General features: G+C 63.2%; 398 protein-coding genes, 12 tRNA genes, 3 rRNA genes, 5 pseudogenes and 3 riboswitches (2 of these 421 running past the window's edge). Of the genes and pseudogenes, 185 read left to right on the top strand and 233 right to left on the bottom strand.

Going from position 1 to position 458,654, the window contains the following annotated elements; all coding sequences use genetic code 11:
* Nucleotides 1-38 carry the final stretch of a DUF3820 family protein gene (locus OCX61_RS04050; protein ID WP_085674113.1) on the top strand. Its footprint begins 184 nt before the window's first position, so the window shows 38 of its 222 coding nt (coding positions 185-222); its start codon lies off the left edge, out of view; the stop codon is at nt 36-38.
* Nucleotides 39-159: 121 nt separating this feature from the next.
* Here OCX61_RS04050 and OCX61_RS04045 read toward each other — a convergent pair whose 3' ends face one another.
* The 3 genes from OCX61_RS04045 to ptsP are packed head-to-tail and all read right to left on the bottom strand — an operon-like array spanning nt 160 to nt 5,686.
* The gene (locus OCX61_RS04045) at nt 160-1,890 is read right to left on the bottom strand and encodes a PTS fructose-like transporter subunit IIB (protein ID WP_261942710.1); all 1,731 of its coding nucleotides are present in this window, start codon (nt 1,888-1,890) and stop codon (nt 160-162) included.
* Nucleotides 1,887-2,834, bottom strand: a complete 948-nt coding sequence (gene pfkB, locus OCX61_RS04040; protein ID WP_261942709.1) for a 1-phosphofructokinase — start codon at nt 2,832-2,834, stop codon at nt 1,887-1,889. The genes OCX61_RS04045 and pfkB overlap by 4 nt, the downstream gene beginning before the upstream one ends.
* Nucleotides 2,834-5,686, bottom strand: coding sequence for a phosphoenolpyruvate--protein phosphotransferase (ptsP, locus tag OCX61_RS04035; RefSeq protein WP_261942708.1), 2,853 nt, complete (start codon nt 5,684-5,686; stop codon nt 2,834-2,836). Before ptsP ends, pfkB begins: the two co-directional genes overlap by 1 nt.
* 297 nt (nt 5,687-5,983) lie before the next feature.
* Between ptsP and cra the strand changes: the two genes are divergently transcribed.
* Together cra and OCX61_RS04025 are read left to right on the top strand one after the other, a co-directional pair.
* Nucleotides 5,984-6,979, top strand: coding sequence for a catabolite repressor/activator (gene cra / locus OCX61_RS04030; protein WP_261942707.1), 996 nt, complete (start codon nt 5,984-5,986; stop codon nt 6,977-6,979).
* Between the two features lie 2 nt (nt 6,980-6,981).
* Nucleotides 6,982-7,758, top strand: coding sequence for a TatD family hydrolase (locus tag OCX61_RS04025; RefSeq protein ID WP_261942706.1), 777 nt, complete (start codon nt 6,982-6,984; stop codon nt 7,756-7,758).
* Nucleotides 7,759-7,881: 123 nt separating this feature from the next.
* On the opposite strand, the pseudogene OCX61_RS27295 reads toward OCX61_RS04025, so the two are convergent.
* The 4 genes and pseudogenes from OCX61_RS27295 to OCX61_RS04005 all read right to left on the bottom strand — a co-directional run.
* Nucleotides 7,882-8,397 (bottom strand): annotated as a pseudogene (locus tag OCX61_RS27295) (methyl-accepting chemotaxis protein); the annotation flags it as partial.
* Between the two features lie 1,632 nt (nt 8,398-10,029).
* Entirely contained in the window at nt 10,030-10,860 is an 831-nt protein-coding gene (ampE, locus tag OCX61_RS04015; protein ID WP_261942704.1) for a regulatory signaling modulator protein AmpE, read from the bottom strand.
* The gene (gene ampD / locus OCX61_RS04010) at nt 10,857-11,429 is read right to left on the bottom strand and encodes a 1,6-anhydro-N-acetylmuramyl-L-alanine amidase AmpD (RefSeq protein WP_261942703.1); all 573 of its coding nucleotides are present in this window, start codon (nt 11,427-11,429) and stop codon (nt 10,857-10,859) included. Before ampD ends, ampE begins: the two co-directional genes overlap by 4 nt.
* 89 nt (nt 11,430-11,518) lie before the next feature.
* A complete protein-coding gene (locus OCX61_RS04005; protein WP_261942702.1) occupies nt 11,519-13,663 on the bottom strand; it encodes a DUF1631 domain-containing protein in 2,145 nt (714 codons plus the stop codon).
* 244 nt (nt 13,664-13,907) lie between these two features.
* Between OCX61_RS04005 and nadC the strand changes: the two genes are divergently transcribed.
* Nucleotides 13,908-14,756, top strand: coding sequence for a carboxylating nicotinate-nucleotide diphosphorylase (gene nadC, locus OCX61_RS04000; RefSeq protein ID WP_152956585.1), 849 nt, complete (start codon nt 13,908-13,910; stop codon nt 14,754-14,756).
* 164 nt (nt 14,757-14,920) lie between these two features.
* Here nadC and trxB read toward each other — a convergent pair whose 3' ends face one another.
* Nucleotides 14,921-15,883, bottom strand: a complete 963-nt coding sequence (gene trxB, locus OCX61_RS03995; RefSeq protein ID WP_085673809.1) for a thioredoxin-disulfide reductase — start codon at nt 15,881-15,883, stop codon at nt 14,921-14,923.
* A gap of 311 nt (nt 15,884-16,194) precedes the next feature.
* Here trxB and cysZ point away from each other — a divergent pair, with 311 nt between their 5' ends.
* Nucleotides 16,195-16,923, top strand: coding sequence for a sulfate transporter CysZ (gene cysZ, locus OCX61_RS03990; protein WP_085673811.1), 729 nt, complete (start codon nt 16,195-16,197; stop codon nt 16,921-16,923).
* A gap of 44 nt (nt 16,924-16,967) precedes the next feature.
* Here cysZ and OCX61_RS03985 read toward each other — a convergent pair whose 3' ends face one another.
* The 3 genes and pseudogenes from OCX61_RS03985 to OCX61_RS27195 all read right to left on the bottom strand — a co-directional run bounded on the left by OCX61_RS03985 (nt 16,968) and on the right by OCX61_RS27195 (nt 19,727).
* The gene (locus OCX61_RS03985; RefSeq protein ID WP_261942701.1) at nt 16,968-17,585 is read right to left on the bottom strand and encodes a GAD-like domain-containing protein; all 618 of its coding nucleotides are present in this window, start codon (nt 17,583-17,585) and stop codon (nt 16,968-16,970) included.
* Between the two features lie 19 nt (nt 17,586-17,604).
* Nucleotides 17,605-18,108: pseudogene (locus OCX61_RS03980) on the bottom strand (polymorphic toxin type 15 domain-containing protein); the annotation flags it as partial.
* A gap of 302 nt (nt 18,109-18,410) precedes the next feature.
* Nucleotides 18,411-19,727 carry a methyl-accepting chemotaxis protein gene (locus OCX61_RS27195; RefSeq protein ID WP_315973266.1) on the bottom strand — a complete coding sequence of 439 codons (1,317 nt, stop codon included), beginning with the start codon at nt 19,725-19,727 and terminating at the stop codon, nt 18,411-18,413.
* Nucleotides 19,728-19,907: 180 nt separating this feature from the next.
* On the opposite strand from OCX61_RS27195, the gene OCX61_RS03965 reads away from it, so the two are divergent.
* On the top strand, nt 19,908-21,122 hold the full coding sequence (locus tag OCX61_RS03965; protein WP_261942700.1) for a glycosyltransferase family 4 protein: 1,215 nt from the start codon (nt 19,908-19,910) through the stop codon (nt 21,120-21,122).
* On the opposite strand, the gene OCX61_RS03960 is transcribed toward OCX61_RS03965, so the two are convergent.
* The 3 genes from OCX61_RS03960 to OCX61_RS03950 form a co-directional block, all read right to left on the bottom strand.
* Complete coding sequence (locus tag OCX61_RS03960) at nt 21,091-22,194, bottom strand: NADH:flavin oxidoreductase (protein WP_261942699.1); 1,104 nt, start codon at nt 22,192-22,194, stop codon at nt 21,091-21,093. The two genes, OCX61_RS03965 and OCX61_RS03960, sit on opposite strands and share 32 nt — an antisense overlap.
* 188 nt (nt 22,195-22,382) lie before the next feature.
* The gene (locus OCX61_RS03955) at nt 22,383-22,865 is read right to left on the bottom strand and encodes a glutathione peroxidase (protein ID WP_261942698.1); all 483 of its coding nucleotides are present in this window, start codon (nt 22,863-22,865) and stop codon (nt 22,383-22,385) included.
* A gap of 146 nt (nt 22,866-23,011) precedes the next feature.
* The gene (locus OCX61_RS03950) at nt 23,012-23,497 is read right to left on the bottom strand and encodes an FKBP-type peptidyl-prolyl cis-trans isomerase (protein ID WP_054887500.1); all 486 of its coding nucleotides are present in this window, start codon (nt 23,495-23,497) and stop codon (nt 23,012-23,014) included.
* Here OCX61_RS03950 and OCX61_RS03945 point away from each other — a divergent pair.
* Both OCX61_RS03945 and pta read left to right on the top strand, forming a co-directional pair.
* On the top strand, nt 23,496-23,798 hold the full coding sequence (locus tag OCX61_RS03945; RefSeq protein ID WP_261942697.1) for a DUF3565 domain-containing protein: 303 nt from the start codon (nt 23,496-23,498) through the stop codon (nt 23,796-23,798). The genes OCX61_RS03950 and OCX61_RS03945 overlap by 2 nt on opposite strands.
* A gap of 31 nt (nt 23,799-23,829) precedes the next feature.
* Nucleotides 23,830-25,917 carry a phosphate acetyltransferase gene (gene pta, locus OCX61_RS03940; RefSeq protein WP_261942696.1) on the top strand — a complete coding sequence of 696 codons (2,088 nt, stop codon included), beginning with the start codon at nt 23,830-23,832 and terminating at the stop codon, nt 25,915-25,917.
* A 59-nt stretch (nt 25,918-25,976) separates the two neighbouring features.
* Here the strand turns inward: pta and OCX61_RS03935 are convergent, their stop codons facing one another.
* From OCX61_RS03935 to OCX61_RS03900, 8 genes are all read right to left on the bottom strand, one after another.
* On the bottom strand, nt 25,977-26,702 hold the full coding sequence (locus OCX61_RS03935) for a YiaD family glycine zipper/OmpA-like lipoprotein (protein ID WP_085673827.1): 726 nt from the start codon (nt 26,700-26,702) through the stop codon (nt 25,977-25,979).
* A gap of 109 nt (nt 26,703-26,811) precedes the next feature.
* Nucleotides 26,812-27,456 carry an MBL fold metallo-hydrolase gene (locus tag OCX61_RS03930; RefSeq protein WP_261942695.1) on the bottom strand — a complete coding sequence of 215 codons (645 nt, stop codon included), beginning with the start codon at nt 27,454-27,456 and terminating at the stop codon, nt 26,812-26,814.
* 340 nt (nt 27,457-27,796) lie between these two features.
* A complete protein-coding gene (locus OCX61_RS03925; protein WP_261942694.1) occupies nt 27,797-28,489 on the bottom strand; it encodes a sensor histidine kinase in 693 nt (230 codons plus the stop codon).
* Nucleotides 28,486-30,093 (bottom strand): tetratricopeptide repeat-containing response regulator, encoded by a 1,608-nt coding sequence (locus OCX61_RS03920; protein WP_261944264.1) that lies wholly within the window; start codon nt 30,091-30,093, stop codon nt 28,486-28,488. Before OCX61_RS03920 ends, OCX61_RS03925 begins: the two co-directional genes overlap by 4 nt.
* A gap of 175 nt (nt 30,094-30,268) precedes the next feature.
* Nucleotides 30,269-32,986 (bottom strand): winged helix-turn-helix domain-containing protein, encoded by a 2,718-nt coding sequence (locus OCX61_RS03915; RefSeq protein ID WP_261942693.1) that lies wholly within the window; start codon nt 32,984-32,986, stop codon nt 30,269-30,271.
* Between the two features lie 252 nt (nt 32,987-33,238).
* Complete coding sequence (locus OCX61_RS03910) at nt 33,239-34,603, bottom strand: DUF1329 domain-containing protein (protein ID WP_261942692.1); 1,365 nt, start codon at nt 34,601-34,603, stop codon at nt 33,239-33,241.
* A 25-nt stretch (nt 34,604-34,628) separates the two neighbouring features.
* The gene (locus tag OCX61_RS03905) at nt 34,629-36,515 is read right to left on the bottom strand and encodes a DUF1302 domain-containing protein (protein ID WP_261942691.1); all 1,887 of its coding nucleotides are present in this window, start codon (nt 36,513-36,515) and stop codon (nt 34,629-34,631) included.
* Between the two features lie 299 nt (nt 36,516-36,814).
* Nucleotides 36,815-38,497, bottom strand: coding sequence for a fatty acid--CoA ligase (locus OCX61_RS03900; protein WP_261942690.1), 1,683 nt, complete (start codon nt 38,495-38,497; stop codon nt 36,815-36,817).
* Nucleotides 38,498-38,659: 162 nt separating this feature from the next.
* Between OCX61_RS03900 and OCX61_RS03895 the strand changes: the two genes are divergently transcribed.
* The 3 genes from OCX61_RS03895 (at nt 38,660) to OCX61_RS03885 (ending at nt 41,521) form a co-directional block, all read left to right on the top strand.
* Nucleotides 38,660-39,625 (top strand): 2-hydroxyacid dehydrogenase, encoded by a 966-nt coding sequence (locus tag OCX61_RS03895; RefSeq protein WP_261942689.1) that lies wholly within the window; start codon nt 38,660-38,662, stop codon nt 39,623-39,625.
* A gap of 63 nt (nt 39,626-39,688) precedes the next feature.
* The gene (locus OCX61_RS03890) at nt 39,689-40,687 is read left to right on the top strand and encodes a methyltransferase (protein ID WP_261942688.1); all 999 of its coding nucleotides are present in this window, start codon (nt 39,689-39,691) and stop codon (nt 40,685-40,687) included.
* A 40-nt stretch (nt 40,688-40,727) separates the two neighbouring features.
* A riboswitch (yybP-ykoY riboswitch) is annotated at nt 40,728-40,849 on the top strand.
* Nucleotides 40,850-40,939: 90 nt separating this feature from the next.
* Nucleotides 40,940-41,521: a TMEM165/GDT1 family protein gene (locus OCX61_RS03885; RefSeq protein ID WP_261944263.1), complete on the top strand. Its 582-nt coding sequence runs from the start codon at nt 40,940-40,942 to the stop codon at nt 41,519-41,521.
* A 119-nt stretch (nt 41,522-41,640) separates the two neighbouring features.
* Here OCX61_RS03885 and OCX61_RS03880 read toward each other — a convergent pair whose 3' ends face one another.
* The 4 genes from OCX61_RS03880 to OCX61_RS03865 form a co-directional block, all read right to left on the bottom strand.
* A complete protein-coding gene (locus OCX61_RS03880) occupies nt 41,641-42,456 on the bottom strand; it encodes a M48 family metallopeptidase (protein ID WP_261942687.1) in 816 nt (271 codons plus the stop codon).
* A 79-nt stretch (nt 42,457-42,535) separates the two neighbouring features.
* Nucleotides 42,536-43,156: an SOS response-associated peptidase gene (locus OCX61_RS03875; RefSeq protein WP_261942686.1), complete on the bottom strand. Its 621-nt coding sequence runs from the start codon at nt 43,154-43,156 to the stop codon at nt 42,536-42,538.
* Nucleotides 43,157-43,171: 15 nt separating this feature from the next.
* A complete protein-coding gene (locus OCX61_RS03870) occupies nt 43,172-43,432 on the bottom strand; it encodes a putative signal transducing protein (RefSeq protein ID WP_261942685.1) in 261 nt (86 codons plus the stop codon).
* Nucleotides 43,432-43,614, bottom strand: a complete 183-nt coding sequence (locus OCX61_RS03865) for a CPXCG motif-containing cysteine-rich protein (protein WP_261942684.1) — start codon at nt 43,612-43,614, stop codon at nt 43,432-43,434. Before OCX61_RS03865 ends, OCX61_RS03870 begins: the two co-directional genes overlap by 1 nt.
* 123 nt (nt 43,615-43,737) lie before the next feature.
* Between OCX61_RS03865 and OCX61_RS03860 the strand changes: the two genes are divergently transcribed.
* A complete protein-coding gene (locus OCX61_RS03860; RefSeq protein ID WP_261942683.1) occupies nt 43,738-44,907 on the top strand; it encodes a 1-acyl-sn-glycerol-3-phosphate acyltransferase in 1,170 nt (389 codons plus the stop codon).
* Between the two features lie 34 nt (nt 44,908-44,941).
* Here OCX61_RS03860 and OCX61_RS03855 read toward each other — a convergent pair whose 3' ends face one another.
* Nucleotides 44,942-45,202, bottom strand: coding sequence for a hypothetical protein (locus OCX61_RS03855; RefSeq protein WP_261942682.1), 261 nt, complete (start codon nt 45,200-45,202; stop codon nt 44,942-44,944).
* A 160-nt stretch (nt 45,203-45,362) separates the two neighbouring features.
* Here OCX61_RS03855 and OCX61_RS03850 point away from each other — a divergent pair, with 160 nt between their 5' ends.
* Nucleotides 45,363-45,569, top strand: coding sequence for a hypothetical protein (locus OCX61_RS03850; protein WP_261942681.1), 207 nt, complete (start codon nt 45,363-45,365; stop codon nt 45,567-45,569).
* Nucleotides 45,570-45,739: 170 nt separating this feature from the next.
* On the opposite strand, the gene OCX61_RS03845 is transcribed toward OCX61_RS03850, so the two are convergent.
* Nucleotides 45,740-46,324, bottom strand: coding sequence for a YajG family lipoprotein (locus tag OCX61_RS03845; protein WP_261942680.1), 585 nt, complete (start codon nt 46,322-46,324; stop codon nt 45,740-45,742).
* A 145-nt stretch (nt 46,325-46,469) separates the two neighbouring features.
* On the opposite strand from OCX61_RS03845, the gene OCX61_RS03840 reads away from it, so the two are divergent.
* Together OCX61_RS03840 and mqo are read left to right on the top strand one after the other, a co-directional pair.
* The gene (locus tag OCX61_RS03840; protein WP_261942679.1) at nt 46,470-46,703 is read left to right on the top strand and encodes a hypothetical protein; all 234 of its coding nucleotides are present in this window, start codon (nt 46,470-46,472) and stop codon (nt 46,701-46,703) included.
* 605 nt (nt 46,704-47,308) lie between these two features.
* Nucleotides 47,309-48,814, top strand: coding sequence for a malate dehydrogenase (quinone) (mqo, locus tag OCX61_RS03835; RefSeq protein ID WP_261942678.1), 1,506 nt, complete (start codon nt 47,309-47,311; stop codon nt 48,812-48,814).
* A gap of 166 nt (nt 48,815-48,980) precedes the next feature.
* Here the strand turns inward: mqo and OCX61_RS03830 are convergent, their stop codons facing one another.
* From OCX61_RS03830 to OCX61_RS03815, 4 genes are all read right to left on the bottom strand, one after another.
* Nucleotides 48,981-49,271, bottom strand: coding sequence for a PA4642 family protein (locus OCX61_RS03830; RefSeq protein ID WP_261942677.1), 291 nt, complete (start codon nt 49,269-49,271; stop codon nt 48,981-48,983).
* A gap of 67 nt (nt 49,272-49,338) precedes the next feature.
* Nucleotides 49,339-49,809: a hypothetical protein gene (locus OCX61_RS03825; protein ID WP_261942676.1), complete on the bottom strand. Its 471-nt coding sequence runs from the start codon at nt 49,807-49,809 to the stop codon at nt 49,339-49,341.
* A gap of 52 nt (nt 49,810-49,861) precedes the next feature.
* Nucleotides 49,862-50,335 (bottom strand): WbuC family cupin fold metalloprotein, encoded by a 474-nt coding sequence (locus OCX61_RS03820; RefSeq protein ID WP_261942675.1) that lies wholly within the window; start codon nt 50,333-50,335, stop codon nt 49,862-49,864.
* Between the two features lie 2 nt (nt 50,336-50,337).
* Nucleotides 50,338-50,895, bottom strand: coding sequence for a hypoxanthine-guanine phosphoribosyltransferase (locus OCX61_RS03815; protein ID WP_176506861.1), 558 nt, complete (start codon nt 50,893-50,895; stop codon nt 50,338-50,340).
* 160 nt (nt 50,896-51,055) lie between these two features.
* Between OCX61_RS03815 and upp the strand changes: the two genes are divergently transcribed.
* Entirely contained in the window at nt 51,056-51,694 is a 639-nt protein-coding gene (gene upp, locus OCX61_RS03810; RefSeq protein WP_110638424.1) for a uracil phosphoribosyltransferase, read from the top strand.
* A gap of 2 nt (nt 51,695-51,696) precedes the next feature.
* Nucleotides 51,697-52,971, top strand: coding sequence for a uracil-xanthine permease family protein (locus OCX61_RS03805; RefSeq protein WP_261942674.1), 1,275 nt, complete (start codon nt 51,697-51,699; stop codon nt 52,969-52,971).
* Between the two features lie 122 nt (nt 52,972-53,093).
* Here OCX61_RS03805 and hemH read toward each other — a convergent pair whose 3' ends face one another.
* Together hemH and OCX61_RS03795 are read right to left on the bottom strand one after the other, a co-directional pair.
* Nucleotides 53,094-54,107, bottom strand: a complete 1,014-nt coding sequence (gene hemH, locus OCX61_RS03800) for a ferrochelatase (RefSeq protein ID WP_261942673.1) — start codon at nt 54,105-54,107, stop codon at nt 53,094-53,096.
* A 13-nt stretch (nt 54,108-54,120) separates the two neighbouring features.
* The gene (locus OCX61_RS03795) at nt 54,121-55,026 is read right to left on the bottom strand and encodes a TIGR01777 family oxidoreductase (protein WP_261942672.1); all 906 of its coding nucleotides are present in this window, start codon (nt 55,024-55,026) and stop codon (nt 54,121-54,123) included.
* A gap of 186 nt (nt 55,027-55,212) precedes the next feature.
* On the opposite strand from OCX61_RS03795, the gene OCX61_RS03790 reads away from it, so the two are divergent.
* The 5 genes from OCX61_RS03790 (at nt 55,213) to OCX61_RS03770 (ending at nt 60,293) form a co-directional block, all read left to right on the top strand.
* Nucleotides 55,213-56,199 (top strand): NAD(P)/FAD-dependent oxidoreductase, encoded by a 987-nt coding sequence (locus tag OCX61_RS03790; RefSeq protein WP_261942671.1) that lies wholly within the window; start codon nt 55,213-55,215, stop codon nt 56,197-56,199.
* A 108-nt stretch (nt 56,200-56,307) separates the two neighbouring features.
* Nucleotides 56,308-57,276, top strand: a complete 969-nt coding sequence (locus tag OCX61_RS03785) for a YbgA family protein (RefSeq protein ID WP_261942670.1) — start codon at nt 56,308-56,310, stop codon at nt 57,274-57,276.
* Nucleotides 57,266-58,165, top strand: coding sequence for a MerR family transcriptional regulator (locus tag OCX61_RS03780; RefSeq protein WP_261942669.1), 900 nt, complete (start codon nt 57,266-57,268; stop codon nt 58,163-58,165). The genes OCX61_RS03785 and OCX61_RS03780 overlap by 11 nt, the downstream gene beginning before the upstream one ends.
* On the top strand, nt 58,156-59,598 hold the full coding sequence (gene phrB, locus OCX61_RS03775) for a deoxyribodipyrimidine photo-lyase (protein ID WP_261942668.1): 1,443 nt from the start codon (nt 58,156-58,158) through the stop codon (nt 59,596-59,598). The genes OCX61_RS03780 and phrB overlap by 10 nt, the downstream gene beginning before the upstream one ends.
* Nucleotides 59,595-60,293, top strand: a complete 699-nt coding sequence (locus OCX61_RS03770; protein ID WP_261942667.1) for an SDR family oxidoreductase — start codon at nt 59,595-59,597, stop codon at nt 60,291-60,293. The genes phrB and OCX61_RS03770 overlap by 4 nt, the downstream gene beginning before the upstream one ends.
* 126 nt (nt 60,294-60,419) lie before the next feature.
* Here the strand turns inward: OCX61_RS03770 and OCX61_RS03765 are convergent, their stop codons facing one another.
* The 6 genes from OCX61_RS03765 to hemA form a co-directional block, all read right to left on the bottom strand.
* Complete coding sequence (locus OCX61_RS03765; RefSeq protein WP_261942666.1) at nt 60,420-60,938, bottom strand: acyloxyacyl hydrolase; 519 nt, start codon at nt 60,936-60,938, stop codon at nt 60,420-60,422.
* A gap of 105 nt (nt 60,939-61,043) precedes the next feature.
* Nucleotides 61,044-61,841, bottom strand: coding sequence for a glutamate racemase (gene murI / locus OCX61_RS03760; protein WP_261942665.1), 798 nt, complete (start codon nt 61,839-61,841; stop codon nt 61,044-61,046).
* Nucleotides 61,834-62,589, bottom strand: coding sequence for a molybdopterin-synthase adenylyltransferase MoeB (locus OCX61_RS03755; RefSeq protein WP_261942664.1), 756 nt, complete (start codon nt 62,587-62,589; stop codon nt 61,834-61,836). Before OCX61_RS03755 ends, murI begins: the two co-directional genes overlap by 8 nt.
* The gene (gene prmC, locus OCX61_RS03750; RefSeq protein ID WP_261942663.1) at nt 62,583-63,413 is read right to left on the bottom strand and encodes a peptide chain release factor N(5)-glutamine methyltransferase; all 831 of its coding nucleotides are present in this window, start codon (nt 63,411-63,413) and stop codon (nt 62,583-62,585) included. Before prmC ends, OCX61_RS03755 begins: the two co-directional genes overlap by 7 nt.
* On the bottom strand, nt 63,413-64,495 hold the full coding sequence (gene prfA, locus OCX61_RS03745) for a peptide chain release factor 1 (protein WP_261942662.1): 1,083 nt from the start codon (nt 64,493-64,495) through the stop codon (nt 63,413-63,415). Before prfA ends, prmC begins: the two co-directional genes overlap by 1 nt.
* Nucleotides 64,492-65,769 (bottom strand): glutamyl-tRNA reductase, encoded by a 1,278-nt coding sequence (gene hemA / locus OCX61_RS03740; protein WP_261942661.1) that lies wholly within the window; start codon nt 65,767-65,769, stop codon nt 64,492-64,494. Before hemA ends, prfA begins: the two co-directional genes overlap by 4 nt.
* Nucleotides 65,770-66,225: 456 nt before the next feature.
* Between hemA and OCX61_RS03735 the strand changes: the two genes are divergently transcribed.
* From OCX61_RS03735 to OCX61_RS03685, 11 genes are all read left to right on the top strand, one after another.
* Nucleotides 66,226-66,714, top strand: coding sequence for an Hcp family type VI secretion system effector (locus OCX61_RS03735; protein ID WP_261942660.1), 489 nt, complete (start codon nt 66,226-66,228; stop codon nt 66,712-66,714).
* Between the two features lie 10 nt (nt 66,715-66,724).
* The gene (locus OCX61_RS03730) at nt 66,725-67,702 is read left to right on the top strand and encodes a hypothetical protein (protein ID WP_261942659.1); all 978 of its coding nucleotides are present in this window, start codon (nt 66,725-66,727) and stop codon (nt 67,700-67,702) included.
* A gap of 612 nt (nt 67,703-68,314) precedes the next feature.
* Entirely contained in the window at nt 68,315-70,027 is a 1,713-nt protein-coding gene (locus OCX61_RS03725) for a tetratricopeptide repeat protein (RefSeq protein ID WP_261942658.1), read from the top strand.
* A gap of 4 nt (nt 70,028-70,031) precedes the next feature.
* Entirely contained in the window at nt 70,032-70,649 is a 618-nt protein-coding gene (lolB, locus tag OCX61_RS03720; RefSeq protein WP_261942657.1) for a lipoprotein insertase outer membrane protein LolB, read from the top strand.
* A gap of 4 nt (nt 70,650-70,653) precedes the next feature.
* A complete protein-coding gene (gene ispE / locus OCX61_RS03715; RefSeq protein ID WP_261942656.1) occupies nt 70,654-71,514 on the top strand; it encodes a 4-(cytidine 5'-diphospho)-2-C-methyl-D-erythritol kinase in 861 nt (286 codons plus the stop codon).
* 20 nt (nt 71,515-71,534) lie between these two features.
* Nucleotides 71,535-71,609: transfer RNA gene (locus OCX61_RS03710), tRNA-Gln, on the top strand.
* Between the two features lie 48 nt (nt 71,610-71,657).
* Nucleotides 71,658-72,599: a ribose-phosphate pyrophosphokinase gene (locus OCX61_RS03705; RefSeq protein ID WP_003247410.1), complete on the top strand. Its 942-nt coding sequence runs from the start codon at nt 71,658-71,660 to the stop codon at nt 72,597-72,599.
* 120 nt (nt 72,600-72,719) lie between these two features.
* Entirely contained in the window at nt 72,720-73,313 is a 594-nt protein-coding gene (locus tag OCX61_RS03700; RefSeq protein WP_085673914.1) for a 50S ribosomal protein L25/general stress protein Ctc, read from the top strand.
* 81 nt (nt 73,314-73,394) lie between these two features.
* Nucleotides 73,395-73,979 carry an aminoacyl-tRNA hydrolase gene (pth, locus tag OCX61_RS03695; protein WP_261942655.1) on the top strand — a complete coding sequence of 195 codons (585 nt, stop codon included), beginning with the start codon at nt 73,395-73,397 and terminating at the stop codon, nt 73,977-73,979.
* A 22-nt stretch (nt 73,980-74,001) separates the two neighbouring features.
* A complete protein-coding gene (gene ychF, locus OCX61_RS03690; protein ID WP_261942654.1) occupies nt 74,002-75,102 on the top strand; it encodes a redox-regulated ATPase YchF in 1,101 nt (366 codons plus the stop codon).
* A 227-nt stretch (nt 75,103-75,329) separates the two neighbouring features.
* Entirely contained in the window at nt 75,330-77,051 is a 1,722-nt protein-coding gene (locus OCX61_RS03685; protein ID WP_261942653.1) for a SulP family inorganic anion transporter, read from the top strand.
* Between the two features lie 118 nt (nt 77,052-77,169).
* On the opposite strand, the gene OCX61_RS03680 is transcribed toward OCX61_RS03685, so the two are convergent.
* The 7 genes from OCX61_RS03680 to ycaC all read right to left on the bottom strand — a co-directional run bounded on the left by OCX61_RS03680 (nt 77,170) and on the right by ycaC (nt 84,688).
* A complete protein-coding gene (locus OCX61_RS03680) occupies nt 77,170-78,180 on the bottom strand; it encodes a DUF2955 domain-containing protein (RefSeq protein ID WP_261942652.1) in 1,011 nt (336 codons plus the stop codon).
* Nucleotides 78,170-79,261: an HlyD family secretion protein gene (locus OCX61_RS03675; RefSeq protein WP_261942651.1), complete on the bottom strand. Its 1,092-nt coding sequence runs from the start codon at nt 79,259-79,261 to the stop codon at nt 78,170-78,172. The genes OCX61_RS03680 and OCX61_RS03675 overlap by 11 nt, the downstream gene beginning before the upstream one ends.
* On the bottom strand, nt 79,258-80,772 hold the full coding sequence (locus OCX61_RS03670) for an efflux transporter outer membrane subunit (RefSeq protein ID WP_261942650.1): 1,515 nt from the start codon (nt 80,770-80,772) through the stop codon (nt 79,258-79,260). The genes OCX61_RS03675 and OCX61_RS03670 overlap by 4 nt, the downstream gene beginning before the upstream one ends.
* Before the next feature lie 13 nt (nt 80,773-80,785).
* A complete protein-coding gene (locus OCX61_RS03665; RefSeq protein ID WP_261942649.1) occupies nt 80,786-81,883 on the bottom strand; it encodes an AI-2E family transporter in 1,098 nt (365 codons plus the stop codon).
* 3 nt (nt 81,884-81,886) lie between these two features.
* The gene (locus OCX61_RS03660; RefSeq protein ID WP_261942648.1) at nt 81,887-83,119 is read right to left on the bottom strand and encodes a monovalent cation:proton antiporter-2 (CPA2) family protein; all 1,233 of its coding nucleotides are present in this window, start codon (nt 83,117-83,119) and stop codon (nt 81,887-81,889) included.
* Nucleotides 83,120-83,154: 35 nt separating this feature from the next.
* Entirely contained in the window at nt 83,155-83,973 is an 819-nt protein-coding gene (gene ppk2 / locus OCX61_RS03655; protein ID WP_261942647.1) for a polyphosphate kinase 2, read from the bottom strand.
* Between the two features lie 94 nt (nt 83,974-84,067).
* The gene (gene ycaC, locus OCX61_RS03650) at nt 84,068-84,688 is read right to left on the bottom strand and encodes an isochorismate family cysteine hydrolase YcaC (protein WP_010951959.1); all 621 of its coding nucleotides are present in this window, start codon (nt 84,686-84,688) and stop codon (nt 84,068-84,070) included.
* Nucleotides 84,689-85,020: 332 nt separating this feature from the next.
* Here ycaC and OCX61_RS03645 point away from each other — a divergent pair, with 332 nt between their 5' ends.
* From OCX61_RS03645 to OCX61_RS03635, 3 genes are all read left to right on the top strand, one after another.
* The gene (locus OCX61_RS03645) at nt 85,021-85,410 is read left to right on the top strand and encodes a YybH family protein (RefSeq protein ID WP_261942646.1); all 390 of its coding nucleotides are present in this window, start codon (nt 85,021-85,023) and stop codon (nt 85,408-85,410) included.
* Between the two features lie 94 nt (nt 85,411-85,504).
* On the top strand, nt 85,505-87,004 hold the full coding sequence (locus OCX61_RS03640) for a purine-cytosine permease family protein (protein WP_261942645.1): 1,500 nt from the start codon (nt 85,505-85,507) through the stop codon (nt 87,002-87,004).
* A 13-nt stretch (nt 87,005-87,017) separates the two neighbouring features.
* Nucleotides 87,018-88,448 (top strand): aldehyde dehydrogenase family protein, encoded by a 1,431-nt coding sequence (locus tag OCX61_RS03635; protein ID WP_261942644.1) that lies wholly within the window; start codon nt 87,018-87,020, stop codon nt 88,446-88,448.
* Nucleotides 88,449-88,779: 331 nt separating this feature from the next.
* Here OCX61_RS03635 and OCX61_RS03630 read toward each other — a convergent pair whose 3' ends face one another.
* Nucleotides 88,780-89,313: a GNAT family N-acetyltransferase gene (locus tag OCX61_RS03630; RefSeq protein WP_261942643.1), complete on the bottom strand. Its 534-nt coding sequence runs from the start codon at nt 89,311-89,313 to the stop codon at nt 88,780-88,782.
* A 67-nt stretch (nt 89,314-89,380) separates the two neighbouring features.
* Here OCX61_RS03630 and OCX61_RS03625 point away from each other — a divergent pair, with 67 nt between their 5' ends.
* Nucleotides 89,381-89,614 carry a hypothetical protein gene (locus OCX61_RS03625; RefSeq protein WP_261942642.1) on the top strand — a complete coding sequence of 78 codons (234 nt, stop codon included), beginning with the start codon at nt 89,381-89,383 and terminating at the stop codon, nt 89,612-89,614.
* A gap of 111 nt (nt 89,615-89,725) precedes the next feature.
* On the opposite strand, the gene OCX61_RS03620 is transcribed toward OCX61_RS03625, so the two are convergent.
* From OCX61_RS03620 to OCX61_RS03610, 3 genes are all read right to left on the bottom strand, one after another.
* Nucleotides 89,726-92,128: a DUF3772 domain-containing protein gene (locus tag OCX61_RS03620; protein ID WP_261942641.1), complete on the bottom strand. Its 2,403-nt coding sequence runs from the start codon at nt 92,126-92,128 to the stop codon at nt 89,726-89,728.
* A 56-nt stretch (nt 92,129-92,184) separates the two neighbouring features.
* Nucleotides 92,185-93,237: a bifunctional DNA-binding transcriptional regulator/O6-methylguanine-DNA methyltransferase Ada gene (gene ada, locus OCX61_RS03615; protein WP_261942640.1), complete on the bottom strand. Its 1,053-nt coding sequence runs from the start codon at nt 93,235-93,237 to the stop codon at nt 92,185-92,187.
* Between the two features lie 149 nt (nt 93,238-93,386).
* The gene (locus OCX61_RS03610) at nt 93,387-94,013 is read right to left on the bottom strand and encodes a DNA-3-methyladenine glycosylase family protein (RefSeq protein ID WP_261942639.1); all 627 of its coding nucleotides are present in this window, start codon (nt 94,011-94,013) and stop codon (nt 93,387-93,389) included.
* Between the two features lie 174 nt (nt 94,014-94,187).
* Here OCX61_RS03610 and OCX61_RS03605 point away from each other — a divergent pair, with 174 nt between their 5' ends.
* From OCX61_RS03605 to OCX61_RS03595, 3 genes are all read left to right on the top strand, one after another.
* The gene (locus OCX61_RS03605) at nt 94,188-94,703 is read left to right on the top strand and encodes a sigma-70 family RNA polymerase sigma factor (protein WP_261942638.1); all 516 of its coding nucleotides are present in this window, start codon (nt 94,188-94,190) and stop codon (nt 94,701-94,703) included.
* A complete protein-coding gene (locus OCX61_RS03600; protein ID WP_261942637.1) occupies nt 94,690-95,646 on the top strand; it encodes a FecR domain-containing protein in 957 nt (318 codons plus the stop codon). The genes OCX61_RS03605 and OCX61_RS03600 overlap by 14 nt, the downstream gene beginning before the upstream one ends.
* Nucleotides 95,647-95,740: 94 nt before the next feature.
* Nucleotides 95,741-98,230, top strand: a complete 2,490-nt coding sequence (locus OCX61_RS03595) for a TonB-dependent siderophore receptor (protein ID WP_261942636.1) — start codon at nt 95,741-95,743, stop codon at nt 98,228-98,230.
* 142 nt (nt 98,231-98,372) lie between these two features.
* Here OCX61_RS03595 and OCX61_RS03590 read toward each other — a convergent pair whose 3' ends face one another.
* The 3 genes from OCX61_RS03590 to OCX61_RS03580 form a co-directional block, all read right to left on the bottom strand.
* Entirely contained in the window at nt 98,373-99,533 is a 1,161-nt protein-coding gene (locus tag OCX61_RS03590; RefSeq protein ID WP_261942635.1) for an MFS transporter, read from the bottom strand.
* A 92-nt stretch (nt 99,534-99,625) separates the two neighbouring features.
* A complete protein-coding gene (locus tag OCX61_RS03585; RefSeq protein ID WP_261942634.1) occupies nt 99,626-99,763 on the bottom strand; it encodes a hypothetical protein in 138 nt (45 codons plus the stop codon).
* Nucleotides 99,764-99,898: 135 nt separating this feature from the next.
* The gene (locus OCX61_RS03580) at nt 99,899-101,110 is read right to left on the bottom strand and encodes an MFS transporter (protein ID WP_261942633.1); all 1,212 of its coding nucleotides are present in this window, start codon (nt 101,108-101,110) and stop codon (nt 99,899-99,901) included.
* A gap of 182 nt (nt 101,111-101,292) precedes the next feature.
* On the opposite strand from OCX61_RS03580, the gene OCX61_RS03575 reads away from it, so the two are divergent.
* Complete coding sequence (locus OCX61_RS03575; RefSeq protein WP_261942632.1) at nt 101,293-102,252, top strand: FecR family protein; 960 nt, start codon at nt 101,293-101,295, stop codon at nt 102,250-102,252.
* Nucleotides 102,253-102,320: 68 nt separating this feature from the next.
* Nucleotides 102,321-102,397, top strand: a tRNA-Met gene (locus tag OCX61_RS03570).
* 64 nt (nt 102,398-102,461) lie between these two features.
* Here the strand turns inward: OCX61_RS03570 and OCX61_RS03565 are convergent.
* Entirely contained in the window at nt 102,462-103,073 is a 612-nt protein-coding gene (locus OCX61_RS03565; RefSeq protein ID WP_261942631.1) for a LysE family translocator, read from the bottom strand.
* A gap of 159 nt (nt 103,074-103,232) precedes the next feature.
* Here OCX61_RS03565 and OCX61_RS03560 point away from each other — a divergent pair, with 159 nt between their 5' ends.
* Nucleotides 103,233-104,147 (top strand): LysR substrate-binding domain-containing protein, encoded by a 915-nt coding sequence (locus OCX61_RS03560; RefSeq protein ID WP_261942630.1) that lies wholly within the window; start codon nt 103,233-103,235, stop codon nt 104,145-104,147.
* Here the strand turns inward: OCX61_RS03560 and OCX61_RS03555 are convergent.
* Nucleotides 104,087-104,671, bottom strand: a complete 585-nt coding sequence (locus OCX61_RS03555) for a D-Ala-D-Ala carboxypeptidase family metallohydrolase (protein ID WP_261942629.1) — start codon at nt 104,669-104,671, stop codon at nt 104,087-104,089. The genes OCX61_RS03560 and OCX61_RS03555 overlap by 61 nt on opposite strands.
* A 67-nt stretch (nt 104,672-104,738) precedes the next feature.
* On the opposite strand from OCX61_RS03555, the gene OCX61_RS03550 reads away from it, so the two are divergent.
* Nucleotides 104,739-105,896, top strand: coding sequence for a hypothetical protein (locus OCX61_RS03550; protein WP_261942628.1), 1,158 nt, complete (start codon nt 104,739-104,741; stop codon nt 105,894-105,896).
* Nucleotides 105,897-106,013: 117 nt separating this feature from the next.
* Here the strand turns inward: OCX61_RS03550 and rimI are convergent, their stop codons facing one another.
* Together rimI and OCX61_RS03540 are read right to left on the bottom strand one after the other, a co-directional pair.
* Nucleotides 106,014-106,469, bottom strand: a complete 456-nt coding sequence (gene rimI / locus OCX61_RS03545; RefSeq protein ID WP_261942627.1) for a ribosomal protein S18-alanine N-acetyltransferase — start codon at nt 106,467-106,469, stop codon at nt 106,014-106,016.
* Nucleotides 106,466-107,254 carry an energy transducer TonB gene (locus tag OCX61_RS03540; RefSeq protein ID WP_261942626.1) on the bottom strand — a complete coding sequence of 263 codons (789 nt, stop codon included), beginning with the start codon at nt 107,252-107,254 and terminating at the stop codon, nt 106,466-106,468. The genes rimI and OCX61_RS03540 overlap by 4 nt, the downstream gene beginning before the upstream one ends.
* A 409-nt stretch (nt 107,255-107,663) precedes the next feature.
* Here OCX61_RS03540 and mksB point away from each other — a divergent pair, with 409 nt between their 5' ends.
* The 3 genes from mksB to mksF are packed head-to-tail and all read left to right on the top strand — an operon-like array spanning nt 107,664 to nt 112,466.
* Nucleotides 107,664-108,941 (top strand): Mks condensin complex protein MksB, encoded by a 1,278-nt coding sequence (gene mksB / locus OCX61_RS03535; protein WP_261942625.1) that lies wholly within the window; start codon nt 107,664-107,666, stop codon nt 108,939-108,941.
* On the top strand, nt 108,931-109,638 hold the full coding sequence (gene mksE / locus OCX61_RS03530) for an Mks condensin complex protein MksE (protein ID WP_261942624.1): 708 nt from the start codon (nt 108,931-108,933) through the stop codon (nt 109,636-109,638). Before mksB ends, mksE begins: the two co-directional genes overlap by 11 nt.
* A complete protein-coding gene (gene mksF, locus OCX61_RS03525; RefSeq protein ID WP_261942623.1) occupies nt 109,635-112,466 on the top strand; it encodes an Mks condensin complex protein MksF in 2,832 nt (943 codons plus the stop codon). Before mksE ends, mksF begins: the two co-directional genes overlap by 4 nt.
* Before the next feature lie 144 nt (nt 112,467-112,610).
* On the opposite strand, the gene OCX61_RS03520 is transcribed toward mksF, so the two are convergent.
* The 5 genes from OCX61_RS03520 to rplU all read right to left on the bottom strand — a co-directional run bounded on the left by OCX61_RS03520 (nt 112,611) and on the right by rplU (nt 116,297).
* Nucleotides 112,611-113,072, bottom strand: coding sequence for a CreA family protein (locus OCX61_RS03520; protein WP_261942622.1), 462 nt, complete (start codon nt 113,070-113,072; stop codon nt 112,611-112,613).
* The gene (proB, locus tag OCX61_RS03515) at nt 113,069-114,187 is read right to left on the bottom strand and encodes a glutamate 5-kinase (protein ID WP_054887601.1); all 1,119 of its coding nucleotides are present in this window, start codon (nt 114,185-114,187) and stop codon (nt 113,069-113,071) included. The genes OCX61_RS03520 and proB overlap by 4 nt, the downstream gene beginning before the upstream one ends.
* An 85-nt stretch (nt 114,188-114,272) precedes the next feature.
* Entirely contained in the window at nt 114,273-115,499 is a 1,227-nt protein-coding gene (cgtA, locus tag OCX61_RS03510; protein WP_261942621.1) for an Obg family GTPase CgtA, read from the bottom strand.
* Between the two features lie 188 nt (nt 115,500-115,687).
* Entirely contained in the window at nt 115,688-115,945 is a 258-nt protein-coding gene (gene rpmA / locus OCX61_RS03505; protein WP_003247464.1) for a 50S ribosomal protein L27, read from the bottom strand.
* Between the two features lie 37 nt (nt 115,946-115,982).
* On the bottom strand, nt 115,983-116,297 hold the full coding sequence (rplU, locus tag OCX61_RS03500) for a 50S ribosomal protein L21 (protein ID WP_003247466.1): 315 nt from the start codon (nt 116,295-116,297) through the stop codon (nt 115,983-115,985).
* A gap of 244 nt (nt 116,298-116,541) precedes the next feature.
* Here rplU and OCX61_RS03495 point away from each other — a divergent pair, with 244 nt between their 5' ends.
* From OCX61_RS03495 to OCX61_RS03485, 3 genes are all read left to right on the top strand, one after another.
* Nucleotides 116,542-117,510, top strand: coding sequence for a polyprenyl synthetase family protein (locus OCX61_RS03495; RefSeq protein WP_261942620.1), 969 nt, complete (start codon nt 116,542-116,544; stop codon nt 117,508-117,510).
* Nucleotides 117,511-117,654: 144 nt separating this feature from the next.
* Entirely contained in the window at nt 117,655-117,996 is a 342-nt protein-coding gene (locus OCX61_RS03490; protein WP_023382397.1) for a zinc ribbon domain-containing protein YjdM, read from the top strand.
* A gap of 81 nt (nt 117,997-118,077) precedes the next feature.
* On the top strand, nt 118,078-118,323 hold the full coding sequence (locus OCX61_RS03485) for a PA4570 family protein (RefSeq protein ID WP_261942619.1): 246 nt from the start codon (nt 118,078-118,080) through the stop codon (nt 118,321-118,323).
* Nucleotides 118,324-118,450: 127 nt separating this feature from the next.
* Here the strand turns inward: OCX61_RS03485 and OCX61_RS03480 are convergent, their stop codons facing one another.
* From OCX61_RS03480 to OCX61_RS03460, 5 genes are all read right to left on the bottom strand, one after another.
* Nucleotides 118,451-119,068, bottom strand: coding sequence for an FKBP-type peptidyl-prolyl cis-trans isomerase (locus tag OCX61_RS03480; RefSeq protein WP_261942618.1), 618 nt, complete (start codon nt 119,066-119,068; stop codon nt 118,451-118,453).
* Nucleotides 119,069-119,153: 85 nt separating this feature from the next.
* Nucleotides 119,154-119,459, bottom strand: coding sequence for a DUF6482 family protein (locus tag OCX61_RS03475; protein WP_261942617.1), 306 nt, complete (start codon nt 119,457-119,459; stop codon nt 119,154-119,156).
* Nucleotides 119,460-119,667: 208 nt separating this feature from the next.
* Complete coding sequence (locus OCX61_RS03470; RefSeq protein WP_151924393.1) at nt 119,668-120,156, bottom strand: TIGR00645 family protein; 489 nt, start codon at nt 120,154-120,156, stop codon at nt 119,668-119,670.
* Between the two features lie 107 nt (nt 120,157-120,263).
* Nucleotides 120,264-120,602 carry a PA4575 family protein gene (locus tag OCX61_RS03465; RefSeq protein WP_261942616.1) on the bottom strand — a complete coding sequence of 113 codons (339 nt, stop codon included), beginning with the start codon at nt 120,600-120,602 and terminating at the stop codon, nt 120,264-120,266.
* Between the two features lie 162 nt (nt 120,603-120,764).
* Nucleotides 120,765-123,203: a Lon protease family protein gene (locus OCX61_RS03460; RefSeq protein WP_261942615.1), complete on the bottom strand. Its 2,439-nt coding sequence runs from the start codon at nt 123,201-123,203 to the stop codon at nt 120,765-120,767.
* 255 nt (nt 123,204-123,458) lie between these two features.
* Between OCX61_RS03460 and OCX61_RS03455 the strand changes: the two genes are divergently transcribed.
* From OCX61_RS03455 to OCX61_RS03440, 4 genes are all read left to right on the top strand, one after another.
* The gene (locus tag OCX61_RS03455; RefSeq protein WP_054887210.1) at nt 123,459-123,947 is read left to right on the top strand and encodes a DUF3015 domain-containing protein; all 489 of its coding nucleotides are present in this window, start codon (nt 123,459-123,461) and stop codon (nt 123,945-123,947) included.
* 74 nt (nt 123,948-124,021) lie between these two features.
* Entirely contained in the window at nt 124,022-125,875 is a 1,854-nt protein-coding gene (locus tag OCX61_RS03450; protein WP_261942614.1) for an Lnb N-terminal periplasmic domain-containing protein, read from the top strand.
* Between the two features lie 140 nt (nt 125,876-126,015).
* A complete protein-coding gene (locus OCX61_RS03445; RefSeq protein WP_261942613.1) occupies nt 126,016-126,372 on the top strand; it encodes a hypothetical protein in 357 nt (118 codons plus the stop codon).
* An 84-nt stretch (nt 126,373-126,456) separates the two neighbouring features.
* Nucleotides 126,457-126,954, top strand: a complete 498-nt coding sequence (locus OCX61_RS03440) for a GreA/GreB family elongation factor (RefSeq protein WP_261942612.1) — start codon at nt 126,457-126,459, stop codon at nt 126,952-126,954.
* A gap of 325 nt (nt 126,955-127,279) precedes the next feature.
* On the opposite strand, the gene gdhA is transcribed toward OCX61_RS03440, so the two are convergent.
* The 3 genes from gdhA to OCX61_RS03425 form a co-directional block, all read right to left on the bottom strand.
* A complete protein-coding gene (gdhA, locus tag OCX61_RS03435; RefSeq protein ID WP_261942611.1) occupies nt 127,280-128,620 on the bottom strand; it encodes an NADP-specific glutamate dehydrogenase in 1,341 nt (446 codons plus the stop codon).
* 301 nt (nt 128,621-128,921) lie between these two features.
* Nucleotides 128,922-130,589, bottom strand: a complete 1,668-nt coding sequence (ettA, locus tag OCX61_RS03430) for an energy-dependent translational throttle protein EttA (RefSeq protein ID WP_261942610.1) — start codon at nt 130,587-130,589, stop codon at nt 128,922-128,924.
* 348 nt (nt 130,590-130,937) lie between these two features.
* Nucleotides 130,938-131,348, bottom strand: a complete 411-nt coding sequence (locus OCX61_RS03425) for a hypothetical protein (RefSeq protein WP_261942609.1) — start codon at nt 131,346-131,348, stop codon at nt 130,938-130,940.
* Nucleotides 131,349-131,608: 260 nt separating this feature from the next.
* On the opposite strand from OCX61_RS03425, the gene OCX61_RS03420 reads away from it, so the two are divergent.
* From OCX61_RS03420 to OCX61_RS03405, 4 genes are all read left to right on the top strand, one after another.
* A complete protein-coding gene (locus OCX61_RS03420; protein WP_261942608.1) occupies nt 131,609-135,439 on the top strand; it encodes a sensor domain-containing protein in 3,831 nt (1,276 codons plus the stop codon).
* 188 nt (nt 135,440-135,627) lie between these two features.
* On the top strand, nt 135,628-136,881 hold the full coding sequence (gene glyA / locus OCX61_RS03415; RefSeq protein ID WP_261942607.1) for a serine hydroxymethyltransferase: 1,254 nt from the start codon (nt 135,628-135,630) through the stop codon (nt 136,879-136,881).
* Between the two features lie 146 nt (nt 136,882-137,027).
* Nucleotides 137,028-137,621 carry a hypothetical protein gene (locus OCX61_RS03410; RefSeq protein ID WP_261942606.1) on the top strand — a complete coding sequence of 198 codons (594 nt, stop codon included), beginning with the start codon at nt 137,028-137,030 and terminating at the stop codon, nt 137,619-137,621.
* A 180-nt stretch (nt 137,622-137,801) separates the two neighbouring features.
* Nucleotides 137,802-138,752 carry an arsenic resistance protein gene (locus tag OCX61_RS03405; RefSeq protein ID WP_261942605.1) on the top strand — a complete coding sequence of 317 codons (951 nt, stop codon included), beginning with the start codon at nt 137,802-137,804 and terminating at the stop codon, nt 138,750-138,752.
* A 94-nt stretch (nt 138,753-138,846) separates the two neighbouring features.
* Here the strand turns inward: OCX61_RS03405 and OCX61_RS03400 are convergent, their stop codons facing one another.
* Both OCX61_RS03400 and OCX61_RS03395 read right to left on the bottom strand, forming a co-directional pair.
* Nucleotides 138,847-139,224 (bottom strand): hypothetical protein, encoded by a 378-nt coding sequence (locus OCX61_RS03400; RefSeq protein ID WP_315973279.1) that lies wholly within the window; start codon nt 139,222-139,224, stop codon nt 138,847-138,849.
* 191 nt (nt 139,225-139,415) lie between these two features.
* Nucleotides 139,416-140,345: a malate dehydrogenase gene (locus OCX61_RS03395; RefSeq protein WP_261942603.1), complete on the bottom strand. Its 930-nt coding sequence runs from the start codon at nt 140,343-140,345 to the stop codon at nt 139,416-139,418.
* A 378-nt stretch (nt 140,346-140,723) separates the two neighbouring features.
* On the opposite strand from OCX61_RS03395, the gene OCX61_RS03390 reads away from it, so the two are divergent.
* Nucleotides 140,724-142,109 carry a GntP family permease gene (locus OCX61_RS03390; RefSeq protein ID WP_261942602.1) on the top strand — a complete coding sequence of 462 codons (1,386 nt, stop codon included), beginning with the start codon at nt 140,724-140,726 and terminating at the stop codon, nt 142,107-142,109.
* Nucleotides 142,110-142,581: 472 nt separating this feature from the next.
* Here OCX61_RS03390 and OCX61_RS03385 read toward each other — a convergent pair whose 3' ends face one another.
* Together OCX61_RS03385 and OCX61_RS03380 are read right to left on the bottom strand one after the other, a co-directional pair.
* A complete protein-coding gene (locus OCX61_RS03385) occupies nt 142,582-143,028 on the bottom strand; it encodes a GFA family protein (RefSeq protein ID WP_261942601.1) in 447 nt (148 codons plus the stop codon).
* Nucleotides 143,029-143,117: 89 nt separating this feature from the next.
* Nucleotides 143,118-143,960 (bottom strand): LysR family transcriptional regulator, encoded by an 843-nt coding sequence (locus OCX61_RS03380; RefSeq protein WP_261942600.1) that lies wholly within the window; start codon nt 143,958-143,960, stop codon nt 143,118-143,120.
* Nucleotides 143,961-144,063: 103 nt separating this feature from the next.
* Between OCX61_RS03380 and OCX61_RS03375 the strand changes: the two genes are divergently transcribed.
* A complete protein-coding gene (locus OCX61_RS03375; protein WP_261942599.1) occupies nt 144,064-144,453 on the top strand; it encodes a tautomerase family protein in 390 nt (129 codons plus the stop codon).
* Between the two features lie 58 nt (nt 144,454-144,511).
* Here the strand turns inward: OCX61_RS03375 and OCX61_RS03370 are convergent, their stop codons facing one another.
* The 6 genes from OCX61_RS03370 to OCX61_RS03345 form a co-directional block, all read right to left on the bottom strand.
* A complete protein-coding gene (locus tag OCX61_RS03370) occupies nt 144,512-145,312 on the bottom strand; it encodes a class I SAM-dependent methyltransferase (RefSeq protein ID WP_261942598.1) in 801 nt (266 codons plus the stop codon).
* A 79-nt stretch (nt 145,313-145,391) separates the two neighbouring features.
* Nucleotides 145,392-145,622, bottom strand: a complete 231-nt coding sequence (locus tag OCX61_RS03365; protein ID WP_261942597.1) for a hypothetical protein — start codon at nt 145,620-145,622, stop codon at nt 145,392-145,394.
* Between the two features lie 634 nt (nt 145,623-146,256).
* A complete protein-coding gene (locus OCX61_RS03360; RefSeq protein WP_112897382.1) occupies nt 146,257-147,582 on the bottom strand; it encodes a hypothetical protein in 1,326 nt (441 codons plus the stop codon).
* A gap of 712 nt (nt 147,583-148,294) precedes the next feature.
* Nucleotides 148,295-149,170, bottom strand: coding sequence for an isocitrate lyase/PEP mutase family protein (locus OCX61_RS03355; RefSeq protein ID WP_261942596.1), 876 nt, complete (start codon nt 149,168-149,170; stop codon nt 148,295-148,297).
* A gap of 116 nt (nt 149,171-149,286) precedes the next feature.
* On the bottom strand, nt 149,287-150,594 hold the full coding sequence (dctA, locus tag OCX61_RS03350) for a C4-dicarboxylate transporter DctA (protein ID WP_261942595.1): 1,308 nt from the start codon (nt 150,592-150,594) through the stop codon (nt 149,287-149,289).
* A gap of 102 nt (nt 150,595-150,696) precedes the next feature.
* Nucleotides 150,697-151,866, bottom strand: a complete 1,170-nt coding sequence (locus OCX61_RS03345) for a mandelate racemase/muconate lactonizing enzyme family protein (RefSeq protein WP_089230364.1) — start codon at nt 151,864-151,866, stop codon at nt 150,697-150,699.
* A gap of 99 nt (nt 151,867-151,965) precedes the next feature.
* Here OCX61_RS03345 and OCX61_RS03340 point away from each other — a divergent pair, with 99 nt between their 5' ends.
* From OCX61_RS03340 to OCX61_RS03325, 4 genes are all read left to right on the top strand, one after another.
* Nucleotides 151,966-152,907, top strand: a complete 942-nt coding sequence (locus OCX61_RS03340) for a LysR family transcriptional regulator (protein ID WP_261942594.1) — start codon at nt 151,966-151,968, stop codon at nt 152,905-152,907.
* A 384-nt stretch (nt 152,908-153,291) separates the two neighbouring features.
* Nucleotides 153,292-153,723, top strand: a complete 432-nt coding sequence (locus OCX61_RS03335; protein WP_089230362.1) for a MarR family winged helix-turn-helix transcriptional regulator — start codon at nt 153,292-153,294, stop codon at nt 153,721-153,723.
* A 184-nt stretch (nt 153,724-153,907) separates the two neighbouring features.
* A complete protein-coding gene (locus tag OCX61_RS03330) occupies nt 153,908-154,654 on the top strand; it encodes an NADPH-dependent F420 reductase (RefSeq protein WP_261942593.1) in 747 nt (248 codons plus the stop codon).
* A gap of 182 nt (nt 154,655-154,836) precedes the next feature.
* Entirely contained in the window at nt 154,837-155,571 is a 735-nt protein-coding gene (locus OCX61_RS03325) for an NADPH-dependent F420 reductase (protein ID WP_261942592.1), read from the top strand.
* Between the two features lie 397 nt (nt 155,572-155,968).
* Here the strand turns inward: OCX61_RS03325 and OCX61_RS03320 are convergent, their stop codons facing one another.
* From OCX61_RS03320 to OCX61_RS03290, 8 genes are all read right to left on the bottom strand, one after another.
* Nucleotides 155,969-156,826 carry a hypothetical protein gene (locus OCX61_RS03320; RefSeq protein ID WP_261942591.1) on the bottom strand — a complete coding sequence of 286 codons (858 nt, stop codon included), beginning with the start codon at nt 156,824-156,826 and terminating at the stop codon, nt 155,969-155,971.
* Nucleotides 156,827-156,916: 90 nt separating this feature from the next.
* The gene (locus tag OCX61_RS03315) at nt 156,917-159,793 is read right to left on the bottom strand and encodes a DUF927 domain-containing protein (protein WP_261942590.1); all 2,877 of its coding nucleotides are present in this window, start codon (nt 159,791-159,793) and stop codon (nt 156,917-156,919) included.
* An 813-nt stretch (nt 159,794-160,606) separates the two neighbouring features.
* Nucleotides 160,607-160,942, bottom strand: a complete 336-nt coding sequence (locus OCX61_RS03310) for a hypothetical protein (RefSeq protein WP_261942589.1) — start codon at nt 160,940-160,942, stop codon at nt 160,607-160,609.
* Entirely contained in the window at nt 160,939-161,247 is a 309-nt protein-coding gene (locus tag OCX61_RS03305; protein WP_261942588.1) for a helix-turn-helix transcriptional regulator, read from the bottom strand. Before OCX61_RS03305 ends, OCX61_RS03310 begins: the two co-directional genes overlap by 4 nt.
* 195 nt (nt 161,248-161,442) lie before the next feature.
* Nucleotides 161,443-161,652, bottom strand: a complete 210-nt coding sequence (locus OCX61_RS27290) for a pyocin activator PrtN family protein (protein ID WP_410011112.1) — start codon at nt 161,650-161,652, stop codon at nt 161,443-161,445.
* Nucleotides 161,653-161,977: 325 nt separating this feature from the next.
* On the bottom strand, nt 161,978-163,267 hold the full coding sequence (locus tag OCX61_RS03300; RefSeq protein WP_261942587.1) for a tyrosine-type recombinase/integrase: 1,290 nt from the start codon (nt 163,265-163,267) through the stop codon (nt 161,978-161,980).
* 160 nt (nt 163,268-163,427) lie between these two features.
* Nucleotides 163,428-163,503: transfer RNA gene (locus tag OCX61_RS03295), tRNA-Thr, on the bottom strand.
* A 70-nt stretch (nt 163,504-163,573) separates the two neighbouring features.
* Complete coding sequence (locus tag OCX61_RS03290; protein ID WP_261942586.1) at nt 163,574-163,984, bottom strand: pilin; 411 nt, start codon at nt 163,982-163,984, stop codon at nt 163,574-163,576.
* A gap of 215 nt (nt 163,985-164,199) precedes the next feature.
* On the opposite strand from OCX61_RS03290, the gene OCX61_RS03285 reads away from it, so the two are divergent.
* Genes OCX61_RS03285 through yacG form a run of 4 tightly spaced genes read left to right on the top strand, consistent with a single transcriptional unit; the run spans nt 164,200 to nt 167,097 of the window.
* Nucleotides 164,200-165,408, top strand: coding sequence for a type II secretion system F family protein (locus OCX61_RS03285; protein ID WP_261942585.1), 1,209 nt, complete (start codon nt 164,200-164,202; stop codon nt 165,406-165,408).
* A gap of 2 nt (nt 165,409-165,410) precedes the next feature.
* A complete protein-coding gene (locus OCX61_RS03280; RefSeq protein ID WP_261942584.1) occupies nt 165,411-166,277 on the top strand; it encodes a prepilin peptidase in 867 nt (288 codons plus the stop codon).
* On the top strand, nt 166,277-166,900 hold the full coding sequence (coaE, locus tag OCX61_RS03275) for a dephospho-CoA kinase (RefSeq protein ID WP_261942583.1): 624 nt from the start codon (nt 166,277-166,279) through the stop codon (nt 166,898-166,900). Before OCX61_RS03280 ends, coaE begins: the two co-directional genes overlap by 1 nt.
* On the top strand, nt 166,897-167,097 hold the full coding sequence (yacG, locus tag OCX61_RS03270) for a DNA gyrase inhibitor YacG (RefSeq protein ID WP_085674056.1): 201 nt from the start codon (nt 166,897-166,899) through the stop codon (nt 167,095-167,097). The genes coaE and yacG overlap by 4 nt, the downstream gene beginning before the upstream one ends.
* Before the next feature lie 136 nt (nt 167,098-167,233).
* Here the strand turns inward: yacG and OCX61_RS03265 are convergent, their stop codons facing one another.
* A complete protein-coding gene (locus OCX61_RS03265; protein ID WP_409260640.1) occupies nt 167,234-167,917 on the bottom strand; it encodes an energy-coupling factor ABC transporter permease in 684 nt (227 codons plus the stop codon).
* A gap of 104 nt (nt 167,918-168,021) precedes the next feature.
* On the opposite strand from OCX61_RS03265, the gene OCX61_RS03260 reads away from it, so the two are divergent.
* The 3 genes from OCX61_RS03260 (at nt 168,022) to OCX61_RS03250 (ending at nt 170,338) form a co-directional block, all read left to right on the top strand.
* Nucleotides 168,022-168,651, top strand: a complete 630-nt coding sequence (locus OCX61_RS03260; protein ID WP_027918232.1) for a DUF1780 domain-containing protein — start codon at nt 168,022-168,024, stop codon at nt 168,649-168,651.
* Nucleotides 168,652-168,784: 133 nt separating this feature from the next.
* Nucleotides 168,785-168,958 (top strand): DUF3094 domain-containing protein, encoded by a 174-nt coding sequence (locus OCX61_RS03255; protein ID WP_008091951.1) that lies wholly within the window; start codon nt 168,785-168,787, stop codon nt 168,956-168,958.
* A gap of 84 nt (nt 168,959-169,042) precedes the next feature.
* Nucleotides 169,043-170,338, top strand: coding sequence for an NAD(P)/FAD-dependent oxidoreductase (locus OCX61_RS03250; RefSeq protein ID WP_085674060.1), 1,296 nt, complete (start codon nt 169,043-169,045; stop codon nt 170,336-170,338).
* Nucleotides 170,339-170,560: 222 nt separating this feature from the next.
* Here OCX61_RS03250 and OCX61_RS03245 read toward each other — a convergent pair.
* From OCX61_RS03245 to rluD, 8 genes are all read right to left on the bottom strand, one after another.
* Nucleotides 170,561-170,636: transfer RNA gene (locus OCX61_RS03245), tRNA-Lys, on the bottom strand.
* 5 nt (nt 170,637-170,641) lie between these two features.
* Nucleotides 170,642-170,718: transfer RNA gene (locus tag OCX61_RS03240), tRNA-Pro, on the bottom strand.
* 47 nt (nt 170,719-170,765) lie between these two features.
* Nucleotides 170,766-170,841 (bottom strand) — tRNA-Lys (locus OCX61_RS03235).
* Nucleotides 170,842-170,847: 6 nt separating this feature from the next.
* A tRNA-Pro gene (locus tag OCX61_RS03230) sits at nt 170,848-170,924 on the bottom strand.
* A 4-nt stretch (nt 170,925-170,928) separates the two neighbouring features.
* A tRNA-Asn gene (locus tag OCX61_RS03225) sits at nt 170,929-171,004 on the bottom strand.
* A gap of 444 nt (nt 171,005-171,448) precedes the next feature.
* Nucleotides 171,449-174,013 (bottom strand): ATP-dependent chaperone ClpB, encoded by a 2,565-nt coding sequence (gene clpB / locus OCX61_RS03220; protein WP_261942582.1) that lies wholly within the window; start codon nt 174,011-174,013, stop codon nt 171,449-171,451.
* A gap of 252 nt (nt 174,014-174,265) precedes the next feature.
* The gene (gene pgeF / locus OCX61_RS03215; protein ID WP_261942581.1) at nt 174,266-175,006 is read right to left on the bottom strand and encodes a peptidoglycan editing factor PgeF; all 741 of its coding nucleotides are present in this window, start codon (nt 175,004-175,006) and stop codon (nt 174,266-174,268) included.
* Nucleotides 175,003-175,965 (bottom strand): 23S rRNA pseudouridine(1911/1915/1917) synthase RluD, encoded by a 963-nt coding sequence (gene rluD / locus OCX61_RS03210; RefSeq protein WP_027918228.1) that lies wholly within the window; start codon nt 175,963-175,965, stop codon nt 175,003-175,005. Before rluD ends, pgeF begins: the two co-directional genes overlap by 4 nt.
* 147 nt (nt 175,966-176,112) lie before the next feature.
* Between rluD and OCX61_RS03205 the strand changes: the two genes are divergently transcribed.
* Together OCX61_RS03205 and OCX61_RS03200 are read left to right on the top strand one after the other, a co-directional pair.
* Nucleotides 176,113-177,132, top strand: a complete 1,020-nt coding sequence (locus tag OCX61_RS03205; protein ID WP_261942580.1) for an outer membrane protein assembly factor BamD — start codon at nt 176,113-176,115, stop codon at nt 177,130-177,132.
* Between the two features lie 93 nt (nt 177,133-177,225).
* Entirely contained in the window at nt 177,226-177,456 is a 231-nt protein-coding gene (locus OCX61_RS03200; protein ID WP_261942579.1) for a PP0621 family protein, read from the top strand.
* Between the two features lie 36 nt (nt 177,457-177,492).
* Here the strand turns inward: OCX61_RS03200 and thiO are convergent, their stop codons facing one another.
* From thiO to OCX61_RS03175, 5 genes are read right to left on the bottom strand one after another with little or no spacing between them, the layout of a single operon-like run.
* The gene (gene thiO, locus OCX61_RS03195; protein WP_261942578.1) at nt 177,493-178,590 is read right to left on the bottom strand and encodes a glycine oxidase ThiO; all 1,098 of its coding nucleotides are present in this window, start codon (nt 178,588-178,590) and stop codon (nt 177,493-177,495) included.
* Nucleotides 178,591-178,643: 53 nt separating this feature from the next.
* Nucleotides 178,644-179,033 carry a type IV pilin protein gene (locus tag OCX61_RS03190; protein ID WP_261942577.1) on the bottom strand — a complete coding sequence of 130 codons (390 nt, stop codon included), beginning with the start codon at nt 179,031-179,033 and terminating at the stop codon, nt 178,644-178,646.
* Between the two features lies 1 nt (nt 179,034).
* The gene (locus OCX61_RS03185; protein WP_261942576.1) at nt 179,035-179,508 is read right to left on the bottom strand and encodes a hypothetical protein; all 474 of its coding nucleotides are present in this window, start codon (nt 179,506-179,508) and stop codon (nt 179,035-179,037) included.
* Entirely contained in the window at nt 179,505-180,152 is a 648-nt protein-coding gene (locus OCX61_RS03180; RefSeq protein WP_261942575.1) for a PilW family protein, read from the bottom strand. Before OCX61_RS03180 ends, OCX61_RS03185 begins: the two co-directional genes overlap by 4 nt.
* Nucleotides 180,149-180,331 (bottom strand): prepilin-type N-terminal cleavage/methylation domain-containing protein, encoded by a 183-nt coding sequence (locus OCX61_RS03175; protein WP_261944261.1) that lies wholly within the window; start codon nt 180,329-180,331, stop codon nt 180,149-180,151. The genes OCX61_RS03180 and OCX61_RS03175 overlap by 4 nt, the downstream gene beginning before the upstream one ends.
* A gap of 109 nt (nt 180,332-180,440) precedes the next feature.
* Here OCX61_RS03175 and OCX61_RS03170 point away from each other — a divergent pair, with 109 nt between their 5' ends.
* Nucleotides 180,441-180,920: a GspH/FimT family pseudopilin gene (locus tag OCX61_RS03170; protein ID WP_261942574.1), complete on the top strand. Its 480-nt coding sequence runs from the start codon at nt 180,441-180,443 to the stop codon at nt 180,918-180,920.
* A 1-nt stretch (nt 180,921) separates the two neighbouring features.
* On the opposite strand, the gene ispH is transcribed toward OCX61_RS03170, so the two are convergent.
* The 6 genes from ispH to murJ all read right to left on the bottom strand — a co-directional run bounded on the left by ispH (nt 180,922) and on the right by murJ (nt 188,257).
* Entirely contained in the window at nt 180,922-181,869 is a 948-nt protein-coding gene (ispH, locus tag OCX61_RS03165; protein ID WP_261942573.1) for a 4-hydroxy-3-methylbut-2-enyl diphosphate reductase, read from the bottom strand.
* Nucleotides 181,870-181,883: 14 nt separating this feature from the next.
* Nucleotides 181,884-182,321, bottom strand: a complete 438-nt coding sequence (gene fkpB, locus OCX61_RS03160) for an FKBP-type peptidyl-prolyl cis-trans isomerase (RefSeq protein WP_261942572.1) — start codon at nt 182,319-182,321, stop codon at nt 181,884-181,886.
* The gene (lspA, locus tag OCX61_RS03155; RefSeq protein ID WP_054886101.1) at nt 182,314-182,829 is read right to left on the bottom strand and encodes a signal peptidase II; all 516 of its coding nucleotides are present in this window, start codon (nt 182,827-182,829) and stop codon (nt 182,314-182,316) included. The genes fkpB and lspA overlap by 8 nt, the downstream gene beginning before the upstream one ends.
* On the bottom strand, nt 182,822-185,653 hold the full coding sequence (gene ileS, locus OCX61_RS03150; RefSeq protein ID WP_261942571.1) for an isoleucine--tRNA ligase: 2,832 nt from the start codon (nt 185,651-185,653) through the stop codon (nt 182,822-182,824). Before ileS ends, lspA begins: the two co-directional genes overlap by 8 nt.
* The gene (gene ribF / locus OCX61_RS03145; protein ID WP_261942570.1) at nt 185,650-186,600 is read right to left on the bottom strand and encodes a bifunctional riboflavin kinase/FAD synthetase; all 951 of its coding nucleotides are present in this window, start codon (nt 186,598-186,600) and stop codon (nt 185,650-185,652) included. The genes ileS and ribF overlap by 4 nt, the downstream gene beginning before the upstream one ends.
* Nucleotides 186,601-186,718: 118 nt before the next feature.
* A complete protein-coding gene (gene murJ / locus OCX61_RS03140; protein ID WP_261942569.1) occupies nt 186,719-188,257 on the bottom strand; it encodes a murein biosynthesis integral membrane protein MurJ in 1,539 nt (512 codons plus the stop codon).
* 250 nt (nt 188,258-188,507) lie between these two features.
* Between murJ and rpsT the strand changes: the two genes are divergently transcribed.
* Entirely contained in the window at nt 188,508-188,786 is a 279-nt protein-coding gene (rpsT, locus tag OCX61_RS03135; protein WP_003247625.1) for a 30S ribosomal protein S20, read from the top strand.
* Nucleotides 188,787-188,965: 179 nt separating this feature from the next.
* Here the strand turns inward: rpsT and OCX61_RS03130 are convergent, their stop codons facing one another.
* The 10 genes from OCX61_RS03130 to aptA form a co-directional block, all read right to left on the bottom strand.
* Nucleotides 188,966-191,266 carry a PqiB family protein gene (locus OCX61_RS03130; protein ID WP_261942568.1) on the bottom strand — a complete coding sequence of 767 codons (2,301 nt, stop codon included), beginning with the start codon at nt 191,264-191,266 and terminating at the stop codon, nt 188,966-188,968.
* Nucleotides 191,259-191,882, bottom strand: coding sequence for a paraquat-inducible protein A (locus OCX61_RS03125; RefSeq protein ID WP_261942567.1), 624 nt, complete (start codon nt 191,880-191,882; stop codon nt 191,259-191,261). Before OCX61_RS03125 ends, OCX61_RS03130 begins: the two co-directional genes overlap by 8 nt.
* Nucleotides 191,869-192,528: a paraquat-inducible protein A gene (locus OCX61_RS03120; RefSeq protein ID WP_103445790.1), complete on the bottom strand. Its 660-nt coding sequence runs from the start codon at nt 192,526-192,528 to the stop codon at nt 191,869-191,871. Before OCX61_RS03120 ends, OCX61_RS03125 begins: the two co-directional genes overlap by 14 nt.
* A 137-nt stretch (nt 192,529-192,665) precedes the next feature.
* Nucleotides 192,666-192,781: ribosomal RNA gene (gene rrf, locus OCX61_RS03115) — 5S ribosomal RNA — on the bottom strand.
* 135 nt (nt 192,782-192,916) lie between these two features.
* Nucleotides 192,917-195,808: ribosomal RNA gene (locus tag OCX61_RS03110) — 23S ribosomal RNA — on the bottom strand.
* 245 nt (nt 195,809-196,053) lie between these two features.
* Nucleotides 196,054-196,129: transfer RNA gene (locus OCX61_RS03105), tRNA-Ala, on the bottom strand.
* A gap of 24 nt (nt 196,130-196,153) precedes the next feature.
* Nucleotides 196,154-196,230, bottom strand: a tRNA-Ile gene (locus OCX61_RS03100).
* An 85-nt stretch (nt 196,231-196,315) separates the two neighbouring features.
* Nucleotides 196,316-197,852 (bottom strand): 16S ribosomal RNA (locus OCX61_RS03095).
* The 16S, 23S and 5S rRNA genes sit together here with 2 tRNA genes alongside, the layout of an rRNA operon.
* A 918-nt stretch (nt 197,853-198,770) precedes the next feature.
* Nucleotides 198,771-200,264 (bottom strand): CoA-acylating methylmalonate-semialdehyde dehydrogenase, encoded by a 1,494-nt coding sequence (locus tag OCX61_RS03090; RefSeq protein ID WP_261942566.1) that lies wholly within the window; start codon nt 200,262-200,264, stop codon nt 198,771-198,773.
* Nucleotides 200,265-200,337: 73 nt separating this feature from the next.
* Nucleotides 200,338-201,684: an omega-aminotransferase AptA gene (aptA, locus tag OCX61_RS03085; RefSeq protein WP_261942565.1), complete on the bottom strand. Its 1,347-nt coding sequence runs from the start codon at nt 201,682-201,684 to the stop codon at nt 200,338-200,340.
* Nucleotides 201,685-201,802: 118 nt separating this feature from the next.
* Between aptA and OCX61_RS03080 the strand changes: the two genes are divergently transcribed.
* From OCX61_RS03080 to OCX61_RS03060, 5 genes are all read left to right on the top strand, one after another.
* Nucleotides 201,803-202,720 carry a LysR family transcriptional regulator gene (locus tag OCX61_RS03080; RefSeq protein ID WP_186604094.1) on the top strand — a complete coding sequence of 306 codons (918 nt, stop codon included), beginning with the start codon at nt 201,803-201,805 and terminating at the stop codon, nt 202,718-202,720.
* Nucleotides 202,721-202,810: 90 nt separating this feature from the next.
* The gene (locus tag OCX61_RS03075) at nt 202,811-203,473 is read left to right on the top strand and encodes a TetR/AcrR family transcriptional regulator (RefSeq protein ID WP_085676861.1); all 663 of its coding nucleotides are present in this window, start codon (nt 202,811-202,813) and stop codon (nt 203,471-203,473) included.
* Between the two features lie 9 nt (nt 203,474-203,482).
* Nucleotides 203,483-204,067 (top strand): IMPACT family protein, encoded by a 585-nt coding sequence (locus tag OCX61_RS03070; protein ID WP_261942564.1) that lies wholly within the window; start codon nt 203,483-203,485, stop codon nt 204,065-204,067.
* Nucleotides 204,068-204,433: 366 nt separating this feature from the next.
* A complete protein-coding gene (locus tag OCX61_RS03065) occupies nt 204,434-205,120 on the top strand; it encodes an SDR family oxidoreductase (RefSeq protein ID WP_261942563.1) in 687 nt (228 codons plus the stop codon).
* Between the two features lie 84 nt (nt 205,121-205,204).
* A complete protein-coding gene (locus OCX61_RS03060) occupies nt 205,205-206,152 on the top strand; it encodes an adenosine deaminase (RefSeq protein WP_027920845.1) in 948 nt (315 codons plus the stop codon).
* A gap of 19 nt (nt 206,153-206,171) precedes the next feature.
* Here the strand turns inward: OCX61_RS03060 and OCX61_RS03055 are convergent, their stop codons facing one another.
* On the bottom strand, nt 206,172-206,876 hold the full coding sequence (locus tag OCX61_RS03055; RefSeq protein ID WP_261942562.1) for an ArsR/SmtB family transcription factor: 705 nt from the start codon (nt 206,874-206,876) through the stop codon (nt 206,172-206,174).
* A 464-nt stretch (nt 206,877-207,340) separates the two neighbouring features.
* Here OCX61_RS03055 and OCX61_RS03050 point away from each other — a divergent pair, with 464 nt between their 5' ends.
* Nucleotides 207,341-207,538 carry a hypothetical protein gene (locus OCX61_RS03050; protein ID WP_082432304.1) on the top strand — a complete coding sequence of 66 codons (198 nt, stop codon included), beginning with the start codon at nt 207,341-207,343 and terminating at the stop codon, nt 207,536-207,538.
* On the opposite strand, the gene OCX61_RS03045 is transcribed toward OCX61_RS03050, so the two are convergent.
* Both OCX61_RS03045 and OCX61_RS03040 read right to left on the bottom strand, forming a co-directional pair.
* A complete protein-coding gene (locus tag OCX61_RS03045; protein ID WP_261942561.1) occupies nt 207,489-208,670 on the bottom strand; it encodes a multidrug effflux MFS transporter in 1,182 nt (393 codons plus the stop codon). The two genes, OCX61_RS03050 and OCX61_RS03045, sit on opposite strands and share 50 nt — an antisense overlap.
* Nucleotides 208,671-208,822: 152 nt before the next feature.
* On the bottom strand, nt 208,823-209,020 hold the full coding sequence (locus OCX61_RS03040) for a heavy-metal-associated domain-containing protein (RefSeq protein WP_261942560.1): 198 nt from the start codon (nt 209,018-209,020) through the stop codon (nt 208,823-208,825).
* A gap of 146 nt (nt 209,021-209,166) precedes the next feature.
* Between OCX61_RS03040 and OCX61_RS03035 the strand changes: the two genes are divergently transcribed.
* The 5 genes and pseudogenes from OCX61_RS03035 (at nt 209,167) to OCX61_RS27280 (ending at nt 214,545) form a co-directional block, all read left to right on the top strand.
* A complete protein-coding gene (locus OCX61_RS03035; protein WP_103445800.1) occupies nt 209,167-209,553 on the top strand; it encodes a hypothetical protein in 387 nt (128 codons plus the stop codon).
* Between the two features lie 57 nt (nt 209,554-209,610).
* Nucleotides 209,611-212,010 (top strand): heavy metal translocating P-type ATPase, encoded by a 2,400-nt coding sequence (locus OCX61_RS03030; protein ID WP_261942559.1) that lies wholly within the window; start codon nt 209,611-209,613, stop codon nt 212,008-212,010.
* Entirely contained in the window at nt 212,007-212,411 is a 405-nt protein-coding gene (cueR, locus tag OCX61_RS03025) for a Cu(I)-responsive transcriptional regulator (RefSeq protein ID WP_261942558.1), read from the top strand. Before OCX61_RS03030 ends, cueR begins: the two co-directional genes overlap by 4 nt.
* A gap of 190 nt (nt 212,412-212,601) precedes the next feature.
* A pseudogene (locus OCX61_RS27285) lies at nt 212,602-213,639 on the top strand (cache domain-containing protein); the annotation flags it as partial.
* A 138-nt stretch (nt 213,640-213,777) separates the two neighbouring features.
* Nucleotides 213,778-214,545 carry a methyl-accepting chemotaxis protein gene (locus tag OCX61_RS27280; protein WP_410011111.1) on the top strand — a complete coding sequence of 256 codons (768 nt, stop codon included), beginning with the start codon at nt 213,778-213,780 and terminating at the stop codon, nt 214,543-214,545.
* A 59-nt stretch (nt 214,546-214,604) separates the two neighbouring features.
* Here OCX61_RS27280 and OCX61_RS03015 read toward each other — a convergent pair whose 3' ends face one another.
* A complete protein-coding gene (locus tag OCX61_RS03015) occupies nt 214,605-215,384 on the bottom strand; it encodes an AraC family transcriptional regulator (RefSeq protein WP_261942556.1) in 780 nt (259 codons plus the stop codon).
* A gap of 122 nt (nt 215,385-215,506) precedes the next feature.
* Nucleotides 215,507-216,784 (bottom strand): acetyl-CoA C-acetyltransferase, encoded by a 1,278-nt coding sequence (locus tag OCX61_RS03010; RefSeq protein ID WP_261942555.1) that lies wholly within the window; start codon nt 216,782-216,784, stop codon nt 215,507-215,509.
* Between the two features lie 118 nt (nt 216,785-216,902).
* On the opposite strand from OCX61_RS03010, the gene OCX61_RS03005 reads away from it, so the two are divergent.
* From OCX61_RS03005 to OCX61_RS02970, 8 genes are all read left to right on the top strand, one after another.
* On the top strand, nt 216,903-218,255 hold the full coding sequence (locus tag OCX61_RS03005; protein WP_261942554.1) for a 3-oxoacyl-ACP reductase: 1,353 nt from the start codon (nt 216,903-216,905) through the stop codon (nt 218,253-218,255).
* Between the two features lie 2 nt (nt 218,256-218,257).
* The gene (locus OCX61_RS03000) at nt 218,258-219,109 is read left to right on the top strand and encodes a MaoC family dehydratase (protein ID WP_261942553.1); all 852 of its coding nucleotides are present in this window, start codon (nt 218,258-218,260) and stop codon (nt 219,107-219,109) included.
* A gap of 64 nt (nt 219,110-219,173) precedes the next feature.
* Nucleotides 219,174-219,479: a MazG-like family protein gene (locus tag OCX61_RS02995; protein WP_261942552.1), complete on the top strand. Its 306-nt coding sequence runs from the start codon at nt 219,174-219,176 to the stop codon at nt 219,477-219,479.
* Nucleotides 219,476-220,225, top strand: coding sequence for a methyltransferase (locus OCX61_RS02990; RefSeq protein ID WP_261942551.1), 750 nt, complete (start codon nt 219,476-219,478; stop codon nt 220,223-220,225). Before OCX61_RS02995 ends, OCX61_RS02990 begins: the two co-directional genes overlap by 4 nt.
* 23 nt (nt 220,226-220,248) lie before the next feature.
* Nucleotides 220,249-220,884, top strand: coding sequence for a DUF4136 domain-containing protein (locus OCX61_RS02985; RefSeq protein WP_261942550.1), 636 nt, complete (start codon nt 220,249-220,251; stop codon nt 220,882-220,884).
* A gap of 19 nt (nt 220,885-220,903) precedes the next feature.
* Complete coding sequence (locus OCX61_RS02980; RefSeq protein ID WP_261942549.1) at nt 220,904-221,473, top strand: DUF4136 domain-containing protein; 570 nt, start codon at nt 220,904-220,906, stop codon at nt 221,471-221,473.
* 160 nt (nt 221,474-221,633) lie between these two features.
* Nucleotides 221,634-222,104, top strand: coding sequence for an A24 family peptidase (locus OCX61_RS02975; protein WP_261942548.1), 471 nt, complete (start codon nt 221,634-221,636; stop codon nt 222,102-222,104).
* Nucleotides 222,105-222,217: 113 nt separating this feature from the next.
* Complete coding sequence (locus OCX61_RS02970; protein ID WP_410011094.1) at nt 222,218-223,003, top strand: response regulator; 786 nt, start codon at nt 222,218-222,220, stop codon at nt 223,001-223,003.
* Nucleotides 223,004-223,138: 135 nt separating this feature from the next.
* On the opposite strand, the gene OCX61_RS02965 is transcribed toward OCX61_RS02970, so the two are convergent.
* Together OCX61_RS02965 and pbpC are read right to left on the bottom strand one after the other, a co-directional pair.
* Complete coding sequence (locus tag OCX61_RS02965) at nt 223,139-224,800, bottom strand: ShlB/FhaC/HecB family hemolysin secretion/activation protein (RefSeq protein WP_261942546.1); 1,662 nt, start codon at nt 224,798-224,800, stop codon at nt 223,139-223,141.
* A gap of 92 nt (nt 224,801-224,892) precedes the next feature.
* Entirely contained in the window at nt 224,893-227,247 is a 2,355-nt protein-coding gene (pbpC, locus tag OCX61_RS02960) for a peptidoglycan glycosyltransferase PbpC (protein WP_261942545.1), read from the bottom strand.
* A gap of 77 nt (nt 227,248-227,324) precedes the next feature.
* Here pbpC and OCX61_RS02955 point away from each other — a divergent pair, with 77 nt between their 5' ends.
* Nucleotides 227,325-227,618 (top strand): hypothetical protein, encoded by a 294-nt coding sequence (locus OCX61_RS02955; RefSeq protein ID WP_012270337.1) that lies wholly within the window; start codon nt 227,325-227,327, stop codon nt 227,616-227,618.
* Between the two features lie 69 nt (nt 227,619-227,687).
* Here OCX61_RS02955 and OCX61_RS02950 read toward each other — a convergent pair whose 3' ends face one another.
* Nucleotides 227,688-232,583: an alpha-2-macroglobulin family protein gene (locus tag OCX61_RS02950; RefSeq protein ID WP_261942544.1), complete on the bottom strand. Its 4,896-nt coding sequence runs from the start codon at nt 232,581-232,583 to the stop codon at nt 227,688-227,690.
* Nucleotides 232,584-232,848: 265 nt separating this feature from the next.
* Here OCX61_RS02950 and OCX61_RS02945 point away from each other — a divergent pair, with 265 nt between their 5' ends.
* A complete protein-coding gene (locus tag OCX61_RS02945) occupies nt 232,849-234,186 on the top strand; it encodes an MATE family efflux transporter (protein WP_261942543.1) in 1,338 nt (445 codons plus the stop codon).
* Between the two features lie 294 nt (nt 234,187-234,480).
* Here OCX61_RS02945 and speA read toward each other — a convergent pair whose 3' ends face one another.
* The 4 genes from speA to OCX61_RS02925 all read right to left on the bottom strand — a co-directional run bounded on the left by speA (nt 234,481) and on the right by OCX61_RS02925 (nt 238,814).
* Entirely contained in the window at nt 234,481-236,394 is a 1,914-nt protein-coding gene (gene speA / locus OCX61_RS02940; RefSeq protein ID WP_261942542.1) for an arginine decarboxylase, read from the bottom strand.
* A 152-nt stretch (nt 236,395-236,546) separates the two neighbouring features.
* A complete protein-coding gene (locus OCX61_RS02935; RefSeq protein ID WP_027920822.1) occupies nt 236,547-236,918 on the bottom strand; it encodes a translation initiation factor Sui1 in 372 nt (123 codons plus the stop codon).
* Nucleotides 236,919-237,207: 289 nt separating this feature from the next.
* Nucleotides 237,208-237,744: an NUDIX hydrolase gene (locus OCX61_RS02930; RefSeq protein ID WP_261942541.1), complete on the bottom strand. Its 537-nt coding sequence runs from the start codon at nt 237,742-237,744 to the stop codon at nt 237,208-237,210.
* A gap of 2 nt (nt 237,745-237,746) precedes the next feature.
* Entirely contained in the window at nt 237,747-238,814 is a 1,068-nt protein-coding gene (locus tag OCX61_RS02925; RefSeq protein WP_054886852.1) for a DUF2333 family protein, read from the bottom strand.
* Nucleotides 238,815-239,060: 246 nt separating this feature from the next.
* On the opposite strand from OCX61_RS02925, the gene OCX61_RS02920 reads away from it, so the two are divergent.
* The 6 genes from OCX61_RS02920 to accC all read left to right on the top strand — a co-directional run bounded on the left by OCX61_RS02920 (nt 239,061) and on the right by accC (nt 247,273).
* Entirely contained in the window at nt 239,061-240,440 is a 1,380-nt protein-coding gene (locus OCX61_RS02920; RefSeq protein WP_261942540.1) for a diguanylate cyclase, read from the top strand.
* Nucleotides 240,441-240,545: 105 nt separating this feature from the next.
* Nucleotides 240,546-242,507 (top strand): methyl-accepting chemotaxis protein, encoded by a 1,962-nt coding sequence (locus OCX61_RS02915; protein WP_261942539.1) that lies wholly within the window; start codon nt 240,546-240,548, stop codon nt 242,505-242,507.
* Nucleotides 242,508-242,921: 414 nt separating this feature from the next.
* Entirely contained in the window at nt 242,922-244,703 is a 1,782-nt protein-coding gene (locus OCX61_RS02910) for a protein-disulfide reductase DsbD (protein WP_261942538.1), read from the top strand.
* A gap of 179 nt (nt 244,704-244,882) precedes the next feature.
* On the top strand, nt 244,883-245,335 hold the full coding sequence (gene aroQ / locus OCX61_RS02905; RefSeq protein ID WP_027920816.1) for a type II 3-dehydroquinate dehydratase: 453 nt from the start codon (nt 244,883-244,885) through the stop codon (nt 245,333-245,335).
* A 100-nt stretch (nt 245,336-245,435) separates the two neighbouring features.
* Nucleotides 245,436-245,900 (top strand): acetyl-CoA carboxylase biotin carboxyl carrier protein, encoded by a 465-nt coding sequence (gene accB, locus OCX61_RS02900; RefSeq protein WP_261942537.1) that lies wholly within the window; start codon nt 245,436-245,438, stop codon nt 245,898-245,900.
* Nucleotides 245,901-245,917: 17 nt separating this feature from the next.
* Nucleotides 245,918-247,273, top strand: coding sequence for an acetyl-CoA carboxylase biotin carboxylase subunit (gene accC, locus OCX61_RS02895; RefSeq protein WP_085676829.1), 1,356 nt, complete (start codon nt 245,918-245,920; stop codon nt 247,271-247,273).
* Between the two features lie 103 nt (nt 247,274-247,376).
* Here accC and OCX61_RS02890 read toward each other — a convergent pair whose 3' ends face one another.
* Nucleotides 247,377-249,230 carry a sigma-54-dependent Fis family transcriptional regulator gene (locus OCX61_RS02890; RefSeq protein WP_261942536.1) on the bottom strand — a complete coding sequence of 618 codons (1,854 nt, stop codon included), beginning with the start codon at nt 249,228-249,230 and terminating at the stop codon, nt 247,377-247,379.
* 279 nt (nt 249,231-249,509) lie between these two features.
* On the opposite strand from OCX61_RS02890, the gene OCX61_RS02885 reads away from it, so the two are divergent.
* The 12 genes from OCX61_RS02885 (at nt 249,510) to tspR (ending at nt 264,469) form a co-directional block, all read left to right on the top strand.
* Nucleotides 249,510-250,565, top strand: a complete 1,056-nt coding sequence (locus tag OCX61_RS02885) for an NAD(+)/NADH kinase (RefSeq protein ID WP_261942535.1) — start codon at nt 249,510-249,512, stop codon at nt 250,563-250,565.
* Between the two features lie 22 nt (nt 250,566-250,587).
* Complete coding sequence (locus OCX61_RS02880) at nt 250,588-251,565, top strand: thiamine pyrophosphate-dependent dehydrogenase E1 component subunit alpha (protein ID WP_261942534.1); 978 nt, start codon at nt 250,588-250,590, stop codon at nt 251,563-251,565.
* 32 nt (nt 251,566-251,597) lie between these two features.
* Nucleotides 251,598-252,620 carry an alpha-ketoacid dehydrogenase subunit beta gene (locus tag OCX61_RS02875; RefSeq protein WP_261942533.1) on the top strand — a complete coding sequence of 341 codons (1,023 nt, stop codon included), beginning with the start codon at nt 251,598-251,600 and terminating at the stop codon, nt 252,618-252,620.
* On the top strand, nt 252,617-253,723 hold the full coding sequence (locus tag OCX61_RS02870) for an acetoin dehydrogenase dihydrolipoyllysine-residue acetyltransferase subunit (RefSeq protein ID WP_261942532.1): 1,107 nt from the start codon (nt 252,617-252,619) through the stop codon (nt 253,721-253,723). Before OCX61_RS02875 ends, OCX61_RS02870 begins: the two co-directional genes overlap by 4 nt.
* A 219-nt stretch (nt 253,724-253,942) precedes the next feature.
* Nucleotides 253,943-254,821, top strand: a complete 879-nt coding sequence (prmA, locus tag OCX61_RS02865) for a 50S ribosomal protein L11 methyltransferase (protein ID WP_261942531.1) — start codon at nt 253,943-253,945, stop codon at nt 254,819-254,821.
* Between the two features lie 42 nt (nt 254,822-254,863).
* Nucleotides 254,864-256,183, top strand: a complete 1,320-nt coding sequence (locus OCX61_RS02860) for a DUF3426 domain-containing protein (RefSeq protein WP_261942530.1) — start codon at nt 254,864-254,866, stop codon at nt 256,181-256,183.
* Between the two features lie 205 nt (nt 256,184-256,388).
* Entirely contained in the window at nt 256,389-257,402 is a 1,014-nt protein-coding gene (dusB, locus tag OCX61_RS02855; RefSeq protein ID WP_261942529.1) for a tRNA dihydrouridine synthase DusB, read from the top strand.
* The gene (fis, locus tag OCX61_RS02850) at nt 257,399-257,719 is read left to right on the top strand and encodes a DNA-binding transcriptional regulator Fis (protein ID WP_008093076.1); all 321 of its coding nucleotides are present in this window, start codon (nt 257,399-257,401) and stop codon (nt 257,717-257,719) included. The genes dusB and fis overlap by 4 nt, the downstream gene beginning before the upstream one ends.
* An 80-nt stretch (nt 257,720-257,799) precedes the next feature.
* Complete coding sequence (purH, locus tag OCX61_RS02845) at nt 257,800-259,407, top strand: bifunctional phosphoribosylaminoimidazolecarboxamide formyltransferase/IMP cyclohydrolase (protein WP_261942528.1); 1,608 nt, start codon at nt 257,800-257,802, stop codon at nt 259,405-259,407.
* Nucleotides 259,408-259,552: 145 nt separating this feature from the next.
* Nucleotides 259,553-260,848 (top strand): phosphoribosylamine--glycine ligase, encoded by a 1,296-nt coding sequence (gene purD, locus OCX61_RS02840; protein ID WP_027920809.1) that lies wholly within the window; start codon nt 259,553-259,555, stop codon nt 260,846-260,848.
* Nucleotides 260,849-260,992: 144 nt separating this feature from the next.
* Nucleotides 260,993-263,764, top strand: coding sequence for a hybrid sensor histidine kinase/response regulator (locus OCX61_RS02835; protein ID WP_261942527.1), 2,772 nt, complete (start codon nt 260,993-260,995; stop codon nt 263,762-263,764).
* 108 nt (nt 263,765-263,872) lie between these two features.
* Entirely contained in the window at nt 263,873-264,469 is a 597-nt protein-coding gene (gene tspR, locus OCX61_RS02830) for a type III secretion system genes modulator TspR (RefSeq protein WP_261942526.1), read from the top strand.
* Here the strand turns inward: tspR and OCX61_RS02825 are convergent.
* From OCX61_RS02825 to cobG, 7 genes are all read right to left on the bottom strand, one after another.
* Nucleotides 264,466-265,089, bottom strand: coding sequence for a hypothetical protein (locus OCX61_RS02825; protein WP_261942525.1), 624 nt, complete (start codon nt 265,087-265,089; stop codon nt 264,466-264,468). The genes tspR and OCX61_RS02825 overlap by 4 nt on opposite strands.
* Nucleotides 265,076-265,717, bottom strand: a complete 642-nt coding sequence (locus tag OCX61_RS02820; RefSeq protein WP_261942524.1) for a hypothetical protein — start codon at nt 265,715-265,717, stop codon at nt 265,076-265,078. Before OCX61_RS02820 ends, OCX61_RS02825 begins: the two co-directional genes overlap by 14 nt.
* A gap of 63 nt (nt 265,718-265,780) precedes the next feature.
* Nucleotides 265,781-266,395 (bottom strand): hypothetical protein, encoded by a 615-nt coding sequence (locus OCX61_RS02815; protein WP_261942523.1) that lies wholly within the window; start codon nt 266,393-266,395, stop codon nt 265,781-265,783.
* 171 nt (nt 266,396-266,566) lie between these two features.
* Nucleotides 266,567-268,258 (bottom strand): precorrin-3B C(17)-methyltransferase, encoded by a 1,692-nt coding sequence (gene cobJ, locus OCX61_RS02810; RefSeq protein WP_261942522.1) that lies wholly within the window; start codon nt 268,256-268,258, stop codon nt 266,567-266,569.
* A gap of 2 nt (nt 268,259-268,260) precedes the next feature.
* Nucleotides 268,261-268,989: a precorrin-2 C(20)-methyltransferase gene (locus OCX61_RS02805; RefSeq protein WP_409260615.1), complete on the bottom strand. Its 729-nt coding sequence runs from the start codon at nt 268,987-268,989 to the stop codon at nt 268,261-268,263.
* Nucleotides 268,989-269,615 (bottom strand): precorrin-8X methylmutase, encoded by a 627-nt coding sequence (locus OCX61_RS02800; RefSeq protein ID WP_261942520.1) that lies wholly within the window; start codon nt 269,613-269,615, stop codon nt 268,989-268,991. Before OCX61_RS02800 ends, OCX61_RS02805 begins: the two co-directional genes overlap by 1 nt.
* Complete coding sequence (gene cobG, locus OCX61_RS02795; protein ID WP_315973265.1) at nt 269,608-270,939, bottom strand: precorrin-3B synthase; 1,332 nt, start codon at nt 270,937-270,939, stop codon at nt 269,608-269,610. The genes OCX61_RS02800 and cobG overlap by 8 nt, the downstream gene beginning before the upstream one ends.
* 243 nt (nt 270,940-271,182) lie before the next feature.
* Here cobG and cbiE point away from each other — a divergent pair, with 243 nt between their 5' ends.
* The 15 genes from cbiE (at nt 271,183) to OCX61_RS02720 (ending at nt 287,670) form a co-directional block, all read left to right on the top strand.
* Nucleotides 271,183-272,394 carry a precorrin-6y C5,15-methyltransferase (decarboxylating) subunit CbiE gene (cbiE, locus tag OCX61_RS02790; RefSeq protein WP_261942518.1) on the top strand — a complete coding sequence of 404 codons (1,212 nt, stop codon included), beginning with the start codon at nt 271,183-271,185 and terminating at the stop codon, nt 272,392-272,394.
* On the top strand, nt 272,387-273,481 hold the full coding sequence (locus OCX61_RS02785; RefSeq protein ID WP_261942517.1) for a cobalt-precorrin-5B (C(1))-methyltransferase: 1,095 nt from the start codon (nt 272,387-272,389) through the stop codon (nt 273,479-273,481). The genes cbiE and OCX61_RS02785 overlap by 8 nt, the downstream gene beginning before the upstream one ends.
* A complete protein-coding gene (locus OCX61_RS02780; RefSeq protein WP_261942516.1) occupies nt 273,478-274,233 on the top strand; it encodes a cobalt-precorrin-6A reductase in 756 nt (251 codons plus the stop codon). Before OCX61_RS02785 ends, OCX61_RS02780 begins: the two co-directional genes overlap by 4 nt.
* A gap of 398 nt (nt 274,234-274,631) precedes the next feature.
* Nucleotides 274,632-275,021 (top strand): DUF2946 domain-containing protein, encoded by a 390-nt coding sequence (locus tag OCX61_RS02775; RefSeq protein WP_261942515.1) that lies wholly within the window; start codon nt 274,632-274,634, stop codon nt 275,019-275,021.
* Nucleotides 275,022-275,066: 45 nt separating this feature from the next.
* Entirely contained in the window at nt 275,067-275,552 is a 486-nt protein-coding gene (locus tag OCX61_RS02770; RefSeq protein ID WP_261942514.1) for a copper chaperone PCu(A)C, read from the top strand.
* A 25-nt stretch (nt 275,553-275,577) separates the two neighbouring features.
* Nucleotides 275,578-276,015 carry a DUF2946 domain-containing protein gene (locus OCX61_RS02765; protein ID WP_261942513.1) on the top strand — a complete coding sequence of 146 codons (438 nt, stop codon included), beginning with the start codon at nt 275,578-275,580 and terminating at the stop codon, nt 276,013-276,015.
* 66 nt (nt 276,016-276,081) lie between these two features.
* The gene (locus OCX61_RS02760) at nt 276,082-278,139 is read left to right on the top strand and encodes a TonB-dependent copper receptor (RefSeq protein WP_261942512.1); all 2,058 of its coding nucleotides are present in this window, start codon (nt 276,082-276,084) and stop codon (nt 278,137-278,139) included.
* Between the two features lie 58 nt (nt 278,140-278,197).
* A complete protein-coding gene (locus tag OCX61_RS02755; RefSeq protein WP_261942511.1) occupies nt 278,198-279,565 on the top strand; it encodes a PepSY-associated TM helix domain-containing protein in 1,368 nt (455 codons plus the stop codon).
* Between the two features lie 210 nt (nt 279,566-279,775).
* A complete protein-coding gene (cycA, locus tag OCX61_RS02750) occupies nt 279,776-281,182 on the top strand; it encodes a D-serine/D-alanine/glycine transporter (RefSeq protein WP_261942510.1) in 1,407 nt (468 codons plus the stop codon).
* A gap of 271 nt (nt 281,183-281,453) precedes the next feature.
* Nucleotides 281,454-282,719 carry an urea ABC transporter substrate-binding protein gene (urtA, locus tag OCX61_RS02745; RefSeq protein WP_079229882.1) on the top strand — a complete coding sequence of 422 codons (1,266 nt, stop codon included), beginning with the start codon at nt 281,454-281,456 and terminating at the stop codon, nt 282,717-282,719.
* 139 nt (nt 282,720-282,858) lie between these two features.
* Complete coding sequence (urtB, locus tag OCX61_RS02740) at nt 282,859-284,346, top strand: urea ABC transporter permease subunit UrtB (protein WP_261942509.1); 1,488 nt, start codon at nt 282,859-282,861, stop codon at nt 284,344-284,346.
* Nucleotides 284,346-285,425 (top strand): urea ABC transporter permease subunit UrtC, encoded by a 1,080-nt coding sequence (gene urtC / locus OCX61_RS02735; protein WP_261942508.1) that lies wholly within the window; start codon nt 284,346-284,348, stop codon nt 285,423-285,425. Before urtB ends, urtC begins: the two co-directional genes overlap by 1 nt.
* Complete coding sequence (gene urtD / locus OCX61_RS02730; protein WP_261942507.1) at nt 285,422-286,279, top strand: urea ABC transporter ATP-binding protein UrtD; 858 nt, start codon at nt 285,422-285,424, stop codon at nt 286,277-286,279. Before urtC ends, urtD begins: the two co-directional genes overlap by 4 nt.
* Nucleotides 286,280-286,424: 145 nt before the next feature.
* A complete protein-coding gene (gene urtE, locus OCX61_RS02725; RefSeq protein WP_261942506.1) occupies nt 286,425-287,123 on the top strand; it encodes an urea ABC transporter ATP-binding subunit UrtE in 699 nt (232 codons plus the stop codon).
* A gap of 31 nt (nt 287,124-287,154) precedes the next feature.
* A complete protein-coding gene (locus OCX61_RS02720) occupies nt 287,155-287,670 on the top strand; it encodes a GNAT family N-acetyltransferase (protein WP_261942505.1) in 516 nt (171 codons plus the stop codon).
* 120 nt (nt 287,671-287,790) lie between these two features.
* Here the strand turns inward: OCX61_RS02720 and OCX61_RS02715 are convergent, their stop codons facing one another.
* Together OCX61_RS02715 and cbpA are read right to left on the bottom strand one after the other, a co-directional pair.
* A complete protein-coding gene (locus tag OCX61_RS02715) occupies nt 287,791-288,096 on the bottom strand; it encodes a chaperone modulator CbpM (protein WP_261942504.1) in 306 nt (101 codons plus the stop codon).
* 2 nt (nt 288,097-288,098) lie between these two features.
* Entirely contained in the window at nt 288,099-289,067 is a 969-nt protein-coding gene (gene cbpA / locus OCX61_RS02710; protein ID WP_261942503.1) for a curved DNA-binding protein, read from the bottom strand.
* A 163-nt stretch (nt 289,068-289,230) separates the two neighbouring features.
* Here cbpA and OCX61_RS02705 point away from each other — a divergent pair, with 163 nt between their 5' ends.
* The gene (locus tag OCX61_RS02705) at nt 289,231-290,502 is read left to right on the top strand and encodes an Hsp70 family protein (RefSeq protein WP_261942502.1); all 1,272 of its coding nucleotides are present in this window, start codon (nt 289,231-289,233) and stop codon (nt 290,500-290,502) included.
* A 118-nt stretch (nt 290,503-290,620) separates the two neighbouring features.
* On the opposite strand, the gene OCX61_RS02700 is transcribed toward OCX61_RS02705, so the two are convergent.
* A complete protein-coding gene (locus OCX61_RS02700) occupies nt 290,621-291,628 on the bottom strand; it encodes an AI-2E family transporter (RefSeq protein WP_261942501.1) in 1,008 nt (335 codons plus the stop codon).
* Nucleotides 291,629-291,698: 70 nt separating this feature from the next.
* Nucleotides 291,699-291,986 (bottom strand): PsiF family protein, encoded by a 288-nt coding sequence (locus OCX61_RS02695; RefSeq protein WP_261942500.1) that lies wholly within the window; start codon nt 291,984-291,986, stop codon nt 291,699-291,701.
* A gap of 140 nt (nt 291,987-292,126) precedes the next feature.
* On the opposite strand from OCX61_RS02695, the gene OCX61_RS02690 reads away from it, so the two are divergent.
* On the top strand, nt 292,127-292,999 hold the full coding sequence (locus OCX61_RS02690) for a DMT family transporter (protein WP_261942499.1): 873 nt from the start codon (nt 292,127-292,129) through the stop codon (nt 292,997-292,999).
* Here OCX61_RS02690 and OCX61_RS02685 read toward each other — a convergent pair.
* On the bottom strand, nt 292,996-293,886 hold the full coding sequence (locus tag OCX61_RS02685; protein ID WP_261942498.1) for an esterase/lipase family protein: 891 nt from the start codon (nt 293,884-293,886) through the stop codon (nt 292,996-292,998). The genes OCX61_RS02690 and OCX61_RS02685 overlap by 4 nt on opposite strands.
* 124 nt (nt 293,887-294,010) lie before the next feature.
* On the opposite strand from OCX61_RS02685, the gene osmE reads away from it, so the two are divergent.
* Nucleotides 294,011-294,352 carry an osmotically-inducible lipoprotein OsmE gene (gene osmE / locus OCX61_RS02680; RefSeq protein WP_261942497.1) on the top strand — a complete coding sequence of 114 codons (342 nt, stop codon included), beginning with the start codon at nt 294,011-294,013 and terminating at the stop codon, nt 294,350-294,352.
* 48 nt (nt 294,353-294,400) lie between these two features.
* On the top strand, nt 294,401-294,931 hold the full coding sequence (locus OCX61_RS02675; RefSeq protein WP_261942496.1) for a ferritin-like domain-containing protein: 531 nt from the start codon (nt 294,401-294,403) through the stop codon (nt 294,929-294,931).
* 142 nt (nt 294,932-295,073) lie between these two features.
* On the opposite strand, the gene OCX61_RS02670 is transcribed toward OCX61_RS02675, so the two are convergent.
* Entirely contained in the window at nt 295,074-297,140 is a 2,067-nt protein-coding gene (locus OCX61_RS02670) for an AsmA family protein (RefSeq protein WP_261942495.1), read from the bottom strand.
* A gap of 341 nt (nt 297,141-297,481) precedes the next feature.
* Between OCX61_RS02670 and OCX61_RS02665 the strand changes: the two genes are divergently transcribed.
* From OCX61_RS02665 to OCX61_RS02655, 3 genes are all read left to right on the top strand, one after another.
* Nucleotides 297,482-298,024: a phage infection protein gene (locus tag OCX61_RS02665; RefSeq protein ID WP_261942494.1), complete on the top strand. Its 543-nt coding sequence runs from the start codon at nt 297,482-297,484 to the stop codon at nt 298,022-298,024.
* Nucleotides 298,025-298,146: 122 nt separating this feature from the next.
* Nucleotides 298,147-298,779 (top strand): TetR family transcriptional regulator, encoded by a 633-nt coding sequence (locus OCX61_RS02660; protein ID WP_261942493.1) that lies wholly within the window; start codon nt 298,147-298,149, stop codon nt 298,777-298,779.
* A 176-nt stretch (nt 298,780-298,955) separates the two neighbouring features.
* Nucleotides 298,956-300,053: an AGE family epimerase/isomerase gene (locus OCX61_RS02655; protein ID WP_261942492.1), complete on the top strand. Its 1,098-nt coding sequence runs from the start codon at nt 298,956-298,958 to the stop codon at nt 300,051-300,053.
* A 55-nt stretch (nt 300,054-300,108) separates the two neighbouring features.
* Here the strand turns inward: OCX61_RS02655 and OCX61_RS02650 are convergent, their stop codons facing one another.
* The 7 genes from OCX61_RS02650 to OCX61_RS02620 all read right to left on the bottom strand — a co-directional run bounded on the left by OCX61_RS02650 (nt 300,109) and on the right by OCX61_RS02620 (nt 306,892).
* Nucleotides 300,109-300,423: a hypothetical protein gene (locus OCX61_RS02650; RefSeq protein WP_261942491.1), complete on the bottom strand. Its 315-nt coding sequence runs from the start codon at nt 300,421-300,423 to the stop codon at nt 300,109-300,111.
* A gap of 11 nt (nt 300,424-300,434) precedes the next feature.
* On the bottom strand, nt 300,435-301,202 hold the full coding sequence (locus OCX61_RS02645; protein ID WP_261942490.1) for an SDR family oxidoreductase: 768 nt from the start codon (nt 301,200-301,202) through the stop codon (nt 300,435-300,437).
* Nucleotides 301,203-301,797: 595 nt separating this feature from the next.
* Nucleotides 301,798-302,514, bottom strand: a complete 717-nt coding sequence (locus OCX61_RS02640; RefSeq protein ID WP_261942489.1) for an ABC transporter ATP-binding protein — start codon at nt 302,512-302,514, stop codon at nt 301,798-301,800.
* The gene (locus OCX61_RS02635) at nt 302,511-303,386 is read right to left on the bottom strand and encodes an ATP-binding cassette domain-containing protein (protein WP_085676784.1); all 876 of its coding nucleotides are present in this window, start codon (nt 303,384-303,386) and stop codon (nt 302,511-302,513) included. The genes OCX61_RS02640 and OCX61_RS02635 overlap by 4 nt, the downstream gene beginning before the upstream one ends.
* Nucleotides 303,383-304,684: a high-affinity branched-chain amino acid ABC transporter permease LivM gene (gene livM / locus OCX61_RS02630; protein WP_261942488.1), complete on the bottom strand. Its 1,302-nt coding sequence runs from the start codon at nt 304,682-304,684 to the stop codon at nt 303,383-303,385. The genes OCX61_RS02635 and livM overlap by 4 nt, the downstream gene beginning before the upstream one ends.
* 2 nt (nt 304,685-304,686) lie before the next feature.
* The gene (locus OCX61_RS02625) at nt 304,687-305,601 is read right to left on the bottom strand and encodes an ABC transporter permease subunit (RefSeq protein WP_261942487.1); all 915 of its coding nucleotides are present in this window, start codon (nt 305,599-305,601) and stop codon (nt 304,687-304,689) included.
* A gap of 154 nt (nt 305,602-305,755) precedes the next feature.
* Nucleotides 305,756-306,892 (bottom strand): branched-chain amino acid ABC transporter substrate-binding protein, encoded by a 1,137-nt coding sequence (locus OCX61_RS02620; RefSeq protein ID WP_085676782.1) that lies wholly within the window; start codon nt 306,890-306,892, stop codon nt 305,756-305,758.
* Nucleotides 306,893-307,360: 468 nt separating this feature from the next.
* Between OCX61_RS02620 and pncB the strand changes: the two genes are divergently transcribed.
* A complete protein-coding gene (gene pncB / locus OCX61_RS02615; RefSeq protein ID WP_261942486.1) occupies nt 307,361-308,566 on the top strand; it encodes a nicotinate phosphoribosyltransferase in 1,206 nt (401 codons plus the stop codon).
* A gap of 3 nt (nt 308,567-308,569) precedes the next feature.
* Complete coding sequence (gene nadE / locus OCX61_RS02610) at nt 308,570-309,397, top strand: NAD(+) synthase (RefSeq protein WP_261942485.1); 828 nt, start codon at nt 308,570-308,572, stop codon at nt 309,395-309,397.
* A gap of 43 nt (nt 309,398-309,440) precedes the next feature.
* On the opposite strand, the gene azu is transcribed toward nadE, so the two are convergent.
* Nucleotides 309,441-309,887, bottom strand: coding sequence for an azurin (gene azu, locus OCX61_RS02605; protein ID WP_261942484.1), 447 nt, complete (start codon nt 309,885-309,887; stop codon nt 309,441-309,443).
* A gap of 348 nt (nt 309,888-310,235) precedes the next feature.
* On the opposite strand from azu, the gene OCX61_RS02600 reads away from it, so the two are divergent.
* On the top strand, nt 310,236-310,823 hold the full coding sequence (locus OCX61_RS02600) for a cytokinin riboside 5'-monophosphate phosphoribohydrolase (RefSeq protein WP_085676777.1): 588 nt from the start codon (nt 310,236-310,238) through the stop codon (nt 310,821-310,823).
* Between the two features lie 119 nt (nt 310,824-310,942).
* Here the strand turns inward: OCX61_RS02600 and OCX61_RS02595 are convergent, their stop codons facing one another.
* The 8 genes from OCX61_RS02595 to rnr form a co-directional block, all read right to left on the bottom strand.
* On the bottom strand, nt 310,943-313,243 hold the full coding sequence (locus OCX61_RS02595; protein ID WP_261942483.1) for a YgiQ family radical SAM protein: 2,301 nt from the start codon (nt 313,241-313,243) through the stop codon (nt 310,943-310,945).
* A gap of 216 nt (nt 313,244-313,459) precedes the next feature.
* Nucleotides 313,460-314,857, bottom strand: a complete 1,398-nt coding sequence (gene dnaB, locus OCX61_RS02590) for a replicative DNA helicase (protein WP_027920759.1) — start codon at nt 314,855-314,857, stop codon at nt 313,460-313,462.
* Nucleotides 314,858-314,968: 111 nt separating this feature from the next.
* Nucleotides 314,969-315,415, bottom strand: coding sequence for a 50S ribosomal protein L9 (rplI, locus tag OCX61_RS02585; protein WP_008101037.1), 447 nt, complete (start codon nt 315,413-315,415; stop codon nt 314,969-314,971).
* A gap of 20 nt (nt 315,416-315,435) precedes the next feature.
* Nucleotides 315,436-316,299 carry a hypothetical protein gene (locus OCX61_RS02580; protein ID WP_060485666.1) on the bottom strand — a complete coding sequence of 288 codons (864 nt, stop codon included), beginning with the start codon at nt 316,297-316,299 and terminating at the stop codon, nt 315,436-315,438.
* Nucleotides 316,300-316,332: 33 nt separating this feature from the next.
* On the bottom strand, nt 316,333-316,563 hold the full coding sequence (rpsR, locus tag OCX61_RS02575) for a 30S ribosomal protein S18 (RefSeq protein WP_003249563.1): 231 nt from the start codon (nt 316,561-316,563) through the stop codon (nt 316,333-316,335).
* Between the two features lie 28 nt (nt 316,564-316,591).
* The gene (gene rpsF / locus OCX61_RS02570) at nt 316,592-317,017 is read right to left on the bottom strand and encodes a 30S ribosomal protein S6 (RefSeq protein WP_013974420.1); all 426 of its coding nucleotides are present in this window, start codon (nt 317,015-317,017) and stop codon (nt 316,592-316,594) included.
* A gap of 305 nt (nt 317,018-317,322) precedes the next feature.
* Nucleotides 317,323-318,069, bottom strand: a complete 747-nt coding sequence (rlmB, locus tag OCX61_RS02565; RefSeq protein ID WP_027920757.1) for a 23S rRNA (guanosine(2251)-2'-O)-methyltransferase RlmB — start codon at nt 318,067-318,069, stop codon at nt 317,323-317,325.
* On the bottom strand, nt 318,066-320,642 hold the full coding sequence (gene rnr, locus OCX61_RS02560) for a ribonuclease R (RefSeq protein ID WP_261942482.1): 2,577 nt from the start codon (nt 320,640-320,642) through the stop codon (nt 318,066-318,068). The genes rlmB and rnr overlap by 4 nt, the downstream gene beginning before the upstream one ends.
* A gap of 272 nt (nt 320,643-320,914) precedes the next feature.
* On the opposite strand from rnr, the gene OCX61_RS02555 reads away from it, so the two are divergent.
* From OCX61_RS02555 to OCX61_RS02535, 5 genes are all read left to right on the top strand, one after another.
* Nucleotides 320,915-321,001, top strand: a tRNA-Leu gene (locus tag OCX61_RS02555).
* Nucleotides 321,002-321,089: 88 nt separating this feature from the next.
* Nucleotides 321,090-321,176: transfer RNA gene (locus tag OCX61_RS02550), tRNA-Leu, on the top strand.
* A 290-nt stretch (nt 321,177-321,466) separates the two neighbouring features.
* The gene (locus tag OCX61_RS02545) at nt 321,467-322,480 is read left to right on the top strand and encodes an extracellular solute-binding protein (RefSeq protein WP_261942481.1); all 1,014 of its coding nucleotides are present in this window, start codon (nt 321,467-321,469) and stop codon (nt 322,478-322,480) included.
* Complete coding sequence (locus OCX61_RS02540; RefSeq protein ID WP_261942480.1) at nt 322,480-324,045, top strand: ABC transporter permease; 1,566 nt, start codon at nt 322,480-322,482, stop codon at nt 324,043-324,045. Before OCX61_RS02545 ends, OCX61_RS02540 begins: the two co-directional genes overlap by 1 nt.
* A 215-nt stretch (nt 324,046-324,260) precedes the next feature.
* Complete coding sequence (locus OCX61_RS02535) at nt 324,261-325,577, top strand: hypothetical protein (RefSeq protein ID WP_261942479.1); 1,317 nt, start codon at nt 324,261-324,263, stop codon at nt 325,575-325,577.
* Between the two features lie 211 nt (nt 325,578-325,788).
* Here OCX61_RS02535 and OCX61_RS27190 read toward each other — a convergent pair.
* The 15 genes and pseudogenes from OCX61_RS27190 to OCX61_RS02470 all read right to left on the bottom strand — a co-directional run.
* A pseudogene (locus tag OCX61_RS27190) lies at nt 325,789-325,885 on the bottom strand (Hcp family type VI secretion system effector); the annotation flags it as partial.
* Nucleotides 325,886-326,006: 121 nt separating this feature from the next.
* Complete coding sequence (locus OCX61_RS02530; RefSeq protein WP_261942478.1) at nt 326,007-326,483, bottom strand: DUF2867 domain-containing protein; 477 nt, start codon at nt 326,481-326,483, stop codon at nt 326,007-326,009.
* Between the two features lie 246 nt (nt 326,484-326,729).
* Nucleotides 326,730-327,434, bottom strand: a complete 705-nt coding sequence (locus OCX61_RS27275; protein WP_400720495.1) for a methyl-accepting chemotaxis protein — start codon at nt 327,432-327,434, stop codon at nt 326,730-326,732.
* 201 nt (nt 327,435-327,635) lie between these two features.
* Nucleotides 327,636-327,848, bottom strand: a pseudogene (locus tag OCX61_RS27270) (methyl-accepting chemotaxis protein); the annotation flags it as partial.
* A 1,094-nt stretch (nt 327,849-328,942) separates the two neighbouring features.
* The gene (locus OCX61_RS02520) at nt 328,943-330,235 is read right to left on the bottom strand and encodes an adenylosuccinate synthase (protein ID WP_003249542.1); all 1,293 of its coding nucleotides are present in this window, start codon (nt 330,233-330,235) and stop codon (nt 328,943-328,945) included.
* A 56-nt stretch (nt 330,236-330,291) separates the two neighbouring features.
* Nucleotides 330,292-331,479, bottom strand: coding sequence for an ATP phosphoribosyltransferase regulatory subunit (locus OCX61_RS02515; RefSeq protein WP_085676769.1), 1,188 nt, complete (start codon nt 331,477-331,479; stop codon nt 330,292-330,294).
* 301 nt (nt 331,480-331,780) lie between these two features.
* Entirely contained in the window at nt 331,781-332,650 is an 870-nt protein-coding gene (hflC, locus tag OCX61_RS02510; RefSeq protein WP_085676768.1) for a protease modulator HflC, read from the bottom strand.
* The gene (gene hflK / locus OCX61_RS02505) at nt 332,650-333,828 is read right to left on the bottom strand and encodes an FtsH protease activity modulator HflK (protein WP_261942476.1); all 1,179 of its coding nucleotides are present in this window, start codon (nt 333,826-333,828) and stop codon (nt 332,650-332,652) included. The genes hflC and hflK overlap by 1 nt, the downstream gene beginning before the upstream one ends.
* A 96-nt stretch (nt 333,829-333,924) precedes the next feature.
* Nucleotides 333,925-335,226, bottom strand: coding sequence for a ribosome rescue GTPase HflX (hflX, locus tag OCX61_RS02500; protein ID WP_027920749.1), 1,302 nt, complete (start codon nt 335,224-335,226; stop codon nt 333,925-333,927).
* 12 nt (nt 335,227-335,238) lie between these two features.
* Complete coding sequence (gene hfq, locus OCX61_RS02495; protein ID WP_027920748.1) at nt 335,239-335,499, bottom strand: RNA chaperone Hfq; 261 nt, start codon at nt 335,497-335,499, stop codon at nt 335,239-335,241.
* Between the two features lie 94 nt (nt 335,500-335,593).
* Nucleotides 335,594-336,565, bottom strand: coding sequence for a tRNA (adenosine(37)-N6)-dimethylallyltransferase MiaA (gene miaA / locus OCX61_RS02490; RefSeq protein WP_261942475.1), 972 nt, complete (start codon nt 336,563-336,565; stop codon nt 335,594-335,596).
* 1 nt (nt 336,566) lies between these two features.
* Nucleotides 336,567-338,465, bottom strand: coding sequence for a DNA mismatch repair endonuclease MutL (gene mutL, locus OCX61_RS02485; protein ID WP_261942474.1), 1,899 nt, complete (start codon nt 338,463-338,465; stop codon nt 336,567-336,569).
* Nucleotides 338,462-339,892 (bottom strand): N-acetylmuramoyl-L-alanine amidase, encoded by a 1,431-nt coding sequence (locus tag OCX61_RS02480; RefSeq protein WP_261942473.1) that lies wholly within the window; start codon nt 339,890-339,892, stop codon nt 338,462-338,464. The genes mutL and OCX61_RS02480 overlap by 4 nt, the downstream gene beginning before the upstream one ends.
* Before the next feature lie 11 nt (nt 339,893-339,903).
* Nucleotides 339,904-340,377 (bottom strand): tRNA (adenosine(37)-N6)-threonylcarbamoyltransferase complex ATPase subunit type 1 TsaE, encoded by a 474-nt coding sequence (tsaE, locus tag OCX61_RS02475; RefSeq protein ID WP_261942472.1) that lies wholly within the window; start codon nt 340,375-340,377, stop codon nt 339,904-339,906.
* Nucleotides 340,365-341,225, bottom strand: coding sequence for an NAD(P)H-hydrate dehydratase (locus OCX61_RS02470; protein ID WP_261942471.1), 861 nt, complete (start codon nt 341,223-341,225; stop codon nt 340,365-340,367). Before OCX61_RS02470 ends, tsaE begins: the two co-directional genes overlap by 13 nt.
* 64 nt (nt 341,226-341,289) lie before the next feature.
* On the opposite strand from OCX61_RS02470, the gene queG reads away from it, so the two are divergent.
* Nucleotides 341,290-342,360, top strand: a complete 1,071-nt coding sequence (gene queG / locus OCX61_RS02465) for a tRNA epoxyqueuosine(34) reductase QueG (protein WP_261942470.1) — start codon at nt 341,290-341,292, stop codon at nt 342,358-342,360.
* 297 nt (nt 342,361-342,657) lie between these two features.
* Here the strand turns inward: queG and OCX61_RS02460 are convergent, their stop codons facing one another.
* Nucleotides 342,658-343,269, bottom strand: coding sequence for a trimeric intracellular cation channel family protein (locus OCX61_RS02460; protein ID WP_261942469.1), 612 nt, complete (start codon nt 343,267-343,269; stop codon nt 342,658-342,660).
* Between the two features lie 88 nt (nt 343,270-343,357).
* A complete protein-coding gene (orn, locus tag OCX61_RS02455; protein ID WP_261942468.1) occupies nt 343,358-343,900 on the bottom strand; it encodes an oligoribonuclease in 543 nt (180 codons plus the stop codon).
* 141 nt (nt 343,901-344,041) lie between these two features.
* Between orn and rsgA the strand changes: the two genes are divergently transcribed.
* A complete protein-coding gene (gene rsgA, locus OCX61_RS02450) occupies nt 344,042-345,073 on the top strand; it encodes a small ribosomal subunit biogenesis GTPase RsgA (RefSeq protein ID WP_261942467.1) in 1,032 nt (343 codons plus the stop codon).
* A 113-nt stretch (nt 345,074-345,186) separates the two neighbouring features.
* The gene (locus OCX61_RS02445; RefSeq protein ID WP_261942466.1) at nt 345,187-345,666 is read left to right on the top strand and encodes a molecular chaperone Tir; all 480 of its coding nucleotides are present in this window, start codon (nt 345,187-345,189) and stop codon (nt 345,664-345,666) included.
* Nucleotides 345,667-345,738: 72 nt separating this feature from the next.
* Here the strand turns inward: OCX61_RS02445 and motB are convergent, their stop codons facing one another.
* Nucleotides 345,739-346,773, bottom strand: a complete 1,035-nt coding sequence (gene motB, locus OCX61_RS02440) for a flagellar motor protein MotB (RefSeq protein WP_261942465.1) — start codon at nt 346,771-346,773, stop codon at nt 345,739-345,741.
* Between the two features lie 3 nt (nt 346,774-346,776).
* Nucleotides 346,777-347,628, bottom strand: a complete 852-nt coding sequence (motA, locus tag OCX61_RS02435; RefSeq protein ID WP_152958538.1) for a flagellar motor stator protein MotA — start codon at nt 347,626-347,628, stop codon at nt 346,777-346,779.
* Nucleotides 347,629-347,758: 130 nt separating this feature from the next.
* Here motA and OCX61_RS02430 point away from each other — a divergent pair, with 130 nt between their 5' ends.
* The 3 genes from OCX61_RS02430 to asd are packed head-to-tail and all read left to right on the top strand — an operon-like array spanning nt 347,759 to nt 351,026.
* Nucleotides 347,759-349,294 carry an HDOD domain-containing protein gene (locus tag OCX61_RS02430; protein ID WP_261942464.1) on the top strand — a complete coding sequence of 512 codons (1,536 nt, stop codon included), beginning with the start codon at nt 347,759-347,761 and terminating at the stop codon, nt 349,292-349,294.
* A 44-nt stretch (nt 349,295-349,338) separates the two neighbouring features.
* Nucleotides 349,339-350,148 (top strand): rhodanese-like domain-containing protein, encoded by an 810-nt coding sequence (locus OCX61_RS02425; RefSeq protein ID WP_261942463.1) that lies wholly within the window; start codon nt 349,339-349,341, stop codon nt 350,146-350,148.
* A 14-nt stretch (nt 350,149-350,162) separates the two neighbouring features.
* Nucleotides 350,163-351,026 (top strand): archaetidylserine decarboxylase, encoded by an 864-nt coding sequence (asd, locus tag OCX61_RS02420; RefSeq protein ID WP_261942462.1) that lies wholly within the window; start codon nt 350,163-350,165, stop codon nt 351,024-351,026.
* A gap of 50 nt (nt 351,027-351,076) precedes the next feature.
* Here asd and OCX61_RS02415 read toward each other — a convergent pair whose 3' ends face one another.
* Together OCX61_RS02415 and serB are read right to left on the bottom strand one after the other, a co-directional pair.
* The gene (locus OCX61_RS02415; protein WP_261942461.1) at nt 351,077-351,478 is read right to left on the bottom strand and encodes a lectin OAA family protein; all 402 of its coding nucleotides are present in this window, start codon (nt 351,476-351,478) and stop codon (nt 351,077-351,079) included.
* A 172-nt stretch (nt 351,479-351,650) separates the two neighbouring features.
* Nucleotides 351,651-352,865, bottom strand: coding sequence for a phosphoserine phosphatase SerB (gene serB / locus OCX61_RS02410; RefSeq protein WP_261942460.1), 1,215 nt, complete (start codon nt 352,863-352,865; stop codon nt 351,651-351,653).
* Between the two features lie 135 nt (nt 352,866-353,000).
* Here serB and OCX61_RS02405 point away from each other — a divergent pair, with 135 nt between their 5' ends.
* Entirely contained in the window at nt 353,001-354,458 is a 1,458-nt protein-coding gene (locus OCX61_RS02405; RefSeq protein ID WP_261942459.1) for an AhpA/YtjB family protein, read from the top strand.
* Nucleotides 354,459-354,603: 145 nt separating this feature from the next.
* Here OCX61_RS02405 and OCX61_RS02400 read toward each other — a convergent pair whose 3' ends face one another.
* From OCX61_RS02400 to OCX61_RS02355, 10 genes are all read right to left on the bottom strand, one after another.
* On the bottom strand, nt 354,604-355,314 hold the full coding sequence (locus OCX61_RS02400) for a PqiC family protein (RefSeq protein ID WP_261942458.1): 711 nt from the start codon (nt 355,312-355,314) through the stop codon (nt 354,604-354,606).
* A 175-nt stretch (nt 355,315-355,489) separates the two neighbouring features.
* Nucleotides 355,490-357,748: a DNA topoisomerase IV subunit A gene (parC, locus tag OCX61_RS02395; RefSeq protein WP_261942457.1), complete on the bottom strand. Its 2,259-nt coding sequence runs from the start codon at nt 357,746-357,748 to the stop codon at nt 355,490-355,492.
* Between the two features lie 10 nt (nt 357,749-357,758).
* Complete coding sequence (locus OCX61_RS02390; RefSeq protein WP_261942456.1) at nt 357,759-358,277, bottom strand: retropepsin-like aspartic protease family protein; 519 nt, start codon at nt 358,275-358,277, stop codon at nt 357,759-357,761.
* A complete protein-coding gene (locus OCX61_RS02385) occupies nt 358,274-359,260 on the bottom strand; it encodes an esterase-like activity of phytase family protein (RefSeq protein WP_261942455.1) in 987 nt (328 codons plus the stop codon). The genes OCX61_RS02390 and OCX61_RS02385 overlap by 4 nt, the downstream gene beginning before the upstream one ends.
* On the bottom strand, nt 359,257-361,161 hold the full coding sequence (parE, locus tag OCX61_RS02380) for a DNA topoisomerase IV subunit B (RefSeq protein ID WP_085676748.1): 1,905 nt from the start codon (nt 361,159-361,161) through the stop codon (nt 359,257-359,259). Before parE ends, OCX61_RS02385 begins: the two co-directional genes overlap by 4 nt.
* A gap of 35 nt (nt 361,162-361,196) precedes the next feature.
* Nucleotides 361,197-361,805, bottom strand: a complete 609-nt coding sequence (locus OCX61_RS02375) for a YqiA/YcfP family alpha/beta fold hydrolase (RefSeq protein WP_261942454.1) — start codon at nt 361,803-361,805, stop codon at nt 361,197-361,199.
* 224 nt (nt 361,806-362,029) lie between these two features.
* A protein-coding gene (locus OCX61_RS02370; RefSeq protein WP_409261959.1) for an IS3 family transposase occupies nt 362,030-363,384 on the bottom strand; the annotation gives its coding sequence in 2 pieces (ribosomal slippage) (nt 362,030-362,911 and nt 362,914-363,384; 1,353 coding nt in all).
* Nucleotides 363,385-363,487: 103 nt separating this feature from the next.
* On the bottom strand, nt 363,488-364,291 hold the full coding sequence (cpdA, locus tag OCX61_RS02365) for a 3',5'-cyclic-AMP phosphodiesterase (RefSeq protein WP_261942453.1): 804 nt from the start codon (nt 364,289-364,291) through the stop codon (nt 363,488-363,490).
* Between the two features lie 85 nt (nt 364,292-364,376).
* Nucleotides 364,377-364,829, bottom strand: coding sequence for a DUF1249 domain-containing protein (locus OCX61_RS02360; RefSeq protein ID WP_054887887.1), 453 nt, complete (start codon nt 364,827-364,829; stop codon nt 364,377-364,379).
* Nucleotides 364,820-365,440: an NUDIX domain-containing protein gene (locus OCX61_RS02355; protein WP_261942452.1), complete on the bottom strand. Its 621-nt coding sequence runs from the start codon at nt 365,438-365,440 to the stop codon at nt 364,820-364,822. Before OCX61_RS02355 ends, OCX61_RS02360 begins: the two co-directional genes overlap by 10 nt.
* A 184-nt stretch (nt 365,441-365,624) precedes the next feature.
* On the opposite strand from OCX61_RS02355, the gene OCX61_RS02350 reads away from it, so the two are divergent.
* Nucleotides 365,625-366,371, top strand: a complete 747-nt coding sequence (locus OCX61_RS02350; protein WP_261942451.1) for an RsiV family protein — start codon at nt 365,625-365,627, stop codon at nt 366,369-366,371.
* Here the strand turns inward: OCX61_RS02350 and cytX are convergent.
* Together cytX and thiC are read right to left on the bottom strand one after the other, a co-directional pair.
* Nucleotides 366,340-367,623 carry a putative hydroxymethylpyrimidine transporter CytX gene (gene cytX / locus OCX61_RS02345; protein ID WP_261942450.1) on the bottom strand — a complete coding sequence of 428 codons (1,284 nt, stop codon included), beginning with the start codon at nt 367,621-367,623 and terminating at the stop codon, nt 366,340-366,342. The two genes, OCX61_RS02350 and cytX, sit on opposite strands and share 32 nt — an antisense overlap.
* A 148-nt stretch (nt 367,624-367,771) precedes the next feature.
* Nucleotides 367,772-369,652, bottom strand: a complete 1,881-nt coding sequence (gene thiC / locus OCX61_RS02340) for a phosphomethylpyrimidine synthase ThiC (RefSeq protein ID WP_152958567.1) — start codon at nt 369,650-369,652, stop codon at nt 367,772-367,774.
* A gap of 154 nt (nt 369,653-369,806) precedes the next feature.
* Nucleotides 369,807-369,913, bottom strand: a riboswitch (TPP riboswitch).
* 161 nt (nt 369,914-370,074) lie between these two features.
* On the opposite strand from thiC, the gene OCX61_RS02335 reads away from it, so the two are divergent.
* Complete coding sequence (locus OCX61_RS02335; RefSeq protein WP_261942449.1) at nt 370,075-371,508, top strand: TolC family outer membrane protein; 1,434 nt, start codon at nt 370,075-370,077, stop codon at nt 371,506-371,508.
* A gap of 102 nt (nt 371,509-371,610) precedes the next feature.
* Here OCX61_RS02335 and waaA read toward each other — a convergent pair whose 3' ends face one another.
* Nucleotides 371,611-372,882, bottom strand: a complete 1,272-nt coding sequence (gene waaA, locus OCX61_RS02330; protein WP_261942448.1) for a lipid IV(A) 3-deoxy-D-manno-octulosonic acid transferase — start codon at nt 372,880-372,882, stop codon at nt 371,611-371,613.
* A gap of 11 nt (nt 372,883-372,893) precedes the next feature.
* Nucleotides 372,894-373,784, bottom strand: a complete 891-nt coding sequence (locus OCX61_RS02325; RefSeq protein ID WP_261942447.1) for a LysR family transcriptional regulator — start codon at nt 373,782-373,784, stop codon at nt 372,894-372,896.
* Nucleotides 373,785-373,871: 87 nt separating this feature from the next.
* On the opposite strand from OCX61_RS02325, the gene OCX61_RS02320 reads away from it, so the two are divergent.
* The 4 genes from OCX61_RS02320 to OCX61_RS02305 are packed head-to-tail and all read left to right on the top strand — an operon-like array spanning nt 373,872 to nt 377,259.
* On the top strand, nt 373,872-374,204 hold the full coding sequence (locus OCX61_RS02320; RefSeq protein ID WP_054887895.1) for a DMT family transporter: 333 nt from the start codon (nt 373,872-373,874) through the stop codon (nt 374,202-374,204).
* A gap of 46 nt (nt 374,205-374,250) precedes the next feature.
* Nucleotides 374,251-375,426: an NAD(P)/FAD-dependent oxidoreductase gene (locus OCX61_RS02315; protein WP_261942446.1), complete on the top strand. Its 1,176-nt coding sequence runs from the start codon at nt 374,251-374,253 to the stop codon at nt 375,424-375,426.
* Nucleotides 375,423-376,235, top strand: coding sequence for an aldo/keto reductase (locus OCX61_RS02310; RefSeq protein WP_261942445.1), 813 nt, complete (start codon nt 375,423-375,425; stop codon nt 376,233-376,235). The genes OCX61_RS02315 and OCX61_RS02310 overlap by 4 nt, the downstream gene beginning before the upstream one ends.
* 55 nt (nt 376,236-376,290) lie before the next feature.
* Nucleotides 376,291-377,259, top strand: a complete 969-nt coding sequence (locus tag OCX61_RS02305) for a metal ABC transporter ATPase (RefSeq protein WP_261942444.1) — start codon at nt 376,291-376,293, stop codon at nt 377,257-377,259.
* 213 nt (nt 377,260-377,472) lie between these two features.
* Here the strand turns inward: OCX61_RS02305 and hldE are convergent, their stop codons facing one another.
* From hldE to OCX61_RS02290, 3 genes are all read right to left on the bottom strand, one after another.
* Nucleotides 377,473-378,894 carry a bifunctional D-glycero-beta-D-manno-heptose-7-phosphate kinase/D-glycero-beta-D-manno-heptose 1-phosphate adenylyltransferase HldE gene (hldE, locus tag OCX61_RS02300; RefSeq protein ID WP_261942443.1) on the bottom strand — a complete coding sequence of 474 codons (1,422 nt, stop codon included), beginning with the start codon at nt 378,892-378,894 and terminating at the stop codon, nt 377,473-377,475.
* Nucleotides 378,895-379,024: 130 nt separating this feature from the next.
* Nucleotides 379,025-380,833: a lipid A export permease/ATP-binding protein MsbA gene (gene msbA / locus OCX61_RS02295; protein ID WP_261942442.1), complete on the bottom strand. Its 1,809-nt coding sequence runs from the start codon at nt 380,831-380,833 to the stop codon at nt 379,025-379,027.
* Nucleotides 380,834-380,848: 15 nt separating this feature from the next.
* Nucleotides 380,849-382,024, bottom strand: a complete 1,176-nt coding sequence (locus tag OCX61_RS02290; RefSeq protein WP_261942441.1) for an O-antigen ligase family protein — start codon at nt 382,022-382,024, stop codon at nt 380,849-380,851.
* A 100-nt stretch (nt 382,025-382,124) separates the two neighbouring features.
* On the opposite strand from OCX61_RS02290, the gene OCX61_RS02285 reads away from it, so the two are divergent.
* Nucleotides 382,125-382,730 (top strand): serine/threonine-protein kinase, encoded by a 606-nt coding sequence (locus OCX61_RS02285; protein ID WP_261942440.1) that lies wholly within the window; start codon nt 382,125-382,127, stop codon nt 382,728-382,730.
* A gap of 3 nt (nt 382,731-382,733) precedes the next feature.
* Here OCX61_RS02285 and OCX61_RS02280 read toward each other — a convergent pair whose 3' ends face one another.
* The 8 genes from OCX61_RS02280 to OCX61_RS02245 all read right to left on the bottom strand — a co-directional run bounded on the left by OCX61_RS02280 (nt 382,734) and on the right by OCX61_RS02245 (nt 391,848).
* Nucleotides 382,734-383,825, bottom strand: a complete 1,092-nt coding sequence (locus OCX61_RS02280; protein ID WP_261942439.1) for a glycosyltransferase — start codon at nt 383,823-383,825, stop codon at nt 382,734-382,736.
* Nucleotides 383,826-383,870: 45 nt separating this feature from the next.
* Complete coding sequence (locus OCX61_RS02275) at nt 383,871-384,644, bottom strand: glycosyltransferase family 2 protein (RefSeq protein ID WP_261942438.1); 774 nt, start codon at nt 384,642-384,644, stop codon at nt 383,871-383,873.
* A 67-nt stretch (nt 384,645-384,711) separates the two neighbouring features.
* Nucleotides 384,712-385,668: a glycosyltransferase family protein gene (locus tag OCX61_RS02270; protein ID WP_261942437.1), complete on the bottom strand. Its 957-nt coding sequence runs from the start codon at nt 385,666-385,668 to the stop codon at nt 384,712-384,714.
* Between the two features lie 37 nt (nt 385,669-385,705).
* A complete protein-coding gene (locus tag OCX61_RS02265) occupies nt 385,706-387,109 on the bottom strand; it encodes a PIG-L family deacetylase (RefSeq protein ID WP_261942436.1) in 1,404 nt (467 codons plus the stop codon).
* The gene (locus tag OCX61_RS02260; protein ID WP_261942435.1) at nt 387,106-388,002 is read right to left on the bottom strand and encodes an antimicrobial resistance protein Mig-14; all 897 of its coding nucleotides are present in this window, start codon (nt 388,000-388,002) and stop codon (nt 387,106-387,108) included. Before OCX61_RS02260 ends, OCX61_RS02265 begins: the two co-directional genes overlap by 4 nt.
* Nucleotides 388,002-389,132 carry a glycosyltransferase gene (locus OCX61_RS02255; protein WP_261942434.1) on the bottom strand — a complete coding sequence of 377 codons (1,131 nt, stop codon included), beginning with the start codon at nt 389,130-389,132 and terminating at the stop codon, nt 388,002-388,004. Before OCX61_RS02255 ends, OCX61_RS02260 begins: the two co-directional genes overlap by 1 nt.
* Nucleotides 389,116-390,873: a carbamoyltransferase family protein gene (locus OCX61_RS02250; protein ID WP_261942433.1), complete on the bottom strand. Its 1,758-nt coding sequence runs from the start codon at nt 390,871-390,873 to the stop codon at nt 389,116-389,118. The genes OCX61_RS02255 and OCX61_RS02250 overlap by 17 nt, the downstream gene beginning before the upstream one ends.
* 138 nt (nt 390,874-391,011) lie before the next feature.
* A complete protein-coding gene (locus OCX61_RS02245) occupies nt 391,012-391,848 on the bottom strand; it encodes a 23S rRNA (adenine(2030)-N(6))-methyltransferase RlmJ (protein WP_261942432.1) in 837 nt (278 codons plus the stop codon).
* A gap of 148 nt (nt 391,849-391,996) precedes the next feature.
* On the opposite strand from OCX61_RS02245, the gene OCX61_RS02240 reads away from it, so the two are divergent.
* Nucleotides 391,997-392,263 (top strand): hypothetical protein, encoded by a 267-nt coding sequence (locus tag OCX61_RS02240; RefSeq protein WP_261942431.1) that lies wholly within the window; start codon nt 391,997-391,999, stop codon nt 392,261-392,263.
* A 45-nt stretch (nt 392,264-392,308) separates the two neighbouring features.
* Here the strand turns inward: OCX61_RS02240 and putP are convergent, their stop codons facing one another.
* Entirely contained in the window at nt 392,309-393,787 is a 1,479-nt protein-coding gene (gene putP / locus OCX61_RS02235; RefSeq protein ID WP_261942430.1) for a sodium/proline symporter PutP, read from the bottom strand.
* Between the two features lie 359 nt (nt 393,788-394,146).
* Here putP and putA point away from each other — a divergent pair, with 359 nt between their 5' ends.
* Nucleotides 394,147-398,100, top strand: a complete 3,954-nt coding sequence (putA, locus tag OCX61_RS02230) for a trifunctional transcriptional regulator/proline dehydrogenase/L-glutamate gamma-semialdehyde dehydrogenase (RefSeq protein ID WP_261942429.1) — start codon at nt 394,147-394,149, stop codon at nt 398,098-398,100.
* Between the two features lie 92 nt (nt 398,101-398,192).
* On the opposite strand, the gene OCX61_RS02225 is transcribed toward putA, so the two are convergent.
* A complete protein-coding gene (locus OCX61_RS02225) occupies nt 398,193-401,084 on the bottom strand; it encodes an RHS repeat-associated core domain-containing protein (RefSeq protein ID WP_261942428.1) in 2,892 nt (963 codons plus the stop codon).
* 327 nt (nt 401,085-401,411) lie between these two features.
* Here OCX61_RS02225 and OCX61_RS02220 point away from each other — a divergent pair, with 327 nt between their 5' ends.
* The 7 genes from OCX61_RS02220 (at nt 401,412) to yccS (ending at nt 412,561) form a co-directional block, all read left to right on the top strand.
* Entirely contained in the window at nt 401,412-403,214 is a 1,803-nt protein-coding gene (locus OCX61_RS02220) for an acyl-CoA dehydrogenase (RefSeq protein ID WP_261942427.1), read from the top strand.
* Between the two features lie 31 nt (nt 403,215-403,245).
* The gene (locus OCX61_RS02215; protein ID WP_261942426.1) at nt 403,246-404,688 is read left to right on the top strand and encodes a TldD/PmbA family protein; all 1,443 of its coding nucleotides are present in this window, start codon (nt 403,246-403,248) and stop codon (nt 404,686-404,688) included.
* Nucleotides 404,688-406,007: a TldD/PmbA family protein gene (locus OCX61_RS02210; protein WP_261942425.1), complete on the top strand. Its 1,320-nt coding sequence runs from the start codon at nt 404,688-404,690 to the stop codon at nt 406,005-406,007. Before OCX61_RS02215 ends, OCX61_RS02210 begins: the two co-directional genes overlap by 1 nt.
* Nucleotides 406,008-406,115: 108 nt before the next feature.
* Nucleotides 406,116-407,543, top strand: coding sequence for a multidrug transporter subunit MdtD (gene mdtD / locus OCX61_RS02205; protein ID WP_261942424.1), 1,428 nt, complete (start codon nt 406,116-406,118; stop codon nt 407,541-407,543).
* 112 nt (nt 407,544-407,655) lie between these two features.
* The gene (dbpA, locus tag OCX61_RS02200; protein ID WP_261944260.1) at nt 407,656-408,990 is read left to right on the top strand and encodes an ATP-dependent RNA helicase DbpA; all 1,335 of its coding nucleotides are present in this window, start codon (nt 407,656-407,658) and stop codon (nt 408,988-408,990) included.
* A 122-nt stretch (nt 408,991-409,112) separates the two neighbouring features.
* A complete protein-coding gene (locus OCX61_RS02195; protein ID WP_261942423.1) occupies nt 409,113-410,294 on the top strand; it encodes a BaiN/RdsA family NAD(P)/FAD-dependent oxidoreductase in 1,182 nt (393 codons plus the stop codon).
* Nucleotides 410,295-410,377: 83 nt separating this feature from the next.
* Complete coding sequence (gene yccS / locus OCX61_RS02190; protein WP_261942422.1) at nt 410,378-412,561, top strand: YccS family putative transporter; 2,184 nt, start codon at nt 410,378-410,380, stop codon at nt 412,559-412,561.
* A 123-nt stretch (nt 412,562-412,684) separates the two neighbouring features.
* Here yccS and OCX61_RS02185 read toward each other — a convergent pair whose 3' ends face one another.
* The gene (locus OCX61_RS02185) at nt 412,685-413,422 is read right to left on the bottom strand and encodes a substrate-binding periplasmic protein (protein WP_261942421.1); all 738 of its coding nucleotides are present in this window, start codon (nt 413,420-413,422) and stop codon (nt 412,685-412,687) included.
* 166 nt (nt 413,423-413,588) lie between these two features.
* Here OCX61_RS02185 and OCX61_RS02180 point away from each other — a divergent pair, with 166 nt between their 5' ends.
* Nucleotides 413,589-414,062: a GNAT family N-acetyltransferase gene (locus OCX61_RS02180; protein WP_261942420.1), complete on the top strand. Its 474-nt coding sequence runs from the start codon at nt 413,589-413,591 to the stop codon at nt 414,060-414,062.
* Here the strand turns inward: OCX61_RS02180 and OCX61_RS02175 are convergent.
* The 9 genes from OCX61_RS02175 to tkt all read right to left on the bottom strand — a co-directional run bounded on the left by OCX61_RS02175 (nt 414,037) and on the right by tkt (nt 423,403).
* Entirely contained in the window at nt 414,037-414,333 is a 297-nt protein-coding gene (locus tag OCX61_RS02175) for a winged helix-turn-helix domain-containing protein (protein WP_023378388.1), read from the bottom strand. The genes OCX61_RS02180 and OCX61_RS02175 overlap by 26 nt on opposite strands.
* A 12-nt stretch (nt 414,334-414,345) precedes the next feature.
* Complete coding sequence (locus tag OCX61_RS02170; protein ID WP_027920691.1) at nt 414,346-414,846, bottom strand: M48 metallopeptidase family protein; 501 nt, start codon at nt 414,844-414,846, stop codon at nt 414,346-414,348.
* A 39-nt stretch (nt 414,847-414,885) separates the two neighbouring features.
* Nucleotides 414,886-417,006, bottom strand: a complete 2,121-nt coding sequence (locus tag OCX61_RS02165) for a putative bifunctional diguanylate cyclase/phosphodiesterase (protein WP_261942419.1) — start codon at nt 417,004-417,006, stop codon at nt 414,886-414,888.
* Nucleotides 417,007-417,205: 199 nt separating this feature from the next.
* A complete protein-coding gene (gene fba / locus OCX61_RS02160; protein WP_008093958.1) occupies nt 417,206-418,270 on the bottom strand; it encodes a class II fructose-bisphosphate aldolase in 1,065 nt (354 codons plus the stop codon).
* Between the two features lie 100 nt (nt 418,271-418,370).
* Nucleotides 418,371-418,700 carry an MliC family protein gene (locus tag OCX61_RS02155; protein WP_261942418.1) on the bottom strand — a complete coding sequence of 110 codons (330 nt, stop codon included), beginning with the start codon at nt 418,698-418,700 and terminating at the stop codon, nt 418,371-418,373.
* 64 nt (nt 418,701-418,764) lie between these two features.
* Nucleotides 418,765-418,983: a hypothetical protein gene (locus tag OCX61_RS02150; RefSeq protein WP_261942417.1), complete on the bottom strand. Its 219-nt coding sequence runs from the start codon at nt 418,981-418,983 to the stop codon at nt 418,765-418,767.
* A gap of 32 nt (nt 418,984-419,015) precedes the next feature.
* Complete coding sequence (locus OCX61_RS02145; protein WP_261942416.1) at nt 419,016-420,179, bottom strand: phosphoglycerate kinase; 1,164 nt, start codon at nt 420,177-420,179, stop codon at nt 419,016-419,018.
* A 12-nt stretch (nt 420,180-420,191) separates the two neighbouring features.
* Nucleotides 420,192-421,253, bottom strand: coding sequence for an erythrose-4-phosphate dehydrogenase (gene epd, locus OCX61_RS02140; RefSeq protein ID WP_261942415.1), 1,062 nt, complete (start codon nt 421,251-421,253; stop codon nt 420,192-420,194).
* A gap of 152 nt (nt 421,254-421,405) precedes the next feature.
* Nucleotides 421,406-423,403, bottom strand: coding sequence for a transketolase (gene tkt, locus OCX61_RS02135; RefSeq protein ID WP_261942414.1), 1,998 nt, complete (start codon nt 423,401-423,403; stop codon nt 421,406-421,408).
* A gap of 228 nt (nt 423,404-423,631) precedes the next feature.
* Between tkt and OCX61_RS02130 the strand changes: the two genes are divergently transcribed.
* The 4 genes from OCX61_RS02130 (at nt 423,632) to OCX61_RS02115 (ending at nt 428,195) form a co-directional block, all read left to right on the top strand.
* Complete coding sequence (locus OCX61_RS02130) at nt 423,632-424,624, top strand: ArsR/SmtB family transcription factor (RefSeq protein WP_261942413.1); 993 nt, start codon at nt 423,632-423,634, stop codon at nt 424,622-424,624.
* 19 nt (nt 424,625-424,643) lie between these two features.
* Nucleotides 424,644-425,834 (top strand): methionine adenosyltransferase, encoded by a 1,191-nt coding sequence (gene metK, locus OCX61_RS02125; protein WP_261942412.1) that lies wholly within the window; start codon nt 424,644-424,646, stop codon nt 425,832-425,834.
* Nucleotides 425,835-425,979: 145 nt separating this feature from the next.
* The gene (gene ligB / locus OCX61_RS02120) at nt 425,980-427,671 is read left to right on the top strand and encodes an NAD-dependent DNA ligase LigB (RefSeq protein WP_261942411.1); all 1,692 of its coding nucleotides are present in this window, start codon (nt 425,980-425,982) and stop codon (nt 427,669-427,671) included.
* A 131-nt stretch (nt 427,672-427,802) separates the two neighbouring features.
* Nucleotides 427,803-428,195: a DUF1090 domain-containing protein gene (locus OCX61_RS02115; protein WP_261942410.1), complete on the top strand. Its 393-nt coding sequence runs from the start codon at nt 427,803-427,805 to the stop codon at nt 428,193-428,195.
* Between the two features lie 30 nt (nt 428,196-428,225).
* Here the strand turns inward: OCX61_RS02115 and OCX61_RS02110 are convergent, their stop codons facing one another.
* Nucleotides 428,226-428,672: a c-type cytochrome gene (locus OCX61_RS02110; RefSeq protein ID WP_261944259.1), complete on the bottom strand. Its 447-nt coding sequence runs from the start codon at nt 428,670-428,672 to the stop codon at nt 428,226-428,228.
* Nucleotides 428,673-428,791: 119 nt separating this feature from the next.
* Here OCX61_RS02110 and mltA point away from each other — a divergent pair, with 119 nt between their 5' ends.
* Nucleotides 428,792-429,943 (top strand): murein transglycosylase A, encoded by a 1,152-nt coding sequence (gene mltA / locus OCX61_RS02105; RefSeq protein WP_261942409.1) that lies wholly within the window; start codon nt 428,792-428,794, stop codon nt 429,941-429,943.
* A 126-nt stretch (nt 429,944-430,069) separates the two neighbouring features.
* On the opposite strand, the gene OCX61_RS02100 is transcribed toward mltA, so the two are convergent.
* A complete protein-coding gene (locus OCX61_RS02100) occupies nt 430,070-430,456 on the bottom strand; it encodes an MAPEG family protein (RefSeq protein ID WP_261942408.1) in 387 nt (128 codons plus the stop codon).
* A gap of 27 nt (nt 430,457-430,483) precedes the next feature.
* Nucleotides 430,484-431,317 carry an EamA family transporter gene (locus tag OCX61_RS02095; RefSeq protein WP_261942407.1) on the bottom strand — a complete coding sequence of 278 codons (834 nt, stop codon included), beginning with the start codon at nt 431,315-431,317 and terminating at the stop codon, nt 430,484-430,486.
* A 469-nt stretch (nt 431,318-431,786) separates the two neighbouring features.
* Here OCX61_RS02095 and OCX61_RS02090 point away from each other — a divergent pair, with 469 nt between their 5' ends.
* On the top strand, nt 431,787-433,022 hold the full coding sequence (locus OCX61_RS02090) for a cation:proton antiporter (RefSeq protein ID WP_261942406.1): 1,236 nt from the start codon (nt 431,787-431,789) through the stop codon (nt 433,020-433,022).
* 33 nt (nt 433,023-433,055) lie between these two features.
* Here OCX61_RS02090 and OCX61_RS02085 read toward each other — a convergent pair whose 3' ends face one another.
* Nucleotides 433,056-433,457 carry an acyl-CoA thioesterase gene (locus tag OCX61_RS02085; RefSeq protein ID WP_166885937.1) on the bottom strand — a complete coding sequence of 134 codons (402 nt, stop codon included), beginning with the start codon at nt 433,455-433,457 and terminating at the stop codon, nt 433,056-433,058.
* A gap of 179 nt (nt 433,458-433,636) precedes the next feature.
* Nucleotides 433,637-433,733, top strand: a riboswitch (S-adenosyl-L-homocysteine riboswitch).
* A 20-nt stretch (nt 433,734-433,753) separates the two neighbouring features.
* Between OCX61_RS02085 and ahcY the strand changes: the two genes are divergently transcribed.
* The 5 genes from ahcY (at nt 433,754) to rhlE2 (ending at nt 440,272) form a co-directional block, all read left to right on the top strand.
* Nucleotides 433,754-435,163 carry an adenosylhomocysteinase gene (ahcY, locus tag OCX61_RS02080; RefSeq protein ID WP_261942405.1) on the top strand — a complete coding sequence of 470 codons (1,410 nt, stop codon included), beginning with the start codon at nt 433,754-433,756 and terminating at the stop codon, nt 435,161-435,163.
* Between the two features lie 126 nt (nt 435,164-435,289).
* The gene (gene metF / locus OCX61_RS02075) at nt 435,290-436,135 is read left to right on the top strand and encodes a methylenetetrahydrofolate reductase [NAD(P)H] (RefSeq protein ID WP_261942404.1); all 846 of its coding nucleotides are present in this window, start codon (nt 435,290-435,292) and stop codon (nt 436,133-436,135) included.
* Between the two features lie 94 nt (nt 436,136-436,229).
* Nucleotides 436,230-437,306, top strand: coding sequence for a hypothetical protein (locus OCX61_RS02070; RefSeq protein WP_261942403.1), 1,077 nt, complete (start codon nt 436,230-436,232; stop codon nt 437,304-437,306).
* Between the two features lie 66 nt (nt 437,307-437,372).
* Nucleotides 437,373-438,161: a substrate-binding periplasmic protein gene (locus OCX61_RS02065; protein ID WP_261942402.1), complete on the top strand. Its 789-nt coding sequence runs from the start codon at nt 437,373-437,375 to the stop codon at nt 438,159-438,161.
* A 218-nt stretch (nt 438,162-438,379) separates the two neighbouring features.
* On the top strand, nt 438,380-440,272 hold the full coding sequence (gene rhlE2 / locus OCX61_RS02060) for an RNA helicase RhlE2 (RefSeq protein ID WP_261942401.1): 1,893 nt from the start codon (nt 438,380-438,382) through the stop codon (nt 440,270-440,272).
* Nucleotides 440,273-440,338: 66 nt separating this feature from the next.
* Here rhlE2 and OCX61_RS02055 read toward each other — a convergent pair whose 3' ends face one another.
* From OCX61_RS02055 to OCX61_RS02045, 3 genes are all read right to left on the bottom strand, one after another.
* Nucleotides 440,339-440,938 carry a YceI family protein gene (locus OCX61_RS02055; protein WP_261942400.1) on the bottom strand — a complete coding sequence of 200 codons (600 nt, stop codon included), beginning with the start codon at nt 440,936-440,938 and terminating at the stop codon, nt 440,339-440,341.
* 34 nt (nt 440,939-440,972) lie between these two features.
* On the bottom strand, nt 440,973-441,524 hold the full coding sequence (locus tag OCX61_RS02050; RefSeq protein WP_261942399.1) for a cytochrome b: 552 nt from the start codon (nt 441,522-441,524) through the stop codon (nt 440,973-440,975).
* Between the two features lie 263 nt (nt 441,525-441,787).
* Nucleotides 441,788-443,566 (bottom strand): flavin monoamine oxidase family protein, encoded by a 1,779-nt coding sequence (locus OCX61_RS02045; RefSeq protein ID WP_261942398.1) that lies wholly within the window; start codon nt 443,564-443,566, stop codon nt 441,788-441,790.
* 212 nt (nt 443,567-443,778) lie between these two features.
* Here OCX61_RS02045 and OCX61_RS02040 point away from each other — a divergent pair, with 212 nt between their 5' ends.
* From OCX61_RS02040 to OCX61_RS02030, 3 genes are all read left to right on the top strand, one after another.
* Nucleotides 443,779-444,270: a hypothetical protein gene (locus OCX61_RS02040; protein ID WP_261942397.1), complete on the top strand. Its 492-nt coding sequence runs from the start codon at nt 443,779-443,781 to the stop codon at nt 444,268-444,270.
* A gap of 79 nt (nt 444,271-444,349) precedes the next feature.
* Nucleotides 444,350-445,756 (top strand): adenosylmethionine--8-amino-7-oxononanoate transaminase, encoded by a 1,407-nt coding sequence (locus OCX61_RS02035; RefSeq protein WP_261942396.1) that lies wholly within the window; start codon nt 444,350-444,352, stop codon nt 445,754-445,756.
* A 101-nt stretch (nt 445,757-445,857) separates the two neighbouring features.
* Nucleotides 445,858-446,580, top strand: a complete 723-nt coding sequence (locus tag OCX61_RS02030; RefSeq protein ID WP_261942395.1) for a 16S rRNA (uracil(1498)-N(3))-methyltransferase — start codon at nt 445,858-445,860, stop codon at nt 446,578-446,580.
* A gap of 8 nt (nt 446,581-446,588) precedes the next feature.
* On the opposite strand, the gene trhA is transcribed toward OCX61_RS02030, so the two are convergent.
* The 7 genes from trhA to OCX61_RS01995 all read right to left on the bottom strand — a co-directional run bounded on the left by trhA (nt 446,589) and on the right by OCX61_RS01995 (nt 456,166).
* Nucleotides 446,589-447,206, bottom strand: coding sequence for a PAQR family membrane homeostasis protein TrhA (gene trhA / locus OCX61_RS02025; protein ID WP_085676688.1), 618 nt, complete (start codon nt 447,204-447,206; stop codon nt 446,589-446,591).
* 158 nt (nt 447,207-447,364) lie between these two features.
* Nucleotides 447,365-447,838 (bottom strand): chemotaxis protein CheW, encoded by a 474-nt coding sequence (locus OCX61_RS02020; protein ID WP_261942394.1) that lies wholly within the window; start codon nt 447,836-447,838, stop codon nt 447,365-447,367.
* Nucleotides 447,831-452,720, bottom strand: a complete 4,890-nt coding sequence (locus OCX61_RS02015; protein ID WP_261942393.1) for a hybrid sensor histidine kinase/response regulator — start codon at nt 452,718-452,720, stop codon at nt 447,831-447,833. Before OCX61_RS02015 ends, OCX61_RS02020 begins: the two co-directional genes overlap by 8 nt.
* Nucleotides 452,721-452,729: 9 nt before the next feature.
* Nucleotides 452,730-454,754 carry a methyl-accepting chemotaxis protein gene (locus OCX61_RS02010; protein ID WP_261944258.1) on the bottom strand — a complete coding sequence of 675 codons (2,025 nt, stop codon included), beginning with the start codon at nt 454,752-454,754 and terminating at the stop codon, nt 452,730-452,732.
* 47 nt (nt 454,755-454,801) lie between these two features.
* Nucleotides 454,802-455,356 (bottom strand): chemotaxis protein CheW, encoded by a 555-nt coding sequence (locus tag OCX61_RS02005; RefSeq protein ID WP_008094837.1) that lies wholly within the window; start codon nt 455,354-455,356, stop codon nt 454,802-454,804.
* A complete protein-coding gene (gene pilH / locus OCX61_RS02000) occupies nt 455,353-455,718 on the bottom strand; it encodes a twitching motility response regulator PilH (RefSeq protein ID WP_261942392.1) in 366 nt (121 codons plus the stop codon). The genes OCX61_RS02005 and pilH overlap by 4 nt, the downstream gene beginning before the upstream one ends.
* A 46-nt stretch (nt 455,719-455,764) precedes the next feature.
* Complete coding sequence (locus OCX61_RS01995) at nt 455,765-456,166, bottom strand: response regulator (protein ID WP_060509720.1); 402 nt, start codon at nt 456,164-456,166, stop codon at nt 455,765-455,767.
* A gap of 196 nt (nt 456,167-456,362) precedes the next feature.
* Here OCX61_RS01995 and gshB point away from each other — a divergent pair, with 196 nt between their 5' ends.
* The 3 genes from gshB to OCX61_RS01980 all read left to right on the top strand — a co-directional run.
* Nucleotides 456,363-457,316, top strand: a complete 954-nt coding sequence (gene gshB, locus OCX61_RS01990) for a glutathione synthase (RefSeq protein ID WP_261942391.1) — start codon at nt 456,363-456,365, stop codon at nt 457,314-457,316.
* A gap of 91 nt (nt 457,317-457,407) precedes the next feature.
* Nucleotides 457,408-458,313 (top strand): energy transducer TonB, encoded by a 906-nt coding sequence (locus OCX61_RS01985; protein WP_261942390.1) that lies wholly within the window; start codon nt 457,408-457,410, stop codon nt 458,311-458,313.
* A 159-nt stretch (nt 458,314-458,472) separates the two neighbouring features.
* On the top strand, nt 458,473-458,654 hold the beginning of the coding sequence (locus OCX61_RS01980) for a YqgE/AlgH family protein (protein WP_261942389.1). 388 nt of this gene lie beyond the right edge of the window; only the first 182 of its 570 coding nucleotides appear in the window; it begins with the start codon at nt 458,473-458,475; the stop codon falls past the right edge of the window.

Raw genomic sequence — 458,654 nt, 5'->3', positions numbered from 1 at the left:
ACCTGCTGGTGCCCTTGCGGCAGAAGCATCAGCGCTAGCCTGTACCGGCCTCTTCGCGGGTAAACCCGCTCCCACAGGGATCGCGCAATCTTCAGACCTGCACAAATCCTGTGGGAGCGGGTTTACCCGCGAAGAGGCCAGCAAGGCCAACAGATAGCTTTAAGCTTTCACTGGCGCCACCGCCAACTCCACCCGCTCGCTCTTCTTGATCAGCGCGTACACCACCGCCGTCACCAGGCTCCCCGCCACAATCGCCAGCAGATACAACAGCGCATGGTTGATCGCATTGGGGATCAGCAGCACGAACAGCCCACCATGCGGCGCCATCAGCTTGCATCCGAAGTACATCGACAGCGCACCGGTCAAGGCGCCACCGGCAATGCTCGCCGGGATCACCCGCAGCGGGTCCTTGGCAGCAAACGGGATAGCCCCTTCGGAAATGAAGCACAGCCCCAGCGCCAACGCCGCCTTGCCCGCCTCGCGCTCGCTCTGGGCGAACTTGCGCCGGGCCAGGAAGGTGGCGATGCCCAGCCCGATCGGCGGCACCATGCCGGCGGCCATGGTCGCCGCCATCGGTGCATAGCTGGAAGACGCCAGCAGCCCCACCGAGAAGGCATAGGCGGCCTTGTTGATCGGCCCGCCGAGGTCGACGCACATCATCCCGCCCAGCAGCAGCCCGAGCAGGATGGCGTTGGTGGTGCCCATGCTGTCGAGGAAATGCGTCAGCCCTTCGAGCATGGCCGCCACTGGCTGGCCGACCACGTAGATCATCACCAGGCCGGTGAACAGGCTGGCCAGCAGCGGGATGATCAGGATTGGCTTGAGCGCATCCAGGCTGCTCGGCAGGCGGGCCCAGCGGGCGATGGCCTTGGCGCTGTAGCCGGCGAGAAAGCCGGCGACGATGCCACCGATGAAACCGGCACCCAAGGTGCTGGCCAACAAGCCCCCGATCATGCCCGGCGCCAGCCCCGGTCGGTCGGCGATGGACCAGGCGATGTAACCCGCGAGCAGCGGCACCATCAACTTGAACGCCGCCTCGCCCCCAATCTGCATCAGCGCGGCAGGCAAGGTACCCGGTTGCTTGTAGGCTTCGATGCCGAAGACGAACGACAGCGCGATCAGCAAACCACCGGCCACCACCATCGGCAACATGAACGAAACACCGGTCAGCAAGTGCTTGTAGACGCCGCTTTTCTCAGCCTTGGCCGGCGCCGCCGAGGCAGGGTCCGCGGCACTTTCGACCTTGGCCTCGGCCAGGGCTTTTTCCAAGGTCGCACGCGCCTGCTTGAGGGCGATACCGGTGCCGCAGCGGTAGATACGCTTGCCGGCAAAGCGTGCCGTCGGCACCTCGATGTCGGCGGCCAGCAGCACCACATCGGCCTCGGCAATGGCCTGGGCTGACAGCGGGTTGCGTGCACCGACCGAGCCCTGGGTCTCGACGGTGAGCTGGTAATCCAACTGTTGCGCCGCCTGTTGCAGGGCTTCGGCAGCCATGAAGGTATGCGCCACGCCCGTCGGGCAGGCGGTAACCGCAACAATGCGTACCGCCGCTGAAGGCACCGTGCCGAGCGCTTGGGCAGCCAGCACTTCGGCCTTGCCCGCCGCCTCGTCGAGGAAGCCCTCACGGTCGGCCAGGGCCTGCGCCGGGGTGCTCTGGTACACACGCTTGCCGGCGAAGCGCGCAAGCTCAACCGGGCCGGTACTGACCACCAGCACCCAATCGGCCTCGGCAATCTGCGCCGGCGTCAGCTGGCGCTCGGGATGTTCGGCATCCTGTACCTCGACACTGGTGCTCCAGCCGCGGCGCTGGGCGGCAGCTGCCAGCAGGCGGGCACTGAGCACGCTGGACACCTGCCCATTGGGGCAGGCGGTGACAATGGCAATGTTCATCGGCAACCCTCTTGTTGTTCTGTCAGTTGCACGGCGGCTTCCAGGTGCGCCAGTTGCTCGCGGTCGCTGATGCCGAAGCCGACCTGGGTCACGGCCTGCGCCGCGATGGCCGTGGCTCGGCGCAAGGTCTGCTGTGGGCATTCCCCTGCCAGCAGGCCGTGGACCATACCGGCGACCAGCGAATCACCCGCGCCCACGGTGCTGGCAACTCGCACCTGCGGCGGCCGCGCCTGTAGCGCCTGGCCGGCGGTAAACCAGCTGACGCCCTGCTCGCCCGCCGAAACCACCACATGCTCGATACCACTGGCCAGCAGTTGCTCGGCAGCGGCGCGCTGCTCGGCGGCGGTCTGCACGACCAGGCCGAGCACTTCGCCCAGCTCTTCGGTATTGGGTTTGACCAGCCATGGCGCGCTCTGCAGCCCGGCACGCAACGCGTCGCCACTGCTGTCGAGGGCCACTTTCAGCCCTTGTGCCTGCAACTGCTCGAGCAACTGGCGGAACCACTCAGGGCTGATACCGCGCGGCAGGCTACCGGCCACGACCACCGCGTCGTGCCCTGGCGCCACCTGCGCCAGGCGGTGCAGCAACCCGGCGCGGGCGGCTTGGTCGACTTCCGGGCCCTGCCCGTTGATGTCGGTGACCCGGCCGTCGGCCTCGACCAGCTTGAGGTTGCTGCGGGTTTCACCGGCCACCCGCACGAAGCAGTCGGCAAAACCGCGCCGGGCGATCAGTGCCTCGAACGGTTGCGGGTTGTCGCGGCCCAGAAAGCCCCCGACCGTAACGCTGTGGCCCAGGTCGGCGAGCACCTGGGCCACGTTCAGGCCTTTACCCGCCGCGTGACTTTGCTGGGCCTGGGCACGGTTGACGTGCCCCGGGCGCAAGGCATCGAGGCTGACGGTGATATCCAGCGCCGGGTTCAGGGTCAGGGTGAGGATCTTGGCCATCAGTAACGCTCCACCAGCGCGCGAACCGCCGCGGCGCTGTCCTGTTGCAAGGCCTCGCGCGCCAGGGCGCGGGCCGTTTGGTGATCAGCCTGGCGCACCAGGGCTTTGACTTCGGCAATGCTGCGGGCAGCCACGCTCAGCTCGTCCACATCCAGGCCCAGCAGCACGGCCACCGCCTGCGGGTCGCCGGCCAGTTCGCCACAAACACCGACCCACTTGCCCTCGGCGTGGGCGGCGCGCACGGTCATGTCGATCAGGCTCAGCACCGCCGGGTGCAGGCCGTCGGCCTGGGCGGAAAGGCTCGGGTGACCACGGTCAATGGCCAGGGTGTACTGGGTCAGGTCGTTGGTGCCGATGCTGAAGAAGTCCACTTCGCGGGCCAGTTGCGGCGCCAGCAGGGCGGCGGACGGCACTTCGACCATGATCCCGACTTGCAGGTCGGCGACCGGGATTTCCAGGCGCAGGCGCTCGACCATGGCCCGCGCCTCACGCCACTCGTGCACCTGCCCGACCATGGGGAACATGATGCGCAGGGGCCGCTGATCGGCGGCACGCAGCAAGGCGCGCAGCTGGTCTTCCATGATCTGCGGGCGTTGCAGGGTCAGGCGCACGCCGCGCACGCCAAGGAACGGGTTTTCCTCGGCGGCGATCGGCCAGTACGGCAATGGCTTGTCGCCCCCCACATCGAGGGTGCGCACCACCAGTGGCCGGCCGCCGAGGCCATCGAGCACCCGGCGGTACTCCGCTTCCTGGGTAGGCACGTCGGGTGCCTGGGAATGGGCCATGAATATCAGCTCGGTGCGCAGCAGGCCAACGCCTTCGGCACCCTGCTCCACCACCTTGTCGATGCCGCTGCTCTCGCCGATGTTGGCGAACACTTCGATGGCATGGCCATCGCGGGTCACGGCCGGCTCATGGCGCTTGGCCCAGGCGGCTTGCAGGCGTTGTTCGCGCAGGTCACGCTCGGCCAGTGCGCGTTGCAGTTCATCAGCCGGCGGTGCGACGCTGACCACGCCGCGCTGGCCGTCGAGCAGCAGTGGAGTGCCGGAATCGACCAGCAGCATCGCCGGGCCCACGCCGACCACCGCCGGGATGCCCAGGGCGCGGGCGACGATCGCACTGTGCGCGGTGGCACCGCCGTGAGCGGTGACGATGCCGGCGACGCGGGCCGGGTCCAGGCGGGCGACATCGGAGGGGCCGACCTCGCCCATCACCAGTACGTAAGGTTGTTCAGGTTCGGCCTGGGCCTGCACGCCACACAACTGGGCCAACACCCGGCGGCCAATGTCGCGCAGGTCGGCAGCACGCTCGGCCAACAGCGCATCGTGCAGCGCTTCCTGCTGGCGCGCCGCTGCTTCGATCACCGCCATCCAGGCCGCTGCCGCACTTTCGCCCTGGGCCAGGCGTACGTCGACATCGTCGCTCAGGGCCGGGTCGGCGAGCATTTCCTGGTGGGTGACGAAGATCTCGCCTATCGACTTGTCGCTGCGCTGCACCAGCGCCTGCAATTCACCATTGACGGCATCCAGCGCGCCGCGCAGCTTCAGGCGCTCCTGGGCTGGCGACTCGCCGCGCAGTGGGTAGTCGATTTCGCGCTCGACACAGACATGCGCCGGCCCGCTGGCGATACCGGGGGATGCACTGACGCCCTGGATACGGCTGCCTGCAGCAGGCGCCTGAAGTACGTCGACTGCGCTGGCAACGGCCACTGCGGCCGTTTGCGCCAACGGCTCGACGTCTTCGCCCAGGCCCTGCTCGATGGCTGCCAACAGGACCGGCAAGGCATCGGCGGCAATCGTCGGTTCTGCCATCAGTTCGAGTTCCTGGCCGCGACGGGCGCCCAGGCTGAGCAGCTTGCTCAGGCTCTTGATCGACACCGCCGGCTGCGCGCTGTCGAGCACACGCACGCGGATTTCGCCCTCGAAGCCCTTGGCCAGTTGCGCCAGGACCTTCGCCGGGCGGGCATGCAGCCCATGCGGGTTGGCCAGCACGACCCGCGCACTGGGCCAGTCTACCGGTGCCTCACCGCCCAGCACCTCCAGTACCGCGCGGCTGCTGGTGGCCTGGTAGAGCGTTTGCCCACGGCCTTCGATCAACACTTCGCACAGGCGCTCGAGCAGCGCCTGATGGGCCGCGCCGAGGCTGGCCAGGCAGAACAGGCCATTGAGCGGCTGGTCACGATAACGCAGGGGCTGCTGCGGGGTGATGAAGGCCAGGCCGGGCTGGCGCACCTGGCGCTCGCTGTGCAGCCACCACAGACCCTCGCCCAGTGGCAGGGGGTCGGCCTGTTGCAGCACGGCCGCGAAGCCGCTGTCGACACAACCGGCGCGCTGCAGCAGGCGGGCACCGCGCCAGGCCAGTTCATCGAAATCTTCCGCCGGCAGGTTCAGGCCGACCAGTTGCGCGTCCAGCGCCAGCGCCTGTGGCGCACCTTGCAGCAACTTGAGCAACGCCTCGGCGGAGCTGGCCCGGCGCAGCGCCTCGGCCAGGTCGGTTTCGCCGAGGGCACGGGTCAGCAACTGCAGCAGGCGCAGGTGTTCATCGGAGCGGGCGGCAATGCCGATGGCCAGGTAGACGATCTGGCCATCGCCCCAGTCCACGCCTTCGGGGAACTGCAGCAGGCGCACGCCCGTGGCGAACACCAGCTCACGGGTCTGCGGGGTGCCGTGCGGGATGGCGATGCCCTGGCCAAGGAACGTCGAGCCTTGCGCTTCGCGCGCCTGCAGGCCGTCAAGATAACCTTCGGCGACCAGGCCGTCGGCCACCAGCTGATCCGCCAGCAGGCTTAGCGCCTCGGCCTTGTTGGCGGCCTTCTGGCCCATGGCTATCTGCTCTTTGGCGAGCTCGAGCATGACCTTCTCCTTTTGCAGCCCCAGCTTGGTTTTGATGCCGGGTACTGAGGTATTGTTGTGATATTCACAGAATCAGCCAGTTCGACAGCCTTGCATGGGCGGCGGCCGAGGCAGAAAAATTAATAGCTGAAACGTTTAATCTGACCAAGCGGCCACGTTACTCGATAATCTCCTGATGAAAAAGCCCCATCCTGTCGGACAATTGCGACAATGGTCGCCTGCGCGTGGCGGCCAACCCGGGTCAAACTACCCGGTCCTGGTTCCGTAGCCAGTCCCGGTAATAACAAGGAAAATTCGGTGAAACTCAGCGATATCGCCCGTCTGGCCGGTGTGTCAGTGACCACTGCCAGTTATGTCATCAATGGCAAGGCCGAACAGCAGCGCATCAGCAACAGCACTGTCGAGCGCGTGCGCGCGGTGGTCGAGGCCCATGGCTTCACGCCCAACCCGCAAGCAGCCGGCCTGCGCAGCCGGCACACCCGCACCCTGGGCTTCATTCTCCCGGATCTGGAGAACCCCAGCTATGCCCGCATCGCCAAACAGCTTGAGCAAGGCGCCCGCGCCCGTGGCTACCAGCTGCTGATTGCCAGCAGCGACGACCAGCCCGACAGTGAGCGCCAGCTGCAGCAGCTGTTCCGCGCCCGCCGTTGCGATGCGCTGTTCGTGGCCAGTTGCCTGCCGCCAGAGGACGACAGCTACCGTGAGCTGCAGGACAAAGGCCTGCCGGTGATCGCCATCGACCGGCGCCTGAACCCGGCCCACTTCTGTTCGGTGATCAGCGATGACCGCGATGCCAGCCGTCAGCTGGCCGAGAGCCTGCTGGCGACCGCCCCGGGCAGCATCGCGCTGATCGGCGCACGTCAGGAACTGTCGGTGAGCCAGGCCCGTGCCGGTGGCTTCGACGAAGCCATGCAAGGTTTCGACGGTGTGGTGCGTCGCTATCAGGGCGAGGCCTTCAGCCGTGAATGCGGCCAACGCCTGATGCAACAATTGATCGAAGAACACGGCGGACTGCCGGATGCCCTGGTGACCACCTCCTATGTGCTGCTGCAAGGTGTGTTCGATACCTTGCAGGCGCGCCCGGCCGATTCGCGTCAGCTGCAGCTGGGCACGTTCGGTGACAACCAACTGCTCGACTTCCTGCCGCTGCCGGTCAACGCCATGGCCCAACAGCACGGCCTGATCGCCGCCACCGCGCTGGAGCTGGCCCTGGCCGCGATCGAGGAAAAACGCTACGAACCTGGCGTGCACGCCATTGGCCGCACCTTCAAGCAACGCATCACAGCAGCCTGAACATGCGCCTGATCGACACCCACACGCACCTGGACTTCCCCGACTTCGATGCCGACCGCCCGCGCCTGCTGGCCAACGCGGCGGCGCGCGGGGTGGAGCGCATGGTGGTGCTGGGGGTGTACCAGGCGAATTTCCAGCGGGTGTGGGACCTGGCCTGCGCGCAACGCAGCGTGCATGCGGCACTGGGGCTGCACCCGATCTACCTGGAGCAGCACCGGCCGGAGCACTTGACGCAGCTGCGCGAATGGCTGGAGCGCCTGCACGGCGACCCACGGCTGTGCGCAGTCGGCGAGTTCGGCCTGGACTACTACCTCGAAGCACTGGACAAGCAACGCCAGCAGACGCTGTTCGAGGCCCAGTTGCAGATGGCCTGTGACTTCGGGCTGCCTGCCCTGTTGCATGTGCGTCGCAGCCATGCCCAGGTGATTGCCACGCTCAAGCGCTACAAGCCGGCGCGCGCGGGGGTGATCCATGCCTTTGCCGGCAGTTACGAAGAGGCGCGCGAGTACATCAAGCTGGGCTTTCGGCTTGGCCTGGGTGGCGCAGCGACCTGGCCGCAGGCGCTACGCCTGCGCAAGACCCTCCCGCGCCTGCCGCTGGAGAGCATCGTGCTGGAGACCGATTCGCCGGACATGGCCCCGGCGATGTATGCCGGCGAGCGCAACAGCCCGGAACATCTGCCGGAGATTGCCGAGGCGTTGGCCGAGCTGATGGGCATTGAGCCTGAAACACTGGCTGAGGCCAGCAGTCGCAATGCCTGTGAGCTGTTTGGCTGGTAGTACCGGCCTCTTCGCGGGTGAACCCGCTCCCGCAGGTATTGCACAGAGACCGAGTGTTGCGCAGTCTCTGTGCGAGCGGGTTCACCCGCGAATGGGCCAATACAGGCAACTCAAGAGCCGGCCTTAAACCCTGAACGCCCCGATCAGGCGTTTCAGCTCCACCACCTGCGTCGACAGCACCCGGCTGGCATCCTCGGCCTGGCAAGCCCCTTGGGTGGTGTCCTGCGCCGCCCGGTTGATCGCGACGATGTTGCGGTCGATGTCATGGGCCACCGCCGTCTGCTGCTCGACCGCCGCCGCAATCTGCTGGTTCTGCTCGACGATGCCCCCCACTGCACCCAGGATATTGCCCAGCGCCTGCTGCACCTGGCGTGCTTCATCGACCGTACCCGCCGCCATCTGATGGCTGCTGCCCATCGCCTGCACCGCCGCAGCCACCCCCTCACGCAGGCGCTGGATCATCAGCGCGATCTGCTCAGTGGAGTCCTGGGTACGCCGGGCCAGGGTGCGCACTTCATCAGCCACCACGGCGAACCCACGCCCTTGCTCACCGGCCCTGGCAGCTTCGATGGCCGCATTCAACGCCAGTAGATTGGTCTGCTCGGCAATGCTGCGAATAACCTCCAGCACCTGGCCGATTGCCTGGCTGTCGTCAGCCAGCCGATTGATTGCCAGCACGGTCTGGTCGATTTCCTCGGCAAGGCGGCCGATGCTGTCTTGCTGGCTCTCCACCAACGTGCGGCCATTGGCGCTTTCACGATTGACCTGCTGTGCCCCGTTGGCGGCCAGCGCGGCACTGCGCGCCACCTCCTGCGAAGTGGCGCTCATCTGGTTCATCGCCGTGGCCACCTGCTCTATCTGTTCACGCTGGCCACTGACCGCCTGATTGCTCCGCGCCGACACCGCCAGCACCTGCCCGGCCTGCTCTTCGACGGCCACCACGGTGCGCCCGACCTGGTCGATAAGGCCGCGGATACGACGCACGGTTTCACTGAAGCCCTGACCCAACTCACCCAGTTCATCGCGGCTGTGGGCCTGGAAGCTGACCGTCATGTCACCGGCAGCCACTTTGTCCATGGCACAGCCCAGCCGGCGCAAGGTGGCCCGGGTCGATACATAGAAGCCGCCATACAAGTACAGGATCAGCACGAAGACACCGGCCAGCACCACGCCCAGGGCGAGCATGCGCACGCGCTGCTCAGCCAGGCGCTGTTGCAACTGCCCCTGCAGGTCCGCAAGCAAGGCATCGTTGAAACGATAGGTCTGCGCCATCAGTTCGCTGACCTGCTGATAGAACGCCGGCCAAGGGGCATCGAGCGTTTCCGCCACCACCACCTGCTCTTCGAACAACGACGCGGCCTGCCTGACCGTCGCCTGGCTGCTTGCTGCCGCGCCCGCCAAGCTGGCCTTGGCAGTCCGCTCCGTGGCGAGGGCATCATCCAGCCGCAAGGCATAGTCGGCGCCAAGGCGATCGAGGCGTTGCAGCAGGTCTTCGAAACGGGCACTGCCAGAAGAGTCGATGAACCCCCGCCCCAGGGCAATGGCGCCCATGGCCCGGCCTTCACCCAGGGCCTGGGTGACCTGCGCCGTGGCGCCCCCCAGCAGTTCGCTCAACTGACGCACCGAAGCCTGGCTGTCCTGGCTCAGGCCAGACTGGCTGACCACCTGCTTGGCCAGCATCTGCGCCTGGGCCAGCAGCTTGTCGAACAGTGCGGCCTTGTTCTGCAGCGACGATTCCGCCCGGGCACTGGCAAATGCCCCAGCCAATTCTTCGAGCTTGCCTTGAGGTACCGCCGCATCCCCTTGCAGCCTGTGCAACTGCGCCTGGACCTTGTCCTGCAATGCAGCGATTCGTGCCTCCAGGTCCCCGGCCTGGCCCGACTGGCCAAGCACGGCATTGATCTGCAAGAGGTTGCCCAGCGCCTCCAGGTCGGCGCGCAGGCTAAGGCTGTCAGCCAGCGGCGCCATGCCCTGCAACTCGGCGCGGGTGGCCTGGAACTGCTGGTAGGCATCACGCACCAGATAAAAGCTGGTGGCCAACATGGGCAGGAAGAACAGGACGCTGATGAGGCTGAACTTCTGGCCGAAGCTCAGCCGATTCATCAATGCGATGGCCGGGTAGAGCAGACGCTTCACGGGGCACCTCCATGGATTCTTGTTGTTCTGCAGAGATAGCACTAGGCCACTTGTATAACGCAGATCGAATCGGAGGTTTGTAACTTAAGGTTAACCGCTGCCCGCGAATGCCTCTTTAGGAGCGACCGCAGCCGACTATACGAGGACTGTCCACAGGGCAAACCCTGCGTACCACAGCACCGCACAACGCAGCAGCAGCTCCCACAGGCTGTCCAGTCTCCCCAGCCCGCGCTGGGGGTCTTCTTCCTCGGGGATGTCATCGGCAACGCGCCCGACCCTGGCCACCAGGTGCCCGGCACTGATGTGCCAGTTGAGCAGCTCGTGCAGCATCACCCGCGTCACCGCGACGAAATTGCCGACCAGCGCGAAGCTCAGGGCCAGCACCCGCACCGGCAGCCAGTCCATGATGTGCCGCAGCTGCTCGGCACGGGCCTTGAGCGCAGGCTGAAGGCTATGCTCGGCGGTCAGTGCCAGCAAGCGGTAGGCCAGCGCCGCGCCGGGGCCGAGCACGAAGTACCAGAAGATCACCGCGAAGAAGCTCTGGTAGGCCTGCCACAACAGGTAACCCTGCACCCGCACCAGCAGGCTGTGTGGCTCGTCGGCCGCCAAGCCCAGGTCGCGCTCGGCCACATGCAGTGCAGCCTGGTCATCGCCACGCCGCCAGGCATCGCGAAACGGCCCCAGGGAAGCCTTGGCATCGCCGCGCCCCAGGCTGTAGATCAGCACCAGCAAGTGCAGCGGCAAGGCCAGCAAGCCGTAGGCAACCGGGTCCAGCACGTGCAGCAACAGCACCAGCACCAGCACCGGCGCCAGCACCAGGATCGCCAGCGTCCACCAGGGGTGGACCTTGCCGCTGCGCTCCAGGCGCACCAGTTCGCCCAGGAAGAAAGCGTCTCGTTGCACCTGATGGCGCAGGGCAGAGAACTTCTCTACCCACAGCGCCAGTAACAGCACCAGAAAACTCATGCGTTGTCCTCGTTGTACCCCATGGCCTTGTGGTAGCGCTCCCAGTCGAACGCCGGGCCGGGGTCGGTCTTGCGCACCGGGGCAATGTCGCTGTGGCCCTGGATACGCTCAAGGCCGATCACCGGCCAGGCGGCCTGGATTTGCCGGGTCAGTTGCTCCAGCACGGTGTACTGGGCATCGGTATAGGGCAGATCGTCGGTGCCTTCCAGCTCGATGCCGATGGAAAAGTCGTTGCAGCCCTCACGCCCGTCGAAACTCGACACGCCGGCATGCCAGGCACGGTCGAGCAACGAGACGAACTGGGTCACTGCACCGTCGCGTTCGACGAACAAGTGCGCCGAAACGGTCAGGTGGCTGATGCTGGCAAAGTAAGGGTGTTCGTTCGGGTCCAGGCGGTTCTGGAAGAACTGCTGGACCTTGCCGCTGCCGAAGCAGGCCGGCGGCAGGCTGATGTTGTGGATCACCAGCAGGGAAATCGCTTCACCCTCCGGGCGGGCGTTGAAGTTCGGCGAGGGGCAGTGGGTGATTCCGTTTCCGTGGAACCAGCCAGTGGCACGGTCCAATTGCATGGGGCAGATCCTGAAAAGCACCGGTACAGAGCTGCAGTATGCCTTGGGCGTGGGGCGCTGTGCATGTGAATGATTGTAATGCCGCCAGCTCACTGCACCTGCTGCTGGCGCAGGCCTTGGAGCACGGTTTCCAGTGCCCGCTCGAACAGCAGGCCGTCATCCAGCAATCGCGCAGCGCCACGGCGCAGGGCCTGGGCCAGGCTGACCGTGTTCCATTCGCGCACCTTCATCCCGGTGCGGTTGGCGAACACCAGCCGGTCGCTGCTGTCGATGCGCGCGACCAGCTTGCAGCGCAGCGGCTCGTCATCATCGAGCATTTCGACCCAGGCACCGATACGCAGGCGCTGCACCAGGCGCAGCTCTGCCGCTTGCTCATCGAGTTGATGCAGCGGCGCGCAGGCGGACTCGTCGGCGACGGCCAGTACGATATCCTCGGCCACCAGGACTTCGGCCAGTGCATCGCTGCCAGCAGGCAGTGTGCCCTGTGCACACGCGCGCAGGTGCAGCTGCTCCAGCTGCTGGAAGAATCCACGGCTTGCCGCCGAGTCCAGCGCCACGCTGGCCAGGCCGTCACGCAGGGCCTTGAGCAGGCCTGGCACTTGTTGCAGCAACACCTGCGGTGATTGATGCGGGACAATGCTGGCGAGCAAGCTATCCATGGTCGCCAGCGCTTGCTGCCAGGCCTGGGACGCTTCGCCCTGCTTGAGCCAGGCCAGCAACAGCACCTGGCTCCAGGACTGCACGAGCATGTGCACGACCCCTTGCGGCAGCGTGCGACCGCGCAGGCGCTGGTTGAGCGCCTGCTGCACCTGCTGGCGGGCCTGCAAAGCTCGGGCGCGGCCTTCTTCGGCATCGCGCGTACGTTGTTCCAGCAGTTCGTTGCGCCGGCGCTCGTCCTGGCTGAAGGCGAGGAAATCCTCCAGCAACTCGGCGAACAGCGTGGCGTCATCGGTGAAATCATTGAGCAGGCGCTGGACGATGCGCTCCACGCGCAGATGCAGGCTGTCGCGCAGGCCTTCGCTGCCGGTTTCCCAGCCGATCGCGGCAGCGGCGATCTCGTTGAGCAGGCGCCGCGCCGGGTGGCTGGCACGGCTGAACAGGCTTTTGTCCAGCAGCGCCACCTTGAGCAGCGGTATATGCAGGCGAACGATCAGTGCGCGCAGACTCAGCGGCAGGTTGTCGTCGGCTGCGATGTAAGCGAACAGCAGGCCGACCAGGTTGATCATGTCCTCGTCGGCGCACGCGATGCGCCGGCGGGTACCGCTGCGCACGCTGACCCGCAGCAGCAACTGTTCAAGCTGCTGGCCCAGGTCGAAGTCGTCATCGTCGATCGTGGCCGGCACATAGTGCTGCAGGTGCGAAAGCAGGCGCAGCAAATCGGCGGTGCTGATCGGCTGGGCGCTGGCGGCAGCTTGCAGGCGCGGGGCGATGCGGCCTCGGCACGGCGACAGCAGGCCTTCGAGTGAACGCATGAAGGCATGCCCGGCGCTGTCTGCGCCCATGGCATCAGGCTCGAGGCTGGCCGACACTCGCCGCGAACTCAGGCGGCGGTCCTCGGCGCGCCGACGCGGTGCCGGCTGCAGTTCCGGCATCACGCCAGCAGCGGCCAGCAACTGGTTGGCTTCAGCATAAAGCACGTCGATATCACGCAGCACATAACGCTCGAACAGCTTCAGCAGGATCAGCTTGACCCGCAAGCCCACGCCCAGATTGCGCCCGGCGTCCAGGAAATAGCCACACAGCGCAGCAGGCCCGAACGGGTTCTGCTGTTCGTCGAAGCTGCGCCCGAGCAGGCACTGCAAGCGCTGGCCCAGTTGCTCAAGGGCGACGCCATCACGCGACAGCACCCGGGCAACCATGCCGTCGACAGCGGCGGCACGCTCCATTTGTGCCTTGTTAGTCGCCCCCAGCTGGCCCAGCGGGTCGAACTGGCCGATCCGGGCGAACGTGTCGTAGAAGATGTCGAGAAAACCGCGTTCGATGTGCTTGCGCTTCAGGCGCAGGTCACGCATGGCCTCGAAGTACAAGTTCTGGTCGAAGCGGTCAGCCGCCCGGTCGGCCATTTCGAACAGCGTATCGTCGGCATTGTCGAACAGCGCCTGCAGGCCCTGGCGCAGTTGCAGGGCGGCCTTGTCACGCACTTGCAGGAGCAACACCGGAAGGCAAGGTAAAGGCGTACGTGCGCCTCGATCGATGGCGGCCGCCAGGGGCACCACCTTGCCTTCTTTATGCATCCCGGACTCCTTGCTGGGTGACGTATTCGATAGGGCGAGAAATCGTCAAAGCTATGACGCCAAATGTTGGACGCCATTATCGGTAAAAATGCCGACAGCTGCCAGTACTCTTCACTGGCGGGTAAATGACTGTGTTTTTGGCAAAATGCTCATCTGGCCTGACCAATGGTCGCCTGCCAGGCAGCTGTACACGGCGCCGTCCCCCTGCCCTATAATCGCCGGCATCTAGCTTGTGGAGCCGACCATGCCGAACCTACGCCTTGCCGACCTGACCGCCGAGATCGAAGCCAATGTGCGCCGCGCACTGCTGGAGGACATCGGCAGTGGCGACATCACCGCGCAGCTGATCCCGGCCGAGCGCCTGGCCAAGGCCACCATCATCACCCGCGAAGACTGCGTGATTGCCGGCACCGCCTGGGTCGATGCCGTGTTTCGTCAGCTCGACCCACGCGTGGCCGTGCACTGGCAGGTGGCCGATGGCGAGCGCGCCACTGCCAATCAGCCGCTGTTCCACCTCGAGGGCCCGGCGCGTTCGCTGCTCAGCGGTGAGCGCAGCGCACTGAACTTCCTGCAGATGCTGTCGGGCGTGGCCACCCGTGCGCGCTTCCTCGCCGACCTGGTCGAAGGCACCCAGGTGCAACTGCTCGACACCCGCAAGACCCTGCCAGGGCTGCGCCTGGCGCAGAAGTACGCGGTCACCTGCGGCGGTTGCCACAATCACCGCATCGGTCTGTATGACGCCTTCCTGATCAAGGAAAACCACATCGCCGCCAGCGGTGGCGTGGCTGAGGCAGTGGCGGCGGCGCATCGTATTGCCCCCGGCAAACCGGTGGAAATCGAAGTGGAAAGCCTGGATGAACTGCGCCAGGCGCTGAATGCTGGCGCCGACATCATCATGCTCGACGAGCTGACCCTGGATGAAATGCGCGAAGCGGTGCGTATCACCGCTGGCAAGGCCAAGCTGGAAGCCAGCGGCGGGGTCAACGAAACCACCCTGCGGGTGATTGCCGAGACGGGCGTCGACTACATCTCGATCGGCGCGATGACCAAGGATGTGAAGGCCGTGGACCTGTCGATGCGACTGAGCCTGTGAGCGAATCGCAGGCATGAAAAAACCGGCCAGATGGCCGGTTTTTTTTGTGGGGGCGCTTTGCGCCCCTTTCGCCGGCAAGCGCGGCTCCCACAAGGGACTGCATAACCCCTGTAGAAGCCGCGCTTGCCGGCGAGGGGCCGCAAAGCGGCCCCAGCAATGTCAGCTTAGAACGAGGCGTTGGCCAGGCCGTCCAGGTAACGCTCGACGTCCAGGGCTGCCATGCAGCCGGCACCGGCGGAAGTGATGGCCTGACGGTAAACGTGGTCAGCCACGTCGCCAGCGGCGAACACACCTTCGACGTTGGTGGCGGTGGCGTTGCCTTCACGGCCGCCGGCGACCACCAGGTAGCCGTCCTTGAGGGTCAGCTGGCCTTCGAACAGCGAGGTGTTCGGGGTGTGGCCGATGGCGATGAACACGCCGTCGACCTTGATTTCGTCGCTGCTGCCGTCGTTGTTCTTCAGGCGCGCACCGGTCACGCCCATGTTGTCACCCAGCACTTCGTCCAGGGTGGCGTTGAGCTTGAGCTCGATCTTGCCTTCGGCGACACGGGCGTTGAGCTTGTCGACCAGGATCTTCTCGGCGCGGAAGGTCTCGCGGCGGTGCACCAGGGTCACCTTGCTGGCGATGTTGGCCAGGTACAGTGCTTCTTCCACGGCAGTGTTGCCGCCGCCGACCACGGCGACCGGCTTGTTGCGGTAGAAGAAACCGTCGCAGGTGGCGCAGGCCGATACACCCTTGCCCATGAACGCTTCTTCCGACGGCAGGCCCAGGTAACGGGCGCTGGCGCCAGTGGCGATGATCAGCGCGTCGCAGGTGTACTTGCCGCTGTCACCCTGCAGGGTGAACGGCTTGTTGGCCAGGTCGACGGCATTGATGTGGTCGAAGACGATCTCGGTCTCGAAACGCTCGGCATGTTCCTGCATGCGCTGCATCAGGGCCGGGCCGGTCAGGCCGTGGGGGTCGCCCGGCCAGTTGTCGACTTCGGTGGTGGTGGTCAGCTGGCCACCCGCCTGCATGCCGGTGATCAGCAGTGGCTTGAGGTTGGCGCGGGCGGCGTAGACCGCAGCGCTGTAACCGGCGGGGCCGGAACCGAGGATGATGACGCGCGAATGACGTACTTCAGACATGTCGAACTCCTGTCGAGCGGGCCGCAGCGGCCGCCAGCTGGAAATTAAAAAGGACCCACGCAGCACTTGGGGAAGGCTACAACGCGCAGGCCCAGAAAGCGGAAAGTTGAGCGCACTGTAGCGAGGTGGCAGAGATTAAGGAAATATCCTTCGACAATCCACCTCATAGGCATCCTCTATCTGCGAATTTCACCCGGGCGAACGGCCCTGGCGCATTTGTTACAGCCGGTTTCTTCATGTGCGCCTGCCTTTCGTCGGCGCGGCAAACTCGGTAAGGTCAGCGCGTTTTCCCTTCTCTGCGGAGTGTCCCGATGCAAGCCCCTGTCCTCTCCGGCCCCCAGTACCTGCGCGAAGGCCTGAAACTGGTGCTGAGCCCCAACCTGCGGATGTTCGTGCTGTTGCCGCTGGCGATCAACCTGCTGCTGTTCGGCGGCCTGATCTACTTCGCCGGCCACGAGTTCAGCCTGTGGCTCGACGCGCTGATGCCGACCCTGCCCAGCTGGTTGAGCTTCCTTTCCTACATTCTGTGGCCACTGTTCGTGGCCTTGCTGGTGCTGATGGTGTTCTTCACCTTCACCCTGGTGGCCAACGTCATCGCCGCGCCGTTCAATGGTTTTCTCGCGGAAAAGGTCGAGGTGGTCGTTCGTGGTGAAGACCCGTTCCCGGCATTCAGCTGGGGCGAGTTGATGGCCATGGTGCCGCGCACCTTCGGCCGCGAGATGCGCAAGCTCGGTTACTTCCTGCCGCGGGCGATCGGCCTGTTCATCCTGTCGCTGATCCCCGTGGTCAACGTCGTCGCCGCGCCGTTGTGGCTGATCTTCGGCGTGTGGATGATGGCCATCCAGTACATCGACTACCCGGCGGACAACAACAAGATGAGCTGGCAGGACATGCTTGCCTGGTTGCGCAGCAAGCGCTGGCAGTCGCTGGGCTTTGGCGGCATCACCTACCTGGCGTTGCTGATTCCTGGCGTCAACGTGCTGATGATGCCGGCGGCGGTGGCGGGGGCTACGTTGTTCTGGGTGCGCGAGCGGAACTGATTGAGCGAAGGGCTGCCGGGCAGCCCTTTACCCAGCGTGTTTTATTAAAAATCGGAGAAGCTGTAGGGTTTAAGAGGTGACAACTGAGAGAGCAGTATCAAATGCTCTACTGCACTAACCTTTTGAAGATTATCAAGCTTGCTTAATCCTCCAAACGCCAGCGCAGGAACAAACCCGTACATCTCATCACACCCAAGGACACCTAAACGTTCCTTTGCAGGCGCAAAGAACTCCCCAAAATCATTGGATTCTCGCTCCATCAAAAGAAAGAAACCCTCTACCTCCTTATCCATATTATTCGCATCAAGTTCACCAGCCGAACCGCAATAGTTTGAAGTATGGGCTACGATATTTAATGAAAATCCGGAATTCTCACCATACAGATAAAGGTCACCAAAAGCGCCACGGGCAATGATGTGATAGGTATCCCGCCCTTCTAGCGGAGTGCCCTCTATGAATGAGGCAGCTACGCCCTCGTAATCTTGAGGATTGACGGTCCAAAATATCCCATCACCATATCCGCACCAGCCGTGCTCGGCCCAGTACGCCAAAAGTTTTTCCGGCAACTTACCTCTGTAGCGCTCAATGCTAGAAGGAGGCACCTCCTGCCTGAACACCGGCTCGCCCATTTCCTCTATGAAAAGTGAGTAAACGTCGTCCATTGTTGTGCTCCTCAGTTTGTTAGCACTTATGCAATCTAACATTCAAAAAGCCTGAGACACCGTCCTCTTTGGACTGCTTTTTGACTGATTGTATTAGCTCGCCTACCCTGCTTTTCCACTGGGGACCTATAGTGGAATTTACTTGTCTATCCCCGAAGTCCGCAATGACATCCCTGCCACCGGCGATTAAATCTGGATTATGCAGCGCAGCAAGAGAGGACATAGTTTCCTTCGCCTGTTTCGCTGAGAGTTTTTTTGCTTCAACTCGGCTCATACCCTTAGATAGCTCGTCATAAGCTCTTCTCCTCAGATCATCATACAATTTCCTTCTTGCATTTCTCGCAACCTTCGGATCACGCTCCTTGGGATTTACAACATTCTCCAAAAATTCTTCAACTGTGAGCCGGTTCAATCCATCCTGCTGCCCTTTCAACTGCCGTTCAAACTCGCCATGCTTCGACGCTGGCAAATTGTCCGCCTTGAAACACGGCACCGTATGCAACGGGGGTTGGGGGACGTTCGGGATTGGGTGTTGCTGCGAGGGGTACGGCTGGAGGGATTTGCCGCCCTTGAGATCGAGCGCCGCCCGCGCGGCGCATCGCGAGCTGCGCTCGCTCCTACGTTTGTTTCGGGCCAATGATTCCTGGGGGATTTGCGCGCGAACGCCTTGGCGCATGGCGCGATATTGCGTCGTACCCACAAAGCGGTCGCGCGCGCCTGACACAGGCATTACTGGCCCGAAACAAACGTAGGAGCGAGCGCAGCTCGCGATGCGCCGCGCGGGCGGCGCTCAATCTCACAGGCGCTACACAACCCAAGCCATGATCAATGGCTCAACTGGCTGGAAAACTGCCCCACCGCATCGACCACTTTCTTCGCCCCTTCCTGGATCTCGACGATCACCCCACCGGTATCCGCCGCCAGCGCCAACCCCTGCTCCGCCTGGCGCTTGCTGGTATCGATGATGTCCACCGCCGCCTGGGCCAGCTGTTCGTTCTGCTGCACCACCTTGGCAATCTCCTCGGTGGCACTGCTGGTACGCGAGGCCAACTGCCGCACTTCGTCAGCGACCACGGCGAAGCCACGGCCCTGCTCACCAGCACGGGCGGCCTCGATGGCCGCGTTGAGCGCCAGCAGGTTGGTCTGCCCGGCAATATCGCTGATGGTCTTGATGATTGCGCCAATCACCTTGGACTGCTTGTCCAGTGCCTGGATACCCTCGGCGGCGTCCTGCATCGACCCTTCCAGGCCGCGCATCACGTCCACGGTCTGGGTCACGACTTCGGTGGCCTTGCGGGCACTGCTGTCGGTTTCCAGGGAGGTGTTGTAGGCGATGTCGGCGGCTTGCGCCACGGCCTGTTCCTGATTGACCTGCTCAGTGATCACGGTGGCGAACTTGACCACCTTGTACAGCACGTCATGGGCATCGAAGATCGGGTTGTAGGAAGCCTCCAGCCAGATCGTGCGGCCATGGGCATCGATCCGCTTGAAACGGTCGGCCACGTACTCGCCACGGCGCAGCTTGTCCCAGAAGGCCTGGTAACCCGCCGAGTTGGCTTCCTCAGGTTCGCAGAACAGGCGGTGATGCTTGCCACGCACCTGTTCCAGGCTGTAGCCCACCGTCTGCAGGAAGCGGTCGTTGGCGGTAAGCACCTCGCCGTCGAGGTTGAACTCGATCACGGCGGTGGAACGCATCAGTGCCTTGATCAGACTCTCGTGCTCACGGGACGCTTCGATGGTGCGGGTCAGGTCGCTGGAGTGCATGGAGAAATGCCTGATACGGCCATCAGCGCTCTTCACCGGCTGCAGGATAGAGCGCAGCCAGGCTTCCTGGCCGTTGCCGCGCAGCAGACGGAAGGCGCCATTGAGGTGCTCGCCACGGCTGATGGCGTTTTTCATGCGCTGGTAGAAATCGAGCTTCTTCACGTGCGCTGGCACGATATCTTCGATGTTGCGGCCAATCAGCTGCTCGGCGCGGTAGAGCATCTCGCTCTCGAAATTGCCGTTGACCTGCTCGATGCGCCCCTGGGGGTCGAGCTGCAGCACCAGCATCTCGCTGTCGAGGCTGCTCTTGACCTGCTCGATGGCCATCAGCTCTTCGCGCAGTTGCTGGATTTCTTTCTTGAGCTTGCTGTTGAACATCACCGCACTCCCGGAGCGCATCAAACCGATTCGGATGCATCTTCATCGGCTGCGCCGCGTGCCGCTTGAGCACCCTGAAAAGAAATATTCACAACGCTGAAACTGCCAGAAATCAGGCGTCACCTGCGCGTCACCAGACTGTCATGTGAGCGCAACGCAGCAGGTGGAAACTTTTTTCTCATGAATACACCTGCCCTACGTATCTCGCTTGTCAGCGAAACCTTCCCACCCGAGATAAACGGTGTGGCCAACACCATTGGCCGCCTCAGCGAAGGTTTGCGACAGCGTGGCCATCAGGTGGAGATCGTTCGCCCACGACAGGCCAACGAGGCACCGGCGGACGAAGACCAAGGCCTGTTGCTCTGCCGTGGCTGGGCACTGCCCGGCTATCCCGGCCTGCAGTGGGGCGAGGTATCGATGCACAAGCTGTTGCGCCGCTGGCGCAGGCAGCGCCCGGACGTGCTGTACATCGCCACCGAAGGGCCATTGGGCCTCAGTGCCCTGCGCGCCGCGCGGCGCCTGGGGGTTGCCGTGGTCAGCGGCTTTCACACCAATTTCCCGCAATACTCCGGGCAATACGGCCTCGGCCTGCTGGCACGCCTGCTGACCCATTACCTGCGCTGGTTCCATCGGCGCACCGCCGCCACCCTGGTGCCCAGCGTCAGCCAGCGCCTGGAGCTGGAACGCCGCGGTTTCGAGCGCCTGGCCTTGATGGCCCGAGGCGTCGATGCCAGCCTGTTCAACCCGGCCCGGCGCAGCCGAGCCTTACGCGAAAGCTGGGGGCTTGGCGCCGATGACATCGCCGTGCTGCACGTCGGGCGCCTGGCCGCGGAAAAGAACCTGGCGCTGTTGCAGCCCTGCCTGCAAGCCTTGCAGAAAGCCTATCCAGGGCGGCACATCCGACTGGTGGTGGTGGGTGATGGCCCGCAGCGGGCAGCGCTCGCGCAGCAGATGCCAGATGCAGTGTTCTGCGGCGCCCAGCGCGGCGAAGTACTGGCCGAGCACTATGCCAGCGGCGATCTGTTCCTGTTCCCGAGCCTGACTGAAACCTTCGGCAACGTGGTGCTCGAAGCCATGGCCTCGGGCCTGGCCGTGGTCGCCTACGATGAAGCCGCCGCGGCCCAGCATATCCGCCATGGCCACAGCGGCGCGCTGGCCATGCCTGGCGACCAGTGCGCGTTCATCGACGCCGCCTGCTGGCTGCTGGAAGAAAGTGAGACCCTGCGCCGGGTCCGCCTCAACGCCCGCCAGCATGCCAGCCGCCAAGGCTGGCCGGCGATCGTCGAGCAGTTCGAATCGCACCTGTTCAACGCCTGCCACACGGCGCCAGCCAGCACCCGGCCGGCTGGCGCCGCGCTGGCGGTCAAGCCAGGGTCGTCAACGCCTCGCGGCTGAACGGCAGCACATCCGCTTCACGCCCCTCACGCACCTTCTGCGCCCATTCGGCATCGACCAGCAGTGCGCGGCCCACCGCCACCAGGTCGAACTCTTCATCGCCCAGACGGCGCAGCAAGCCTTCAAGGCTGGCGGGCTTGGCCACTTTGTCGGTGGCGACCATGAACTGCAGGAACTCGCCATCGAGCCCCACGCTGCCGACGGTGATGGTCGGCTTGCCGGTGAGCGTGCGGGTCCAGCCGGCCAGGTTGAGCTCGGAACCTTCGAACTCTGGCTCCCAGAAGCGCCGGGTCGAGCAGTGGAAGATATCCACACCCGCTGCCGACAGCGGCTCAAGGAACGCGGCCAATGCTTCTGGCGTTTCGACCAGGCGCGCGCTGTAGTCCTGCTGCTTCCACTGCGAGAAGCGGAAGATGATCGGGAAGTCCGGCCCCACGGCTGCGCGCACGGCCTGGATCAGCTCGATGGCGAAGCGCGAGCGGCCGGCCAGGTCACCGCCATACTCGTCGCTGCGGCGGTTGCTGGCGTCCCAGAAGAACTGGTCGATCAGGTAGCCGTGGGCGCCATGGATCTCCACGCCGTCCATGCCGATGGCCTTGGCGTCGCGGGCCGCCTGGGCGAAGGCGGCGATCACGTCGCGGATATCGTCATGGGTCATGCCATGCACCAGCACCTGGCCGTCCTTGACCTTCTCGCTCGGCCCGTAGCCCGGCACGCTCGCGTCCGGTTCGGTGCCCAGGCGGCGCACGGTGCCCACATGCCACAGCTGTGGCACGATACGACCACCTTCGGCATGCACTGCATCGACCACCTGCTTCCAGCCGGCCAAGGCATCTTCACCATGGAAACGCGGCACATTGGGGTAGCCGTTGGCGGCCTTGTGCCCGACCGTGGTGCCCTCGGTGATGATCAGCCCCACGCCTGCTGCGGCACGGCGGCGGTAGTACTCGACCACGCCAGCGTGCGGCACGCCACCGGGGCAGAAGGTACGGGTCATGGGCGCCATGACGACGCGGGTCGGCAGCTCGAGCGCGCCGAGGGTGAAGGGCTGGAACAGGGGGTTGCTGGACATGGGGCGCTTCCGTCTGAAGGAGGAAATGCGCCTGAGGTTAGGGGCAGCGCGGGCCTGGGCCCAGCATTATTGATTTGAGTGATTCGCAGGTATCGAGGTGGAAGACTGTGGGAGCGGGTTTACCCGCGAATGCGTCGGTATGGCCACTGCAGCATTCGCGGGTAAACCCGCTCCCACAGGGTACGCAGTCAGGTCAGCGCTCTCTCGATTGCCTGTACCACGGTCGGGTCATCCGGCGCGGTACGCGGGGCGAAGCGCGCCAGCACCCGGCCGTCCTTGCCCACCAGGAACTTCTCGAAGTTCCAGGTGATGTCACCGGGGAACTCCGCCCCCTCGCCCGCCAGCAGACGGTACAGCTGGTGACGGTCATGGCCATTGACTTCGAGCTTGGCACTCAGCGGGAAGCTCACGCCGTAGTTGCGGCTGCAAAAATCCTGGATTTCCTTTTCGCTGCCAGGCTCCTGGCCGGCGAACTGGTTGCAGGGCAGGCCCAGCACATTGAAGCCCTTGCCCTTGAACTGCTGCTGGAGCTTTTCCAATGAGGCGTATTGCGGCGTCAGGCCACACTTGGAGGCGACATTGACCACCAGCACCACCTGGCCCTTGAACGGTGCCAGGGGCAGGTCCTCGCCGTTCAGCGCTTTCAACGTCAGGTCGTGAAATGCACTCATGATGAATCCCCTCTCAGGTTCCCGGTTGCCGCTGGGGGCAAATTGCGCCCACTAAAAAGGCGCTCTTCCAAGCCGCGCACCTCCCGCTGGGGAGGCATGCCGGCTTGTCCGAGCGCCTGGCGACTTTCTGAGCTTAGCGCAGAAAATCAGTGGTGATGGCCACCTTCACCGTGGATGTGACGGTGAGCGATTTCTTCTTCGCTGGCGTCACGCACGTCGACAACCTTGACCTTGAAGTTCAGGCGCTGGCCAGCCAGTGGGTGGTTGCCGTCGACGGTGATGTCGTCGCCATCGATATCGCGGATGGTGACGATCTGCATCTGGCCGTCCGGCGCGGAGGCGTGGAACTGCATGCCGACTTCCAGTTGGTCAACGCCTTCGAACAGGCTGCGGTTCAGGGTGCTGACCAGCTCGGCCAGGTATTCGCCGTAAGCATCTTCCGGCTCGATGGCAACGTCCAGTTCGTCACCAGCCTGCTTGCCTTCCAGGGCTTTTTCCAGGCCTGGGATGATGTTGGCGGCACCGTGCAGGTAAACCAGCGGCGCGCCACCGGCGGAGCTGTCGATGGTCTCCCCGGCGTCGTTGGTCAGGGTATAGTCGATGGAGACAGCCTTGTTGGCGGCGATCAGCATGGGGCAAGACCTTTTGCAAAAGTATGTAGAGCGGACAAGTGTAACCAAGGCATCGCCCGATTGCGACCGCAGCGCGGACGAGGGGCGACCCATCAGTCGGATCACCGGCTTCCACCAGGACGAAGAAGGCCACTGGGTGGTCGAGTTGTCCTGCGGCCACACCCAGCACCTGCGCCACCAGCCACCGTGGCAGGCTCGCCCGTGGGTACTCGACGCCGGGCAGCGCGCCGGGTGCATCGGCCAGGCATTCGCTTGCGGCTGGTGCGCACAAGGGGCTGATAGCGCTACCCTTGGCCGTTGATTCCTTGCACCGCTTATTCCGAGAAGCACGCATGCAGACATTTTTCATTGCGCCGACCGACTTTGGTGTCGGCCTGACTTCGATCAGCCTGGGCCTGGTCCGCACCCTGGAGCGCGCAGGGCTCAAGGTCGGCTTCTTCAAGCCGATCGCCCAGCCTCACCCCGGCGACACGGGCCCGGAGCGCTCCACCGAACTGGTTGCACGCACCCACGGCATCAAGCCACCGGTGCCACTGAGCCTGGCCCATGTCGAGCGCATGCTCGGCGATGGCCAGCTGGACGAGTTGCTCGAACAGATCATCCGCCTGTACCAGCAAGCCTGCGTCGGCAATGACGTGGTGGTGGTCGAGGGCATGGTGCCGACCCGCCATGCCAGCTATGCGGCGCGGGTCAACCTGCACCTGGCCAAGAGCCTGGATGCCGAAGTGATCCTGGTTTCCGCCCCGGAAAACGAAGTGCTCAGCGAGCTGTCCGGGCGGGTCGAGCTGCAGGCCCAGCTGTTCGGCGGCCCACGCGATCCGAAAGTGCTCGGGCTGATCCTCAACAAGGTGCGCACCGACGAGAGCATGGCCGACTTTGCCACCCGCCTGCGCGAACATTCGCCGCTGCTGCGCGGCAACGACTTCCGCCTGCTCGGCTGCATTCCCTACCAGCCCGAGCTGAACGCCCCGCGCACCCGCGACGTGGCCGAACTGTTGGGTGCCCAGGTGCTAAACGCCGGCGACTACGAGCAACGCCGGATGAACAAGATCATCATCTGCGCCCGCACCGTGGCCAATACCGTGCCCCTGCTGACCCCGGGCACCCTGGTGGTGACCCCGGGCGATCGCGACGACATCATCCTCGCCGTGAGCCTGGCCGCCATCAACGGCGTGCCCCTGGCCGGCCTGCTGCTGACCAGTGACAGCAAACCCGATGCACGTATCCTCGACCTGTGCCGTGGCGCCCTGCAGGCCGGCCTGCCGATCCTGTCGGTGAGCACCGGCTCGTACGACACCGCCAACCTGCTCAACTCGCTGAACCGCGAAATCCCGGTGGATGACCGTGACCGGGCCGAATTCATCACCGACTTCGTCGCCAGCCACCTGGACGCCGCCTGGCTGCACCAGCGCTGCGGCACACCACGGGAAATGCGCCTGTCGCCAGCGGTATTCCGCTACCAGCTGATCCAGCGGGCACAACAGGCCAACAAGCGCATCGTCCTGCCGGAAGGCGCCGAGCCGCTGCTGGTACAGGCTGCGGCAATCTGCCAGGCGCGCGGCATCGCCCGATGCGTGCTGCTGGCCAAGCCCGAGGAAGTCGAAGCGGTAGCCCGCGCGCAAGGCATTACCCTGCCGCCAGACCTGGAGATACTCGACCCCGAGCTGATTCGCGGGCGCTATGTCGAACCGATGGTCAACCTGCGCAAGAGCAAGAACCTCAATGCGCCCATGGCCGAGCAACAACTGGAAGACCCGGTGGTGATCGGCACCATGATGCTGGCCCTGGACGAGGTCGATGGCCTGGTCTCGGGCCTGGTGCACTCCACTGCCAACACCATTCGCCCGGCCCTGCAACTGATCAAGACCGCGCCCGGCGCCAGCCTGGTATCGTCGGTGTTCTTCATGCTGTTCCCCGAGCAGGTGCTGGTCTACGGCGACTGCGTGATGAACCCGCACCCCAGCGCCAGTGAGCTGGCCGAAATCGCCCGGCAGAGCGCCGAATCGGCGCAGGCCTTCGGCATCGCGCCACGGGTGGCGATGATCAGCTATTCGAGCGATTCGGCAAGTGACGAGGAAGTCGAGAAAGTGCGCGAAGCCACGCGCCTGGCGCAGGCTGCGGAGCAAGGGCTGCTGATCGACGGGCCGCTGCAGTATGACGCGGCTGCCAACCCGCAAGTCGCTCGCCAGTTGGCCCCAGAGAGCCAGGTGGCCGGGCGGGCGACGGTGTTCGTGTTCCCGGACCTGAACACCGGCAACACCACCCACAAGGCGGTGCAGCGGAGCACCGACGGGGTCAGCCTGGGGCCAATGCTGCAGGGGTTGCGCAAGCCAGTGAACGACTTGCCACGCGGGGCGCAGGTGGACGATATCGTGCATACCATCGCCCTGACTGCGATTCAGGCCAGCAGCATCCGCTGAAATGAAAAAGGGCAGACCGTGACCGGCCTGCCCTTTTTCATTGCGCCGTACTGAACGGCTTACGGGTACTGCTGAACCTGGCCTTGTTGCTGGTCATACTGCTGACCTGGAATCGGCTTCAGGTTGACCTCTACACGGCGGTTCTGCGCGCGGCCATTGGCGTCGGCATTGCTGGCGATCGGCTGGTCCGGGCCCATGCCACGTACGGTCACACGCGAAGCATCCACGCCCTGCGAGGTCAGGTAGGTGCTCACGGCCTGAGCGCGGCGCTGCGACAGGTCCATGTTGTGCTGGCGGCTGCCGGTGCTGTCGGTGAAGCCGACCACTTCGATGGTGTTCTGGTTGAACGACTTGAACGAGTTGGCCAGGTTGTTCAGCGGGTTGTAGAAGCTCGGCGAAATGTTGGCCGAGTCGGTGGCGAAGGTGATGTTGCCCGGCATGATCAGTTTGATCTGGTCGCCCTGGCGCTGAACTTCAACGCCGGTGTTGGCCATTTTCGCGCGCAGCTCGGCCTCCTGCTTGTCGGCGTAGTAGCCGTAGCCGGCGGCGGCGGCACCGACGGCGGCGGCACCGATCAACGCGCCCTTGCCACGGTTGTTGTGGTCGATGGCAGCACCGGCGATTGCGCCGGCCAGGGCGCCCAGGCCACCGTACTTGGCGGTCTTGCTCATCCCCGAGGACTCGCCCTGCGCCTGGCCTTGGCTGTCGTAAGGATTCTGCCCGGCACAGCCGGTCATCAGGGCTGCAGCGGTTGCGACGATAATCAGACGACGCATGGTGAACATGGACAAGCTCCTACAAAAATTCGTGTGTGCGGCAGATCACGGAGGGATCTATGCCAGCCTTGGATTGCCAGGATACGGAAAAATTCCATGAAAGGCTTTTCATGCAGGCTCAGGCCCGCACGAACGGGTTCTCGCGCATCTCGTCGCCCAGGCGTGTATCCGGCCCGTGGCCAGTGACCACGACGGCATCTTCGTCCAGGCGATACAGCCGCTCCTTGATCGAGCGCACGATGGCGCGCTGGTCACCGCCCCACAGGTCGGTGCGGCCGATACCACGGCGGAACAGGGTATCGCCGGCGATCAGCAGCTTGGCGTCGGCGAACCAGAAACTCATCGAGCCTGGCGTGTGCCCTGGCGTGTGCAGGGCCACGCCACAACCACAGGCGAGCTCCTCGTCATCGCCGAGCCAACGGTCTGGCGACGGCACCGGGGTGTAGGGCACGCCGAACATCTGGCATTGCATCTCCAGGTTGTCCCACAGCGGCTGGTCCTGCTTGTGCAGGTGCAAGGTGGCGCCGGTGAGTTCCTTGAGCTTGCCCGAAGCAAGGAAATGGTCGAAGTGCGCGTGGGTGTGGATGATGCTCACCAGGGTCAGGCCATGGGCCTGCAGCCGGGCGAGGATCTTGTCCGGGTCACCACCCGGGTCGACGACGATGGCCTTCTTGCTGACCGGGTCGCCGATCAGCGTGCAGTTGCACTGCAGGGGGCCTACGGGGAAGGTTTCGCGGATGAGGGTGGTTGGGGCAGTGTTCATGGGGGCTCCTGACTACTGCCCGGATGTTAGCGTGGTCTGGGGTGTCTGTCTTGGGAGATGCAGCGCCTGAGATATCGAGCGCCGCCCGCGCGGCGCATCGCGAGCTGCGCTCGCTCCTACGTTTGTTTCGGGCCAAATATTCCTGGGGGATTGCACGCGAACGCCTTGGCGCCTGACTCGGTATCGCGTCGTACGAACAAGGCGGTCGCGCGCGCCTGTCACAGGCATTACTGGCCCGAAACAAACGTAGGAGCGAGCGCAGCTCGCGATGCGCCGCGCGGGCGGCGCTCGATCTCACAGGCGCTGAAGATGTTGTGGCGAACACATGGCAGCCCTGACGCTACGGCAAATACAACCTGAACAACCCGCCCCCAAGTGCCCCGCCATTGGCAATCTCGATCCGCCCGCGCACGCCGTTGCGCTCATGCAACGCCGCAATCCGCGCCGCGAAATACAGCCCGAGCCCGGTACTGCCGCTCTGCGAGTCGATGCCCTGCACGTAATCCTGCTGACGCTCGAGCATCCGCGCTGGATAGCCCGGGCCGTCGTCGTTGACGCTGATGACCAGATGCTCGTGCTCCTCGCCAATGCTGACCAACAGCGCATGGCCGGCATAGCGGGTGGCGTTGGTGATCACGTTGGCGATCACCGAGGCCACCAGCTCGCGGTCGAAGAAACCCAGCGGGTTGTCGGTGTCGACACGCCAGGTCGCCAGGATGTCATTGTGCTGCAGCACTTCCTGGTGGGCCGCCAGCTGGGCCTCGATGAAGTCATCCAGCTCGTGGTAGTCCGGGCATATCGGCAGCTGGTTCACCCCCAGCTTGTACAGCCCCAGCAACTGCACCAGCATGCCGTTGAGGTGGCGGAACTCATGCTCGATCACGCCCTGCTCGGTACCGCTGCGCCATTCTTCGGGTAGCCGTGCCAGCCACTGGTCATGGGATTGGATCAGCGCAGACAGTGAGTTCTTCAGGTCATGCACGGTGGAGGCGATCACCGTGGAAAAATCCAGCCCCTGATTATCCTGGCTCATGCGCCGAAGACCTTGATGTGCAGTTTGCGGTAGCGGTCGTAGCGGCTGTCGCTGGTCGGGATGCCGGCCACGCGGGTCAGGCAGTCGCGGCATTCCTGCTGGATCGCTGGCGGGGTCACCTCACCACCGATGCGCAGCAAGGCCTGCGCCGTGTTGAGCGCGATACTGATGTTCTTCGGTTGCAGCGACAGGGCCTTGCGGAACATCTGCAAGGCTTCGTTGAGCTGCCCTGCCTGGTAGCTGCGCACGCCTTGGCGGTTGAGGTCGACCGCTTCGGTGACGGCGCCCAACACGGCCGGGTCATCAGTCAGTTTGGCCACGCTCTGCATGACCTTGGGGTCGTCGCCATAGGTTTCCACGCACCCCTTGAGAATGGTGCCGCCGGCCGCTTCCTGGCCGAGCGACTGCAACTGTTTGGCCACGGTCAGGGCGGCTTCGACCGAGAAGAACTGGTCCATCTTCTCCAGCCGCTGCATGGCCTGCTCGGTAAGCTTGGCGGCGGTCTCGGGGTCGCCCGCCTGCTGCAGGCTGGCGGCCTTCATCAGCCGGGCACGCACTTGCAGGCCCTGGTCTTCGATGTTGTCCTTGGCCACTTCACTGAGCACGGTGTTGATTTCGACCCGGGCACGGGCATCCAGGCCGAAGCCGGCGTTCTTGCTCATCAGCGCCTGGACCAGACCAAGGTTGCTTTCGGCATCCTTGTAGCGCGAGCTCTGGCCCTGATTCACCGCATGGCGGAAGGCCTTGGAGGCGCTTTCGAAATCTTCGTTGCTCAGCGCCAACTTGCCCAGTGCAGCCTGCCGGCGCACCGCCAGGGGTGACAAACGCACCGCTTCCTCAAGCATGCTCTGGGCACGCCGGGTTTCGCCTTGAGCGACCAGCACTTCGGCCATGCCATCGTACAGCCCGGGCATGATCGGGAATGCCTTGAGCGCCTGCTCATAGACGCCCTGGGCCTGGGCGTTCTGCCCTCGCTTGTGCATCAAGCTGCCCAGCGCCGAATACACCCAGGGCTGCGGGCGGCTGGCGAGGATGCTCTTGAGAAACTTCTCCAGCTCATCGAAGCGGTTGAGGTCGCGCAGCGCGTCGGCGCGATAACGCAGGCACAACGGCGCAAAACGCGGATCCTTCTTGCACAGCTCGGCACACGCCGCCAGCACTTCAGCCGGGCGACCACGGTCGAGGGCCTGCAGAATCGGCTTGAGCAAGGTTTTGCGCTGGGTCAGCTTGTCCAGGCGCTGGGCCAGGCCCACGCGGTTGAACGGCTTGGTCAGGTAGGCATCCGGCTCGTGCTCGAGAGCACTGAGCACGATGGCCTGGCTGCTCTCGGCAGTGACCATGATGAATACGCATTCATGGCTGATCAGTTTGTCGAGGATCAAGTCCTCAAGGACCTGCTGGCCGTTCTTCTTGCCATCGCCGAGGTGGAAGTCCTGGAGGATATAGTCGTAGCGCTTCTGCCCGCACATGCGCAGGGCCTGCTCGCCGCTGTCCGCAGTGTCCACATCGCGCACGCCCAGTTCGCGCAGCATGGAACGGGTCGACGTGCGAAAGTCGGTGAAGTCGTCGACGATCAGAAAGCTTTTTTGCCCGTACTGCAGCATCAACACGACCTGTATTGAGTAGTTGAGTGGATGGCGTGAGGCCATGCATACCGCCGAAACCTTTATCGGCAACCGGTCTGGAAAGATGAGGGTGGAAAATGCAGCGGACTCGCCCCGAAAAGGCATGATGGCTCAGAGCCATTATTTTATGACGCCATGCCCCTTGCGGCTAGCTTCAGGCCAGCAAGCCCAACGACTTGGCCCGGGCCACTGCCTGGGTACGACGCTCCACCCCAAGCTTGCTGTTGATATGGCTGGCATGGGTCTTGACGGTGTGCAGGGAGATGAACAGCCGCTCGCTGATCTGCTGGTTGGAACAGCCTTGGGCGATCAACTCGAGTACCGCCAGCTCCCGACCGCTCAATGCTTCAGCGGCGCTGCCTGTAGGGGCCGCCGGCTCGGGCAGGCGAGCCAGAAGTTCTGCCTGGGCGTGGCAGGCGGGTTGCGCAAGCAACTGCTCACGCAGCCATGCAGGGTGCAATTCGATCAGCCGCTGGAAAGGTTGCACAACCCCACCCCGGGCTGCGTTCAACGCCTTGGGCAGCAGCTGCACTGCCTGTGCCTCACGCCCCTCGCTCAACAGCAGGTCGACCCACTGCGACAATGCGTGCAGGGTGAGCATCATGCCGCCACTGGCCTGCCCGCGTTCGGCCAGGGCGCACAGGCGTGCCACGGCATCTTCGCTGCGCTGCTGCACACGCTCGAGCAGTGCCTGCTGCAATTCGATATGCAGCGGCAGCAAGGGGTGGAACTCTGGTGCCGCCGCCGGGTGCTCGCCGCCGTAGGTCTGCCCCAGGCGCAGCAACCAGGATTCCGCCAGGTCGATACGGCCCTGGGCGAGCCACAGCTCGCACTTCACCAGGGTAATCATCGCCAGGTAGAAGATCGGTGGCACATCCCAGATGTGCATCAACCGCTCCGCCTCGGCCAGCTCGGCGAACGCCTCGGCATACTGGCCCTCACGGCCATCGAGCGAGGCAATCACGCAATGGCCGATCAGCACGCTGATGTCACGGCAGGCGCGCGCCTCGCCCAGCCCCGCACGCAGGCGCGCCCGCCCTTGCGCGGGTTGCAGGCGCGCCACCAGCAGGTAACCCTCGTACAGGGTCAGCCGCGCCCGCACCGCGTACAGCCGCTGTGCCGACAGCCCCTGCAGGCGCTGCAAACCTTGGCGCACTTCATCCAGCGCCCGCAATACCTCGCCGCGGGCATGCAGCACCCGCGCACGATCGTAATGCGCCAGCGCCTCGAACAACGGGTTGCCGACACGCTGCGCCAGTTCCAGCGCTTCGCGGTTCCAGCCGCGCGCACGCCAGAAGTCGCCATCGGCAATGGCCAGGTTGGACAGCGTCGACAGGCACACCAGGCGTTGCCCGTAGCGTTTGCTCGGCAGGCTCTGCAACGCTTCGCCGCAATAGGCCAGCGTGCGCTCGCGGTCACCCCGGCCACGGGCAATGACCCCGCTCAGCGCCAGCCACTGCGCCAGCATCGACTTCTGTGCAGTGGCTGAAGGTGCCGGCAGGAAGCGGCTGAGGTAACTGGCCAGTTCCTCAGCGGCATCCAGTTGGCACGCCAGGCCAAGCGCCCAGCTGTACAGCACGATCAAGCGCGGCGTGCTGATCAGCAGGCTGTCGGGCAAGTCCATCTTCCAGCGCAGCAGCATGCCGACGTTCTGCTCGGCCAGCAGTTGCTCCTCGGACAGGCTCTGCACCAGGTCGGCAGCGACATCGAGGTGGCCGGCGCGCAACGCCTGCTCCACCGCCTCGTCGAGCAAGCCCTGGGCTTGGAACCAGCGGCAGGCACGCAAGTGCAGGCGCGCCAGCGGTTCGCTGGACTGGCGGCTGCGCAGCAGGTCGGAGAACAGGTGATGGTAGCGATACCAGTGGCCATGTTCGTCCAGTGGCACCAGGAAAACCTGATGCGCCTGCAGATAACGCAGGATCGCTTCGCTGTCATGACGGTCACGCAGTGCATCGCACAGCGCCGCGCAGAAGCGCTCCTGGCAGGACGTGTCAAACAGAAACGCCTGCACATCCGCAGGCAGCATCTCGATGACTTCTTCCAGCAGGTAGTCGCGGATCAACCCTTCACCACCGTGCAGGGCCTGGGGCAAGGCATGTTCGTCACCGGCTTCGCTGGCTGCCAACTGCCAGAAACGCAGCCCGGCCACCCAGCCGTCACTGCGCTGAATCAGGTTGTCGAGCGCCTGACCGCGCAGCCCCGTGGGTTGGCGACCAATCACCGCCAGTGACTCTTCCGGGGTAAGTCGCAGGTCCTGCTCGCTGAGTTCGGTCAACTGCCGGGACAGGCGCAGACGCGCCAGGTGCCAGTCCGGGCGCTGGCGGCTGGTCACCAGCAGTACCAGGCCAGCGGGCAAGTGGTTGAGGAAGAACTGCAGGCAGCGATCGAGTACCGGCCCCTGGGCCAGATGGTAGTCGTCCAGCACCAGCAGCAAAGGCGTATCGGCCTGGAGGTAGAGCGCCAACTCGTCGAGCAAGCTGTCGAGCCATTCTTCGAAGGCAAAGGGCTGGTGGCGCTGACGCATCTTCAGCAGGCCCATGGCCTGCCCACCCAGTGCCGGGCAGTACTGCTGCAGGCCTTCGAGCAGGCGTTCGAGGAAACGACCGGGGTCAGCGTCCCGTTGACTCAGTCCGAGCCAGAGGCTGCGCCAATGGCTGGGCAGCGACTCGCAGAACTCAATGGCCAGGGAGCTTTTGCCAAAGCCGGCAGGGGCGTTGACCAGCAACAGGCGCCCGCCAAGGCCGCCCTGCAAGCGCTGGCACAAGCGTGCACGCGGCACGTGGCCGTCCGGCTGCGGAGGCCGGAAGAAACGCCCGTCCAGCAGGCCCAGCGCCTGGCTGGCGAATCCATGCGTACGGGACAGATCTGTCATGGCCGGCTCGTTCTGTTGGAAAAACTACGGCGGTACGGATGCTTGCGAGACTAGCGGGTAATGCCACGCATTTGAAGATGATGGGCGCCATTAGCCTGGAAAAGACTGCGACAAAAAGCAACATGGCTGATGGACAGGGGCTGGAACGGGGCTTTGGCGAGGTATTCATCGGCCTTATCGACCGGCCAGACAGAAACGCCCCGGCAAGCCGGGGCGTTCTGGGAGAGTCACACGGAGTTGCAGGTTTTCAGCTCAACGGATACCCGACTGACGCAAGGCGGCTGGCTGGAAATCGGCCTTGCTGGCACTGAAGCCGAAGTCGTAAGCGCGCTTCTCTTCGTTCTTCATGCCCAGGGCCAGGTAGCGGCCCGACTGCAAGTCGTAGATGGCTTCGAGGGTGTACCACGGCACTTGCACGTTGTAATACGGCTGGGCGTGGGCCTCGGACACGCGCCACAGCTGACCGCGACCATCGTACTGGTCGATCACCGCCGCTTGCCAGGTGTCCTCGTCGATATAGAAGTCACGCTTGGCGTAGATGTGCCGCTGGCCGGGCTTGAGCGTTGCAACCACGTGCCAGACGCGGCGCAGTTCGTAGCGGGACAAGTCCTGGTTGATGTGCCCGGCCTTGAGGATGTCGGCGTACTTGAGCTTGGGGTCATCCAGCTTGAAGGCGTTGGAGGCGATGTACATCTCCTTCTTGCCCTCGAGCTTCCAGTCGTAGCGGTCCGGCGCGCCGTTGTACATGTCCAGGTTGTCCGAGGTGCGCAGGCCGTCGGCCGCGGTACCCGGGCCGTCGTACGACACCTGCGGGGCCTGACGCACGCGGCGCTGACCGGCGTTGTAGATCCATGCCTTGCGCGGTTCCTTGACCTGGTCGAGGGTCTCGTGCACCAGCAGCACGGTACCGGCCAGGCGTGCCGGAGCGGTCACCTCCTGCTTGAAGTAGAACAGGATGTTGCCTGGGTTGTTCGGGTCGTAGTCCTTCATCCGGTCGCGGAACACGAACTGGTCCTGGAAGTACACCAGGCTGTACGAACCATTCTGCTGCGGCGTGGCCTGGGTCACCAGGCGTGTGACACTGCCGCCGCGGTAGCGGGTGATGTGGTTCCAGATCACTTCCAGGCCGCTTTTCGGGATTGGGAACGGTACCGCTGTCTGGAAGTTGTTCAGGCCGTTGCCGCCTTCGACCAGGGTGGTCGCAGTGGCGTTCTTCTTGATGGCGGCGAACACATCGTCAGGCACCGTGGCACCGCGATGGGTCTTGAACACCGGGATTTTGTAAGTGTCCGGGTAACGCTTGAGCATGGCCAGCTGGCCTGGCGAGAGCTTGTCCTTGTACTGCTCGGCATTCTGCGCGGTGATGGTGAACAGCGGCTTGTCGCTGCCATACGGGTCAGCGAGGAAGCCCTTGGCATCGACACTGCCTGCAGTCTTGGACAACGGCTCCCACGGGCCGATCGAACCATCGGCGTTACCGGCCTTTTCCGCGCCCATCGGGGTCAGGGTGCTGCCCAGTTTTGCCGCTTCGTCGGCGGATACCGCAGCCATGACGCTGGTCGCCAGCAGGGACAGGCCCAGTACACCGGCTTGCAGCAGACTTCTGGTCTTGTTCATCTCGTGTCTTCCTGGATCAGTATTCTTAGAAGTTCACGCCGAAGCTGAGGGCGACGAAGTCGCGATCATCCACGGTGCTGTACTTGCCGTCGAAGAAGTTGGTGTACGAAAGGCTGGCGGTGTAGGTGTTCTGGTACTCCGCGTCCAGGCCCAGGCTGACAGCCTTGCGCCCTTCCTCGAAGTTGCCGCCAGGGCCTGGCGAGTAACCAGAGACGTCATGCGACCAGGCCACGTTCGGCTTGAGGTTGACCCCGGCGAACACGTCGTTGTAGTCCCAGATGACCCGTGCGCGGTAACCCCAGGAGGTGCTGGTGGTGTAACCGTCATTCTCGCACTTGCGGTTGAGGTTGGTGGTCGAGGCGCCTGCGCCGGCGCCGGCGATGGTGCTGGCATTGAGCGCCTGGCAGGTGTCAGCGCCGCCGGTAGCGGGCAGCGGGCCAGGGCCGAACACCGGATCGCGGCCATAGCGGGTGTCGTGCGCGTTTTCCAGGCCACCGACATGGGTGACGCCCAGTTCACCCACCACGGTCATGCGGCTGGCGCCCATCACCTGGTCGAAGAAGTGCGTCAGAGTGGTCTGGAACTGGGTGATTTCCTTGCGGCGATAGCCGTGCAGGTCCTGGCCCGGGGTACCGGTGAGCAGGGAGGCGTTGGTCAGCGCGCCACCCAGTGGCCGTACACCGGCGAACAGGATATCGGTGGTGTTCAGCTGCACCGGGGCGTTAGGCCGGTAGCTGATCTCACCGCTCCACGCAGTACCGGTAGGCAGAGTGGTGGAGAAGCTCAGGCCGTAGAGGCGGATGTCTTCGGGGTACTCGACAAAGTACTTCGAGTTGCCCGCAACGATCAGCGGGGCCAGCGCACGCAGCTGCGCCGGCAGCCCGGCGATGCCCTGGAACACCGACGGCGAGGCGCCGGTAGCGCTGAAGATCGGTGCGCGGCTGTGATAATTCATGAAGTAGGCGCCGAACTCGGTGTCGAGCGGTTCGAACATGTAGCGCATGGCCACACCGAACTGGCCACTGTCCCGCGCGTCGCGGTCTGCGCCCCGGGCGACCATCACACCCTCTTCATTGATATTGACGCCACGGGTGGCGAGGAACTGCCGGGCCGCAGCCGGCACGGTGCGGCTACTGTTGAGCACGCGCAGGTTGTCGGTGCAGCCGTCGGCGATGATGTCAGGCTGGGAGAAGAACGTGCCGCAGTTGTCGACGACGGTCTGGTCCCACTCCAGCTGGTAGAAGGCCTCGGCCGACAGGTTGTCGGTCAGGCTCTGCGAGATGTAGAACATGTTGACCGGGATCAGGCCTTCCTTGATCTCGGCACCCGGACGGCGGAAGGCTGCTACGTCGATCGGGTTGATCGAGTTGATGCCGCCGCCGATGAAGGTGCTTTCACCCCAGCTCACCACCTGCTTGCCAAAACGTACCGAACCAGGCTGATCACCGATCGAGTAGTTGTGGTAGACGAACGCATCGAGCAGCTCCGAGCCCGCCGACTTGGCGCCTTCCTTGCGGCCCGAGTCACTGATGTCCTTGAACTCGCGGCCTTCGTCTTTCAGCTCGAAGTCGTACCAATACTTGCCACGCACGAACACACCGGTGTCGCCGTACTTGAGTTCAAGGTCATGGATGCCTTTGAAGATCTTCGAGAAGGTTTCACCCTTCTTGAAGTTCAGGTGGCCGTCGTCGGAGGTCTGCGACAGGCCCTTGCCGCCGTTGTTGACACCGATCAGGTTCTTGTTGGGGTTGGCAGTGGACCAGCTGGCGCCAACGGAGAGCGACGAGTCGAACTGGCCTTCGATTTCACCAATATTGAAGCTGACAGCGAAAGCAGGACTTGCGAGCGTTGAAGCAAGGCTGACGGCCAAGGGCAACTTGGCCCGGCGCCAGAACGGGTTTGCAGATTTCATCGACGCTACTCCATGTACTTTATTGTTATGGCAGTGAGTCCCTTCAGAAACGGCCCGTGCGACCGGTATGCGGGCTTTCACCCGCGACGACGCGTCTTGCGCGCGCCGCCCTCCCCCATTTCTGAAAATCCCCTGGCCCCGACTATAGCCAGCAGGCACAGGTGCTTGATCCCTCTAAAGTGTGATTTGCGCAGACTGCGCGTTGGCCGTGCTGAAGCATGGCCGATTTTTTTCGTTTGGCAAGGCTTCAGCCCGTCTAGCATGCGGGTCGCGTTACTTCGTACGCGACCGGCTGGGCGTTACAAGGTGGACAGGAAGGCGCTGTTGCTGGCTTGCCACTGGACAATGTCCTGGCGGATGCGCTTCTTGTCGAGCTTGCCGACACTGGTCTTGGGAATTTCAGTAACAACGGCGATCTGGCTCGGAATGGCCCACTTGTTGATGTGCCCTTCCTCGACAAAAGGCTTGAGATGTTCCTTGAGCGCCTTGGCATCGATGGCCTTGTCGTCGCGCACCACCAGCAGGGCGAACGGCCGCTCGCCCCATTGCGGGTCGGCAACCCCGACCACCGCCACTTCGCGCACGGCCGGATGACGGCTGATCAGGTCTTCGAGGTCCAGCGAGGAGATCCACTCGCCGCCAGTCTTGATCACATCCTTGATGCGGTCGCGGATATCGATGTAGCCCATGCCGTCGAGGGTGGCGACGTCACCGGTGTGCAGCCAGCCGCCCTGCCACAGCTCCTCGCTCTTTTCCGGCTCCTTGAAGTAACCCATGGTCAACCAGGGCGCACGCAGCACCAGTTCGCCCTGGGTCTCGCCATCGGCCGGCAGGAAGTTGCCTTCGCCATCGACGATCGCAGCCTCCACCAGCGGCACCGGCACGCCGGCCTTGATGCGGTAGGTGACGCGTTCATCCTCGCTACCGGCCTGCAGTTCGTCATTCAGGTGCGCGGCGGAAATCAGCGGGCAGGTTTCCGACATGCCGTACGCCGCCGTCAGCTGGATACCGCGGGCCAACGCCGCCTCATACAACGCCCGGTTGAGCGCACTGCCGCCGATGATGATTTTCCAGCCACCGAAATGCTCGCCCTGGGAGGACGGGCAGTTGAGCAGCATCTGCAGGATGGTCGGCACACAATGGGAGAAGGTGACCTTCTCTTCGCGCCACAGCTTGACCAGCATGTCCGGCTCGTAGCGGCCCGGGTAGACCTGCTTCATGCCAAGCATGGTGGCCGCGTAGGGGATGCCCCAGGCATGCACGTGGAACATCGGCGTGATCGGCATGTACACGTCGTTGCTGCCGAGCAGGCGCACGCTGTCGATGCTGCCGGTCACTGCGGCCTCGGCCAGGGTATGCAGCACCAGCTGGCGGTGGGTGAAGTAGACGCCCTTGGGGTTGCCGGTGGTGCCGGTGGTGTAGAAGGTGGTGGCCACCGAGTTCTCGTCAAAATCCGGGAAGTCGTAGTGCGGACTGGCGGCGGCGAGCAGGTGTTCGTATTCGCCGACCAGGTTCGGCAGGTCGGCGGTCTTGTCTGGGCCATCGGTGATCAGCACGGTCTTGTCGACCGTGGTCAGTTGCCCGGCGATGGCCTGATAGAGGCCGACGAAATCGCTGTTGACCAGCACGAAGCGGTCTTCGGCGTGGTTCATGGTGTAGAGGATCTGTTCCGGCGACAGGCGCACGTTGATGGTGTGCACCACCGCACCAATCATCGGGATGGCGAACATGCATTCCAGGTAACGGTGGCTGTCCCAGTCCATCACCGCCACGGTATCACCAGCCTTGACCCCGGCCGCGGTGAGCACGTTGGCAAGGCGGGCGATACGCTCGTTGAGCTGTGGATAAGTCAGGCGCAGCTGATCGCGGTAGACGATCTCGCGGGTCTTTTCGTAGCGGCTGCCGGACATCAGCAGGCGCTTGATCAACAGCGGGAAGCTATAGGCGCCCTCGGCGGGCTTGATGATGCGGGTCTGCAACATGGTGATCCCTTTTCTGAAAAGCATGCCGAACAAGTCTGGAACTACTGTAGTAGCTGAATGTGACGGTCAAATCAGCCGAAGGAATGATTTGGCTGTGCGAGGTATGAGTGGCATTGTGCGGGTGGATGGATCAACCCCTTGCCTGCCACCGGAGCCCCACCGATGCCCAGCTTGCGCCGTGCCGTGTTTCTCGATCACCAATCCCTGGACCTTGGCGACCTCGACCTTTCACCGTTGCAGCAACAGTTCGACGAATTCGAGCTGTTTGCCGCCACCCGCCCGGAGCAGGTCGCCGAACGCCTGCAGGGCGCTGTGGCGGTGATCAGCAACAAGGTCATGCTCGATGCCGCCACCCTGGCCGCCAACCCGCAGCTGAAGCTGATCCTGGTGGCCGCGACCGGCACCAACAATGTCGACCTGGCAGCTGCCCGCGCCCAGGGCATTACCGTCTGCAATTGCCAGGGCTACGGCACACCGTCGGTGGCCCAGCACACCCTCGCCCTGCTGCTGGCCCTGGCCACGCGCCTGTGCGACTACAACCAGGCGGTGGCCGACGGCCAATGGGCCAAGGCCAGCCAGTTCTGCCTGCTGGATTTCCCGATCGTCGAACTGCAAGGCAAGACCCTCGGCCTGCTCGGCCATGGCGAACTGGGTGGCGCAGTGGCACGGCTGGCCGAAGCCTTCGGCATGCGCGTGCTGAGCGGGCAGATCCCTGGCCGCCCGGCCCGTGATGATCGCCTGGCGCTGGACGAACTGCTGCCGCAGGTCGACGCGCTGACCCTGCACTGCCCACTCAACGAGCATACCCGGCACATGATCGGCGCCCGCGAACTGGCGCTGCTGAAGAAAGGTGCGCTGGTGGTCAACACTGCCCGTGGTGGGCTGATCGACGAACAGGCCCTGGCCGACGCCTTGCGCAACGGCCACCTGGGCGGCGCCGCCACCGATGTGCTGAGCGTCGAGCCGCCGGTCAATGGCAACCCGCTGCTGGAAAAGGGCATCCCGCGCCTGCTGATCACCCCGCACAGCGCCTGGGGCGCGGTGGAGTCGCGCCAGCGCATCGTCGGCCAGCTCAGCGAAAACGCCCAGGCCTTCTTCGAAGGCCAGCCACGCCGCGTGGTCAGCTGAGCGCCCGCTCAGTCCCGCGCCCAGCTCTGCTACACTGCGCCACTTTTTCAGGAGGCGTCGTCCATGGACCCGCGCAGTGAAGTGTTGCTCCGCCAGGCAGAGCTGTTCCAGGGCCCGCTGCTGCTCGCCGGTGCCCCCGCCGACGGCTTGCTCGGGCAACTGCCCCAGGCCCACGGCTGGACTTGGCATGCCGGTGACCAGGCCATGCTCGAGAGCCGCTTTGCCGGGCGCAGCCACTACGGCGTCGATGTGCCGCCGGTCGCCTTCGAGACGGCCGTGCTGTTCCTGCCCAAGTCCCGCGAACTGGCGGCCTACCTGCTCAATGCCCTGGCCTCGCGCCTGGCTGGCCGTGATCTGTTCCTGGTGGGTGAAAAGCGTGGCGGCATCGAGGGCGCAGCCAAGCAGCTGCAGGCTTTCGGCAAACCGCGCAAACTCGACAGCGCACGGCATTGCCAGCTGTGGCAGGTAACCGTGGCCAACGCCCCGCAAGCGACACCGCTGGAAAGCCTGGCTGAGCGCTTCACGCTCGACCTCGAAGACGGCCCGCTGCAACTGGTAAGTCTGCCGGGCGTGTTCAGCCACGGCCGCCTCGACCGCGGCACGGCCCTGCTGCTCAAGCACCTGGACAACCTGCCGGTCGGCCATGTGCTGGACTTCGGCTGTGGCGCTGGCGTGCTCGGTGCCACGGTCAAACGTCGTTATCCACAGAGCCGGGTTACCCTGCTGGATGTCGATGCCTTCGCCGTGGCCGCCAGCCGCCTGACCCTGGCGGCCAACAGCCTTGAAGGCGAGGTCATCAGCGGCGATGGCATTGATGCCGCGCCCGCCGACCTCAGCCTGATCCTGAGCAACCCACCGTTCCACACCGGGGTGCACACCAATTACCAGGCGTCGGAAAACCTGCTGAAAAAATCCAGCCAACATCTGCGAAAAGGTGGCGAAATGCGCCTTGTGGCGAATAGCTTCCTGCGCTATCAGCCACTGATCGAAGGCGCCCTGGGCAACTGCCAGACCTGCGCCGAGGCCGATGGCTTCCGTATCTACCGCGCCACACGTGGATAAAAATCAGGGCTTGCCGAAACCGTTTCGGCTAGGCAGAATCCGCCCCGTCCTAGGGGAGTAGTCTCCCGCGAGCGCCCTGCTCGCCCGGTACGCGTCAACATACTTGGCCCACAGGCCATGGCGCGTGCGACCCAGCGACCTGCACAGACAGGTCCGGGGTTTGACAAGACCTATGACACGCACACCTTACCCGGGGCGGGGAGGCTGTACGTGTCATAGCCGTGTCGACCCGCCCCCATAGGAATCCTGATGCTGGAATCTCTGTTGGTCCCCACCGCAATCGTTGCCTTGGCCGAAATCGGCGACAAGACGCAATTGCTCGCGCTCATCCTCGCCGCACGCTTCCGCAAGCCCTGGCCAATCATCGCCGGCATCATCGCCGCCACCCTGGCCAACCATGCCGCGGCCGGTGCGGTGGGTGCCTGGGTCGGCAGTTTCTTCAGTGAGTCGGTGTTGCACTGGGTGCTTGCCGCAAGCTTCACAGCCACCGCGCTGTGGACCCTGGTGCCAGACAAGATGGACGATGACGAGAACCCGGCGCGCCGCTTCGGCCCGTTCCTGACCACGCTGATCGCCTTCTTCCTGGCCGAGATCGGTGACAAGACCCAGGTCGCCACGGTAATGCTGGCAGCCCAGTACCCACACCTGATCCTGGTTATTATCGGGACGACCCTGGGCATGCTGATTGCCAACGTGCCGGTCGTGCTGGCGGGTAACTTCGCTGCAGAGAAACTGCCACTGACGCTGATTCGTCGCCTGGCGGCTACCGCATTCTTCGTGCTGGCGATCGTGGCCGTGTACTCGGCGATGAAAACCAGCGGCTGGGTAGGCTGACCTGAAAAGCTGGGGCCGCCTTGCGGCCCATCGCGGTAAGCGCAGCTGCCACGGGGAAGGCGATACCCTGTGGGAGCCGCGCTTGCCGGCGATGGGCTGCAAAGCAGCCCCTATGAGTATTACTTCTTGGCCGCTTCGTACAGCGGCATCACCTTCGGAATCGCCGCCTGCAACGAGGCGATCCGGCTGCTGGACGCCGGGTGAGTGCTCATGAACTCGGGCGGTGCGCCCTCCGAAGCCTTGCTCATCTTGTTCCACAAGGTGATCGCGGCATTCGGGTCGTAGCCGGCACGCGCCGACAGCTCCAGGCCGATCAGGTCGGCCTCGTTCTCGTTGGCGCGGCTGTTGGGCAGGGTCATGGAATAGTTCACCACGGCGTCGGCCAAGGCCATGCTGTCCTGGCCAAGGCCAAGCAACGCACCCGCACCCTGGCGTGCCATCTGCACACCGTAGGCCTTGGACATCGCTTCACGGCTGTGCTCGCGCAAGGCGTGGGCGATCTCGTGCCCGACTACAGCGGCGATTTCCGCATCGGTGAGCTTGAGCTGGTCGATCAGCCCGGTATACACGATGATCTTGCCGCCCGGCCCGCAGTTGGCATTGAGCTCGTCACTCTTGATGACGTTGACTTCCCAGTTCCATTGCGCGGCATCGGGACGGAACTTGGGCGCCTGGGCGATCAGACGGCTGGCGATGGCCTGCACGCGCTTGGCGTCGGCACTGGACTTGTCCAGCACGCCCTTGCTCGACGCCTCACCGAGGGTCTGCTGGTACGACTGGGCGTACATCTGGTTGACCTCATCGGTCGAGAGCATGCTGAACATGTACTGCTGACGCTGTACGCCGACAGCACCGCCACTGGTGGTATTCACCGCCTGGCAGCCGGCCAGCAGGATGCCAGCACTCAACAGGCTGACGACAAAAGACTTACGCATCAAAACACTCCCTTTTTACATGCGCTGTATCCTAGGCTGAGTCGCCCGTACCCCGCCATAGCCGCAGGGAAGATTTTACCTAAGCGGGCGTCAGGCACTCCGGCGCGTCCAGTTTCGGGTCGTTGACGAAGTTCGCCAGGGCCCGCTCGCGCAGCGTCGCCGGTGGGCTGGCGAGCAGCTCATGCAGGCGCGGCAGCGGTGTGTCAGGGTCCAGCCAGGCAGCCTGGCCGGCCTCGTCGAGGATCAGCGGCCGGCGCTGGTTCATCGCGGCCTGGGTTACCACCGCGCAGCTCAGCCACACCTGGTCCTGCACCGGATAGGCTTCCCACACGGCGGCAAAATACAACGATGCGCCCTCCCCCGGCGTCAGCCAGAAAGGCCGCTTGCGCACCGAACCGCGCCACTCGTAGAAACCGTTGGCCGGCATCAGGCAACGGCGCAGGCGAAACGCTTCGCGAAACATCGGCTGCTCGGCCAAGGTCTCGGCCCGGGCATGGGCAGGGGTGCGGGAAAGGTCGGTGAGCCAGGCGGGGGTCAGCCCCCAGCGTGCCTTGGCCAGTTGCTGCTGGCCGTCGAGCTGGCGCTGGATCAGCACCGAGGCACCGGGCGAGATGTTCCATTGGGCCGGCTGGCCGGCAGGGAAGCCCGGCAGGCTGGCCAGCGCCTGGGGCCAGCGGAACAGGGCATAACGTCCACACATGGGCGATTTCAGAACCTAGCAGATCAAGGTACCGGGATGACTCTCCGGCTCGTCGCCGGCAAGCGGCTCGGCACCATTGTACGCATCGATCAGTTGCCGTGCGTATTCGGCCTGTTCATCGGGCACCGCCAGCCCGAGCAAACCCTGCAACGGCAACTCACCGACGCCACCCATCAGGTCGCGGCCGGCCAGGTGCACGTCGATGCCCTCGCTGACGAGCATGCCCACCAGCATTTCGGCTTCCAGCAGGTTTTCCGGTTCGTAGATCCGCCGCATCAGTCGTTCTCACCGTAGACATCCAGCATCCATTCCTCGCCATGAACCTGCAGCACAAAGCGGATAGGCTTGCAGCACACCTGGCAGTCCTCGATGTACTCCTGGTCCCCGCCGGACAGGTCCACTGTCGTTTCGACTTCCTCGCCACAATAAGGGCAATCGTAGAACGCTTTTTCGAGCATCGCGGCCTCCGGGGTGACTTGTGCGTATAATTGCCGGTCTGTTTACAGGGCTTGCGAGTGCCCGAGCCGTTTTTCGGGCCCCACCCCTTACCTTATTACCCTAGCCGTTTCCAACAAGAGAGCATGATGGGCGAATTCGATGCCATCCGACCGTACGACGATGCTGAGGTCCCTGCCGTTCTGGCACGCCTGCTCAGCGACCCGGCATTCCTCGATATCCTCACCCACTTCAAATTCCCGCGTGCGGCCGGTGCCCTCGGCTGGCTGCTCAAGCCGCTGATCGCCCGGCGTCTGCGCAAGGAATTCGCCGGCGTCACCTGCGTCTCGACCCTGCAGGACAAAGTCGAGTACTACGTCGACCAGACCATCGAGCGTGCCACCGACGGCGTCACCTATTCCGGCGTCGAGCAGCTCAAGTCGGGCACCGCCTATCTGTTCCTGGCCAACCACCGCGACATCGTCATGGACCCGGCCTTCGTCAACTACGCGGTGTACCACGCCGGCCTGCCGACACCGCGCATCGCCATCGGCGACAACCTGCTGCAAAAGCCGTTCGTCAGCGACATGATGCGCCTGAACAAGAGCTTCATCGTGCACCGCTCGATCAGCGGCCGCCGCGAAAAGCTCGCGGCCTACCAGCTGCTCTCGGCCTACATCAACCACTCGATCCGCAATGACGGCACGTCGATCTGGATCGCCCAGGCCGAAGGCCGCGCCAAGGACGGTGACGACCGTACCGATTCGGCGATCCTCAAGATGTTCCACATGAGCCGCAAGGACGAGCCGTTCGGCGCGGTGATCCAGAGCCTGAACCTGATCCCGGTGTCGATCAGCTACGAATACGACCCATGCGACCAGGCCAAGGCTCGCGAGCTGTACATCCGCGCCACCACCGGCACCTACAAGAAGGCGCCGGGCGAGGACGATAACAGCATCGCCAAGGGCATCACCGGCTACAAGGGCCGGGTACACATCAACTTCGCCCCGCCGGTGACCGAGTACTACGAGGACACCAAGCAGCTGGCACTGGAAACCGACCGGCAGATCCTCGGCGGCTACCGCCTGTTCCCGGTGCATTACCTGGCCTACGCGATGTGGAGCGAGAAGGACGACGCACTGCAGGTGCCGAGCGCCGAGAAGGTGTTCCCGGCCGAAGAGCTGGCCAAGGCCAGGGAAGAATGGCAGCGCCGCCTGGATGCCTGCCCCGAGGAGCAGCGGCCGTACCTGGTGTTGCAGTATGCGACGCCGGTACGCAATCAGTACCAGGTCAAGCAGCAGGCGCCTGTCGCCTGATCAAATTTGGGGCCGCAAAGCGGCCCCAGGCATTTCAGATCCAGGTGCTGAACCAGGACAGCAGCAGGGCCATGGCCAGGCAGGAAAAGCCGAGAATGTAGTAGTAGCGCGGCACGCGCTGGTCGAAGGCATCCACCACGCCCTCATCCACCGCCAGGCGCTCACGGGCCGTTACCTCACGCCTGCGCGCACTTTGCAGCAGCAACCCGCCTGGGCAGGTCAGCAAAAGCGCCAGCAGATTGATCAGCTTGGTCGGGTGGGCGTAGAGAAACCCCCAGAGCACTTGCAAAGACATCACGCAACCTCGGTCATAGCCACAGCGAAGCCCGGCATTCTACCGAAGTCCGCCCCGCATGCCCGGTCTTGGCGACAAAGTGTCACTTGATTTCATCTGTCATAAGCTCGTCATCAGGTCAGGCCACGCTAGCGGCCTTTTCCCGTACCGGAGCTTGTCGATGCTGCACGCCGAAAACCAGGACCGCCTCTATCTCGTAGCCCAGAGTGATGAGCAACAGGCGTTGATCGATGGTTTTGCCATCAATGTCCAGGACCGCCAGTGGCTGGTCTACTGCGCGCTGGGTGGGCATGTGCACGAAGACCTGCCCGAGGTGGATGCCAGTACCGGCGTCAGCTTGCTGGATTTCCATATAGCCGCCGCGTAAGCCTGTACCGGCCTCTTCGCGGGCGAGCCCGCTCCCACAGGGATATCACAGGCCTTGAGAACGGTGCCGTACCTGTGGGAGCGGGCTCGCCCGCGAAGAGGCCAGTACAGGCAACAAAAAACCCGCCACCTGGCACTCAGGCAGCGGGTTTTTCGTTTGCAGCGTGAGGCTTACTCGCCCAGCACCTGCCCGATGGTCGGGTCCTTGAACAGGCGGGTCAGCGCATCGCTCAGCACGTCGCTCACCAGCTGGGTGTTGGTGTCCTGGTTCGGCGCCATGCCGAAGCGCTGGTCCAGCGAAGCACCGTAGCGGCCGCTGTAGCGGCGGTTGGCATTCTGCACATCGGCACGGAAGGTGGCACCGATGGTGGCTTCAGTCACGTACAGGTTGTCCTTCGGCGACTGGTACTTCAGCTCGGCCAGGGTCACGGTCAGCTGCGGAGCGTTGTAGGCGTTGGGCGTCGGGGTGAAGCCGAGCAGGCGCACGGCGGCCTCGGCCTGGGCCTGCAGCTTGGGCACCACATCATTGCCACTGACGCTGATGGTGCTGGTTTCGGGGTACATGCCACCACGGGTGCCCAGGGACTGCGAAGCCCGCCCATCAACCACCTTGACCACCACCGGCTGGCCGTGACCAACCGGTGCGAGCTGAGCCTTGAGCGTGGGTTGCGGGCTGAGTTGTTGCGGGCTGTGGGCACAACCGACCAGGCTGAGGCTGGCCACGGCGATCAAACCGAACAACAGACGTTGCAACATGCGCGTTTCTCCAGAAAATACGGCAAAGGCCCACAGTATACCCAGCCCAGCCCAGACCAGTCATCGGTCCGCCCCGCTTGTCACAATGGTTTCATCGCTGCGCCCTTATCCTTGCGCCAAGCCCAAACGCACAGGACGCACCGACATGGCCTCGCTCTGGACCCTGCTCTGCCAACGCCCGCGCCACAATGCCTATGCCCGCCTCGACGCCGACGGCAAATGCCTGGCCTTCAAGCAGTGCAGCCAGGCCCCCAGCGGTAGCGGCTGGGTCCGGATCGGCGAAATCCAGCTTGCCTGGCTGGGCCGTGAGCTGCCCGCCGAGGCCCGGGTTTGCGCCCCTGCAAGCCGCCGCTGGCACCAGCGCATCCTCGCAGCCTGACAAACGCTGCAATAAAAACCACGAATAACGACCTTTCTGCCCGCGACATCGTTATAATCTCCCCCCGATTATAAGGACGTCTCCTGATCGGGCCCCGCATCCGCCGCTTGACCCCGGCACCGTCACCCGCTTCGCCCACAGAGAGCCTTCCACTCAGGTCTTGCATCGGCTGTCGTGCCTGCTTTTCCGGCCCTTCGCACTGCATGAACCTGTGGGTTGCCATCGCGCAGTCCCCTTTTGAGGTTCACGTCTCCAAAAGAGCGTGAAAAAACGGTTTTTCACAACTTCACGAGAGTGTGGCGAGCAAATGAACAGTCTGGCATGTGCAAAAGCGGCAGATGTGTCCCGAACAGCCCTGAACAGACGGCAAAAGCGCTCATCCCGGATGAGTGTCTGAAGTCGTTCCATAACGCACGCACGACACCTTGACCATAAGTCGAATTGCCGCACCCGTGGCAAACGGCGTTCAATACCCGAACCCGAAGACTGATTGGCGGTGTCCGCGGAAGTTGCAAGAACTGCGAAGAGTCGGACATGGCGATCCTGGCAACCCCAGTGATCCTATGCTGTCAATTAGGTAGCTGTAGATTGTGGAGACGCGTTAAATGGCGCAGAACGAATCGGTTGATGTGGTACTGGTAGGCGCGGGCATCATGAGTGCCACCCTGGCCGTACTGCTCAAGGAGCTTGACCCGACCCTGAAGCTTGAGGTCGTCGAGGCAATGGACTCCGGGGCCGCGGAAAGCTCCAACCCCTGGAACAACGCAGGTACCGGCCACGCCGGCCTGTGCGAGCTGAACTACACGCCCCAGGCCGCCGATGGCAGTATCGACATCAAGAAGGCCGTGCACATCAATACCCAGTTCGAGGTCTCGCGCCAGTTCTGGGCTTACCTGAGCAAGAAGAGCAACTTCGGCTCGGCACGTGCGTTCATCAACCCGGTCCCGCACCTGAGCTACGTCGAAGGTGACAAGGGTGTGTCCTTCCTCAAGAAGCGCTTCGAGCTGCTCAAGCAGCACCACGCCTTCGCCGAGATGGAATACACCGAAGACAAGGCTGTGATGAACGAGTGGATGCCGCTGATGATGCCTGGCCGCCCGGCCGACCAGCACATCGCCGCAACCCGTGTGGCCAAAGGCACCGACGTCAACTTCGGGGCATTGACCAACAAGCTGCTCAAAGTGCTGGGCGACAGCGCCGATGCCCAGGTCAAGTACAGCAAGAAAGTCGTCGGCCTGCGCCGTAACGGCAAAGGCTGGACCGTAAGCATCAAGGACGTCAACAGCGGCGGTACCCGCGAAGTCGACGCCCGCTTCGTCTTCCTCGGTGCTGGCGGCGCGGCCCTGCCGCTGCTGCAACTGTCCGGCATCCCGGAAAGCAAAGGCTTCGGCGGCTTCCCGGTCAGCGGCCAGTGGCTGCGTTGCGACAACCCGGAAATCGTCAAGCAGCACCAGGCCAAGGTGTACAGCCAGGCGGCGGTCGGCGCACCACCGATGTCGGTGCCCCACCTGGACACCCGCGTGGTGGACGGCAAGACGTCGCTGCTGTTCGGCCCCTATGCCGGCTTTACCACCAAGTTCCTCAAGCACGGCTCGCTGATGGACCTGCCGCTGTCGGTCCGCATGGGCAACATCGGCCCGATGCTGGCCGTGGCCCGCGACAACATGGACCTGACCAAGTACCTGGTCAGCGAAGTGATGCAGTCGATGGAACAGCGCCTGGAGGCCCTGCGCCGCTTCTACCCACAGGCCAAAGCCGAAGACTGGCGCCTGGAAGTGGCCGGCCAGCGTGTGCAGATCATCAAGAAGGACCCGAAGAAAGGCGGCATCCTGCAGTTTGGTACCGAGCTGGTCTCGGCGCAGGACGGCAGCCTGGCGGCACTGCTCGGCGCTTCGCCGGGTGCTTCGGTGACCGTGTCGATCATGCTCGAGCTGATCGAGCGCTGCTTCCCCGAGCAGGCCAAAGGTGCCTGGGCTGCCAAGCTCAAGGAAATCTTCCCGGCTCGCGAAAAGGCCCTGGCCACCGACGCAGCGCTGTACCGCAAGATCAGTGCCGACAACGATGCGGCGCTGGAACTGGTGGAAGACAGCCCGGCCAAGCATTACGCCTAAGCCGGCCTGAAACGAAAAAACGCCCCTCGGGGCGTTTTTTTGTGCCTGGAATCTCTATCAGTCTGCACTGGCCTCTTCGCGGGACAAGCCCGCTCCCACAAGGTCCGGTATACGCCGATCAATGTGGGAGCGGGCTTGCCCCGCGAAGAGGCCGGTGCAGGCTCAATCAACCGCGGGCCTTGGCGATGATCTCGAGGTATTCCGGCGCGTTGCGCTGGTCAGCGATCACTTCGACGAAGGTCTTGCCGTGCTCGTCCTTGCCATCCAGGTCCAGGCCCGCCTCGACGAAGAAGCCCACGAAACGCTCGAAGTCATCGACACGCAGGCCACGGTAGCCTTTGATCAGCTTGTGGTGCGAAGGCGAGGTCACGCCATCGGCCGGCTCAAACTGGAGGAACGACTTGATGTAGTCGTCACTGATTTCGTCACCAATCACCTGCTTCTTGTCTTTGCGCATTGCCGGCTCCAACTGACCATCGTGGAATTTCGAAGGCCGGCAGTTTACCCCCCACAGGCGGCACGCCTCAACGCGAACGTACGGTACCGGTGTGCAGGTCGGCCCAGATATGGCCGTTGGCGTAGGTCAGGAACTGCACATAGACCGTCTCGTTGCGCAGCAGGTCCATGATCACCCGATAATCGCTGACCGGGTAATTCAGGCTCAAGGTTCGGGTCTTGTCGTCGTACAGCGGCTTCTTCAGGCTTTTGCCAGCCTCGCCGTCGAAGGTGAGCAGCACCTGGCTGATCGTCGCGCCCTTGCTCAGCGGCTTGCCTTTCAGGCGCATCTGCAGCGAAGCGGTGATCGGGATCGGCTGTTGGTCGGACTGGCGCTGGGCCCCTACCACCACCGAGTAGTCGGTCACTTGCAGCAATTGCTGGCCGGTCGGCGCTTCCTGGCGCAGGGACTGGTCATCGGGCGGGAGGAACTGGCTGTGCAGCGGTGCGGCGGCGAGAGGCAGGCTCAGCGCCAGCAGCAGGGGAAGAATCGCACGCATGTGAGGCTCCTTGGCATGAAGGAGCACTCTATCACGCAGGCAACGGCAAACCTCAATCGAACTGCGCGAGCATCCAGGCCTGGTATTCAGGCGCACCGGCCTCGCCCTCACGTGGCGCCCAGGGCGCATGCTCACCCTCGACCAACTGGCGGTATGGGCCGGCCTTGCACTCGAACATGATGCTGTTGGCGTCGAGTGCCACCAGGCCATGGTAGACGCCCGGCGGCAGGTCCACCCCCATGCACTCGCCTCCGGCTTCGAGGATGCGGGTGCTGGTTAGTCTACCCTGCTCATCGAACAGCAACAGCCCCAGGCGGCCTTTGAGTACCAGCAAGGTTTCGGCCTTGTCGTCACTCAGGTGGCGGTGCGGTGCGATGTAGGTCGAGGGCTGCAGGCCGATCGCCAGACGGTGGCAAGGGTCTTCCATTTGGTGAAAGTTGTGATGGTGCCGCAGACGCGGCGCATCGGCGGCCTTTTGCGCCAGCCCGGTTAACAACGCTTGGTCGATGAATGCAGGCTGGCTCATGGTTACAGTCCCTTCACAGCGAAAATGCCATTTGCGTTACGCCAATAGCCTTTATAGTCCATTCCGTAACCGAAGATATAGCGATCGATGCACGGCAGGCCGGCATAGCTGGCCTTCAGGCCCGGGCTGGCCTTGCGGTCGTGGTCCTTGTCGATCAGCACGGCGGTGTGCACAGCCCGCGCACCGGCATGCTTGCAGAACTCGATGATGGCGCTGAGGGTGTGGCCCTCGTCGAGGATGTCATCGACGATCAGCACGTCACGGTCGATGAACGACACTTCCGGCTTGGCCTTCCAGAACAACTCGCCGCCACTGGTCTGGTTGCGATAACGCGTGGCATGGATGTACGAGACCTCCAGCGGGAACTGCAGGTGGGTCAGCAGTTTGCCGGCGAAGATCAGGCCACCGTTCATCACGCAGAACACCACAGGGTTGGTGTCGTGCAGGTCCTTGCAGATCTGCTCGCCGACTTTGGCGATGGCCGCTTCGACTTCGGCTTCGTGGTACAGGCAGTCTGCCTCGCGCATGACTTGACGGATGTGCTCGAGATCGGCGGACATGGCGCTCTCCGGGGGGGCATTTTGGAAAAGCGGGCAAAGGTACGCATCCGCTCGTCACAGATCAAGCATTTATGGACTAACGTGCAAAAGGACTACACGACAGCAAAGGCTGAATAGATTAATCTAGCGCGGTTTTTTTGCCCGCCTTTCGGAGCCCCCCATGCCTACTCGTGAGATCCGCCATCCGCTGATCCGCCACAAGCTCGGCCTCATGCGCCGTGCCGATATCAGCACCAAGAATTTTCGCGAACTCGCCCAGGAAGTCGGCGCGCTACTGACCTACGAAGCCACCCAGGACCTGCCCCTCGAAACCTACGAGATCGACGGCTGGTGCGGCAAGGTGCAAGTTGAAAAAATCGCCGGCAAGAAGATCACCGTGGTACCTATCCTGCGCGCCGGCATCGGCATGCTCGACGGCGTGCTCAGCCTGATCCCGGGCGCCAAGGTCAGCGCTGTCGGCGTTGCCCGCAACGAGGAAACCCTCGAAGCGCACACCTACCTGGAAAAGCTCGCGCCAGACATCAATCAGCGCCTGGCCCTGATCATCGACCCGATGCTCGCCACCGGCGGCTCGATGGTCGCCACCATCGACCTGCTGAAAAAGGCCGGTTGCAAGGAGATCCGCGCCATGGTGCTGGTCGCCGCGCCAGAAGGCATCGCCGTGGTGGAAAAAGCCCACCCGGACGTACAGATCTACACCGCCTCGATCGACCAGCGCCTGAATGAGCATGGTTACATCGTCCCAGGCCTGGGCGATGCCGGTGACAAGATCTTCGGCACCAAGCAGAAGGACGCCTGACCATGCAGGACGGCTTCAACGACCCGCTCTGGCGCCAGGTCGTCTCGGGCGCGCAGATGCTCTTCGTGGCATTCGGCGCGCTGGTGCTGATGCCGCTGATCACCGGCCTCGACCCGAACGTGGCCCTGTTCACCGCCGGCATCGGCACCCTGCTGTTCCAGCTGGTCACCGGCCGTCAGGTACCGGTATTCCTGGCTTCGAGCTTTGCCTTCATCACCCCGATCATCCTTGCCAAGGGCCAGTTCGGCCTGGCCGAGACCATGGGCGGCGTGATGGCCGCAGGTTTCGTCTACACCTTCATGGGCTTGATGGTGAAGATCAAGGGCACCGGCTTCATCGACCGCATGCTGCCGCCGGTGGTGATCGGGCCGGTGATCATTTCCATCGGCCTGGCCATGGCCCCCATCGCCGCCAACATGGCGATGGGCAAGGCCGGTGACGGCAGCGTGCTGCTGCCGTACAAGACGGCGATGCTGATCTCCATGCCGGCACTGCTGACCACCCTGATCGTCGCCGTGTTCGGCAAGGGCATCTTCCGCCTGGTGCCGATCATTGCCGGCGTGCTGGTGGGCTTTGCCCTGTCGTTCGCCTTCGGCGTGGTCGACACTGCCAAGATCGCCGCGGCACCGTGGCTGGAAATCCCCAACTTCACCGCGCCAGCCTTCAACTGGCAGGCCATCCTGTTCATCGTCCCGGTTGCCCTGGCACCGGCGATCGAGCACATCGGCGGGGTGATTGCAGTCGGCAGCGTGACCGGCCGCGACTACCTGAAGAAGCCCGGCCTGCATCGCACCCTCCTGGGTGACGGCCTGGCCACCACCGCAGCCGGCCTGTTCGGCGGCCCGCCCAACACCACCTACGCCGAAGTGACCGGCGCGGTGATGCTGACCAAGAACTACAACCCGAAGATCATGACCTGGGCGGCGGTGTTCGCCATCTCCCTGGCCTTCATCGGCAAGTTCGGCGCGCTGCTGCAGAGCATCCCGGTACCGGTGATGGGCGGCATTCTGTGCCTGCTGTTCGGTTCGATCGCAGCGGTGGGCATGAACACCATGATCCGCCACAAGATCGACCTGGCCGAAGCGCGCAACCTGGTCATCGTTTCGGTGACCCTGGTGTTCGGTATCGGCGGCGTGCTGATCGGCAGTGGCGATGGCCCGGACGACTGGGGCCTCAAGGGTATTGCCCTGTGCGCCATCGTGGCGATCGCGCTGAACCTGATCCTGCCGGGCAATGATGGCTGGAAGCACAAGAAGCTGGATGATCAGCTGCCTTGATCCAACGTTAGCCTGATCCGGCCCCTTCGCGGGACAAGCCCGCTCCCACATCGATCGGCGTACACCGGACTTTGTGGGAGCGGGCTTGTCCCGCGAAGAGGCCGGAACAGGCTTACCAACAATCAGGCTTTCTCACACATTCGGGCCAACACCCTCACCCACTCCGGGTGATCATTCAGGCACGGCACCAGCACCAGCTCCTTGCCACCCGCCTCGACAAACTGCTCGCTGCCGCGCATGCCGATCTCTTCCAGCGTCTCGATGCAATCGGCGACGAACGCCGGGCACATCACCAGCAGCTTCTTCACCCCGGCCTTGGCCAACTCGTCCAGGCGCGTCTCGGTGTAGGGTTCGATCCACTTGTCACGCCCCAACCGCGACTGGAACGACACCGACCACTTGCCATCGGGGATGCCCATCTTCGCCGCAAAGGCCTTGGCCGTGGCCAGGCACTGCCCGCGATAACACACGGCACGTACCTCGGCACTGGCATCGCGACAGCAGTCGGCGGCGCGCAGATCATGCTTGCCGGTCGGGTACAGCTTTTTCAGGTGCCGCTCCGGCAAACCATGGAAACTCAGCAACAGATGGTCGAAATCCTGCTCGAGGTAAGGACGGGCACTGGCGACCAGCGCATCGATGTACTCTGGATGCTCATAGAACGGCTGCAGCACGCGCAGCTGCAACGGCAACTGGCGCTCGGCCAGCGTCTGCCTTGCCTGTTCCACCACCGTGGTCACCGTACTGTCGGCGAACTGTGGATAAAGCGGTGCCAGGGTCACCTTGCGCACACCTTGCGCCGCCAACCGTGCCAGCACCTCGGGCAGCGCCGGTTCACCGTAGCGCATGGCAATTTCCACCGGCCCGTGCGGCCAGTGCTCGACCATCGCCGCCTGCAGGCGCCGGGTCAAAACTACCAGCGGCGAGCCTTCATCCCACCAGATCGAGGCATAGGCGTGCGCCGACTGCTCCGGGCGCTTGATCAGGATCAGCGACACCAGCAAGCGCCGCACTGGCCAGGGCAGGTCGACCACGTAAGGGTCCATGAGGAACTGGTTGAGGTAGCGGCGCACATCGGCCACCGAGGTAGAGGCCGGGGACCCCAGGTTGACCAGCAGCAGAGCGTGATCGGTCATGCAGCGTCCTATGTCAGAGGCGGCTGGACAGGTTGCCCAGGGCCGATTGCAGATCGTTGAAACGAAAGGTGAAGCCCGCCGCCAGCAAGCGCACCGGGCGCGCCCGCTGGCCACCAAGCAGCAAGGTCGACAGCTCGCCGAGGCCCGCCTTGAGCAGCAGGCCGGGCATCGGCATGAACGCCGGCCGATGCAGCGCACGCCCCAGCGCCTTGGCGAAATCGCGGTTACGTACCGGTTCTGGCGCGCAGGCATTATAAGGACCGCTGGCATCCTTGTACTGCAAGAGAAAATCTATCAGGGCGATCTGATCGTCGATATGTACCCACGGCATCCACTGCCTGCCATCACCCAACGGCCCGCCCAGTCCCAACTTGAACGGCAGGCGCAGGCGCGACAAAAAGCCGCCGTCACTGGCCAGCACCAACCCGGTACGTACCAGCACCACGCGCATGCCAAGGTGCTGCGCACGCTGGGCGGTTTCTTCCCAGGCGATGCACAACTGGCTGGCGAAATCTTCGCGAACCGGCGGCGAGGCTTCGGTAAGTTCACGCTCGCCGCCATCGCCGTACCAGCCAACGGCGGAACCGGAAATCAGCACCTCGGGGCGCTGCTCACGGCTGCCCAGCCAGGCCAGCAGTTGTTCGGTAAGGGTAATGCGACTGGCCCATAGCAGGTTGCGTCGCGAAGCCGACCAAGGCCGATCGGCGATCGGCGCACCGGCCAGATTGACCACCGCATCCACCGACTCATCAGCGCCCAGATCCTCCAGCCGGCCAATGCCACGCACCTCGCTGCCACACAATCGAGGCACTTGTTCAGGGCGCCGGCTCCACACGGTAAGCCGATGGCCCTTGCCTAGCCAGTATTGGCAAAGGTGCTGGCCGATCAAACCGGTACCACCCGTCAGCAATATATGCATGGCTGTGTCCTCGCAGCGTGCGGCCATGGTCTATTTTTAAGAACAAGGCACTTTTCCAGACCAATCGCTCTCGGATAACCATAGGCCACATGCCTATGAAGCGGAATAACCTTATACAAAGATTGTGCATTGTACAGGTTTACCTGACAGCGTAGTCTGCCTACAGCAAGGTTCGAAGAGGCCATCATGACAGTACCTATTGCCATCATCGGTGCCGGTATCGCCGGCCTGTCCGCCGCCCAGGCTCTGCAAAAAGCCGGGCAGTCCGTCCACGTGTTCGACAAAGGCCACGGCACTGGCGGGCGCATGGCCAGCAAGCGCAGCGAAGCTGGCGCACTCGACCTTGGCGCACAGTACTTCACTGCCCGCGATCGGCGCTTCGTCGAGCAGGTGCAGCAATGGGTCGCCGCCGGCTGGGCCGAGCAGTGGAAGCCGCAGCTGTACAACTACCGCAACGGCGAACTCACCCCCTCCCCCGACGAACAGACGCGCTGGGTCGGCGTGCCGCGCATGAGTGCCATCACCCGTGGCCTGCTCAAGGACGTCACGGTCAACTTCGGCTGCCGTATCGCCGAGGTGTTCCGCGGCAAGCAATACTGGCACCTGCAGGACACCGAAGGTTGCAGCCATGGCCCGTTCAGCCGCGTGGTAATCGCTGTGCCCGCCCCCCAGGCCACTCCGCTGCTGGCGGCCACGCCCAAGCTCGCCGCCGTGGCGGCCGGTGTGCAGATGGAACCGACCTGGGCTGTTGCCCTGGCCTTCCAGACTGCGCTGGATACACCGATGCAAGGCTGCTTCGTGCAGGACAGCGCGCTCGACTGGCTGGCCCGCAACCGCAGCAAACCCGGCCGTGAGGAACACCTCGACACCTGGGTACTGCACGCCACCGCCGACTGGAGCAAGCAGCACATCGACCTGGCCAAGGAAGAAGTGATCGAACAACTGTGGGGGGAATTCGCCGAACTGGTCGGCTGCGTGGTGCCAGCGCCGAGTTTCGCCCTGGCCCACCGCTGGCTGTACGCGCGGCCGGCCGGCAATCACGAATGGGGCGCGCTGGCCGATGCCGATCAGGGCTTGTATGCCTGCGGCGACTGGTGCCTGTCTGGCCGCGTCGAAGGCGCCTGGCTCAGCGGCCAGGAAGCAGCGCGACGGCTGCTGGAACATCTCGAATAACATCACCCGGCAAAGCTATACAAAAAATACTAGTTGCATAAGTTTCTGGCTGTGCTGGAATGAACTTGTACGCGCTTGCGTCCATGTACAAGTTTTCCGGAGACAGCCATGCACGAAACTGCCCCCGCACATAAGCCCCGTATCGCCATCAGCGCCTGCCTGACCGGTCATCAGGTGCGCTACAACGGCGGGCACAAGGCTTCTGATCTGTGCCTTGAGCAATTGCAAGCGCACTTCGAATGGCTGCCGGTATGCCCTGAGGTCGCCATCGGCCTGGGCGTGCCACGCGAGCCGATCCGCCTGGTAGGTGACCCATCGAGCCCCGCTGTGGTCGGTACGCGCAACCCAGGCGCCGACCTGAGCGGCCCGCTGCGCAACTACGCCGAACAGATGGCCAATGAGCTCGATGACATCTGTGGCTACATCTTCATGCAGAAATCCCCCTCCTGTGGCCTGGAACGGGTCAAGGTCTACCAGGACAACGGTTACCCTGCGCCACAAGGTGGCAGGGGGGCCTATGCCGCGGCCTTCTGCGCCCGTCGCCCCGACCTACCGGTGGAGGAGGAAGGCCGCCTGCACGACCCGGTACTGCGGGAAAACTTCATCAGCCGTGTCTATGCCTACGCCGACTGGCAGCAAGTGCTGACGCAAGGGTTGAGCCGTGGCGCCCTGGTACGCTTCCATTCACGCTACAAGTACCTGCTGATGGCGAACAACCCCGAGGCCTATCGCCAGCTTGGCCGCCTGCTGGGCAGCATGAGCCGTGAAGATGACCCCGCGCAGGTGGGCCCCCGCTACTTCAGCCAGCTGATGCAGGCCCTGCGCCGTTGCGCCAGCCGTGGCACCCACTGCAACGTCCTGCAGCACCTGAGCGGCTACTTCAAGGACTCGCTGACACAACAGGACAAGGCCGAACTGCAGCACATCATCGGCCAGTACCAGCAAGGCGTGGTGCCGCTGGTGGTGCCGCTGACCTTGCTCAAGCATTACCTGCGCAAGCATCCGGACCCTTACCTGCAGCAACAGACCTACCTGCAGCCGCACCCTGACAGCCTTGGCCTGCGCAATGCCGTCTGACACGCTTCTGCCGATCGGCGAACTGGCCCGGCGCACTGGGGTGAATCCCGTCACCTTGCGCGCCTGGGAGCGCCGCTATGGCCTGCTCAAGCCGCAACGGACCGCCAAGGGGCACCGCTTGTACGGGCAAGAGCAACTCGAGCGGGTGCAGGCGATTCTCGCCTGGCTTGAGCGCGGCGCATCCGTCGGCCAGGTTCGCGAACTGCTCGACCAGCCGCTGGAGCGGGCACCGATGGGTGACTGGCAACCGCGCCAGCAGCAGCTGATCGAAGCCATCGCCAGTCTTTCCCAACGTGCCCTCGACCAGCAACTGAACCAGGTCATGGCCTTGTACCCCGCCGTGACGCTGTGCGAACAGCTGCTGTTGCCCTTGCTGGAGTCCCTGGCCGTACGCTGGCGCAGCCACTTCAATGCACGCCTTGAACAGGTGTTTTTCCACACCTGGCTGCGCAGCAAGCTAGGGGCACGGGTGTATCACGACAATCAATCGCTACAAGGGCCAGCCGTGCTGCTCTGCGAAGACAGCGAGCGCCCGTTCGACCCAAGCCTGTGGCTGTGCGCCTGGTTACTGAGCAGCAACGGCATCCCGGTAGAAGTTTTCGAGCAACCGGTGGCCAGCGCGCAGTTGCAACGTGCGGTGGTCACCCTGCAGCCGCGGGCAGTGCTCATGCACCTTGGCCCGCGTATCGATGCCAACGCCTTGCTGCGCACCCTGCAGGGCATCGCCGGGACCAAGCTGCTGGGCGGCGCCACCCTCGCCCTGCACCAGGCTCAGCTGCACGCTTTCGACCTGCCCGACCTTTTCCTGTTCGATACCCCGCAGGCGGCATTGCGTGTGCTGCTAGGCAATGTCCGCCGGCCTGTAGAGACGAGTGCCCCATGCAACTGATCTGGCTGCGCAGCGACCTGCGCATCGATGACAATTCCGCCCTCAGCGTCGCCTGCGAACGCGGCCCGACCGTGGCCTTGTGGCTAGCCAGCCCCGGCCAATGGCAGGCCCACGACGACGCCGCCTGCAAGGTCGACTTCTGGCTGCGCAACCTGCGCCAGTTGCGCCAGTCCCTGGACCAGCTGAACATCCCGCTTCTGGTGCGCAAGATCGACACCTGGGACCAAGCCCCGGCCACCCTGCTCGAAATCTGCCGCCAGCACAATATCGCGGCGGTGCACTGGAACGATGAATACGGCATCAATGAAGAGCGGCGCGATGCAGCCACGCGCCAGCTGCTGGAGGCTTCCGGCATCCGTGCCCACAGCTACCTCGACCAGCTGTTCTTCCGCCCGGGCACCATCCTGACGCGCAGCGGCGACTACTTCCAGGTCTTCACCCAGTTCAAGAAGGCCTGCCTGGAGCACCTGCACCGCAGCCTGCCCCCCTTGGCCCGACGCGTAAAAGAACAGGCCCCGCTGGCGATCAGCAGCGATCCGATCCCACAGCACATCGACGGCTTCGAAAAGCCTGCTCGCGCACTCAGCGATCACTGGCCCGCCGGTGAAGCCGAAGCGCAGGCGCGGCTCAGCCGCTTTCTCGATGAAACGGTCGAAGACTACCAACGCTTGCGCGACCTCCCGGCCAAACCCGGCACCAGCCAGCTGTCTGCCTATCTGGCCGCAGGCGTGATCTCGCCCCGCCAATGCCTGCATGCTGCCCTCGCCAGCAACCACGGTGAGTTCGACAGTGGCAGCAGCGGGATTCAGACGTGGATCAACGAGCTGCTCTGGCGCGAGTTCTACAAACACATCCTGACGGGTTATCCACAGGTCTCCCGGCATCGAGCCTTCCGCGCCCAGACCGAAGCCCTGCCCTGGCGCGATGCGCCGGACGACTTCAAGGCCTGGCAGGAGGGGCGTACCGGCTTCCCGATCATCGACGCGGCCATGCGCCAACTGCTGCACACCGGCTGGATGCACAACCGCCTGCGCATGATCGTTGCCATGTTCCTCAGCAAGAACCTGCTGATCGACTGGCGCCTGGGCGAACGCCATTTCATGCGTCACCTGATAGACGGCGATCTGGCCGCGAACAATGGTGGCTGGCAGTGGAGTGCCTCGACCGGCACCGACGCAGTGCCCTATTTCCGTATCTTCAACCCGGTTTCCCAGTCGCAGCGTTTCGACCCCGAGGGTCGCTTCATCCGCCACTGGATACCGGAATTACGGGGGCTGGATGAAAAAGCCATCCACCAGCCCGTGAAGTCTGCAGACCTTTTTGCTAATAATTCCTATCACAGTCCGATTGTCGATCTCGGCAGCAGTCGCCAGCGTGCACTGGAAGCCTTCAAAGGCTTACCACGCCGGCAGGATCAGAGGGCAGTATCTTGAATAACTCGCGTAGTTTCTGGGTTACGGGGGCCAGCAACGGACTGGGTCTGGCCCTGGTGGAGCGCTTGCTCGAGCAAGGGCACCGGGTTGGCGCAAGTGGCAAAAGCAGCGAGGCGCTGGAGGCACTGGCCGTGCGCCATGGCAGCCGGCTGTTGAAACTGCCATGGCAATTGCAACAAGAAGGCCAGGCCGCCAGCGCGGCAGAACAGCTATGCCATGCCTGGTGCTCGCTGGACGTATTGATCATCAACGCCGGGACCAGTGACTACCTGGCTGATGCCGTAGCGGACAGCGAATTGTTCGAGGCCATCGTCAATGACAACCAACTGGCTGGCGAGCATTGCCTGACCCATGCGCAGCCCTTGTTGGCCCAGGGGCATCAGCCCCAGGTCATGGCGATTTTCAACCGCTATTCGGCCTTGCAGCTTTATTCGCCGACCCAAGTGTCGGCGGGTTGGAATAATGTGCCGCAGTGGTTACGTGAACAACGTCAGGCGCTGAAGGACCAGGGGATCGACCTGACAGTGGTGGCTCCACAGTCGTTGAAGTCACCGGTCACTTCCGTGCAGGCCGTCCCGGATGCCTGGACGCCGCAGAGTGCAGCGGATGAACTGCTGTCCCGCTTGGTGTTGCGCGAACCAGAGCTGGTGCTGGAGGTGCTGGATATCAGCAGCCTGTGGCCACTGTCCCGCTAATCCTTGTAATGTCCGGTCCGGCCTCTTCGCGGGTGAACCCGCTCCCACACGGACCGCATCTGTTTTCCAGGCAACGCAGTACGTGTGGGAGCGGCTTTAGCCGCGAAGAGGCCGGTAGAGGAATTATCAGAGGGCCATGCGGTAATGCAAACTGTAGCTCTCGACACCATCGTTAGGGGTCTGCAGCCCCGCATTGGAATAGTGGATCGCCCTCACCCCGACCTCATGCCCACCGGCAAAACGCAGGCCGAAACCAATTCGGTCTTCGAACTGGAAAGCCGAGCCCAGCTTGTTGCTCTCGAGCTCGGTATTGGCAAAGGCTGCCACGCCAATCCCAGCTTCGATATAAGGCTTCACCGAGTTACCGGCGAACTCATAGACGAACACAGGTGCGAACGAAAGGCTGTGGTTGCTGGACGTCTCGTCACCTTCCCAATAGGTGTAGGCCCCATCCCAATAGCCAGTCAGCCGACCGACGCTGGTCTGCCACCAGCTCGCATCCCAGTTCGACTGCAGGCCCAACCGGTACACCATGGTCGAGTCACCCGTCTGCCCCACCGAGAACGATACATCGGCCGCTTGCGCTGCCACCACATGCCCCAGGGTAACTGCGGCAGCCGCCGCCAAGCCGAGCAGTTTCTTCATGAGAAACATCCTTCTTTCCATACTGTTATTAGTGTCCGCCTGCCATCAGGCAATGCGGTAGAAATCGGCAGTAGTACGATAGTTCAGCTTCTTTTCACGTTTTTCTTACAACGCAAAGCTTTGCACACTATCGGATCTATGCCACAGCACGGGCAGGATTTGCGTCAAGGACAGCGGGTCGCCGCTGCTCCAGAAACGAGCCCCACGCGTCGGCCCGTCGGCCAGCAGGTCACGCGCAGCCAGCAGGCGTTGCAGTTGACGTGCCACGGCGGCACCGGTATCGATGATGGCCACATCGGCAGGCACCATCTCGGCCAACAGCGGGCGCAGGAAGGGATAATGGGTGCAGCCGAGGATCAGCGTGTCGCAGCCGGCGGCCAGCAGCGGCTGCACGTAACCCAGCAGTAACTGGCGCAGCTGCGGGCTGGCAAGGTCTCCGGTTTCGATCCGTTCGACCAGGCCCGGGCAGGGCTGGGTGACCACTTGCACGTCATTGGCGAAGCGGTCGAGCAAGGCGGCAAACTTGGCGCTCTGCAAGGTGCCGGTGGTGGCCAGCACGCCGACCACCCCCGAACGTGTGGCGGCAGCGGCGGGCTTGACTGCCGGCTCCATGCCTACCAACGGCCAGTCGGGGTACAACTCACGCAGATCGGCGACCGCAGCCACGGTCGCGGTGTTGCAGGCCAGGACCATTGCCTTGGCACCTTGGGCCTGGAAGAACTCGGCGATACGCCGACAGCGCTGGCGGATGTAGTCCGGGGATTTCTCGCCATAGGGCACATGACCACAATCGGCCACGTAAAGCAGCGACTCATTGGGCAGCAGGCGCTGGATCTCGGCGAGCACCGACAAGCCGCCGACCCCCGAGTCCATCACGCCGACCGGCGCCGAGCGCTCAGCCATCGCGCTTGCCGCACACGGCACAGGCCGGGTCACGCTTGACCCGCAGCTCACGCAGGCGCGTACCGAGGGCATCGATCAACAGCAGGCGGCCTATCAACGGTTCGCCGAAGCCCGCCAGCAGCTTCATCGCTTCCAGCGCCTGCAGGCTACCGACCAGCCCCACCAGCGGGCCGATCACACCAGCTTCGCTGCAGGTCAGCTCGTCTTCGCTACCGTGGCCGTAGAGGCAGTGGTAGCAAGGGCTGTAGTCACGCCGCGGGTCGAACACCGACAACTGGCCTTCCAGGCGAATCGCCGCGCCGCTCACCAGCGGTTTGCCGGCAGCGAAGCAGGCCGCATTGACTGCCTCGCGCGTGCCGAAATTGTCAGAGCAGTCCAGCACCAGGTCGACCGCTGCCACCGCTGCGGCCAGGGAGTCTTCGTCCAGTGCCTGGCGGTGGGCGACCAGGGCGACCTCGGGGTTGATCGCCTGCAGCCGCTGCAGCGCCGAATCGACCTTGCTCATGCCGACGCTGTCGCTGTCATGGATGACCTGACGCTGCAGGTTGGTCAGGTCGACGGTGTCGAAGTCGGCCAGGTGCAGCTCACCTACGCCCGCGGCCGCCAGGTACAGCGCCACCGGCGAGCCGAGGCCGCCGAGGCCGACGATCAATGCCTTGCTGTGCTTGAGCCGCAACTGGCCGTCGATGTCCACCTGGGCCAGCAGGATCTGCCGGCTGTAACGCAACAGTTCCTGATCGGTCAGCATGCCAGGCGCCCCAGTGAAATACGTTCATGGCCGCCCAGGTCCTTGCGGCTGGCCACCTCGGTGAAGCCTTGGGCACTGAGCAGGGCACGCACGTCGGCGGCCTGATCGTAACCGTGTTCGAGCAGCAACCAGCCACCTGGCAACAGATGCGCCGGCGCCTGGGCGACGATCAGCCGCAGGTCATCAAGGCCATCGATACCGGCCACCAGTGCACTGCTGGGCTCGAAACGCACGTCGCCTTCGACCAGGTGCGGGTCTTCGGCGCGGATGTACGGCGGGTTGCTGAGAATCAGGTCGAAGCGCTGCCCGGCCAGGCTGCCGAACCAATGGCTGGTGAGCACCTGGACGTTGCCCAGGCCCAGGCGCTGGCGATTGCGTTCGGCCAGGGCCACGGCTTGTTCGACGCGGTCCACGGCCGTCACCTGCCAGGCCGGGCAATCGCTGGCCAGGGCCAGGGCGATGGCGCCAGTGCCGGTGCCCAGGTCGAGCACCTTGGCGGGCGATGCGGGCTGCAGCTCCAGGGCCGTTTCGACCAGCAGCTCGGTATCCGGGCGCGGGATCAGCGTATGCGGCGCCACTTCCAGGTCGAGCTTCCAGAAGCCCTGCTGCCCCAGGATGTAGGCGACCGGCTCGCCGGCGCGGCGGCGCTGCAGGTAGCCGGCGTAGGTCTCGGCATCTTCGCTGCTGACAATCCGCTCGGGCCAGGTGTGCAGGAAGCTGCGCGACTTGCCGATGGCGGCAGCCAGCAGCAGCTCGGCGTCCAGGCGCTCGCTGGGCGAATCGGGTAACTGCGCGTTGCGCAGAAGGCTGGCAATGATGGTCATCAGTCCCCCAGGGCCGCCAGTTGGTCGGCCTGGTACTCGGCCAGCAACGGTTCGATCACGGCCTCCACGCCACCGGCGAGGATGTCGTCGAGGGAGTACAGGGTCAGGTTGATGCGGTGATCGGTTACCCGCCCCTGTGGATAATTGTAGGTACGAATGCGTTCGGAGCGGTCACCGGAACCGACCAGCAGCTTGCGCTCGCTGGCGATGGCGTTCTGCGCGGCGCTGGTCTGCATGTCGTTGAGCTTGGCCGACAGCCAGGACATGGCACGGGCGCGGTTCTTGTGCTGCGAACGCTCTTCCTGGCACTCGACCACGATGCCGGTGGGCAAGTGGGTGATGCGGATCGCCGAATCGGTCTTGTTCACGTGCTGACCGCCGGCGCCCGAAGCGCGGTAGGTGTCGACACGCAGGTCGGCCGGGTTGATCTCGATTGCCGCTTGCTCGTCGGGCTCGGGCAGCACGGCCACGGTGCAGGCCGAGGTGTGGATACGGCCCTGGGATTCGGTTTCCGGCACACGCTGAACACGGTGCGCGCCGGACTCGAACTTGAGCTTGCCGTACACGTTTTCGCCTTCGACACGGGCAATGATCTCTTTGTAGCCGCCGTGCTCGCCTTCGTTCTCGGACAGGATCTCCAGGCGCCAGCCGCGCTTCTCGGCGTAGCGCGAGTACATGCGGAACAGGTCGCCGGAGAAGATCGCAGCCTCATCGCCACCGGTGCCGGCACGGATCTCAAGGAACACGTTGCGGCCATCGTTGGGGTCCTTGGGCAGCAGCATGCGCTGTAGGTTGGACTCCAGGTCGACCAGTTGCTCCTTGGCCTCGCGCACTTCCTCCACGGCCATCTCGCGCAGGTCGGGGTCGGCGTCCTTGAGCAGCGCCTGGGCACCCTCGAGGTCGTCCTGCACCTTGCGCCACTCTTTATAGGCGGCGTAGACCGGCTCGACTTCGGCATATTCGCGGGAATAGGCGCGGAAGCGGGTCTGGTCGGATATGACTTCGGCGTCACCAAGCAGCGCGGTGAGTTCCTCGAAGCGGTCCTGGAGAATCTCCAGTTTGTTCAGCAGCGACGCTTTCATTGCGGGGATTTGTCCGTCGAGCCCTCGTTGAGGGCAAAGAGTTCCTGGGCCATGGCCAGCGCATCGAGGCGGCCCTCGGCCGAGAGCTTTTTCAACTGCACGCTGGGCGCATGCAGGAGTTTGTTGGTCAGGCCCCGGGCCAGTTGCGCCAATACATCCTCGGGGTTGCCGCCATTGGCCAGCAGGCGCTGGGCCTTTTGCAGTTCTTCGTCGCGCAGGCGCTCGCTTTGCTGGCGGTAGGCGCGCAGCACATCGACAGCGGCCAGCTCGCGCAAACGCAGCATGAAGTCTTCGGCGCCCACCGAAACCAGCTCCTCGGCGGCCTGGGCTGCGCCCTGGCGGCTCTTGAGGTTTTCCGCGACCACTTCGTGCAGGTCATCGACGGTGTACAGGTAGACGTCGTCGAGTTCTCCCACTTGCGGCTCGATGTCGCGCGGCACGGCAATATCGACCATGAAGATCGGCTTGTGCCGGCGCTGCTTCAGCGCGCTTTCCACCGCGCCCTTGCCCAGGATCGGCAACTGGCTGGCGGTGGAACTGATGACGATATCGCTGTTGGCCAGCTCCTGCGGGATGTCGGCCAGCAGCACGGCATGGGCACCGAACTGCTCGGCGAGCATGCTGGCCCGCTCCAGGGTGCGGTTGGCCACGACGATACGGCGCACACCTTGCTCATGCAGGTGGCGGGCGACCAGGGTGATGGTTTCCCCTGCACCGATCAGCAAGGCCTGGCTGCGGCCCAGGTCGCTGAAGATCTGCTTGGCCAGGCTGACCGCAGCGAATGCCACGGAAACCGGGTTTTCGCCGATCGCGGTGTCGGTGCGCACCTGCTTGGCGGCGCTGAAGGTTGCCTGGAACAGGCGCCCGAGCAGTGGGCCGATGGTGCCGGCCTCACACGCCACCGCATAGGCGGACTTCATCTGGCCGAGGATCTGCGGTTCGCCGAGCACCAGCGAGTCGAGCCCGGAGGCCACCCGCATCATGTGCTTCACCGCAGCGTGTTCTTCGTGGACGTAGGCGCTGGCGCGCAACTCATCCAGGCTCAGCCGGTGATAGTCGGCCAGCCATTGCAGAACGGCGTCGGCGGACAGGTGATCCTGCTCTATATAAAGCTCGCTACGGTTGCAGGTCGACAGGATCGCCGCCTCACGGCTAGCGGTCAGTCGGCAGAGCTGCTGCAGGGCGTCGACCAGCTGCTCTGGGGTAAACGCCACGCGCTCGCGTACGTCTACCGAGGCAGTCTTATGGTTGATACCGAGTGCAAGAAAGGCCATGCAAGGTCGCTGGTTGTGACGGGAAGCCGATAATTGTCCTCTTTCGCAGGTTTTTGGACAACCACCGTTCGCTATTGTCGTGATAGCCCGGCCGACCCGACCCCGCGGAGCCCCCTGTGCATGGCTGAGGCACGCAAGAAACCTGTGGGAGCGGGCTTGCCCCGCGAAGAGGCCATTGCAGGTCCAGCCAGTTTCCTTTTAGCCCCCTCCCGCACCAGGCTCCCCGCAACGAGCCATTGCACAGCTAGCGGGGAATATTTCCTACAAAAACACTTTTCAATGAAATCTTTCGACATATATACAGCGAAGTTATCCACAACCTTGTAGTCCGTTTCCCAAATAGCCGTCCCTCTATTGCGTTTCCCAATATCGCTGCCTAGCCTTGCCAATCACTGACCGGGCCAAGCTCCCCGCCAGTCATTCATTCCCAGAATTGATTGCCAAGGAGAGGTAAGCATGGCATTTGACGCATATATACAAATCGACGAAATCCCAGGTGAAGCCCTGGATGAAAAATACAACAAATGGATTGAAGTTACCGGCTACGACTTTGGCGTCAGCCAAAGCACCTCGGCCACTGCAAGCTCCGCCGGCGGTGCCACCTCGGGCCGCACCGCCGTTAGCAACTTCAGATTCACCAAACTTCTCGACAGTGCCAGCTGCAAGTTGATGGAAGCCAGTTGTTCAGGCCTGCACCTCAAAGAAGTGAAACTCGCACTGTGTCGCGCAGGCGGCGACAAGCTCAAGTATTACGAGGTCATTCTCGAAGAAGTGATCATTGCCGACTACACACAGAGTGCTGCCGATGGCGTGCCGATCGAGGTAGTGCAACTCGATTACGGCCGAATCAAGACCACCTATACCCAGCAGAAACGCATCGACGGCTCTGGCGGCGGAAACATCGCTGGCGGGTGGGACCGAATCGGCAACAAGAAATACGCATAAGGAAAATGCCATGACCGAAGCCCGCGCGTTCATCAACCCCAAAATGCAGAACTACCACACACTCAAGGCAGGTCTTGCGCTTAGCGGGCATTCGGCCAGCAAGTTCGACGTTCTGAATGCACACATCTACAACAATGTGGTCAGAAGCGGCGAACTGGTCATTGTCGGTGACTGGTCCACGCCCTCGTGTACCAGCCAGGAGGCTTATCTGATGGCAAAGGCTGCCGTAGCACACATGGGGCTGATGCGTAGCGGGCAAGGTGCTGATGAGTTTTTTCTGGATAATTTCGAGCTACTCAAAAGTCTGCTTACCCATGCTGCCACAGGCGCAGGCGTGGTCAGCGATGGCTGGAGCAGGCACCTGAAGGCTATTCAGGACACATTGCTGGAAATTGAAAAGCTGTATCAGGAACATATGGGTTCAGGCACGCTCAAGGCTCGCGATCAGTTTTATGCCAAGCGTGCAGCGCTGTTCGCCAGGCTGGATGAGCAGTTGGGCAAAATGGCAGCGTTTGGTGCCAGCTTGCGAAATAAGGGGTCGATCAAAAGAATCCTTGGGATTTCCACGAAAAGCTATTTGCACGCTAGTGAGATCGCAGGGTATGCCGACAAGGTCGCAGGAGTCGGCAAGGCCGCCAACCTGATCAAGAAAGGCGCCTATATAGGCATTGCGTTGGAGGTCGCGAGCACAAGCCTATCAATCAAAAAAGCATGCACAGAAGGGAGAGACGAAGAATGCAAAAGAGCTACCATCATTGAGAGTGGTGCACTTGCAGGTAGCGTGGGAGGAGGCCTAATTGGCGCAATCGGTGGAAATTTGATTGGCATGGCAGCCTGCAGCGTGGTTTTGGGAATAGCTTCGGGCGGGCCTGGAGCGATTGCATGCGGAGTAGGGGGCGGAGCCTTGGGAGGAATGGTCGGCGGAGAGCTCGGAAGTGAAGGAGGAGAATATCTGGGCGAAGTTTTGTATGAGCGAGTGATAAAGTGACCACGATTCAACTTGCCTTGGGAGCGGCCTATGGCATCCTATTTACTGCGATCTTCACCTCACTACCTATAACTTTCTATTTATCACATCGCGACACCGATCATATTGAATCCCTGCTACCAAACTGTAAAATCATCAGCGACAACAGGAAGCTATATTCTAAATTTGGCCTGACAGGCAAAATCATTCGATTTGGAGCGCTATCTCTCATGTTAGTTTTCCCAGGCGCGTATGCACGCAGAGGCCTGATAAACCTTGATGAAGTTGATCGACTACCCTCCCGAATGAAAAAACGACTATGCAGACTCGTTATCTTCAACCTTGCACTATTTTTAGCATTACTGCTGCTTCACGCATGCCAACATTTCATTTGAATCTCGCCCTGCCGCGCCGACGGTGACAAATTCAAGCATTAATATGTAATGCTCAACGAGGTGAGCATTGCCCTCAGCAACCGAATCAGCGGGGCGATCTATACCACCGAACCTCTTACCTACCCCGCTGTCCGACCTAGCACCACCCAGGCTGTAAACCACGACCTTCGCAGGTGGGTTTGCCCCCGCGCTTGTGTCATCATGCTCCGACCGCCGGTTAGTCTTTTTAAGCCTCTCTATGAACAGACCCTACGCATTGCTGCTTGCCTTCGCCCTGCTCCAGGGCTGCCAGAGCCTGGCCCCGCAAAAGGCCGAGCCTCCCGCCGCCGAGGCCGAGGCTAAGAAGCCCGTGGTGTATGGGTCGTTCTCGCAAGACACCCTTTATAGCCTGCTGGTGGCCGAACTGGCCGGCCAGCGCAATCGCTTCGACATCGCCCTGGCCAACTACGCCGAACAGGCCGAGAAGACCCAGGACCCGGGCGTTTCCGAGCGCGCCTACCGGATTGCCGAGTACCTCGGTGCCGACGAGCCGGCCCTCGATAGCGCACTGATCTGGGCCAAGAACGACCCGCAGAACCTCGACGCCCAGCGCGCCGCCGCCATCCAGCTGGCCCGTGCCGGCCGCTATGACGACTCCATGACCTATATGGAGAAGGTGCTGCAAGGCCAGGGGGATACCCACTTCGACTTCCTCGCCCTGTCGGCCGCCGAAACCGATCAGAGCACCCGCGACGGCCTGATGCAGAGCTTCGACCGCCTGCTGGTCAAATACCCGGACAACAGCCAGTTGGTATTTGGCAAGGCGTTGCTGCTGAACCAGGACGGCAAGTCACAGGAAGCCCTCGACCTGCTCGAAGCGCACCCTGCGCAGAATGGCGAAATCGCCCCGATCCTGCTGCGCGCCCGCCTGCTCCAGGCCCTGGACCGCGGACCCGAAGCACTGCCGCTGCTGCGCGGGGCAATCCGTGACAACCCGGACGACAAGCGCCTGCGCCTGACCTACGCGCGCACCCTGGTCGAACAGGACCGCATGGCCGATGCCAAGGCCGAATTCCTCAGCCTGGTCCAGCAATACCCGGACGACGACGAGTCGCGTTACTCCCTGGCCCTGGTGTGCCTGGAGATGAAGGACTGGGACGAAGCCGAGGTGTACCTGCGCGAGCTGATCGAGCGCGACAGCAACGTCGACGCCGCCCACCTCAACCTGGGCCGCATCGCCGAAGAACGCCACGACCCGGCGGGTGCCCTGCGCGAATACGCCTTGGTCGGCACCGGCCCGGACTACCTGCCGGCACAACTGCGCCAGGCTGACATCCTCATTGCCAACGGCCGCGGCACCGAAGCTTCGCGCCAGCTCGCCGAAGCCCGCGAGGCGCAGCCGGACATGGCCGTGCAGCTGTACCTGATCGAATCGGAAAGCTACAGCAACAACAACAAGGACGCCCAGGCCGACCAGGTGCTGCAGCAAGCCCTCAAGCACTACCCGGACGACCTCAACCTGCTGTACACCCGGGCCATGCTGGCCGAAAAGCGCAATGACCTGCCGTTGATGGAAAAGGACCTGCGCGCCATCATCGCCCGCGAGCCGGAAAACGCCATGGCCCTGAATGCCCTCGGCTACACCCTGGCCGACCGCACCACCCGCTACGCCGAAGCCAAGGATCTGATCGACAAGGCCCACCAGCTGACCCCGGACGACCCGGCCGTGCTCGACAGCATGGGCTGGATCAACTACCGCCTGGGCAACCTCGACGTGGCTGAAAACTACCTGCGCCAGGCCTTCAGCCGCTTCCCCGACCACGAAGTGGCCGCCCACCTGGGCGAAGTGCTGTGGGCCAACGGCAAGCGCCGCGAAGCCCGCCAGGTCTGGGCCAAGGGCTTTGAAGCCCAGGCCGACAGCCCCATTCTGCGCAAGACCCTCCTGCGCCTGACCGGATCCGAGACTCTTTAACGCCATGTTCCTGCGCCATTGCATCACCTTCACCCTGATCGCCCTGCTGACCGGCTGCGCCGGCTTCGGGAGCCGCGAGGCCCTGCAGGGCCACGGCGACCCGCAGCAGTGGCGCGCCCATAAAGAGCAGTTGAGCAGCCTCGACGGCTGGCAGATCAACGGCAAGGTCGGCATCCGCGCACCGCGCGATTCCGGCAGCGGCACGCTGTTCTGGCTGCAACGCCAGGATTATTACGACATCCGCCTGGCCGGTCCGCTCGGCCGCGGCGCCGCTCGCCTCACCGGCCGCCCCGGTGGCGTGGTGCTGGAAGTGGCCAACCAGGGCCGCTATGAAGCCGCCAGCCCCGAAGCCCTGCTGGAAGAACAGCTCGGCTGGCAGCTGCCGGTCTCGCACCTGGTCTGGTGGGTCCGCGGCCTGCCCGCGCCCGACAGCAAGAGCAAGCTGACCCTGGACGGCGACAGCCGCCTGGCCAGCCTCGAGCAGGATGGCTGGCAGGTGCAGTACCTGAGCTACACCGAGCAGAACGGCTACTGGCTACCCGAGCGCCTGAAGCTGCACGGCAAGGACCTCGACGTGACCCTGGTGGTCAAGGACTGGCAGCCGCGCCAGCTGGGGCACTGATTTCATGCACACGCTCACCCTGCCCGCCCCGGCCAAGCTCAACCTGTGGCTGCACATCATCGGTCGCCGCCCCGACGGCTACCACGAGCTGGAAACCGTATTCCAGTTCCTCGACCATGGCGACGAACTGAGTTTCGCCCTGCGCGAGGACGGCGTGATCCGCCTGCACACCGAAATCGAAGCGGTGCCCCACGACAGCAACCTGATCGTGCGCGCCGCGCGTAAATTGCAGGAACAGTCCGGCACCCGGTTGGGCGCCGATATCTGGCTGACCAAGGTGCTGCCCATGGGCGGTGGCATCGGCGGCGGCAGCTCCGATGCGGCGACCACCCTGCTGGCGCTGGCGCACTTGTGGCAACTGGACTGGGACGAAGACCGCCTGGCCGCGCTGGGTCTGAGCCTGGGCGCCGACGTGCCGGTGTTCGTCCGTGGTCACGCGGCATTTGCCCAAGGCGTGGGCGAGCAACTGACCCCGGTCGACCCCGAGGAACCTTGGTACGTCGTGCTGGTGCCGCAAGTGTCTGTCAGCACAGTAGAAATTTTTTCACATCCGCAGTTGACACGTGATTCACTCCCCCTTAAGATGCGCCCCGTTCCCGAGGGAAACAGTCGAAATGACTGCCAACCGGTGGTAGAGCAGAGTTACCCAGAAGTTCGCAATGCGTTGAATTCACTGGGGAAATTCACTGAGGCTCGATTAACCGGTACTGGAAGTTGCGTGTTTGGGGCCTTCCCAAGCAAAGCCGAAGCTGATAAAGTTCTGGCCCTTCTTTCAGTGACCCAAACAGGGTTTGTGGCGAAAGGAAGCAATGTTTCGATGTTGCATCGCAAGCTGCAAAGTCTGGTCAAGAAGTCGAGCGCATAAGCGTTCGCAGCAAAAGATACAGGGGCGTCGCCAAGCGGTAAGGCAGCAGGTTTTGATCCTGCCATGCGTTGGTTCGAATCCAGCCGCCCCTGCCATTTTCCTTATACTCATCCAGGTATACCCTCAGCCTTCAGGTACTGCGCGTGTCCAAGATGATGGTCTTTACGGGGAACGCTAACCCCGATCTGGCTCGGCGTGTCGTACGTCAGCTGCATATCCCTCTCGGTGACGTCTCTGTCGGTAAATTCTCCGACGGTGAGATCAGCACTGAGATCAATGAGAATGTCCGCGGTAAAGACGTCTTCATTATTCAGCCGACCTGTGCCCCGACCAACGATAACCTGATGGAACTGGTAGTGATGGCAGACGCCTTCCGCCGCTCCTCAGCATCCCGAATCACCGCCGTGATTCCTTACTTCGGATATGCCCGCCAGGACCGCCGTCCGCGTTCGGCACGTGTAGCCATCAGCGCCAAAGTCGTCGCTGACATGCTCACTGTCGTGGGTATCGACCGTGTTCTCACCGTCGACCTGCACGCTGACCAGATCCAAGGCTTCTTCGATATTCCAGTCGACAACATCTACGGCTCGCCCGTACTGGTCGACGACATCGAAGACCAGCGTTTCGAGAACCTGATGATCGTCTCCCCGGACATCGGTGGCGTTGTGCGCGCACGCGCCGTTGCCAAGTCCCTGGGCGTCGACCTCGGTATCATCGACAAACGCCGCGAAAAGGCTAACCACTCCGAGGTTATGCACATCATCGGCGACGTCGAAGGGCGCACCTGCATCCTGGTAGACGACATGGTCGACACCGCCGGCACCCTGTGCCACGCGGCCAAAGCCCTGAAAGAACACGGCGCTGCCAAGGTTTATGCCTACTGCACGCACCCTGTCCTGTCGGGCCGCGCGATCGAGAACATCGAGAAGTCGGTACTGGACGAGCTGGTGGTGACCAACACCGTTCCACTGTCCGCCGCTGCTCAAGCCTGTGACCGTATCCGCCAGCTGGATATCGCACCGGTTGTCGCTGAAGCGGTCCGCCGCATCAGCAACGAAGAATCGATCAGCGCGATGTTCCGCTAAGCGGAACACGTGTTGATGTGAAGCGCCCCGCCCCAGCACTTGTTGGGGCGGGGCTTTTTTGCCATCCCCGTCTGGCGCTGGTCGCAAACGCCTTGCGGGAGGCTATTTTGGAGAAACAAAATGACTGATTTCATCCTGAACGCCCAAGCGCGTACTGACCTGGGGAAAGGTGCGAGCCGCCGCCTGCGTCACTCCGCCAGCATCCCTGCCGTTGTATACGGTGGCGATAAAGAAGCCCAATCCCTGACCATCGTGGCCAAGGAAATCGCCAAGCTGTTCGAAAACGAAGCTGCCTTCAGCCACGTTATCGAACTGAACGTCGACGGCGCCAAGCAGAACGTCGTGGTCAAGGCCATGCAGCGTCACCCAGCCAAAGGCTTCATCATGCACGCCGACTTCGTTCGCGTCGTTGCTGGCCAGAAGCTGACCGCCAAGGTTCCAGTTCACTTCGTTGGCGAAGAAGCCCCGGTCAAGAAAGGCGGCGAAATCTCGCACGTTGTTTCCGAGATCGAAGTTTCCTGCGAAGCCAAAGACCTGCCTGAGTTCATCGAAGTCGACCTGTCCAAGGCCGAAATCGGCGCCATCATCCACCTGTCGGACCTGAAAGCTCCGAAAGGCGTAGAGTTCGTCGCTCTGGCCCACGGTGATGACAAAGCTGTTGCCAACGTTCACGCTCCACGCGTTGCTCCAGAAGCAGAAGGCGCTGCCGAGTAATCCACTCGCGCGCCGGTGTTGATCGGGTTACAGTGCGCCCCGCGCCCTGTAACCCACCAACTCCAAGGAAGAGCCCCTGACGTGACCGCCATCCAGTTGATCGTTGGCCTGGGTAACCCCGGCCCCGAATACGAACAGACCCGGCATAACGCAGGGGCTCTTTTCGTTGAACGCATTGCCAGCGCCCAGCGTGTATCGCTGACCGCTGACAAAAAATATTTCGGCCTGACGGCTAAGTTCAGCCATCAGGGCAACGACGTTCGTTTGTTGATCCCCACCACCTACATGAACCGTAGCGGCCAGGCCGTGGCGGCATTGGCCAATTTCTTCCGCATCAAGCCGGAAGCGATCCTGGTGGCACACGACGAACTCGACCTGCCTCCGGGCGTTGCCAAGCTCAAGCGCGGCGGCGGCCATGGGGGGCACAACGGCCTGCGCGACATCATCGCGCAGCTCGGCAACCAGAACGACTTCCACCGCCTGCGGCTTGGCATCGGCCACCCGGGTGACGCCAAACTGGTCTCCAACTTCGTCCTGGGCCGCGCGCCGCGCGCCGAGCAGGAGAAGCTCGACGCCAGCATCGAATTTGCCCTCGGCGTGCTGCCGGACGTGCTGGCCGGCGACTTCGCCAAGGCCATGCGCGAGCTGCACAGCCAGAAGGCCTGATTTCCTAGAGAGGGGAATACCCATGGGTTTCAATTGCGGCATCGTCGGCCTGCCCAACGTCGGCAAGTCCACCCTGTTCAACGCCCTGACCAAGTCTGGCATCGCGGCGGAGAACTTCCCTTTCTGCACCATCGAGCCGAACAGCGGCATCGTGCCGATGCCCGATGCGCGCCTGGCGGCGCTGGCGGAAATCGTCAAGCCTAACCGCATCCTGCCGACCACCATGGAGTTCGTCGACATCGCCGGCCTGGTAGCCGGTGCGTCGAAAGGTGAAGGCCTGGGCAACAAGTTCCTCGCCAACATCCGCGAGACCGACGCCATTGCCCACGTGGTACGCTGCTTCGAAGACGAGAACGTGATCCACGTTTCCAACAGCGTCGACCCCAAGCGCGACATCGAGATCATCGACCTCGAGCTGATCTTCGCCGACCTCGACAGCTGCGAGAAGCAACTGCAGAAGGTTGCCCGCAACGCCAAGGGCGGCGACAAGGACGCCCTGGCACAGAAGGCGATCCTGGAAAAACTGATCCCGCACTTCACCGAAGGCAAGCCTGCGCGCAGCCTGATGAAGAACATGGCTGACGACGAAAAGGCCGTCATCCGTGGCTTCCACCTGCTCACCAGCAAGCCGGTGATGTACATCGCCAACGTGGCCGAAGACGGCTTCGAAGGCAACCCGCACCTGGACGTGGTCAAGGCCATCGCCGAGGAAGAAGGCGCGGTCGTGGTACCGGTGTGCAACAAGATCGAAGCGGAAATCGCCGAGCTTGAAGACGGCGAAGAAAAAGACATGTTCCTCGAGGCCCTGGGCCTGGAAGAGCCTGGCCTGAACCGCGTGATCCGCGCCGGTTACGAGCTGCTCAACCTGCAGACCTACTTCACTGCTGGCGTGCAGGAAGTCCGCGCCTGGACCGTTCGCGTCGGCGCCACCGCCCCGCAGGCGGCCGGCGTGATCCACACCGACTTCGAAAAAGGCTTCATCCGCGCCGAAGTGGTGGCCTATGACGACTTCATCCAGTTCAAGGGTGAAGGCGGTGCCAAGGAAGCCGGTAAATGGCGCCTGGAAGGCAAGGACTACATCGTCAAGGACGGTGATGTGATGCACTTCCGCTTCAACGTCTAAGCGGTAGTCTGCAGTCCTGAAAACCCCTTGAGGCCTGCGGTCTCAAGGGGTTTTGTCTTTGTGGCTCTCGAGCACGATTGTCGGGGGCTGCTTGGCAACCTTGCGCGACACAAGGCCACAGAAGTGACTCGAATTGCTGCAGGAGCAGCCTCAGATTTCTGCATCTAAGCTGAGTCTCAGAAGGGCACCGAAGCGGTTCATGCGCCCTCCTCCAAGGAGCCTCTTCAATGCATGAAACGCCGCCCCCTGCCCGCTTCGACTGGCAACGCTGGCTCCCCGGCCTGGCCACCCTGCTGCACTACCAGCCCGCCTGGCTGCCCAAGGACATCGCGGCCGGCCTGGTGCTCACCACCATGCTGGTGCCGGTCGGCATCGCCTACGCCGAAGCGTCCGGGGTACCGGGCATCTATGGCCTCTATGCCACCATCATTCCACTGCTGGCCTATGCCCTGTTCGGCCCAAGCCGCATCCTGGTGCTCGGCCCGGACTCGGCACTGGCCGCGCCAATCCTGGCGGTGGTGGTGCAATACGCCGCCAGCGATCCGCAGCGTGCCATCGCCATCGCCAGCCTGATGGCCCTGGTGGCCGGGGCCTTTTGCGTGATCGCCGGGCTACTGCGCCTGGGCTTCATCACCGAGCTGCTGTCCAAGCCGATCCGCTATGGCTACATGAACGGTATCGCGCTCACCGTGCTGATCAGCCAGCTACCCAAGCTGTTCGGCATCAAAGTCGACAGCCAAGGCCCACTTCGCGACCTCTGGCACCTCGGCCAGGCACTGTTCGCAGGCGCCGGGCACTGGCCAAGCTTCATCGTCGGTGCCGGTAGCCTGGTGCTGATTCTGCTGCTCAAACCCTTCAAGCGCATCCCGGGCATCCTGATCGCCGTGGTCCTGGCAACCCTGGCCGTGAGCCTGTTCAACCTCGACCACCTGGGCGTCAAGGTGCTCGGCCAGTTGCCCCAGGGCCTGCCCAGCTTCGTCTTGCCGTGGGCCAGCGACATCGACCTGGTCGAAGTGGTGTTGGGTGGTATTGCCGTGGCGCTGGTGTCGTTCGCCGACACCAGCGTGCTGTCGCGCTCTTATGCCGCGCGGCTGAAGACCCCGGTCAACCCGAACCAGGAAATGTTCGGCCTCGGCGTTGCCAACCTGGCCTCTGGCCTGTTCCAGGGCATCCCGATCAGCAGCAGCTCGTCGCGCACCCCGGTGGCCGAGGCGGCCGGCTCGAAAACCCAATTGACCGGCATCATCGGTGCGCTGGCGGTGACCCTGTTGCTGCTGGTCGCGCCCAACCTGATGCAGCACCTGCCCAACAGCGCATTGGCGGCCGTGGTGATCGCTGCGGCCCTGGGGCTGTTCGAGTTCGCCGACCTCAAGCGCATCCTCCACATGCAGCAATGGGAGTTCTGGCTGTCGATCACCTGCTTCGTCGGCGTCGCTGTATTCGGCGCCATCCCAGGCATCTGCATTGCCGTGGCGATATCGGTGATCGAATTCCTGTGGGACGGCTGGCGGCCGCATTACGCGGTACTCGGGCGGGTCGATGGCACCCGTGGCTATCATGACGTGTCGCGTTATCCACAGGCACGGCGGATTCCCGGGCTGGTGCTGCTGCGCTGGGATGCGCCGCTGTTCTTCGCCAACGCCGAGCAGTTCCAGAGCACAGTGCTCACGGCGGTGGATGAATCACCGACCCCGGTGCAGCGACTGGTGATTGCAGCAGAACCGGTGACCAGCATCGATATCACTTCGGCAGACATGCTCGCCGAGCTGGACCGGGCGCTGGAAGCTCGAGGCGTGGAGCTGCAGTTTGCCGAGATGAAGGACCCGGTGAAGGACAAGATGAAGCGCTTCGAGTTGTTCGAACATATGGGCGAACGGGCGTTTCACCCTACCGTCGGGGCGGCGGTGGATGCCTATCTGGCCGATACCGGGATTGACTGGAAGCCTTGAGTTGCCTGTGCTGGCCTCTTCGCGGGTAAACCCGCTCCCACAGGATTTGCACACGACTTGAAAGCTGCACAGGCCCTGTGGGAGCGGGCTTGCCCGCGAAGAGGCCAGTGCAGGATTGCTAGGCCGCCCGAACCCGGCGCCGGTCGATCCAGATCAGCATGGCGCTGGCATACAACGACACCGCCACGAACAGCGCCATGCGCACGGCAAAGGCCTTGTACACATCCTGCCCGCCGGCACTGTCCTGCACCGACTGCCCAAGCAGGATCAGCATAGTGGTCAGGCAACTCACCCAATACGCCGGGCTCTGCTTCGTATCCACTGCGCGGTAGAGCCTGCGCGCCTGCCAGAGCACAAACAGCAGTACCCACAGGAAGAACATCCATAGGTGCACGAACAGGCTCAACGTCCCCCACACCAGCATCGCCAGCACACCCGCGAGCAAGGTCGAACCAATCAGCTCGCGGCTGGCATGCCGCGCCCGCGTCTCCCCTGCCTGCTGACCCAGGCTCACCGCCTTCATGATCAGCGGCATGAACTGGTCCGGGGCAATCAACGCCAGCAGGAACGCCGGCATGACGATAAGCGTGGCACGCAAGGCCACCCAACTGACATCGGCGCTGTCGAGCAACGGTGGCGAGGGCTGCACCGGCGCGCCAGCCGGTTCGGGAAACAGCACATGGGCCATCGCCGTGCACAACACCGCCAGCAGCATGCCCTTGGCCAGGGCCTCGACCACCGACAGCGCCAGGGTGAAATCGCTAGTGCCGGCCGCCGCGATCATGGTCAGGCCGATCACCAGCAGGTTGGCCAGCAGGCCGTTGCCGCCCTTTAGCGCGTAGCGCAAGACCAGGAAAACCCCCACGCCAACCAGCAGCACCCCGCTCAGCGGGGCATGGCGCAACAGCGGAATCAGCAGCAAACCGCTGCCGCAGCTGAGCAGAACCAGCATCGCCAGCGCCGGCGCCGCCTTGACCGGCAGTGGCTCGCTGCGCATGGCCAGCAGCAGCACCGCGAACACCGGCGCCAGGATCGGCACCGGCAGGCCCAGGCCGAAACTGCTCGCCAGGCACAGCGCCACGCCCCAGGCCAGGCGCAGCGCGCGCAGGCGACGCAGCTCAATAGGCATAGGACAGCCAGCTCATCAGCCACATGAACACACGGCCCAGCAGGTTCAGCGGGTTACCTTCGCTGGGCAAGGCCATGACTTCGGCCTGCCCGCCCACACGCAAGCCAGACTTGTCGGCCAGCTGATCGCGATCGAGTTCGACGATCACCGGGAAGCGCTGCGCCGAGCGCAGCCAGTCGCGGCTGTTCTGCACGGTCGGCAAGCTGCCTGGCGGCGCCGGCTGGCCGACGCTCACGCCATAGCCGATACTGCGAACCTGCCCTTTCAGTACCGTACCGGGCAGGGCGTCGAGCACCACCAACACGGGCGCACCGGGGCGCAGGCGGCCGAGGTTGTTCTCGGTCATGTCGGCACTTATCCACACGTCGTGGATGGTGATCAGGGTCATCATCGGGCTGCCGGCACCGACATAGTGGCCCACGTCGGTGCGCAAGTCGGTAATCAAGCCGTTGGCATCGGCCCGCACCACCGTGCGGGCCAGGTCCAGGCGGGCCTTTTCCACATTGGCTGCGGCGCTGCGCAGTTGCGCGTTGTCGGTGTCGGCGCCGCCCTGCTGCTCACGGGCCCGCTGCACTTCAGCGCGGGCGGCTGCCACCTGGCTGATGGCCTGATCACGGGTAGCCTGCGCGCCTTCCAGGCGGCGGACCGACACCGTGCCCGGGTCTTCGTCAATCAGCCGCTTGAGCCGTTCGGCATCCTGGCGCGCCTTGCGTTCGTTGGCCTGGGCCGCCACCAACGCGGCCTGGGCCGAGTCGATGCCGGCGGTACTGGCGCCGATCTGCCGGCGCACGGTGTCCAGGTCGGCTTCGGCGCGGGCCAGGGCGATGCGGTACTGCTCCTGGTCGAGTTCGAACAGCACATCGCCCTGGCGCACTTCCTGGTTGTTGCCCACCGCCACACGCTTGATCTGCCCGGCCACTTCGGCGGCCACCGGTACCACGTAGGCCTGCAGCCGGGCTTGTTGGGTATAGGGGGTGAAACGGTCGGCCAGCAGGTACCAGACCAGGCTGACGACGATCAGTATCAGCACCCAGCGCATGCCACGATCAGGGGCTGGCGGTGTGTCCGCGGCGTCACTCATTTCGGCTCACCTTGTTGGGGGGCGGTAGGGGCCGGCTCGTCAAGCAGGTCGCCCCAATCGGTACGGTTTTGCATGGTCTGGCGGGTGACAGGGTCGATCGGCTTGCGGCGGTTGTCCCAGCCGCCGCCCAGCGCCTTGTACAAGCTCACCAGGCTGCTCATCGCATTGCCACGGCTGACCAGGTAGCCATCCTGCTGCTGCAACAGCAGCTGCTGGGCATCGAGCACGCGCTGGAAGTCGGCAAAGCCTTCCTGGTACTGCGAACTGGCCAGGGTCAGCGAACGCTGGGCGGCCTGCGAGGCATCCTGGCGAATGTGGGCGCTTTGCAGCGAGCGCACCAGGCCGCTGGCAGCGTCGTCGGCCTCACGTGCAGCTTCGCGCACGCTCTGGTGATACAGCTCGATCAATTGCTGCAGGCGGGCGTCCTCGACCCGCACGGCGTTCTTGCGCCGGCCGTAGTCGAACGGGTTCCAGATCAGGCTCGGCCCCGCCGCCAGGTCGAAGGTGTTGGGCAGGTGGTTGGCCGACAGGAAGGTCCAGCCAATGCTGCCCAGCAGGCTCAGCTGTGGATACAGGTCTGCCTCGGCCACGCCCACCAGCGCCGATTGCGCCGCCACCGCCTGTTCGGCGGCGCGGATGTCCGGGCGCCGTTGCAGCAGGCTGGCAGGCACGTCCTGCAACACCGCACGGTCCGGCAATGGCAACTGCCCATGGCGCGCGTCCAGCTCGGGCAGCGGCCCCGGTGGCCTGCCCAGCAGCGCGCAGAGCACGTTGCGCAAGGCATTGAGCTGGTTTTCGAACTCGGGGATGGTGGCCAGGGTCGCCAGGTACTGGGTACGCGCCTGCTGCCAGTCAAGTTCGTCGTTCTCACCATGCCGGAACAGCCGCTCGGTGATCTGCAGGCTGCGCGCCTGGCGCTTGGCGTTGTCCTGTGCGATATCCAGCCGTGCCTCGGCGGTGCGCAGGGCGAAGTAGGTATCGGCCACCTGCGCACGCATCAGCAACATGGCATCGGCGTAGTTGGCCTGGGAGGCGAAGTAGACCGCATCGGCGCTCTCGATGGCGCGGCTGAAACGGCCCCAGAAGTCGATTTCCCAGCCGATGTCGAAGCCTGCGCTGGACTGCCAGAACACCGAGTCACGGGCAGTGGAAGTGCCAGACTGGTCCTGCTTCAGGTACAGGCTCTGCGCACGCAGCTGCTGCAGCTGTGGATAACGCCCGGTCTGCACGATGGCCAGCTGTGCCCTGGCCTCGGCGATGCGCAGGCCCGCCACGCGCAGGTTGCTGTTATTGGCGTCGGCTTCGGCAATCAGCGCATCCAGCGTCGGGTCGGCGAACACTGCCCACCACTGCCGCAGGTCTGGCGTGGCGGCGCTACGCCCGGCCTGCTCCAGCAGGGGCGTACTCCAGCTGTCCAGCCATGGGTCCTGGGGCTTTTCGAAATCCGGGCCGACCTGGGTACAGCCGGCCAGGACCAGCAGCACCCCTATTCCATAGCAAAGATTGGCCATGGCAGGCCCTGGCTCAGGCCGCAGGTGGCGCCGGTTGCTCCGGCACCTGCAACGCGACCCATTGCCAGAACAACACGTAGGTCACGCCGAGGATCACCGGGCCGATGAACAGCCCGATGATGCCCTTGACCACCATGCCACCCAACGCCCCGATCAGCACCACCGGCATCGGCACATCCACCCCGCGCCCCAGCAGCAGTGGCTTGAGCACGTTGTCAGCCAGCCCGGCGACGAAGGTGTAGATGGCGAAGATGATGGTCGCAACGGTGAAGCCCTCGGCATTGAACACGTAGATGATCACCGGCACCGTGACCAGGGTCGCCGGGGCCTGGGCAATCCCCAGCATGAGGATGACGATGGCCAGCATGCCGGCGCCTGGCACGCCCTTGATCACGAAGCCGACACCGATCAGCAGCATCTGGATGAAGGCGATGCCGATGACGCCCTGGGCAACGGCGCGAATGGTCGCGGTGCACAGCCTGGCAAGCGGTTTGCCACGCTCTTCGCCGGAGACACGCATGGCAATGCGCTGCGCGGCGACCTCGCCACGATCACCAAAGGCCATGATGATGCCCGAGACGATAATCGCCCCCACGAACAGCAGGAAGGCGCCACCGGCACTGGCCGCAGCACCCAGCACGGTGCGCCCGGCCCCCTTCAGCTGCGGCATCCACTGGTTGAGCACATGCGCGAGGTTTTCCGAGGCTGACAGCCATAGCGCATGGACCTTGGGCCCGATCAGCGGCCAGGCCGCCACCGATTCAGGCGGTGCCGGCACACTCCAGGCGCCGCTCTTGAGCAATGTCACGATGCTGTCCACCGACTCGCCGATGGACATCACCACCAGGTAGATCGGCACCAGCAATACGATCAGCACCAACAGCACCACCAAGGTTGCCGCATAGCCATCCTTGATGCCGGTGCCGCGCTTGATGCGCAAGTACAACGGATAAAGCGTCACCGCGAGAATCACCGACCACAGCATCAGCTCCAGGAACGGCTGGAATACCTGGAAGGAGAAAACCACCAGGGCGGCCACCAGCCCCGCCTTGATCAGCACGTCGAGCAAGCCCCGCGACACGGCGCTGTCCAGCTTCAAACTCGGCTGCATGCTTCACCTCCGAACGTCAGGCGCGCCATCACGGCGCGAATCAGAGCCTGCTTCCGCTGTCGGTTGCGGGCTGTCGTCTTCTCTCAGTTGCCGCGCCAGCGCCATCATCACCAATGGCACCACCGCCATCGACAGGGTGATGGCAAGCACCAGCAGGTCGTGCACCTGCTGGGTCAGTACCTGGTGATCCAGCGCCAGGTTGAATACCACGAAGGCAAACTCGCCACCGGACGCCAGCACCACCGCCAGGCACAGTGCCTGGGCACGATTGAGGCCGCCCACCGTGCGCCCCAGCGCCAACAGCAGCGGCAGCTTGATCACCACCAGCAGCAACGTCAGCCCCAGCACGATCAAGGGCATGCCGAACAGCAGCTGCAAGTCGGCGCTCATGCCGACGCCGACGAAGAACAGCCCGAGCAACAGGCCCTTGAGCGGTTCGATCTGGGTTTCCAGTTCATGCCGGAAGGGCGACTCGGCCATGATCACACCGGCCAGGAAAGCCCCCAGGGCCATGGATACGCCCACGTGCTCCATCAACCAGGCGGTGCCCAGCACCACCAGCAAGGCGGTGGCGGTGGACAGTTCGGGCAAGCCCGAACCGACCGTCCATTTGAATACCGGGGTCAACAGGTAGCGGCCAAACACAATCAGCACACCAATACCCGCTGCCACGGCCAGCAGCGGCCAGCTGCCTTCGTCGGCGGTGCTCACATCACCACCGAGCAACGGCACCACGGCAATCAGCGGAATGGCGGCAATGTCCTGGAACAGCAGGATGGCGACGGCCAGGCGACCGTGCGGCTTGCCCAGGTCCTTGCGCTCGGCCAGCACCTGCAGGCCAAAGGCCGTCGATGACAGCGCCAGCCCCAGGCCGAGCACGATGGCCGCCGCTTTCGATTGATCAAACAGGAAGCAGGCCAGCAGGCCCAGCACCACCGCCGTCAGCCCCACCTGCAGCGAGCCCACGCCGAACAACGCCCTGCGCATGGTCCACAGCCGTCGCGGCGACAGCTCCAGGCCAATCACGAACAGCAGCATGACCACGCCCATCTCCGACAGGCGGGCGACGTTGTCGGGGTTACCCAGCAGGCCCAGCACCGAGGGCCCGATCAGGATCCCGGCCAGCAGATAACCGGGCACCGCGCCCATTTTCAAACGTTGCGCCAATGGCACCAGAAGCACCACGGCCAGCAGGAACACTACCGTCGCCTGCAGCAGGCTGCCGTCATGAGGCATAAGTTCGCACCCTTGCTAGGCACAGCCGGGAGGGGTCAGAAACGTTCTTCGACCACTTTGAACGGATAAGGCACGGCCTTGTATTTGCCGATCTTGCCGCGCTTGGGCAGCTTCACCACCGCGTCGCGGGTGATGTCCTTGTACGGGATGCGCGACAGCATGTGGCTGACGATATTCAGCCGGGCGCGGCGCTTGTCGTCGGAATGCGCCATGAACCAGGGCGCCCAGGACGAATCCGAGGCGGCGAACATGTCGTCACGGGCGCGGGTGTAGTCGTCCCAGCGGGTGTAGGACTTGAGGTCCATGGGCGACAGCTTCCACAGCTTGCGCCCATCGTTGATACGGTCCTGCAGGCGCCGGGTCTGCTCCTCGGCGCTGACTTCGAGCCAGTACTTGATGAGGATGATCCCCGACTCGACCATCATCTTCTCGAACAGCGGTACCACGCTGAGGAACTTGGCGCTTTGCTCTTCACTGCAGAACCCCATCACCCGCTCGACACCGGCGCGGTTGTACCAGCTGCGGTCGAAGATCACCACTTCACCCGCGGCAGGCAGATGGCGCAGGTAGCGTTGCACGTACATCTGGGTCTTTTCCCGCTCGGTCGGTGCCGGCAGTGCCACCACACGGAACACCCGGGGGCTGACCCGCTCGGTGATGGCCTTGATGGTGCCCCCCTTGCCAGCACCATCGCGGCCCTCGAACACGATGCAGACCTTCAGGCCCTTGGCCACGACCCACTCCTGCAATTTCACGAGTTCAACGTGCAGCTTCTTGAGCGCCTGTTCATAGGCCTTGCCGCCCAGCTTTTCCGATTGATCTTTCGGGTCTTTTTTCCTGGACGGCTTGGCCATGGCACTCTCCTGAGGGCGAATGAAGAGTCAGTATGGTCGATCCATGGCGATTTGCCGTTTCGCTTGTCAGGCAAGTTGCCGCGCCCTGACGCCCTTACTTCGCCAGCTTGTTGTAGCTGGTCATCAGGTTGCGGTAGTCCGGAATGTGGTTGGAGAACAGCGTGCCCAGGCCTTCGATATCGTTGCGCCAGTCACGGTGCAGTTCGCAGGCCACGCCGAACCAGGTCATCAGCTGGGCACCGGCCGCCTCCATGCGCCGCCAGGCCGAATCACGGGTCAGTTCGTTGAAGGTGCCTGAGGCGTCAGTGACCACGAACACCTCGAACCCTTCCTCCAGCGCCGACAATGCCGGGAAGGCCACGCAGACCTCGGTGACCACCCCGGCGATCAGCAGCTGTTTCTTGCCGGTGGCTTTCACTGCCTTGACGAAGTCTTCGTTGTCCCAGGCGTTGATATTGCCGGGGCGGGCGATATAGGGGGCGTCGGGGAACTGCTCCTTGAGTTCGGGGACCAGCGGGCCGTTGGGGCCGGTTTCGAAGCTGGTGGTGAGGATGGTCGGCAGCTTGAAGTACTTGGCCAGGTCAGAAAGGGCCAGCACGTTGTTCTTGAAGCGGTCGGGGTCGATATCGCGGACCAGTGAAAGCAGGCCGGTCTGGTGGTCGACCAGCAGGACAGCGGCATTGTTCTTGTCCAGACGCTTGTATTGGAAGGCCATGACTGAACTCCATGCAACGAAAGGTTGGGAGCTTCAGCGTAGGCAAGGGTGAGGGGGCCTGGGGACCGTCAGTCGGTTGCCTGCGCCGGCCTCGGTTCGCACGCCACTTGCTGCTGTGAAATCGAACGCCGCCCGCGCGGGCGCATCGCGGATGAATCCGCGCCTACGTTGGTTGCAACCTGCCGAACCTTTCAGGCCGTGGATGCCGGCCTTGTGCCAGGCGATTCACTTCACAGATTTCTGAAGTAATTATTTCCCGCCAGCGATTTTTCCCCCTGTCCGCCCCCACCAGAATCGCTCACCACAATCACAATAACCGTGAGGCCACTCCCGTGGACCAGACCCTCCAGGTACGGCAGGCCGCCGCCGACCTCATCAAAGCCTTTGCCAGCAACGACACCGCCCGCTACTTCGCCTGCTTCAGCGAAGACGCCACCTTCCTCTTCCACACCTTGCCGCAACCGCTGCTGTCGCGCCGTGCCTATGAAGACCTCTGGGCCCAATGGCAGGCCGAGGGTTTTGCCGTGCTCGGCTGTGAATCGAGCAACGTGCAGGTGAGCCTGCAGGGCGAGGTGGCGATCTTCATGCATGACGTGGCCACGCACATCCGCGTGGCCGGTGAAGAACACCAGCTGGCCGAGCGCGAGACCATCGTCTTCCGCCGCCAAGGCGAGCAATGGCTGGCGTGCCACGAGCACCTGTCGGTCGTCACTGCAGCCTGATCCGAATTTCCGCGGCCTTGCCGCACTGCCATCGCACCCACAAGAGGGCCCGCGCAACGCGACGGGCCTACAACAACCGCGCTGGAGCATCACCATGAGCCATTCGAGCGGTATCGAGACCAATGGCGTCGAGCAGATCCCTGACGATCAACGCGACGCCTCCCCGCTGGACCTGTTCCGCCTGATCTTCGGCGGTGCCAATACCTTCGCCACTGCCGTGCTGGGCAGCTTCCCGGTGCTGTTCGGGCTGTCGTTCCAGGCCGGGGTCTGGGCGATCCTGCTCGGCGTTGGCGTGGGCGCGCTGATCCTGGCGCCGATGGGCCTGTTCGGGGCACTCAACGGCACCAACAACGCAGTATCGTCGGGCGCGCACTTTGGCGTGCACGGGCGCATCGTCGGCTCGTTCCTGTCGCTGCTCACTGCCGTGGCGTTCTTCTCGCTCTCGGTGTGGAGCTCGGGCGATGCCCTGGTCGGTGGCGCCAAGCGCCTGGCCGGGCTGCCGGAAACCGACCTGACCCTGGGCCTGGCCTACGGCCTGTTCGCGGTGCTGGTGCTGGTGGTGTGCATCTTCGGCTTCCGCTTCATGCTGTGGGTCAACAAGATCGCCGTGTGGGCCTCTAGCCTGCTGTTCCTGCTGGGCATCTTCGCCTTCGCCGGGCCGTTCGATGCGGGCTTCGCCGGTAGCGTCAACCTCAGCCAGCCGGGCTTCTGGGCGGCATTTGTCGGCGCGGCGATCCTGGCCATGAGCAACCCGGTGTCGTTCGGTGCCTTCCTCGGTGACTGGTCGCGCTACATCCCGCGGCAAACGCCAAAGTCGCGCATCATGCTGGCGGTGATCGCGGCCCAGGTGGCCACCCTGATCCCGTTCCTGTTCGGCCTGTGCACCGCCACCCTGGTGGCCACCCAAGCACCCGACTACATCGCCGCCAACAACTACGTGGGTGGCCTGCTGGCCGTAGCGCCGAGCTGGTTCTTCCTGCCGGTGTGCCTGATTGCCGTGATCGGTGGCATGTCCACCGGCACCACCGCGCTGTATGGCACCGGCCTGGACATGTCCAGCGTGTTCCCGCGCCTGCTCAGCCGCGCGGGTGCCACCTTGCTGATCGGCGTGCTGGCGATCGGCTTCATCTTCATCGGCCGCTTCACCTTCAACCTGGTGCAGAGCGTGTCGACCTTCGCCGTGCTGATCATCACCTGCACCAGCCCGTGGATGGTGATCATGATCCTCGGCCTGATCACCCGCCGCGGCTTCTACCACGCCGACGACCTGCAGGTGTTCACCCGCGGCCAGCGTGGCGGCCACTACTGGTTCCTGCATGGCTGGAACTGGCGCGGCATGGGCGCGTGGATCCCCAGCGCGATGGTCGGCCTGTGCTTCGTCAACCTGCCGGGGCAGTTCGTCGGTCCGCTGGGCGACCTGGCCGGCGGCATCGACCTGAGCCTGCCGGTCACCCTCGGCCTGGCGGGTGTGCTGTACCTGCTGCTGCTCAACCTGTTCCCTGAACCTGCCGGCGTGTATGGCCCGAATGGCCCGCGCTGGGTGCGCTGCAAAAGCGCCCCGCGCACGCCGGTGACCACCGCCGAAATGGCCTGACTGGATAACGACCATGACTACCTCCCACTACATTGCCGGCCGCTGGGTCGAAGGCCAGGGCAGCGACTGCATCAGCATCAGCGACCCTGCGCTGGGCCTGCCCTTCGCCGAACTGAAGGCCGCCAGCGTGGCCCAGGTCGACCAGGCCGTGGCCGCCGCCCGCGACGCCCTGCCTACCTGGAAAAAGGTCAGCGCCAGCACCCGCGCGGCCTTCCTGCGCGGCTTTGCCGAGCAGCTTGGCCAACGCCGTGAAGCACTGATCACGTTGCAGATGCGCAACAACGGCAAACCGCGCCACGAGGCCGAAATCGACCTGGATGACGCGGTCGCCACGTTCGCCTACTACGCCGAGCTGGCCGAACAATTGCCGTCCAGGAACCGTGACGTGCCATTGGCTGCAGCGGGCTTCACCGCCCGCACCCGCCTGGAACCGGTGGGCGTTGTCGGCCTGATCGTGCCGTGGAACTTCCCGCTGGTGACCAGTGCCTGGAAGCTTGCCCCGGCCCTGGCGGCCGGCTGCACCGTGGTGCTCAAGCCCTCGGAAGTGACCCCGCTGATCGAGCAGACCTACGGCCAGATCGCCGACACCTTGGGCCTGCCGGCTGGCGTGCTGAACATCGTCAACGGCAAGGCCGAGACCGGTGCTGCGTTGAGCAGCCACAACGGCCTCGACAAACTGTCGTTCACCGGTAGCAACAGCGTGGGTAGCCAGGTGATGCGCAGCGCTTCGGCGCAGTGCCGGCCGGTAACCCTGGAGCTGGGCGGCAAGTCGGCGATCGTGGTATTCGACGATTGCGACCCGGACCAGGCGGTGGAATGGATCGTCGCCGGCATCACCTGGAATGCCGGGCAGATGTGCTCGGCCACCTCGCGCCTGCTGGTGCAGGACGGGATTGCCGATGTGCTGCTGCCGCGCCTGCAGGCAGCATTGAAAAAGCTGCGAGTCGGCAACCCGTTGACCGAACAGGTCGACATGGGGCCGCTGACCAGCCAGGCGCAGTGGCTGAAGGTTGCCAGCTACTTCGCCACGGCCCGTGAAGAAGGCCTGCAATGCCTGGCCGGCGGGCAGGCGCTGGAGCGTGAGGGCTGGTTCGTGAGCCCGACGCTGTATGCCGATGTGCCCAAGGACAGCCGCCTGTGGACCGAGGAGATCTTTGGCCCGGTGCTGTGCGCACGCCGCTTCGCCACTGAGGCGCAGGCGATTGCCGAGGCCAACGACAGCCGCTTCGGGCTGGTCGCCACGGTGTGCTCCGCCGACCTGGAGCGCGCCGAGCGCGTGGCTGATGCCCTGGAGGTCGGGCATGTGTGGATCAACTCGGTGCAGGCGGTGTTCGTCGAGACTTCGTGGGGTGGCACCAAGGGCAGCGGCATTGGCCGCGAACTCGGGCCTTGGGGGTTGTCGGCCTATCAGTCGGTGAAGCATGTGACCCAGTGTTTGGGGTGATGCCCCAGGGTACCCACCGCGCCATCTTTGGCGCCTGTGAGACCGAGCGCCGCCCGCGCGGCGCATCGCGAGCTGCGCTCGCTCCTACGTTTGTTTCGGGCCAATCATTCCTGCGGGATGTGCGCGCGAACGCCTTGGCGCATGACTCGGTATCGCGTCGTACGAACAAGGCGGTCGCGCGCGTCTGTCACAAGCGTTACTGGCCCGAAACAAACGTAGGAGCGAGCGCAGCTCGCGATGCGCCGCGCGGGCGGCGCTCGGTCTCACAGGCGCTGAATCTCTCATGGCGAACACATGGTGGCCCCTCGCTCCACAATTCGCTCGCCCCGCCTCAACGCCAATCGCCCAATCGACATCGGTGATACACAACCGCTTCATATGACGCCTTGTTCGGCAGCAACTCGAAGCCAAGCCCCTCGACCTCGAACCCTGCCCGGCCCAGCACAATGCCGGACGCCACATTCCGATGCAAACGGCTAGCCACCAGCGCCTCGATGCCTGGCCTGGTTGCGGCGTACTGACAGACACGAGAAGCCGCCTGGGTAGCGTAACCCTGCCCCCAGAACCGCTTGCCCAACCAGTAACCCAGCACCGGACTGGGGCCCTTCAGGTGACGTAATGACACCACCCCTATCAGCATTGCATCCGCTTGCCTTTCGATCCCCCAGACAACCGCCTCCCGGGTCTGCCATAGCCGAGGCTGGCGCTCTATCCAGTCGGTTGCCATGGCGAGCGTGTAAGGGTGCGCAATCACTGCAGTCATCCGGGCGATTTCCGGGTCCTGCAACAGGTTTTCAACCTTCGCTGCATCACTGCTGCCAAGCGGGCGCAGCAACAGGTCTGTGGTGGTCAATGTGGGTTGCATCAGACATTCCTTATCAGCGCTCGATAAAGCCGACCACTCTACGCCGGTGAGTGGCGCAGCTAGCCGATTGCCGCTGGACAAAACTGTCACAGAAGATTTACCGATCATCAAACCTGAGGTGACTACCTCAGCCTCAGCCAAAGCCCCATTCTCTGGTGCCCTGTTCAATCTGCTGTATGGCGGGCTGAATGTGCTGGGGCTGGGGTTGACGGCGCGGGATGCGCTGTTGGGGATGGCGCCGCCAGTGGTGCTGGTGCTTCTGGTGATACTGCTGCGCATCAGGCAGGCCAGGCAGCTCTGAAGCCGGGTGCTGCCGTGCAGCCCAATCGCCGGCGAGCCAGCTGCCACAGGAATCTCACAAGGCCTGAAGACGGCGCTGTACCTGTGGGAACCGGCTTGCCGGCGATTGGCATCACACCGATTCGTCAGCCGGGCGCGAACCCTCCTGCACCAGCACCATGCTCTGCGGCGATGACAAGGCAATGCCCTCATCGCGCAAGCGCCCCAGAATGGTGAACAGCAAGTCGCTGCGAGTACTCGACACCTGCCGCGGCCCTGCCACATAACCACTCACACCAATGACCATGCCCGCCGAGGTCAGGTCCTTGAAGGTTACCGAACAGGCCGGCGCATCGAGAATCGCTTCATGCTCGTGATAGGCCGCCAGCAGCAATTCACGCACCCGGTTGGCATCGGTCTCCAACGGCAGGGTCAAGGTAATACCCACCACGCCCAGCGCATTGCCCATGGTCACGTTGCGCACGTTCTGCGAGATGAACTGCGAGTTGGGCACGATCACCGTGGAACGGTCGGACATCTGGATCTCGGTGGCGCGCACGTTGATCCGGCGGATATCACCCTCGACCCCGGCCAGGCTCACCCAGTCGCCCACCTTGACCGGGCGTTCGGTCAGCAGGATCAGGCCAGAAATGAAGTTCTGCACGATCTGCTGCAAGCCGAAACCGATACCGACCGACAGCGCACTGACTACCCAGGTCAGGCTGGTGAGGTTGATGCGCAGGGTCGACATCACCAGCATGGCCAGGAACAGGAAGCCAAGGTAGCCGACCAGGGTCACCAGCGAGGCCCGCATGCCAGCGTCCATGTCGGTTTCCGGCAACAGGCGCTCGCTCAGCCAGCGCTTGACCACACGGATGGCGAACAGGCCGCCGAAGAAGATCAGCACCGCCAGCAGGATGTCCTGGGGCACGATGTTGAGGTTGCCGAGCAGCTTGCCGCCGGTGCCATCCCAGTCACCCAGGCTCAGCAGCAGTTCGCCGGGGCTGGTGCCCGACGGCATCAGCGCCAGCAGAATCGCCAGGAACAGCAACAGCGTGCGGCTGATACCGACCAGGATTGTGCTGGCCTGGGCCTGGTGACGCGGCGCCAGGCCCAGGGTCGAGGCCAGTGCCAGGCCACCCGGTTGGCGCGGCGACAGCAGGGCTTCGCAGAGGTCGCTGAGGAAGGTCGTGAGCAGGTAGGCGCACACTGCCACTACGCTGATCCACAGCAGCTTGGCCGTGAGGAAGTAGGCCAGGGTCAGGTAGCCGGCGAGCAAGGCCAGCACGATAAGCCCGACCCACACCACGGTCACGAACGGGATCAGCCCGGCCCAACCGGTCGGGCGCTCCAGGCCATGCTTGTTCAGGGTGCGGCGATAGCGCAGCAGTGCCACCGTAAAGATCACCGCCACCACCAGCGCGGTCAGGCCATTGGTCGCCACGGTCAGTGCCAGGCTGGTGCCGATCACGCTGTTGATGCGTTCCATGGTCAGCATGACCATCAACGCCAGGGCCAGCAGCTTGGGGAACCAGCCCAGCGCGCTGGCCACTTCGTCGTGAATCGGTGGCAGGCGCCAGGAAGGGCGTTGCAGCATCAGCATGGCGCGGCCCAGGCCGGTGATGAAGGCGCTGAACACCACCAGGGTGAGGAAGTGATTGGTCAGGCTGGCGACATCGGAACCCAGCTCGGAGCTGCTTTCCAGCCCCCAGCGCAGCAACGAAACGGAGCCGGAGATGGTCCCCAGGGTGGCCAGGCTCACGCTCAAGGCCAGGGCACTGCGCCGCAGGCGACCTTCAGGCAGGCGATGCACCATGATACTGGCCAGCAGGCGTTCCAGCAGGCCGCGAACCAGGGTCCAGACCAGGATGGCCGCCACCAGGCTGGTGAGGAAGAACCAGCGATGTTGGGCACTGAGGGCACTGGCGACAGCGTCGGTGGTCTCCTCGCGCAGATCACGCAGGCGCGCAACGTCGTCCGCAGTGGGACGGATCAGGCTCTGCCAGAACGCCGGGCTCAGCGGTGTTGTAGCGCGGCTGAGGATCTGCGAGTTGAACTGGCTGCGGCGCAGGTTGACGATCTGCGTGGACAGGTCACGGGCCGATTGGGTCAGCTTGACAGCCTGCTCCTGCTCGGCCACCACGGCCTTCTTCTCGTCAGCCAACTGCTGGCGCTGGCGGGTCAACGCTTCGGCTTCTTCCGGCTGCACCGGGCCCAGCACCTTGAGCTTGTCGTCGAGCTTTTCCACATCGGCGGTGCGCAAGGCGCTCAGTGCTTCAGCCTGGCGCTGCACCTGCACGGCCGACAGGCGCAACTGCGACAGCAGGTCGTCGTTGGCATTGCTGGTGACGCCCTGGCGGATCTGGTCGAGCCGATCGCTCAGTTGCTCGTAGCTGGCATTTTCGTCCAGTACCGGTACTTCCGCCGCCGCCAGGCTGGATACCGGGGTGGCCGGTGCCGACCAGGCCGGTGTAGCCAGCGACAGCATCAGGGCGATTAAACCCAGGTAGAATCGGGCAAGGCTGACACGCCTCATCGAATGTTCCTCTTTACACATCGATTTGGCGGGGGATTCTACGCGGCTTCAGGCAATCAGGAGAGTGCCGTTTCTCGCGCCAGCAGCTGCCGTTTGCGCTCCACGCCCCAGCGATAGCCGCTGATATCACCGTCACGGCGCACCACACGGTGGCAAGGGATGGCCACGGCAATGTGATTGGCCGCGCAGGCCATGGCCACGGCACGCACCGCCTTGGGGGCGCCGATGCGCTCGGCGATGTCGGTATAGCTGACCCGGCTGCCCACCGGCACCTCGCGCAAGGCCTGCCAGACCCGCTCCTGAAAGGCTGTGCCCTGGACATCCAGCGGCAGGTCCAGCCCCAGGCCCGGCGTCTCGACAAAGCCGACAACCTCGGCGACCAGGCGCTCATAGTCGGCATCGCCGCCGATCAGGCGAGCCTTGGGGAACTGGTCCTGCAACTGTTCGAGCAGTATCTCGGGCTCATCACCGAGCAGAATCGCGCAGATGCCCTTCTCGCTCTGGGCCACCAGGATCGCGCCCAGGAAACACTGGCCAATGGCGAAGTGGATGCTCGCCCCCGTACCGCCTGCCCGAAAATCGCGGGGGCGCATGCCCAGGCGCTGGTCGGCGCTTTCGTAGAAGCGGCTGTTGGAGTTGTAGCCGGCATCGTAGATGGCATCGGTTACCGAACGTTGCCCATCACCCAGCCGCTCGCGCAGGCGCCGGGCACGGAAAGCACTGGCGTAGGCCTTGGGCGTGAGACCGGTTTCGGCCTTGAACAGGCGATGCAGGTGGAAGGGGCTGACAGCCAGTTGCCTGCCGAGCTGGTCAAGGCTGGGCGGGGTATCGCTGCTTTCCAGCAGGCGACAGGCGCGGGCGACCAGTTCGGCGCGACGGTTATCATCCGGTTTCGCCATGCAACGGCGGCAGGCTCGGTAACCGGCGGCTTCGGCGCTGGCGGGGTCGTTGAAGAACTCGACGTTTTCACGCTTGGCCATGCGCGATTTGCAGCCGGGATTGCAGTAAACACCGGTGGTGCGCACGGCGTAGACGAAGTGGCCGGCGGCAGAAGTGTCACGGGCCTCGACGGCTTGCCAGCGTTGGGGGTCGGTTGTGAAGGCTTTCATCGCGTTTTACCTCAGCTATCTGTTTCGCCTGTTCCGGCCCTTTCGCGGGCAAGCCCGCTCCCACAGGTACAGCGCATGCCCGCAAGCGAGTGATAATCCTGTGGGAGCGGGCTTGCCCGCGAAAGGGCCAGCAAGCCAGTCCATCCGCTTCAGGCCCGCCACAAATACCAGGCAGCCACAGTCCTGTATGGGCTCCAGCCACCACCGAGCGAGCGCATCTGCGCTGGCGTCGGCGCCTTCTCCAACCCCTTCAACCTGCGATACCCCTCGCGTACGCCAAAATCATCCACCGGCAGGATGTCCGAGCGCTCCAGGCTATAGATCAACAGCATTTCGACTGTCCAGCGACCTACCCCGCGCAAGGCTACCAGGCGCTCTATCAAGGCATCATCGGCAAGGCCCAACGCCTCGTCCCGGCTTGGTACCACACCCTCAAGGCTGGCTTGGGCAATGCCGTGAATGGTCGCCAGCTTGCTCGCCGAAAAACCGCACTCGCGCATGACCTCGGGGCTGACCGCCAGCAGTTGTTCGGGCGCCGGAAACGCCTGGTCGGGGAACAGCGCCAGCAACCGCCCGAGAATCGCCTCGGCCGCCCGCGCATGCAGCTGCTGATAGGCAATCGCCCGCACCAACGCTTCATAAGGTTCACGCCCTGGCGTCGCCTGATGCAGGCAAGGCCCGATCGCCTGAATGTGCCGCGCCCAGTCCGGGTCCAGCGCAGCCAGGTGGTCAGCGGCTGCGCGGTAGGCGTTGGGCGAAAGGTCGGCGAGGATCATCCGTAGCTCCTGCAGGTTCAAGGCAGGTCCAGCTTAGACCAGCAGCTCATCGGGCAAACGCCGGATCTTGCGCGGCTAATTCCTGGTATGCCATTGCTCCGTGTCGGTTTTCCCGCATAGAATTGAGAACCATTCACAAAGACGCATGATTCACAGGACCAGGCCTTAGCTACGATGCAGATCAACGACACGCTCAAGCCGGCCGAGGTCGCCCTGCTCTATCAATCCCATCACGCCTGGTTGCGTGGCTGGCTGCGCAGCCGGGTCGGCTGCCAGGAGCATGCTGCCGATCTGGCGCAAGACACGTTCGTCCGCCTGCTGCGCGCGCGCCAGGTGTCGCCGCTGAAAGAACCGCGCGCCTACCTGAGCAGCATCGCCCGCGGGCTGATGATCGACCAGTTCCGCCGCCGTGCGCTGGAACGCGCCTACCAGCAAAGCCTGGCGCTGCTGCCCGAGGGCGAAGTGCCCAGCGAGGAACACCGGCTGCTCATCCTCGATACCCTCGAACGCCTCGACCGTGCCCTGCACCAGCTCAGGCCGCGTACCCGCCAGGCCTTCCTGCTGGCCCAGCTCGACGGCCTGAGCATCCCACAGATTGCGCTGCGCCTTGAGGTCTCGCGGGCCACCGTCGAGCGCGACCTGGCCAAGGCCCTGGGCGTCTGCTACCGGTTGCGCTATGCCGAGCTCTGAACGCGCGCCCGCACAGGCCCAGGTCGACCAGGCCATCGAGTGGCTGGTCAAGCTGCGCTTCGATACCCCGAACCCGGTTACCGAGCGACAATTCCAGCAATGGCTGGCTGGCCACCCGCACAACGCCATGGCCTGGCAACGGGTCAGCGGCCTCAGCGACGAGCTGGCCGGGCTGCCCAGCGCGCTGAGCCGGCGCACCCTGGAGGGCAGCGAGCGCCAGCGCATCAGCCGTCGTGACCAGCTCAGGCTGCTGGCCGTGCTGGCCGTGGGTGGCAGCCTCGGCTGGGCCGCACGCGAGCCGCTGGGGCTGCCTGCAATGATGGCCGACAGCAGCACCGGCACCGGCGAGCGCCGCCAGTTGCAGGGCAGTGATGGCAGCCGTATCCAGCTCAACACCGCCAGTGCCATCGACCTGCGCTACAGCGCCGAACTGCGCGAGCTGACCTTGGTGCGCGGCGAGGTCAGCCTGGACAGCAACGCCAGCGACAACCGTCCGTTCCGCATCAATACCCGCCTCGGCGTGCTCGGCACCCGCAACGGCCAGTTGCTGCTGCGCGAGAATGACCAGGGCCTGCTGCTGGCCGTGCGCCGTGGCGATGTCACGCTGTTCCCCTACTCCCCCTCGCCACGCCAGGTGCAGGCCGGTGAGACCCTGCAGGTATCGACGAACCATGACTACCAGCTCGCCAGCCTGCACAGCGACCCGTGGGGCTGGACCGAGGGCGTGCTCAGCGTGCAGCAGATGCCACTTGGCGAGTTCGTTGCCGAACTGGCGCGCTACCGCCCGGGTTTGCTGCGCTGCTCGCCGCAAGTGGCCGGGCTGAAAGTGTCCGGTACCTACCAGCTGAGCGACACCGAACGCATCCTCCACCTGCTGGCGCGCAGCCTGCCGGTGCGCATCGACTCCCGCACCCGTTACTGGGTCAGCATCAGCGCCGCGTGATTTCTTCAAAAAAGAATGAGGTGGAATCTCATTCTCGTCCGGCCTGAAGGAACAAAACCCGAAAAGTGGTCTACGAAACCTTCAGGAGCGGTCGATGATTCACCCATGTTCTCCCCGCAACGAGCGGCTGCGCCAAGCCGTGCGCGCCGCCGTGTTCGGCCTTGGCATAGGCGCAGGCCTGGCCCTTCCGCTGGCGGCACTGGCGGCGCCGGTCAGCCACAGCCAGCCATTGGACTGGAACATTGCGGCCGGCCCGCTGGCACCCGCACTGGACCAGCTCGCACGCCAGGGCGGGCTGAACCTGTCGTTCGATGCCGCCAGCCTGCAAGGCAAGACCACCCAGGGCGTGCAGGGCCGCCATGAGCGTGCCGAGGCGCTGTCGATCCTGCTGCAAGGCAGCCATGTGCAGGTACAGCAGGAAGGTGACAGCAGCTTCCTGCTGATCCCGGCCATGGACGCGGACGGTGCGCTGGAACTGGGGGCTACCAGCATTTCCAGCGATCGGCTGGGCGAGACCACCGAGCACAGCGGCTCGTACACCACCGGCGCAGTCACCATTGGCAAGACCGCGCAAAGCCTTCGCCACACGCCGCAATCGGTCACCGTGGTCACCCGCCAGCGCATCGACGACCAGAACATCACCAACCTGACCAACCTGCTGGAGCAGACCCCTGGCGTGGTAGTGAACCTGACCGACAGCGAGCGAGTGCAGTATTACTCGCGCGGGTATGCTATCGATGCCATCCAGTATGACGGTGCCACGGTGGTGCAGAGCAGCGGTGGCGGTTCGTTCATCCAGAGCGATTCGGCGATCATCGACCGCGCCGAGATCCTGCGCGGTGCCACCGGCATGATTCGCGGCGCCGGCAACCCGTCGGGCACGGTCAACCTGGTGCGCAAGCGCCCGACCTATGAATACCAGGCTGACGGCAGCGTTACCTTGGGGTCGTGGGACGCCCAGCGCTACGTGGCGGACATTTCCGGCCCGCTGACCGAAACCGGCAACGTACGTGGCCGGGTGATTGCCGTGCACGATGACAAGGACCACTTCCAGGACTCGCGCCAGGAGCGCAAGGAAGTGTTCTACGGCGTGCTGGCCTTCGACCTCGACGACAGCACCACCCTGACCACTGGCCTGGAGTGGACCAAGCTCGACGCCACCGGCGCCTGGGGCAACCTGCCCGCCGACTACGATGGCTCGCCCCTGCCGTTTGGCCGCAGCACTTACCTGGGTGCTGACTGGAACCGTTGGAACCGCAGCAACCTGCAGACCTTCGCCGAGCTCGAGCACCGCTTCGACAACGACTGGAAGCTCAAGCTGATGGCCCAGCGTACCCATTTCAAGCTAGCCGACGACGGTTTCAAGCAGACCTACTTCACCCGGGCCACGGGGGCCGCCAACCCGACCAACAACCCGTACCTGATGAGCTACCAGGTCACCGAGGGCGATGGCGGCGAAAGCCTGCAGAACAACTTGAGCGCGACCCTCAACGGGCCGTTCGACCTGCTCGGTCGTACCCATGAACTGATGCTGGGCGTGGAACGCATCCGCAACGACTCCTACGCCTCGGCCACCAACTTCGTCAATTCGGGCGTATTCGACATCCGCGAGTGGGACCCGAAGACCAGCCTGGCCAATCCGGACATCGACATCACCGCCCACCCGGTACGTACCCGCACCACCCAGGAGGGCGCCTATGCCACCTGGCGCATCTCGCTGGCCGACCCGCTGACCGCGATCATCGGCGCACGGGCCAACTGGTATGACTACGAGCAGGAAAACAACACCAGCAGTGGCGGCAAGTTCGGCGTCGACAACAAGATCGTGCCGTATGCCGCGCTGATCTACGACCTCAACGACAACTTCAGCACCTATGCCAGCTACACCGAGATCTTCAACCCACAGACCTCGACCGATATCAGCGGTTCGGTGCTCCAGCCGGTCGAGGGTGAAGCCTACGAAACCGGGATCAAGGGCGAATTCTACGACGGGCGCCTGAACGCCTCGCTGGCGTTCTTCCGCATCTATCAGGTCGGCAACGCCATCGACGACATTGCCAGCGGCCAACCCTGTGGCGGCAACACCGGCTACTGCAAGATTGCCGCGGGCAAGAACCGCAGCCAGGGCTTCGAGCTGGAGGTGTCCGGTGAAGTGCTGCCGGGCTGGAACGTCACCGGCGGCTATACCTACAACACGACCGAGTACCTCAACGACCCGACCAACCAGGGCAATGCGATCCGCACCACCGACCCCAAGCGCCTGCTCAAGCTGTTCACCAGCTACCGGCTGCCGGGCGAGCTCGACAACTGGACCATAGGCGCTGGCGTGCAGGCGCAGAGCGCGATCTATTCACGGGCGGCAAGCAACGCACGCGGGGTCAACCCGGGGGCCGAGGCCAGCCAGTCGGGGTATGCGGTGTACAACGCCATGGTCAACTACCGCTTCAACGACAACTACTCGTTGCAGCTGAACGCCAACAACCTGTTCGACAAACAGTACTACCGCCAGGTGGCGCCGACGCCGACCGGGTATTACTGGGGTGATCCGCGCAACGTCTCGGTGACCCTGCGCGGGACCTTCTGATTTCTACCGCCTGTGCCGACCTCTTCGCGGGTAGATCGGGGCGCCGAACTGCCGCGCCAAAAGAGACTTCAGCGCCCTTGAGTGGAACGCTGTACCTGTGGGGTTTACCCGCGAAGAGGCCGGCACAGAAAACCTGCCTGGTTCAGTCAGCAACCGCCCGCAATTTGCCCACCCGACGATACGACTGCCGGGCAAAGCACACGAACAGCCCCGCCATCAGCGCCAGCGCCATCGGCAAACCATGCGGAGCCACATCCATCGCCGCCCCGCTCACCAGCGGCCCGACCAGGCTGCCGACGCCCCACAGCAGGCCGACGCTGGCATTTGCCGTGACCAGGTCCTGCCCCTTGAAGCGCTGGCCGATCAACACCAGCGCCAGGGTGTAGATACCGCCCGCCACCGCGCCCAGCAGCACCAGCATCGGCCACAGCAGCCAGGTCACCTGCAGCAGCCATGGCAGGGCGATGCCGATGGCCATTGCCACCAGCCCGCACACCAGGTGCAGCCCCGTGCGCTCGACGCGGTCGGCCAGCCAGCCCAGGGGCAGCTGGAACACCATGTCGCCGGCAAACACCACGGTCACCATCAAGGCCGCCACGGCCACGGCAAAGCCATGACTGCTGGCGTACACCGGCAGCAGCGACAGCACCACGGCATCAAAGAACGAGAAGAACAGCACCGCCACGCACAGCGCCGGCGCCACACGGAAGAAACCCGCCAGGCCGAAGCTTTTCTCACCCTCATCGCCATGCTCGACATGGTCGTTGGGCACGGTCAGCAAGATGCACAGCAGTGCCAGGCCATAGCCGATGGTGACCACGCCGATGATCCAGGGGCTGTCGGCGCCAATCAGCGCGATCAGTGCCGGGCCGAGCACCTGGAAGCCTGTGAAGCTGGTGGCATACAGGGCCATGATCTTGCCGCGGTTGTGGTCCGGGCACAGCTCGTTGACCCAGGACTCGCCGAGGATGATCGCGATGCCCATGCCGATACCCAGGCCCAGGCGCAGCAAAGCCAGCATCCACAGCGAAGCGAACGCCGCATCGAGCAAGGCGATGCTCACGGTGCACAGGCTGAAGCACAGCAGGTAGATGGTGCGCCGGGTCAGGTGCCGGCAGCAGGCATCGACCATGAACGCCGAAAGCATCATCCCCGCGGCGGGGATGGCCGAAATGATGCCGATTTCCAGTGTTCCCGCACCGGCCTCGTGCAAGCGCAACGACACCAGCGGCAGGCTGGCCCCCAGGCTGAAGCCCACCACCGACACGGCGAACAGAAGGCCCGCCAGCAAACGCATGTTCATGTACCACTCCAGGCAAAACTGAAAAGACGCGCAAATACAGGCGCCCACACGCACGCCGGGAAGGCGGGCGACGCAAGGGCGCGGGGGTCAGTTCAGGCTTGGTGTGGCGAGAAGGTGAAGGCGAACAGCACGCTGCGGCGACGCTTGAGCACCGTGTCGCTCGGCCACGCACGACGCATGGCCTGAAGAGCAGGCTGGCGGGCGTGAGGGAGGGACTGGGTACGACGCATTGCTGTGGCTACTACGCAGGTGAGTTGGAAAGAGAGGCGGCACTCTAGGCCAAGGTTGACCCTATCGTCAATTGCCCGTAAGCCTCTGCGAGGCCCTATCGCCGGCGACAGGGCTGCACGGCAGCCCCAGCGGTATCAGCGCTTACCGGTATTTGGCAGAAACACCGCCAACAAACCGAACAACGGCAGGAACGAGCACAACCCGTACACGTACTCGATACCGCGCAAATCAGCCAGGTACCCCAGCAGCGCCGCACCAATCCCGCCAAAACCGAACATCAGCCCGAAGAAGACCCCGGCGATCATGCCCACGCTGCCCGGCACCAGCTCCTGTGCATACACCACGATCGCCGAAAACGCCGAGGCCAGGATGAAGCCGATCACCACGCTGAGCACGGTGGTCCAGAACAGGTCGGCATAGGGCAGCGCCAGGGTGAACGGCGCCACGCCAAGGATAGAGAACCAGATCACCGCCTTGCGCCCGATACGGTCGCCGATCGGCCCGCCGAAGAAAGTGCCCGCCGCCACCGCGCCCAGGAACAGGAACAGATGCAGCTGCGAGCTGGCCACCGACAGGTCGAACTTTTCGATCAGGTAGAAGGTGAAGTAGCTGGTGAAACTGGCCATGTAGAAGTACTTGGAGAACACCAGCAGCCCGAGCACGATCAGCGCCGCGATCACCCGCCCACGCGAAATGCCATGGGTGGCCTGCACGGCCTTGCGCGCCTTGGCCTGGTTCAGGTGTTCCTTGTACCAGCGGCGTAGCATCAGGGTTACGGCAAAGAAGAACAGTGCCGCCACGCCGAACCAGGCCACGTGGGTCTGACCGAACGGAATGACGATGGCCGCCGCCAACAATGGGCCGAACGCAGAACCGGTGTTGCCGCCCACCTGGAAGGTCGACTGCGCCAGGCCGAAACGGCCGCCCGAGGCCAGCCGCGCGATCCGCGAGGTCTCTGGGTGGAAGGTCGACGAACCGATGCCGACCAGCGCCGAGGCCAGCAGAATCATCGGGAAGCTGCCGACGAACGCCAGCATGACGATCCCCACCAGGGTGCACAGGGTGCCAAGCGGCAGCAGGTTGGGTGTCGGCCTGTGGTCGGTGAAGAAGCCAACCCACGGCTGCAACAGCGAGGCGGTGATCTGGAACGTCAGGGTGATCATGCCGATCTGGGCGAAGCTCAGGTCGTAATTGGCCTTGAGCATCGGGTAGATCGCCGGCAGCACCGACTGGATAAGGTCGTTGATCAGGTGCGCCAGGGCGCAGAACGCGATGATGCGCATCACCAGCGGATTGGCAGGGTTCGCCGACCCGGTGCTGGTGGTGGGGGTGCTGCTGATGGCCATGAGCTTGAATTCCGTCCGCAGGTTTGGGATCCGATTATCAGGAAACAAATAGATACATAGCTACCTTTTTTATTGGACGGTCACCGCTCACTTGCAAATGGTTCTCAATATATTTAGCATCTTCAGCCTGCCGTTCCCCGTAATCGTTGGGCGAAAGCGCCCTCACGCGAGCCCACCGCCCCATGAGCCCGATGCCCGCTACGCAGATACAGGCCGATCCTCAGCAGGAAGCACTGGCATGGTTCAGCCGCCTGCGCCAACCCGGCTGCGATGAAAGCGAACGCCAGGCATTCGGCCGTTGGTGCCAGGAGCCGAGCAACGCGCGCGCTTATGCCGAACTGGAAGCGTGCTGGCAGCAGCTTCAGGTGCCCCCGACCCGGCCTCGGCCGCGTTTGCTCAAAGTCCGTCGCAGCCACATGGGCAAGGTATTCGCCGTGCTGTTCCTGCTGCTGCTCGGGGCCTTTGCCTACCTTTACTGGCCGCTGATGCAACGCCTGGCCAGCGAACTGGCCACTGATGTGGGTGAACGACGCAGCGTGCGCCTGGCCGACGGTTCGACGTTGCACCTGGACAGCGCCAGCGCGATGAACGTCGACCTGCGCGGACGCACACGGCAATTGCACCTGGTACAAGGCCAGGTGTACGTGGAGGTGGTGCTCGACGGACGTGCCATGGAGGTTCAGGTCGACGATGCCCGTATCCAGGTCTACGGCACCCGCCTGATGGTGGCACGGCATGCCGACCATGACGAACTGGTGGTGCTCGATGGCAAGGCCATGGTCATGCAGGGCGGCGACCAGCGCATGGTGTCGGCGGGTGAGCGAGTGACCTTCACCGAGGCGCGGATCAACCCGCTGCAGAACGTCGACGTCAAGGCGGTGGATGCCTGGCGCAGCGGCCAGCTGCGTGCCAAGGAAATGCCCTTGGGCCAGGTCATCGAACGCCTGGCCAGCCATGAAGGCCGCCGGGTCTGGTTGATGGATGAACAGACTGCCTATCGACGCGTGAGCGGCGACTTCAACCTCGACCGCCCAGGCGAAACCCTGGAAGCCCTGGCCGCCGAGCAGCATTTGCAGCTGTACGACGTGCTCGGGCAGTGGCTGATCGTGCGCCAGAACCGGGCCGGGCCGCTAAGTTTTTGAAAGCGTGCAATTTTTTTTTGAAATGAGTGTTGACACGGGTCCGTCACAAGGGAATAATGCGCCCCATCGGCTACATAGCTCAGTTGGTTAGAGCATAGCATTCATAATGCTGGGGTCCGGGGTTCAAGTCCCTGTGTAGCCACCAAACCTGAAAAGGGCTTACCGCAAGGTAAGCCCTTTTCTTTTGCCTGTAGAAAAGCGCTGCCTTTTCAACGCACCCCGGCGACCGCCACGGCCAGGCCCAGGCCGATCAGCGCAAGACCGATCACGCGATCGACCAGCCGTTGCCTTGCGATCATCAGTGCCCGCAACCGCGCGCTGGAAAAGAACAACGCCACCAGGCTGAACCAGGCCCAGTGAGCGAACGACATGAATGCCCCGTAGGCGAAGTCCACTGCCAGCGAGCTGCCCGGCCGCACCACCTGGGTGTAGGCGCTGATGACAAAGAGCATGGTCTTGGGGTTGAGCGCATTGGTCACGAAGCCGGTGCGCAAGGCAGCCAGCACACCGGCATGCGCCACTTCCCCTTCCAGGCTGATCCGACGGGTATTGGTCAATGACTGGTAACCCAGGTAGATCAGGTAGCCCGCACCGAGCACTTTCATGGCAAGGAACAGTGCCGGGCTCTGGCTGATGACTACCGCGATCCCCAACACCGTGTACAGCACATGCACCTGCACGCCCAGGGCAATCCCCACCGCAGCGGCCAGCCCGGCCTTGCGGCCCATTGCGTAGCTGCTGCGGGTGACCAGGGCGAAATCGGCACCGGGGCTGATGACGGCCAGGAGGGTGAACAGGGCGACGGCGATGAGTTCGGTCACGGATAACGGCCTCGATAGACGATGAAAAATCACAGATGCGCTTATTATCGAGAGCGGGCTGAAGCGATAAAAACGATTTAATCTGAAGCAGATCTGATAGTTTTCCTGACATATAACCAAAGCCTGCGCCGGCCTATTCGCGGGTAAACCAGGGACCCCATGAAACTGCCAGCCCTCTCCGCCTTCCGCTACTTCGACATCGCGGCCGAAACCGGCAGCTTCGTGCGCGCCGCCGAGCGCCTGCATGTCACCCACGGCGCCGTCAGCCGCCAGGTGCGCCTGCTCGAGGAAAGCCTGGGCGTCGAACTGTTCGAACGGCGCAACCGGGCAATTTTCCTCACCCCCGCCGGCCGAGCCCTGCACGGCACCACCCAGGCGATCTTCGAACAGCTCGAAGGCGCCGTGCAGCGCCTGCAACAGCAGGAACGCGACAACGTACTGGTGCTGTCCTGCGAGCCGACCATCGCCATGCGCTGGCTGATCCCGCGCCTGCCGCGCTTCCACGCCGCGCACCCAGACCTGCAATTGCACCTGGTGGCTGCCGGCGGCCCGGTGGACTTCGCCCGCAGCGGGGCCGACCTGGCACTGCGCCGCGACGACTTCCATTGGCCGCCGACGCTGCACAGCATGAAGATCTGTGATGAATGGATAGGCCCGGTCAGCCGCGCCAGCAGCGCCGACCTGGACGGCCAACGCCTGCTGCACAGCAGCACCCGCCCCAGCGCATGGCCCACCTGGCTGCGCCTGAGCGGGCGACAGGCCACGCACAGCGAACGCAGCGACTTCGAACACTTCTACCTGTCGCTACAGGCCGCCAGCGCCGGGCTGGGCCTGGCCATCGCCTCGGCATTGATGGTGCGCGACGAACTCGACAGCGGCCAGCTGCAGGCCCCGTTCGGCTTCCTGCGCGATGGCTCGGCCTATCACCTGCTCAGCCCGCAGCCATTGCGCGACGGCGGCAAGCGCCAGCGCTTTGCCGAATGGGTGACGAGCGAAAGCCAGGCCTGCCTCACTCACCTGAGCTTGCTGCAGAACGACGAATCCGCGCTGCCATCACCACCCCAGGTGCGGTAACCCGCAGTGTCGATGTGAATGCGCCCGCTCGGATAGCGCCCCAGCCCCATGTTCCAGGCCTGGCCATGCTGCTGCCAGAAGCGGCACAGCGGGTTGGGGTCGGCCCAGGCTGGCAACAGGATATCGACCGCGAAGGCGCGGGTATGGGCACTGCCCACGGCACCGCCTGCACAGCGGTTGAGATCAGGATCGCGATAGGCGGATACCACTTCGAACTGGCGCAGGATGCCTTGCTCATCGAAGGCCTTGATCAGCGATAACGTCGAGCGCACTGCCGGCCAGTTGCCGGCGGGCGGCACCGCGAACGGCGATGCATGGCACAGCTTCCAGTCCGAAGCCGAACGCAGCAGTTGATGGATCGGCACCACACCATACAGACGAGCATCCACCAGCATCTGGCGAAACGGCCGGGTCTGATGGTCACCGGCCCACTGCGCAAACATCCACAGGTCACGCTCATCGGCCGGCACCATGGTGCTCCACAGCACACCCGCAGCCAGCAGCAGCCTGCTTGCTCTTTTCATCGCCATGCTCCCTGCCCCAGTATGAGCGCGGCCGCCAACCCGGGCGGTCACTGACAAGGAGTTAAGCATGCACAAGACTGCCGCAACGAGTCTCGCCGCCCTCGCCTTCAGCGGCCTGGCCATGGCGGATGCCCACATCGACCTGGGCGACGCCCAGCGCGTCACCCGCCTGTTCGCCTTCCCCAACAACTGCCACGTGATCTGCTACCGCGACTGGACGCTGGAACAGACCGTGGAGCACTACCTGACCCAGAGCGTACGCCGCGACGGCTACGCCAACGCCCGGGTAAACGTCAGCCGTGACCATGACCGGCTGCGCGCCACCATCAGCGACGTACCCGCTCACTATGCCGAGCCCCTGCGCAAGCTGCTCGACAGTGGCGAGCTGGCCTACAACGGTGCCACCCAGCTGAACAAGGACGGCAAATGGTCCTACGACTGGTACCTGTTCCTGCCGCTGGGCATGGCCCTGCAGAACCGCCGCAGCATCGAGCTGCTGCACTTCCCGCCGGACTATTCGCTGACCCAGGCCCAGGATTACCTGCGTTCCAACACTACCGATCGCTGGGCTGAACTGCTGACCTTCAACGGCGTCGACGCCAGCCAGACCCCGGCCTACCAGACCATCATCGACATCGCCCCGATCGCCGCCCCGGCCAGCGCGGGTGAGGCCCTGACTGGCACCTACGGATATTTCAAGGATTACCAGCTGCGCATGGTGCGCGAAATGACCCTGCAAAGCGCCGCCAAACCCCTGCCGATGGTCGCCTTCGGTGCCCCGGTGCGCAGCTGGATCCAGCAACAGTACGGGCCGCAGGTGGACGTGCTGGGCCTGGTCAGCATCAGCCCGCAGGCGGGTGCGCAGGTGCCGGTGCTGGGCGCCAACCATCCGAGTGCGATCTGGTATGCGGCGAACAAGGACAGCCATGGCGGCGATCAGGATGCAGCCGATGCGGCGGGGTTGAAGATGATGGGTCAGGACCTGACGGCGGCTTGCTGGCAGGCGGGGATGGGGCGTAACCCGCAGGCCGAACCGAAGATGACCCTGCAAGCCTGCTCAAGCAAATGGCAAGTGACGCAGAAGAAGCAGACCTGTGAGCTGTTCTTCCGCACGGTGCGCAAGTACACGCCTGAACAGGCGGCGGCGAAGTGCAACACCGGGGAAATGACCCGCAGCCTGCGAGACCTGAAGAAGCCGGTCGAGGTCGTGCCGCGGGAGCTATGATCGACTTGCTGGCCTCTTCGCGGGCAAGCCCGCTCCCACAGGATCTCTACACATTTCAAATGTTGAGCAGAACCTGTGGGAGCGGGTTTACCCGCGAAGAGGCCAGTACAGGCTTACTCAGTCCTCAAGCAGCGTGCAGGCCATCACCAGCGCGTCTTCACGCCCACCAGCAACCGGGTAGTAATCACGACGGCGGCCGATCTCGTTGAAGCCATAACGCTCGTACAAGCGATAAGCCGACTGATTGCTCGCCCGCACTTCGAGGAAGCACTCGCGGCCATTGAGCTGGTAAGCCCGCGCCATGAGATGCTCAAGCAAGCGCAGCCCAAGGCCGCGCCCCTGGTTCTCCGGCTTGATGGTAATGTTGAGCAGGTGCGCTTCATCGATGATCACGTTGATCACGCCGTGCCCCACCTGCTGCTCGCCATCGAACATCAGCCACACTTCGTATGACTTGAGCGCATCCTGAAAAATACCGCGGGTCCAGGGATGGCTGAACGCGGCATATTCGATCTTAAGCACGGCATCCAGATCCGCCTCGGTCATCGGGCGGAAACTGATCGAGTCACTCATTCAACGCTCTTCCAGCGCGCCATCAGCTGGCGCATCGCTTGCCAGACGTCCGCCTTGCGCTGCGGCTCGTCCATCAACAGTTCAAGGCCCGGCAAGGCCCAGGCATCGCCCAGGCCGTCGACCTTCAGTACTTGGTAATAAGCTTCGGCGTCTGCGCTGGCGGCATAGCGCATGGCCGGCAGGCCGATCAGCCACAGCACGCTGCAGGGGGTTTGCTCAAGGCGCGCCTGGATGAAGCCCTGGACAAAATCACGCGCGGCATCCGGGCCCTGGTCCATGTTGCCGCGCACCAGCAGCGGCCAGCGCACCGGCTCGCCGATGATCTGCGGCGCATCGGGCAGGCCGGCGGCGCGCAGCATGTCCTTGAGCAGCAGATAGGACGGATCGCGGCTCTGGAATGGCTGACCGGTAGCCAGCTCGACCAGCAACAGGCAACTGCCGGCGCGCAGCAGTTGCAACGAGAAACGCGGTGGCGGCACCGGGGCCGGGCGCGGTGCGGGGGCCTCTTGCTCGGCTTCGGCTGGCTTGGCGGCGACCTTCGGCGTGCTGCCGGGGCGCGGAATCTCGATTTTCGGGCGCTCGCCGGAGCGGGCCTGGGGCGCGGCCGGGGCGTCATTGGCAGCAGGTGCGGCTGGCCGGACCTCGAAGTCGACATCCTCCACCGGTGCCTGTGGCAACAGCAACTCGGGGCGCGACGGTGCGGCGAACGGCAGTTCGGCGCGCGGCAGCCAATGCACCACCTGCATGGCGGAGAGGTAGGCGCGGCGGCGGGGTTCGGTCAGCACGGGTCGGGGTCCGGGGGCGGAAATAGGTGGGCATTCTAACGTGTACGCCTGGGTTTTTGCAGGGTCTGTCCGACCGAGCGCCGCCCGCGCGGCGCATCGCGAGCTGCGCTCGCTCCTACGTTTGTTTCGGGCCAATCATTCCTGTGGGAATTGCGCGCGTACGCCTTGGCGCATGACTCGATATTGTGTCGTATCAACAAGGCGGTCGCGCGCGCCTGTCACAGGCGTTTGCGGCCCAAAAAAACGTAGGAGCGAGCAAAGCTCGCGATGCGCCGCGCGGGCGGCGCTCGATCTCAAATCCAGCACAAACCTGAAGCCAAACTTCCCTCATTACAGACCAAGGGGTGAAATCCTCCCCTCCGGATGAAGTACAATCGCCCCCTTTTTACTTGGCAACGAGTAGACGCCAATGATCGAACCCAAGCGCGTCCTGCGCGCCCTAGCCGAACACTGGGCCCTGATCGAGCCGCTGTGCGAGCGTTTCGACCAGGGCACCATGAGCCTGGTCGAACTGCGCCAGCAACTGGGCCGCCAGCAGGTAGAAAGCACGCCGCAGGACATCACCCAGCTGCTCGACGTGTGGATCCGCCTGGATATCCTGGTACCGGTGGCCAAGAGCCCGAACCGTTTCGAGCTCAACGCCCAGATCCACGACTTCCTCGCCTACCTGCGCCGCGAGCACCGGCTGGGCCTGTGCCTGGAGATCGAGGCCTACCTGCGCCACCTGGAGCGCCTGGCCGGGCACATCCAGGATGCCTTCGACAACCGCGACAGCGACGACCTGGCGCGCCAGCTGCGCCTGCTCGACATGCGCGTGCGCGACGTGCTGAAGAAGCTCGACAACGACGAACAGGCGCTGGTCGCCGTGGCCGAACGGGCCAAGACCAGCAACCGCCAGATCCCGCTGCGCCAGCGCTACGCTGAAGTGCTGGCGACCTGGGACGAATACGTCGAGCCGATGATCCAGCTGGTGAACGCCGACGGCGCCTTCGAGCAAGGCGTGCGCAAGGTCGAGACCGTGCTGCTGAAACTGCTCGGCGAACAGGCGCGCCTCGGCCACCTGGTCGACGATGACATGCTGCTGCGCACCCACGCGCGCATTCTGGAAATGCAGACCAGCGCCCAGCTGACCCTGCGCCACGCCCGCGAACTGCTGCTGCCGCTGCGTGAAGAAGCGCGCCGGCACAACGCCGTGACCCGCGGCGCCGCACTGGCGCTGTCGGTCATTCGCCGCAAGGGTATCGACGCCGTGCCGCAAGCCGCCATGCCGCTGTTCACCCGCCCTCAAAGCACCTTCCTCGGCAGCGCCAGCCAGGTCGAGGCCTACGTCTATGCCCTGGCCCGCTTCGAGCCGAAACCGGCCAAGTTCCCCAAGGCGCACAAGACCCAGAAAGGCCCGCTGCCGCGCGCGCCACGCACGGTCAAAGAGATGCTCGAGCGCTGCGAAGACGCCCTGCCGCTGCCAGACCTGATGGTCTGGCTGCTGGACCAGGAGCCCGAAGGCGCCACCGACGAACTGCTGTACTGGTTCTCGCGCCTGTCGCGGGAGAAGCGCTTCAAGCGCGAACGCCTGGAACGGCGCGAGTACACCACCCACGAACACCTGGTCAGCCTGCGCTCGTTCGCCCTGACGTCCAGCCGCGAAGCGCAACCTGAAACCAACGCGAGCCCAGCCAATGCATCTTGATCTTTCCGAACTGTCCCAGCTCGCGCCGATCTTCCGCGAGCTGTTCAAGGGCTTCCACGTCAGCCGCCGCGACCCTGAAATGTACGCCCAGCTGTCGAACTTCCAGGACCAGTACCGCACCCTGTTCAAGGCCCTGGGCTTCGAACTGGTATGCGACACCCGCGGGTTCTACTACTTCGTCCCCGAGCAGGCCGCCGCACAGGTCAACAAGACCGCCCAGCGCCTGTCGCTGTTCACCTTCATCATCGTCGAGCACCTGGCCGACCAGGGCCGCGACCCGATGGCCGTGCTCGACGGCGGCAGCATCGGCCGCGACGAGCTGCCATCGCTGCTGGACAAGTACCGTGACCTGTTCCTGCAGGCCGAAGTGCAGACCGTCGACGAGCTGGAAGAAAAGATCATGCGCCGCATGACCCAGCTCGGTTTCGCCCACGAAGAAGGCGGCATCTACCGCTTCCTGCCGCCGATGCACCGTTTCCTCGACGTGTGCCTGTCGGTGCAGCAGGACCGCGACCTGGCCGCCAGCCTGCACAGCGACCTGCCGCTGCCGACCCCGGTACTGGTGGAAGAAGAAAGCCCGGAACAACTCAACCGCACCGACGACCCGCTCGACCTCAGCCCGTTCGACGGCGAGGAAAGCGAAGAGGATGCCCTGGCCCGGGCCATCCGCGAAGAGCAACAGGAGATTGACGCATGAGCCAGGAACGCTACGGCATCCGCCGCTTCGCACTGCTCAACACCGCCGGCTACAGCCTCGGCCTGTTCCCGCTGGAACACCCGCTGTCGGTGTACGGTGCCAACAACCTGGGTAAATCGGCGTCGATCAACGCCCTGCAGTTCCCGATCCTGGCACGCATGTCCGACATGAGCTTCGGCAAGTACAGCCTGGAGCAGTCGCGCCGCTTCTACTTCGCCAGCGACACCTCGTACATCCTCTGCGAACTGAACCTGCCCCACGGCCCGCACGTGATCGGTGTGGTCGGCCGCGGCCCGGGCGGCGGTTTCGGCCACCAGTTCTTCGCCTACAAGGGCGAGCTGGACCTGGCCCACTACCAGAAGAACGACACCTGCCTGCGCCAGAAAGAGCTGTTCACCAACCTTGAGCGCCTGGGCCTGAAGGCCTATGAGCTCAAGCCCGATGAGCTGCGCCGGTTGCTGGTCGGCGGCCACACTTCGTGCCCGCTGGACCTGACCCTGATCCCGCTGCGCTCGACCAGCGAGCAAAGCCTGAAAACCTTCCGCGCCCTGTTCATCAACCTGCTGCACATGCGCGAGATCACCGCGGCCAAGCTCAAGCAGCTGTTCCTCGACGCCTTCGAGCACAGCCTGCGCTCGGGCAGCGTCGACTACATCGCCGCCTGCGAAGAAGCCTTCCGCGACGTACGCCGCATGGAGCAGGACTACAACGCCCTGGTTGCGGCAGGCCCCTTGGTCGAGGCCCTGGCCGGCGGCGTGGCCCAGCGCGACATCCTGCGCGGCAAGCTGCACCGCCTTTCGCCACTGCTCGACAACCTGCTGGGCACCTGGCAGGAATACGCCATGGCGCGCAAGGAAGAACTGGTGATCCAGGCCGAGCACTTCCGTGGCGAGCAGGACCGCCTGCAGAACGATCAGCGCGGCGGCACCCAGGAGCTGATGCGCCTGGAGCGTGAAATCACCGGCATCCAGCGCTGGCTCGGCGAACTGTCGGTGCTCAAGCACCGCTTCGCCCTGGTCGATGACGTCAAGGTCCTGGAACAGGGCCTGCTGGCCGCCAAGGACGCCCACGACGAACTGGCCGGGGCCCTGGCGCAGTCGCGCCAGTTCTCCGCCGAAGACCTCGACGAGCGCGTGCGCGACCTGGAAAAACGCCTGAAGCAGGTCAAGCAGCAGCTCGACCACGCCGACAACAACAGCTACGCACGCCTGCGCGAAGAGTTCTCGCAGCAGGATGTCGATCGCCTGATGCGCCTGTTCAACGGCGCGCTGTTCAGCCTGCCGCTGGGCGACCGCGGCATCGAGCTGGACGACAGCGACCTGTGGGTGAAATCCCTGGAAGCGGTGCTCGACGGCTTCAAGGGCGAGCGCTTCGAGGCGCCTGGCCTGTCCATCGACATCTCCAACATCGACCCGCCGGCCCTGCAGGCCCTGGCCGACCGCGCGGCCCTGCGCGACCAGAAGGAACGCCTGGAAAAGGAGCTCAAGCAGCTCAAGACCCAGCAGCAGGTCGCCGCCGACCGCACCGCCTCCAAGGCGCAGACAGAAGCCCTGTACCAGGAAGTGCTGGACGCCCAGAAGGCCCTGGAAGACTACCGCCGCAGCGAAACCCTGAGCGCGGAAGAGCCCGAGAAGCTGGAGCAACTGGCGCAGCTCGAAGCCGCCCAGGACGAGCTCAAGCGCTCCAGTGACGCCTTCACCGAACGCGTCCAGCAACTGTCGGCCAAGCTGCAACTGGTCGGTCGCCAGATCGGCGACCTCGAGTCCAAGCAGCGCACCCTGGAAGACGCCCTGCGCCGCCGCCAGCTGCTGCCGGCCGACCTGCCCTACGGCACGCCATACATGGAAGCGGTCGACGATTCCATGGACAACCTGCTGCCGATGCTCAACGACTACCAGGACAGCTGGCAGGCCCTGCAACGCGTCGACAACCAGATCGAGGCGCTGTACGCCCAGGTGCGCCTCAAGGGCGTGGCCAAGTTCGACAGCGAAGACGACATGGAGCGCCGCCTGCAGCTGCTGGTGAACGCCTACGCACACCGCACCGACGAAGCCCTGACCCTGGCCAAGGCCCGCCGCGCCGCGGTCACCGACATCGCCCGGACCTTGCGCAACATCCGCAGCGACTACGACAGCCTCGAGCACCAACTGGCCCTGTTCAACCGCGAGATCAACAAGCGCCAGGTGTCCAACCTGGAGAGCTTCCGCGTGGTGCTGGCGCCGAACAAGGAAGCGCTCAAGCACATCGACCAGATCATCCACAGCGCCGGCCAGTACGAAGAAGGCGAGACCCTGTCGGTGTTCGACCTGACCCAGAGCGCCGAGCAGGACAACAAGAACGAAGAGGCCAAGGAGTACCTGGCGCGGCTGGTGGCTGCAAACCACAACCAGCTGGGCCTGAAGGACCTGTTCGAGCTGGCGTTCGAGATCACCAAGGTCAACGGCCAGCCGATCATCCACGCCGACATCGACGGCGCGGCTTCCAACGGCACCACCATGACCATCAAGGCGCTGACCAACATGTACCTGTTGCTGCACCTGATGGACCGTGACCTGGCCGGGCGCATTCGCCTGCCGTACTACCTCGACGAGGCGGCGGACATCGACGAACGCAACCAGGCAGCACTGCTGGAGACCAGCCTGCAGTTGGGCTTCGTGCCGATCCTGGCGAGCGTGAAGCCGCAGGTATCGGCGCGCGTGGCGATCGACCTGGAAGGTGGTAGCGGGCCGAATGGCATCTACATCGACGAGGCGGACTGGAAGTACATCAGCCGGCTGGATGAGGTGAAGGCAGTTGTGCGCGAGGATCAGGCCGAGGAGTTGGCCTGAGGTGATTGGGGCCGCTTTGCGGCCCATCGCCGGCAAGCGCGGCTCCCACAGGTATTGCGCAGGCCTCTTGTCTGCACTGTACCTGTGGGAGCCGCGCTTGCCGGCGAAAGGAGGCCAAAGGCCTCCCGGCAATCTACCAGGCTATCAGTGAGCCCAAGGCAGGATCGGGATCGCCGTCACCGCATTCTGCGGGCTGCCTTCGATCATGCGGTCGCTGTACACCAGGTACACCAGGGTATTGCGCTTCTTGTCGAGGAAGCGCACCACCTGCATGGTCTTGAACACCAGCGAGGTGCGCTCCTTGAACACCTCCTCGCCATCCTTGAGCTCACCCTTGAAGTTGATCGGCCCGACCTGACGGCAGGCAATCGACGCCTCCGCGCGATCTTCCGCCAAGCCCAAGCCCCCCTTCACGCCGCCAGTCTTGGCCCGCGACAGGTAGCAGGTCACGCCCTCGACCTTGGGGTCGTCAAAGGCCTCGACCACGATGCGGTCGTTCGGCCCGAGGAACTTGAACACGGTGGAGACCTGGCCGATCTCTTCGGCCCCGGCCAGCATCGGCAGGGCAAACACAGCCAGGGCGAGCGCCCGCTTGAGCAGCCTCATACCAGCACCAGGTTGTCGCGGTGCACCAGTTCCGGCTCGGCGATGTAGCCCAGCAACGCCTCGATCTGATCGGACGGCTGGCCGATGATCTTCTGCGCTTCCAGCGCGCTGTAGTTGGCCAGCCCACGCGCCACCTCGACACCATCCGGGCCGACGCAGACCACCATCTCGCCACGGCGGAAGCTGCCCTGCACGGTCTTCACGCCGACCGGTAGCAGGCTCTTGTTCGCCTCACGCAGCGCCTGCACGGCGCCAGCGTCGAGCACCAGCGTGCCGCGAGTCTGCAGGTGGCCAGCCAGCCACTGCTTGCGTGCCGCCAGCATGCCGCGCTCGGGCGACAGCAGCGTGCCCAGGCGCTCACCGGCCTTCAGGCGGTCCAGCACGCGCTCGATGCGGCCCCCGATGATGATCGTATGGGCACCGGAACGGGCTGCCAGGCGCGCGGCACGCAGCTTGGTCTGCATGCCGCCACGACCCAGGGCACCGCCGGTGCCACCGGCTACGGCGTCCAGCGACGGGTCGTCGGCGCGGGCTTCGTAGATCAGCTGGGCTTCGGGGTTGTTGCGCGGGTCGGCATCGAACATGCCGTCGCGGTCGGTGAGGATCACCAGCAAGTCGGCTTCCACCAGGTTGGCCACCAGCGCGGCCAGGGTGTCGTTGTCGCCGAAGCGGATCTCGTCGGTGACCACGGTGTCGTTCTCGTTGATCACCGGCACCACGCCCAGGTCGACCAGGGTACGCAGGGTGCTGCGGGCGTTCAGGTAACGCTTGCGATCAGACAGGTCATCGTGGGTCAGGAGGATCTGCGCGGTGTGCTTGCCGTGCTCGCCGAAGCTCGTTTCCCAGGCCTGCACCAGGCGCATCTGGCCGATCGAGGCAGCTGCCTGCAGCTCGTTCATCGCACTCGGTCGCGAAGTCCAGCCCAGCTGGCTCATGCCGGCAGCCACGGCCCCGGAGGAGACCAGTACCAACTCCACGCCAGCTTCACGCAGCGCGACCATCTGCTCGACCCATACGGCCATGGCGCCGCGGTCAAGGCCCTTGCCATCGGCGGTCAGCAGGGCACTGCCAATCTTCACGACCCAGCGCTTGGCGCCCGTCACCTTGCTTCGCATCTTCTTCCAACCTATGTCGAATCTGTAGATACCGTGGATACAAAAACGCCGCTCCCGAGAGCGGCGTTTAGTGTACTGCAACCGATCAGTCGCGCACGTAAATGATTTCCGGGCCGTCTTCGTCGTCCTCGAAATCATCGTCCCAGGCATCGTCGTCGCCGATGTCGTGCACGCTCTTGACGCCAGTGCGACGCAGGGTGCGAGCATCGTCCAGAGCCTGCAGCTGTGCGCGGGCTTCGTCTTCGATGCGCTGGTCCAGCTCGGCCAGTTCCTCGGCGTAGGCCGGGTCGTTGGCCAGGCGGTCGGCGCGGTCTTCGATGTAGCGCATCAGATCGTGGCTGAGCTGCTCGGTGCCCTGCTTGGAGATGGCCGAGATCACGTAGACCGGGCCTTCCCACTGCAGGCGCTCGACCACTTCCTTGACCCGCTCTTCGCGCTCGTCTTCCATCAGCATGTCCGACTTGTTCAGCACCAGCCAGCGCTCACGGTCGGTCAGCGACGGGCTGAAGCGGGTCAGCTCGTTGATGATGACTTCCGCGGCATCGGCCGGGCTGCTGCCGTCCAGCGGCGCCAGGTCGACCAGGTGCAGCAGCACGCGGGTGCGTGCCAGGTGCTTGAGGAAGCGGATACCCAGGCCGGCACCGTCGGAGGCACCTTCGATCAGGCCGGGGATGTCGGCGATGACGAAGCTCTTCCAGCGGTCGACACTGACCACGCCCAGGTTTGGCACCAGGGTGGTGAACGGGTAGTCGGCAACTTTTGGCTTGGCGGCCGAAACCGAACGGATGAAGGTGCTCTTGCCCGCGTTCGGCAGGCCGAGCAGACCGACATCGGCCAACACCTTCAGCTCCATCTTCAGGTCGCGCTGTTCACCCGGTTTACCCGGCGTGGTCTGGCGCGGCGCACGGTTGGTGCTGGACTTGAAGCGGGTGTTGCCCAGGCCGTGCCAGCCGCCCTGGGCGACCATCAGCTTCTGGCCTGGGGTCACCAGGTCACCGATCACTTCCTGGGTCGAGGCGTCGATCACGGTGGTGCCGACCGGCACGCGCAGGAACAGGTCATCGCCCTTCTTGCCGGTGCAGTCGGTGCTGCCGCCGTTGGAGCCGCGCTGTGCTTCGTGGTGACGGGTGTAGCGATAGTCGACCAGGGTGTTGAGGTTTTCGTCGGCGACCATGTACACCGAGCCACCGTCACCACCGTCGCCACCGTTAGGGCCGCCGTTCTCGATGAACTTCTCGCGGCGGAAGCTCATGCAACCGTTACCGCCGTCACCGGCCTTGACCCGAATGGATACTTCGTCAACAAACTTCATTGAAAACCGCCTCTCGCCTGTGGGCGAGTCGAATACTGAAAAACCTGAGGCTCTTGCAAAAATGAGCGCGGCGGCCCCGTACGACCGTAGAAACCCACGCCGGCAGCCCAAACAAACAGCTTTGCAAGAGGCTCACCACAAACGAAAAAGCCCCGTCGCATGACGGGGCTTCTGGAGCGACGTCGCGATTAAGCGGCGACGATGCTCACGTAACGGCGCATGAACTCGCCTTTCTTCTCGAACTTGATCACGCCTTCGATCTTGGCGAACAAGGTGTGATCCTTGCCCATGCCAACGCCGTAGCCAGCGTGGAATTCGGTGCCGCGCTGACGGACGATGATGTTGCCTGGCTTGATAACCTGGCCGCCATACATCTTCACGCCAAGGCGTTTCGATTCTGAGTCGCGACCGTTACGAGTACTACCACCAGCCTTCTTGTGAGCCATGGTTCAATCTCCAAATAAATTCAGGGGAACCGGGCGATTAAGCCTGGATACCGGTGATTTTGATCTCGGTGAACCACTGGCGGTGGCCCATACGCTTCATGTGGTGCTTACGACGACGGAACTTGATGATGCGAACCTTGTCGTGACGGCCTTGCGAAACGACTTCGGCAACCACTTTAGCGCCGGCGACGACTGGTGCGCCGATGGTGACTTCTTCACCGTTGGCAACCAGCAGAACGCGATCGAAGGTCACGGATTCGCCAGTGGCGACTTCCAGTTTTTCGATCTTGAGGAATTCACCTTCAGCGACTTTGTACTGCTTGCCGCCGGTAACGATTACTGCGTAAGACATGGTATTTCTCCGATAATCCTGCTCACCCAGCGCTTTATATGATGAGTATTGGCTGGCATGGCTGCATGGGGCTGGAACGGCCCTGTGCAATTGCGTAAGGCAGGTGCTGCCCAGGAAGTTAGGGTGCGCGATTGTACGCAACCGCGGTTTTGCTTGCAAGTCCCGCCCCCGGCCAGCGGGCAGCGCGCCTTGACACACCGGGACCCGCGACCTAGCATGCCGCGCAACCTCACTGGAGCAGCCGATGCAACCCCAAACCTTCTACCGCGCGGTAGCTGAAGATTTCAGCGCCGTCGACGAGATCATCAAGAAGCAGCTGACCTCGCGCGTGCCGCTGGTATCGAAGATCGGCGACTATATCACCTCCGCCGGTGGCAAGCGCCTGCGCCCGCTGCTGGTCCTGCTGTGCGGCAAGGCCCTGGGCCGCGAGGGCGCCGACCTGCGCCTGCTGGCCGCGACCATCGAGTTCCTGCACACCGCCACCCTGCTGCACGACGACGTGGTCGACATGTCCGGCATGCGCCGTGGCCGCTCCACCGCCAATGCCCTGTGGGGCAACGCGCCGAGCGTACTGGTGGGTGACTTCCTCTATTCGCGCTCGTTCGAGATGATGGTCGAACTGGGCTCGATGCCGGTCATGCAGATCCTGTCCAAGGCCACCCGGGTGATCGCCGAGGGTGAAGTGCTGCAGCTGTCGCGGGTGCGCGATGCCAGCACCACCGAAGAGGTCTACATGGACGTCATCCGCGGCAAGACCGCGATGCTGTTCGAAGCCTCGACCCACAGCGCCGCGGCGCTGGCCGAAGCCAGCGAAGAACAGCGCGAAGCCCTGCGTACCTTCGGTGACCACCTGGGCGTGGCCTTCCAGCTGGTCGACGACCTGCTCGACTACGAAGGCGATGCCGAAGCCCTGGGCAAGAACGTCGGCGACGACCTGGCCGAAGGCAAACCTACCCTGCCGCTGATCTACACCATGCGCGAAGGCACGCCGGAACAGGCTGCACTGGTGCGCAAGGCGATCCAGAAGGGTGGCCTGGAAGATCTGGAGCAGATTCGCGAGGCCGTCGAGGCTTCGGGTGCATTGAAGTACACCGCCGAGCTGGCCCGTGACTACGTCAAGCGCGCCATCGCCTGCCTGGAAGTGCTGCCCGCCAGCGAGTGCCGGGATGCACTGGTCGAGCTGAGCGAGTTCGCGGTCGCGCGTACTCACTGACAGACCGAGTCGCCTTCTTCGCGGGCCAGCCCGCTCCCAGAGGAGCGTGCTGGCCCGCCTTGCATTTGTCCGGACAAAAACACTTCCCCCGTAAGACCTTTTACAATATGGGCCTTTAACCGTCTGTCTGTTTAAGGAATCGAAGTGAGCACTCTGCCACCCTGCCCCAAATGCAACTCCGAATACACCTACGAGGATGGCACTCAGCTGATCTGCCCCGAGTGCGCCCACGAGTGGTCGGCCAGCGGCGAAGCCGAAGCGGCCAGCGATGACGTGGTGAAGAAGGATTCGGTGGGCAACGTCCTGCAGGACGGCGACACCGTTACCGTGATCAAGGACCTCAAGGTCAAGGGCTCGTCCCTGGTGGTCAAGGTCGGCACCAAGGTCAAGAACATCCGCCTGTGCGACGGCGACCACGATATCGACTGCAAGATCGACGGCATTGGCGCCATGAAGCTGAAGTCGGAATTCGTGCGCAAGGTCTGATTACAAAATCCGCCAATTGGCGCTTGCTATTCTGATAATAAGAATTATTCTCATTGGAACCGCTATCCAAGGAGAATAGCCATGACTTATCTGATCGACGCCTGGCTGGACCGCCCCCACCCTTACCTGCGCATCCTTCATCGGGAAACCGGTGAAGTGTGCGCCGTGCTCGAAGAAGAAGCACTGGACGAACTGCGCGACCAGGGAGACCTGGATCTGTGCGGGCTGAATTCGAGTGAGCCGGTGGTGCTCAAGGAGTTGGTGCGCAACCTGTTTCTGTTCTGCTATGCACGGGCCTTGCGCCCAGGGGCAACAGACTGGAATTGAGGCTGGCAGGGCCGGCCTCTTCGCGGGTGAACCCGCTCCCACAGGGACCGCACAGGTTTTGAATTCTGTGCAGTACCTGTGGGAGCGGGTTTACCCGCGAATGGGCCGCAAAGCGGCCCCAGCGGTATTACAGAACGTCGAGCAGCTCGACGTCGAACACCAGTACGCTGTGCGGCGGGATGCTACCAACGCCTTGGGCGCCGTAGGCCAGCTCGCTCGGCACGTACAGGCGCCATTTGCTGCCGGCGTTCATCAGCTGCAGGGCTTCGGTCCAGCCAGCGATCACGCCACCAACCGGGAATTCAGCCGGCTGGCCACGGTCGTAGGAGCTGTCGAACACGGTGCCGTCGATCAGGGTGCCGTGGTAGTGGGTGCGCACATTGCTTTCGCGGGTCGGCTTGGCGCCTTCACCTGCGGTCAGCACTTCGAACTGCAGGCCCGAAGCCAGGGTGGTGATGCCGTCACGCTTGGCGTTCTCGGCCAGGAATTCCTTGCCAGCGGCAGCGGCGGCTTCAGCCTTGGCTGCAGCTTCGGCCTGCATCACGTCACGGATGACCTTGAAGCTGGCCGACAGGTCGGCTTCGCTGACGCGGCTGTCGGCGCCGTTGAAGGCGTCGGTCAGGCCGGCCAGGATGGCTTCCAGGCTCACGCCTGGTGGCGGGTTGTCGCGCAGCTGGCCGCCCAGCTGACGGCCGATGCCGTAGCTGACGCGGGTTTCGTCGGTGGACAGGTTGAGTTCGGACATTGTCGTGCTCCACTGCAGGGCGCAGTGCAGCCGCGCCCTTGATGAAAAGGGCGAGCAGCCTAGCACACTGGGGCGCCGCGAGCAGCTACCAGGCCGAACGCTGGGAAATCGGCACCTTCAGGTCTTCTTCCGGGTGTGTGCCCATGCCGCACATTTCGTCCTGCACCGACCAGTGCACGAGGTTCATCGACACCATCGGGATGGTATGCAGCAACTTGCGCGCCTCCTCCACCGAGTGCACGCGCAAGCGCTCACCACGGGTATCGGACAAGGGGTGGGGATGGCCTTTGACCCGGGCCTCGATCAGGTAGTCGCCGCCTTCGATGGCGATCAGGTTCAGTTCGTCGACATGGCCGGCCCTGGCCTCGGAGTTGAGCTGATGCAGGTTCATGAGAGCACCTCGCTTTGGGAACCACGCATGAGTGCTCATTTTTTGTACGGATCGAGTGATTGCACAAGGCATTACTGCCACCACTCGTCAGTTGCCCGGTGATTGCCGCTTCGCGGGCAAGCCCGCTCCCACCGGGACGGCACATGGCTTGGGACCCGGCGCAGTAACTGTGGGAGCGGGTTTACCCGCGAAAAGGCCCTGGCATAACTCAGTGCTTGGTCAGCTTGTCCAGGTAGCCCATGCAGAAGGCCGAAACCACGAAGGTCATGTGGATGATCACGTACCACATCAGGTAGTCGGTGGAGATGTTCTGCGCATCCATGAACACCCGCAGCAGGTGGATGGACGAAATCGCCACGATCGACGCGGCGACCTTCATCTTCAGCGACGAAGAGTCCATCTTGCCCAGCCAGTTGAGCTTTTCTTTGCTCTCGTCGATGTCCAGTTGCGACACGAAGTTCTCGTAGCCGGAAATCATCACCATCACCAGCAGGCCGCCCACCAGCGACATGTCGATCAGCGACAGGATGACCAGGATCAGGTCGGCTTCGCTGAGGGCGAAGACGTTGGGCAGGACGTGGACAACTTCCTGGAAGAACTTCAGCGCCAGGGCCAGCAGGCCGAGGGACAGACCGAAATAGATGGGAGCGAGCAGCCAGCGCGAGGCATACATCGCGTTTTCGAGAAAACGTTCCATGAGGGGTTGGGACTCGTCAGGTGACTGGAAAATCGGCCGCGAGTATAGCCAGCCACCTGTGACAGCAAAAGCCTGCGGCCAGATGCCGCACCGCTGGGTATGTGTGCTCAGGTTTCAGGGTGGAACTGATAATCCCCCAGGTTCCGGCAGCGTTCGCCGTTGATCCGTCGCAGTTGAGCCTGCAGATGCAGGCACCAGATCTGTGGATCGTGGGCTACCTGATACCCGTGCAAGGTCAGGCTGTCGACGATCGCATTGAGCACGGATTCGGCCACCATCGGCCCATGGAACGGCCCCTGGGCCTTGATCGCCGAGGGTTGTTCACCGGCCATGCCGGCGGCGAACAGCAAGGTCCACATACCATTGTCGCCGGCCAGTGGACGGATGCTGCATTCAATGCGAGTCACCAGGCCCAGGCACTGGCGAGTAAGGCTGAGGTTGCGCATGGCCGCGTCCCCCTCCAATGAGCCCTGTTCAGCCTGCAAGCCAGGCTGTCTCCATCCTGAACCCTGATACCGTCCTTAAGTTCCAGCATAGAAGAACAGCACAGAAAGATGGAAAACCGGCGCTGAACGGTAGCACATGGCCGCCAGCGCCGTTTTATTGACTCAGGCCGGTTTCGCCTGGGCAATCACCTCTTCCACCCGTTCCTTTTCCGCTTTCTCGATTTCTTCCTCGCTGATCATCTCGGCAATCTCGCGCAAACGCTCGACCACGCGGGCATTGACGCTGCCTTCGGTAAACACGCCTTCGTCGTTGAGCTCCCCGGCATCCTGGCCCACCAGCAGGCTCAGCGCCTCGTCAGCCTGGCTCACGGCGTAGACGTGGAACATGCCGTTCTCCACCGCCTGCAGCACGCGCTCGTCGAGCATCAGCGTGGCGACGTTGGCGCGCGGGATGATCACCCCCTGCTCGCCGGTCAGGCCACGTGCCTCGCAGAGGCGGAAGAAGCCTTCGATCTTCTCGTTGACCCCACCCACCGCCTGCACTTCACCGAACTGGTTGATCGAGCCGGTGATGGCGAAGCACTGCTTGAGCGGCGTGCGCGACAAGGCCGAGATCAGCGTGCACGCTTCGCCCAGCGAAGCGCTGTCGCCATCGACATAGCCGTAGGACTGCTCCAGCGCGATGCTCGCCGAAATCGCCAGGGGGAATTCCTGGGCATAGCGGCTGCCCAGGTACCCGGTGAGGATCATCACCCCCTTGGAGTGGATCGGCTGGCCGAGGTTGACCTCACGCTCGATGTCGACAATGCCGCTGCCGCCCGGGTAGACGGTGGCGGAAATGCGCGCCGGCATGCCGAATGCCGAGTCGCCGACCTCCAGCACGGTCAGGCCGTTGCACTTGCCGATGGCCGCGCCCTCGGTATCGATCAGGATGATGCCGGCGAGCATGTCGTCGAGCACCCGCTGCGAGACCCGCCCGGTGCGGGTGGCCTTGGCCTTGAGCGCACGTTCGATGTGCCCGGCATCGGTCATCTCGTCATTGGCCAACTGGCGGATGAAATCCGCCTCGCTGACCAGCTGGAACAGGTCGCCGATGCGTGCCGACAGGCGCGACTGGTTTTCCGCCAGGCGTGCGCTGTAGGTGGCCAGGCGCGCCACCGCATCGCTGGTCAGCGGGGCCATGCCTTCCTCGTTGGTGCGGGTGCGCAGCAGCTGGGCGAACTGCTCGAGGTTCTCGTCGACCATCGGCATGTCTTCGTCGAAGTCGACCAGCACGCGGAACATCTCCTGGAAGTCCGGGTCGTGGTCCTGCAGCGCGTAGTACAGCTGGCGCGAACCGATGATCACCAGCTTGATGTTCAGCGGGATCATCTGCGGCGTCAGGCTGACCGTGGCGACACGACCCAGCTCGCCCAGTGGCGATTCCATCTTCAGCTTGCGCGACTGCAGGGCACGCTTGAGGGCGTCCCAGACGAACGGTTCACCCAGCATCTTCTCGGCTTCGAGAATCAGGAAGCCGCCGTTGGCGCGGTGCAAGGCGCCCGGGCGCAACTGCCGGTAAGAAGTGTACAGCGCACCCTGGTCGGTGCTGTATTCAATGCGCCCGAACAGGTTGTCGTAGGTCGGGTGCGGCTCGAACACCACCGGCGCGCCACCGTCCGCGTGGTGGCCGACCACCAGGCTCGGCGCGTACTGCTCTTCGAGCAGCTTGCGGGCAGCAGCGTCGGTCTTGCTGTCGTCGACCAATTGCTCGACCACGGTACGCAGCAGGTTCAGCTGCACGGACTGCAGGTAGGCACAAACGGCCGCGTTCTCGGCGTACTTCTCCGACAGCGGCGCCAGCAACGGCTGCAGGGCCAGGGTGATGGTCTCTTCATTGAGCTGGCGCAGCTGGTTGTTCGATTCGCGCTTCCATTGCGGCAGGCTGGCCAGTTCCTCATTGAGGCGCTCCTCGAGCAGGGCGATGTCCTCGTGGAACTGCTCGCGGACCTCTTCGGGCAGCTGGGCGAATTCGGCTTCATCCAGCGCCTTGCCATCGGCCATCGGGGTGAAGGCGACGTTGCTGGCATCGCGGTACAAGGCCACGTCCTTTTCCAGCGAGGCGCGCTCGATCACATCCAGCGCACGGTCATAACGCTGGTTGAAGGCACGGTCGATGGCGCCCTTCTTCTGCTGGTACGACGGGTGCTCGAACACCGCAGGGAAGGTCGCCAGCAGGTTGTCGATCAACCCGCTCATGTCGCTGATGAACTCGGCCGCGCTGCCGGATGGCAGCTCCAGAGCGCGTGGCTCACGGGTGTCGTCGAAATGGTTGACGTAGAGCCAGTCGGCCGGGGTCTGCTGGCGCTTGCCCTCGGCCTTGAGGTAGCGCTTGACGAACGAGAAGCGGCCGGTGCCAGGCTCGCCCATCACATACACGTTGTAACCGGGGCGCGGCATGGCCACGCCGAACTGCAGGGCCTCGACAGCACGCTCCTGGCCCAGGACTCCGCGAAACGGCTCCAGATCGTCGGTATTGGTAAAGGCAAACTGCTCGGGGGAGAAACGCCGGGTCAGGGCTTCAGGCGCGAGACGCAGGCGCGCAGCGACAGGATCGGGCATTGGGTTTCCTTACTTCGGCGGGGCAGATACGCAGCATTCTGGCGCTGCCCGCGCGCGCCTTGCAAGGCTCCACGGGACTTTATGTCGCAGCTGCGACGCTGTAATGGGCAAGCAAATTTTTCGCAATCAACAACGCAACCTTTAGATCATGCCTAAACTCCAAGCTGCGCGGGTGGGTGAAAAGCTTTCCCGACCTGGCAACGGCGTTGCCAGACAACCCTGACCCTTGGTTAAGACAAAATAGAGAACAATGCTATGAAACGGATTCTTCTGGGTACTCTGTTCACCGTGGTCTCGCTCAACGCGCTTGCCGAAGCGCCGGGCGGCCCGAACTGCGGCTGGGGCAACATGCTGTTCGAAGGCCAGCGTGGCACGCCGGCCCACTTCCTGGCCTCCACCACCAACGGCACCTCCGGCAACGCCACCTTCGGCATGACCTCCGGTACCAACGGCTGCTCCACCAAGGCTTCGCTGACCTATGGCGGCAAATCCTGGTTCGCCATGAATGGCATGATGAACGAGCTGTCCGAAGACATGGCCATGGGCCAGGGCGAAGCCCTGACCACCTATGCCGTGGTCCTGGGCGTCGCACCGGAAGATCGCGGCTACTTCGCCTCGGTCACCCACCAGCACTTCAACCAGATCTTCAGCAGCGCCGACGTGACTGCCGAAACTGTCCACAGCAACACGCTGGCCGTTCTGAAGAACGACCCACGCCTGGCCAAATACGCCACCGAGGCCTGAGTGCAGCTGCTCCCGCCCCGGCCTCCGGGGCGGGTTTCGCCTTTTTCGGCATCGTCAAGAAGTAGTTGCCCGATATGCTCAAACGCTTCGCTGCCCTGGCGCTGTTTGCCTGCGCCCCCGCTCATGCCATGCCCGTGCTGGACCAAGGCCGTATCCAGCAACTGGCCAACACCCCTTACTGGATTGCCCTGGGCCACTATGAAACCGCCAAGCTCGGCGGCTGGCGCAGCTATGTGGACGATGACGCCTTCTTCCTCGCCGAGGACGGCGCACACCACCCTGACCAGGAGCTCAAGGCCACGGTCGCAGCGCTGTACGCCCCCGCCAGCCTGGGTGACAAGCACGCCCAGTGCGTATTCCCCGCGCGCACCCGCTGGCTGCGTGAACAGCTCGACCTGCAAGGCCTGCCGCAACCGGACTGCCAGGAGTTCAAGACCTGGTACCAGTCGATCGACCCGCACAGCGCGGCGCTGATCTTCCCGGCAGCCTACCTGAACAGCCCATCGTCGATGTTCGGCCATACCCTGCTGCGCATCGACCAGTCCAACACCCGTAGCGACGACACCACACTGCTGAGCTACGCGATCAACTTCGGCGCCTATATCGAAGGCAGCGACAACAGCATCCTGTATGCCTGGAAGGGCCTGATGGGCGGCTATCCGGGCCTGTTCGCGCTGATGCCCTACCAGGAAAAGCTCTCCGAATATCGCAGCCTGGAGAACCGCGACCTGTGGGAGTACCAGCTGGACCTGACACCGGAAGAAACCGGGCGCATGGTCGAGCACGTCTGGGAACTGAAGCAGATCCAGTTCGATTACTTCTTCTTCGACGAAAATTGCTCCTACCGCCTGCTGGAGTTGCTGCAGGTGGCCCGGCCAAGCCTGGACCTGACCTCGCAGTTCCCGCTCACGGCCATTCCCACCGACACGGTGAAGGCGGTGAAGCAGTCGGGCCTGGTCGCCAGCGAAACCTACCGCCCGTCACGCGAACGCGAGCTGCTGGCCCGCGCCGAGCCGCTGGACCATGACGAGAAGCGCCAGGTGCTGGCCGTCAGTGCCGATACCGCGCAATTGCAAAGCCCCGAATTCAAGGCCCTGCCCCGCGAGCGCCAGGCGCTGGTGCAGGATGCCGCCTACCGCCTGGAGCGCTACCGGGCCAATGGCCAGGAGCGCGACCCTGGGCAGGCCAAGCGCAGCTTCGAGCTGTTGCGGGCGATCAACAGCAACCCGCCGCCGCCCTTGCAGATCGAACGCCCCGGCCTGCCCGAGGACGGCCATGACTCGCGGACCTGGCAACTGGGCGTCGGCACCCGAGAGGACCGCGCCTACGCCGAGTACGGCCTGCGCATGGCCTACCACGACCTCAACGACAATGCCTATGGCTTCCCGCTGGGGGCGCAGATCGAGATTTTGCAGCTCAAGGTACGCCAGTACGAAGGCAACGACTGGCAGGTGCAACGCCTGGACCTGGCCACCATCCGCTCGCTGACACCGCGCAACGAGCTGCTCAAGCCGTGGTCCTGGCAGGTGGCAGGTGGCCTGGAGCGGGTACCGGGCAAACATGACGACGAGGTGCTGGTAAGCCATGTGAATGGCGGAGCCGGTGGCACCTGGCAACTGGCCGATGGCTTGCTGGGCTTCGCCCTGGGCACGGTGCGGGTCGAGCACCACAACGACTTCGCCCAGTTCATCGCCCCCGCGACAGGGTTCAATGGCGGGCTGCTGTGGCGCAACGGGTTGGGCAACATGACGCTGGAGGCCAAGGGCGATTACTTCACCAATGGCGAGGTGCGGCGCAGTGTGAGCCTGAACCAGCAGTGGGAGATCAGCCAGAACCTGGGGGTGAGGTTGAGTGCCTCGCGGGAATTCAGCCACCTGGCGACGGCGCAGAACGAAGTGATGCTGGAAGTGAAGTGGTATCACTATTGAGGCCGCTTTGCGGCCTTTCGCGGGCAAGTCGGCATCAACCACAGCACTGTGAACCAACCGACTCTTTGACACTGTTTTGACAGCTCCCCGACAAATCGCCACCTAGACTTTCTGGTATCTCCCCAAGGGTCCAGGTGGTCATGTCGCGGTACTGGTTCGGCTTGTGCGTTGCGTTGTTGCTGGCGGGTTGCGAAACCACCCACGATCAGATGGTCAACCACGGTTATCCCCCCGCCTACGCCGACGGCTACCAGGATGGTTGCAGCAGCGGCCGCCAGGCGGCCGGACTGATGGTGGGCAACTTCCACAAGGACGTACCGCGTTACCTGCACGATCGCCAGTACGAGACCGGCTGGGACGATGGATTCCGCCAGTGCCACGCGATGCAGAACAGTGAGGAGCAGCGCCAGTACCACGAGCGGTTCTGGGACGAGCGTGATCGCGAGTGGCAACAGGAGAAGGACCAGGGCGCCGCCCGTGCCTATCGCCGCAACTGATTGTTCAAGTGCCCGCGTCGCAAATGGACATCCACTGAAACCACCGGCCTGTCATGCTGGTCTCCAGCACAAGGAGGCCATCCCATGAGCCGAGCATTCGTCAACGAAGACCAGGCTGCCGCCCAAGCCGATCAGCCGGTGGAGCGGCGCGTCAGCGACCAGCCCAATTACGTGACCGCCAGCGGCCTGCTCCAGCTGCAACAGCGCGTGAGCGAGCTGAATGCCTTGCGCAGCGAGTTGCAGGCCCAAGGCGAGCGCGGCGACAAGCAGCGCCTGGCTGATACCGAGCGGGACCTGCGCTATTTCAGCGCGCGGGTGCAGAGTGCCCAGGTGGTGCCGGCGGCGACATCGCGCAGCAAGGTGCAGATTGGTAGCCGGGTACGGTTCGTCGATGAGCAGGACCAGGAGCATGTGGTGCAGCTGGTGGGCGAGGACGAGGCGGATGCCGGGCGCGGCATGATCAACTGGGGCTCGCCGCTGGGGCGGGCCTTGCTTGGGGCCGGGCCTGGGGATGAAGTGCTGTGGCGGCGACCGGCAGGGGATCAGATGATCGAGGTGGTCGAGATTGACAGTGGGGCCTAGGGGCCGCTGCGCGGCCCATCGCCGGCAAGCGCGGCTCCCACAGGTGCATCACACTGCCCTTGAGCCCTGTGTGAGCTTGTGAAAGCTGCCCTTGAACCCTGTGTGAGCTTGTGAAAGCTGCCCTTGAGCCCTGTGTGAGCTTGTGAAAGCTGCCCTTGAGCCCTTGTGTGAGCTTGTGAAAGCTGCCCTTGAGCCCTGTGCGAGCTTGTGAAAGCTGCCCTTGAGCCCTGTGCGAGCTTGTGAAAGCTGCCCTTGAACCCTGTGATGACACTGTGGGAGCCGCGCTTGCCGGCGATGGGCTGCAAAGCAGCCCCAGGCCCTCAGATCAGACTACGCCTTGCGCCAGCATGGCATCGGCGACTTTCACGAAGCCGGCAATGTTTGCACCCTTCACGTAGTTGACCTTGCCATCCGCCTCTTCACCGTAGTGCACGCAGGCATGGTGAATCGACTGCATGATGTTGTGCAGCTTGCTGTCCACTTCACCAGCGGTCCACAGCAGGCGCATGGCGTTCTGCGACATCTCCAGGCCCGACACGGCCACGCCACCGGCGTTGGACGCCTTGCCCGGGGCGTACAGGATGCCGGCCTCGATGAACAGGTCAACCGCCGCCAGGGTAGTCGGCATGTTGGCGCCTTCGGCCACGCAGATGCAGCCGTTGCGCAGCAGGGTGCGGGCGTCTTCGATGTCCAGCTCGTTCTGCGTGGCGCACGGCAGGGCGATGTCGCACGGCAGGCTCCACGGCGTCTGGCCCTTGCGGAATTCCAGGCCGAACTGGCCAGCCAGCTCGCTGATGCGGCCACGCTTGACGTTCTTCAGCTCCATCAGCGCGTCCCACTGGGCATCGGTCAGGCCGGCTTCGGCGTACAGGGTGCCTTCGGAGTCGGACAGCGAAATCACCTTGCCACCCAGGTCCATGACCTTGCGCGCAGCGTACTGGGCAACGTTGCCGGAACCGGAAATCGCCACCCGGCGGCCATCGATGCGCAGGTTCTGGCGCTTGAGCATTTCCTCAGCGAAGTACACACAGCCGTAGCCGGTGGCTTCAGGGCGGATCAAGCTGCCGCCATAGGTCATGCCCTTGCCGGTGAGCACCGAGGTGAACTGGTTGGCCAGGCGCTTGTACTGGCCGAACATGAAGCCGATCTCGCGGGCGCCGACGCCAATGTCACCGGCCGGCACGTCGCAGTCAGCACCGATGTGGCGATACAGCTCGCTCATGAAGGCCTGGCAGAAGCGCATGACTTCGGCATCGCTCTTGCCTTTCGGGTCGAAGTCCGAGCCGCCTTTGCCACCGCCCATGGGCAGCGAGGTGAGGGAGTTCTTGAATACCTGTTCGAAGGCCAGGAACTTGAGCACGCTCAGGTTCACCGACGGGTGGAAGCGCAGGCCGCCCTTGTAGGGGCCGATGGCGCTGCTCATCTGGATGCGGTAGCCGCGGTTGACCTGAACCTTGCCCTGGTCATCGACCCACGACACGCGGAACAGCACGGCGCGCTCAGGCTCGACCATGCGCTCGAGGATGCCGGACTGCAGGTAATGAGGGTTGGCTTCGAGGAACGGCCACAGGGTACGCAGCACTTCTTCCACAGCCTGGTGGAATTCCGGTTGGCCCGGGTCGCGTTGCTGCAGGCGTGCAAGGAAATTGTCGACAGATTCGATCATGGTAGACATCTCACCAAGAGGATTGGACTTATTGGTTTTTTCTGAAATGTACCAAGAAGCAATCGCACCGGAATAGGGCGAAATGTCGTTTTTATGAAATTATTTGGTGCGTTTTATATAAGTGTATACAAAATCATCCTTCTGTGTTGACCTCTTCGCGGGTAACCCGCCCCCACAGGCCCCCTGCAAAACCTGGCGCTGTTGGAGCGGGCTGGCCCGCGAATCAAGCCAACAACCCTTTCCTGCCAGGCACAAAAATGGGGCCACATAGGGCCCCATTGCTGTGCATCAGAAGACCGGCTTACTGGGCCAGCTTCTTGTGCCGTACACGGTGCGGCTGGGCAGCTGCGTCGCCCAGGCGCTTCTTGCGGTCGGCTTCGTACTCGGTGTAGTTGCCTTCGAAGAACACCACGTTGGAGTCGTCTTCGTACGCCAGGATGTGAGTGGCCACACGGTCCAGGAACCAACGGTCGTGGGAAATCACGATGGCGGCGCCCGGGAAGTCCAGCAGGGCTTCTTCCAGGGAACGCAGGGTTTCGACGTCGAGGTCGTTGGACGGTTCGTCGAGCAGCAGGACGTTACCGCCCTCCTTCAGGGTCAGGGCCAGGTGCAGGCGGCCACGCTCACCACCGGACAGGTCCTTGACGAACTTCTGCTGGTCGCCACCCTTGAAGTTGAAGCGGCCGACGTAGGTACGCGACGGGATCTCGTAGTTACCGATGCGGATCTGGTCGGAACCGTCGGAGATCTGCTGGAACACGGTCTTGGAACCGTCGAGGTCTTCACGGCTCTGGTCCACGCAGGCCAGCTGCACGGTTTCGCCGATCTCGATGCTGCCCGAGTCCGGTTGTTCCTTGCCCATCAGCATGCGGAACAGGGTCGACTTACCGGCACCGTTACCACCGATCACGCCGACGATGGCACCCTTGGGCATGGCGAACGACAGGTTGTCGATCAGCACGCGGTCGCCATAGCCCTTGGTGACATTCTTGAACTCGATGACCTTGTCGCCCAGGCGCGGACCGGCCGGGATGTAGATCTCGTTGGTTTCGCTGCGCTTCTGGAACTCCTGCGACTGCATTTCTTCGAAACGCTGCAGACGGGCCTTGGACTTGGACTGGCGGGCCTTGGCGCCTTTGCGCACCCATTCCAGTTCCTCTTTCATGGCCTTCTCATGGGCGCTCTGCTGCTTGGATTCCTGCGCCAGGCGCTCCGACTTGGCTTCCAGCCAGCCCGAGTAGTTGCCTTCGTACGGGATGCCTGCGCCGCGGTCCAGTTCGAGGATCCAGCCAGCGACGTTGTCGAGGAAGTAACGGTCGTGGGTGATCGCTACCACGGTGCCCGGGAAGTCGTGCAGGAAGCGCTCCAGCCAGGCGACCGAATCGGCGTCCAGGTGGTTGGTCGGTTCGTCGAGCAGCAGCATGTCGGGGGCCGACAGCAGCAGGCGGCACAGGGCCACACGGCGCTTTTCACCACCGGAGAGGTGTTCGATGCGCGCATCCCAGGCCGGCAGGCGCAGGGCGTCGGCGGCGACGTCCAGCTGGCGTTCCAGATTGTGGCCATCGGCGGCCTGCAGGATGGCTTCGAGCTTGGCCTGTTCGGCGGCCAGCTTGTCGAAGTCGGCATCCGGCTCGGCGTATGCCGCGTAGACCTCGTCCAGGCGAGCCTGGGCGTCCTTGATCACGCTGACCGCTTCCTCGACCACTTCACGTACGGTCTTGTTCGGGTCCAGTTGCGGTTCCTGCGGCAGGTAACCCACGTTGATGTCGGGCATCGGACGGGCTTCGCCGTCGAATTCCTTGTCGACGCCCGCCATGATCCGCAGCAGGGTCGATTTACCGGCGCCGTTCAGGCCGAGCACGCCGATCTTGGCGCCAGGGAAGAACGACAGGGAAATATTCTTGAGAATTTCCCGCTTCGGCGGCACGACCTTGCTCAGCCGATGCATGGTGTAGACGTATTGAGCCAAAACCAAGCCCTCTAATCAGATAGGTAAAGACATCGACGATCGCCCCGGCGGTATGGCCAGGGGGATGTGTTTACGGGGTGTATTGAACAAAGTCGACCATTCTACGCCAACGCGCGGCGTTGCACAGGGTGGTCGGATGGCGGGGGCGGGATCGTTGTGAACCTGGGAGGCATTTGTTGCCTGTTCCGGCCTCTTCGCGGGCAAGCCCGCTCCCACAGGGATAGCACCACATTCAGGGCTGTGGAGTTTCCTGTGGGAGCCACAGGAATAGCACCACCTTCAAGGCTGTGGAGTTTCCTGTGGGAGCGGGCTTGCCCGCGAAAGGGCCGGCACAGCCGCCGAGAGGGCTCAGACGTGACGCTGTTTGCCAGCCTTGCCCCGTGGCAGGCGGCAACGGTCGCTCTGCTCGGCCAGGCGCGCGGCATAATCGGCCTTGACGCTGAAGCCAGCACTGCGGGCCGGTTGCTCGGCTACCTTGGCAGGCTTGGCTGCGGCAGGCGCGCTCACGACCTTGCCGGCAGGCTTGGCGGCAACGGCTGCCGGCACTGCTTCTACCGCCGGTACTGCCGCCTTGGCGGTCTTGCGCAGTTCAGCAAGCGATGGCGTCTTGTTTTTCGACGCCGCAGCCGCGTCGGGTTTGACCAGCGAACGCTGGCACGATTTGCAGGATACGTCCGCGGTCACGGCAGTGCTGACAAGGGTCTGACTGCTGCGCCCACAGGCGGAATCGAGGCCATTGGTGGAAAAGTGAGTAACCAAAACCGAACATCTCCGATGCGTTGTCATTGAAGCGGCCGGCATTCTCGCACAGGATGCAGGGTCTTGCCGAACAGGCCGGCATCACCACGACCGCTGGCGCCGGACAATCGGACTGGCACATTGCCATAATCACAGGCATGCTAGCCCGTTCGGATGTCCGGCTTTATAGTGCGCGGCCGCGGTCCAGGCCTGTGCAGATCCCGGCATATACCGTGCATGTTTCCACCCTGCCATCGCCAGGCCAATCGCAGGACCAACGCTTGACCAATCTCAATCATCCGACTCTGCTGCGCCCCGCTTCGCCGGCCCCAGTCGCTTCGCTGCGTGGTTCGGTCAAAGGCGCGCTGGCCCTGCTGGCCTTGATCCTGCTGGGTTTGCTGCTGTGGCAGCTGTTCTCGCAGTTCCGCCACACCCAGGCCGACCAGCGCCAGCAAAACCTGGACGCCAGTGCCGAACTCGCCGACCACCTGAGCCTGAACATGGCGCTCAAGGCCCAACAGGCCCTCAACGTGGTCCAGCCCTACGTCAAAGCACCGACGCCCGCTGCCCTGCCGAGCCTGCTGGCGACCCTGCGCGAACGCCTGCCCGCCCTGCGCGACCTGGCCTGGCTGGACCCTGCCGGGCAACTGCGCAGCGACACCCTGGCCGGTAGCCCCGACCGCCAACTGATTGACGAACTGGTCGGGCTGAACCAGGGCCGCAACTACTTCTTCGCCAACGCGGCGGACAACCGCACCATCTACCTGCTGTTGCGCCAGACGGCCGAACAGGATCGCGGCTACTGGCTGCTGCGCCTGTCACCTGACTACTACCAGGTGCTCACCGTGCACCTGGACGGCCCGGGCCACCCGCTCTGGCTGCTGGAAAACAGCCGCAGCGGTGAGGTACTGGAACGCCACGCCCCGGTACAGACCAGCGGCGAACCGCTGCAAAGCGTGATGCTCGCCTTCATCGACAATAGCGCCTGGCAGTTGCGTGGCCTGTTCGACGCCGGCCTGGCCCAGCAGAAGCTGCTGCCGGCACTGGTCGGCAAGTGCCTGCTGGCGCTGTTCTGCGCCCTGCTGCCAGTGCTGGCGCTGGTCAACATGCGCCGCCGCCAGCGCGCCCTGCAGGAAGACCGCCGGCGCTACCAGGAAATCTTCGAAGGCACGGGCGTGGCCTTGTGCGTGCTCGACCTGTCGAGCCTGCCCGGCCAGCTCGACCGCTATCACCTGCGCAACCTGGCCGGGCTCAAGCAGAGCCTGGCGCTGGACCCCAACCTGCGCCGCTCGCTGCTGCTGGAGCTGAAGATCACCGAGATCAACCAGGTGGCGCGCCAGCTGCTCAACGTCGAGTGCCACGAAGGCGCCTGGCAACGGCTGATCGATGGCAGCGGCGATGGCCGCGACAGCGTCGGCATGCAACTGATCGACGCCCTGATCGAACAGCGCCCGTCGCTGGAACTGGAAGTGCGCCTGCCCGCGCCGCTGGGCGGCGAGTTGCACCTGTGGCTGATGGCGCGCCTGCCACAGCAGCGGCGTGACTACCAGGCCGTGATCCTCAGCATCAGCGACATCACCAGCCGCAAGCAGGTGGAGCTGTCGTTGCTGGAGCGCGAAAGCTTCTGGTCCGACGTGGTCCGCACCGTGCCCGACCAGCTGTACGTACAGGACGTGGTCAGCCAGCGCATGATCTTCAGCAACCGCCACCTCGGCCATACGCTCGGCTACGACCGCACCGAGCTTGCACAGATGGGCGACCGCTTCTGGGAATTGCTGCTGCACCCCGAAGACGCGGCGAACTATCAGGCTTTGCGCCAGCAACAGCGCAACAGCGCACACAGCCAGTCGCTGCACACTCAACTGCGCTTCCGCCACCGCGACGGCGGCTGGCGCTGCTACGAAATCCGCGAGCAGGTGCTGACCCGCGACGAGGATGGCCAGGTCACACGCATCATCGGCGTGGGCAAGGATGTCACCGTGCAGATCGCGGCCAGCCAGTCGCTGCGCGACAGCGAGCAGCGCTACCGCATGCTCGCCGAAAGCATCAGCGATGTGATCTTCTCCACCGACAGCCGCCTGCAACTCAACTACCTCAGCCCTTCGGTACACGCTGTGCTGGGCTACCAGGCCGAGTGGATCTTCGACAACGGCTGGCAATCGATCATCGCCAACCCTTCGCAACTCACCGGCATCTACAGCCTGATGGACCGGGTCAGCAAGGCCATGGGCGATAACGAGCAACTGGCCCAACTGCGCAGCCAGCTGCCGACGCAACTGTTCCTGTTCGACTGCCTGCGCGCCGATGGCCGCAAGATCCCCATCGAACTGCGCCTGGTACTGGTGTGGGACGACCAGCAACGCTTCGAGGGCGTGCTCGGCGTGGGCCGCGACATCAGCCAGCAACGCCGTGCGGAAAAAGACCTGCGCATGGCGGCGACGGTATTCGAACACTCCACGTCGGCGATTCTCATCACCGACCCGGCCGGCTACATCGTGCAGGCCAACGAAGCGTTCAGCCGGGTCAGTGGCTACGCGGTCAGCGACGTGCTCGACCAGCTGCCGGCCATGCTGGTGGTCGAGGACCAGCAGCAGAGCCACCTGCGCTACGTGCTCAAGCAACTGCACCAGCGCGGCAGCTGGGAAGGCGAAGTGTGGCTCAAGCGCCGCGACGGCGACCATTACCCGGCCTGGGTCGGCATTACCGCGGTACTCGACGACGAAGGCGACCTGGCCAGCTATGTGTGCTTCTTCACCGACATCAGCGAGCGCAAGGCCAGCGAACAGCGCATCCACCGCCTGGCCTACTACGACGCCCTGACCCACCTGCCCAACCGCACGCTGTTCCAGGACCGCCTGCACACCGCCCTGCAGCAGGCCGAGCGGCAGAAGTCGTGGGTGGTGCTGATGTTCCTCGACCTCGACCGCTTCAAGCCGATCAACGACTCCCTCGGCCACGCCGCAGGCGACCGCATGCTCAAGGACATGGCCCTGCGCCTGCTGGCCTGCGTCGATGACGACGACACCGTGGCGCGCATGGGCGGTGACGAATTCACCTTGCTGCTGCAGCCGCGCGCCACCCGTGAAATGGCCCTGAACCGCGCCATCCACGTGGCCGAGAACATTCTTGGCGGCCTGGTGCGGCCGTTCGTGCTGGAAGGCCGCGAGTTCTTCGTCACGGCCAGTATCGGCATCGCCCTCAGCCCGCAGGACGGCAACGAGCTGAGCCAGCTGATGAAGAACGCCGACACCGCCATGTATCACGCCAAGGAGCGCGGCAAGAATAACTTCCAGTTCTACCAGACCGAAATGAACGCCAGCGCATTGGAGCGCCTGGAACTGGAAAGCGACCTGCGCCACGCGCTGGAACAGAACGAATTCATCCTCTACTACCAGCCGCAGTTCAGCGGTGACGGCAAGCGGCTGACCGGTGCCGAAGCGCTGCTGCGCTGGCGCCACCCGACCCGTGGCCTGGTGCCGCCGGGGGACTTCATCCCGGTCATCGAAGAGCTGGGCCTGGTGGTGGATGTCGGCGACTGGGTGCTGCGCGAGGCCAGCCGCCAGCTCAAGGTCTGGCACAAGAACAAGGTGCGCGTGCCGAAGGTGTCGGTGAACATCTCGGCGCGGCAGTTCTCCGACGGCCAATTGGGCACGCGGATCGCCACCATCCTCGAGGAAACCGGCCTGCCGCCGGCGTGCCTGGAGCTGGAGCTGACCGAGAGCATCCTGATGCGCGAGGTCAACGAGGCGCTGCAGATTCTCGCCAGCCTGAAGAATCTCGGCCTGAGCATCGCGGTCGACGACTTCGGCACCGGTTACTCGTCGTTGAACTACCTCAAGCAGTTCCCGATCGACGTGCTGAAGATCGACCGCACCTTCGTCGACGGCCTGCCCGAGGGCGAGCAGGACGCGCAGATCGCCCGGGCGATCATCGCCATGGCCCACAGCCTCAACCTGGCGGTGATCGCCGAAGGCGTGGAAACCCACGAACAGCTGGAGTTCCTGCGCGAGCATGGCTGCGACGAGGTTCAGGGCTACCTGTTCGGGCGGCCGATGCCGGCCAACCAGTTCGAGGCGCAGTTCGCCAACCAGACCCTGTTCATGTTCCAGTGATGAAGCCCTCCCTGTGGGAGCTGAAATTCGGGCTGGGAAAATGGACCTTCGAGTCAACTCCAGCCCAGACACGGCGCGGGATGCAACATGAAGCCCATTGGTCCGCGACTTGATGCCAGTTCATATGCCAGGCGCGGATCAATCGGTTAGAATGCCCCCCCAAATTACCCCGATCCTTGAGGACCGCCATGTTCAGCCGTGATTTGACCATTGCCAAGTACGACGCCGAGCTCTTCGAAGCCATGCAGCAAGAAGCCCTGCGCCAGGAAGAGCATATCGAGCTGATCGCTTCGGAAAACTACACCAGCCCGGCAGTCATGGAAGCCCAGGGCTCGGTCCTGACCAACAAGTACGCCGAAGGCTACCCAGGCAAGCGCTACTACGGCGGCTGCGAGTACGTCGACGTGGTCGAGCAACTGGCCATCGACCGCGCCAAAGAGCTGTTCGGCGCCGACTACGCCAACGTCCAGCCGCACGCTGGCTCGCAAGCCAACGCCGCGGTCTACCTGGCCCTGCTGTCGGCCGGTGACACCATCCTGGGCATGAGCCTGGCCCACGGTGGTCACCTGACCCACGGTGCTTCGGTAAGCTCGTCGGGCAAGCTGTACAACGCCATCCAGTACGGCATCGACGGCAACGGCCTGATCGACTACGACGAAGTCGAGCGCCTGGCCGTCGAGCACAAGCCGAAGATGATCGTTGCCGGCTTCTCGGCCTACTCGCAGGTCCTGGACTTCGCCCGCTTCCGCGCCATCGCCGACAAGGTCGGTGCCTACCTGTTCGTCGACATGGCCCACGTTGCCGGCCTGGTTGCCGCTGGCGTGTACCCGAACCCGGTGCCGTTCGCCGACGTGGTCACCACCACCACCCACAAGACCCTGCGCGGCCCGCGTGGCGGCCTGATCCTCGCTCGCAAGAACGAAGAGATCGAGAAGAAGCTGAACTCCGCCGTCTTCCCGGGCGCCCAGGGCGGCCCGCTGGAGCACGTCATCGCCGCCAAGGCCATCTGCTTCAAGGAAGCGCTGCAGCCTGAGTTCAAGGCTTACCAGCAGCAGGTCGTGAAGAACGCCCAGGCCATGGCCGAAGTGTTCATCGAGCGTGGTTTCGACGTCGTTTCCGGCGGCACCCAGAACCACCTGTTCCTGCTGTCGCTGATCAAGCAGGAAATCTCCGGTAAAGATGCTGACGCTGCCCTTGGCAAAGCCTTCATCACCGTCAACAAGAACTCGGTACCGAACGACCCACGTTCCCCGTTCGTCACCTCGGGCCTGCGTTTCGGCACCCCAGCCGTCACCACCCGTGGCTTCAAGGAAACCGAGTGCCGCGAACTGGCCGGCTGGATCTGCGACATCCTGGCTGACCTGAACAACGAAGCGGTGATCGAAGCCGTACGTGAGAAGGTCAAGGCCATCTGCAAGAAGCTGCCGGTCTACGGCAACTGATTGGCGAACGCCTGATGTGAAAAAGCCCGGCCTTGTGCCGGGCTTTTTAATGCCTGCCGCCCGGCAGCGGAACCGCTTCCGGATGGGCTGAGCGGACCAGGCCGCCTAACCTGACACCTCCGCTGAAAACGAGCAGGAGGCCAGCCATGGCTGACCACGTAGCACTGTCCTTCACCGCCACCTTTCAAGTTGCTGAAGCGCCGGTCAATGTGCTGGGCGACATGACCACCGGCCCCGTATCGCTGGTGAGCCCTCACCAGGCGCCGGGATATGCCGTGGAGGGCGCCACGACCCTCGGCATGTTGAATGGCAACGAATCAGACTGGCGTCACGGCCAGGAGATCGGCTTGATCACATTCGAGCTGGCCGCCCAACCCCCGGCGTTGCTGCTGTACTTTCGCCATACCGAGGTGGGTTACCGCATCTATCTGCGCAGCGGCCCCCATTCGGGCCAAGGGGTGTTCACCACCGGCGATGGCCTGGTGAACGTCCAGCCGATCAAGGCAACAGACCCAAGCCTGTGGGCGCTGATTGATGCACAGACGGGTGAGGCGTTCGACCTGACTCAGCTTGAGGATGGCCGGCGAGAAGTTCAGCTGAGCAATACTCAGGGGCACCCCGTGGAGATCCACAACCTGTACCCGGTCGGCGGCTTCCTGGCGTGCTACCCGGCAGCACGTCAAGGGACCTTGAGCCTGATCATTCAGGAGCGCGGTGTCGATTGGCTCAAGCCTGACTGATGTGTTTGCTCACCTCCTCGGTACTGACCCAATCCTTGAGGGAGCGGGTTCACCCGCGAAGCAGGCGACGCGGTACACGCGGGTGAACCTGGGCCTCTTCAGGTTCATTCAGATCATGCAGCCCCGGCCGTCACGTATTAACCTGTGCCACCCAAAGCACAAACAAACACAGGCCCGGCTTTGACCAGAGAGCAACTCGAAACCCAGCAGATCCCCATCTACTTCGCTGCCGTTCTCGCAGCCCTGGCCTTCGGCCTGCTGGCCAGCGACACTGCGCAACACCTGCAAACCCTGGTCACCCCCGCCATCGCCATCCTGATGTACGCGATGTTCCTGCAGATCCCGTTCCTCGACCTGCGCCAGGGCTTGGGCAACCGCCGCTTCATGGCCGCGCTGCTGCTCGCCAACTTCATCCTCGTGCCCTTGCTGGTATGGGCCCTCACCCGGGGCCTGGCCGACCACCCGGCGATCCTCATCGGCGCCCTGCTGGTGCTGCTTACGCCGTGCATCGACTACGTGGTGGTGTTCACCCACATCGGCAAAGGCGACTCGCGCCTGACCCTCGCCGCCACGCCCGTGCTGTTGCTGGTGCAGCTGGTGCTGCTGCCGGTGTACCTGGCACTGATGCTTGGCGACAGCAGCGGCGTCACCATCAGCATCGCCCCGTTCGTGGAAGCCTTCGTGCTGCTGATCGTGCTGCCGATGGTCTTTGCCGTGCTCACCAGCGCTGGCGCCCGCCGCTCTCGCGCAGTGTCGGCCTGGAACGATGCTTGGGCATGGATGCCAGTGCCGGCGATGGCACTGGTGCTGATAGCAGTGATCGCCTCGCAGATTGCCGTGGTGCTGCGGGATTTCGATCGGTTGCTGCCGGTGATTCCGGTGTATGTCGGCTTCATGCTACTGGCGCCGCTGCTCGGGTTCGTTTCCGCACGGTTGCTGCGCCTGCCGGTGGCAGAGGCACGCTCGGCGACCTTCAGCGCCGCGACACGGAACTCGCTGGTGGTGTTGCCGTTGGCGTTGGCGTTGCCGGAGGACCTGCGGGGGTTGGCCGCGGCGGCGGTGATCACTCAGACGCTGCTGGAACTGATGAGTGAGCTGATTTACATCAGGCTCATTCCACGGCTCGTATAAACCCGCCCGACATGACCGCGATACCTTGCAGGCCGCGAAAGGGCTCAATGCAGCCCTCAACGTCAAATAGGCCCATCTCAAGCTCATTTTTCGCTCAGTGACCGTTCACTGGCTGCGCGTAATTGAAAATGACCAGCGCGGTGACCAACAGGATATGAATTACCAACAGACTCACCAGAAGGCGTCTCATGCTCGGCGGGAAGCGTCTGACTTCATCAAGGTCAATCAACCTTCTACGCACGAATATCTTCGGCATGGTCAGCACCATGGAGATCAACCCCGTGCGCATGACCTTGCCCACGAGGCCCGCATGTTCAAACGTCTTTTTATTGCCGGTCACGAAAGTGCAGTTCGTAAGAAACGACTCGAAGCGCTCAGTGTATTTATGTGCGATGTAACACTGTACGACCATGGCCAGCAACATGGGTGCGAGAATCAGAAAGGCAACCACTCCAGGCTCAACTTCGCTCACTCCGATACCGATTTGGATGAAAGCGTCAAAGGCCATGCTTACCTTTCCTTGGTAATGGTGGGGGAACCCCGATGAACGGGTGTGACAGGTTAAATGGTAAATGTTCCCTGCCGTAGAGGTTACGTGAATAACCCCATACTGCCCGAGCCTGCACACCCGTTGTAAGGCATGACCAACGACGATTCAAACTCTCACAACGCCTTCATCTCCGTAATATCCCGCGCCACCTGGTCTGCAGAGTGATCAAACATCGCCTGCTCCTGCGCATCCAGGGGCAACTCGATTACCCGGGCAATCCCCTCCCCCGCCAGCACGCAAGGGACACCCATGGCGATATCGTTGCGCCCGTATTCCCCTTCAAGAATCGCAACCGCCGGCAGAATGCGGTTACGCCCATTGGCGATCGCATCCACCATCTGCGCAATGGCCACACCCGGTGCATCGCAAGCACTGCCGACCTTCTTCAAGCCCAGAATCTCGCCGCCACCTTTACGTGTGCGCTCCACAATCTGCTCAATCTGCTCACTGGACAGGAAGTGCGACAGCGGCACCGAGCCGATCTGGCAGTAACGCATCAGCGGCACCATGCTGTCGCCATGCCCGCCCAGCACCAGCGCCGTGATGTCCCGGGCAGAAAACCCCGTCTGCTCGGCAATGAAACACTTCATGCGAGCGGTATCCAGCACACCGGCCTGGCCGAATACCCTGCTGCGCCCCAGCTTGCTGAGCGAGCAGGCGCGATAGGTCAGCACATCGACCGGGTTCGACACCACCAGCACCGTCGCTGTCGGCGCATAACGATTGATGTCGTGCATGATGCCGTCGAGGATCGGCAGGTTGATGCTCAGCACGTCTTGCCGCGACTGGCCAGGCTTGCGCGGCACGCCTGCGGTAATCACCACCAGCTCCGAATCCTGCAGCATTTCGGCCTTGGCGCCACCCAGCACCTTGGTATCGGAACCTGACTCGACGGCTGCCTGCCAGATGTCCAGCGCCTTGCCCTGGGCCAGTTCACCCTGCACATCGAGCAACATCAGCTCACGGCAGTACTCTTCCCGGGCAATGATCTGCGCCGCCGCCTCGCCCACGATCCCGGCACCCACGATTGATAGCTTGTTCACCTGACACCTCCCAGCGGCGCGCGCCACCAGGAGCACGCCTGCGTATAGAAAGAAGTATTGCCTGCCAAGGCGAAAAGACCATGTGATGCGACCGCATGCTATTGACAGCATCCCACCATCGCGGAAATACTTTGTAAAGATTCATATAGATGACCAAATAACAAGGTGAATCGCTCCATGACCGCACTGCCCAGCCCTACGCGCTTGCCCGGCGCGACACCTCCATCCGCCAGCCCCATTCCTCCGAAGTTCGAAGTTTGCGCATCCAGTCGGCCCTCCGCCCGCGACCGATAACGGCCCGCTACTGCCTGCGGAACCCCTGTCATGCCCGCAATGCCTGAGTGCCGCTAACGCGCCAGCCCAATCGAGATTCCCTGAATGACTCCCTTAGATATACAGCTGTTGCTGACCGCACTGGTCAGTGTCCTGGTGCTGGTAGCGCTCATCGTGTCCCGCCTCAAGATGCACCCGCTGCTGGCCTTGCTGGTGGTGTCCATTGGCGTGGGCTTTGCCACCCGCATGGAACCCGGCAGCATCGTTGCTCACCTGCTCACTGGCGCCGGCAAGACGTTGGGTGCGGTCGGGGTGGTGATCGCGCTTGGCGCGATGCTGGGCAAGATACTGGCTGACGCTGGCGTCACCGAGCAGGTCGCCGACGTGATCCTCAAGCGCACCTCGGACCGCATGATCCCGTGGGCCATGATGCTGGTTGCCTTTGTCATCGGCATTCCGATGTTCTTCGAGGTAGGCCTGGTGATCATGCTGCCGCTGATCTTCAGCGTGGCGCGCAAGCTGGAAGGCCAGGCTAGCTTCAAGGGCTCGGCGTATGTGTATGTCGGTGTGCCGGTGATTGCGGCGCTTGCCGCCATGCACGGCATGGTACCCCCGCACCCAGGCCCGTTGACCGCCATCGCCGTGCTCAAGACCTCGGTCGGGCCCACCATGCTCTATGGCTTCCTTGCGGCTATCCCGGCCATGATCCTGGGCGGCCCGCTGTATGGCCTGTTCATTGCACCGCGCATGAGCACGCGGCCCGACCAGGCGTTGCTGGACCAGTTCACCCTGACTGAAAAAGCCGACAATCAACCCCGCCCCGGCGTGCTGATCGGCATGCTGGCCGCGTTGCTGCCGGCGATCCTGATGCTGGTGCACGCCGTCGCCGAGATGGTACTGCCCAAGGGCAATGCGATGCTGGAACTGGCCAGCTTCCTCGGCAACCCGCTGATCGCCATGCTGCTGGGCGTGCTGTTCGCCGGTGCGAGCCTGGTACTGGCGCGCGGCGGCGACGCCGAACAGCTGCGCGATGCGCTGGGCAAAAGCCTCAAGCCTATCGCCTCGATCATCATGATCATCGCCGGTGGCGGGGCCTTTCAGGAAATGCTGACCAGCGCCAAGGTGGGCGATGCCATCGTGCACCTCACCCAGCAGTCGGCCTTCCCGCCATTGCTGCTGGGGTGGCTGATCGCGATGTTGCTCTCGGTATCTACCGGCTCTGCCACGGTGGGTATCGTAGGGGCTGCCGGGTTGCTGGCACCGCTTGCGGGTGCAGACCCTAGCCTCAACCTGCCTTTGCTGGCCTTGTCCATCGGTTGCGGTTCGCTGTTCTTCAACTACGCCAACCATGCAGGTTTCTGGATGGTGAAGGAGTCCTTCGGCATGACCATGGGTGAGGCCACCAAGACCATCTCGGTGGTGCAGTCCATCGTGGCGCTGGTCGGCTTGATCGTGGTGTTGATGCTGAATGCCGCGATCACGGTGAACTGAGCCGGAATCAAAGAAGCTTGGCCGCCGGGTGACTCCGGCGGCCCCTTGGCTTGCTTGCCAGCGGAACATCCAAATGTGCCGTTGCGCAAACCCCTGACGACTTGCCCACCCCATCATCCCAAGGCCTGCGGGGAATCTTTTCACTGTCGGCAAAACACCAACGGCCTGATGGAAGACAAACCCAAGATGCCGAACTGGGCTTGATGAGGTCTACCACGCCCCGGTGGAACAGCGATCTTGCTCAGATCTGAAAACTTGCGCGGTTCCTACCCTGTGGGAGCCGCGCTTGCCGGCGATGGGCCGCAAAGCGGCCCCAACAACCCAAGCACCAGCGCAGACTTCCAGGAGCATTCATCTATGTCGAAAGAAGACCTCGCAGCCAGTGATCACCTAATGGTGGCGGCATCCCCCCTCAATCCCAGAGCGGTGTCGAGAGACAAGAGGCCGGCACACTGAGCCAATGGCGCAGGGTTCAGGAGTGCCGGTTGCTTTCGTATCGCAGCCATCCTGCAACCCCTACCCCGCCACCTACGCGGTCTTTAGGATGATTCCGCCCGTCACTGACAGGCACCTCTGGGAAGTCAAATGGGCTCATGCCCTCAATACAGGCCACGTTCACCCCGTACTGGTCCGGCGCAGAACGACGCTGGTGGAAGGTGTAGATGCCGCACTTCGAGCAGAAGTAGTGCTTGGCTTCGTGTGTGTTGAATTGATAGAGGGTCAGCGCTGCTTCACCTTGGGTGACAGTGATGTCGTTCAGGTTGGCTGATACAGCCACGGCGCCCCGCATGCGGCAGAGCGAGCAGTTGCACCTTCGTGCTGTACGCAGGCCGTCGGTCAAGCGCAGTGAAAATCGCACTGTTCCGCAATGGCAGGCTGCTTGGTAAACAGGGCGATCATCGCTTTTTTCATCAGTCATAGCGTTTCTCTAGTCTGAGAAGCCAACCTGGATACTCACGGGGCAAGGCCAAAACGGGTAATGAAACGATCAATGGCTCGTCCCGAAGCCTATGCGAGATAACCCTGCAACAATCGCCGCACATTTTCCACTAGCGCAGACTCCCCCTTCCGCGGCGCAAGCAACAAGAACCTGGCTTGCGCCAACCCCGGCATGCCAGCCCGGTAAGGCTCCACGCCATGCGGTACGGCACTCGCGTTAAGGCAGGCTATTCCAAGCCCTGCCCGCAACGCCGATTGCAGCCCCGCCACACCTGAAGTCGAATAAACGATCTCGTATTCCACCCCGGCGCGCTCCAACACCTGGCAGCTGTATTCCGACAATCCGCACCCGCTGATCGCGAGCACTGGCAGCGGCTGGCCGGGCTCTGGAACCCAGCCGGCAGCGGCTACCCATTGCAGTGGTTCCTGCCTCACCTCAAAGGTGTTGGCTGTGGACACGCGCTCGTTAAAACGCATGGCCAAGCCAATGTCCAGGTAGTCACTTGCCTGATCAATTTCCAGGCTCTTTTTCATAACCACGTGAAGTCGCAGCCGGGGATGCCATTCACGTAGTTTTTTCAGTAAGCCAGCAATGTCGTCGGGGCGGAAGTAATCGGTGATCGCCAGTCGTATCTCCCCTTCGAATTGTTCGCCCCGTACATCGGACAGCGCCCGCTCACCCATGTTGAGGAGCTGCCGGGCATGGCGCACAAGACGCTCACCCGCGGGGGTGGGGCGAACGCCTTGCTTGCCTCGAATGAGCAACTCGACGCCAATGGCATCTTCCAGCTTGCGCAGCTGTTCGCTGATGGCGGAGGTTGAGCGAAACAGGGCCGGAGCGGCTGCAGAGATACTGCCTGCGTCACAGACCGCCAAGTAGACGTGGAGCTGGGCAAGGTCGAGGTGGTACATACAGGTTCCGGATAAACAGGAAGATAAGCACTGATTTTCCCGCTTTTTAGGAACATGTTCAAAGGCTAAGTTAGAGGCACATTCACTGACGAGGATGACTCAAATGCCTGGTATCACCCTGACCTTGTCCGGCGCGCCGAATGCTGCGTTGGCGTCCGACCTCAGCCACGAGCTGACTGAACTGACTGCACGCGTTCTGGACAAGCAGCCATCCCAAACGATGGTTATCGTTCGGTTCGTCGATGCTGGCTTGTGGTTTATCGACAGCGAATCGCTTGAGCGATTAGGGCGAAACAGCTTTCGCCTGGAGGTCACGATCACCGACGAAACGACAACTGTGGAGCAGAAACGGCAGTATCAGCGTGAAGCCTATGATTTGCTCTCAGGACGCATCGGGAATGTGCACCCTCATTCGAACGTCCACATCATAGACGTGCGCGCTACGGCTTATGGCTATGGCGGGGTGCCGCAAGCTGCAAAGCTATGGGGCTGAGAGAGGAATCAGGGGCGATTCACAACGCCCCTGAACACCCTGCTGCCCATTTGCTAGCTCACAGTTTTTCAGCTACCAGGGCATAACACATGGGTACCTGCACCACGCCCTGGGTGTAGACGTCGTACAGATCTTCCCGATTGGAATGCGCGTATTCGTTGAATGCGCGCAGCCTCAACTCCGCGCCCAACACCCCCATGAGCAGATCGCCCAGCCGGTGGATATGCCAGTAAGATCGCTGCCCGGTCGCCTCGCCCCTGCCCTCGTAAACAATTGCACCCGTTTCGACCACCGGCTCGGTCTGGAAGTAGGAACCACTGATGCGCCATGGGTCGCTGGCTTCGGGATCGAGCATTTCCAGAAACGGGTGCGTCTCGTAAATCACCAGCGTCCCGCCGGGTTTCAGCGTCCTGGCAACGTGGCTGAAGAACAGACCAAGGTCGGGCATCCAGTTCACAACACCGATGGTGATCAACGCGACATCGAAGCGCTCGTTGAGCGTGGCTGGCAGCGCGTGAATGTCGGCCTCGATGAACTCCGGCGAATACTGGGATCGCTCGGCCAGCTCCTGCGCTTGCTTGAGAAACGCCGAAGACTGATCGACACCCACCACTTCCAGTGCGCCAAGGGCAAACAGCGAAAGCACTTCGCGGCCATTGTTGCAGCCCAACTGGATAACCGACTTGCCCGTTATGCCTACCTGTTGCAACTGTTCAGTCAGGGTCGAATCCAGGCAAGAAAAGCCTTTGTCCGCCACGGCATCGGTAAGCCGAGCCCACTCAGCGCTGCGCCGGTGGTGGTCGGCGGAGGCATTCCAGGCGTCACGGTTGCTGGTGATGACATCCTTGTGCGAAACCATCTTGAACCTCGTCATTGCTCGCTGAGGTTCTGACATTAGCAGCTGCGCCAGCCTTGGGCTGGCGACAGCGTTGCTTTCATTAGTCGACCAGGTGACTAAGTTCGTTGGGATCGATCATCTTCCCGCATTGCTCACTGGCCAGCCGGCTGATGATCCGGATCGCCTGGTGAATGCCAGCGGTGTTGCGAAAGCTCAGGTGAGGGTTGTGTTCGCACTCCAGCACTTCATCGTGCTGGACCAAGGCTTCGCCGAGCAGTTCGAGGGTCCAGGCGTAGCTTTGGATGGTGGATAAGCGTTCCTGGTCAGTCATGGGGCACCTGCCTGGGTTGGGAGGTGGGGCGAGCCAGGTCGCAGATTGGGTAGAAGCGGTGAGGTTTCGGGGCCGGCGCGGGGCGGCGGCGGAGAACGGATGCGAGGATCCTGGATAGACTTCTGATGAGCATGCATGAGGTCCTTTTCGGTTGAAGCACCACGCTGACCGTCGCCAAACGGTTAGGGTGGCAGCTGTACGCAGGTTGGCGAACCGAGGAAAAGGAACTCGGCAGACCCGAAGGTCTCCCACGCACAGCCGCCATTACACGAAACTGCGGACGCAAAAAAAGCGCCTGCAATCGTGGTCGGGGCGCCGTTGCGCCTTTTCGTACGGGTCGCCAAACCCGGTCACGGAATTGGCCGCGACTGGGGCAATTTATCCCCCTGAGGCTGTATTCGCAAGCCTCCGAGCGCAACAAAGGCTCTACGCGTTCTGTAGGAAAAGTACTGTCTACTGGCGGTGCCTTCATCGAGAATGAAAAAAGGCCTGCTTCGCTGCAAGCCTTGATATGTGGGGGAGACAGGAATCGAATAATGCAGACTTGGCCCCGTGAACACTGGATAATGATGCCTTCAGCCTTCAAACGTATCCCTATACATATCCCTAAAGCCCAATCTGCCCCCCTTGGCGACTATGCCGCTCCCTCCCGAGCCCGCTGGAGGTTCTCTGCGAAAAACTGTCCATTATACTCGGTCACTAGCGGATCGAGCTCATCCACAGGTATCACTCCTAAGCGATCGACCTGACTGAGGAGACGTCCATACATGGTAGAGCCGGGCAGGTCTGCACCGGTTTCTCTAGGCATTCTGATGATGCGCTCCAGATCCTCGCGAGTGAGCGTATCGAAGAGAGGAGTGATCAACTTCTCGATTACGTCATTTGAAGTGTGCCAGCTGCGCGACTCCGATAGCAGTTGGAGCGACCGCTCCTTCGCCAACGCACCTATGTCATGCTCCTGGATCGCAACAGAGAGACGGTCGGTCCCCAATGCCTGAATTCTCTGGTTCGCCGCGGCAGCCAACGTCGGATGTCTCCCAACCGCCAGGGCCGGCATTACCTCAGCTTCGGGTCCACTGCGAAGGAACTCCGCCATCCGCACACGAGCAGCTTCATCAATCAAACCGGCCATTTCAGGTGTCGCCGCTACCAGTCGGGCAACTGCTGGCAATCCTGGGTCTCCTACCTGCCTGATTAGCGTACTCAATTGCTGGGAGATCCTAGGCTCAGCAATCGCTCGATGGGAATCGAGCAGCACCGACAGCACCGCACCGACTTGGATTTTCCCAGTCACGGGACTATCTGGCTGAGCAAATCCGAAGATGAGCGAGTCAACCAAGCCACGAACGAGGGCTTCGGACGGGTTCGCCAATGGGGTTTGGCGTAGTGCAATCGATGCCTGGTGGTGATCCCTCGGGAAATAGTCAGAGGCAACGGTGGTGAGCAGCTCAGCGATAGCGGCGCGCCCCTGGATAGGTGGCTGTGACAACACATGCTCTACCGCATTACGGAGGTGGAGGCGAGCAAGCTCAGCATTCGGCCGGTGAGGAATCCCTGCAGACTGAAATGAAGGATGCGCACATTGGTGTCGATCTTCGCGAAGGCGCTGAAGATCACGCATTTGCTGGTGGTCAAAGAAGCCCAGATCCGTACCACACGTACCGATAATCGTCCGCTCGAATTCCAAGGCGTTTTTCACACCTTGGTCATTGCCCGCATTGATCTGGTCGATGTAGGTCTCATAGCGACTGTTGATGCGCTGCGCTTTTGCATCACCTGCAAGGGCAAGATCGCGGATTTTATCGACTAGGTCGAATACGACCGCAATCCAGGCGTTAACAATGGCTGACCTGTACGCGCCAGCCTTGTAGCACTGGATTGATTCCGAAACATAGTCTCTCGAACGCTCCGCTCGGCACCTGAGTACCAGCGTGTCCAAGTCAGCTAGGGAGTCGGTCATGCATGAGTCTTCCAATTCCGGGCACGCGCTCCTTGCCCGCGCCACCAGAGATCGAGCATATCCCAAGCTCGGCAAATGCGCAGCGAGCTGGGAACGTCACCTGATCCAGAGAAACCAACCCAGCCGGTGTTAAAAAAGTCGAACAATTCACCGCTGTTCACCAGGTTGACCAGTTCACTAAGCTGGCAGATCAGCCGCTAACAAAAGATCGCGGGTTTCCTGCCCCGTATCTCGCCACATCTCTCAGGGTCCCCGACGGCTCCTAGGATCCGGGAGGTGGGGAATGCCTCAGCCGCTGAAGGCACGACCAACTAGGGGCATGGGGTTGCTAGATGATTACGGATCCAAAGCTGTGTAACAGGTGTAATAGGTGTAACGACACCGCACAACCCACTGTTCTTAAAGAAAAAAACAGTGATACACGCTCGAGCCTTCGCTTTGCCCTAGCAGTGTAACAACAGATCCGGTGTAACCATGGTAGGCCGCTATCGACCCTTAGCGGACCTTCATTGTCCAGAGCTAGCTGCTGGAATTGGGTCGCGGCCTGCGCAGCTTCTGTTACAACCTGTTGTAGAGAATTACACCTGTCGCTCCAGAAACGACGGCTTGCATGCCCACTCAGAGGGCTCGGCGGGCGGCAGGCTGCTGTGTGGTGGTTTCATCAATGGGCGAGCTAAGCGGGCAGCGTGCCAAAGAATCTTTGTTGGGTTTCTCAACGTGGTGAGTCGTGCCCCACCTTCAGATACGTCTTTGTCCACTCTCGATATCTCTCAACGCGTGTGTATTTCGAAATCAGTTCAGGGAGGGAGAGCTCGCAACCCTGTGAACCGCTTTGCTCACGCAGTGTTTGGTAGATCGATTTGATCGCAGAAAAATAAGGGGCATGCCCATTGACCACGATGCGCACATTGGCAGCACTAAGCTTCTCAACATCGCTAAGCGCCTGATTATCGTAGTTGATAAGCATGATCGGCGTGGTGAGGTGTTCCGTGAGTGCTGCCAGGTGATGGAAATCTTTGACCCCAACCAAGCAGATAGCGTCTGCACCCGCTTTCTGATAGGCCGCAGTACGAGCGATAGAGTCTTCTAAGGTGGTAGCGGCCACGTTCGTTCTGGCGATGATGCTGAGGCTATCATCCGAGCGGGAAAATCGAGCAGCGTATATCTTGGCTGCTGCCTCTTCCCCTCCGATCAGCACCGGCGAATGCTCTTCGTATTTCGCCGGTAGGTGGGTGTCTTCCAAAGTCAACGCTGCAACGCCGGCTTTCTGCAACTCACTGACTGTGCGCATGACATTCAGCGCATTGCCAAAGCCATGGTCAGCGTCAGCAATGATAGGGATTTGGCTCGCACGCCCAACTCTGGTGACCTGCTCGACATATTCATCAAGCGTCAGGAGTGCAATGTCCGGTGCCCCAAGCACTTGAAGCGAGGCGACAGACCCTCCCTGTATACCCACCTGGAAACCAAGGTCGGATGCCATACGCACCGAGATGGGATCGAATACGGAAGCAGCAAATTTACAGACATGTCCTTGAAGCAAATCACCAAACGCCTTGCGCAATTCATGATGCGATCGTTCGATCATATTCGGCTCCATCAAATTCATTCAGCTGGTGCAGAGCACGCTTTGCGGGGCTAAAGAAACCAGATCACTACCGATCATCGCCGACTTCAAGCGCGATGACCGGAAGTGAGGGCGATTCACTTGTGCGCCAGCAAGGCCTTCCTTGCCGCCTTTTCTTCTTTCATAGCTGCGATTTCTCGTTCACAAGCTTCGACATCAAACGAGTTGTCCCACTTGGCGATCGCGATGGTGCCGATGCCATTACCGATCAGGTTGGTCACCGCCCGCGCTTCGTTGAGGAACCGATCAATGCCCAGCAGCAGCACAAGGCCTACCAGCGGAATGGAATGGATAGTTGTAAGCGTTGCAGCCAGCGTTACAAACCCCGCACCCGCAACACCAGCCGAGCCTTTGGAAGTCAGCAGGAATACGGCCAACAGAATCATCTGATCCATGAATGTCAGCGGTGTATTGGTCGCTTGGGCGATGAAGATTGCAGCCATTGTGAGGTAGATGCAGGTACCGTCCGCGTTGAAGGTGTATCCCGTAGGCAGCACCATGCCGACCACCGATTTCTTGCAGCCGAGCTTCTCTAGTTTCACCATCATTCTCGGTAGCACGGCTTCGGTTGAACACGTGCCGAGGGTGATGAGAATTTCATCTTTGAAGTAACGAAGGAACTGCATCAGCGGCATTCCGGACCATCTGGCGACGGCACCGAGCACGACCACAATGAATATCAGAGTGGTGATATAAAGTGCGACCAGCAATTGGCCGAGTGACAGCAACGTGCCGATACCGTATTTGCCAATGGTGAATGCCATGCCGGCACCCGCGCCGATCGGAGCGAGGCGCATGACCATTGCGACGATTTTGAACAGGCCTTGAAGGAACAAGTCGATGGTATTGATCAGCGGCTTGCTGGTTTCACCCATCTGCACCAGAGCGACGCCCATCAAGACAGAAAGCAGGATCACCTGCAGCATTACGCCGTTGGAGAAAGCGCCGACGAAGGTATGCGGGATGATATTGAGGAAGAATTCGATCGTGCCGCCTTGTTCACTCGCGGCTTGGCTGTATTTGCTGATGGCACTGCCATCGAGGGCGTTGGCATTGATGTTCATGCCTTCGCCGGGTTTAACGATGTTAACCACAATGAGGCCGACGACCAAGGCAATGGTCGACAGTATCTCGAAGTAGATAAGCGCCTTGACGCCAATTCGGCCAACCTCTTTGATGCTGCCCATCTTGGCGATACCAACAACAACAGTACCGAAGATGATCGGTGCCAAGAGCATCTTGATCAGTTTGATGAAGCCATCGGCGAAGGGTTGGAGCTTGGCGCCGATGTCGGGTAAGAAGTAACCGATTGCCGCGCCGATCACGATGCCGATCAGCACTTGCACATACAGCTGGCTGTACCAGCGGGATTTGGAGATTTCCACGAAAGCACCTCATTTTATTTTTGTGATGGGCATGTGGCTTGGCGGCGCTGCGCGCCGCCTGGTACTGCGGCCTCTTCTTCAGAGACCGCACACCGAGGATGATCAGCCCTCACCCAGCTCACGCATCACTGCGTACAAGGCGGATTTGGCTTCAAAGCCCACACCTGGGATGTCGGGCAAGCCGACGTAGCCGTTTTCAACCTTGATGCCGTCCGCGAAGCCGCCGAACGGCTGGAACACATCCGGGTACGACTCGTTACCACCAAGGTGCAGGCCTGCGGCAATGTTGAGCGACATCTGGTGGCCACCGTGGGGTACAACGCGCCGGGAAGACCAACCCATTTCTTCCATCACTTTGAGGGTGCGCATGTATTCGACAAGGCCGTAAGACAGCGCGCAGTCGAACTGAAGATAGTCACGATCAGGTCGCATACCGCCGTGGCGCAGCAGGTTGCGGGCGTCCTGATGAGAGAACAGGTTTTCGCCAGTGGCCATAGGCAGTTCATAGTGATTTGCCAGCTCAGCCTGCAGCGCGTAGTCGAGCGGATCACCGATCTCTTCGTACCAGAACAGGTTGTACTTCTTGATGGCTTCGGCGTAGGCGATGCCGGTCTGCAGATCGAAGCGCCCATTGGCATCGACGGCCAGACGGCGGCCGTCGCCAACCACTTCAAGCACGGCTTCGATACGGCGGATGTCCTCGTCCAGCGGGACCGCGCCGATCTTCATTTTCACGACGTCGTAGCCGCGGTCGAGATAGCTCTGCATCTCGGCTTTGAGCTTGGTTTGATCTTTGCCAGGGTAGTAGTAGCCGCCGGCTGCGTACACCCAGACTTTATCGTCGGCGACGCCGTTGCGGTAACGATCAGCGAGCAAGCGGTACAGCGGTTTTCCTTCGATTTTTGCTACAGCATCCCAGACCGCCATGTCGATGGTACCCACGGCGACAGAGCGCTCACCGTGACCTCCTGGTTTCTCGTTGGTCATCAGGGTTTTCCAGATGGCAAACGGGTCCAGGTTGTTGTTTTCGTGGTCGATGAGAGTCTCTGGGTCTGCTTCAGTGATACGCGCCAGGAAGCGGTCACGCATCAAAGCGCCTTGGCCATAGCGACCGTTGGAGTTGAAGCCATAGCCGATGACCGGCTTACCGTCGCGAATCACATCTGTGACAACAGCGACGACCGAGCAGGTCATCTTGGAAAAATCGATATAGGCATTGGCGATTGGCGAGGCAATGGAAACGGTTTTTTCACGGATGTCGACGATACGCATGACGGGTTCCTCTTGTTGTATGTGGCCCCACGTTATGCTTTGAGGTAGCGCTCGCCCAATGCTATTAATGCCGGACCCTATGCACAGGAGGCATGGCCCTTGGAACTTGTTTGGCTAGAAGATCTTTCAGCGCTGGCGGAGTACGGAAGCTTCGTGCGGGCTGCCGAAGCGCGACACGTAACCCAGCCGGCCTTCAGCCGCAGAGTCCGCTCTCTGGAGAATTGGATGGGAGTTGAGCTGTTCGTGCGCTCACCACACGGAGCTACGCTCACCGAGGCTGGAAGACATATCTTGCCCAGTGCCCAGGAAGCGGCCCGATCCTTGTACCGAATACGCAGCGAAGCTCAAGAGGTCGCAGGGGTAGCAGCCAGGTCACTACAATTCGCAGCGACACACTCCCTCTCGTTTACATTCTTCCCGAAGTGGCTCCGGAGTTCCGAAAGCGGTGCCCCAATCGAGGCAGTTCAACTGCACTCAGATAGCATGGCCGTTTGTGAGCAAATGCTGATTCATGGCCAGGTTCAGTTTTTGCTATGCCACCGCCACCCCGACGTTCCGCCACTATTGGCACCCGAACAGTTCACCAGCAAGAAGGTAGGCGAAGATACTCTCGTTCCGCTTGCCAGTGCTCGCGCTGACTTCGGTACTTCTCCTGCAGCATTGCCTTACCTCGCCTACACCCATGAATCCGGACTGGGCCGTATCGTCGCGCACAGACTGCGCGGCAAAGAAGATTACCTTCACCTCAAGCCCCTGTTCACCAGTCACCTTGCAGCGGTGTTGATGTCCATGGCCTTGGAAAGTAAGGGCGTGGCGTGGCTACCCAAGAGCCTTACGGAGCAGGAGATACTGGACGGGCGTTTGATCCGGGCGCTCGATGAAAGCTGGGACATTCCCCTGGAAATTCATTTGACCCGGCCAAAAGCAACCCTCAGTCAGTCTGCAGAAACGTTCTGGGCCAGGGCGGGAATTGACCAGTCGCCGCAAGGCTTAGACGCTTTGGTGAGGCGCCCTGACTCAACCATTGACCGATACGAGTGACTCAAACAAGACCTGCCCTATTGGAAGCTGAACGGTTCCATTGCTGGGGTACCGCCCCCTGGACACTAAGAACGGTTGCCAGGGAACGCCATAAACCTCAAGAACGGGCGTTTCGTTGCGACAACTCGAAGAGACTTGACCTGAGAGGCTTTCGCTCTGGCCACATACAAGCTCATGCCTGCACGGTAGCGGTTCATTCACCGCTTAAGGACGCAAAGCCTCTCGATTGCCTTCAGGCACAAATTCTGTCCTCAAGAGCTATTTGCCCGCTGCCATTCTAGTGACCTCTCATCTGGAAAAAGGCCGGCAGCCTCAGAAGCTGTTGACACCGGGAATGGCTGAGCATAATTTGTGTAGCACACTACATTATAGCAGGCTACATATATGAGTTTGACGCAACGAAGCGTGGCCACAGAGCTTTCCTTCGCGCTCAACGCTGCCGCGAACCGGATGGTTCGGTTGCACAAGCCGTTCCTCGAACCACTGGGCCTCACATTTTCGCAGTACCTGGTCACGCTGGAGCTGTTGAATGGGTCGCCTCAATCTGTGAGCGATTTATGTGAACGCCTCGACATGGAGACCGGCACGCTTACACCTTTACTCAAAAGGTTGGAAGCTGCCGGAGTGATCACACGCACACGTGATGCCTCCGATGAGCGTCGAGTGCTGATAGACCTCACGATGCATGCCCGTGGCATGGAGGATGAGCTTCGTAGCATCACCGACAAGATCAGAACTGCGTGCCAGCTCACACCTCAAGGCCTTCAAGAGCTCCATCGCACGCTTGAGGGTTTGGCGCGACCTGCCATCAGTTAGTACCCGCCTCAGAAGCGGTTGGCGAACGCAAAGTTTTTAAGCTGATTGCCAGATTCAGATGAGACAGCGAACTAAAAGACCTGTGATGCATTTGCAGAACCAATCGCTAGGGGTGAGGCTCTGCCTGGCTGCAATCGCTGAGCCTTATACCATGAGCACCCACCTCCAAAGATGAGGAATCTCTATGAACATTGGAATTATCGGTAGCGGATTTATCGGGGGAACGCTTGCAAAATTGCTCAGTACTGCTGGCCATATAGTAAGAGTTACAAATTCACGCGGGCCTAACACCATAGATGCTGACGTGCTCTCCACGGGAGCGATTCCAGTCACAAAAGAAGAGGCTTTAGTTGGCGCTGACGTCATAATCCTCTCAATACCTTTTGTACGAATTCCGGATCTTAAAAAGCTACTTACAGGCCTGCCTGAAGATGTTGTAATCATCGACACATCCAACTACATACCCGCACGCGACGAGCGATTGGACGCAATCGAGAATGGTCAGCCCGACAGTATGTGGGCATCCGAACAAATTGGCCTTCCCCTCGCAAAAGCCTGGAATACAATTTACTCCGCCTCGCTCAATGAAGCAGGCAGGCCTGCTGGCGATCCGGAGCGCATTGCCGTCCCTGTCGCTGCTGATCGTGATCAAGATCGCATTGTGGCAATGGCACTCGTCGAGGACTCCGGATTCGATGCCTATTATGCTGGCTCCTTAGCAGAGTCTTGGCGACAGCAGTGTGGCACGCCTTGCTATTGCACTGAGCTGACGTCCGAGGCTCTCCCCCAAGCACTGGCTGACGCGGATCTGGCGCGCTCAAGAAAACGGCAAGATCTTTTCTTTGCAGTGTATAACGAGAGATTCGGCACGATCGGTACAAACCCAAGTCGTAACTACATAGTTCAGCTTTCCAAGCTTATTTATGCATGAGCATATTCTAAAGCGCATCAATTAAGATCTATCAGCTTGCCAAAGTCGTAGTGGCCCGAGTTATTTAAACTGTTTAGTGGTATGCGTGCTGTTGTCCCTGATAAATTTTCGAAAAATTCACTAGGGCGCCGAGCACTACTTAATCAGATATTTTTGTTTGTTTAAGCTCAAGGGGTATATGTATGAAAATCGGAATTGTTGGTGCGGGCAATATTGGTTCTACTCTGGCACGAAAGCTTGCTGCGTGCGGGCACGAAGTTAAATTGGCAAATTCAAAAGGTCCTGAAAGCATTCAAGCTCTTGCTAATGAAATCGGCGTGCATGCTGTGACCAAGGAGGAGGCGGTTTCCGGGGTGGAAGTGGTTATCCTCTCGATTCCCTTTGCAAATTATCCTGATCTCGAACCAATCATGAGTAAGGTTCCAGAGAAGACAGTTGTCATTGATACTTCTAATTATTATCCGGGACGTGATGGATTAATCAAGGAAGTCGATGACGGCTTGCCAGAGAGCATTTGGGTAAGTAAGCGAATTGGCCACCCGGTTATTAAAGCTTGGAACGCCGTCCTCGCCGCGACCCTTGCCGATAAAGGCCAACCAGCCGAATCCCCAACGCGTATTGCCTTGCCTGTAGCTGGTGGAGATACATACGCGGAAACAATCGCGCAGGATCTTGTTGAGGATACGGGCTTCACCGCGCTCGCCGCTGGAAGCCTTGAAGACTCCTGGCGTCAGCAGCCCGGTACGCCTGCTTACTGTACTGAATTGACATTGCCTGAGCTGAAATTAGCGTTGCAAATGGCAGATAAGGAAAGGGCGCCTAAAAATCGCGATGCGCTGTTGGCTAAGTTTATGGCTCCAGGAAGCCAGCTTACGCATGAACAGATAGTTGCTACCAATCGCGCAATGACGGCCTAAACCCGTTTTGGGGGAGGGGGCTCACCGTACGCCACACGTGCTGATAGAGCCCGTCTCGCCAGTCAGCAGTGGTGAGCTCCGGCAGCATCGAAAGCCTTTCCCGCGTATTGAGAAGTGCACTCCGATTGAGGGCAGCCGACGGAGGGGAGCCTGACTGAATCGCCCTAGTTTCGTGTACGCCTTCAAGCCTCAAGGATAGTCTGCTCACTCAAGGCCGTTCGCTTTGGGCCGTTTTTCCTCGCCATCGGCGATGGCAGCTACGGGTCGATAGCGGTCCGTCGTGACTGGCTGTTCTCGACCCATTTTGCACATCCGCGAGCTTGGCCAAGCTGCTTTTGACGGGAGCAACCGCAACATCGCAAAAACAAACAGCCCGCATCTGCGGGCTGTTTCGGGGTTACGCTTCGATCAGGTCTATTGGGGTGATGCCTTTAGCGCCTTCTAGCACATCATCGCGGTCGAGCTCTCTGGCCGAGGGGCCGAAGAGCGGGATCGACAGGCCTGACAACATCATGCCCCCGCAACCTCGATGATGGTCTGCGGCGAGAATTCGAGAGCCCACAGCGGCAAGTTGCTTGGCCAAGCGATTCCATTCATCGCCGAGGGCCAAAGCGGCTGCGCGTAGGGCGCTGTCCTGAGCTTGGCTAGACTCCTGCTTAGCCTTGGAGATCTGAGCATCGAGCGCCTCAATTTCCGCCTGCAATGCAGCGACAATCAGTTCTTGGCGCCTTGCATGTTCATCAGCCTCAATGAGCAAGATGCTAGCTCTCTCCATCGCGGTGCTTGCAGCCTTTTCACCCTCACTGTTACCGGTAGCAACGTTGCGGGCGTAGAGGTTCGCAGCCTCAATCTCAGCTTGCTGCGCCTTCTCGATGGCTAGATTTGATTCTTTTTGGATCGCTTGCAGGCGCTCAAAAACAAGTGTGCGAGTGCTCTCCAGTGAAGTTACCGTCTTAACTGAATCGGACATGACCTGACGAGCCGTTGTCTTGGCCTGCTTCGCATTCGCCAAGCTTTCCTGATAGCTGATCTCGCGTTCAATTCGCTCAATAGCACCAGGAATACTGCGCAAACGAGCTTCTGCGCTGGAAAGCTTATTCATAGCCGCCGTTCCCTCGGGGCTGCCAATGCAATTGCCATGATGGTTCCAGTTACTCGGTATTGCCTTCCACGCGGCTCGAAGGTCCGGAATACTGTCTTCAAGAGAGTCACGTTCTGCAATCAGTTCGTCGCGCTGCTTTTTTAGTTCTTTCATGATCAACACCTAATGATTGGAAGTGGTTATGTGCGAGGCTGGCAAGGCCATATGTTGCCGACACTACCTCGTGGATTTAGAGGTAGTGGTTCAGGCGGCCTGTGCTTCGTTCTCAGCCGGTTCAGGGATCGTCACGACGACGTAGCAGCGCTGTAGTCCGAGGCCGGGCAGGCGCACAGAGGTGGAAGCCTTGCCATCTTTGCCTGGCTCTAATACCCGACGCCTCAGCAGCTCTTTGTTCACTGCATTGAGGTTCATGCCTCGGAAAATTTCAGAGCGCCAAGCTTCGGGAAGCACGTAATAGGTTGTCGTCGTGTGCGACGTGTCACCCATGCCGTGCTCCATCGACTTGCGAAAGCCGAGCCGGTCAATAGTGCGGGGGCCGTGCTCATCTACCTTGGCAGCGGTCGATTCCCAGCGTGTAAAGCGGCTCTCCCCAAAACGCTCAATCACCTGGCGCAGGCGTGCGAGAATCGCATCACCTTCCATGTTTCCAGCGCCACCCCGCTCAGCTAACCAGGCATTCAGGCATACGCGGGCGGAGTCGAGCGCCAAACCATCTGGCCACCCCGTAACGCCCAGGGCGGTGGCCAGCTCCCCCGCAGCCGCCGCCAAACCGAAGCGGGTTGCGGCACGCTGGGCCTGGCCGCTAGCACTGGCAGGGAGCGCTTCAGCAGTGAAGCGCTCCACGGTGCTGCGTACCATGGCTGTATAGGCGCGCAACTTGGTTGGGTCGCAGAGGGCCGACAGGAATGCGAGGGCAGGCGAGCCGTAGAACTTGGTCACCCGAGCTTTGAGCGCATCTGACAGAGCGGCGGCATCGTCGAAGCCATGCAGCTCCTCGAACAGTCCAAGCCCTTTACTGGCATCGGCAGGGACAGCAAGTAGGCGCACCTCCATACCTGCTTTAAGGTCCTTGTTTGCCTCGGCCATGTGCTGCGCAAGGGTCTTTTCTCCGGTGGAGAGAAACAGCAAACGCCACTCCTGAACTTGGCGCCCGCTCATGCCCCGATCATTGGCCCGCGCCTTGCCGGTGCCGTTGCCGAGCATGTAGACAGTTTCCCCGATGATCCGTGGGTCGCACATCCCGATCTCATCGAGCACCAGCAATCCGTCCGAGTGCGCCGCCGCGATACTTTCCAGGGCGTTGTCCGTAGAGCGCCAGGAGCGCACCAGGCGCGGCCCACCCCAAACCGAAGCGGCCACCTGTAAATGGGTGGTCTTCCCGCCTGAGCTATCGCCATAAAGGTGGAAACCGCCTGATTCATGCCCAAGCAAATGCAGCACCGCTCCAGCAAAAGCTACGCACACGACGAATGTCAGGCGGTTGTTCCCCACGCACAACGTGCCGATTTGCTGTTGCCACTGCTCTAGTGTTCCAACTTGGGTAATGGGCGGGAGCTGGGTGCCGGCTTCGTAGAAGTGCAGGTATTCAGTGCTGGCACCGATCTGCCGATCCGGCACTAAGTAAGCATTCCCATGCCAGCCCAGGCGAGTGACCAAGCGGGCGCGCTCGGAACCGTCATATCCTTGCAGGTAGCTCTGTAGGTCGTTGCGCGAATTGCGAGCAGTGCGCACGGGTGCCAGGCGCAGCCCCATATCAACCAGTGGCGCGAGCACTTCCTTGCCAAAGTCGCCCGCCATTGCCCTGGCCGGAATGTTAAGGCGCTTGCTAGCACCGTCGGGATCATCGAACTCCACCAGCAGGCCCCAGCCATGGCCCTTTTCGTCACGGGTGCGAGCCAATATCTCTAGCCGTGAACAAACCGGTCTTGCTTCGCCATCCTCACCGGCATAGAACACCCCATCCTTTGTGACACGAAAGCCGCTCGGGGCCGGGGCGGTTTTCTTTTCGGATTGAGGCTTGGCCTGGTCAGTGGCTTTGCTCTGCTTGGTGGGGTTGGGCGTGGCGGCAGGTGCGAGGGCAAACAGCTCACCGGTGCGTTGCAGCTCCGACAAGTGTTGGGCTGTCCAACCTTTGGATTGGGCATCCGCCGCATCGTCACCTTCGCGCCACTCACCGCCCGGCGCGAAAGTGGAGCGCTCACCGTCCATACTAGGAAGTTGCCTGAATACAGTCAAAGCTACCGTCTGAACCGAGGCAGCTCCAAGCTTCCGAAGGTGATCGGCCAAGGCATCCATGCACTTCAAACCTGGGGCATCGTTATCTGGCCACAGCAATACGTCACGCCCGGCTAGCGCCGCGAAATCAGCCTTCTGCCAAGAGTTCGTCCCGTTAGGCCAGCAGGTGGCAACATGCTCGGGCAACAGCTCGGCAGCGGCATCGGCGGCCTTTTCACCCTCGCACAATACAACTGGTGCCGAAGGACGTTTAGCCAGGTCATCAAGGCGCAGGAGCGGGCGTGGCTCCGATAAGCCCTGCCAGCGCCAAGCCAGCGAGCCGTTAGTAGAGTGTTTACACCAGGTGAGGGGCGCGAAGACTTTGCGCGACCTGCCGTTCTCATCCGGGCCGAGGTCGAAGCGATACAGCACCATAAGCGCCTGACCGCAGGCCTCACGGTAGATCCAAACTTTGGAGGGTTTACCGTGCTGCTTGTGTTTTTGCAGCACCCTCTGCATTGCTTGGTCAGGAATGGGTAGCACTGGCACCCACTCTGACTTTTGAGCGTGGCCAGTGGATGGTGCGACATTGGTGCTAATGGACGCCTCAACGCCGAGGAAGGCCGCTAGTTTGTTGCAAGCCTCTACATCGGTGCCGCGATCAAGGTAGCGCACCAGGTCAATCAGATCACCGCCTTTGTCGCCGGTTGCGAAGTCGCACCAAGTGCCTTTAGCCAAGTTGACCTTAAGCGAGCCTGCATGTTTGTCAGCTCGTGTAGGGTTGGGGGCTGTGTATTCCTTGCCACCATCTACCCGTTTGCCGCCTGGCAACCAATTAGAAAGGACTTGCTCGATTGACTGGAGGGAGGCGTGTTTTACTTCGGCGAAGCTGGGGCGCTTACTCATTCCCCCCCTCCATGCACCAATTGGTACGTGGTCCTATCGCCATGCAAAGCCAACGACCGAATCAGTCCCACGGTGCCTTGGACGTCCCAAATAACATTCGCTATTACTGAGTCAGACAGCCTCTCAACATCCGGACCGGAATTGAACTGCGCCATGAGTAAGTGCAAAACGGCGTCGACGCGGGAACAAGCCGCGGTGATGGCATCAATTGGCACACCGGCAGCATTGGTGGCGCATACAGATAGAAGGTCTTCGGGGAGACGCCCCTCAAGTCCCTTAGATGCAGATCTCATTGCGCACCCCCGACGGTTTCCAGGGAGCGAGCAATGCTCATATGTCGGTTGTAGCGTGCGAGGCGGGTAGCAAGGCTTGAGTTTGCGTGTAGAGCGGCGAGAGCCATTGCCCGGTGGGCGGCGGCGCGGATTTTGGACGGATTGAGGGCGGGCATGTGTGGTACTCCAAGTTAGCTGGAGCTGCCACTGATCGTCGCCAAACGATTTTGGGTGGCAGCTGTGCGCAGGTTGGCGAACCGGGAACTTGGAACCCGGCAGGCCCGAAGGCCTCCCACACACAGCCGCCATAACACGAAACGGCAGACACAAAAAAAGCGCCTGCTGTCGGATGGGGCGCCTATGCGCCAAGTATATCGGGTCGCCAAACCCGGTCACTGAATTTGCAGCGACAGACGGAGCATAGCGCCTCGATTTGATAGGAGCAATACGCGAGGCTTGCGCGATCACGCACGACGTCATAGATTGAGGGGGCATACGAATGTACCTCTAACGCCTCCGGTTGCAGCCGGGGGCGTTTTCGTTAGTGCTTAGCGGCGACGGGGCGGACCAGAGACAGCCAACTTAGATGCTGGCCATTGCGAGACTCTGAACGCATGTGCTCCAAGGCAGCGGGATTGGCCAGCAGATTGGGTATTAGTTGCCGCGCGTCTTCGATTACTACGCCCGATGGCACCTCGACGGCCAGCATCACCCATTCCAGAGACGGCCAGGCCAAGAGCAGAACGTGCGCGCCCTCAGAAATGGCACGATCACGCAAGGCGCGTAGGCGATCACGTCCCATGGCCACTGCAGGCCGGGCGCCTTCAAGTACTCCGACCGCGTCGAGGATGGTGTGTGGCAGGAAGATTGGTGTCATGCCGCCACCTTGTCGCGAGCGGCAATGCGGGCGCGGGTCCAGTCCAAAACTTCAGACAAGACCCAAGCGACAGGCGCACCGCGAGCGGTGCTATCCGTAAGTTTGACTGGCTGGGGAAAACCGCTTTCAGGCTGGCTCATCAGCTTATAGATCGTCGGACGCGCAAGACCTACCAGGGCGACCACATCTGTTATGCGGATCAGTCGTGTTGCTGGATCAAAGCCGAGTGGGTTCGTGTCACCGAGGTCAGCTCTTGGACTTGATGGTGCAAGATGGGTGGTGCTTGAAGTGCTACGAGTTGTCATAGCTAGTTCCCTGTATTGGTATGAACAGGGCCAACTATTTATGCCGATTCACTGGGGAAAGAAACAGAGAAATTTCTAGGCGGCTGGAGTTATCCCCATCTCGCTTCTTCGTAGCACTCTCGTCACATCTATACGACATTCGACCCCGACGAACGGTCGTGGTCGTCAACAACCCGCTGCGCAGCGGTAAGGGGGTCAATTACTCCCTTGATCGAGCCAGCTAGCCAGGTCGTGAAGGTATACCACCCGTTGCATGCGTCCGCCCCACTCACCCTTCACTACGCGCAACGATATCCTCCCTTTGCCAAACGCTCTGAGAAGCGCCGGCATCCCCATGTGCGAAAGATAGTGCTGTCGCACGAGCTCAAGCGGTAAGCACGTGCTGCCATAACGTTTCAGAAGCATGTCGTATGTTTGACTTTCAATCATTTGCCCCCCCGCGCCCCATGGCTGTGGACTGAATTCCGCGCCGTTTAGATGTTTTGTGTCCGAACGAAAGAGCGACCAGCAGGAAGAGCTGGGCTTTCCGGCTGTTACACTTTCTTGCTGAGTTACACCCAGGTGTAAGCCGACACTGCATAAGGTGTAACCAGGTTTTCCTTAATATTTTCAATACGTTGTATCCTGCCGTTACACCGGTTACACCTGATACACCTGCCTTGAAGAGGCTGAGCATCCTCAACCAGATTTGCCCAAATATCCCTGTTCGATATTTCCCACCCCATCTGTCTCATGAACGAGGCAACCGCCCATGGGCAAAATCGTAGGGGGTGATCGCCTCCTTGCGATTTGCGTCCAAGTAATCAGCCCACCACTGCACCATGAGCCTACGCTCTTGTATGTGCTCAGCCTTGTGGATGTAGGCGGCACGCACCGTGTTTCTCTCCTGGTGGCTCATTTGTCGTTCGACAGCGTCTTTACTCCAAAGCCCAGACTCAACCAATGCGGAACAGGCCATTGTCCGAAAACCGTGGCCGCATACCTCTGCTTTAGTGTCATACCCCATTCGCCGCAGCGCTTTGTTCACGGTGTTCTCGCTCATCGGTTTCCAATGATTGTGGTCACCCGCAAACACCAGATCGAAACGACCAGTGAGGTTACGAATTCTCTCCAGCACCTCTACAGCCTGCCGGCTGAGTGGTACCAGGTGTGGCGTGCTCATCTTGGAGCCTCGATAGGAGTTCTTCACACCCTCAATAGCCACTCTTTCGCCAGGGATTTCCCACATCAGCCTCCCCATGTCTATCTCTCCCCAGCGAGCGAAGCGGAGCTCACTGGAGCGGATGAACACCAACATGGTCAGCTGCACCGCAAGCTTAGTCAGGCCGCGCCCGCTGTCGGCATCTATCCGCTGAAGAAGCTCAGGTAAGCGTTCGAATGGCAAAGCAGGCCGGTGCGCTGTTTTGCGGGTGGCCGTCGCGCCTTGCAGATCGATCGCAGGGTTGAAATCCAGATGGCCATGCTGAACCGCCATACGGAGGATGCCCGTCATGTACTGGCGTAGGCGTGCAGCCGTATCCAAGGTATCCCGCTTTTCCGCCGCTTTCAGCGGAACAAGCAGATCCCGTGTTTTGAGCTCCGCGACCGGACGATCACCGAGAGTGGGCAACAGGTGGGATTCAATGCGTCGCCACACGGTGGAGGCATGACCAGGCGTCCACTTACGAGCGCAGGCCGCGTGCCATTCCTGAGCAAGCAAACGGAATGTATTCGCCCGGGCGTTAGCCGCTTCTTGTTTGTCCAAGCGCGCCTGCTCGATGGGGTCTTTCCCGGCTGCCAATAGCTCAAGCGCCTGAGCGCGTCGCTCCCTGGCCGCTTTCAAGCCGAGCGCCGGATAGTTGCCAAACGTAGCTAAACCATCACGGCCATCAGGTTTGATGTACTTCATACGCCAGGTCTTGACCCCTGACGGCTTCACCAGCAGGTAGAGGCCTTTGCCATCGAACAGCTTGTAATCCTTCTCCCGAGGCTTGGCCGCATCACATTTGGGATCGGTGAGAGGCACCACTGTGCGCGCCATAGGGATACGTTTCCTTGTCGAACCGAGATATCCCTAACCATATCCCTAAAACGCGTAGATGCCCAGAGACAAAACGAGACAGACAGAAACAATAAAGCCCGCTCTAGACGGGCTTTGCGGGGGTTTCGTAGACAGTCATAGACTTCTGGAAACTGGTCTCTGGTGCCGGAGACAGGAATCGAACCTGCGACCTTCGCGTTACGAGTGCGCTGCTCTACCGACTGAGCTACACCGGCGTGTAGCGCAACGTACCACTGCCGCACCTGCCGCGTAAACCCCTGTTTCCCCGGCCTTATTCCCCTCCCCTCAGGGCGCTTTGCAACCCTTCGGCGCGAGGTCTTCCTCGATATCGGTCGTGCAGGTCCAGCCAGTTGGCGAGCGCGTCAGGGCAAGGCTCTTGCCAACCACATTGGCCGGCACATCAACCAGGGCGCATGCAATCGTGCCAATCCCGTCAGCCGCCTTGCTGCTCACCGCAATCGCACAGTTCGCCGTATCCGGCTGCCCACCCAACTCAGCCACACTCCCCACATCCTTGCCTTCATTCAACCGCAGCTCCATCGCCGTCTTCAGCGCGCTGATCTCCAGCAAGCCGGCGGCCGCCTTGGTGCGGGACTGGTGGTTGGTGTACATCGGGATGGCGATGGTCGCCAGAATGCCGATGATCGCGACGACGATCATCAGTTCGATCAGGGTGATACCGCGTTGCCCTTTCATGAACGATTTCCTTTTTGATACGTGTACTCGTGGAGGTCAGGCTCGCCCCCAGCTGGCAGCGGCGCAGTAGGCCTGAACAGACACCTTTTGTCACCCCTGCGCGCCAGGGCGTCATCTTCGCTGAACTACTCTAGTGAGCATCACGGACGCACGCCCGCTCAGGGACGCGGCAAGCTGTTTCCAGGCTTGTCGCACGGGCAGAAAAGGACCTTTGCATGAACTCATCGACACAGCTCTATGCGTGGCGCGGCACCGATGCCAGTGGCGCTACTGTCAGCGGCCAGGTCAGCGGGCGCAGCGCGGCTTATGCACGGGCCGGCCTGCAGCGCCAAGGCATTCGCGTGGTCAGCCTGCGGGCGGCCGGCGGGTTTGAATGGCGGCTGCCGAAGGCTCGGGAAAAGGCCGACCCGGCGGGTTTCAGCCGGCAGCTGGCGACCTTGATCAAGGCCGGGGTGCCGCTGTTGCAGGCCTTCGAGGTGATGGGCCGCAGTGGCTGCAGTGCGGGGCAGGCAGCCTTGCTGGATAAATTGAAACGGGATGTGGCTTCGGGCCTGGGGCTGGCAGATGCGCTGCAGCGCCATCCGGCGTGGTTCGATGGGTTGTACTGCAACCTGATTCGCGTGGGCGAGCAATCCGGCACGCTCGATCGGCAGCTGGAGCAATTGGCGGGGATGCTGGAGCAGCGGCAGGTGCTGCGTAAAAGGGTGCGCAAGGCGATGCTCTATCCGGTGCTGCTGTTGCTGACCGGGTTGGGGGTATCGGCGGTGTTGTTGCTGGAAGTGATTCCGCGGTTCGAGAGCCTGTTTGCCGGTTTCGATGCCGCGTTACCAGCCTTCACGCAGTGGGTGATCAACTTGTCCACAGGGCTGGGGCGCTATGCGCCGCTGCTGTTGATAACCGCGCTGGGCCTGGGCTTCGCCGTAACCCGGCTGTATCTGAAGCATGCGCCAGCACGCCTGTGGATAACTGCACAAGCCTTGCGCCTTCCTGTATTCGGCAGGTTGTTGAGCCAGGCGGCCCTGGCGCGCTTTGCCCGCACCCTGGCTACGTCCTATGCTGCCGGGGTGCCGCTGCTGGATGCGCTGGTCACCGTGGCCAAGGCCTGCGGCAACGAGCTGCATGAACAGGCGGTGCAGCGCTTGCGCCAGGCCATGGCCAACGGGCAGGCGCTGCACCAGGCGATGGCCAATGAACCGCTGTTCCCGCCATTGTTGGTGCAACTCACCGCCATTGGTGAATCCAGCGGCACGCTGGACCAGATGCTGGCGAAGTCTGCCAGCCATTACGAGGAACAGGTCAGCCAGACACTGGACCAGTTGACCAGCCTGCTGGAGCCGGCCATCGTGCTGATCCTGGGCCTGCTGGTCGGTGGCCTGGTGGTGGCGATGTACCTGCCGATCTTCCAGCTGGGTAGCTTGATCTGAACATGACTTTCTGGACTTTGCTGGCCGAGCAGCCGGCGTACTTCATCACCTTGGCGGCTGTACTCGGCCTGCTGGTGGGCAGCTTCCTCAACGTGGTGGTGCATCGCCTGCCGATCATGCTCGAGCGCCAGTGGCAACGTGAGGCGCAGGAAGTGCTGGGCCTGCCGACCACCGAGCACGAGCGCTTCAATCTATCCCTCCCCGCCTCCCACTGCCCGCATTGCCAGCACGCGATCCGCGCCTGGGAAAACATTCCCGTGCTGAGCTACCTGGTATTGCGCGGGCGCTGTTCGGCGTGCAAGCAACCGATCAGCGCGCGTTATCCCCTGATCGAGGTGGCCTGTGCGCTGCTGTCGATGCTAGTAGCCTGGCATTCCGGCGCAGGCACCGAGGCCTTGGCCCTGATGTTGCTGACCTGGAGCCTGCTGGCACTGAGCCTGATCGATCATGACCAGCAGCTGTTGCCCGATGTGCTGGTGCTGCCGACGCTATGGCTGGGCTTGATCGTCAATGCCTTCGACACGGTGGTGCCACTGCCCGATGCGCTGTGGGGCGCGGTGGCCGGGTACCTGAGCCTGTGGTTGGTGTACTGGGCGTTCAAGCTGATCACCGGCAAGGAAGGCATGGGCTATGGCGACTTCAAGCTGCTGGCGCTGATCGGCGCCTGGGGTGGCTGGCAGGTATTGCCGCTCACCTTGATGCTGTCGTCGGTGATCGGTGTGGTGGCGGGCCTGTGCCTGCTGCGTGTGCGCAGGCAATCCGTCGGCACTGCCATACCCTTTGGCCCTTATCTGGCCACTGCGGGGTGGATTGCTGTGCTCTGGGGTGATGAAATATACGCCTTCTACCTGCAACTGTTTGGAATGTGATGACCACCAAGGCCTTCACCCCCTGGATTCTCGGGCTGACCGGCGGCATCGGCAGCGGCAAGAGCGCCGCCGCCGAGCGCTTCGTCGAACTTGGCGTGCACCTGGTCGATGCCGACCAGGCGGCGCGCTGGGTGGTCGAGCCCGGCCGCCCGGCGCTGGCCAGCATCGTCGAACGCTTCGGCCCCGGCGTGCTGCTGGACGATGGCCAGCTTGATCGTGCGGCCTTGCGCCAGCTGATCTTCGCCAACCCGGCTCAGCGCAAGTGGCTGGAGCAACTGCTGCACCCGTTGATCGGGCAGGAGATCTTCAGTTACCTGGCCAAGGCCGAGTCCCCCTATGCGGTGTACGTGTCGCCGTTGCTGATCGAGTCGGGCCAGCACCAGAAGGTCCAGCGGGTGCTGGTCATCGATGTGCCGCAGGAGCTGCAGGTGGCGCGTACACTGGCGCGTGACAACACCAGCGCCGAGCAGGTGCAGGCCATTCTCAAGGCCCAGCTGGCCCGTGAAGAGCGCCTGGCCCATGCCGACGATGTGCTGGTCAATGACGGCGACCTGGCCGCGCTGCACAAGCAGATTGACCGCCTGCACCACTTTTACCTGACTTTACGAGGAGGCCAGCCATGAGCCAGCCATTGACCGTCGATTGCCCGACCTGTGGCGCACCTGTGGAATGGAACGAGAAGAACGCGTTCCGGCCATTCTGTTCCGACCGCTGCAAGCTGATTGACTTGGGCGCCTGGGCGGCCGAGGAGCACAAGATTCCGGTGGCGCCGGATGCCGAGGATGAGCTGTTTTCCGGGGAGCTGGAGCCGCGGCATTGAGTAGCTATCTCTGATACCTGTACCGGCCTCTTCGCGGGCAAGCCCGCTCCCACAGGGAAGCCACAACCTTCAAGCCAGTGGTTATCCTGTGGGAGCGGGCTTGCCCGCGAAGAGGCCGGCGCAGCCAATACATGAATCAGCGCTCATCATCCTTCCACGGCGCCTGCAGATACCGGGTGCGATTGAACGTTTCCAGCCACTCCGGGCAAAACACCACCAGGGCACTGATCACCATGCCGTTGATGAACGCCTCCGGGAACATCATCAGCCACAGGTAGCCGATAAAGTCGCTGAGCCACTCCGGCATCGCAAAGCGCCCATCCAGCCACAGCACGCCCAACGCCACCGGCACGCAAATCAGCACCGTCAGCGCCGCGGGGAAAAACCCCGAACAGAAGATATAAACGAACAGGTTTCGCGGCTGCGCCCGTTCGACCAGGATCGCGCACACTTCGGTGATCAGCACGGGCAACCCCACCAGCAGCAGCCCGTTGACCCCGAGCGCCGCAAGATCCTGCCGGCCCAGCGCCAGCAAGCCGAGTTGCGCAAGGAAACCACCCAGAATCGCCAGCGGCCAGTCCAGCAACAAGGTCACCGCCGTCATGCCGATGAAGTGGTAGGACACGCCGGTATCGAAATCGCGCCTGACCAGCCACAGGGCAAACAGGCAGAACACCGTGCCAAACAGCAGGTGCTGGCGGCGCCGGTCGGTGCACAACTCTACCCACCGCGTACGCGATGCAGCCCAGATCAACAACGGGATGTAGCCCAACCAACCGATGGTCAGGCTGGCAGAGGACAGGACGTGGGCGCTGATCACTGGCAAATCGCTCCTGGCACGGATAGCCCGAGTCTACACCCTGATGCCGATTCCCACGGTCAAACAGGGCCTTACGTTCACAATTGCCGACTAAGCTTGTTCCCATGGATGACTCAGATTACCTGCGCCTGCTTACCATCCAGGCCGAACAAGCCAATGCCTTTCTCTCCAACGCCCGCAAGTGGGAGCGGGAGCGGTGGGTGTGCCAGCGCCTGTTGCAAGGGCTGAACATCCCTTACCGCAGCGAGGACTTCACCCCGGCCGGCCAGGAGCCCCCGGATGTGCTGTTCCGCGATGCAGCCTTTGAAGTGTTTTTCGTACTCGACGAAGGCCGCCGCCTGAACGACGAGTGGCGTGAAGAGCTGCAGCGCCGGCGCAGTGCCTTTTCCCTGGCCCAGCTGGTGCGCCGCGAAGCCCGCCCGCGGCGCATCGCCGCCGCCGAGCTGCTCGGGCGCCTGGCGCCGACGCTGCGCAAGAAGGCGCACAACTACCGCGAGCGCGGGCTGGACCTGAGTGAGCTGGACATCATCGCCTTTGCCAGCCTCAAGCGCGAGGTGCTCGACCTCAACACCCATTTCCCGCCGCCCACCGAATACCTGCGCCAGGGCTGGCGCTCGCTGTCGCTGGTGGGGCCGACCTTCGCCCGGGTTTTGTTCGCCCACCCCGATGCGCCGGACTTTCTGCGCGGTAACCTGGGGCGCAGCATCGTCTTCGACGTGGGCATCAGTCTTTGATCCACTGCCGAGAGTCTTTGCGATGGCGTAGACTCGGCGCCAGGGATAGAAAGCATTATCATTTGATTGAATGCGCTTGCATGAACGCTGTGGCGTTCCTGCAGTCACAAACGTCTACCTGACGAGGCCCACCATGACCAGCCGCCTGAACCCGGAAGATCAGCGTCGTGTCGATGAGTATCTGCGAGCCCCCCAGCACCAAGTCGAGCGCCGGCCTTTCCGGCCCTGGCTGCTCCTTGTGCTGGTACTGGCCGTGACCATCGGGTTGGGTCTCATCAGCCGCCTGCTGAGTGGACTGGTGCTATGAGCTGCTTCGCGCTCGCCCTCCCCTCGCGCAGTTTGCGGCCGGCCCCTGGGGCCACGAATTCCGTAAACCTTATGAGATATCCCCATGACTCATCGCATCGTGATTGTCGGCGGCGGCGCCGGCGGCCTGGAACTGGCGACCCGCCTGGGTAAAAGCCTGGGCAAGCGCAAGCAGGCCGAGATTACCCTGGTCGACGCCAACCTCACGCACATCTGGAAACCCCTGCTGCACGAAGTGGCCGCCGGCTCGCTGAACTCTTCGGAAGACGAACTGAACTACGTGGCCCAGGCCAAGTGGAACCACTTCAACTTCCAGTTGGGGCGCATGAGTGGCCTGGACCGTGAAGGCAAGCAGATCCAACTGGCCGCGACCCTCGATGAAGAGGGCCGCGAGCTGCTGCCTGCGCGCACCCTGGGCTACGACACCCTGGTGATCGCCGTCGGCTCCAACACCAACGACTTCGGCACCCTGGGCGCGGCGCAGCACTGCCTGTTCCTCGACACCCGCAAGCAGGCCGAGCGCTTCCACCAGCAGCTGCTGAACCACTACCTGCGTGCCCACGCCGGTGACGTGGCCAGCGAGCAGATCAGCGTGGCCATTGTCGGCGCCGGTGCCACCGGTGTGGAACTGGCGGCCGAACTGCACCACGCGGCCCACGAACTGGCGGCCTACGGCCTGGATCGCATCCAGCCCAAGGACATGCACATCACCCTGATCGAGGCAGGTCCGCGCGTGCTGCCTGCGCTGCCGGAGCGCATCAGCGTGCCGGTGCACAAGACCCTGGAAAAACTCGGTGTGAAGGTGATGACCAACGCTGCCGTCAGTGAAGTGACCGAAGATGGCCTGAAAACCAAAGACGGTGAAGTGATCCAGGCCAGCCTCAAAGTGTGGGCGGCGGGTATCCGTGCGCCGGGCTTCCTCAAGGACATCGACGGCCTGGAAACCAACCGCATCAACCAGCTGGTGGTGCGCCCTACCCTGCAGACCACCCGCGACGACAACATCTTCGCCTTTGGTGACTGCGCCGCCTGCCCGCAACCGGGTAGCGACCGCAACGTGCCGCCACGGGCCCAGGCCGCGCACCAGCAAGCCTCGATGCTGGCGCAGAGCCTGAAGGCACGCCTGGAGAACAAGGCGCTGCCGACTTACGAATACAAGGACTACGGCTCGCTGGTGTCGCTGTCGCGCTTCTCGGCGGTGGGCAACCTGATGGGTAACCTGATGGGCAGCGTGAAGCTGGAGGGCTGGCTGGCGCGGATGTTCTACGTGTCGCTGTACCGCATGCACCAGATGGCGCTGTACGGGTTCTTCCGCACGGCGTTGATGATGTTGGGTAGCAAGATTGGCCGGGGCACCGAGCCACGCCTGAAGCTGCACTGACAGGCCCAAAGGGCTTCACCTGTGGGAGCGGGCTTGTCGTGGCGCCGAACCGCCGCGAACACGGGCGAAGCCCGTGCCATGCACCGCGCCGCCTTCTTCGCGGGCAAGCCCGCTCCCACAGGGGGGTGACTGTTTGGCAGCCAGATGCGCGCAACCTGCGGCGAAGGGCGGTTTTCTTGAGGCAAAGAAAAAGGGCATCTCTTTCGAGATGCCCTTTTTACATGGTGGGTCGTGTAGGATTCGAACCTACGACCAATTGGTTAAAAGCCAACTGCTCTACCAACTGAGCTAACGACCCAAAAATGGTCGGGGTGAGGGGATTCGAACTCCTGACATCCTGCTCCCAAAGCAGGCGCGCTACCGGACTGCGCTACACCCCGAGTGTTTCAAAAAAAAGGGCATCTCATTGGAGATGCCCTTTTCTACATGGTGGGTCGTGTAGGATTCGAACCTACGACCAATTGGTTAAAAGCCAACTGCTCTACCAACTGAGCTAACGACCCGGAAAATGGTCGGGGTGAGGGGATTCGAACTCCTGACATCCTGCTCCCAAAGCAGGCGCGCTACCGGACTGCGCTACACCCCGAGATTGGCTCCGCGACCTGGACTCGAACCAGGGACCCAATGATTAACAGTCATTTGCTCTACCGACTGAGCTATCGCGGAACTGAACTTCGGCACATCTTTACAGCTTCGAAGCTTGTGTTAGCTTCGGTCTCTTTGGCGATCCGCTTTCGCGTTGTCGCTGCTGAGGCCGGCTATTCTACATTCTTCGTTTTGCTTGTCAACCACTTTTTTTCATTCAACTTACTGATTTGTAAGTTGTTTTGCGGTCACCGATGTTGCTGGTGATTCGCTTAGTGCCTGACAACGCGGCGTATATTAGGGGCACTCGAATTTTGATGCAAGCAAAAATTTCAAAATTTTCAGCAAGTTATCCATGAAGGCAGCAAAGCCCCGGATTTGCTGGGCCCGTGCCGGCCTCTTCGCGGGTAAACCCGCTCCCACAGGGGATTGCATTACCCAGTGGGAGCGGGCTTGCCCGCGAAGAGGCCGGCACAGGCAGACACAAAAAAGCCCCGCCGAAGCGGGGCTTGGTTACTGCAGTGATCAGGCAAAGACGATTTCGTCGCCTTCGACCTTGGCGGTAATCGCCGTCCCTGGGAGGAACTTGCCAGCCAGGATCAGCTGCGCCAGCGGGTTTTCGATCCAGCGCTGGATTGCCCGCTTCAGCGGCCGTGCGCCATACACCGGGTCGTAACCCACGGCGATCAGCTTGTCCAAGGCCTCCGGGCTCAGGCTCAGCGACAGTTCGCGCTCGAGCAGGCGGCTGCGCAGGCGGCCAAGCTGGATCTCGGTGATACCGGCGATCTGCTCGCGGCCCAGCGGCTCGAACACCACCACTTCGTCGATGCGGTTGATGAACTCCGGACGGAAGTGCGAACCCACCGCATCCATCACCGCCGCACGCTGTGCCTCGCGATCCCCCACCAGCTCCTGGATCTGCGCCGAGCCCAGGTTGGAGGTCATCACGATCACCGTGTTGCGGAAGTCCACGGTGCGGCCATGGCTGTCAGTCAGGCGGCCGTCTTCCAGCACCTGCAGCAGCACGTTGAACACATCCGGGTGAGCCTTTTCCACTTCGTCCAGCAGCACCACCGAGTATGGCTTGCGGCGCACGGCTTCGGTCAGGTAACCGCCCTCTTCATAACCCACGTACCCTGGCGGGGCACCGATCAGGCGAGCCACCGAGTGTTTCTCCATGAACTCGGACATGTCGATGCGCACCATGGCCTCTTCGGTGTCGAACAGGAACTCGGCCAGCGCCTTGCACAGCTCGGTCTTGCCCACGCCGGTCGGGCCGAGGAACATGAACGAACCACTCGGCCGGTTCGGGTCGGACAACCCCGCACGCGAACGGCGCACGGCGTTGGCAACCGCAGTCACCGCCTCGCCTTGGCCAATTACCCGCTGGTGCAGCAGTTCTTCCATCTTCAGCAGCTTCTCGCGCTCGCCTTCGAGCATCTTGGCCACCGGGATGCCGGTCCACTTGGACACCACTTCGGCAATCTCTTCCTCGGTCACCTTGTTGCGCAGCAACTGGTTCTCGGTCTTGCCGTGCTGGTCGACCATCTGCAGGCTGCGCTCCAGGTCCGGGATCACCCCGTACTGCAGCTCGGCCATGCGGCTCAGGTCACCTTTGCGACGGGCGGTCTCCAGCTCCTGGCGGGCCTGCTCGATCTTTTGCTGGATCTGCGCCGAGCCTTGCACTTCGGCCTTCTCCGACGCCCAGATCTCTTCCAGGTCGGAATACTCGCGCTCCAGCCGCTCGATTTCCTCGGTGAGCTTCTCGAGGCGCTTCTTGGCTGCCTCGTCTTCTTCTTTCTTCAGCGCCTGGGATTCCACCTTCAGCTGGATCAGGCGACGGTCGAGGCGGTCGAGCACTTCCGGCTTGGAGTCGATCTCCATGCGGATGCGGCTGGCCGCTTCGTCGATCAGGTCGATGGCCTTGTCCGGCAGCTGGCGGTCGGTGATGTAGCGGTGGCTGAGCTTGGCGGCGGCGATGATCGCACCGTCGGTGATGGCCACCTTGTGGTGCACTTCATAGCGCTCTTTCAGGCCACGCAGGATGGCGATGGTGTCTTCCTCGCTCGGCTCTTCCACCAGCACTTTCTGGAAGCGCCGCTCCAGCGCCGCGTCCTTCTCGATGAACTGGCGGTATTCGTTGAGCGTGGTGGCGCCAACGCAGTGCAACTCGCCACGGGCCAGGGCCGGCTTGAGCATGTTGCCCGCGTCCATGGCGCCCTCGCCTTTGCCGGCGCCGACCATGGTGTGCAGTTCGTCGATGAACAGGATGATCTGGCCTTCCTGCTTGGACAGCTCGTTGAGCAGGCCTTTGAGTCGCTCTTCGAACTCACCGCGGTACTTGGCACCGGCGATCAGCGCGCCCATGTCCAGCGCCAGCAGGCGCTTGCCTTTCAGGCCATCGGGCACTTCACCATTGATGATGCGCTGGGCCAGGCCCTCGGCGATGGCAGTCTTGCCCACGCCAGGCTCACCAATCAGCACCGGGTTGTTCTTGGTACGGCGCTGCAGCACCTGCACGGTGCGGCGGATTTCGTCGTCACGGCCGATCACCGGGTCGAGCTTGCCTTCTTCGGCGCGCTTGGTCAGGTCGACGGTGTACTTGTCCAGGGCCTGGCGCGACTCTTCGGCGTTGGCGTCATTCACCGCCGCGCCGCCACGCAGGTTGTTGATGGCGTTTTCCAGGGCCTTCTTGCTCACGCCCTGGCCGAGCAGCAGCTTGCCGAGCTTGCTGTTCTCGTCCATGGCAGCGAGCAGCACCAGTTCACTGGAAATGAACTGGTCGCCTTTCTGCTGGGCCAGGCGGTCGGCCTGGTTGAGCAGGCGAGCCAGGTCCTGCGACATGTTCACGTCGCCGGTGGGGTTCTGGATTTTCGGTAACTGGTCGAGTTCTTTCACCAACGCCTGGCGCAGGCTGTTGATATCGAAGCCGACCTGCATCAGCAGCGGCTTGATCGAACCGCCCTGCTGTTCGAGCAGTGCCTGCAACAGGTGCACGGGGTCGATGGCTGGGTGGTCCATGCCAACGGCCAGGGATTGGGCATCGGATATCGCAAGCTGCAGCTTGCTGGTCAAACGGTCTATTCGCATGGGGGGTACCTTCCTTTAAAGGGCAGGTCGGAGCGATGGACAGCGCCTGTTTATGAAGAAACCTGCCTGAGATGCCTTAATAGATAAGGGTGATTCTGGAAGATTCAAGCTTAGCGGGGTTGACCGGCGTCAACCTGATGGTTTAGCTCTGGGGCATTCGCGGGTAAACCCGCTCCCACAAGTACAGCACCGCTTTCAAGGCCGGTGAGTTACCTGTGGGAGCGGGCTTGCCCGCGATGAAGCCAGTACAGGCTAGCGCGCAGCCAGCCAGACCAAGGAGGCGAAACGCCCGCCCTGCGGGGTACGGCGATAGGAGAAGAACCGCTCGTCACTGACCGTGCAGAAACCGCCCCCATAAACAGCCGTCACCCCACGCGCCGCCAGGCGAATGCGTGCCAGCTCGTAGATGTCGGCCATCAGCTTGCCCGGCCGCTCGCCGTCGACAAACGCCCTGGCCGCTTCAGGATGCACGGCGGTGAAGGCATCGCGCACCTCCAGCCCGACTTCGAACGCCTTGGGGCCAATCGCCGGCCCGAGCCACACCAGCACCTCTTCAGGCGCCAGCGCCAGGCGATCGAGGGTAGCCTCGAGCACACCGCCAGCCAGCCCGCGCCAGCCGGCATGCGCTGCGGCCACGCGCGTACCGGCGCGGTCGCAGAACAACGCCGGCAGGCAATCGGCAGTCATCACGGTGCAGGCAACGCCCGGCTGGTCGGTCCAGCTGGCATCGGCCTCGGCCACCACGGCGGGGTCGGCATCCGCCACCACCAGGCCATGCACCTGCTTGAGCCAGGCGGGCTGGATGGCGAATGTGTCGCTCAGGCGACGGCGGTTCTCGGCGACGGCGACCGGGTCATCGCCGACGTGATCACCGAGATTGCAGGAATCATAGGGCGACAGGCTGACGCCGCCCTCACGGGTAGTGACACAGGCGCGGACCGAGGCCGGGGCTGGCCAGTCGGGGAACAGCAGCGTCTGCGTCAGGCCGTTCATCCGATAAAGCTCTCGCGGTCCTGGTTGAGCAGCGACAGCAACCAGACGAAGTCGTCCGGCAGCGGCGACTCCCATTTCATGATTTCACCGGTGATCGGGTGAGCCAACGCAAGGAAACGCGCATGCAGCGCCTGGCGTGGGAAGGTCTTGACCGCCTCGACCATGGTCGGGCTGGCCGCTGGCGGAATGCGGAAGCGCCCGCCATAGGTCTGGTCGCCGACCAGCGGGAAACCGACATGGGCCATGTGCACACGAATCTGGTGGGTACGGCCGGTTTCCAGCTTCACGCGCACGTGGGTGTGCGAGCGGAAGCGCTTGAGCACACGGTAGTGGCTGACCGCCGGCTTGCCGCCGTCGGTGACCGCCATGCGCTGGCGCATGCCGCCGTGACGGCCGATCGGCGCATCGATCTTGCCACCGGCGGTGACCACGCCGATGACGATGCATTCGTAGATGCGGCTGACTTTACGGGCCTGCATCTGCTCGACCAGCTTGGTCTGCGCCTGCAAGGTCTTGGCCACCACCATCAGGCCGGTGGTGTCCTTGTCCAGGCGATGCACGATACCGGCGCGCGGCACGTTGACGATGTCCGGCACGTGGTGCAGCAGCGCATTGAGCAGCGTACCGCTGGCATGCCCGGCGGCCGGGTGAACAACCAGCCCGGCAGGCTTGTTGATCACCATGATGTGGTCGTCTTCGTAGACGATATCCAGTTCGATATCTTCTGCGATCCACTCACCCTGGGCCTCTTGCTCGGCCTCCAGGATGAGTTGCGAACCACCATGGACCGGGTCCCGAGGGCGCACGACCGCGCCATCGACCGTCAGGCGGCCTTCTTTGATCCACGAAGTAAGCCGCGAACGCGAATACTCGGCGAACAATTGGGCGGCGACTTGGTCGAGGCGTTGACCGCCCAGTTCGGACGGGACCTCTGCGCTAAGTTGAATGATCTCGGACATGCTCGATTCGGCGGGCGCACAGCCTTTGGTTTCGGCTGCGAGCTTGTGGTTAAATACGGCTTCTTTTGTCCCGGGGTTGGCCGGGGCGCTCATCATAACAGGACGGCACCGCCCAAGACAGCGGCCGTCAAAGGGACGCAAGCCGCCATGCAAGTGAAACACCTGCTGCTGATCGCCATCCTCGGGCTCACCGCGGCCTGTTCCTCCAATAAGGAAGTCATTGACGAGAACCTCAGCGAGGCCGAGCTGTATCAACAGGCTCAGGCTGACCTGGACAACTCCAGCTACACCAGCGCCGTGAACAAGCTCAAGGCCCTGGAGTCGCGCTACCCGTTCGGCCGCTACGCCGACCAGGCGCAGCTCGAGCTGATCTACGCCAACTACAAGAACTCCGAGCCTGAAGCAGCCAAATCGGCCGCCGAGCGCTTCATTCGCCTGCACCCGCAGCACCCGAACGTCGACTACGCCTACTACCTCAAGGGCCTGACCTCGTTCGACCAGGACCGTGGCCTGCTGGCGCGCTTCCTGCCGCTGGACATGACCAAGCGTGACCCGGGCGCCGCCCGTGACTCGTACAACGAGTTCGCCCAGCTGACCAGCCGCTTCCCCAACAGCCGCTACGCGCCGGACGCCAAGCAGCGCATGATCTACCTGCGCAACCTGCTGGCCGCCTACGAAATCCACGTGGCCGACTACTATCTGGGCCGCCAGGCTTACGTGGCCGCTGCCAACCGTGGCCGCTACGTGGTCGAGAACTTCCAGGAAACCCCATCGGTCGGCGACGGCCTGGCGATCATGGTCGAGTCGTACCAGAAGATGCACCTGGACGACCTGGCTGCCACCAGCCTGGAAACCCTCAAGCTCAACTACCCGGACCACCCAAGCCTGGTCGATGGCCAGTTCCAGCCCAAGCAGACCGAGTCTGACGGCCGCAGCTGGCTGTCCAAGGCTACCCTGGGGCTGATCGAGACCGACACCCCGCTGCCGCCGGGCGAAACCCGCGCCAACCAGGACGTGGTCAAGCAGTTCCAGGACGCGCGCGACGAGATGCCGCAAGAGCTGCTGCCGAAGGACGAGAACGGCGACCCGATCGTGCCGGCAGGCCCGAAAGAAGCCGAAAAAGATCGCTCGTGGTTCAGCTACATGACCTTTGGTCTGTTCGACTGACCCAAGCGCGATGAGAAAGGGAGGCCTGAGGCCTCCCTTTTTTTATGACCGCGTCCTAGACTGTCGGCTTCCATAATCAACAAGCTGGACACCATGGTTCGCCTACTTTTCTGGATCGCCCTGATCGCCGCCGCGTTCTGGCTGTGGCGCAAGTTCAAAGTCAGCCAGCAGTCGCACCCCGAGCCGAAGCTCGATGCGCCACTGAAGATGGTGCGTTGCGCCCACTGCGGCGTGCACCTGCCCGACGACCGGGCGCTGCAGCAGGGCAATGACTGGTATTGCAGCCAGGCACACTTGCAGCAGGGGCCCGGCCAATCACAGTGATCTGTAGCTTGGTGAAATTGGGGCTGCTGTGCAGTCTCAGCCCAAGCGCCCCGCTGGCGCATACGGCGCCGGATCGATGATGGGCTCGGCCCCGCTGAGCAGGTCGGTGAACAGCTGACACGAAGCCGGCGCCAGCACCAGCCCGTTGCGGTAATGCCCACAGTTCAACCACAAGCCGTCATGCCCAGGCACCGGCCCGATATAGGGGATGCCTTCAGGCGACCCTGGCCGCAAGCCTGCCCAGTGTGCCACCACCGTGGCATCCTTGAGCTCAGGCAGCAGTTCGATGGCGGAGGCCTTGAGGCTGGCCAGCGCGTCCTCGGTCGGGGTCTTGTCGTACCCGGCATGCTCCAGCGTGCTGCCCACCAGAATGTGCCCGTCCCGACGCGGGATCGCATAGCGCCCCTTGGCCAGCACCATGCTCGGCAGGAAGTCCTCGGCGCACTTGAACAGGATCATCTGGCCCTTCACCGGCTCGACCGGCAGCTCGAGCCCCAGGGTGCGCAGCAGGTCACCACTCCAGGCGCCAGCGCTAAGCACCACTTCATCCGCCGTGAGCACACCGTCAGCCGTCTGTACGCCAGTCACGCGCCCGTTCTCATGAACAAAGCCGCTGATCTGGCAGTGCTCACGCAAGGTAACGTTGGGCAGTGCCTGCAATGCTGCCTTGAGCGACTTCACCAGCCGCGGATTGCGCACGTTGGCCACACCGGCCATGAAGATCGCGTGCTTGAAGCCCGGGCCAAGCACCGGCACCGCATCGTAGGCGGCCGAGATATCCACGGCACTGAGGGGTCTACGCTCGCGCTCGGCCCAAGCCAGCGCCTCGGCCTCGTCGTCCAGATCGAGCCAGTACAGGCCAGTGGTGTGCACCTCTGGGTCGACACCGGTCGTGGCAAACAGACGCTCGCCCAGCTGTGGATAAAAATCCTGCGACCAATGCGCCAGGGCGGTCACCGCCGGGCTGTAGCGCCAGGGGTACAATGGCGAGACGATACCGCCGCCCGCCCAGGAAGACTCGCGGCCAACTTCGCCCTGGTCACACACCACCACCTGGCCGACCTTGGCCGCCAGGTTGAATGCGGTCAGCAGGCCGATCACCCCGCCGCCGACCACCACTACTTGCTTGCTCATCTGTCGATCCAACACCTGAAGTAATTCCGCGATGCCTGGGCATCATTCAACCTTCAGCTTCCCCAGCAGCGCTCGCTGCCTTGCGCGGCACCCGGATTGCTCTGCACGCCGGCCTGGTCGAGCTGGAAATCGCCACAGCGATCATCGACCATCAGGCCATCGGGCAGGCGCCGGGCGGTCAGCGTGAAGGTGTCGCTGTCGCGTTGGGCCTGCAAGCGATAATGACGGTTGGCGGCGGGCAGCTGCGGGTCGCCCTCGGCGTACTGCCCGGTACGCACGCGATGGCGTTCCAGGCGCAGTGCAGCGTCATGCAGCAGGCCAACCACTTCGCTGAGTGCGGCTCGCCTGAGCTGGTCGCTGTAACTGGGGTAGGCAATGGCTGCCAGAATGCCGGTGACGGCCACGACAATCAATAACTCGATCAGGGTCATGCCTTGCTGCATGTCAGTCCTCCCTCAATCTCTGCCGCCAGAGGATGCGCTGGGGGGCTTGTGCTTGAGCGGTCGGTATGGCGTACACGGCTTCCAGGACCTGGCGGGCCGCCAGTTGCTGGCTGACGGCTGTTATTCGGTACAAGGTGACCCGTTCGCCCTCGGGCATATGTGCAGCCCGGTCGGTTTCACCCAGGTTCTGCAGGTGAAAATACCCGCGCTGGTGGTTTTGCCATTGGCCTTGCAGATCGTGCGGACGTGGCGGTGGCTTGCAATCGCTGCACTGCCCCGGCGGCGAGCGCTGCAATTGATCGACGCCAGCGAGCAGCACGACTTCCGCGTCTTCAAAAGCCTGCAGGCCATCAATCATGGCACCGGTCATTCGTGTTTCGATCAGCGCGTCACGCAAGGCCGAGGCAGCCAGCAAAGCCAGCAGTAGGCTTAGCACCAGAGACAGCAGCAGAACCATACCGCGTTCACGGCTCATGAGTCGGATTCCAGATTGCGTAGCGCCACGCTCAATTGATGGCGCTGCTCAAGTTGCAGCGTCGGTTCGAACAGCGTGAGCGTTAGATCGACCCTGCCCCCTCCTGGCGAATGAACCCGAGTGAATTGGATCTCGCGCACATGTTCGATGAGCGGCTGGGAATTTCGGCCCCATATGAACTGCAAGGTGGAGCCGCGCAGCTCATAACGATGACGGCTGATCCGCAAGGCCATGAGCGTGGGCGTGTGCGATGGGGGAACTTTGTATACGAGGGCTTCGTTACGGCAGTCAGTCAACAGCGTCCAGTCAGGCTCACCTGCATAATCTGATGACTCGGCGACAACCAGCTCCAGGCTGGACGGACCAATCACCAGTGGCTGGGCAAATGCCTGCCGAGCAATCGGATCCTCGATATCACCAGGCTTCAGGCGCAGACAACCGAACATGCCTGCCATGCGGATATCCTGAGCCATTCGCAGCAGCGCCAGGCGTGCATCATCCTGAAGGCGCAGCGCCGCGCCTTGAAGCCGCCATGCCTGATGGGCAGTGACGAAGAGCTGACTAGCGGCCAGCAGCACCATCAGTCCGATCGTCAGCGCCAGCATCACTTCCAGCAACCCGAAGCCGACTTGCATGCGCTTCATGGCCGGCTCCGCTCGCGTTCGCTGTGCACTGCAAACGCCGCCTGCCCATCACGGCGCGCGCTGTCAGTCGCTTGCAGTGCCTTAAGCTGCATGGCTGCCGAAGCAAATATGCCAACAGCCACCACAACTACTGCCAACAGCACTTCCAGAAGCGTCATGCCCCGCTGTTTATTGCGCATCCCTGCACCTCCTGCGACCTTTCCCGCAACTGCCTTGAACTTGTTCGACTGGACCTCATGTCCAAAGACCGTGAAGCTAAAGCCAAGCACTTCCAGGGAGGAATGCACGGTGAGGCAACGTGGTGTAACACTGATACAAATGATGTTCGCCCTCGCCATAGCCGGCTTGCTGACGCAGCTAGGCATGCCGGCCTACGCCAAGTTGAGCGATGACCTGCACAGAGCGGCGGCGGCCCGGGATCTGGCCCAATCGCTACGCAGCGCGCGTAGCCACGCCATGCTGCAAAGCCAGCCAGTGCTGGTGCGGCCTCTGGAAAGTGATTGGGGGAAAGGTTGGCGCGTGCTGCTCGAGCACAACCAGCAAGTGCTACGCGAACATCGGTTTACCCGGCCGATGAAAATCGCGGGCAATACCGATGGGCAGGTGAAGTTCAGTGCTCTGGGAATGCCAGTGGGGCGCTTGGGCGCAACGATCAGCGTGTGCGAAGGCCCATCAACGAGCAGCAAGTATCGTGTGGTGATATCACGGGCAGGCAGGGTCGACCTGCGCACAGATGAGAAAACAGACTCACTGTGCGCAGGCCCCTGATTCAGATCAGCGAGCGAACCCGCAGCTCTTTGGGCATGGAGAACGTGATGTTCTCCGGCCGCCCATCCAGCTCTTCGGCGCCGATGGCGCCCCAGGCCTTGAGCTGTTCAATCACGCCCTGTACCAATACTTCGGGAGCCGAAGCACCGGCAGTGATACCGACCCGTTGCGCCTTTTCAAACCAGACGCGCTGCATGTCCTCGGCGCCATCGATCAGATAGGCCGGGGTGCCCATGCGCTCGGCCAGCTCGCGCAGGCGGTTGGAGTTGGAGCTGTTGGGGCTGCCGACCACCAGCAATACATCACTCTCGCCGGCCAGCTGCTTGACTGCATCCTGGCGGTTTTGCGTGGCGTAGCAGATATCGTCCTTGCGCGGGCCGCCGATGTTCGGGAAGCGTGCGCGCAGGGCATCGATGACGCGGCTGGTGTCGTCCATCGACAGCGTGGTCTGGGTGACGAAGGCCAGGTGATCCGGGTCGTTCACCTGCAGCTGGGCAACATCGTCTTCGTCTTCGACGAGGTAGATGGCGCCGCCGTTGCTGGCGTCATATTGCCCCATGGTGCCTTCGACTTCCGGGTGGCCTTCGTGGCCGATGAGAATGCACTCACGGCCATCGCGGCTGTACTTGGCCACTTCGATGTGCACCTTGGTCACCAGCGGGCAGGTCGCATCGAATACCTTCAGGCCGCGGCCTGCCGCTTCCTGGCGCACGGCCTGGGAAACGCCATGGGCGCTGAAGATGACGATGACATCGTCCGGCACCTGGTCCAGCTCCTCGACGAAGATGGCGCCACGGTTGCGCAGGTCTTCCACCACGAACTTGTTGTGCACCACTTCGTGACGCACGTAGATCGGCGGGCCGAAGACTTCCAGCGCACGGTTGACGATCTCGATCGCCCGGTCGACCCCCGCGCAGAAGCCGCGCGGGTTGGCGAGTTTGATTTGCATGCTCGGCTCCAGGCTTACAGGGCCTTCACCTCGAGGATTTCCACCTCGAAGGTCAGGGTCTTGCCAGCCAGTGGGTGATTGAAGTCGATGGTCACCTGGTCGTCGTCGAACGCTTTGACCACACCCGGCAGCTCGGTGTTGGCGGCGTCGTTGAAGATGATCAGCAGCCCTTCGGACAGCTCCATGCCTTCGAAGTTGGAGCGTGGCATGACCTGCACGTTCTGTGGGTTGGGCTGACCGAAGGCATTCTCCGGCGCCACCACCACGTTGCGCTTGTCACCGGCCTTGAAGCCGAACAGCGCGTTCTCGAAACCTGGCAGCAGGTTGCCGTCACCGACCTTGAACGTGGCCGGGGCCTTGTCGAAGGTGCTGTCGACGGTGTCGCCGTTTTCCAGGTGCAGCGCGAAGTGCAGGGTGACTTCGGTGTTCTGGCCGATACGGGTGTCAGTCATGGACCGGATCCTCGGACTTCTTGCTCTTGAACATATCCAGCGCCAGCATCACCGCGCCAACGGTGATGGCGCTGTCGGCCAGGTTGAAGGCCGGGAAGTAATGACGGTTCTGCCAGTGCACCAGGATGAAGTCGACCACATGGCCAAGCACGATGCGGTCGTACAGGTTGCCGATCGCGCCCCCCAGCACCAGCGCCAGCGCTACCGCCAACCAGGTCTCGCCGCGCCCCAGGCGCTTGAGCCAGACCACCAGCACCGCACTGACCACCACGGCGATCAGGGCGAACAGCCAGCGCTGCCAGCCGGCGCCATCGGCGAGGAAGCTGAAGGCAGCGCCAGTGTTGTAGGCCAGGGTCCAGCTGAAGTAGTCAGGAATGACGACGATCTGCTGGTACATGGTCAACGCGTTGTTGAAATACAGCTTGGTGGCCTGGTCGAGGACCAGGACCAGCAAGCTCAGCCAAAGCCATGCAAGGCGCCCGAAGCGCCCCGCCGCAGGGTTAGGCATAGTGACGCACCTCGCCTTCGCCGGTCAGGTTGTCGACGCAACGGCCGCAGATTTCCGGGTGCTCCGGGTGGCTGCCGACGTCGGCGCGGAAGTGCCAGCAACGGCCGCACTTCACGTGGCCGGACTTGACCACCTGCAGCTTGAGGCCTTCGACTTCGGTGGCCACGGCTTCGGCCGGCGCCTGGGCGAACGGCACCACGCTGGCGGCCGAGGTGATCAGCACGAAGCGCAGTTCATCGCCCAGCTTGTTCAGGTCGGCGCTCAGGCTTTCTTCGGCGAACAGGGTGACTTCGGCTTGCAGGTTGCCGCCGATGACCTTGGCGGTACGCTGGTTTTCCAGTTCCTTGTTGACCGCGGCTTTGACAGCCATTACGCGGTCCCAATAGGCGCGGTCCAGCTCGGTGCCTTCCGGCAGTTCGCTGAGGCCTTGGTACCAGCCGTTGAGCATCACCGACTCGTTGCGCTCGCCCGGCAGGTACTGCCAGATTTCATCGGCGGTGAACGCCAGGATCGGCGCGATCCAGCGCACCAGTGCCTCGCTGATGTGGTACAGCGCGGTCTGGCAGGAACGGCGGGCGACACTGTTGGCGCCGGTGGTGTACTGGCGGTCCTTGATGATGTCGAGGTAGAAGCCACCCAGCTCCTGCACGCAGAAGTTGTGGATCTTCGAGTAGACGTTCCAGAAGCGGTATTCGCCGTAGTGCTCTTCCAGCTCGCGCTGCAGCAGCAGGGTACGGTCCACCGCCCAGCGGTCCAGGGCCAGCATGTCTTCGGGGGCCAGCAGGTCGCGGGCCGGGTCGAAGCCGGACAGGTTGGAGAGCAGGAAGCGCGCGGTGTTGCGGATACGGCGGTAGGCATCGGCGCTGCGCTGCAGGATCTGCTCGGAAACCGCCATCTCGCCCGAGTAGTCGGTCGCGGAAACCCACAGGCGCAGGATGTCGGCACCCAGGGTGTTGTTGACCTTCTCCGGCTCGATGGTGTTGCCCAGCGACTTGGACATCTTGCGACCGCTTTCGTCCACGGTGAAGCCGTGGGTCAGCAGCTCGCGGTACGGCGCGTGGCCGTCGATGGCGCAACCGGTCAGCAACGACGAGTGGAACCAGCCGCGGTGCTGGTCGGAACCTTCCAGGTACAGGTCGGCGCGCGGGCCGGTGGCGTGGCCGATGTCGTGCGAGCCACGCAGCACGTGCCAGTGGGTGGTACCGGAGTCGAACCAGACGTCCAGGGTATCGGCGATCTTGTCGTACTGGCCGGCTTCGTCACCCAGCAGCTCGGCAGCGTCCAGCTTGAACCAGGCTTCGATGCCCTCTTGCTCGACGCGCTTGGCCACGGCTTCCATCAGCTCGACGGTGCGCGGGTGCAGCTCGCCGGTCTGCTTGTGCAGGAAGAACGGAATCGGCACGCCCCAGTTGCGCTGACGCGAGATGCACCAGTCCGGGCGGTTGGCGATCATCGAATGCAGGCGCGCCTGGCCCCAGGCCGGGACGAACTTGGTTTCTTCGATGGCTTTCAGCGCACGTTCACGCAGCGGCTCGCCGGTGCTCGGCTGCTTGTCCATGCCGACGAACCACTGCGCGGTGGCGCGGTAGATCAGCGGAGTCTTGTGGCGCCAGCAGTGCATGTAGCTGTGGCTGATGGTTTCGGTGTGCATCAGCGCGCCGACTTCGCTCAGCTTGTCGACGATGGCCGGGTTGGCCTTCCAGATGAACTGGCCGCCGAAGAAAGGCAGCGACTCTACATACACGCCGTTGCTCTGCACCGGGGTGAGGATGTCGTCGTTGACCATGCCGTAGCGCTTGCAGGTGACGAAGTCGTCTTCACCGTAGGCAGGTGCCGAGTGCACCACACCGGTACCGGCGCCCAGCTCGACATAGTCAGCCAGGTAAACCGGCGACAGACGGTCGTAGAACGGGTGACGGAAGTTGACCAGCTCCAAGGCCGAGCCCGGGGCGGTGGCGATTACCGAGCCTTCCAGGTTGTAACGCTTGAGGCACGACTCGACCAGCTCTTCAGCCAGCACCAGCAGGCGCTCACCGGTATCGACCAGGGCGTACTTGAATTCCGGGTGGATGTTCAGCGCCTGGTTGGCTGGGATGGTCCACGGGGTGGTGGTCCAGATCACGATGGCAGCGGGCTTGGCCAGCGAAGCCAGGCCGAAAGCGGCGGCCAGCTTGGCCTCATCGGCGACCGGGAAGGCCACGTCGATGGTCTGGGACTTCTTGTCGGCGTATTCGACCTCGGCTTCAGCCAGGGCCGAACCGCAATCGAAGCACCAGTTCACCGGCTTGAGGCCCTTGAACACGAAGCCTTGCTTGACCATTTCGGCCAGGGCGCGGATTTCACCGGCCTCGTTGGCGAAGTTCATGGTCTTGTACGGGTTGTCCCAGTCACCCAGCACACCCAGGCGGATGAACTCGGTCTTCTGCCCTTCGATCTGCTCGGCGGCGTACTCGCGGCACAGCTCGCGGGTGCGGTCGGCAGTCAGGTGCTTGCCGTGGGTGACCTCGACCTTGTGCTCGATCGGCAGGCCGTGGCAGTCCCAGCCCGGTACGTACGGCGCGTCGAAGCCGGCCAGGGTCTTGGAACGGACGATCATGTCCTTGAGGATCTTGTTCAGCGCATGACCGATGTGAATCTTGCCGTTGGCATAGGGCGGGCCGTCGTGCAGGACGAACTTCGGACGATCCTTGCCAATTTCGCGCAGCTTCTGGTACAGGCCAATGCTGTCCCAGCGCTGCAGGATCTGCGGTTCGCGCTGAGGCAGGCCGGCCTTCATGGGGAAGGCGGTGTCCGGAAGGTTTAGCGTGGCTTTGTAGTCGGTCATTTCAGGCTCTTCGTTAGCGGTTGAGCGTGCCAATGTGCACGTGCGGCGGCGATATCCGCATCGATCGCCGACTTCAGCGCCTCCAGGGAGGCGAATCGCTGCTCTTCACGCAGCTTGTGGTGGAATTCCACCGTCAGGCGCCGGCCATACAGATCGCCGGCATAATCCAGTAGATGAATCTCGAGGTGCGGGCGGCCGTCTCCGGCCACTGTCGGGCGCACGCCGATGTTGCCGACACCCGGCCAGGCCTTGCCGTCGATCTCGATGCTGGCCAGGTAGACCCCGGACAGCGGCACTCGGCGGCGCTTGAGCTGGATGTTGGCGGTCGGCGTGCCGAGCTGGCGGGCCAGCTTCTGGCCATGCAACACGCGGCCGGTAATACGGTATGGGCGGCCCAGCAGATGCTCGGCCAGCTCGAAGTTGCCTGCAGACAGCGCGTTGCGCACCTCGGTGCTGCTGACTCGCAGGCCGTCCTGGATCACCGTGTTGGCCGCTTCGACGGTAAACCCGTACTTCTGGCCAGCAGCGACCAGGAAGGCGAAGTCGCCGGCACGGTCGCAGCCAAAGCGGAAGTCGTCGCCCACTTCGAGGTGGCGCACGCCCAGGCCATCAACCAGGATCGCCTTGACGAAGTCATCGGCGCCGAGCTTGCTCAGGCGCTGGTTGAACGCCAGGCACAGGACCCGGTCGATGCCTTCGGCGGCCAGCAGCTCGACCTTGTCGCGCAGGCGCGCCAGGCGGGCGGGTGCGGTGTCCGGGGCGAAGTACTCGCGCGGCTGCGGCTCGAAGATCACCACGCAGGTCGGCAGGCCCAGGGCCTGGCCGCGCTCGCGCAGGCGCGCCAGGATTGCCTGGTGGCCGCGGTGAACCCCGTCGAAGTTGCCAATGGTGGCGACACAGCCCCGGTGCTCGGGGCGCAGGTTGTGAAGACCTCGAACCAGCTGCATAACGCGCTTCTTGCTCATAAAGTGGCCGATTATAACCACACCCGGGCGCCGGTGACAGGCAGCAGCGCCAAGGGGTGGCGTGGAATGCGAAAAACCGACGCCTGACCCGCGTTCCAGCTCAATGCAGGGCCTTGCGGGCGAAATGCCGGGGCCGGAAACCACACAGGTAGAGGCAACCGAAATAGGTCACCACACCCGCCGCGATCAACGCGCCCAGGCGCAGGAACCGTTCAAGCATGTTGCCCTGTTCCCAGGCCGGCAGGTAGTGCATGCCCACCAGCAGCACCGCTGCCATCAGGGTAACGGCCAGCACCAGCTTGAGCAGGTACATCGCCCAGCCCGGCTGCGGCTGGAACAACCGCTGGCTGCGCAGCTTCCAGAACAGCAGGCCTGCGTTCAGGCAGGCACCCAGGCTGATCGCCAGGGCCAGGCCGGCGTGCTGCAGCGGGCCGATCAATGCCAGGTTGAACAACTGGGTGCAGATCAGCGTGAAGATCGCGATCTTCACGGGCGTACGGATATTCTGCTGCGCATAGAAGCCAGGTGCCAGCACCTTGACCAGAATGATCGCCAGCAGGCCGACCGAGTAGGCAATCAGCGCGCGCTGGGTCATCGCGGCGTCGAAGGCACTGAACTTGCCGTACTGGAACAACGCCACGGTCAGCGGCTCGGCGAGAATCGCCAGGGCCAGGGTGCACGGCAGCACCAGCAGGAAGCACAGGCGCAGGCCCCAATCCATGATCCGCGAATATTCCTCACGGTCCTTGTTGGCGTAGGTCTTGGCCAGGGTCGGCAGCAGGATGGTGCCCAGGGCCACACCCAGCACGCCGGACGGCAGCTCCATGAGGCGGTCGGCGTAGTACATCCACGAAACCGAACCGGCTACCAGGAAGGAGGCGAAGATGGTGTTGATGATCAGCGAGATCTGGCTCACCGACACCCCGAGGATCGCCGGCAGCATCTGCTTGAGCACCCGCCAGACACCAGCGTCGCGCAGGTTGAGGCGCGGCAGCACGAGCATGCCGATCTTCTTCAGCGCTGGCAGCTGGTACAGCAACTGCGCCAGGCCACCGGCCAGTACGCCCCAGGCCAGGGCCATGATCGGTGGATTGAAGTACGGCGTGAGCAGCACGGCGAAGATGATCATCGCCACGTTGAGCAGGGTCGGGGTGAACGCCGGAACGGAAAAGCGGTTCCAGGTATTGAGAATCGCGCCGGCGAGGGACGACAGCGAAATCAGCAATATATAAGGGAACGTCACCCGCAGCAGGTCAGTGGTCAGCGCGTACTTTTCGGCGCTGTCGACAAAGCCCGGAGCAGTGGCCCAGACCACCCAGGGTGCAGCGAGGATGCCGACGGCCGTGACCAGGGCCAGCACCAGGGTCAGCAGGCCGCTGACATAGGCGATGAAGGTGCGCGTCGCCTCCTCGCCCTGCTGGGTCTTGTATTCGGCCAGAATCGGCACGAACGCCTGGGAAAATGCCCCCTCGGCAAAGATCCGCCGCAGCAGGTTGGGCAGCTTGAAGGCGATGAAGAAGGCGTCGGTGGCGATACCGGCACCGAAAACACGGGCCAGGATGGTGTCGCGCACGAAGCCCAGCACCCGCGAAATCATGGTGATGGAGCTGACTGCAGCCAGGGATTTGAGCAGATTCATCGAAAAGATTCACGCCAGGGACAGAGGGCGCTGCCAGACAGCGTCCGAATGTGCGATACTCCCGCGCCTTCGCAGGGGAGCCAAAAATTCCCGAGTTTACAGGTAGCACGGCAGAAAGGAATATTTCCCGCCTGTTGCTGCACCACTCGGCGGAACCCTGCAGGTGGCCTTGACATCCGGTCGACTCATCGGCATGATTCGCGGCCTATTTTGTTTGCTATTTACCTAAAGTCTTTCGAGGAGCTCGACGGTGGCCAACACACCTTCCGCCAAGAAACGTGCAAAACAGGCTGAGAAGCGTCGCAGCCACAACGCCAGCCTGCGTTCCATGGTCCGCACCTACATCAAGAATGTAGTTAAAGCCATCGACGCAAAAGACGCCGAAAAAGCGCAAGCCGCTTACGTTCTGGCTGTGCCTGTAATCGACCGTATGGCCGACAAAGGCATCATCCACAAGAACAAGGCTGCTCGCCACAAAGGCCGTCTGAATGGCCACATCAAGGCACTGAAAGAAGCTGCAGCTGCCTAAGCGACGTTCTTGTCGAAAAAACCGGCCCCAGGGCCGGTTTTTTTATGCCTGCGATTTAGGCCCTGCTCGATCACTGTGGGAGCAACTGTCTTGCTCAATTTCTAGATTCTGGCGCGATCCCTGTGGGAGCGGGCTTGCCCGCGAACAACGGCGAAGCCCACTCCCACATTGCTGGCTAGTTACTTGGCGATCTGGATCTTCGGGGCCCACTGCAGCCAGGCATCCTCAGGCTTGTCGAACAAGGCGAAGGTCTGCTGCGGCCGCGCCGGATTGCCCATCTGCTCGCCCTCAGGCGTGGCGAAGGCAATGCCACCATCGATCAATGTCTCAAGTGACTCGGTACGCACCGTGGCCCCTTTGAACAGCCCCCAGTCGAAGCCAAAACCACTGCTGTTCCAGAACCGGCTGCCACCGCGCACCAGGGCGGCATAACGTGGCTCGATCAGAATGTGGATCAACACACGATCTGCGGTCTGGCCAAGCTCGAAACCGGTCACCTTGCCTACCGCCACCTCGCGATAGGTAACAGGCACGCCCGGCTTGATCGAACCACGACGCGGAGCACTCAGGGTCAACGGCAGGCCCACTTCCTCGCCTGCGATTTCAGGCGCTTCGCCCAGCGCAATGAAATCACGCTGCGGCCCCTTGTCCTTCACCGCCGGCTGCACTTCGATGTACTGCCCACCAATCAAGGTATCGAGGTTCTCGGTACGCACCAGCCCAAGTGCCGGCTTGACCACCCAGAACTGCGTACCTGCCCGGGCAATGCGGTCTGCCGCCTCGGTAATGCGTGCGCGCAGCAGTACCGCCTGCAAGTCTTTTGTCAGGTCGACGCTCTCGACGCTACCCACATCCAGGCCACGGAAGCGAATTGGCGTACCAGGCTTGAGGCCGTCGGCACGGTCTACCCGAATAGTGACCAGGGTACCGGTGCGGTTCACCGCCTCTTGGCTCTCCAGCAGGCGGAAGCGCGGGATATGGCGCTTGAGTGCAACATTGGGCCTAGGCGTGTCGAAGGCGATACCGCCGGCCATCAGGGTCTGCAGCGACTCACTCTTGATCTTGATACCCGACAGGCCCCCGGTCAGGGTAATGCCGCTGACGTTCCAGAAGCGCGAGGAGCCGTTGACCAGGTTTTCGTATTCTTTCTCGATGTGCACACCAATCAGGATACGATTGCTGTTGCGGGCAAACTGGTAGCTCTGCACGCTACCGACCTTGACCTGGCGATACATCACCGGGCTGCCGACCTCCAGCGAGCCCAGCGTATCGGCGAACAGCACCAGGTGCAGGCCTGGGGCCTTCAGGTCCAACGGCGGCGCCTTGGGCCGGGCCTCGAACTCACGCTGCGGCTTGGCGCCCTTCTCGCCTGGGCGAATGGCGATGTAGTTACCTTTGACCAACGCCTCCAGGCCGGTAATACCCGCCAGGGAGATGGACGGTTTGACCACCCAGAACTGCGTACCTTCGACCAGATAGTCCTCGGTCAACGGATCCAGCGTCAGCTCGGCAGAGGCGCTGGCCAGGTTGTCTTCCATTTTCAGGGCTTTCAACGAGCCAACCTGAATACCCTTGTACATGACTGGCGTACGACCGGCCTGGAGGCCTTCATAGTCAGTGAGTTTCACTTTGACGCGGATACCCGCCTGGGCCGCATCGAAGTCTTCATACAGGCGGAACGGCAGGCTTGGGTCGGTTGGAGGGCTATCCTTGCGGTACTCCGGCGTGGCGAAGGCGATGCCGCCGGCGACGATGCTCGACAGCGACTCGCTGCGCACCTTCACACCCGACAGATCAGCGTCGATGCTGATGCCACTGGCATTCCAGAAGCGCGTGTGCTTGCGCACCAGGCTGGCATAGGCCGGCTCGATGAACACTTTGACCTCGACCGTGCTCTGGTCTTCGGAAAGGCGATAGCTTTTCACCCGGCCGACCTGGATCTGCTTGTAGAACACCGGGCTGTCCCGATTGAGCGAACCCAGGCGCTCGGCCTTGAGGGTCAGGTGCAGACCCGGTTCGGTGTCGGACAGCGGTGGCGCGACCTTCAGCGCGTTAAAGCGCTTGGTCCGCTCACCCTCACCCGGGCTGACAGCGATGTAATTGCCGGATACCAGTGTTTCCAGGCCCGAGATGCCGGCCAGGCTGACACTGGGCTTGACCAGCCAGAAGCGCGTGCCCTTGGTCAGGTGCGGCTCGGCAGCCTTGTTCATCTCGATGGTGGCGATCACCCCCTGGTTCTCACCCTTTGCGTCGAGCACCAGCTTCGTGACCTTGCCCACCGACATGCCTTTGTAGATCACCTCGGTCTTGTTGGCGACGATGCCTTCGCCGGTCTCGAAACGCACTTCGATCTCCACGCCGGCATCGCGATAGGCCTGCCAGGCCAGCCAGCCCCCGATCATCAGCGCGATCAGCGGCAGGATCCAGATGGCCGACCAGTTCGAGGCAGGGCGGGTTTTAGCCGTTGGCATGTCACTCATGGTCGTCATCCGACTCCGTGTTATCCCAGATCAGTCGGGGATCGAAAGTTAAAGCAGCAAGCATCGTGAGGATCACCACAGTTGCAAAGGCGACAGCGCCCAGGTTGGCTTCGACACTGGCGATACGGCCGAAATTCACCACCGCCACCAGAATGGCGATGACGAAAATGTCCAGCATGGACCAGCGCCCTATGAATTCGATGAAGCGGTACATCAGGATCCGCTGCCTTGCCGACAGTGGCTGGCGGCGCTGGACCGAATACAGCAACAGGCCGATGCCCACCAGCTTGAAGGTAGGCACCAGGATGCTGGCAATGAACACCACGGCGGCGATCGGCACCATGCCGTGCTTGAGCAAGGTAATGACGCCAGACATGATGGTGTCGCCGCTACCCTGCCCCAAGGTGCTGACAGTCATGATCGGCAACAGGTTGGCCGGGATATACAGAATCGATGCGGTGATCAGCAGCGCCCAGGTACGGATGATGCTGTTGGGGCGCCGCGCGTGCACGATGGCACCGCAGCGCGTGCAGGTCTGCGAATCGCGCTCGGCATCCTGACGGTTCAGTTCATGACATTCATTGCAGACCAGGATGCCTGCATCAATCGCCCGCATGGAGATCCTCCCCCGACAACGCGCTCCAGATCTGGTGTGGCGACATCACCACTTCGAGCCAGACCTGGACCAGCAACAGGCTGATGAAACAGAACAGGCCCAGGCCAATGGTCAGTTCGGCCAGGTCCACGAGTTTGACGATCGCCACCAGCACGCCCATGAAGTAGACCTCGAGCATGCCCCAGTCACGCAGGTGGTGATAGAAGCGGTAAAACACCAGCCCGTAATCACGTCCCACGTTCAGGCGGATGCTCAGCAGCACTGCCAGCTGGCACAGCAGCTTGAGCAAGGGGACGGCCATGCTGCACAGGAACACCACCACGGCAACGCCGCGCATTTCCGAGTTGTAAAGGCCCAGCACACCACTCCAGACGGTATCGTCCGAAGTCTGGCCAAGCAGGTGCAACTGCATGATGGGCAGGAAGTTGGCCGGCACGAACAGCAGCAAGGCCGTCAGCACCAAGGCCAGGCTACGGTTGACGACATTGTGCCGGTGAGCGTACAGCTCGTAGCCACAACGTGGACATTGGGCTTTTTCGTCATGCTGCAGCACCGGCTTGCGCATCAGCAGGTCGCACTCGTGGCAGGCGACCAGTTCGTCCAGCGGCAACTGCTCTAGGGCTTGGGTTTCGACGGGATCGGGCATCTCGGGATTCTGAATAGGTACGTCGGCTCTATTCTAGTGTTCCCAGCTGGAAATGTGGGAGACGACTAACGCCTGCCATGGAGCCAGAAAGACAAAACCCCTACCTGCATGTGCAGATAGGGGTTTTGCGAAATGAATCTTGACGATGACCTACTCTCACATGGGGAAACCCCACACTACCATCGGCGATGCATCGTTTCACTACTGAGTTCGGGATGGGATCAGGTGGTTCCAATGCTCTATGGTCGTCAAGAAATTCTGTAGCCAGAATGTCCCGTTGGACAGCCCAGCGAATTCGGATATGCGATATTTGTGATGTTGCTGCGAACTTTCGGTTCGTTTCGTCTTCACCACCGCAATCTGCGCTAGCAAATTGCTTGGGTGTTATATGGTCAAGCCTCACGGGCAATTAGTATTGGTTAGCTCAACGCCTCACAGCGCTTACACACCCAACCTATCAACGTCGTAGTCTTCGACGGCCCTTTAGGGGATTCAAGATCCCAGTGAGATCTCATCTTGAGGCAAGTTTCCCGCTTAGATGCTTTCAGCGGTTATCTCTTCCGAACATAGCTACCCGGCAATGCCACTGGCGTGACAACCGGAACACCAGAGGTTCGTCCACTCCGGTCCTCTCGTACTAGGAGCAGCCCCTCTCAAATCTCAAACGTCCACGGCAGATAGGGACCGAACTGTCTCACGACGTTCTAAACCCAGCTCGCGTACCACTTTAAATGGCGAACAGCCATACCCTTGGGACCGGCTTCAGCCCCAGGATGTGATGAGCCGACATCGAGGTGCCAAACACCGCCGTCGATATGAACTCTTGGGCGGTATCAGCCTGTTATCCCCGGAGTACCTTTTATCCGTTGAGCGATGGCCCTTCCATACAGAACCACCGGATCACTAAGACCTACTTTCGTACCTGCTCGACGTGTTTGTCTCGCAGTCAAGCGCGCTTTTGCCTTTATACTCTACGACCGATTTCCGACCGGTCTGAGCGCACCTTCGTACTCCTCCGTTACTCTTTGGGAGGAGACCGCCCCAGTCAAACTACCCACCATACACTGTCCTCGATCCGGATAACGGACCTGAGTTAGAACCTCAAAGTTGCCAGGGTGGTATTTCAAGGATGGCTCCATGAGAACTGGCGTCCCCACTTCAAAGCCTCCCACCTATCCTACACAAGCAAATTCAAAGTCCAGTGCAAAGCTATAGTAAAGGTTCACGGGGTCTTTCCGTCTAGCCGCGGATACACTGCATCTTCACAGCGATTTCAATTTCACTGAGTCTCGGGTGGAGACAGCGCCGCCATCGTTACGCCATTCGTGCAGGTCGGAACTTACCCGACAAGGAATTTCGCTACCTTAGGACCGTTATAGTTACGGCCGCCGTTTACCGGGGCTTCGATCAAGAGCTTCGCTTGCGCTAACCCCATCAATTAACCTTCCGGCACCGGGCAGGCGTCACACCCTATACGTCCACTTTCGTGTTTGCAGAGTGCTGTGTTTTTAATAAACAGTCGCAGCGGCCTGGTATCTTCGACCGGCATGGGCTTACGGAGCAAGTCCTTCACCCTCGCCGGCGCACCTTCTCCCGAAGTTACGGTGCCATTTTGCCTAGTTCCTTCACCCGAGTTCTCTCAAGCGCCTTGGTATTCTCTACCTAACCACCTGTGTCGGTTTGGGGTACGGTTCCCAGTTATCTGAAGCTTAGGAGCTTTTCTTGGAAGCATGGCATCAACCACTTCGCGCTCTAAAGAGCACTCGTCATCAGCTCTCGGCCTTGAGATCCCGGATTTGCCTAAGATCTCAGCCTACCACCTTAAACTTGGACAACCAACGCCAAGCTGGCCTAGCCTTCTCCGTCCCTCCATCGCAATAACTGGAAGTACAGGAATATTAACCTGTTTTCCATCGACTACGCTTTTCAGCCTCGCCTTAGGGACCGACTAACCCTGCGTCGATTAACGTTGCGCAGGAAACCTTGGTCTTTCGGCGTGCGAGTTTTTCACTCGCATTGTCGTTACTCATGTCAGCATTCGCACTTCTGATACCTCCAGCAAGCTTCTCAACTCACCTTCACAGGCTTACAGAACGCTCCTCTACCGCATCACCAAAGGTGATACCCGTAGCTTCGGTGCATGGTTTGAGCCCCGTTACATCTTCCGCGCAGGCCGACTCGACTAGTGAGCTATTACGCTTTCTTTAAAGGATGGCTGCTTCTAAGCCAACCTCCTAGCTGTCTAAGCCTTCCCACATCGTTTCCCACTTAACCATGACTTTGGGACCTTAGCTGACGGTCTGGGTTGTTTCCCTTTTCACGACGGACGTTAGCACCCGCCGTGTGTCTCCCATGCTCGGCACTTGTAGGTATTCGGAGTTTGCATCGGTTTGGTAAGTCGGGATGACCCCCTAGCCGAAACAGTGCTCTACCCCCTACAGTGATACATGAGGCGCTACCTAAATAGCTTTCGAGGAGAACCAGCTATCTCCGAGCTTGATTAGCCTTTCACTCCGATCCACAGGTCATCCGCTAACTTTTCAACGGTAGTCGGTTCGGTCCTCCAGTCAGTGTTACCTAACCTTCAACCTGCCCATGGATAGATCGCCCGGTTTCGGGTCTATACCCAGCGACTAAACGCCCTATTAAGACTCGCTTTCGCTACGCCTCCCCTATTCGGTTAAGCTCGCCACTGAATATAAGTCGCTGACCCATTATACAAAAGGTACGCAGTCACCTAACAAAGTAGGCTCCCACTGCTTGTACGCATACGGTTTCAGGTTCTATTTCACTCCCCTCTCCGGGGTTCTTTTCGCCTTTCCCTCACGGTACTGGTTCACTATCGGTCAGTCAGTAGTATTTAGCCTTGGAGGATGGTCCCCCCATGTTCAGACAAAGTTTCTCGTGCTCCGTCCTACTCGATTTCATTGACAAGAGATTTTCGTGTACGGGGCTATCACCCACTATGGCCGCACTTTCCAGAGCGTTCCACTAATCTCAAATCAACTTAAGGGCTGGTCCCCGTTCGCTCGCCACTACTAAGGGAATCTCGGTTGATTTCTTTTCCTCAGGGTACTTAGATGTTTCAGTTCCCCTGGTTCGCCTCTTGCACCTATGTATTCAGTACAAGATACTCAGCTTATGCTGAGTGGGTTCCCCCATTCAGAGATCTCTGGATCACAGTCTGTTTGCCGACTCCCCAAAGCTTATCGCAGGCTACCACGTCTTTCATCGCCTCTGACTGCCAAGGCATCCACCGTATGCGCTTCTTCACTTGACCATATAACCCCAAGCAATCTGGTTATACTGTGAAGACGACATTCGCCGAAAATTCGCATGTTGCTCATTGCTGAGCAGAACTCACAAATTTTACCTTAGCCTGATCCACCAGCAGTGAAACTGGTGTTCAGTCTATATCTATCACATATCCGAATTTTTAAAGAACGATCTGACAAAAGTCAGAAATCAACATTCGAACTGAATGTTCATTTCTAAGTTCTGAGCAGTGACTGCGTACCGCGAAAGTGGTGGAGCCAAGCGGGATCGAACCGCTGACCTCCTGCGTGCAAGGCAGGCGCTCTCCCAGCTGAGCTATGGCCCCGTATTCTACGGCTGAACCATGTAATGGTAGGTCTGGGCAGATTTGAACTGCCGACCTCACCCTTATCAGGGGTGCGCTCTAACCAACTGAGCTACAGACCTATAACAGGGTCGCGTTACAGCATCGTCTTTTACAATGAATCAAGCAATTCGTGTGGGAGCTCATCAGCAGGCTGATGTCGTCGATTAAGGAGGTGATCCAGCCGCAGGTTCCCCTACGGCTACCTTGTTACGACTTCACCCCAGTCATGAATCACACCGTGGTAACCGTCCTCCCGAAGGTTAGACTAGCTACTTCTGGTGCAACCCACTCCCATGGTGTGACGGGCGGTGTGTACAAGGCCCGGGAACGTATTCACCGCGACATTCTGATTCGCGATTACTAGCGATTCCGACTTCACGCAGTCGAGTTGCAGACTGCGATCCGGACTACGATCGGTTTTGTGAGATTAGCTCCACCTCGCGGCTTGGCAACCCTCTGTACCGACCATTGTAGCACGTGTGTAGCCCAGGCCGTAAGGGCCATGATGACTTGACGTCATCCCCACCTTCCTCCGGTTTGTCACCGGCAGTCTCCTTAGAGTGCCCACCATAACGTGCTGGTAACTAAGGACAAGGGTTGCGCTCGTTACGGGACTTAACCCAACATCTCACGACACGAGCTGACGACAGCCATGCAGCACCTGTGTCAGAGTTCCCGAAGGCACCAATCCATCTCTGGAAAGTTCTCTGCATGTCAAGGCCTGGTAAGGTTCTTCGCGTTGCTTCGAATTAAACCACATGCTCCACCGCTTGTGCGGGCCCCCGTCAATTCATTTGAGTTTTAACCTTGCGGCCGTACTCCCCAGGCGGTCAACTTAATGCGTTAGCTGCGCCACTAAAATCTCAAGGATTCCAACGGCTAGTTGACATCGTTTACGGCGTGGACTACCAGGGTATCTAATCCTGTTTGCTCCCCACGCTTTCGCACCTCAGTGTCAGTATCAGTCCAGGTGGTCGCCTTCGCCACTGGTGTTCCTTCCTATATCTACGCATTTCACCGCTACACAGGAAATTCCACCACCCTCTACCGTACTCTAGCTTGCCAGTTTTGGATGCAGTTCCCAGGTTGAGCCCGGGGCTTTCACATCCAACTTAACAAACCACCTACGCGCGCTTTACGCCCAGTAATTCCGATTAACGCTTGCACCCTCTGTATTACCGCGGCTGCTGGCACAGAGTTAGCCGGTGCTTATTCTGTCGGTAACGTCAAAACAGCAAGGTATTAACTTACTGCCCTTCCTCCCAACTTAAAGTGCTTTACAATCCGAAGACCTTCTTCACACACGCGGCATGGCTGGATCAGGCTTTCGCCCATTGTCCAATATTCCCCACTGCTGCCTCCCGTAGGAGTCTGGACCGTGTCTCAGTTCCAGTGTGACTGATCATCCTCTCAGACCAGTTACGGATCGTCGCCTTGGTGAGCCATTACCCCACCAACTAGCTAATCCGACCTAGGCTCATCTGATAGCGCAAGGCCCGAAGGTCCCCTGCTTTCTCCCGTAGGACGTATGCGGTATTAGCGTTCCTTTCGAAACGTTGTCCCCCACTACCAGGCAGATTCCTAGGCATTACTCACCCGTCCGCCGCTGAATCAAGGAGCAAGCTCCCGTCATCCGCTCGACTTGCATGTGTTAGGCCTGCCGCCAGCGTTCAATCTGAGCCATGATCAAACTCTTCAGTTCAATACTGCTTGGGTTTTTAAGAAACCCTAAACTTGGCTCAGCAATCTCAAATGACTATGTGATTTCTCGCATGGCCACTTGTGATGCTGATAATCTTTGTGACTATCAGTCCGTACTCACAAGCACCCACACGAATTGCTTGATTCGATTTGTTAAAGAGCGTTTGGTTAAGAGCTTTTCGTCTCAACCGAGGCGCGCATTCTACGCCTTCCTCATTTGCTGTCAAGCGTTTATTTTGAAGTTTTTTGCGAGAAACTCGTTTAACTTCAAACACTTGACTCGCTGCGATCGCTCGTAGCGGGAGGCGAATAATACAGCGTTTAAAACCGCTGTCAACCTTCATCTCAACCGCTATCGATCATTTGATCGAAGCCCTTTCAGCACCTTCCGAATCGTTTAACTCGTTGAATTTCAAGGAGTTTGTCGTTCCGTTGTCGCTGGAAGTGGGGCGCATTATAAGGGGATTCGGAAGGGCGTCAACCTTTAATTTCAATAAAGTGAAATATAAGCGAAAAAGACCGTATCAAGGCTGCCAAGTGCCCGCCACGACGCATTCAGCGCCTATGCGATCGAGCGCCGCCCGCGCGGCGCATCGCGAGCTGCGCTCGCTCCTACGTTTGTTTCGGGCCAATTTTTCCTGGGGGATTTGCGCGCGAACGTCTTGGCGCATGGCACGCTATCGCGTCGTACCAACAAGGCGGTCGCGCGCGCCTGTCACAGGCGTTACTGGCCCGAAACAAACGTAGGAGCGAGCAAAGCTCGCGATGCGCCGCGCGGGCGGCGCTCGATCGCATAGGCGCCAGACAACTAAAGGCAGGCCCCCCTCAAAACCAATTCAGCCTCAAGACAAGCCCCCACCAGCCCCACCCCAAAAGCAAAGCGGGGAGGCCTCTCGGCCTCCCCGCTTCATCTCATCCCTTACAAGCTAGGGAACGCAAACTGCGATGCCTCATGGCTGGCCCGCTGCGGCCAGCGCTGAGTAATTGCCTTGCGACGGGTATAGAAGCGCACCCCGTCCGGGCCATAGGCATGCAAATCACCAAACAGCGAACGCTTCCAGCCACCGAAGCTATGATAGGCAACCGGCACCGGCAGCGGCACGTTGACACCGACCATGCCCACTTCGATCTCATCGCAGAACAGGCGCGCCGCTTCACCGTCTCGGGTGAAGATGCAAGTACCGTTGCCGTACTCGTGATCGTTGATCAGCTGCATGGCCTGCTCCAGGCTGTTCACGCGCACCACGCACAGCACTGGGCCGAAGATCTCTTCTTTATAGATGCGCATTTCCGGGGTCACGTTGTCGAACAGCGTGCCACCGACGAAGTAGCCATCTTCATTACCCGCAACACGGAAACCACGGCCATCCACCACCAGTTTGGCGCCAGCGGCAACGCCATCGTCGATGTAACCGACAACCTTGTCCCGGGCAGCAGCAGTCACCAGTGGGCCCATGTCCAGGCCGCACGACGTGCCAGCGCCAATCTTCAGCGCCTTGATCTGCGGCTCCAGCTTGGCGATCAGCGCATCGGCAACCTGGTCGCCCACGCATACCGCCACCGAAATAGCCATGCAACGCTCGCCGCACGAACCGTAGGCGGCGCCCATCAGCGCGCTGACCGCGTTGTCCAGGTCCGCATCGGGCATCAGCACCGCGTGGTTCTTCGCGCCGCCCAGGGCCTGCACGCGCTTGCCGCGCTTGGTGCCTTCGGCATAGATGTATTCGGCGATCGGGGTCGAACCGACGAAGCTCAGGGCTTTCACTTCCGGTGCTTCGATCAGCGCATCGACCGCTTCCTTGTCACCATGCACCACATTGAGGATGCCCTTCGGCAGGCCAGCCTCCAGCAGCAACTGGGCGATGAACAGGGTGGAACTCGGGTCACGCTCGGATGGTTTGAGGATGAAGGCGTTGCCACAGGCGATGGCCAGGGGATACATCCACAGCGGCACCATGGCCGGGAAGTTGAACGGGGTGATGCCGGCGACCACGCCCAGTGGCTGGAAGTCGGACCAGGCGTCGATGTTCGGGCCGACGTTGCGGCTGTACTCGCCTTTGAGCACTTCCGGCGCCGCGCAGGCGAACTCGACGTTCTCGATGCCACGCTTCAGTTCACCGGCCGCGTCTTCCAGGGTCTTGCCGTGCTCTTCGCTGATCATCTGCGAGATACGGGCTTCGTTCTGCTCCAGCAACTGCTTGAAGCGGAACATCACCTGGGCACGCTTGGCAGGCGGGGTGTTGCGCCAGGCCGGGAAGGCAGCCTTGGCCGAATCGATGGCTTGCTGCACGGTCGCGCGGCTGGCCAGTTCGACCTTGCGTACCGCTTGGCCGGTGGAGGGGTTGAAGACATCGGCGGTGCGCTCACCCTTGGTAACCAGTTCGCCGTGAATCAGGTGCTGAACAATGCTCATGCAAAACTCCAGATAAAGAAGGCTGAGGCAGGCGCGTGATTGGCTCACGCACCTTACGTCAAAATCGGAAAGATCAGTCGACCTGGTTCAGGGCTTCACCCACCGCGTCGAACAGGCGGTCGAGTTCCTGCGGCTGGGTATTGAAGGTTGGGCCGAACTGCAGGGTGTCGCCACCGAAGCGCACATAGAAGCCGGCTTGCCACAGCTTCATGGCTGCTTCGTAAGGACGCACGATGGCATCACCGTCGCGGGCAGCGATCTGTATCGCGCCGGCCAGGCCGTAGTTACGAATGTCGACGATGTTCTTGGTGCCCTTGACGCCGTGCAGCAGCTTCTCGAAGTGCGGCGCCAGTTCGGCAGCCGACTGCACCAGGCTTTCCTTCTGCAGCAAGTCGAGCGCGGCGATACCGGCGGCGCAGGCCACAGGGTGAGCCGAGTAGGTATAGCCGTGAGGGAATTCCACAGCATATTCCGGGGTCGGCTGGTTCATGAAGGTCTGGTAGATCTCGCTGGTGGCGATGACCGCACCCATCGGGATGGCACCGTTGGTGACCTGCTTGGCGATGCACATCAAATCCGGGGTGACGCCAAAGGCCTCGGAACCGGTCATGGCGCCCATGCGGCCGAAGCCGGTGATCACTTCATCGAAGATCAGCAGGATGTTGTGCTGGGTGCAGATTTCACGCAGGCGCTTCAAGTAACCCTTCGGCGGCGGCAGCACACCGGCGGAGCCGGCAAGCGGCTCGACGATCACCGCTGCGATGTTCGACGCATCGTGCAGCTCGATCAACTTGAGCATTTCATCTGCCAGGGCGATACCGCCCTCTTCCGGCAAGCCCTTGGAGAAGGCGTTCACCGGCAGCACGGTGTGAGGCAGGTGGTCGACGTCCAGCAGCTGGCCGAACATCTTGCGGTTACCGTTGACGCCCCCCAGGCTGGTACCGGCAATGTTCACCCCGTGGTAACCACGGGCACGGCCAATGATCTTGGTCTTGGTGGCCTGGCCCTTCAGGCGCCAGTAGGCACGCACCATCTTCAGCGCGGTGTCGCAGCACTCGGAGCCGGAGTTGGTATAGAAGACGTGATTCAGGTCGCCTGGGGTCAACTCGGTGATCTTCTCGGCCAGCTGGAACGACAGCGGGTGGCCGAACTGGAACGCCGGGGAATAATCGAGGGTGCCGACCTGGCGCGCGACCGCTTCGGTGATTTCCTTGCGGGTATGCCCGGCGCCACAGGTCCACAGGCCAGAGAGGGCGTCGAAGATCTTGCGCCCCTTGTCATCGACCAGGTAGTTGCCTTCGGCCGCCACGATCAGCCGCGGGTCGCGCTGGAAGTTACGGTTGGCGGTGTAGGGCATCCAGTGGGCATCCAGCTTCAGCTGGCTGGCGATACCGGCGGGAGCGGTTTCGGGCATGTTCATCGGCGGTTCCTCGGAAGACGACTAGGCAACGATGGATGTTGTTGCGGCTAAATTCGCACGCGGATAAAGTCTGAAAAAGCCTACATTTCTAATCTTCAGATAGCGCAAGACTAAACTTATGAGCCGACGCCCCGACCCTCTCGCGCAAGTGAGCGATTTCGACATCCGCCTGCTGAAAATCTACCGAAGCGTCGTTGAGTGCGGCGGCTTTTCGGCTGCGGAGAACGTACTGGGGATCGGCCGCTCGGCCATCAGCCAGCAGATGAACGACCTCGAACAGCGCTTGGGTTTGCGCCTGTGCCAGCGCGGCCGTGCCGGTTTCTCGCTGACCGAGGAAGGCCGCGAGGTCTATCACTCGGCCCTGCAGTTGCTCAGTGCGCTGGAAACCTTTCGTACCGAAGTCAACGGCCTGCACCAGCATTTGCGCGGCGAGCTCAACATCGGCCTGACCGACAACCTGGTCACCCTGCCGCACATGCGCATCACCCATGCCCTGGCCGAGCTCAAGGACCGCGGCCCGGATGTGCGCATCCAGATCCGCATGATTGCCCCCAGCCAGGTCGAGCAAGGGGTACTGGACGGCAGCCTGCACGTCGGCGTGGTACCGCAGACCAGCCCGCTGTCCGGCCTGGAGTACCAACCGCTGTACAGCGAACGCTCACAACTCTACTGCGCGGTGGGCCACCCGCTGTTTTACGCCGACAACCAGCAGATCGACGATGACCGCCTCAACAGCCAGGAAGCGATCGCGCCGACCTTCCGCCTGCCCGCGGAAATCCAGGCGCACTACCAGGCGCTCAACTGCACCGCCAGTGCCTCGGACCGCGAAGGCATGGCGTTCCTGATCCTCACCGGGCGCTACATCGGCTACCTGCCCGACCATTACGCTGCGTTCTGGGTCCAGCAAGGTCGCCTGCGTGCACTCAAACCGGCGCAACGCTTCTATGACCTGAGCCTGAGCTGGGTCACGCGCAAGGGACGGCGGCCGAACCTGGTGCTGGAAAGCTTCCTGGAAAGCCTGGCTGCGACACGCTGATGCCCGCTTCTGACGCTAAGGCTTGTCACGCCAGCACAGGCAGGTAATCTTGTCCGACATTCGTTGCCACAGACCTGTCCGGAATCGTCCATGACCCTAGAAGTCCCTGCGCATCGCCTCGCCGCCTCGGGCAAGCCCGCCGGCCGCATCCGCCAGAAGAACGAGCAGGCCATCATCCAGGCCGCCGAAGACGAATTCGCCCGCCATGGGTTCAAAGGCACCAGCATGAACACCATCGCGCTGAAAGCCGGCTTGCCCAAGGCCAACCTGCATTACTACTTCACCAACAAGCTCGGCCTGTACATCGCCGTGCTGAGCAACATCATCGAGCTGTGGGACAGCACCTTCAACGCCCTGAGCGTCGAGGATGACCCGGGCGAAGCGCTGAGCCACTACATCCGCACCAAGATGGAGTTCTCCCGGCGCAACCCGCAGGCTTCGCGGATCTTCGCGATGGAAGTGATCAGCGGCGGCACCTGCCTGACCGAGTATTTCAGCGCCGATTACCGCGAATGGTTCCGCGGCCGCGCCGCCGTGTTCCAGGCCTGGATCGAGGCCGGCAAGATGGACCCGGTCGACCCGGTGCACCTGATCTTCCTGCTCTGGGGCAGCACCCAGCACTATGCCGACTTCGCCACCCAGATCTGCCAGGTCACCGGCCGCAGCCGCCTGACCAAGCAAGACATGGAAGATGCCAGCAACAACCTTATCCACATCATACTCAAGGGGTGCGGCATCAAGCCGGCTGCCTGACGTTCATCTATGCCTTCTACCCTGCTCGACCTCTGCGAATTTCGCGAGGAAATCCGCAAGAGCCGCTTCATCACCCTCGCCGGCCCGATCAACAGTGCCGCCGAGGCGATGAGCTTCATCGAACGCCACAGCGACCTGGCCGCCACCCACAATTGCTGGGCCTGGAAGATCGGCGGGCAATACCGCAGCAATGACGATGGCGAGCCGGGCGGTACCGCCGGGCGGCCGATCCTTGCGGCCATCGAAGCCCAGGACTGCGACCAGGTGGTGGTGCTGGTGATTCGCTGGTACGGCGGTATCCAGCTGGGCACCGGTGGGCTGGCTCGCGCCTATGGCGGAGGTGCCAACAAATGCCTGCAACAGGCGCCGAAACGCCTGCTGATTCAACGCAGCGAATACAACTGCAGCTGCTCTTTCAGCGAACTGGCACTGGTGAAACTGCGCCTGGCCGAGGTGGATGGCCTGGTGCTCGACGAGCAGTTCACCGCCAATGGTGTCGACCTGCATATTGCCGTGGGCGCCGAACATCAACCCGCCCTGCAACAGCAACTGGCCGACCTGAGCCGCGGCCGAATCATCCTCGAAGCCTGCTGAAACTTGCCCACATCTGCTGTGGGCCGGCCTGTGGATAAGCTTGGGGCACTCCTTTACAGCCCAGGCCCGGCAAGGCCTGCAGGGCATTGAGCATATTTTGATCACTATTTGATGACAGCCGTAAACGACTGAACCCTCAATACTTATCCCCAGTGTGTCAGGCGCATTACACAACCCCTGTCGTTGCGCTTGCTCACATTTACTGTGGACGACGCTGTGGATAACCCGTTAGCCAACCGGCCAAGCCCCCGCTCGCCCACGGCCCCAAGCTGCTGATCATTTTTTATTCAGACTCAGAATCAGCAGACGTGTGCGGTCTGCATTATGCTCAAAGCCTTTCCCTTCAACCGAACAAGGAGCGCTCACATGGCTAGCTCGAAAAACGCCCTCATCATCGGTGCTTCCCGTGGCCTCGGCCTGGGCCTGGTACAACGCCTGCACGAAGACGGCTGGAACATCACAGCCACCGTGCGCAATCCCCAGCAGCCCGGCGCCCTTGCCGATGTAGCGGGAGTCCGCATCGAACAACTGGAAATGAACGACACCGCCCAGCTCGACGGGCTCAAGCAACGCCTGCAAGGTGAGGTGTTCGACCTGGTGTTCGTCAACGCCGGGGTCATGGGCCCTCTCCCGCAAGACCTGGAAACCGTCAGCACCCAGGCCATTGGCGACCTGTTCATGACCAACGCCGTAGCCCCGATCCGAGTTGCCCGCCGCCTGGCCGGCCAAGTGCGCGAAGGCAGCGGCGTGTTGGCGTTCATGAGCTCGATCCTTGGCAGCGTAACCGTCCCCGACGGTGGCGAGATCTGCCTGTACAAGGCCAGCAAGGCCGCGCTCAATTCGATGATCAACAGCTTCGTGGTCGAACTCCAACGCCCCGACCTGTGCGTACTGGCCATGCATCCGGGCTGGGTGAAGACCGACATGGGCGGCGAAAACGCCGAAATCGACGTGCTCACCAGTACCCGTGGCATGCTCGAACAGATCAAGGCGCAAAGCGGCCGCGGTGGCCTGCGCTTCATCAACTACAAAGGCGAGTCACTCACCTGGTGAAGTGAATACCGACCGGCCGGGCGCAATGCTCGGCCAGGCCCTGTAGAATGGCGGCAACCGTACCTGATTTGAGACATCCCCCTTATGTATGACTGGCTGAATGCCCTGCCCAAGGCAGAACTGCACCTGCACCTTGAAGGTTCACTGGAACCCGAATTGCTGTTCGCCCTGGCCGAACGCAACAAGATTGCCCTGCCATGGAACGACGTGGAAACCCTGCGCAGCGCCTACGCCTTCAACAACCTGCAGGAATTCCTCGACCTGTATTACCAGGGCGCGGACGTGCTGCGCACCGAGCAGGACTTCTACGACCTGACCTGGGCCTACCTGCAGCGCTGCAAGGCGCAGAATGTCATCCACACCGAACCGTTCTTCGATCCGCAGACCCACACCGACCGCGGCATCCCGTTCGAGGTCGTGCTCAATGGCATCAACCAGGCACTGAAGGACGGTCGCGAGCAACTGGGCATCAGCAGCGGCCTGATCCTGAGCTTCCTGCGCCACCTCAGCGAAGACGAAGCGCAGAAGACCCTCGACCAGGCCCTGCCCTTCCGCGACGCGTTCATCGCCGTCGGCCTGGACAGCTCGGAAATGGGCCACCCGCCGAGCAAGTTCCAGCGCGTGTTCGACCGCGCCCGCAGCGAAGGCTTCGTAGCGGTGGCCCACGCTGGTGAGGAAGGCCCACCCGAGTACATCTGGGAAGCCCTCGACCTGCTGAAGATCAAGCGCATCGACCACGGCGTGCGCGCCATCGAAGACGAACGCCTGATGCAGCGCATCATCGACGAGCAGATCCCGCTCACCGTCTGCCCGTTGTCGAACACCAAGCTTTGCGTGTTCGACCACATGAGCCAGCACAACATCCTCGACATGCTCGAACGTGGCGTGAAGGTGACGGTGAACTCGGACGACCCGGCCTACTTCGGTGGCTACGTCACCGAGAACTTCCACGCCTTGCACACCCACCTGGGCATGACCGAAGACCAAGCCCGCCGGCTGGCACAGAACAGCCTGGATGCACGCCTGGTCTGAGCACCAGAAGCCGTTGCGGCTAACCCAGTTGCAACGTCATCACGCGGGCTATGCGGTTGATCTGCTGCACACCTTCGGCGGAAATCTGTAGAACCCGCGAGCTCTCAGACTCGCGTATCCAGCCAGACTGCAGAAACAGTTTGAGCAATGCCTGGCCAAGGCTGCCACCCAAGTGTGGCCCTTGGTCGCTCCACTCATTGCAATGGCAGATCACACAGCGCTGCTTGCGCGATGCCAGCGCGTCTATGTAGACGCCAATGGCGGCCAGTTGCGTTCGCCCCTCCTCGCTGACCATCAGCTCTCGCTCACTGCCCTCCAGCCAGCCCGCCACCACCAGCCGGTGATACAGCTCACCTGCCAGCTCGCCCCCCAGGTGATCGCCACAGCGACGCGCCCTGCGCATCGACATCGGCAATTGCAGTGCCTCTGTGCGCGCCCCCTTCTCCGACGCCAGCTGGACACTGGCCAACGCTTCGACGGCTACGCCCACCTGTGGTGTCGCGAGCCTGAAGTAGCGTTTGCGCCCGCGCGCTTCAAGCCTGAGCAGGCCGGCCGAAGACAGCAACGACAGGTGAGCGCAGGCCGAAGACGAGGTCAGCCCGGCCATCATCGCCAGTTCATCGGTCGGTCGCGGTATGCCATCGATTAGCGCCCATAACATCGCGCTGCGCTTGGGGTCGGCCATCAGGCCGGCAATCTGACTGATACTGCTGACTGCATTCATGTCCCTGTATCTCCCCGCATGATCACGTCTGTTTTCCAGAGGCCAGCCTTGGCTACGCTGATCGCCCCCCAGCAAACTGTCCAGGCGCAAGTATAAGCCGCACCCGGGCCCTTCCCGGCAGCCCTGCACGTGCTCCGGCAGGCTCATCCAAGGTTGGGTGGGGCAACCCTGGCGCGAGTCATCGACGTGCGCAAATCGCCACAACGTGGAGCAGAAGGGAAAATACAAGGCATGAGGAAGGATGGCCCAGAGCGGGGAGCGACTGTGCTGACAGCGCGCTTCCTTAAGTAGCGCAAATCAAAGCGAAGCTTCCGCAGCAATTCTGGCATACCCACTGGAATCACAGGACCGGCCATTGGCAATGGGTGCCTTGACCGCCAGTCAGGACACCCATTCAAGGCATGGCGCCAGGTGATTGCAGCGCTACACTTGACCCGCTCTCCCCCAATCGGAGGTATGCCACGATGAAAATTGTCGTCAGTGCGTCGAACCGCAACCCCAACTGCCCGTGGCAGGTAAGGCTCGACCAGCATGTGGTGAGTTTCCGCAGCGAGGCAGAAGCACGCGCCTTCGTTGCCACCCTGGAAACCCGCCTGCAGGCACCTCACCCACTCATGCTGGACGCTTGGCCTGCAAACGCCGGGTCAACAGCGCGACACTGACCACCAGCGCCCCGCACAGGCTGATCACCAAGGCCATGGGCACTGCACTGCCGTCATGCAGCACCCCGACCAGCGACGCCGCACCGGCTGCGACGCTGAACTGCAGGCAGCCCATCAGTGCAGACGCGCTGCCCGCCCGCGCGCCCTGGCCGCTCATGGCGCAGGCCGAGGCGTTGGGGATGATGCAACCCAGGCTGGCAATGCAAACGAACAGCGGCACCAGCAACGGCCACAACTGCGCCGGGCGCATGGCTGCCACCGCGAGCAGTACCAGCCCCGCTGCCAGGTAGAGCCAGACCGCCCGCACCAACAGGAAGGCCGGGCCTCGCTTGGCCAGCAGGCGCGCGTTGACCTGGGCTACCAGGATGAAGCCGGCCGCGTTGGTCCCGAACAGCCAGCCATAGTGTTCCGCGGGTACGCCATAGAGCTTGATGAATACGAAAGGCGAACCAGCGATGTAGGCAAACATCCCGGCAATGGCGATACCACCGGTCAAGGCATGGCCAATGAACACTCGATCAGCCAACAACCGCAGGTACTGGCGCAATGCACCTGACAACGGCTGGCGCGGCATATGCGCCGGCAGGCTCTCTGGCAGGCCCAGGCTTACCGCCAGCAGGCTGGCAGCACTGAACAGGCTCAGCGCCAGGAAAATTGACTGCCATCCGGCCAGGTTCACCAGAACCCCGCCCAGCATTGGCGCAAGGATCGGTGCCAGGCCCATCACCAGCATCAACTGCGAAAACACCTTGGCCGATGCCACCGGGTCGCACTTGTCGCTGACAATGGCCCGCGACAACACCATGCCGGCGCAACCGCCCAGTGCCTGGACAAAGCGCGCCACGATCAAGGTGTCTAGGTTGGGGGCGTAGGCACAAGCCAGCGAAGCCAAGGTGAACAGCGCCACGCCGAACAGCAGCGGCTTGCGCCGACCAAAACGGTCAGCCACCGGCCCGTAGGCCAGCTGGCCAATCGACAGACCAAGGAAATAGGCCGCCAGGGTGGCCTGTACATGTTTTTCATCGGTGGCGAACGCCTGCGCCATGGCCGGGAAGGCGGGCAGGTAGAAGTCGATCGCCAGGGGCCCGAACGCACTCAATGCGCCCAGGATGAGCACCATTCGCAGGTTCATCAGGAATCCATAGCAGGCTAAGCAAGCCGCCAAGTCTACCTGCAGGAGCGGCCTTGTGTCGCGATCAGGCCGCAAAGCGGCCCCCGCCACTTACCGATCACGGCTGATATCCAGGGGCCGCCTTGCGGCCCGATCGCCACAAAAGGGGGCTTCTACACCGCTTCTGCCTGGTAGCCTTCCTCACGAATAGCCGCCAGCACCTGCTCGACAGCCAGCGAGCTTTGTACCCGCACCTGCTTGCCAGCCAGGTCGACTTCCACCTTGGCCTGCGCATCCTGCTCCTGTACCGCGCGAGTCACTGCTTTCACACAATGGCCACAAGTCATGCCTTGAACATTGAACACTTGCATGGGTACTGCCTCCTTCAGGGTTTTACGCAGTTTCAAGCTTGCCATCGGGGCAAGGTCAAGTTCTGCGTGAAACGGCCGGGCTGGAAATCCGCGCGGACCTCGGCCAAGCTGCGCCTTTGACGATTTGTGCAAGCAGGAGATTCTTCATGTTCAGGACAGCAGTGGGTGTTGTCGGGCTGTTGGCCGCCTTGGCCGCAGTGCCACCGGCCAGCGCCGAGGGCAACTCGGACTACAGCGTGCTGATCATTTCCCGGGAACGCCTGGAAGTGGCCACCAGCTGCGAAATCGGCGTGTACCTCAACGATCAGCTCTCCGGCCGCGTTTTCCAGGAACAGTCCACGTCCTTCAACCTGCCGCCCGGCCCAATCGACGTACGCCTGCGCCTGCTGCCTGGGCAAATGCCAGGCTGCGCCCCCGGCATCGAGGACCAACGCAGCACCCGGCTCAACCTGCAAGCGGGGCAGATCACCAAATACCGCATCGCCATGGGCCATAATGGCCTTGAATTGAAGCGAGCCGGCCTGGGCTATTGACCTTCCCCGCGTGGCAAGGTTGATGCTGGTGCTCAAGCCCTGCCAAGGAGGAGCGCCATGCCCACATCTACCACGTTCGACCTGCCGATCTCCGGCATGACCTGCGCCAGTTGCGCCGGCCGTGTGGAGCGCGCCCTGCGTAAAGTTAGCGGCGCTGATCAGGTCAGCGTCAACCTCGCCACCGAACAGGCCAGGGTCCAGGCCCCGGCCGACAGCTTGCCAGCCCTGGTCGAAGCTGTGCGCAACGCCGGCTATGGCGTGCCAACCCGAACCGTCGAACTGCAGATCGGCGGCATGACTTGCGCCAGTTGCGTCGGACGTGTCGAGCGCGCACTAGGCAAGCTGCCGGGCGTCGAACAGGTCAGCGTCAACCTGGCCAGCGAACGTGCCCACCTTGAAGTGCTGCAGGCACTCGATGACGCGCTGCTGATTGCCGCTGTGGAAAAGGCCGGCTACAGCGCCAGCCTGCCGCAAGCAGTGAAGGATGATCAGCAAGATGCCCAACGGCGCCTGCGCAACGAGCGCCTGGCCGTCGCTGCCGCGCTGTTGCTGGCCCTGCCCTTGGTGCTGCCGATGCTGGTACAGCCGTTCGGCCTGCACTGGATGCTCCCCGCCTGGGTGCAGTTCGCGCTGGCCACCCCGGTGCAATTCATTCTCGGCGCACGTTTCTACAAAGCCGCCTACAAAGCCGTGCGTGCCGGGGCCGGCAACATGGACCTGCTGGTCGCCCTGGGCACCAGCGCGGGTTATGGCCTGAGCCTGTACCAGTGGGCCAAGGCCCCGGCCGGCATGGCACCCCATCTTTACTTCGAGGCTTCGGCGGTGGTCATCGCCTTGGTATTGCTGGGCAAATACCTCGAAAGCCGGGCCAAGCGCCAGACCGCCAGCGCCATCCGCGCCCTCGAAGCGCTGCGGCCGGAACGTGCCGTGCGCGTCATCGACGGCCGCGAAGAGGACGTGGCGATCGCTCAATTGCGCCTCGGCGACCTGGTGCTGGTCAAGCCCGGCGAACGCTTCCCGGTCGATGGCGCAGTGGAAGAAGGCAGCAGCCACGCCGATGAAGCGCTGATCAGCGGCGAGAGCCTGCCGGTGCCCAAGCAGCCCGGCGACAGCGTCACCGGCGGTGCCATCAACGGCGAAGGCCGGCTGCTGGTGCGTACCCAGGCGCTGGGCACCGAGACCGTGCTGGCCCGGATCATCCGCCTGGTCGAAGACGCACAAGCCGCCAAGGCACCTATCCAGAAACTGGTCGACCGGGTCAGCCAGGTGTTCGTGCCCGCAGTGCTGGTGCTGGCACTGCTCACCTTGATTGGCTGGTGGCTGGCCGGTGCGCCGCTGGAAACCGCGCTGATCAATGCAGTGGCCGTGCTGGTGATCGCCTGCCCTTGTGCACTGGGCCTGGCCACACCAGCGGCGATCATGGCCGGTACCGGTGTCGCTGCCCGCCACGGCATCCTGATCAAGGACGCCGAAGCGCTGGAGCGTGCCCATGCGGTCAATCGTGTGGTGTTCGACAAGACCGGCACCCTCACCTCCGGCAGCCCACGCGTGGTCCACAGCCAGGCCCTGGTCGCTGACGGCGCCGACCTGCATCGCCTTGCTGGCGCTCTGCAACGCGGCAGCGAGCACCCATTGGCCAAGGCCGTGCTGGATGCCTGCGCCGAGCAGGGCTTGGACGTCCCCGCCGTCACTGACAGCCAGTCGCTTACCGGCCGCGGCATTGCCGGGCGCGTGGAAGGCCGCGAATTGGCGCTGGGCAACCGCCGCCTGCTCGACGAAAGTAATCTGCAACCCGGTGAACTGGCCGCCAAGGCTCAAGCCTGGGAAGCCGAAGGCCGCACGCTGTCGTGGCTCATCGAACGCGGTGCTGCGCCCCGCGTGCTCGGCCTGTTCGCCTTTGGTGACAGCCTCAAGCCCGGCGCCGAGCAGGCGATTGCCGCCCTCCACGCCCGCCACATCAGCAGCCACCTGCTGACCGGCGACAACCGCGGCAGCGCCAAGGTGGTGGCCGATGCGCTCGGTATCGACGACGTGCACGCCGAAGTGTTGCCCGCAGACAAGGCCGCCACCGTGGCCGCCCTGAAAAAGGACGGCGTGGTGGCGATGGTCGGCGACGGCATCAACGATGCCCCGGCTCTGGCCGCCGCCGACATCGGCATCGCCATGGGCGGTGGCACCGACGTGGCCATGCAGGCAGCCGGCATCACCCTGATGCGCGGCGACCCAAGGCTGGTGCCCGCGGCGCTGGAAATCAGCCGCAAGACCTATGCGAAAATCCGCCAGAATCTGTTCTGGGCCTTCATCTACAACCTGATCGGCATTCCCCTGGCCGCACTGGGCTATCTCAACCCGGTACTGGCCGGCGCCGCCATGGCGCTTTCCAGCGTCAGCGTGGTCAGCAATGCCCTGTGGCTGAAGACCTGGAAACCCACCAGCACTTCGCAGGAGGCCCCATGAACATAGGCCAGGCTGCCCGCCGCAGCGGGCTCAGCACCAAGATGATCCGCTATTACGAATCCATCGGCCTGCTCAAGCCAGCCACCCGCAGCGATAGCGGCTACCGCTTGTACCAGGCCGAGGACTTGCACAGCCTGGCCTTCATCAAGCGCTCCCGTGACCTCGGGTTTTCCCTGGAAGAAGTGGGCAAGCTGCTGACCTTGTGGCAAGACCGTGGACGCGCCAGTGCCGACGTCAAGGCGCTGGCCACGCAGCACATCGATGAGTTGAATCGGCGTATCGAGGAACTGGTGAGTCTGCGTGACACCCTCGGTGAACTGGTTGCCCACTGCCAGGGGGATGACCGCCCGGATTGCCCGATTCTGAAAGACCTGGCCAATGGCGCAGGATGCTGCCATTGATGTCCCGTGGCGTGCGCTCATCAGCACGCCACCGCCTTTTGGTATGCCATATTAGCCCAAAGCCGACCGAATAGTCGTCAAATGCGACCTCGCCCAATAAATACGGGCACTTTCGCTAAAAATCCCCCGGATGCTGCCGATGTAGTGGCTACCTGCCTCGCCTGCAAAAAAATAATTTCCGGGAGCGTCGATGAACATCAAACAGAAACTGACATGGGCCTTCGCGATCATCGCGGGCTTGCCCATCGTCCTCGTGGCCACCTTGGTGGTGATCAACCTGCGCGGCGAAGCTCGTGACGGTTTCCTCGACAGCAGCAGCCGGGAAATCCGCCAGGTCAGCAACGCGATGAACATCTTCTTCCAGGGCATCGACCAGAATGTCGACTACCTGGCCTCCCAACCGATGGTGGCTGCCACGGGCAACAACCTGAACAAGTTCATGAGCGCCAATCCGTCCTACGCGCTGGGCGATCAGGACAAGCAACTCCTGGAATTCTTCACTCGGCTGGCAGAAACTCATCCAGGCTATGCCTACGTGGCCTACGGGGTGAATGATGGTGGCTACGTCGGCTGGCCGGCCGGGCAGAAGTTCGTCAACTATGACCCGCGCCCACGCCCGTGGTATCAGCTGGCCATGGCCAACCCCGGCAAGACCGTGCGCACCGGCGCCTATTACTGGGCCGCCGACGACGCTGTGCTGATCAGCACCGTGCGCGCCGTCGCCAACCAGCTCGGCAGCCCAGGCGGCGTGGTCAACATCGACGTGTCGCTCAAGGGCCTGACCGAGATCGTCAAGCAGATCAAGCTGGGCGAAAGCGGCTACCTGATGCTGGTGGAAAACAACGGCAACGTGATGGTCGACCCACGCGACGCCAGCCACAACTTCAAGCAGCTGGCCAGCTTCGGTGATGGCTATGCCGAACTGGCCAAAGCCGGCAAGGGTCTGGTCGAGGTCGAGATCAACGGCGAGCGCTACATGGCCAACGTCTACCCTGACGAGAAGCTGGGCTGGACCTTCATCGGCCTGATCCAGCAAGGTGAAGTGATGCAGACCACCACCCGCCTGACCTGGCTGATCGGCGCCATCGCGCTGGTGCTGGCGGCACTGTTCGCCGTGGTCGGTACGGCCTTCGCCAAACTCATCGTGCGCCCGATCAACAGCGTCACCAGTGGCCTGGAAGACATTGCCCAGGGCGAAGGCGACCTGACCCGCAACCTCGACGTGCGCGGCCGCGACGAAACCGCGCAACTGGCCAACTGGTTCAACCAGTTCCTGGGCGCCATCCGCAGCCTGATCCAGCATATCGGTTCGGCCGCCAGCAAGATCCTCAGCACGTCCAGCAGCTCCACCCGGGTCTCCAGCGACATGGCCGAGGCGGCGGGGCGCCAGCGTGAAGCCGTGGACATGGTCTCCACCGCCTTCCACGAGATGGTCGCCACCGCCAACGAAGTCGCCCGCTCCTGCAGCCAGGCCGCGCAATCGGCCGACAGTGGCCAGCAACAGGCCCGTGAGGGCCAACAACAGATCGACGCGGCAGTCAGCAGCGTCGACCGCCTGAGCCAGGAAATCGAGCAGTCGGCCCAGTCGATCCAGCAGCTGGAGCGCGACAGCAACGCCATCCAGTCGATCCTCGGCACCATCCGCTCGATTGCCGAGCAGACCAACCTGCTGGCCCTGAACGCGGCCATCGAAGCGGCCCGGGCCGGTGAGCAGGGCCGTGGCTTTGCCGTGGTGGCCGATGAGGTGCGGGCCCTGGCCAAACGCACCGCCGACTCCACCGCCGAAATCGATGGCTTGCTGGGCAACCTGGCCAACCGCACCGCCGAAGTGGCCGAGCAGATGCATGCCAGCCTGGAAGTGTCGCAGCAGTCGGTCAGCCGCATCGGCCTGGCCCGTGACAGCTTTGGACAGATTCGCGAGTCGGTGGACATCATTCGCGACATGAACACGCAGATCGCCACGGCAGCAGAAGAGCAGCACCAGGTGGCAGAGGACATCAACCGCCATATCAGCCAGATTCACGGCGATGCGCAGCTGGTGGCGGAACTGGCCCAGGCGGCGCGTCAGGACTCCGAGAGCCTGGCAGGGCTGTCCAATGAACTGGATTCGCTGGTACGCCGCTTCCGCACCTGACTCCTTCTGTACTGGCCTCTTCGCGGCGGTTCGGCGCGAAGAGGCCGGTACAGGCAACATCAGAGCTTCAATTCTCCAGGAGTCGCCCCGAACAACTGCTTGAAGGCTGCGATGTAGGCCGAAGTTGAATCATAGCCACAGCCCAACGCCGCTTCGGTCACGCTGTCCCCCGCCTCCAGCAACGCCAGCGACGACAACAGTCGCATGCGCTGGCGCCAGTTACGAAAACTCAACCCGGTCTCGCGCTGGAACAGCCGCATCAAGGTCTTTTCCGAGCAGCCCAACTGCACCGCCCACTGCTGCAATGTCTGTACCTGGTCCGGTTCGGCAATCAGCCCATTGCACAATGCCAACAGCCCCGGATGCCGCGGCAGCGGCAGAGAAAACCCTACCTCGGGCAAGGTGCGCAACTGATCGAGCAACACGGCCACCAGGCGGCCCTCGACACTGTCGCCCTCGGCATATTCAGCCGGGAAAAGGCAGAACTGCTTGATCAATTCCCGCGCCAGCGCTGTCACTTCCAGTACCCGGCATTGCGCCGGTGCCCACAGGCAAGCATCCCGGCGGATGTACAGGCTGCGCATTTCGGCCTGCCCTGAGGTGACCACTTCATGTTCGGCACCGGCCGGTATCCACACCCCCCACTGCGGCGGGGCGAAGTAGCTGCCATCGTCGGTATACACCCCTAAAACACCGCTGATGGCGTAGGAGAACTGCACCCAGTCGTGGCTATGGCGAGTCGTCCAGGACCCGGCGCCCAGACTTTCAGCGCGGGCATATAGAGGCCTTGGCAGTTGGTCCAAGGCAGGAATGGCACGGGGATGTCCGATCGTCGGCATAGCGAAATCTTATAGTTCTGAGCAGACAAGCCTAACAGAGATCGGCGTCGCCTTCTTCGCGGGCAAGCCCGCTCCCACAGAATATCGCGGTGTTCTTGAGACCTGCGCTTGGGCTGTGTGTCTTAACGCTCGACGATCACCGTCACTCCCTGACCACCCGCCGCGCAGATCGAGATCAGCCCTCGCCCCTTGCCTGCCTTGGCCAGCAGCTTGGCCAGATTGGCCAGAATCCTCCCGCCAGTAGCCGCGAAAGGATGCCCTGCCGCCAACGAGCTGCCTTTGACGTTGAGCTTGCTGCGGTCGATGGCTCCCAGCGGTGCCTCGAGCCCCAGCTTCTCCCGACAGTACTCGGCGTCTTCCCAGGCCTTGAGGGTGCACAACACCTGCGCTGCGAAGGCCTCATGAATTTCGTAGTAATCGAAGTCCTGCAGGGTCAGGCCATTGCGCGCCAACAGGCGTGGCACTGCGTACACCGGCGCCATCAGCAACCCCTCGCGACCGGTGACGAAATCCACGGCGGTAGTTTCGCCATCGACCAGGTAGGCCAGCACCGGCAAGCCCTGCTGCTGTGCCCATTGTTCGCTGCCCAGCAGCACCAGCGAGGCGCCATCGGTGAGTGGCGTGGAATTGCCCGGCGTCAGCGTGCCCAGGCCGCTGCGGTCGAATGACGGCTTGAGCCTGGCCAGTTGTTCCAGGGTCAGGTCAGTGCGCAGGTTGTTGTCACGGGTCAGGCCCAGGAAGGGCGTCAGCAGATCATTCTGCCAGCCCTCGCTGTACGAGGCCGCCAGTTGCTGGTGGCTGTGCAGCGTCAGCGCATCCTGCTCGGCACGGCCAATTGCCCAGGTTTGCGCCATGCGTTCGCAATGCTCGCCCATCGACAGCCCGGTGCGGGGCTCGCCATTGCGCGGCAGTTCGGGTATCAGGTGGCCCGGGCGCAATTGCAGGAACGGCTTGAGCCGCTCGCCCAGCGTCTTGCCGCGGTTGGCCTGCAAGAGGATACGCCGCAGCCCTTCGTTGACGCCGATGGGGGCATCGGATGTGGTGTCCACGCCACCAGCGATGCCACAGTCGATCTGCCCGAGGGCAATCTTGTTGGCCACCAGCAGCGCCGCTTCCAGCCCCGTGCCGCAGGCCTGCTGGATGTCGTAGGCCGGCGTTTGCGGCGCCAGGCGCGAGCCGAGCACGCATTCGCGGGTCAGGCTCATGTCCCGCGAATGCTTGAGCACTGCCCCTGCCACCACTTCGCCCAGGCGCAGCCCGTGCAGGCGATAACGCTCGATCAGGCCTTCCAGGGCGGCGGTCAGCATCGCCTGGTTGCTGGCGCTGGCGTAGGCACCGTTGGAGCGGGCGAAGGGGATTCGGTTGCCGCCCAGGATCGCGACCCGGCGAGTTGAACGCATGCGCTTGTTCCTCCTGAAACCATTTGATCCGTACAGCCTAGGTGTTTTTACCGCATTCGAACGACCTTGCCACAAACTTGGTCCACACTTGCAAGCTTGCCTTCAAGGAGACCCGCACATGAGCGATCGCTATCTCGGCTTTGCCAACTCCAACCTCGGGCGCCGCCTCGTCGATACCCTTGGCTTGCCGCGCCCGGCGCCGCTGGAGCGCTGGCAGGCGGGCCGCCTGCGCCCGGTGGAGGGTGCGCTGGTGCTGGGTGGCGGGCCACTGGCGAATCAGGTCGAAGCCATCGCCCCGCGCCTGACCGAGGCGCTGTACAGCTTCAATGGCGACGGCCTGCAGGCACCCGCCTGGGTCGCCGGCCTGGGGCCGAAGCTCAAGGCCGTGGTGTTCGACGCCAGCCATCTGTCCGACAGCGACCAGCTGAAGCAGTTGCGCGAATTCTTTCAGCCTTTGTTGCGCAGCCTTGCACCTTGTGCCCATGTGGTGATCCTTGGGCGTGCACCGGAATCCCTCGACGACCCACTCGCCAGCGTCGCCCAGCGCGCCCTGGAGGGCTTCAGCCGTTCGCTGGCCAAAGAGCTGCGCAACGGCGCAACGGCGCAGTTGCTGTATGTGGGAGCGGGCGCGGACGACCAGCTCGAAGGCGCCTTGCGCTTCTTCCTGTCCCCCAAAAGTGCTTTTGTTTCCGGCCAGGTCCTGCGCTTGCAGGCCTGTGCCGCCCAGGTCGATGACTGGACCCGCCCGCTCGGTGGCCGTCGCGCCCTGGTCACCGGCGCCGCGCGTGGTATCGGCGCCGCCATTGCCGAAACGCTGGCGCGCGATGGCGCCGAAGTGATGCTGCTCGACGTGCCCCAGGCCCAACAGGAGCTGGATGCCCTCGCCGCGCGCCTGGGTGGCAAGGCCCTGGGCCTGGACATCTGCGCCAGCGATGCTGCAACGAAACTGCTCGAAGCGCTGCCCGACGGCATCGACATCGTCGTGCACAACGCCGGCATCACCCGTGACAAGACCCTGGCCAACATGACGCCGGAATACTGGGATGCGGTACTGGCAGTCAACCTCAAGGCGCCGCAGGTGCTGACCCAAGCCCTGTACGATGGCGGCGCGCTGGGCGACAACGCACGGATTACCCTGCTGGCGTCGGTCAGCGGCATTGCCGGCAACCGCGGCCAGGCCAACTATGCCGCGAGCAAGGCCGGCCTGATCGGTTTTGCCGAGGCCTGGGCGGCGAAGCTTGCCAAGCGCGGCGCCAGCATCAATGCCGTGGCCCCCGGGTTCATCGAAACGCACATGACCGCCGCCATGCCCATCGGCCTGCGCGAAGCCGGGCGACGCCTGAGTTCGCTGGGCCAGGGCGGGCGCCCGCAGGATGTCGCCGAAGCCATCGCCTGGCTCAGCCAGCCGGGTTCCGGGTCGGTCAATGGCCAGGTGCTGCGCGTCTGCGGCCAGGCCTTGATGGGAGCCTGAACATGAGCCGCCAATGGCAAGACCTGGACAGCCCGGATTCACGCGCCAGCCTCTACCTGCGTGCCGCCAGCAAACGCAAGATCAGCGGCGATAACCTGCCCACCGGCGGCCTGCGCAGCTTCATCCGCGTGCCGCCCGGCAACCTGGCGGCCTACCGCCGGCTCTGCCACTTCACCGACGATGGCCGCTTGCCCGGCACTTACCCGCACGTGATGGCCTTCACCCTGCAGTTGCAACTGCTGACTGCGCACGACTTTCCCTTCCCATTGCTCGGGCTGGTTCACCTGCACAACCGCATCGATGTGCTCCGTCCACTGGGCGGCATCGACGGTCTGCGCTTTGCTGTGTATGCCGACAATCTGCAGGCGCATGCCAAGGGCGGCACCTTTGACCTGGTCACTGAAGCCGAGGATGGCCTTGGCCTGCTCTGGCGGGAGACCAGCCGCATGTTGGTGCGTGGCCTGAAGCTTGATGGCCAGTTGGACGATAGCGAGGAGCACGAGCCTGGCGCCCTGGCGGAAGTCACCCGCTGGTACGCCGATGCTGATATCGGCCGGCGCTACGCCAAGGTTTGTGGCGACTACAACCCGATTCACCTGAGTGCCGTCAGCGCTCGCCTGTTCGGCTTCCCCAAGGCCATCGCCCACGGCATGTGGAGCAATGCCATGGCGTTGGCGGCCTTGCGTACGCATATGCCAAACAGTGGCTATCGCTTCGAGGTGAGTTTCCGCAAGCCGGTGCGCTTGCCCTCGGAGGTGGTCCTCAGTGCCAGCGAGGCTGGGCCGGCTGGTGAATTGCGGCTGGACGGGCATGGCGGGTTGCTGCACATGGTCGGGCGCTGGGCCGTGCTCTAGCGCCCTGATTGCACTTGCTTTGCATCGGGCCTGCGCAGAAGCTATGCAGCATTAGGAGAGCCAGATGAACCTGCAAGAACTCACCGAACGCCTGCATCAGATCCGCGACAACAACGATTGGCGCGGCTTCCACAGCCCGAAAAACCTGGCCATGGCCGCCAGCGTCGAAATGGCCGAGCTGGTGGAAATCTTCCAGTGGCTGAGCGAGGACCAATCCCGCCAGCTGCCCGCCGATCAACTGGCCCACGCTGGCCAGGAAGTCGGCGATGTCATTCTCTACCTGTTGCTGCTGTGCAGCGAGCTGGGCCTGGACATGGAGCAGGTGGTGCGGGCCAAGCTGGCCGACAGCGAGAGGCGTTTCGCCCGATGAACGACCGTCACTTCGATGAACTGGCCACACGCTTTGCCGAGAAGATCTACGGCGGCGCCAAAGGTGCAATCCGCCTGGCCGTGCTCCAGGCCGATCTGGCCGACGCCCTGCCCGATCGACCGCTGCGGGTGCTCGACATTGGCGCAGGCCTTGGCCACATGGCCTTGTGGCTGGCCGAGCGCGGGCACGCAGTAACCCTGGCTGAACCCGCCGCACCAATGCTTGAGGGTGCCCAGGCGCGCTTCGCAGAAGCGGGTCAATCGGCAACGTTCATCCAGGCCCCCTGGCAAGAGTTGCTTGGCCAACTCACCGAGCCCTATGACCTGGTGCTGTGCCACGCCGTGCTGGAATGGCTGGCCGAGCCACAAAGCATCCTGCCGGTGCTGCATCAGCTGACCGCCCCAGGTGGCAGGCTGTCGCTGGCGTTCTACAACCGCGACGCGCTGGTCTACCGCAACTTGCTCAAGGGCCATTTCCGCAAGCTGCGCAGCAACCGCCTGGAAGGTGAAAAGCAGAGCCTGACCCCGCAAAAACCGCTTGATCCACGGGAACTCAAGGCGCAACTTGAAGTGATGTGGCAAGTCGAAAGTGAGAGTGGCGTGCGCGTTTTCCACGACTACATGCCCAAGGAATTCCAGGACAAGGCCGAGCTGCTCGACCTGCTGGAAATGGAACTGGCCCACCGCCGTCACCCAAGCTTCGCCGGGCTCGGCCGCTACCTGCACTGGATGTGCCGCCCCCGCTGACTGCGCCCCTCCAGGAGGGATACATGCCGTACCGTCTGTTGTGCCTGGCCCTGCTGCCGCTCACCCTGGCCGCCTGCCAGGCCAGCAACCCCTACGTGGCCAGCAGCCGCCCGCTGCCGCCGGCCCCTGCGCAAGCGGCCAACACCTTCGATGCCAGTGCCTACCCGGCACCGCCACGCGATTACGGGCACTACCGCAGCTGGAGCTGGCGCAACGGCCAGCTGCCAAGCGGCAATGCCGACGCCGACCCGGCGCAGATTGCCGACGCCGTCAGCGGCGCCCTTGACCAACACGGCCTGCGCCCTGCCCGGGGCACTACCGGCGACTTGCTGGTGAGCGCCGACATGCGCCTGGAGCGGCGTTTGCGCCAGGTGCGTGACTATGACTCTTACGATCCCTATTACGGCCCGTATCCCTACGGCGGTGTCGGCTTTGGCGGCTACCGCAACGGTTACGGCGCCTACGGCAGCGTGCCGGTCGTACGCACCTACGAAGTGGAGGTGATGGTGGTGCGCATCGACCTGTTCGATGCCCGCAATGGCCAGCCGGTGTGGAGCGCCAGCGCAGAAAGCGGCAGCGACAAAGGCTCGCCGCGCGATCGCGAGACCGCCCTGCGCGAATCGGTTCACAAGGCACTCAGCGGCTATCCTCCCAGTTAACGCCTAACGGAGAACCATCATGTTGCGCCGCCTCGTTCTACTGTCATTCGCGCTGCTGCTCGCCGCCTGCTCGAGCAACAACGTTCAGCAGGATTTCGACGCCAGCCGCGATTTTGCCGCCTATCGCAGCTGGGCATGGCAGGAACCGGGCCTGCAATACCGCCCGGACGATCCGCGCATCAAGAGCGACCTGACCGAGCAGCGTATCCGCGCGGCGGTCGCCGACCAGCTCGACCAGCGCGGCCTGCGCCCTGCCCAGGGCAATGCCAGGCCTGACGTCACCGTCCGCGCGTACCTGATCGTCGAACAGCGCCAGCAACAGATCACCACCAACTATGGCGGGGCCTGGGGCGGCTACTGGAACGGTTACTGGGGCGGGCCGATGTATAACGAAACCCGCAGCGTCGACTACAAAGTGGCAACCATCCAGGTCGACCTGTTCGATGGCCATGACGGCAAGCTGGTCTGGCGTGGCAGTGCCGAACAGATCATGAACAGCTACCCGCCTAGCCCCGACGAACGTAACAGCGCGATCCAGAAGACCGTTGCCCAGGTGCTCGGCAACTACCCACCGGGCCGGGTGAAATAAACCCTGCCTCTTCGGAAGCGGCCTGATTACGACACCAGGCCGTTTGCGCACCGACTTTTTGCCACCCTGCCATGCCCGTTCGTCAGATCGCGTCTACCCTGATTAGGAAACCTGACTGACCGGGTAGAAGTGTTCAACGAATGGGAAAGGCGGCCTGCCGATGCAAAGCATTGTTCTCCTGATGTGGCTTGCCTTGTGCACTGAACAAGATATCCGCGAGCGCCAGATCGCCAACGTGCTGACCCTGGGCTTCGCCGCTGGCGCCCTGGTCTGGCTGTTCGCCACTGGCCATAGCTGGATCGGCGCCGATGCCAGCGACGCCGGCTGGGCCCTGGCGATCGTCATGCTGCTGACGCTGCCAGGCTACATGCTGGGTCGCTTCGGTGCCGACGACGTCAAGCTGATGGGCGCACTGGCCCTGGCGACCAGCCCGCAATACGTGCTCGGTACCTTCATCGGTGCCGGCGTCAGCGTGGTGCTTTGGCTACTGACCCGCCGGCGCCTGTGGACGCTGCTCAACCCCAAGGTGAAGAAGCGCCTGGCCACCCTGACCGAAGAGATGGGCGACAAACAAGCCTTCGTCCCCTATGTCTTGGCAGGCTTTCTGCTCACGGCCGTGTGGATCCAATAGCGACTCCTGGTGTCGGATGACTTGTACAAACCTTGTACAGAATCGCGAGCAGCGTCTATTTTTAAGCTGCCAGAGCGTCTGGCCCGGGAGCAGGGCCGCTTACGAACAGGGAGTTGATCGTGACTATTTCTTTCAGTGAGGTAAAGGTTCTGGTCGTAGACGACCAGCCGCTGATCGTCGAGCAGTTGTGTGAATATCTCGAAAGCCAAGGCCACCACTGCGTTGCGGCCCATTCCACTGATGAAGCGATCGAACGCTTCATCGCTGATGCAGCCATCGGCCTGGTGTTGTGCGACCTGCACATGCCCGGCCGCGATGGCATCGAGCTGGTTCGGGCGCTGAAGGACGTTGCCGGGCGCCAGCGAATGTTCGAAGCGATCATGCTCACCGGGCGCGCCGAGAAGCAGGACGTGATCCGCGCCCTGCGCGAAGGCTTCGCCGATTACTACCAGAAACCCATGGACTTCGACGAACTGCTCGAGGGCGTGCGCCGCCAGGAGCAGGTGTTGCTGGAGCGCAAGACCAACATCCAGGACCTGGGCAACCTCAACCAGCGCCTGCAAGACCTGGCGGGCTCCATCGACGAGCTCTACCAGGACCTGGAAAAGGCCCGCGGCCAGGGCGTTCACCGTCGCGCCACCGACGTCGTCGAAGAAACTGAAGGCGAGCTCCCGGCGGCCTTCGAGAAACTCTCGCCACGACAACTGGAAGTCGCCAGGCTGGTGAGCAAGGGCAAGACCAATTACCAGATTGCCTGTGAACTGGGGATCACCGAAAACACCGTGAAGCTGTATGTGTCGCAGGTGTTGCGTTTGACCCACATGCACAACCGCACACAGTTGGCGCTGGCGTTGACACCGAGTTCATCGCCTGTACATCAGCGGTTCACCACACATTGAGCTCCTCTCGGCTTTCATGACCGCCGCCGGCCTCATCGCCGTCAAGCCAGTGCCCGCCGGGATAACACTGGCAGGGTGGTCGGGGGTTTCCTGTGGGAGCCGGCTTGCAGGCGGTGAGGCCGGTTCAGCGAATCTTTACTCCAGCAAATAGCTGAAGCTCATCACCCAACGCGGCCGTCGGCTCTTGCTATCCAACGCTACATCCGCCAGAGGTTTGGCCACCTCAAATGCCACATTGCCGTATCGCCCATCACCAAGCCGCACCCCCAATGCTGCCGAACGCATCCTGGCATCTTCGAATGGCCCACCGTTGTACCAGGCCTGCGCAGCATCCAGCAGCGCATACGGTTGCACCAGCCGCACCCAACCAGCGCCAGGCTGGATGCTGTAGTTCAGCTCATACGCCGCACCCCAACCTTTGTCCCCTGCGGCCTGGTCCTGCGGGTAGCCATGGCCGAAGTGCTGCCCGCCAAATACCGCACGCTCACTGTCGGGCAGCCGATCATCGGTCCAGTACAAGGCGCCTGACAGCACGCCCTGCCAGCGCTGAAACAGCCGGTCGCTCTGCAACCCGGCGACACGAAAACGCAGAAAGTCCATGTCGTAATCGGCATCGCTGCGTGCGCCCAGATAATCCAGCCCCTGATACACACCGGCGCTGACCACGCGCAGCCGCCCGGCCTCGACCTTGCGCCAATCGCCTTCGAAGGACAGCGCACGTACATAGGTGTCATTGCGCCCCAGGCCAGCGCCGAGATCTTCGTTATGCTCACTGACCGAATAGACGTGCCCCGTCACCGCCAGCCATTCATCGGGCGTGACGATCACTGGCTGGGCAAGCCCAATCGCATAACGCTCGCTCTCAATCTTCTGAAGTAATTGCGAACCATGCTTCAGGCGCACGGGCGTGCGCGGCTTGCTGCGGTAGCGAGCGGCCGACAGCAGCAGCTGGCTGCCCTGCGCATCCAGGTGCTGGCTGTAATCAAGGCGCTGGTATTCGCTGTGGTCGTCACCGGGCGGTAGCAGCACGCTGGCGGTCAACTGTTCGGCAACGCGGGTCTGGGCATTGCTGGCCACCTTGAACAGCCCCTGCAAGCCGTCACGGCTGCCATCGCTGAGCGTCATCGCCGCATCGAAGGGCGTGCGCCAGGCATTGACGGTAAGCCGCGTGGCGCCCTCGCGGCGCTCGATCTGGGTCAAATCAGCCTGCAGCGTCACGCCGGGGGTGCGCTGGGCCAGGCCGATGAAGCGGTCGAGTGTCGCTCGGGTCAATGGGCGTTCCGCCCGCAAGCGCTCCAGCAGTTGGTCGAGGTAAGCGCCAGCGGGGCCGATATCCCCTTCACGCCGGACGTCGTGAACATACCCCTCGACCAGCACGACATGCACGCGGCCCTCGGCAAAGTCCTGATCAGGCAGGTAAGCCTGCGACAGCAGATAGCCGTCGCGCTGGTAGCGCTGGGTCAGGCGTTCAGTGAATTGCTGAAGCTCGCCGACACTCACTTCGCGGCCAATCAAGGGCTGGTAATGCTCGCGCAACTCGCTCAGCGGATAGACCGTACCGCCCTCGAAACGCACCTTGTGCAACACGAAGCGGGCCTGCAGGGGCAGCGTGTCGATCGCAGCCCCGGGCGGCGCCAGGTGCAAGCGCGGGGCTAGTGGCCGATAAGCCTCGATCGGCAGGTTCGCGCTGGGCAAGCGGCGCTCGTATTCGTGACCGTCGAGAAACACCGGCAAGGGCTCGGCGATCACCAGGCTGGCCCAGGGCGACAGCAACAGGGGCATCAGCAGAAGACGCATAGGACGCTCCACAATCCCTTGGGTACCGGGGCGTCGGCCGGCCTCACCCGTCATTTGCAAGCGTAGGTGTTGCCCCGGTAAACGTCGAACGCCTATTCGTTGACCTGGAACGCCACCCGCGCCGTTTCTCCGCTTTCGTCCAACGCACTGAGTTCGAACTGCCCGGCCTGGTCGAAACGCACCAGCACGCTGCCTTGTCCTTCACTTTCGCCCAGCGGCTGGCCGTTGAGGAACCACCAGCGCCGCCCGCCGCCGCCGAGGGCAGAAACATACAGCTGCAGGGGTTCGCTGCTGGTGGCCGGGCGCCGCAGGTTGTCACCGGGGCGAACGCCAACGATGGACAGCGGCGGCGCGCTGGCCGGCACCTGTGGCGGGCAACTCGGGTCCACCGCTGGCAGCCGCGCCGCACGCCGCTCGACGCGTGGCAGCCAAGGCTCCAGTGGTGCCGGCCACAAGGCGATGTCGAGCGCCTTGGCGCCCGGGCAGCTGCCGTCCACGCGCAGCCCTTGGGCATTGACCCAGATGCTCTCGCGCAGCCCCAGGCCGAGGGGCTGGTCGGCGGCCTGCAACGTGGGCGGTGTAGTGCCATCGAGGGTCCAGGCAAAGCGCTGACGCCGGCAGTTCGGGTCCTGTCGGTTCATGGGCTGGCCCAGCGGCCAGCAGATGGCGGCCACTCCCACACTGCTGGGTACCTGCTCTGCCGGGGCACGGATACCGCGCTGGCTGTCGCGATTGCTCAGCACGTCATGCACCTGCAGCATCAGCGGTGCTGCCGAAGCCAGGCCGAACTGCCCGGGCACCGGCGTGCCATCGGGGCGGCCAATCCACACCCCGATCAGGTAGCGTGGCCCTGCGCCAATCGACCAGGCATCACGAAAGCCATAGCTGGTACCGGTCTTCCAGGCCAGTTGCGGTCGCTGTACCAGTTCGGCATGGGGGTCGCGGTCGGGGCGCGCCTGGCCACTGAGGATGCGCCGGATGATCCAGGCCGCACCCGGCGACATGAGCCGCCGCTCCAGCAGCGGATCCTGCGGTTGCAGGCGCACCTGCGCGCTGTTGCCGCCCCGGGCCAACGCCGCGTATCCGCCGACCAGGTCTTCCAGACGGCTACCGGCACCACCCAGTATCAATGCCAGGTTGGGCTCGGCCAGTGGCGGCAGCGCCAGCGGCACGCCGGCCATGCGCAACTGCGCGGCGAAGCGTTTGGGCCCGTAGGCTTCGAGCAACTGCACCGCCGGCAGGTTGAGCGAAAGTGCCAGCGCCGAACTGGCGGACACCGGGCCGCTGAAGCCCATCGAGAAATTACCGGGGCGATAGTCGCCGTAGCGCCGCGGCACATCCTGCAGCAGCGATTCGGAGTGGATCAGGCCATCATCCAGGGCCAGACCGTAGAGAAACGGCTTGAGCGTCGAGCCTGGCGAGCGCAACGAACGAACCATGTCGACATGGCCGAAACGGCGCTCGTCGCTCAGGTCGATCGAGCCCAGGTAAGCGCGTACCGCCATGGTCTGCGCCTCGACCACCAGGATCGCCGCAGAGGTGCGCTCCGGCAGGCGTGCACGCCAACCCAGCAGCAGGTCCTCGAGGCGCCGTTGCAGCGAGGCATCGAGGTTGGTGCGAATCAAGGTCGGGCTGCCTGGGGTGTTCAGCCGCCGCGCCAGCAGGGGCGCCAGCGCGGGTTCCTGACGCGGGGCCAGCAGCAAGGGCTCCTCGGCCGCCTCCTTGAGCTGTTGCGCCGGCCACACCTGATACTCGCCCAGGCGCTGCAGCACCTTGTCGCGCGCACGCTGGGCACGGGCCGGGTGGCGGTCCGGACGCAAGCGGCTCGGTGCCTGCGGCAACACCGCCAGCAAGGCAGCCTCGGCGGGCGTGAGGTGCTGCGGCGACTTGCCCAGATAAGCCCAGCTGGCCGCCGCCACGCCCTGCAAGGTGCCGCCGAACGGGGCACGGTTCAGGTAGATCTGCAGGATCTCGCGCTTGGACAGGTGCCACTCCAGCTGTGCGGTGCGCCACAACTGCCGCAGCTTGCCGGCCAGGGTGCGGTCATGTGGGTCGAGCAGGCGCGCCACCTGCATCGACAAGGTACTGCCGCCAGACACCACCCGCCCGCCGCGCAGGTTGAGCCAGGCCGCGCGTGCCAGGGCCAGCGGGTTGACCCCTGGGTGGCGGTAGAACCAGCGGTCCTCGTAGGTCAGCAGGGCCTGCAGGTACAGCGGCGACACTTGTTCCGGGCTGACCGGGTAGCGCCACACGCCGTCGGCATCGGCAAAGCGCCACAGTGGCGTGCCGTCTTCGGCCAGCACCACCCGCGCCAGGTCATTGCCCGGCATCGGCAGTGGCCAGATGCGGTCGGCCAGCCACAGCAGGCCGAACAGCAACAGCACAGCGATCACGGCAGCGCGCACAAGCCTGCCCGCTCGGGTACCTGGCCGCGCTAAGCTTGGCATCGGGAACCGACCTGGCCAGGTAATGGCCAAAGGCTTGGGAACGGCAACCGTGCCGATTCGTTCATCAGGAAGCAACTATGCATGTAGAAGGTTTTTTCGAGTGGCTTGGCCAGGCACTAGGGTCGTTGATCCGCTTCATCGTCGACGCCCTGAGCGGCCTGTTCAACCTGCTGGCCAACGCCGGTGGCAATTTCATCGATGGCCTGGCACGCACGCTGGGCATGGACACCTCGCTGCTCAGCATCCTCGCCCTGATCATCGGCCTGATGCTGCTGTACTCGGCAATCCGTGCCTTCATGCGTGCCTCGATCATCCTCGGGATCATCTGGCTGGTGCTGGGGCTGTGGGTGATGAGCTGGGTCATCCACTGATGCATGGCTCCCGCAGCATCCTGTGGGAGCCGGCTTGCCAGCGATGAAGCCGGCACAGCCACTGCAGCATCAGCGCGCTTTTACCGTCATCTCTGCTTGCCCGTCCCCCACCGCCTGCAGGTTCGGCCGGTACATCGATTCTACCTGCGGCGGTGGTACCCGGTAGGTGCCCGGGGTCACCGCCCGCGCCAGGTACAACAGGTGCGTGGTGCCATAGCCATCGAGCTTGAGCGCCGCCACGTAGCGGTCATCACGGTACTCCTGGTGCACCACGCTGGCGTTCTGCATCGACTCGCGCCACTGCTTCACCGCGCTGCTGGCGTTGTCCAGGCTGGCCGCGCTCTGCGCCAGGTTCTGGTTCTCCAGTTCCAGGCCCGCTGGCAGCAAGTCGACCACCAGGGCATCCGGTACGCGTTCGCTGGCCTTGAGCGCCAGGTGCACCAGCACCAGGTCGCCGCTGCGCAGGTTGTGCAGGTCCAGCGGCTGGCCGTTCATGCCCAGGTAATCACGGCGGATCTCCAGGCCGTTGCCACCGGCGGCAGGCGCCTGGCGTGGGTAGCCGGAAAGGGTCAGTTGCTGGTAGAGGGTTTCGCTGCCTTCGTTCTGCACGCTCAGCGGCGAGGCCAGCAACGGCCCCTCGAGCTTCATGCCCGCCTCCACGTTATTGAACTCGCGCACCTCACCGGCACTGTCCAGGCGTGCCTTCCACGGTGCTTGCGGCTTGCCCAGCAGGCCACGGCCGGCCAGGTACAAGGCATTACGCTCCTGGGTCGACAACCAGCGGTTGGCCGCCAGCTCGTCCGACAGGGCGAACAGCCGCTGGTCGACCTGGTTGCTGGCCAATTTGCTCTCCTGCAGCAGCGCCAGGATCAGCGCCTGGTCGCGCAGGCTGCTGCCGTAGTCGGCCATCCAGCCCTTGCTGCGGCTGATGCCCAGGCCCGCCTGCAGCGCCTGCTCGGCGCGCGGCTTGTCGCCCATGGCGTCCAGCGCCACCGCCAGTTGCACCAGCGGCAGGCCGGAGCGGGCATCGGCGCGGCGCTCGAACAGGCTGCGCAGGGCGCCCAGCGGTGCCTGCTGGCTGCGCGACAGCACCAGCGCGGCGTAGGCTTGCACCGCAAAGCGGGTGTGCTCGGCGTTCTCGCTGTAATCGACCTCGATCAGGTTGCGTTCCTGCAAGTAACGCAGCAGGCGCTCGCTGGCCTTCTTCAGGGCCTCGGCCGGCACGCCATAGCCCTGTTCGCGGGCACGCAGCAGGAAGTCGGTGACATAGGCGGTCAGCCAGTATTCCTCTTCACTGTCCGAGCTCCACAGGCCGAAGCTGCCGTTGTAGCGCTGCATGCCCAGCAGGTGCTCGATGCCCATCTCGATCTTGCGCTTGCGTACCTCGGCCGGCTCACCCTTGATACCCAGGCGCTGGAGGCTCGCTGCATCGGCGTACAGTGATGGATAGAGACCGCTGGTGGTCTGCTCCAGGCAGCCGTAAGGGTAGGCTTCGAGGGCGCGGATCTGCTCGGCCAGGTTCAGCGGTGGGCGGCTCGACAGCGCCAGGCTGGCTTCCAGGCCCGCGGGTTCGAAAGCGGCGAGATCGCTTTCCGGCAAGGTCCATGGCTGGTCCTTGAGGGCCACGCGGTAGTGCTTGAGCATCGCCGGATAAGCCGGGCGCACGCCCAGGGTCCACTCGCGTTCGAAGGTGTTCGCCGGCTCGCCAGGCACTTGCAGGCCGTTGACCCGCACCTGCACCTTACCCTGCCCCAGGCCACCCAGGGCCTGCACCGGGATCAGCAGCGTGCGGCGCTGGCCTTCGGCCAGGGCGATGTCCTGCTGGGCGCTGGCCGTCAGGCTCAACTGGCCCTCGGTGCGGATCTCTACACTCAACTGCTGGGCTCGACCCGACAGGTTGGCCAGGTCCAACGCCAGGTTGGTACGGTCACCACCTGCCAGGAAGCGCGGCGCCGACAGTTCGGCGATCAGCGGTGCGGCCACCACCGTCTTGCCCTCTGCCATGCCGAAGTGCTCGTCGGTCCAGGCCTGGGCCATCAGCCGCAACTCGCCATTGAAGTCGGGAATATCGACCGTCGCCTCGCCTTCACCCTGGTCGTTCAAGGTCACCGGGAGGCTTTGCTGGGCGACGATGGTCACCGTGGTGTTGGGGCGCTTGCCGCCCTTGGCCATTGCCGCGTCACCACCGAAGGCCAGGCTGGCCAGGCGGCCTTGGCCGGCTTCGATCAGCTGGCCGTAGATGTCCAGCTGGTCGGCACCATAGGCTTTGCGGCCGAACAGGCTGGCGTACGGGTCGGGGGTCTTGTAGTCGGTGATGTTGAGGATGCCCACATCGACGGCGGACAGCAGCACATGCACCTGCTTCGGCACACTGCCGTCAGCATTGGCGGCCTTGATCTTCACCGTCAGCGGCTGCTTGGGCCGCATCTTCTCCGGCGCCTGCAGGCTGACCGCGAGCTTGCGTTCGGCACGCGCCAGCGGCAGGTGCAGCACGCCGACGGCGCGCTTGGGCGTGGCATTGGCCTTGCGCTCACCCGGGCGGATCACCAGCGCGCTGATGTACAGGTCGTGGCGCGCCCACTGCTTGTCCAGCTGCACGTCGAAGGTCTTGCCCTCGGCGGGCACCTCGATTTCCTGCCACCACAGCGGGCCATCGCTGGACTCGATCATCAGGTAGCCGCTGCCGGCCGCTGGCGGGGTCACGGTGACCTTGGCGGTGGCGCCATCGGCATAGGCCGGCTTGTCCAGCGCCAGCTTCACCTGGTCCGGGCGCACGGCGCCGCCTTCGGCGTTGTCCTGGGCGCGATAACCGGCCCAGAAGCGTTCGCTGGAAACCAGCCCGGTCTCTGGGTCTTCCACCTCGACGCGGTACGGCCCCCATTCAACCTGGAAGCTCAGCTTGGCGGTAGAGCCGGCCTTGACGCTGAGGGTTTCCTCACTCTGGGTGAGGAACTTCTCGTTGTAGTTGTAGCTCCAGCCATCGCTCTGCGAATAGTTCCAGTAGTAGTCGCGGCGCTCGCGGATCAGCCGCACCTTCAGGTCGTTGGCGGCCAGCTTGTTGCCCGCGCGATCGGCCACCAGGAACTCGAATTCCACTGGGCCATCGCTGTCGGTTTCCTCACCGTCGAACAGGCCACGCAGGCCGGGCAGGCGCTCGGCTGGCCAGATCGGCTGTTCGAGGCGGCGGGTGATCGGCCGGCCACCGGACTCCTGCAGGCTGGCCTGCACGGTCAGTTGCAACGGCGAACGTGCTTCGGCCCAGTGGCTTTCGATATCGACCACTGCCTTGCCGGCCTGGTCGAGGGTGACTTCGTCGAGTTCCAGGTCCTGGGTCAGTTCGGTTTCGGTGACTGAACCGAACTGGTAGCCCGGCAGTGCCGGCACTGCCTCACGCAGTGGGCGCACATAGGCCTGGCCACTCAGGCGATTGCCGGCAGCCGGCGCACCGTAGAGGTAACGACCATTGACCTGGATGCGCGCATCCTCCTCTGGCGACAGCGGCGTATCGCTGCCCTTGAGCTCCAGCGCCAGGCGCTCGGGGAGGAAGTCTTCGACCAGGAACTCGTACACCTGCTTGCGCCCACCGCCCAGGTCGAGCAGCAGTTGCCAACGGCCGGTCGGGGCCTCCGTGGCCAGTTGCAACTGATACTGGTACAGGCCATTGGCGTCGGCCTCCCAGACAAACTTGCGGCTGACCTGCTCATCCGGGCGACGCACTTCCACGCTGACCGGCTGAGCCTTCACCGGCTTGCCATCCTGGTCGCGCAGCAGGCCGTTGAGCAGCACCGTTTCACCCGGGCGATAGAGGTCACGCGGGCCGAAGATGAAGAATTGCAGCGGGTTGGCCTGGGGGCCGGTGATGTCGAACTCGGCCAGGTCCAGGGCAGCGGTGTTCAGGCGCAGCAGGGTGGTGTGCACGCCCTGGGTGGCGATCAGGGTGTCGGCCTTGGCCGTGATCGGCAGCTGGGCATGGCCGGCGCCATCGGTCTTGGCCTGGGCCAGCAGCTTGCCCTTGTCGTCATGCAGTTCGAGGTTGACGTCCTTGAGCGCCTTGCCGCCTTCCAGGGCCTGGGCGAACACGTCCAGGCGGTCACGGTAGCGGTGCGCGGACACGCCGATGTCGCTGAGGGTGAACAGCGTCGCCGGCTGTGAATAGTCATAGGTACCAGAGGCGCGCATCACGGCCAGGTACACACCCGGCTCCTGCAGCGGCTTGATCCCGGCGATCGGCAGCAGCACGGTCTCGCGGGTGTTGCGCGCCGGGTTCAGGTCGAATCGGCCGCTGTAGACCAGCTCGGCCATGTCCAGGGTTTCCTTGGACTGGTAGTAGTACAGGCTGCTGTTGCGGCCCCAGCTGGCCAGGAAAGTCGAGAGCATCTCTGGCTTGACCCGGAAGAACTCGACATCGACCTTGGGAACGTTCAGCGCAATCACCGGCAGGCCTTCGGCCAGGCGGGTGGGCAGCAACGAACCGCGGCTGGCAAAGCCAACGGTGGGTTGCATGTCGCGGGTTTCCAGGCGGCTCACCGAGTCGCTGTCGAGCGTTTTGCCGTTGACCGCCAGCAGGCCCTTGTCGACGGTCAGCACCAGCTTGCGCTGCGGCTCCAGGTGGCGCAGGCGCAGTTCCATCTGGTTGTCGGAGAGTTCCCAGGCACCGTCGAGCTTGCCTTTGACGGTATCGACCAGGTGCACCTTGGTGGCGAAGTCCTGCTTGGCGTCCAATGGTGCCGAGAAGCTGATCGACAGGGTACTGGCGCCATCGAGCTGCACTTCCGAGACATCCAGCACGCTGAGCTCACGCCCCTCATAGCGCTTGGCAAGGACGGCAGGGTCCTCGCGTTTGGGCGCCGGGGCCTCGGCCACAGCGGCCGGTTTTTCGGCAGGCGCGGGTTTGTCCGGTGTCGAGGAATCACAGGCACTGAGCAGGGCCAGCGCGCAGGCCAGCAACAATCCTTTGTTGAACATGGAGTGGTAACTCTTTGGCAGCGTGTACGTGAGGGCAGCAACTATAGCGCAACGGCGGACCCGGCACTTTCGTCGATGCGGCAAGTGAGACCAGGTTCGCGTGAATTGGTTGCCTAGCCGCTACAATGCGCCGAGCCGAATACTGGGGGCGCTCTGCGCCCCTTCGCGGGCAAGCCCGCTCCCACATCATGGACTGCGCTTTACCTGTGGGAGCGGGCTTGCCCGCGAAGGGGCGCGAAGCGGCCCCACAGCCTCAGGAATTGCAATGTCGCAACTGACCACCGACTGGCAGCACCGCCCCACTCACCGCAAGGTCTGGGCGCTGGCCGCGCCGATGATCCTTTCCAACATTTCGGTACCGCTGGTGGCCCTGGTCGACAGCACCGTGATCGGCCACCTGCCCCATGCCCACCAGCTCGGCGCAGTGGCCGTGGGCGCCACGCTGTTCACTTTCATGGTCGGCCTGATGGGTTTCCTGCGCATGGGCTCCACGGGCTTCGCCGCCCAGGCCGCCGGGCGTGCCGACGGCGCGGCGCTGCGCCAGGTGCTGGTGCAGGGCCTGCTGCTGGCCGTAGCCTTTGCCCTGCTGATCGGCCTGCTCGCCCTGCCCTTCAGCCAGCTGGCGCTGCACGCCATGCAACCGAGCGAGGCGTTGCAGCAATCCACCGAGGCGTTCTTCCACACCCGGCTGCTCGGCCTGCCAGCAGCACTGGCCAGCTATGCGCTGGTCGGCTGGTTCCTCGGCACCCAGAACGCACGGGCGCCGTTGGCGATTCTGCTGACCACCAACCTGCTGAACATCGCCCTCAACCTGTGGTTCGTGCTGGGCCTTAACTGGGGCGTGCTGGGTTCGGCACGGGCCTCGGTGATCGCCGAATGGAGCGCTGCCCTGCTCGGCCTGGCCCTGACCCGCCCGGCCCTGCGCGCCTACCCCGGGCAGATCGCCTGGGCTGCGCTCAAGCGCTGGCAGGCCTGGCGGCCATTGCTGGCAGTGAATCGCGACATCTTCCTGCGCAGCCTGGCGCTGCAGCTGGTGTTCCTGCTGATCACCGTGCAAGGCGCACGCCTGGGCGAAGCCACGGTGGCGGCCAATGCCCTGCTGCTCAACGGCCTGCTGCTCACTGCCTACGCCCTCGATGGCCTGGCGCATGCCGTGGAGGCGCTGTGTGGGCATGCCATTGGTGCGCGGGATCGAGACACCTTGCGCCGCTCGCTGGTGGTGGCCTGTGGTTGGTCGCTGATCACCAGCGTGGGGTTTGCCGGCGTGTTCCTGCTCGGTGGGCACCTGTTCATCGACCTGCAGACCGATATTGAAAGCGTGCGGGCGGCGGCTTATCCGTACCTGCCGTATCTGGCGCTGCTGCCGTTGATTGCGGTGTGGAGTTATTTGCTCGACGGGCTGTTCATCGGCGCAACCCGAGCGCGCGAGATGCGCAATGCAATGTTGCTGTCGGTGCTGATTGCGCTGCCTTTGGGCGTGCTCATGACTGGGTTGGGCAACCATGGGTTGTGGTTGGCGTTCCTCGGGTTCATGGCGCTGCGGGCGGTGACGCTGGGGTGGGTTGGGTGGCGGTTGCAGCAGCGAGGTTCGTGGGTTGGCTGAGGGTGCATGCCATGGGATTTGCGGGGGCGCGTAAATCTAGCGCCGCCCGCGCGGCGCATCGCGAGCTGCGCTCGCTCCTACGTTTGTTTCGGGCCAATTATTCCTGGAGGATTTGCGCGCGAACGTCTTGGCGCATGGCGCAATATCGCGTTGTACCAACAAGGCGGTCGCGCGCGCCTGCCACAGGCGTAACTGGCCAGAAACAAACGTAGGAGCGAGCGCAGCTCGCGATGCGCCGCGCGGGCGGCGCTCGGTCTCATGGGCGCTGAAGGTGTCCCGGAGGACACCCTGCGATCACGAAGACAGGTAAGAAGAGCGCGTCAGCCCCAGGCGCAACGCATCGAGGAACTGGGTCCGCTCACGCGCGCTGATCTTGGCGCTGGCCACCTTGTCACGGTAGTGCGTCATCAACTCCTCCGGCGACAGGTGCACGTAACGCAGCATGTCTTCGATGGTGTCGTGGGTCTCGATACCGGCGTGGTACACGCTGCCATCGGCGTTCTGGTAGATGTTCACCGAGTCGGTGTCACCGAACAGGTTGTGCATGTCGCCGAGAATTTCCTGATAGGCACCGACCAGGAACACGCCCAGCAGGTAATCCTCACCTTCGTTGACCGCGTGCACCGGCATGCTGGTCTCGATGCTCTGCTCGTCGACGTACTGGTTGATCTTGCCGTCGGAGTCGCAGGTCAAGTCCTGCAGCACCGCGCGGCGCATCGGCTCCTCGTCCAGGCGGTGCAACGGGATGATCGGCAGTACCTGGCCGATGGCCCAGGTGTCCGGCAGGCTCTGGAACACCGAGAAGTTGCAGATGTACTTGTCGGCCAGCTTGTCGTTGAGCTCATCCAGTACCTGGCGGTGCGAGCGCTGGCGGGCCTTCAGCGAGTTGTGCAGGCGGCGGCACACGGCGAAGTAGCACTGCTCGGCCAGGGCCTTCTCGGCCAGGCTGATCTTGCCATCGGCGTACTGCGCCGCCACGTCGCCCAGGTAGTGGGTGGCGCGCCAGTAGGTCTCGGTGACCATCTCGATGTCGGTCGGGCCAAGCAGGTCGACCAGCCATTGCACGGTTTCCGGCAGGGCTTCCTTGTTCTCGATGGTCGGCACATCGTCGTTGTGCTTCTCGACGTCGGTCACCTGGATCACCAGCATCGCGTGGTGCGCAGTCAGCGAACGGCCGCTCTCCGAGAAGATGTGCGGGTGCGGCAGGCCCTGCGCGTCGCAGAACTCCTTGAGCATGCCCACCACCACGCCGGCGTAGTCATCCATGTCGTAGTTGATCGAGCTGGCGTTGCGCGAGTGGGTACCGTCGTAGTCCACGCCCAGGCCACCACCGACGTCGATATGGTCGACCGGCAGGCCCAGCGCGCGCAATTCGCCATAGTAACGGATGGCTTCCTTGAAACCGTGCTGGTAGTCGGCCAGGTTGGCGATCTGCGAGCCCATGTGGAAGTGCAGCAGGCGGATGCCCTGGTCCAGGCCGGCATCGCGGAAGCGCTGCACCACCGAGATCAGCTGGGCGGCGGACAAACCGAACTTGGACTTCTCGCCCCCGGTGTCAGCCCACTTGCTCGAAGCCAGCGACGACAGGCGCACGCGCAGGCCCACCTGTGGCTTGACCTTGAGCTCGGCGGCCTCGTCGATCACCAGGGCCACTTCCGACTCTTTCTCGATGACGATGAACACGTTGTGGCCGAGTTTCTGGCCCATCAGCGCCAGGCGGATGAACTCGCGGTCCTTGTAGCCGTTGCAGACGATGGTGCCGCCCTTCGGCGCCAGCGCCAGCACTGCCAGCAGCTCAGGCTTGGAACCGGCTTCCAGGCCGATCGAGACGTTCTGCGTGGCGATGATGTTTTCCACCACCGCTTCCTGCTGGTTGACCTTGATCGGGTACAGGGCAGTGTACTGGCTCTGGTACTCCAGGCGCGCGATGTTGGCATCGAAGGCACCGGTCAGCTGGCGCACGCGGTCCTGAAGGATATCAGGGAAGCGCACCAGCAGCGGCAGCGACAGGCCGCTCTGACGCAGCTCGTCGACCTGCTCGAACAGGTCGATCGGCGCGCTGCTGGGGCCGTTGGGGCGCACTTCGACGCGCCCGGCTTCATTGATGGCGAAATAACCAGCGCCCCAATGGCGGATGCCATAAACACTGCGGCTGTCGGCCACGGTCCATTGGCTACCATCGTCTTTGCGTGTGCGTCGTACGGACATTCAAGTCCCCTATAGATAAGTCCAAGACACTGCCCCACAAGGAGGCGGGCGCAGTGTAAAAGCCGAAAATGACGATTCGTCCGTGCCCTGGGGTAGACCCTGGTCACGGGAACGAGTTTAGAAAGCGTTGGGCAAAAAATCGCGGGGGCGCATCAGCCGCCGGACTTTTTCGCCTTGAAGCCCTGTTTGATCAGCTCGGCGATCAGCAGCTCGACGTGATCGCCCTGGATCTCGATAACCCCATCCTTCAGCGCACCGCCGGTACCGCAACGGCGCTTGAGGGTGGTGGCCAGCTCCTTGAGCTGGTCGAGCGGCAGCGGCACGCCGGTGACGGTAGTCACGGTCTTGCCACCACGGCCTTTGCTTTCACGGCGCACACGGGCGATGCCGTCACCTTCGGGGATGACTTGCTGCTTGCAGGTGCAGGCGTCCACCGGCTGGCCACAGTCGGGGCAGTGCCGACCGGCATCGGTGGAGTAAACGAGACCGCCAAGGGCGGCGAAGGAAGAAGCTTTCTTGGCCACTTTTGTTCCTCTGTGCTGAGGACAAAAACTGGTCGACGGGAGCCGACCGCGAAGCCCCACTCTGGCAGGGGCGGCGCTACCACCGCAAGATCCTGCGGCAGCCCGAAAAGGGCGCGCAGTGTAACGATAAATCTGGCTGTTGCTAAGTACTGGAATGCGCCATTTTTCGAATGTTTTGCGACCCCTTCGCGGGTAAACCCGCTCCCACAGGTACCGCGCAGCTTCCACGGCCTGTGAAATCCCCGTGGGAGCGGGTTTACCCGCGAAGGGGCCGGCATGGCCCACGCATCTATTCGAGGCTTGCTTTATAGCGCTGCAACGCCGCCAACGAGTCCGGGCAATACGGCTTCGTCAGGCTTTCTTGCTCAGCCTGTTCCAGGCCGATGAAGCGCGCCTCGATCACCTCTTCCGGCTGCAGCCGCAACGGCGCATCCGAAACTGCCGAGTACACCGCACACCACAAGCGGTTATCCGGCTGGTCGAAGTAGAACCGTTCATGAAAGCGCAACTCCACCCCGTCGATCCCCAGTTCCTCGGCCAGCTCACGCGCCGCCGAGTCGGCATAGGCCTCCCCCGCCGTCACCATGCCGCCTGCCGCCACATCCCAATACCCCGGGTACAGCGCCTTGCTCAGGGTGCGCCGGTGCACGCACAGCTCACCGGCGCTGTTGAACAGCAGAATGAACGTGCAACGCCCGATCAGGCCGCGCTCGCGCAGTTCGGCGCGGGGCAAGGCCCCCAGCACCTGGTCGGCTTCGTCCACCCAGGTGACCAGTTCGCGGTCGGAAGCCGCCCGGTGGGCGGCCTCGTTTGGGCTGATAGCCATCATCAACCCTGCGACAGCAGCTGACGCAGGTCGATGACCGCGGCGTTGGCCCGGGAAATGTAGTTGGCCATGACCAGCGAATGGTTGGCCCACATGCCGAAGCCGCTGCCGTTGAGCACCATCGGGCTCCACAGCGGTTCCTGCGAGGCTTCCAGTTCACGAATGATCTGCCGCACGCTGACCGTGGCGTTCTTCTTCGCCAGCACGTCGGCGAAGTCGACCTCGATGGCACGCAGCAGGTGCGACAGCGCCCAGGCCTGGCCACGGGCTTCGTAGAACACGTTGTCGATCTGCAGCCACGGGGTTTCCACCAGCTCTTCATCTACCTGCGGCGCCTGGCCGGCGACCACCGACTCGGTCTTCAGGGTAGTGTTGAGCTTGACCCGGCCAACGCTGGCCGACAGGCGCTGCGACAGCGAACCCAGGCGGGTGGCGACGTCACCCAGCCAGTTGTTCAGGTTGTCGGCACGGGTGTAGAAGATCGCGCCCTTGTCGCCGGCAGCCAGACGGGTCTGGTAGCGGGTCAGGGACTTGATGCCTTCTTCGAACTCCGACTCGCTCGACGGCAGGATCCAGCTCTTGTTGTCGAAGTTGAAACGCGGCTCGGCTTTGGCCAGGTCGGCGTCTTCGGTGGACTGCGACTGCGAACGGGCGAAGTCCTTGCGCAGGGCACGGGACAGGTCGCGCACCTGGACCAGCACGCCATATTCCCAGCTCGGCATGTTGTCCATCCACAGTCCTGGCGGGAAGCGGTCGTTGGAAATGTAGCCACCCGGCTTGTTCAGCAAGGTGCCGGCCACAGTCTTGAGGGTTTCGATCGTTGTGTAGCCCACTACCATCTGCTGGCCACTGCGCTCGGCTGCGGCCTGAGCGTTCTGCTGCACCGGGAACAGCTTCGGCTCCTGGCTCCAGTACCAGCCCAGGCCGATACACACCAGCAGGTACAACCCGATGAGAGTTCCCAGGGCACGGCTCCAGAGGCCGCCAAGGTAGCTACGGGCGGCGGCGCCACGGCCATCGACACGCTCGCGGGGCTCGGCTTTGGCCTCGCGGTTTTTCCAGTCCAGCATGGCTTTGTCCTTAATCAGTCACGACGGTTCAGGGCTTGGACCACAGGCCTGCGCCAGGGTGCCACGGCAAGCCCGCGTCGCAGCACTATAAAGCAGACACCGCCGTACGCATAAGCGACCAATGAGTCAGTAACTGAATATTCGTTCGCAAGCCTTTGTTGACGCCGGGCACGTGCGAATGGAAAAAGGGGTGCTAGCATACAGCCATCATCGAACCTGCATAGCCCACTAACAAGTAGCCAGGACATGACCCAAGCCGCAGAGCCGAGCCAGGAGCGCCTCTCGCAGGAGCTCGAACAGCTGTTGCAGCGCCTGTCGCGCACGCGCCTGCGCCACGGCGACCTGCCCGATCAGATGGAGTTGCCGCCTGCGCGCAAGCCGGTGTACCTGCTGCTGCACGACCATGAGCGCGCCGAACGCCTCGCCCAGCAGCTGGAGTTCTTCGGCCTGAGCGCGCAGCCGCAGCCCTGCGCCAGTGCGTTTCTGGCGTCACTGGCCGAGCAACCTCCGGCGGCCATCGTCATGGATGTCGACTTCTCCGGCCCCGGTGCTGGCCTGCCGTTGGCGGCACTGGCCCATCAGGGCCTGGCGCAGCCCATACCGTTACTGTTCTTCAGCCTGCACGAAGCCGATACGCCGACCCGCCTGGCCGCCGTGCGCGCCGGCGGCCAGGCGTTTCTGACCGGTACGCTGGAGGCCTCCAGCCTGCTGGAAAAACTCGAAGTCATGACCAGTACTGCCCAGCAAGACCCCTTGCGCGTGCTGATCATCGACGATTCACGCACCCAGGCCCTGCATACCGAACGGGTACTGGCCAGTGCCGGAATGCTGACCCGCAGCCTGAACGACCCGATCGGCGCCATGGCCGAGCTTGCCGACTTCCAGCCTGACCTGATCATCCTCGACCTGTACATGCCGACATGCTCGGGCCCGGAACTGGCCAAAGTGATTCGTCACAATGACCGATACGTGAGCGTGCCGATCATCTACCTGTCCGCCGAGGACGACCTGGACAAGCAGCTCGACGCCATGAGCGAAGGCGGCGATGACTTCCTGACCAAGCCGATCCGCTCACGCCACCTGATCACCACCGTGCGCAACCGCGCTGCCCGCGCCCGCCACCTCAAGGCCCGCATGGTCCGTGACAGCCTGACCGGGCTGTACAACCACACCCACATCCTGCAACTGCTCGAAGACTGCAGCTACCGTGCCCGCCGCGAGCGGCAGCCGCTGAGCTTCGCCATGCTCGACATCGACCATTTCAAGAAAATCAACGACCGCCACGGCCACCCCATGGGCGACCGGGTGATCAAGAGCCTGGCACTGTTCCTCAAGCAACGCCTGCGCAAGACCGACTTCATTGGCCGCTATGGCGGAGAGGAGTTCGCCATCGTCATGCCCAACACCTCGCTGAAAGCCGCGCACAAGGTGCTGGACGAAATTCGCCGGCGCTTTGCCGAAATCCTGTACCCGGCGCAGCCGGAGGACCTGCAGTGCACCTTCAGCGCCGGCGTGGTACAGCTGGACGATGAGCTGGATGCACTGAGCATGGCCAGCACGGCGGATGAGGCGTTGTACCGGGCCAAGCATGCGGGGCGTAACTGCGTGGTCCGCGTCGAGCCGTAACCGTCGCGGGCAATAGCTCATCGCCACCATCGTCATCACCTGGTAACAGATTCGCCATAAATTCAGGCACCTATCTCTCGACTCCCCCGCAGGAAGTTCGCGGCTATGCGCCTGAAGTGGCTGACCAATTTCAATACCCTGTTGCTGGTGACCGTTTGTATCGCCCTGGGTGCGACCTTGTGGTGGTCGCAACGTGCCCTGGAGCGCCCCTACCAGTTGATGGAACGTTACCTGGGCCTGTCGCAGCAGTTCCAGAACCAGACAGCGCGCAACATCCAGGCTTACCTGGGCAGTGGCGACGCCTTACGCCATAGCGCTGCCGTCGAGGCCAACCAGCAGCTCGCAGCCTCACTGAGCGACTGGCCGCCCGCGCTCGCCGCCCAGCTGCGCCCGAGCCTGGACACCCTGCAGGCCTTCACCGCCACTGAACTGCTCGCCGCTGGCAAGCTGGCCGGTGACCCGCAGGCCCTGTTGCTGCAGGCCGAACGCGAGCTGGGGGCCAGCTTCGAACAGTTGGCCGCCTATGCCCGCGACAGCGCCGGCAGCGAGGCCAACCGCTACCTGCTGCCACTGCTCGACGCCAGCGTGCACCTGGGCCGCCTGTCGCTGGCCCGGGACAAACTGGTCAGTAGCGGCCGTGCCGAACTGGCCGACGAAGTCGAGCGCGAACTGCAACTGATCCGCACCCAGGCCCAGGTCATCGACGGCCTGCCACTGCTGGGCGTGACCCGGGCCGCCGAATCCAACGCCGACGACTTCGCCGCCATGATGGGCCTGCAATCCCAAGCCAGCGCGCAACAGGAAGACGTGGCAGTCGGCCTCAAGCGCGAGCTGCAAAGCCTGCTCAACCGCTACCCTGCCGAACTGCAACGCACCCGCGAGCAGATCGAGCGCCGCACGGCGCTGGCGGCCAGCACCAACCAGCGGCTGGAAGCCGTGCAACAGGCCATCGCCGCCCTGGAGCCGGAGGTACGCGGCCAGCACGCGAAAATTGCTGGCGAGGTGCGCATCATCCAGGGGCTGATGATCGGCCTGATCCTGCTGATCGCCCTGCTCATCGATACCTTGCAGCGACGCCTGGCCCGCACCCTGACCGGCCTTGCCCCGGCCCTGTCGCGCTGGGCCGAAGGCGATTTTGCCGCGCCAATCGCGCTGGGCAAGACCAACCGCGAGCTGCACGATATCCAGGAATCGCTAAACCGCCTGCGCCAGTACCTGGTAGAGCTGGTAGGTACCATCCGCCACAACGCCGAACAGGTCGCCGGCAGCAGCCACGCCCTGGCCGGCATGAGTGCCGCCCTGCACCACGGCGCCGAGCGCCAGGCCGGCGATACCGGGCAGATTCGCGATGCGCTGGGCGAACTGGAAGCAACCATCCAGCAAGTGGCCGGCGACGCCAGCTCCGCCGCCGATGCCAGCCGCGATGCCGGGCGCGCGGTGGAACAGGGCCAGACGGTGATCGGCCAGAGCCTCTCGGGGCTGCGGGCGCTGGTCGACGAGGTGCAAGGGAATGCACGCATGATCGAACAGCTGGCCGAAGAGTCGGCCACTATCGGCGGCGTGCTGACGGTGATCCGCTCGATCGCCGAACAGACCAACCTGCTGGCTTTGAATGCTGCCATCGAGGCCGCCCGTGCGGGCGAGATGGGCCGTGGCTTCGCAGTGGTGGCTGACGAGGTGCGCTCACTGGCGCAGCGCACCACCGGGGCGACCGGCGAGATCCAGGCGCTGATCGACCGCCTGCAGCAGGCGGCGCGAGAGTCGGTGGCCGGGATGCGCACCCAGCTCGAACATGCCGAAGCCACCGCCAACCAGGCCCAGGCCGCCGATGGCGCGCTGGATGAAATTGTCAGCGCGATCCGTACCATCTCCGACACAGCGGTGCGGATTGCCGATGTCACGGCGCAGCAGAGTGGCGCGGTGAGCGAGATTCGTGATCACAGTGAACGGATTCATGAATTGGGTGAGGACAACCTGCAGCGCATTGGTGAAGGGCGTGAGCAAGGTGAACAGCTGCTGAGCCTTGGGGGGGAATTGAGCAAGGCGGTGCTGGCCTTCAGGGTCTGAGGTCACCAGTACCGGCCTCTTCGCGGCTAAAGCCGCTCCCACAGGATTATCACCAGCCTCCAGGCGTGCGCTGTACTTGTGGGAGCCGCGCTTGCCGGCGATGGGCCGCGAAGCGGCCCCTCGATTTCACGGTTGTTGCACAAACTGCCGGGGCCGCTGTGCGGCCCATCGCCGGCAAGCGCGGCTCCTACAAGGATCGCGTCAGCTTTAAGAAATTGAGCAAGACAGAATCCCCCACAGGGAACATACAGCGTTCGAATCCGGTGGCTGCCCTGTGGGAGCGGCTTTAGCCGCGAAAGGGCCGGCACGGGCAAAGCAAAGCCCAGCGGCCATGTGTCGCCCTTTGGCCTGCCACCCTTTCAACCATCACCAACTCCGCTATCATGCGGGCACGTTCCACCTCGCGAGTCCGCCATGCGCCGCCTGTTTTTCCTGCTGTTCCTGCTGCTGGCCAGCCCTGCTTTCGCCTCGGGCCTGCTCGACAACCGCCCCAGCGCCACCCTCGGCGCCGCTTCGCTGTCCAACAACGCCGACTTCCTGCCGGTGCACGAAGCCTTCAAGCTCAGCCTGCTGCAGGCCGACGCGCAGACCCTCAAGCTGCGCTTCGTCGCCACCGACGGTTACTACCTGTACCGCCATCGCTTCCACTTCCGCACGGAGCCGGCCGACATCGCCCTGGGCACGCCAAACATCCCCAAGGGCGAGGCCAAGCACGACGAATTCTTCGGTGACGTCGAGGTGTACCACGGTGTGCTCGACATCGAGATCCCGCGCACCGACGCCCGCGCCTTCACCCTGCTGGTGGGCTACCAGGGCTGCGCCGACAAAGGCCTGTGCTACCCGCCGGAAACCGAGCGCCTGAGCATCGATGGCGAAGGTGCTGCCGCCGGCACCGCCTTGCCTGCGAGCAGCGAACAAGGCTGGAGCTGGAAATCGCTGCTGCTGTTCTTCCTCGCCGGGGTCGGCCTGACCTTCACCCCCTGCGTGCTGCCGATGCTGCCGATCCTCTCCGGCGTGGTCCTGCGCGGGCAGGTTGGTGGCCTGCGCGGCCTGGCCCTGTCGCTGGCCTACGTGCTGCCGATGGCCGCCAGCTTCGCCGTGCTCGGCGCGCTGATGGGCCTGTTCGGCGCCGGGCTGAACCTGCAGGCACGCCTGCAATCGGCCTGGGTACTGGTGCCTTTCGCATTGTTCTTCGTGGTCTTTGCCCTGGCCATGTTCGGCCTGTTCGAGCTCAAGTTGCCGCAGGCCCTGAGCAACCGCCTGAATAACGTCGCCAATCACACCCGGGGCGGCTCGCTGCTCGGTGCCGCGGTGCTCGGCGTGCTTTCCAGCCTGCTGGTCTCGCCCTGTGTGTCAGCGCCGCTGGCCGGCGCCTTGCTGTACATCAGCGCCAGCGGCGATGCCGTGGGCGGCGCGCTCAAGCTGTTCGCCCTGGGCCTGGGCATGGGTGCCCCCTTGCTGCTGATTGCCACGGGTGGCGCGGCCTGGTTGCCGAAGAGCGGCCCTTGGCTGAACACCGTGAAAAACGCCATCGGCGTGCTGCTGCTGGGCCTGGCCATCGGCCTGCTCAGCCGCGTGCTGCCAGGGCCGGCAACCTTGCTGCTGGTCGGTTTCCTGGCGGCTGGCGTGGCGCTGTTCCTGGGTGCCCTGGAGTTCGTGGTCAAAACACCACGCCAACGCCTGGCACAACTGCTCGGCCTGGCATTGCTGGTGTATGCCCTGGCCTGCTGGTACGGCGCCCTGAACGGCCAGGGCGACCCGCTGCGCCCATTGCCAGCCCCCGTCACGGCCAGCGCCAACAGCCCGGCGACGGCCACATCAGGTGCCTGGCAGACCGTGACCACACCGGCCGCGCTGGACGCTGCCCTGGCCGAAGCCAAGGCAGCCGGTCAACCGGTGCTGCTGGACTGGTACGCCGACTGGTGCATCAGCTGCAAGGTGATCGAGCACGAGGTGCTGAACGCGCCGCAGGTTCAAGGGCAGTTGAACGCCTTCAAGCTGCTGCGCTTCGACATCACCCAGAGCAGCGCCGAACAGCGCACGCTACTCGACCGCTATCAGCTGTTCGGGCCGCCGGCACTGCTGTTCTTTGCCGCGAACGGCAGCGAAATGACCACCGATCGGGTCATTGGCGAGATAAACGCCGGGGAGTTCGCACAGGTTTTGACGCGCGTGCGCGGCAAACTCGGTCTATAACTTCCCGCGTGCCGGGAAATTTCGCCAAATGAGTGACCAGATTTAATTATTTGGTCACATACTTCGCGCGAACCTCGGGCAACGTGCTGGCTATTGCCGGGAACTGGACACTTGCCGTCGCTTTGCGGCACACTCGCCGCGCTGTGTCGAATTGCCCTACAAATCCAAGGAAACCGCAGATGGCAACCCTACTGGTGCTTCACGGCCCCAACCTGAACCTGCTCGGGACGCGCGAACCGGGCCACTACGGCGCCGTGACCCTGGCCCAGATCAACCAGGACCTGGAACAGCGCGCCCGCGCCGCTGGCCACCATCTGCAGTACCTGCAGAGCAATGCCGAGTACGAACTCATCGAACGTATTCATGCGGCACGCAACGAGGGTGTGGACTTCATCCTGATCAATCCGGCGGCTTTCACCCACACAAGCGTCGCATTACGTGACGCATTGCTCGCGGTGAGCATCCCATTCATCGAAGTGCACCTGTCCAACGTGCACAAACGCGAACCGTTCCGTCACCACTCCTACTTTTCCGATGTTGCCGTAGGAGTGATCTGCGGCCTGGGCGCCAGCGGTTATCGCCTGGCCCTGGAGTCCGCGCTGGAACAACTGGCTGCCAACGCACAGCCCTGATAACGAAAACCCTGGCCTCAGTGGGCCGGGGTTAGAGAGAAACGTTCAGATACGTTTTTAAATTTCGCCCCCTGACCGAACCTTTGGGAGTTGATGATTAATGGATATCCGTAAAGTCAAGAAACTGATCGAGCTGCTGGAAGAGTCTGGCATCGACGAGCTGGAGATCAAGGAAGGCGAAGAGTCGGTCCGTATCAGCCGCCACAGCAAGACCCCGGCTGCCCAGCAGTTCTACGCACCAGCACCAATGGCTGCCGCACCTGCCGCTGCCCCGGTTGCCGCTGCCGCTGCTCCGGCCGCCGAAGCCACCGCTGCTGCACCTGCCCTGAAAGGCACCGTGATCCGTTCGCCGATGGTCGGTACCTTCTACCGCAAGCCTTCGCCGACCTCGCCGAACTTCGCTGAAGTTGGCCAGAGCGTGAAGAAAGGCGACACCCTGTGCATCGTCGAAGCCATGAAGATGATGAACCACATCGAAGCCGATGTTGGCGGTGTCATCGACGCCATCCTGGTGGAAGACGGCCAGCCGGTTGAGTTCGACCAGCCGCTGTTCACCATCGTTTGAATCGCGGAGAGCCAACGATGTCTGGGAAGCTCGAAAAAGTCCTGATCGCCAACCGTGGGGAAATTGCCCTGCGGATCCTGCGTGCCTGCAAAGAGCTGGGCATCAAGACCGTCGCCGTGCACTCCACGGCCGACCGTGAACTGATGCACCTGGGCCTGGCAGACGAGTCGGTCTGCATCGGCCCTGCATCGTCCAAGGATTCCTACCTGCACATCCCGGCGATCATCGCTGCCGCCGAAGTCACCGGCGCCACCGCGATCCACCCGGGCTACGGCTTCCTCGCGGAAAACGCCGATTTCGCCGAGCAGGTGGAAAAGTCCGGTTTCGCCTTCATCGGCCCGAAAGCCGACACCATTCGCCTGATGGGCGACAAGGTTTCGGCCAAGGACGCGATGATCAAGTCGGGCGTGCCAACCGTACCGGGCTCCGACGGCCCACTGCCGGAAGACGAAGAGGTCGCCCTGGCGATCGCTCGTGACGTCGGCTACCCGGTGATCATCAAGGCCGCCGGTGGCGGTGGTGGTCGCGGCATGCGCGTGGTGCACAAGGAAGAGGACCTGATTGCCTCGGCCAAGCTCACCCGCACCGAAGCCGGTGCTGCCTTCGGCAACCCGATGGTCTACCTGGAGAAGTTCCTGACCAACCCACGTCACGTGGAAGTCCAGGTGCTGTCCGACGGCCAGGGCAACGCCATTCACCTGGGCGACCGCGACTGCTCGCTGCAGCGCCGTCACCAGAAGGTGCTGGAAGAAGCCCCGGCCCCCGGCATCGACGAGAAGGCCCGTCAGGAAGTCTTCAAGCGTTGCGTCGATGCGTGCATCGAAATCGGCTACCGCGGTGCCGGTACCTTCGAGTTCCTGTACGAGAACGGCCGTTTCTACTTCATCGAGATGAACACCCGCGTGCAGGTTGAGCACCCGGTGTCGGAGATGGTCACCGGTATCGACATCGTCAAGGAGATGCTGAGCATCGCCGCAGGCAACAAGCTGTCGTTCCGCCAGGAAGACGTGGTCATCCGTGGCCACTCGCTGGAATGCCGGATCAACGCCGAAGACCCGAAGAAGTTCATTCCGAGCCCAGGCAAGGTCAAGCACTTCCACGCTCCGGGCGGCAACGGCGTACGTGTCGATTCGCACCTGTACAGCGGCTACTCGGTTCCGCCGAACTACGACTCGCTGATCGGCAAGCTGATCACCTACGGCAAGGACCGCGACGAAGCCATGGCACGCATGCGCAATGCCCTGGACGAGATCGTCGTCGACGGCATCAAGACCAACATCCCGCTGCACCGCGACCTGGTGCGTGATGAAGGTTTCTGCAAAGGCGGCGTGAACATCCACTACCTCGAGCACAAACTGGCCAGCCAGGAGTGATCGCGTTAGCGTGATGCAGCAAAACCCCGGACTGGTTCCGGGGTTTTTATTGCCCGTCTTTAGGGATTTGCCGCCAGTGAGACCGAGCGCCGCCCGCGCGGCGCTAGCCCTTCATTCGCGGCATCTCGATCCGATGCTCATGCACCCGCCGATACAAAGTCGCCCGCGATATCCCTAAGGCCCGTGCCGCTTCCGCTGGCTTCCAGCGGTGCCGTATCAAAGCATCGAGCAGCAGTTGCCGCGCCGGGCTCGAAACGCCGACAACAGCCGCAGGCACGACATCACCCCGCACCTCCTGTGGCAGGCTTTCCAGGCACACCTGCCCACCCTCGCTGACCGCACAGGCATAACGCAGCACCTGCCGCAGCTGGCGCAGATTCCCCGGCCAGCGGTACACCAGCAGCGCCTGCAGCGCCTCGTCGCCCAGCACCACCTCCACCCCACAAGCCTCGGCCTCCTCAGCCAGCAACTGATGGATCAAGCCCAACCGGTCGTCCCGCTCACGCAGTGGCGGCAACTCAAAACGGGCATTGGCCAGACGGAAATACAGGTCCTCACGGAAACGCCCTTCACTCACCATCGTCGCCAGGTCGCGGTGTGTCGCACAGATCACCTGGATATCAACCCGCTCCCGCCGCGCTGCGCCCAGCGGCGCCACTTCGCCGTCAGCCAGCACTCGCAGCAACCGGGTCTGCAGATGCAGCGGCATGTCGCCAATTTCGTCGAGGAACAAAGTGCCGCCATCGGCCTGCTGCAACAGCCCCTGCATGCCTTTGCTCGAAGCGCCGGTAAACGCGCCAGCGACATAGCCGAACAGTTCGCTCTCGATCAGGCTCTCGGGGATGGCTGCGCAGTTCAACGTGACGAACGGCCTGTCACGGCGCAGGCTCTGCTGGTGCAACTGACGGGCGAAAACTTCCTTCCCGGCACCGGTCTCACCCTGCACCAGCACCGCCAGGTTGCAATCCTTGACCCGTGTGGCCAACCGCAGATGCTGCTCGATGCGCGCATCCTGCGCTTGCTGCAAGGGTTGCATCCGGCCTCGTAGCTGGGGCGCGCTGACCCGCCCGTACAACCCGCCCCAACCCGGCAAGCGCTGGGCCGCGGCCTCGTTGGCGCGGCGCAGTTGGTCCATGTCGAACAACTCGCCAATGTGCTCAGGCAAACGCCCATGCCGTGCCAGCAAGCGCTCGCGGGCCAGGCTGTTGATCGCCTGCAGGCGGCCGTCGGCATCCCAGGCCAGCAAATAGTCGGGCTGGCTCTCCACATAACCCGGCGTGCCATGGGCACGCATCACCCAGTGACCCTGGGCGCTGTGCATGAAAAAGGCGTTCTCGATCTCCCGTGCGGTCTGTTCCACCAGCTGCAGGATCAGGTGCTGGCTGCGGCGGTCGTCCGGGGATTGCAGGGCCGACACATCGACCACGCCGAGCAGCTCGCCCTGTGGGTCGAATACCGGCGCCGCCGTGCAGGTCAGGCCGATGAAGGCGGCACGAAAGTGATCGCGCTTGTGCACCGTGACCGGCGCCTTGCTGGTCAGCACCGCCGCCACGCCACAGGTGCCCTCCTCGCCCTCCGACCAGCAGGTGCCCAGGTAAAGGCCGGCCTTGCGACAGTCGTTGCGGATGGCCGATTCGACCCGGTAATCGATGGTGCGCCCCAGAGCATCGGTCAGCAGCACGCAATAGTCGGCGCCGCGCACCCGCGCATGCAGACGCGCCACGGCATCGCTGGCAATACGCAGGAACAGTTCGGCACGTTCGCGGCATTCGTTGAGCAGGCTTTGCGAAAGAATGCGCGGCCCCTGTTGGGAGCCGGGGTCAAGACGGTACAGCTCCATGGAACGGCGCCATGAGTCGAGGATCAGCGGCGGCACCGGTGCCTGGGGCAGGCGGTCGGCGTTCTTCAGCACCCGGCTGACGCAATCGACATGGGCTCGGGAGTTCGCGGCAAGCATGAGGCCTCCGGTTCCTGTTTGTTCTTGTCGTTGTGCGGCCATTAAGCGCCTGCCGGCAAGTCCCGACAAGCACTGTGTGATTACCGGTTGGCTTGAGACGCAGCGTCTCAATATCCCGGCCAGAGCCCGGCAATGCTGGCACGCGGCGTCTCAGACAGAGGCCACTGCAACCTGGCCCGTTTGCCGTTTGGCCGCTCTGCAACAGCACTTTCAGGGCAAAGGAAGGAATCTGGCACCCACCTTGCTCAAGCCTAGGCAAACAAGAACACGAGGTGTGCCATGCCGCAGCCCGCCCCGATCATCGGGATCATTGCCAACCCTGCCTCCGGCCGCGACCTGCGTCGCCTGACCAGCAATGCCGGGCTCTACTCCAGCACCGACAAGGCCGCGGTCATCCAGCGCCTGCTTGGCGCCTTTGGCGCCACTGGCGTCGCCAAGGTGCTGCTGCCCACCGACATGACCGGTATCGCCGCCGCCGTGCTCAAGGCCAGCCTCGGCCCCGTGGCGCAGGACCAGCACTGGCCGCACCTGGAACTGCTCGACCTGCCATTGACCCAGACGGTCAGCGACACCCGCCTGGCCACCCGGCAGATGGTGGGACGCGGCGTGAGCATGATCGCCGTGCTGGGCGGCGACGGCACGCACAAAGCCGTGGCGGCCGAGGCTGGGGACACGCCTCTGCTTACCCTGTCCACCGGCACCAACAACGCCTTCCCGGAACTGCGCGAAGCCACCAGCGCAGGCCTCGCGGGCGGCTTGCTCGCTGGCGGCCGGGTGCCTGCCAGCATCGGCCTGCGCCGCAACAAACGGCTGCTGGTGAAGGTACCGCAGCAACAACTGTGCGAGTGGGCGCTGGTCGAAGTGGCAGTGTCGCCGCAACGCTTCATCGGCGCTCGCGCGCTGAGCCGCAGCGAAGACCTCAGCGAAGTCTTCGCCTGCTTCGCCGAGCCCCACGCCATTGGCCTTTCCGCACTCTGCGGGCTGTGGCAACCAGTGGCCCGCCATGAACCACACGGTGCCTGGGTACGGCTCAACCCCGGTGCCGAACAGGCCTTGCTCGCGCCGCTGGCCCCCGGCCTGCTGCAAGGCTGCGGCATCACCGCCAGCGGCACGCTCAGCCCCGGTGTGGCGCACCGCCTGAGCCTCACCGCCGGCACCCTGGCCCTGGATGGCGAGCGCGAGATCGAGTTCGCCGAACACGACACCCCGACCATCACCCTCGACCTGCAAGGCCCGTTGACGGTCGACGTCGAGGCCGTGCTGGCACAGGCCGCCCGTCATCACCTGCTGGCCGTTCCGCGCGGCCATCGGCTGCACCCTGCAACCCCGTGTTGAGACAACCCTGGAGAACAACAAGATGTCCACTCACCTCAGTTCAGAGCAATTGCTGCATGCCTATGAAGTGATGCGCACCATCCGTGCCTTCGAAGAACGCCTGCACGTGGAGTTCGCCACTGGCGAGATCCCCGGTTTCGTCCACCTGTATGCCGGCGAAGAGGCCTCCGCCGCCGGGGTGATGGCGCACCTGCGCGACAGTGACTGCATCGCCTCGACCCACCGCGGCCATGGCCACTGCATCGCCAAGGGGGTCGACGTGTACGGCATGATGGCGGAGATCTACGGCAAGAAGACCGGCGTGTGCGGCGGCAAGGGCGGCTCGATGCACATCGCCGACCTGGAAAAAGGCATGCTCGGCGCCAACGGCATCGTCGGTGCCGGTGCGCCACTGGTGGCGGGCGCCGCCCTGGCCGCCAAGATCAAAGGCAATGACAACGTGGCCGTGGCCTTCTTCGGCGACGGCGCTTCCAACGAGGGCGCAGTGTTCGAGGCAATGAACCTGGCCTCGATCATGAACCTGCCGTGCATCTTCGTCGCCGAGAACAACGGCTACGCCGAAGCCACCGCCTCGACCTGGTCGGTGGCTTGCGACCATATCGCCGACCGCGCCGCCGGCTTCGGCATGCCAGGGGTGACCATCGACGGCTTCGACTTCTTTGCCGTGCACGAGGCTGCCGGCGCCGCCATCGAGCGCGCCCGTTCAGGGCAAGGCCCGTCGCTGATCGAGGTCAAGCTGAGCCGCTACTACGGCCACTTCGAAGGCGACGCACAGACCTACCGCGCACCCGATGAAGTGAAGAACCTGCGCGAAACCCGTGACTGCCTGCTGCAGTTCCGCAACAAGACCACCCGTGCCGGCCTGCTGCAGGCGGCGCAACTGGACGCCATCGACGCCCGTGTCGACGACCTGATCGAAGACGCCGTGCGCCGCGCCAAATCCGATCCCAAGCCGCAGCCCGCCGACCTGCTCACCGATGTCTACGTCAGCTACCCCTGAGCCCGGACAACAAGAACAACAGGAGAACCACCATGGCTAGAAAAATCAGCTATCAGCAGGCCATCAACGAAGCCCTGGCCCAGGAAATGCGCCGCGACAGCAGCGTGTTCATCATTGGTGAAGACGTTGCCGGTGGCGCGGGCGCCCCAGGCGAAGAGGATGCCTGGGGTGGCGTGCTCGGTGTCACCAAAGGCTTGTATCACCAGTTCCCGGGGCGCGTGCTCGATGCGCCGCTGTCGGAAATCGGCTACGTCGGTGCCGCAGTCGGTGCCGCCACCCAAGGCCTGCGCCCGGTGTGCGAGCTGATGTTCGTCGATTTCGCCGGCTGCTGCCTGGACCAGATCCTCAACCAGGCCGCCAAGTTCCGCTACATGTTCGGCGGCAAGGCGGTCACCCCGCTGGTGATGCGCACCATGTACGGCGCCGGCCTGCGCGCTGCCGCCCAGCACTCGCAGATGCTCACGTCGCTATGGACCCACATCCCCGGCCTGAAGGTGGTCTGCCCGTCCTCGCCGTATGACGCCAAGGGCCTGCTGATCCAGGCGATCCGTGACAATGACCCGGTGATCTTCTGCGAGCACAAGCTGCTCTACAGCCTGCAGGGCGAGGTACCGGAAGAGGTCTATACCGTGCCATTTGGCGAGGCCAACTTCCTGCGTGACGGCGACGACGTGACCCTGGTGACCTACGGCCGCATGGTCCACGTGGCCATGCAAGCCGCCAGCAACCTGGCCCGCCAGGGCATCGACTGCGAAGTGCTGGACCTGCGCACCACCAGCCCGCTGGACGAGGCCAGCATCCTCGAAAGCGTGGAGAAGACCGGCCGCCTGGTGGTGATCGACGAAGCCAACCCGCGCTGCTCGATGGCCACCGACATCAGCGCACTGGTCGCGCAAAAGGCCTTCGCCGCGCTCAAGGGCCCGATCGAGATGGTTACCGCGCCGCACACCCCGGTGCCGTTCTCCGATGCCCTGGAAGACCTGTACATCCCTGACGCGGCGAAAATCGAAGCAGCCGTGCGCAAGGTGATCGAAGCTGCAAGGAGTGCCGCATGAGCCAGATCCATACCCTGACCATGCCCAAGTGGGGCCTGTCGATGACCGAGGGCCGGGTCGATGCCTGGCTCAAGCAAGAGGGGGATGAAATCAGCAAGGGCGACGAAGTGCTGGACGTCGAGACTGACAAGATCAGCAGCAGTGTCGAGGCGCCATTCAGTGGCGTGCTGCGCCGCCAGGTGGCCCGCCCCGACGAAACCCTGCCGGTCGGTGCGCTGCTGGCGGTGGTGGTGGAGGGTGAAGCCGAAGAGGCAGAAATCGACGCCGTGGTGCAACGCTTCCAGGCCGAGTTCGTCGCCCAGGGCAGCGCCGACCAGGCCCAGGGGCCAGCACCACAGAAAGCCGAGGTGGCCGGGCGCCTGCTGCGCTGGTTCGAACTGGGTGACGGTGGCACGCCGCTGGTGCTGGTGCACGGCTTTGGCGGCGATCTCAACAACTGGCTGTTCAACCACCCGGCACTGGCGGCCGAGCGACGGGTCGTCGCCCTGGACCTGCCGGGGCATGGCGAGTCGGCCAAGGCCCTGGACAAAGGTGACCTGGATGAACTGAGCGACACCGTGCTGGCCCTGCTCGACCATCTGGGCATCGCCAAGGCCCACCTGGCCGGGCACTCCATGGGTGGCGCGGTCTGCCTGAACGTGGCGCGCCTGGCGCCACAGCGGGTGGCGAGCCTGTGCCTGGTGGCCAGCGCCGGGCTGGGCGAGACAATCAATGGCCAGTACCTGCAAGGCTTCGTCGCCGCGGCCAACCGCAACGCGCTGAAGCCGCAGATGGTGCAGCTGTTCGCCGACCCGGGGCTGGTGACCCGGCAAATGCTCGAGGACATGCTCAAGTTCAAGCGCCTGGAAGGCGTGGAGCAAGCCTTGCGCCAACTGGGGTCGGCGCTGGCCGACGGTGACCGCCAGCGGCATGACTTGCGCGGGGTGCTGGGGCAGCACCCGGCGCTGGTGATCTGGGGGGCCGCGGACGCGATCATTCCGGCGGCGCATGCCAACGGGCTTGAGGCCGAGGTGCTGCTGGTGCCTGGGGTCGGGCACATGGTGCAGATGGAGGCGGCGGAGCAGGTGAACCAGCGGGTGCTGGAGTTCCTGAGCAGGCACTGACCTCTTCGGCTGTCTGTTTCGGCCTCTTCGCGGGCAAGCCCGCTCCCACTGGTACTGCACCGCCTTCGAATGCGGCACTTATCCTGTGGGAGCGGGCTTGCCCGCGAAGAACGCGAAGCGGTCTGCCGCCCCTGCTCTACAAACACCCCGCACTCGCGTAAACTGCCAGGCTTCTCGCAGCCTCGGGCTGCCCCTGTCGATTTACCAAAGGTGCCCGCCATGCCTTGGCTGCAAGTACGCCTGGCCATCAGCCCGGAACAAGCCGAAACCTACGAAGACGCCCTGCTCGAAGTCGGCGCCGTATCGGTCACGTTCATGGACGCCGAAGACCAGCCGATCTTCGAACCCGACCTCAACACCACCCCGCTGTGGTCGCATACTCACTTGCTGGCACTGTTCGAAGCCGACGCCGAGCCTGAAGCGGTGTTCGCCCACCTGCAATTGCTGACCGGCGCCGAGTTGCCCGAGCACCAGGCCGAGGTGATCGAGGACCAGGACTGGGAACGCAGCTGGATGGACGGTTTCCAGCCGATGCGCTTTGGCCAGCGCCTGTGGATCGTGCCGAGCTGGCACGAGGCCCCGGAACAGGACGCGGTCAACCTGCTGCTCGACCCAGGCCTGGCCTTCGGCACCGGCACCCACCCGACCACCGCACTGTGCCTGGAATGGCTCGACGGCCAGCAGCTGCAAGGCACCCAGGTGCTGGACTTCGGCTGCGGCTCGGGCATTCTCGCCATCGCCGCCCTGCTGCTGGGCGCTCGCGAGGCCGTGGGTACCGACATCGACGTGCAGGCCATCGAAGCGTCGCGTGACAACGCCCAGCGCAACGGCATCGCCGACGACAAGCTGGCGCTGTACCTGCCCGAGCACATGCCGGCCATGCAGGCCGACGTGCTGGTCGCCAACATCCTTGCTGGCCCACTGGTTTCGCTGGCGCCGCAGCTGTCCGGCCTGGTCCGCCCAGGTGGCCTGCTGGCCCTGTCGGGCATCCTCGCCGAACAAGGTGAGGAAGTGGCTGCCGCCTATGCCGCCGACTTCGACCTGGACCCGATCGTCGTACGCGACGGCTGGGTGCGCATCAGTGGTCGGCGCCGCTAAGCGGGCCTAGAATAGTTCTCTGCACAGCTCCCGGATTGCCGCATGACCGACAGTTTCGTCACCCAGTGCCCGCATTGCCAGACCAGCTTTCGCGTCACCCATCACCAGTTGAGCGTGGCTCGCGGCGTCGTGCGCTGCGGCCACTGCCTGCAAGTGTTCAATGCGGCCAAACAGTTGCTGGAGCAGAACCGTGCCGGGGCCAGCATCGCCCCCGTCGCACCACCGCCAGCGGTGGTCGAGCCGGTCGCTGCACCTGAGCCGGTCGCCAGCGAGCCACCGCCGGTCGAGAAAGAGGACTGGGCCATCACCGCCCAGGCCCTGGATGAACTCGACCTGGACCAGGAACTCGCCCGCCTCGAACGCCGTGGCGAACCTGCCGAACCCCACCCGGATGCCAAACCCACCGCGCTGCAGGCCCGTCGTGACGAGCCGGCTGCCGATGAGCATGGCGATGAACTGTTCGGCACCGCCACCGACGACCGCCATGAACCGCTCGCGGCCGATGACCCGGCACCGGTGCTGCTGGACGAGCAGCCACTGGCGCCGGAGCCGGGTGATCGCACCGAGCCGACCCTCGGTGGCAACCTGGATCTGGATCTCGACGACGAACCGCCTGCGCAACGCGCTGCCGAGCCAGAGCCCCAGCAACGGTTCGACGAACACGATGACGATGTTGTTCACGAAAAGGGCCTGAGCGCCCGTGACGACGACGACGCTGACCTCCATTTGTCAGCTCGCGACGACGACCCGCTCGAGCCGCTGCCCGGCGAGCGACTGGAGCCCGGCTTCGGCGCCAAGCCTGAGCGCCCGTCACGCAAGGAGCCGCTGGTCGACGTGGTCGACGACCCGCTGCAGTTGGGCTGGGAGAAACCCCGGCCCAACTGGGGCAAGCGCCTGCTGTGGGGCTTCCTGAGCCTGCTGGCCGCTGGCTTGCTGGCCTTCCAGTACGTGTGGTTCCACTTCGACGAAATGGCCCGCCAGGACCAGTACCGGCCGATCTTCCTGCAGCTGTGCCCGATGCTCGGCTGCGAAGTGCCGACCCGCGTCGATATCGGCCGGATCAAGAGCAGCAACCTGGTGGTACGTAGCCACCCGGACTTCAAGGGCGCGCTGATCGTCGACGCGATCATCTACAACCGCGCCCCGTTCGCCCAGCCGTTCCCGTTGCTGGAGCTGCGGTTTGCCGACCTCAATGGCCAACTGATCGCCAGCCGTCGGTTCAAGCCCAGCGAGTACCTGTCGGGCGAACTGGCCGGGCGCGGCGAAATGCCCAGCCAGACGCCGATCCACATCGCCCTGGATATTCTCGACCCGGGCCCCAAGGCCGTGAACTACAGCCTCAGCTTCCGCTCCCCCGAGTAATCGCCAACGCTGTGGATGGCAAGGGCATCGCGTGTGCTCGCGGGCAAGCCTGCTCCCAGAGGGGGTGCGCCTACCGAAGCAAATGTCATAAGCCGACAGCTGTACAGAATTTATCCAAATCCTTCTTTATCCGGTCACCGAGAGCGGGTATCATGCCAACCCTTTTTCGGACTCCAATGATTCGGCCCCACAACAGGGAACACCTATGTCGGCGGTACGCATCGGCCCATACACACTACGCAACAACCTGATCCTCGCGCCCATGGCCGGGGTCACGGACCAGCCTTTCCGTACACTTTGCAAGCGCCTGGGCGCCGGCATGGTGGTGTCGGAGATGGTCAGCAGCGACATGAGCCTGTGGAACAGCCGCAAGTCCAGCCTGCGCCGCATCCATGAAGGTGATCCCGAGCCGCGCTCGGTGCAGATCGCCGGTGGTGATGCGCAGATGATGGCGGCGGCGGCGCGGGCCAACGTCGAGGCAGGCGCCCAGATCATCGATATCAACATGGGCTGCCCGGCAAAAAAAGTCTGCAACAAAGCTGCAGGCTCTGCTTTATTGAGAGATGAAGCTCTGGTCGCCGAAATCCTCCACGCCGTGGTTGGCGCGGTGGACGTGCCGGTGACGCTGAAAATCCGCACCGGCTGGGACCGGGCGAACAAAAACGGCCTGAACGTGGCGAAGATCGCCGAACAGGCCGGCATTCAGGCGCTTGCGGTGCATGGCCGCACACGTGCCGACCTGTACACCGGCGAAGCCGAATACGACACCATCGCTGCCATCAAGCAGGCGGTGTCGATTCCGGTTTTTGCCAATGGCGATATCACTTCGCCAGAAAAGGCCCGGGCGGTGCTGGACGCCACCGGGGTCGACGGCTTGCTGATTGGCCGGGCTGCCCAGGGGCGGCCATGGATCTTTCGCGAGATCGAACATTTTTTGGGGACTGGCCAACATTTGCCGGCCCCGCAGTTGGACGAAGTGGAACGCATCCTGCTGGAGCACCTGGCCGCGCTGCATGCCTTCTATGGCGATGTGATGGGCGTACGTATCGCCCGCAAGCACGTGGGCTGGTACCTGGCAACACGACCCGGCGGCAAGGAGTTTCGCTCCCGGTTCAACGCTTTGGAAGACACACAAGCGCAGTGCGCCAACGTTCGCGAGTTTTTCAGCGAACGTCGACAGAGCCTTGAGACAGAGGACGGACAAGGGGTGGCCGCATGACGATGATGACCGAGACATTAGTGAGTGGAACAACGCCCGTGAGCGACAACGCCAACCTCAAACAGCACCTCAACACGCCGAGCGAAGAGGGCCAGACCCTTCGCGACAGCGTCGAGAAGGCGCTGCACAACTACTTCGCACACCTGGAAGGCGCGACCGTCACCGACGTGTACAACCTGGTGCTCTCCGAAGTCGAGGCGCCCCTGCTCGAGAGCGTGATGAATTACGTGAAGGGCAACCAGACCAAAGCCAGCGAGATGCTCGGGCTCAACCGTGGCACCCTGCGCAAGAAGCTCAAGCAGTACGACTTGTTGTAAGCCAGAATCCCAATCAGAAAAGGCGGCCTCTGCGAAGAGACGCCTTTTTTGCTGACTCCACCGCGTTATTGGAACCCGAAATGACCGACCAGACTACCCGCCTGCCAGTCCGCCGCGCCCTGATCAGCGTCTCCGACAAGACCGGTATCCTCGAATTCGCCCGTGAGCTGCAACAGCTCGGTGTCGAGATCCTGTCCACCGGCGGCACCTACAAGCTGCTCAAGGACAACGGTGTGAACGCGGTGGAAGTGGCCGACTACACTGGCTTCGCCGAAATGATGGATGGCCGGGTCAAGACCCTGCACCCGAAGATCCACGGTGGCATCCTCGGCCGCCGCGGCACCGACGACGCCATCATGAACGAACACGGCATCAAGCCGATCGACCTGGTTGCAGTCAACCTGTACCCGTTCGAAGCCACCATTTCCAAGCCTGGCTGTGACCTGCCGACCGCCATCGAGAACATCGACATCGGCGGCCCGACCATGGTCCGTTCGGCTGCCAAGAACCACAAGGATGTCGCCATCGTGGTCAACGCCAGCGACTACGCCGGCGTGCTGGAAAGCCTGAAGGCCGGTGGCCTGACTTACGCCCAGCGCTTCGACCTGATGCTCAAGGCGTTCGAGCACACGGCTGCCTACGACGGCATGATCGCCAACTACATGGGCACCATCGATCAGGCCAAAGAGACCCTGAGCACAGACGCGCGCAGCGAATTCCCGCGCACCTTCAACAGCCAGTTCGTCAAGGCCCAGGAAATGCGCTACGGCGAGAACCCGCACCAGAGCGCGGCGTTCTACGTTGAAGCGAAGAAAGGCGAAGCCAGCATCTCCACCGCCATTCAGCTGCAAGGCAAGGAACTGTCGTTCAACAACGTGGCCGACACCGACGCCGCGCTGGAGTGCGTGAAGAGCTTCGTCAAGCCGGCCTGCGTCATCGTCAAGCACGCCAACCCGTGCGGCGTGGCCGTTGTGCCTGAAGACGAAGGCGGCATCCGCAAGGCCTACGACCTGGCCTACGCCACCGACACCGAGTCGGCATTCGGCGGCATCATCGCCTTCAACCGCGAACTGGACGGCGAAACCGCCCAGGCCATCGTCGACCGTCAGTTCGTCGAAGTGATCATCGCGCCGAAAATCTCCCAGGCTGCCCGCGACGTGGTGGCGGCCAAGCAGAACGTGCGTCTGCTGGAATGCGGCGAGTGGCCAGCCGAGCGCGCTGCCGGTTGGGACTTCAAGCGCGTCAACGGTGGCCTGCTGGTGCAGAGCCGCGATATCGGCATGATCACCGCCGATGACCTGAAGATCGTCACCAAGCGTGCGCCGACCGAACAAGAGATCCACGACCTGGTGTTTGCCTGGAAAGTGGCCAAGTTCGTCAAGTCCAACGCCATCGTCTACGCCAAGCAGCGCCAGACCATCGGCGTCGGCGCCGGCCAGATGAGCCGCGTCAACTCCGCCCGCATCGCCGCGATCAAGGCCGAGCATGCCGGCCTGCAGGTACAGGGCGCGGTCATGGCGTCGGACGCGTTCTTCCCGTTCCGTGACGGCATCGACAATGCGGCTAAAGTGGGTATCAGCGCCGTGATCCAGCCGGGTGGTTCGATGCGTGATGCCGAGGTGATTGCTGCCGCTGATGAAGCCGGCATCGCCATGGTGTTCACCGGTATGCGCCACTTCCGCCACTAATTACGCGGATCCCGGGCAAACGGCGATCCTGTGGGAGCGGGCTTGCTCGCGAATACGATGGTGCATTCACCGCCGCATTCGCGGGCAAGCCCGCTCCCACAAGGTTCGGTGCTAGCCTCGGGACCACTTGAATCGAGGTTTTGACATGAAAGTTTTGATCATCGGCAGCGGCGGCCGTGAGCACGCCCTGGCCTGGAAAGTCGCCCAGGACCCACGCGTCGAGAAAGTCTTCGTTGCCCCAGGCAACGCCGGCACCGCCATCGAAGCCAAGTGCGAGAACGTCGCCATCGACGTGTGCGCCCTGGAGCAACTGGCCGACTTCGCCGAGAAGAACGTCGACCTGACCATCGTCGGCCCGGAAGCGCCGCTGGTGATCGGCGTGGTCGACCTGTTCCGCAGCCGTGGCCTGGACTGCTTCGGCCCGACCAAGGGCGCGGCCCAGCTGGAAGGTTCCAAGGCCTTCACCAAGGACTTCCTGGCACGCCACAAGATCCCGACCGCCGACTACCAGAACTTCACCGAGATCGAGCCGGCCCTGGCCTACCTGCAGGAAAAAGGCGCGCCGATCGTGATCAAGGCCGACGGCCTGGCTGCGGGCAAGGGCGTGATCGTCGCCATGACCCTGGAAGAAGCCGAAGCCGCCGTGCGTGACATGCTGGCTGGCAACGCCTTCGGCGAGGCCGGTTCGCGCGTGGTCATCGAAGAGTTTCTCGACGGCGAGGAAGCCAGCTTCATCGTCATGGTCGACGGCCACAACGTGCTGCCAATGGCCACCAGCCAGGACCACAAGCGCGTCGGCGACCAGGACACCGGTCCGAACACCGGCGGCATGGGCGCCTACTCGCCTGCCCCGGTGGTCACCCCGGACGTTCACCAGCGCGTGATGGACCAGGTAATCTGGCCGACCGTGCGTGGCATGGCCGAGGAAGGCAACGTCTACACCGGCTTCCTGTATGCCGGCCTGATGATCGACAAGGCGGGCAACCCCAAGGTCATCGAATTCAACTGCCGCTTCGGCGACCCTGAGACCCAGCCGGTCATGCTGCGCCTGGAGTCGAGCCTGGTGCTGCTGGTCGAAGCCGCATTCGCCAAGGCCCTGGACAAGGTCGAAGCACAGTGGGACCCGCGCCCGAGCCTGGGCGTGGTGCTGGCTGCCGGCGGTTACCCGGGCGACTACGCCAAGGGCGACGTGATCAACGGCCTGGATGCTGCGGCCAAGATCGAAGGCAAGGTGTTCCATGCCGGTACTTCGCTCAAAGACGGCCAGGTCGTCACCAACGGCGGCCGCGTGCTCTGCGCCACCGCCATGGGTGCCAGCGTTGCCGATGCCCAGCAGCAAGCCTACCGTCTGGCCAAGGAAGTGAGCTGGAACGGCAGCTTCTACCGCACCGACATCGGCTACCGGGCCATCGCCCGCGAGCGCGGTGAGCACCAGCAGTAAGTTGTACCCGGTTGCCGCAGCGCACCAGATCACTGTGCGCCTGCGGTACCCGGCTTGTCGACAGGGCCCCCTGGGGCCTTGCCTTCGACTTGGCGCGCCGCGCATAGTTAGTATCTGGCACATCGGCTAGGAAGGGATCTCGTAGTGCGTCGGCTTCGGATTGCCACAGCTCTGATCGTCAGCTTGCTGACCTTGTTCTGCCTGTTGCCGGCTTCGGCCGAACAGGGCGGAGGGTGGTCCGTTCTGCTCGATGAACAGGCCAACCTGCAATTGAGCGACGTGCGCTCCGATCGCTACCGCAGCCAATTCAGCCCGATCACCCTTGGCGAGCTCGATGCCGCACCGGCCGAGCAGGCCCTGTGGTTGCACTACCGCCTGGAACCTGGTGACCAGGAGCAGCTGCTGCGCATCTTTGCCCCCGACCTGTCCCGCCTCGACCTCTACGCCCTGGATGGCGACAGGCTGCTGCGCCAGCTGCACCATGGGCGCCAGGCCGGCAACGCCAGCCCCACCCTGCGTGGCAGCGACCATGTATTACCCTTGCCCAACAGCCAGCACCCGTTGGACATCTACCTGCGCCTGGTCTCTGAGCACCAACTGCGCCCGGCGATAAGCCTGGAGCCCGCAGCGCTAGCCGCCTCCGACCATAGCCAGCCACTGCTGTTCGGCATGCTGTTCGGCGGCCTGGTGATGCTCATCCTGCACAACCTGATCCGCTTTCTCTACACCCGCTCCAGCACCACCCTGTATCTCGCCCTGTACCACGGCCTGATGCTGCTCAGCGGCCTGATCCTGCTCAACCTCAGCGGCCCGTGGTGGCACCTGTGGCACAGCGCGCAAACCCCGGCGGCCTACCTGACCCTGGTACTGGCCGGGCTGTCGGGGCTGTATTTCACCCAGCATTTCTTCTCACCCTGCAACTCGCCACGGCTCAACCGCCTGCTGCAAGGCGAAATGCTGGTCGCTGCGGTCAGCGGGCTGGTCCTGCTGTTCGTCGATACCTTGCCGCTCAACCTGATGACCTATGCCTTGCTGGCCGTCGGCAGCGTGACCATGCTGCTGGCCAGCAGCTACCACTGGTACAAGGGCTATGCGCCCGCGCGGCTGTTCAGCATCGCCATGCTGGTGTTCAACCTTGGCGGCCTGGTGCTGCTGCCCGCCCTGCTTGGCCTGACCCGCACTTCGACGCCTTGGCTGCTGTGCATCCTCCTGGGCATGACGGTCGCCAGCGGCCTGCTGCTCAACCTCGCCGTCAGCGAGCGCCTGCGGCGCATCAGCGAAGAGCGCTTCAGCGCCAGCCGTGCTCTGGCGGCCAGCGATGCCGAGATCAATGCCAAGGCAGAGTTCCTGGCCAAGATCAGCCACGAAATCCGCACCCCTATGAACGGAGTGCTGGGCATGACCGAGCTGCTGCTCGGCACGCCGCTGTCGGTCAAGCAGCGCGACTATGTGCAGACCATCCACAGCGCCGGCAACGAACTGCTGACGCTGATCAACGAGATACTCGACATTTCCAAGCTCGAGTCACGGCAGATCGAACTGGATGACGTGCAGTTCGACCTGAACGCCCTGATCGAGGACTGCCTGAACATTTTCCGCGCCAAGGCCGAGCAGCAGAACATCGAGCTGATCAGCTTCACCCAGCCGCAGGTGCCGCGGGTCATCAGCGGCGACCCGACGCGCCTGCGCCAGGCACTGTCGAGCCTGCTGGAAAATGCCCTGAAAAACACCTCCCAGGGCGAGATCCTGCTGGTGGTGGCGCTGGACCAGCGCGGCGAGATCCCGCGCCTGCGCATTGCCGTGCAGGACAGTGGCGAGCCGCTGCCTGCTGCCGAGCGCGAAGCCTTGCTGCAGGCCGAACTGCACAGCCACCACTTCCTCTCCAGCAACAAGCTCGGCGGCCACCTCGGGCTGGTCATCGCCAAGCAGCTGATCGGCCTGATGCAAGGCGAATTCGGCATCAAGAGCAGCACCAGCATGGGCAACACCCTGTGGCTGACCTTGCCGCTCGACCCGTCACGCCTGGAGCAGCCACCGGCCGACCTGGACGGCCCATTGCGCGATGCCCGTGTGCTGGTGGTGGACGACAACGACACCTGTCGCAAGGTGCTGGTTCAGCAATGCAGCGCCTGGGGCATGAATGTCAGCGCAGTGCCGTCCGGCAAAGAGGCCCTGGCCCTGCTGCGGACCAAGGCGCACCTGCGCGACTACTTCGACGCGGTGTTGCTCGACCAGAACATGCCGGGTATGACCGGCATGCAGCTGGCGGCCAAGATCAAGGAAGACCCGAGCCTGAACCACGACATTCTGGTGGTGATGCTCACCGGCATCAGCAACGCGCCCAGCAAGGTCATCGCGCGCAATGCCGGGGTCAAACGGATCCTCGCCAAGCCGGTTGCCGGCTATACGCTCAAGACCACCCTGGCCGAAGAACTGGCCCAGCGCGGTCACGAGCAGGCGGTCCCGGCGCCGCTACCGGGCACGCAAGCCACGCTTGAGCTGCCGAGCGACTTCCGTGTGCTGGTGGCTGAAGACAACAGCATCTCGACCAAGGTCATCCGCGGCATGCTTGGCAAGCTCAACCTGGAGCCCGATACCGCCAGCAACGGCGAGGAGGCCTTGCAGGCGATGAAGGCACAGCGTTACGACCTGGTGCTGATGGACTGCGAAATGCCAGTACTGGACGGCTTCTCCGCGACCCAGCAGTTGCGAGCCTGGGAAACCACCAACCAGCGCCAGCGCACCCCAGTGGTGGCGCTCACCGCGCATATACTGGCAGAGCACAAGGAACGCGCGCGATTGGCCGGCATGGACGGGCACATGGCCAAGCCGGTGGAGCTGTCGCAGTTGCGCGAGTTGATCCAGTATTGGGCCAATCAGCGCGAAGCCAAGGCTGACCCTGCGCCCACCTCCTGATCTGCGACGCCTGGTTCGGCGCCCCGACTTGCCCGCGAAGTGGCCGGTGACGACAACCTCGATGCTGCTGATACACTTCACCTCACTTTCCCTGCCAGGGGCGACCCCATGCTCCACGAGTTGTTCAGTGTCTACCTGAAGATGCTGGTGCTCTATAGCCCGTTCTTCGTGCTGTCGTGCTTCATCAGCCTGACCCGTGGCCACTCCAGCAAGGAGCGCAAACAGCTGGCCTGGAAGGTGGCCTTCGCCGCACTGGTGGCCAGCGTGCTGCTCTATCTGTTCGGGCGGGTGATCTTCGGCATCTTCGGCATCACCGCCGATGCCTTCCGCATCGGTGCCGGCAGCGTGCTGTTCATTTCGGCGTTGGGCATGGCTCAAGGCAAGCCGGCGGTGCAGGCCGACAACGTGCAGCAGGACGTGACCATCGTGCCGCTGACCATTCCGCTCACGGTGGGCCCCGGCACCATCGGTGCACTGCTGGTGATGGGCGTGGGCCAACCGCACTGGGACGACAAGTTGCTGGCCATCGTCAGCATCGCCCTCGCCAGCTTCACCGTAGGCCTGGTGCTGTACCTCTCGCACGGCATCGAAAAACTGCTCGGTGACCAGGGCCTGCAGATCGTCAGCCGCTTGATGGGGCTGTTCGTCTGCGCCCTGGCGGCGCAGATCATCTTTACCGGGATCAAAGGTTATCTGGTGCTCTAGACTTCCATCTCGTGAATTTCCTTGAGGGTAATCTTTACCAGCGCGCGCTCGACCGCACTGCGCCGTTCCTGGTCGAACAAATGGGTGTTGAAGCGTACAAGCTCAGCGGTAACCCGCATGTCACGCCGCTCGCGGAACAGGAAACCGGCCGTGAACTCGGCACTGTCGCCCGCTTCGAGATACAGGACGATGTCCACGTAATTGCCGCTTACCGGGGCGCATGACATCAGCTGAAACTGCGCCCGCTCCTGACTGCGCTTTTCGAAATGCAGCAATGGCGGCCCACTCTTCTTCAGCGCGCTCAAGGCCAGGGCCATGTGCGTGGAGTGGGTCTCCCCTGCGACAGCGCCAATCTTGCTCAGCACCTGCTCGACCACGGCTACCCGCTCGGGGGAGGGCCAGTGCACCTGCTCTGCCGTCTTGGCATCCCAGCCCAGGTACTTCAGCTTGTTCAGGTAATAGTTGTACTGCTCCTGGGCAGGTGCATCCGCGAGATCCGACAAGGTCACGGTCTCGGCCCACAGCGAGGCAAGTTTCACCGCCTCGCGCTGCGCCTTGCTGGTGCCCGGGATGAACGATACCAGGCTGGCGCCCACCACTGCCGCTTCATGCGCCTCCATGGTCAGCCTCCGCTATCAGTGGGCCCAGGTTCCTGATGTCCCTGGCACTGTCCTTTTTTTCAAGCAAGGCATGCAAATGCTGCTGAACCTCCTGCGTCACTGAATCCCCCAACACCACGACACTCTCACGCAGGTCCACCCCATCGGCCAGCCCACTGTCGACAGCCAGCCCGCACAGCGTCATCGGCGCGTCGGGAAGCAGCACGCCCAACTCGAGAACGAGAGCACAGGCTTTCTCGGTTTTGGCGACGGTAAAGGGCCTCAAGTGTTGCTGGACCTCCTCCTGCGACAGCTTGGCAATGGCCGCCTGCAGGTAACCGGAGAGCGTGGGGTGAAGGGCCTGCAGTCTCTCTTTGAGCAGTAGACCCGGGGTCAGTTGGGCCCCTTCGGCCAGGCGCTGGTAATCACTGCCGCTACGGATGAAGACCCAGCCACGGTCCATCATGGCGGCGCGGTATCCGCTGTACCAGCCGGCGTAGTCTGAGAAACGTGAACCGTTGAGTTTGTCGGAACGCAGCTGGGCGAACAGCAACGAGTCCAGCACATACTGCTGGCCTGGCAATGCCGTTTCGGCGACCAATAATGCCGTGCCGCCAACGAGCCACAAGGAATAGGTTTCCTTAGTCATCCAAGCATCTCCGTGACAAGTACCGAAATAGAAAAAACGGGACCCTGAGGTCCCGTTTCCGTGTCAGATTTCGTATTCACTGGCTGCCTTGACAGCCTTTTCGATGAGCTTGCCTTCGATCGACGCGCGCACCTCATCGGTGTAGACGATCTGGTTGAAGCTCAGCACGGCCGAACCGCAGTAACGGTCTTTGCTGGAGCTCTTCCATTCGAACACGGTGGTTTCCAGGTCGTTTTCCCCTGGCGTAGCGCTGAACGCGTTCACCAGCATGAACAGTTCGCCCTCGGGCGTTTCGAAGCAGGCGCCCAGGCCGGTGGTCGAAACAGGGTGCCCCTTGATGTTCTGCTTGTAGATATCCTGGGCCTCGGTGATGTTGCCCAGTGCTTCCATACCTTTGCCTATCAGCTGCGACATGGCCTCGCCAATCGGGCCACCGAGCAAGGCCTTGCCTGCAGCACTGGCGATCTTGTAGGCGACCGGGCCCAGGGTCAGCGATCTGCTCTGGTCGTAGTCACGTTCGAAGGAGCGCTTGCCCACCACCCAACCGCAAGTGCGCATGACTTCCAGGAACTCGTTGAACCAGGCCTCGGACTCGCCATCGCGATCGTGCTGCTTCGACGCCACGCGGGAGGCGAACTGGAAGGTGGTCTTGGCATCGCGCCGGGCTTGGGCGGACATACCCGCGCTCATTGCCAGAAGGGACTGTTCAATAACGGCGATGCTATCGCCAGTAATGTTCTGATCGGTCATCTGCAAAGCTCCAGGAAGACCCCGACAGATATTGTCGAGGGGCCTTCACCCTATGCTGCAGACGACCGGATAGCAGGCGTGAACCGGTTCCCCGGCGCCTCAACTGGCAGTGGGGTACCAGCGCGGCGTGTACACCCACTGCGAGCCGTCGGCCCTAGGGAACTGGCAGGTCGTGGAAGAGCCCAGCAAGACCATGGTGCGCATGTCGACCATCTCCGGTACCAGCTCGGCCAAGGAGACGACCTTGAGCGTCTGCCCGGGCCTACCGATATCACGGCCAAGGACAACAGGTGTATCGGCACCGCGGTGCTGGCGCACGATTTCCAGGGCACGTCCCAACTGCCACGGGCGGGACCGGGAAATCGGGTTGTAGAACGCCAGCACCAGGTCAGCCTGAGCCGCCAGGTCCAGGCGTTGCTCGATGACCGACCAAGGCTTGAGGTTGTCTGAAAGAGACATCACGCAGAAGTCATGCCCCAGCGGCGCACCGGCCTGCGCGGCGGTGGCCAGCGATGCCGAAACACCGGGCAGAATTTCCAGATCGACACTGTGCCAGGCCGGGTCGCTTGAGGCATGCAAGGCTTCCAGCACTGCAGAGGCCATGGCGAAAACCCCCGGGTCCCCCGACGATACCACCACCACCGAGCGCCCTTGGACAGCGAGTTCGAAGGCATGCCGCGCGCGCTGCATCTCTTCGCGATTGTCGGTGCAATGTTGCACCTGATCGTCGCGGAACGGGCCGGCCATGCGCACGTAGGTTTCGTAGCCGAGAATGTCCTCGGCACTTGCCAGCTCGGCTTTGACCGCCGGCACCATCAGCTCGGCAGCGCCAGGGCCAAGGCCGATGACTGCCAGGCGACCGCGCTTGCGGCCCAGACGTGCAGCGTCGACAGGCGTCGAAGCCACGGCAATTGCCAGGCCCGCCTGATCGATCAGTTGCGCGCCCGGCAGCGCTTGGGCGGCCATGTTCGCAGGTGTGCTGTCCATGGCTGCAAAACGCAGTGCAATGCCAAGCACCTTGGCAGCTTCCGGCAAGGACGCTTCGGCCATGAGCTGCTCGGCAGCCAGCAGGCAGGCCAGAGACCGTTCGGCGATGCCCGCGTCGCGCAGGGCGCCGCGTATCCGGTCTACCAGATCGGGGCCACCTGCAGCCACCGCCACCACCACCGAGCGGGGATGGATCAACAGTTCGTCACGGCTGGCCGGTCGGCTATCACAACCCACGTGAATGGTACGTTTGGCGGTATCACTGGCCGGCAGTTGAGCATGCGCCAACCAAGGAGCATCGCCCTCGATACGCACGGTTTCGCCCGCCAACAGGTCGGAAACGAAACGCTTGCCCTGTTCGATATCCGCCAGGGCATAGCCCTCTGGCGGGTTCAACAGGCACGTGCCAAAACGCAGTTCGCCACTGGTGGTGATCGCCGCCGCCACCCCCAGCGCCTCCCCGATCTCGCGGGCCATGACATTGACCCCACTCAGCCCACCGAGCAGCGGCACAACCGCGCTGCCGTCCTCGGCCACCGCCAGCACAGGCGGCTCTGCGCCCTTCTCGCTGAGCAGGCTCGCCAGGCTGCGGATGACGATGCCTGCAGCACACAGGGCGATGATCGGCGTGTCCTGCTGATAGAGCGCCCGCAGGGTGTCGCCGAACGCGTCGTAATACTGGTCGGCCTGATCGACCCGGCCCATCAGTCCATGGACCGTCGCCTGTGGATAATGCTGCTGGATGCGTCGCGCAGTGGCCAGGCTGCCAGCGCCAAGCACGATGATCGCAGGTGCCTTGTGCATGTTCACCCCTGCCATTTTTCACCCGGCACGATGATCAGCGAGAAGTACGGCGACGACTGCGGGTCGACCGCGTCCAGCGCCACGATTTTCTGGTTGGCCATGGTCGCCCGCTCAACGTACAGCGCACGACCGTCCAGGCCTAGTTCGCCCAGCACCTGACGAACCTTGGGGAAGTTGCGGCCAAGCTTCATGATCACCGCCGCATCGGCGTCTGCCAGCCGGCGCTTGAGCTCTTCGGCGGGCAGCACGCCCGACAGTACCGACAGGCTCTGGTTGCGATACACCAGCGGCGCGCCCAGTACCGAGGCACCACCGAGCATCGAACAGACGCCCGGAACCACTTCGGCCTGATGCTGCTGGGCGAGGCGGTCGTGCAGGTACATGTAGGAGCCGTAGAAGAACGGGTCACCCTCGCATATCACGGCCACATCGCGGCCGGCATCCAGGTGCTCGGCCACCTGTACGGCCGCTTCATCGTAGAAATCGCTGATCACCTGCTCGTAGGACAGCGGCGCGGGCAGTGCCTCGGTGGTCACCGGGTACACCAGTGGCAGCAGGGTCTGCTCGGCTTGCAGATGCGCCTCGATGATGCCAAAGGCGTTGCCGCGCTTGCCCTTGGCCACGAAATACGCCACCACTGGCGCCTCGCGCAGCAGCCGCAGTGCCTTGACGGTGATCAGTTCAGGGTCGCCGGGGCCTACGCCCAGGCCCAGCAGACGTCCGCGCGCCATCACTCCACCTCCGTGGCCAGGGCGTTGACCGCGGCAGCGGCCATCGCGCTGCCGCCCAGGCGGCCTTGCATGATCACGAACGGCACACCGCGGCTGTCGGCGGCCAGCATCGCCTTGGACTCGGCGGCACCGACGAAGCCGACCGGGAAACCGAGGATCAAGGCAGGTTTGGGCGCACCGGCATCGATCATCTCCAGCAGGTAGAACAGCGCGGTCGGGGCATTGCCGATCACCACCACGCTGCCTTCAAGATGAGGGCGCCACAGCTCCAGAGCCACGGCAGAGCGGGTGTTGCCGACATCCTTGGCCAAGCCCGGCACACTCGGGTCGCGCAGGGTGCAGATCACCGGGTTGTTGGCGGGCAGGCGCGCGCGGGTAATGCCTTCGGCCACCATGTGCGCATCGCAGAGGATCGGCGCACCCTTGGCCAAGGCCTCACGACCGGCGCGGCCGGCACCTTCGGAGAACTGCAGGCCGTCGATGGCCTCGACCATGCCGCAGGCATGGATCACGCGCACGGCGAGCTTTTCCAGGTCTGCGGGAATCCGCTCGAGCCGGGCTTCCTCGCGGATGATCCGGAAGGAATTGCGATAGATCTCCTGACCATCGCGGATGTAGTCAATCATCAAGGTGCTCCGTCGGCAGGGCGAGCATGGCGCCTGCTTCATTCAAGGTAAGGTCGGTGGCGCGCAGGGCTCCCAGGCCCGGTAGGTGCGCGTCACGCAGATACAGGTCGTAGCGGCCCGGTGAACGGGCCAGCAAGGTGGCCGGGGCGACATGGGCCACGGCACAGGAACGCGGGCAGCCGGACAGGTGCACACTGCCGGGCGCGCCACTGCCCAGCAGCGCCGCCAGTTCGACGGCATCGGCCTTGGTCTCGGCCTGGGCCTTGGCGCAACCACTGCTGCCAGTGCAGGCGACCACGCGCGCCAAAGGCTCATCGGCCTGGCAGAGCAGGCCCAGCGCCGCTAGCTCGGCACGGGCCTGCTCAAGGCCGGCAGCGGCGATATTGGTCAACATCAGGCTTTGCCATGGGCTCAGGCGCAGGCTGCCGTCGCCCCATTGGCGGGCCACCTGGGCAGCCCCACGCAACATGGCGGGTGACAACCGGCCCAGCGCAGGTGCGACGCCCAAGGCCACGCCCTGCTGCTGAGTCACAGGCCCCAGCCATGGGCTTTGGCTGATTTCGCGCTGCCACTCGAGCACGGCCACATCGCGGCGCACCTGCAGCCCGAGGCCGTTGATGAAGACATCGACCGGGCAGCCTTCGAGCAGCTGGCGCATGCGCGACTGTTCAGGGCTTGCCAGATCGAGGAAGCGATCGAGCACCGCGCGCACCAGCGCCAGCCCCTGCTCCAGTGGCACCGCGCCCAGCACCTGGCCGTCGGCCGGGCAGCTGGCCAGGCCGAATGCCAGCCAGTCACGCTGCTCCAGGCGCAATGCCGAGAGCCACAGGTCGTGGGGGTGTTCGAGCATTGCCACGCCTTCACCACCGTCCAGCTGCACGGCGAACTTGGCCGACAGTTGATGAAAGCGCGGGGTGCCTTGCAACAGGTCGAGGATCTGCTCGGCCAGCGGGCGCACGTCCAGCAACATCTGCGGATCATGCCCGGCCAGGGGGCTGAGCATCAGGTTGCGCACATCGTCACTGGCGGCGTCGCGCGGGCCGAGGCCAGCGGCCAGCAGGCAGCCGACCAGGCCGGCGTGGTCATCACCGATGCCGCGAATCTGCAGGTTGCCGCGGTTGGTGGCCTCGATCACCCCACCGGCATAGCGCTCGGCCGCTGCCGCCACCGCGTCAGCCTGGTCGGCCAGCAGCAGGCCGCCAGGCAGCTTGATCCGGCAGATACCGCCGTCCCGGGCGCCGACGATGCGCCACAACCCCGGGCAGGCCGAGGGGCGGAGTGTTACAGCGGGCGTGTTGGCTGGCGTCAAAGGGGTGTCCGGCAATCGCTGAAAATGCGCTTGAGTGTAGAAGGCGCGGTATTATGCCTGCTTTGTCCGGCGGCATGAAAAGCCGGTGGTCGAGCTTCGACAGCGATCGAGCAGAAATTCAGCACCGCGTCGCCTGCTTCGCGGGCAAGCCCGCTGCCACAAGTGCTGCACAGGCCTCAAGGACTGTGGCAATCCTGTGGCAGCGGGCTTGCCGCGAAGGGGTGCGAAGCAGCCCCAAAAAACGGCGGAACGAAATACATGACTCCCTGGCTGACAGTAGTAGGCATCGGCGAAGACGGCTTCAGCGGCCTGGGCAAACAGGCCCGGCGCGCCCTGCTGGGCGCCTCGCGGATCATCGGCAGCCCGCGCCAGCTGGCCCTGTTGCCGCGCTGCATCGGCGCACAGCGGCAGGACTGGCCAACCCCGTTCTCCCTCGCCCCGGTGTTGGCCCTGCGCGGAGAGCCCGTCTGCGTGCTGGCCAGCGGTGACCCGATGTTCTATGGCGTCGGCGCCAGCCTGGCACGGCAGGTGCCGGCCGCAGAAATGCAGGTGCTATCGATGCCTTCTTCCTGCGCCCTGGCCGCCGCCCGCCTGGGCTGGCCGCTGCAGGACGTGCAGGTGCTATCGGTGGTCGCACGCCCCCTGGCGGCGCTCAATGCCCACCTGTACAGCGGCCAGCGCCTGCTGGTGCTGAGCAACGATGGCGATAGCCCTGCGGCCATCGCCGCGCTGCTGTGCGAGCGCGGCTTCGGGCCAAGTCGCCTGCGGGTGTTTGAACACCTCGGCGGTAGCGCTGAGCGCCAACTGACAGGCACCGCCGAAGACTGGCCCGACACTGAAGTAGCCGCCCTCAACCTGGTGGCCATCGAATGCCTGGCCAGCCTGGATGCCGTGCGCCTGCCGCGTGTACCCGGCCTGCCAGACAGCGCCTTCCGCCACGACGGCCAGTTGACCAAGCGCGACGTGCGCGCCATTACCCTGGCGCGCCTGGCGCCGCAGCCCGGCGAATTGCTCTGGGACGTGGGCGCCGGTTGCGGCTCGATCGGCATCGAATGGATGCGCGCTCACCCGGCTTGCCGCACCCTGGCCATCGAAGCCGACGAAGGCCGCCAGGGCTTTATCGAGTACAACCGCGATGCCCTGGGTGTTCCCGGCTTGCAGCTGGTTCGTGGCAAGGCGCCCGAAGCCCTCGCCGAGCTGGAACGCCCGGATGCCATTTTCATTGGCGGCGGCGTCACCCGCCAAGGCGTGCTGCCCCTGTGCTGGGAACGCTTGCGCCCCGGCGGGCGGCTGGTGGCCAATGCGGTGACCTTGCAAAGCGAACTGGCCCTGGCGCATTTCCGCGAGCAGCATGGCGGCGAGCTGACCCGTATCCATGTCGCCCAGGCCCAGCCATTGGGTGCCTTCGACACCTGGCGCCAGGCGTTGCCGATCACTCTGCTCGACGTGGTGAAACCCCTCGATGCGTGAAGAAACCCGCGAACAGCCCGCGCCCCTGCGCAGCGGCCTGACCACCGGCAGCTGCGCCACCGCCACCAGCCTCGCGGCTGCCCGGCTGCTGCTGACCGGCCAGTGCGACGACGCAGTGAGCATCACCCTGCCCAAGGGCAAGGTGGTGCAGATGCGCCTGGAGTTCTGCCGCCTGATCGGCGAGCGCGCCGAAGCGGGCACGCTCAAGGATGCCGGCGATGACCCGGACGTCACCCACGGCGCCCTGCTCTACAGCCAGATCCGCTTGCAGGAGCAACCCGGCATACGCTTCGTCGCAGGCCTTGGCGTCGGTACCGTCACCCGCCCCGGCCTGGTGCTGGCCGTGGGTGAGCCGGCCATCAATCCCGTGCCACGGCGGATGATCAGCGAACATTTGCAGCAGCTGGCCGACGACTGCGGTTATCCGGGCGGCTTCGAGGTCACGGTCAATGTGCAAGGGGGTGAGGCGCTGGCGCTGAAAACCATGAACCCGCGCCTGGGCATCCTCGGCGGGTTGTCGATCCTCGGCACCAGCGGCATCGTCCGGCCCTTCTCTTGCGCGGCCTATATCGCCTCGATCCATCAGGGCATCGACGTCGCCCACACCAACGGCTACACCCATATCGCCGCCTGCACCGGCAACGCCAGCGAAGACACCATGCGCCGGGTCTACAACCTGCCCGAGATCGCCCTGATCGAGATGGGTGATTTCGTTGGCGCAGTGCTCAAGCACGTGCGCAAAGTGCCAGTGCCACGTCTGACCCTGTGCGGTGGCTTCGGCAAGATCAGCAAACTGGCTGCCGGGCACATGGACCTGCATAGCCGCCACTCGAGCATCGACCTGCCGCAGCTGGCCGGCTGGGCAGCAGACCTCGGCGCCGACGCCGAGCTGCAAGCGGCCATCATTGCCGCCAACACCAGCCAGCAAGCCCTGGCCCTGGCACATGCCGCCGGCATTGCCCTGGGCGACGCGGTATGCGCCCATGCCCTGGCCTTTGCCCGCAGCGTGGTGCCGGCGCAGGTGCAGGTCGAAGTGTTCGCCATCGACCGCCAGGGCGGCATCGTCGGCAAGGCGGGTGTGCAATGAGCCACCGCATCCTGCTGCTCGGTGGGGTCAGCGAAGCCTTGGCCATCGCCCGCCAGCTCGGCCCCGAGCATGTCTACAGCCTGGCCGGCATCGGCCGCGTGCCGCAGGACCTGACCTGCCAGGTGCGGGTCGGTGGCTATGGCGGCGCACACGGCCTGGCCGCTTACCTGCGCGAAGCCGGCATCACCCTGCTGATCGACGCCACCCACCCCTATGCCGCGCAGATCAGCCGCAACGCTGCCACTGCCGCGCAGGCAGCCGGCATTCCCTGCTGGGCCCTGCGGCGCCCGGCCTGGCAAGCACAGCCGGGGGACGACTGGCGCGAGGTGGAGGACTGGGCTGGGCTGATCGAAGCGCTCAAGCCGTTTCGGCGGCCATTGTTCACCCTGGGGCGCGAACCGCTGCAACACCTTGAGGAAATTCCGCCGGAGCAGTTCTGGACCTTGCGCGCACTGGAGTCTTACCCTGGTAACTCACGATGCGAGATCATCGGAGCACGCGGACCATTTTGCATCGACGGTGAACGCAGGCTTCTTGCAGAGCGGGGTATCGATGTGCTGATCAGCAAGAACAGCGGTAGCATGGCAACCGAACCGAAGCTGGAAGTGGCGCGAGAGCTTGGGCTTCCGGTACTGATTTTGAAACGCCCGGTTTTGCCTGGCGTAGATCGTGAATTCGAGACTGCAGACGCATTGGTTGCGATGCTTGAGCATGAACACTCGCGATCAGCCGAAACAGCAGGCGCGGGATGACCTGCAGTGTACGCCTTGGGTGCTCTGCAGAATTTTAGATCGAGCGCCGCCCGCGCGGCGCATCGCGAGCTGCGCTCGCTCCTACGTTTGTTTCGGGCCAGTAATGCCTGTGACAGGCGCGCGCGACCGCCTTGTTGATACGACGCGAATCGCGCCATGCACCAGAACGTTCGCGCGCAAAACCCACAGGATTAATTGGCCCGAAACAAACGTAGGAGCGAGCGCAGCTCGCGATGCGCCGCGCGGGCGGCGCTCGATCTGACAGACACCAAAACTCCACCGTCATGCCCATTCGAGCGACACACCGTCACTCCACCTGCGTCACTTCACCGCACCCCGCCATTTTTTCCTATACTCCGCCGTACAATACCACCCACGATTCCTGACCGGATCTCTCCATGCCCCCACGTCGGCACATTGCCTGGATAGCCTGCCTTGCGGTGCTGTTCAACCTGCTGGCCATGCCGCTGTCTTCTGCCGCGCCCAAGGGCCCGGCCGAGCAGCTGCTGTGGGGGGCTTTCTGTTCCAACCTGGCCGGCAAGGCCAAGGCCGATGTCCAGGCCCTGGCCAAGATCGACCTCGGCACGCAAAGCGATCAGCACTCCAACATGCAGCACTGCTGGTGCTGTTCGGGCGCCGCACCGCTACTGGCCCTGCCGGGGTATCCGCCGCAGCTGCACAACCCGCCCACGCTGCTGGCCGGGCATGCACCGCCGTTAATCGACTACCAGCCCACGCCGCGCCAGCTATGGCCTGCGCTCAATCCCCGTGCCTCTCCCCTGGTCTGAGTTCATCACGCTGTCTGCCTGAACCTGAACCGATGGAGACTCACCATGCTCAAGCAAGCTCTTGTACTGGCTGCCCTGCTGCTGCCTGGCGCCTACGCCAATGCCCACGAATACACCGTGGGCGACCTGCACATCGCCCATCCGTGGTCATTGCAACTGCCGCCCAACGCACCCAACGTCGCCGCCTATTTCGTCGTGCATAACAACGGCAAGGCCGATGACCGTCTGCTCAGCGTCGACAGCCCGATCAGCGATGACGCGCAACTGCACGAACATGCCATGAGCGCCAGCGGTGCCATGAAGATGCAGCAGGTGCAGAGCGTGGCGGTCCCCGCCGGCAAGGACCTGATCTTTGCCCCCAGCGCCTACCACGTGATGCTGATGCAGCCCAAGGACCGCAGCCTGCTGGCCGACGGCAAGCGCTTCCCGCTGACCCTGCACTTCGAGAAGGCCGGCGACATCACCGTCGACGTGGCCGTACAGAAACAGGCGCCGGCGGATCAGCCCCAGGCCCACGAACACGCGCACTGACGCCCGCTGACAGGCGCTCGCCAGCATGAGCCTGCCGCGCAACAGCCTCAGCCGTACCCCCCGCCCTGAACGCAGGCGCGTCGGGGGCGGCTGGCTGAGCCTGTTCGCCATGTGGATGATCTTCATCGGCCCGCTGATTTCCCAGTCGATGCCGATGGACCACCACGCCGGCATGAGCATGCCGATGGACATGTCGATGTCCATGCCTGCGGCTCACGCCCATGGCAGCGATGCCCATCACGGCCACGGTAACGATGGCCAGCTGCATGTGATGTGGGAAAAGTGTGGCTACTGCAGCCTGCTGTTCAACTGCCCCGCCTTGCCGCAAACCCTCAGCCCGCTCAGCGTCGCCAGCGCAATTCCCCCTACCGTCATCCCGGCAGCCACGCGCCAGGGCCATGCCCGGCAGGCCGTGTTCCCCGGTGCGCGCAGCCGCGCGCCACCTCTTTCGATCAGCGTCTGACACCACCGCTATCGCACGGAGCCTGGAGGCTTCGCGCACACTCATGACTGATCGACTGGAATCACTATGTCCGGCTGCACCCCTGTTTTAGCTCCGTCCCTGCGAGGGACCTTCGCCGCACTGTGCGGCTCGCTGCTCGCCCCCATGGCCCTGGCCGCCGACCCTGGCCATGAAGGCCCGGAGGCCGAGCTGAGCCCTACGGTGATCACCGCGCTTGCGCCAAGCTCGCCGCTGACCGTGGTCACCAACCCCAAGGACCCGCGCCAGCCGGTACCAGCCAGCGATGGTGCCGACTATCTGAAAACCATCCCCGGTTTCTCGGCGATCCGCGCCGGCGGCACCAATGGCGACCCGGTGCTGCGCGGCATGTTCGGCTCGCGCCTGAACATTCTCACCAACGGCGGCGTGATGCTCGGCGCCTGCCCTAACCGCATGGACGCCCCGACCTCCTACATCGCACCGGAAACCTACGACCGCCTGACCGTGATCAAAGGCCCGCAAAGCGTGATCTGGGGGCCAGGCGGCTCGGCGGGCACCATCCTCTTCGAGCGTGAGCCGGAGCATTTCGGCACCCTTGGCAGCCGGGTCAACGCCAGCCTGCTGGCCGGCTCCAATGGTCGCTTCGACAAAGTGCTCGATGCTGCCGCTGGCAACAGCCAGGGCTATGCGCGCTTTGTCGGCAACCAGTCGCACTCGGACGATTACGACGATGGCAACGGCGACACCGTGCCTTCGCGCTGGGAGAAATGGAATGGCGACGTGGCCCTGGGCTGGACGCCCGACCAGGACACGCTGCTCGAACTCACCGCTGGCAAGGGGGACGGCGAGGCACGCTATGCCGGCCGTGGCATGGATGGCGCGCAGTTCAAGCGCGAAAGCCTGGGCCTGCGCTTTGAAAAGTCCAACCTCGGCGAAGTGCTCGACAAGGTCGAGGCGCAGGTCTACTACAACTACGCCGACCACGTGATGGACAACTACAGCCTGCGTACCCCCTCGGGCACCGGCATGATGGCCGGCCCCATGGCCGCCGCCGTCGATCGCCGCACCTTGGGAGCACGCATCAAGGCCACCTGGCGTTGGGCCGACGTACAACTGATCAGCGGCATCGACGCGCAGACCAACGAACACCGCGCACGCAGCGCCATGGGCATCGATACCTACAAGGACAAACCCTGGGAAAAGGATGCCGATTTCCATAACTACGGCGCATTCGGCGAACTGACCTGGTACGCCACCGGTGAAGATCGCCTGATCACCGGCGCCCGCCTGGACCGCGCCTCGGCCCGGGATTTTCGCGACGACAGCGCCACCAACGGCAACACCCGCGCCGACACGCTGCCCAGCGGTTTCATCCGTTACGAGCACGACCTGGCAGCGCTGCCGGCTACCACCTACATCGGCCTCGGCCACGCCCAGCGTTTCCCGGACTACTGGGAGCTGTTCTCTGCGGACCAGGGGCCGGCCGGCTCGGTCAATGCCTTCGACAGCATAAAGCCCGAGAAGACCACCCAGCTCGACTTCGGCATCCAGTACCGCGACGAGCGCCTGGAAGCCTGGGCCTCGGGCTACGTCGGCCAGATTCGTGACTACATCCTGTTCGACTACCGCAGCGCAATGATGGGCATGAGCACTTCCCAGGCGCAGAACATCGACGCCCGCATCATGGGCGGCGAACTGGGCGCGGCCTACAAGCTCAGCGAGCGCTGGAAGGCCGATGCCACCCTCGCCTACGCCTGGGGCAAGAACAGCAGCGATGGCAAGGCACTGCCACAGATGCCGCCGCTGGAAAGCCGCCTGGGCCTGACCTACAGCCGTGACAGCTGGAGCGCCGGCGCCCTGTGGCGCTTGGTAGCGGCGCAGAACCGCGTCGCCGAGAACCAGGGCAACGTGGTCGGCAAGGACTTCGACAAGAGCGGCGGTTTCGGCGTGTTCTCGCTCAACGGCGCCTACAAGGTGAACCACAACCTCAAGCTCAGCGCAGGGGTCGACAACCTGTTCGACAAGACCTACGCCGAGCACCTGAACCTGGCCGGGAATGCCGGGTTCGGCTACCCGGCTACAGACCCACAGCCGGTGAACGAGCCAGGCAGGACCTTCTGGACCAAGGTCGATTTCAGCTTCTGACAACAACAACGGGCGTGGCTTCGGCCGCGCCCATCAGCTGGTCAAACAGGAGGTTCCCATGAGCGGAACGCGCATCTCTTTCTACAACCTGGCCTGGCGCTGGCACTTCTATGCGGGGCTGTTCGTGGCCCCGTTCATGATCCTGCTGGCGATCACCGGGATCATCTACCTGTTCAAGCCGCAGCTCGACCCGCTGCTGTACCGTGACCTGATGGTGGTCGAGGCCGGCCACCATCGACAGAGCGCCGACACCCTGCTGGCCGAAGTGCGCCAGGCCTACCCGAAGGGCCATGTCGGCCAGTACCTGCCGCCGATCGACGCCGAGCGCAGCGCGCAGTTCGTGGTGCACTACGGCGGCCGCGAGCTGAATGTGTTCGTCGACCCGTACAGCGGCAAGGTCCTTGGCGAGCAGGACGGCAAGCAGAACCTGCAGGCCATCGCCCGCGCCCTGCACGGCGAACTGATGGTCGGCACGGTTGGTGACCGTTTGGTGGAACTGGCCGCAGGCTGGGGCATCGTGCTGGTGGTGTCCGGCCTGTACCTGTGGTGGCCACGCGGGCGCAATGGCGCCGGTGTGTTGTGGCCGCGGCTGTCGGCCCGCGGTCGGCTGTTCTGGCGCGACCTGCATGCGGTGACCGGGTTCTGGGGTTCTGCCCTGCTGTTGCTGATGCTGGTCAGTGGCATGACCTGGACCGGCATGTGGGGCAAACAGTACGCCGATCTGTGGAACCGCTTCCCGGCGGCCATGTGGAATGACGTGCCCAAGTCGGACCAGGAGGCCCGCGAGCTGAACAGCGCGCACCGCCAGACCGTACCGTGGGCGATGGAGAACACGCCAATGCCGCAGTCCGGTGCGCATGCCGAGCATGCCGGGCATCACATGATGGACAGCGCTCCGGCCGCGCCACAGGTGAGCCTGCAACAAGTGGAAGACATCGCCACTGCACGCCAGGTGCAAGCGGGCTACAGCATTACTGCGCCGACCACGGCAGAAGGCGTGTACACCATCGCCGTGTTCGCCGACGACCCACGCAACGACGCGACCCTGCATGTCGACCAGTACACCGGCAAGGTGCTGGCCGATGTGCGCTGGCAGGACTACAGCCCGGTGGCCCGCGCTACCGAACTGGGCGTGATGCTGCACGAGGGCAAGATGTTCGGGCCGCTGAACCAGATCATCATTCTGCTGGTGTGCCTGATGATCCTGCTGGGCTCGGTCAGCGGCCTGGTGATGTGGTGGAAACGCCGGCCCGAGGGTGGCCTTGGCGTGCCGCCGCTGCGCCATGACCTGCCGCGCTGGAAGGCGGCGGTGGGGGTGATGCTGGTGCTGGGCGCGATGTTCCCGCTGGTGGGGGTGTCGATGGTGGTGATGTGGGTGGTCGATAGCCTGGTGGTGCGGCGCCGCCGGGTGCTGGCCAGCGCCTGATACCTGCACTGGCCTCTTCGCGGGCAAGCCCGCTCCCACAGGGATAGCACAGTACCTGTAGGAGCGGCTTTAGCCGCGAAGAGGCCGGCACAGGAGAATGCTGCACCCCAAAAGTCGAGTCGATCTGTCGCGCCCCGATCTGGCACGAGCGTGTTAGCCTAACCGGCTACCTCTGACAAGAAGACTGACCTTTCAACGGAATGCAGCTTGATGACGCAAACTTCTCCCAACGCGCCAGATGAACAACATCTGCAGCGTAACCTGACCAACCGCCACATCCAGCTGATCGCCATCGGCGGCGCCATCGGCACCGGCCTGTTCATGGGCTCGGGCAAGACCATCAGCCTGGCGGGGCCATCGATCATCTTCGTCTACATGATCATCGGCTTCATGCTGTTCTTCGTCATGCGCGCCATGGGCGAACTGCTGCTGTCGAACCTCAACTACAAGTCGTTCATCGACTTCTCCGCCGACCTGCTCGGCCCCTGGGCCGGCTATTTCACCGGCTGGACCTACTGGTTCTGCTGGGTGGTGACCGGCATCGCCGACGTGGTCGCCATTGCCGCCTACACGCAGTTCTGGTTCCCGGACCTGCCGCAGTGGATACCGGCATTGGCCTGTGTGGCCGTGCTACTGTCGCTGAACCTGGTGACGGTGAAGATGTTCGGTGAACTGGAGTTCTGGTTCGCCCTGATCAAGATCGTCGCCATTCTCGGCCTGGTCGCCACTGGCCTGTACATGGTCATCACCGGCTTCACCTCGCCCAGCGGGCGCACCGCGCAACTGGCCAACCTGTGGAACGACGGCGGCATGTTCCCCAATGGCCTGATGGGCTTCTTCGCCGGTTTCCAGATCGCCGTGTTCGCCTTCGTCGGCATCGAGCTGGTGGGCACTACCGCTGCTGAAGCGAAGAACCCCGAGCGCACCCTGCCGCGGGCGATCAACTCTATCCCGGTGCGGATCATCGTGTTCTACGTGCTGGCCCTGATCGCGATCATGGCCGTAACCCCATGGCGCGACGTGGTACCGGGCAAGAGCCCGTTCGTGGAACTGTTCGTGCTGGCCGGCCTGCCGGCGGCGGCGAGCATCATCAACTTCGTGGTGCTGACCTCGGCGGCCTCGTCGGCCAACAGCGGCGTGTTCTCCACCAGCCGCATGCTCTACGGCCTGTCCCAGGAAGGTGACGCGCCACGCGCATTCGAGAAACTGTCGAGCCGTTCGGTGCCGGCCAACGGCCTGTTCTTCTCCTGTGCCTGCCTGCTGCTGGGGGCGGTGCTGATCTACCTGGTGCCGAACGTGATTGAAGCGTTCACCCTGGTGACCACGGTGTCGGCGGTGCTGTTCATGTTCGTCTGGACACTGATCCTGCTGTCGTACCTGAAGTACCGCAAGCACCGCGCCGCGCTGCACCAGGCGTCGAACTACAAGATGCCGGGCGGGCGCTTCATGTGCTACGTGTGCCTGGCCTTCTTTGCCTTCATCCTGGTGTTGCTGAGCCTGGAAGCGGATACCCGCTCGGCGCTGGTGGTGACGCCGATCTGGTTCCTGCTGCTGGCGGTGACCTACCAGTTCGTGCGTAGCCGTCGTCATCCTCGTTCGGCTGTGCGTGACGGCTGATTCTGCTGGGGCTGCTTTGCAGCCCATCGCCGGCAAGCGCGGCTCCCACCGGGGAACGCAACTTCCTGTGGGAGCCGCGCTTGCCGGCGATGGGCCGCACAGCGGCCCCAATCCTGTGCACACCAATCTGCCAGGCACCAAGCTGGACCTGCAAAACGCCCCAACACCTCGCACATCCCGTCTATTACGCACCTTCTGCCGTTAGGCACACCCCTTGCAATGCCCCTCCCCGCTTGGCCAACACCCTAAAAGTACTCAGCGGAGAGAGCACATGAAGCGACGCAGTCTGATCAAGGCCTTTACCCTTAGCGCATCGATTGCCGCAATGGGCCTGAGCTGGAGCATCCAGGCCGCCGAGACCATCAAGGTCGGCATCCTGCATTCGCTGTCCGGGACCATGGCCATTTCCGAGACCTCGCTCAAGGACATGGCGCTGATGACCATCGACGAGATCAACGCCAAGGGCGGTGTGAATGGCAAGCTGCTCGAACCGGTGGTGGTCGACCCGGCCTCCAACTGGCCGCTGTTCGCCGAAAAGAGCCGCCAGCTGCTGACCCAGGACAAGGTCGCGGTGGTGTTCGGCTGCTGGACATCGGTGTCGCGCAAATCGGTGCTGCCGGTGTTCGAGGAACTCAACGGCCTGCTGTTCTACCCGGTGCAGTATGAGGGTGAAGAGATGTCGCCGAACGTGTTCTACACCGGCGCCGCGCCCAACCAACAGGCCATCCCGGCCGTGGAATACCTGATGAGCGAAGATGGCGGCAGCGCCAAGCGCTTCTTCCTGCTGGGCACCGACTACGTCTACCCACGCACCACCAACAAGATCCTGCGCGCCTTCCTGCACAGCAAGGGCGTGGCCGACAAGGACATCGAAGAGGTCTACACACCGTTCGGTCACGCCGATTACCAGACCATCGTCGCCAACATCAAGAAGTTCTCCGCCGGCGGCAAGACTGCCGTCATCTCCACCGTCAACGGCGACTCCAACGTGCCGTTCTACAAGGAACTGGCCAACCAGGGCCTGAAGGCCACCGACGTGCCGGTGGTGGCGTTCTCGGTAGGCGAAGAAGAACTGCGCGGCATCGACACCAAGCCGCTGGTGGGCCACCTGGCGGCGTGGAACTACTTCGAGTCGGTGGATAACCCGGTCAACCAGAAGTTCGTCGCCGACTGGAAGGCCTACGCCAAGGCCAAGGGCCTGCCGGGTGCCGACAAGGCGGTGACCAACGACCCGATGGAAGCCACCTACGTCGGTATCCACATGTGGGCCCAGGCCGCCGAGAAGGCCAAGTCCACCGATGTCGACAAGGTCCGCGAAGCCTTGGCCGGGCAGACCTTCAAGGCACCGTCGGGCTTTACCCTGACCATGGACAAGACCAACCACCACCTGCACAAGCCGGTGATGATCGGCGAGATCCAGGATGACGGGCAGTTCAGCGTCGTGTGGGAAACCGAGCAACCGCTGCGGGCACAGCCGTGGAGCCCGTTCATTCCGGGTAACGACAAACGCCCTGATTACGCGGTGAAAGGTAACTGAGTGCATTGGGGCCGCCTTGCGGCCCATTCGCGGGCAAGCCCGCTCCCACAGGGACCGCGCAGGCTTCAAACCTTTCCCCGTACCTGTGGGAGCGGGCTTGCCCGCGAAGAATCCACCACTGTATTCCAGGACTGCCCGAATGCTCAGACTCCTGCTCACCCTGCTGCTGCTCCTACCCCTGGCCAGCCAGGCCAGCGAGGGCGAATTCTTCCTCACCGCCAAGCCCGCCGAGCAGGCCCAACTGCTCGAAAGCTGGGCGGCGCAACCCGATGCCGCGCGCCTGCCACTGCTGGACAACCTGCGCCAGGGCCGCATCGCCGCCGATGACTCACGCAAGGTGCGCCTGAACAACCGCCTGCGTGGCCTGATCGACAACGCCCTGGCCAGCCACCAGTTGCTCAGCGACAACAGCGCAATCCGCCTGGCTGCAGCCCAACAGCTGCAAAAGAGCGCGCAACCGGCACAGATGGCCTTCCTCGACCGGTGCTTCACCCGCGAACCGGACGCCGCCGTGCACGCCGCCCTTGGCCTGGCCCTGGCCAACCTGCAACTGGGCGCCAGCGAGCCGGCGGTGCGCCTGGCTGCTGTGCGCCTGCTCGGCGAAACCGGTGACCCAATGGCCCGCACCCGCCTCGAAGCCTTGCTGCAACCAGGCGCCGAGAGCGACCCGGGCGTGCGCACCGCCGCCGAAACCAGCCTGGCCCAGGTCAAGCGCAAGCTGCTGGTCGGCGAGCTGCTCGGCCAGGCCTTCAGCGGCCTGTCGCTGGGCTCGATCCTGCTGCTGGCCGCGCTCGGCCTGGCGATCACCTTCGGCCTGCTCGGGGTGATCAACATGGCCCATGGCGAGATGCTCATGCTCGGCGCCTACAGCACCTACATGGTGCAGGTGCTGATGCAGCGCTACGCCCCCGGCGCCATCGAGTTCTACCCGCTGATCGCGCTGCCAGTGGCCTTCATGGTCAGCGCCGGGGTCGGCATGGCCCTGGAGCGCACGGTGATCCGCCACCTCTACGGGCGCCCGCTGGAAACCCTGCTGGCGACCTGGGGCATCAGCCTGATCCTGATCCAGGCCATCCGCCTGCTGTTCGGCGCGCAGAACGTCGAAGTCAGCAACCCGGCCTGGCTGTCCGGCGGCATCCAGCTGCTGCCGAACCTGGTGCTGCCGTACAACCGCCTGGTGATCATCGGCTTCGCCCTGGCGGTGGTGCTGCTCACCTGGCTGCTGCTCAACCGCACGCGGCTGGGCCTGAACGTTCGCGCCGTCACCCAGAACCGCAACATGGCCGCCTGCTGCGGCGTCTCCACCGGGCGTGTCGACATGCTCGCCTTCGGCCTCGGCTCGGGCATCGCCGGCCTTGGCGGCGTGGCCCTGAGCCAGGTCGGCAACGTCGGCCCGGACCTGGGCCAGAGCTACATCATCGACTCGTTCCTGGTGGTGGTGCTCGGCGGTGTCGGGCAACTGGCCGGCAGCCTCTGGGCAGCATTCGGCCTCGGCATCGCCAACAAGTTGCTGGAGCCGCAGATCGGTGCGGTACTCGGCAAGATCCTCATCCTTGCGTTGATCATTCTGTTCATCCAGAAGCGCCCGCAAGGCTTGTTCGCCCTCAAGGGACGGGTAATCGACTGATGAACCAGCCACTGCTTGTCACCGCTACGCAAAAGGCCGGGCCACGGCTGTCGCTGGCCATTGGCGCGGTCGTCGTCCTGCTGCTGGTGGCCCTGCCGCTGCTGTCGCTGCTGCCGGCGGATCACGCGCTGCACGTTTCGGCCTACACCCTGACCTTGGTCGGCAAGATCCTCTGCTACGCCATCGTCGCCCTGGCGCTGGACCTGGTCTGGGGCTATGCCGGCTTGCTGTCGCTGGGCCACGGCCTGTTCTTCGCCCTCGGCGGCTACGCCATGGGCATGTACCTGATGCGCCAGGCGGCCGGTGACGGCCTGCCGGGGTTCATGACCTTCCTGTCGTGGAGCGAACTGCCCTGGTACTGGGCCGGTACCCAGCACTTCGCCTGGGCCCTGTGCCTGGTAGTGCTGGCGCCTGGGTTGCTGGCGCTGGTGTTCGGCTGGTTCGCCTTCCGCTCGCGGATCAAGGGCGTGTACTTCTCGATCATGACCCAGGCCCTGACCTTCGCCGGCATGCTGCTGTTCTTCCGTAACGAAACGGGCTTCGGCGGCAACAACGGTTTCACCAGCTTCCGCACCATCCTCGGCTTCGACATCGCCGCGCAGGGCACCCGCGCGGTGTTGTTCCTGCTCACCGTCGGCCTGCTGCTGGCCAGCCTGTACCTGTGCTGGCGCCTGACCCAGAGCAAGTTCGGGCGCCTGCTCACCGCCGTGCGCGACGCCGAGAACCGCCTGATGTTCTGCGGCTACGACCCCCGCGGTTTCAAGCTGCTGGTGTGGGTGCTGAGCGCCGTGCTGTGTGGCCTGGCCGGTGCGCTGTACGTGCCGCAGGTGGGCATCATCAACCCCAGCGAAATGTCGCCGACCAACTCCATCGAAGCCGCCGTGTGGGTGGCCCTGGGCGGGCGCGGCACGCTGATCGGCCCGCTGCTCGGTGCCGGCCTGGTCAATGGCATGAAGAGCTGGTTCACCGTGGCCTTCCCGGAATTCTGGCTGTTCTTCCTCGGTGCGCTGTTCATCCTCGTCACCCTGTACCTGCCCAAGGGCGTGGTCGGCCTGTTGAAGAAAAGGAGCCAGTCATGAGAGGCGTGCCCCCGGTACACCCGGAGTTCATGCTCGAACCGGTGTTCGACACCCTCGGTGCCGGCCGCGACGCCATTGGCCTGGGCCAGAGCCGCAAGGCCGGCCTCGACACCCGCCACGGCACGGTGCTGAGCCTTGAGGACATCAGCGTCAGCTTCGATGGCTTCAAGGCCCTCAACGCGCTGAACCTGTACATAGGCGTCGGTGAGCTGCGCTGCATCATCGGCCCCAACGGCGCCGGCAAGACCACGATGATGGACGTGATCACCGGCAAGACCCGCCCCGACACGGGCAGCGCCTTCTTCGGCGACACCCTCGACCTGACCCGCATGAGCGAATACCAGATCGCCCAGGCCGGCATCGGTCGCAAGTTCCAGAAGCCCACGGTGTTCGAGGCGTTGACGGTGTTCGAGAACCTGGAGCTGGCGCTGAAGACCGACAAGTCGGTGTGGGCCAGCCTGGCCGCGCGCCTGAGCGGCGAGCAGCGCCAGCGCATCGAGGAGGTACTGAGCACCTTGCGCCTGCTGCCACTGGCCCAGCGCCAGGCCGGCCTGCTGTCGCACGGGCAGAAGCAGTTCCTCGAGATCGGCATGCTGCTGGTGCAGGAGCCACAACTGCTGTTGCTCGACGAACCGGTGGCGGGCATGACCGATGCCGAGACCGAGTTCACCGCCGAGCTGTTCAAGGGCCTGGCCGGCAAGCACTCGCTGATGGTGGTGGAGCATGACATGGGTTTCGTCGGCAGCATTGCCGACCATGTGACCGTGCTGCACCAGGGCAGCGTGCTGGCGGAAGGTTCGCTGGAACAGGTGCAGGCGGATGAGCGGGTGGTCGAGGTGTATCTGGGCCGTTAGATATGGATACCTGTGCCGGCCTCTTCGCGGGTAAACCCGCTCCCACAGGTTCGGTGCAGGTCTCGAGAACTGCGCGGTCCCTGTGGGAGCGGGTTCACCCGCGAAAGGGCCGGCACAGGCAATGAAGAACTCCCAGGAACTCAACATGCTGAAGATCGACACCCTGCACCAGTACTACGGCGGCAGCCACATCCTCCGGGGCCTGTCCTTCGAAGCCAAGGTCGGCGAAGTCACCTGCCTGTTGGGCCGCAACGGGGTGGGCAAGACCACCCTGCTGCGCTGCCTGATGGGCCTGGTGCCATCCCGCGAGGGCACTATCGAGTGGGAAGGCAAGCCAATCACCGCACTCAAGCCCCAGCAGCGAGTCCACGCCGGCATCGCCTACGTGCCACAAGGTCGCGAGATTTTCCCGCGCCTGACCGTCGAGGAAAACCTGCTGATGGGCCTGTCGCGCTTCCCGGCCCGCGAAGCACGTGAAGTACCCGCGTTCATCTACGAACTGTTCCCGGTGCTGGAGCAGATGAAACAGCGCCGTGGTGGTGACCTGTCAGGTGGCCAGCAGCAACAGCTGGCCATCGGCCGAGCCCTGGCCAGCCGCCCGCGGTTGCTGATCCTCGACGAGCCGACCGAAGGCATCCAGCCCTCGGTGATCAAGGAAATCGGTGCGGTGATCCGGCGCCTGGCCGAGCGGGGCGACATGGCGATCCTGCTGGTGGAACAGTTCTACGACTTCGCCGAAGAGCTGGCCGATCAGTATCTGGTGATGGCCCGTGGCGAAATCATCCAGCGTGGCCGCGGCGAAAACATGCAAGCCGAAGGTGTGCGCGGGCTGGTAACCATTTAACCTGCAAGCAATCACCCTGCGAGACGCTGTCATGAGTTACCAAATCCGCGATGCCCTGCCTACCGACGTGCCGGGCATCCTCGACATCTACAACGACGCCGTGCGCAATACCACGGCGATCTGGAACGAAACCCCGGTGGACCTGGGCAACCGCCAGGCCTGGTTCGAAGCACGCGCGCAGCAGGGCTATCCGATCCTGGTGGCCGTGGATGACACCCGCGTACTGGGCTATGCGTCGTTTGGCGACTGGCGGCCGTTCGAAGGTTTTCGCCTGACCGTGGAACATTCTGTGTATGTGCGTGGTGACCAGCGTGGCAAGGGCCTGGGCCCGGTGCTGATGGCGGCACTGATCGAGCGGGCGCGCGGGTGCGGCAAGCATGTGATGGTCGCGGCCATCGAGAGCGGCAATGCCGCGTCGGTGCGCCTGCATGAGCGACTGGGCTTCGTGGTGACCGGGCAGATGCCGCAAGTGGGGGTGAAGTTTGGCCGCTGGCTGGACCTGACCTTCATGCAGCTGATGCTGAACCCAGGTGCCGAACCGGCCTGAAATTGATGTTGGCTGTACTGGCCTCTTCGCGGGCAAGCCCGCTCCCACAGTGATCGCACAGCGACCTCTGCAATTCCTGTGGGAGCGGGCTTGCCCGCGAAGAGGCCGGGCCTGTAACCCTCACATCTGGATAAACCTGCCCAGCCGCTGCCTGAGCATGCTGTTCTCACTGCGCAGCTGCTGCACCTCCTGCAGCAGTTCCAGCGCCAGCGCCACCCCTTCCCACTCCAGTTCCAGATCCTGATGCAGCTTCGCCGCGCGCTTGGCCAGCAGCGGCGCCTGATCGTCGAACAACCAGTCCTCCGGCGTTCGCCCCGAAGGTTCGACAATGCCGTGTTCGACGATTTCGATCACGCAGTCAGCCGTGATATCGGCTTCCTGACACAGGGTACGCATGTCCAGTTGAACGATCAGGGTGCTGCTCATGATCACTTACTCCATTGTGTCCTCGGGTCGAACGCCGCTTTCTCGGAAAGCTGGGTCCACAGTTCACGGGTAGCAGCGTCGGAGGCCGGCGGCATCACCACTTTCAGCTGCGCGTAGAGGTTGCCGCGCTCGCCGCTCTTGTTGGCCAGGCCCATGCCCGGCACACGCAGGCGCTGGCCGCTCTGGCTGTCGGGGCGGATGGTCAGGTTGATCTTGCCGGTCAGGGTCGGCACCGCCACCTTGGTGCCCAGGGCTGCCTCCCACGGCGCCAGCGGCACGGTGATGATCAGGTCATGACCTTCGACATCGAACAGCGGGTGCGGTGCCATGCGCACGGTCAGGAACAGGTCGCCATTGGCACCACCGCCAACGCCTGGGGCGCCCTGGCCCTTGAGGCGGATGCGCTCGCCGTCGGTGACCCCGGCGGGGATCTTCACGTTCAGGGTCTTGGTGGTGAACCCGGTACGCTGGCCAGCCGCGTTGGTCTGCGGCACCTGGAAGCTGATCTGCTTGGATTCCTTGCTCAGGGTTTCTTCCAGGAAGATCGCCAGTTCCAGTTCCACGTCCTGCCCTCGTCTGCCGGCGCTGCGTTGTTGTTGCCGGGCACCACCACCGAACGGGTTGCCGCCGCGGGCACCGAAGATCGAGCTGAAGAAGTCGGAGAAGTCGCCGCCCTCGAAGCCACCGCCCGCGCCACCCGCGCCGCCGCGGCTCTGCCAGCCCGGTGGCGCCTGGAACGGCCGGCCGTGCTGGCCGCCGTACTTGCGGATTTCGTCGAACTCGGCGCGCTTCTGCGCGTCACCCAGCACCTCGTAGGCCTCGTTGGCCTCCTTGAACTTGTCCTCGGCGTCGCGCTCCTTGCTGACGTCAGGGTGATACTTGCGCGCCAGCTTGCGGTACGCGGCCTTGATCGCCTTCTCGTCCGCCGTGGGCTCTACGCCGAGTATCTTGTAATAGTCTTTGAAGTCCATCTATGGATCACCAGTGTGAATTTACGTGTTGCAACTGAAGATAGGGGTCAAGCATAGCCTTTCAAGGCGAGCTTGGGGTTGCCTCAAGGCAGACGATCGGTCTTGATTCTGTAGCCAACTGGCATAAACTGCGCGGCCGTTTTGCCTCCGGAAGCCTTTTCCCATGTCTGACGTATCGCCGGCCCGCGCCCTGGGCATCGACTTCGGCACCTCGAACTCCACGGTCGGCTGGCACCGCCCGGGCGTCGAATCGCTGATCGCCCTGGAAGACGGCAAGATCACCCTGCCGTCGGTGGTGTTCTTCAACATCGAGGAGCGTCGCCCGGTGTATGGCCGTCTGGCGCTGCACGAGTACCTGGAAGGCTACGAAGGCCGCCTGATGCGCTCGCTCAAGAGCCTGCTGGGTTCCAAGCTGATCAAGCATGACACCAGCGTGCTGGGCAGCGCCCTGCCGTTCAAGGACCTGCTGGGCATGTTCATCGGCGAGCTGAAAAAGCGCGCCGAGGCTGCCGCCGGTCGCGAATTCGAGCAAGTGGTGCTGGGCCGCCCGGTGTTCTTCGTCGACGAAGACCCGGCAGCCGACCAGGAGGCCGAGGACACCCTGGCCGAGGTGGCGCGCAAGATCGGTTTCAAGGACGTGTCGTTCCAGTATGAGCCGATTGCCGCGGCGTTCGACTACGAGTCGAGCATCAGCCGTGAAGAGCTGGTGCTCATCGTCGATATTGGCGGTGGTACTTCGGACTTTACCCTGATCCGCCTGTCGCCCGAGCGCCACCAGGTGGCCGAACGCCAGGAAGACATCCTCGCCACCGGCGGCGTGCACATCGGCGGTACCGACTTCGACAAGCAGCTGAGCCTGCAGGGCGTGATGCCGCTGTTCGGTTACGGCAGCCGGATGAAGAGCGGCGCGCTGATGCCCACCAGCTACCACCTGAACCTGGCGACCTGGCACACCATCAACGCCCTGTACTCGCAGAAGTCGCAGCTGGCCCTGGGCAGCATGCGCTACGACATCGAGGACACGCTGGGCATCGATCGCCTGTTCAAGCTGATCGAAGAGCGCGCCGGGCACTGGCTGGCGATGGAAGTGGAGGCCAGCAAGATCGAGCTGACCGAGCAGCTCAGCCGCCGCGTCGACCTCGGCCGCGTCGAGCGCGAGCTGGCTGTGGACCTGACCCGGGTACTGTTCGAGGAAGCCATCGAAGGGCTGCTGGAGCGGGTGCGCGGCAGCGTGACCGAGTTGCTGGCCAAGGCTGGGGTGAGTGCGGGCCAGGTCGACACGGTGTTCTTCACCGGCGGTTCGAGCGGGATTCCGGCATTGCGCAACAGTGTTTCGGCAATGCTGCCGAATGCGCGGCATGTGGAAGGCAACATCTTTGGCAGCATCGGCAGCGGGTTGGCCATTGAAGCCCGCAAGCGTTACGGCGCAGCCTGACAGATCGGTGTCAGCTTCTTCGCGGGCAAGCCCGCTCCCACAGGGATCTCACAAGGCCTGAAGCCTGTGCAGTACCTGTGGGAGCGGGCTTGCCCGCGAAGAGGCCGGCACAGGTAGATCAGACCAGCTCGGCCCGCTTCAGCTCACTCTTCAGGTAGGCGTAATAGATCGGCCCGGCCACCACACCCGGCAAGCCGAACGCCGCCTCGAACACCAGCATCGCCAACAACAGCTCCCAGGCCTTGGCACTGATCTGCCCGCCGACGATCTTCGCGTTGAGGAAGTACTCGACCTTGTGGATCACGATCAGGTAGCCCAGCGCCGCCGCCGCCACCCAGATCGACAACGACATGCCGACGATGGTGATCAGGGTGTTGGACATCAGGTTGCCGATCACCGGCAGCAGACCGAGCAGGAAGGTCAGCACGATCAGTGTCTTGGTCAGCGGCAGGTGCACTCCGAACGACGGCAGCACCACGGCGAGGAAAATGCCGGTGAACGTCGTGTTCAGCAGTGAAATCTTGATCTGCGCGAAGACGATGTTGCGAAACGCCTGCACCAGCAGGTTCAGCCGTTCGAACAGGGCTGCTGCCAGCGGCTTGCGCCGGGATATGTCCGGGATACGCTGCAAGGCGATGATCGCGCCGAGGATCATGCCGATCAACAGCGTCACGAACATGTGCGCCATGCCCTTGCCCACCAGTTGCAGGTCGCTCAGGTGGCTCTTGATCCAGTCGCCGATGGCTACCTTGAATTCCGCCGCGCTGGCCGGCAGGTAGGCCTCGATGAACGGTGGCAACTGGCTGCGGGCGCGTTCGACCAGGCCCATGAACTTGTCCAGCGAAGCGCCGGGGTTCTCGGCCTCGTGCAGCAGGAAGCTGAAGGCACCGGCTATCAACAGGGTCAGAACACTGACCACCAGCGTGCCGAGCAGCGCCACCGCCAGCCAGCGCGCACGCTGCCCGGCAATCAGCGGTTGCAGACGCGGGGTGAGCATGTTCACCAGCTCGAATACCAGCAAACCGGCCAACAGGCTGGGCAGCAATTTCAGCGGCAAGGCCAGCAGCAGACCAGCCATGACGATGATCAGGCTGGCCAGGGTGATCTGACGGGGGGTGAAAGTCATACAGCCTCGACGGCAGACGGCGGGAATGCCCGCAGTCTGCCAGCCTTCAGGACACAGGCATAGGCGCAGGTCACTTCTTCTTCAGGCAGTCGCTCATGAACGCCTTGCGTTCGTCACCCTTGAGCGCCTTGGTGCTGGCGTCGGCGTTGCAGGTCTTCATCTTGTCCTGCTGCGACTGGGGCACATCTTTCTTCAGGCAGGTGCTCATGAACGCCTTGCGCTCATCGCCCTTGAGGGCCTTGGCCGTGGCGTCGGCGTTGCAGGTCTTCATCTTTTCCTGTTGCGCCGTGTTGGCGGCAAACCCTTGCGCGCTGAACAACACGGCCAACACCAGCAGGGGCATGTGCAGCATTTTCATGGAGTGGTCTCCTTGACTCCGCGCCCGATGCACGGACATGCGCCTGAGTGTAGACAAGATTTTTTACATTTTGCCCGGGCATGGGCCTTCATAATGGCCAGCCAAGGCGTCACCGCCAAAACGAAAGAGTCAGTTGCTGCATGAATTACGCGTTTCCCCTTTTCGCCATCCTCATCTGGGCCGGCAACACCGTGGTCACCAAGATGTCGGCCGGCGCCATCTACCCTGCCGAGATCGGCTTCTACCGCTGGCTGCTGGCCGGCGCACTGTTCACCCCGTTCCTGTTGCCCGCCGTGTGGCGCAATCGCGCGGCCATCCGCCCACACCTGGGCAAGGTGGCCGTCCTCGGCGTGCTCGGCATGGCCGTTTACCAGAGCCTGGCGTACTTCGCCGCCGGCATCACCAGTGCCACCAACATGGGCATCATCCTCTCGCTGATGCCGCTGATGTCGCTGGCCCTGTCCATCGCCTGGCTGGGCCAGCGCCTGAGCTACGGCGCCCTGGCAGGTGCCGTGGTGTCGTTTGTCGGCGTGCTCGAAGTGGTCTCGGCTGGCCAGCCCGGCATCTTGCTGGAACACGGCTTGAACAGCGGCGACCTGCTGATGCTGGTGGCGACCCTGGCCTACGCGCTGTACAGCTTCCTGCTGAAGAAGTGGCAGCTGCGCCTGCCGCCGTTGCAGCTGCTGTACCTGCAAGTACTGATGGCCATCCTGGTGCTGCTGCCGTTGTTCCTGCTCTCGGACAAGACCGGCCTGAACGGCCACAACATCGGCCTGGTGCTTTATGCCTGTGTGCTTGCCTCGATGATCGCCCCGCTGGTGTGGATGCAGGCCGTGCATCGCCTGGGGCCAAGCCGCACCACGCTGTTTTTCAACCTGCTGCCGGTGGTGACCGCGCTGATCGCCGCCCTGGTCCTCGATGAACAGCTGGCCAGCTATCACCTGATCGGTGGCCTGCTGACCTTGGCCGGGGTGATTCTGGCCGAGCGCTGGACCACGCCGGTACGCCGCTAGAGCCCGGCTGCCTTGAGCCGCGCCGCATGCTCGGTGAACAGCCGCAGCGGCTCGGCGCCCTTGCCCACGGCGCCCAGCGACTGGTTGACGATATCCAGGTGATCAAGCGGGAAGTCATCGCCGATCACCTGCCCCAGGTGCGAGCTGAATCGCCCGACCATGCCGTCGCAATGGCCCTTTTCCCTGACGAAACTGCGCGCGAACAACCGGCAGAAGCGGCTGCTGCCGTCGAAGCGGTTGCGCCCCTGATCGGTCAACCCGGGCTGCAAGGTGCCGGACCAGGAGTAGTAGCGCACGCCTTTCACCTCATACGCGCCCTCCCCGCCCCAGGTTTCCGGCAACCCTTGTGGATAAGCCTGGTTGAACAGCGCCACGCCAGCGCTGGTCAGGGCATGGTGCGAAGCGTGCACGTCGACCGGCAGCGGGTCGCGGCGCCAGCCGGTTTCCAGCCACACCAGCAGCACCGCCAGGCCATGCAGGATGGCTCTGAGCATACGCCCCTGAGGTGAGTCCCCTGGCGCCGTGCGTGCCAGGTGATCGGCCAGTTCCGACCCATGGTTGGGCCCCGCCACCGAAGTGACCGAGGCGACCCGATCCGGCCGTTTTGCCGCCGCATAGCGTGCGTTCAGCGCCCCCTGGCTGTGGCCGATGAGGTTGACCTTTGCCGCGCCCGTGCGCTGGCAGATGTCTTCGATGATCGCCAGCAACTGCTCACCGCGCACCTCGTTGGAATGCAGCGGCGAGACCTGCACCGGGAATACCTGCGCGCCGCCCTTGCGCAACGCCGGCACGATGCCGAACCAGTACGGATAGAGCAGCACCCGCACGAAGCCAAGCATGCCTGGCACCAGCACCAACGGGTATCGCGTGGTCAACGCCTGCTGCATGGCTTGAGCCCTTTTCCGTGGAGGATTGGCCAACACTAGCGCCGCTTCGATGACTATCGCAATCGAACTCCCGACGTGCCGCGCGGTTCCAATCCAGAACAGACCCTTTGCAAGGAGCGGGACCATGTACAAGCAGACCCTGGCAATCCTTCTGGCAAGCGCGGCCCTGGCCGGCTGCAGCAACCGCCCGGAAAACCCGGCGGACTACGTCACCTACCGTGACGAGCCGCTGGTCAAGCAGGTGGAAAACGGCATGACCATGCAGAAAGTCATCGCCATCGGCGGCAGCCCGTCGAACGTGATCGACCTGCCGCACGGCGGCACCTGCAACGACTACATCCTCAACCGCGACGGCCACCAGCAGCCGTACTACGTGCGCTTCGATGCCACCGGCCATGTCGATGCCAAGGGCTTCAAGACCTGCAAGCAACGCGAAGCGGACAGCAAAGCCGCCCTCGGCGCGTGAGCCTCCCGCCTACCTTGACCACCCGTGCTGATCCATCTGGAGACAATCATGAGCAACGTTGAACTGACCGATGTGCAAACCCTGCGCGCGCGTGCCCGTCAGCACGTCGAGCAAGGCGCGGTGACCGAGGGCTACCATGCCGACCGCAAGGAAATCCTGCGCCTGCTCAACGAGTCGCTGGCCACCGAGCTGGTCTGCGTGCTGCGCTACAAGCGCCATTACTTCATGGCCAGCGGAATCAAGGCCAGCGTGGCGGCCAGCGAATTCCTCGAACATGCGAACCAGGAAGCCGAGCACGCCGACAAACTGGCAGAGCGCATCGTGCAGCTGGGCGGCGAGCCGGACTTCAACCCGGACAACCTCACCAAGAATTCCCATGCGCAGTATGTGGCGGGCAGTTCGCTGAAGGAGATGGTGCTGGAGGACCTGGTGGCTGAGCGGATCGCCATCGACAGCTATCGCGAGATCATTCAGTACATTGGCGATAAAGACCCGACTACCCGGCGGATCTTCGAAGACATCCTCGCCCAGGAAGAAGAGCACGCGGACGACATGTCCGATCTGCTTCAAGGGCTTTAATCGCAGGGGCCGCTTTGCGGCCCATCGCCAGCAAGCGCGGCTCCCACAGGGACTGCACAACCCTCAGGTCTGTGGAAATCTTGTGGGAGCCGCGCTTGTCGTGGCGACGAACCGCGTCGATGGGCTGCAAAGCAGCCCCCTGCTATTTCTGCTTTTTCACCGCAGCCGGCGCCTTGCCGGCTTTCATCTGCTGCAGCAACGGCGTGCACTGGTTGGGCTCATCACCACTGCTGGGCGCCACCAGCGCCAGCAACCCGGCAGCCGGCCCGGCCACCACCCCCAATGCCACCATCCCCGCCCCACGCAACGCCAGCGGCACCGCCTGCACCCCGGCACTGGGTTTGGCAAACGGCCCCCGTACGTACAGTGGTGAACGCAACGAGAACAACCGCAGGCCTTTGGATTCCGGGTTGATCTTCAGGTCCAGCTGCTCACTGGCAAAGTTGGCCGTGCCGTTGATGTAGATGATCGCGTTCTCGGTGTCGAAGATGAACAGTCGCGTGGTCGCCAGCCCGTCCTTGATCCCCACGTCCGCCGCCGCGCAGTTGATTTTCACGTCCTCGTCGCCGAACAGCTTGCCAACCACATAATTACCCACATTAAGCCCGGCGATCTCCATCAGGCTGCGGCTGATGGCGCCATCATTGATCAGTAGCCGCAGGTTGCCATTGGCTGTGCCCAGCAACGCCGCCACCGAGTTGCCACGGCCACTGATGTCGGCATCGCCGTTGAGTTCGCCGAAACTGGTCTGCATCGGCGCGAAACCTGGGAACAGCTGCTTGAGCTTGAAGCCACGCGCGGTCAGCTGGGCGCTGCCCTGCAGCGGCACGTTGCGGCCATCCAGGCGGATGTTGGACGCCAGGCTGCCACCGGCCACGCCAAATCGCAGCGGCTCAAGACGCAACAGGCCGTCATCGAGGATCACGTGGGCGGACAGGTCGTTGAATGGCAGCTTTTCGCTGTGCACGATGCGCTTGCCGGCAAAGCTGACGTCGGCATCCATGGCACGCCAGCGTTCGGTGCGAAACTCCTCCACCGGCAGCACTTTGTCGGCCGGCTGCTTGCTGGCACCGCCGCGGGCTTTCTGCTCGGCATTGGAGTCGGCGCCGATCAGCGGCGCCAGGTCCTTGAACAGCAGCTGGTTGGACACCAGGTTGCCGGACAGCTTGGGGCGTGGCTGGCTGGCGACGAAGGCCAGGTCACCATGGATGTCACTGTCGCCGATCTTGCCGTTGAAGCCCTGGTAATTGAAGGTGGCGCCTTCGGCTGCATGCAGGTTGGCGCTGAGCCGGCCATCGGTGGAATAGGCCGGGGTGTCTGGCAGCGTCACACCGGTCAGCGGGTAGAGGTTGCCCAGACTGGCACCGGACAGGCGCAAGCGCAGGTCCAGCGCGCCGAGGTTGCGCGGGTCGGTCAGAGTGCCGGCGAGCCGCACATGGGTATCGGCGATGCGTACGTCTGCCTGCAACGGGAACGGCTGGCTGGCGTCCTGCAACGCCAGCAGGCCGCCGATCTTGCCAGTGCCGGATACCGGCTGGCCTTTGTAACGACCCTGAGCTTTGAGCCCGAACGCATAATCCTGGGCACCTCCAGCCTTCTCCGCACTGGCCTTGCCGACGATTTCGCTGAACGGGATCGGTTTGCCGAGCGGGTCGATCTGCACCTTCATGCTGGTTTTCAACGTCTGGTCGTCGAAGCTGACATTGCCCTGGTCGAAGCCGATGGCACCGATGTCCAGCTGCCACTTGGACGGTTGCTCGTTGTCGTCCTTTGGCCCGAAGTCGAAGGTCCAGTTGGCACGGCCATCGGCCAGCCGCGTCAGGCTGGCGGTTGGCCTGGTCAGGTCGATGCGCGGGATGCTGATCTGCTGGAATACCAGTGGCAGTGGCGCCAGGCGGAACTCCACCCGCTCAAGGCCGACCATCTGCGGCTCCTTCAGCCAGTCGGGGTTGCCCAGGGTCAGGTCTTCGGCAATGAAGTGCGGCCACGGCACCCAGGCGCGCCAGCCGCCTTCTTCCGGCTCGGTGCGCCAGTGGACGGCGAGGTTGCCATTGATCGCGAACGGCCGGTGCAAGGCCTCGGACACTTTCTCGTTGAGCAACGGCTTGACGCGGTTCCAGTCGAAAGTGGCGATTATCACGACCAGGATCGCCAGGAGGGTCAACAAGGTGGTTAAGGTCCAGACGAGGATTCTGGCGGGACGCGTCATTGCGTGGTTCTCCTGGCGGCATGGCATGAAGCGGGCGTAACGATGGCACTCAATATCTCGGACTGACGAAAACCCGCTGGGTTTTATCGGAGAGCGCCATGATAGCGAGTTTTGTCTGCCTTCTTGCTCAGGTTGGGCACTTGCCTGGCTGCCGGTGTTACCTGGACCGATTACCGGCAAAAAGCCATTAATCGCGACATAACACCTGAAATAGAGCCTTCGAACGGCGCTATCAATACCGTCGATTGTTACCATTACCCGTATGAACTTCTCTCTGGCGTCACCGGGCGTAGCATTGGCTTCGTACCCACTTTTCCAGCCCCCGAGAGGAGCACCGAACCATGAAACGCACTCTGCTGTCCCTGACCCTGTCCATTCTTGCTGCCAATGCCTTCGCCCTGCCTGCGGCAGACCAGCACCTGACTGCCGAATCGCGCTCTAGCGCCGCTGAAGTCGCCCAACCGCTGAAAACTGTTGCCGAAGGTGGTTCGGACCGCCTGATCGAACGCAGTGGCCGTGTCGCAGAAGGTGGCTCTGATCGCCTGATCGAACGCAGTGGCCGTGTTGCCGAAGGTGGCTCCGACCGCCTGATCGAACGCAGTGGCCGTGTCGCAGAAGGTGGCTCTGATCGCCTGATCGAACGCAGTGGCCGTGTTGCCGAAGGTGGCTCCGACCGCCTGATCGAACGCAGTGGCCGTGTTGCCGAAGGTGGCTCCGACCGCCTGATCGAACGCAGTGGCCGTGTTGCCGAAGGTGGCTCCGACCGCCTGATCGAACGCAGTGGCCGTGTTGCCGAAGGTGGCTCCGACCGCCTGATCGAACGCAGTGGCCGCGTAGCTGAAGGTGGCTCTGATCGCCTGGTTGCAATCAGTCATGTGAGCTGATCGCCATGGCCGAAAAGAACAACCTCTGTCACACGGCTTGCTCCCCTCCCAGCCCGGTCCATTGACCGGGCTTTGTTTTTTTATCTAGAGTGCCCAGCCTCACCGTCACAGAAGCCAGCCCCATGCTGCCGCGCGCCGAACAGAAGCTACAGACCCGCCAAGCCCTGCTGGACGCCGCCTGCCAGCTCATGGAGAGTGGCCGTGGTTTTGGCAGCATCAGCCTGCGCGAAGTGGCCAAGGCAGCAGGCATCGTACCGACCGGCTTCTATCGCCACTTTTCCGACATGGATGCCCTGGGCCTGGCGCTGGTGGCCGAAGTCGACGCCACGTTCCGCCAGACCATCCGCCTGGTGCGGCATAACGAATTCGAACTCGGTGGCATCACCGATGCTTCCGTGCGCATCTTCCTCGACGTGGTCGCCGCCAACCGCGCCCAATTTCTGTTCCTCGCCCGCGAGCAGTACGGCGGCTCTCAAGCCGTGCGCCAGGCCATCGCCCGCCTGCGCCAGGACATCAGCGACGACCTGGCCACCGACCTGGCGCGAATGAAGCGCTGGCAGCACCTGGACGGTGCGGCACTGGCGGTCATGGCCGACCTGGTGGTGAAGACCGTGTTCGCCACCCTGCCGGAGCTGATCGACAGCCCGGAGCCGGGTTATCCACAGGTGCTGAGCGCCCGGGAAAAGATCACCCAGCAGCTGCGCTTCATTTTCGTCGGCGCACGGCACTGGCAAGGGCTGGGTAACCCCAGCTGATCGCTCTCCTGCTCTGGCCCTTTCGCGGGCAAGCCCGCTCCCACAGGGACCGCACCGGGGCTGAAGGCAACACAATACCTGTGGGAGCGGGCTTGCCCGCGAAGAGGCCTACACAGCCAACCCGCAACCCTAGTTCTGCTACCATGGCGACCTGCCCGAAAGCGACGAGCGCCCACATGCCCAACCCCCGCCCCGCACTGCCCGAACTGGCCCGCTTCAACCAGCACTTCGCCGACTGCATCGTGCCGCTGTGGCAAGGCCCGGGCTGGAACGCCGACATGGCCCTGCCCTACGAGGCCCTGGACGCCCAGCACCGCCCGTTGCCGGTGCAGCGCTACCGGGCCATGGCCTGTGCCCGCCAGCTTTACCTGTTCAGCAGCCGCATCGAGCAGCCGGGTGCGGCCGAACGGGCGGCGGCGCTGTTCCGTTCGTTGCAGAAGCACTTCCACGATGCCGAGCATGGCGGCTGGTTCTACAGCATCGACGCCGACGGCAAGCCGCTGGACCGGCGCAAGGACCTCTACACCCACGCCTTCATCGTGTTCGCTTGCGCACATTACTGGGGCAAGGTCGGCGAAGGGCTGGTGGAAGCCACCCTCAATGCCGCCCTGGAAGTGGTCGACGAGCAGTTCGCCCGGGATGATGGCCTGTATGAAGCCAGCCTCGGCGAAGACTGGGCCGACCTCGGCAGCGGCCCACTGCAGAACCCTCAGATGCATCTGGCCGAGGCCTTCCTGCAGGTGCTGGCGGTACGCGAGGACGAGCACGTGCAGCAATCGCTGCTCACGCTTTGCGAATCGTTGCAGGCACACTTCATTGACCCGCAGCATGGGCTGATGCTGGAAAAGCCGCGAGGCGCTGTGGATAACTGGTTCGAGCCGGGGCACCAGTTCGAATGGTTCTACCTGCTGGAAACCTCGCCGCTGCTGCGGGGGACCGCGCTGCATGCATCCATCGACCGGGCATTCGGCTATGCCGAGCTGTGCGGAGTAAACAATGCGGCAGTGCTGGCCATGCTCGATGTGGATGGCAAGGTGCTCGATGCGACCCAGCGGATCTGGGCACAGGCGGAATACCTGCGGGCACTGGTTTTGCGCCCGGGGAATGAGGCGAAGCTACTGGTGCAGCTGAAGGCAATGGAACAGCAGTTCCTGCATGCAGGGGGCTGGTATGAATGCCGCGATGGCGAAGGGGCGGTAAGCCGGCACGACATGCCCTCTTCAACCCCTTATCATTTGGCTACTTGCCTCGAAGCGATGGCGCGTTGCGACTAAGGGTATGATTTCCTTCTGAAGCTGAAATGCACTGCCTTTTACCCTCCACATTCCTTCATGTACCGGGTTCAAGCCAGTGAACAAGCAGACATTTGCAGACTATCTCCAGCAGGAAATCAACAAAGCAGCGCAAGACATCGTCAACCGGTCCGACAATGTCGACTACTTCGCTCATGGCAAGCTGAGCTATCTGCTCAGCCTCCGCCGTATCACCAGTGGCAACGCAGTGCGTGAGGATTTCGGTCGGCATGACGGAATCAATGATGTCTTGCAGCTGCTCGAGATCATCCCGCAAGACCGTACCTACCTTTCTTACATCCCGAAGTGATCCAAGCACCATGGGCGAACCGGTAATCATCGGTTCGCCCATGTCAGTTCCAGTTATTGCTTGGCGGACCGATCGATCGAGAAACCTGCCCAGTCCTGGCTCACCGGCATCAGCTCGAGGCTGTTGATATTGATATGGGCCGGCTGGTTGAGGATCCAGAAGATGGTCTCGGCGATGTCCTGCGGCTGGATCGGCTCAGCGCCAGCATAGGTTGCGTCGTACTTGGCCTGGTCACCGCCGAAACGCACCAGCGAAAACTCGCTCTCGCACAGGCCCGGTTCGATGTTGCTCACCCGCACGCCGGTACCACGCAGGTCGCAGCGCAGGCTCAGCGAAAACTGGCCAACGAAGGCCTTGGTGCCGCCATACACGTTGCTGCCGGGGTACGGGTAATTGCCCGCCACCGAACCTACGTTGAGGATCGACGCACCGCGGCCATGGGCGATCAGGCGCGGCAGCAGCAGGCGGGTGGTGTACATCAGGCCTTTGATGTTGGTGTCGACCATGGTCTCCCAATCGTCCAGGCTGCAGTTCTGCGCCGCATCCACGCCCAACGCCAGACCCGCGTTGTTCACCAGGCCACGCAGCTTGTCGAAACCGGCCGGCAGGTTGGCGATGGCTTGCTCCATGGCCTTGCGGTCACGCACATCGAGCACCAGGCCGTGAACTTCGGTCTTGGCCGACAATTCAGCACACAGAGCATCCAGGCGCTCCTTGCGACGACCGGTGAGCACCAGCTTCCAGCCAGCTTCGGCGAAGCGGCGGGCAGTGGCCTCGCCAAAACCGGAAGTCGCGCCAGTGATGAATACGGTGGACGTCATGCTCTGTTCCTCACGGTAGGTTGTAATCGGCAGCTTTGCAGCATGCCCGCGACGGGCGCTGGCAGCAAGCCGTTCAGGTCGCTGTTCATTTTTTGATCACATACTGCAAACCCTTGTGGCAGAGGGCTCGGCGCCAGCTATGCGCATGTTATCCACAAGGCTTTCCCCACGGATTGGGGGCAACTTGTCCATCGCGCGGAACCCTTTCAGCGTGTCGTGGTCGGTGGATATCTTTTCGGTGATGGCGCAACGCTTTCAAGCATGCCGCCTGCAGCGGTCTGTCCAAGGCTTTCCCACAGACTTATCCACAGGCTTTGAAGCACCTTTCGCAGGGCTTGGCCTGTGCAGAAAATGCCTTTGAAATCATCCACAAAGGGCAACTGATCAAAATATGACCACCACCTTGCAGGCCTTGAAAACAAAGGGATAGAGCGAGGTGCCACCATGTTTTCCACAGGCGGCTCCACATTAATCGTGGAAAACATTCAACCTGTGGAAACAAGGGCTTGCGAGGGGATCGTAGCGTGGCTCGAGAAAGATATGCGACAAGTTGTCCACATTGAGACCGGGGCTGCTTTGCAGCCCCAGATTCGACTTAGTGCCCGCCCAAGTACGCGTTCCTCACCTCTTCGTTGACCAGCAGCTCCTGCCCCGTCCCGCTCATGCGGATCTGCCCGTTGACCATCACATAAGCCCGGTCCGACAACTTCAGCGCATGGTTGGCGTTCTGCTCCACCAGGAAGATGGTCATGCCGGTCTTGGCCAGTTCGCGCAGGGTCGCAAAGATCTGCTTGACCACGATCGGCGCCAGCCCAAGCGAGGGCTCGTCCAGCAGCAACAGTTTTGGCCGGCTCATCAGCGCACGGGCAATGGCCAGCATCTGCTGCTCGCCACCGGACATGGTCATGGCCCGCTGGTTGCGCCGCTCCTTCAGGCGCGGAAACAGCTCGAACATACGCTGCATGTCTTCAGCGGCATATTTGTCGCCGATGGGGATGGTCCCCATCATCAGGTTCTCCTCGACGGTCATGTCGGGGAACACCCGACGCCCCTCCGGCGACTGGGCGATGCCGTTGGAGGCGATATAGTGCGACGACTTGCGAGTGATGTCGGTGCCACGGTAGACGATATGCCCGGATGCCGCCCGTGGCTGGCCGAAGATCGACATCAGCAGGGTCGACTTGCCGGCACCGTTGGCACCGATCAGGCTCACCGTCTCGCCTTCGTTGATGTGCATCGAAACCTTTTTCAGCGCCTGGATCGGCCCGTAGAAGACGTCCAGTTCCTTCAGTTCGAGAATGGGTGCAGTCATACCAGTTCCTCTTCGTCGGCACCCAGGTAGGCGGCGATCACCGTCGGGTTGTGGCGAATTTCCTGTGGCGCGCCTTCTGCGATCACGTTGCCGTGGTCGAGCACGACGATATGGTCGGAAATGCTCATGACCATGCCCATGTCGTGTTCGATCAGCACCACGGTGATGTCGTGCTCGTCACGCAGCACGCGGATCATGCGGCTCAGGGCTTCGGTTTCCTGCGGGTTGAGGCCGGCGGCCGGCTCGTCCAGGCAGATGATCTTCGGCCGTGTGCACATGGCCCGGGCGATTTCCAGGCGGCGCTGCTGGCCGTACGACAGCTCACCGGCCAGGCGGTTGGCGCAGTCGACCAGGTCGACCACTTCCAGCCAGTAGAACGCGTGGTCCAGGGCATCACTCTCAGCCTTGCGGTAAGCCTTGGTGTTGAGCACCCCGGCCAGCAGGTTGCGGTTGACCCACATGTGCTGGGCCACCAGCAGGTTTTCCACCACCGACATTTCCTTGAACAGGCGAATGTTCTGGAAGGTCCGCGCCAGGCCAGCGCGGTTGACCAGGTGGGTACCGCCGAACATCTTGTAGTACAGACGGTTGGCAAAGCGCGCAGGCGAGACGAAATCCGCCGCCTGGAAGCGCTCGCCCAGCAGCTGGATGACATTGGTGTGGCTGCCGCGCACGTTCAGCTCGATGCGCCCGCCACTGGCCTTGTAGAAGCCGGTCAGGCAGTTGAACACGGTGGTCTTGCCAGCACCGTTGGGGCCGATCAGGGCAAAGATCTGGTTGCGCTTGACCTTCAGGCTGACGTCGCTGAGCGCCTTGATGCCACCGAACTGCATCATCAGGTTGTCGACCGAGAGAATGATTTCGTCGCTCATGGCGCCACTCCTTTACGCGGGGTCACACCGGTACGGCTGATGCGGATCAGCCCACGCGGTCGCCAGATCATCATCAGCACCATCAGCACGCCGAACAGCAACACGCGGTATTCCGAGAAGCTGCGCAGCAGCTCCGGTGCCACGGTCAGGACGAACGCCGCGATCACCACGCCAACAGTGGAGCCCATGCCGCCGAGCACGACGATGGCGAGGATCAGCGCCGACTCGAAGAAGGTGAACGACGACGGGTTGACGAAGCCCTGGTAGGTGGCGAAGAACACCCCGGCCAGGCCTGCGGTGGAAGCACCGAGGGTGAAGGCAGAAAGCTTGACCAGCACATGGTTCAGGCCCATCGAGCGGCAGGCGATCTCGTCTTCGCGCAGCGCCTCCCAGGCGCGGCCGACGGGCATGCGAGTCAGGCGGTGCTTGATGTACAGCACCGCCAGCACGACGATGAACAGCACGACGTAGATGAACACGAACTTGAGGTTGGCGTTGTAGTCGATGCCGAGGAACTCGTGGATCGGCACCCCGCCGTCCTTGGCCCTGCGGCCGAACTCCAGGCCGAAGAAGGTCGGCGACGGCGCAGGCATGCCGTTCGGGCCGCCGGTGAAGGACAGCCAGTTGTTCAGCACCAGGCGGATGATCTCGCCGAACCCCAGGGTCACGATCGCCAGGTAGTCACCGTGCATCCGTAGTACCGGGAAGCCGAGGATGCACCCCGCCAGCGCCGCAGCGATGGCCGCCAGCGGCAGCACGCTCCAGAAGCCCAGGCCCAGGTACTGGTAACCCAGCGCCAGGCCGTAGGCACCAATGGCGTAGAACGCCACATAACCCAGGTCGAGCAGCCCGGCGAGGCCGACCACGATGTTCAGGCCCAGGCCCAGCAACACGTAGATGAGGCCGAGGATGACCACCGTCAGCAGGTACTTGTTGGCGAACACCGGGAAGATGATGGCGATCACCACCAGCGCCGGGATGATGTAGCGCAACCGCGACTTGTAGTCCGGCGAGTTGACATGCACGCCCGACCCGCCGCTGTCGAAGCCTTCGAGCATGCGCCGCCCGGCGGCGGTCTGCACGTAGAGGCTGAGCAGGAAGCGCCCGAGCATCACCCCACCGACCAGCCACGCCACCCGGCGAGGTTCGGCGTTGAAGGTGTAGCCGTCGAGTACCACGCCGACGATCGGGCCGAACACGATGAGCGCCAGCAGGCCGGCGACGATGGTCTCGAGCAAGCTGCGCTTGAGATCGAAACCTTTGGTTTCAGAGGCAGAAGCAATCTTGGCAATCGACATGTTCACACCTTAGCCACGAGCGGGCGACCCAGCAGGCCTTGTGGGCGGAAGATAAGGATCATCACCAGCAGCGAGAAGCTGAACACGTCCTTGTAGTCGGAGTTGATCAGGCCAGAGAACAGCGACTCGGAAATACCCAGGATGATCCCGCCGAGCATGGCGCCTGGCAGCGAACCGATGCCGCCCAGTACCGCGGCGGTGAACGCCTTGATACCGATGATGAAGCCGGCGTAGAAGTCGAAGGTGCCGTAGTTCAGGGTGATCAGCACGCCGGCCAGCGCGGCCATCACCGCACCGATGACGAACACGTAGGAAATCACCCGGTCGGTGTTGATCCCGAGGATCGAGGCCATCTTGCGGTCTTGCTGGGTAGCGCGGCACATGCGGCCGAGCTTGGTGTACTTGATCACGTAGGTGAGCAGGGCCATGCCGACGAACGCCGCCACCAGGATGAAGATCTTGGTGTAGGTCAGTTGCACGAAGCCGGTGCCGACTTCGATGCGCATGGCGCCTTCCAGCAGGGTCGGCACGCCTTGCTGGCGGGCGCCCTGGCTGATCTGTGCGTAGTTCTGCAGGATCAGCGAGATGCCGATGGCACTGATCAGCGGTGCCAGGCGGGTGGAGTTGCGCAGGGGTTTATAGGCGATGCGCTCGATGGTGAAGCCATACACGCCCGTGACGACGATGGTGAACAACAGCGTGCCCAGCATCAGCAGGGGGAACGACTCGATACCGAAGTAAGCCAGCAATGCCAGGCTGATCGCCGCGAGGTACGCGGAGATCATGTACACCTCGCCGTGCGCGAAGTTGATCATGCCGATGATGCCATAGACCATTGTGTAGCCGATGGCGATCAGGCCATAGACCGACCCGAGGGTCAGGCCGTTGACCAGTTGCTGCAGGAAAATACCATCCATAACGCAATCTCACCTGAGCGAGACTGCACGAGCGCTGACCACGACAAGCCACGCATGAAGCGGCCCTAGCAGCGCAGAACCGTGCACGTCTCCGAATAAGGACAGGTACCGCAGGGGCAATGGCCCGGACGGGCGTCCGGGCCAGGTGCCGTTATTATTTTTGTTTTTCCAGCTGGTGGTACTTGCCGTCCTTGTCCCACTGGTAGACCACGTAGTCGGAGACGGTCAGGTCGCCCTTGCTGTCCCACTTCTTCTCGCCCATGACGGTCTTGACCGGATTGGCCTTGAGCCATTTGGCGGCGTCTTCGCCCTTGTTCGACTTGGCGCCGTTGAACGCGGCAGCCAGTGCCTGAAGCGACGCGTAGGCGTACAAGGTGTAGCCTTCCGGCTCGGTACCGGCCTTGCGGAATTCTTCCACCACGGCCTTGCTGTCTGGCAGCAGGCGTGGGTCGGCACCGAAGGTCATGTACACGCCATCGACGTACTGCGCGCCCCCTGCGGTGGACACCAGTTCATCGGTGACGATGCCGTCATCGGACATGAACTTGACGTCCTTCAGGCCCTGCTCGCGCAGCTGGCGTACCAGCGGGCCGGCTTCCGGGTGCAGGCCACCGAAGTAGACCACGTCGGCACCGGCGGCGCGGATCTTGGTGACCACGGCGCTGAAGTCTTTCTCGCCGCGGGTCAGGCCTTCGTACAGCACCGGCTTGACACCACGCTTCTCCAGCTGCGCCTTGGTCGCATCGGCCAGGCCCTGGCCGTAGGTGTCCTTGTCGTGCAGCACCGCAACCTTCTTGCCCTTGAGCACGTCGACGATGTAGTCGCCGGCGACGATGCCTTGCTGGTCGTCACGACCGCACATGCGGAACATCGCGGAAAGGCCACGCTCGGTAACCTGCGGGTTGGTCGAGCCTGGGGTAATGGCGATCACGCCAGCCTCGTCATACACCTCGGAAGCCGGAATGGTGTTGGAGGAGCAGAAGTGCCCGACCACGCCGATCACCTTGTCCTGATCGACCAGGCGGTTGGCCACGGCTACGGCCTGCTTCGGCTCGCAGGCGTCATCGCCTTTCACCAGGACGATCTTCTCGCCATTCACGCCACCGGCGGCGTTGATCTTGTCGGCCGCTGCCTGCGCACCTTTCATGTACTGCTCGCCAAACGCTGCGTTAGCCCCCGTCATGGGGCCCGCGACGCCGATCTTGACGTCGGCCTGAACATACGAAGAAACACCCAGTGCCGTAGCTACGGCCAGAGCCAGGAAACCTTTCTTGTAAAACGTCTGCGACATGAGGTGGTGCTCCTAGAGTTTTTTTTGGTTGGCACTACAACTTCTCAGCCCTGTGCTCAGAGCAAGGGCCGTGCCATCGGTTTTGTCTTCCGAGAAAACACACTGTAAAGGTCACCCCCAGGCGACCGACGGCCTTTTCTTTATTGAGCGTGCAACCGTCTGCCCCGCGGCAGGCGCCACCACACGTACAGACAAGGAGCAACCGTCGAGTGCCATCATTGCAACCCTGGCAAGTGTTAACGTGCAACCGCCCTGTAACAGTGGACGTCACCGAAGTGCACACCGCTGGTGCGCGACTGCTACAGGCAGCACTGTTTCAAGGCTAGCTGGTGCACGGAAAAACACCTGATTTGGCCATTACGCGGCCTGCGGGGCAGCTGCCTTGCCGGCGAAGAGGCCGGCCCAGACACAACAACGGCAAAAAGACTGGCACAATGTCCACCATTCGCCGTTTCCGGAGCCCCCTTGATGAGCGAGAGCGCATTCGCCGAGCGCATCGTGCACAACCTGCTCGACACCGACTTCTACAAGCTCACCATGATGCAGGGCGTGCTACACAACTACCCAGACGCCGACGTCGAATGGGAATTTCGCTGCCGCAACGGCGAGGACCTGCGCCCCTACCTTGGCGAGATCCGCCATCAACTGGAACTGCTCAGCGACCTGACCCTCGATGATGGCCAGCCGGCCTTCCTCGAACGCATCAGCTTCCTCAAGCCCGACTTCCTGCGTTTTCTGCGCCTGTTCCGCTTCAACTTGCGCTATGTGCGCATCGGCATCGAGAACGACCAGCTGTTCCTGCGCCTGAAAGGCCCATGGCTGCACGTGATCCTGTTCGAAGTGCCGTTGCTGGCCATCATCAGCGAAGTGCGCAACCGCCACCTGCACCCGCGCATGCGCCTGGCCGAGGCCCGTGATCAGCTGTACCGCAAGTTCGACTGGCTGCGCGCCCACGCCAGCGACGACGAACTGGCCGACCTGCAGGTTGCCGATTTCGGCACCCGCCGGCGTTTTTCCAGCCGTGTGCAGGAAGACGTGGTGCGCGTGCTGCGCGACGACTTCCCGGGCCGCTTCGTCGGCACCAGCAACGTCGACCTGGCATGGAAACTGGATATCAAACCACTGGGCACCATGGCCCACGAGTGGATCATGGCCCACCAGCAGCTCGGCCCGCGGCTGATCGACAGCCAGATCGCCGCGCTGGACTGCTGGGTCCGCGAGTACCGCGGCCTGCTCGGTATCGCCCTGACCGACTGCATCACCATGGATGCTTTCCTCAACGATTTCGACTTGTACTTCGCCAAGCTGTTCGACGGCCTGCGCCATGACTCGGGCGAGCCGGTGGCCTGGGCGGAAAAGGCCATCGCCCATTACCAGAAGCTGGGTATCGACCCGATGACCAAGACCCTGGTGTTCTCCGACGGCCTCAACCTGACCCGCTCGCTGGACATCTTCCGTGCCTTGCGCGGGCGCATCAACGTCAGTTTCGGCATCGGCACCAACCTCACCTGCGACATCCCCGGTGTGGCGCCGATGAACATCGTGCTTAAAATGACCGACTGCAACGGCTCGCCGGTGGCGAAGATCTCCGACGAAGCCGCCAAGACCCAGTGCCGCGACGAGAACTTCGTCGCCTACATGCGTCACGTTTTCAAAGTCCCCAGCAAGGAGTAACCCATGCAAGCGGTTCAGCAAGAGATTGCCCAGGCGCTGAAAGTACAGCCGCCGTTCGCCGACGCCGCTGCGCTCGAGGCCGAAGTCGCCCGGCGCGTGGCGTTCATCAAGGACTGCCTGGCCAATGCCCGGCTCAAGACCCTGGTGCTGGGCATCAGCGGCGGCGTCGATTCGCTGACCGCCGCCCTGCTCGCCCAGCGCGCCATCAACGAGCTGCGCGCCGAAACCGGCGACAAGGCCTACACCTTCATCGCCGTGCGCCTGCCCTATCACGTGCAGCATGACGAACATGACGCCCAGGCGTGCCTGGAGGTGATCAAGGCCGATGAAGTGCACACTGTCGACATCGCTCCGGCGGTCAAGGCGCTGGCAGCAGAAGTGGTGGAGTTGAAGAATGGTTCACCGACCCTTGTGGACTTCGTCGTCGGCAACGTCAAGGCACGTACCCGCATGGTTGCCCAGTACACCATCGCCGGTGCTCGCGCGGGCCTGGTGATCGGCACCGACCATGCCGCCGAGGCGGTGATGGGTTTCTTTACCAAGTTCGGTGATGGTGCCTGCGACCTGGCGCCGCTGAGCGGGCTGGTGAAAAACCAGGTGCGAGCGATCGCGCGCAGCTTTGGCGCGCCGGAGTCGCTGGTGGAAAAGGTGCCGACCGCGGACCTTGAAGACCTGGAGCCTGGCAAGCCGGACGAGGCATCCCATGGCGTGACCTATCAGCAGATCGATGCTTTCCTGCACGGGCTGCCGGTGGATCAGCAGGCGTTCGACATCATCGTCGCCACCTACCGCAAGACCCAGCACAAGCGCGAACTGCCGTTCGCACCGTGAAAACAACCGGGGCCGCCAAGCGGCCCCGGTTTTCACTGCATGCTTACTTGAGCGTGACAGTGCCTTTCATCATCGAGATGTGGCCAGGGAACGAGCAGAAGAAGCCGTACTTCTGATCAGCCGCCAGCTTGGACACATCAAAGGTCAGCTTGTCAGTCTCGCCAGCGCCAATGATCTTGGTATGCGCGATTACGCGCTCATCACCGGCCTTCAGGTAATTCTTCTCAATCCCTGCGGCCAAGCCGTCGGTAGCGATCGGCTGCATGTCAGCTTCCTTGCTGATGACCACGTTGTGGCCCATGACGTTCTTCGGCAGGCTGCCGGAGTGGGTCAGGTTGACGGTGAATTCCTTGCAGCTCTTGTCGACAACGATATCCTTGGTGTTGAAGGACATCTGGTCGGTCGAGTCGACGGTTACCGAGCATTCGGCTGCGAAGACAGAGGCGCTGGCGAGGGTCAGCAGGGATACCGCTACAGCTTTCGCAAACATCATGAATCTCCTTGGCAGGGTTTTATCAATTGCGAGACTGCCTGAAACCGTTCAGCCCCCTGCTGATATGGGTCAAGGGGGTGTCAAGTGGCCAGCCAGTAGAATTGTTCAATCGATTGTATACAACCAATCTAAGGGCACATCATGCCCTTTTAATAGACGATGGGACAACCTCTCATTTAGGAGCAATCGCAATGTCCCTTTCAAGTTTCATGAACAGCCTGCTCGCCGCCTACGCCCACGGGGCCACCGGTGCCAGCTGTGAATTCGCCCGCCCGGAGTGAAACCGGCATTGGAGACGCCAGATAATTCGCTTTACCCTGTCAGCGATATGACTGGAGAAGCACGATGTCTGTACGTTCCGTTTGTGTGTTCTGTGGCGCCAGCATCGGCGCCAACCCTGCCTACCGTGAAGCGGCCGTTGCGCTTGGCCAGGCCATTGCCCGCCGCGGCCTGACCCTGGTCTACGGCGGAGGCGCGGTCGGCCTGATGGGCACTGTCGCCGATGCGGCCATGGCCGCAGGTGGCGAAGTGATCGGGATCATCCCGCAAAGCCTGATGAATGCCGAGATCGGCCACAAGGGCCTGAGCCGCCTCGAAGTGGTTGACGGCATGCATGCGCGCAAGGCGCGCATGGCTGAGCTGAGCGACGCCTTCATCGCCCTGCCGGGTGGCCTGGGCACGCTGGAGGAGCTGTTCGAGGTGTGGACCTGGGGCCAACTGGGTTATCACGCCAAGCCGCTGGGGCTGCTCGATGTGAATGGCTTCTATGAAAAGCTCGGCGGGTTCCTCGACCATATTGTCGAGGAAGGCTTCGTGCGGCCACAGCATCGGGCCATGTTGCTGCTGGCGCAGCAGGCGGATGAGCTGCTGGATGGGATGGAGCGCTTCGAGTCGCCGGTGTTGCCGAAGTGGGTCGACAAGCAGCCTGACTGATATTTGAGACTTATGCAGGAACCTGTGGGAGCTGGCTTGCCCGCGAATGAATGGGTGGATCAACCATCGCATTCGCGGGCAAGCCCGCTCCCACAGGGCTCTCTATTGCGACTGCATGCTCAGCGCGGGATTACCGGCTGGCGCGGCTTCTTGCCCTTGCCGCCGCCCTTGGCCGCTTCCTTGCGCTCCTTGGCCGCCTGCTGGTTGCGGGCAAACGCCTCGGCCTTGGCCTTCTCGCGCTTGTCCCACGGCTTGCTGCCATCGCTGCCACGCGGTGGCAGGCCAGTGTGCTGGGTGAGGATCTTCTGATCCTTGCCCACCTTGTGGCTGCCAGCCGGGGTCGAGTTCTTGCGGCGCGCGCTCTGATAGGTGTCGGTCTGCGGTTGGTGCAGCGGGATGAGTTGGTGCTTGCCCGGCCCGATCAGGTCGGCACGGCCCATACGCTGCAGCGCTTCACGCAGCATCGGCCAGCCCTTAGGATCGTGATAGCGCAGGAACGCCTTGTGCAACCGGCGCTGCTCCTCGCTCTTGACGATCTCAACCCCTTCGCTCTTGTACGTGACCTTGCGCAGCGGGTTCTTGCCCGAGTGGTACATGGCCGTGGCCGAAGCCATCGGCGACGGGTAGAACGCCTGCACCTGGTCGGCGCGGAAGCCGTTGCCCTTGAGCCACAGGGCCAGGTTCATCATGTCTTCGTCGGTGGTGCCCGGGTGCGCGGCGATGAAGTACGGGATCAGGTACTGCTCCTTGCCCGCCTCTTTCGAGAACTTCTCGAACATGCGCTTGAAGCGGTCATAGGTGCCGATACCCGGCTTCATCATCTTGTCCAGCGGGCCACGCTCGGTGTGCTCCGGGGCAATCTTCAGGTAGCCGCCAACGTGGTGGGTGACCAGCTCCTTGACGTACTCCGGCGATTCCACTGCCAGGTCGTAGCGCAGGCCCGAGGCGATCAGGATCTTCTTCACCCCCGGCAAGGCACGGGCCTTGCGGTACAACTCGATCAGCGAGCTGTGGTCGGTGTTGAGGTTCTCGCAGATGCCCGGGAACACGCACGACGGCTTGCGGCAGTGCTTCTCGATGTCGTGGCTCTTGCAGGCAATGCGGTACATGTTGGCGGTTGGCCCGCCAAGGTCGGAGACCACGCCGGTGAAGCCCGGCACCTTGTCACGCATCTCCTCGATTTCGTTGAGGATCGACTCGTGGGAGCGGTTCTGGATGATGCGGCCTTCGTGTTCGGTGATCGAGCAGAAGGTGCAGCCGCCGAAGCAGCCACGCATGATGTTCACCGAGAAACGAATCATCTCGTAGGCCGGAATGCGCTCCTTGCCATAGGCCGGGTGCGGCACACGGGCGTAGGGCATGCCGAACACGTAGTCCATTTCCTCGGTGCTCATCGGAATGGGTGGCGGGTTGAACCACACATCCACTTCACCGTGCTTCTGCACCAGCGCGCGGGCGTTGCCCGGGTTGGTCTCCAGGTGCAGCACGCGGTTGGCATGGGCATAGAGTACCGGGTCGTTACGCACCTTCTCGAACGAGGGCAGGCGGATCACCGACTTCTCCCGGGTCACGCTCGGGCTGTCGAGGATCTGCACCACCTTGGCTTCGTTCGGGTCTTCCTGGTCGCCCTTGGCCTGCTCGATGGCGCAGGCCTGGGTGTCCTGGGTGTTCACGTACGGGTTGATGATCTTGTCGACGCGGCCCGGGCGGTCGATGCGGGTAGAGTCGATCTCGTACCAGCCTTGCGGCGTGTCACGGCGCACGAACGCGGTGCCGCGCACGTCGGTGATGGTTTCGATCTTCTCGCCGTTGGACAGGCGCTGGGCGACCTCGACCACCGCGCGTTCGGCGTTGCCGAACAGCAGGATGTCGGCGCTGGCGTCGATCAGGATCGAATGGCGGACCTTGTCCTGCCAGTAGTCGTAATGGGCGATGCGGCGCAGCGAAGCCTCGATGCCGCCGAGCACGATCGGCACGTGCTTGTAGGCTTCCTTGCAGCGTTGGCTGTACACCAGGCTGGCGCGGTCCGGGCGGCTGCCGGCCAGGCCACCAGGAGTGTAGGCGTCGTCGGAACGGATCTTCTTGTCCGCGGTGTAGCGGTTGATCATCGAGTCCATGTTGCCGGCGGCCACGCCGAAGAACAGGTTCGGCTCGCCAAGCTTCATGAAGTCGTCTTTCGACTGCCAGTTCGGCTGGGCGATGATGCCCACGCGGAAGCCCTGGGCCTCCAGCAGGCGGCCGATGATGGCCATGCCGAACGAGGGGTGGTCGACGTAGGCATCACCGGTCACGATGATGATGTCGCAGGAATCCCAGCCGAGCAGATCCATCTCCTCCCTGCTCATCGGCAGGAAAGGTGCTGGCCCGAAGCATTCGGCCCAGTACTTGGGATAGTCGTAGAGTGGTTTGGCTGCTTGCATGTCAGTGACCGGTTCTGGTGTGCAGGGAAATCGCGGGCGCGGAATATAGCACAAATTTTGACCAAATCCGACGGTGGTTGTCGGATTCATGAGGATCGACGAAAGAAAACATCGCCCCCCTGGGGGAGCGGGTTTACCCGCGAATGCGGCGGTAAAGCTGACATCGCATTCGCGGGTAAACCCGCCCCCACAGGGAACCGATAACTGTCTCAGTGCTTATTCGTCGTCGTCGAAGTTGTACATGCCCGGCGCGAGGTTCTCGAAGCGGGTGTATTTGCCGATGAACGCCAGGCGCACGAAGCCGATGGGGCCGTTACGCTGTTTACCGATGATGATTTCCGCCACGCCCTTGTGCTCGGTCTCGGGGTGGTACACCTCGTCGCGGTACACGAACATGATCACGTCGGCGTCCTGCTCGATCGCACCGGATTCACGCAAGTCGGAGTTCACCGGGCGTTTGTTCGGGCGCTGTTCCAGGGAGCGGTTCAGCTGCGACAGCGCGATCACCGGGCAGTTGAATTCCTTGGCCAGGGCCTTGAGGGAACGGGAGATCTCGGAAATCTCGTTGGTCCGGTTGTCACCGGCCGAACCCGGGATCTGCATCAGCTGCAGGTAGTCGACCATGATCATGGCGATGTCGCCGTGCTCACGGGCCAGGCGGCGGGTACGCGCACGCATTTCCGAGGGGCTGATGCCGGCGGTATCGTCGATGAACAGCTTGCGATCGTTAAGCAGGTTCACCGCCGAGGTCAGGCGCGGCCAGTCATCATCATCGAGCTGACCGGAACGCACCTTGGTCTGGTCGATGCGGCCCAGCGACGAGAGCATACGCATGATCAGCGATTCACCTGGCATCTCGAGGGAGAACACCAGCACTGCCTTGTCGGTACGCAATACGGCGTTTTCCACCAGGTTCATGGCGAAGGTGGTCTTACCCATCGACGGACGGCCGGCGACGATGATCAGGTCGGCCGGCTGCAGGCCGCTGGTCTTCTCATCCAGGTCGGTGAAGCCGGTGGACACGCCGGTGATGTCGCTGTCGGAGTTGAACAGCGTATCGATGCGGTCGATGGCCATGGTCAACAGTTCGTTGACACCCACCGGGCCACCGGTTTTCGGCCGCGCTTCGGCGATCTGGAAGATCTGCCGTTCGGCATCGTCGAGGATTTCCTCGGCATTGCGCCCTTGCGGGTTGAAGGCGTTGTCGGCAATGTCGGTACTGATGCTGATCAGTTGGCGCAACGTCGCCCGCTCGCGAATGATCGCGGCGTAGGCCTTGATGTTGGCCACCGACGGAGTGTTCTTGGCCAGTTCGGCCAGGTACGCCAGGCCGCCAACCTGAGACGACAGGCCTTCCTTGTCCAGCTGCTCGTGCAGGGTCACCACGTCGAATGGCTGGTTGGCGTCGGCCAACTTGTGCACGGCACGGAAGATCAGGCGGTGGTCATGCCGGTAGAAATCGCCATCCGACACCTGGTCCAGCACCCGCTCCCAGGCGTTGTTGTCCAGCATCAGGCCACCGAGCACGGCCTGTTCGGCCTCGATGGAATGCGGCGGCACCTTCAGGGCTGCGGTTTGCAGGTCGAGCTGTTCGGAGTTGGTGATCTCGTTCATGGCCACGAAAGAATTCTGGAGGATGAAAAAGACAAAGGGCACGGCCTGAATGAACAGGACCGTGCCCGATGTTAACCGGCTATCCCGCGAGGGACCACCGGTCAGCGCAGCTTAGGCAGCTACGACGACCACACGTACGGTGGCTTCAACGTCGCTGTGCAGGTGCACGGCTACGTCGTATTCACCAACTTGACGGATGGTGCCGTTCGGCAGACGAACTTCAGCTTTGGCCACTTCAACGCCGGAGGCGGTCAGGGCGTCAGCGATGTCGTGGGTGCCGATCGAACCGAACAGCTTGCCTTCGTCGCCAGCGGTGGCAGTGATGGTCACTTCCAGCTCGGCCAGTTGGGCAGCACGGCTTTCAGCCGAAGCTTTACGGTCAGCAGCTGCTTTTTCCAGCTCGGCGCGACGCTCTTCGAACGCAGCCAGGTTGGCGGCGTTGGCAACGGTGGCCTTGCCGAATGGCAGCAGGAAGTTACGGCCGTAACCAGCCTTAACTTTAACTTTGTCGCCCAGGTTGCCCAGGTTAGCGACTTTTTCCAGCAGGATCAGTTCCATTTGGTAAAACCTCTTAACTTTTAACCTTCACCGTTCGCGGAGTCTTTCCCCGGAGGGGACTTGCGACCGCGAAAATCAATCAGGCTGTCGACAATGGCCAGGACCATCAGCAACGGGTAGATCAGCTGCATGATCAGCGGCAACGTCACGTACATGCCCACCAGCCAGAACCCGGCCAGTCGCCCCTGTGCCACCAGCCCGTGCATCAAGGCGATGCCAGCCAGCACCAGAACCAGGCTCGACGCCGACGCCAGGATGATGAACTGCGACCCGATAAACGGCGCCACCACCATCACTGCCACCAAGACCGCCATGGTCTGTTTCGGCAACTTCAGTTCGCGAAACTCGCGACCGAAGCCTCCAGGGTTGTACAACGCTGCCTGCCAATAACGCGCCAGCACCAGGGCCAACACGCTGAACAACTGCACCGTCACTGCTGTGGAAGCGACCAGCACAGGGCGGATCAGCTCACCGGAGAGCACCGGCTCCCCTTCGATTTTCGGCATGGCTTCGGCAAACGCCTTGGCCAGCACATCGAAGGTCTGCGCCAGCGCCATGTCGAGCACGAGGCTGAAAACCACGGCGAACACGGCACTGGCGACCAGCACACGGCTCCAGGGATGCTCGGCGCGCAACAGCGCGGCCAGGCCCAGGGCACCGGCAATCACCAGGAAGGTGATCGGATCGCCCATGAACCACACGGCCAGCCCGGCCAGCAGGCCGCCGGCGATGACCGTTGAAGCATCCTTGAACCCACGCCGCAGCAGCACAAGGCTGCCGGCAGCGGCACTCAACCAGAACAGCAGCGGCAGTACCGCGCTGATGACCACCACCAGGGTGGCCTGCACACGACCGCGCATGATGAAACTTGCTAACGCTCGCATGCTAATCCCTTACTGCTTGTCGACGACCCGGTCTCAGCGGCCGTGGCTGTCGGTGTAGGGCAGCAGGGCCAGGAAGCGGGCGCGCTTGATAGCGGTAGCCAGCTGACGCTGATAACGAGCTTTGGTACCGGTGATACGGCTTGGAACGATCTTGCCGGTTTCGGATACGTAAGCTTTCAGGGTGTTGAGATCTTTGAAGTCGATCTCTTTCACGTCTTCAGCAGTGAAGCGGCAGAATTTACGACGACGGAAGAAACGTGCCATTTAATAGGCTCCTCTAAAGGTCCGTGGATTACTCGTCAGCGTTATCGCTGGAGTCGCTGTCATTGCTGTCGTCGCCGTCGGCGGATTCAGCATGCTCAGGACGCTCACGACGCTCACGGCGCTCGCTGCGGTTTTCTTCAGCCTTCAGCATCTCGGACTGGCCGGTTACGGCTTCGTCGCGACGGATGACGAGGTTACGGATAACGGCATCGTTGTAGCGGAAGTTGTCTTCCAGCTCGGCCAGGGCCTTGCCGGTGCACTCAACGTTCAGCATCACGTAGTGAGCCTTGTGAACATTGTTGATTGCGTAGGCCAGTTGACGACGGCCCCAGTCTTCCAGGCGGTGGATCTTGCCGCCATCTTCTTCGATCAGCTTGGTGTAACGCTCAACCATGCCGCCGACTTGCTCGCTCTGGTCCGGGTGAACCAGGAAGATGATTTCGTAATGACGCATGAATGCTCCTTACGGGTTAGTAGTCTGCCAGCGAATCTGGTCAGACAAGGAGTGAATGACACTGTATGTCTTGCACGGAGGGGAGGCACATGTGCACCTGCCAGCTCGGCAAGGGGCGCAATTGTAGAGAAGGCGGGGCGCACAAGCAAGGTGATTGGTGATTATTTGAACAGCCTGAAACATATTCACAGGCTACCGGCCCTTTCGCGGGTGAACCCGCCCCCACAGGGATCGTCCAAGGCCTAAGCCTGTGGGGTACCTGTGGGAGCGGGTTCACCCGCGAAGAGTCATGGACAGGCTACAGATCAGCGCTTGGCCTGGCGCTGGCGCACGGCCTCGAACAGACAGACGCCCGTCGCCACCGACACGTTCAGGCTGCTCACGCTACCGCTCATCGGCAACTTCACCAGGAAATCGCAATGCTCGCGGGTCAGCCGGCGCATGCCCTTGCCTTCCGCGCCCATGATCATCACCAGCGGGCCAGTCAGGTCCTGCTGGTAGATCTCCTGCTCGGCCTCGCCAGCGGTACCGACCACCCACAGGCCCCGCTGCTGCAGCTTCTCCAGCGTGCGCGCCAGGTTGGTCACGGCGACCAGCGGAATCACTTCCGCCGCGCCGCAAGCCACCTTGCGCACCACCGGCGTCAGGGTTGCCGACTTGTCCTTGGGCACGATCACTGCCGTGGCGCCCGCCGCATCGGCAGTACGCAAGCAGGCACCGAGGTTGTGCGGGTCGGTCACGCCGTCCAGCACCAGGATCAGTGGCGGCGTTTCGCTGCGCTCGAGCAGTTCCTCGAGCATCAGCTCGCCCCACACCTGGCTCGGGCTGACCTCGGCAACCACGCCCTGGTGCACGCCCTCGACCCAGGCATCCAGCTCACGGCGCTCGGCCTGGCCGACCGGCACGCGGTTTTCTGCGGCCAGTTCCAGCAGCGCCTGGATGCGCGGCTCGCTGCGCCCTTCCGACAGCCAGATCTGCTTGACCCGCTTCGGATGGTGCTGCAGCAACGCCTGCACGGCGTGCACGCCGTAGATCTTTTCCAGCTGACTCATGACTTGCTCTTGCTCTTGCGTGGCGCACCGGACTTCGGCGGGCCTTTACGGTGCTTGGTCGGCTTGCCGGACGGCTTGCCGCCTTTGTCCGACTTGCTGCTGGCGTGGCCGCCGGTGCGCGCCTCGCTCATCAGCGCCTTCTTCATTTCACGGCTCTTGCGCACTTCGGCGTTGCGCTGCACGGCGTCTTTCGGGAAGTACGCTTCGGCAGTTTCGCTCTTGCGGCTGCGTGGTTTTGGCGTGGCCTTGGCTTCGACCGCTGGTTCGGCCTTCTCGGCGACCGGCGCGGCAGCACCCCGCCCCTTGCGACCGATCGGCGCACTGAGCTGCTGCTCGGAGACTTCGAAGTCGATCTTGCGCTCGTCGAGATCGACGCGCATGACCTTGACCTCGATGGTGTCGCCCAGGCGGAAGCTGCGCCCGGTACGCTCGCCCGACAGGCGGTGGTGTACCGGGTCGAAGTGGTAGTAGTCACCCGGCAGCGCACTGACGTGCACCAGGCCTTCCACATAGATGTCGGTCAGTTCGACGAACAGGCCGAAGCCGGTAACCGCAGTGATCACACCCGGGAAGGTCTCGCCCACGCGGTCCTTCATGAACTCGCACTTGAGCCAGTTGACCACGTCACGGGTGGCTTCATCGGCGCGGCGCTCGGTCATCGAGCACTGCTCGCCGAGCTGGTCGAGGGCATTCACGTCGTACGGGTAGATACGCGCCTTTGGAATGCTCATGGCGCCAGCACGCTTGACGTGCGGGGTATCGACCTTGGAACGGATGATGCTGCGAATGGCGCGGTGCACCAGCAGGTCCGGGTAACGGCGGATCGGCGAGGTGAAGTGGGTGTACGCCTCGTAGTTCAAGCCGAAGTGGCCGTTGTTGTCGGTGCTGTACACCGCCTGGCTCAGCGAGCGCAGCATCACGGTCTGGATCAGGTGGAAGTCCGGGCGCCCGGCGATGCTTGCCAGCAAGGCCTGGTAGTCCTTCGGCGACGGGTCCTTGCCCTTGTGCAGGGTCAAGCCCAGCTCTCCGAGGAAGGCGCGCAGTTTTTCCAGGCGCTCCGGCGGCGGGCCGTCGTGCACGCGATAAAGGGCTGGCACTTCGTGCTTCTGCAGAAACGCGGCGGTGGCGACGTTGGCCGCCAACATGCATTCCTCGATCAGCTTGTGGGCGTCGTTGCGCACGGTCGGGCGGATTTCCGCGATCTTGCGCTGATCACCGAAGATGATGCGGGTTTCCTGGGTCTCGAAATCGATGGCACCCCGGGTGTGACGGGCATCCACCAGCACCTTGTACAGGTTGTACAGGTTCTTCAGGTCCGGCAGGACCTCCTTGTACTCCTCGCGCAGCGCCTTGCCCTCACGGGTACGGGAATGCTCGAGCATGCTGCTGACCTTGTTGTAGGTCAGGCGGGCATGGGAGTGGATCACGCCTTCGTAGAACTGGTAGTCGACCATCTGGCCGGCTTTGTTGATGGTCATTTCGCAGACCATGGCCAGGCGATCGACGTGCGGGTTCAGCGAGCACAGGCCGTTGGACAGCTCTTCGGGGAGCATCGGCACCACGCGCTCGGGGAAGTACACCGAGTTGCCGCGCTGCTGGGCTTCGTTGTCCAGGGCCGAGCCCAGGCGCACGTAGCTGGAGACGTCGGCGATCGCCACATACAGGCGCCAGCCGCCAGAGAACATGCGCAGCTTGCCCAGCGGTTCGCAGTAGACGGCGTCGTCGAAGTCGCGGGCATCCTCGCCGTCGATGGTGACGAACGGCAGGTGGCGCAGGTCGATGCGCTTCTCCTTGTCCTTCTCTTCGACTTCGGAGCGGAACTTGCGCGCTTCCTTGACCACCTCGTTGGGCCAGACGTGTGGAATGTCGTAGCTGCGCAGGGCAACGTCGATTTCCATGCCCGGCGCCATATAGTTGCCGATCACCTCGACCACATCACCCTGGGGCTGGAAGCGCGGCGTGGGCCAGTGGGTGATCTTGATCTCGACGAACTGGCCGATCTTGGCGCCACCGTTACGCCCGGCGGTCACCAGCACTTCCTGCTGGATCTTCGGGTTGTCCGGGGTCACGTAGCCAATGCCGCCTTCTTCGAAGTAGCGGCCGACCACGCTTTCGTGGGCACGGGAGATGACCTCGACCAGCACGCCTTCACGGCGGCCACGGCGGTCGACGCCCGAGACGCGGGCCAGGCCGCGGTCGCCATCGAACACCAGGCGCATCTGCGACGGGCTGAGGAACAGGTCTTCGCTGCCGTCATCCGGGATAAGGAAGCCGAAACCGTCACGGTGACCGGAGACACGGCCGCAGATCAGGTCCAGCTTGTCTACCGGGGCATAAGTGCCGCGCCGGGTATAGATAAGCTGGCCGTCACGCTCCATGGCGCGCAGGCGGCGGCGCAGGGCTTCGATCTGGTCTTCGTCATGAAGACCGAACTCTGCCGCCAGCTCCTCGCGCGCGGCCGGTTCGCCACGGTCGGCAAGGCGCTGCAGGATCAGCTCACGGCTGGGAATGGGGTTGTCGTATTTTTCCGCTTCGCGAGCGGCCTCGGGATCGAGGGATTGCCAATCGGCCATCAGAAGGGGTTCACCTTGGGGTATATAGATAGGAATTCTGGCATGTGTGTATTGAAACCGGAAATGTCAGCCTTGGACAGCCCCCGCTGCAGTGTATAGACAGGGGCAATAGGTCTTCGGAATCAACAAGTTGAATTTTTTGAAATTTTTTTCGCTTGGGGGGTTTACAGCCCCCCGGACCGTCCGTATAGTGCGCACCACAACGACGGACAAGCCCGAAGTTGTAGTAGAGATGAACGGCGCTGTAAAGCATCTTTTAATCTCGAATGTGTGCCCAGGTGGCGGAATTGGTAGACGCGCTGGTTTCAGGTATCAGTGACCGCAAGGTCGTGGAAGTTCGAGTCTTCTCCTGGGCACCAAGTATTTCCAAGTAACAGATGACCAAGGATCTGTTACTACTGTGTGAAGGCGAACGATAGTCGCCTTCTACAGATGATGTAAAGCTTTGCCCAGGTGGCGGAATTGGTAGACGCGCTGGTTTCAGGTATCAGTGACTTAACGGTCGTGGAAGTTCGAGTCTTCTCCTGGGCACCATACAAAAACCCACTAGCTTGCTAGTGGGTTTTTTCTTGCCTGCGATTTTTAAATCCCCTCCCCCAATGGCCACCACACCCCCTGTGGGAGCAACTGTCTTGCTCAATTTCTAGAATCTGGCGCGATCCCTGTGGGAGCGGGCTTGCCCGCGAAGAGGCCAAGCACCGCAGACAAACCTTCACACTTTACACCTTCGTCTGCCGATGAATTTCTCGTCACCCGGCCACTTGAGAAACGATTTCGTTTACCATTGTTTCCGAATATGTAGCCGTAAGCGAGGAAGTACCCGCATGACGATCCGACCGCAACCGCTGATGCGCACCCTGGCTGCCGCAGTTCTGAGCCTGGTGATCGGCGCTCCGGCCGCCCTGGCAGACGAACCGGTAACGCTGACCATGTACAACGGCCAGCACAAGGAAATCGGCGAAGCCATCGCCAAGGCCTACGAGGCCAAGACCGGCATCCACATCAATATCCGCAAGGGCAGCAGCAACCAGCTGGCCAGCCAGGTCATCGAGGAAGGCGACCGCTCGCCGGCCGACATCATCTACACCGAAGAGTCCCCGCCGCTGAACAACCTGGGCGAGCTTGGCCTGCTGGCCAAGATCGATGACGCCACCGCAAACATGATGCCCAAGGAGTACGTAGGCGCCAACGGCACCTGGATGGGCATCACCGCCCGTACCCGCATCGTGGTGTTCAACCCGAAGAAGATCGACGAGAAAGACCTGCCGACCACGGTCATGGACTTCGCCAACCCGGAGTGGGAAGGGCGCGTCGGCTATGTACCAACCAGCGGCGCCTTCCAGGAACAGGCCGTGGCCATCCTGAAAATGCACGGGCGTGAAGCCACCGAAGAATGGCTGACCGGCCTGAAAGCCTTCGGCAAGGCCTATACCAACAACATGGTCGCCCTCAAGGCCGTGGAGAAAGGTGAAGTCGCCGCCGTACTGGTCAACAACTACTACTGGTATGCACTGGAGCGTGAACGCGGCAAGCTGGATTCCAAGCTCTACTACCTGGCCGATGGCGATGCCGGCAACCTGGTTACCATTTCCGGCGCCGCCGTGGTCAAGGCCAGCAAGCACCCGAAAGAAGCCCAGGCCCTGCTCAACTGGATGGCCAGCGAGGAAGGCCAGCGCGTGATCACCCAGACCACCGCCGAATACCCGCTGCACAAGGGCATGGTCTCCGACCGTGGCCTGAAGCCGTTCGAAGACCTGCGCCCGCCGAAGATCTCGCCAGCTGACCTGGGCAATGCCGAGGAAGCGATCGAGCTTGAACGCGAGGTCGGCCTGCTCTGATGACTGCCGCCCTGTCCGAGCCGGTGCCGGTACGTTTCGTACCGCGCCGCAAGCGCCCCTCGATCTGGGTGGTGCTGCCTGTGCTGTTCCTGGTGGCGATGAGCGTGCTGCCGTTGCTGTACGTTGCCATGAAAGCCTGGGAAGCCGGCTGGCGCGAAGCCCTGCACCTGCTCTGGCGCCCGTTCGTCTGGGGGTTGATGCGCAACACCCTGATGCTGATGGCCGGGGTGACGCTGGCATGCATGGTGGTGGGCCTGGCCCTGGCCTGGCTGCTCGAGCGCAGCAACCTGCCCGGCCGCCGGCTGTGGGGCGTGGTGCTGTGCCTGCCGTTCGCCGTGCCGTCGTTCGTCAGCAGCTTCACCTGGGTGTCACTGAGCTCGGACTTCGAAGGCCTGGGCGGGGCGATCCTGGTCATGGCGCTGTCCAAGTACCCGCTGGTGTTCCTGCCGGTGGCTGCGACCTTGCGCAACCTCGACACGTCGCTTGAAGAGTCGGCACGCACCCTGGGCTACAGCCGCTGGGGCGTGTTCCGCAAGATCACCCTGCCGCTGCTGTGGCCGTCGATGCTCGGCGGCGCACTGCTGATCGCGCTGCACATGCTGGTGGAGTTCGGCGCCCTGTCGATCCTTGGCCTGCAGACCTTCACCACGGCGATCTACCAGCAGTTCGAACTGGAATTCAGCAACGCCAATGCCGCGATGCTCTCGGCCGTGCTCCTGGCACTGTGCCTGCTGATGCTGTGGCTGGAACTGCGCGTGCGCGGCAAGGCCCGCCACGTGCGCATCGGCCAGGGCGTGGCGCGCCGCGGGCAGCCGGTGCGACTGCGTGGCTGGATGCCGTTGGCGCAACTGTTCTGCCTGGGCCTGGCGATTCTGGGCAGCGGTATTCCGCTGGCGATGCTGGGTTATTGGCTGAGCGTGGGGTCGTCGGCGGCCTTCCCGGTCGCAGCAATCAGCAAAGCACTATTCACCTCGCTGTCGGTGTCGCTGGGCGGTGCGGGCTTCTGCGTATTGCTGGCATTGCCGGTCAGTTTCCTGGTGGTGCGCTACAAAGGCCGCCTGGCACTGTGGGCCGAACGCCTGCCGTACCTGCTGCACGCCCTGCCCGGCCTGGTCATCGCCCTGTCACTGGTGGTGTTCTCGCTGCACTACGTGCCGGCGCTGTACCAGACCACCGCGCTGTTGCTGCTGGCTTATGCGCTGCTGTTCCTGCCATTGGCCCAGGCGCCAGTACGCACCGCACTGAACAAGGCTTCGCCGACCCTCGAAGAAGCGGCCCGCACCCTGGGTGCCAGCAGCTTCGCAGCGTTCTGCAGGGTGACCCTGCCGATCATCTTCCCGGCCATGGCGGCGGCCTTTGCCTTGGTGTTCCTTGATGCCATGAAGGAGCTTACAGCTACCCTGCTGCTCAGCCCGACTGGCATGACCACCCTGGCGACCGAGGTCTGGGCGCATACGGCCAACGTCGAGTTTGCGGCGGCGGCGCCGTATGCGGCGTTGTTGATTGTGGTTTCGGGGTTGCCGGTGTATTTGCTGACTACGCGGATGTACTTGAATAAGGCTTGAGAATGAATCCAGGCTGGCGAGCAGCCTGGATTTCCCTAGGCTCTCTGTGAAAAGCCTTGTTACGCGGCGACACTGCATTAAAAACAGCCTATCTCCGTCTCAAGACTTTTCACCCGGAGCCTAACAGCCGAAACAAAAAAACTGATAAAAATGATAGTTTTCAATCCAGATATCTGAAATTACCCTGAATGCTCACAAACTCTGAGGGCATCGAGATGGAACTTTCTAAAACAAAAGCCGGCACAATCGACCCGACCTATGGTGAGCGTGGCTATGCAAGGTTCCGGCTAACGGAGGCTCAATCAAATGCATATATTTTTGCTTGGACAGTAGATCCTACAGGGCGCATCATTGCTCAGGGCAGCCCATTCGACTCTGGGTATACTCGTTATTTCATGACCTTGAACCCGCAAGGTCGGGAGTTTTTCGAGAAACCCATCGGTAATACGCCGCCGGGCGAATCATATGTTCAAAATATTACCTTCATTAACGATGGTGCAAACGCATCCATTCTCAGCTATTTAAGCTGTACCCGATTCACCGCAGATGGGGACCTGTTATGGTATGGCTCCATTTTCCGCTACGATGAGGCTTTCGAGCCTGTCAACGGCTTCGGGCAAAATGGTAGGGTTGAAGTTTCCCCGCTCCATACAAGTAACGCGGCCTCTATTTCAAAGGCGCGCTTGATCCGAGAGGGGGTCATTAAACCGAGCGAACACTTGTTAGCCCCGGCAACGGCACCAGCAGCTCACAGCATTTACATTGACGGCAAAATAAAAACTGTCTATTCCACCTCGCTCGAAGATACGCCAGGCAGTCAGGAAACTTGGCTCTCATTGCACAACCCCGACGATGGTCGTTTAACGGAAGGGCTCGGCGCAGACGGGTCACAACGACAAATAAAAATCGAGAATATTGATTCCAGTCAATTTTCTCTTTGGGGTGCTCAGTTCCTGAAGAACGGTGACCTCGCCCTGGCAGGCACCGATGGCACAGGCGCTTTCGTTGCCTATTACACCCGTAACGGAGAGCACCAGAAGGAATGGGGCGGACAAGGTTATGTACGGTTGGGTCGACGCAACGTCAGTCTAGGTGCACACGAAACCTGGATAGTGGCCACGCTCGGTACTTACGCCCCGGCATCAGACGGGATCAGATTGACGCTCTACGCGTTCGACAGAGCAACGGGCAAGCCTATTAGCGACTTCGGCAAGGATGGCATTGTTGATATCACGATTGGCGGCTTGAAACCTCGCAAGGGGGTGGTACCCGTCCGGGTCATTATTGATGAATCCAACAGGGTTTACGTGGCGTGCAATCTGGTGCTTATCGACGATGATAATAGCTTCGATTTTCAAGGTATCATCTATCGCTTCCAGGCCGACGGATTCCTGGATTACAGCTTCTCGCAAGATGGCCAGTACGACCTGGAGCCTGGTGAAAGAGTTGAGGAGATGGCGTTACACAGTGACGGGCTGCGAGTCCTCTACCGACACGGGGACGAGTTCTTGGCAATCAAACTGACCATCTGACAGTACGGGGTCTCGACAAGCCATCAACAGCCGCGATGGCTTGTCGTCGTCAATTGCTTGCCGACGCCTCAATCGGATCGAGCCACGCTGGGCGGATTCAACCGGTCGTCGCATCACTGGTTTGTTGTACAGGCTTTAAGTTTCTTTTCGTTCAAAGCCTAAGGCGCACACAGGCCGAGCACATAGATAAACTTAAGTGCAGCAGTAAGTGGTTGGCGCCTAACTTGTAGCCTGTAATCTCGATCCAGTTCGTGAACTGCTCGTCCAGTGCTTCGCCAGCAGATTTGAATATAAGCATCGAACGCCATGCTTACCTCTCCTTGGCAATATTCGGGCTGAATAACGACAGCGCTTTCACACTGTCGTCTTGCGGTTGTGCCTGAAAAGCAGACGGCGGATTAGCACTGCCGCCTCGAGGCCCGGTCGACACTAATGGCCCTGCAGGTTGGCCAGCATCCGCCGCACGATCACGCCATGAACCCTTCCAACCGGCACCATGTATAAACGCCCGAAGGTGTTCAAGCACTTCACCGAGGTCGTCACGCTCAACTGCAGGAGGCCGCACTCTCCTGCCGACACGTCCATGCAGACCATGACGGCCAGGTGCGTATCGCGCGAGGTCAGCACCAGTTGCCGGTCGCTGATGGCCTCGACAGTGAAGAAGTCGAGGCGCTCGCCGACGGCTGGTACCTGCCCAGGATCGCGGGAAGAGAAGCCGTGGATATCGGCGACATTGAAACGGCGTGAGATGAAGTCACGAATGCGGAAGGCCCTGGCCAGCCAGCCGGGGATGTCCGAGGTCATGGCGCAGTACGCTTGCAGGGCGCTCATCGGGGCAGTGAGCTGTACGCAGTCACTGTGCAGGAAATCCAGGTCGGCCTGGGCGGCGACCAGCTGGGTGGACATGAGCAACTCCCTTTGCCATGTATCGCCGACAGCATAGCAACATGACTCGCTGCGGGAGATTCTGTCTTGCTTAATGTGTTCAAGCTGGTGCGATCCTTGTGGGAGCCGCGCTTGCCGGCGATGGGCCGCGAAGCGGCCCCATAATTTCAAGGTTGTTGCATAAATTGCCGGGGCCGCTTCGCGGCCCATCGCCGGCAAGCGCGGCTCCCACAGGATCGCGCCGTTTTTTTAGAAACGGAGCAGGGATCAAGCCCTGAACTGCCCAAGACTGGCGCGCAACTGGGCTGCCAGATCATCCAGCACCTTGCTGCTGGCCGTGGTCTGCATCACCACCTCGGCCGAGCGCTCGGCTTGAGCATGGATATTCTCCACCCGCCCACGTACCGCCTGCGCTCCGTGGGCCTGTTGCTCAGCAGCGCGGGTCGCCAGGCCGATGGCCGCGTGCACCTGCTCCACGGCAGCCTGCACCGACTGCTGGCGACGCTCGTTGTCACGCAGTACCAACAGCCCCTCACTGGCCTTGAGCCCGGCCTGGCTGATGGTCGCCACCGCTTCCTTGGCACCTTTCTGCAGCGCGGCAATGTGCGCCTGAATGTCGCCGGTAGAGCTCTGCGTCTTGCTCGCCAGCGCCCGCACCTCATCGGCCACCACGGCAAACCCGCGGCCCGTCTCCCCAGCGCGGGCGGCTTCGATTGCCGCGTTGAGGGCCAGCAGGTTGGTCTGCTCGGCAATCCCGTGAATGACGGTCAGCACGACTTCAATCTGCTCACTCTGCTTGGCCAGGCGCTCGATCACTTGCGAGCCCGTTTCGACCTGGCCGGCAAGGTTCTCGATCAAGCTCGCCAGCTGCGTCGAGGAACGGCTGTTCTCGTCGGTCGCCTGGCGAATGTCCACCACCTGCTGCAACGCCGCCTGCATGGCATGGCTTTCAGCCTGGGCTTCGTCGGCCATGCTCGACAGGTCGCGCAGGCTGGCAGCCACTTCGTCACGCTGCAACGCCGCTGCGGCATCGGCTCCGGCGTTGCGCTGGGCCATGGTGCCGATCTCGACCCCGGTCCGTTGGGCCACCTCGCCAGCCTCGCGGACGATAGGCTGCAGCTTGTCGACGAAGCGGTTGACCGCCGAGGCCATGTCACCGATCTCGTCGCGGCTGTCGAGGTTCACGCGCTTGGTCAGGTCCCCTTCCCCGGCGGCAAGGTCATTGAGCGCAGCGATCAGCAGGCGCAGCTTGCTGAGCACGCGGCGGCCTAACACCACGGCAACCACCAGCAGCACACCCAGGCCAACCACCACCAGGCCCAGGCCAATGCGCCAGCGCAGCTCGGCAGCTGCGTCACGCACGGTTTGCGCGGTGTTGGCCTGCATTGCGGTGGCGCTGACCTGCGCGGCTTCCAGGCGCTCGCGCAGGGCCTTGCCGCTGTCGGCGGCTGCCGCTCCCAGGCTATCGCCGACCAGTTGCTCACCATTGGCAATCAGAGCACTGAAACGCTGGTCGAGCGCCTTGAGCGCCTGATCAACGCCGGCCGTGGAAACCCCCATCAGGACTTTGCCAATCTCGGCACCATTGGGGCTGATCGAGGCTTCGACGAAATACACCGACGGGTCGCGACGCGCGGCTTCCAGCACCTTGTCCAGCGCCCGCTCGCCCTGGCCCTTCTCGATCAGCGCCTGGTTGATCGGGTTCTGCCGGTTCAGGTAGCGGGTGAGGTGCTGGCCCTGGGCGTCGTCGTAGATCACGAACAATACGTTGGGGTTGCGCTGGGCGCGGCGGGCGAAGTCAGAGAGCATCGGCACATCGTTGTCCCAGATCGCCCGTGGGGCGACCGAGGCCAGCAATTCGGCCATGTCGTTGGCCGAGTCCTTGAGGTTTTTCTCCAGGGTGGCGCGCAACTGCTGCTGTTCGTCCTGCAGCCGCGTGGAAAGCCCCGCGCTCAGGCGCTGGCGGGTACTGCTGGAAAGGCTCTCAAGGCCCCCGCGCACGTCCTGCCCGGCCTGCTCCAGCTCGCCGGCGAGCTGACGGCTGTCATTGCCCAGGCGCTCGCCAAGATCGGCTTCCAAGGCCGTCACGGTGCTGCGGGTCAGCGCAACGGCAACCAGCACCTGCACCAAAAGGGCGATACCAAGGGCAACAAACACAGGCCGCAAGAGGCGGCTTCGTAACAGTGAAAGGATGGCAGACACGGTGTAACCCTCGTGTTTTCTGGCGCCACTATTTTGATGGCATCTACAGAAACTTCTTACAGCAAGGGTTGTGCCGTACACAGCAGGGATAAGCGCCAAGGTCTAGCAATGGGTTTTCCTGTACTGGCCTGTTCGCGGGTAAACCCGCTCCCACAGGGAGCGCACAAAATTCAAGGCATGTGCAGTACCCGCGAATAGGCCGGCACAGGTGAACCCCACAAATGAAAACGCCGCGATCCCTTTCAGGACCGCGGCGTCAGATCAGCCTGGAGGGCAGATCAGGCGAACGGATGACGCAGGACGATGGTCTCGTTGCGGTCCGGGCCGGTCGAAATGATGTCGATCGGCGCGCCTACCAGCTCTTCGATGCGCTTGATGTAGTCACGCGCAGCTTGCGGCAGCTCTTCCAGGGTTTTCACGCCCAGGGTCGACTCGCTCCAGCCTGGCATCTCTTCGTACACCGGCTCCAGGCCGATGTAGCTGTCGGCATCGGAAGGCGCGTCGATGACGGCACCGTTCTCGTTCTTGTAGCCAACGCAGATGTTGATGGTTTCCAGGCCGTCCAGCACGTCCAGCTTGGTCAGGCAGATGCCCGAGATGCTGTTGACGTCGATGGCGCGACGCAGGATGACGGCATCGAACCAGCCGCAACGACGGGCACGGCCGGTGGTCGAACCGAACTCGTGGCCACGCTTGGCCAGGGTGGCGCCGGTCTCGTCGAACAGTTCGGTCGGGAACGGACCGGAACCCACGCGAGTGGTGTAGGCCTTGGTGATGCCGAGGATGTAGTCCAGGTACATCGGGCCAACGCCGGAACCGGTGGAGATGCCGCCAGCGGTGGTGTTGGAGCTGGTGACGTACGGGTAGGTACCGTGGTCGATGTCCAGCAGCGAGCCTTGGGCGCCTTCGAACATGATGTCCTTGCCGGCGCGACGCAGGTTGTGCAGCTCGGCGGTGACATCGAGCATCATCGGCTTGAGCTGCTCGGCGTAGGCCATGCACTCGTCCAGGGTCTGCTGGAAGTCGATGGCCGGCTCTTTGTAGTAGTTCACCAGCTGGAAGTTGTGGTAGTCCAGCAGCTCACCCAGCTTGGCGGCGAAACGCTCGCGGTGGAACAGGTCGCCAACGCGCAGGCCGCGACGTGCAACCTTGTCTTCGTATGCCGGGCCGATGCCGCGGCCGGTGGTGCCGATCTTGGCTTCGCCACGGGCTTTTTCACGGGCCTGGTCCAGGGCCACGTGGTACGACAGGATCAGTGGCGCAGCCGGGGAGATGCGCAGGCGCTCGCGCACCGGTACGCCCTTCTCTTCCAGCTTGGTGATTTCACGCATCAGGGCGTCCGGAGCAACGACCACGCCGTTGCCGATCAGGCACTGTACGCCTTCACGCAGGATGCCCGAGGGAATCAGGTGCAGAACGGTTTTTTCACCGTTGATCACCAGGGTGTGGCCCGCGTTGTGACCACCTTGGTAGCGCACTACGGCGGCAGCATGTTCGGTCAGCAGATCGACGATCTTGCCTTTGCCCTCATCACCCCACTGGGTGCCCAGGACGACGACATTCTTACCCATTACATTGGTCCTCATTCACGCAAACTTGGTTGCCGGCCTACTGCCGACGCAGAAACTCACTGGGCCAGCGGCAGAACCTGCCAGCGCCCGTCTTGCTGAATCAATTGCCGATCACAATCCGCCTCGAGAGCAGCACTCAACGGCTGGCCAGGCAGGGCCTGGACCACACGCTGGCCCTCGTTGCGCAACTGGCAGACCTGCTGCCAGAGGGCCGCGTCGCCACTGTCCGGCATCCAGATGCCGCCAGTTGGCAATACGACCTCCGCTCGCCCCAGTGTGACCAGGGTCTTCAAATCCGTGGAGAAACCGGTGGCCGGGCGAGCCCGGCCAAAGTCGGCGCCGATGTCGTCATAGCGGCCGCCCTGGGCGATCGATTGACCCTCGCCCGGGACAAACACGGCGAACACCACGCCGGTGTGATAGTGGTAGCCGCGCAGCTCGCCGAGATCGAAGTACAGCGGCAGCTCCGGGTAGCGCGACGCCAGGCGATCAGCGATGGCCAACAGGTCGTCGAGCGCTGCCAGTACGCTGGCCGGGGCACGCCCCAGGCGCACACGGGCTTCGGCCAGCACTTCACGGCCACCGCACAGCTCGACCAGAGCGCGCAGCATGTTGCCCAGGTCCTTCGGCAGGTCGGCGGTCAGCGCCTGTACTTCATCGACCGATTTGCGCTGCAGGGCATCGAACAACTGCTGTTCGACCGCGCCCGACAGGCCGGCGGCACGGGCCAGGCCGCGGTAGATGCCGACGTGGCCGAGGTCCATGTGCACATCGGCAACGTCGGTCAGCTGCAGCGTGGCGAGCATCAGGCTGATGACTTCGACATCGCTGGTCGGGCTGGCGTCGCCATACAGCTCGGCACCCAGCTGAATCGGGCTGCGCGAGGTGGACAAGGCACGCGGCTGGGCGTGCAGCACGCTGCCGGCGTAGCACAGGCGGCTCGGGCCCTCACGGCGCAGGGTGTGGGCGTCGATACGCGCCACCTGCGGGGTGAAGTCGGCGCGGAAGCCCATCAGGCGGCCCGACTGCGGGTCGACCACCTTGAAGGTGCGCTGATCCAGGTCCTGGCCGGCGCCGGTGAGCAGCGACTCCAGGTACTCGATATGCGGGGTGACGACCAGCTCATAGCCCCAACTCTGGAACAGGTCCAACACCTGACGGCGCGCGATCTCGATACGCGCAGCCTCAGGTGGCAGTACTTCCTCGATGCCATCTGGCAGCAGCCAGCGGTCTACCGTTGCCATTACGCCATTTCCCCTCTGGTCCGGGCGGCTTGCCAGCAGGCGAGCCGTCAGTAAAGCCGGTATCGCGCACAGCAGCGGGCAGCACTGATCCCAGCGCAGCCACCGTACCCGATACCCTCGAATTGCCTTGCGACCTGACCAAACCGTCAACTGGCGCTTTGCCAATCAACCTTGCAGACGCAAAAAAGCCGGGAAATTTCCCGGCTGCCTCATCATACACCCCTTTTCATTCAGGATGCACCCCGCCTGGTGTTTTAGCTGCCAGGCGGGGCGCCGCTGCATGAAAATCAGGGTCTGAGCATCACGGCTTGCTCTTGTCCAGGAAGCGGAAGAACTCGTTCTTCGGATCCAGGACCAGCACGTCGCTCTTGCTCGAGAAGCTCTCGCGGTACGCCTGCAGGCTACGGTAGAACGCATAGAAATCGGCGTCCTGGGAGTAGGCCTTGGCATAGATGGCGGCCGACTGGGCGTCGCCATCACCGCGGGTTTCCTCCGCTTCGCGGTAGGCTTCGGCCAGCAGTACACGGCGCTGACGGTCGGCATCGGCGCGAATACCTTCGGCCAACTCGTTACCTTTGGCGCGGTGCTCGCGGGCTTCCCGCTCACGCTCGGTGCTCATGCGGTCGAACACGCTGCGGTTGACTTCCTTCGGCAGGTCGATGGCCTTGACGCGCACGTCGATGACCTCGATACCCAGTTCCTTGCTGGCCATGCGGTTCAGCGAGGCGGTGATGTCAGCCATCAGCGCGTCACGTTCACCGGAAACCACCTCGTGCAGGGTACGTTTACCGAACTGGTCACGCAGGCCGCTTTCCAAGCGACGCGACAGACGCTCGTCGGCGATCTGCTTCATGCCGGAAGTGGCCGTGTAGAAGCGCTCGGCATCCTTGACGCGCCACTTGGCGTAGGCGTCGACCATCACCGCCTTCTTCTCCAGGGTCAGGAACCGCTGGGTGGGGGCGTCGAGGGTCATCAGGCGTGCGTCGAACTTGCGTACCTGGTTCACGTACGGAATCTTCACGTGCAGGCCCGGCTGGACATCCGCCTGGACCACCTTACCGAAGCGCAGCAGTACCGCACGCTCGGTCTGGGACACGATGTAGAAGCTGTTCCAGGCCACAATAGCCAGAACCACGGCGGCGATCAGGGCGATCAGCGATCGGTTGCTCATCAGCGGCTCTCCCTAGTGCGCAGTGGCTGCTGTTGCTGTTGCAGGTCCTGCGCGGCACGTGCGGCCGCATCGTTGACCGACGGGCTGACACTGGTGCTTGGCGCGGAAGCGCTGCGGCTGCCTTCGACCATCTTGTCCAGCGGCAGGTAAAGCAGGTTGCTCTGCCCGTCCTTGGCCGTGACCAGAACCTTGCTGGTATTGCTGTAGACCTCTTGCATGGTCTCCAGGTACAGGCGCTGACGGGTCACGTCAGGGGCCTTGCGGTACTCGCCGACCAGTTTGGTGAAGCGGTCGGCCTCACCCTTGGCGCGAGCGATGACTTCGTCGCGGTAACCGTTGGCGTCCTCGATGATGCGCTGGGCGTGACCACGGGCTTCCGGCACCACGCCATTGGCGTAGGACTCGGCCTGGTTGCGGGCACGCTGCTCGTCTTCACGGGCGCGGATCACGTCGTCGAAGGCTTCCTGCACTTCACGCGGGGCTGCCGCGCTCTGTACGTTGACCTGGGTGACGGTGATACCGGTGCGGTAGGTGTCGAGGAAGCGCTGCAGGCGTTCGCGGATATCCACGGCCATCTGCTCACGGCCTTCGGTCAACACCTGGTCCATCGAGGTGGAACCCACCACGTGGCGCAGGGCACTGTCAGTCGCATGCTGCAGGCTGACCTCAGGCTGGTCGACGTTGAGCACGAAGTCCTGCAGGTTGCTGATCTTGTACTGGACGGTCAGCGGCACCTCGACGATGTTCTCGTCCTCGGTGAGCATCTGCCCCTGCTTGGTGTAGGCACGCTCGCGCGTGACGTTTTCCATGTACTTGCGATCGATCGGCGGGAAGTAGATGTTCAGGCCGGGACCGACCGTCTCATAGTACTTGCCGAAGCGCAGCACAACGGCCTGCTCCTGCTCGTCGACCACGTACACGGCGCTGTACAGCCAGATTGCGGCAAGCACCGCCAGGCCGATGCCCAGCAGGCCGAAGCCACCACCCTTGCCGACATTGCGGTCACCGCCGCCACGTTTCTTGCCACTGCCGAACATGCCGTTCAGGCTGTCCTGCAGCTTGCGGAAGGCCTCGTCCAGATCCGGCGGACCCTTCTTGTCGCCACCACCGCCGCCACCGCGACGGCCGCCCCAGGGATCCTGATTGTTCGAGTTGCCACCCGGCTCGTTCCAAGCCATAGCGCTCTCCATCTGATAAAGCAAAGACGCGCCCACGGCGCGCCGTCCAATGCTACAGAATGCCTGCCACTGCTGCCCGGCGACCTCGCCGGGCATTTATTGCAAAGTGTGTTGCTCGACAAACACTTGCGGCTCCATGCCTTCACGACTGACCAGGCGATTCAACTCGACCCTGGGCAGGCGAACACTCAGCAGGCTGCGCCCTTCTTCGTCATGCTCTTCACTCTGCACGGCACCCAGGGCAAAGAATTGCGCGCGCAAGCGGGCAAAACGCTGCTCCAGACACAGGGTACCGACAAACAGATCATCCCCCAGCAACTCGGCAATCGCCTGGCCGACCAACTCCAGGCCACGTCCATCTCGTGCCGATACCCAGACCCGCTGCGGCTTGCCATCGGCATCACGCTGGATCTGCGGCTCGACATCTTCAAGCAGGTCGAGTTTGTTATAGACCTCGAGGATCGGCAAGCCTTCGGCACCGATCTCGCCCAACACGGCCAACACTTGCTCGATCTGCTCCATGCGCTCTGGCTCATGGGCGTCGATCACATGCAGCAGCAGGTCCGAGTTGCTCGATTCTTCGAGCGTAGCCCGAAATGCCTCGACCAGCTTGTGCGGCAGGTGGCGAATGAAGCCCACGGTGTCGGCCAGCACGATCGGGCCCAGGTCGGCCAGCTCGAGCCGGCGCAAGGTCGGGTCGAGCGTGGCGAACAGCTGGTCGGCCGCGTACACCTCGGATTCGGTCAGGGCATTGAACAGCGTGGACTTGCCGGCGTTGGTATAGCCGACCAGCGAAACCGAAGGGATATCCGCGCGCTTGCGGCCACGGCGGGCCTGCTCGCGCTGGCTGCGCACCTTTTCCAGGCGCCCCTTGATCTGCCGGATACGTACCCGCAGCAGGCGGCGGTCGGTTTCCAGCTGGGTTTCACCCGGGCCACGCAGGCCGATACCACCTTTCTGCCGCTCAAGGTGGGTCCAGCCGCGCACCAGCCGCGTGCTCATGTGGTCGAGCTGGGCCAGTTCGACCTGCAGCTTGCCTTCATGGGTACGCGCCCGCTGGGCGAAGATGTCGAGAATCAGCCCGGTACGGTCAAGCACGCGGCACTCGAAGACTCGCTCGAGGTTGCGCTCCTGACTGGGCGTGAGGGTGTGATTGAAAATCACCAGGTCTACCTGTTCGGCTTTGACCAGGTCGCGCAATTCCTCGACCTTGCCGCTGCCAATCAGGTATTTGGCCGTAGGCTGATGCCTGGCTACCGTGGCCAACGAGACGATGTCGGCTCCAGCCGACAGTGCCAGCTCCTGAAACTCCTGCGGGTCTTCGCGCGCCTCAGGGTTCTGACCTTCCAAGTGAACGAGCAACGCCCGCTCACCACCACCGTGGCGCTCAAAGAACAATGCAGGCTCCTATCAGGCGTTGCCTGGCTCGCTGTCGCCGTGTTCGGAATCGGACGGGCTTGGCAGGCGAACCGGACGGGCAGGAACCACGGTCGAGATGGCGTGCTTGTAGACCATCTGGCTGACGGTGTTCTTCAGCAGTACCACGAACTGGTCGAAGGATTCGATCGAGCCCTGCAGCTTGATCCCGTTTACCAGATAGATCGATACCGGGACCTTTTCTTTTCTCAGTTGGTTCAAGTAAGGGTCTTGTAGCGAATGCCCTTTTGACATATGCCGCACTCCTGTAAGGATAAATAATAGAAAATCAGAAAAATTGATAAGTCAGGCCGCCCCTTCGCAAGAATAGACGGCTATCAGCAGGGACTCAGCTCAATATGGAGACGGCCCCAAGGTATTTCAAGGTGCGGGACAGATTGTCGCAGGCCAGGCTGTCGAGCCAGTGCACATCAGGCCAGCCACGCAACCAGGTGAACTGCCGCTTGGCCAGCTGCCGAGTGGCAATGATACCGCGTTCGCGCATCTCATTCTCAGTCAGCTTGCCGTCGAGGTAGTCCCAGACCTGTCGATACCCCACTGCCCGTATAGACGGCAGCCCGGCGTGCAAGTCACTTCTGGCTCGCAGCGATCGGACCTCGTCAACGAAGCCCTGTTCCAGCATCTGCGAAAATCGTAGCGCAATTCGCTTATGCAAAATGTGACGATCCGCAGGCGCAATCGCCAAACTCGCGACAGTATAGGGCAAATGCCCGCCAGCGCCTGTGTCTGCGCCGCTACTTTCCGCGAATTGACGCTGGCGATGGGCTGTCATGCTCTCGCCGCTCACCCGGTAAACCTCCAGCGCCCGGATCAGCCGCTGCGGGTCGTTGGGGTGAATGCGCGCTGCCGACTCGGGGTCGATCTCCGCCAGCTGCCGATGCAGCTCGGCCAGGCCCAGCGCCTCGGCCTGGGCCTCGAGCTCTGCGCGCACGGCGGCATCGGCCGCCGGCATGTCTGCCAGGCCTTCGATCAGCGCCTTGTAATAAAGCATGGTGCCACCGACCAGCAGCGGAATTTTGCCGCGCGCGGTGATATCGGCCATCGCCTCGAGGGCATCAGCGCGAAACTGCGCGGCCGAATAGCTCTCGGCCGGGTCGCGGATGTCGATCAGTCGGTGCGGGTAGGCCGCCAGAATCTCTTTGGAAGGCTTGGCCGAACCAATATCCAGGCCACGGTAGACCAGCGCCGAGTCGACACTGATCAGCTCGCAGGGCAGGACCTTGGTCAGCTCGATGGCAAGGTCTGTCTTGCCGGCCGCCGTCGGGCCCATGAGGAATATCGCAGGGGGCTTGCCGCTCATGTCATCGACCGCGCAGGAAAAGTTTGTCCAGATCGTCCAGACCCATCTGGGTCCAGGTCGGGCGACCATGGTTGCACTGGCCGCTGCGCTCGGTGTTTTCCATGTCGCGCAGCAGGGCGTTCATCTCGGGGATGGCCAGGCGCCGGTTGGCGCGCACGGCGCCGTGGCAGGCCATGGTTCCGAGCAGTTCGTTGAGGTGCGCCTGGATACGGTCGCTGGTGCCGTACTCCATCAGGTCGGCGAGCACGTCCTGGACCAGGCGATTGGCCTCGGCCTGCTTGAGCAGCGCCGGAATCTGGCGAATCGCCAGGGTTTCAGGGCCCAGGCGTTGCAGCTCGAAGCCCAGGCGCTGGAACCACTGGCCGTGCTCCTCGGCACAGTCGGCCTCGCGCTGGCTCAGCGCCAGGGTTTCCGGCACCAGCAGCGGCTGGCCGCTGAGGCCTTCGCTGGCCATGGCCACCTTGAGCCGCTCGTACATGATGCGCTCGTGGGCCGCATGCATGTCCACCAGCACCAGTCCAACGGCATTCTCGGCCAGGATGTAGATCCCCTTGAGCTGGGCCAGGGCATAACCCAATGGCGGGATATCGCCCTGGCTTTCCGGCAGCGCCGAAGGGGCTGGCGTGCCAGCGTTCAGCGGCTTGAAGAACTCGCGGTAGACCGCCTGGGACTCGGCGGCCGGCAACGGCTGCGACGGGCGCGGTGTGTACTGGTACTGGTAACCGGCGCCACTGCCACCATTGGAAATGGAATGCTGCGGCGCTTGTGGCTGCTCGAGCACCGGCGAGGCCAGGCGCATTTCGCCTTGCGGGCCGAACTCACCGGCCTGCTGGCCAGTCGGGCGAACCACTTCAGGCACAGCGGCAGGCGCAGCCAGCTGATCTTCCGGGCGTACATCAGCCAGGGCACGGTGCAGCGTGCCATAGAGGAAGTCATGCACCGAGCGGCCTTCGCGGAAACGTACTTCGTGCTTGGTCGGGTGCACGTTGACATCGACGCCATTCGGTTCGAGCTCGAGGAACAGCACAAAGGTCGGATGCCGGCCATTGAACAGCACATCGCGATAGGCCTGGCGTACGGCATGGGCGACCAGTTTGTCGCGCACCGCACGGCCGTTGACGAAGAAGTACTGCAAATCGGCCTGGCTGCGCGAAAACGTCGGCAGGCCGACCCAGCCCCACAGCCTCAGGCCATTGCGCTCGACGTCGATCGGCAGCGCCTGTTCCATGAAGCCCGGGCCACAGATGGCGCCGACCCGCCGTGCGCGGGCAGTTTCGTCATGCGCCTCATGCAGGCTGAGGACACTCTTGCCGTTGTGGCGCAGGTGGAAGCCGACATCGAAGCGAGCCAGGGCCAGGCGGCGGATGACTTCCTGCAGGTGATCGAATTCGGTCTTTTCGGCCTTGAGGAACTTGCGTCGGGCCGGGGTATTGAAGAACAGGTCGCGCACTTCCACCGAAGTGCCGACTGGATGCGCGGCGGGTTGCACGCGCGGGGTCATGTCTCGGCCTTCGGTCTCTACCTGCCAGGCTTCGCCAGCACTGGCCGTGCGCGAGGTCAGGGTCAGGCGCGCCACCGAGCTGATCGACGCCAGGGCCTCGCCACGGAAGCCCAGGCTCAGTACGCCTTCAAGGTCCTCCAGCTCGCGAATCTTGCTGGTGGCGTGACGGGCCAGGGCCAGCGGCAGGTCGTCGGCGGAAATGCCGCTGCCATCGTCACGTACCCGCAGCAGCTTCACACCACCCTGCTCGACTTCCACGTCGATGCGCCGGGCGCCGGAGTCCAGGCTGTTTTCCAACAGTTCCTTGGCCACCGAAGCCGGGCGCTCGACCACCTCACCGGCAGCAATCTGGTTGGCCAGCCGCGGGCTGAGCAGCTGGATGCGCGAACCACCACTCATTGCGAAGCCAATGTGGTAGCGGGGATATCGAGGTGCTGGCCGACCTTCAGCTCATCGGTCTTGAGGCCGTTGGTGCTGCGCAGGCTGGGCACACTGACCTGATAGCGCACGGCGATCATCGCCAGGGTCTCGCCCGGGCGCACGGTGTGCTCACGCGGGCCTTGGGCGATCTTGCCACTGTCGCGCAGCCAGGCAACGTAGGTGCCGGGCGGCGGGTTCTGCTGGAAGTACTGGCGCACACCGGTATGAATCGAACGCGCCAACGCTTGCTGATGGCTGGCAGTGGCCAGCTTGGCCGCTTCGTTGTTGTTCGAGATGAACCCGGTTTCAACGAGGATCGACGGGATATCCGGCGACTTCAGCACCATGAAGCCTGCCTGTTCCACCCGCTGCTTGTGCAGCGACGTCACGCGGCCCATGTTGCCGAGCACCTTCTGCCCGACGTTCAGGCTGGAGCTCAGCGTGGCGGTCATCGACAGGTCGAGCAGCACGCCCGCAAGCATGCGGTCCTTGTCGTCGAGGCTGACGTTGCCGGCACCACCGATCAGGTCGGAACGGTTTTCCGTGTCAGCCAGCCAGCGCGCGGTCTCGGACGTGGCGCCCCGGTCGGACAGGGCGAACACCGAGGCGCCGAACGCGGCGCGTGACGGTGCAGCGTCGGCGTGGATCGAGATGAACAGGTCGGCACCCTTCTTGCGGGCAATCTCGGTGCGTTTGCGCAGTGGAATGAAGTAGTCACCGGTACGGGTCAGCTCGGCGCGGTAACCCCTTTCGGTGTTGATCTGGCGCTGCAGCTCCTTGGCGATCTGCAGCACGATGTCTTTCTCGTGCTGGCCGCTGGAGCCGGATGCCCCCGGGTCTTCGCCGCCATGGCCGGCATCGATGGCGACCACGATGTCGCGCTTGCCGCTTGGCACCGGTGGCAGCTTGATCGCGGGCTGAGCCGGGGTCACCGGCACGGCTGGCGTGGTCGCCGGGGTCTGCACCGGCGTTGGCGGCGGGGTCGGCGCCGTGGCGGCGATGGCGTCGGCTTCCTGGTCGTACAGGTCGACCACCAGGCGGTTGCCATACTGGGCATTGGGCGCCAAGGTGAAGCTCTTGGGCGTGACCGACTTCTTCAGGTCGACCACCACACGCAGGTCGGTAGGGGTACGTTGGGCCGAGCGCACGCTGCTGATCGGCGTGTTCGCGGTCGAAACGCTCAGCGGCGCGGCCAAGGTCGCGCCATTGATGTCGATCACCAGGCGATCGGGTGCGCTCAGGGTGAAGACGCTATGCTGCACGGGGCCAGACAGGTCAAAGACCAACCGCGTGTTGTCCGGCGCGCGCCACAGGCGCACGCTCTTGACTTGAGTGACGGCCAGAGCGTCAACGGTCACCGCTGTCAGCAGCAATCCAACGACAGCGACCAGTGCGCGTATGCGCATACCTACCCCACTTACTGTTTATAGTGTTCGGCCAGTGCAGTGCACCAGGCCTCGCCGCGAGCCCCCTGCGGCGTAAGGTCAAGCGAGCGGCCGCTCGCTTGGGGGCTTATGGTAATGGTCAGGTCGGGCTTTGGCAAAACGCCCGCACCCTTTTGCGGCCATTCGAACAGGCACAGCGGATCGCCCTCGAAATAGTCACGAATGCCCATGAACTCAAGCTCTTCCGGGTCGACCAGGCGATACAGGTCGAAATGGAAGGCGCGCACTTCACCGATTTCGTAGGGTTCTACCACGGTGAACGTCGGACTTTTCACTGCACCAGTATGGCCCAGGCCACGGATCAAGCCACGCGAGAGCGTGGTCTTGCCCGCCCCCAGGTCGCCTTCCAGAAAAATCACGCCACGACCGCCGGTCACCTCGGCCAGTTTTGCGCCGAAATCGACCGTGGCCGCTTCATCGGCCAGAAACAGGGTTAAGCCAGACACGCAGAATGCTCCTCCAACAACTCACGAATGACCGGCGCCAGATCACTGGCTGCCAGGCCTCTACCTTTGACGCCCAGACGCTCCCCTGCACTGGCGTGCAACCATACGCCCAGGCCCGCCGCACTCCAGGCGTCCAGCCCCTGGGCCAGCAAAGCCGCCAGCACGCCGGTGAGCACGTCGCCCAGCCCGGCACCGGCCATCGCCGGGTGGCCCCGCTCGCACAGTGCCAGTTGGCCGGTAGGGTCCGCCACCAGGGTGCCGGCCCCCTTGAGCACGCAGACACTGGCATAGCGGCGGGCCAGCTTGCGCGCCGCACCCGGCCGATCGGCCTGTACTGCCTCGGTGGATATGCCCAACAGCCGCGCCGCCTCCCCCGGGTGCGGGGTGAGGATGCTGCCGCTGGGTAGCGCCAGTGGCGTGCGGGCCAGCAGGTTCAGGGCGTCGGCATCCCACACCTGCGGCCGCTCGGCGTTGGCCACCGCAGACAGCAGGCTGCGGCCCCAGGCAGCCTGCCCCAGGCCAGGGCCCACCACCAGCACCGAGGCGCGCTCCAGCACACCGATCAACTGATTGGCCGACTCGACCCCCAGGCACATGGCCTCCGGCATGCGCGCCAGCCCGGCCGCGACGTGCTCCGGCCGCGTCGCCACGCTGACCAGCCCGGCACCGCAACGCAGCGCAGCCTCTGCACTGAGCAGCACGGCGCCACCGGTGCCCAGGTCACCACCGACGACCAGCACATGGCCAAAGTCGCCTTTATGGGCCTGCGCAGGACGTGCCGGCAGGCGTGCGGCGGTCACGCTACTGAGCAATTGTGGGGCATTGCTGGGGTGTTTGGTCTGCGGCATGGGGTCAAAGGCTCCAATGTCTGGCAGAATTATACGCACCTGAGCCCGTATTGCCTGCCCATCCATGTCCGCCTGTACCCCTGACCTCGCCCAACTGGCCCAATCCATCAAGATCTGGGGCCAAGAACTCGGTTTTGCCCACGTCGGCATCGCCGGTGTCGACCTTGGCGAGCACGAACAACACCTGCAGCGCTGGCTCGACGCCGGCTACCAGGGCGAAATGGAGTACCTTGGTGCCCATGGCAGCAAACGCGCCCACCCCGACCAACTGATCCCCGGCACGGTACGCGTGGTATCACTGCGCATGGACTACCTGCCCGGCGACACACAGATGGCGCAACGCCTGGCCCAGCCGGAAAAGGCCTACGTGTCGCGCTACGCCCTGGGCCGCGACTACCACAAGCTGGTGCGCAAGCGCGTGCAGTTCCTGGCGGACCGCATCCAGGAAGCGATCGGCCCGTTCGGTTACCGCGCCTTCGTCGACAGCGCGCCGGTGCTGGAGAAGGCCCTGGCCGAACAAGCCGGGCTGGGCTGGATCGGCAAGAATACCCTGCTGCTCAACCGCAAGGCCGGCAGCTATTTCTTCCTGGCCGAACTGTTCGTCGACCTGCCGCTGCCGGTGGACGAGGCCCATACCAGTGAACACTGCGGGCGCTGCCAGGCGTGCCTGGACATCTGCCCGACCCAGGCGTTCGTCGGGCCGTACGAGCTGGATGCTCGGCGCTGCATCTCCTACCTGACCATCGAGTTGCGCGGGCCGATTCCGGTCGAGCTGCGCTCGATGATGGGCAATCGGGTGTTTGGCTGCGATGACTGCCAGATCGTCTGCCCCTGGAACCGTTTTGCCAATTACAGCAAGGAGCAGGACTTCCAGCCGCGGCATGGGCTGGATAATGCCGAGCTGGCTGAAATGTTCCTGTGGGACGAGCGCACCTTCTTGCGCAAGACCGAGGGCGGGCCGCTGCGCCGGGCGGGTTATGAGCGTTTTTTGCGCAACCTGGCGGTAGGGCTGGGTAATGCGCCCTCGACGATTCCGGTGATCGAGGCGTTGAAGGCGCGGCGCGAAGATGAGTCGGAGCTGGTGCGCGAGCATGTGGAATGGGCGCTGGACCGGCACGGCGTTGAAAGGGGATGAGGGCCGCTAAGCGTAGGTCTTGATTGTGATGGTGTGGCGGAGATCGAGCGCCGCCCGCGCGGCGCATCGCGAGCTGCGCTCGCTCCTACGTTTGTTTCGGGCCAATTCTTCCTGGGGGATTTGCGCGCGAACGCCTTGGCGCCTGACTCGATATCGCGTCGTACAAACCAGGCGGTCGCGCGCGCCTGTCACAGGCATCACTGGCCCGAAACAAACGTAGGAGCGAGCGCAGCTCGCGATGCGCCGCGCGGGCGGCGCTCGATCTCACAGACGCAGCAACCCTCAAGGCAAGCGCATTTATTGCTGGTCGTTGTAGTGGAACTTGGGCATTTCCCAATGGAAACGGATCGCCAGCAAGCGCACCAGGAAGCCGCCGAACAAGGTCAGCAGCATCCCCTGCTCCGCCGGTAGCTTGAAGTACACGCAGCCCAGATAGAACCAAGCCGCCGCGAACGACACACTGGCATACAGCTCACGACGGAACACCAATGGGATGTCGTTACAGAAGATATCCCGCAGGATCCCGCCAAACACCCCAGTGATCACCCCGCTGATCGACGCCACCAGCATGCCCTGCCCCATTTCCAGCGCGGTCATGCAGCCAATCAGGGTAAAGGCCACCAGGCCCAGGGCATCCAGCACCAGGAACAACGAGCGCAAACGGCGCATCATCGGTGCGATGAAAATGGTCAGCAGCGCGGCAAAGCTGGTCAGCACCAGGTATTCCGGGTGCTTCACCCAGGTCAACGGGTAATGACCAAGCAGCACGTCGCGCACCGAGCCGCCACCCAGGGCAGTCACGCAGGCGATCAGCACCACGCCAAACCAGTCCATGCCGCGGCGGCCGGCAGACAGGGCACCGGTCATGGCTTCGGCGGTGATGGCAATCAGGTAGAGCATCAACAACATGGCGCGGGTCCGAGCAGGAAAGGCGCGCAGTCTAACCAGTTGGCAAAGGCACCAAAAGAGGGCGCGAGCATATCTGCGCCCTTTCGGCTCATACCTTGATGAAATGCTCGCGATAGTGGCGCAGTTCGGCGATCGACTCGCGGATATCGTCCAGCGCCAGGTGCGTGCTGCCCTTCTTGAAGCTGTCACGCACGTTCGGCGCCCAGCGCGCAGCCAGTTCCTTCAGGGTGGAGACATCGAGGTTGCGATAGTGGAAGTAGTTTTCCAGGCCGCGCATGTGGCGGTAAAGGAAACGGCGATCCTGGCAGATGCTGTTGCCGCAGATCGGCGACTTGCCTTTCGGCACCCATTGTTCGAGGAAGGCGATGGTCTGCGCTTCAGCTTCGGCCATGCTGATCTTGCTGTCGCGCACGCGCTGGGTCAGGCCCGAGGCGCCATGGGTGCGGGTGTTCCACTCATCCATGCGCGCCAGCACTTCGTCGCTGTGGTGGATGGCGATCACAGGGCCTTCGGCCAGGGTGTTCAGCTCGCTGTCAGTGACGATGGTGGCCATCTCGATGATGACGTCGTGGTCCGGATCCAGGCCGGTCATTTCCAGATCGATCCAGATCAGGTTCTGTGGGTTCTGCATGAAGGGGCTCCTCGTATAGGCCGTCATATTAGCCTAGCGACGCCGGCCTGCGCATGCGCGGCGCAAAGGTAACCAGAATGGTCTGTGAGCGGGCGTGCTAAACTGCCTGCCGTTTTCAACTTGCCCCACCTTGGAAGGTCCATGGCCAAACGCCAGCTCAATCGTCGCCAGAACTGGCGTATCGAAAAAATCCAGAACGAACGCGCCGCTCGCGCCGCCAAACGCGAGCAGCACGTGCTGCAGGAGCTGGAGGGCGGTGACCTGGGACCGGAACAACTGGGCCTGGTGATCGCCCACTTCGGTGTGCAGGTCGAGGTGGAAGCCCAGGACGGCGAAGTCGCCGGCCAGGTATTCCGCTGCCACCTGCGGGCCAACCTGCCGGCGCTGGTCACTGGTGACCGCGTGGTCTGGCGCGCCGGCAACCAGGGCATCGGCGTGATCGTCGCGCAAATGCCGCGCAGCACCGAGCTGTGCCGGCCGAACAACCACGGCCAGCTCAAGCCGGTCGCGGCCAACGTCGACCTGATCGTGATCGTCTTCGCCCCGGCACCGGAGCCGCACCCGAACCTGATCGACCGTTACCTGGTGGCCGCTGAGCACGCCGGTATTCGCCCGCTGCTGCTGCTGAACAAGGCCGACCTGATCGACGCAGAGAACGGCCCGGGCCTGCACGCGCTGCTTGAGGTCTACCGCGAACTGGGCTATCCGCTGCTGGAAGTCTCCGCGCACCACGGCGACGGCATGCAGCGCCTGCAACAGATGCTCGACGGGCACATCAGCGTGTTCGTCGGCCAGTCGGGCGTGGGCAAGTCGTCGCTGGTCAACAGCTTGCTGCCGGATGCCGGCACCCGCGTCGGCGACCTGTCCGAATGGTCTGGCCAGGGCCAGCACACCACCACCACGGCACGCCTGTATCACTTCCCCAACGGCGGCGACCTGATCGACTCGCCGGGCATCCGCGAGTTCGGCCTCGGCCACGTCAGCCGCGACGACGTGGAAGATGGTTTCATCGAGTTCCGCGACTTGTTCGGCACCTGCCGCTTCCGCGACTGCAAGCATGATCGCGAACCGGGGTGCGCACTGCTCAAGGCCCTTGAAGACGGCCGCATCAAGCAGCAGCGGATGAACAGCTACCGCTCGATCATTGCCAGCCTGCCGGAAGACAGCTACTGATTTGTAGGAAATGTTACCGGAGTGCGTAGGACGCCTCCGGTTTTCCTGCCATCTATTGCCCTGCCCCTCGCTTTCCCTGAAGGTCATGACTTCTATCAGGGAGGGCAACCGCGATGCCGGTTTTTATCAGTTACCGCCACGAAGAGCGGCTTGACGCCTTCATCCTCAACGAACGCCTGCTGCTTGAGGGCATCACCGCGCAGCTGGTGGAGTTTGGCGCCGACGGGCAGGTTCGCGAAGAGCATCATGGCAGCGCCTGCCAACAGATAAACGATGCCACCCACTGGATCGGCCTGCTGCCCGCGGCAGCAAGCGATGACTGGTGGACAGCCGGGCTACTGGAAGCTGCGGTGGCAGCCAATCGGCGGGTCAGTTTCTACCACAGAGGGGACGGCGAGCTGCCCGAGTACCTTGCCAGGTGGCCGGTGATGCGCGAACGGGCGCACATTGACCTGTTCGTGCGGGCGTATCACGACGAGTGCACGTTCCAGCGGGCAATGATTCTGCCGGCAGAGCGTGGCTCAAGTGTCGACCGGGACAATGCGGATTTCTTTCATGCCGATCTCAAGGCCAAGATCAGGCGGGGGTTTTGAAGCGTTCAGAGCTGCTCTGCAGCCCTGCGCGGGCAAGTCGAGCCGCGAAGGGCTGCAAAGCGACAGCAGCGGTTACTGATCCTTCTGCTCATCCATCTTCAAGGTCCCGTCCTCGAAGATGTTCAGCTTCTGGCGCAGTTCCCGCGGCTGCATCGGCGCCTCGGCAGCGGCAGCACCCGCCGCCGGAGCTACCGGTGCCGCGGCCCCAGGCGCAGCACCCGCTGGCGGAGCCGGTTGGGCCGGCGCCTCGGGCGCACCCTGCTCACCCTCGATGTTGCGCTGCGCCTTCTTGGTCAGGACGATGATATCGATACGGCGGTTGACCGGGTTGAACGGGTTCTTGCGGTCGAACAGCGACGACGAGGCATACCCCACCACCCGCGCCACCTGACCATCCGGATAGCCGCCGGCAACCAAGGCACGGCGTGCGGCGTTGGCGCGGTTGGCCGACAGTTCCCAGTTGCCGAAGTCGCCAGTGCCGGAGTACGGCTTGGCATCGGTGTGGCCACTGATGCTGATCTTGTTCGGCACCGCCTTGATGGTGTCGGCCATGGCCAGCAGGATGTCTTCGAAATAGGGCTGCAGGCGTGCGCTGCCGATGTCGAACATCGGCCGGTTCTCGGCATCCATGATCTGGATACGCAGGCCGTCCTGGGTGATCTCGAACAGGATCTGGTCCTTGAACTTCTGCAGCTGCGGGTTTTCCTCGACCTTGTTCTGCAGTTCCTGCAGCAGCAACTCGAGGCGCTCGCGCTCGACCTGTTCGGCCATGGTCTCGACCTGGTCCTTGTCCAGCTGGATGCTGGTGTCAGGCGTAGGCTCGGACTTCTGCTCCGGGTTGATGGTCTTTTCCGGTGCCAGCTGCGGCGAACCACCCAAATCGATGACGTAAGGCGTGCCGCTCTCGGAAAAACCGATCGGGTCCTTGAAGTAGCCGGCAATGGCGATCTTCTGTTCAGGCGTAGCCGTGGAGAGCAGCCACAGTACCAGGAAGAATGCCATCATCGCCGTGGCGAAGTCGGCGAAGGCGATCTTCCAGGCGCCGCCATGGTGCCCGCCACCGAAGCGCTTGACGCGCTTGATGATTATCGGCTGATTGTTTTCCATGGCTCAGCGACCGCGAACTGCTTGTTCCAGCTCGGCAAAGCTTGGGCGATGCTTTGGATACAGCACCTTGCGCCCGAACTCGACAGCCAGCGAAGGCGGCATGCCGGAAGCCGAGGCCACCAGCGAGGCCTTGATCGACTCATAGAGGTTGAGCTCTTCCTTGGCATCGTGCTCAAGGCACTTGGCCAGGGGGCCGAAGAAGCCATACGCGGCGAGAATACCGAAGAAGGTACCGACCAGCGCTGCACCGACGTGCAGGCCGATCGACTTCTGGTCACCATCACCGAGCGACGCCATGGTCACCACGATGCCCAGTACCGCCGCGACGATACCGAAGCCCGGCATGCCGTCGGCGATGCCACTGACGGCGTGAGACGGGTGCTCGAGCTCTTCCTTCATGCTCAGCAACTCCATGTCGAACAGGCCTTCGAGCTCATGGGGGGCCATGTTGCCGGTGGACATGATGCGCAGGTAGTCGCAGATGAACGCGGTCATGCGCTCGTCGCCCAGCACCGCCGGGTACTTGGCGAAGATCGGGCTGGCGGCGGCATCTTCGATATCGCTCTCGATCGCCATCATGCCTTCGCGACGGCTCTTGTTGAGGATTTCATACACCAGGCCCAGTACTTCCAGGTAGAAAGCATGGGAGAAGCGCGAGCCGAACATCTTCATCGACTTCTTGATTACATGCATGGTCATGTAACCCGGGTTGGCCTGCATGAAGGCGCCAAAGGCTGCACCGCCAATGATCAGCACTTCGAACGGCTGGATCAGCGCCGCGATCTTGCCGTGGGAGAGTACATATCCGCCGAGCACGCTCGCGAATACGACGATGATGCCGATAATTTTAGCCATAGGATCAAAGCACTTGCTGTCGTGGTCAGGGAGTGGAACGGGAGCCTTAAAACTCTTCTTCTACTTATCGGCAGAACTGCGCCAGACTATAGCCACTAAAAGCGAAAAGCCAGTTCGGACTGATGTCAAAATGCCAATGGAATCCAAGGTGCCCACTCAGAATCCGCGTACGGTAGAAGCCTGGGTTAAGCTGCTCGACGGTGTTCGTGTACCGGTCCCGAAGCAGAGTTACGACCGGGTATTGAGCGCAATCAACGACAGTCGCCGCTCGTTGCGCGACATCGCCGAACTGATGCAGGACAGCCCCGCGCTGGTGCTGTCGGTGATGCGCGAGGCCAACCACCCCGCCAACGCCAGCCAGGCCGAGCCGGCTGAAAGCCTGGAAGTCGCCCTGAACCGCCTGGGCCTGGCACGCAGCAAGGAACTGCTGATGCGTCTGCCGGCGCTGCCTGAAGACGATATTCCGCCGGTGCTGCGCCAGTTCCTGTTGATCAGCCAGCACGCCGCGCAACAGGCCAACGGCCTGTTCGCCAGCCGCCTGGCGCGCCTGTGGCAGGAGATCCACTGGGGCAGCTTGCTGTTCCTCGCCCCCTTGTGGCCGCTGGCCCTGGCCCACCCCAAGCTGCTGGATGCCTGGGAGCTGCGGGTTATCCACAAGGGCGAAACCGCAGCCGATGTGGAGCAGGAACTGTTCGGCGTGCGCATCTTCGCCCTGTGCCGGGCCATGGCCGAACACTGGCGGCTGCCCAAGTGGGTGACCCAAGGCTATCGCCTGCTGCTCGAAGAGCGCGACCAGCTGGCCCTGGTGCTGAGCATCGCCCGCGAAGAAGACCTGCTCATCCAGCAGCATCGCCTGGACGAAGCACCCGGCTTGCGCCGCTGGTTCAACGAGCCGGCCAATACTGTGCTGCTGGCCAACAACCTGGCGCTGGCGGCACAGGTGGGCTGGGACAACCCGCACCTGCTGCGCTGGCAACTGCTGACCGCGCTATACCTGCAGACCTCGCTGGAAGACGTGCAACAGCAGGTTCACCAACAAGCAGCGGCCAGCGCCCGGCGCCACGCCCGCCATGCCCTGTTCCACCCCGCCGAGGCGCTGATCTGGCCCTGGGACCAGCGTCGCCCGCACCCGGACATGCTCACCCCGCCGCCACCTTCCAGCGAAGCGCTTGGCCGCTGGCGCAAGCTGTGCCAGGAACTGCTGACCCAGCCAAGCCCTTTCACCAATGCCGTGCACCTGGCCACCCATGCGCGCGAAGCGCTGGAAGCCTGCGGGATGCAGCGCATCATGCTGCTGAGTCTGGACAAGGCCGCCGATTACCTGCGCGTACAGCAGATCGCCGGCCTGCCCAAGGAAGCAGGTGGCATCACCCTGGACATCGAGCAGAACAAACTGCTGCAAAAGCTGATGGGCAAGGTCGGCCAACTGCGCCTGACGCCCGAGAACCACGCTCAGTTCTCGGCGCTGCTGCCAGCAGCGCTGCGTGCGCTGTTCCATAGCGAACACCTGTTGCTGCGCTCGCTGGGTGTCGGCGACCAGGTGCTGATGCTGGCCGTGGCCGACCAAGGCGGCAAGCCACTGGCCGATGTCAGCGTGCAGGCCTTCGGCAAGACTTCGCAATGTATCGAACGCGCGCTGGTGGTGTTTGCCAAACGCGGCGACTGAGCCTTGCGCTACAATCGCCCCTCTTTCCACTCTGGAGAACGTGGATGACTGACTTTTCCGGCCTGCCTTTGGTGATCGAAGCCGCAGACCTGCTGCCGCGCCTGGATTCCCCCCAGCTGATTCTGGTCGACCTGAGCAGCGCCAACCGCTATGTCAGCGGGCACATCCCCGGCGCCCGCTTCGTCGAGGGCAAGCGCACCCAGCTTGGCCAGCCTCCGGCGCCCGGCCTGCTGCCGGCCCTGGCCGACCTGGAAAAGCTGTTCAGCGAACTCGGCCACCGCGACGATGCTGTCTACGTGGTGTACGACGATGAAGGCGGTGGCTGGGCCGGCCGCTTCATCTGGCTGCTCGATGTCATCGGCCATGCGCACTACCACTACCTCAATGGCGGCATCCAGGCCTGGCCGGCGGACAAACTCTCCACCGAGGTGCCAGAACCCGGCAACACACCCGTGAAGCTGCAACTGCACAGCGAACCGACCGCCACCCGCGAGTACCTGCAAAGCCGCCTGGGCGCCGATGACCTGGTTATCTGGGATGCCCGCGGCCCACAGGAATTCAATGGCGAGAAGGTCCTGGCCGCCAAGGCCGGGCACATTCCCGGCGCCATCAATTTCGAATGGACTGCCGGCATGGACCTCAACGATCACCTGCGCATCCGCGCGGATATCGCGCAAGTGCTGCAGCAACTGGGCATCACCCCGGACAAGGAAGTGATCACCCACTGCCAGACCCACCGCCGCTCCGGTTTCACCTACCTGGTGGCCAAGGCCCTCGGCTACCCACGCATCAAGGCTTATGCCGGTTCGTGGAGCGAATGGGGCAACCACCCGGACACGCCTGTCGAAGTTTAAGGACATTCAACGCAATGAAATCCCGTCTGTTCATCATCAGCCAGTACCTGCTGCCGCACCACTTGCTGTCGCGTCTGGCTGGCTGCATCGCCGAGTGCCGTGCGCGCTGGTTCAAGAACGCCTTCACCGCCTGGTTCGCCAAGCGTTACCAGGTGAACATGAGCGAAGCGCTGGTCGAAGACCTCACCGCCTACGAGCACTTCAACGCCTTCTTCACCCGCGCCCTCAAGCCAGGCGCGCGCCCGCTGGACGAAACCCCCGGCGCAATCCTCTGCCCGGCCGACGGTGCCGTCAGCCAGCTGGGCCCGATCGAGCACGGTCGTATCTTCCAGGCCAAGGGCCACAGCTACAGCGCCCTCGAACTGCTCGGCGGCGACCCAGCGCTGGCTGCGCCGTTCATGGGTGGCGAGTTCGCCACCATCTATCTGTCGCCGAAGGATTACCACCGCGTGCACATGCCGCTGGCCGGTACCCTGCGCGAGATGGTCTATGTGCCGGGGCGTCTGTTCTCGGTCAACCAGACCACTGCCGAGAACGTTCCGGAGCTGTTCGCCCGCAATGAGCGCGTGGTGTGCCTGTTCGATACCGAGCGCGGGCCGATGGCCGTGGTGCTGGTCGGTGCCATGATCGTCGCTTCGATCGAGACCGTGTGGGCTGGCCTGGTCACCCCGCCGAAGCGCGAGCTGAAGACCTTCCGCTACGACGAAAGCAGCCGTGCGCCTATTCACCTGGAAAAAGGCGCCGAGCTCGGCCGCTTCAAACTGGGTTCAACCGCCATCGTGCTGTTCGGCCCGGAGCAAGTGAAGTGGGCCGAAACGTTGGGCGCAGGCTCCGCAGTACGCATGGGCGAATTCCTCGCCCAACCGCAACAGGCCTGAGCCTTCAACGCTCCCCGGCTTGTGGCCGGGGAGCGTTGACTCCGCAGGGGTCAGCCGAGCAGGCTGCGGAAGCCGATCGGGCCCTCGTCGTTATAGGTGTTGGTACCGTTGAGGGTGAGGCCGCCATCGTCGGACTTCACCGTCAGGGCAATGACATTCTGGTTATCACGCCCTCCGATCACCCATTCTCCGCCTGGGTGCCAGGGCGCGCTATTGCCACCCCACTGGTTCTGCACCTGATAACGGTTCTGCGCGATACGCTTGCCCTGGAAGCCGATCGGTCCTTCGCCGGCGTAGGTCATGACGCCTTGCAGTGTCTGGCCGCCATCATTCGATTTGACGTCCACCGACACCACCTTCTGGTTGTCACGGCCCCCAATTACCCAGATTCCGCCCGGGTGCCAAGGTGCCGAGTTACCGCCCCACTGATTCTCCACTGCGTACTTGGACATGAACTTCTTCTCCTTGAAGTTGATGGCCACGAGGACTCCCCCCGGGCCAGTACGGTCGATGAGTGAACCGTACGGATCCAAGCCTAGATGGCGCTGCGAGGAGAACTTAGAACAGTTCGCAATCAACCTAGTAGCAAGGGAACAGGGGCCCCTGTGGGCCCCGAATGGCATTTCAGCCGCGGGCGTCGCGGTCGCGCAGGCCCAGCAGGTAAAGCACGCCATCCAGCCCCAGGGTGGAAATCGCCTGCTTGGCCGACTGGCGCACCAGCGGCTTGGCGCGGAAGGCCACGCCCAGGCCAGCCAGCGACAGCATCGGCAGATCGTTGGCACCGTCGCCCACGGCGATGGTCTGCTCCAGCTGCAGGCCTTCTTCACTGGCCAGCTGCTGCAGCAGGTCAGCCTTGCGCTGGGCATCGACGATCGGTTCCACGGCCACGCCGGTCACCTTGCCATCGACCACTTCCAGCTCGTTGGCGAATACGTAATCGATACCCAGGCGCGCCTGCACTTGTTTGGCGAAGTACGAGAAGCCGCCGGACAGGATCGCTGTCTTGTAGCCCAGGCGCTTGAGCTCGGCAAACAGGTTCTCGGCACCTTCGGTCAGGCGCAGGGAAGCACCGATCTCGTCGAGTACGCCGACATCCAGGCCCTTGAGCAGCGCCATGCGCTCCTTGAAGCTGGCGCGGAAGTCCAGCTCGCCACGCATCGCCCGCTCGGTGATCGCGGCAACCTGCTCACCCACGCCGGCCGCCTTGGCCAGCTCATCAATGACTTCAGCTTCGATCAGCGTCGAGTCCATGTCGAACACCGCCAGGCGGCGGTTGCGACGGAACAGGTCGTCGTTCTGGAACGCGATGTCGATGTTCAGCTCTTCAGACAGCGCGAAGAAGTCGGCACGCAATGCCTGGGCGTCGCTCGGCACGCCACGCACGGAAATTTCCAGCGCCGCCTTGCCCTTTTCACTCGAAGCGCCCAGGGCAACCCGTGCCGACAGGCGCTCGATACGTTCGATGGTCAGGCCATACTGGCTGATGACGGCGCTGACGCGTTGCAGTTGCTCGGGGGTGATCTTGCGGCTGAGCAAGGTCACGATATGTCGAGCTTCGCCCTGGGCGTCGGCCCAGTGCTGGTAGTCGGCCTCGGAAATCGGCGTGTAACGCGCTTGCAGGTTCAGCTCATGGGCCTTGGACTGCACGCTCTGCAGCAGGCTGGTCGCCACTTCATTGTCCGGGATATCGACCAGAATGCCGAACGACAGGGTGCCGTGCATGACCGCCAGGCCGATGTCGAGGATGTTCACACCGCCCTGGAGCAGGACGCCGGTAATGGCGGCGGTGAGACCGGGGCGGTCCTCACCGGTGATGTTGATCAGAACGATTTCGCGCACAACCTGGCTCCGACTTCGATGAAAAATGCGCATTCTACCGATTTTCCATGACCATCGGGCGCCAACTCTACTTTGCCGACAAAACACTGCTCGCTATACTGCCCAACACTTTTATGCCATTAAGAGCCGAGCTCTGTGAACCGGCCCACGCCCGTCAAAACCGACAACTTCTTCCTCATGATCTTCCGAGCCCTGCGCCAACGTCGCGTGCCCTTGGCACTGCGCATCGCCACCACCAACATTTTCCTGGTGGCGCTGGCGCTGGTGATCTATGCCTGCGTGATGGGCCTGCAGTTCAAGCAGGCCATGCACGAACAGGCTGACGCCCTCGGCCAGAGCCTGACCACCCAGACCGCCACCTCGGCGACCGAGCTGCTGGTGTCCAACGACATCCTCAGCCTCAATGTGTTGCTGGGCAACCTGGTGAAGAACCCGCTGGTGGCCCATGCGGCGATCTACAGCGTGGACAACCGCATCCTCGCCGAGGCCGGCCAGCGCCCGCGCAACAGCCTGCTGGGTGAAGCCGAAGGCCTGTACCAGACCAAGATCACGTTCCAGGACGTGACCGCCGGTCAGCTGCGCATCAGCCTGGACATGAGCCAGTTCCAGCAGCCGATGCTGATCAGCCTGCAGAGCATGGGCATCCTTGCCGCCATCCTGCTGGCCCTGGCGCTGAGCCTGAGCCTGCGTCAAGGCCGCCACATCACCCTGCCACTGCTGCAGCTGCGGGTGTGGCTGCGTGACCCGCACCCTTACACCCCGGCCATCGACCGCCAGGACGAGATCGGCGACATCGCCCGCCAGCTGCACGCCCGCCTGGCGCCGCCACCTCCGCCCGAGCCGGAACCGGAGGAAGAAGAAGACGAGTTCGACGAGCTGCACGACGAAGTCCCAGCCAAGCCGGCACAACGTGCCAAGGCCGTGGTTCAGGCGGACGAGGACGACGACGAGGCGTTCGCCGGGCTGCTGGACGACGAGGAGCAACCGGCGGCCAAACCTGCCGTAGCCGAATCCGACGAGCCACAGAACACCGCCGTGCTGGCCGTTCAACTGGGCTCCCAGGAGCAGTTGCGTCGCCTGCCACGCACGCGCCTGACCGAGCTGCTGGAACGCTACCGGGGCTGCCTGGAGCAGGCGGCATCGCTGTATGAAGGCGACGTCCACACGCTCAACGATGGCAGCACCCTGGTGCTGTTCCACAGCCGCGACTGTGGCGAGGATTACCTGACCAACGCTATCTGCTGCGGTGAGCTGCTACGGGCGCTGGGCCATGCCCTGCAGATCGAAGTGGCCGACAGCGGCATCACCCTGCAACTGCAGCTGGGCCTGGCCCTGGGCGATGACCTGCAAGGGCTGGAGCAGGTCGACCTGCTGATGGCCGAGAAGGCCCAGGACGCACTGGCACTGTCGCAGCACAGCCGCAACCTGCTGCTGGTCGAGCGGCAGATCAGTGATGACGAGCTGATCCGCAAGCGCGCCCGCATCCGGCCGATTGCCAGCCCTGAAGGGGCTTGCTGTGTGGAGCGGTTGATGGAGCCTTACCCGTCGATGCTGGAACGCCAGCTGGCGCGGATGCACGAGCGCCGGGCCTGATATCCAGGGGGCCGCTTTGCGGCCCATCGCCGGCAAGACCGGCTCCCACAGATGCAGCACAAGCCTCGAGCCCGTGGAACCGCTGCGAATCGTAGGCACAAAAAAGCCCGCCAAGATGCGGGCTTTTTTGTGCCTGGCGGTTCGATCAGAACCGATAGACTTCCATATCGGTGCGAATCGGCGAAGCCATCGGGATCTTCGACTTCTCCGGCGCCTTCTTGACCTGTACCGGTGCTGCCTGCTTCTTCGGTGCTTCTTCAGCAACCGCAGGTTGATTGGCCAGCGGTTTGACCGCCGCGCTCAACTGTTCGGCCAGCTTCTGCAGCAATTGCCCCTGGGCCTGAACCTGGGACGACTCGCTGCCCTCGTGCGGCTGTTCGAGGTGAACGATACGGTTGTCACGCACATGACCACGGCGGTCGAGCAGGCGCCATTGTGCATCGAGGATCGCTGGCTGGTTCTTGCCCGAATCCAGGCGAGTGATCGACAGCAGCACCTGCACGTCCGGGGTGAAGCCAGTGCTGGCCGGGGCCAGCACCACGCGCTGGCTGTCCAGGCGCCAGGCCAGCTGGCGCACCAGCAATTGATCGATGTCTGCCGACAGGCTACCGGCCCAACGACCGTCGGTCGCCGAACTCAGGCTGCCATCGGCCTGACGCTGCAAGAAGGTTTCGCGCTGCAGGTAATCGGCTACCGACACCGGGCCGAGCACCACGGCCATGCCCGCACTCTGCGAAGGCTGGCCAGGATCACCGCTGTCGAGTTGGTACAGGGCAACCGGCTGGTGCATGCTGCACCCGCTCAGTCCCAGCAAACCCGTCATCAACAGCGCAAATGGAAGGCGCAGGAATTTCATTCAACCCATCCAGGCGGTCGCCTCCAGGCAAACCGCAGTGATACTGATAGAGATTCAATCGGGCACGCGGCCACGCCGGCACCACAGGGGCACTATCATCCGCGAAATATCGGTCCGACTCCAGCATTTCTGCCTGGAACGGCGCTGAAATTGCCGTTCCAGACATTTCATCGGATTATGCCGGCAGTTCCACCTGCAACCCGTCGACCCGCTGGAAGCCGCGTGGCAGCTTGCTACCGCGTCGGCCACGTTCGCCCTTGTAGTGCTCAAGGTCGTCGGGTTTCAGAGACAGAGTACGCTTGCCGGCTTGCAATACAAGGGTTGCACCCTCGGCAATCACCGCCAGATCGGTGACAAATTCTTCACGACTGGCTACCCGATCACCGGGCACACCGATGATCTTGTTGCCCTTGCCTTTACCCAGCTGTGGCAGGTCGGAAACCTTGAACACCAGCAAGCGACCTTCGGTGGTCACCGCCGCCAGCCAATCCTGCTCACGGTCAGCTACCGGGCGCGGGGTCATGACCTTGGCACCGTTGGGCAAGCTGAGCAGGCCTTTGCCGGCCTTGTTCTTGGCCTGCAGGTCCTCACCCTTGACCACGAAGCCGTAGCCGGCGTCCGAGGCCACCACGTACAGCGCATCATCGTCCGGCAGCAGCACGCATTCGAATGTTGCTCCGGGCGGAGGCGTCAGGCGACCGGTCAGCGGCTCCCCCTGGCCCCGCGCCGAAGGCAGGCTATGCGCGGCCACCGAGTAACTGCGCCCGGTGGAGTCGATCAGCACGGCAAATTGGTTGGAGCGGCCTGCAGCCGCGGCCTTGAAGCCGTCGCCCGCCTTGTAGGACAGGCCGGTGGCGTCGATGTCGTGGCCCTTGGCGCAACGCACCCAGCCCTTTTCCGACAGCACCACGGTGACCGGCTCGGTCGGCATCAGCTCGTTTTCCGACAGGGCCTTGGCTTCGGCACGCTCGACGATTGGCGAGCGGCGGTCGTCGCCATAGGTTTCGGCGTCCTTGATCAGCTCGCTGCGCACCAGCTTGCGCAGTTTGGCATCGCTGCCCAGCAGGGCCTGCAGCTTGGCCTGCTCCTTGAGCAGTTCGTCCTGTTCGCCGCGGATCTTCATCTCTTCAAGGCGCGCCAGCTGGCGCAGGCGCGTCTCGAGGATGTAGTCGGCCTGGATTTCGCTCAGCTGGAAGCGCTCGATCAGGGCCTGCTTGGGGTGTTCTTCGGTACGGATGATGTGGATCACTTCATCCAGGTTGAGGAACGCAGTGAGCAAGCCTTCCAACAGGTGCAGGCGCTTCTCGACCTTGTCCAGGCGGTGCTGCAGGCGGCGGCGTACCGTATTGGTGCGGAACTCCAGCCATTCCAGCAACAACGCGCGCAGGTTCTTCAGCTGCGGGCGGCCGTCGAGCCCGATGATGTTGACGTTGACCCGATAGCTGCTTTCCAGGTCGGTGGTGGCGAACAGGTGCTGCATCAGCTCGTCGGCATCGACGCGGTTGGAGCGTGGAATGATGACGATGCGGCACGGGTTCTCGTGGTCCGACTCGTCACGCAGGTCGGCGACCATCGGCAGCTTCTTGGCCTGCATCTGCGCGGCGATCTGCTCCAGCACCTTGGCCCCGGAGACCTGGTGTGGCAACGCAGTGACGACGATGTCGCCGTCCTCGACGCGGTAGACGGCGCGCATGCGGATCGAGCCACGGCCGCTTTCGTAGATTTTCTGGATTTCCGCACGCGGGGTGACGATTTCGGCCTCGGTCGGGTAATCCGGGCCCTGGATGTGCTCGCACAGTTGCTCGATGGTCGCCTTGGGCTCGTCGAGCAGGCGCACGCAGGCACTGGCCACTTCCCGCAGGTTGTGCGGCGGCACATCGGTGGCCATGCCCACGGCGATACCGGTGGTGCCGTTGAGCAGGATATTCGGCAGGCGCGCCGGCAGTACCGCAGGCTCCTGCAGCGTGCCATCGAAGTTCGGCACCCAGTCGACGGTGCCCTGGCCTACTTCACTGAGCAGTACCTCGGAATAACGCGACAGGCGTGCCTCGGTGTAACGCATGGCGGCGAACGACTTCGGATCGTCCGGTGCACCCCAGTTGCCCTGGCCGTCTACCAGGGTGTAGCGGTAGCTGAACGGCTGCGCCATCAGCACCATGGCTTCGTAGCAGGCCGAGTCGCCGTGGGGGTGGAACTTGCCGAGCACGTCGCCGACGGTACGGGCGGACTTCTTGTGCTTGGCGTCGGCATCGAGCCCCAACTCGCTCATGGCGTAGACGATGCGTCGCTGCACCGGCTTCAGGCCGTCGCCGATGTGCGGCAAGGCGCGGTCCATGATCACGTACATGGAGTAGTTGAGGTAGGCCTGTTCGGTGAAGTCAGCCAGCGAGCGGCGTTCGACGCCGTCCAGGCTGAGTTCCAGTGAGTCGCTCATGCGGGCCTCGTCATTTCAGGTTCTGGCGCAGCAGCATGGTGCCGCCGCGCTGGGTAAATTCAAGTTGTTTCAGGGCGCTCATGCCCAGCAGCACGGTCTGCCCGTCCAGGCCCGGCACCACCAGCGCGCGCACGTTCTGCAGGCGGATATCGCCCAACTGCACGGTGTCCAGCCGGGTACGGTAGCCTTCGGTACGGCCGTTGGCGGTGCTCAGCACCACCGGGCTCCCGCGCTGTAGGTTCAGGTCCTTGGCCAGCGACTCGGGGATCGCCACGTCGGTGGCACCAGTGTCGAGCATGAAATGCACCCCCTGGCCGTTGATCGCGCCGTCCACCACGAAGTGGCCCTGACCATTGCCCAGCAGGCGCACTTCGATGAAACCGTCACCGTGCGACGACTGCACCTGGGTGTTCGGGTTGCGCTCGTGGTCTTCCCATTGCCCGAAGAAACGCGTGGCAAGGAACAGCCCCGCCGCCCAGGCGACGATCATCAGTACCTTGCCGGCGCGCTTGCCCGGAGTCTGGCTCATGGCGTGGCGCTCCAGCCGCCCTGGGGCGCTTCGAAGCGCCAGACGATCGGCCGGCTTTCGCCATCGGCACGATCACCATTGTTGTTGTCCAGGCCGATCCAGGCGCCCTTGGCATCGATCACCAGCGCTTCGGCCAGGCCGTACGGCTGGTCATAGCGGCGCTCAGGCAGCAGTGCCTCGGCGGCAAACGACCAGCACTGCTCGACCTTGCCACTGGCGGCTTCACGCCGGCACACGCGGTAGGCGTTGCGTTCAAGGGTGAACAGCTTGCCCTCGAACCAGGCGAGATCAGCGAAGTCACGCGACAGCGCCCGAGGGTTGGGCATCTGTGGCGGCTGCATCTCGACCCCAGCTTCGCTCAGCAACACGCAACTACGCCCGCACGTCCACACCGACTGCTGCCGCTCGATGGCCACCAGGCCGCGCCGTTCGCGCTCGGCCGCCAACCACAGGCGGTCACCCTCCGGGTTGATTGCCAGACCCTCGAACAAGGCGTTGAAGTTGAGCAACATGCCGCTGGCACGGGCCTGCCGGACCATCGCCGGGTCGATCTTCAGCCACTGCGGTTCACCCTCGGCAGGCAGCTGCAGCACCGCCGCATGGGCCTCGCTGACCAGGTAGAGGTTGCCTGCCTGGTCACAGGTGATACCTTCGTAATCCAGTTCACCGCCACGCACGTAGGACGCTGCCCAGTTACGCGACTTCAAGCCCCACGGCAGGCCGCTCTCAGGCACCGGCGGTGGGGTGAAGGTCAGCGGCTGTGCGCGCCAGACGGCGCTCTGCTGGTCGAAGCGGTAAATGCGGTCGTCATCACGATCGGAAACACCCCACAGCCCGCCCCGGCACTCGGCCAGGCCAGACAGGTTACCGCCGCGCATACCGTCGATCGGGTGCTCGGAGGCCAGTTTCAGTTCTGGCCAGTTGCCCGCCAGACTCGGCAGGGCAACCAGCGCCAGGCAGGCCGCAACCAGCAGACGAATCAAACCAGGACCTCAGCCAGGTTGCCTTTGGTTTCCAGCCAGTTCTTGCGATCACCAGCACGCTTCTTGGCCAGCAGCATGTCCATGATCTCGGTGGTGCCCTGCACGTCGTCCAGGGTCAGCTGGACCAGGCGCCGGGTGTTCGGGTCCATGGTGGTTTCACGCAGCTGCGGCGGGTTCATCTCACCCAGGCCCTTGAATCGGGTGACCTGTGGCTTGCCACGCTTCTTCTCGGCCACCAGGCGGTCGAGGATGCCATCACGCTCTGCTTCGTCGAGGGCGTAGTAGATTTCCTTGCCCAGGTCGATGCGGTACAGCGGCGGCATGGCGACGTAGACGTGGCCGGCCTCGACCAACGGGCGGAAGTGCTGGACGAACAGCGCGCAGAGCAAGGTGGCGATGTGCAGGCCGTCGGAGTCGGCGTCGGCGAGGATGCAGATCTTGCCGTAGCGCAGTTGCGACAGGTCGGCCGCGCCCGGGTCGACACCGATGGCTACGGCGATGTTGTGCACTTCCTGGCTGGCCAGCACTTCGCCGCCGTCCACTTCCCAGGTGTTGAGGATCTTGCCGCGCAGCGGCAGGATGGCCTGGAATTCCTTGTCGCGGGCTTGCTTGGCCGAACCGCCGGCGGAGTCACCCTCGACCAGGAACAGCTCGGCGCGCATCGGGTCCTGGCCGGCGCAATCGGCCAGCTTGCCTGGCAATGCCGGGCCCTGGGTGATGCGCTTGCGCTCGACCTTCTTGCTGGCCTTGAGGCGCCGGCCGGCGTTGCTGATGGCCAGCTCGGCCAGCTGCATGCCCAGCTCGGGGTGGGCGTTGAGCCACAGGCTGAAGGCGTCCTTGACCACACCGGAGACGAACGCCGCGGCCTCGCGGGACGACAGGCGCTCCTTGGTCTGGCCGGAGAACTGCGGTTCCTGCATCTTCATCGAAAGGACGAAGGTGATGCGCTCCCAGACGTCTTCCGGCGCCAGCTTGACCCCTCGCGGCAGCAGGTTGCGGAACTCGCAGAACTCGCGCATGGCGTCCAGCAGCCCCTGACGCAGGCCGTTGACGTGGGTACCGCCCTGGGCGGTGGGGATCAGGTTGACGTAGCTTTCCTGGACGCTGTCACCGCCTTCGGGCAGCCACAGCAGGGCCCAGTCCACGGCTTCCTTGTTACCCGCCAGGCTGCCGCAGAATGGCTCGTCGGGCAGGCGCTGGAACTCGCTGACCGAGTCGACCAGGTAGGAACGCAGGCCATCTTCGTAGTGCCACTCGACCTTTTCGCCGCTGGCCTTGTCCTCGAAGCTGACCAGCAGGCCCGGGCACAATACGGCCTTGGCCTTGAGCACGTGCTTGAGGCGGCTGATGGAAAACTTTGCCGAATCGAAATACTTCGGGTCCGGGCTGAAGTACACGCTGGTACCGGTGTTGCGCTTGCCGACCGTGCCGACCACTTCCAGCTCGCTGGCCTTGAAGCCATCGGCAAAGGTCATCTGGTACTCGTTGCCGTCGCGCTTGACGCGTACGCGCACCTGGGTCGACAGGGCGTTGACCACCGAAATACCCACACCGTGCAGGCCGCCGGAGAACTGGTAGTTCTTGTTGGAGAACTTGCCCCCCGCATGCAGCTTGGTGAGGATCAGCTCGACGCCCGACACGCCCTCTTCAGGGTGGATATCCACCGGCATGCCGCGGCCATCGTCGCTGACTTCCAGCGAATGGTCGGCGTGGAGGATGACCTGCACCGAGCGGGCGTGGCCGGCCAGGGCTTCGTCGACACTGTTGTCGATGACTTCCTGGGCCAGGTGGTTCGGCCGGCTGGTGTCGGTGTACATGCCCGGGCGTTTACGCACCGGGTCGAGGCCGGAGAGGACTTCGATGGCGTCTGCGTTATAGGCGCTAGCGCTGGGATTGGCCATGGATTCTCGTCGTCAGTCTGGTGAATGCAAAAAGATCAAAATACAGAAAAATCGAGCGCCGCATACTGCTGCCGGGCAATGCCGGCGAAGGCCAGCAGGCCTGGCAGTTGCTCGGCAAAGCCCTGGTAGCTGTGGTCGCCACCGGCCTGGATGCGCAGGGCGCAAGCCCGGTAATAATGCTCGGCATGGCGATAGTCCAGGGTTTCATCGGCGGTCTGCAGCCACACTTGATAGCGGCCTGGGTCGGTCGGCGCCGGCACCTCCAGTTCGGCCAGGGCCTGCACATGGTCCAGGGTCAGTTCCCAGGTCTCGCCAGTGTAGTGGTTGCGCTGGGCGCCCAGATAACCGTCGAAGCGCTTGTGCGGGGTGACTGCCGGGTTGACCAGCAAGGCTTTGAGCCCATGCCGCTCGGCCAGATGGGTGGCATAGTAGCCGCCAAGCGAACTGCCGACCAGCAGCGGCGCCCCGAGTTCGGTAATGGCGGCTTCGAGCTGGACCATGGCCTGGCGTGGGTGGTGGTGCAAGGCCGGGACACGCAACTGCTGCGCCAGGCCCAACTGCTGCATGACAGCCTCGAGCTGGCGTGCCTTGCTGGAAAGCGGCGAGCTGTTGAAGCCATGGATATAGAGGATGGAACCCGACATGCTGCCCCCGGAATCTGTGGCTTCGCGCCCGATCGAGCGGGCGCAGGGACGCGCAGTGTAGCGCGTTCACCGGGTTTTGGCGCCGCACGGCCAATTTCGCAACAATTTCTTCAAAGAGCAGGGCCGCCGTGCGGCCCATCGCCGGCAAGCGCGGCTCCCACAGGAGTATCGCAAGTCTTGAGGTTAGCGCTGTACCTGGACTGCCCCCCAAAAGTTGGACAGTTTTAAGCTGCCGCCTGGGTCCTGTACTCGACAGGGCTCAGGCCATTGAGCTTCAGCTTGATGCGGTCATGGTTGTAGTAGTGAATGTACTCATCCAGGCCTGCTTTCAATTCATCAATACTCTCGAAACGCTTTAGGTAGAAAAACTCTGACTTGAGCGTCCCGAAGAAGCTTTCCATAGCCGCATTGTCCAGGCAATTGCCTTTACGAGACATGCTCTGTTTCACGCCGCGACTGCGAAGCTTGTGACGATATTGAGCCTGCTGGTACTGCCATCCCTGGTCGGTGTGGAGCACTAGCTTCGGCTTTTCTCCCAAGGTATTGAGTGCCTTATCCAGCATATTTCCAACCAGGCTGTACTGGGGGCGGCTAGCCGTCTCATAGGCGATGATTTCCCCGTTGTACAAGTCCATCACCGGCGAAAGATAGAGCTTCTGTTGAGCCACCTTGAACTCGGTTACGTCACTCACCCATTTTTGGTTAGGACGCTGGGCGACGAAATTTCGCTCCAGCAAATTCGCCGCTATCTTGCCCACGGCACCTCGGTAGGACTGATATTTCTTGGGGCGTACCAGTGACTTCAACCCTAGGGCAGCCATCAGTTTCTCGATGACCTTCTTGTTGACCTGCACCCCCTCCTTTCTAATCACGAGTGCAACGCGTCGATAGCCGTAGCGCCCTTTCTCTTTGTGATAGATCTGCTGAATCTTCTCGTTAAGCTCGGCATATTTGTCCGGCTTCTGCTGGCTTTGCACCTGATAATAAAAGGTACTGCGAGCCAGCCCGACCAGCCCCAGCAGGTCAGGCAAAGGAAATCTACGTTTGAGCCTGGAAACGATCAGGGCTTTTTCCCCGATATTCGTTCCTTTTCCTCCCGTAAAGCCTTGAGCTCCTTTAAAACAGCATTCTCCATGCGCAGGTATTCGAGCTCCGCCATCAGTTGGTCTCGGGACTTTTGCGAGTCGTCGGTATCTGTGGGTTTTGCAGGTTTGATCTTCTTCGGCACTTTGATCGGCTTTTTCTGGCGGTCGACGGGAGCTACAAGGTCACCACTGTAGTACTGCCGCTGCCAGTTGCCTATCCGCGACGATTGGCCGAGGCCAAAATGCGCTGCGGTTTGCCGCATAGAAAGACGATGCTCGTGCATGTAGCTGACCACCTGCCGCTTAAAATCGTCGTCATAACCCCGCCCAGGCGAACGTGGAGGAAGGCTGGAATTGCGCTGATAGCTGGAAACCCATCGGCGCAGCAGGCTGAAGTCGATACCGAAATGTTGGGCTACCTTTCGGAAGCCATTATTGCCATCCAGGTAAGCGGTGATGGCTGTGAGCTTGAACTGCTCTGTGTACTTGCCCATAGGTCCCCCAAGGGTTGGATTTTTTGTCCAACTTCTTGGGGGCAGTCCAACCTGTGGGAGCCGCGCTTGCCGGCGATGGGCTGCGCAGCAGCCCCAGGATCTTCTAATACCCCGCGCTATTGAAGTCGAGCTTCACTGCAAAATCAGTAGCCCGCTCCACACCTGTCTCCACTCGCCCATCGGCATGCAGGCGCAGCCAGCGATACCCCGGCTGCTCCTCGCTGACCTTGAAGTCCTCGCTGCCCGGCGCAAACTGGATGCAGGTCGATGGCGTGGCCAGCAGGCGCAAGCCATCGCGCAGTTCATCCCATTCCTGGTGGATATGCCCCCAGAGCAACGCCTTCACCTGTGGATAACCACGCAGGCGCTGCAGCAACTCATCGGCATTGCGCAAACCGATCGGGGCGATCCAGGCGCAACCGATATCCACCGGCTGATGGTGGCAGCACACCAGGCAATGGCGCTCGGCGGCCGACGCCAAGGCTTGATCGAGGATCGACAACTGATCCTGCTCGAGTAGCCCATGGGTAGCGCCCAGCACCGCCGAATTGAGCATGACCACCCGCCAGCTGCCGATATCGGTCACCGACTGCAGCAGCTCTGGCGCGACTTCGGCCATGACCTTGGCTTCATCATGGTTACCTGGCAGCCAGCGTGTTGGCGCAGGGATTTCCCGGGTCAGCTCACGGAAAGCTTGATAGGAAGCGACAGTGGCATCTTGTGACAGATCGCCGGTGCACAACAGCAAGTCGACACGCGGCTGTTCGCGGCACACCTGGGCGACCACGTGGCGCAGGCTGTCACGGGTATTGAGGCCCAGCAAGGTGCCCGCCGGGTCGGCAAACAGGTGGGCGTCGGTCAGTTGCACCACATGTACGGATGCAGGGGAAGAGTCTGGGTGCGGCAACGGCCGTCTCCTCGAACGGATTCTGCGCGAATTATGGCGCTGGATCGGTTGCGAGCAAACACTCGAAACCGACCCAGGTCACATTTCAGCGCACACTTGCCAGTTCGTGGCCGCAGGCCAGGCAATGGCTGAGCCATTCGCCGAGGAACAGATTGAGCTGCGCCTTCTCGTCCGGCTGGTGCATGGCCTCGTTGGGGTACGGGTAAATGCTGCGCAGGCGGCGGGTATGCTCGGCGCTGATCACTTCGGCCATGCGCGCATCGTGATACACCTGCACCTCCAGGTGCGGCACCGGCAGCCAGGGCAGGCTGTGCTCCTGGCGTACCCGCAAAGTGGTGGTGTACGGGCAGGCCAGCAACACATCGAGCACCAGCACGCCGAGCATCTGGTCGCCCTGGGTCATGCCGATGCGCCGCGAGCTCTGGGTGGTACGCATATCGGGCAGCAGGCGCATGAGCCGGGCATAGTTGGCCTCGCAGGCTGCTTGCAGCCCGGCCAGATCGACCCGATAACGCTCACGCAAGAGGTTCACTTCCACATACCTCGAACTTCGTCTTTGTTCAGCGCCAGCCACTGCAGGCTGATGATGGTCGCCGCGTTGCAGATTTGACCATCGCGTACGGCCTGCATCGCATCGTCGAATGACCATACGCGGACACGGATGTCCTCGCTTTCTTCTTCCAGGCCATGCAGGCCGCCCGCGCCTTCACTGGTGCAGCGGCCGAGGTACAGGTGCACGTACTCGTCGCTGCCGCCTGGCGAGGGGAAGTAGCGGGTGATCGGCCACAGGGCACTGATCGCAAGGCCTGCTTCTTCTTCGGCTTCGCGATGGGCGACTGCTTCGGGCTCTTCGGTAGCTTTGTCGATCAGCCCGGCGACCATCTCGATCAGCCAGGGGTTGTCGACCTTGCCCAGGGCGCCGACACGGAACTGCTCGATCAGCACCACCTCATCGCGCAGTGGGTCGTAAGGCAGCACACAGACCGCATCATGACGCACGAACAGCTCACGGCTGATCTCACGGCTCATGCCGCCCGCGAACAGTTCATGGCGCAGGTGCACCTTGTCGAGCTTGTAAAAGCCCTTGAAACAGTTGGCCCGCTCGACGATCTCGACCGCCTTGGGCACCGAATTCAACGTGTCTGACATGGAAATCCTCATGACCTCATTTACCGCATCGCGCCATCCTACTCTGCACGGTTGCCCGTTTCACCCCTTTCCGGCAACCGTTCGCGCACTCGGGACAGCACGCCTTCACTCTGTTAGCTTAGTGGCGAACTGAAGGCCGCGCAGACGGTCAAAGGCCGACTTTTCCTGTTCTGCAAGGATCATCATGACACTTGTCAAACTGACTTCCGTGGCCGTGCTGGCTCTCGCTCTGGGCGCCTGCCAGAGCCTGTTCGCACCCAATTACCGGACCCCGCTCGAGGTCAAGCGTGATGCCTGGGAGCACGTCAAACCTGGCTGCAGCGCAAGCGACTGCCCACTGGTGAACATTGACACCGTGCATTTCCCGGCCCAGCCCAAGCTCGATGCCATCGTCGAAAAACGCCTGCTGCAGCTGACCGAAGACAATCAGCATGGCACCGCGCCAAGCACCCTGCAGGCCTACGAACAGCAATACCTGGCCAGCGCCGACAAACGCAACAGCAGCTACCTGCAAGCCAAGGTACGCGAGCAGCATGACGGCCTGGTGATCATCGAGCTGTCCAGCTACCTCGACAGCGGCGGTGCCCACGGCATGCCGGGGCGCGGCTTCATCAACTACTCGCGCAAGCTGGACAAGGTGCTGACCCTGCAGGACATGCTGGTGCCAGGCCAGGAGGAGACCTTCTGGAAGACCGTGGAAGAGTCGCACCGTGCCTGGCTGATCAGCGTTGGAATGGACAAGGACGCCGAGTTCGTCAAGACCTGGCCGTTCAAGAAGTCGCCGCACATCGCCCTGACGTACGGCGCGCTGGTGGTGAAGTACGAGGTCTATGCCATCGCGCCCTACTCCATGGGCCACGTGGAGTTGAAGATCCCTTACCCACGCCTGAACGGCGTACTCAAGCCTGAGCTGTTTCCCGGCCGCGGCTGAAGCTCAGTAGCCCATGCAGCCCACCTGCCAGCAGCAATGCTGGCAGGGTAGCCCCCAGCTCAGGCGCCTTGGCGGCGATCACGTGATAGGCCGCCACACCCACCACCCAGGCCACCAGTGCCTGCCAATGCAAGCCATCGACCTGTGCCGGCAGGCGGCGACGGCGGATCACGTAGTGGTCCATCAGCACCACACCGAACAGCGGCGCGAACACCGAACCGATCAGCAGCAGGAAGTTCTCGTACTGGGCCAGTGGCGCCAGCAAGGCGATCAGCGTGCACAGCACACCAATGGCCAAGGCCAGGTGTTCGACCTTCAGCGGCAGCAGCACGCCGGTGGAAACGGCCGCCGAGTGGATGTCGGCGAAGGCCTTTTCCGACTCGTCCAGCAGAATCAACAGCAGCGGGATGCCCATGCCGGCGCCTGCCAGGGCAAGCAGCAGCGCATTGACTTCGCCACTGGCGGCAAACGCCAGGGTGTAGGCCACGCCCAGGCTCATCAGCCAGGTATTGCCGATGAAGTAGCCCAGAACGGTGCCACCGAATACATGCCTGCCATTACGGGCAAAGCGCGAGTAGTCGGCGATCAGCGGCAACCACGAAAGCGGCATGGCGATGGCGATGTCGAAGCCTACGGCCAGCGACATCGAACCGTCCCCGGCACGGTTCCACAGATCAGCCAGGTCGGCCTTGGCAAACAGGTTCCAGGTCAGCCACAGGCACGCCCCCAACAGCAGCCAGATCCCCCAGGCACGCAGCACCTTGCGCACGAACGCCAACGGGCCGCTGACGGCGAGCAGGGTGGCCAGCGCGCCGAAACACAGGGTCCAGAGCATCGGGCTGTTCCAGGCACTGTCTTCACCGAACGCCCGGGCACCCAGCAGGCTGGCCGCGTCACGCATGACGATGATCTCGAAGGCGCCCCAGCCCACCAATTGCAGCAGGTTGAGCAATGCCGGCAGGCGCGCGCCATGGCGGCCCAGGCTCAGCCTCAGGGTGCCCATGGCCGACAGGCCGGTGTCACTGCCGATGACCCCGGCAGCCCCCAGCAACAGCACACCGACACCGGTGCCAAGGGCGATGGCCAGCACTGCGCCGGCCAGGCCAAGGCCAGGGGCCAGCATGGCGCCGACCTGCAGCACCATCAGGCCGATGCCGAGGGAGAACCACAGCGAGAACAGGTCACGGGCGCCGAAGATGCGCTGGTGGGTGGGGACCGGGTGGTCGGGGGAGAATTGGCTGGGTGATGTCATTGTTATGTTCGCAGGAAGAATTGATCAGACTTTGCCACCTCCTTGTGGGAGCGGGCTTGCCCCGCGAAAGCGTCAGACCTGCCAAATGCATTGGCTCATCTGAGGCTTTCGCGGGGCAAGCCCACTGCCACAAGGGGACGTGGCGTTCTTACACTTTGTGGTACAGCTGGCTGCCTTCCTGGCGGAACCGCTCGGCCTGCTCACGCATGCCTTGCTCGACGGTCACGTCCACGGCCTCGATCTTGGCTGCGTATTCACGTACTTCCTGGGTGATCTTCATCGAGCAGAACTTCGGCCCGCACATCGAGCAGAAGTGCGCGACCTTGGCCGACTCCTTCGGCAGGGTCTCGTCATGGAAGGCACGCGCGGTGTCCGGGTCCAGGCCCAGGTTGAACTGGTCTTCCCAGCGGAATTCGAAACGCGCCTTGGACAAGGCATTGTCCCGAATCTGCGCGCCCGGGTGACCTTTTGCGAGGTCCGCAGCATGGGCGGCGATCTTGTAGGTGATGATGCCGGTCTTGACGTCATCCTTGTTCGGCAGGCCCAGGTGCTCCTTGGGCGTGACGTAGCACAGCATGGCACAACCGAACCAGCCGATCATTGCCGCGCCGATGCCCGAGGTGATGTGGTCGTAGCCTGGGGCGATGTCGGTGGTCAGCGGGCCGAGGGTGTAGAACGGCGCCTCGTCGCAGCATTCCAGCTGCTTGTCCATGTTCTCCTTGATCAGTTGCATCGGCACGTGGCCGGGGCCTTCGATCATGCACTGCACATCATGCTTCCAGGCGATCTTGGTCAGCTCGCCGAGGGTTTCCAGCTCACCGAACTGGGCCGCGTCGTTGGCGTCGGCGATCGAACCCGGGCGCAGGCCGTCGCCGAGCGAGAAGCTGACGTCGTAGGCCTTCATGATTTCGCAGATCTCGTCGAAGTGCGTGTACAGGAAGTTTTCCTTGTGATGCGCCAGGCACCACTTGGCCATGATCGAGCCACCGCGGCTGACGATGCCGGTGACCCGCTTGGCGGTCAGCGGCACATAACGCAGCAGCACACCCGCGTGGATGGTGAAGTAGTCCACGCCCTGCTCGGCCTGCTCGATCAGGGTGTCGCGGAACAGCTCCCAGGTCAGGTCCTCGGCCACGCCGTTGACCTTTTCCAGGGCCTGGTAGATCGGCACGGTACCGATCGGCACCGGCGAGTTGCGGATGATCCACTCGCGGGTTTCATGAATGTGCTTGCCGGTGGACAGGTCCATGACGGTGTCCGAGCCCCAGCGGATGCCCCAGGTCAGCTTGGCCACTTCTTCCTCGATCGAGGAGCCCAGGGCGCTGTTGCCGATGTTGCCGTTGATCTTCACCAGGAAGTTGCGACCGATGATCATCGGTTCCACTTCGGGGTGGTTGATGTTGGCCGGGATGATCGCGCGGCCACGGGCGATTTCCTGGCGGACGAATTCCGGGGTGATTTCTTTCGGAATGTTGGCACCGAAGCTGTGGCCGGCGTGCTGCTCGTTCAGCAGGCCGGCGGCGCGGGCTTCCTGCAGCTTCATGTTCTCGCGGATGGCCACATATTCCATCTCGGCGGTGATGATGCCCTGGCGGGCGTAGTGCATCTGCGAGACGTTGGCGCCAGCCTTGGCCCGGCGCGGGTTGCGCACGTGGGCGAAACGCAGCTTGGCCAGTTCCGCATCGTTCAGGCGCTGCTGGCCGAAATCGGAGCTCAGGCCGTCCAGGCGCTCGGTGTCACCGCGTGCGTCGATCCAGGCCGAACGCACGTCAGCCAGGCCCTTGCGCACGTCGATGATGACGTTGGGGTCGGTGTACGGGCCGGAGGTGTCGTAGACCAGCACCGGCGCGTTGCTTTCGCCACCGAAGTCGGTCGGGGTGTCGTCCAGGCTGATTTCGCGCATGGGCACGCGGATGTCCGGGCGCGAGCCTTCGACATAGACCTTGCGCGAACGCGGGAACGGTTGCACGGACTGCTGATCGACTTGCGCCGACTCGCTGAGGTTGATCGTTTTTTCTTGTTTGGTCATCACAGGCTCTCCAGACGGCTTCCTAGCAGTGGAATGTCGGGGTGAACCTGAATGGCGTGAACGTACCCGTTGACGGGTGCAGTGCCGGATGTGGGGTGCCTGAAGCTGCACGCAGCTGCGACATTCCCGGACCTGGCACAAGAGGCTCCCCGGGAAGGCGAGCAATCTTGTTCCCTACGCAGGCGCTAACCTGATCAGGTTCAACGGGATCCGCACCTTTGCGATCTCAGCCTTTGCTTCAAGGCACCCCGACAAGAACATGCGCAGTCTAGACTGGAGTGGTCGGCAAAGCCAAGCGGGTAAAACGCAGGGGAGATGAAAGGCGCAACCGATGATTGTTGGCGGATGCGCATGGCACTACACTGGCCCGTCGCTCGATACTCAACAGTTCAGTAATTAAATTTCGTACAAGGATTGCCTCTATGCTGCGCAAACTTTCACTGGCGATAGCCGTGTCTTGTGCGTCCAATGGCGTGGTCTGGGCAGCGGATTTGCCCACGACGGTAAAAACCGATCTGGTCAGTGTTTACCAGGAAGCAGTCGACAACAACGCCGATCTTGCTGCCGCCCGTGCCAACTATGGCGCGCAGAAAGAAGTCGTGCCGCAGGCTCGCGCCGGTTTGCTGCCGAACCTCTCGGCCGGGGCCGAGATGCTCAATACCCGCACCAAGATCGACCAGCCGTCGGCCACCGCCAACCGCAGCGGCAATACCTGGAGCGCGACCCTCGCGCAACCGATCTTCCGCGCCGATCGCTGGTTCCAGCTCCAGGCCGCCGAAGCGGTCAATGAACAGGCGGCGCTGCAACTGTCGGCAACCGAGCAGAACCTGATCCTGCAGACTGCGCAGGATTACTTCTCGGTGCTGCGCGCCCAGGACAACCTGGCGGCGACCAAAGCCGAGGAAGCGGCCTTCAAGCGCCAGCTGGACCAGTCCAACGAACGTTTCGACGTCGGCCTTTCCGACAAGACCGACGTGCTGCAGTCCCAGGCCAGCTACGATACCGCCCGGGCCAACCGGATCATCGCCGAGCGCCAGGTACAGGATGCCTTCGAGGCGCTGGTCACCCTGACCAACCGTGAGTACAGCTCGATCCAGGGTGTGGTCCACACACTGCCGGTGAAGGTACCGACCCCCAACGACGCCAAGGCCTGGGTGGAAACCGCTGGCCGCCAGAACCTCAACCTGCTGGCCACCAACCACGCCGTCGCCGCCGCCGAAGAAACCCTGCGCCAGCGCAAGGCCGGGCATGCGCCGACCCTCGATGCGGTGGCCAAGTATGAAAAGGGCGACAACGACAGCCTGGGCTTCACCAACCCCTCACCGTTCGGCCAGCGCTACAGCGGCGATGTGGAACAGACCAGCGTCGGCCTGCAGCTGAACATTCCGATCTACAGTGGCGGCCTGACCAGCTCGCAGGTACGCGAGGCCTATCAGCGCCTGAGCCAGAGTGAACAGCAACGTGAAAGCCTGCGCCGCCAGGTGGTGGAGAACACCCGCAACCTGCACCGCGCCGTGAACACCGATGTGGAACAGGTGCAGGCGCGCAAGCAGTCGATCATTTCCAACCAGAGTGCGCTGGAAGCCACCGAGATCGGCTACCAGGTCGGTACCCGGAACATCGTCGACGTGCTCGACGCCCAGCGCCAGCTGTACACCTCGGTGCGTGACTACAACAACAGCCGCTATGACTACATTCTCGACAACCTGAGCCTGAAGCAGGCTGCCGGGACCTTGAGCCCGCAGGATCTGCAGGACCTCAAGCAGTACCTGAAGCCGGATTACAACCCGGACAAGGACTTCCTGCCACCGGACCTGGCGGCCGCGGCAGCCAAGAACTTCGAACGCAGGCCTTGAGACAGGTGCTGGCCTCTTCGCGGGTAGACCCGCTCCCACAGGCTTGAGGCCTGCGCTGAACCTGTGGGAGCGGGTTAACCCGCGAAGAAGCCAGCACAAGCATCAGCCAAGAAGCTTGCCCAGCCCATCCAGCAAGCGCTGCAAGGCGCCCTGGTTGGCCCGCATCACCGCCCTGCCCGCCTCGCCCATGTGCTGTGCATCCTGAGGCAGCTCGATCAATCGCCGCACCGCCTCGGCCAGCCCGTCGGCGTCATCGACCTGCTGCAACGCCCCCGCCTCGCGCAACATCGCGCTGATTTCAAGGAAGTTGAACACATGTGGCCCCATGAGCACCGGCAATGCCAATGCCGCAGGCTCCAGTGGGTTATGGCCGCCCGTGGCCACCAGGCTGCCGCCGACGAAGGCGATGTCGGCCAGGGCATAGAGGAACAGCAACTCACCCATGGTGTCGCCGAGCAGCACCTGCGTCTGCGCCTCAACCGGCGTGCCGGCAGAGCGACGTACCGTGGCGAACTGCCCAGCGCACAAGGCATGCACGCCATCGAACCGCTCAGGGTGGCGCGGCACCAGGATCAGCAGCGCATCACCATGCACCTGCAGCAACTGCCGGTGCGCCTGCAGGATCAAGGCATCCTCCCCCTCATGCGTGCTGGCAGCGATCCACAGCGGACGCTGGCTGGCGCCCCACTGTTCGCGCAGTGCCCTGGCACGGGGCTGCAAGTGTTCATCGATCTTCAGGTCGAACTTGATCGAGCCAGTAACCTGCACGCACTCAGGGCGGGCACCCAGCTCACGGAAACGCCGGGCCTCGGTTTCGGTCTGCACGGCGATCAGGCTCATCTCACCCAGCATCGGCCGGGTCAGTTTGGCAAAACGCCCATAACCACGGGCCGAGCGCTCGGACAGCCGAGCGTTGGCCAAGGCCACCGGAATGCCGCGTCGGGCGCACTGGTGGATGTGGTTGGGCCACAGTTCGGTTTCCATGATGATGCCCAGCCGCGGCCGCACATGGTCAAGAAAGCGCCCAGCCGCCCACGGCAGGTCGTAAGGCAGGTAGCAATGCTGGATGCGTGGCTCATCGGCGAACATCGCGCGAATGCGCTCGGAGCCGGTCGGGGTCATGCAGGTGAGCGTGATCGGCAGGTCCGGGTAGGCCTTGAGCAGCGCACGGACCATCGGTGCCGCGGCAATGCTTTCACCGACCGACACCGCATGCACCCAGATCCCCCCCTGGCGCATGGCTGGCAGCTTGCGGGCAAAGCGCTCAGCGATGCGCTGGCCATAGGCCGGTGCCTTGCGCGCGCGCAGGTACAGGCGCAGCGCAACCAGCGGCAGGCCCAGGTGAAACAGCAAGGTATAGAGTGTTCTGTTCATGGCGGCGGAGTTTACCCGATCGCGCGCAGGTGCACCGCAAAGCGCTCGGCCAACCATTGCGCGGCCGGGCCCAGCGGTTCGTCGCGGCGCCAGGCCAGCTCCGCCACCAGCGCCGGCGGGCGCCATTCGCTGTCGAGCTCGACCATGTGCGCCTGGTAGGTCGGGTACTGCACCACATGCCGCGGCAGCCAGGCCCAACCCAGGCCGCGCATCAGCAGTTCGGCCATGGCGTAGAAGCTGTCGGCACGCCAGACGTGCGGGCTGATCGCCTCGCCGCCGGGGTAGCCACTTTGCTGCGGGGTGATCAGCAGTTGCCGGTGCCGGGCCAACTGCTGACGGGTAACCCGGCGTTCGCGCGCCAGCGGGTGGTCGGCCGCACACACCGTGACCATTTCCACACTGCCCAGCGCACGCCGCTCCAGTGCCGCCGGGATACGTTCATGGTGGAAGAACAGCCCCAGGTCGGCACGCCGCTCGGCCAGTTTGCGCGCCACATCGCCCTGGGCGCCACTGGCCAGTTGTACCTCCAGATAGGGATAGCGGCTGGCCAGTTCGTCGAGGCTGTCGATCACCGGCTGATAAGGCATGGCCTCATCCTGGGCGACCCTGAGCAGTGCTTCCTGGCCACGCATCAGCGCCAGCGCGCGGCCATCCAGGCGCTCGCACTGACGCAACAGTTCGCGGGCATCTTCGAGCAACGCCGTACCGTTTTCGGTCAGTTTCGGCTGCCGTCCGCTGCTGCGCTCGAACAGCGTGACACCCAGGTCGGTTTCCAGCAGGGCGATGGCATTGCTGATGGCCGACTGCGCCTTGCGCTGCTCGCGGGCCACTGCGGAAAACGAGCGCAATTCAGCGACCCGCAGGAAGGTGCGCAGTTGTTCAAGGTTCCATTGCTCGGCCATCTACCTATCTCCAATCAAGATAGGTAATGACTTTACCGCATCTGGGCAACCGCTAGAATGCCGAGCCAGTTACCGGAGGAACCTGTCATGAATGCCTACACCTACCTCGCCATCGCCATCTGCGCCGAAGTCATCGCCACTGCCTCCATGAAGGCGGTCAAGGGTCTGAGCACGCCTTTGCCGTTGCTGCTGATGGTGGTGGGCTACGGGATAGCGTTCTGGATGCTGACCCTGGTGGTGCGCAGCATTCCGGTAGGCATCGCCTATGCGATCTGGTCGGGCCTTGGCATCGTGCTGATCAGCGTTGCGGCGCTGGTGGTCTATGGGCAGAAGCTGGATGTACCGGCAATGCTGGGCATGGCGATGATCGTTGGTGGCGTGGTGGTGATTCAGCTGTTTTCCAAAACTGCCGGGCACTGAGGCAGCCTGTATACTTGCCAGCTGTCCCAGTCTTCGAGGTACCGCCATGCCATCCGCCATTTCCACTGACGTGCTGATCGTCGGCGCCGGGGTCGCAGGCCTCTGGCTCAATGCCCGCCTGCGTCGCCTGGGCTACTCGACGGTGCTGGTGGAGCGCGCCAGCCTCGGTGGCGAGCAGACCATCAAGTCCCAGGGCATCATTCACGGCGGCACCAAGTACGCCCTGCACGGTGCCTTGACCGGCGCCTCGGAAGCCATCGCCGACATGCCGCGACGCTGGCGCGAAGCGATCAATGGCAGCGGCGAGCTGGACCTGACCCGTACCCGCCTGCTTTCCGATGCCCATTACCTGTGGTCGCCAGGCACCCTGGCCGGCAACCTGACCAGCTTCTTCGCCAGCAAGGCCGTGCGTGGCCGGGTCGATCAGGTAAAGGGCGAGCAATTGCCACCCGCCCTGCAGGACCGCGGCTTCAAGGGCAAGGTCTACCGCCTGGCCGAACTGGTGATCGATGTGCCCAGCCTGCTCGCCAACCTGGCCGAACTGGCCGGTGACAGCCTGCTCGCGGGCGAACGTGTCGAACCGCTGCGCGAGGGCGACGAGCTGGTCGGCCTGCGCGTCGACGACCGTGAAATCCGCGCCCAACGCATCGTCTTCAGCGCCGGCGCGGGTACCGAAGAACTGCTGCATGCACTGGGCCTGAAGCAACCCGCCATGCAGACCCGGCCGTTGCACATGGTCCTGGCCAAGGGCCCGAACCTCAAGCCGCTCTATGCGCACTGCCTGGGCGGCGGTCCCAAGCCACGGGTGACCATCACCACCCACCCGGCCGCCGATGGCCAGTGGGTCTGGTACCTCGGTGGCGACCTGGCCGAAGCCGATGGCGTGGCCCGCGAGCCCGCCGCACAGATCGCTGCCGCGCAAAAGGAAATTGCCCAGCTGCTGCCCTGGGTCGATCAAGGCCAGGTGCGCTGGGCCACCCTGCGCGTCGATCGCGCCGAGCCCGCGCAGTCCGGCCTGGTCCGCCCCGACAACGCCTTCCTCGCCGAACAGCAGCGCCTGCTGGTGGGCTGGCCGACCAAACTGGCACTGGCACCGGACTTCAGTGACCGTGTACTGGCCAGCCTCGAACGCGACGGCGTGCGCCCGGCAGCTCAGGCCGACCTTGCCGGCTTGCCGCGCCCGGCCGTGGGTGTACCGGCCTGGGAGCAACTGCTGCCATGACCTTGCCAACCTTGCATGGCTTGCACCGCCCTCTGGGCAGCACCGGCTTCGAGGTGTCGCCACTGGGCCTGGGCACGGTCAAGCTGGGCCGCGACCAAGGCGTCAAATACCCCAATGGCTTCACCATCCCCAGCGATGACGAAGCGCGCCTGCTGCTAGCCCAGGCCCGCGAGCTGGGTATCAACCTGATCGACACCGCGCCGGCCTATGGCCGCAGTGAAGAGCGCCTGGGGCCGCTGCTGCGCGGCCAGCGTGATCAGTGGGTGATTGTCAGCAAGGTGGGCGAAGAGTTCGAAGATGGCCAGTCCAGCTTCGACTTCAGCGCCGCCCACACCCGCCGCTCGGTGGAGCGAAGCCTGCAGCGCCTGGAAACCGACCGCATCGAACTGGTGCTGGTGCACTCCGATGGCAACGACCTGGAAATCCTCGAGCAGGAAGAGGTCTACCAGACCCTCGCCGCGCTCAAGCAGGAAGGCAAGATTCTCGGCTACGGGCTTTCCGGCAAGACCGTCGCCGGCGGCCTGAAGGCGCTGGAGCAGGGCGATTGCGCCATGGTCACCTATAACCTCAATGAGCAGGCAGAGCGTCCGGTGCTGGACTACGCTGCCGAACACGGCAAGGCCATTCTGGTGAAGAAGGCGCTGGCCAGCGGGCATATCTGCCTTGCCCCCGGGGTCGACCCGGTGCAGGCCAGCTTCGAGCTGCTGTTCGCCCACCCGGGCGTGAGCAGTGCTATCGTCGGCACCATCAATCCGTTGCACCTGGCCCACAACGTGGCCACCGTCGCCCGTATCCTGGGCCAGCATTGAGTTGCCACCCAGCCAAGATGGGCCTGGAGACTGACCCGACGCAAGGAGGAGCCTCGTGGCGCGTACGCTGATCCGCAAGAACCCGAGCAACTTCAAGACACTGCCGCTGCATGTCGAAGCCACCGCCGAAGGCCTGGTCTACCAGAGCATCGGCATGCCCCTGAACTTCGCCCAGACCCAGCAGCGGCGGCGCGCCATCCAACTCGCCGACAAGCAGCGCTTCGTGGTCGAACTGGCCAACCTGGGTGTGTCCGTGCGCCTGACCCTGCATTGGCAGCACCGTGATTACTGGGTGCTGGTAAGGCAACGGCGCCAGGACCGTGGTGACGTGGTACTGAAACTGATTTCCGGGTATGTCCCCGCCCAGGAGATCAACCTGCCACTGCACACCGCCGTCCAGGAGGTGGCTGAAGAGTGCTTGCTGGAAACCCCGGAAGGCTGGCTGAGCGGGCGCTTCAACGACACCTGGCTGCCAGCCCCGTACGCCGCCGCACTGCATTATCGCGAAGCCTTGCCCTTCGTGCTGACCCCAGAGTCGGGTGCTGCCCGCCCGGTGCACTGCGGCAACCTGATGTTGATGGAACGGCCACGGGCCTATGTGCACTTGCCGACGGCTTCGCTGCAGCTGATCTACGACATGCGCCTGCAGGTGCCGAGGGAGGCCAAGAAACTCAGCCTGTTCCATGTCGATGAGCGGCTGGAAGGCGACCAGCTGGTAGCGCGCCTCAACCGAAAACGGCCGGATCTGTACCTGATGCCGGTACAGGATGGCCAGCCGTTGGCCGAGCTGTACACGCTGAAGAAAGATGAGCTGGTGCCGGCGAGTACCCGCGGGCTGTACCTGGCCGAGAGCTTTGCCCGGCAGGAAGGCTGGGTGGTGGCCGATGAGCGGATTCGCTGGAAGGACTGGGTGAAGCAGCAGGGGCTGGTGGAACGCAAAGCGGCGCCGGCTTCGCATCTGCAGCGCTTTGGTGACAAGGCACGGGCGCTGCTGGAACGGGCCCGCACCTCACTGCACAAGTGATATTCCTGGGCTTGCGCGGTCCATGTGGGAGCAACTGTCTTGCTCAATTTCTAGAATCTGGCGCGATACCTGTGGGAGCGGCGGTTCGGCGCCCCGATTTACCCGCGAACACCGGCGTAGCCGGTGCCATACACCGAGTTGCATTCTGCGCGGGTGAATCGGGGCGCCGAACCGCCGCTCCCACAGGGGCCGCCAAAGCGGCCCAGGGCTCGATCAGTTCTTGCGGATCTTCTCGACGATCGCTGTGGTCGAGCTGTTCTCGACCAGCCCCAGCACCTTCACGGTACCGCCATAGCCCTTGACGATATCGGCACCCACCACCTGGTCGATACCATAATCCCCGCCCTTGACCAGCACATCTGGCTTGACCTGGCTCAGCAGGTTTTCCGGCGTGCCTTCAGGGAAGCTGATCACCCAGTCCACCGCGCCCAGGCCCGCCAGCACAGCCATGCGCCGGTCAACGCTGTTGATCGGACGGCCCGGCCCCTTCAAGCGGCTGACCGAGGCATCATCGTTTACCGCGACGATCAGGCGATCACCCTGTGCCCGCGCCTGCTCCAGGTAGGTGACATGCCCGGCATGGAGGATATCGAAGCAACCGTTGGTGAAGACGATCTTCTCCTTGTGCGCCCGTGCATCGTCGATGGCCAGCAGCAACTGCTCCAGGCCCAGGACACCACGTTCGGAACCTTCCTCACGCTGGATTGCCCGGCGCAACTCCGGCGCACTGATTGCGGCGGTACCCAGCTTGCCGACCACGATGCCAGCAGCCAGGTTGGCCAAGGCCACGGCGTGCGGCAGGTCTTCGCCTGCGGCAATGGCAGCCGCCAGGGTAGAGATCACGGTATCGCCAGCGCCGGTCACATCGAACACTTCGCGGGCCCGGGCTGGCAGGTGCAGCGCCGGCTGACCGATGCGCAGCAGGGTCATGCCGTGCTCGCCCCGGGTTACCAGCAACGCGCCAAGGTCCAGGTCCTGCAGCAATTGCAGGCCTTTGGCGACCAGTTCGGCCTCATCGGCGCAACGGCCGACAATGGTTTCGAACTCGCTGAGGTTCGGAGTGATCAGGCTGGCGCCACGGTAGATGGAAAAATCCTTGCCCTTGGGGTCGGCCAGAACCGGAATACCCTTGGCACGTGCGGCCTGGATCAGGCTCTGGTGGTTTTTCAGCGCGCCCTTGCCGTAGTCGGACAGGACCAGCACCTTGACACCCTCAAGCAGGCTGTCGACTTCCGCCCCCAGCGACAGCGGGTCGGTGGCGAACGGCTCTTCGAAATCGATGCGCAGCAGTTGCTGGTGACGGCTCATGACCCGCAGCTTGACGATGGTCGGCTGGTGCGCGATGCGCTGGAACACCGAACGCACGCCAGCGGCCTGCAGGCTGTTGGCGAGGCTGTCGGCGGCCTCGTCCTGGCCGGTGACACCGATCAGCGAGGCTGGCGCGCCAAGGGCGGCGATGTTCAAGGCAACGTTGGCCGCGCCGCCGGGACGATCCTCGATCTGATCGACCTTGACCACCGGCACTGGCGCTTCCGGCGAGATACGCGAAGTACCACCATGCCAGTAGCGGTCGAGCATGACATCGCCGACCACCAGTACCGGGGCTTGATCGAAACGCGGCATGGACAACTTCATGGGCAACCCATATGAAAAATAATGAACAGGGGCAGGATATTAGCACAGGGTAGGCGACGGCTTTACGGCCAGATACACCCTGGAAAATTCCCGTGACAATCGGGGCCGATTCGGCCCCGATCAAGGCGGGTCAGGTGATATCGGCTTTTACCGGCTCATCCAGGCCCATGGCATGCAGGCGGGCATAATGGCCATTGGCCGCGAGCAGTTCGGCATGGGTGCCGCGCTCGACCAGACGCCCCTGGTCCATTACCAGGATCAAGTCGGCCTTCTCGATGGTCGACAGGCGGTGGGCGATCACCAGCGTGGTACGGCCCTGCATGACATGATCCAGGGCCGCCTGGATATGCCGCTCGGACTCGGTATCCAGCGCCGAAGTGGCTTCGTCGAGGATCAGCAGCGGCGCATTCTTCAGCAATGCCCGGGCAATCGCCAGGCGCTGGCGCTGGCCACCGGAGAGCAGCACGCCGTTTTCACCGACTTCAGTATCGAAGCCCTTGGGCAGGCGGTCGACAAACTCCTTGGCGTAGGCGTCCGCAGCTGCCGCTTCGATATCGGCACGCGGGGCGCCCGCCAGGTCGCCATAGGCGATGTTGTTGGCCACGGTATCGTTGAACAAGGTGACGTGCTGGGTCACCTGGGATACATGGCGGCGCAGGTTGCGCAGGCGATAGTTTTCGATCTCCACGCCATCGAGCAGAATCTCCCCCTGGTCGTGGTGGTAGAAGCGCGGGATCAAGGCCGCCAGGGTCGACTTGCCGCTGCCCGAGCGCCCGACCAGCGCAATCATCTGCCCAGGCTCGGCGACGAAGCTGATGTCGCTCAGCACTTCGCGCTCGGTGCCGGGGTAGGTGAAGCTCAGGTTGCGCACTTCCAGGCGGCCTGCCACACGGTCCTTCTCTACGGTACCGTTATCGAGCTCCGGCTGCTCATCCAGCTGCTCGAAAATGCTCTCGGCACCGGCCAGGCCTTTCTGGATGGTCGAACTGACTTCCGACAGTTGACGGATCGGCTTGGGCAACAGGCCTGCCGCCGTGATGTAGGCCACCAGGTCACCGGCAGTGGATTCACCTCGCAGGAACAGCACCAGGAACATCAGCGCCGCCATGGCGGTATAGATCACCAGCTGCAGCAGCGGTGTGTACAGCGAGCCGGTCTTGGTCATGTGCAGCTGCTTGTCGGTGTTGCTCTGGCTGGCCTTGTCGAAGCGCTGCTGTTCGTAGGCTTCACCGCCGAAGCTGCGGACCACCCGGTAACCCTGGATGGTCTCGGAAGCGACATGCGTCACGTCGCCCATGGCGGACTGGATCTTCTTGCTCTGCTTGCGGAATTTCTTGCTGGCAACGCTGACCATCACCGCGATCACCGGCAGGACAGCGACCATCACCAGGGTCAGGTGCCAGTTCATCCACAGCAGGTAGCCGAACAGGAACACCACCGTCAGGCCTTCACGGATAACGACCTTGATCGCATCGGTGGCGGCCCCGGTGACCATGGTCACGTTGAAGGTGATCCGCGAAATCAGGTGCCCGGAGTTGTGGTTGTCGAAATAGCGGTTGGGCAGCACCAGCAGCTTGTTGAACAGTTCCACGCGCAGGTCATGCACCAGGCACAGGGAAACCTTGGCCAGAAAGTAGTTGCCCAGGAACGAGCCCAGGCCTTGCCACGCCGCGATCAGGATGATCAGCAGCGGAACCGCCTGCAGCAACTGCAGGTCGCGCAGATAAGGAACATTGGGGAACAGGACTGCTTCCGGGTTGCTCAGCCCGTCGACGAAATATTTGAGAATCCCGGCCAGCATGGGCTGGGTCGAAGCAAAGATCACGAAACCAACGATGCTCAGCAGGAAAATGCCGACATAGGGTTTCACGTAGCTCAGCAGCCGGAAGTAGATCTTCAGGCTGGAGCTGTGCTCCGCCGGTAGCGGTGTTTCGGCCATCATCGAGCTCGCTGTTCAGGTTGAGCCGGAAATTTTACCACAGGCGTCATTTTCGGCACGTACCCATGGCAGCAACAGGGTAAGGCCGACCGGCAACCAGCTGATGAACCACTCTGCACGCGGGGTACCGGTGAGGCTGGCGGCATCGAACTGCATGGCCAGCGTCGAGAACACCCAAAGCCCCATCAGGAGCTTGCCCAGCAAGGTGTGGCGGGCCCGCACGATCTCACCGAAGGTGAACAGCCAGACGGCAATCCACAGCAGCATTCCCGGCAAACCGAGCTCGATCGCCACATGGGTAAACAAGTTGTGTGAATGGTCGAATTGCAAACCGGCGGCGTTGACCCTGTAAGACGCGCCCAGGCCCAAACCGCGCCACGGATGCTCGCCAATCATGCCCAGCACCGCTTCGAAAATTTCCGGCCGGTACGATGAGCCGCGCTGGGTGATGACGTCATACATCACGTAAAAGGCCAAGGCAGTCGCCAGCAGCGCGCCAAGGGCCAGCAAGCGGCTGTGTCGATCACGCCGCCACAAGGGTGCCAGGACCACTGTCGCCAGCAATGCAAGCACTGCCCCGCGGCTCTGGCTCAGCACCGCAAAGGCAGCGAGGCAAGCAACTGCCAGCGCCCAGACAAGCTGGCCCATACGTGCATGGGGAACTTGATACAGCAGCAACAGTGTCGCAGCGCCAATGACATAGGCGCCCAGGATCGGGTGGGAGATCTCGCCGATACCGGCCAGACGCGCCAGCAATGGCTGGCCCTGAAAAATATAGAAATGAATTATCGAGACCAGCGCCGCAAGCGCCAGCAGGCCGCCGCCAATCTGCAACAAATGCCGCATGCGATCGCTACCACCTTGGGCCAGCAAGGGGAAAGCGAGCAGGAACAGCGCTATATAAAGCAGGCGTTTGACTTCTCGCCCCGGCTCCATGGCCGATGACCAGGCCAGACTGGCTCCACCCCACACCATGAGCAATAGCAAGCTGCCCCACAAGGCGGGCTGGCGCCGCCAAGCTTCGACCAACACGCCACGCGCCGACCAAGCCAGCAGCAGTGTCGGCAACCACAGGAAGGCAATCAGTCCTTGCTGGTACAACTTGTTGCTGGGAGCCAGCGCTATGGCGCCGAGAAACCAGACCAGCCCGAACCCCAGCCAGACTTTGGCCCAATTTTTCTGATACAACATCCCTTCTCCCGCTGGATCCATAACACCATCATGGTGTTAAGGCATAAATTTCGGCATTATGGCCGGTCATTTTCAGTTGCCGGACGACAAGGTCCTATCCATGCAATGCTCCCACCTCTCCCAGGTCGACTTCGATCAGCTGACGCTTGGCGCCCAGGTATTGGAAGCTGACAGCCACGGGGCAAAAGTCTACCTGCTCGAGGATGGAAATTTCCTCAAGGTTTTTCGCCGCAAACGCCTGATTTCATCTGCACTGCTACGACCTTACTCCCAGCGTTTCGTCGATAATGCCGAGCGCCTGGCGCAGCTGGGCATCCCTACCCTCGAAGTGATCAGCCAGCACAAACTGGACCTGCCGGGCCGCACGGCGGTGCTGTATCGCCCCCTGCCGGGACGCACCCTGCTGCAGCTGTCGCGTGAGGAGGGCTTCAGCTGGGATACCACTCTGCCGCAGCTGATCAAGCTGATCCATCAGCTGCATCGCAATGGCATCTATTTCCGCTCGCTGCACCTTGGCAATGTGGTGATGACGCCTGATCAGCGCCTGGGCCTGATCGACGTGGCGGATATGCGCTTCATGCGCCCACCGCTGTCGGCACGCATGGTCCGCCGCAATGTGCAGCATATGGTGCGTTACATCGAGCGGGAGAAACTGGGCGACCGCTTCCCACTGGCTGAATTCGAAGCCGCCTTGCTGGTACGCTGAATCTCAGCCACGCAGCAGGCTTGCACTGCCTTCGCGGAAAGCCTGCCAAGCCGCTTCGGGCGCCATCGCCTGATGTTGCCGGGCAGCCAAGGCCAGACCGCAAGCCGCATCACAGTGCTTTATCAACTTCACCCAGGCCCCCACATCACCGACCGGTAAATAGTGGCCTGAGTCCTGTAGCTGCTCACGGAACACCGGCAAGTCGCTGCAAATGACCGGCACATCGGCAATCACCGCCTCCTGCACCACCAGCCCCAAACCTTCGGCGCGCGACGGCACCATCATCCAGTCAAATGCCCGGTACAACTGCTGTACATCATCGCGATGGCCACACAGGTGCACACGACCGGCCAGGCCAAGCTCATCGATGTGCGCCTGCAGAGCCGCCCGCAGCGGACCTTCACCGATGATTGCCAATTGCATGCGAGGTTGTTGGGGCGCGACCTGGGCAAAGGCTTCTATCAGCACCTCGAAGCCCTTGCTTTCGACCAATCGCCCCACTGCACCAAGCACAGGCCCATCGGCGTGCGACAACGCCAGCGCCTGGCGAGCCTGTTCGCGACTGAGCAACGGCTCGATGAAGGCCCGCGGCTCGAACGCCACGCGCAAAGCCTGCACGGGTCGCCCCAGCTCATGCGCCAGCGCGTGAGCGAGCGTCTGCGAAACAGCTGCAACGCTTAACCGATCTTCAGGCAGACTGCACAACAAGCCCAGATCGCGGTGTGACAGGCGGGTCCGGCCATGGAACAGCACCTTGGCACGCAACTGGGGCAGTTGCTCCAGCAGCGGAAGCACCAGGCGCGCGACACCAATGCCATCGAGCAACACGACCTCGGCACCTGCTTCTATCAGCGCCTTGCGCAAACGCAAACGCAGCCACGGACGCATCAGCCGCCACAGGCCGTGGCCCTTGAGCAAACGCTGCGGCAAGTGCCACTCGCGGATTTGCCCTTGCCCATGGCACAGACCACTGCCCAGCAGCAGCCAGTGACTGATTCGGGCATCGCCCCCCGCTTGGGATAGCACTTGCTGGTGAACCCTGTGGATGGACATGAACGGCTTTCCGCCCGCCCACATCACGTTGACAATGTTCATGGTGATAGCGCCCCTGTCCGGTACCAGCCTGGTGGGACTGAAGAGTCAGCTGACAAGAAAGGTAATTCCCATACCGATCACGGCGCCGATTACCAGCATCACTGCAAGTTTCGCCTGCTCACGCTTGCGCCGCTTGGCCTTGCGCCGGACCTCCTCGGGCAAGGTCACGTGCTTGCCGAAGCCCGTATGCAAGACCGCATCGCCCTCCAGCTCGACCGCAGTCAGATTAAGCTCGGCATAGCGCCGGGAAAGTGCTTTCTCACCAGAATAGGCGGCAAATGGCGCACACCGCTGATAATCACTCAATCGACGCAAGCCCGGATTGAGCGAGAACGCCTGCCAATCTGCCTTTTCCGACAGCAGCGGATACAACGGCACCCCAGCGATCACCTGGCGCGCCCCCAGAGAAATGTATGGGCTGTGGATCGCCAGGTCATGGGCATGGCTACGCAACCAGACCTGCAGCACCCCCGGACTGACATCGAGGACCGCCTGGGAATCCTCTACGAACGCCTCACGGTAGAACTGCCAGTCATCTTCGCAATGGAAGATGTAGGTCGTCTTGACGTGGCTGTAGGCCAGGTCGATCGAGGCCAGCTGGCCAAGCTTGGGCCGGTTGACGAACACCGTGCAATAGGGCTTCCAGTGCTCCGGCACAGCACCCTGCACGGCATCGTCACCAGAGTCTTCAGTGATGAAGACTTCGCGTATGGGCGCGGTATTGTAACGATCGAAACTCTCAAGGGTTTGCTTGAGCAGATCGAATCGACCGCAACTGGTCACAACCAGCGTGACTTCGCTTTCCTGAGAGAAACGCACCGTACTCCCTCCGCGCTACCACGATCAACTTTTCACTGCCCGTCCCTGGCCGCACACGCTCTTGTGGCTAAAAGCCCAGCTTCAACCGCAGCTGCTGCCATGCAGACAATGGCGGATGGGGCCTCAGTGCTGGACGCAGGTGTTCAACGATGCTACGGCCAACTTCGCCGAAACTGAAGCGCGATACGGCCAGTTGACGACCATTCTCGGCAATTTTCCCAGCAAGTACCGGGTCGGCGCGCAAAGTACGCAACTTCGCCTGCAAGACCGGGATGGTGTCGTAGAACACCACATTGTGCATGTCCTGCAGACCGAGAGCGCGATTTTCCTCCTCGCCCTGGTCGAACGCCAGCAGCACGCAGCCACAGGCCATGGCTTCGAAGTTCTTGATCATATACTCGCCCATGCCGACATCGGCACTGACGAAGAAACGAATACGATTCAGCGTGTTGCAATAGTCCTCACCCGACTTGGTGCGGGTCACCACCAGGTTCTCGACCCGCCCCAGTTCATCCAGCAGCGCCTTGCGCCCGCTGTAGGCAACACTGTTGGTGCTGCCGACGAAGGCCAGTTCGATATCGCGCTCGCGGCCTTGGTCGGCGAGCAGCTGCTCATCGTAGCCCTTGGGCACGAACACCGCGTCAAAACCCTCCTGGCGCAGGCGTTCGCTGACCATGTAGCCCGAGCTGATCACCCGCGCCCAGGGCAGCTTGCGGTAATGCGCGCTGAACTTGCCGGTGTACTTGCAGGGTATGTAGTTCTGGTAGGCGTCATGTTCGAGAATGACCAGGTTGGGTACCGTGCGGATGAATGCTACCTGACGGATCTCTTGCTTGAAGCGCAGGAAGAAGACAATGCGGTCATAGCGCTCGACCTGCACTTCACGCTTGAAATAACGGCGCAGGTTGCGCTGGTCTTCGCTGCTCAGCCAGCGCAGGTCACATTCACAGTTGGCCGCGACGCCGTCGTACAGGCGATCGAGAATCGCGCGCTGTTCCTTCTGTACCAGAAATAGGACTTTCATTGCTTTCCTTGGGCGCTCTGCGCCACCGCGGTCAGGTTTAGAGCTCACGCCGCCAGAACAATTCGTGCCGGCGCACGGCCTTGCGGAAGAACTCGTTCTCCCCGTAAGGCGACGCTCGGCGCCCGGCCAGCCAGCGCTGCAGCAACCGGCGCAGGCGGCGCTTGAACGGTGCCGGAGGCTGCAGGTCGTGCATCATGCCCAAGGCCATGGCCTTGTCACGCTGGGTGGCGACATCCAGCAGCAACGCGCACGGCGCCCAGGCCTGTTCGGCGCTCAGTTGCGGCGGCAGGGCCACACCATCGCCGCTGTCACCCATTGGCCAGCGGTCGTTGTCATGCAGGTGGTTGGCGTAACACAGCAGCGTCTGCGGCTGCCAGGCCAGGCCCTGCAGGGCCTCCAGGACGGCCGCCTGGGCACAGACATGATCAGGATGTGGGTCGAGCTGCGGATGCGGCATCACCAGCACCTCGGGCCGAGCCATGTCCAGCAGGGCGCGCAGGTCGGCCAACAGGTTGTGCCAGGTTGGCGCACCATCGCGGTCGGCCGGCAGCGGAAACGGATTGAACTGACGGAACGGGCGGATATCGGCCATGTCTGCTTCGCGGGACACGGCAGGCTGATCGGGGGCCGCCTGCATGGCAGGCAGCTGCAGGCAGAAGTACCCCAACTGCACGCAACGCGATTCTGGTACGCCGCCCCAACGTGGCACGGCGATGCTGTCCCAGGCGCGCAGGCGGCCCTTCAGGCGGGCAGCCTCTGACTTGCCCAGGCCCATCTGCTGATAGTGCTCGGCCTCGATCTCACCTGCGGTCAGGGTCACCACCCAAGCCTCGTCCGCCTGGCTGTACAAACCATAGGCAGCCAGCTCGGCATCATCGGCATGCGGCGCGATCACCATCACGCGGCGACGCTGCAGCTCGACACGGGGGGTTATCCACAGGCGTGGCTCGCCCTGCAGCCGGCAATGGCGCCCGCGCAGGCGCAGCGTGCCCGCCTGCAGAGCTGACGCCAGGCCGGTAAGGTTGAGGAAGCGCAGCCCATCGACACCACGTTCGAAGGTTTGCCGGTCGCCGAATTCGGCGCCATGCAGCTCGACCCGCGGATCCAGGAAGCGCCCTAGCCAGCCACTTTTCACCCGTACTTCAAGCACCAGGGTTTCATCGCCCTGCAACGCCGCATCCGCCTTGAGCAGCCCGTCACGCAGCACGACCGGCGCTTGGTGGCTCAGTTCGCCGAAGCGATAGGCGTAATCCTCGCCGGGTGCATAGAACAGGTGATCGGCGAACCAGGCCTCGTGAGCGGCCCAGAGCAGCGGCAGCAGCAACAGCGGCAGCCACCACCAGGCAAAGACCCCCAACGCTACCAGTACGACCAGGCTGGCAAGCAGACCCAGGCGCTTGTTGCGCCGATGGCGCTTGAGCAACTGCTGTTTGCGGCTCACGACTGGAATACCGGCACAGGGTTGCACCAACGGTCCTTGTACTCACGGTCGGCACGACCGAACGAGAAGCGCAGCGGCTTGTTGCGCGCACGGGCATCTTCCCAGGCCGCCTGGGTATTGAGGAAGCTCAGCACGCTACCGGGGCTGAAGGCCTTGGTTTGCGGATCGACGCCGCCGTTGATGTATTCCACGCTGATCCACTCTGGGGCTTCGACGCGATACACCAGCTGAATGGCGATCGGCTTGTCCTCGAGCATCAGCACCGAGCCGATCAGTAGCTCACGCAGGCGCTCCAGCACATCGGCCATGCGCTCGGCACCGGTGGCAGGGAAGCCCCAGCGGCGCTGGAACAGGTCGCAGTACATGGTTGCAATCTGCGGCGCACTGAAGTCGCTGATCGGGCGCACCACGCCACCCGCTTCTTCCAGCAGGCGCAATTCGCGGCGCTGGTTGTAGCGGAACTTCTTCGACAGGTCTTCGTGGGCGCGGGCCATGGCCAGCTGCTCCTTCTGCACCTTGAGACCGCTGAAGCGGCCCTGGTTCAGCTCGGACAGGTAGCGTGCGGCATGGCGTAACGGCGCGCCGGCATCAGCCACCGCCGGCAGGATGATCTCGGCATTGCCAAGGTCGAACAAGGCTTTCTTGCCCGCACGCTTGAGCACGTCCTTGGACAGCGCCAGATGGCGCCCCCAGGTCGGGATGGCAGCTTTGAGCTCACCCGCTTGGTACCACCCCAGGTAACGCACGGGAATCTGCGCCAGGCCCGCCAATTGCTCGACCACCAACGGGTGCGTCGCGACGCTGCCACCAAAACGCGCCCACGCCTCGGCGTAGCCTGCCGCGTCGATGACTTGCCAGCCGCGCTCGCGGATGGCCTGAATGTGATTGAGCATCAAGCCTTCCCCACCAGCGCACGAACCTGTGGCAACTGCCAGAACGCTTCGCGCACCGCCTGGTCGGAGAAACGCTCATGCAGGCGCCGCAGCATGTGCGCAGCACAGGCATCTCGCTGCTGTGCATCCAGCGCAGCCATGTGCCGCAGGGCTTGCGCCAGTTGCGCGGCATCGGCCAGCGGGAACAGCACGCCAACGCCTTCGACCACTTCACGAGCACCGCCACAAGCCGTGGCCAGCACCGGTACGCCGGCGACCATGGCTTCGAGCAGGACCATGCCGAACGGCTCATGATCGGAGCTCAGGGCAAATACATCGAAGGCCTGGAAATAGCGACGGGCATCCGCCACCTGGCCAAGGAAATCCACCTGCCCGGCAATGCCCAACTCGGCAGCCTGGGCCTTGAGCTTGGCCTCCAGGCGGCCCTTGCCAAGGATTGCCAGGCGCGCGCCGGCTGGCAGGCCCGGTAGCGCCTCGGCAAAGCCACGCAACAAGGTCGCCTGATCCTTGTCAGGGTGCAGGCGGCCGACATTGCCGACCACCCACGCCTGGGCATCCAGGCCCAACGCCTCACGGGCCTCGGCACGGGGCACCAGGGCAGCTTGCAGGGCGTCGATGTCGATACGGTTGTACAGCGTCTGGATACGCTCGGCCGGCCACTGCGGCAGGCAACGGCGCATGTCGTCACGCACCGCATCCGACACACCCAGCAGGCTCAGGCGCTTGCTGAACAGGTTGGCAAACAGACGCCGGCCCTTGCGCTCATAGTCGCCAAACGCATGGTGCACGCCGATCACCGGCAAGCCGGTGCCCAGCAGCGCGACATAGATCGGCTTGAAACGGTGAGCGATGCAGAAGCTGAAATTGCGCTCGGCCGCGATGCGCCGCAGGGCACGAATCGCACCGAGTTTCAGACCACGCACGGCCTTGGAACTGAATTCGAGAAACAGCACTTCGTCCGACGCACACCCAGCCGCAACGTGCGGGTCGGCAGCGCCGGTGAGGAACACGGTGGTGACCTTGTAGCCGCTGCCCTGGAACAGGCTGGCGTACTGACGGGCACAATCGAGGAACGGCCCGTCATAGCCATGGCAGAACTGCAGGACCCGCGCTTCAGAGCGGCTGGTCATAGGCGGCGGCGCCGTCCTTCACGACCAGGATGTCTTCCATGATCAGGTACTGCAGGTCCGAACCGAAGAACATGTTCAGCGCATCGGTCGGCGAGCAGATCATCGGCTCGCCACGACGGTTCAGCGAGGTGTTCAGCGATACGCCGTTGCCGGTCAGGTCTTCCAGCGCCTTCATCATGTCGTAGTAGCGCGGGTTGTATTCGCGCTTGAGCACCTGGGCACGCGAGGTACCGTCCTCGTGGACCACTTCCGGCACACGGGTCTTCCACTCTTCAGCCACTTCGAAGGTGAAGGTCATGAACGGTGCGGGGTGATCGACCTTGATCATCTGCGGGGCGACGGTATCGAGCATCGACGGGCAGAAAGGTCTCCAGCGCTCGCGGAACTTGATCTGCTCGTTGATGCGGTTGGCCACGCCCGGCACGCTCGGGCAGCCAATGATCGAACGCCCGCCCAGGGCACGCGGGCCGAACTCCATGCGACCCTGGAACCAGGCCACCGGGTTGCCTTCGACCATGATCTTGGCGATACGCTGCGGCATGTCGTCGAGCTTGCGCCACTTTGGCGCGTTCGGGTGACGGGCGCAGGCGGCGATAACGTCCTCGTTGGTGTACGAAGGGCCGAGGTAGACGTGCTCCATCTTCTCGACCGGCACGCCGCGGGCGTGGGAAACGTAGGCCGCAGCACCGACGGCGGTACCGGCGTCACCGGAAGCCGGCTGGACGAACAGTTCCTTGACGTCAGGGCGGGCGATGATCTTCTGGTTGAGCTTGACGTTCAGCGCGCAGCCGCCGGCGAAGGCCAGCTTGCCGGTTTCACGCAGGGTGTCGCCCAGGTAGTGGTCGATCATCTGCAGGGCGATCTTCTCGAACAGCGCCTGCATGCTGGCGGCGTAGTGGATATACGGCTCGTCGGCGATGTCCCCTTCGCGCTTGGGACCCAGCCATTCGATCAGCTTCGGCGAGAAGTAGAAGCCTTTGCCCTTCTCTTTATGGCGGCGCAGGCCGATGACGTTGGCGTACTCGGTGTTGATCACCAGTTCGCCGTTCTCGAAGCTGGCCAGGCGGGAGAAGTCGTACTTGCTGGCATCGCCGTACGGTGCCATGCCCATGACCTTGAACTCGCCGTCGAGCATCTCGAAGCCGAGGAATTCGGTGATCGCGCCGTACAGGCCACCCAGCGAGTCCGGATCGAAGAATTCCTTGATCTTGTGGATCTTGCCGTTTTCGCCGTAGCCGAAGAAGGTGGTGGCGTACTCACCCTTGCCGTCGATGCCGAGGATCGCGGTCTTTTCCTTGAAGCCCGAGCAGTGGTAGGCGCTGGACGCGTGGGCCAGGTGGTGCTCGACCGGCTCGATCTTGACCTTCTTCGGGTCGAAGCCCAGCTGCTCCAGGCACCAGACAATCTTCTTGCGATAGCGCTTGTAGCGACGGTTGCCCATCAGGATCGCATCGAGGGCGCGGTCCGGGGCGTACCAGTAGCGCTTGGCGTAGTGCCAGCGGGCCTTGCCGAACAGGCTGATCGGGGCGAACGGGATGGCCACCACGTCAACGTCGGACGGTTTGATGCCGGCTTGTTCCAGGCAGAATTTCGCCGACTCGTAGGGCATGCGGTTCTTCGCATGCTTGTCACGCACGAAGCGCTCTTCTTCGGCGGCGGCAACCAGTTTGCCGTCGATGTACAGGGCCGCGGAAGGGTCATGGCTAAGGGCGCCGGACAGGCCAAGAATCGTCAATGCCAAGGGATTAGCCTCTTCATTCGGTAGAGATGCGCCAGCGGCCTCATGGGCGGGTGGCGGCTAAAGGGCGAGATTATAACGCAAACCTATGCGCAACGCGGCAACCTGTGCCGGCCTCGTGGCCGGCACAGGCACCTGCAATTATTCGGCGATCAGCCAGTCCATGCGGAAGCTGCCAGCCGTCTGCGCCAGCGCCTTGGCCAGCCACGGCAACAGCTCTTGCAGCTCTTCTTCCAGCCCCCAAGGCGGGTTGGCGATGGCCAGACCAGAGCCATTGAGGCCCTGCGGGCTGTCCTGATGGTGCACATACAGCTCGACCCGCAACAATTTCGGTGCGCCGGTGCTGGTCAGGTCCTGGTAGAAGCGGGTCAGCGAACGCTGGTCCTTGATCGGATACCAGATGGCCGCGACGGTCTGGCGCATGCGGCCGATCGCCTCTTTCATCGAGGTGGTGCAGCGCTTGAGCTCGTCCGCCTGCTCGAACGGCGGATCGATCAGCATGATCGCGCGCTTTTCCTGCACGGGCAGCAAGGCCCGTGGCACGTGCCAGCCTTCGCCCAGGTGCACGACCACGCGCGGATCCTTCTTCATGTTCTCTTTGAGCAGCGGCCCGTCTTCCGGGTGCTTTTCATTGAGCAGCGCACGGTCCTGCTGACGCATCAGGCGGCGAGCGAGCTCGGGCGAACCCGGGTAGTAGCGCAGTTCACCATCGGCATTCAGGCGCTTGATGATGCGCAGGTAGTCCGCAGCCATGGCCGGCAGGTCTTCGCGGTTCCACAAGCGGGCAACGCCCTCCAGGTACTCACCGGTGCGGGCCGCCTGATCACCTTGCAGGTCGTAAAGACCGAGGCCGGCATGGGTGTCGATGTAGGCGAACGGCTGCTCCTTGCGCGACATCAGGGCGATGAGGCGGGTCAGCACGATATGTTTGAGGACGTCGGCGTGGTTGCCGGCGTGGAAGGCGTGACGATAGTTCATGGCAACTCCTGCGCGGGCAGCAAGTTTACCCTGTCACGATGACGGCGTCAGGTACGGCGGTCGACAGCGGGGAAGGGAACGCTTCCAGATCGTTTCACCCATCCAATGCAGTGACACTCATGGCTCCATTCAACCACGAGTAACTGAAATGAAAGCCTCCATCAAACTCGAAAAAACCGGAACGACAGCCAGGCTCCACGGAACCCTGGGCACCATCAACACCCCTTACAGCGCCGTCCTTGAGCTGACCGGCCCAAATGGCAAGTGCGATGAACTGGTAGTACCTTCCTCCGGCAATGAAACCTGGGAGATGACCCTGGACAATTGCGCCCCCGGCAATTACCAGGCCGTGATCCGCCCCAGGGAAAGCCAGGCATTCGAAGCCACCCTGCTGAAATTTTCGATCACATCGTAACCCCGCCTGCAGCCGGCGGCAGCAACTGCCGCCGGCTTGGCCAGATCACTTGTCGGCGTGATAGGCGGCATCAGCCGCCTCGAAGCGTTGCACCATCGCCTGCGACGGGCTGCCCAGCTTGCTCACAACCACGATGGCGATACTGGCGAACAGGAAGCCCGGAATGATCTCGTACAACCCGAGGGTGTCGAAGTTCTTCCACAGGATTACCGTCAGCGCACCGACCACGATACCGGCCAGCGCGCCGTTGCGGGTCATACCCTTCCACAGCACCGAAATCAGCACCACCGGGCCAAAGGCAGCACCGAAACCGGCCCAGGCGTAGGCCACCAGGCCCAGCACGCGGTTTTCCGGGTTGGCCGCCATGGCAATGGCGATCAGGGCCACGGCCAGCACCATCAGGCGGCCGACCCACACCAGCTCACCCTGCGAAGCGTTCTTGCGCAGGAAGGACTTGTAGAAGTCTTCGGTCAGGGCACTGGAGCAGACCAGCAGCTGGCAGCTCAGGGTGCTCATCACCGCCGCCAGGATGGCCGACAGCAGCACACCGGCGATCCACGGGTTGAACAGGATCTTGGCCAGTTCGATGAACACGCGTTCATGGTTCTCGGTGACCGGGCCCGCCAGGTCAGGGTGCGCAGAGAAGTAGGCGATCCCGAAGAAACCCACGGCACAGGTACCAGCCAGGCACAGGATCATCCAGATCATGGAGATGCGACGGGCGTTGGCGATCGACTTCACCGAGTCGGCGGCCATGAAGCGCGCCAGGATGTGCGGCTGGCCGAAGTAGCCCAGGCCCCAGCCCATCAGCGAGATGATGCCGACGAAGGTGGCACCCTTGAGCATGTCGAAGTTGGCCGGGTTCTGCGCTTCGATGGCCAGGAAGGTGGTATCGAAACCACCGGTGGAGATCAGCACGATCACAGGAGTGAGGATCAGCGCGAAGATCATCAGCGAGGCCTGCACGGTATCCGTCCAGCTCACCGCCAGGAAGCCACCGACGAAGGTATAGGCGATGGTCGCCGCGGCACCCGCCCACAGGGCGGTCTCGTACGGCATGCCGAAGGTGCTTTCGAACAGGCGGGCACCGGCGACGATGCCAGAGGCGCAATAGATGGTGAAGAACACCAGGATGACGATCGCCGAGATGATCCGCAGCACGCCGCTGCTATCTTCAAAGCGGCTGGAGAAGTAGTCGGGCAATGTCAGTGCGTCACCGTTGTGCTCGGTCTGCACGCGCAGACGGCCGGCAACGAACAGCCAGTTCAGGTAGGCACCGACGGTCAGGCCGATGGCGATCCAGGCTTCGGAAAGGCCGGAGAAGTAGATGGCGCCCGGCAGGCCCATCAGCAGCCAGCCACTCATGTCGGACGCACCGGCGGAGAGCGCGGTAACCACGCTACCCAGGCTGCGACCGCCGAGGATGTAGTCGGAAAGGTTGTTGGTGGAGCGATAGGCCGCGAAACCGATCAGCACCATTGCCGCGATGTAGATCACGAAGGTGATCGTTAGTGGATTGCCCATGCGTGTGCCCTGGCGTTTGTTTTTATCTCATGCGCAACCCTCATCGAAGACGGTTGCACCCAGGCGGCGCATCCTATGCAACAACGCAAAGTCGGTGCAACCATTTTTCATTTGCAAGTTGCACCCACTCGTGCCATTTCAGAAAAATCTGCTTTTTTGCTTCATTCGGGAGCAAAAAGCGCGTTTTTCATAAGAAAACGCACTGTAGGCAGTTCCTTTTTTAGCTGTAGGAAATGTCGCCGGACGAGTTGCACCTTTTCTTCAAGAAATTCGGGTTGCACCTGGTTGCACCCGAATTCGCCTACAGCTAATCTTGGCGCAGCTTAAGCCACAGCCGTGGCAATAATGAGGATAAGAAATTGGCGACGACCACCCTTGGGGTCAAACTTGACGACCCGACCCGTGAGCGACTCAAGGCAGCTGCGCAGTCCATCGACCGCACGCCGCACTGGTTGATCAAGCAAGCGATCTTCAATTACCTGGAGAAGCTCGAGGGTGGCGCCACCCTGACCGAACTCAACGGTCACGCCAACAACCTGGTCGACGACGCTGGCGAGGTCCAGCCAGACCACGCCCACCAGTGCTTCCTCGAGTTCGCCGAAAGCATCCTGCCGCAGTCGGTATTGCGTTCCGCGATCACCGCCGCCTACCGTCGCCCCGAGCAGGAAGTGGTGCCGATGCTGCTCGAGCAGGCGCGCCTGAGCGCTCCACTGGCCGAAGCCACCAACAAGCTGGCGGCCGGCATCGCCGAAAAGCTGCGCAATCAGAAGAGTGCTGGCGGCCGTGCTGGCATCGTTCAGGGCCTGCTGCAGGAGTTTTCCCTGTCGTCTCAGGAAGGCGTGGCCCTTATGTGCCTGGCCGAAGCCCTGCTGCGCATCCCCGACAAAGGCACCCGCGACGCCCTGATCCGCGACAAGATCAGCAACGGCAACTGGCAGCCGCACCTGGGCAACAGCCCGTCGCTGTTCGTCAACGCCGCCACCTGGGGCCTGCTGCTGACCGGCAAGCTGGTCTCCACCCATAATGAAGCCGGCCTCACCTCCTCGCTGACCCGCATCATCGGCAAGAGTGGCGAACCGATGATCCGCAAGGGCGTCGACATGGCCATGCGCCTGATGGGCGAGCAGTTCGTGACCGGCGAAACCATTGCCGAAGCCCTGGCCAATGCCAGCCGCTTCGAAGCCAAGGGCTTCCGTTACTCCTACGACATGCTGGGCGAAGCCGCACTGACCGAGCATGACGCACAGAAGTACCTGGCGTCCTACGAGCAGGCCATCCACTCGATCGGCAAAGCCTCCCATGGCCGCGGCATCTATGAAGGCCCGGGCATCTCGATCAAGCTGTCGGCGCTGCACCCGCGCTACAGCCGCGCCCAGTATGAGCGCGTGATGGAAGAGCTGTACCCGCGCCTGCTGTCGCTGACCCTGCTGGCCAAGCAATATGACATCGGTCTGAACATCGACGCCGAAGAAGCCGACCGCCTGGAGCTGTCCCTCGACCTGCTCGAGCGCCTGTGCTTCGAGCCGGCCCTGGCGGGCTGGAACGGCATCGGTTTCGTCATCCAGGCCTACCAGAAGCGTTGCCCGTACGTGATCGACTACGTCATCGACCTGGCCAAGCGCAGCCGCCACCGCCTGATGATCCGCCTGGTAAAGGGCGCCTACTGGGACAGCGAGATCAAGCGCGCCCAGGTCGAGGGCCTGGAAGGCTACCCGGTCTACACCCGCAAGGTGTATACCGATGTGTCCTACGTGGCCTGCGCCCGCAAGCTGCTGGCCGTGCCGGAAGCCATCTACCCGCAGTTCGCTACCCACAACGCTCACACCCTGTCGGCCATCTACCACATCGCCGGCCAGAACTACTACCCGGGCCAGTACGAGTTCCAGTGCCTGCACGGCATGGGTGAACCACTGTACGAACAGGTTGTAGGCAAGGTCGCCGACGGCAAGCTGAACCGTCCGTGCCGCGTATACGCCCCGGTCGGCACCCACGAAACCCTGCTGGCCTACCTGGTTCGCCGCCTGTTGGAAAACGGCGCCAACACCTCGTTCGTCAACCGCATCGCCGACCACTCGATCTCGATCCAGGAACTGGTTGCCGACCCGGTCGCCAGCATCGAGCGCATGGGCACCCAGGAGGGCAACATCGGCCTGCCGCACCCACGCATCCCGCTGCCGCGCGAGCTGTATGGCAGCGACCGCGCCAACTCGGCCGGTATCGACATGGCCAACGAACACCGCCTGGCGTCGCTGTCCTGCGCCATGCTGGCCACTGCCAACAACGACTGGAAGGCCACCCCGCTGCTGGCCTGCGCCGCCAGCGAAGCTGCAGCCGTGCCGGTACTGAACCCGGCGGACCACCGTGACGTGGTCGGCCACGTGCAGGAAGCGACCGTCGCCGACGTCGACAATGCCATCCAGTGCGCGCTGAACGCTGCACCAATCTGGCAGGCCACTCCGCCAGCCGAGCGGGCCGCGATCCTCGAACGCACCGCCGACCTGATGGAAGCCGAAATCCAGCCGCTGATGGGCCTGCTCATCCGCGAAGCCGGCAAGACTTTCGCCAACGCCATCGCCGAAGTGCGCGAAGCCGTCGACTTCCTGCGCTACTACGCGGTGCAGGCACGCAACGCTTTCAGCAACGACGCCCATCGCCCGCTGGGCCCGGTGGTGTGCATCAGCCCGTGGAACTTCCCGCTGGCGATCTTCACCGGCCAGGTGGCCGCAGCCCTGGCTGCCGGCAACCCGGTGCTGGCCAAACCGGCCGAGCAGACCCCGCTGATCGCCGCCCAGGCCGTGCGCCTGCTGCTGGAGGCCGGTATCCCGGAAGGCGTGCTGCAACTGCTGCCTGGTCGCGGTGAAACCGTCGGTGCCGGCCTGGTCGGTGACGAGCGCGTCAAAGGTGTGATGTTCACCGGCTCCACCGAAGTTGCCCGCCTGCTGCAACGCAACGTCGCTGGGCGCCTGGACAACCAGGGCCGGCCGATCCCGCTGATCGCCGAAACCGGCGGCCAGAATGCGATGATCGTCGACTCCTCGGCACTGACCGAGCAGGTGGTCATCGATGTGGTGTCCTCCGCCTTCGACAGCGCCGGCCAGCGTTGCTCGGCCCTGCGCGTGCTGTGCCTGCAGGAAGACTCCGCCGACCGCGTGATCGAAATGCTCAAGGGCGCCATGGCCGAAAGCCGCCTGGGCTGCCCGGACCGCCTGGCCGTGGACATCGGCCCGGTGATCGACGCCGAAGCCAAGGCCGGTATCGAGAAGCATATCCAGGGTATGCGCGAGAAAGGCCGCTCGGTCTATCAAGTGGCAATTGCCGATGCTGCCGAGATCAAGCGTGGCACCTTCGTCATGCCAACCCTGATCGAGCTGGACAGCTTCGACGAACTGAAACGTGAGATCTTCGGCCCGGTGCTGCACGTGGTGCGTTACAACCGCCGCAACCTCGACCAGCTGATCGAGCAGATCAACGCTTCCGGCTACGGCCTGACCCTCGGCGTGCACACCCGCATCGACGAAACCATCGCCAAGGTGGTGGAAACCGCCAACGCCGGCAACATGTACGTCAACCGCAACATCGTTGGCGCCGTGGTGGGCGTGCAACCGTTCGGCGGTGAAGGCCTGTCCGGCACCGGCCCGAAAGCCGGTGGCCCGCTGTACCTGTACCGCCTGCTGTCGACCCGCCCGGCCGACGCCATCGGCCGCCACTTCCAGCAGCAGGATGGTGCGGGCCAGCCGGATCGAGCCCTGCACGACCAGCTGATCAAGCCGCTACACACCCTCAAGGCCTGGGCCGAGAGCAACCAGCAGGCCGAACTGGCCGCGCTGTGCAACCAGTTCGCCAGCCAGTCGCAGAGCGGCATCGCCCGCCTGCTGCCCGGCCCGACCGGCGAGCGCAACACCTACACCATCCTGCCGCGCGAGCATGTGCTGTGCCTGGCAGACAACGAAGCCGACCTGCTGGCGCAGTTCGCCGCGGTGCTGGCTGTGGGTAGCTCGGCGGTGTGGGCAGACGCAGAACCTGGCAAGGCCCTGCGTGCTCGCCTGCCGAAGGAGCTGCAGACCAAGGTCAAGCTGGTGACGGACTGGAACAAGGACGAAGTGGCGTTCGACGCCGTGATCCACCACGGCGACTCCGACCAGCTGCGCGGCGTGTGCCAGCAGGTGGCCAAGCGCGCTGGCGCGATCGTCGGTGTGCACGGGCTGTCCAGCGGGGATCACCAGATTGCGCTGGAGCGCCTGGTGATCGAGCGGGCAGTGAGTGTGAACACTGCGGCTGCAGGCGGTAACGCCAGCCTGATGACCATTGGCTGACGCCAGGGGTTGCTGATGAAAAAGGAGAGCTTTGGCTCTCCTTTTTTTCTGGCGAGGATGATGCAAGGGCCCTGGCACAAAAGTGCCACGCATCATACCTTCGGAGCACTATTCCTCTTCCAGAACCTTAAGTTCGAATACATCGAATGCCTTGGCACAATCGGTTCACTGGTGTGCACAATACGAATTACCTGCACCGTTGGGTGCTCACTTTGGTGGGAATAAATATCCACACCATCAACCACCGTCAAACTCAACCTAGTGGCCTGCTCGGTAATGACGTCCAGATTGCCATTCAATTCCCCGGATATAATATTCCTAAGCATATATCTTTGCCTTGAAGAAACCCGAACCAAAGGATTTTCTCCTTTTTCAACTTGAATTTTGTGTTCAGGCTCCGACGAAGGCGCCGGCACCCAAGCTGCACGCATCAAGCCAGAGTCATCAACGAGCCCTCCGACAGGCTCAATACCATGTAGCAACTTCCACGTATCGGCCAGATGCGCTTGATGGGCAATAGTAGAAATGACGCCTCGTTGTTGAACGTTGAAATGCTCATCGAGATTGCTTGCCAGCAATGGCATTTCACTGCCCCCCGCCACCACGGAATACGTGCCACGCTTGATGTCCTTTGCGAACTGCTCGGTAACTTGCATGCCCAGAGCGTACTGCGCTTCAGGCCCATAAACATCTTGCACACCTCCAGCAGGACCTATGATTGATTCCGACTCAGTTGGCTGATAGGCAGGTACATTACGCTGCCAAAACACAGTCGTTCTTCTTTTAACAGCAGTCGCCTCAATATTGCCCTTGAATACGACGCCAGCTTGCTCACCCTCAAAAATTTTTGGGAACATGAGCACGCTGTCCAGTACTTTGAACTCTTCGCCAAAGGCCCCCTCGAAACTCTGTTCGCCATCGACATCCTTGAGCGTGGTTGGGTTATTTCTAACCATGCAATACAAATTCAGACCATCCACAGTACCCACCGGATCAGTACTCAGCCAGCGCCCAACCCAGGATTGGTAATAGCGCCTACCGAAATAATAAAGCCCCGTCGCATCACGCTCCTGACCTGAATACCGAATCGTCTTGTAACTTGCCTCCAGCTCGCTTCGCCCAGCCCACAGCGCCGTGCCGCCGAACGGGTAGTACTCTTCCTGGCTGATCAGACTTCCGGCCCCATCGACTTCCAGCGTGCTGCTGCCCAGCAGGTCGCCGTAGCTGTAACGCAACTGATCGTTTGCCATGCCTTCAGGCGCGCCCGCCGGCCAGTGCAAGAGACGCACCTGAGCACGGCCGGCCTCAGCGGCCGTCATCACGCGAAGTTCTTCTTCCAGCCGAGACTCATTGGCTGAACATCGCAACTCCAACCCCGGCAAATATGTCACTCGCTGTATGCGCAGGCGACTGGCCGTGCAGGCGATGCTGACTTTCAGTACACGCTGACTCTGGCTGCCATAGCGATAGAATTCGCTATCATCTGGACGCCCTTCACGCACGATCGGCGCAACCAGTTGCAACTCGCCGCGCGGTGTCCATGCCAAGTGCTGACCCGGCGCCAGCAATGCCTGCTGGCCTCCTGGCCTGAACAACGCCTCCACGGCTGAAGGGGTTTCAGCAAGGTCACTGGATACTGCCCGGTTGCTGCGGTCGCTGACAGTGATTTTTCTCGAATACTGGCAGTTGTTGGCAGGCGCATTGTGGTCCACGCGGCTCAGATTGCCAGCGATATCGTAGGTGTAGGTACGTGAGTAGTTGGTATAAGTGGCGCTATCGAAAGCGACAAGACCAGGCTGATCCCTTGTTCGCAGACCGACATCGACCGACTCGCGCCCGGTGGCACGGACCAGCTGATAGAGACTGTCATACCGACAGGTTCTTTCTGCCACTACCGCTTGATTGCGCCAGTACCTGACGCTTTCGGCTTCGTTGCGCTCACTGCGTACATTGCCTACCGGATCATAGGCGTAGCGCAAGTCCTGCAGTATCTTTCTGCCCGCCTTGTGGCCGGCAGGGCGGGCACAGCGAATGCCCGCCGGGCGCTGGGTGGTAGGCATATAGGAATAATCTGTGATAACGCCATTACCATGCACCTCTGATAACTTCTGCCCGGCAGCGGTATAGACCGAGGACTGCACTATGACACGCTCAGCTGCGCCCATCCGGGAGAACCAGCTGCCCGTCAGCCGTCCCGCCACGTCGTAGCCCAAACGCTGTTGATTACCGGCTGCATCAGTCATCAAAACCTGTGCACCGAAAACATCGGTGGTAAAGCAAGTTTTGTGAGACTGTTTGATCGGTTCCAGATAACTATCCCAGGCCGCGTTGTCATCACCTCGCCAATCGACGTCGGTCTGCTTATCGTCACCGTGTAGCAGCAACCGCCGCTCAACCGACAACTCGGCACCCATGAGGGCCATACGGTCGCGCACCATCACGCCCGCCGTGTCATAGCGACGAATGCATTGCCCTGCCAAGTTATGGGCCTGTTCCTTTACATCAAGACCAGCATATACAAAACGCTCGGTGATGCAGCGAACACCGTCGGCAGTATGTTCGGCAACGTACAACGGCCGGCCTGCGCCAGGGACATCCTCGTAAAAAAAAGTACGCGTCACAGCCTGACTGTAATTATCCCGTTCGCCAGGGTGATTATCCACATTTTTCACATTGAGCAAGGGCCTGCCTGCGCTGTCGTTGAGCGCAATGGCAATACCCGCATCCACGCTCTGTGTACGCAGGGCATTTCCAACCAGGGCATTTATATAAATGAAATTTGCCCGCCCCAATGGGTCAAGGCGCGGATCAATACTACGGCTGAGACCACCGCGCACATCATAATGATGGCGGGTGATGCGCGCCCGGGTATCGTTCAAATCAGCAAAGTGACGATGATAGGCAACTTCACCAACAACCAACCCGCGAGCAAACACCCTGACAGCAGGGGTATTTGCGTAAACGGCCGCATCAGAGTTGAACATTCATGATACTCATTTGCTTGGGCGCCGCGGTGGCGCCATAGGTGGACGCGTCACTCACTCCGTACGAATCACACTACCCGCAAACACAGGCGACCACAACACGTTCGCCCTATCACAAATGCCAGTTGCAGACAGTTTAAAACCATGTCATCACACGCCACTCTCATATATCCCGCTCAACAAACTATCAGGAAGAATTGATCCGTCCAGGCCTGTGTAAAACTGCGAAACATGCTGGGTTGTAATCAACCATCATCTGGATCAATCATGGTAGCCGCTGCCATGGGTCAGCCCTACACTCGGTTCACGCCCCCGAGGACCCCTACCATGCCCGAGACCCTGCTCAGCCCACGCAACCTCGCCTTCGAACTCTACGAAGTCCTCGACGCCGAAGCCCTGACCCAACGCCCGCGCTTCGCCGAGCACTGCCGCGAGACCTTCGACGCGGCCCTGACCACCGCGCGCACCATCGCCGAGAAGTTCTTCGCCCCGCATAACCGCAAGGCCGACGAAAACGAGCCGCGCTATGTGGACGGCCGCGCCGAACTGATCCCCGAGGTGAAGCCCGCCGTCGAAGCCTTCCTCGAAGCCGGCTTCCTCAACGCCAACCGCGACTTCGAAGTGGGCGGCATGCAGTTGCCCAGCCTGGTTTCACAGGCCTGTTTCGCCCACTTCCAGGCGGCCAACGCCGGCACCACGGCCTACCCGTTCCTGACCATGGGTGCGGCCAACCTGATCGAAAGCTTCGGCACCGACGAACAGAAGCGCCTGTACCTGCAGCCGATGATCGAAGGCCGCTACTTCGGCACAATGGCGCTGACCGAGCCCCATGCGGGCTCGTCACTGGCCGATATCCGCACCCGCGCAGAACCCGCTGGCGATGGCACCTACCGGCTCAGAGGCAACAAGATCTTCATCTCTGGCGGCGATCACGAACTGTCGGAGAACATCGTGCATATGGTGCTGGCCAAGCTGCCGGACGCACCGCCTGGCGTTAAGGGCATTTCGCTGTTCATCGTGCCAAAGTACCTGGTCAACCAAGACGGCAGCCGCGGCCCGCGCAACGACGTGCTGCTGGCCGGGCTGTTCCACAAGATGGGCTGGCGCGGCACCACTTCCACCGCGCTCAACTTTGGCGATAAAGGCCAGTGCGTCGGCTATCTGGTCGGCCAGCCGCACCAGGGCCTGGCATGCATGTTCCAGATGATGAACGAGGCGCGCATCGGCGTCGGCATGGGCGCGGTGATGCTCGGCTACGCGGGCTACCTGTATTCGCTGGAATACGCTCGCCAGCGGCCCCAGGGCCGGCTGCCAGACAACAAGGACCCGCACAGCCCGGCCGTGCCGATCATCGAACACAGCGACGTGAAACGCATGCTGCTGGCGCAGAAAGCCTATGTGGAGGGTGCCTTCGACCTGGGCCTGTACGCCGCACGGCTCTTCGACGATACCCACACCGCCAGCGACGAAAGCGCCCGCAAACAGGCCCAGGAACTGCTCGACCTGCTGACCCCGATCGTCAAGTCCTGGCCCTCGACCTTCTGCCTCAAGGCCAACGAACTGGCTATCCAGATTCTCGGCGGCCACGGCTACACCCGCGAGTACCCGGTGGAGCAGTACTACCGCGACAACCGCCTGAACCCGATCCATGAAGGCACCGAAGGTATCCAGTCGCTCGACCTGCTGGGCCGCAAGCTGGCGCAGAACAACGGTGCCGGGCTCAAGCAACTGATCCGCCTGATTGCCGGCAGCGCCGAACGCGCCAGCCACCACCCGGCCCTGGACACCCTTCGCCAGCCGCTGGAGCAGTTGGTCAACCGCCTGCAATCAGTGACCCTGGCGCTGCTCGGCGACCTGGCCGAGGGCAAAGTCGCGGGTGCCCTGGCCAACTCGGCCCTGTACCTCAAGGTCTTCGGCCACTGCGTGATTGGCTGGCGCTGGCTGGAGCAGGCGATCCACGCCGAACTTGGCCTGCTCAAGGGCATCCCCGCTGACCGCGACTTCTATCTCGGCAAGCTGCAGGCCGCTCGTTATTTCCTGACCTGGGAAATTCCTGCCTGCCATAATGAGCTGGCATTGCTCGAGGCACGCGACGACACGTGCCTGGCCATGCAAGACGGGTGGTTCTAGGGGGAGCCACCGTGAAAACGGAGGCTTCCAGATGTTCGATTCCAGCGCCCTGCTGCGCCAGCGCTTTGCCGCGCTGCGCAGTACGGCCGAATTGTTTTCCCTGCGCCATGTGAAACAGTCGCACCAGGCGCTTTCGGTTCGCCGCAATGTGGCCGAGCCGCCGGTCTTCAGCCACGACGAGGGCGCCATGCTGACGGTGCGGGTCAATGGCGTGGAGGCCTATGCGGCCACCGCCGACCTGTCACAGGCCGGCCTGCAACGGGCACTGGAACAGGCCGAGGCACTGGCTCGACAGATCGCCCGGCACAACCTGCTCGACTTGCGCGAGCAGCCTGTGACCAGCGCTCGCCACGACCACCTGTCGCCCAACTTCGACCAGCCGGTACCGAGCCTGGCCGACTGCCTTGGCCTGCTTGCCGACGAATCGGCCAGCGTGCCCAAGGACAGCCGCCTGGTGGACTGGCAGGCCAGCCTGGGCCTGAGCCTGGTCGAGCAGACCTACCTGAACTCGGCCGGCGCCGAACTGCGCCATGCCCAGCGCTTCCTGTTCCCGGGCCTGAGCGTTACCGCCAGCGACGGCCAGGACAGCCAGAGCCGCAGCCTGGGCCGCGACAACTTTGGCCAGCAGGGCGGTTTCGAAATCGTCGAGCGCTGTGGCCTGGTCGGCGCTGCCCGCCGGGTCGCCGATGACGCCTTGCAGCTGCTGTTGGCACCCAACACCCCGAGCGGCGCGCGCGACCTGCTGCTGATGCCCGACCAGATGATGCTGCAGATCCACGAGTCCATTGGCCACCCGCTGGAGATGGACCGCATCCTCGGTGACGAGCGCAACTACGCAGGCACCAGCTTCGTCAAGGCCAGCGACTTCGGCCACCTGCAATACGGCTCCAGCCTGCTCAACGTGACCTTCGACCCGACCATCGGCGAAGAGCTGGCCAGTTACAGCTTCGATGACGACGGTACGGCCGCCAGCAAGCAGTTCCTGATCCGTGAAGGTCTGCTGGTGCGCCCTCTGGGTGGAGCCCTGTCGCAATTCCGTTCGGGCCTGGATGGCGTTGCCAACAGCCGCGCCTGCGGCTGGAACCGTGCGCCGATCGACCGCATGGCCAACCTCAATATCGAACCGGGCGACCAGCCGCTGGATCAGCTGATCCAGGGCATCGAACACGGCATCCTGATGCGCACCAACCGCTCCTGGTCCATCGACGATGCGCGCAACAAGTTCCAGTTCGGCTGTGAATGGGGCCAGCTGATCGAGAACGGCGAGCTCAAGGGCATCGTCAAGAACCCCAACTATCGCGGCATCTCCGCGCAGTTCTGGCGCAACCTCGCGGCGGTCGGCGACCGCAGCACCTTCCAGGTCCTGGGCACGCCCAACTGCGGCAAGGGCGAACCCAACCAGGTGGTGCGGGTCGGGCATGCCTCGCCTGCCTGCGTATTCCGCCAGATCGATGTATTCGGAGGAGACGCCTGATGAAGCACGTTTTCGAAGCCCTGATCGCGGATGTGCGCCGAGCGTTGCAAGCCGACGAGCAATTCACCCTCGGCTACAGCGCCGAACAGTCGCAATTCGTCCGTTTCAACCACGCCAAGGTGCGCCAGGCCGGCGCAGTGAGCCAGGCCAGCGCGCAACTGCGGTTGATCCGTGACGGCCGCCAGGCGGAACAGCAGGTGACCCTGAGTGGCGACGCGCAACTCGACCAGCAACGCCTGATCGCAGCCTTGGAGCAGTTGCGCCAGACCCTGCCACTGCTGGCCATCGACCCGTACCTGCGCCTGGATGAAAGCGCATGGCACAGCCACAGCCAGCAGACGCAGCCCTTGCCCGCACTGAGCGAAGTGCTGGCCCTGCTCGAGCGCGAGGCCGGCGACCTGGACCTGGTGGGCATCTATGCCGCCGGCCCGGTCTGCCGGGGCTTCGCCAGCTCGTTCGGGGCCATTGGCTGGCACCAGGCCAACAGCTTCAACTTCGACTGGAGCCTGTTTCACGAAAATGGCGAGGCGGTGAAGGCCAACTATGCCGGCCAACTTTGGAACGCCGACGAATTCACTACCCGCCTGCGCCAGGCACGGGAACAGCTGGGCTTTCTCGGCCGACCGGCTGTGACCCTCAAGCCCGGCAGCTATCGCGCTTACCTGGCACCTGCGGCCATGGACGAAATCGCCGGCATGCTCTGCTGGGGTGGTTTTTCCGCACAGGCCCTGGCCACCGGCAACAGTGCCCTGCAGCGCCTGTACAACGGCGATGCGCAACTGCACCCGATGGTGAGTTTCAGCGAGCAGGTCAGCGGCTCGCTGAGCCCGGCATTCTCCGATGAGGGTTCACCGCGCCTGGATGTACCGCTGATTCAGCAGGGCAAAGCGCTGCAGCGGTTGGTCAGTGCCCGCAGCGCAGCGGAGTTCGAGTTGCTGGCCAATGGCGCCGACAGCTACGAGTCGCCGTGCGCGTTGAGCCTGGCGCCGGGTAGCTTGCCCGGCGAGCAGATCCTTGAGCGGCTCGGTACCGGGCTGTACATCAGCAACCTCTGGTACCTGAACTACTCCGACCTGCCAGCGGCACGCATGACAGGGCTGACCCGTTTCGCCACCTTCTGGGTGGAAAACGGCCAGATTCAGGGGCCGGTGAGGACCATGCGCTTCGATGACAGCCTGTACAGCTTGCTTGGCAGCCAGCTGGAGGACCTGACCCAGGAGCGCGAGATGATCCTCTCGACCAGTACCTATGGACAGCGCAGTACCGGGTCGAGTCATCTGCCGGGGGCACTGGTCAAAGGTCTGACCCTGACATTGTGATTGCCATTACCGGCCTCTTCGCAGCTAAAGCCGCTCCACCGGGGTTATTCGATCCCTGTGGGAGCGGCTTTAGCCGCGAAGAGGCCGGAACAGACGGAAGAGTACGTCATGCCTGACCGAGCACCGCTGGACCCCACCACCACCCGCTGGCTGCCCTGGGTGGTGGCCATCGCCTTCTTCATGCAGTCCCTGGACGGCACTATCCTCAACACCGCCCTGCCGGCCATGGCCCGTTCGCTAGCCGAAGACCCGCTGCGCATGCAGGGCGTGATCATCGCCTACATGCTCACCGTGGCCCTGCTGATTCCCGCCTCCGGCTGGATCGCCGACCGCTTCGGCACCAAGCGCATCTTCTTCAGCGCCATCCTGCTGTTCAGCTTCGGCTCGCTGCTGTGCGCCACGGCCAACAGCCTCGGCTTCCTGATCTTTGCCCGTGTCGTGCAGGGCCTGGGCGGTGCGCTCATGCTGCCGGTGGGGCGCCTGGTGGTCCTACGTGCCTACCCACGCACCGAGCTGGTGCGGATCATGAGTTTCATCACCATCCCTGGCCTGCTCGGCCCGTTGCTGGGCCCGACCCTGGGCGGCTGGCTGGTGGAGATCCTCAGCTGGCACTGGATCTTCCTGATCAACCTGCCAGTCGGTGCACTGGGCTGCTATGCGGCGTGGAAGTTCATCCCCGACCTGCGCGGGGTGGAGCGCACCCGCTTCGACGGGCCCGGCTTCATCCTGTTCGGCGCAGCGATGGTGTTGATCACCATTGCCATGGAAGGCCTGGGCGAACTGCACCTGCCTCACCTGCGGGTGATGTTGCTGCTGTTCGCCGGCATGGCCTGCCTGGCCGCCTACTGGCTGCGTGCCGGGCGCGACCCGGAGCCGCTGTTCTCGCCCAGCCTGTTCCGCGTGCGCACCTTTGCCATCGGCATCCTCGGCAACCTGTTCGCGCGCCTGGGCAGCGGCGCCTTGCCGTTCCTGGTGCCGTTGCTGCTGCAAGTGGCGCTGGGCTATTCGCCGGCTCAGGCCGGCATGAGCATGATTCCCCTGGCCGCCTCGGCGATGCTGGCCAAGTCCGTCGCCCGGTCACTGATCGAGCGCCTGGGCTATCGCATCGTGCTGACCGGCAACACCTTGCTGCTGGGCATCCTGCTGGCCAGCCTGGGCCTGGTCGACGAACAGACGCCGTACGCCGTGCTGCTGGTGCAACTGGCCTTGCTCGGCGCGGTCAACTCGATGCAGTTCACGGCGATGAACACGGTGACCCTGATCGACCTCGACGATGCCAGCGCCAGCAGCGGCAACAGCCTGCTGTCGGTGGTCGCGCAGCTGTCGCTGAGCCTTGGCGTGGCCTGCGCCGGTGCCTTGCTCGGCGGTTTCACTGCGGCAGGCAGTTCCGAGGGCGTGGAGACCACCTTGGGTGCGTTCCAGCTGACCTTCGTCACCATCGGGGTGATGGCCATGCTGGCGGCGGCGATCTTCCTGCAACTGTCGCCGACGGACGGAAGGCGTGCCCGTCGTCCGGAACAACACATGGAGTCGTAGGGCGAATGGCCACGAGGCTGGTAGACTGTGCGGCATTTTTCGCTTCGCAACGCAGGCCCGCCTCGTGACCACCGAATCCACCGCCTTTGCCACCTTGCCGCTGTCCACCGCCATGCTGGCCAACCTGGACGCCCTCGGCTACGCCTCGATGACGCCGATCCAGGCCCAGAGCCTGCCCGTCATCCTGCGCGGCCAGGACCTGATCGCCCAGGCCAAGACCGGCAGCGGCAAGACTGCCGCCTTCGGCATCGGCCTGCTCAACCCGATCAACCCGCGCTACTTCGGCTGCCAGGCGCTGGTGCTGTGCCCTACTCGCGAGCTCGCCGACCAGGTGGCCAAGGAGCTTCGCCGCCTGGCCCGTGCCGAGGACAACATCAAGATCCTCACCCTCTGCGGCGGCGTGTCGCTGGGCCCACAGATAGCCTCGCTGGAGCACGGTGCGCACATCATCGTCGGCACCCCAGGGCGCATCCAGCAGCACCTGGACAAAGGCACCCTGGTGCTCGACGGCCTGAACACCCTGGTGCTGGACGAAGCCGACCGCATGCTCGACATGGGTTTCTTCGACGCCATCGCCAGCATCATCGGCAAGACCCCGTCGCGCCGCCAGACCCTGCTGTTCTCGGCCACCTACCCGGCCGGCATCGAGCAGCTGGCCGCCGACTTCATGCGCAAGCCGCAACAGGTCAAGGTCGAAAGCCTGCACACTGACAACCAGATCGAGCAGCGCTTCATCGAGATCGACCCGCAGCAACGACTGGAAGCCGTCACTCGCGTGCTTGGCCACTATCGCCCGCAATCGTGCGTGGCGTTCTGCTTCACCAAGCAGCAGTGCGAAGACGTGGTTGCCCACCTGACCGCCAAGGGCATCGTCGCCCAGGCCCTGCATGGCGACCTGGAGCAGCGTGACCGCGACCAGGTGCTGACCATGTTCGCCAACCGCAGCAGCTCGGTGCTGGTGGCCACCGACGTGGCGGCCCGCGGCCTGGACATCGACGGCCTGGACATGGTCATCAACGTCGAGCTGGCGCGCGATGCCGAGATCCATGTGCACCGCGTGGGCCGTACCGGCCGTGCCGGTGAGAAAGGTGTGGCGGTCAGCCTGGTGGCGCCCGCCGAAGGCCATCGTGCCCAGGCCATCGAAGACCTGCAGAAAAGCCCGTTGCGCTGGGACCAGCTGGACAGCCTGAAGAACAAGGGCGAGCCGTTGTTGCCGCTGATGAGCACGCTGTGCATCGCCGCCGGGCGCAAGGACAAGCTGCGTCCGGGCGACATCCTGGGTGCGCTGACCGGCGATGCCGGGATCCCGGGCAAACAGGTGGGCAAGATCGCCATCTTCGATTTCCAGGCCTTCGTTGCCGTGGAGCGGGCGCTGGCCAAGCAGGCCATGCAGCGCTTGAACAGCGGCAAGATCAAGGGCCGGTCCCTTAAAGTCCGCATCATCTAAAAGCTTGGCAAGGTCCCTGTGGGAGTGGGTTTACCCGCGAATGCGATGGTGGGCTCACCGCCGCCTTCGCGGGTAAACCCGCTCCCACAGGGTTCAGCGATTCTTTCAAAAAGGTTTACACCGTGCACTCCACCGACGTGATCATCCTCGGCGCCGGCGCCGCCGGCCTGATGTGCGCCCAGCTCAGCGCCCGCCGTGGCCGCCGGGTGCTGCTGCTCGACCACGCCAACAAGCCCGGCAAGAAGATCCTCATGTCCGGCGGCGGGCGCTGCAACTTCACCAACATGTACACCGAACCGAGCAACTTCCTCTCGCACAACGCGCACTTCTGCAAGTCAGCCCTGGCCCGCTACACCCAGTGGGACTTCATCGAGCTGGTCAGCAAGCACGGCGTGCCGTACCACGAGAAGAAGCTCGGCCAGCTGTTCTGCGACAACAAGGCCAGCGACATCCTCGACATGCTCCTGGCCGAGTGCGACGAGGCCGGTGCCGAGATCCGCATGCACACCAGCATCGAGCAGATCGAGAAGACCGAAGCCGGCTACCTGCTGCAAACCAGTGGTGGCCAGTTCACCTGCCAGTCGCTGGTGATCGCCACCGGCGGCCTGTCGATCCCGACCTTGGGCGCCACCGGCTTTGGTTACCAGGTGGCCCGCCAGTTCGGCCACACCCTGCTGCCGACCCGCGCCGGGCTGGTGCCGTTCACCATCACCGAGCCCCAACTCAAGGCACTGTGCACCGAGTTGTCGGGCACCTCGCTCGACTGCACGGCCAGCTGCAACGGCACCAGCTTCCGCGAGAACCTGCTGTTCACCCACCGCGGCCTCAGTGGCCCGGCGATCCTGCAGATCTCGTCGTTCTGGGAAGCCGGCGACACGGTGGAGATCAACCTGCTGCCGGATCGCGATGCGCTGAGCTGGCTGCAGCAGGTGCAGGCCGAGCGCGCCAACGCCGAACTGAAGACCGTGCTGGGCGAGGTGTTCACCCGCAAGCTGGCCAACCTGCTGGCCGAGCAGTGGTTCGAGTCGCGGCCGATGAAACAGTACACCCCGGCGGAACTGGCGCAGATCGCCGAAAGACTGGCGAACTGGCAAGTGGTGCCGGCCGGCACCGAAGGCTACCGCACCGCGGAAGTGACCCTCGGTGGCGTGGACACCCGCGAAGTGTCGTCCAAGACCATGGAATCGCTGAAAAGCCCTGGGCTGTATTTCATCGGCGAAGTGCTCGACGTCACCGGCCATCTGGGCGGTTTCAATTTCCAGTGGGCCTGGGCATCCGCCAACGCCGCTGCGCAGTTCGTGTAGAGTAGAATCCATTCAGCAGCACGGAACGCTTCTTGCTGGCCGTGCTGCAATGCATTCATTCGATCACTGCCTAGCAGGCCATCATGTCATCGAGTTCGTTCCGTCAGTCACTGCGTCGCCTGTGGGGCCAAGACAAGTTCAGCTACAGCATCCGGGTCACCATCGCCCTCACCGGCAGCCTGGCCCTGTGCTGGTACCAGAACGAGATGGCCCTGCTGATTCCACTGTTCCTCGGCATCATCGCCAGCGCCCTGGCCGAGACCGATGACAGCTGGCAGGGCCGCCTCAGCGCCCTGGCCGTTACCCTCACCTGCTTTGCCATCGCCGCGCTGGCGGTCGAGTTGCTGTTCCCCTACCCATGGATCTTCGTCATCGCCCTGGCCCTGGCCGCGTTCGGCCTGACCATGCTCGGCGCCCTTGGCGAGCGCTATGGCGCAATTGCCTCGGCAACGCTGATCACCTCGGTGTACACCATGATCGGCGTGGACCAGCGTGGCGGGCAGGTCACCGACTTCTGGCACGAGCCGATGCTGCTGGTGGCGGGCGCGGCCTGGTACGGGCTGCTCTCGGTGCTGTGGCAGGCGCTGTTTTCCAACCAGCCGGTACAGCAGAGCCTGGCCAAGCTGTTCTTCGAACTCGGCAGCTACCTCAAGCTCAAGGCCAGCCTGTTCGAGCCGATCCGCAACCTCGATGTCGAGGCCCAGCGCCTGGCGCTGGCCCAGCAGAATGGCAAGGTGGTGGCGGCGCTCAATGCGGCCAAGGAAATCATCCTGCACCGGGTCGGCAACAGCCAGCCGAACTCCAAGGTCAGCCGCTACCTCAAACTGTACTTCCTGGCCCAGGACATCCACGAACGGGTCAGCGCCTCGCACTACCCTTACAACGCCCTCAACGAGGCGTTCTTCCACAGCGATGTGATGTTCCGCTGCCAGCGCCTGCTGCGCAAACAGGGTGCCTCCTGCCAGGAGCTGGCCCGCTCGATCCGCCTGCGCCAGCCTTTCGTGCTGGCCAGCGGTTTCGCCGAAGCCCTGGAAGATCTCAACGCCTCACTTGAACACCTGCGCATCCAGAGCAACCCGGCCTGGCGTGGCCTGTTGCGTTCGCTGCGCGCCCTGGCCGCCAACCTGGCGACCCTCGACCGCCTGCTCAGCGCCGCCAGCAATCCCGACAGCCTGGCCGATGCCAGCGACAGCAGCCTGCTGGACCGCTCGCCACGCAGCCTGAAGGACGTGTGGACGCGCCTGCGCACCCAGCTGACACCGACCTCGCTGCTGTTCCGCCATGCCCTGCGCCTGCCGCTGGCGCTGTCGATCGGCTATGGCATGGTGCACCTGATCCACCCGACCCAAGGCTACTGGATCATCCTCACCACGCTGTTCGTCTGCCAGCCCAACTATGGCGCCACCCGACGCAAGCTGGTGCAGCGGATCTTCGGCACTGCGATCGGCCTGACCGTCGGCTGGGCGCTGTTCGACCTGTTCCCCAACCCGGTCATCCAGTCGCTGTTCGCCGTGGCGGCGGGCGTGGTGTTCTTCGTCAACCGCACCACCCGTTACACCCTGGCCACCGCAGCGATCACGCTGATGGTGTTGTTCTGCTTCAACCAGATCGGCGATGGCTACGGCCTGTTCCTGCCGCGCCTGTTCGATACCCTGGTCGGCAGCCTGATCGCCATTCTCGCGGTGTTCCTGTTCCTCCCCGACTGGCAGGGCCGGCGCTTGAACAAGGCGCTGGCCAACACCCTGGCCTGTGCCAGCGTGTACCTGCGCCAGATCATGCAGCAGTACGCCCACGGCAAGCGCGACGACCTCGCCTACCGCCTGGCCCGGCGCAACGCCCACAACGCCGACGCGGCGCTGTCGACCACACTGGCCAACATGCTCATGGAGCCAGGGCATTTCCGTAAGGAAGCCGATGTCGGCTTCCGTTTCCTGGTGCTGTCGCACACCTTGCTCAGTTACCTGTCGGGGTTGGGTGCGCATCGCGATGCAGCCCTGCCGGCAGAAGTACAGGAGCAGTTGATCGATGGCGCCGGGCAGAGTCTGGCCAATAGCCTGGACGAAATTGCCAATGGCCTGGCGGCGCGGCTGCCGGTGGCGATTCACAGCGATGCCGAAGAAGCGCTGGCCGATGCCCTGGAGCAGATGCCCGAAGAGCTGGATGAGCACCAGCGCCTGGTGCAGACGCAGCTGGCGTTGATCTGCCGGCAGCTGGGGCCGCTGCGCACCTTGGCCGCGCACCTGATCAAAGAGGCGCCGTCAGCCTGAGTTTTCCACTACCGGCCCTTTCGCGGGCAAGCCCGCTCCCACACAGATAGCGCCAGGCCAAAGGCAGCGCGCAACCTGTGGGAGCGGGCTTGCCCGCGAAAGGGCCGGAGCAGGCAGCCAAGATCAGAAACCATGCTGGCGCATCAGCCGTGCATAGCTGCCATCGGCCTTCATCGCCGCGATGGCCTGTTCGAACCGCTCGACGATCTGCTGGTGATCGGGGTGCTTGAGGCTCACCAGGATATGCAAGGTATTCTCTGCCAGCGGCGGCCCCACCAACGTCACGCCCTCGCGCACTGCCTGCGGCTCGCGTTGCAGGTTGTAGCGCGCCACGTATTCATCTTCCACGGCCAGGTTGACTCTTCCGGCTGCCAGCATGCGTACGGCGGTGGAGAAGTTGCGTACCGCCACCTTGTTCAAGCGGGTATCGCTATCGAATGCGGGTGAATAGGCATAGTCACGCACGACCGCAATACTGTAGGGAAAAAGATCGCCCTGATTTTCGTAGCTGAAGGTGTCGTCCTTGCGCTTGAGCAGGCGAATGCGATTGCTCAGGTAGCCCTTGGAAAACTGCCCGATCTGTTTGCGCGCATCGTTGTACCAGGCACTGATCAGCACGTCGTAGCGCCCTTCGCCAATCCCCATCAATGCCCGCGCCCAAGGCACTTCCTCGTAGCCGCTTGCATACCCGGCGCGAGCCAGCGCCGTGGTGACCAGGCTGGTGGCCAGCCCGCCACCCGGCATGGCGCTGTCGGTGAACGGCGGCCAGTTGTCGGCCACCAGCCGCAGCCTGTCCTGGCCGAATGCAGGTGCTGCCAGGAGCAGGCCCAGCAAACCCAACGCGCAAAGCAGTGGCCGCATGCAGATGTCCTTTTGCAGTGGGAGGCACACGCTGTGAAAGGCGACTCGCAGATGAGGTTACACAATGCCGTCGGCGGGGGCAGCGGCCAATAATGTCATTTAGCCTCTATTTTGGCCGAACTGCGAAAATTTGCGATGATCAGTCATCCATTTCAGGAGTTACCCCATGTCCATCCGCTGGCTCTGCAAGCATCACTCCGACCTCGAAAAGCAGGAGCTGTACGCCATCCTGCAACTGCGTACCGCCGTGTTCGTGGTCGAGCAACGCTGTGCCTACCAGGAAGTCGATGGCCAGGACCTGACGGGCGACACACCGCACCTGATGGGCTGGCAGGGTGACAAGCTGGTGGCCTACCTGCGCCTGCTCGACCCGCAGTCCCAGAGTGGCGATGTGGTCATCGGGCGAGTGGTGACCTCACCTGATGCGCGCGCGCTGAAACTCGGGCATCCGTTGCTGCTCAAGGGGCTGGAAGCAGCCGAGCACTGCTGGCATGGCACGCCGGTGTACCTGTCAGCCCAGGCACACCTGCAAGGTTTCTATGCCCGCCACGGTTTCGAGGTGGTCGGCGAGCAGTACCTGGAAGACGATATTGCGCATATCGGCATGCGCAAGGTCATGGATACCCCAGTACTTCCCTGATCTGCCGCAGGTGCTGGATGATCCACTGCTTGTCGATCGCCCCCCAGTCATGGATGCGGTAATGCCCGGCATGATTGCGCGCCCCTTCCTGCTGCTCGAACTCGCAAACGATGTCCAGGTCGGCGAGTGCGGCGATGGTGTCCTGGGCCGTTCGCCGCGGCATGCCGGTGGCCTCCATCAGCGCCGGCACGCTGGTGGCGGTCTGGCTATCGATCAGCCAGGCCACGTACAGGCGGCGGTAGAAACTGCTCTTGGTCTTGCTCACATCCATGCTGCGTGATCCTTACAGGTTGCCCGGCAACTCCCGATAGGTCAGGTAGACGCGCAGGTCGAATTCCAGTTGGTGGTAAGCCGGCTCCATGTGCTGACAGAGCTGGTAGAACGCCTTGTTGTGATCGCGCTCGCGCAGGTGCGCCAGTTCGTGCACCACGATCATGCGCAGGAATTCCGGCGCCGCCTCCTTGAACAGCGAGGCGATACGGATTTCCTTCTTTGCCTTGAGCTTGCCGCCTTGCACCCGCGACACTGCGGTATTGAGCCCCAGGGCCCGATGGGTCAGGTCCAGGCGGTTGTCGAACAGCACCTTGTCCAGGTTTGGCGCACTGCGCAGGTATTGCTGGCGCAGGTCCTGGGCATAGCCGTACAGCGCCTTGTCGCTCTGCACGTCATGGCGACCGGGGTAGCGGCGCTGCAGGTACTCGCCCAGGCGGTCGCTGTCGATCATCTGCCGCACCTGCTCCTGCAGGTGCGGTGGGTAGGCTTGCAAATAGCGTAATACGGTCATGGCACGGCATTCGACGTAACGAATGCCGATTCTAGCCAATCATGGCCGCAGCCAGGGAAAAATCGCCTTGAAGCCAGTGGCATCCACCGCCGTCATCGGGCGTGCGACCAGAAAGCCCTGTACGTAAGCGCAACCGTTTGCCTTCAGCCACGCAGCCTGGGCCTGTGTTTCAACCCCCTCTGCGATCACGGTGATGCCGTAGTCCGCGCACAGGCCGATGACACTGCGCACCAATGCAGCATCCACCGCAGAATCCGGCAGCCGAGCTACCAGATGGCGGTCCAGCTTCAACGTGTCGATGTGCAGGTCGCGCAACATGCGCAGCGAGCAGTCACCCGCGCCAAAATCGTCCAGCGCCACACGCACGCCCAATGCGCGCAGGCGGTGAATCTGCTTGATCGCCGTGTCGATGTTGTACATCAGCGAGGTCTCGGCCACCTCGACCTCCAGCTGCGCCGGGTCGAGCTGATATTCCTGGATTACCCGCTGCAGCTCATCGACCAGGCTGGGCATGCAGAACTGCGCGCGGCTCAGGCTGATGCCCAACACCAGTTCCGGGGCAAAATGCTGGCACCAGGCCTTACGCTGTGCGGCTCCTTGGCGGTAGATCCAGCTGGCCAGGCGGTTGATCAGCCGGGCTTCTTCCAGCAACGGTATGAACAGCCCTGGCGGCACGTCACCAACGCTGGGATGCTGCCAGCGCAGCAGGGCCTCGAACCCCCGTAGCTGACCATCGGCAAAGGCCACCTGGGGCTGGTACACGAGGCTGAAATCCTGGGCCTCGACGGCATTTCGCACGCTGTCTTCAAGCATCAGCCGCGAGCGGGCGCGGCCATTGAGCTCCTGATCGTAGAAGCGATACTGCTGGCGACCGGCCTGTTTGGCTGCATACATCGCCGTATCGGCAGCGCGCAGCAGGCCTTCGACACTGCTGCCACAGTCGGGGTAAGTGGCGATACCGATGCTGACGCCCAGGCACACATCCAGTCCTTCCACCTGCTGCGGGATCGATACCCGCTCAAGCAGTTTTTCGGCATAGCGCCCGGCCTGTTCCGGATAGGGCAGGCCGTCGAACAGCGCGGTGAACTCGTCGCCGCCCATGCGCGCCAGCAGCGCTTCGCTACCCAGGCAGTCCTTGAGCTGCTCGGCCACCCAGTGCAGCACCCGGTCACCGGCCTCATGGCCCAGCGAGTCATTGATCCGCTTGAAGCCATCGAGGTCCATGTACATCAGGGCCTGGGTCTTGTTCGAGCGCTCGCCACGCAGCAATGCGCCTTCGGCGGCCTGATAGAAGCCGCGGCGGTTGAGCAGCCCGGTCAAGGGGTCGGTCACCGCCTGGTATTCGAGCTGCTGGTGCAGATTGCGCTCAACCGACATGTCCAGCACCGTGACCACCATCGCCTGTTGCTCCGCCGGCAACGGCGCGCACGACAGCGCCACAGGCACCAGCTGACCACCCGGGGTACGCAGGAGGGCATCATGGACCCGCACGATCTGCCGCGCGAGATAGGCGTTGTGGAATTCGGATTCGCTCCACAGGGTTGCATTGGCCAACTGCAGCAGATCGAGCAGGTGGGCACCCTGCAGTTGTTCGACCGGGGTATGCATCAGGCGCGAGATCGCCGGGTTGGCAAAGCTGATAACACCCTCGGCGTCGACCACCAGGATGCCTTCGGCGGCATTTTCCAGGATCGAAGCATTGAACGCCCTGGCGGCTTCCAGCTCGCGGGTCAGCCGCTGCAGCATGCGCCGGTTGCGCTGCTGGTCCAGCTGCGCCTGCACCTTGGGCTTGAGAATCTGTGGATCGAAGGGTTTGAACAGGTAATCCACCGCACCACTGGCATAGCCCTTGAGTACGGCGGCATCGGACTGCTCGTTGGCGGTGAGGAAGATGATCGGGGTCAGCCGGGTTCGTTGGCTGCCGCGCATCAGGCGAGCGACCTCGAAGCCGTCCATTTCCGGCATCTGCACATCGAGCAGCACCAGATCGACCTCGTGTTCGAGCAAAGTACCCAAGGCTTCCATCCCTGAGCTTGCCGTCAACACCTGCCAATCACTACGTGCCAACAAGGCCCGCATGCTGATGAGGTTTTCCGGGTAATCATCTACCACCAGGAGAACCGATTTGCCATCCAGTGGCTGAGGGTAAGCGCCATCCATGCTGCTTCTCTTGTTTGACCGACTTCGACTTGCTATTGGATCCGTTTAATACTCTAGACCTGCCGTTGCGACTAGCAATGCAATCAGATCGCTATCAGTGAATAAGTTTCACGGTAGCCGACTAACGGTTGCCTTGCCGTATTTTCAACGCATAAAAAAACCCGCATCGCTGCGGGTTTTTTCTTCGTGCGCCTGTGGATCAGTTGACCTTGGCGGCCAGCTCACCCTTCAGATAGCGCTGGAACATGCCTTCCAGGGAGATCGGCTTGATCTTCGAGGCATTGCCGGCAGTACCAAACGCTTCGTAACGGGCGATGCACACGTCACGCATCGCTTTCACGGTTTCACCGAAGAACTTGCGCGGGTCGAACTCGCTCGGGTTCTGTGCCATCAGGCGGCGCATGGCACCGGTGGACGCCAGGCGCAGGTCGGTGTCGATGTTGACCTTGCGCACGCCGTGCTTGATGCCTTCGACGATCTCTTCGACCGGTACGCCGTAGGTCTCTTTGATGTCGCCGCCGTACTGGTTGATGATCGCCAGCCACTCTTGTGGTACCGAGGAAGACCCGTGCATCACCAGGTGGGTGTTAGGGATGCGCTTGTGGATTTCCTTGATGCGGTCGATGGCCAGCACGTCACCGGTAGGTGGCTTGGTGAACTTGTAGGCACCGTGGCTGGTGCCGATGGCGATGGCCAGGGCGTCCACCTGGGTCTTCTTGACGAAGTCGGCGGCTTCTTCCGGGTCGGTCAGCATCTGGCTGTGATCCAGCACGCCTTCGGCACCGATGCCGTCTTCTTCACCGGCCATGCCGGTTTCCAGCGAACCCAGGCAGCCCAGCTCACCTTCCACCGAAACGCCGCAGGCGTGGGCCATGGCCACGGTCTGCTGGGTGACGCGAACGTTGTACTCGTAGTCGGTCGGAGTCTTGCCGTCTTCGCCCAGCGAGCCGTCCATCATCACCGAGCTGAAACCCAGCTGGATGGAACGCTGGCACACGTCAGGGCTGGTGCCGTGGTCCTGGTGCATGCACACCGGGATGTGCGGGAATTCTTCGATGGCGGCCAGAATCAGGTGGCGCAGGAACGGTGCACCGGCGTATTTGCGGGCGCCGGCCGAAGCCTGGACGATCACCGGGGAGTCGGTCTTGTCGGCCGCTTCCATGATGGCGCGCATCTGCTCGAGGTTGTTGACGTTGAAAGCCGGAACGCCGTAACCGAACTCGGCGGCGTGGTCCAGCATCTGGCGCATGCTAATGAGTGCCATTGTGTATCTCTCTCCCGACAAGCGTCGTTTGTTTCGTGCAAGCCTGCCGCAGGGGCGGTTGCTGTTCAAGTAGTGTGGGCCGCCTGTGCGGCCCGGCCAGTCACGGTGCCTTGCAGCCCCGCCCAATCAGATCGTTGGTTGCCACCCAGTACACCAGGCCTTCTTCGCCCTTGGTGTGGAAGGCCAGCACGCCATCGCTGTACAGCGCGCCAGAGGCGCCCGGCTCGGACTTCAGCCGGTAGACCTGGTCGCCACCGCCGAGGCGTACGTCAACCTGGTCCCGTTGTGCATCCGTGAAGCGCCACAGCACTTCAGCCTGGGTATCGCAGACCCAGCGGGTCCAGTTGTCCGCCGGGGCGGAAGGTGCTGGCTGGATCAGCGAGCATCCTGCCAGTGTCGCCAGGGCCATCGAGACCAGCAGCGCTTTCATTACATATCCTCTAGATGACCACACAGCGGTCGCTTGGTTGCCTGCCCCGACGAAACGCACAGTATCAGGGGCAACCCGGCGCCTGGCGCTGGTGTTCTTCGTCATACTTTTCCAGGCCTTCCGGGCCTACGCGCTTGCTGATGACCGGTACGGTCTCGGCCTGCCACTCAGACTGGTAACAGCCACCCTTGGGCGGCTGCGCCGGGTCAGCATCCGACGACGGGCTGCTGGAGCAGGCGCCCAGCAGACCAGCCAGCAACATCACAGGCAATAGCTTGACCATCAGGTCGCTCCCTTTGCCAGGCGCCACCATGGTCAGGCTTTTGCCCGCTCTTCCAGGATCGCCACGGCTGGCAGCACCTTGCCTTCGACGAACTCGAGGAAGGCACCGCCACCGGTAGAAATGTAGGAGATATCCTTGCTGACGCCATATTTGTCGATGGCAGCCAAGGTATCGCCACCACCGGCGATGGAGAATGCAGCGCTTTCAGCGATGGCCTTGGCCAGCACCTTGGTGCCATTGCCGAACTGATCGAACTCGAACACGCCGACCGGGCCGTTCCACAGGATGGTCTTCGACGACTTCAGCAGCTCGGCGAAATGGGCAGCGGTCTGCGGGCCGATATCCAGGATCATGTCGTCTGCGGCAACGTCGCCGATGACCTTGACGGTGGCTTCGGCGTCCTCGGCAAACGCCTTGGCAACCACGACGTCGACCGGCAGCGGCACGCTGACCTTGGCGGCAATGGCCTTGGCGGTTTCGACCAGGTCAGGCTCGTACAGCGACTTGCCAACCGGGTGACCGGCAGCGGCCAGGAAGGTGTTGGCGATGCCACCACCGACGATCAGCTGGTCGCAGACGCTGCTCAGGCTGTTCAGCACGTCCAGCTTGGTCGACACCTTGGAACCGGCAACGATGGCCGCCATCGGCTTGGCTGGGGCCTTCAGGGCTTTGCCCAGCGCGTCCAGCTCGGCCGCCAGCAGCGGGCCTGCGGCGGCAACCTTGGCGAACTTGGCTACGCCATGGGTGGAGCCTTCGGCGCGGTGAGCGGTGCCGAAAGCATCCATGACGAACACGTCGCACAGGGCGGCGTACTTTTGCGCCAGCTCGTCAGCGTTCTTCTTCTCGCCCTTGTTGAAACGCACGTTTTCGAAAAGCACCAGGTCACCGGCGTTCACCTGAACACCGTCCAGGTAGTCGGCCACCAGAGGCACTTCGCGGCCCAGGGCCTTGCTCAGGTAGTCGGCAACCGGCTTGAGGCTGTTCTCGGCCGAGAACTCACCTTCGGTCGGGCGGCCCAGGTGCGAGCAGACCATCACCGCCGCACCCTTTTCCAGGGCCAGCTTGATGGTCGGCAGCGCTGCCAGGATACGCGCATCGCTGGTTACCACACCGTCCTTTACAGGTACGTTGAGGTCTTCGCGGATCAGTACGCGCTTACCTTGCAGGTCGAGGTCGGTCATCTTCAACACGGTCATGAATGCAGTCCTTCAGGGCTGTTTGCTGCGGGTTGGGTGGACGACGTGCAGATAATGTTCGGCGACGTCGAGCATACGGTTGGCGAACCCCCATTCGTTGTCGAACCACGCCAGCAGGTTCACCAGGCGTGGGCCTGAAACGCGGGTCTGGCTGGCATCGACGATGGCCGAATGCGGGTCATGGTTGAAATCACAGCTGGCGTGAGGCAGTTCGGTATAAGCCAGCAGGCCTTTGAGCGGGCCGCTCTGCGCCGCCTCGCGCAACACACGGTTGACCTCGGCCGCGCTGGTGTCGCGGGCGGTCTGCAGGGTGATGTCCAGGCACGAGACGTTGACGGTCGGCACGCGTACCGCTTTGGCCTGGATTCGCCCGGCTAGTTCCGGAAGCAGGCGCTCGATGCCTCGCGCCAGACCAGTGGACACCGGGATCACCGACTGGAAGGCCGAGCGCGTGCGGCGCAGGTCTTCGTGGTGATAGGCGTCGATCACCGGCTGGTCGTTCATCGCCGAGTGAATGGTGGTGATCTGCACGTACTCGATGCCAAACGCCTGGTCCAGCACACGCAGCAGTGGTACACCGCAGTTGGTGGTGCAGGAGGCGTTGGACACCAGGCGTTCGTTGCCGGTCAGGCAATGCTGGTTGATGCCATAGACCACGGTGGCATCGACATCGGCCTCGCTGGCCATGGGCTGCGAGAACAGCACGCGCGGCGCGCCGGCATCGAGGAAACGCTGGCCATCGGCGCGGGTGTGGTAGACGCCGGAGCACTCCAGCACCAGGTCGATCCCCAGGCCGGCCCATTCGATGCCTTCAGGGGTGGCGCTGCGCATGACTTTCACGCAGTCGCCATTGATGTGCAGACAGTCGCCGTCGACCTTCACCTCGCCGGGGAATCGCCCGTGGGTGGAGTCGAAGCGAGTCAGGTATTCGATGCTGGCCTGATCGGCCAGGTCGTTCAGTGCAACGATCTCGAAACCGGCCTTTGCCCCCCGCTCGAACAGTGCGCGCAGGACACAACGGCCGATGCGGCCGTAACCGTTGAGTGCAACTTTGTAAGGACGCGGGTGGGGCATTCGGTGCTCACGAGACAGTTTTATAGTCACCAGCCTGCGGCATGTGGTGTGCCCCCTTTCGCGGGCAAGCCCGCTCCCACAGAGTTGCATGTGACCCTGTGGGAGCGGGCTCGCCCGCGAATCAGGGGCGACATCGCCCGCAGATCTCTACATCAGTCTTCCAGCAGCTCTTCGGCGGTGCCCAGGATGTTTTCCAGGGTGAAGCCGAACTCCTCGAACAGTGCAGCGGCCGGCGCCGATTCACCGTAGGTGGTCATACCGATGATACGACCTTCCAGACCGACGTACTTGTACCAGAAGTCAGCGTGGGCGGCTTCGATGGCGATGCGCGCAGCGACTTCCACTGGCAGTACCGACTGCTTGTAGGCGGCGTCCTGGGCATCGAACACGCTGGTGCAAGGCATGGAAACCACGCGCACCTTGCGGCCCTGCTCGGTCAGCTTGGCTTGCGCCTGAACAGCCAGGCCCACCTCGGAACCTGTGGCGATCAGGATCAGCTCAGGCTCGCCAGCGCAATCCTTGAGCACGTAGCCACCGCGGCTGATGTCGGCGATCTGCTGGGCATCACGCTCCTGGTGCTGCAGGTTCTGGCGCGAGAAGATCAGCGCCGATGGGCCGTCCTTGCGCTCCAGGGCGTTTTTCCAGGACACGGCCGATTCGACTGCGTCGGCTGGGCGCCAGGTATCCAGGTTCGGCGTGCTGCGCAGGCTGGTCAGCTGCTCGATCGGCTGGTGAGTCGGGCCGTCTTCGCCCAGACCGATGGAGTCGTGGGTGTAGACATGGATCACGCGCTGCTTCATCAGCGCCGACATGCGCACGGCGTTGCGGGCGTATTCCATGAACATCAGGAAGGTCGCGCCGTAAGGTACCAGGCCACCGTGCAGGGCGACGCCGTTCATGATCGCGGTCATGCCGAACTCACGCACGCCGTAGAACACGTAGTTGCCGCTGGCATCGTTGGCTTCGACGCCCTTGCAACCTTTCCACAGGGTCAGGTTGGAGCCGGCCAGGTCAGCCGAACCGCCGAGGAACTCAGGCAGCATCGGGCCGAAGGCGTTCAGCGCGTTCTGGCTGGCCTTGCGGCTGGCGATGGTTTCGCCTTTGGCAGCCACTTCGTTGATGTAGGCCTGGGCCTTCTCGCTGAAATCGGCCGGCAGCTCGCCGCTGGCACGGCGCTTGAACTCGGCAGCCAGCTCCGGGTAAGCCTTGGCGTACGCGTCGAAGCGCTGGTTCCAGTCGGCTTCGGCCTTGGCGCCGGCTTCTTTGGCATCCCACTCGGCGTAGATGTCTGCCGGGATCTCGAACGGAGCGTGGTTCCAGTTCAGTTCCTTGCGGGCCAGGGCGATTTCGTCGTTGCCCAGCGGTGCGCCGTGGCAGTCTTCCTTGCCCTGCTTGTTCGGCGAGCCGAAACCGATGATGGTCTTGCAGCAGATCAGGGTCGGACGGTCGCTCTTGCGCGCGGTGTCGATGGCCATCTTGATTTCGTCGGCATCGTGGCCGTTGACGTTGCGGATGACCTGCCAGTTGTAGGCTTCGAAACGTGCCGGGGTGTTGTCGGTGAACCAGCCGTGCACTTCGCCGTCGATGGAGATGCCGTTGTCGTCGTAGAAGGCGATCAGCTTGTTCAGGCCCAGGGTGCCGGCCAGCGAGGCGACTTCGTGGGAGATGCCTTCCATCATGCAGCCGTCGCCGAGGAACACGTAGGTGTTGTGGTCGACGATGGTGTGGCCTTCACGGTTGAACTGGGCAGCCAGCACTTTCTCGGCCAGGGCGAAGCCCACGGCGTTGGCGATGCCTTGGCCGAGCGGGCCGGTGGTGGTCTCGACGCCCGGGGTGTAGCCGTATTCCGGGTGGCCCGGGGTGCGGCTGTGCAGCTGGCGGAAGCCTTTGATGTCATCGATGGTGACGTCGTAGCCAGTCAAGTGCAGCAGCGAATAGATGAGCATCGAGCCGTGGCCGTTGGACAGCACGAAGCGGTCGCGGTCGGCGAAGCTTGGGTTGCTCGGGTTGTGCTTCATGTAGTCGCGCCAAAGCACTTCGGCGATATCCGCCATGCCCATTGGGGCACCTGGGTGGCCGCTGTTGGCCTTTTGCACGGCATCCATGCTGAGGGCACGAATGGCGTTGGCACGTTCACGACGGCTGGGCATCGCTTATCTCCTGGGGCTTGAAAGAGGTGGTGTTACGAAAAAAGGCGGCCATTTTCGCCCACTGCGGGGGCCGGGGGCAATGACGGATGGTCGCAGTTGGGGGATTTTCCTGTGATTGGCCTTCATTACGGCGAAAAATCCCCCGGGCTCACCCGCCCATCAGCCAATATCAAAACTTTTTGATATTGACCTTGCGAGGGCAGCCTTGCCTGTCTAGACTGCCGCCCCATGAACCTCCGTGCGCAACCGATCCCTCAGCAAAGCGACACACTGGCTGCCCTGTGCAAAGCCAGTGGCGACGAGCTGCGCCTGAACGTGTTGCGCGCCTTGGCCAGTGATTCGTTCGGCGTACTGGAGCTGGCGCAGATCTTCGACGTCGGCCAGTCGGGCATGAGCCATCATCTCAAGGTACTGGCCCAGGCCGAGCTGGTGGCCACGCGGCGCGAAGGCAATGCGATCTTCTACCGCCGCGCCCTGCCCGACAGCCAACGCTTCGGCGGGCGCCTGCACATGGCCCTGCTCGATGAGGTCGACGACCTGACCTTGCCGGAGGATGTCCAGGTCCGCATCGCCCAGGTGCAGCAACGCCGCGCCGCCACCAGCCAGGACTTCTTCCTGCGCGTGGAAGAAAAATTCCGCGCCCAGCAAGACCTGATCGCCGGCTTGCCGCAATACCGCGAGAGCCTGCTGGCGCTGCTCGACAAACTGAACTTCGCGCCGGCCGCCAGCGCGCTGGAAGTCGGCCCCGGTGATGGCGGCTTCCTGCCAGACCTGGCACGGCGCTTCGCTCAGGTCACAGCCCTGGACAACAGCCCGACCATGCTCGAGCTGGCACGCCAGGTCTGCGAACGCGAACGCTTGAGTAATGTAAACCTGCAGTTGGCCGATGCACTGGGTGCAACGGATGTGGAAGCCGACTGCGTTGTGCTGAACATGGTCCTGCACCATTTCAGCGACCCGGCCCTGGCCCTGCGCCAGCTGGCCAAACGGGTGAAAGCGGGCGGCAGCCTGCTGGTCACCGAACTGTGCAGCCATGACCAGGGGTGGGCGCGGGAAGCCTGCGGCGACCTCTGGCTCGGCTTCGAGCAGGACGACCTGGCCCGTTGGGCCACAGCAGCCGGGCTGGCCCCAGGGGACAGCCTCTATGTGGGCTTGCGTAACGGTTTCCAGATACAGGTCCGCCATTTTCAGCGGACGGCTGGCGACACTCACCATCGGTAAATTTTAGGAACCCGTCGAGATGAGCGAATACTCCCTTTTCACCTCCGAGTCCGTGTCCGAAGGGCATCCGGACAAGATCGCCGACCAGATTTCGGACGCGGTCCTTGATGCCATCATCGCCCAGGACAAATACGCCCGCGTTGCGTGCGAAACCCTGGTCAAGACCGGTGTCGCCATCATCGCCGGCGAAGTCACCACCTCCGCCTGGGTCGACCTGGAAGAGCTGGTGCGCAAGGTCATCATCGACATCGGCTACAACAGCTCCGACGTCGGCTTCGACGGCGCCACCTGCGCCGTGATGAACATCATCGGCAAACAGTCGGTGGACATCGCCCAAGGCGTCGACCGCTCCAAGCCGGAAGACCAGGGTGCGGGTGACCAGGGCCTGATGTTCGGCTACGCCAGCAACGAAACCGACGTGCTGATGCCAGCGCCGATCTGCTTCTCGCACCGTCTGGTCGAGCGCCAGGCCGAAGCGCGCAAGTCCGGCCTGCTGCCTTGGCTGCGCCCGGACGCCAAGTCGCAGGTCACCTGCCGCTACGAAAACGGCAAGGTAGTCGGTATCGACGCGGTGGTTCTGTCGACCCAGCACAACCCTGAAGTGTCGCAAAAAGACCTGCAGGAAGCCGTGATGGAGCTGATCGTCAAGCACACCCTGCCAGCCGAGCTGCTGCACAAAGGCACCCAGTACCACATCAACCCGACCGGCAACTTCATCATCGGTGGCCCGGTGGGCGACTGTGGCCTGACCGGCCGCAAGATCATCGTCGACTCCTACGGCGGCATGGCCCGTCACGGTGGTGGCGCGTTCTCCGGCAAGGACCCATCCAAGGTCGACCGCTCCGCCGCCTACGCCGGCCGCTACGTGGCCAAGAACATCGTTGCCGCCGGCCTGGCCGAGCGTTGCGAGATCCAGGTGTCCTACGCCATCGGCGTGGCCCAGCCGACCTCCATCTCGATCAACACCTTCGGCACCGGCAAGGTTTCCGACGACAAGATCATCCAGCTGGTGCGCGAGTGCTTCGACCTGCGTCCGTACGCCATCACCAAGATGCTCGACCTGCTGCACCCGATGTACCAGGAAACCGCTGCCTACGGTCACTTCGGCCGCGAACCGCAGCAGAAGACTGTCGGCGACGACACCTTCACCACCTTCACCTGGGAACGCACCGACCGTGCCCAGTCGCTGCGTGACGCTGCCGGCCTGTAAGTTTTCCTGCAGCGGTAAATGAAAGCCCCTGCCGAGTAATCGGCAGGGGCTTTTTTTTGACATATCGGCTGACAACTGCGCGACGCGACGCTCACTGCTGTTGCCTAGGCTGAGGCTTTCCCTCCGCCAAGCAAGGATGCTGGCCATGCCGTTACTGCTCCTGTTCCTGCTCTTTCTATCGTTCAACGCACAAGCCGACGGTTGCCCGGTCTGGTCGGCCGAGCGGGCGCACGCAGAAGTCACCAGCCTGCGCGCGACCGTCCTGCAATGGGATGACCACTACCATCGCCTGGGCAAGTCGCTGGTGCCCGACGAGGTCTATGACCAGAGCAGACAGCGCTTGCTGCACCTGCAAAGGTGCTTCGCACTGGAGGGCGAGCTGGATTCGCTGGCCAGCGCACGCGGGCCGATTGCCCACCCGGTCCGCCACACCGGCGTCGACAAGTTGCCGGACGAACAGGCCGTGAGCCGTTGGATGGCCGGCAAGACAGGTGTCTGGCTGCAACCGAAGGTTGATGGCGTCGCCGTGACTCTGGTCTATCGTCAAGGCCGGCTGGTCCAGCTGCTCAGCCGTGGTGATGGCACCCAGGGGCATGACTGGAGCCGACATATCGCGGTTCTCGAAAACGTCAACCGACACCTGCCCAGCCCACTGGACCTGATTCTGCAAGGGGAGCTGTACATGCGCCTGGGTGACCATGTGCAGGCACAAGCCGGCAGTGTCAACGCCCGCTCCACTGTCGCGGGGCTGTTGGCGCGCAAGCAACTGGGGCGTGAACAAGGCGCGGAGATTGCGCTATTCGTCTGGGACTGGCCGCAAGGGCCGACTGATCAAGGCGAGCGCATGGCTCGGCTGGCTGCCCTGGGCTTCCCCGACAGCCAGCGTTACAGCGTGGCCATCAACAGTGCTGTCGAGGCTGCACACTGGCGCATGCACTGGTATCGCACCGCCCTGCCCTTCGCCACGGACGGGGTGATCCTGCGCCAGAATGCACGGCCGCCAGCCGAACGCTGGCAGAGCAATGCACCCTACTGGATCGCGGCCTGGAAGTACCCCTTCACCCAGGCGCTGGCCGAGGTACGTGACGTGCACTTTCGCATCGGCCGCACGGGCCGTATCACGCCCATCCTGAAGCTGCTGCCGGTGCAACTCGACGACCGCCGTGTTGGCCAGGTGAGTCTGGGCTCCCTGGCTCGCTGGCAGGCACTCGATATTCGTCCCGGTGACCAGGTGGCCATCAGCCTGGCAGGGCTGACCATACCGCGCTTCGAGCAAGTGGTGCTGCGCGCCACCGAACGCGATAGCGTAACAGTGCCTGCGCCAGGTCAATACAGCGCTTTGACATGCTGGCAGGCTAGCGAAGGCTGCGAAGAACAGTTCATCGCCCGTCTCACCTGGCTCAGCGGCAAACAAGGCCTGGCCATGCCGGGCACCGGGCCCGGTACATGGCGACGACTGGTGCAAAGCGGGCAGGTAACGTCGCTGGCAGACTGGCTGGCGCTGGACGCCGAGCGACTGGCCCAGCTACCTGGCATCAACGGCACCCGCGCCAGGCGCCTGCAACGAAGCTTCGAGGCTGGCCGCACCCGGCCGTTCGCCCGGTGGATCAGCGGCCTCGGCGCGCCGATACCGCGTGACCTGCCACTCGACGGCGACTGGGTAAGCCTCGCCAGCCGCTCGGCTGCGCAATGGCAGGCCTTGCCCGGTATCGGCGCAACCCGCGCCAGCCAGCTACAGGCTTTTTTTGCAGCGGAGCATGTGCAGGAGCTGGCACGACAGCTGAGTGCAAACGGCATTCAAGGGTTTCAGGCCGCAGCCGCCCGTGAAAGGCAATGAGTTTTAACAAAATCAGCTGTAGGCAAACGCCGAGATTGTTCCAGAAATATCCAACAAGGGTTCCTAAATCGTCAAAAGCAAGGCAGGATTTGCCCCATCTTTTGCTGCCCCGCCCCCTCAAGGAGGCTTTGATGAAATTGATTTCCACTCTGGCACTGCTGACCACGCTTGGTCTCGCGGCTGGCGTTGCCCAAGCTGCCCAGCCCGAAGAGGGCCTGACTGGTTGCGCGGCCAAGCGCAGCGCCATCGAGAATCAGCTGAAAATCGCCCGTGACCACGGCAACAGCGATCAGGTGGCAGGGCTCGAGGAAGCACTGCGCGGCGTTGAAAACTGCACCGATGCCGGCCTGCGCAAAGAGCGCGAGCAGAAAGTGCTCGATGCGCGTCACGAGGTGGCGCAGCGCGAGAAGGACCTGAAGAAGGCCGAGAAAAAAGGCGACGCGGAAAAAATCATCAAGCGCAAGGACAAGCTTGCCGAATCGCGCAAGGAACTGCAGGAAGCCGTGGACGACCTGGACCGCTGATCCTGCCTGATCGCCTGTTGACGCAGGCGATCAATGATTGCGGAATTCGGTATGGCACGCCTTGCAAGCCGCCTCGACCTTGTCCATCGGTGCCTTCAACTGCGCCGCGTCCAACGGCTGGGTACGCGTCACGTGAACCAGCTCACCCGTCACGCCCTCGAGTTGCCGGGCAAGATCATGGAAACGCGCCTGCCGCTCCCACACCTCCGCTCGCGCGCTGCTGTCACCCTCATCCCGCACCTGAGGAAAATGCTGCCACGGCGCGTGAGCCAGGCCATCGAGCTTCAATGCTCCAGCGGCGAACTTCACCCCGTCGAAAGGCAACCGACCACGCAACATGCCACCCATGTCTTCGCTGGTCTTGAGCATGTCCTTGAAAATGGCCTTGCGCTTGCCCAGTGGCGAGTTGGGGTCGACCCGGTCACAGGCCGTCAGGGCAAGGGCAGCAAGCAGTACTACGGTCAATCGCTTGAACATCACGGTCACTTCAGCCAAGGCAAAGGGGCGGCCAGTATCGCCGCCAGTCAGGCAAAGACCAATAGCCACATAAAACACAAGGGCGAATCTTCATGTTCGCCAGCCACAGGTACCCACTGATGAAATCTGCCCTGCGCCATCTGGCCTGGACACTCCCGGCACTCGCCCTGCTGGCCGGCTGCAACGGCGGCGAAAACGCCAAGCCCGAGCCTCACGCCATCGCCACCTATGCCCCGGCCACCTGGAAAGACCTGCCTGCGGTCAGCGATGAAGACCTGCTGGCTGGCTTCTATGCCTGGCGCAGCGGCTGCGAAAAACTCAAACGCGACCCGGTGTGGGCCGCCACCTGCGAAGCGGCCGGCAGCGACACGGCGAGCGCTACACAGGTGCGCACGTTCCTCGAACAGAACCTGCAGGTGTATGGCTTGCGTTCCGCCGACAACAACGCCAACGGCCTGATCACCGGCTACTACGAACCGGTCTACCCCGGCAGCCTGAAGCGCACCGAAGCAGCGCACGTGCCGGTATATGGCGTACCCGATGACATGATCGTGGTCGACCTGGCCAGCGTATACCCCGAACTCAAGGGCAAGCGCCTGCGCGGCCGCCTCGATGGACGCGTGCTCAAACCCTACGATACCGCCGAGGTGATCAGCCGCGATGGGGTCAAGGCGCCCGTGCTGGCCTGGCTGACCGATCCGATGGACCTGCAGTTTCTGCAGATCCAGGGCTCAGGCCGGGTCCAGTTGGAGGATGGCCGCCAGCTGCGGCTGGGCTATGCCGATCAGAACGGTCACCCCTACCGGCCAATCGGCCGCTGGCTGGTGGAGCAAGGCCAGTTGAAGAAAGAAGACGTGACCATGGGCAGCATCCACGCCTGGGCCATGGCCAACCCGCAGCGCGTGCCGGAACTGCTGGCCAGCAACCCCAGCTACGTGTTCTTCAGTGCCCGCCCGGACAGCAACGAGGGGCCACGCGGCTCGCTGAACGTGCCGCTGACAGCGGGCTACAGCGTGGCCATCGACCGCAAGGTGATCCCGCTGGGCAGCTTGCTGTGGCTGTCGACCACGCGCCCCGACGGCACGCCGGTGGTACGCCCGGTGGGCGCTCAGGATACCGGCGGGGCAATCGCGGGCGAAGTGCGTGCGGACCTGTTCTGGGGGACCGGGCCGCAAGCTGGCGAGCTGGCGGGCAACATGAAGCAGCAGGGGCAGATCTGGATGCTCTGGCCCAAGGGCAAGCCGCTGCCTGAAGTACCTAAAGTGCCTTGATCGGCGCTGGATTCTTCGCGGGTAAACCCGCTCCCACTGGTGCTGCACAGATCTCAAGACCTGTGGGGACCCTGTGGGAGCGGGTTTATCGAGACGTCGAACCGCCGCGAAGCAGGCGATGCGGTTTCAGACCGAAACCACGAAGAACGAAACGATGATCGCCAACCCGGCAAACCACACCAGCGACCGCAGCGCTGCCCAGTCCGCCAGGTAGCAGATGATGTAAAGCAGGCGGCTGGTGATATACATCACCCCCAGCACATCCTGGGTCACCTGCTCGGCGTTGCCGACGATATCCGCCACCAGCACCGCTGCGGCAAACGCCGGGAAGGCTTCGTAGCCGTTCTGCTGCGCCGCATGGGCACGCCTTGGCAGGCCCGACAATGTATCGAGGAAGGCGCGCGGATCATGATTGTCCTTCAGGCCGAAGCGGCCACTGCTGACCTTGGCGACCAAGGCACAAAGCGGGTTCAACAGCAGCGCGATCAGGATGCACCAGAGGGCAACGGTCATGCTCATGACTCCTTGTTCGAAAATGGGTTAGAGCTTCATCACCAGCATGCCCGCCAGGACCAGCCCGCAAGCTAGGAGTCTTGGCCCGCCAAAAGGTTCTTTGAGGTAGCGCATGCCCAGCAATACCACCAGGATCACACTCAACTCGCGCAGGGCTGCCGCTTCGGCCACCGAGCCCAGGTGCATGGCCCACAGCACCAGCGCATAGCTGAACAGCACGCAAAAGCCCACCGCCAGCCCCAAGCGCCACTGTGTGCGCCAGAACAGCACGAACGGCGCCCGCCGCGCCACGCTGGCCAGCAACGGGAATGGCCAGGCACTGAGCAGCGTCAACCACACCAGGTAGTCCCAGGGTTTACCCCACAACCGCACCGCCTGGCCGTCGAACCAGGTATAGCAACCGATACACAGGCCGATCAGCGCAACCACCGGCAACATCGACCAGGGCAACCGGTCACCGCCACCGCCCTGCCACAGCAGAGAGGCCATGCCACACGGGATCAGCAGGATACCGATGATCTGCTGCTGGCTGAGCGACTCACCGGCAAACGCCAGGGTCAGCCCCAGCACCACCAGCGGCGACAGCCCGCGCATCAGAGGATAGACCAGCCCCAGGTCACCAACCCGGTAGGCCTGGATCAGCAGGAACCGGTACAACTGCTCGGCCAGCGCCGAAGCCAGCAGCCAAGGCCAGATCTCGGCGGGTGGGAACTCGCTGAAGGCCACGGCGAACACGGCGAACACCAGCGCGACCAGATCCATGCTGGCAATCACCAACAGGCGTTCGCCGCTGAATTTGATCAGGGTGTTCCAGGTCGCGTGTAGCAGGGCGGCGACCAAAACCAGGGAAGTTGCCAGCACGCCTTTGGGTCCTTGTGACGTTTTTGAGGGATGAATATATAGCGTTGGGGTGCGGGTTGCCTGTGATGTGCACGCCGATGGAGATTCAGCGCCTGTGAGATCGAGCGCCGCCCGCGCGGCGCATCGCGAGCTGCGCTCGCTCCTACGTTTGTTTCAGGCCAATTAATCCTGTGGGATTTGCGCGCGAACGCCTTGGTGCATGACTCGATACCGCGTCGTACCAACAAAGCGGTCGCGCGCGCCTGCCACAGGCATTACTGGCCCGATACAAACGTAGGAGCGAGCGCAGCTCGCGATGCGCCGCGTGGGCGGCGCTCGATCTCACAGACGCTACAACAATCAAGGCATGCACCGGAACGATTCCAGCAATTCTGGTCAAATCCTGTGTCCCGAGCCCCTCGCCAGATCATCAAAGAACTGCCCGAGTCATTCGGGTTACGACTTGGAAGCCACTGTCACAGGATTCGGGATGCTTGAATTAGTTGCCGCGTTTATCTGCCTTACCACCCTCCTCACCTATGTCAATTACCGTTTCATCGGCCTGCCGCCCGCCATCGGCGTGATGGTCACGGCGCTGCTGTTCTCCCTGATGCTGCAGGGCCTGAGCCTGATCGGCTTCCCTGGCCTGGAAGAACGCGTCGAAGGTCTGATGAACCAGATCGATTTCAACGACCTGCTGATGCACTGGATGCTGGCGTTCCTGCTGTTCGCCGGCGCACTGCACGTCAACCTCAGCGACCTGCGCAGCTACCGTTGGCCGATCGGCCTGCTGGCCACCTTGGGCGTACTGATCGCCACCGTGGTGATCGGCTACCTGTCGCACTGGGTGTTCGCCCTGTTCGGCTGGCAGGTGCCGCTGATCTATTGCCTGCTGTTCGGCGCACTGATCTCCCCGACCGACCCGATCGCCGTGCTGGGCGCGCTGCGTACCGCCAATGCCTCCAAACCCTTGAAAACCACCATCGTCGGCGAATCGTTGTTCAACGACGGTACTGCGGTCGTGGTGTTCACCGTACTGCTGGGCATCATCCAGCTGGGTGAAACGCCAAGCGTCTCCGACACCGCCATCCTGTTCGCCCGCGAAGCCATCGGCGGCGTGCTGTTCGGCGGCATCATCGGCTATGCCACCTACCGCATGATCAAGAGCGTCGAGCAGTACCAGGTCGAAGTCATGCTGACCCTGGCACTGGTGATCGGGGGTTCGGCAATGTGCTACGAGCTGCACGTTTCGGCTCCGATCGCCATGGTGGTCGCCGGGCTGATCATCGGCAACCTGGGGCGCAACCTGGCGATGAACGACATGACCCGCCGCTACATGGACGGCTTCTGGGAACTGATCGACGACATGCTCAATGCCCTGCTGTTCGCCTTGATCGGTCTGGAGTTGTTGCTGCTGCCGTTCAACTGGCTGCACCTGGCGGCGGGCGGCGTGCTGGCACTGGCGGTACTGCTGTCGCGCCTGCTGACGGTGGCACCGGCGATCGTGCTGTTGCGGCGCTGGCGGCCCGTGCCAAAAGGCACCGTACGGGTACTGACCTGGGGTGGCTTGCGCGGTGGGGTATCGGTGGCCCTGGCGCTGTCGCTGCCATTGGGCGAGGAACGTGACCTGCTGTTGTCGATCACCTACATCGTGGTGTTGTCGTCGATCCTGGTGCAGGGCTTGAGCATCGGCCGGGTGGTGCGCAAGGTCAGCGCCCAGCCTTGAGAATGCCGGGGCCGCCTGGCGGCCCCGGAATCCTTATTCCACCGCAGAGTCCGGGAACTGGTCCTGGATGTACTTGATCTCGGTACGCCCGTGTGGCGCCGGCAAGCCATCATCGCCGAGATTGACGAAGACCATCTTGTCCACGGTCAGGATGGCCTTGCGGGTGATTTTGTTACGCACTTCGCACTTGAGGGTGATCGAGGTACGGCCAAACTCGGTGGCAGTGATGCCCAGCTCGATGATATCGCCCTGGCGCGAGGCACTGACGAAGTTGATCTCCGACATGTACTTGGTCACCACGCGCTGGTTGCCCAGCTGGACAATCGCGTAGATCGCCGCTTCTTCGTCGATCCAGCGCAGCAGGCTGCCGCCGAACAGCGTGCCGTTGGGGTTGAGGTCTTCGGGTTTTACCCATTTGCGGGTGTGAAAGTTCATCTGTACTCCTGACCTGCTTGGCTAACGTGGAGTAATGATGGCAGAGCGGCCGCCAGTGCTCCATTGAACATCGACTATCGTCGCGATAAATCGACAGAAAGCCTTGGGTGTGTCACACAGCCACGGCTATAATCGCTGCCGATTCACATGGCTGCCCGCAGTGGCGGCCATCCCGCCACCCATCCGAGGGGCGCTGCAGCAGGCTCGGCCTGTCAGGCTCGGTTGGGGCGTTGTCCGCTGAAGCGGACGCTCAACGCACAACGGCGCCCATTCGCACACTACGAATGGAGGCTCTCATGAGCGCTGTAAACACGCCTGCTGGTTTTTCCGACTTCAAGGTCGCCGACATTTCCCTGGCCGACTGGGGCCGCAAGGAAGTCATCATCGCCGAATCGGAAATGCCCGCACTGATGGGCCTGCGCCGCAAGTACCAAGCCGAGCAACCGCTCAAGGGCGCGAAGATCATCGGCTGCATCCACATGACCATCCAGACTGCCGTGCTGATCGAGACCCTGGTCGCCCTGGGCGCCGAAGTCCGCTGGTCGTCGTGCAACATCTTCTCCACCCAGGACCAGGCCGCTGCCGCCATCGCCGCCGCCGGCATCCCGGTGTTCGCCTGGAAAGGTGAAACCGAGCAGGAATACGAGTGGTGCATCGAGCAGACCATCCTGAAAGATGGCCAGCCTTGGGACGCCAACATGGTGCTGGACGACGGTGGTGACCTGACCGAGATCCTGCACAAGAAATACCCGGCCATGCTGGAAAAAATCCACGGCGTGACCGAAGAAACCACCACTGGCGTGCACCGCCTGCTGGACATGCTGGCCAAGGGCGAGCTGAAAGTCCCGGCGATCAACGTCAACGACTCGGTCACCAAGAGCAAGAACGACAACAAGTACGGCTGCCGTCACAGCCTGAACGATGCCATCAAGCGTGGCACCGACCACCTGCTGTCGGGCAAGCAAGCCCTGGTGATCGGCTACGGTGACGTGGGCAAGGGCTCGGCCCAGTCGCTGCGCCAGGAAGGCATGATCGTCAAGGTCACCGAAGTCGATCCGATCTGCGCCATGCAGGCCTGCATGGACGGCTTCGAAGTCGTTTCGCCGTTCAAGGACGGCATCAACACCGGTACCGAAGCCGGCATCAACAGCGACCTGCTGGGCCGTATCGACCTGATCGTCACCACCACCGGTAACGTCAACGTCTGCGACGCCAACATGCTCAAGGCCCTGAAGAAGCGTGCCGTGGTCTGCAACATCGGCCACTTCGACAACGAAATCGACACTGCCTTCATGCGCAAGAACTGGGCATGGGAAGAGGTCAAGCCACAGGTTCACAAGATCCACCGCACCGGCGCGGGCACCTTCGACCCGCAGAACGACGACTACCTGATCCTGCTGGCCGAAGGCCGCCTGGTGAACCTGGGCAACGCCACTGGCCACCCAAGCCGCATCATGGACGGTTCGTTCGCCAACCAGGTGCTGGCGCAGATCTTCCTGTTCGAGCAGAAGTTCGCCGAACTGCCAGCCGCCAAGAAAGCCGAACGCCTGACCGTGGAAGTGCTGCCGAAGAAACTCGACGAAGAAGTGGCCCTGGAAATGGTCCGCGGCTTCGGTGGCGTGGTCACCCAGCTGACCCCGCAACAGGCCGAGTACATCGGCGTGACCGTCGAAGGCCCGTTCAAGCCGCACGCCTACCGCTACTAAGCGGCGGGCTTGGAGCGACCAGCTCCAACGCCGAAACCTGAACGATGCCCAAGCCAGATCGGCCATCACCGATCTGGCTTTTACTTGCAGCTTGCTGCTTGAGGTTTGCTGCTCGAGGAACGCCTGATGTCCCAAGATCGCCGTTACAGTTTCGAGTTCTTCCCAACCAAGACCGACGCCGGCCATGAAAAACTGATGGGCGTTGCCCGCCAGCTGGCCGCGTACAACCCGGACTTCTTCTCCTGCACCTATGGTGCCGGTGGCTCCACCCGCGATCGCACGCTGAACACCGTGCTGCAGCTGGAAAGCGAAGTGAAGGTCCCGGCCGCACCGCACCTGTCGTGCGTCGGCGACACCAAGGATGAGCTGCGCGCCCTGCTGGCCGAGTACAAGGCCGCAGGCATCAAGCGCATCGTCGCCCTGCGTGGCGACCTGCCGTCGGGCATGGGCATGGCCAGTGGTGAACTGCGTTATGCCAGCGACCTGGTCGAGTTCATCCGCCAGGAAACCGGCGACCACTTCCACCTGGAAGTAGCCGCCTACCCGGAAATGCACCCGCAGGCGCGCAACTTCGAAATCGACCTGGCCAACTTCGTGCACAAGGTCAAGGCCGGTGCCGACAGCGCCATCACCCAGTACTTCTTCAACGCCGACAGCTACTTCTACTTCGTCGAGCGCGCGCAGAAACTGGGCGTGGACATTCCAGTGGTGCCCGGCATCATGCCGATCACCAACTACAGCAAACTGGCGCGTTTCTCCGATGCCTGCGGCGCCGAGATCCCGCGCTGGATCCGCAAGCAACTGGAAGCCTACGCCGACGACACGGCGAGCATCCAGGCCTTTGGCGAGGAAGTCATCACCCGCATGTGCGAGCAATTGCTGCAAGGCGGCGCACCGGGCCTGCACTTCTACACCCTCAACCAGGCCGAGGCGAGCCTGGCGATCTGGAACAATCTGAAGCTGCCACGCTGAAACTTTTTGGCATCATCGGATTCAGAAACGATTGAGGCTTTAGTCGTAGACTAGGGCCTTGATTACTTTCTGGCTCTGACAGGTCTCGACTGCAATGCAACATTTCCTGCCATCACGTCCTCAGCTCGTGTATCTGGCGTTTGGCCCGGCGACCTACCACCAGGAAGCCTGCTTCAGCATCGTCAGCGCGCTGGCCCGCCTGGGCGACATCGCCAAACCGGCCATCGATATCCAGGTCTATACCGACAATGCCGAGCCTTACGGCAATCTGCCGGTGACCGTTCATCTGCTCGACGAGGCAACCCGCAAGGCCTGGAACCAACCCCACGGCTATCACTTTCGCAGCAAGCATGTGCTGATGCGCCAAGTGCTGCAGCAACATCCTCAGGCCGTACTGATCGACACCGATACCTTCTTCCGCAAGTCACCGCTGCAACTGTTCCAGCGGGTCAAGCCCGGCACTATGCTGTGCAACGCCATTGGCGCGCGTTATGGCGAGAATCAGAAGTGCCTGCTGTACACGAACCTGCTCAGCATTCTCGAGTCTCGCGGCCTGGCCGACCGCCAGATGCCACTGGTCAACTCGGGCGTGATTGGCCTGTGTGCCGAGGACAGCGATGTCCTGGACCGCTCCATTGCCATGATGGACGAGTTCTATCCGTTGGCCCGCACCGCCTACACACTCGAAGAGTTCTGCCTGGCAGTGGCCGCTTACCGCAAGATGGAGCTGGCCGAATGCACCGACGTCATTCACCACTACTGGAGCCGCAAGGCCCAGTTCCGCGCCAAGATCCAGGCCTGGTTGCGCAAACACGGCGATAACCCACTGGGGGCGGCGGCGCTTGCCGATGTGGCATTGGTCAACGACCAACTGCCACGACCACCTACCTTGCAGCGCCTGGGTTACAAGGCCTTGAGCCTGACCATGCCCAGCCGCGAGCGCCAGTTCGTGCGTGAACTGCTTTATGGCTGCTACCCGTACTCCAACGAGTTCGATCGCGCTTGCGCAACGGCCTGGTGGGACAAGGCGCTGGAGAACCTCAACGAACGCTACGGGCGCATCGAACCCGAGCAATTGCGTCAGTGCCTGCGCCACCCGAGCCTGCGCCTGTCACTGGGTGGCCGGCGCAAGGATATCGAAGCGCACCTGCTGCGCTCTTCCCATCAATGATGGCCGGCACAGGGGGGCGTTGATCTTCACTGGCCTTGCCCCCCTGTGAGCGCGTAATCTCGCGCCATGCCCCACATTGCTCAATTGCTGTGCATCCTGTTGCTCACCTGCCTGAGCCCGATGGCGCTGGGCGAGCGGCTGCGCCTGGTCAGTGACGACTGGGCGCCCTATGTCTATCGCGATGGTGGCCGGGCCAAAGGAATCGACTACGAAGTCACCACCGAGGTATTTCGCCGCCTGGGTGTCGAAGTGGATTGGCAGTTCCTGCCGTGGAAGCGCTGCCTGGCCCTGGTCGAGCACGGCCTGGCTGACGGGGTGATGGACACTTTTCAGGTCGAGTCGCGCAAGACCTACATGGTCTATCCGGCAGAACCCATGTCCGATGTCGAGTTCGTGCTGTATCAGGCAAGCAACCGGCGCCATGCCATTCACCAACTGAGCGATCTTGCCGGCCTGACCATAGGCACGTCGCCGGGCTACGCCTACGACAAGGCGTTCAATGAATCCGAGGATTTCCGCCGCGAAACCGCGCCGAGCCACGAAGCCAATTTTGGCAAGCTCATACGCGGGCGCGTCGATCTGCTGGTCACCGACCGTCTGGTCGGGCGTTACCTGCGCAAACAGCTTGGCCTTGAACAGCAGGTCGAAGAGCTGCCTCTGGTCATCAGCCGTCAGGCGCAATTCCTGGGCCTGGCACGCAAACCCGGGCGCGAACAACTGGCCCTGGCGTTTACCGAAGCGCTGCGCCGCTTCAAGCAGGAACCGGCATTCGAGGCGATTATCGAACACTACATCGGCGACACGGGCGATCTTGCCGGCGCCGTTGAGCAGCAGGAAAGCAGCACACTGCGTTAGCTCTGTTATACTCGGGCCTTCCCGCCCGGCTCACGCCCGGACGCTCGGCCTCGCAACAGGCATCCCGATCGGCATTGACGCCCCTTGGCGTCCACCCTCCGCTTCCCGGATGTGCAGTGAAAGCCCAGCTGGACCGGACGCGATCGCATCCCTTCGATGCCCGTCGCGCCAGGCAGAATATCCCAACGGGCCCAGCCCACACGAGAACAGGATTGCCCATGTCCTTTGCTTCCCTCGGTCTCTCCGAGGCTCTTGTCCGCGCTATCGAGGCAGCGGGCTACACCCAGCCGACCCCGGTGCAACAGCGGGCCATTCCCGCCGTGTTGCAGGGCCGCGACCTGATGGTTGCCGCTCAGACTGGTACTGGTAAAACCGGCGGCTTCGCCTTGCCGATCCTCGAGCGCCTGTTCCCGGCCGGCCACCCCGACAAATCCCAGCGTCATGGCCCGCGCCAGCCGCGCGTACTGGTCCTGACCCCGACCCGTGAACTCGCCGCCCAGGTACACGACAGCTTCAAGGTGTACGCCCGTGACCTGCCACTGGTCAGCGCCTGCATCTTCGGCGGCGTCGGCATGAACCCGCAGATCCAGGCCATTGCCAAGGGTGTCGACGTGCTCGTCGCTTGCCCGGGGCGCCTGCTCGACCTGGCCGGCCAAGGCAAGGTAGACCTGGCCCACGTGGAAATCCTGGTCCTCGATGAAGCCGACCGCATGCTCGACATGGGCTTCATCCACGACGTCAAGAAGGTCCTCGCCCGCCTGCCGGCCAAGCGCCAGAACCTGCTGTTCTCGGCGACCTTCTCCAAGGACATCACCGACCTGGCCGACAAGCTCCTGCACAACCCGGAGCGCATCGAGGTCACCCCGCCGAACACTACCGTCGAACGTATCGAGCAGCGCGTCTACCGCCTGCCCGCCAGCCACAAGCGCGCCCTGCTGGCGCACTTGATCACACTGGGTGCCTGGGAACAGGTTCTGGTGTTCACCCGCACCAAGCACGGCGCCAACCGCCTGGCCGAGTACCTGGAAAAGCACGGCCTGACCGCCGCCGCGATTCACGGCAACAAAAGCCAGAACGCCCGCACCAAGGCCCTGGCCGACTTCAAGGCCAACAGCGTGCGCGTGCTGGTAGCCACCGACATCGCCGCCCGTGGCCTGGACATCGACCAGCTGCCCCACGTGGTCAACTTCGAACTGCCGAACGTCGAGGAAGACTACGTGCACCGCATCGGCCGTACCGGCCGCGCCGGGCGCTCGGGCGAAGCCATCTCCATGGTCGCGCCGGATGAAGAAAAGCTGCTCAAGAGCATCGAGCGGGTCACCAAGCAGAAGATCCCGGATGGCGACCTCATGGGCTTCGATGCCAGCCAGGTAGAAGCCGAAAAGCCTGAAGTACGCGAGCGCCAGCAGAACAGCGGCCGCGGCGGCCGCAACCAGCAGCAGGCCCGTGGCGAAGGCGGCAAAGACGCCAACGGCGGTCGCAAGGACAAGGGCAAGGACAAAGGCAAGGCCAAGCAGCAGGCGGCGGACAAACCGGCCGACAAGGAAAAGTCCGGCGACAAGCAGCAACAACGCAAACCGCGTGACAAGAAGCCGCGTCAGCAGCAACAAGCCAGCAGCAGCGTGCCGAAAGCACCGGCTGATCGTGACCCGGAAGAATTCCTGGACGACGATATCGACAACTTTGGTAACCGCGCCGACTACGTCAGCCCATACCAGAACGGCAAAGGCCAAGGCCGCAACCGCCGTCCGGGTGGTGCAGGCCAGGGCCAAAGCCAAGGCGGCGGCCAGCGCAGCAGCAACGGTGGTGGTCAAGGCCAGGGCCGCAATGCAGGTGGCCAGCAGCGCAGCGCCAGCGGCGACAAGCGCCCACGCAACAACAACGGTGGCGGCGCCCGTCGTGACAACAATGGTGGTGGCCGTAACCGTTCGGCCGGCCGTGACGATGCCTCGCGCCAGGAGCCGGCAGTACGCAGCAGCCGCGAACAACACCAGCCGGTAATCATCCGCAAGGAATCCAAGCTCGATCGTTACCCGACGCCGGAACAGCTGGATGACCTGCCGAGCCGCCCGCGCGGTGAGCGCCCTGCACTGCTCACTCGCAAGGGCTGAGCCGCGCATCAGGCAATAAAAAACGCCGCCCAATGGGCGGCGTTTTTTATTGCTCGGGCAACAGCATCACTTCTGCTGAACACCTTCGAACACGAAGTACAGCTCAACTTTCTCGGACAGCGGACCGAGGTCCATCGACTTCGGCGCGAATTCCTTGCGGTTGATGTCCAGCTTGCCCTCGAAGCCGGCACGGTAGCCGCCCCATGGGTCCTTGCCCTCGCCAATGAAGGTAGCCTTGATCACAACCGGCTTGGTGACGCCAGTCAGGGTCAGGTCACCGGCGACATCGGCAGTCAGCTGGCCTTCGGCGTTCTTGCCGGTCGGAGTTACCTTGGTCGACTTGAACGTCGCGGTTGGGTACTTGGCTACGTCAAGGAAGTCCTTGCTCTTGATGTGCTTGTCACGCTCGGCGTGGTTGGTGTCCACGCTTACCGTCTTGAGGGTGACGTCGATCTTGCTGGCTTCAGGCTTGGCCGGGTCCCAGCTGAAGTTGCCATCCCAGTCCTTGAAGGTGCCGGTGATGAAGCTGTAGCCCAGGTGGCTGATCTTGAAATCAACGAACGCGTGCTGGCCTTCCTTGTCGATCTTGTACTCGGCAGCCATTGCCTGGCCGGCGGCGAACAGAGCAGTACCCAGCGCCAGAGCGGCAAAAGTCTTTTTCAACATCCTTACTTCCTTCCTATGCAATTGAGGTTGAGTGTCAAGCTTTGCGGCCCAGCATGCGGGTCAGGGTCGCGTCACGGTCGATGAAATGGTGTTTCAAGGCGGCCAGGGCGTGCAGCACGGCGAAGATCACCAGGCCCCAGGCCAGCCACAGATGAATCACGCCAGCCAGGTCTGCCTGGTCGGGCAGGTCGCTGATCAGCGCCGGTACTTCGAACAGGCCGAAGACCGGAATGCCGACACCGTCGGCAGTAGAGATCAGGTAACCGGCGATCATCACCGCGAACAGGCCCAGGTAAAGCGCCAGGTGGCCCAGTTTGGCCGCCACGCGGGTGAACGCCCCATGGTTGGCCGGTGCCGGAGGAGGTGGGCTGATGAAGCGCCAGACCACCCGCAGCAACATGACCGCCAGCAGCACCAGGCCGATACTCTTGTGCAGATCGGGACCGGCCTTGCGCCAAGGATCGTAGTAGCCGAGATCGACCATCCACAGGCCCAGGCCGAACAGGCCGAAGACTGCCAGTGCAACGCCCCAGTGCAGGACGATGCTGACCACGCCATAGCGAGAAGGTGAATTGCGCAGTTGCATGATGACGTGATTCCCCGTGAAAGCTGTGCACAGACTAGCGCGTAACGTATCGAATAAAAGCTTAAAAAATTGCTTTGGATTATCGAGAAATCCGATGATTAGTCTGCAAGTTGGCTATTAAGGAAACATTAACGATAGCTGGAGAGTTTAGGGTTGCCAGGGCTGGCCTCATCGCGGGCAAGCCCCGCTCCCACAGCTACTGCGCATGCCTGGAGGGGTACGCAGTGTGGGGCGGGTTTGCCGCGAAGAGGCCGGTGCGGGAATCAACCGGCCTTGGCCTGGTTATCGGTCACAGGCTTTTTGGCAGGCGCGGACTTGACCGTGGCCTTTTTGGTATCGACCGCTTTATGCGCCTGCTTGGCCGCAGGTTTGGCCGCGGGCTTGTGCGCTGGCGCATGCTTGGCCGGTGCTGCCTTGGTAGCGGCAGGCTTGGCCGGTTCTTCCTTGGCCACCTCTGCAGGCGCAGGGGCAGCAGGGGCAGTTGCAGGAGCCGGTGCCGGTACTGGTACGACTTCCTCGGTCTTGGCAACCGGTGCAGCCTTCACTTCGGGCTTGTCACCACCACCGAACAGGCGCGAGAAGAACCCGCCGCTATCCTTCTTCGCCACCGCGGCGCCCGCCGTTGCCGCTGCCGCGACGGTTGCGGCCTTGGCCGGGTCGAACGACTTGCCGGCCAGCAGGTCCTGCACCTGGCTGGCGGCACGCTGACCGCTGCGCAGGGCGCCTTCGAGGGTACCTGGGTACAGCGCATCGGTGTGCTCACCGGCAAAGGTGATGCGCTGCACCGGGCGCTCCCACAGGCGCCAGTACTTGCTGATCTGCCCTGGGCCGTAGGCCAGGTAGGCGCCACCGGTACCGGCGTCGACACTGTAGCGCTTGACTTCGTAACCGGTGAAGGCGCCACGGGCCTGCGGATAGAACGCATGCAGGCGGATCAGCACCTGGTCGACCATCTGCTTGTCGCCGAAGGCCTGCAGCAGGCGCGCGTTGTCACCCGACAGGTTGATCACCACGTTGGCACCGCCCTTGAGCGCCGGCTCGATCCACAGCATGCCGAGGCCGGCGTTGCTGAAGATCTCGCCCGACATACGCGCGCGGCTTTCCCATACCGGCTGCTTGAACTTCAGCATCAGCTGGTCGCGCCAGCCATAGTTGGTGCCCTTGAGCGCTGCCACGTGCTGGGTGTCCAGGCCAGGAGTCATCTGGATCTTGGCCAGCGCCCGCAGAGGCACCGCCATCACCAGGTAATCGGCCTTGTAGTCCGTGCTGCCGACCTTGACGGTGACGCCATCCTTGTCCTGCACGATCGCCGTCACTGGCGAGCTGGTCTTGATGGTCTTCAGCTGCTTGACGAAAGCCTGGGCCAGCACCGGGCTGCCGCCAGGCAGGCGCGCGGCACGCAGGTCGCGGTCACTGACGCCACGGTAGACGCGGTTCTGCTGGGCGAAGTAGAGCAGCGACAGGCGCGATGGCTCGTCATAGCGGGTGCGGATCTGCTGGTTGATCAGCTGACGCGCGGTGGTCGGCAATTGCAGCTTGTCGAGCCAGGTGGACACGTTCATCTGGTCGAGGGCGAACAGGGTGCTGTTCGCCTGCGGGTTGAGCGGGTCATCGATCGAACGGGCCAGGTCGTCGAGGGTCTTCTCGTAACGCTTGAGCGCTTCGGCGGTGACCGGTTGCTTGGTGGTCAGGTCAGTGGCGCTGAAGTACTCACCGTCGATCAGGTAGCCCGGGGTACGCACGAACTCGGGTGCGGGCAGGGTTTCAAGCTTGAAACGGTCGAGGTACTGGTTCAGCACCGGCTGGGCCTTGGCATTGCCGATCCACTCGCTGGTGGCCAGGCCAGAACGGCCGCCCATGCCGGGTTTGGCCTCCAGCAGGGTGACCTGCCAGCCCTTGTTCTGCAGCTCATAGGCTGCGGTCAGGCCCGCCAGGCCGCCACCCACCACGATTGCCGAAGGTGTCTTGTCCTTTGCCAGCGCGGCGCCGCTGGACACACCGATCAATACCAACGCGCACAGGCGCACCCAAGCAGCAGCCATGTCGGCGAACTCCGAGTTGAAATTGCAGGGATGGGAAGAGGCGGGAATGCCCCGAGAGTCGATGCGCTAAGAATACGTCAGGTATCCGGACCCTGCCAGCACAGCGACATCAAGTGCCTTTGGCAACTGGCATTTTTGTCAGTAGCCAGGCTTCTGTCCATTAGGTGAAGCTGCCGAACGCGGCTGAAAAAACCGACAAAAGGAGCAGCAGCATGACCTATGAGGAGCATTTCGCAAAAGTAGAGAGGCAGTTCCTGTATCACAACCAGACAATTATCACTCCTTCAGGCCTGAAGATCCGTTGCAACAGCACGTCATGGACCGGTTTGCATGAAGCCTTCAAAGGCGATGACGGCACCGAACTGGTAATCGGCGAGCACAGCGACGTGGAGATCGCCTTCGATCAGGAAGTCGAAAGGCTGCAGCTGGAGTATTACGTCGTCAGCGACCAGCATTACGACGATGTGCAGATGCTGCTGGATACCGACGGCTACGATATGGACTTGGCAGCTCCGGTACCACGCAACTTCTACTGGCTTACCCTCTCCGGCAGCGGCTATACCGACTTCAGACTGGGCCCGATTTCCACACAGCCCTATTATCAGGTCATCGACGGGCCGTTCCGACGCCTGACCATTTCCACTTCACAGGCCGGCACCGTTCACATCCGCAAGCTGGAATGGACGCGCACCTGCCGCCATTGACCACTAGCGGTTGTCCTGCCCCCTGGCTTTGCTTAGGCTTACGCGGTCAAAGCAGGCAGTAAAGCCAGGAGAAGTGCCCATGGGCCTCAACGATCATTGGATGCAACGCGACCTCAAGGTCCTGTGGCACCCCTGCACCCAGATGAAAGACCACGAGCAGCTGCCGCTGATCCCGATCAAGCGTGGCGAGGGCGTATGGCTCGAGGACTTCGACGGCAAGCGCTACCTGGATGCCGTGAGCAGCTGGTGGGTCAACGTGTTCGGCCACGCCAACCCGCGCATCAACCAGCGCATCAAGGACCAGGTCGACCAGCTGGAGCACGTGATTCTCGCCGGTTTCAGCCACCAGCCGGTGATCGAGCTGTCCGAGCGCCTGGTGGCCATGACCCCGGCCGGCCTGGACCGGGTGTTCTATGCCGACAACGGCTCGTCATGCATCGAAGTGGCGCTGAAGATGAGCTTCCACTATTGGCAGAACATCGGCAAACCAGCGAAAAAGCGCTTCGTCACCCTGACCAACAGCTACCACGGCGAAACCATTGCCGCGATGTCCGTGGGTGACGTGCCGCTGTTCACCGAAACCTACAAGGCGCTGCTGCTCGACACCATCAAGGTGCCAAGCCCGGACTGCTACCTGCGCCCCGAAGGCATGGGCTGGGAAGAGCACTCGCGCAACATGTTCGCCGCCATGGAGCAGACCCTGGCCGAGCACCACGAAACCCTCTCGGCGGTGATCATCGAGCCGCTGATCCAGGGTGCCGGTGGCATGCGCATGTATCACCCGGTGTACCTCAAGCTGCTGCGCGAAGCCTGCGACCGCTATGACGTGCACCTGATCCACGACGAGATCGCCGTCGGTTTCGGCCGCACCGGCACCATGTTCGCCTGTGAACAGGCCGGCATCCGCCCGGATTTCCTCTGCCTGTCCAAGGCCCTCACCGGTGGCTACCTGCCGCTGGCCGCCTGCCTGACCACCGACAAGGTGTACCAAGCCTTCTACGACGATTACCCGACCCTGCGCGCGTTCCTTCACTCGCACAGCTACACCGGCAACCCGCTGGCCTGCGCCGCCGCCCTGGCGACACTGGACATCTTCGAGCAGGACAACGTGATCGAGGCCAACAAGGCCCTGGCCACGCGCATGGCCAGCGCCACCGCGCACCTGGCCGATCATGCCCACGTCGCCGAAATCCGCCAGACTGGCATGGCCCTGGCCATCGAGATGGTCCAGGACAAGGCCACCAATGCCGCCTACCCGTGGCAGGAGCGTCGTGGCCTGAAGGTGTTCGAGCACGCCCTGACCCGCGGCGCCCTGCTGCGCCCGCTGGGCAGCGTGGTGTACTTCCTGCCGCCGTATGTGATTACTCCGGAGCAGATCGACTTTCTCGCCGAAGTGGCCAGCGAAGGCATCGACATCGCCACCCGCGACAGCGTCAGCGTCGCCGTACCAGCCAACTTTCACCCCGACTTCCGCGACCCGGGCTAATCGCCGCACCTCCTTCCTTGTGGGAGCAGGCTTGCCCGCGAACGAGGGGCAAAGCCCGCTCCCACAGGGGATCTGCGTACAACCCTATACCGAGCTGAACCATGAGACTGTCCCGCTTCTTCATCGACGCCCCCCTGAGCCTTGGCGAGCACGACCTGCCCGAAGCCCAGGCCCACTACATTGGCCGTGTCCTGCGCATGGCCCCCGGCGACGCCGTGCAACTGTTCGACGGCAGCGGCCAGGAATACCTCGGCCAGTTGCTCGAAGTCGGCAAGAAGACGGTCCGCGTCAGCCTCGAGCAGGCTCTTGCCGGCCAACCAGACTCACCGCTGCACGTCCACCTCGGCCAGGGTCTGTCCCGCGGCGAGCGCATGGACTGGGCGATCCAGAAGGCCACCGAGCTGGGCGCCCAGGCAATCACGCCGATCGTCAGCGAACGCTGTGAAGTGCGCCTGAAAGACGAACGCGCCGACAAGCGCCTGGCCCATTGGCGCCAGGTGACGATCAGTGCCTGTGAACAATGCGGCCGTTCGACCTTGCCGGTCATTCATCCGCCCGTGACACTGGCCGAATGGCTGAAGGCCACCGAAGCCGACCTCAAACTTGTCCTGCACCCAGTCGCCGAGCCACTGACCAGCCATGACAAGCCAGCGACGCTGGCCTTCCTGATCGGCCCGGAAGGGGGGCTGAGCGAGACGGAGGTCGAACAGGCCAAGGCCGCTGGCTTCCACGCTGCACGCCTCGGGCCGCGGGTCCTGCGCACCGAGACCGCCCCCGTGGTGGCGCTGTCGGTGGCCCAGCAGTTGTGGGGTGATTTTTCGTAAACAAAAAGCTAACGCACGTACAGCGACACCGCCACGAAGTGCATCAGGCTGCCGGCAATCACGAACAGGTGCCAGATGCCATGCCAGTGGCGGAAGCGGCTGTCGAAGGCGAAGAAGATGATCCCCACGGTGTAGAACACGCCGCCGGCCGCCAGCCAGGTGAAGCCGGCAGTGCCTAGGCTGTTCAGCAGTGGCTTGACCGCTACCAGCACGATCCAGCCCATCACCGCATAGATGATGATCGACAGGATGCGCGCCTCCGAGCGCGGTTTGATTTCCTGCAGCATGCCGATCACCGCCAGCCCCCAGACCACGCCGAACAGGCTCCAGCCCCAGGGTCCGCGCAAGCTGACCAGGCAGAACGGGGTGTAGCTGCCGGCGATCAGCAGGTAGATCGACAGGTGGTCGAGCTTGCGCATGATCACCTTCGCCCGCCCACGGGTGCTGTGGTAAAGGGTGGAGATGCTGTAGAGCAACAGCAAGGTGCTGCCGTAGATGGAGAAACTGACGATCTTCCAGGGGTCGCCCTGCAGGCCCGCGACGACGATCAGCCAGATGGCACCGATGCAGGCCAGGACAGCACCGACCAGGTGGGTCCAGGCATTGAAGCGTTCACCGTAGTACATGCAAACACAGACCTCCTGAAGCGGGCTGGGTTCCTGAACAAGCCTGTTCCGGCCTCTTCGCGGGTGAACCCGCTCCCACAGGTATTGCACAGGCCGTGAATCCTGCGGTGAACCTGTGGGAGCGGGTTTACCCGCGAAGAGGCCATCAGCCTTGCATCCTAGCCAAACACAGGTTGCAGTTCAGCGTCACGCACCAATCTTTCCAGCCCGGCCAGGTCCGGCACCCGTGCCACCTGTTCGCCCACCTGCACGGCGGCCAGTTCCAGGCTGCCCAGCGGCACATCCACGTAGTTGAGCTGGCTGTCGAGCTTGCACGAGCGCGGGATGTCCTGCAGCAGCACTGCCAGGTAGCGCAAACCGGTATCCCCCAAGGCATTCAGCACCACGATCCGCGCCCTTTCACCACACGGCGTCTCACCGCCACAGGCCGCTTCGAAGCCGATCAACGGCAAATGCTGCTGACGCCAGTCGATCCAGCCCAGGTGCCAGGCCGGATCACCCGGGTCGCACACCAGGTTACGTTGGCCGATCAACTCGACCACGGCAACGTTGGGCAATACCAAGGTACGGTCGCCCAACGGCAGCAGCAGGCCAGTGAGGCTGCTGCGTTGCCCTGCAATCAGTTCAAGCATGGGTATCACTCCAGCGGGCGATGCTCTGCAGCAGCACCGACTCCTGATAGGGTTTGCCCAGGTAATCGTTGACGCCAATGGCCATGGCCCGGTCGCGGTGTTTCTGCCCGGTGCGCGACGTGATCATGATGATCGGCAGGTCTTTCAGGCGCTCGTCACGGCGAATACGGGTGGCCACTTCGAACCCGTCCATGCGCGGCATCTCGATGTCCAGCAACAGCACGTCCGGGCGGTGCTCTTCCAGCAGGGCCATGGCATCGACTCCATCCTTGGCGGTCAACACGCTCATGCCATGGCGTTCCAGCAGGCGGCTGGTGACCTTGCGCACGGTGACCGAGTCGTCCACCACCATCACCAGCGTGGCCCGTCGCGGTGCCGGGCCGAACAAGGTGCGTTGCACGCCGCTGCCACCGGGCAGACGCGCCAGCCGCCGCTGCTGGCCGCGCAGCTGGCCCAGCAGGTCGAGGATCAGCACCACCCGGCCATCACCGAGCAAGGTCGCCCCCGACAAGCCCGCCACGGCCGCGAATTGCGGGCCGAGGCTCTTCACCACGATCTCGCGGCTGGGCGACAGGCTGTCCACCTGGATGGCGAACGACTGCTCCTGGGAATGCACCAGCAACACCGGCAGCGGCACGCTCTGCCCCAGCAGCACGGGGCGTGGCAGCCCCTGCAGCAGCTCGCCCAGGTAGCGCAACGCGTACTCGTGGCCGCCATACACATAACGCGGGGCATCCAGCTGGTAGCAGGCGGCCAGTTCGGCCGGTGGTACACGTACGATGCCCTCGATGGTGTTGAGCGGAATGGCGTACTGTTCTTCGCCCAGGTGCACCATCAAGGCCCGGTTGATCGACACGGTGAACGGCAGGCGGATCAGGAACCGCGCCCCCTTGCCCTGGGCCGATTCGATGGTCATCGCCCCCCCCAGCTGCTTGACCTCTTCGTGCACCACGTCCATGCCCAGGCCGCGCCCGGAAATCTGGGTGATCTTCTCTGCCGTGGAAAAGCCCGGGCGCAGGATGAACTGCAGGATCTCGTGATCGCTCAGTTGCGCTTGCGGGTCCAGCAGGCCGCGCTTGATCGCCTTGCGCCGTACCGCCTCCAATGGCACGCCGGCGCCGTCGTCGATCATCTCTATGACAATGTCGGCGCCTTCGTGCAGCAAGTTCAGGTGAATGGTGCCCTGTTCCGGCTTGCCTGCAGCCAGGCGTGCCTCACGCGACTCCAGGCCATGGTCGACGGCATTGCGCAGCATATGCTCCAGTGGCGCGACCATGCGCTCGAGCACGCTACGGTCGAGCTCGCCCTCGGCGTTGCCGACCACCAGCTCGACTTGCTTGCCCAGCTCGCTGGCCACCTGGCGCACTACCCGCTGCAAGCGCGGTACCAGGCGTTCGAACGGCACCATCAGGGTCGCGGTCAGGCCCTCCTGCAACTGGCTGTTCACCCGCGCCTGTTGCTGCAGCAGGCTGTAGGCCTCCTGGGCGCGCTGGGTAAGGGTTTCCTTGAGGTCGAGCAGGTCGGAGGCCGACTCGAACAGTGCTCGCGACAACTGCTGCAGCTGCGAGTGGCGGTCCATCTCCAGCGGGTCGAAATCTTCGTAGGCATCCCCCTCGAACGCCTGCCGGCTGCTGATCCGCCCCTGGGTCTCGATATCCAGGCGCAGCAGCTGGTCGCGCATGCGCTCCAGGGTGGTTTCCATCTCGTTGAGGGCGAACTGGGCGTCGTTGACCTGCTGTTCGATACGTCCACGAATGACCGAATGCTCACCGGCCAGGTTACCCAGATCGTCGAGCAGCTCGGCGTCGACCTTGACCATGTCGCCCGTCGCCCGCTCCGGTGCCGCTGCCGGTATTTCGGCAGGTGCGGTGTCGGTCGGGGCCTGGCCGGCCGCGCTGTCGGTCAACGCGGCGCTGCTGAAGTTGCGGATGTAATCGATCAGCGCGGTAGCGGCGTGCAGCGGCTGGCCAAGGCGCGCGGCATCGAGCATGTGCGCCAGGCGGTCATGGCAGTTCTGCAGCAGCGCGAACAACGGCCCGCTCGGCGGCAGGCGCCCTGCGGCGAGCAGCTCGTAGAGGAATTCCAGTTCATGGGCCAGGTCGCCGATGGCGCTGATCTCGACCATGCGCGCACCACCCTTGAGGGTGTGCAGGTCGCGCAACAGGTTCTCTACCTCGACGCTGCTGCGCGGGTCGGCCTGCCAGCGCGCCAGGGCGGCGGCGGCACTTTCGACAATGTCCGAGCTTTCTTCGAGGAAGACTTCCAGCAGCTCCTTGTCGCCCGGGCTGTCGGGTTCATCATCCTGCTCCAGTGAGCCAGACAGCGGCGTCACCGCGTCAGGGCTGACCAAGCCGGTAGCATCCGGAGCCAGTGCGCCATCCAACAGTTCACGCAGGGCGTCGACGCAGTCAGGCCGCGGGCTGAGCTCCTGCCCGGCCGCCACTTCGTCGAGCATGTCCAACAGGGCTTCATGGGCTTGCTGGGCAACGGCGAAGAAACGCGGGCTGGCGCCCAGGCTGCCCTCTTCCACGGCGCCGTAGAGGTCAAGCAGCGCCTCGCAGACGGCATCCATCTGCCACAGATCGGCCAAATGCGCGGCGTGACCAAGGCTGGTCAGCTCATCGAGCAAGGTATCCAGCGGTTCGCGTTGCCCGGGCTGCTGTTGCCAGCGCGACAGCAGCGACTCGGCATCCAGCAGGATGTCCATGGCCTGGGCCAGGAAACTGGCAATCAGCTGCGGATCACGCTTGCCATGGCGGCTGTGCTGGGGCTCGGCATGCAGGCTGGCCAGACGCAGATCCACTGCTTCACCAACCTGCTCGATCAGTTGGGCCGCACCCGCAATGGCTGCCAACGGCGTACTGCCAAGCTGCGCCAAGCCCTGCAGGAACAGGCCATGGGCTGTTTGCAGCCAATGCAGCTCCGCCGCCTGCAACGGCAGCTGGTGCCCCCGGTACTCGCGCACCAGGCGGTCGAAGGCGGTGGCCAGCTCGGCGATCGGCATGACCCCGGCCATGGCGGCGCTGCCCTTGAGGGTGTGCAAGGCGCGTTGCAGGCTGTCGCTGACTTCGCTGCCCTGGCCATCGGCGCTCCGCAGAAAGCCTTCCAGGCTGGCCAGGTGACCCTGTGCTTCATTGCGGAAGATGTCCAGCAGCTGCGGGTCGAGGCCATCGATGTCGGCGCTGACCGGGGTGTCGTTCTCGGCCAGGGCGTGCAGGTGGCTCGCCAGTTGTTCGATCTCGGTCAATTGCGGCAACTGGCCAGCTGCAAAGTCGGCCAGCAGGTCCGGTAGGTGGACGAACACCTGCTGCAGCGCCACCGCGCCCTCCGGGGTCAGGGCGATGCGCCCCTCCAGCACCCGGTTGAGCAGGTGCTCACCGCCCCAGGCCAGCTCGGCCACCGCTTGCGCATGAACCATGCGCCCACTGCCCTTGAGCGTATGCAGGTCACGACGCACTTCTACCAAGGCGTCGCGCAGGCTGTTGTCGGCGCGCCAGCGCAGCCAGTGCCGTTCGATCTCCGGTAGCAATTCGCCGGCTTCTTCGAGGAACACCTCACGCAATTCATCATCGATGCCATCGCTGCCATCCTGCGCCTCGGACGGGCCCGCATGGGTGCACTGGACACCCAGCCTGGTCAGGCTGGCACGGGCCATGTCGAGGAACGGTTGCGCATCGGCCAGCGGGTCGGCGACCCGCCACTGCAAGTAGCACTCGGCGGCACTGAGGGCCTCGGCCAGGTGGGTCAGTTCGTCCGCCGGGGGCTCCACCTCCAGGTGCTGCAGCCAGCCCTGCACATAGCCCGCGCAGCCGGCAAACACCTCGGCGGCCGCCGGCAGCATCAGCATTGCCAACGCGCCGTACACTTGCTGCAACAGCCCCGGCAGTGGCTGCAGGCGCTGGCGCGGCCAGCCGGACTCCAGGCAATCGCCGATCAGGTCCTTGGCCTGCTGCAGCACGGACAGTGATTCGTGCAGCACCAGCTGGCGAATCTCGGCCAGGTCGGAGCCGGGCAGGCCGCCCTGCCCGCCTTCCTCCAGGGGCAGGACCATGCCGTTGAGCGTGGCCTCCACATACAACAGGGCACCGGCCACATCCATCAATACCGCATCGTCCACCGCGCGCTCACCCTGGGCCAGGGCCTGCAGCGCCAGCACCTGGTCGATGATCACCCGGCGCGGTTGCTGGAAGCCCAGCACTGCCAGGGTATCGGCAACATGGCGCAACGGCGCGAGCAACGCCTCCAGGTCTTCGCTGTGCTGGCGGTCGCCGCGCACGAACTGGTCCAGGCGCTCCTTGATCCGCATCAGGTCGTCGCACAGGGCGCTGATCACCGAGCGCAGGGCATCACGCCCCGGCCCGGCCTGCATCTGTTCCCGCCAGTTGCCCAGTGACAAGTCGAGGTTGGCCAGGTCATCAGAACCGGCAAAGCGCTGCGCGGCGCCGCTGATCAGGCTGCCCTGGGCCAAGGGCTCGACGCCACGGCAGGCGCGCAGCTGGTTGAGCAACGGCAGCATCACCAGTGGCAGGTCATGGCGTGCACCGCGCAACCGCTCCAGATAGGAGGGCAGTTGCTCCAGGCCCCGGAACAGGGGCCCCAGGCAGTCACCCCGCGGGCTTACCTGGCCCTCGGCCAAGGCCTTGGCCAGCAGCTCCAGTTCCTCGGCCAGGCGCGTGGCGCCGCGCAGCTCGAGCATGCGCAGGCACCCATGCACCTGATGCAGGTTATCCACGACGAAAGCCAGCATCGACAAGTCGTCGGTCTCGCCGGCAAAGCGCTCCAGGGCCTGACGGGCCTGGCTCAGGCAATCGAAGATGGCGGCCCGGGTCCAGGCCAGGGCCACGGTATCGTGGCGCTCGGGGCTTACGGCGGCAGAAGCCATGGATATTCCTCAGCTTCGCTCGGCCGGAGCCGGCAGGGTGAACCCGGAGACCGAGCGGCGCATCTCGCTGGCCATGCGCGCCAGGTGGCGGATGCTGTCGGCGGTGGCACCAGAGCCGGCGGAAGTCTGCGCGGTGATCTGCTGGATTACCGCCATGGTGTGGGAAATCTGCCCCGCCGAGGAGGTCTGCAACTGGGCAGCATCCGAGATGCTGTGGATAAGTTCGGCGAGGTTCTGCGATACGCCTTCGATCTCGGCCAACGCCACGCCGGCATCCTGGGCCAGGCGCGCACCGCGCACCACCTCGGCGGTGGTCTGCTCCATGGAGATCACCGCCTCGTTGGTATCGGCCTGGATGGTCCGCACCAGCGCTTCGATCTGCCGGGTCGCCGAGGACGAGCGCTCGGCCAGGCGCTGCACTTCGTCGGCGACCACGGCAAAGCCGCGGCCGGCTTCACCCGCCAGCGAGGCCTGAATCGCCGCATTGAGGGCGAGAATGTTGGTCTGGTCAGCAATGTCGTCGATCAGGCTGACGATGTCGCCGATTTCCTGGGAAGACTCGCCCAGGCGCTTGATCCGCTTGGCGGTGTCCTGGATCTGCTCGCGGATGTTGTCCATGCCGTTGATGGTGTTGTGCACCACCTCGTTGCCCTTGTTGGCGATTGCCACCGAACGCTCGGCGACCTTGGCCGACTCATAGGCGTGGGCGGAAACCCGGTCGATCGACTCGACCATGTCGCCGACCGCCTCCGACGCCTCGCTGATCTGCTCGGCCTGGTGCTCCGAAGCCTTAGCCAGCTGGCGCGCGGTGTTCTGCGTGTCCTGCACGGCAGCGGCGACCTGCTCGGCGCTGTGGTTGATGGTGGCCACCAGGTCGCGCAGCTGGTCGACCGAGTAGTTGATCGAGTCGGCGATGGCGCCGGTGAAGTCTTCGGTCACCGACACGGTGACGGTCAGGTCGCCGTCGGCCAGCTCTTCGATTTCATCGAGCAGGCGCATGATCGCCTGCTGGTTGCGTTCGTTCTTTTCCGCGGTTTCCTGCAACTGGCGGTGGGTGGTGCGGACCATCACCAGGCCGATCAGGATGATCGAAGCCAGCGCCAGCAGGCCCAGCGCGTAACCCCCGACGGTATCCAGGGTGCGGCCACTGGCCAGGTTCTCGAAACCGTTGGCCAGGTGCGAGGCTTCATCGAGCAAGGTCTGCGACAGGCTGAAGATGTTGCCGGCCGCTTCGCGTACGCGGAACAGTTCAGGCGAGGTCTCGAGGATTTCATCGACCGAACCTGCCACGAACTGGAACAGTTCGGCGATTTCCGCCAGGCGCGCGCGGGCGTCAGCGTCCTCGACGCGGGTCACCTGGATCGCCGGGTTGCCGCCCAGCATGCCCTCGAGCACCTGTCCGAAGCGGCTGGCATCGCGGCCGAAGGTATCGGCCGCCTGCGCCGCCGTGTCGTCGCCGGCCAGTACCGTGTTGACCGAACCGAGAATGCGCTCGGCCAGCAGCAGTTGGCGCTGGGCCACCACCACCTGGTTGGCCGGGGCACCGCTCTGCAGCAGGATCTCGACCACCTTCTCGTATTCGACCTGCAGCTGCGGCACGGTTTCGGCGAGGGTTGCCGCCACCTGGTGCAGCGACAGCACGGTCTGTTCGCTGGCCAGAATGGTATCGGTGTTCTTGCGCAGGTTGTCCCAGTCCTGGCGCACGGCTTCCATTTCATCGCGGACCGCGGGCGGTGCCGCAGGCAGGCCGGTGGACTTGTCGCCTTCGCGCAGGTAGCCCCAGCGCCGCTCGAAATCGTTGCGCGCATCCGACAGCAGCTTGAACGCCAGGGCCTTGCCCGCCGCGGCCTCGGTGGCGTTCTTGGCGATGCGCTGGGACAGCACCCGCAGCTCGCCGGCGTGGCCGATGTACTGCTTGTCGTGATTGGCCTGGGTATTGAGGTAGGCGAAGTTGGCGAACAGCAGGATGATCGACAGGATCAGGATCACGAACAGCACGGTAATCTGCACGATGCTGCGCGTGCGTGGGGTCATGCTGGCGGGGGGGACGGGTGTGGCCGGCTTGTTCACGTTCGAAAGTCCTATAGCGCCACGTCAAGAAAACCCGGCGCCTGGGCCAGGGCGAAGGGGCTGAAGATCGCCCAGTTGCGTTCACGCGGGAAGTGCCCCTGCACGAAGCGGGCAGCCGCCCGCAGCAGCGGTTGCGGTGGCGACAGTTCCAGGCTGCTCAGGGCGAAATGCTGCAGACCCAGCACCTCGTCGACCAGCAGGCCGACGAACAGGTCTTCGTGGTCCAGCACCAGCACCCGCCGCTGTTTGCCTGGCGCGGCAGGGCCAAGGCCGAAGAAACTGCTCAGGTCCATCACCGGCAACAACCGGCCGCGCAGGTTGGCTACGCCACACACCCACGGTTGCACGCCCGGCACGCGGCTGCTGCGCGGCTCGCGCAGCACCTCGGCGACCTCGCCCATGGGCGCGACGAACCACTGCCCGGCGATGCGAAAACCGATGCCACTCCATTGCTGCAGGCGAGTGTCCTGCGGCGGCTGGTCGGCCACCAGCAGGCGACAGCGCCGGTCGATGTCCAGCAACAGCTCGAAGGCGGTCAGCGACGCGCCCTGCGGGCGGGTGGTCAAGCGCCCAGTACTTCTTTGAGCTTGGCGATCAGCGCGTCTTCTTCCACCGGTTTGGTCAGGAAGTCACGGGCGCCCTGGCGCGTGGCCCAGATACGGTCGGTTTCCTGGTCCTTGGTGGTCACCACCAGCACGGGGATGGCGCTGGTTTCCGGGTCCTTGCTCAGCTGGCGGGTAGCCTGGAAGCCGTTCATGCCGGGCATGACGATGTCCATCAGCACCGCGTCGGGCTTTTCCTGGCGGGCCAGGGCCACGCCGTCGGCCCCGTTGCTGGCCTTGAACACCTGGTGACCGTGCTTTTCCAGCCATTCGGTCAGTCTGTACATCTCTGTCGGCGAGTCGTCGACAATCAGAACTCGGGCCATGCTGTTTCCCCATCAGGAAATTGAAGGCCGCGCCTGCGCGGCGCGGTCAAGGTGCGGGTTGTTCGGGCGCGGCGAAACCGGGCACATGGGCCCTGATCGCGTCGAGCAGTTCTTCCTTGCTGAATGGTTTGGTCAGGAACTGGTCAGAACCGACCACCCGGCCGCGGGCCTTGTCGAACAGGCCATCGCGAGATGACAGGAGAATCACCGGGATGTCCTTGAAGGCACTGTTGTGCTTGATCACCGCACAGGTCTGATAACCATCCAGGCGAGGCATCAGCACGTCGACGAAGATGATCTGCGGCTGGTGGTCGATGATCTTGGCCAGGGCATCGAAACCGTCACTGGCAGTGATCACCTCGCAGCCCGCTTCGCCGAGCAACATCTGCGCGGTGCGGCGGATCGTGCGGGAATCGTCGATCACCATCACCTTCAGGGGCTGTTCCATAAGTTGCGCTACCATCGCTGCACTGTGTGGGCCGCAAGCCACTGATGGCTTGCAGCTTGAAGCTGAGGGCATTTTTAGCACACTCCGGGGGCCCGTTCCATCTGCCGCCCCCTTGACCCGCAGCGTTCACAGCGCCACCCTGAGCCACTTTTCTTTCGATTCACCGCGGCCACGGGCCGCCAAGAGGAACCACCCCATGAGCGTTCGCCTCGGCATTGTCATGGACCCGATTGCGTCCATCTCCTACAAGAAGGATAGCTCGCTGGCCATGCTGCTGGCTGCCCAGGCCCGCGGCTGGAGCCTGTTCTACATGGAGCAGCGCGACCTGTACCACGGTGAAGGCAAGGCCCGCGCGCGCATGCGCCCGCTGAACGTGTTCGCCGACCCGGCGCGCTGGTTCGAACTGGGCGAAGAGCAGGACAGCGCCCTGGCCGAGCTGGACGTGGTGCTGATGCGCAAGGACCCGCCGTTCGACATGGAGTTCGTCTACAGCACCTACCTGCTGGAGCAGGCCGAGCGCGAAGGCGTGCTAGTGGTGAACCGCCCGCAGAGCCTGCGCGACTGCAACGAAAAGCTGTTCGCCACCCAGTTCCCGCAGTGCATGGCGCCGACCCTGGTCAGCCGCCGCGCCGACATCCTGCGTGAATTCGCCAGCACCCACGGCGACGTGATCCTCAAACCGCTGGACGGCATGGGCGGCGCCTCGGTGTTCCGCCACCGCGTAGGCGACCCCAACCTCTCGGTGATCCTCGAGACCCTCACCCAGCATGGCGGCCAGCAGATCATGGCGCAGGCCTACCTGCCCGAGATCAAGGACGGCGACAAGCGCATCCTGATGATTGACGGTGAGCCGGTCGACTACTGCCTGGCCCGTATCCCCGCCAGTGGCGAGACCCGTGGCAACCTGGCTGCCGGTGGCCGCGGCGAAGCCCGCCCACTGACCGAACGCGACCGCTGGATCGCCGCCCAGGTCGGCCCGACCTTGCGTGAAAAGGGCCTGCTGTTCGTCGGCCTCGACGTGATCGGCGACTTCCTCACGGAAATCAACGTCACCAGCCCCACCTGCATCCGCGAGATCGACGCGGCCTACAGCACCGATATCGGTGGCCAGCTGATGGATGCCATTGATCGCCAGCTCAAGGCGCGCTGACCGCCGACGCGGAGCAAATGCGCGGAGTGGGGTATGATGCCGGTCCTTTTCGACTGAGCTGCTGCCCCGCCCTGCGGTTGCTGGATACCCGATGACGCTGCCTGCCGACATCCCCGCCGACCTGCTGCCACCGCGCGTTCGCCCGGTGGATCGGCTTGGCTTTACCCTGTTCCTGGCTGCCCTGGTGCACCTGGCGCTGATCCTTGGCGTCGGTTTTACCGTGGTCAAACCGGCGGAAATCCGCCAGACCATGGACATCACCCTGGCCACCTTCAAAAGCGAGAAAGCGCCGAAGAAGGCTGATTTCCAGGCGCAGGACAACCAGCAAGGCAGCGGCACCCTGGAGAAGAAAGCAGTACCCACCACTACCGAAGTGGCGCCATTCCAGGACAGCAAGATCAACAAGGTCACCCCGCCCCCTGCGGCCAAGCCCGAGGTAGTACCGCCGCCCACGCCAGAGAAGTCCGCAGTGGCGACCAAGGCGCCGAAAGCGCAGAAGGTCGAGCCCAAGCCCAAGGAAAGCAAGCCACAGCCCAAGCCAGCGGCGGCCACGCCGGACTTTGACAGCTCGCAGCTGTCGAGCCAGATCGCCAGCCTCGAGGCGGAGCTTTCCAACGAACAGCAGATGTACGCCAAGCGCCCGCGCATTCACCGCCTGAATGCGGCTTCGACCATGCGCGACAAGGGCGCCTGGTACAAGGAAGAGTGGCGCAAGAAGGTCGAGCGGGTGGGTAACCTGAACTACCCCGACGAGGCACGCCGGCAGCAGATCTACGGCAACTTGCGGATGATGGTGTCGATCAACCGCGATGGCTCGCTGTATGAGGTGCTGGTGCTGGAGTCGTCCGGGCAACCGGTGCTGGACCAGGCAGCCCAGCGCATCGTGCGGCTGGCGGCGCCATTTGCGCCCTTTACCGGGGACCTGGCGGAGTTTGACCGGCTGGAGATCATCCGCACCTGGCGCTTTGCCCGCGGAGACCGCCTGTCCAGTAACTGATCCAACGGCCCTTTCGCGGGCAAGCCCGCTCCCACAGGAACCCCACAACGCCTCGGCTTGTGGTGTCCTGTGGGAGCGGGCTTGCCCGCGAAGAGGCCGGCAAAAACGACACAATTGCGCACCTTGTCAGCCTCGCCACCTGGCGCCACACTATCCCCCATGAAAACCCTCACACCGAGCTACCTCAAGCATCAGTTCCTGATCGCCATGCCGCACATGGCCGATCCGAACTTCGCCCAGACCCTCACGTACATCGTCGAGCACAACGCCAATGGCGCCATGGGCCTGGTGGTCAACCGGCCACAGGAGCTGAACCTGGCCGACATTCTCGAGCAGTTGCG

Origin of the sequence: Pseudomonas sp. LRP2-20 (assembly GCF_024349685.1) — a bacterium.
Lineage (GTDB): Bacteria > Pseudomonadota > Gammaproteobacteria > Pseudomonadales > Pseudomonadaceae > Aquipseudomonas.
This window is presented reverse-complemented; position numbering and strand designations above follow the sequence as displayed.

What these genes read in the sequence shown, in the direction of transcription:
- mksB (WP_261942625.1), top strand. Translation starts at nt 107,664, where the DNA reads ATGATCGAACCCAAGCGCGTCCTGCGCGCCCTAGCCGAACACTGGGCC.
- OCX61_RS02285 (WP_261942440.1), top strand. Translation starts at nt 382,125, where the DNA reads ATGCAATGCTCCCACCTCTCCCAGGTCGACTTCGATCAGCTGACGCTT.
- OCX61_RS03595 (WP_261942636.1), top strand. Translation starts at nt 95,741, where the DNA reads ATGATTCACCCATGTTCTCCCCGCAACGAGCGGCTGCGCCAAGCCGTG.
- OCX61_RS03875 (WP_261942686.1), bottom strand. Translation starts at nt 43,156, where the DNA reads ATGTGTGGACGTTATGCCCTGTTCCGCTGGCCCCAGGCGCTGGCCAGC.
- OCX61_RS02955 (WP_012270337.1), top strand. Translation starts at nt 227,325, where the DNA reads ATGCATGTAGAAGGTTTTTTCGAGTGGCTTGGCCAGGCACTAGGGTCG.
- OCX61_RS03905 (WP_261942691.1), bottom strand. Translation starts at nt 36,515, where the DNA reads ATGAAATCTGCAAACCCGTTCTGGCGCCGGGCCAAGTTGCCCTTGGCC.
- coaE (WP_261942583.1), top strand. Translation starts at nt 166,277, where the DNA reads ATGACCACCAAGGCCTTCACCCCCTGGATTCTCGGGCTGACCGGCGGC.
- OCX61_RS27290 (WP_410011112.1), bottom strand. Translation starts at nt 161,652, where the DNA reads ATGCTTCTGAAACGTTATGGCAGCACGTGCTTACCGCTTGAGCTCGTG.
- OCX61_RS04005 (WP_261942702.1), bottom strand. Translation starts at nt 13,663, where the DNA reads ATGCATAAAGAAGGCAAGGTGGTGCCCCTGGCGGCCGCCATCGATCGA.
- OCX61_RS02645 (WP_261942490.1), bottom strand. Translation starts at nt 301,202, where the DNA reads ATGACGTCCACCGTATTCATCACTGGCGCGACTTCCGGTTTTGGCGAG.
- OCX61_RS02515 (WP_085676769.1), bottom strand. Translation starts at nt 331,479, where the DNA reads ATGGCAACGGTAGACCGCTGGCTGCTGCCAGATGGCATCGAGGAAGTA.
- rlmB (WP_027920757.1), bottom strand. Translation starts at nt 318,069, where the DNA reads ATGAGTCAGCTGGAAAAGATCTACGGCGTGCACGCCGTGCAGGCGTTG.
- OCX61_RS03325 (WP_261942592.1), top strand. Translation starts at nt 154,837, where the DNA reads ATGAAAATCGGAATTGTTGGTGCGGGCAATATTGGTTCTACTCTGGCA.
- OCX61_RS03880 (WP_261942687.1), bottom strand. Translation starts at nt 42,456, where the DNA reads ATGCGTAAGTCTTTTGTCGTCAGCCTGTTGAGTGCTGGCATCCTGCTG.
- rpsR (WP_003249563.1), bottom strand. Translation starts at nt 316,563, where the DNA reads ATGGCACGTTTCTTCCGTCGTCGTAAATTCTGCCGCTTCACTGCTGAA.
- OCX61_RS02755 (WP_261942511.1), top strand. Translation starts at nt 278,198, where the DNA reads ATGAGCGGAACGCGCATCTCTTTCTACAACCTGGCCTGGCGCTGGCAC.
- OCX61_RS02155 (WP_261942418.1), bottom strand. Translation starts at nt 418,700, where the DNA reads ATGAAAGCGCTGCTGGTCTCGATGGCCCTGGCGACACTGGCAGGATGC.
- OCX61_RS03805 (WP_261942674.1), top strand. Translation starts at nt 51,697, where the DNA reads ATGCAGGACGGCTTCAACGACCCGCTCTGGCGCCAGGTCGTCTCGGGC.
- rnr (WP_261942482.1), bottom strand. Translation starts at nt 320,642, where the DNA reads ATGGCCGATTGGCAATCCCTCGATCCCGAGGCCGCTCGCGAAGCGGAA.
- prmA (WP_261942531.1), top strand. Translation starts at nt 253,943, where the DNA reads ATGCCTTGGCTGCAAGTACGCCTGGCCATCAGCCCGGAACAAGCCGAA.
- proB (WP_054887601.1), bottom strand. Translation starts at nt 114,187, where the DNA reads ATGCGAAGCAAGGTGACGGGCGCCAAGCGCTGGGTCGTGAAGATTGGC.
- OCX61_RS03665 (WP_261942649.1), bottom strand. Translation starts at nt 81,883, where the DNA reads ATGCAGCCGAGTTTGAAGCTGGACAGCGCCGTGTCGCGGGGCTTGCTC.
- OCX61_RS03820 (WP_261942675.1), bottom strand. Translation starts at nt 50,335, where the DNA reads ATGAGCCAGCCTGCATTCATCGACCAAGCGTTGTTAACCGGGCTGGCG.
- tspR (WP_261942526.1), top strand. Translation starts at nt 263,873, where the DNA reads ATGCTCCACGAGTTGTTCAGTGTCTACCTGAAGATGCTGGTGCTCTAT.
- OCX61_RS02670 (WP_261942495.1), bottom strand. Translation starts at nt 297,140, where the DNA reads ATGACGCGTCCCGCCAGAATCCTCGTCTGGACCTTAACCACCTTGTTG.
- nadC (WP_152956585.1), top strand. Translation starts at nt 13,908, where the DNA reads ATGCCGAACCTACGCCTTGCCGACCTGACCGCCGAGATCGAAGCCAAT.
- thiC (WP_152958567.1), bottom strand. Translation starts at nt 369,652, where the DNA reads ATGACCAAACAAGAAAAAACGATCAACCTCAGCGAGTCGGCGCAAGTC.
- hldE (WP_261942443.1), bottom strand. Translation starts at nt 378,894, where the DNA reads ATGAAGTTGTCCATGCCGCGTTTCGATCAAGCCCCGGTACTGGTGGTC.
- OCX61_RS03255 (WP_008091951.1), top strand. Translation starts at nt 168,785, where the DNA reads ATGACCAGCCGCCTGAACCCGGAAGATCAGCGTCGTGTCGATGAGTAT.
- OCX61_RS02890 (WP_261942536.1), bottom strand. Translation starts at nt 249,230, where the DNA reads ATGCTTGCCGCGAACTCCCGAGCCCATGTCGATTGCGTCAGCCGGGTG.
- OCX61_RS02145 (WP_261942416.1), bottom strand. Translation starts at nt 420,179, where the DNA reads ATGACCGTGTTGAAGATGACCGACCTCGACCTGCAAGGTAAGCGCGTA.
- OCX61_RS02425 (WP_261942463.1), top strand. Translation starts at nt 349,339, where the DNA reads ATGACTGACTTTTCCGGCCTGCCTTTGGTGATCGAAGCCGCAGACCTG.
- OCX61_RS02020 (WP_261942394.1), bottom strand. Translation starts at nt 447,838, where the DNA reads ATGCTTGAACTGATTGCAGGGCAACGCAGCAGCCTCACTGGCCTGCTG.
- OCX61_RS02705 (WP_261942502.1), top strand. Translation starts at nt 289,231, where the DNA reads ATGTCTGACGTATCGCCGGCCCGCGCCCTGGGCATCGACTTCGGCACC.
- OCX61_RS03635 (WP_261942644.1), top strand. Translation starts at nt 87,018, where the DNA reads ATGACTACCTCCCACTACATTGCCGGCCGCTGGGTCGAAGGCCAGGGC.
- OCX61_RS02100 (WP_261942408.1), bottom strand. Translation starts at nt 430,456, where the DNA reads ATGACCGTTGCCCTCTGGTGCATCCTGATCGCGCTGCTGTTGAACCCG.
- epd (WP_261942415.1), bottom strand. Translation starts at nt 421,253, where the DNA reads ATGCCCCACCCGCGTCCTTACAAAGTTGCACTCAACGGTTACGGCCGC.
- OCX61_RS03250 (WP_085674060.1), top strand. Translation starts at nt 169,043, where the DNA reads ATGACTCATCGCATCGTGATTGTCGGCGGCGGCGCCGGCGGCCTGGAA.
- OCX61_RS02715 (WP_261942504.1), bottom strand. Translation starts at nt 288,096, where the DNA reads ATGAGCAGCACCCTGATCGTTCAACTGGACATGCGTACCCTGTGTCAG.
- OCX61_RS02460 (WP_261942469.1), bottom strand. Translation starts at nt 343,269, where the DNA reads ATGTTGTTGATGCTCTACCTGATTGCCATCACCGCCGAAGCCATGACC.
- OCX61_RS02170 (WP_027920691.1), bottom strand. Translation starts at nt 414,846, where the DNA reads ATGACCGTATTACGCTATTTGCAAGCCTACCCACCGCACCTGCAGGAG.
- OCX61_RS03000 (WP_261942553.1), top strand. Translation starts at nt 218,258, where the DNA reads ATGAGCCGCCAATGGCAAGACCTGGACAGCCCGGATTCACGCGCCAGC.
- OCX61_RS03345 (WP_089230364.1), bottom strand. Translation starts at nt 151,866, where the DNA reads ATGCGTATCGTCGACATCCGTGAAAAAACCGTTTCCATTGCCTCGCCA.
- OCX61_RS03560 (WP_261942630.1), top strand. Translation starts at nt 103,233, where the DNA reads ATGAAACTGCCAGCCCTCTCCGCCTTCCGCTACTTCGACATCGCGGCC.
- OCX61_RS02520 (WP_003249542.1), bottom strand. Translation starts at nt 330,235, where the DNA reads ATGGGTAAGAATGTCGTCGTCCTGGGCACCCAGTGGGGTGATGAGGGC.
- accC (WP_085676829.1), top strand. Translation starts at nt 245,918, where the DNA reads ATGTCTGGGAAGCTCGAAAAAGTCCTGATCGCCAACCGTGGGGAAATT.
- fis (WP_008093076.1), top strand. Translation starts at nt 257,399, where the DNA reads ATGACGATGATGACCGAGACATTAGTGAGTGGAACAACGCCCGTGAGC.
- hflK (WP_261942476.1), bottom strand. Translation starts at nt 333,828, where the DNA reads ATGGCTTGGAACGAGCCGGGTGGCAACTCGAACAATCAGGATCCCTGG.
- urtB (WP_261942509.1), top strand. Translation starts at nt 282,859, where the DNA reads ATGCTCAGACTCCTGCTCACCCTGCTGCTGCTCCTACCCCTGGCCAGC.
- OCX61_RS03935 (WP_085673827.1), bottom strand. Translation starts at nt 26,702, where the DNA reads ATGTTCACCATGCGTCGTCTGATTATCGTCGCAACCGCTGCAGCCCTG.
- OCX61_RS03040 (WP_261942560.1), bottom strand. Translation starts at nt 209,020, where the DNA reads ATGCAAGTGTTCAATGTTCAAGGCATGACTTGTGGCCATTGTGTGAAA.
- OCX61_RS02545 (WP_261942481.1), top strand. Translation starts at nt 321,467, where the DNA reads ATGACGATCCGACCGCAACCGCTGATGCGCACCCTGGCTGCCGCAGTT.
- OCX61_RS03660 (WP_261942648.1), bottom strand. Translation starts at nt 83,119, where the DNA reads ATGCCTCATGACGGCAGCCTGCTGCAGGCGACGGTAGTGTTCCTGCTG.
- prmC (WP_261942663.1), bottom strand. Translation starts at nt 63,413, where the DNA reads ATGACCATCATTGCCAGCCTTCTGCGCAACGCGCAGTTACCCGATTCG.
- OCX61_RS01995 (WP_060509720.1), bottom strand. Translation starts at nt 456,166, where the DNA reads ATGGAACAGCCCCTGAAGGTGATGGTGATCGACGATTCCCGCACGATC.
- murI (WP_261942665.1), bottom strand. Translation starts at nt 61,841, where the DNA reads ATGGCTGAGCGCTCGGCGCCGGTCGGCGTGATGGACTCGGGGGTCGGC.
- hemA (WP_261942661.1), bottom strand. Translation starts at nt 65,769, where the DNA reads ATGGCCTTTCTTGCACTCGGTATCAACCATAAGACTGCCTCGGTAGAC.
- OCX61_RS02245 (WP_261942432.1), bottom strand. Translation starts at nt 391,848, where the DNA reads ATGAACTATCGTCACGCCTTCCACGCCGGCAACCACGCCGACGTCCTC.
- OCX61_RS03590 (WP_261942635.1), bottom strand. Translation starts at nt 99,533, where the DNA reads ATGAACATGCGTTTGCTGGCGGGCCTTCTGTTCGCCGTGTCGGTGGTG.
- ycaC (WP_010951959.1), bottom strand. Translation starts at nt 84,688, where the DNA reads ATGGCCTTCCAATACAAGCGTCTGGACAAGAACAATGCCGCTGTCCTG.
- OCX61_RS03365 (WP_261942597.1), bottom strand. Translation starts at nt 145,622, where the DNA reads ATGACTGACCAGGAACGCTTATCCACCATCCAAAGCTACGCCTGGACC.
- OCX61_RS03755 (WP_261942664.1), bottom strand. Translation starts at nt 62,589, where the DNA reads ATGCTGACCGATCAGGAACTGTTGCGTTACAGCCGGCAGATCCTGCTG.
- OCX61_RS02065 (WP_261942402.1), top strand. Translation starts at nt 437,373, where the DNA reads ATGCCCCACATTGCTCAATTGCTGTGCATCCTGTTGCTCACCTGCCTG.
- prfA (WP_261942662.1), bottom strand. Translation starts at nt 64,495, where the DNA reads ATGAAAGCGTCGCTGCTGAACAAACTGGAGATTCTCCAGGACCGCTTC.
- OCX61_RS02240 (WP_261942431.1), top strand. Translation starts at nt 391,997, where the DNA reads ATGAAAGCCTCCATCAAACTCGAAAAAACCGGAACGACAGCCAGGCTC.
- OCX61_RS03185 (WP_261942576.1), bottom strand. Translation starts at nt 179,508, where the DNA reads ATGAGCCGTGAACGCGGTATGGTTCTGCTGCTGTCTCTGGTGCTAAGC.
- OCX61_RS02050 (WP_261942399.1), bottom strand. Translation starts at nt 441,524, where the DNA reads ATGCAACTGCGCAATTCACCTTCTCGCTATGGCGTGGTCAGCATCGTC.
- OCX61_RS02015 (WP_261942393.1), bottom strand. Translation starts at nt 452,720, where the DNA reads ATGGCTTCTGCCGCCGTAAGCCCCGAGCGCCACGATACCGTGGCCCTG.
- OCX61_RS02225 (WP_261942428.1), bottom strand. Translation starts at nt 401,084, where the DNA reads ATGTTCAACTCTGATGCGGCCGTTTACGCAAATACCCCTGCTGTCAGG.
- OCX61_RS02470 (WP_261942471.1), bottom strand. Translation starts at nt 341,225, where the DNA reads ATGCCGCAGACCAAACACCCCAGCAATGCCCCACAATTGCTCAGTAGC.
- OCX61_RS03485 (WP_261942619.1), top strand. Translation starts at nt 118,078, where the DNA reads ATGACTTATCTGATCGACGCCTGGCTGGACCGCCCCCACCCTTACCTG.
- OCX61_RS03190 (WP_261942577.1), bottom strand. Translation starts at nt 179,033, where the DNA reads ATGCAGCAAGGCATGACCCTGATCGAGTTATTGATTGTCGTGGCCGTC.
- OCX61_RS03950 (WP_054887500.1), bottom strand. Translation starts at nt 23,497, where the DNA reads ATGCTGATCGCCGCCAACAAGGCTGTCTCCATCGACTATACCCTGACC.
- OCX61_RS03960 (WP_261942699.1), bottom strand. Translation starts at nt 22,194, where the DNA reads ATGTCCAGCAACCCCCTGTTCCAGCCCTTCACCCTCGGCGCGCTCGAG.
- OCX61_RS03870 (WP_261942685.1), bottom strand. Translation starts at nt 43,432, where the DNA reads ATGCGGCGGATCTACGAACCGGAAAACCTGCTGGAAGCCGAAATGCTG.
- OCX61_RS03015 (WP_261942556.1), bottom strand. Translation starts at nt 215,384, where the DNA reads ATGCCGACGATCGGACATCCCCGTGCCATTCCTGCCTTGGACCAACTG.
- OCX61_RS03390 (WP_261942602.1), top strand. Translation starts at nt 140,724, where the DNA reads ATGACTCCCTTAGATATACAGCTGTTGCTGACCGCACTGGTCAGTGTC.
- OCX61_RS02535 (WP_261942479.1), top strand. Translation starts at nt 324,261, where the DNA reads ATGGAACTTTCTAAAACAAAAGCCGGCACAATCGACCCGACCTATGGT.
- OCX61_RS03455 (WP_054887210.1), top strand. Translation starts at nt 123,459, where the DNA reads ATGAAACGGATTCTTCTGGGTACTCTGTTCACCGTGGTCTCGCTCAAC.
- OCX61_RS02665 (WP_261942494.1), top strand. Translation starts at nt 297,482, where the DNA reads ATGAAACGCACTCTGCTGTCCCTGACCCTGTCCATTCTTGCTGCCAAT.
- OCX61_RS02640 (WP_261942489.1), bottom strand. Translation starts at nt 302,514, where the DNA reads ATGACTGCACCCATTCTCGAACTGAAGGAACTGGACGTCTTCTACGGG.
- OCX61_RS02480 (WP_261942473.1), bottom strand. Translation starts at nt 339,892, where the DNA reads ATGCGCATACGCGCACTGGTCGCTGTCGTTGGATTGCTGCTGACAGCG.
- dusB (WP_261942529.1), top strand. Translation starts at nt 256,389, where the DNA reads ATGTCGGCGGTACGCATCGGCCCATACACACTACGCAACAACCTGATC.
- OCX61_RS03945 (WP_261942697.1), top strand. Translation starts at nt 23,496, where the DNA reads ATGGGGCAAGACCTTTTGCAAAAGTATGTAGAGCGGACAAGTGTAACC.
- OCX61_RS02270 (WP_261942437.1), bottom strand. Translation starts at nt 385,668, where the DNA reads ATGAAAGTCCTATTTCTGGTACAGAAGGAACAGCGCGCGATTCTCGAT.
- OCX61_RS03925 (WP_261942694.1), bottom strand. Translation starts at nt 28,489, where the DNA reads ATGAGCCAGGATAATCAGGGGCTGGATTTTTCCACGGTGATCGCCTCC.
- queG (WP_261942470.1), top strand. Translation starts at nt 341,290, where the DNA reads ATGTCCGCCTGTACCCCTGACCTCGCCCAACTGGCCCAATCCATCAAG.
- OCX61_RS02355 (WP_261942452.1), bottom strand. Translation starts at nt 365,440, where the DNA reads ATGTCAGACACGTTGAATTCGGTGCCCAAGGCGGTCGAGATCGTCGAG.
- gdhA (WP_261942611.1), bottom strand. Translation starts at nt 128,620, where the DNA reads ATGATCGAATCTGTCGACAATTTCCTTGCACGCCTGCAGCAACGCGAC.
- OCX61_RS01985 (WP_261942390.1), top strand. Translation starts at nt 457,408, where the DNA reads ATGACGCTGCCTGCCGACATCCCCGCCGACCTGCTGCCACCGCGCGTT.
- trhA (WP_085676688.1), bottom strand. Translation starts at nt 447,206, where the DNA reads ATGTACTACGGTGAACGCTTCAATGCCTGGACCCACCTGGTCGGTGCT.
- OCX61_RS03580 (WP_261942633.1), bottom strand. Translation starts at nt 101,110, where the DNA reads ATGGCCATCAGCAGCACCCCCACCACCAGCACCGGGTCGGCGAACCCT.
- ampE (WP_261942704.1), bottom strand. Translation starts at nt 10,860, where the DNA reads ATGAGTTTTCTGGTGCTGTTACTGGCGCTGTGGGTAGAGAAGTTCTCT.
- OCX61_RS02220 (WP_261942427.1), top strand. Translation starts at nt 401,412, where the DNA reads ATGCCCGAGACCCTGCTCAGCCCACGCAACCTCGCCTTCGAACTCTAC.
- OCX61_RS02335 (WP_261942449.1), top strand. Translation starts at nt 370,075, where the DNA reads ATGCTGCGCAAACTTTCACTGGCGATAGCCGTGTCTTGTGCGTCCAAT.
- OCX61_RS02785 (WP_261942517.1), top strand. Translation starts at nt 272,387, where the DNA reads ATGCGTGAAGAAACCCGCGAACAGCCCGCGCCCCTGCGCAGCGGCCTG.
- gshB (WP_261942391.1), top strand. Translation starts at nt 456,363, where the DNA reads ATGAGCGTTCGCCTCGGCATTGTCATGGACCCGATTGCGTCCATCTCC.
- OCX61_RS03680 (WP_261942652.1), bottom strand. Translation starts at nt 78,180, where the DNA reads ATGCCTATTGAGCTGCGTCGCCTGCGCGCGCTGCGCCTGGCCTGGGGC.
- OCX61_RS02815 (WP_261942523.1), bottom strand. Translation starts at nt 266,395, where the DNA reads ATGTCCGCCCAAGCCCGGCGCGATGCCAAGACCACCTTCCAGTTCGCC.
- ychF (WP_261942654.1), top strand. Translation starts at nt 74,002, where the DNA reads ATGGGTTTCAATTGCGGCATCGTCGGCCTGCCCAACGTCGGCAAGTCC.
- parC (WP_261942457.1), bottom strand. Translation starts at nt 357,748, where the DNA reads ATGAGCGACTCACTGGAACTCAGCCTGGACGGCGTCGAACGCCGCTCG.
- OCX61_RS03855 (WP_261942682.1), bottom strand. Translation starts at nt 45,202, where the DNA reads ATGTCTTTGCAAGTGCTCTGGGGGTTTCTCTACGCCCACCCGACCAAG.
- miaA (WP_261942475.1), bottom strand. Translation starts at nt 336,565, where the DNA reads ATGAGCGGCAAGCCCCCTGCGATATTCCTCATGGGCCCGACGGCGGCC.
- OCX61_RS03825 (WP_261942676.1), bottom strand. Translation starts at nt 49,809, where the DNA reads ATGCGTGCGATTCTTCCCCTGCTGCTGGCGCTGAGCCTGCCTCTCGCC.
- OCX61_RS03285 (WP_261942585.1), top strand. Translation starts at nt 164,200, where the DNA reads ATGAACTCATCGACACAGCTCTATGCGTGGCGCGGCACCGATGCCAGT.
- mqo (WP_261942678.1), top strand. Translation starts at nt 47,309, where the DNA reads ATGGCGCAGAACGAATCGGTTGATGTGGTACTGGTAGGCGCGGGCATC.
- OCX61_RS03895 (WP_261942689.1), top strand. Translation starts at nt 38,660, where the DNA reads ATGCCCAGCTTGCGCCGTGCCGTGTTTCTCGATCACCAATCCCTGGAC.
- OCX61_RS27275 (WP_400720495.1), bottom strand. Translation starts at nt 327,434, where the DNA reads ATGGCCGACGAAGCCCAGGCTGAAAGCCATGCCATGCAGGCGGCGTTG.
- OCX61_RS03090 (WP_261942566.1), bottom strand. Translation starts at nt 200,264, where the DNA reads ATGAGCATTGTTCAGCACCTGATTCACGGCGAACTGGTTACCAAGGGT.
- pgeF (WP_261942581.1), bottom strand. Translation starts at nt 175,006, where the DNA reads ATGAACGGCCTGACGCAGACGCTGCTGTTCCCCGACTGGCCAGCCCCG.
- rpmA (WP_003247464.1), bottom strand. Translation starts at nt 115,945, where the DNA reads ATGGCTCACAAGAAGGCTGGTGGTAGTACTCGTAACGGTCGCGACTCA.
- OCX61_RS02880 (WP_261942534.1), top strand. Translation starts at nt 250,588, where the DNA reads ATGTCCACTCACCTCAGTTCAGAGCAATTGCTGCATGCCTATGAAGTG.
- dbpA (WP_261944260.1), top strand. Translation starts at nt 407,656, where the DNA reads ATGCTGGCCAACCTGGACGCCCTCGGCTACGCCTCGATGACGCCGATC.
- OCX61_RS02660 (WP_261942493.1), top strand. Translation starts at nt 298,147, where the DNA reads ATGCTGCCGCGCGCCGAACAGAAGCTACAGACCCGCCAAGCCCTGCTG.
- cycA (WP_261942510.1), top strand. Translation starts at nt 279,776, where the DNA reads ATGACGCAAACTTCTCCCAACGCGCCAGATGAACAACATCTGCAGCGT.
- OCX61_RS02255 (WP_261942434.1), bottom strand. Translation starts at nt 389,132, where the DNA reads ATGACCAGCCGCTCTGAAGCGCGGGTCCTGCAGTTCTGCCATGGCTAT.
- OCX61_RS02045 (WP_261942398.1), bottom strand. Translation starts at nt 443,566, where the DNA reads ATGGCTGCTGCTTGGGTGCGCCTGTGCGCGTTGGTATTGATCGGTGTG.
- OCX61_RS03785 (WP_261942670.1), top strand. Translation starts at nt 56,308, where the DNA reads ATGCACGAAACTGCCCCCGCACATAAGCCCCGTATCGCCATCAGCGCC.
- OCX61_RS02290 (WP_261942441.1), bottom strand. Translation starts at nt 382,024, where the DNA reads ATGTTGTATCAGAAAAATTGGGCCAAAGTCTGGCTGGGGTTCGGGCTG.
- OCX61_RS02655 (WP_261942492.1), top strand. Translation starts at nt 298,956, where the DNA reads ATGCCCAACCCCCGCCCCGCACTGCCCGAACTGGCCCGCTTCAACCAG.
- ispE (WP_261942656.1), top strand. Translation starts at nt 70,654, where the DNA reads ATGCACACGCTCACCCTGCCCGCCCCGGCCAAGCTCAACCTGTGGCTG.
- OCX61_RS03030 (WP_261942559.1), top strand. Translation starts at nt 209,611, where the DNA reads ATGCCCACATCTACCACGTTCGACCTGCCGATCTCCGGCATGACCTGC.
- OCX61_RS03480 (WP_261942618.1), bottom strand. Translation starts at nt 119,068, where the DNA reads ATGTCCGAACTCAACCTGTCCACCGACGAAACCCGCGTCAGCTACGGC.
- OCX61_RS02805 (WP_409260615.1), bottom strand. Translation starts at nt 268,989, where the DNA reads ATGGCGCGCGGACGTCTGCTGGGCCTGGGCGTAGGCCCCGGCGACCCT.
- ada (WP_261942640.1), bottom strand. Translation starts at nt 93,237, where the DNA reads ATGAAAGCCTTCACAACCGACCCCCAACGCTGGCAAGCCGTCGAGGCC.
- OCX61_RS02685 (WP_261942498.1), bottom strand. Translation starts at nt 293,886, where the DNA reads ATGCAGCAGGCGTTGACCACGCGATACCCGTTGGTGCTGGTGCCAGGC.
- purD (WP_027920809.1), top strand. Translation starts at nt 259,553, where the DNA reads ATGAAAGTTTTGATCATCGGCAGCGGCGGCCGTGAGCACGCCCTGGCC.
- urtA (WP_079229882.1), top strand. Translation starts at nt 281,454, where the DNA reads ATGAAGCGACGCAGTCTGATCAAGGCCTTTACCCTTAGCGCATCGATT.
- OCX61_RS27195 (WP_315973266.1), bottom strand. Translation starts at nt 19,727, where the DNA reads ATGTTCAACAGCAAGCTCAAGAAAGAAATCCAGCAACTGCGCGAAGAG.
- OCX61_RS02620 (WP_085676782.1), bottom strand. Translation starts at nt 306,892, where the DNA reads ATGTCGCAGACGTTTTACAAGAAAGGTTTCCTGGCTCTGGCCGTAGCT.
- OCX61_RS03410 (WP_261942606.1), top strand. Translation starts at nt 137,028, where the DNA reads ATGGCTGACCACGTAGCACTGTCCTTCACCGCCACCTTTCAAGTTGCT.
- OCX61_RS02635 (WP_085676784.1), bottom strand. Translation starts at nt 303,386, where the DNA reads ATGAGCGACGAAATCATTCTCTCGGTCGACAACCTGATGATGCAGTTC.
- OCX61_RS02325 (WP_261942447.1), bottom strand. Translation starts at nt 373,784, where the DNA reads ATGGCCGAGCAATGGAACCTTGAACAACTGCGCACCTTCCTGCGGGTC.
- mksF (WP_261942623.1), top strand. Translation starts at nt 109,635, where the DNA reads ATGAGCCAGGAACGCTACGGCATCCGCCGCTTCGCACTGCTCAACACC.
- nadE (WP_261942485.1), top strand. Translation starts at nt 308,570, where the DNA reads ATGCAAGCGGTTCAGCAAGAGATTGCCCAGGCGCTGAAAGTACAGCCG.
- OCX61_RS03865 (WP_261942684.1), bottom strand. Translation starts at nt 43,614, where the DNA reads ATGCTCGAAAAAGCGTTCTACGATTGCCCTTATTGTGGCGAGGAAGTC.
- OCX61_RS02350 (WP_261942451.1), top strand. Translation starts at nt 365,625, where the DNA reads ATGACACTTGTCAAACTGACTTCCGTGGCCGTGCTGGCTCTCGCTCTG.
- OCX61_RS03910 (WP_261942692.1), bottom strand. Translation starts at nt 34,603, where the DNA reads ATGAACAAGACCAGAAGTCTGCTGCAAGCCGGTGTACTGGGCCTGTCC.
- murJ (WP_261942569.1), bottom strand. Translation starts at nt 188,257, where the DNA reads ATGAATCTGCTCAAATCCCTGGCTGCAGTCAGCTCCATCACCATGATT.
- OCX61_RS03355 (WP_261942596.1), bottom strand. Translation starts at nt 149,170, where the DNA reads ATGATCGAACGATCGCATCATGAATTGCGCAAGGCGTTTGGTGATTTG.
- OCX61_RS03280 (WP_261942584.1), top strand. Translation starts at nt 165,411, where the DNA reads ATGACTTTCTGGACTTTGCTGGCCGAGCAGCCGGCGTACTTCATCACC.
- OCX61_RS03700 (WP_085673914.1), top strand. Translation starts at nt 72,720, where the DNA reads ATGACTGATTTCATCCTGAACGCCCAAGCGCGTACTGACCTGGGGAAA.
- urtD (WP_261942507.1), top strand. Translation starts at nt 285,422, where the DNA reads ATGAGAGGCGTGCCCCCGGTACACCCGGAGTTCATGCTCGAACCGGTG.
- rpsF (WP_013974420.1), bottom strand. Translation starts at nt 317,017, where the DNA reads ATGCGTCATTACGAAATCATCTTCCTGGTTCACCCGGACCAGAGCGAG.
- trxB (WP_085673809.1), bottom strand. Translation starts at nt 15,883, where the DNA reads ATGTCTGAAGTACGTCATTCGCGCGTCATCATCCTCGGTTCCGGCCCC.
- OCX61_RS02165 (WP_261942419.1), bottom strand. Translation starts at nt 417,006, where the DNA reads ATGGATGGCGCTTACCCTCAGCCACTGGATGGCAAATCGGTTCTCCTG.
- OCX61_RS02175 (WP_023378388.1), bottom strand. Translation starts at nt 414,333, where the DNA reads ATGGATGTGAGCAAGACCAAGAGCAGTTTCTACCGCCGCCTGTACGTG.
- OCX61_RS03965 (WP_261942700.1), top strand. Translation starts at nt 19,908, where the DNA reads ATGAATACACCTGCCCTACGTATCTCGCTTGTCAGCGAAACCTTCCCA.
- rhlE2 (WP_261942401.1), top strand. Translation starts at nt 438,380, where the DNA reads ATGTCCTTTGCTTCCCTCGGTCTCTCCGAGGCTCTTGTCCGCGCTATC.
- OCX61_RS02530 (WP_261942478.1), bottom strand. Translation starts at nt 326,483, where the DNA reads ATGTCCACCCAGCTGGTCGCCGCCCAGGCCGACCTGGATTTCCTGCAC.
- OCX61_RS02055 (WP_261942400.1), bottom strand. Translation starts at nt 440,938, where the DNA reads ATGTTGAAAAAGACTTTTGCCGCTCTGGCGCTGGGTACTGCTCTGTTC.
- yacG (WP_085674056.1), top strand. Translation starts at nt 166,897, where the DNA reads ATGAGCCAGCCATTGACCGTCGATTGCCCGACCTGTGGCGCACCTGTG.
- OCX61_RS02540 (WP_261942480.1), top strand. Translation starts at nt 322,480, where the DNA reads ATGACTGCCGCCCTGTCCGAGCCGGTGCCGGTACGTTTCGTACCGCGC.
- ileS (WP_261942571.1), bottom strand. Translation starts at nt 185,653, where the DNA reads ATGACCGACTACAAAGCCACGCTAAACCTTCCGGACACCGCCTTCCCC.
- OCX61_RS02580 (WP_060485666.1), bottom strand. Translation starts at nt 316,299, where the DNA reads ATGCGAGCGTTAGCAAGTTTCATCATGCGCGGTCGTGTGCAGGCCACC.
- OCX61_RS02925 (WP_054886852.1), bottom strand. Translation starts at nt 238,814, where the DNA reads ATGCTGGACTGGAAAAACCGCGAGGCCAAAGCCGAGCCCCGCGAGCGT.
- OCX61_RS02215 (WP_261942426.1), top strand. Translation starts at nt 403,246, where the DNA reads ATGTTCGATTCCAGCGCCCTGCTGCGCCAGCGCTTTGCCGCGCTGCGC.
- OCX61_RS03620 (WP_261942641.1), bottom strand. Translation starts at nt 92,128, where the DNA reads ATGAGGCGTGTCAGCCTTGCCCGATTCTACCTGGGTTTAATCGCCCTG.
- OCX61_RS02915 (WP_261942539.1), top strand. Translation starts at nt 240,546, where the DNA reads ATGCGCCTGAAGTGGCTGACCAATTTCAATACCCTGTTGCTGGTGACC.
- OCX61_RS03330 (WP_261942593.1), top strand. Translation starts at nt 153,908, where the DNA reads ATGAACATTGGAATTATCGGTAGCGGATTTATCGGGGGAACGCTTGCA.
- OCX61_RS02820 (WP_261942524.1), bottom strand. Translation starts at nt 265,717, where the DNA reads ATGACTAAGGAAACCTATTCCTTGTGGCTCGTTGGCGGCACGGCATTA.
- dnaB (WP_027920759.1), bottom strand. Translation starts at nt 314,857, where the DNA reads ATGAACGAGATCACCAACTCCGAACAGCTCGACCTGCAAACCGCAGCC.
- cgtA (WP_261942621.1), bottom strand. Translation starts at nt 115,499, where the DNA reads ATGAAGTTTGTTGACGAAGTATCCATTCGGGTCAAGGCCGGTGACGGC.
- OCX61_RS02650 (WP_261942491.1), bottom strand. Translation starts at nt 300,423, where the DNA reads ATGGGCGAACCGATGATTACCGGTTCGCCCATGGTGCTTGGATCACTT.
- OCX61_RS03890 (WP_261942688.1), top strand. Translation starts at nt 39,689, where the DNA reads ATGGACCCGCGCAGTGAAGTGTTGCTCCGCCAGGCAGAGCTGTTCCAG.
- OCX61_RS02800 (WP_261942520.1), bottom strand. Translation starts at nt 269,615, where the DNA reads ATGATTGACTACATCCGCGATGGTCAGGAGATCTATCGCAATTCCTTC.
- azu (WP_261942484.1), bottom strand. Translation starts at nt 309,887, where the DNA reads ATGTTTGCGAAAGCTGTAGCGGTATCCCTGCTGACCCTCGCCAGCGCC.
- OCX61_RS02920 (WP_261942540.1), top strand. Translation starts at nt 239,061, where the DNA reads ATGACCCAAGCCGCAGAGCCGAGCCAGGAGCGCCTCTCGCAGGAGCTC.
- OCX61_RS03200 (WP_261942579.1), top strand. Translation starts at nt 177,226, where the DNA reads ATGGTTCGCCTACTTTTCTGGATCGCCCTGATCGCCGCCGCGTTCTGG.
- OCX61_RS03375 (WP_261942599.1), top strand. Translation starts at nt 144,064, where the DNA reads ATGCCTGGTATCACCCTGACCTTGTCCGGCGCGCCGAATGCTGCGTTG.
- OCX61_RS03290 (WP_261942586.1), bottom strand. Translation starts at nt 163,984, where the DNA reads ATGAAAGGGCAACGCGGTATCACCCTGATCGAACTGATGATCGTCGTC.
- OCX61_RS02390 (WP_261942456.1), bottom strand. Translation starts at nt 358,277, where the DNA reads ATGAGCCAGACTCCGGGCAAGCGCGCCGGCAAGGTACTGATGATCGTC.
- OCX61_RS03445 (WP_261942613.1), top strand. Translation starts at nt 126,016, where the DNA reads ATGTCGCGGTACTGGTTCGGCTTGTGCGTTGCGTTGTTGCTGGCGGGT.
- mdtD (WP_261942424.1), top strand. Translation starts at nt 406,116, where the DNA reads ATGCCTGACCGAGCACCGCTGGACCCCACCACCACCCGCTGGCTGCCC.
- OCX61_RS03450 (WP_261942614.1), top strand. Translation starts at nt 124,022, where the DNA reads ATGCTCAAACGCTTCGCTGCCCTGGCGCTGTTTGCCTGCGCCCCCGCT.
- purH (WP_261942528.1), top strand. Translation starts at nt 257,800, where the DNA reads ATGACCGACCAGACTACCCGCCTGCCAGTCCGCCGCGCCCTGATCAGC.
- OCX61_RS02445 (WP_261942466.1), top strand. Translation starts at nt 345,187, where the DNA reads ATGCCGGTTTTTATCAGTTACCGCCACGAAGAGCGGCTTGACGCCTTC.
- OCX61_RS02965 (WP_261942546.1), bottom strand. Translation starts at nt 224,800, where the DNA reads ATGCGTCTTCTGCTGATGCCCCTGTTGCTGTCGCCCTGGGCCAGCCTG.
- cysZ (WP_085673811.1), top strand. Translation starts at nt 16,195, where the DNA reads ATGCAAGCCCCTGTCCTCTCCGGCCCCCAGTACCTGCGCGAAGGCCTG.
- metK (WP_261942412.1), top strand. Translation starts at nt 424,644, where the DNA reads ATGAGCGAATACTCCCTTTTCACCTCCGAGTCCGTGTCCGAAGGGCAT.
- OCX61_RS02625 (WP_261942487.1), bottom strand. Translation starts at nt 305,601, where the DNA reads ATGGATGGTATTTTCCTGCAGCAACTGGTCAACGGCCTGACCCTCGGG.
- fkpB (WP_261942572.1), bottom strand. Translation starts at nt 182,321, where the DNA reads ATGACTGACACCCGTATCGGCCAGAACACCGAAGTCACCCTGCACTTC.
- OCX61_RS02885 (WP_261942535.1), top strand. Translation starts at nt 249,510, where the DNA reads ATGCCGCAGCCCGCCCCGATCATCGGGATCATTGCCAACCCTGCCTCC.
- aroQ (WP_027920816.1), top strand. Translation starts at nt 244,883, where the DNA reads ATGGCAACCCTACTGGTGCTTCACGGCCCCAACCTGAACCTGCTCGGG.
- OCX61_RS03385 (WP_261942601.1), bottom strand. Translation starts at nt 143,028, where the DNA reads ATGACTGATGAAAAAAGCGATGATCGCCCTGTTTACCAAGCAGCCTGC.
- OCX61_RS03125 (WP_261942567.1), bottom strand. Translation starts at nt 191,882, where the DNA reads ATGCGGGCGATTGATGCAGGCATCCTGGTCTGCAATGAATGTCATGAA.
- OCX61_RS02090 (WP_261942406.1), top strand. Translation starts at nt 431,787, where the DNA reads ATGCTTGAATTAGTTGCCGCGTTTATCTGCCTTACCACCCTCCTCACC.
- OCX61_RS03575 (WP_261942632.1), top strand. Translation starts at nt 101,293, where the DNA reads ATGAGCCCGATGCCCGCTACGCAGATACAGGCCGATCCTCAGCAGGAA.
- OCX61_RS04045 (WP_261942710.1), bottom strand. Translation starts at nt 1,890, where the DNA reads ATGAACATTGCCATTGTCACCGCCTGCCCCAATGGGCAGGTGTCCAGC.
- OCX61_RS03035 (WP_103445800.1), top strand. Translation starts at nt 209,167, where the DNA reads ATGTTCAGGACAGCAGTGGGTGTTGTCGGGCTGTTGGCCGCCTTGGCC.
- OCX61_RS02600 (WP_085676777.1), top strand. Translation starts at nt 310,236, where the DNA reads ATGTCTGTACGTTCCGTTTGTGTGTTCTGTGGCGCCAGCATCGGCGCC.
- hemH (WP_261942673.1), bottom strand. Translation starts at nt 54,107, where the DNA reads ATGACCGATCACGCTCTGCTGCTGGTCAACCTGGGGTCCCCGGCCTCT.
- OCX61_RS02775 (WP_261942515.1), top strand. Translation starts at nt 274,632, where the DNA reads ATGCCCCCACGTCGGCACATTGCCTGGATAGCCTGCCTTGCGGTGCTG.
- OCX61_RS03555 (WP_261942629.1), bottom strand. Translation starts at nt 104,671, where the DNA reads ATGAAAAGAGCAAGCAGGCTGCTGCTGGCTGCGGGTGTGCTGTGGAGC.
- OCX61_RS03900 (WP_261942690.1), bottom strand. Translation starts at nt 38,497, where the DNA reads ATGTTGCAGACCCGCATCATCAAGCCCGCCGAGGGCGCCTATAGCTTC.
- OCX61_RS03780 (WP_261942669.1), top strand. Translation starts at nt 57,266, where the DNA reads ATGCCGTCTGACACGCTTCTGCCGATCGGCGAACTGGCCCGGCGCACT.
- urtC (WP_261942508.1), top strand. Translation starts at nt 284,346, where the DNA reads ATGAACCAGCCACTGCTTGTCACCGCTACGCAAAAGGCCGGGCCACGG.
- tkt (WP_261942414.1), bottom strand. Translation starts at nt 423,403, where the DNA reads ATGCCCAGCCGTCGTGAACGTGCCAACGCCATTCGTGCCCTCAGCATG.
- OCX61_RS03735 (WP_261942660.1), top strand. Translation starts at nt 66,226, where the DNA reads ATGGCATTTGACGCATATATACAAATCGACGAAATCCCAGGTGAAGCC.
- OCX61_RS03670 (WP_261942650.1), bottom strand. Translation starts at nt 80,772, where the DNA reads ATGGCCAATCTTTGCTATGGAATAGGGGTGCTGCTGGTCCTGGCCGGC.
- OCX61_RS02150 (WP_261942417.1), bottom strand. Translation starts at nt 418,983, where the DNA reads ATGGTCAAGCTATTGCCTGTGATGTTGCTGGCTGGTCTGCTGGGCGCC.
- cbpA (WP_261942503.1), bottom strand. Translation starts at nt 289,067, where the DNA reads ATGGACTTCAAAGACTATTACAAGATACTCGGCGTAGAGCCCACGGCG.
- waaA (WP_261942448.1), bottom strand. Translation starts at nt 372,882, where the DNA reads ATGAACAGAACACTCTATACCTTGCTGTTTCACCTGGGCCTGCCGCTG.
- OCX61_RS02690 (WP_261942499.1), top strand. Translation starts at nt 292,127, where the DNA reads ATGAATTACGCGTTTCCCCTTTTCGCCATCCTCATCTGGGCCGGCAAC.
- OCX61_RS02950 (WP_261942544.1), bottom strand. Translation starts at nt 232,583, where the DNA reads ATGTTCAACAAAGGATTGTTGCTGGCCTGCGCGCTGGCCCTGCTCAGT.
- motA (WP_152958538.1), bottom strand. Translation starts at nt 347,628, where the DNA reads ATGGCTAAAATTATCGGCATCATCGTCGTATTCGCGAGCGTGCTCGGC.
- OCX61_RS02180 (WP_261942420.1), top strand. Translation starts at nt 413,589, where the DNA reads ATGTCCATCCGCTGGCTCTGCAAGCATCACTCCGACCTCGAAAAGCAG.
- OCX61_RS04025 (WP_261942706.1), top strand. Translation starts at nt 6,982, where the DNA reads ATGCGCCTGATCGACACCCACACGCACCTGGACTTCCCCGACTTCGAT.
- cobJ (WP_261942522.1), bottom strand. Translation starts at nt 268,258, where the DNA reads ATGCACAAGGCACCTGCGATCATCGTGCTTGGCGCTGGCAGCCTGGCC.
- OCX61_RS02115 (WP_261942410.1), top strand. Translation starts at nt 427,803, where the DNA reads ATGAAATTGATTTCCACTCTGGCACTGCTGACCACGCTTGGTCTCGCG.
- hfq (WP_027920748.1), bottom strand. Translation starts at nt 335,499, where the DNA reads ATGTCAAAAGGGCATTCGCTACAAGACCCTTACTTGAACCAACTGAGA.
- OCX61_RS03475 (WP_261942617.1), bottom strand. Translation starts at nt 119,459, where the DNA reads ATGAACCTGCATCAGCTCAACTCCGAGGCCAGGGCCGGCCATGTCGAC.
- livM (WP_261942488.1), bottom strand. Translation starts at nt 304,684, where the DNA reads ATGTCGATTGCCAAGATTGCTTCTGCCTCTGAAACCAAAGGTTTCGAT.
- rimI (WP_261942627.1), bottom strand. Translation starts at nt 106,469, where the DNA reads ATGAGTGACTCGATCAGTTTCCGCCCGATGACCGAGGCGGATCTGGAT.
- fba (WP_008093958.1), bottom strand. Translation starts at nt 418,270, where the DNA reads ATGGCACTCATTAGCATGCGCCAGATGCTGGACCACGCCGCCGAGTTC.
- phrB (WP_261942668.1), top strand. Translation starts at nt 58,156, where the DNA reads ATGCAACTGATCTGGCTGCGCAGCGACCTGCGCATCGATGACAATTCC.
- lolB (WP_261942657.1), top strand. Translation starts at nt 70,032, where the DNA reads ATGTTCCTGCGCCATTGCATCACCTTCACCCTGATCGCCCTGCTGACC.
- OCX61_RS03520 (WP_261942622.1), bottom strand. Translation starts at nt 113,072, where the DNA reads ATGAGGCTGCTCAAGCGGGCGCTCGCCCTGGCTGTGTTTGCCCTGCCG.
- OCX61_RS03335 (WP_089230362.1), top strand. Translation starts at nt 153,292, where the DNA reads ATGAGTTTGACGCAACGAAGCGTGGCCACAGAGCTTTCCTTCGCGCTC.
- glyA (WP_261942607.1), top strand. Translation starts at nt 135,628, where the DNA reads ATGTTCAGCCGTGATTTGACCATTGCCAAGTACGACGCCGAGCTCTTC.
- OCX61_RS03465 (WP_261942616.1), bottom strand. Translation starts at nt 120,602, where the DNA reads ATGCGCAACCTCAGCCTTACTCGCCAGTGCCTGGGCCTGGTGACTCGC.
- OCX61_RS02185 (WP_261942421.1), bottom strand. Translation starts at nt 413,422, where the DNA reads ATGCGGCCACTGCTTTGCGCGTTGGGTTTGCTGGGCCTGCTCCTGGCA.
- OCX61_RS03300 (WP_261942587.1), bottom strand. Translation starts at nt 163,267, where the DNA reads ATGGCGCGCACAGTGGTGCCTCTCACCGATCCCAAATGTGATGCGGCC.
- orn (WP_261942468.1), bottom strand. Translation starts at nt 343,900, where the DNA reads ATGCAGAACCCACAGAACCTGATCTGGATCGATCTGGAAATGACCGGC.
- OCX61_RS02010 (WP_261944258.1), bottom strand. Translation starts at nt 454,754, where the DNA reads ATGACCCCACGCACGCGCAGCATCGTGCAGATTACCGTGCTGTTCGTG.
- OCX61_RS02085 (WP_166885937.1), bottom strand. Translation starts at nt 433,457, where the DNA reads ATGAACTTTCACACCCGCAAATGGGTAAAACCCGAAGACCTCAACCCC.
- OCX61_RS03060 (WP_027920845.1), top strand. Translation starts at nt 205,205, where the DNA reads ATGTATGACTGGCTGAATGCCCTGCCCAAGGCAGAACTGCACCTGCAC.
- ribF (WP_261942570.1), bottom strand. Translation starts at nt 186,600, where the DNA reads ATGCAGCTGGTTCGAGGTCTTCACAACCTGCGCCCCGAGCACCGGGGC.
- OCX61_RS03045 (WP_261942561.1), bottom strand. Translation starts at nt 208,670, where the DNA reads ATGAACCTGCGAATGGTGCTCATCCTGGGCGCATTGAGTGCGTTCGGG.
- OCX61_RS02770 (WP_261942514.1), top strand. Translation starts at nt 275,067, where the DNA reads ATGCTCAAGCAAGCTCTTGTACTGGCTGCCCTGCTGCTGCCTGGCGCC.
- parE (WP_085676748.1), bottom strand. Translation starts at nt 361,161, where the DNA reads ATGGCCAATCCCAGCGCTAGCGCCTATAACGCAGACGCCATCGAAGTC.
- OCX61_RS03175 (WP_261944261.1), bottom strand. Translation starts at nt 180,331, where the DNA reads ATGCGCAATAAACAGCGGGGCATGACGCTTCTGGAAGTGCTGTTGGCA.
- OCX61_RS02700 (WP_261942501.1), bottom strand. Translation starts at nt 291,628, where the DNA reads ATGACTTTCACCCCCCGTCAGATCACCCTGGCCAGCCTGATCATCGTC.
- OCX61_RS03055 (WP_261942562.1), bottom strand. Translation starts at nt 206,876, where the DNA reads ATGAATGCAGTCAGCAGTATCAGTCAGATTGCCGGCCTGATGGCCGAC.
- OCX61_RS02030 (WP_261942395.1), top strand. Translation starts at nt 445,858, where the DNA reads ATGAGACTGTCCCGCTTCTTCATCGACGCCCCCCTGAGCCTTGGCGAG.
- msbA (WP_261942442.1), bottom strand. Translation starts at nt 380,833, where the DNA reads ATGGCCGAAACACCGCTACCGGCGGAGCACAGCTCCAGCCTGAAGATC.
- OCX61_RS03860 (WP_261942683.1), top strand. Translation starts at nt 43,738, where the DNA reads ATGATGGGCGAATTCGATGCCATCCGACCGTACGACGATGCTGAGGTC.
- ampD (WP_261942703.1), bottom strand. Translation starts at nt 11,429, where the DNA reads ATGCAATTGGACCGTGCCACTGGCTGGTTCCACGGAAACGGAATCACC.
- rplI (WP_008101037.1), bottom strand. Translation starts at nt 315,415, where the DNA reads ATGGAACTGATCCTGCTGGAAAAAGTCGCTAACCTGGGCAACCTGGGC.
- thiO (WP_261942578.1), bottom strand. Translation starts at nt 178,590, where the DNA reads ATGAGCAAGCAAGTAGTGGTGGTCGGCGGCGGGGTGATCGGCCTGCTG.
- OCX61_RS03080 (WP_186604094.1), top strand. Translation starts at nt 201,803, where the DNA reads ATGAGCCGACGCCCCGACCCTCTCGCGCAAGTGAGCGATTTCGACATC.
- OCX61_RS02985 (WP_261942550.1), top strand. Translation starts at nt 220,249, where the DNA reads ATGCCGTACCGTCTGTTGTGCCTGGCCCTGCTGCCGCTCACCCTGGCC.
- hflC (WP_085676768.1), bottom strand. Translation starts at nt 332,650, where the DNA reads ATGAGCAACCGATCGCTGATCGCCCTGATCGCCGCCGTGGTTCTGGCT.
- OCX61_RS02375 (WP_261942454.1), bottom strand. Translation starts at nt 361,805, where the DNA reads ATGTCGGGTTCCATCCTCTATATCCATGGCTTCAACAGCTCGCCGCTT.
- yccS (WP_261942422.1), top strand. Translation starts at nt 410,378, where the DNA reads ATGTCATCGAGTTCGTTCCGTCAGTCACTGCGTCGCCTGTGGGGCCAA.
- OCX61_RS02280 (WP_261942439.1), bottom strand. Translation starts at nt 383,825, where the DNA reads ATGAACATTGTCAACGTGATGTGGGCGGGCGGAAAGCCGTTCATGTCC.
- OCX61_RS03585 (WP_261942634.1), bottom strand. Translation starts at nt 99,763, where the DNA reads ATGCGTCGTACCCAGTCCCTCCCTCACGCCCGCCAGCCTGCTCTTCAG.
- OCX61_RS03050 (WP_082432304.1), top strand. Translation starts at nt 207,341, where the DNA reads ATGAAAATTGTCGTCAGTGCGTCGAACCGCAACCCCAACTGCCCGTGG.
- OCX61_RS02975 (WP_261942548.1), top strand. Translation starts at nt 221,634, where the DNA reads ATGCAAAGCATTGTTCTCCTGATGTGGCTTGCCTTGTGCACTGAACAA.
- osmE (WP_261942497.1), top strand. Translation starts at nt 294,011, where the DNA reads ATGTACAAGCAGACCCTGGCAATCCTTCTGGCAAGCGCGGCCCTGGCC.
- rsgA (WP_261942467.1), top strand. Translation starts at nt 344,042, where the DNA reads ATGGCCAAACGCCAGCTCAATCGTCGCCAGAACTGGCGTATCGAAAAA.
- OCX61_RS03470 (WP_151924393.1), bottom strand. Translation starts at nt 120,156, where the DNA reads ATGGAACGTTTTCTCGAAAACGCGATGTATGCCTCGCGCTGGCTGCTC.
- mltA (WP_261942409.1), top strand. Translation starts at nt 428,792, where the DNA reads ATGAAATCTGCCCTGCGCCATCTGGCCTGGACACTCCCGGCACTCGCC.
- OCX61_RS03845 (WP_261942680.1), bottom strand. Translation starts at nt 46,324, where the DNA reads ATGTTGCAACGTCTGTTGTTCGGTTTGATCGCCGTGGCCAGCCTCAGC.
- OCX61_RS03605 (WP_261942638.1), top strand. Translation starts at nt 94,188, where the DNA reads ATGCAGATCAACGACACGCTCAAGCCGGCCGAGGTCGCCCTGCTCTAT.
- putP (WP_261942430.1), bottom strand. Translation starts at nt 393,787, where the DNA reads ATGGGCAATCCACTAACGATCACCTTCGTGATCTACATCGCGGCAATG.
- OCX61_RS02765 (WP_261942513.1), top strand. Translation starts at nt 275,578, where the DNA reads ATGAGCCTGCCGCGCAACAGCCTCAGCCGTACCCCCCGCCCTGAACGC.
- OCX61_RS03830 (WP_261942677.1), bottom strand. Translation starts at nt 49,271, where the DNA reads ATGCGCAAAGACAAGAAGCAGGTGATTGGTGACGAAATCAGTGACGAC.
- OCX61_RS03630 (WP_261942643.1), bottom strand. Translation starts at nt 89,313, where the DNA reads ATGCAACCCACATTGACCACCACAGACCTGTTGCTGCGCCCGCTTGGC.
- cbiE (WP_261942518.1), top strand. Translation starts at nt 271,183, where the DNA reads ATGACTCCCTGGCTGACAGTAGTAGGCATCGGCGAAGACGGCTTCAGC.
- clpB (WP_261942582.1), bottom strand. Translation starts at nt 174,013, where the DNA reads ATGCGAATAGACCGTTTGACCAGCAAGCTGCAGCTTGCGATATCCGAT.
- OCX61_RS02310 (WP_261942445.1), top strand. Translation starts at nt 375,423, where the DNA reads ATGACCTTGCCAACCTTGCATGGCTTGCACCGCCCTCTGGGCAGCACC.
- OCX61_RS03320 (WP_261942591.1), bottom strand. Translation starts at nt 156,826, where the DNA reads ATGAAAGAACTAAAAAAGCAGCGCGACGAACTGATTGCAGAACGTGAC.
- OCX61_RS03930 (WP_261942695.1), bottom strand. Translation starts at nt 27,456, where the DNA reads ATGAACACTGCCCCAACCACCCTCATCCGCGAAACCTTCCCCGTAGGC.
- OCX61_RS03985 (WP_261942701.1), bottom strand. Translation starts at nt 17,585, where the DNA reads ATGGACGACGTTTACTCACTTTTCATAGAGGAAATGGGCGAGCCGGTG.
- OCX61_RS03765 (WP_261942666.1), bottom strand. Translation starts at nt 60,938, where the DNA reads ATGAAGAAACTGCTCGGCTTGGCGGCGGCTGCCGCAGTTACCCTGGGG.
- OCX61_RS02990 (WP_261942551.1), top strand. Translation starts at nt 219,476, where the DNA reads ATGAACGACCGTCACTTCGATGAACTGGCCACACGCTTTGCCGAGAAG.
- ppk2 (WP_261942647.1), bottom strand. Translation starts at nt 83,973, where the DNA reads ATGGCCAAGCCGTCCAGGAAAAAAGACCCGAAAGATCAATCGGAAAAG.
- OCX61_RS02875 (WP_261942533.1), top strand. Translation starts at nt 251,598, where the DNA reads ATGGCTAGAAAAATCAGCTATCAGCAGGCCATCAACGAAGCCCTGGCC.
- OCX61_RS02825 (WP_261942525.1), bottom strand. Translation starts at nt 265,089, where the DNA reads ATGGAGGCGCATGAAGCGGCAGTGGTGGGCGCCAGCCTGGTATCGTTC.
- OCX61_RS03730 (WP_261942659.1), top strand. Translation starts at nt 66,725, where the DNA reads ATGACCGAAGCCCGCGCGTTCATCAACCCCAAAATGCAGAACTACCAC.
- asd (WP_261942462.1), top strand. Translation starts at nt 350,163, where the DNA reads ATGAAATCCCGTCTGTTCATCATCAGCCAGTACCTGCTGCCGCACCAC.
- cytX (WP_261942450.1), bottom strand. Translation starts at nt 367,623, where the DNA reads ATGACATCACCCAGCCAATTCTCCCCCGACCACCCGGTCCCCACCCAC.
- OCX61_RS03610 (WP_261942639.1), bottom strand. Translation starts at nt 94,013, where the DNA reads ATGATCCTCGCCGACCTTTCGCCCAACGCCTACCGCGCAGCCGCTGAC.
- OCX61_RS02430 (WP_261942464.1), top strand. Translation starts at nt 347,759, where the DNA reads ATGCCAATGGAATCCAAGGTGCCCACTCAGAATCCGCGTACGGTAGAA.
- OCX61_RS03685 (WP_261942653.1), top strand. Translation starts at nt 75,330, where the DNA reads ATGCATGAAACGCCGCCCCCTGCCCGCTTCGACTGGCAACGCTGGCTC.
- OCX61_RS02400 (WP_261942458.1), bottom strand. Translation starts at nt 355,314, where the DNA reads ATGAAATTCCTGCGCCTTCCATTTGCGCTGTTGATGACGGGTTTGCTG.
- OCX61_RS02260 (WP_261942435.1), bottom strand. Translation starts at nt 388,002, where the DNA reads ATGCTCAATCACATTCAGGCCATCCGCGAGCGCGGCTGGCAAGTCATC.
- ahcY (WP_261942405.1), top strand. Translation starts at nt 433,754, where the DNA reads ATGAGCGCTGTAAACACGCCTGCTGGTTTTTCCGACTTCAAGGTCGCC.
- mutL (WP_261942474.1), bottom strand. Translation starts at nt 338,465, where the DNA reads ATGAGTGGTGGTTCGCGCATCCAGCTGCTCAGCCCGCGGCTGGCCAAC.
- OCX61_RS03955 (WP_261942698.1), bottom strand. Translation starts at nt 22,865, where the DNA reads ATGAGTGCATTTCACGACCTGACGTTGAAAGCGCTGAACGGCGAGGAC.
- mksE (WP_261942624.1), top strand. Translation starts at nt 108,931, where the DNA reads ATGCATCTTGATCTTTCCGAACTGTCCCAGCTCGCGCCGATCTTCCGC.
- OCX61_RS27280 (WP_410011111.1), top strand. Translation starts at nt 213,778, where the DNA reads ATGGCCGAGGCGGCGGGGCGCCAGCGTGAAGCCGTGGACATGGTCTCC.
- OCX61_RS02780 (WP_261942516.1), top strand. Translation starts at nt 273,478, where the DNA reads ATGAGCCACCGCATCCTGCTGCTCGGTGGGGTCAGCGAAGCCTTGGCC.
- rluD (WP_027918228.1), bottom strand. Translation starts at nt 175,965, where the DNA reads ATGTCCGAGATCATTCAACTTAGCGCAGAGGTCCCGTCCGAACTGGGC.
- lspA (WP_054886101.1), bottom strand. Translation starts at nt 182,829, where the DNA reads ATGCCTAACCCTGCGGCGGGGCGCTTCGGGCGCCTTGCATGGCTTTGG.
- OCX61_RS02320 (WP_054887895.1), top strand. Translation starts at nt 373,872, where the DNA reads ATGAATGCCTACACCTACCTCGCCATCGCCATCTGCGCCGAAGTCATC.
- OCX61_RS02315 (WP_261942446.1), top strand. Translation starts at nt 374,251, where the DNA reads ATGCCATCCGCCATTTCCACTGACGTGCTGATCGTCGGCGCCGGGGTC.
- OCX61_RS03310 (WP_261942589.1), bottom strand. Translation starts at nt 160,942, where the DNA reads ATGACACCAATCTTCCTGCCACACACCATCCTCGACGCGGTCGGAGTA.
- OCX61_RS03725 (WP_261942658.1), top strand. Translation starts at nt 68,315, where the DNA reads ATGAACAGACCCTACGCATTGCTGCTTGCCTTCGCCCTGCTCCAGGGC.
- OCX61_RS03305 (WP_261942588.1), bottom strand. Translation starts at nt 161,247, where the DNA reads ATGACAACTCGTAGCACTTCAAGCACCACCCATCTTGCACCATCAAGT.
- ispH (WP_261942573.1), bottom strand. Translation starts at nt 181,869, where the DNA reads ATGCAAATCAAACTCGCCAACCCGCGCGGCTTCTGCGCGGGGGTCGAC.
- OCX61_RS02415 (WP_261942461.1), bottom strand. Translation starts at nt 351,478, where the DNA reads ATGTCCAAGTACGCAGTGGAGAATCAGTGGGGCGGTAACTCGGCACCT.
- OCX61_RS02110 (WP_261944259.1), bottom strand. Translation starts at nt 428,672, where the DNA reads ATGTTCAAGCGATTGACCGTAGTACTGCTTGCTGCCCTTGCCCTGACG.
- pilH (WP_261942392.1), bottom strand. Translation starts at nt 455,718, where the DNA reads ATGGCCCGAGTTCTGATTGTCGACGACTCGCCGACAGAGATGTACAGA.
- OCX61_RS02910 (WP_261942538.1), top strand. Translation starts at nt 242,922, where the DNA reads ATGCGCCGCCTGTTTTTCCTGCTGTTCCTGCTGCTGGCCAGCCCTGCT.
- urtE (WP_261942506.1), top strand. Translation starts at nt 286,425, where the DNA reads ATGCTGAAGATCGACACCCTGCACCAGTACTACGGCGGCAGCCACATC.
- OCX61_RS02035 (WP_261942396.1), top strand. Translation starts at nt 444,350, where the DNA reads ATGGGCCTCAACGATCATTGGATGCAACGCGACCTCAAGGTCCTGTGG.
- pbpC (WP_261942545.1), bottom strand. Translation starts at nt 227,247, where the DNA reads ATGCCAAGCTTAGCGCGGCCAGGTACCCGAGCGGGCAGGCTTGTGCGC.
- OCX61_RS02980 (WP_261942549.1), top strand. Translation starts at nt 220,904, where the DNA reads ATGTTGCGCCGCCTCGTTCTACTGTCATTCGCGCTGCTGCTCGCCGCC.
- OCX61_RS02210 (WP_261942425.1), top strand. Translation starts at nt 404,688, where the DNA reads ATGAAGCACGTTTTCGAAGCCCTGATCGCGGATGTGCGCCGAGCGTTG.
- OCX61_RS03440 (WP_261942612.1), top strand. Translation starts at nt 126,457, where the DNA reads ATGAGCCGAGCATTCGTCAACGAAGACCAGGCTGCCGCCCAAGCCGAT.
- OCX61_RS02760 (WP_261942512.1), top strand. Translation starts at nt 276,082, where the DNA reads ATGTCCGGCTGCACCCCTGTTTTAGCTCCGTCCCTGCGAGGGACCTTC.
- OCX61_RS03920 (WP_261944264.1), bottom strand. Translation starts at nt 30,093, where the DNA reads ATGCTGCAGTACGGGCAAAAAAGCTTTCTGATCGTCGACGACTTCACC.
- OCX61_RS02945 (WP_261942543.1), top strand. Translation starts at nt 232,849, where the DNA reads ATGTCGCAACTGACCACCGACTGGCAGCACCGCCCCACTCACCGCAAG.
- OCX61_RS02595 (WP_261942483.1), bottom strand. Translation starts at nt 313,243, where the DNA reads ATGCAAGCAGCCAAACCACTCTACGACTATCCCAAGTACTGGGCCGAA.
- OCX61_RS03495 (WP_261942620.1), top strand. Translation starts at nt 116,542, where the DNA reads ATGCAACCCCAAACCTTCTACCGCGCGGTAGCTGAAGATTTCAGCGCC.
- OCX61_RS02675 (WP_261942496.1), top strand. Translation starts at nt 294,401, where the DNA reads ATGAGCAACGTTGAACTGACCGATGTGCAAACCCTGCGCGCGCGTGCC.
- OCX61_RS03180 (WP_261942575.1), bottom strand. Translation starts at nt 180,152, where the DNA reads ATGAAGCGCATGCAAGTCGGCTTCGGGTTGCTGGAAGTGATGCTGGCG.
- OCX61_RS03260 (WP_027918232.1), top strand. Translation starts at nt 168,022, where the DNA reads ATGGATGACTCAGATTACCTGCGCCTGCTTACCATCCAGGCCGAACAA.
- pta (WP_261942696.1), top strand. Translation starts at nt 23,830, where the DNA reads ATGCAGACATTTTTCATTGCGCCGACCGACTTTGGTGTCGGCCTGACT.
- OCX61_RS03460 (WP_261942615.1), bottom strand. Translation starts at nt 123,203, where the DNA reads ATGCCCGATCCTGTCGCTGCGCGCCTGCGTCTCGCGCCTGAAGCCCTG.
- OCX61_RS02040 (WP_261942397.1), top strand. Translation starts at nt 443,779, where the DNA reads ATGACCTATGAGGAGCATTTCGCAAAAGTAGAGAGGCAGTTCCTGTAT.
- rplU (WP_003247466.1), bottom strand. Translation starts at nt 116,297, where the DNA reads ATGTCTTACGCAGTAATCGTTACCGGCGGCAAGCAGTACAAAGTCGCT.
- accB (WP_261942537.1), top strand. Translation starts at nt 245,436, where the DNA reads ATGGATATCCGTAAAGTCAAGAAACTGATCGAGCTGCTGGAAGAGTCT.
- OCX61_RS03070 (WP_261942564.1), top strand. Translation starts at nt 203,483, where the DNA reads ATGCCTTCTACCCTGCTCGACCTCTGCGAATTTCGCGAGGAAATCCGC.
- OCX61_RS02070 (WP_261942403.1), top strand. Translation starts at nt 436,230, where the DNA reads ATGCAACATTTCCTGCCATCACGTCCTCAGCTCGTGTATCTGGCGTTT.
- metF (WP_261942404.1), top strand. Translation starts at nt 435,290, where the DNA reads ATGTCCCAAGATCGCCGTTACAGTTTCGAGTTCTTCCCAACCAAGACC.
- OCX61_RS03550 (WP_261942628.1), top strand. Translation starts at nt 104,739, where the DNA reads ATGCACAAGACTGCCGCAACGAGTCTCGCCGCCCTCGCCTTCAGCGGC.
- OCX61_RS03915 (WP_261942693.1), bottom strand. Translation starts at nt 32,986, where the DNA reads ATGACAGATCTGTCCCGTACGCATGGATTCGCCAGCCAGGCGCTGGGC.
- speA (WP_261942542.1), bottom strand. Translation starts at nt 236,394, where the DNA reads ATGTCCGTACGACGCACACGCAAAGACGATGGTAGCCAATGGACCGTG.
- aptA (WP_261942565.1), bottom strand. Translation starts at nt 201,684, where the DNA reads ATGAACATGCCCGAAACCGCTCCCGCCGGTATCGCCAGCCAGCTGAAG.
- ligB (WP_261942411.1), top strand. Translation starts at nt 425,980, where the DNA reads ATGCCGTTACTGCTCCTGTTCCTGCTCTTTCTATCGTTCAACGCACAA.
- OCX61_RS03370 (WP_261942598.1), bottom strand. Translation starts at nt 145,312, where the DNA reads ATGGTTTCGCACAAGGATGTCATCACCAGCAACCGTGACGCCTGGAAT.
- ptsP (WP_261942708.1), bottom strand. Translation starts at nt 5,686, where the DNA reads ATGCTCGAGCTCGCCAAAGAGCAGATAGCCATGGGCCAGAAGGCCGCC.
- OCX61_RS03600 (WP_261942637.1), top strand. Translation starts at nt 94,690, where the DNA reads ATGCCGAGCTCTGAACGCGCGCCCGCACAGGCCCAGGTCGACCAGGCC.
- OCX61_RS03315 (WP_261942590.1), bottom strand. Translation starts at nt 159,793, where the DNA reads ATGAGTAAGCGCCCCAGCTTCGCCGAAGTAAAACACGCCTCCCTCCAG.
- upp (WP_110638424.1), top strand. Translation starts at nt 51,056, where the DNA reads ATGCCTACTCGTGAGATCCGCCATCCGCTGATCCGCCACAAGCTCGGC.
- OCX61_RS02995 (WP_261942552.1), top strand. Translation starts at nt 219,174, where the DNA reads ATGAACCTGCAAGAACTCACCGAACGCCTGCATCAGATCCGCGACAAC.
- OCX61_RS03790 (WP_261942671.1), top strand. Translation starts at nt 55,213, where the DNA reads ATGACAGTACCTATTGCCATCATCGGTGCCGGTATCGCCGGCCTGTCC.
- OCX61_RS03205 (WP_261942580.1), top strand. Translation starts at nt 176,113, where the DNA reads ATGCAAGTGAAACACCTGCTGCTGATCGCCATCCTCGGGCTCACCGCG.
- OCX61_RS02695 (WP_261942500.1), bottom strand. Translation starts at nt 291,986, where the DNA reads ATGAAAATGCTGCACATGCCCCTGCTGGTGTTGGCCGTGTTGTTCAGC.
- OCX61_RS02720 (WP_261942505.1), top strand. Translation starts at nt 287,155, where the DNA reads ATGAGTTACCAAATCCGCGATGCCCTGCCTACCGACGTGCCGGGCATC.
- pncB (WP_261942486.1), top strand. Translation starts at nt 307,361, where the DNA reads ATGAGCGAGAGCGCATTCGCCGAGCGCATCGTGCACAACCTGCTCGAC.
- OCX61_RS03075 (WP_085676861.1), top strand. Translation starts at nt 202,811, where the DNA reads ATGACCCTAGAAGTCCCTGCGCATCGCCTCGCCGCCTCGGGCAAGCCC.
- OCX61_RS03005 (WP_261942554.1), top strand. Translation starts at nt 216,903, where the DNA reads ATGAGCGATCGCTATCTCGGCTTTGCCAACTCCAACCTCGGGCGCCGC.
- OCX61_RS03380 (WP_261942600.1), bottom strand. Translation starts at nt 143,960, where the DNA reads ATGTACCACCTCGACCTTGCCCAGCTCCACGTCTACTTGGCGGTCTGT.
- OCX61_RS02860 (WP_261942530.1), top strand. Translation starts at nt 254,864, where the DNA reads ATGACCGACAGTTTCGTCACCCAGTGCCCGCATTGCCAGACCAGCTTT.
- OCX61_RS02870 (WP_261942532.1), top strand. Translation starts at nt 252,617, where the DNA reads ATGAGCCAGATCCATACCCTGACCATGCCCAAGTGGGGCCTGTCGATG.
- OCX61_RS03675 (WP_261942651.1), bottom strand. Translation starts at nt 79,261, where the DNA reads ATGAGTGACGCCGCGGACACACCGCCAGCCCCTGATCGTGGCATGCGC.
- OCX61_RS02130 (WP_261942413.1), top strand. Translation starts at nt 423,632, where the DNA reads ATGAACCTCCGTGCGCAACCGATCCCTCAGCAAAGCGACACACTGGCT.
- OCX61_RS03120 (WP_103445790.1), bottom strand. Translation starts at nt 192,528, where the DNA reads ATGCCCGATCCCGTCGAAACCCAAGCCCTAGAGCAGTTGCCGCTGGAC.
- pfkB (WP_261942709.1), bottom strand. Translation starts at nt 2,834, where the DNA reads ATGGCCAAGATCCTCACCCTGACCCTGAACCCGGCGCTGGATATCACC.
- motB (WP_261942465.1), bottom strand. Translation starts at nt 346,773, where the DNA reads ATGGAAAACAATCAGCCGATAATCATCAAGCGCGTCAAGCGCTTCGGT.
- OCX61_RS03850 (WP_261942681.1), top strand. Translation starts at nt 45,363, where the DNA reads ATGCTGCACGCCGAAAACCAGGACCGCCTCTATCTCGTAGCCCAGAGT.
- OCX61_RS03130 (WP_261942568.1), bottom strand. Translation starts at nt 191,266, where the DNA reads ATGAGTGACATGCCAACGGCTAAAACCCGCCCTGCCTCGAACTGGTCG.
- OCX61_RS03360 (WP_112897382.1), bottom strand. Translation starts at nt 147,582, where the DNA reads ATGACCGACTCCCTAGCTGACTTGGACACGCTGGTACTCAGGTGCCGA.
- OCX61_RS03795 (WP_261942672.1), bottom strand. Translation starts at nt 55,026, where the DNA reads ATGCATATATTGCTGACGGGTGGTACCGGTTTGATCGGCCAGCACCTT.
- OCX61_RS03640 (WP_261942645.1), top strand. Translation starts at nt 85,505, where the DNA reads ATGAGCCATTCGAGCGGTATCGAGACCAATGGCGTCGAGCAGATCCCT.
- OCX61_RS02930 (WP_261942541.1), bottom strand. Translation starts at nt 237,744, where the DNA reads ATGGCTATCAGCCCAAACGAGGCCGCCCACCGGGCGGCTTCCGACCGC.
- OCX61_RS03815 (WP_176506861.1), bottom strand. Translation starts at nt 50,895, where the DNA reads ATGTCCGCCGATCTCGAGCACATCCGTCAAGTCATGCGCGAGGCAGAC.
- cueR (WP_261942558.1), top strand. Translation starts at nt 212,007, where the DNA reads ATGAACATAGGCCAGGCTGCCCGCCGCAGCGGGCTCAGCACCAAGATG.
- OCX61_RS03065 (WP_261942563.1), top strand. Translation starts at nt 204,434, where the DNA reads ATGGCTAGCTCGAAAAACGCCCTCATCATCGGTGCTTCCCGTGGCCTC.
- OCX61_RS03840 (WP_261942679.1), top strand. Translation starts at nt 46,470, where the DNA reads ATGGCCTCGCTCTGGACCCTGCTCTGCCAACGCCCGCGCCACAATGCC.
- OCX61_RS03010 (WP_261942555.1), bottom strand. Translation starts at nt 216,784, where the DNA reads ATGCGTTCAACTCGCCGGGTCGCGATCCTGGGCGGCAACCGAATCCCC.